Source organism: Gluconacetobacter diazotrophicus PA1 5 (genome assembly GCF_000067045.1).
GTDB lineage: Bacteria > Pseudomonadota > Alphaproteobacteria > Acetobacterales > Acetobacteraceae > Gluconacetobacter > Gluconacetobacter diazotrophicus.
The window spans coordinates 1834155-2290429 of the sequence record NC_010125.1 but is presented as its reverse complement, the minus strand read 5'-3'; the positions used below and the strand labels follow the sequence as shown (position 1 = coordinate 2290429).

The window sequence follows — 456275 nt, the reverse complement described above, 5'->3', positions numbered from 1 at the left end:
CAGGCGGTGCCCGACCAGGCCCCGGTGCTGGAAATCAACGCGACCCATCCGCTGATCCGCGACCTGGCGGACCGGGTGGCGCGCGGCGAATCGGTGGCGGACATCGCGCTGATCCTGCTGGACATCGCGCGGATCCAGGACGGCGAAAGCCCCAAGGACCCGACCGCCTTCGCCAGCCGCCTGACGGCGACGCTGACCCAAATCCAGGGCTGAGGCGTTCCTGGTTGGCAAGGTCGGGGCAAGGCCGGGGGCAACCCCGGCCTTGCTTTCTTGAAAGCCAATCCCAATTCAGCCTGATATAAGCCCGCGCGGCCTTCTCTTTCTCTCACTCAACGGAATCGCGCAGGATGAAAATCGGCACCGTACCTTATCGCAGCGTGTGGGTGGACCAGGATGACGGCTGGTCGGTCCATATCTTCGACCAGACCCGTTTGCCGTGGGAACTGGACATCCTGCGCCTGACCGAACGGGACCAGGTGGCGCACGCGATCCGCACCATGCAGGTGCGCGGCGCGCCGCTGATCGGCGCGGTCGCGGCCTATGGGCTGGCGCTGGCGCTGCGCGTCGATGCCGGCGACGCGGCGATGGAACGCGACGCCGCCCTGCTGGCCGCCACCCGCCCGACCGCGATCAACCTGCGCTGGGCCATCGAGAGGATGCTGGGCCGGCTGCGGCCGCTGCCGGCCGCCGAACGCGTCGCCGCCGCGTATGACGAGGCCGGGCGCATCTGCGACGAGGACGCGGCCCAGAACGAAGCCATCGGCCGGCACGGCCTGCGCCTGATCCAGGACATCGTGGCGCGGCGCGGCGAGGGCACGACGGTCAACATCCTGACGCATTGCAACGCCGGCTGGATCGCCACCGTCGACTGGGGCACCGCGCTGGCCCCGATCTACATGGCCCATGACAGCGGACTGAGCGTCCATGTGTGGGTGGACGAAACCCGCCCGCGCAACCAGGGCGCGGCGCTGACGGCATGGGAACTGGGCAGCCACGGGGTGCCGCATACGGTGGTGGCCGACAATGCGGGCGGCCACCTGATGCAGCACGGCGCGGTGGACCTGGTGATCGTGGGCACCGACCGCGTCACGCGGACCGGCGACGTGGCGAACAAGATCGGGACCTACCTGAAGGCGCTGGCGGCGCATGACAACGGCGTGCCGTTCTGGGTCGCGCTGCCCTCCACGACGATCGACTGGCATGTCAGTGACGGGCTGACCGAAATCCCGATCGAGGAACGCAACGGCGCCGAGGTCACCTCCATCACCGGCCGCACGGAAGACGGGCGCATCGAGACGGTGCGCCTGACCCCGCCGGACAGCCGCGCGGCCAACCCGGCCTTCGACGTGACGCCCGCGCGCCTGGTGACGGGCCTGATTACCGAGCGCGGCTGCTGCCAGGCCACGCAGGCCGGCCTGGCGGGGCTGTTTCCCGAACACGCATGACGCCACGCGGCCGGCCGACCCGTCTCGGCAACCCTTGACAGGGGCGGCCCGGCCCGGCTTCCTCCGCCTTCGATCGCGCGGGGCGCATGGCGTCCCGTCCCCTGCCTTTGGTGACACAGGACCAGACCATGCATCCCTATCGTACCCATAGCTGCGCGGCCCTTCGCGCCAGCGATGCCGGGCAGACGGCCCGCCTCTCCGGCTGGGTGCACAGCAAGCGCGATCATGGCGGCCTGCTGTTCATCGACCTGCGCGATCATTTCGGCATGACCCAGATCGTCATTCCCGCCGGTTCCCCGGTGCTGGAGGCCGTCGAGCGCGTTCGCGTGGAAAGCGTGCTGACCATCACGGGCGAAGTCGTGCTGCGCGACGCGGCGACGAAGAACCCGAACCTGCCGACCGGCGAGATCGAACTGCGCGCGCAGCAGGTCGACATCCAGTCCTCGGCCGACGTGCTGCCCTTCCAGGTCGCGGGGCACGAGCATTACCCCGAGGATCTGCGCCTGACCTACCGCTACATCGACCTGCGGCGCGACAAGGTCCATCGCAACATGATGCTGCGCGCCCAGGTGATCGCCAGCCTGCGCCGCCGCATGACCGACCAGGGCTTCGTCGAATTCCAGACCCCGATCCTGACCGCGTCCTCGCCCGAGGGCGCGCGGGACTTCCTGGTGCCGGCCCGCATGCATCCGGGCAAGTTCTATGCGCTGCCCCAGGCGCCGCAGCAGTTCAAGCAACTGGCGATGGTCGCGGGCTTCGACCGCTATTTCCAGATCGCCCCGTGCTTCCGGGACGAGGCCGCGCGCGCCGACCGCTCGCCGGGCGAATTCTACCAGCTCGACTTCGAAATGGCGTTCGCGACCCAGGAAGACGTGTTCGCGACCCTGGAGCCGGTGATGGAAGGCGTGTTCCGCGAATTCGGCGGCGGCCGCACGGTCAGCGCGGCCCCCTTCGAGCGGATTCCCTACGCCACGGCGATGAAGCTGTACGGCAGCGACAAGCCCGACCTGCGCAACCCCCTGCTGCTGAGCGACGTGACCGAATCGTTCGCCAACTCCGGCTTCGGCCTGTTCGCGCGCATCGTCGCCGACGGGGGCGAGGTCCGCGCGATTCCGGCGCCGGGGGCGGGCGATCGTCCGCGCGCCTTCTATGACAAGCTGAATGCCTGGGCGCGCGAAGCCGGGGCCGGCGGCCTGGGCTACATCATCTTCGACGAAGAGGGTGGCAAGGGCCCGATCGCCAAGAACCTGGAGCCCGCGCGCGTCGCCGCGATTCGCGAGGCCACAGGCCTGAAGGCCGGTGACGCGGTCTTCTTCGCGGCCGGCAAGGGCGACGAGGTCGTGAAATTCTCCGGCCTGGTGCGCACGCGCATCGCGACCGAGCTGGACCTGATCGAACAGGACTCCTTCCGCTTCTGCTGGATCACCGATTTCCCGATGTACGAGCGCAACGAGGAAACCGGGCAGATCGACTTCTCGCACAACCCGTTCTCGATGCCCCAGGGCGGGCTGGAGGCGCTGAACGGCCAGGACCCGCTGACGATCACGGCCTATCAGTACGATATCGTGTGCAACGGCGTCGAACTGTCCTCGGGCGCCATCCGCAACCATCGCCCCGACGTGATGATCCGTGCGTTCGAACTGGCCGGCTACCCGGCCAGCGAGGTCGAGGCCCGTTTCGGCGGCATGCTCAACGCCTTCCGCTACGGCGCGCCGCCGCATGGCGGCTCGGCACCGGGCGTGGACCGCATCGTCATGCTGCTGGCCGACGAGCCGAACATCCGCGAGGTCATCCTCTTCCCGCTGAACCAGCAGGGCGAGGACCTGATGATGGGCGCGCCGGCCCCCGTGCCCGCCGAACGGCTGAAGGAACTGTCGCTGGCGCTGAACCTGCCGCGGCCGAAGCCCGGCGTGAAGGCCGGGGAATAAGGACCGCGCGTCATTGTGCGATTGCGCGGCGTATCGCGATGGGGTCATGCTGGCGCCATGACATGGTGGCCTCTTCTTCGCGGGATCGTGGCGCGCGCCGTGGTCGCCGGGCCGATGCTGGGGCTGGTGGTCGTGCCGGCGCGCGCCGCCCCGGCCATGGCCCCCGCGGCGGGCGGGGCCGTGGCGCTGGCCCCGCATCGGGCGGTCTATGACCTGACGCTGGCCGCGGTCACCGGAGGTGATACCGTATCGGCCAGCGGTACCATGACCTACGGCGTCACGGATGCCTGCGCGTCATGGTCCACGCAGCAGCAGTTGCGGCTGCAGACCGTGTCGCGGTCGGGGGCCGTGACCGACATGGAATCCGACTACGCGACGCTGGAGGCCAAGGATGGCCACCACCTGGTCTTTCGCACCGTCCAGACCTCGAACGACCAGTCCCCCAGCCGCATCATGGGCGAGGCGACGATGACGCCGTCGGGCGGCGAGGTCCGGTATACCCAGCCCAGCGTCCATACGGTCCCGCTGCCCGCCGGCACGCTGTTCCCGATGGCGCATACCGCAGCGATCATCCGCGCGGCGCAGGACGGGGAGCAGGCCTTTTCGCCCATGCTGTTCGACGGTACCGGCGACAACGGGGCGCAATATACCTACGTCATGCTGCTGGGCTGGATACAGCCGCCGTCGGCCAGCCCCTATCCCGTGCTGGCGCGCCAGCCGTCGGGCCGGGTGCATGTGGCATTTTACACCCCCGCGTCGCACGACATGCGGCCGGACTACGCGATCGGCATGCGCTACTTCGCCAACGGCGTGTCCGACCGGCTGGATATGGATTTCGGAGATTTTCGCATGCAAGGCACCTTGCGCAGCTTCACGCCGGTGACGGCGGCCCGTCGATGCTGAAGGCTGCTCCCACGGGGGGCGGCCTGGCCCATTCGTTGCGCAGCCGCCACGTTTCGATGATCGCGATCGGCGGGATGATCGGCGCCGGACTGTTCGTGAACACCTCGGTGATGATCCAGGGCGCGGGGCCGCTGGTGCTGCTGTCCTACCTGCTGGCCGGGCTGATGGTGTTCCTGGTCATGCGCATGCTGGGTGAAATGGCGATCGACTGCCCCGATGCCGGGTCGTTCGTGGGCCATGTCCGGCGCGGCCTGGGCCATCGGGCGGCCTTCGTCACAGGCTGGTCGTACTGGCTGTTCTGGGTTGTCGTGGCGTCGGTCGAGGCCAAGGCGGCGGGCATGGTCGCGGGGCCGATGCTGGGGGTGCCGCCCCTGGGCGTGGCGCTGGGGCTGACGGCGGTCATGACCGGCGTGAACATGGGCTCGGTCCGGGGCTATGGCGAGTTCGAATTCTGGTTCTCGCTGATGAAGATCACGGCGATCGGCGTGTTCACGGTCATTGCCGGGCTGGCGCTGTTCGGGGTGATCGGGCCGCCGCTGCATGGCGGGCTTGCGCATCTGTGGGACCAGGGCGGGTTCATGCCGCATGGCTTCAGCGCGTCGCTGTCCCTGCTGCCGGCGATCCTGTTCACCTTCGCGGGGGCGGAAATCGCCACCGTCGCGGCGGCGGAAACCGACGACCCCGGCCGCAACATCGTCCAGGCCATCCGTACCGTCGTGATCCGGGTGATGCTGTTCTACATGGCGTCGCTGGGCGTCATCCTGTGCCTGGTTCCGTGGAACCAGGTGCAGCCCGGCCATTCCCCGTTCCTCGAGGTGCTGCACCGCATCGGCATTCCGGGGGCCGAGGGCGCGATGACGCTGGTGGTGCTGGTCGCGATCGCCTCGTGCCTGAATTCCACCCTCTATGTCACCTCGCGCATCCTGTTCGAAATGGCGGCGCATGGCGACGCGCCGGGCTGGCTGGTCCGAACCGGTCCCAGCGGCGCGCCGCGCCGGGCCATTTCCACTGGGGCGCTGGTGGCGTCCGTGCTGACGGTGGTGGCCTCGACCTTCCCGGGCGAAGTCTTCGGCTTCCTGCTCAACGCCTCGGGCGCGGTGATCCTGTTCGACTACCTGATGGTGGTGTTCGCCCAGATCAGCCTGCGCCGCCAGATGAAGCGCGCGGGGCGCCATCCGGCCTTTCCGATGCTGCTGTTTCCGTATCTGTCATGGCTGACGGTCGCCGCCATCCTGCTGGTGATGGTGACGATGATGCTGACCCCCGACACCCGGGTGCAGATCGAACTGGGCAGCGTGACCCTGGCGCTGATCCTGGTCCTGGGGCTGGCCACCTCGCGCCGGGGCGGCCGCCCGACGCTCTGACGGGTTCTTGTTACATACGGCCATCTTTCGCCATTCCGCCGCCACGATAATCGGACCACAATGCATTGACGGAGCGGCAGGAATACCCGCCCGCATGCAGGAGATTGTTTTCACATGAGCAGGCAGATTGTCCGCGGCACCCTTCTGGCGCTGGGCGTGCTCGCAGGCGGGGCATTGACGACGTACGACGCGTCGCCGGCCCTTGCGCAGCCCTATCGGTACGGTCCCGTCACTCCCGGATGGGCCCCACCGCCCATGCCGCCGCCGCGTGCCGAAGTCGTGCCGCCGCCGCGGCGGGGCTGGGTCTGGCAGCAGGGCGGCTGGGACTGGGGCAATGGCGGTTATGTCTGGGTGCCGGGGCGCTATGTCCGGTATGGCCGGCATGGCGGCTGGGGCGCCGGCCGGTGGGAACAGCGTGGTCCGCGCTGGGTCTGGGTCCGCCCCGGCTGGTGATAAGGGAAAGGCCGGGCTTCGCGCCCGGCCTTTTTCATGTCCCCGTCTTTCAGGCCCCCGTGTTTCAGGGTCCGTCCAGCGTGATGACCAGCGGCACGTGGTCGGACGGCTGGGCGCGGCCGCGCTCGTCCCGGTCGGGCTGGGCGCTGTCCAGCCGTTCCGCGATACGCGGCGACAGCAGGGCGTGGTCGATCCGCAGCCCGCAATCGCGCGGCCACGCACCGGCCTGGTAGTCCCAGAACGTATAGTACCGCCCGTGCGGGTGCAGCGCCCGCAGCGCATCCGTCAGGCCCAGCCAGATCAGGCGGCGGAAGGCCGCGCGCGATTCCGGCCTGACCAGCGCATCGGTGGGCGGCAGGGCGCCCGGCGCGCAATCCTCGTCGGTGGGGCAGACATTGTAATCGCCCGCCAGGACGAAATCCCGCCCGGCCTCCAGCAGCGCCCTGGCGTGCAGGGCCAGGGCCTCCATGAACGCCAGCTTGGCCTCGTAGCCCGCGCTGCCGCCGGAATTGCCGTTGGGCAGATACAGGTTGCCGAAGGTCAGGCCCCCGGCCTCGATTTCCACATAGCGCGCCTGCAGCGCCTCGCCGTCCAGGAACGGCAGGGCCCGCGCCGTGACGGAAAAGGGCAGGCGCGACAGGATGGCGACGCCGTTATAGCTTTTCTGCCCCACGACCACGCAGTCATATCCCGCCGCGCGGAAGGCCTCGGCGGGAAAGGACGCGTCCTCGCACTTGATTTCCTGAAGGCCGAGCAGGTCGGGCTTTTCCCGCTCCAGCCAGTCCAGGACATGCGCCTGGCGCTGGCGGACCGAATTGACGTTCCAGCTTGCGATTTTCATCAATGCGGCCGGACGCTCAATCGATGGAAAAGCTGGTGCCGCACCCGCAGGACGACGTGGCATTGGGGTTGCGGATGGTGAAATGCGCGCCCATCAGCGAATCGTTGAAATGCAGTTCCGCCCCGTCCAGCAGGTCCATGCTGGCCGGATCGACCACCACATGCGACTGCCCGGCGGGAATGAGAACGTCGTCGGCGCGGCGCTCGCCGTCCAGGGCGAAGCTGTACTGGAAGCCGTTGCACCCACCGGCCAGCACGCTGACGCGCAGGCCGGGGGCGGCGGCGCCCTCCGGGGCCGGCTCGGCCGCCACGATTTCCTCCAGCCGGGTGACGGCCTGGGGGGAGACGCGAAAGCGCGTATCGGGGGTAGGGGTGGAAGCTGTGTCCATGGGATACCATCCTCGTGCGGGCAACATGCGGCCAAGGCCGCAGCCCGTGCTGGTCTTGCGGCGCCGGGCGGGGTATCGACAGGGGCGCCTATCCGGGAGTGAGGGTATATATGAGCATCGCACCCTACGCTGTCCAGCCTGCCACCGCCCGGGGCCGGCTGCATGCCGAACCCGAATCGCCCAGCCGCACGCCGTGGCAGCGTGACCGCGACCGTGTCCTGCATTCGGCGGGCTTCCGCACCCTGCAATACAAGACCCAGGTCTTCGTCAATCATCAGGGCGACTTCTTCCGTACCCGCCTGACCCATTCGCTGGAGGTCGCGCAGATCGCGCGGTCCATCGCCCGGAACCTGGGGGTGGACGAAGACCTGACGGAAACGCTGGCCCTGGCCCACGATCTGGGCCACACGCCCTTCGGCCATGCGGGCGAGGACGCGCTGGCGGCGGCGATGCGCGCCTGGGGCGGGTTCGACCACAACACCCAGACCCTGCGCCAGGTGACGCAACTGGAGCGCCGCTATTTCGGCTTCGACGGGCTGAACCTGACATGGGAAACGCTGGAAGGCCTGATCAAGCATAACGGGCCGGTGGACCACCCGACGGGCTATGTCGCGCGCTATGCCGAACGGCTGGGTCTGGACCTGACCACCTTCGCGCCGGTCGAGGCCCAGGTCGCGGCGATGGCCGACGACATCGCCTATCACGCCCACGACCTGGATGACGGGCTGCGCGCGGGGCTGCTGTGCCTGTCGGACCTGCGGGCCTGCCGGTTGGTGGGGGCGGCGCTGGCGCAGGTCCGGCAACTGGCCGGGGGGGCGGACCTGCCGGCCTCGGCGCCGCAGGCACCCGGCCTGCATGCCGCCGACCTGCATGTGGACGACCGGATGCGCCACGAAACCATCCGCCGGGTCATCAATGCGCTGGCGGTGGACCTGACGGAGCAGACGCGGCGCAACCTGGAACGGCTGGCCCCCCGTTCGGCCGACGACGTGCGCCGGGCGGAGGCACCGGTCGTGGCCTACAGCCCCGCCATGGCGCGCGATAACGGGGCCATCCGCACCTTCCTCTACGCACGGCTGTACCGGCACTGGCGGGTCAACCGCATGACGCGCAAGGCGCGCATGGCGGTCGAATCCATCTTCTCGATCCTGGCCGATGACCTGTCGCTGCTGCCGGACGGCTGGCGGCAGCAGGCGCGCGGGGCGGACCAGACCGGTGCGCGCCGGGTCGTGGCCGATTATATAGCCGGAATGACGGACCGATTCGCGATGGAAGAACATCGACGGTTGACGGATCTGTCCGTGCCGGGCTGAAACCGCCCCACCAGTCTTGACCTCGTTCCGCGCGCCAGTCCGACCCGGCCCCTGGCGCCGGCCTTTTTGGGAAGCCGCATCGCATGTCCGACAGCCTGTTCGTCCGCTATCTCTCGCATGTGCGCGACGCCTTGCGACGGATCGTCCCGGACCTGCCGGACGAGGTGGCCGCGCGTGTCGAACTGACGCCGACGCGCGACCCCGCCCATGGCGACATGGCGACCAACGCCGCCCTGCTGGCGGCGAAGATCGCCCGCCGCCGCCCGGCCGAGATCGCCGCCGACCTGGCGGCGGCGCTGGCCGGGGTGCCGGGCGTGGCAAAGGCCGAACCCGCCGGGCCGGGATTCGTCAACGTGACGCTGGATGCCGCCGTGCTGCGCTCGATCGTGCCGGCGGTGCTGGGCGCCGGGGAGTCCTACGGCGACGCCACGCTGGGGCAGGGGGTGCGGGTCAATGTCGAATATGTCTCGGCCAACCCGACCGGGCCGATGCATGTCGGCCATTGCCGGGGGGCCGTGGTCGGCGACGCGCTGGCCAACCTGCTGGCCAAGGCCGGCTACGGCGTGACCAAGGAATACTACATCAACGATGCCGGGGCGCAGGTCATCGCCCTGGCCTGGGCCACCTACTGGCGCTACCTCCAGGTCATCGGCACGACGATGGGGCAGGAGGAGTTCGCGGCCCTGGTGCCCGGCGGCATCCAGTACGGCGGCGACTACCTGGTGCCGGTGGGCCAGGCGCTGGCCGAGGCGCATGGCACCGCCCTGGCCGAACCCGGTGCCCAGCCCGCCGCGCCGGAACATTGGCTGCCCACCGTCAAATCCTTCGTCGTGGCGCAGATGATGGCCATGATCCGGCAGGACCTGGACGCGCTGGGCGTGCGTCACGACGTCTTCACCAGCGAGGCGAAGATCCTGGCGGACGGCATCACCGACCGGGCCATCGCGCGCCTGGACGCGCAGGGCCTGCTGTACGAAGGCGTGCTGGAACCGCCGAAGGGCAAGCTGCCCGAGGATTGGGAGGCGCGGCCCCAGACCCTGTTCCGGTCCACCGCGTTCGGTGACGACGTGGACCGGCCGCTGCGCAAGTCGGACGGATCGAACACCTATTTCGCCAACGATATCGGCTATCACGACGACAAGATCCTGCGCGGGGCGGATCTGCTGATCGATGTCTGGGGCGCCGACCATGGCGGCTACGTCACCCGCATGAAGGCGGCGGTCAAGGCGCTGGGTGAGGACGGCGGAACGGTCGATTTCGACGTGCTGCTGTGCCAGATCGTGCGCATCGTCCGCGACGGCCAGCCGGTCCGCATGTCCAAGCGCGCCGGCACCTTCGTCACCCTGCGCGACCTGATCGACGAGGTCGGGCGCGATGCGGTGCGCTTCACCATGCTGACGCGCAAGGCCGACGCGCAGATGGAATTCGACCTGGACCAGGTGGTCGCCCAGACCCGCGACAACCCGGTCTTCTATGTCCAGTACGCCCATGCCCGCTGCCGCTCGGTCCTGCGCGCGGCGCAGGAGATGCTGGGGGCGCGGGACGTGGCCCCCGCGACCCTGGCCCAGGCCGCGCTGGACGGAATCGAATCCGACGCCGAACTGGCGCTGCTGCGCCGAATCGCGCAATGGCCGCGCACGGTCGAAGGGGCCGCGCAGGCCCATGAACCGCACCGGATCGCGTTCTATCTCGGCGAGCTGGCGGGCGACTTCCATACCTTGTGGAATCGCGGCCGCGATGATGCGACATTGCGCTTCCTGCAGGAAGACGACCTGGCCGCAACCCGGGCGAAGCTGGCGCTGGTCGAGGCCACGGCCACGGTGATCCGGTCGGGCCTGGCGGTACTGGGCGTCACGCCGGTCGAGGAAATGCGATGAACGAGTCTGCCCCGTCCGACCCCACCGGCCGCGATCCCCACGAGGATCGCCTGAGCCGTGCCCGCGAACGCATGAGCGCGGATTACGACGACGATACCCCGCCGCGCGTACCCGGACGCGGTGATGGCGGACGGCCCGCCTGGGGCCGTCCGCGCGTGTCGGTGGGCGGCCTGATGGACGGGCTGCTGGGGTCCGACCCCATGACGCGGCGCCTGGCATACGGCGCCGCCGGGCTGGGCGGCCTGCTGGTGCTGGCCATCGGGGGCTGGGCGCTGATGGGGCATCATCCCTCGGGCATTCCCGTGCTGGGGCCGCCGCCGGGTCCGGTACGGGTGCGGCCCCTCGATCCGGGCGGCATGCAGGTCCTGGGCGCGGAGGCCCCGACCGGGGATGACGGTGCCGTGGCCCGTCTGGCCCCCGGTCCGGAACAGCCGCGCCCCGACCAGCTTGCCGAGCAATATGGGCAGAAGCCGGCTGCGCCCGCGCCCATACCCGCGGCACCCGCCCCCGCGCCGGTGGCACCCGCACCGGCAGCGCCAGCAGCGGCACCGCCGGTAACGGCAGCGCCCGTGCCGTCCGCGCCGCCGGCATCCACCGCCGCGCCCCCGGCCGACACCGCATCCACTGTGCCGGCCCCCTCGACGCCGCCCGCTCCGGCTCCGGCGGCGCCGCTCGCCGGCCGTTACGGCGTGCAACTCGCCGCCCTGGATTCGCAGGCGGCGGCGGAGAAGGAATGGGCGCGGCTGGTGCAGCATGATCCCGACCTGTTCGCCGGCCACGCACCGATCATCGAGCGGACCGAGCGCAACGGCGCCGTGTTCTTCCGGCTGCGCACGCGCGGCTTCGCCAGCATCGCGCAGGCGACATCGTTCTGCCAGCATGTGCGGCTGAACGGCCTGGCCTGTACCCTGGCGGGCTTCTAGGACCCGGCCCATGCAGCCGGACGCGGTACAGGGGGGGGCGGCCGTCGGGCCGGGCGGTCAGGATGGCGGGCTGCCCGATGGCCTGCCGGGGGGCCTGACCGCGCCCATGCTGCGCCTGGAGGGGTTCGAGGGACCGCTGGACCTGCTGCTGGAACTGGCGCGGGCGCAGAAGGTCGACCTGGCACGGATTTCGATCCTGCAACTGGTCGAGCAATATCTGGCGATCGTGGAATCCGCCCGGCGCATCCGCCTGGAACTGGCGGCGGACTGGCTGGTGATGGCGGCGTGGCTGGCCTGGCTGAAATCGCGCCTGCTGCTGCCGGCCGAGGAGGGCGAGGCCGTCGATGCCGAGGAAGCGGCCGAACTGCTGCAGGCCCGGCTGCTGGAACTGGCGCGGATCGGCCGGGCGGCGGAATGGCTGGCGGCGCGGCCGCAACTGGGCCGTGACGTCTTCGCCCGGGGCGAGCGCGAGGACCTGACGGAAATCGATCGCTCGGGTCTGGCGCTGGACCTGCCCCAACTGATGGGCGCCTATATGGCGGCCATGCGGCGCGGCGCGCGCAAGCGCGTCTATCAGCCCCGGCGGCTGAATTTCTGGACGGTGCAGGATGCGCTGGCCCGCCTGCACCGCCTGCTGGGCACCGACATCGTCCCCGGCACCGGCTGGTGCGATCTGGGCGCGTTCCTGCCGGACTCCGGCCCGGGCCTGGATGGCGGGGACGAGGACGAACGGCTGCGGCTGCGTCGGGCCGCGATGGCCGGCACCCTGATCGCCGGGCTGGAACTGGCGCGCAGCGGCAGCATCGAACTGCGCCAGGACGAACAGTTCGGCCGGATCATGCTGCGCCCCTGCACGGCCGACGATGCGGCCGAGGACGCGGGCGAGGATATGGACAGGATGGACGCGGCGGAATGACCGACACACCCCTTCCCGAAACCACGGTCCGGGCGGACCCCGCGTCGGTGCGGCTGGTCGAGGCCCTGATCTTCGCCAGCCCCGACCCGGTGTCCGAACGCGCGATCGCCGAACTGCTGGAGGCCCAGGGCCAGGTGCCCGCCGACATCGATGACCTGGGCGCCTATGTCCGCAGCGTGATCGACGCGGTGGTGGCGCTGTATGACGGAAGGGGCGTGGCGCCGGTGCTGATCGCCGGGGGCTGGCAGTTCCGCACCGCCGCCGACCTGGCCCCGCGGCTGACGCGGGTGCTGCACCGCCCGCGCCGGCTGGCCCGCGCGACGCTCGAAACCCTGGCCATCATCGCCTACCACCAGCCCTGCACCCGCGCGGAAATCGAGGAGATCCGCGGCGTCTCGCTCAGCCAGCAGGTGCTGGACACCCTGCTGGAGGCCTCGCTGATCGTCCCGCGCGGCCGCAAGGAGGTACCGGGACGGCCGATCCTGTGGGGGACGTCGGCCGACTTCCTGCGCCATTTCGGCCTGCGCGACCTGCGCGACCTGCCCCGGCGCGAGGAACTGCTGGTGGACGTGCCGGATAACCCGGTCCTCAACCCGGCTCCCAATCCGGCCCCCGGCCCGGCCCTTGACCCGGCGGTGTCCCCGCCGGCCGCGACGACTCCCCAGGCGGTTTCCGATGCGCCGCCGACGTGATACGTCTCCAGTCCCCATCAGCCGGTCCTGATTCATCCGCTCGCCGAGTTCGTCCATGTTCCAGCACACGCCCGTGATGCGCCTGCCGCTGGCCGGTCCCGCCCATGTTTGATTTCGCATGGTCCGAGATGGCGGTGATCGGCGTCGTCGCCCTGCTGCTGATCGGCCCCAAGGACATGCCGGTGGCGATCCGCACGGTGACCGGGCTGATCAAGAAGGGGCGCAAGCTGGCATCGGAATTCCAGTCCCATGTGGACGAGATGGTGCGCGACGCGGACCTGACCGAGGCCCGCGACCAGCTCAACCGCATGCGGCGCTTCAATGTCCGCAACCAGATCATGCAGGCGATCGACGGCGACGGCACGATCCGGCGCACGATCGAGGAGTCGCCGCTGGACGGCACGCGCGCCGGCCCGGCCGCTCCGGCCGCGCCGGTATCCGGCCCGGCCGACCTGTCCGGCTTCGATCCCGGCGGCCTGCACGAGTACGGGTACGCGACGCCGGTCGCGTCCTATGCCGAAACCGCCTTTCCACCGGCCCCGGACGCCGGGCCGCCGCCCGCCCTGCTGCCGCCGTCGGTCGCGCGGCGGCTGGCGGCGGAGCGCGCGCGGCTGCACCCGCCCGCCTTCCTGCCGCCGGTGCGGGTGATCCACGGCGCGCGGCGCGTGTCCGTGACCGCGCCGGATGGCGGGGCCCCAGCACCCCATCGCGGATAGGGGCCGATGGATATTCCAAGCCGGGAGACACGATTCTGAACGACGATCCGATCAACGCCGATCCGATCAACGACCAGCCGATGCCGCTGCTGGACCATCTGGTCGAACTGCGCCGCCGCCTGCTGTGGTCGGCGGTGACGTTCGGCCTGTGCTTCCTGCTGTGCTATCATTTCTCGGCGCGGATCTATCTGTTCCTGGCCCGCCCGCTGGGCGACGTGATGCGCGCGCAGGGCGAACAGCCGCACCTGATCTATACCGCGTTGTACGAGGCCTTTTTCACCTACATCAAGGTCGCGATCTTCGGGGCGGCCTTCCTGTCCTTCCCGATGGTCGCCATCCAGGTCTGGATGTTCGTCGCCCCCGGGCTGTATCGCAGCGAAAAGCGGGCGTTCCTGCCCTTCCTGGTCGCGACGCCGGTCATGTTCGTCATGGGCGCGGCGCTGGCCTATTATTTCGTCTTCCCCTTCGCCTGGAAGTTCTTCCTGTCGTTCCAGACGGCGGACGGGCAGGACGGGCTGCAGATCCAGCTTCAGGCCAAGGTGTCGGAATACCTGGCGCTGGTGATGAAGCTGATCATGGCGTTCGGCGTGGCCTTCGAACTGCCGGTGGTGCTGACCCTGCTGGCCCGGGTGGGCATCGTGACCGCCGACACGCTGAAACGCTTCCGGCGCTATGCCTATGTCGGGGCCTTCGTGATCGCCGCCATCCTGACGCCTCCGGACGTCATCACCCAGACCGGTCTGGCGGTGCCGCTGATCGGGCTGTACGAAATTTCCATCTTCTGCGCGCGGCTGGTCCAGCCCAAGCGCGCCGACGATGCCGATCAGGAGAACCGAGATGCATGATCTTCGCGCCCTGCGCGCCGATCCGGCCGCCTTCGACGCCGCCCTGGCCCGCCGGGGCGAGGCCCCCGCCGCGATCCATATCGCCAGCCTGGACGAGGACCGGCGGGCCGCCGTGACCGCGCTGCAGGACAAGCAGGCCCGGCGCAAGAGCCTGTCGAAGGAAGTCGGCGCCCTGCGCCGCACCGGGGAAGACAGCACGGCGCTGGAAGCCGAGGCCGTGCAACTGCGCGAGGACATCGAGAAGCTGGAGGTCCTGGTCCGCGAACTGGATGCCGAAATCCGCGACTGCCTGGTGGTCCTGCCCAACCGGCTGGATGACGGCGTGCCCGAGGGCGCGGACGAATCCGCGAACGTCGTCGTCCACCAGGTCGGCGAGCGGCGCGACTTCGCCTTCCCCCCGCGCGAGCATTTCGCGCTGGGCGAGGCGCTGGGCCTGATGGATTTCGAAACCGCCGGAAAGCTGTCCGGCGCGCGCTTCGTCGTGCTGCGCGGCGCGCTGGCGCGCATGGAACGCGCGCTGGGCCAGTTCATGCTGGACCTGCATGTCCAGGAACACGGCTATACCGAAACGGCGGTACCGGTCCTGGTGAACGAGGCCGCGATGTTCGGCACCGACAAGCTGCCCAAGTTCGCCGACCAGTCCTTCCGGACCGAGGACGGGCGCTGGCTGATTCCCACGGCCGAGGTCCCGCTGACCGCCAGCGTCGCGGGCGACATCCTGCCGGCGTCGGCGCTGCCGCGCCGCATGGTCGCGCTGTCCTCGTGCTTCCGCAGCGAGGCCGGGGCCGCCGGCCGCGACACGCGGGGCATGCTGCGCCAGCACCAGTTCCAGAAGGTCGAGATGGTGTCGATCACCGCGCCCGGGGACAGCGACGCCGAGCATGAGCGCATGACCCGCTGCGCCGAGAAGGTGCTGGAACGGCTGGGCATCCCGTATCGCCGCATGCTGCTGTGCGCGGGCGACACCGGCTTCGGCGCGGCCAGGACCTTCGATCTCGAAGCCTGGCTGCCCGGCCAGGATGCGTGGCGCGAAATTTCGTCCTGCTCCACCACGCGCGATTTCCAGGCGCGGCGGATGAATGCGCGCTACCGCCCGGCGGACGGTGCCGGCCCGGAATTCGTCCATACGCTGAACGGCTCGGGCCTCGCCGTGGGACGCACGCTGATCGCGGTGATGGAAAACTACCAGAACGCCGATGGCAGCATCACCGTGCCGCAGGCGCTGCGCCCCTACATGAACGGGCTGGCGGCCATCAGCGCCCGCTGACGGAATGTCGCGGGGGGCCTTTGCCGCCCCTGTTGCCGTTCCTGCCGCCGCCCTTGCGGTGCCCCCGTCCGGGGGCATGCGGGGGCTGTCCGGGACGGGGTTCCTCTCCGCCCGCGCGGCTGCGGCTGCTCTGCTGGCGCAGCACGTCCTCGATCCAGTCGTTCAGGCGGGCGGTCGCGTCCTCGGCATCCTCGCGGGCCGGATAGGCGTCGGGGAAGCGCAGCGACAGCCACCGCCATGCGACCAGCCGCTTGTGCCGCTTTTCCGCACGTTCCAGTTCGATGCGCTCGGCGCGGTCGGGCGGGGGCAGGCGGCCCGGCCCGGGCGGCACGACCGGCCGGCCGGCGGCATGGTCCGCCGCCCAGTGGATCAGCCGCTGGATGCCGTTGTCGCGGTCGTCCACCGGGCACATCGCATAGACCCAGCGCTGCGCCAGGCTCAGGCCCGACACGCCTTCCAGGGCGGTGGCGATGGCGAAGGCCTGTTCCATGTTCGCCAGGCGGTAATTCGGGTCGTCGGGGCGCAGCACGGCGCGGCGGATGCGCGCCAGCACGCCGAACAGGCTCTCCGACCCGATTTCCGCCGCCACGGCCTGGATGATGTCGGCGTCGGGCTGCACCTGCGGGCGCAGGTCGGCCAGTTCGGCCGGCGGGGCCGCCATCATGGCGCGGATGAAGGATGCGCTGCCCGCGCCGGCCAGCACCGCGACCACGCCCTGTTCGTGCTTGCCGTAGCGGCCGGCGCGCCCGCCGATCTGCTTGACCTCCTGCGCGTTCAAATCGCGGGTCTGCGTGCCGTCGAACTTGCGCAGCGCGGTGAAGATCACCCGGCGGATCGTCAGGTTCAGCCCCATGCCGATCGCGTCGGTGGCGATCAGGATATCGGCCTCGCCGTCATTGAAACGCTGCGCCTCGGCCCGCCGCACCTCGGGGCTCAGCGCGCCATAGACGACGGCGACCCGCCGCCCGCGCGCCAGCAGCGCCGCGCGCAGGTCCAGCACCTCGCGGCGCGAGAAGGCGATCAGCGCGTCATGCGGCTTCAGATCCTGCAGGCGCACCGGCTCGCTGGCCGTCACCAGCGGTCCCTTGCGTTCCAGATGCACCTCGTCCAGCGGGTCGCCGCACAATTCGGCGATGCGGCGCACCATCGGAATGCAGTCGGGCGCGCCCAGCACGAACAGGTGCCGCGCCGGCGCCCCCATGATCGCCGCCGTCCACGCCGCGCCGCGATCGGGGTCCGACAGCATCTGCGCCTCGTCGATCATGGCGACATCGACGGGGTTGTGCAGCGGGCACATCTCGACCGTCGCGGCCAGGTGGCGGCTGCCGGGAATGTCGATCCGCTCCTCGCCCGTCGCCAGCGACGTGGGCACGCCGCGCGCGGTCAGGGCCTCGCGGAATTCATGGGCCAGCAGGCGCAGGGGCGCCAGCGCCATGCCGCTCTCGGCGCGCGCCAGGGCCTCCAGCGCGGTATGGGACTTGCCGCTGTTGGTGGGGCCGGTGACCAGCGTGATCCGCCGCTTCAGGGCCCGCGCGGTCTTGAAATGCGCAGCATAGCGGTCCAGCGCCGCCACGCGGGCGATCACTGCATTGCCGACCTTGCGCGTGCCCGGGTCAGGCACCAGCGGGGTCGCGACACCGGGCAGGCCGCCCCGCCATTCCGGCAGCCGGGCGCGCAGCGCCACCAGTTCGCGCGGGTCGAATTCCCAGCGTTCGGTGCCGTTGGGCTGCGGCACGCGGCGTGCGACCGGCAGCCGGTTTTCGGCAATCCAGCGCAGGGCCTCCTTCTGCGAACAATGCAGCAGGCGGGGCACCTCGCTGAACGCGACCAGGCTGTCTTCCCATTCGCGCAGCCGGCGGACTTCCTCGCGCCGGCGGGCACGGGCCGCCTGCTCGATCGCGTCCTGTTCTTCCTGGCGGGCGTCGGCGGTGCGCCGCACCGCTTCGACGAAGCCCGTGGCCGCGTCCAGGCCGAAGGCCGCCGCCACCGCGCGCGACAGCGTCTCGGTCTCGGCGGGCGACAGGACGCGGCCGGTGCCGTCGAACAGGTCGGCCCGGATCGTTTCCAGCGCCGCCTCGGGCGTGGGGGCGGTGGCGCGCAGCCGCGCCCGCACCACTTCGCCCAAGGCGCGCAGCAGGCTTGCGTCGTCGGGCTCGGGGTCGTCGATCGTGGCCGCCGCCGCCTCGGTGTCCGCGCGCGTCACCCAGACCTCGCCCGCGCGGCGGGTCAGGTCCATCAGGCGCGACCCCCACGGCTTGCGCCGCACGGCACACAGGGCGGCGCGGAAGGTGGCGGCGTCGACACGGTCCTGTCCCGGTGCCAGGGCGCGGGCGACGGTGCGCTCCAGCTTCGGCAGCTCGCGGGTCTCGATGGCCAGGCCGGTTTCGGCGATGGCGGCGTCGACGGCGTGACGGGCGGGGGATTCGGATGTCATATCCGGTATGTGCGCCATTCAGCGCCCCGGAACAACGGGTCCGCGCCGGCCAGACCTGCTCCGGCCTCAACCCTCGGATAACGGTTTTGTGCTGGCATCGGGGGCGTCGCGCGCTTAAACATCTGTCCCTCTTGCACGAACGGGGCGTCTGCCGCGGGTCGTGGCATATGCGAACCCCAGCCCTGACGGGAGAGTTTGACGTCATGTCCGATACGTTGACCATGCCAGCCACCGAGACCGTCCCCACCGGTCTGGAGCCCGTACCGGGCGAGGCGGGCGTGTATCATCTGGCCGAGCCGACCAAGACCTACGGCCACCTGAACGCCGAGACGGTGCTGACCGTCCATCACTGGACCGACCGGCTGTTCAGCTTCACGACGACCCGCGACGCCGCCCTGCGGTTCGAGAACGGACAGTTCGCCATGATCGGCATCGAGGTCGAGGGCAAGCCGCTGCTGCGCGCCTATTCGATCGCCAGCGCGAATTACGAGGACCAGATGGAATTCCTGTCCATCGCGGTTCCGGACGGCCCGCTGACCTCGCGCCTGCGCCACGTCAAGCCGGGCGACAAGGTGCTGATCGGCCGCAAGCCCACCGGCACGCTGCTGCTGGACAATCTGCGCCCCGGGCGCAACCTGTATTTCCTGTCCACCGGCACTGGCCTGGCCCCGTTCATGAGCCTGATCAAGGACCCGTCGGCCTATGAACGGTTCGACCGCGTGATCCTCAGCCACACGGTGCGCATCTCGGGCGAACTGGCCTATGCAAACCATATCCGCCACGAACTGCCGCAGCACGAATTCCTGGGCGAGGATGTGTCGGGCAAGCTGCTGTATTATCCCGCCGTCACGCGCGAACCCTTCGCCGTTACCGACCGGATCACCAAGCTGATCGAGACGGGCAAGATCTTCACCGACCTGAACATCCCGGAACTGGACCCGGAGCATGACCGCGTCATGATCTGCGGTTCGCCCGAAATGCTGGCCGATACCGAGGCGATGCTGGTCGCCCGCGGCTTCGATGAGGGCAACAATTCGACCCCCGGCGCCTATGTCGTCGAGAAAGCCTTCGCCGAACGCTGATCCAGCCGGGACCGATCCATGACGTATGATTTCGACCTGTTCGTCATCGGCGCGGGGTCGGGCGGCGTGCGCTGCGCGCGCATCGCCGCCGGCCATGGTGCCCGTGTCGCCGTCGCCGAAAACCGGCACTGGGGCGGAACCTGCGTCAACCTGGGGTGTGTCCCCAAGAAGCTGATGGTCCAGGCCAGCGAGTACAACGACCTGGCCCGCGACAGCCATGGTTTCGGCTGGAACATCGCCCCCGGCCACCATGACTGGGCGGCGCTGATCGCGGCCAAGGACCATGAAATCAGCCGCCTGAACGGCATCTATGTCTCGCTGCTGGAAAAGGCCGGGGTCACGCTGTTCACCGGCACAGCCCGGTTCGAGGACGCACATACGCTGGTGATCGGCCCGGGTGCGCTGGCGCCGGACGCGCCGGTCCGTCGCGTGACCGCCGAACGGATCGTCATCGCCACCGGCTCGGCCCCCGACATGCCGTCCCTGCCGGGGATCGAACATGCGATCTCGTCGGACGCGGCCTTTCACTTGGAATCCCGGCCGCAGCGGGTCTGCATGGTGGGCGGCGGGTATATCGGCATCGAATTCGCCGGCATCTTCCGGGGGCTGGGGTCGGAGGTCGACCTGGTCTACCGGCAGGACCTGCCGCTGCGCGGCTTCGACCAGGACATGCGGCACGGCATTCACGACGCCATCGCGGCGCGGGGCATCCGCCAGCATACGGGACGGTCGCCCGTGTCGATCCAACCAGTGGGCGACGCCTATGAGGTCCGGCTCGATGACGGATCGCACGTCATCGCGGATTGCGTGTTCTTCGCCACCGGGCGCAGCCCCAATGTCGGCGCGTTGGGGCTGGACCATGCCGGCGTGGACACCGTCGCCGGCGGGCGGATCGTGGTGGACGGCACGGGCGAGACCAATGTCGAGGGCATCTACGCCATCGGCGACGTCACCAACCGGCTGAACCTGACCCCGGTCGCGATCGCCGAGGGCCACAGCCTGGCCGACCGCCTGTTCGGCACCGGCCACCATCCGCGAAGCTGGTCGCTGGCCACGACGCCCAAGGCGGTCTTCTTCTCGCCCCCGCTGGCCACCGTCGGACTGACCGAGGAAGAGGCCGCCCGCGACGGTATCGTGGATATCTATCTGGCGCGCTTCACGCCCATGCGCCACACGCTGACGGGCCGGGCCCGCAAGACGATCATGAAGCTGGTGGTCGACCAGGCGACGCAGAAGGTGGTGGGCGCGCACATGATCGGCGACGACGCGCCGGAGATGATGCAGGGCCTCGCCATCGCGGTCACCGCCGGCCTGACCAAGGCCGATTTCGACCGCACGGTCGGCATCCACCCCACCTCGGCCGAAGAATTCGTCACCATGCGCACCCGGACCCGCGTCACGGACCGCCAGGCGGACTAAACCCCGATTTGTTTTCGGCCGTGTCGGCCCGGAAACGTGGGCTGCTGAGCGAGAGCGGCCCGCAGACGCGCGCCGGATCGCCACCAGCGCGCGTTTACGGGCCAACACTCAGCGGGGAGTGACCCAGCCGTTCCCGGTGGCATCCCCCATCTGGCCCTGGCCGTAGGGACCGCTGCTCTGATAGGCGTTGCCGAACCGCGACAGGTCGCTGCCGGTTACCGCGTCGCGATGCACGTTGGCCTCGTGATCCGGATCGGGGCCATGGTTCATGTCCATCGACGGCGCGTCCTGATAGCCGGGCGGCAGGCTGCGGCGTCCCACCACGGTCTTGTCCTCGCCATGCTGCGCCTCGACCCCGTCCTGGTTCTGGGGCGGAAGCCGGTTGCCGGGCGACGAGAAGTCATCCGGCGCCGCCATGGCGCGAGAGGGCAGGGCAGGAGAGGCCAGCAGGCACAAGCCGGCCAGAAGCGGAAACAGGCCCGTGCGGAGCGTGGCTGCCATCGGTAATCCTTCCATTCGGATGCGATACGAGCATGTCATGTGTCCCGCGGTCCGTTAAGACCCCGGTTCCGCACGTCGTCCATGCGTCGCGCGGATGCGTCCCGCCGGGTCTAGCCGATTGCGGCGCGGGAATGCACGCCCGAAAAACAGGGTTGCGCGTCCGGGGTGCGTGGTGACGAAGCTCTTTGCGTTGGGTTGGATTTTTCTACATAAAGACTGCCCCCTTGTAGGTCCGGCCAGTGGGGCGCGGGTCGGGGGACATGGCGGTTGGCGGCATACAGGGGGCCGCGACCGGACGACCAGAGGAATTTAGGATACGACCATGAGTGCGACGCACAGTCACGACAGTTCTTCCCGGCAGGCCTGGACGCCGGAGAGCTGGCGGTCGTTTCCCATCCGCCAGGTCCCCGACTATCCCGACGCGGCCGCGCTGCGGGCGGTGGAGGAACGGCTGCGCCGCTATCCGCCCCTGGTCTTTGCCGGCGAGGCACGGCGGCTGAAGGCCAGCCTGGCGGCGGCGTCGCAGGGGCGCGCGTTCGTGCTGCAGGGCGGCGCCTGCGCCGAGAGCTTCAGCGAATTCACCGCCGACATCGTCCGCGACACGTTCCGCGTGCTGCTGCAGATGGCGGTGGTGCTGACCTTCGGCGCCAAGGTGCCGGTGGTGAAGATCGGCCGCATGGCCGGCCAGTACGCCAAGCCCCGTTCGTCCGGCACGGAAACGATCGGCGGCGTCAGCCTGCCGTCCTACCGGGGCGACATCATCAACGGCGCGGACTTCACGCCCGAAGCCCGCATTCCCGACCCCGCGCGCATGGAAACCGGCTATTTCCAGTCGGCGGGGGTGATGAACCTGCTGCGGGCCTTCGCCGGCGGCGGCTACGCCAACCTGCAGGAAGTCCATCGCTGGAACCTGGGCTTCGTCGAACGCTCGCCCCTGGCCGAGCGCTATGGCGTCCTGGCCGAGCGAATCGACGAGACGCTGGCCTTCATGGCCGCCTGCGGCGTCACCGGCGCCACCACGCGCCAGATGGACGAAACCGAATTCTATACCTCGCACGAGGCGCTGCTGCTGCCGTACGAGCAGGCGCTGACCCGCGTCGATTCGACCTCGGGCGAATGGTACGACTGCTCGGCCCATTTCGTCTGGATCGGCGACCGCACGCGCCAGCCGGACGGCGCGCATGTCGAATTCCTGCGCGGCGTCCGCAATCCGATCGGCATCAAGGTCGGCCCGACCACGACGATCGAGGACCTGGAACGCCTGCTGGACATCCTGAACCCGCGTGACGAGGCCGGGCGGATCTCGCTGATCTCGCGCATGGGGGCCGAGGGCGTGGGCAAGCACCTGCCGCCCCTGCTGCGCAAGGTGGTGGCGTCCGGGCGCACGGTCACGTGGTTGTGCGATCCGATGCACGGCAACACGATTTCGACCGACAACAAGATCAAGACGCGGTCGTTCGAGGCCATCCTGGCCGAGATTCGCGGCTTTTTCGACGTGTTCCAGGCCGAAAACGCCCACCCTGGCGGCGTGCATATCGAGATGACGGGGCAGAACGTGACCGAGTGCGTGGGCGGTGCCCACCGCTTGACCGAAGCCGATCTTGGTGAACGCTATGAAACCTTCTGCGACCCGAGGCTGAATGCCGAACAGTCGCTGGAAATGGCGTTCCTGCTGTCCGAGGAACTGACCGCGCGCCTGCGCGGGTCGGCGGCGAAGGGAACGGAGGCCGCATAAGAAAACGACCCACGGGGGAACGATGTCGGCAGCAGATACAGACGGGGCCTTCGGGCCGTCCCAGGCCCTGGACGACGGCACGATCAGCGCGCGGACGGACGCCTACTTCAACCGGACGCGGGACATCGTGACCCGCTTCGGCGACCGGGTCGTGACCTATGCCATGTTCATCCGCCGGCCGGTCATCTCCGCGCCCCGGCTGATGATCGACTGGCTGGACAACGTGACCCGCGCGCGCGGCAGCGCGATCACGCACGAGGTCATGTTTCCCGAAGGAACCTGGGTCGGCGCGGGCGAGCCGCTGGTCTACATCACCGGCTCGTTCGCGGCGCTGAGCGACCTGGAAACGCTGCTGCTGCAGAAGCTGGGTCCGCCCTGCGTCGCGGCGCACAACGCGTACCAGATGGCGATGGCCCTGCCCAACGTGCGCTTCCTGGCCATGGAGGCCCGGCATTGCGCCGGGTTCGAGATGCAGGAGCAGATGGCCTATGCCGCCTCGGTCGGCAGCGCCGCCGCCCGGCGCGAGGGCGCGCTGGGGTTCATCGGCGGGGCGAACGACGCCACGGCGTCCTTCTTCGGCGCCGAGCATGGACTGGGCACGATGCCCCATGCCCTGATCGGCTATGCCGGGTCCACCCTGCGCGCCGCCGAAATGTTCCACGAGACCTACCCGGATGCCGACCTCGTCGTGCTGGTCGATTATTTCGGCCGCGAGATCACGGACGCGCTGCAGGTTTGCCGCGCCTTTCCCGAACTGGCCGCCGCGGGGCGGCTGGCCGTGCGGCTGGACACGCATGGCGGCCGGTTCCTCGAAGGGCTGGACCCGGCGTCGTCCTACGCCGCGCTGGAACGCAACACCCCCGGCACCATCCGCCGCTATCGCTCGGAAACCGAACTGCGCCACCTGGTGGGCACCGGCGTCTCGGCCGCCGCGATCTGGCGCATGCGCGAGGCACTGGACGAAGCCGGTTTCCCCAGGGTGCGGATCATCGTCTCATCCGGCTTCAGCGGCGAGAAATGCCTGGCCATGGCCGATGCCCATGCCCCGATCGACGTGGTGGGAACCGGCTCCTTCATCCCCGACCGCTGGTCGGAAACCTATGCCACCGCCGACATCGTGTCCTATGACGGCCAGGCCCGGGTGAAGGTCGGACGGGAATTCCTGCTGCGCCAGGCGCATGGCCGGGCCGTTCCGCCCTCCTGATCCCTTTCATTGAACGGAAGCAGCCTTTGACCGATACACCCCCGCCCTTCGAACCCACCGAACCCACCGCGTCCGAGACCGGCTGGCGCGTGCGGATCCTGGACCTGTCCGGCGGCGCCGAGGAGGGCATCGTCGAGGATATCGGCGGTTTTCTTGACCTTGCGCATGCCAACGCCTTCGCCCGCGCCTATGTCCGCGACAGCATCGAACGCTGCCGCGTCGCCGGCGCCGCCCCGCGCGAGGTGCTGCAGGCATGGATGTCCTTCGGCGAGGATGCCGAAATCCTGGATGCGGGCGACGACGGTTGGCGTTCGGCCAACGAACTGGACGATTTCACGGCCCATGCCGCGACCCCGATGGAACGGGACTGGCGGACGATCGACCCGCGCCGCATGGTCGAGGATGACGAGGACGAGACCCCGGAATAGACCGCATCCGGCGGCCTTTCGTCGCGGCTGGTCTTTCGGGCGCGTCCGACGCATATAGGGCGGCATGAAACTCCGTTTTGCGCCCAGCCCGACGGGCCTGATCCATGTCGGCAACGCCCGCCAGGCGATTGCCAACGCCCTGTACGCGCGCCGTCACGGCGGCACGTTCCAACTGCGCATCGACGATACCGACCGCGAGCGTTCGCGCGACGAGTATGTCGATGCCCTGCATACCGACCTGGCCTGGCTGGGGATCACGTGGGACGAAACGTTCCGCCAGTCCGACCGGCTGGACCGCTATGCGGCGGCGATCGAAACGCTGAAGGCGTCGGGCCGACTGTATCCGTGTTTCGAGAGCGAGCAGGAACTGGCGTCGAAGCGCGAGGCCCGGATTCGCATGCGCAAGCCGCCGATCTATGACCGCGCGATGCTGCGCATGACGGCGGAACAGCGCGCCCAGGCCGAGGCGAACGGCAAGGTGCCGTACTGGCGCTTCCGCCTGTCGGACCAGGACCGTGGCGTGGACGACATGGTCATGGGCCGCTCGCAGGTCAAATTGCAGTCGATTTCCGACCCGGTCCTGGTCCGGGCCGACGGCACGGTGCTGTACACGCTGGCCTCGGTCGTGGACGACATGGAAACCGGCGTGACCCACGTGCTGCGCGGCGAGGACCATCTGACCAACACCGGGGTGCAGATCGACATCGCCGAGGCCCTGGGCGGAAAGGTCGGCCAGTTCGCCTTCGCCCACCTGCCGCTGCTGCTGGACGAAGCCGGGGGCAAGCTGTCCAAGCGGTTCGACGGGCTGTCGATCCGCGCGCTGCGGCAGGACGGGATCGATCCCGTCGCCATCGTGTCCTACCTGGCGCGGCTGGGCAGCGCGGACGACCCGGCGCCGCTGTCGTTCGACGACCTGGCCGCCAGCTATGACGTGCGGCGAGTGTCGCGCTCGGCGGCCCGTTTCGACATGCGGCAGCTTCTGGCCCTGAACCGGCGGGTCATGCACCAGATGCCCTTCGGCGCCATTCGCGACCGCCTGCCCGAGGGTGCGACCGAGGCGTTCTGGATGGCCGTGCGCGGCAATGTCGACATGGTATCCGAACTGCGCCACTGGTGGGACGTCGTCGGCGGCGTGATCGTGCCGCCGGTCCAGGACGATGAAGGCGCCTACCTGCTGCAGGCGCTGGCCCTGCTGCCGCCCGAACCGTGGGACGCGCAGACCTGGAAGGACTGGACCACCGCCGTCCGCGACGCCACCGGCCGCAGCGGCAAATCGGTCTTCCACCCCCTGCGCGTCGCCCTGACCGGCGAGGAAGAGGGCCCCGAAATGCGCGACCTGCTGCCCCTGATGGGCCATGACCGGGTGGCGGAACGGCTACGCATCGCCGCGCGCTGAACAGGATGCCCGCGGCGTCCCGGGCCGCGTGAGGGGCCATGGCCATGCGTTCGAACGGACTGGAATTCTTCTGGGGAAAAGCGCGTGCTGTTCCAGCGGAAGGCGCCATGATCGGGCCGGTCATGCACCCGCTCATCGCGCATATGCTCGACGTCGCCGCTGTCGCGGTCCTTCTGCCCGAAAATGCGAAGTGCGGCCTTGACCGTCGTCAGCTTGGCCTGCTGGTCGCATTACACGATATCGGCAAGCTCATGCCTGCCTTCCAGGCAAAGGTCGAAATATGCTGGCCTGAAGCCATCCTGGGGGGCTTTCCGGTAGAACTGGTCCCATGTTTTCACGATGCGGCGGGATTGGCGCTGCTGGATCTCATGGTCGATGACGTCCTTGCCGCATTGTTCGCGAACGGCCAGGACGGAAAATGTTGGCGGCTGACCCATAAACTGAAGCTTCTGCGTGCCGTCGCAGGCCATCATGGGCAGCCTGTATCGGCCCAGAACAGGAACACGCTGGCGCCTGACACGATCGAACGTGCCCGGACACTCGTCGCCCTTCTGTTCGACGTGTTCCGGCCGCCGCCTATCCTGCGTCCCGGAGATGATACGCTCAGGCGACTCGAATGGATGCTGGCGCGGGTCACTATCCAGGCGGACTGGATCGGCTCGCAACAGGAATGGTTTCCTTATGTCACGCCGGAAAGCGTGGCCGATCCATCGGGATATTTCTGGAACCACGCGCTGCCCCGGGCACAGTCGGCCATCCACCGGGCGGGGCTGGGACCGATGGTGGGGGCGCCGTTCGCGGGCACGGCCGGGCTGTTTGACCATATCCGCGAGCCCTCGCCGATGCAGGCGTTGCTCGAAACCCTGCCGGTGCCGTCCGGGCCGGTGCTGGTGGTTATCGAGGATGCGACCGGCAGCGGAAAGACCGAGGCCGCGCTGGTCATGGCCCAGAGGCTGATCGCGGCAGGACGGAGTTCGGGACTGTTCGTTGCCCTGCCGACAATGGCCACGGCGAACGCCATGTATGACCGGCTGGCGGCGGCCTATCGCCGGCTCTTCCAGCCGTCCGCGCGCCCGTCACTGGCGCTGGCCCATGGTCGTGCGCGGCTGGACGAGCGATTTGCCGCGGCATTGGCCCCCGATGACGGATCGGACGCATTCCCCGATGCCCGGATCATGGATGAAACGGCGGAAGCCTATTGCGCGGCGTGGCTGGGGAGCGAATCACGGCGTGCCCTGATGGCTCAGGTAGGGGTGGGCACGATTGACCAGGCGCTGATGGCCGTATTGCCCGTACGCTTCGCGACGGTGCGGCACGCCGGTCTGGCGGGCAAGATTCTTATCGTGGACGAATGCCACGCCTTCGATCCCTATATGCGTCGGGAAATGGTGGCCTTGCTCCGGTTCCACGCGGCAATGGGTGGGTCGGCTTTGCTGCTGTCTGCCACGTTGACGCAGCGGATTCGGCAGGAATTGACGAACGCCTTCCGAAGCGGTTTGGATACGGTAGACCCTGCGCCCTTGTCGGGCACGGCCTATCCTCTAGTCACGCTCGTCGGCAAAGCTGGGGCCGAAGAATACCCCTGCGCGTTGCGGCCTGGCTTGGCGCGTAGCATCGCTGTCCGACGCTTGGCCGACACCGATGCCGCCTCCCGCGAAGTCATCGCCGCCGCCGCCGCCGGAGCGGCGGTCGCATGGATTCGCAACACGGTGGACGAGGTGATTGCAACCGCCCGATTCCTTCGTGCGCAGGGCGTTGAGTTACTGGTCTTTCATGCGCGTTTCGCCATGGTGGACCGCCTGGCGATCGAGCGTGACGTGCTTGCGCGGTTCGGAAAGAACAAGGAAACGACGGGGCGTTCCGCCGTGCTGGTGGCTTCGCAGGTCATCGAACAAAGCCTCGACCTGGATTTCGATGTGCTCGTGACCGACCTCGCGCCGATGGACCAGGTGATCCAGCGCGCCGGGCGGTTGCGCCGCCATGACCGCATCGCACGACCTGTCGATCGGGAGGAACTGCTCGTCATATCGCCCGAGCCGGTCGCTGAACCCGATCCATCATGGGTCAGGCGCGTGTTGCCCGGAACGGCCGCGGTGTACCGCGATCCGGCGTTGCTCTGGCGGACGGCCCGGACCCTGTTCAGGTACGGACGGATCGAAAGTCCGGGAAGGATCAGGGCCCTGATCGAGGAGGCAGGTGACGCCGACGCTCCGGGCGCGGTCCCGGACGGGCTGGCGGCGGGCAGCACGGACGCGATGGGTAAAGCCCTTGCGGCCGGCTTCGCTGCAGACCGGAATGTCCTGTCGTTCGATGCAGGATACGTGGCGGACGGCGCGCTGTGGGAGCGTGAAGCCAGGACACCGACCCGGCTGGAGGATCTGCCGTACGTGACCGTCAGGCTTGCGGTCATGCAGGACGGGAGAGTGCTGCCCTGGGCCGCGAAAATCGACCCCGGCCTTGCCTGCGCGGGCGAGCATCGGCGGGCATGGGCGCTGTCCGAGGTGTCGGTGGCGCAATATCGTCTGGCCCGTTGTCCTCCTCCACCTGGTTTGGAGCGCGTCGTGGCGGCCGCGCGAGCGGAGTGGCCCCGCTGGGAACGGGAGGATGAAAGTAGCGTTCTGCTGCTCATACTTCAGAAAATGGAAGAAGGTTGGCGTGGGGCGGGGCAGATAGAGACCGGTCATGAGGTTGTGATCGGTTACGATCGGACTTATGGATTGGAGGTTGTTCCCGCATAGCGGGATGGACCGTTGTGATGGAGGCTTCGCTAGAGATAGCCACCTTTTCCCCGCTACCGCGGGGATATTTTAACATGCTGTAAAAATTGACTATCCAGCTTAGTCTGGGGAAAAAATCAAAAAACATAAGTTGTGTTCGAGTCTTCGAATATGTTTGACTTCAACCTTGAAACATGGAAAACGACAAAAGCCGCCCCGAATGGGGCGGCTGTGTGTTGTCAAGGAAAGGAGGGTGTAACGTGTGGCAATCGTTCGTTTTATCGGTATTCGCCGGCATTGCCGGTACCTCGAACGTCACTGGCGCCGGACCTGGCCGTCTGGCGCCAGCGACAAAGTAAAAGTTTTGCCTTTATCTGGCTACGCTAAATGAGATCGTTTCCCATGAATCTTCTGACCGCTTCATGGCTGCCCATTCGCCGGAAATCCGGCGCGGCGGAGACCATTCGTCCGGCGCAGATCGTGGACCGCGTGGCCGACGATCCGATCATGGCGCTCGATTGGCCACGGGCGGATTTCCGCATCGCGTCCCTTGAATTCCTGATCGGATTGCTGGCAACGGCGTTTCCGCCCAAAAACGAGGATATCTGGTGCGAAACCTGGGAAGACCCACCTTCCGTGGAGGCGCTGGACGAAGCCTTCGCCCCTGTGGCCGAAGCCTTCTGGCTCGATGGGCCGGGGCCACGCTTCCTGCAGGACCTGGAAAATCTCCAGAGCGGCCAGGAGCCTGTGGAACGTCTGCTGATCGATGCGCCTGGCGATAGCACCGTAAAGAAGAACACGGATCTGTTCGTGCATCGGCAGCGGATCATGGCGCTGGGGCGTCCGGCCGCCTGCATGGCCCTGTTTACCCTCCAGTCCTGGGCGCCGAGCGGCGGTGCGGGAAACATGACCGGCCTGCGGGGCGGCGGCCCCCTGGTCACGCTGGTCCTGCCCCGGGAGGGAGCGAGCCTGTGGGAGATGGTATGGGCGAATACGCCCTTCGGGGTGCCTCCGTCCGAAGCAGACCTGCCCCGTGTGTTCCCGTGGCTCGCGCCGACAATCGGGTCAGGCAAGGATGGAACCAGTGTACGCCCAGGCCATAACGCCCATCCGCTGCAATGCTGGTGGGGAATGCCGCGGCGTATTCGCCTCGATTTCGAAGCGGCGGAGGACGGCATATGCGACCTGACGGGGCAGCCGGATGCCGTTCTGGTACCGGGCTGGCGACAGCGTCCTTATGGCGCAAGCTACGCCGACTGGACAGGGATGCCCTATGGCGCGGGCGCATCCATCCACCCGTTGACGCCCCGTTATCGCCAGAAGAAAGACGCCGAATGGCTGAGCGTCCACCCGCAGCCGGGTGGAATCGGATACCGCCATTGGGCCGGGATTGTCGTGAACAGCAGCGATACGCACCGGCTTCCGGCAAGCACGGTGCTGTCATGGCGTAACGACCGGGCCCGGAACGTTGCCGCCTCGCTCACGCCTCGGCTTCTGGCGGCCGGTTATGACATGGACAATATGAAGGCCCGCAGCTTCGTCGAGAGCGAGATGCCGCTGCCCGGCGTGGTCGATCCGGTGCGTCAGGAGGCGCTTGACGCACTGGCCCGAGCGTATGTCGAGGCCGCCGACCAAGTGGCGGGTATCCTCCGACAGTGTGTCCGGGAGGCCCTGTTTGGCAAGGGGACCATCTCGCCAGATGCAACGCTGTTCTCCGGCCTGCGCGAACGGTTCTGGGCGCAGACGGAGGGAACGTTCTTCGATCTTCTCCATCAGGCGGTGCTGCTGGGTGACGGAGATGACATCGATCTGCGGCGCATCTGGCTGCGCGCCCTTCGGCGGGTGGCCCTGGACCTGTTCGACTCCGCCGTCATGCTGACTCCGGACACGGGAACGACCGAGGCGCAACGATCCGCGCTGGCGCGCCGGCGGCTCGGGGCGGCTGTCGCGGGCGGTGGAAAGGAAGGGCAGGCGCTCATGATGGTTCTGAAAATTCCCGTGCCCGTTACACGGAAAGCGACGTCCAGGATGAAGCAGCCATGACCGGAGATGACCGAAACGCGATTGCCGAAAAGGCGCGGAACTGGTGGCGCGAATTGCAGCCGGACCCCGGCGGACGGCCGGGCGACCGCGGGACGCTGGCACGGCTGCGCCGTTGCGCGAGCATCGTCGATGCGCTGTTCGAGCCGGCGGTACAGACATTGGCGCGGCGATGCGGCGCCCGGCGGGAGGGCGAACTTGCCCGGGTGGCGCTGGTCGCGGCGGTTCTCGCGCATGTGCGATCGGACAATCCCGCCCAGTTCGTGGCGCGCCAGATCGGACCGACGGATATGGCGAAGGTAGCGACGGCACTGTGCAAACCGGTGCGGTTCCGCAGACTGCTGGATGCGAGCGAGTTTGACGAGTGCCTTACGGCATTCCGCCGCCTGGTGACGTTGGCCGGCAGGACCGTGAACGTTGCCGATCTGGCCAGGTCGGTCCTCGCCTGGCCCCGGACAGGGATGTGGGACGACATGGCGGCGGAAAAGATTCGCGTGCGCTGGGTCTACGAATACTGGAATGCGGGCGAGCCGGACAGCGGCGCATCTGCCGAACAATCCATCGAGTCCGAAAAGGAACTTCAGTCGTGAGCCGATTTCTGCAACTGCATCTCCTGACCTTCTATCCGCCGTCCAACGTCAATCGTGACGACACGGGCAATCCCAAGACCGCCAATGTGGGCGGCGTGACGCGCCTGCGGATTTCGTCGCAGGCCCTCAAGCGGGCCTGGCGCACATCGGAAATCTTTTCCTCGGCGCTTGCGGGGCATATGGGGCAGCGCACCCAGCGGCTGGGGAACGAGATCCGGCAGCATCTTCTGGAAAAGGGACTGGACGAAAAAAGATCCCTGGCGATCGCGCGGGACATTGCCGGGATCTATGGCAAGGTGAAGGCGGAAAAGGACGCTAATTCCACCTACACTGAACAGCTTGTCTTCATTTCGCCGGCCGAGCGTGAGGCCGCGTTTGCGATGGCCGACCGGCTGGCCGCCGGCGAGAAGATCGACCTGGCAAAAGAAAAGGACGCCTTGCTGTATCGGACGGACACGGCGGCGGATATCGCCCTGTTCGGCCGGATGCTGGCAAGCGAACCATCCTATAACCGGGAAGCGGCGGTGCAGGTCGCGCACGCCATCACCACGCATCGCGTCACGGTCGAGGACGATTACTATACCGCCATCGACGATCTGAAACGCCCGGAAGAGGATGCCGGGGCCGGCTTCCTGAGCGAGGCCGGGTTCGGGTCGGGGGTGTTTTATCTTTATCTGTGTGTGAATCGTGAACTGCTCCGAAAGAATCTGGGTGACGCCGACGAAAGCGGCGTGATGGAAACGGCTTTGGGCGCGCTGGTGGAAGCGGCGGCGACGGTCGCGCCCTCAGGCAAGCAGAACAGCTTTGCCGCCCTTGCCCGCGCGCAATATGTCCTGGCTGAACGGGGCAATGCCCAGCCGCGAACGCTTGCGGGTGCGTTCGCCAGGCCGGTTGCCGGGACGGACCTTATGGCGGGCTCGATTGCAGCCCTCAGAACGTTCCGCGGCGAACTCGCGCGGGTTTACGGTGCGGGCATCGACGCTGAATGCGAACTGGAAACTGCCCGCAAGGACAGCGCGACGCTTGCCGATATCGCGGCATTCTGCCGGTCCTGAGCGCGGATATGGGACAGTTCCTGACATTCGCCATGGTGGCGCCGATGGCGTCCTTCGGCGCAATCGCGGTGGGCGAACGACGGGATGGCTGGGACCGCCCCGCGCGGTCGGCCGTACTGGGACTGATGGCGGCCTGCCTGGGCCTGACGCGCGATGATGAAGACGCGCAGGCCGCGCTGGCAGCCGATTACGGGCTGGCCATCCTGTGCCATGCACCGGGAAAGCTGCTGACGGATTATCATACGGCCCAGGCCGCCCCCGCGCGGCGCAACTGGCGCCCGGCGACACGGGCCGAGGAACTGGCTGCGTCCCCGGGCGACCTGGCGACCATCCTGTCCCGCCGGGACTATCGCATGGGAACCTGGCATCTCGGCGCCGTCTGGACGAGTGGAAAGACCGCACGCTGGTCGTTGGAGGCGCTACAGGCCGCCATGAGGGAACCTGTCTTCACGCCCTCTCTCGGGCGGCGGTCCTGTCCTGCCGGTTTGCCCCTGGCGCCGTCCGTGACGGATGGTGTCTCGGCCGCCGCCGTGCTTCTGGACCGTCACCGCAATGGGCCCGAGGCCGGATTGCGGATACGCCACGATTCCTTTCGACGGCAGTTTGCCGGCGCATCGCGAAGCGGTGGTTTGCTGCTCGTGCTTGATGCTGTCGATATGGCCGAGCATGGCGGCGGCCATACGCCCCTGCGCCGCGAGATCCGCCGGGATCAGCCCCTGTCCCGCAGGAGATGGCAGTTCGGATTGCGGGAAGAGGCCGTGCTGCTCTGCCGCGAGGAGGGCACGATATGATGCGGGGCTTTCTCTCCCGCATCGCCTTGCGGCGTGATGCACCGGTGCGGGCGTTGGCCCGGCTGTTGGTGCCGGATGGAGAGGGACGGCAGCATGCGGCAGCCCATCATCTGCTCTGGGCTCTCTTTGGTGACGATCCCGACCGGACGCGCGATTTCCTCTGGCGCCAGATGGAAGCTGGACGCTTCATGGTGCTATCGGCCCGCGAACCTGTGGACAGCCACGGCCTTTTTGACGTCGAGACCCGACCGTTCGACCCGCTCCTGAAAGAAGGAGATCGATTGCGGTTCCTGCTGCGGGCAAATGCCACGGTGGATCGAAAGACGCCCGGACGGACTCGCAGTCAGCGGCATGACGTGGTGATGGACGCGCTGCATCGCCGGTCGCAGCGCGAAGGGGCGGAAGCGCGTGACTCCATGATTGCGGATGCCCTTGAAACATGGATGGGGCGGCAGGGTGTCCGTGCCGGATTTGCCCCGGCTTCTCCCCTTGTGATCGAGGGACGTGATGTCCTGCGAATCCCCCGCTCCGGCGGTCGTGGCATCGTATCGTTCGGGGTGGTCAACCTGACGGGGGAGGTGCGTGTTACCGCCCCGGATGCGTTCCTCGATTCGCTCATGCAAGGGTTCGGTCGGGCCAGGGCATTCGGCTGCGGGCTTATGCTGATCCGCAGGGCTGTCTGAAGGGGGCGGATATGTCTCGTCCCATGCCGGGCCTGCCGCCACCGCGACCGATTCCGCTGAAGGAACGTTCTTCTCTCCTCTTTGTCGAAAAAGGGCAGATCGACGTTCTCGACGGTGCCTTCGTGCTGGTCGGCCATAACGGCATTCGCACGCATATCCCGATCGGCGGCCTCGCCTGCCTTATGCTGGAACCGGGTACCCGCGTCAGCCATGCCGCGGCGGCGCTCGCGGCCCGTGCCGGCACGCTGCTGATCTGGGTGGGGGAAGCGGGGGTCAGGCTTTACGCCTCGGGCCAGCCAGGGGGGGCGCGGGCGGACAGGCTTTTGCTTCAGGCCCGACTGGCCCTGGATGATGCCGCCCGCCTGAAGGTCGTTCGCAAGATGTACGCGCTTCGTTTCGGCGAGGATGCGCCGGAACGGCGTTCGGTGGACCAGTTGCGGGGTATCGAGGGATCGCGGGTGCGCGAGACCTATCGCCTGCTGGCCCGCACGCACGGGGCGGAGTGGGACGGGCGGCGATACGATCCGCACGAATGGGATACCGCCAATCTGGTCAATCGCTGTCTATCAGCAGCCACAGCCGCGTTGTACGGGATTACCGAAGCGGCGATTCTGGCTGCGGGTTACGCGCCGGCCATAGGGTTCCTGCATACGGGAAAGCCGCAGAGCTTTGTGTACGACATCGCCGATATCGTGAAGTTCGAGACTGTCGTGCCCGAGGCTTTCCGGGTGGCAGCGGCCGTCCAGCATGAAAGACCTTTGGATGGACAGCGGATTTCGGACCCTGTGGCAGCCGTTCGCCACCGATGCCGCGACCAGTTCCGACGTACGAACATTCTGGGACGGCTTATCCCGCTGATCGAAGAGATCCTTTCGGCAGGCGGTGCCGAGATGCCTCCGGCGCAGGATGAGGCCATGCCCGTGGCGTTCAAGGACGCGAAAGGGCTGGGCGATGCTGGTCATCGTGGTTGAAAACGCACCCCCGCGCTTGCGGGGGCGTCTGGCGGTCTGGCTTCTGGAAGTGCGCGCCGGCGTCTATGTCGGCACGTACGGTCAGCGCGTGCGCGAGATGATCTGGGGACAGGTGTGCGCCTATATCGAGGATGGCAACGCCGTCATGGCATGGGCCGCCCCGAATGACGCCGGATTCGAGTTCGATACCTGTGGACGCAACCGCCGTGTAGCGGTTGACTTCGATGGTCTCCGACTGGTTTCGTTCGGACCGGAAGCCGCCCTTCCGGCACAACCCGGCCCGGCCGCCACCACCCCTCCGCGTCGGCGGGGGCGGGGCGTACTCTAACCCAGGTTAAGATCGGTAGAATCTTTGACAATAAAATAGAGATTTGAGATCAATGTTTTCCACGAAGAGTGTTCCCCGCACGTGCGGGGATGAACCGGCCGATGATCGCCGTGACGATCGAAACGACGGGTGTTCCCCGCACGTGCGGGGATGAACCGCTGTGCCTGATACTGCGCCTCGTTAGAGGCAAGTGTTCCCCGCACGTGCGGGGATGAACCGCTGCGCCTGATATTGTGCTTCGTTTGACGCAAGTGTTCCCCGCACGTGCGGGGATGAACCGATCGTTCGCGGCATCACCGCCGAACGGATGGTGTGTTCCCCGCACGTGCGGGGATGAACCGACCGACGACCTTGATTCCCGCCACGCCGCGCTGTGTTCCCCGCACGTGCGGGGATGAACCGGTCAGGAACGTGGACAGCACGCGCGAGAACGTGTGTTCCCCGCACGTGCGGGGATGAACCGAATAATCATCTTTGAGGGAGGGAACGATTGTCGTGTTCCCCGCACGTGCGGGGATGAACCGGGCCTGCTCCGCATCGAAGGTCTGAGGCAGATGTGTTCCCCGCACGTGCGGGGATGAACCGCCGCCTCGTGGAACCGCTCAGGATCGCCGCTGGTGTTCCCCGCACGTGCGGGGATGAACCGGATGCACCAGAGCATGTACGCGCTCGTCCGGCGTGTTCCCCGCACGTGCGGGGATGAACCGGCGATAGCAGCGCGATTGCCGAGCGACCCGCGGTGTTCCCCGCACGTGCGGGGATGAACCGCAGCCGTCTGGGCGCGGGTCGAGTGCCGAGAAGTGTTCCCCGCACGTGCGGGGATGAACCGTAGAGGATCAGCGCGATCGTGATCCAGTTAAGGTGTTCCCCGCACGTGCGGGGATGAACCGGTCCCCGGCTGGGCGGTGCTGCGGGCTACGCCGTGTTCCCCGCACGTGCGGGGATGAACCGGCCATGTCGTCCGCTAAGATGGTCCCGAGCCAGTGTTCCCCGCACGTGCGGGGATGAACCGAAACGTCACATGGGGAGGGTGCCGGGTCAATGGTGTTCCCCGCACGTGCGGGGATGAACCGTCCTGCATGATCGGAATCTCATAGACCCGCGTGTGTTCCCCGCACGTGCGGGGATGAACCGGTTCTTGCATGGAGAGTGTCGGCTGAGAAAAGGTGTTCCCCGCACGTGCGGGGATGAACCGGATATTAGGATGAGATGGGAATCCGGTGACTCGTGTTCCCCGCACGTGCGGGGATGAACCGGCGTCGAACAACCTCCCCTTCACCGTCGCGGCGTGTTCCCCGCACGTGCGGGGATGAACCGATCTTGAGTTTGGGGTTGCCGAGCAGGGGGACGTGTTCCCGCACGTGCGGGGATGAACCGCAGGGTCTGGTGATCCTGGACGAGGCCGCCTTGTGTTCCTCGCATATGCAGGGATGAATCTGCCGGCCCTGCTGAAATTCGCGGCCGATGTCCTAACTTTGGGCTCAGACGCTCTCCCGGGCCCGCTTTTCGCGCGCCGCCTCGGTTGTCGTCCGACGCATTGCGTCGGCGCCGGACGCCAGGAACACGAAAGAACTGGACGATGTGTGACGCCGTGGGCGGTCGTGATGGAATGGGTGCGCAGGATCAGGTGACACGGCGTGCAGGTGGGGCCAGCCAGAACCCCACAAACGATCCCGCCATGCAGGCGGTCCTATGGTCGGCTGAATATCACCATGTCGCTGCACGCCGCAGGCCAAATATAGGCGAAGCGAGAAGGAGATTCCATGGCAGCCGGCGTCGGCATGGATTGGGACGGGTTGCAGGGCACGCGGATGCGTGTTCCCCGCATCCGCGGGGACGAATCGAGGTGGCAACGGCCCTGTTGCCGAAGGACGCTCTTCATTGCCCGCGCGCCCGGCGCCCCCGGGTCAGTTCCGTCACCACGCCGTGCAGGGTGCGCAGTTCCTGTTCCGTGACTTCGCCCCGGGTGAAGAAATGGCGCAGGTTGCGCACCATGCCCGCGCGCTTCTGCTCGTTGCGCAGGAAGCCGCATTCGTCCAGATCGTCGATCAGGTGGCGCATGAAATTGTCCAGTTCGCCCTTGGTGGCGACATGGGTTTCATTGGTCATCAGCGCGCGGGGCGGGGTGGCGTCTTCGGCCATCCACCATTCGTAGGCCATGATCATGACCGCCTGCGCCAGGTTCAGCGACATGAAGGCCGGGTTCAGCGGATAGCGGATCAGGGCGTCGGCCCGGGCCATGTCCTCGTTGTCCAGGCCGGCGCGCTCGGGGCCGAACAGCAGGCCGGTGCGCAGTCCGCGCCCGCTCATCTGCCGCAGTTCGGCGGCGCCCCCGCGTGCGGTCAGCACCGTCTTGACGATATGGCGCGGGCGCGGGCAGGTCGCGAAGACATGGTGCAGGTCGGCGATCGCGTCATCGACGCTGTCATGCACCGTCGCGGCTTCCAGGATGCGGTCGGCGCCCGAGGCCGAGCGCCAGGCGCGCTCCAGCGGCCAGCCGTCGCGCGGGGCGACCAGGCGCAGGTGGAACAGTCCGCCATTGGCCATGGCCCGCGCCGTGGTGCCGATATTCTCGGCCATCTGCGGGCGCACCAGGATGACGACCGGGCTGTTGCCGATCGGGCCGATATCGGCCCCGCCGTCGCGGCCGGTCATGCGCGCCTCCAGGTGGTGCCGGACGGCCCGTCTTCCAGCACGATGCCGTCCTTCGCCAGACTTTCGCGAATAGCGTCGGCGCGGGCAAAAATCGCGGGATTTGCGGGCATCCTGCCGTTCGACGATCAGCCTTTCGATCGTCTCTGGATGGACGTAAGTACCCGCGCGGAACCACGCATCCTCCGTCTGTCCCAGCAGCCCCAGCAACTGCCCCGCCGCGCGCAGGCCCAGCGCCGCGTCGCGGTCGCCCGCCAGGGCCCGGTCAGCCAGGGCATGCATTTCCGCCAGCGCGCGGGGCGTGTTCAGGTCGTCGCACAGGGCGGCCAGCACGGGGGCGGGGACCGGAACCGTGCCGTCGGGCGGCGTGTCGCCGACGGCGCGATAGAACCGGTTCAGCGTCTGCTTCGCGTCCTCCAGCCCGGCCAGGGTGAAGTTCAGCACCGACCGGTACTGCGCGTGCAGCAGCAGCAGGCGCAGCGCCTCGGCCGGACTGACGCTTAGTGCGTCGCGGACGGTCAGGAAATTGCCCAGCGACTTGGACATCTTCTCGCCGTTCACCAGCAGCATCGCGTTATGCACCCAGTGGTTGGCGAAGCGGCCGTGCGGGAAGCAGCACTGGCTTTGCGCCAGTTCGTTTTCGTGGTGCGGGAACAGCAGGTCGCTGCCGCCGCCATGAATGTCGAAGCTCTCGCCCAGATAGCGATGCGACATGGCCGAGCATTCGATATGCCAGCCCGGCCGGCCCCGGCCCCACGGGCTCTCCCAGCCCGGCAGGTCGGGCGCCGACGGCTTCCACAGCACGAAATCGCCCGGATCGCGCTTGTAGGGCGCGACTTCGACCCGTGCGCCGGCCAGCAGGTCCTCGGGGCTGCGCCCCGACAGCGCGCCATAGGCTGGAAAGCGGCTGACGGCGAACAGGACATGACCCTGCGCCTCGTAGGCATGGCCGCTGTCGATCAACTGGCCGATCAGGGTCAGCATCTCGGCGATGTGGTGGGTGGCGCGGGGTTCGATATCCGGGGGCAGGATGCCGACGGCGTCCAGGTCCTCGTGGAAATCCCGGATCGTGCGGGCGGTCAGGCTGTCGATCGTCTCGCCGTTCGCGCGGGCGCGGGTGTTGATCTTGTCGTCCACGTCCGTGATGTTGCGCACATAGGTCACGCGCGGATACAGGTGCCGCAGCAGCCGGACCAGGATATCGGCCGTCACCATCGCCCGCAGGTTGCCGATATGGGCCAGGTCATAGACGGTCGGCCCGCAATAATAGACCCGCACATTCCCCGGATCGAGGGGCGCGAACGGAACCGTCTTGCGGCTTCTGCTGTCGTGCAGGGTCAGTTGCGGCATGGAATCTGGCATGATGGGGCCTAGATGCGACAGCGGCGGGGCGGACGCAACACCCTTGTGCGGCGGCAGGGACGAAAGGGGGGCATGGTCCCGCCGCGTCTGGTCTTTGCGGGGGCGATCTGCTTTGGATGCGGGCATGCCCGATCCAGCCTGTCCCGATTCATCCTCTCCCCCGGGGGAACTTCGCCTGTTGCTGCGCATCGCGGCCCCGATCGCCCTGGCGCAGATCGCGCAGATGGCCATGGGCGTCACCGACAGCGTGCTGCTGGGCGGGCTGGGGGCCGACGCGCTGGCCATCGGCGGCCTGTCGACCATGCTGTTCTTCACGCTGCTGGTGATGCTGCAGGCCAATCTGGGGGCGGGCGGGGTGCTGATCGCCCAGGCGCGTGGCAGCGGGGATGAGGGGCGCATCGCCTCGATCCACGCCATGCTGCTGGTCGTGGCGCTGCTGCTGTGCGTACCCTTCCTGGCGCTGCTGACGCAGGCCGGCCCCCTGTTGCGGCTGATGCATCAGCCCGCGACGCTGGTCGGCCCGGTCACGTCCTTCCTGCATATCCTGATGTGGGGCGTGCCGCCGGCGCTGATCGGCACGGGGGTGGTGGAAGTGGTGCTGCCGGCGCTGGACGCGCAGGGTGTCCTGCTGCGGGTGATGCCGGTCGTGGCGGTGGTGAACGGCGTGCTGAACGCGGGGCTGATTCACGGATGGTTCGGCCTGCCGGCAATGGGGCTGCGCGGTTCGGCCCTGGCCACCACCCTGACCATGTGGGGCGCGGCGCTGGTCCTGCTGGCGATGGTGCATTCCCGGCCGCATCTGCGCCTGCTGCTGTGGCCGCCGCGACCGCGGGCCGCCGACATGGCGGTACTGCTGCGCCTGGGGGTGCCGATGATGATGGCGACGGGGGCCGAGATCATGCTGTTCCAGGTCACGGCGCTGCAGGCGGCGACCCTGGGCCCCCATGCCCTGGCGGCGCACCAGATCGTACTGAACCTGACCGCGACCACCTACATGGCGATCATGGCGCTGGGACAGGCCGCGAACGTGCGGGTGGCCTACTGGACCGGGGCGGCGCGGCCGGCGCGGGCACGCCACGCGGCATGGGTGGCGGTCGGGACCGCGATCGCCGGCATGGTGGCCAGCGGCTGCCTGATCTACCTGTTCCGCGCGCGGCTGGTGGCCTTCTATCTGGACCCGTCGGTGCCGGCCAATGCGGAGAGCACGCATATCGCCATGGCGGCGCTGCTGCTGGCGGCCGTGTTCCAGGTGGCGGACGGCACGCAGGCGGTGCTGGTGGGTGCGCTGCGGGGACGCGGCGATGCGATCGTGCCGATGGTCCTGGCCGTGCTGGGCTATTGGGGGATCGGCTTTCCGCTGGGCACGTGGCTGGCGTTCCGATGCGGCCTGGGCGTCGTCGGCCTGTGGGGCGGCGTGGCGTGCGCGCTGGTGGCGGTGGCGCTGATGCTGGGGGTGCGGGCCGCGCGGACGCTGGGCGATCGCGGGCCCGCGGCGGTCAGCGTGTCTCGATGCCGATCTGCTTGATGTCGTGGAATGACAGGTCGAGGTTCATCTCGGCCGTGCGACGCATCATGAAGGCCGATCCGGCCAGGAAGACCGGATCGCCGTCCAGGTCGTCCGCCATGGCCGAGCGGTTGGCCATCGCGAACGTCTCCAGCTTCGCGCGGTCGCCCGTCACCCAGCGGGCCAGGTTGTAGGGGGTGGATTCGAAGCCGATCGCCACCCCGTATTCCCCGGACAGCCGCGCCTGCAGCACGTCGAGCTGCAGCGTGCCGACGACGCCGACGATGGGCGGCGCGCCGTCCTGCGGGCGGAAGAGCTGAACCACCCCTTCCTCGGCCAGTTCCGTCAGGGCCTGGCGCAGCTTCTTGGCCTTCATCGCGTCGTCCAGCCGGACGCGGCGCAGGATTTCCGGGGCGAAGTGCGGCACGCCGGTAAAGCGCAGGTCCTCGCCCTCGGTCAGCGTGTCGCCGATGCGCAGGGTGCCGTGGTTGGGAATGCCCACCACGTCGCCGGCGAAGGCTTCCTCGGCCAGCTGCCGGTCGCGGGCGAAGAAGAATTGCGGCGTATGCAGCGCGAACTGCTTGCCGATGCGCACATGCTTCAGCCGCATCCCGCGTTCCAGCCGGCCCGAGCAGATCCGCGCGAAGGCCATGCGGTCGCGATGGTTCGGGTCCATGTTGGCCTGGATCTTGAAGACCAGCGCGGTCAGTCCGGTCTCGTCCGCGCGCACCGTCCGGCTTTCGGTCGCCTGATCGCGCGGCGGCGGGCCGAACGCCACCAGCGCGTCCAGCAGGTCGGTCACGCCGATCTCCTTCATCGCGCTGCCGAAGAAGACCGGGGTCAGGTGCCCGGCATTGAAGCTGTCGCGGTCGAAGACCGGCAGGGCGGCCTCGGCCAGTTCCAGGTCCTCGGCCAGTTGCACCATGCGCGGGTCGGACTGCTCCAGCGGCGTGGACACATGCAGGCTGCGCGCGCGCAGGTCATACGTGCCGACGAACTGCGCCGCACGGCCGACCGGCCACGTCGCCGGCGCGGTATCCAGCGCCAGCGCGGACGAGATTTCGTCCAGCAGCGTGAACGGGTCCTGCGCCTCGCGGTCCATCTTGTTGATGAAGGTGACGATCGGAATGTCGCGCAGGCGGCAGATCTCGAACAGCTTGCGGGTCCGGTCCTCGATCCCTTTGGCGGCGTCGATCACCATCACCGCCGCATCGACGGCCGTCAGCGTGCGATAGGTATCTTCCGAAAAATCCTCGTGGCCCGGCGTGTCCAGCAGGTTGAAGATGCAGCCGCCATATTCGAACGTCATGACCGAGGTCACGACCGAAATGCCGCGATCGCGCTCGATCCCCATCCAGTCCGACCGGGTGCGGCGGCGTTCGCCCTTGGCCCGGACATTGCCCGCCATCTGGATCGCGCCGCCCGCGCGCAGGATGCGCTCGGTCAGCGTGGTCTTGCCCGCGTCTGGGTGCGAGATGATGGCGAAGGTGCGCCGCCGGGCGATTTCCCGGGCGATGGTGGCGGCTAGGCCGGATGTGGGGGCGGTTGCGGGCTCGGCGTTCACGGGCGCATCCATTCGTGCTGCGATGTCGGCCGGGCCGCGATGCGGTCCGGCGGGGTCCCAAAACACGGACGCCGGGCGAGGGGGATGTCCCCCGCGCCCGGCGCCGCGATCGTTCGTCCGAAAGGCCGGATCAGCGCGAGTAGAACTCGATGACCAGGTTCGGTTCCATCTGCACCGGATACGGCACGTCCGACAGCTTCGGCGCACGCAGGAAGCGGCCCTTCATCTGGCGGTGATCGACTTCCATGTATTCCGGCACGTCACGCTCGCCGCTCTGCGCCGCGTCCAGGACGATGGCCAGGTGCTTGGACTTCTCGCGGACCTCGATCACGTCCTCGTCGCGCACGATGTAGGACGGGATGTTGACCTTGCGGCCGTTGACCGTGATGTGGCCGTGGCTGACGAACTGGCGGGCGGCGAACGGCGTCATCGCGAACTTCAGGCGATAGACCACCGCGTCCAGCCGGCGCTCCAGCAGGTCGATCAGATTTTCCGAGGTGTCGCCCTTGCGGCGCACGGCCTCGTCATAATACTTGCGGAACTGCTTTTCGCTGATGTTGCCGTAATAGCCCTTCAGCTTCTGCTTCGCCATCAGCTGGACCGAGAAGTCCGACGGCTTCTGCTTGCGGCGCTGGCCATGCTGGCCGGGGCCATATTCCCGCTTGTTGACCGGGGACTTCGCACGGCCCCACAGGTTCACGCCCAGGCGGCGATTGATCTTGTACTTGCTCTCAAGGCGCTTGCTCATCGCGCGCGATCTTTCATACTCGACGGGCGGCCGTCCGGCCCGAAGGCAGTCCGCCACCCTGTATTGCACCGGTAGGCCCTGTTCCGCATGAACAGGGCGGGCGCGTTCCGCATTACCGGCGCCGGGGAGCAATCACCCGATCTGGCACCGGCCGGTCCGTCCACGTTCCCGGCAGTGGGGCTGGCCTATAGGCGTAACAGTACGGCGCTGTCAACCACGGCCGGCAGGCCCGGCGGCGCCGTCCCGCATGGCGGTCCGGTGCGAAAAGCCCGTGTGCCCCGGCCCAAGCCCGTATAGTCTGGACAAATCCTATCACGGAATCAAGGAGAGCCCATGGCCACGCCGTTTACACAGCGCTGGGGATTATTCGTCCTGCTGGGGGTCGTATCCATCGCGCTGGGCATCGTCGCATGGATCGACGCGATTTCCGTCACGCTGGCCAGCACCATGATCATCGGCCTGGTGCTGGTCATCGCCGGGGCGGTGCAGATGTTCCACGCCTTCTCGGTCCGCGACTGGGGCGGCTTCCTGCTCTCCCTGCTGGGCGGGGTGCTCTATATCGTCGGCGGCTTCATCCTGATGCAGGAGCCTGTCACCGGCTCCATCGTCCTGACCCTCGTGATCGCGGCCTGCCTGATCATCTCGGGGACGACGCGCATGCTGATCGCGGCGCGGCATCGTGAACTGAACGGCTGGTGGATCATCCTGGGCGGCGGGCTGATCAGCCTTCTGGTCGGGGCCTGCCTGTACCTGACGCTGCCCTGGTCCGGGCTGTGGCTGATCGGAACCTTCATCGCCGTGGAACTGATCGCGGCGGGGGTGGGCTGGATCCAGTTCGGCCTGGCGCTGCGGCAGGCGAACCTGCTGTCCGGCTCCGGGGTCTGAACTGCCCCGGTGCGTGGAAAAGGGGGCCTCGTGCCCCCTTTTTTCATGTCCGCCGCCTTGGCCGGTTTACCGGCCCGCTCCATGCTGGTCCTGTTCCAGGCGGCCCCGCAGTTCCGGCGCGGTCAGGTCGGCCTCGAATTCCGGGCCGCCGGGCTGGAACAGGCGCGCGACCGACAGCGGGCCGGCGCGCACCGGGTCGAATCCGGCATCGACGATCAGGCCCCGCACCACGTCCATCGCGGCGGCATCATCCCCGGCATAGGGAATGCCCAGCAGGGGCGGCAGCCGGTGGGCCTCGACACTGATCGTGCTCATATCCTCGGAATTGAAGGCGCGGATGACATGCGCGCCGGGAAAGAAGGACTGCGTGGTCGGACCCGCGCCCTGCTGCCTTGCCAGGCGGGCCACATCCCCGTCGCGCCAGGAATAGGGATTGCAGGCGTCGATCACCACCTTGCCTGCCAGGACGCCATGCAGCGACGCGCCCAGTGCCGGCAGGGCACCGTAGGGGACGGCCAGCAGCACGGCTTCGCCGAACCGGGCCGCCTGTTCCGGTGTGCCGGCCCGCGCCAGCGCCCCCAGTCCCGCCGCAACCGACTGGGCCGAGGAGAGGTCACGAGCGGAAAACATTACCGGATGCCCGGCGCGCAGCCACAACCCCCCGAGCGTGCTGCCCACATGGCCGGAACCGATGATCCCGATCGGCAGGGATGTTGCCGCGCGCGACAGGCGCGGAAGAAGCAGGGCGGACAATCCGGCCAGAAGGGCGCGGCGGCGCAGGACATGCGGCGGCAAGGAAGTCGGTTCGGTCATATCTCGATCACGTCTGGTGCCAAAGGGCGGGAAGGGAACCACCTGCGCCGCTCACGGGGTCGCTCGCCGGGAACGGGACATGGGCCATCCGTGCCAGTTCGTCCGGCGACAGCCCGCTGCGCCGCAGGTCGTAATGCTGGTCCGGCGGATAGGCGCCGACCACCAGGAAATCATCGTCCGACCCCAGGTTGCGATGGCCGGTGCCCGCCGGCAGCACGACGACGTCACCGGCCCGGACATCGACGATGCGTCCGCCCGGTCCCCCCAGCATCAGCCGGGCCGAGCCCGAGGCGACACCCAGCACCTCATGCGCCGTGGAGTGGAAATGATGGAAATCATAGACCCCCCAGCGCCATTGCGGCGGCCAGCCATTGGCGGTGAACAGGCGCTCGAACCCCGATGCCGGGTCGTCGGCCGGCAGGGCGGCGGCGTTGCGGTAATACAGCACAGGCAGATGGTCGTTGTTGGGAACCCAGCCGTTGCGCGCCAGCATGAAGGATTCGACATCGTGGCCGGCATGGCTGGCGGCCCGGACTTCCTGCCCTGCCAGAGACAGGCCCAACCCGGCGAGGAAGGTCTGGAAGGCACGTCGGGATACGGTCATGTCCAGTCTCCTGCAACGGCATGTAAAAGGGCAGACAGTATGTCCGGTCCGACAAAACAACGAACAGTGAAAAGCATTTCACGAAATAGTTCTCCCTGCCGGAGCCGGTGTGGGGACACGATCGCGTCACGCGCGTCCTATAAGGGGTTCCCGCGCCCATATCATAGGGGGTATGCAGGAACGGCAGGCCAACCATGCAGGAGTCCCCATGCCGGATATCGAGGACCATTCCGCACCCGCGCCGCTTCGCGACGTCGTCCAGTTGATGGGCGCGGTCACATTCGTCCTGGCGATGCTGGCGGTTGGCTGGCATGCCGCCCATGTCTCCGGCGTCTGGCCCGGCTAAAAGGCCAGCTAAACTCAGGATCGGCGATCGACGTCCAGGTATTCGCGCGTGCCGGGCAGGATGTGGGGACCGACCACATCCTCGGGATTCTGGTTCGGCTTCACGATCGCCAGCCGGTCGTATTCGTCGTTTCCGCCGGCGTGCCAGCCCTGCAGCACCCGGTCGAACGGCAAGGCCGTGTCCAGGCGGATGCCGATATCGACGATGCGTGTCGCCGGATGCCGGGTGGCGCGGACGGGCCCTGCCACCGTCAGCATGTCGGGTGCCAGTCCCAGTTCTTCCTGCGCTTCCGCCAGGATCTGCGCCGTCAGATCCACCTTGTTCTCGCCATGGCGGGATTCGACGCTGCCGGCCGGCGGTGTCTGCCACCAGCCGGCCAGATAGGTGCTGTGGGGCGCGCGGCGGCCCAGTACGATGCCGTCGGGCGTATGCAGGATTCCGGTCACCGCCAGGGGCTTCAAGCGTAGGGCGGGATAGAGCGTCGGCCGGGTCATCTGGGCCAGCACACGGTGATAGGTGGTCCAGTGTCCGACGATCCCGCGCGTCGTGATGCGGTCGGCGGTGAAGACGCGGCCGTTGAACAGGGCGGGATTGGCCGCCTGCCTTTCCCGCCAGATCGCCTCGACCTCCGCCGCGACGGGGGCGGGCAGGTCGGGCATGTGGCCCGCGACCCGTACGGTCAGTCCCGAATCCAGCGCGATGGACGGCCAGCGCGACGGCCAGCGCAACCCGGGCGGTTCATCGCGCATGGTCGGGCAGGATGGCGGTGATCGCGTCGCATTCCTCCGGCGTCAGGGGGCGGGTCGCGGCGGCGACGTTTTCAATCACCTGATTCGGGCGGGTGGCGCCGGCGATGACCGACCCCACCACGTCATGCGACAGCAGCCAGCCGAAGGCCAGTTCCGTCAGCGTGCGTCCATGCGCCCTGGCCACCGAACCCAGCCCGTCCAGGATCGTCCAGTTGGTGTCGGTCAGGTAGCGATCGCGCAGGTGGGTCCATTCGCTCAGCCGGCTGCCGGGGGGCGGCGGAATGTCGCGATGGTATTTGCCCGTCAGTACGCCGCTGGCCAGCGGGAAGTAGGGCAGCAATCCCAGGCCGTACCGGCGCATGGCCGGCACCAGTTCGCGTAGCGCGTCCCGCGCCAGCAGCGACAGTTCGTCCTGGCAGGAAATGAAGCCCGAAAACCCGCCCGCGCGCGCGACGTGATGGGCGTCCGCGACTTGCCATGCGGGAAAGTTGGAACAGCCGGCATACAGGACCTTGCCGTCACGGATCAGGTCGTCCAGCGCGCGCAGCGTCTCGTCGATCGGGGTGTCCGGGTCGGGGACATGGACCTGGTAGAGGTCGATGCGGTCGGTGCGCAGGCGCGTCAGGCTGGCCTCGACCGCCTGGCGGATATAGCGGCGGGATGCCCCCTGCATGCTGCCGTCGGCGGCCATGGGCATGCCGAACTTGGTCGCCAGGACGATGTCCTCGCGACGCGAGCCCAGGATCGCGCCCAACACTTCCTCGGACGCGCCGCAATGGGATTCGCGCCGGCCATAGACATCGGCGACGTCGAACAGGGTGATGCCGCTGTCCAGCGCCTGGTGCACCACCATGCGCGATTCTTCCAGCCCGATCCGGCCGCCGAGATTGTTGCACCCCAGTCCCACCGCCGAGACGCGAAGGCCGGACCGGCCGAGATGACGCTGTTCCATCCCATGATATCCTTTCCGAATCATACACGCGCATGTCCAGAGGCGGACTTTAAGGCATTTCCAGCCTGACCGAGACCGGACAATGGTCGGACAGCGCCGGTGCGCGGGCCGGGTCCTGTTCGTCATAGGTCAGGACCCGCAGGCTGTCCGGCCGCAGCCACCCGCGCGCCTGGTTGCCCAGCAGCAGATGGTCGATGAAATAGGTGCCTCCCCAGCACGGGCTGGCCCGTCCGGCCGTCGCCAGGGTCAGCGGCCCGTCCTGGTCCAGAAGATGGAAGAACGGGTCGCCCGGCGTCAGGTTGCGGTTGAAGTCGCCCATGACCAGAAAGGGAACGCCCTCGTCCTGCCGCTGGGCGACCCAGTCATCCAGTACCGCCATCTGGCGCGCCAGGGTAAGGCACGCGGCGCGCCGGTCGGAGGGCGCGGCGTCGCGGCACCCGGCCTTCAGGTGAACGACCAGCACACGCAGGTTGGCTGTGCCGTCGCCGATCGTGACGTCCAGGCCGGATCGCAATGGATGGGGGGCGGTGGGCGGATAGACGTCCAGCGCCGCCAGGTCCGGGTGGCGCTCGATCGTCAGCGACGTTGCGACCGCAAGACCGGTCCGCTGCACCACCGGGTCGGCGGTCATGACGATGCGGTAGCGCCCGGGGGGAAACAGCCGGGCGGCGAGGGCAGGGGAATCGACCTCCTGGAAACCCACGATGTCGGCATCCAGCCGCGCGGCATAGACGGCGAGGCGCCGCAGGTCTGCGTCGGCGCGGGGATGGACGTCCGGCGGCAGCGTCGGGTCCCCCGCCGCCCGCGCCGTCAGCCAGTCGAGATTCCAGGTCGAGACCTTGATCGTCCGGCCGGCGGCGGGATGGGCGAGGGCAACGGCAACCAGCCCGGCGCAGGCCCATTGCCGCAGGACGTTCCCCAAGCGGACTATGCCGCGGGCGTCTCCGTGCCGGTCTTGTTCAGGCGGGCGATGGCTTCATCGACATGGATGCTGGTGCGGGTCGTCTCGTCCAGCACCACGACCTCGCCGCTGGCGATGTCATAGAACCAGCCCTGCAGGATCAGGGTGTTGCGCGCCAGCCCGGCTGCCACGGCGGGATGGGTGCGCAGATGCGCGATCTGCAGCAGCACGTTCTGCTCGGCCAGGCTGCGGACCGACTGGGGGCCGGCATCGGTGGCCTGCAGCACGCCGGCAACCGCCCGCGCGGCCTCGGCATTGCGCAGCCAGGACGCGACGGTCGGCATCCTGGCCAGCTTCGTGGGGTCGGGGTCCAGCAGGGCCTTCATCGCCCCGCAATCCGAATGGCCGCAGACGATGATGTGCGACACGCCCAGCGCCAGCACGGCATATTCGATCGCCGACGACACGCCGCCCAGCATTTCGCCATAGGCCGGCACGATGTTGCCGATATTGCGCAGCACGAACAGGTCGCCGGGCCGTGTCTGCGTGATCATGCTGGGATTCACCCGGCTGTCGGCGCAGGCGATGAACAGCGTATCGGGCGATTGCTGGTCGGCCAGTTCGGCAAACAGCTCGCGATTTTGGGGGAAGACCTCGGTATTGAATTTCTCGACTCCCTGGAGGAGCGAGATCAGCGAAGTCCTGGCGTCCGTATCGGCCATCGAAGGTCCCTTTATCCAGGAGCCTGCCCTGACGCACACGCGCCGGCAGGGTCCACAGTGGCGTTCGAACGGTCGCTCTCGAATGACGCGTACCGTCGGGGCAATCGGCCCGGCGGGCGCGCCCTCACGGCTCGGCCCACGGCAGAGTAGCATGTAAACGCGCCCCGCAAAGACCGGGTTTTACCCGATCCCGCGCGGGAAACATTATGTCAGCGACCAGACATGCTTCGCGGACATGGCCTCGCGCCCCCGGCCCTGGTCATGGCCGGGGGGCGGTTGGCAGCGCGGCCCGTCAGGCGGCCGCCGCGACCGCGCCGCGCACTGCCGCCAGCGCCGCTTCGGACCGGGCGATATCGGGGCCGCCGGCCTGGGCCATGTCGCGGCGTCCGCCGCCGCCCTTGCCGCCCATGGCGGCGCTGGCCAGACGCACCAGTTCGACCGCGTCCAGCCGGTCGGTCAGGTCGCTGGTCACCGCCACCACCACGCTTCCCTTGCCTTCGGCGGTGGAAACCAGCGCCACCACGCCCGAGCCGACCTGCTGGCGCAGCGAATCGGCCAGGGGTTTCAATTCGCGCGCCGGCAGGTCGCCCACGTCGCGGGCCACGAAGCCGATCCCGTTGATCGTCTCGGCCTGCGCGCCGTCACTGCCGCCGCTGGCCAGCTTGCGCTGCAGGTCGGAAATCTGGCGCTCCATGACCTTGCGCTCGTCCAGGATCACCGCCAGCCGCTCCGGGGCCTCGGCCGCCGAGACGCGCAGCATGGCGGCCATCTGCCCCAGGCGCTGCTCGGTCGCGACCGCCGCCTGTTCGGCGGACTTCCCGGTCACAGCCTCGATCCGGCGGATACCGGCCGATACCCCGGCCTCGGACGTGATGCGGAACAGGCCGATATCGCCGGTGCGGTTCACATGCGTGCCGCCGCACAGTTCGATGGACCACGCCGGACGGTCGTCCTCGGGCGCGCCCATGAACACCACCCGCACCTCGTCGCCATATTTCTCGCCGAACAGGGCCATCGCGCCCTGCGCCACGGCTTCTTCCTGCGACATGGGGCGCGTGACGACGGGGCTGTTCTCGCGGATGCGGGCATTCACCTCGGCCTCGACATCCGCGATTTCCTCGGGCGTCAGGGGCCGGGGCTGGCTGATGTCGAAGCGCAGGCGGTCGGGCGCGTTCAGGCTGCCCTTCTGCGTGACATGCGCCCCCAGCCGGCGGCGCAGGGCCTCGTGCAGCAGGTGGGTGGCGGAATGGTGCGCGCGGATGGCGCTGCGCCGGTCGTGATCGACCGTGGCGGTCACGGCCTGGCCGACCCGGACCGTGCCCTCGACCACCGTGCCGTAATGGACCATCAGGTCGCCCAGGCGCTTCTGCGTGTCGGTCACCGCGATGCGCAGGCCGGGTGCTGTGATCAGCCCGGTATCACCGACCTGCCCGCCGCTTTCGCCATAGAACGGCGTCTGGTTCAGCAGCAGCGCGATTTCGGTCCCCGCCGGGGCCTCGGTCACCGACCGGCCGTCGGTGACGATGGCCTGGATCTCGGCATCCGCCTGTTCGGTCGCATAGCCCAGGAACTCGCTGGCGCCGAAGCGGTCGCGGGCCTCGAACCACACGGTCTCGGTCGCGCTGTCGCCCGATCCGGACCACGCCGCGCGGGCGCGCTCGCGCTGCACCTGCATCGCGCGGTCGAAGCCCGTGACGTCCACGTCATGGCTGCTGCCGCGCAGCGCGTCCTGCGTCAGGTCCAGCGGGAAGCCGAACGTGTCGTACAGCTTGAACGCCACGTCGCCGGGCAGGGGCTGGCCGTCACCCAGGCGCGCGGTCTCGTCGGCCAGCAGCGCCAGGCCGCGATCCAGCATCGCCTTGAACCGTTCCTCCTCGCCGCGCATCGTCTCGCGGATCAGCGCCTCGGCCTGGACCAGTTCGGGATAGGCGGCGCCCATCTGACGCACCAGCGCGGGCACCAGCCGGTGGAACACCGTTTCCCTGGTGCCCATCATGTGCAGGTGGCGCATGGCGCGGCGCATGATGCGGCGCAGGACATAGCCCCGCCCGTCCTTGGACGGCAGGACCCCGTCCGCGATCAGGAACGAGGTCGAGCGCAGATGGTCGGCCACCACGCGGTGGCTGGCGCGGAACGGGCCGTCCGGGTCCTGGCCCGTCGCCTCGGCCGACGCAAGGATCAGCGCGCGCATCGTGTCCGTATCGTAATTGTCGCGCTTGCCCTGCATGATGGCGGCGAAGCGTTCCAGGCCCATGCCGGTATCGATGGACGGACGCGGCAGCGGCGAGCGCACGCCCGGCGGGTCCTCGAAGAACTGCATGAACACCAGGTTCCAGATCTCGACGAACCGGTCGCCGTCCTCGTCCGGCGATCCGGGCGGGCCGCCCGGCACGTCGGGCCCATGGTCGAAGAAGATTTCCGAACATGGACCGCACGGGCCGGTGTCGCCCATCCGCCAGAAATTGTCGGCGGTGCCGATGCGGATGATCCGCTCGTCCGGCAGTCCGGCGACCTTGCGCCACAGGTCGGCTGCTTCCTCGTCATCCGCGTAGACGGTGGCCAGCAGGCGGTCGCGCGGCAGGCCGAAATTGCGGGTGATCAGGGTCCAGGCGAATTCGATCGCATCGGCCTTGAAATAATCGCCGAACGAGAAATTGCCCATCATCTCGAAGAACGTGTGATGGCGGGCGGTATAGCCCACATTGTCCAGGTCGTTGTGCTTGCCGCCTGCCCGCACGACCTTCTGCGCCGTCGTGGCGCGGGAATAGGGACGTGTCTCCTGGCCGGTGAAGACGTTCTTGAACTGGACCATGCCCGCGTTGGTAAACAGCAGGGTCGGGTCGTTGCGCGGCACCAGCGACGAGGACGGGACGATCTGGTGACCGTTCGCCGCGAAATAATCGAGAAAGGCCGCGCGGATATCGTTTGTTGTGGACATGGCGGAAGACTGACGATCCTGAAATGACGAAGGCCGGAAAGCTCGGATATCCCATCACCTAGCGCACGGCGTGCCCGGCAGGAAGAGCGCAGCCTTGCCAGATGGCCGAATCGACCCTTCGGGGCGAACCTGCTGCAATAAGGGAGCGTATCCTGCCGGGCGGAGTTCCTGCGGGAATCGTGCCGACCCCCGAACGGGACAGAAAAGGAGAACCAGCCATGGAATGGACGGCGGAACGGGACTGGCCCCGCCTGGCAAGCGGCCTGGCCGGGCGGCTGCGGCGGGATTGCGGCGCCGAATGGGACGGCTTCATCCATCATCCCTTCGTGCGCGGCCTGGCGGACGGCAGCCTGCCCGAGGCCGAGTTCAGGCGGTTCCTGATCCAGGACTACCTGTACCTGATCCAGTATGCCCGGGCCTACGCCCTGGCGATCTACAAGGCCGACAGGCTGGAGGACATGCGCTCGGCCTCCGCCATCGTGTCGGGCCTGCTGGATACCGAACTGGCGCTGCACGTGTCCTATTGCACCGGCTGGGGCCTGTGCATCGAGGATTTGCAGAGCCAGCCGGAATCGCTGGAACTGCTGGCCTATACGCGCTTCATCCTGGACCGGGGGCAGGCGGGCGACCTTCTGGACCTGATGGTGACGCTGGCGCCCTGCCTGATCGGCTATGGCGAAATCGGCGTCCGGCTGGTGGCCGATCCGCACACCAGGCGGGACGGCAATCCCTACTGGCCATGGATCGCGCTTTACGGCGGTGAGAAATTCATCGGCCTGGTCGACGCCGGTATCGACACGCTGGAGGCATTGAGCCTGCGCTACGGCGCCGATGCGCGTTATCCGATGCTGCTGTCGGAATTCCGGACCGCCGTGAAGCTGGAGGCCGCGTTCTGGCACGCTGGCCGTTCGGGCGCGCTCTGAAATTCAGGATCTGACGGCGTCGGCGCTGTTGCCTGCCGGTGGCGGAACACCACGCGGTGGCTGAGCGTGAAGTTGGCGAACAGCCCGGTCAGCGATCCGGCGGCCAGGGCCAGGAACGGAATGGTCCGGCACAGCGGAACCGTCAGGAACAGCGTGAAGACCATGCCGCGATTCAGGACGAAACCCAGCGAATTGGCCATCAGGAACCGGGCCCACTGGACCAGCGGGTGGTCGGCATGGACGACGTGGCGGAACGTCCAGTGGCGGTTCAGCAGCCAGTTCATCGTGGCGGCCACGAAATAGGCCAGGATCGTCGCCCCCGTCAGGCCCAGCAGCGCGCGAAAGCCATAGACGGTGGCGGTATCCCACATCAGGCCGAACGTGCCCACCACGCCGAATTTCACGAACGGCATCAGCCGGGCACGCAGATCGGCCAGCCAGCGCGACGAGGCTTGACGCGGAGAAGGCGAGGAGGACACGGGATCGAGCATGTTCCATACGTCTAGAGCAGATCGTGACGAGGCGGAATGGAATAAAAAAAGGGATGCCCGAAGGCATCCCTCTTCTTTTTGAACCGCATCAGTAATGCGGCGGAGATCAGTGCAGGATGATCTCGACGCGACGGTTCTGCGGCTCGCGGGTGTTCGGACCCGTCGGGACCAGCGGATGCTGCTCGCCATAGCCGTGGATGTCGATCGCGCCGGTCGGCACGCCGTCACGGATCAGTTCAGCCTTCACGCTCTGAGCGCGACGGATGGACAGGCCCATGTTGTACTTCTCACCACGCGGGCCGGGGTGGGCCGCGGAGTTGTCGGTGTAGCCGTTGACTTCGATACGCGTCGTCTGGACGTGGGTCGAGGCCTGGGCGGCTTCGGCCACGATCTCACGCGCGCGGGCCGTCAGGTCCGAACGATCCCAGTCGAAGAACACCAGGTAGGTGCGGGCCGGGGTCGGCGCGGGCGGCACGACAACCGGAGCCGGCGGCGGCGGCGGCGGCGCGGTGTTGAACGCGTAGCGCAGTCCCAGGATGAACTGATGGTTGAAGCGGTTGTCGAAGAACGCGTGGCCGACGCTCTTGCCCACACCGTTGGTGTAGGAGGTCATGGTGAATGGACCGTCCGAGAACGCCTGGCCAACCATGCGGTACTGCGCCGTCAGCTGCAGGCCGGGCATGTTCGGGATGTCGTAGGCCGCACCGACGATGCCCTGATAGGCGAAGCCGCCGTTCGTGCCGCCCAGACGGCTGACATTGCCGTTCGAATACCGGGTCGTGGTCGGGCTGACGTTCTGCCACAGGTAGCCGGCACCGACACCGACGAACGGCGTGACGGGGACGTCGATCCCGAACTGCTTCAGGTCGATGTCATACAGCACGTTCAGCATGCCGCCGTACGACTGATCGTGACCACTGGTGACGCCGGTCGCGGCGGTCGGGGCGCGGTGGTTGATCTCGGAATAGTTGTAAAGGCCCTCGGCCTCGAGACGCAGGCCGTTACCAAAGCCCCAGCCAACAGCGCCGAAGCCGGTGAAGCCGGCGTCATGGCGATACTGCGACGAGCTCTTCGTAAGCATCGAAGCATTGGCGGGATCGTTGGAGAAATGACCGTGCTGGTTCTGGACCAGGTTGTAGCCGCCACCCAGGTCGACATAGGGGCCGGTAATGATGGTTGCGTTAGCAGCAACCGGTGCAGCCGCCATCAGTGTGGTGGCGAGTAATGCCGTGCGGAGACGCATTATTTTCGTCCTCTTGATCATCCGTTCGAGTAACCGTCAAACCATAGACGGTCGGCCTCAGCGTGATGCTTAACCCCCTATAGATCTTCCGGTTCCGGCTTAGGAACCCATCTCGTAGGCAGAGCAGGCATTACCGTTGTGCACCGTGTTGAAAAGGCAACAGTTTGTTTCGGGTGGATTACGTGTTGGTTGGGTACGTTTCGCCGAAGATATTATCGGGTGGGCGGCGGATCGGCGGTGGTCGACCGCGGGCAGGCCACGCCGGTGTGCGGTAATCGCGACATATGTGGTCCCGCCGCCACAGAGAAGCCGCAATCAGGAAGGCGGCCTGTTCAGGCCGCGCATCCTTCCGCCAAAAGAATATCGCGGACCACCGCGTCCGGGACGTCGCGGCAGGTGAAGGCCTGCCCGATCCCGCGCACCAGGACGAAGGACAGGCGTCCGTCGCGCATTTTCTTGTCCCGCTGCATATGCGCGATCAACCGGTCGGCCGAGAACGTTTCGCCAACGTCGCTGATCCGCGCCGGCATGCCCAGCCGCTCCAGATGGGCGGTGACGCGGTTCAGGTCGGTGCGGTCGCAGAACCCCATCCGGACCGACGCCAGGAACGCCAGGCGCAGGCCGATCGACACGGCCTCGCCATGCAGCAGGCGGCCGTCATAGCCCAGTTCGGCCTCCAGCGCGTGGCCGAACGTATGGCCCAGGTTGAGTAGTGCGCGGCCGTCCGATTTCTTTTCTTCCCGCTCGTCGTCGCCGACGACATGGGCCTTGAACGCGCAGGCCTGGCGGACGGCCTCGGCCCGGATATCGGCGTCACCGTCCAGTACGGCCTGGCCGTTGGCTTCGCACCATTCGAACAGGGCGGCATCGCCGATCAGGCCGGATTTGACGATCTCGGCATAGCCGGCGCGGACCTCGCGCGCCGGCAGGCTGGCCAGCGTCGTGGTATCCACCAGCACCGCCAGCGGCTGATGGAAGGCGCCCAGCAGGTTCTTGCCGAACGGGGTGTTGATCCCCGTCTTGCCGCCCACCGACGAATCGACCTGCGACAGCAGCGTCGTCGGGATCTGCACGAAGGGCAGGCCGCGCAGGGTGGTGGCGGCGGCAAATCCCGCCAGGTCGCCCACCACGCCGCCGCCCAGGGCGATCACCGTGGTGCCGCGCTCGACCCCCATGTCCAGCAGCGCGTTGGTCACGCGCTCGTATTCGGCCATTGTCTTCGACCCTTCCCCGGGCGGGACGACGATCGTTTCCGCCCGGATCGCGCCCTCGGCCAGCCCGGCCAGCAGGCGCGGCAGGTGCAGCGTCGCGACGGTCGAATCGGTCACGACCACCACACGCTTTTGCGGCAGGACCGGGGCCAGCAGGATTCCGGCATGGCGCAGCAGGTCCTCGCCGATGGTCACGTCGTAGCGCCAGCGTTCCAGGATCACGGGGACGAGTCGCGGCGGCTTCGCCAGGGTCAGGGCGCTGATGACGGTGGCGGCACTCTGGTCCACGCTTTCTTCTCCACAATCCACGGTGATGTTCGCTTCGGCATAGACCGGATGCCGGATTTCCATCAGGGCCGCCAGGATGTCGCGCGGGTTGCCCTCGTTCAGCAGGGGCCGGTGGGTCCGCCCCTGGACGCGGCGCACCAGCACCGGCAGCGGGCACCGCAGCCAGACCGAGGTCGCGCGGTCGCGGATGACCGCGCGGGTCACCGGGTCCATGAACGCGCCGCCGCCCGTCGCCAGCACCAGCGGGTGGCCGCTCAGGATGCGGCGGATGACGCGGTGCTCGCCCTTGCGGAATTCGGCCTCGCCATACCGGCGGAACAGGTCGGCGATGGAACATCCGGCCGCGCGCTCGATTTCCACGTCGGCATCGACGAAGGGCATGCCCAGCCGTGCCGCGATCCGCCGGCCGATCGTCGTCTTGCCCGCCCCCATCAGCCCGACCAGCACGACGCTGCGCTCGTGCGGTCCCGGGGCGCGCGGGCCCGGCCTGTCGGGCCTGTCGGCGGCAACCAGGGCATCGAGGTCGAACGCCAGGAACGGGGCGTCGCGCCCCCCGGCGGGGGACAGGTCGGTACTCTCGGGGGCTGGCGGTTCGATCGGACGTGACATGATCGCAAACCTAACATACAGCAGAGGCACCAAGCCATGACGGTTCGCGAACGGTCCTGCCCGCTCGCGCCGCCGCGTGGCGTCATCGCGTCGGGGTTGGGTTATGCAGCGTATCCTGTTGGCTCTTGCGGGTATCGTGGTCCTGGCCGCCGCGGGGGGATTCGTCTCGCTGGGGGCCTTCCCGCCGCCGGCTCCGACCCTGCCGGTGCACAAGGACCTGCCGTCGGATCGTTTCGCCCATCCCTGAGCCGGGGATCGTGAGCGCGCAGGCCGAGGCGTTCCTCGAAATGCTGGCGGCCGAACGGGGTGCCGCCGCGAACACGCTGAAGGCCTATGGCCGGGACCTGGACGATTTCGCCGCCCACGCCCGGCAGGCGGGCCGGTCGCTCCATGACGCCGATTCCGCCCTGCTGCGCGATTACATGGGCAGCCTGGCTCGTGCCGGACTGTCGCCGCGGACCCAGGCGCGGCGCCTGTCCTGCCTGAAGCAGTTTCACCTGTTCCTGGCGCGCGAGGGCGTGCGGCAGGACAATCCGGCCGAACTGCTGGACACGCCGCGCCTGCCCGCGACGCTGCCCCGCTTCCTGACCGAGGACGAGGTCGATGCCCTGCTGGCCGCCTGCGTTCCCCCGCCCGATGGCGGCGCGGCGCGGCGGTGGCTGGTGGCCCGCGCCGCGCTGGAAATGCTGTATGCGTCCGGCCTGCGGATATCCGAACTGCTGGCGCTGCCCCGGCGCGGCCTGGGCCGTGACGCGCAGATGCTGATGGTACGCGGCAAGGGCGGGCGCGAGCGACTCGTGCCCCTGTCGGCGGCGGCCCGGGCGGCGGCCGAGGCGCTGATCGCCCATGACGGGCCCCGCCGCAGCCCATACCTGTTTCCCGGCCGCGCGCCGGACCGGCCGCTGACGCGGCAGGGGTTCGACCGCATCCTGCACGACGTCGCGCTACGCGCCGGGCTGGACCCGGCCCGGCTGTCCCCGCACGTACTGCGTCATTCCTTCGCCACGCACATGCTGGCCCGGGGGGCCGACCTGCGGGCGCTGCAGGTCCTGCTGGGCCATGCCGACATCGCCACGACCCAGATCTATACCCACGTCCTGGCCGAACGGCTGCGCCAGGCGGTCGAGGCCTATCACCCGCTGGCGCGTGGCGGGGACGGAGAAACCCGCTGAAAACCGTCCCGGTTGTGGTTTCGCTGCGGAATAGACTTGGCAGGATTCGTGGCTGTGCTATCCGCACCGCATGCGCCAGTTTCTAGATTTCGAAAAGTCGGTCGCCGAGCTTGAGAACAAGATCGACGAGCTTCGCAAGATGTCCGAGCCCGATGGCATCAATCTTGCCGAAGAAATCGCCCGCCTGACGGACAAGTCCGAAAAGCAGCTTCGCGCGGCCTATGCCAAGCTGAGCCCGTGGCAGAAGGTCCAGGTCGCCCGCCATGCCCAGCGTCCGCACGCCGCGGACTACATCGGCACGCTGATCCAGGATTTCACGCCCCTGGCCGGCGACCGGCTGTTCGGCGAGGACAAGGCGGTGATCGGCGGCATAGGCCGGTTCCAGAATCAGCCGGTGGTGGTGATCGGGACCGAGCGCGGTTCGGAACTGGAAAGCCGGCTGGCGCATAATTTCGGCATGGCGCGGCCCGAGGGCTATCGCAAGGCGCAGCGCCTGATGGAACTGGCGGGCCGCTTCGGCATGCCGATCCTGACCTTCATCGACACGTCGGGCGCGTGGCCCGGCATCGATGCCGAGGCACGCGGCCAGGCCGAGGCGATCGCGCGGTCCATCGACACCTGCCTGTCGGCGCCGGTGCCGGTGATCGCCACCGTGATCGGCGAGGGCGGGTCCGGCGGCGCCATCGCCCTGGGCGCGGGCGACCGGGTGATGATGCTGGAACACGCGATCTATTCGGTGATCTCGCCCGAAGCCTGCGCGTCGATCCTGTGGCGCGACCCCAAGCAGGCGACCAGCGCGGCCGAGGCGCTGAAGCTGACGGCGCAGGACCTGCTGCAACTGAAGCTGATCGACCGGATCATCCCCGAGCCGGTGGGGGGCGCCCAGCGCGACCCAGAAAGCACCATTCGCTCGGTTGGCGATTCGATCGCGGCCGAACTGCCCGACCTGCTGTCGCTCAGCGCCCCCATGCTGGTCGCGCAGCGGCGGGAAAAATTCCTCGCCATGGGCCGCGACAGCCTGAGCTGAACGGGCCCTTTACGGCGGTTCGCCCTCCGCTGGGGTGAAGCCCAGCCGTTCGATCAGTTCGCGCACGCGGTCCGCCGCGTGGCAGACGGCGGCGGCGTCCAGCCCCTTGCTGACCAGGGCCACGCCCCGCCGCCCGTCGGGCCGGCGGAACGGATAGGACCCGATATCGACGCTGGGGTGACGATCCTGGATGTCCGCCAGTCCTTCGGCCAGCGCGCCCTCGTACAACCCCAGCGCGTACCAGCTTCGCGACGTGACGGGCGTGCCGTGGCGCAGGGTCGGGGCCAGTTCCTCGAACATCGCCTGCATGATGCGTGGAACGCCCGCCATCACATGGACATTGCCGATGCTGAACCCCGGGGCGACCGAAACCGGATTGGCGATCGGCGTCGCCCCTTCCGGCAGCGTTGCCATGCGCTGGCGGGCGGCGTTGAATTCACCCGGGGGAAAATGCGCTTCCAGCAGGCGGAACGAATCGGGATGGACCGACCACGGCACGCCGAACGCCTCGGCAATGCAGGGGGCGGTGATGTCGTCATGGGTGGGGCCGATTCCGCCCGTGGTGAAAATATGATCGAAGCGCGCCCGCACGTCGCAGACCGTGCCGACGATGACCGCGCGCTGGTCGGGAATGACCCGAACTTCCGCCAATGTGATGCCCAGTTCGGTCAGGCGCCGCGCGATATATTGCACGTTCACATCCTGGGTCCGGCCTGACAGGATTTCATTGCCGATGACCAGGATGCAGGCAGTCGGGTTCATGAACGTGCTCCCGGTTTGCAGTATGATGCCAATATGAACCGTACCGCCCGGCAGGGCCAGAGAGGAGGAACGCGATGATGATGGGACCAATCTGCGGCGCGCCGCGATGCGTCTGGGATCTGCGGGCCACGCTGGGCGAGGGGCCCGTCTGGTCCGAGGGCGAGCAGGCACTGTATTTCGTCGATATCGTCGGCCGGGCGATCCATCGCTACCGGCCGGAAAGCGGCGAGACGATGACGTGGCTTGCCCCGAATCGCCCCGGCTTCCTGGTGCCGTCGAACGACGGGACCTTCCTGTGCGGCCTGAAGGACGGGCTGCACCGGTTCGACCCCGCCAGCGGACATTTCAGCCTGGACACGCTGGTGGAACCGGAATTGCCGGACAACCGCATCAATGACGGGCATGTGGACCGGTTCGGGCGCCTGTGGTTCGGCACGATGCACGACGCCGAAACCGATCCGACCGGATCGCTCTATTCCGTCAGCCAGGACCAGGGACGGTTGCACGTCCATCGCGAGGACGAGGGATATATCGTCAGCAACGGCCCCGCGCTGTCGCCCGACGGGCGGACGCTGTACCACAATCACTCGCCCGCCCGCACCGTCTATGCTTTCGATGTCGGGTCGGGCGGTGTGCTGTCGAATCGCCGGGTCTTCGCGACGCTGCAGGATGGCTACCCGGACGGGATCGCGGTGGACAGCGCGGGCTTCCTGTGGATCGGGGTGTGGGGCCGCGGGCGGATCGAGCGCCTGGCCCCCGATGGCACGCCGGTCGATCCCATTCCGCTTCCCGCCCGCAACGTCACCAAGGTCGCGTTCGGCGGGGCCGACTACCGCACCGTGTTCGTCACCACGGCGCGCAAGGGCCTGTCGCCCGAGCAACTGGACGCGGAGCCCCTGACCGGCGGACTGTTCTCGTTCGGCACCAGCATTCCCGGACAGAAACAGGCGGTGTTCCCGCTCGACCGGTCGATCGTGCTGTAAACTTAAAGAAGGTCCCGCAGCAGGGGGATCAGCGGCAGGTCGGCCTCGGGCATCGGATAGTGCGACAGGTCGTCGGCCCGGACCCAGGCCAGGGTCTGGCCCTCGCGCGGGTGGGGGACGTTCTTCCATCGCCGGCAGACATAGACGGGCATCAGCAGGTGGAAATGCCCGTAATCGTGCGACACGAATGTATAGGGGGCCAGGCACGACCGGGCGACGTCCAGCCCCAGTTCCTCGTCCAGCTCGCGGATCAGCGCCGCTTCGGGCGTTTCCCCGGTTTCGACCTTGCCGCCGGGGAATTCCCACAGGCCGGCCATCGGCTTGCCCTCGGGCCGGCGGGCCAGCAGGATTCGCCCGTCCGTATCGACCAGCGCCACGGCGGCCACCAGGATGACGCGCTTCTGTTCCGGCGTCCGGCCCGCCGGAAGCGGGGCGGACCCGACCCCGGGGTCATCCATCGCCAGGTCGGCGCGCGTCGCTTCGAACAGCAGCACGGGATGGTCCCCCGTGCCGCGCGATACGAAGGCCTGACGCCCCGATCCGGTCTCGCGAAAGCCGATGCGGCGCAGCACGGCGATCGAGGCCGGGTTGTCATGCGCGACGGCGGCGGCCACGCGTTCGATCGGCAGGGTGGCCAGCGCCCAGCGCGCGATTCGTTCCACGGTGGTCGAGGCCACCTTGCGATTCCAGTAGGGACGGCCGACCCAGTACCCGACGGTGGCCGACCGGGCGGCGGCATTCACCTGCACCCCGATACAGCCCATCAGCGAATCGGGGTCGTCCGATTCGGGGTGGGTGATGGCGAAATGATAGGCCGCGCCCCGCCGGGACAGGTCCTGGGTCGAGGCGATCCAGTCATCCGTCAGGCCGCGCGGATAGGGGAACGGCACCCGGCTGAGCATCCGGATGACGCTCCAGTCATTGACCAGCCGGTGCATCGTGCCGGCATCGGACGGCAGAAGCGTGCGCAGGCGGTAGGGCCCGGCCTGCAGGGCCGCGTCCGTCCGATCCGTTCCCAGGTCGATCGTCATGCCGTCATGCATCATGCTTTCAGGATCGGGCGGCGGGGATACCGCATTCGGCCAGCAATTCGCGCAGGCTGCGAATGACGGGGAAGACTTCCTGGTTATGGTCGCCCCCCAGTTCGTCCCACGCGGCCTGCTCCAGTTCCACGATCTCGCGGTCCTCGCTGAAGATCCGCTCGGTGAATGCGACCAGGAACGGCCACGCCATATCCAGCAGGCCGGGCACCCTGGGCCGCTTGATCGACAGCAGGCCGAACACCCGGTTGGTCATTTCCTCGGCGTCCTGCGGGACATAGACGATCCACAGATCCATGACCGGGGGGGTGCCCTCGGCCTGGATCTTCAGGGTCTGGTACGGATATTCCGTGCGGATCGTCATGACGTCGCGGTGCGCGTACTTGGCGCTGTTGTCGCGCTTCTGGCCGAAGACCAGCGCCTCGCCCAGCGGCTGCTTGCCGCCGGTCCGCGCGAAGGTGTAGCGGGCCTCGATCATGCCGGGACCGCGATCCTGTCCCAGGAAACGAGGCTTCATCTGCCCCATCTGCTTCATGTGCATGAACTGATGGTTCATATCCATCAGGTTCTCGTGCATGAAGCTGTAATGGCATTTGACGTGCCGCCCGAAACGCCGGGTCTTGTAATCCGGGTTGGTCGTCTGCGCCAGGCGGGGCAACGGTGTCGCGGCGGCGCGCTCCGGGTCGCCGGGGAAGACGAAGATCAGGCCATCCTGTTCGCGGCAGGGATAGGTGCGCACACCGTTCGGCAGCTTGCCCTTGCCCAGATACGGCACGTCGATGCAGCGGCCGGACCGGCCGTACGCCCAGCCGTGATAACAGCACTGGACCGCCTGGCCCTTCACCACGCCCTTGCTCAGCGGCACCTGGCGGTGGGCGCAGCGGTCTTCCAGCGCGAAGACTTCGCCCTCGGCGGGGCGGACCAGGGCGATCGGCTGGCCGGCATAGCGCGTGCCGATGGTCTTGCCGACCTTCAGCTCGCGCGACCAGGCCACGGGATACCAGAAATCGGGATTGGACCGGACCCGCCGCAGATCTCCTTCGGGGGTCAGGCCGGCCGGGGGGATGCTATCCGTCGAAAAAATCTGGTTCATCGTCTCTCTTGGGTTCAGGCGCTGAGGCTCGGAGCCGGCGGATCATACACGCGATCGCAGCCCTGCCGCACGATGCATTAAGGGGCTATCATTCCGTATTGGGAAATTTTTTCGGTGCCATGGCGATACCGGCATCCAGACACCCTTCTGTGGCGGTTTGACGACGCGGGGCACGCAATGATGAACGCGCCCGGCCGTCTCCGGCCTTGACGCATGTCAAAACCGCCTCCTACTGCGCGGGTGCCAGTTCGGCCGTAAGATCCTCGATGAACTGATAGGCGACGCGCCCCGACCGGCCGCCGCGCGTGACCGACCATGCGTTGGCGCGCTGCGCCAGTTCGGCGTCGGCAATCGGCAGGGCGCGTGCGGCGGCATAGGCCCGGACCATGTCGAGGAAGACGTCCTGCGCGCAGTTGTGAAAGCCGATCCACAGCCCGAATCGATCGGACAGGGAAACCTTCTCCTCGACCGCCTCGGACGGGTTGATGGCGGTGGAGCGTTCGTTGTCGATCATGTCGCGCGGCATCAGGTGCCGCCGGTTCGACGTCGCATAGAACAGCACATTGGCCGGCCGTCCCGAAATGCCGCCGTCCAGCACCGATTTCAGCGCCTTGTAATCGGCGTCCTCACTCTCGAACGACAGGTCGTCGCAGAACACGATGAACCGGCGCGAACTGTTGCGCAGCAGCGCCAGCAGGTCGGGCAGGGTGGACAGATCCTCGCGCTGGATCTCGATCAGGACCAGCCGGCCTCGGCCGGCGGGCGCGGGGCGGCCGTCGAGCAGGTTGGCCTGGGCGTGGGCGGCCTTGACCAGCGAGGACTTGCCCATGCCGCGCGCGCCCCACAGCATCGCGTTGTTGGCCGGCAGCCCGCGCGCGAAATGCAGCGTGTTCTCCAGCACCAGCCGGCGCTGGGTCGCGACGCCGCGCAGCAGGTCGATATCGACATGCGCCACGTGCCCGACCGGGGTCAGCCGGCCCTGCGCGGGATGCCAGACGAACGCGTCGGCCGCGTCCAGGCCGGCCAGCGTCGGCGGCGGGGGGGACAGCCGCTCCAGCGCACTGGCGATGCGGTCGAGAACGGGCAGCAGGTCGGAATCCATCGTCGGTCCTGTTCCAAGGCTGTAGAATGGGCCCGGAGCGCGGCGGGCCTTCGGGAATGCGAACCGACGCCTTGACGGGAAACAGGCGAAAACTATGGTCCAGTCCCGCGCCCCGCAACCCAATAATGAAGGCCGGAACGACCCCTCATGACCCTTCTTTCCGATTTCCTGGTTACCCCGGCATACGCCCAGACCGCCGGAGGCGAAGGGGGTCTCCTCAGCGCCGGCGGCATGATGTCGATCCTGCCGTACGTCGCGATGTTCGTGATCTTCTATTTCATCCTGATCCGGCCGCAGCAGCAGAAGCAGAAGCAGCTTCGCGCGCAGCTGGCGTCGCTGCGCCGCGGCGACCGCGTGCTGACGGCGGGCGGCATTGTCGCCACCGTGCAGAAGGTCCGCGACGATTCGAATGAAATGGAGGTCGAAATCGCCCCCAACGTGCGGGTGACGGTGCTGCGCGAGACCATCACCTCGGTCGTCAGCAGCAGCGCCAAGCCGGCCAACGACACCGGCGCCAAGGCTGGCTGAGGCCTTCCTACCCACGATCCCGCAGAGTTGAAGACGCCCGGTCGCCGTCCAGTACGGACAGCGACCGGGCGTTTCGCGTTTCCGGATGGCGGAAAGTCGCCATTTTTCTTCAAAAACCCACAATGTGGGTCAATAGTTCATATATTGAGTTTCTTCCTCGTCTGGCCTAGCGATTTGGGACGGGAGGGCACGATGATGGGCCATAATGACGGCAAGGGGACGGCGGCCAGCGGAACGCAGGCCCTGGAACGCGGGATCGCGATCGTCGATGCCGTGGATTCGGGACACCGGACCTTGCCTGCCATCGCGACCGCGACCGGCTGCACCCGCAGCACCACGCAACGAATCGTGCAGTCGCTGGTCCGGCTGAACTGGCTGCTTCAGCAGTCCGACGGAACCTACGACCTGGGTCCGCGCCTGGCGGCGCTGTCCCAGCGCGCGCGGGCCGAGACCTCGCTGGCCACGCTGGCACGGCCCGTGGCCGAGCGGCTGGGGGCGGAAACGCGCGACACAGTGCATGTGGGTGTGCGCTCCGGCGCCGACATTCTCTATCTGGACAAGATCCCCGGACAGCGGGGCCTGGAAATGCGCTCGCGCGTCAGGCAGCGCATGAGGCTGGCCCTGACCGGGATCGGGCGTGCCCTGATGCTGGACCTGGACGAGGACGAGTGGGGCCTGCTGTTCGATGCCGCCCGGCCCGATGCCACGCCGGATGAGCGCACGGCGTGGGTGGAGCGGATGCGCGCCTATCGGGCCGAGGGCTGCGTGTTCGACCTGGAGGATAACGAGATCGGGATTCGCTGTGTCGCGGCCCCGGTGCGCGATCGTGACGGACGGATCGTCGTGGCGCTGAGCGTTGCCAGCGCCACGCCCTATCTGTCGCCCGTGCGCATGCAGGCCCTGGCGCCGGTCGTGCGCCGCGCGGCGGCCGACCTGTCGGCCCGGCTGGGATGGAGGTCCGATGTCCGTGCCGCATGAACAACCCGGGGACGGAGCCCTGATCGCGATCGACTGGGGAACCTCCGCGCTGCGGGCCTGGCGCATGGCGGCGGATGGCACGGTGCTGGACGCGGCCAGCGGGCCGTGGGGCATCCTGAACCTGCCGGAGGGCGGGTTTCCGGCGGCGCTGGTGGCGCTGCTGGCCGACTGGCCGGATGCGGCGGGCCTGAAGCTGATCGCGTGCGGGATGATCGGCAGCGTGAACGGCTGGCACGAGGTCCCCTATGTCGACTGCCCGGCCGATGCCGCCGCCCTGGCCCGGGCGCTGGGGCGGCCGCACATGGGCGGCGCGGTGCCGGGAATCGTGCCCGGCCTGCGGCAGTTCCAGCCCCTGCCGGACGTGATGCGGGGCGAGGAGACCCAGATCGTCGGCGCGCTGGCGCTGCACCCGGACCTGTCCCACGCCGCGACGCTGATCCTGCCCGGAACCCATTCCAAGTGGGTGACGGTGCGTCATGGACGGATCACGGGCTTCCACACCGCCATGACGGGCGAACTGTTCGCCGTGCTGTCCCAGCACAGCATCCTGGGTCGCCCGGCGGAAGGCGCCGAACCGGTGGCCGAGGACGAGGCCCGCGCGGCCTTCCGTCGTGGCGTCCAGGCGGCTTCGTCGTCCCGCCAGGGGGTGGCCCCGCTGCTGTTCTCGGCCCGCAGCCTGTTCCTGACCGGCGGCCTGGGCGCGGCCGCCACGCGGGATTACCTGTCCGGCCTGCTGGTCGGGGACGAGATCCGCGCCTTCCTGGCCGACAGGACGGAGATGTTGCCGACCGTCCTGGTGGGCGAGGACCGGCTGTGCGGCCTGTACGCCCAGGCGTTCGAAATGCTGGGCGCCCCGGTGCCGCGCCTGGTCGGCAACACCGCGCCGGCCGGGCTGTACCGCATCGCGGTGGAAGCCGGATACCTGCGGCCGACCCCCGAGGAAGATACGACACACGGAGATACGACATGATGACGTTCGACCGCGCCCTGGACGTCTGCCCCCTGGTCGCCATCCTACGCGGCATCCGCCCGGACGAGGTGCTGGACATCGGTCAGGCGCTGGTCGAAGCGGGCTTCGCGATCATCGAGGTGCCGATGAACTCGCCCGAGCCGCTGCGCAGCATCCGCCTGCTTCAGGATCGCTTCGGGGATGCCGCGCTGATCGGGGCGGGGACCGTGCTGTCCGCCGAAATGGTGGGGCAGGTGGCCGATGCCGGAGGGCGGCTGATCGTCATGCCGCATGCCGATGTCGCGGTCATCGGCGCGGCCCGTGCCGCCGGCATGGCCTGCACCCCCGGCGTCGCCACCCCGACCGAGGGCTTCGCGGCGCTGGCCGCGGGGGCTGCGGCGCTGAAGCTGTTCCCGGCCGAGCAGATTGGCCCGGGGGCGTTGAAGGCGTGGCGCAGCGTCTTTCCCGCCGGTACGCGCTTCATCCCCGTGGGCGGGATCACTCCCGACACGATGGACCCCTGGGTGACGGCCGGCGCGGCGGGGTTCGGGCTGGGATCGGCGCTCTATCGTGCCGGGCGGTCGGCGGGCGAGGTCGGCGCGACGGCGCGGCTGTTTATCGCCGGCCTGGAAAAAGCCGGTCTGGAAAAATCCAGACTGGAAAAACAGGAACGGAAACGGACATGAAGATCACGAAGCTGACGACGTTCCAGGTCCCGCCGCGCTGGCTGTTCCTGAAGATCGAGACCGACGAGGGGATCAGCGGCTGGGGTGAGCCGGTGGTCGAGGGCAGGGCCGACACCGTTGCCGCCGCCGTGGCCGAACTGGCGGACTACCTGGTCGGCAAGGACCCGTTCCGCATCGAGGATCACTGGACCGTCCTGTATCGCGGCGGCTTCTACCGGGGCGGCGCGGTGCATATGAGCGCCATTGCCGGTATCGATCAGGCGCTGTGGGACATCAAGGGCCGGGCCTTCGGTGTGCCGGTGCACGATCTGCTGGGCGGGCGCTGCCGCGACCGTATCCGCGTCTATTCCTGGATCGGCGGCGACCGGCCGGCGGACACGGCCCAGGCGGTCCGCGCCGTGGTCGATCGCGGCTTTACCGCGATCAAGATGAATGCGACCGAAGAACTGCAATATGTCGACAGCCACGCCAAGGTGGACGACGTGATCGCCCGTGTCGCCGCGATCCGCGAGGAGGCGGGGCCCTATCTGGGCATCGGCGTGGATTTCCACGGCCGCGTGCACAAGCCGATGGCCAAGGTCCTGGCCAGGGAACTGGAACCCTACGACCTGATGTTCATCGAGGAGCCGGTCCTGAGCGAGCATCTGGAAGACCTGCCTGAAATCACCAAGCACACCTCGATTCCCATCGCGCTGGGCGAACGCCTGTTTTCGCGCTGGGACTTCAAGCGGGTGTTCGAACAGGGGTGCGTGGACATCATCCAGCCCGACCCGTCGCATGCCGGCGGCATCACCGAAACCCGCAAGATCGCGGCGATGGCGGAGGCCTATGACGTCGCGGTGGCGCTGCACTGCCCGCTGGGGCCGATCGCGCTGGCGGCGAACCTGCAGCTCGATGCCTTGTGCTACAATGCGTTCATCCAGGAACAGAGCCTGGGCATCCACTACAACAAGACCAACGACCTGCTGGACTATCTGGTGGATCCGGATGTCTTCGCCTATCGCGATGGGCACGTGGACATCCCGACCGGCCCCGGCCTGGGGATCGAGATCAACGAGGACTATGTCCGCGCCCGCGCCGCCGAGGGCCATCGCTGGCGCAACCGGTCTGGCGGCATCGCGACGAGGTCGTTCGCGGAATGGTAGTGTCCCGGTCCCGACACGGGTTCCTATGCCCGCTATCCCAGCCTGGCCGGCCGTTCGGTGCTGGTCACGGGGGGCGCCAGCGGCATCGGCGCGGCGCTGGTCCGCGCCTTCGCCGACCAGGGCGCGCGGGTGGCCTTCGTGGACCTGGACCGGGTAGCGGCGGACGCTCTGGCGGGCGAGGTCGCCCAGGCGGGCCGGCAGGTGCTGTTCATCCCGTGCGACGTGACCGATGTCGCGGCGTTGCGCGAGGCGGTCGCCACGGCCTTCGGTGCGCACGGGCCGGTGGACATCCTGCTGAACAATGCCGGCAACGATGCCCGCCACACGCTGGACGAGGTCGATGTCGCGATGTGGGAGCGCCTGTCCGCGATCAATATCCGCGCCCAGTTCTTCGCGGCCCAGGCCGTGGCGCCCGGGATGCGGGCGGCGGGGCGCGGGTCGATCGTCTGCCTGGGGTCGACGGGGTGGATGCAGAAGAACGCCGGCTATCCCATCTATGTCACCGCCAAGGCGGCGGTGCTGGGGCTGGTGAACGCCCTGGCGCGCGAACTGGGCCAGGACCATATCCGGGTCAACGCGCTGGTTCCCGGCTGGGTGATGACCGAACGCCAGCGCCGCCTGTGGCTGACACCCGAGGGCGAGCGGCAGATCGACCGCAGCCAGTGCCTGCCGGGCCGGGTGGAACCCGGCGACATCGCGCGCATGGCCCTGTTCCTGGCTGCCGATGACAGCCGGATGTGCAGCGGCCAGCAATTCATCGTCGATGGCGGCTGGGTCTAGGCGCGGTCGGCGGTTTACGCCCGAAACATGCAAAAAGACGAACCGTATCGTCGCCGGTCCGTTATAATCGCTCAAAAACGGAGCAGAACATGGAGGCGTACGGATATGCCGCAACGACGGGGTCCCGGCATCTGAGGAAGGCGGTGCCCGGACGGGCCGGCCTGGTCGCCGGCCTGGCGGCGGTGGCCGGGCTGATGTTCGGGCTGGATATCGGCGTGATTTCCGGTGCGCTGAGCCTGATCGCGCAGGAATTCGATGCGACCCAGTTCCAGCAGGAAGCCATCGTCGCCGCGATGATGCTGGGTGCGGCGGTCGGCGTGCCCATTGCCGGGTGGCTGTCCTTCGACCTGGGGCGCAAGCGGACGCTGGTGATCGGCGCCAGCCTGTTCATCGTCGGATCGACGGCCTGCGCATTGTCCGGGTCGGTGGGCATGCTGATCGCGGCCCGGATCGTGCTGGGGCTGGCCATCGGGATTTCGACCTTCACCGCGCCGCTCTACATCGCGGAAATCGCCGACGCGGCCAATCGCGGCGCGATGGTGTCGATCTACCAGTTGATGGTGACCATCGGCATCCTGACAGCATTCGTGTCCGACGCGCTGTTCGCCTATTTCGACGCATGGCGCTGGATGCTGGGCATCGTGGCCTTTCCGGGAATCGTGTTCCTGATCGGGGTGGCGTTCCTGCCCGCCAGCCCGCGCTGGCTGATGTTGCGCGGGCGGCGGGACGAGGCCCGGCGCGCGCTGCTGGAACTGCGTGGCCAGGCCCACGGGGTGGCGCGGGAACTGAGTGAGATCGACGCCCAGTTGCGCACGCAGGGGCGGGGATGGGCCCTGTTCCGGTCCAACCGGAATTTCCGCCGCGCCGTCTTCCTGGGGGTCATGCTGCAATGCGTCCAGCAATTCACCGGCATGAACGTGGTGATGTATTACGCCCCGCGTATCTTCGGGCTGGCCGGCTTTGCCGAGCATGCCCGCCTGTGGGGTACGGCGACGGTGGGCGGCGTGAACATGGCGGCCACCTTCATGGCGATCTGGCTGGTCGATCGCTTGGGCCGCCGGCCCATCCTGATCTGCGGCCTGATGGTCATGAGCGTCGGTATGGCCGGGCTGGGCCTGATGCTGCGCGAGGGCATGGGGCAGGGGGCGGACCAGACCATGGCGGTGGCGCTGCTGCTGTGCTTCGTCGCGGGCTTCGCCTTTTCGGCGGGGCCGCTGGTCTGGGTGCTGTGTTCCGAAATCCAGCCGCTGCAGGGGCGCGATTTCGGCATCGCCTGTTCCACCGCCACCAACTGGATTTCCAACATGATCGTGGGCGTCTCGTTCCTGACGCTGCTCGATCGGCTGGGCCGGTCCGAGACATTCTGGCTGTACGCGGGCCTGAACGCCCTGTTCGTGGTGCTGGTCGCCCTGTTCGTGCCCGAGACGAAGGGCCTGAGCCTGGAGCGGATCGAACGTGACCTGATGGGCGGCGTGCGGCTGCGCGATATCGGGCGCCGCCGGCCCTGAACCTGCCGTGCAGGGAACATCAGGCATAGAAAAACCCGGCCGGATCGGCCGGGTTTTTCATGCCGCCTGCCGGACGGGGCCGATCAGGCGGCCTTGAGCTGCGCCTCGGCGAACTCGTAGTTCGCCAGCTTGTCCAGGTAGTTGGTGGTGTAGTCCGGACGACGGTTGCGGAAATCCAGATAGTAGGAATGTTCCCACACATCCAGGCCCAGAAGCACCTTGCCCTGGCCTTCGGCCAGCGGGTTGGAGCCGTTGGCGGTCTTGGTCACCTTCAGCTTGCCGTCGGCCGCCAGGACCAGCCACGCCCAGCCCGACCCGAACTGCGTCGTCGCGGCGGTCTTGAACGCGGTCTTGAAATCGTCGACGCTGCCGAAATCCTCGGCCAGCTTCTTGGCCAGGGCGTCGGGGATCGCGCCGCCGGTCGGGGACAGGTTCTGCCAGAACAGGATATGGTTCCAGTGCTGGCCGGCATTGTTGAACACCGGGGCCGAGGCGGCGTCGCCCTTGACGGCCAGAATGATCTCTTCCAGCGACTTGCCCTGAAGTTCGGGCTTCGCTTCGACGAAGCCGTTCAGCGCGGTGACATAGGCCTGATGGTGCTTGCCGTGGTGCAGCTCCAGCGTTTCCTGGCACATGCCGCGCGCCGCCAGCGCGTTGGTCTGGAACGGAAGGGTGGGCAATTCGAAAGCCATGGACGTTCTCCTTGGAATTGCATGGGCGGGGAACCGCCATCTATCAGAGCTATGAGCGCCGGCCGGGTGCGTCAAGTGACGGAGAGATGACCACATCCCCCGTCGCCGCCGGGCTTGTGCCCGCGGCCGGCGCGCGGCATGTCCGTGACATGACGAATACTACGGAAAAGCGCGCGGCCGAAACGGGCCTCTCCGCCATGGGCGAAATCGCCCGGCGGTCCGATCCGGACCGGTTTTTCTGCACGCTGTTCCTGCCGGCCTCCGTCAGGGAAGACGCCTTCACGCTGATCGCGTTCAATCACGAATCCGTCCGCGCCCTGTCCGGTATGCACTCCCGGTCCGTTGCCGGCCCCATGGCCGGGCTGATTCGCCTGCAATGGTGGCGGGAAATCGTCGAGGGCGCCTCCCACCCGCACGAAGTCGCGGATCCCCTGCGCGCCCTGATCCGCGCCGGCCGGGTCCGACGGGACACCCTGCTGGGAATCCTGGACGCGCGTGAGGCCGAACTGGAGGGCCTGCCGGACTGGGCAGCGTGGCGGGCCGCGATGCGCGCCGGTGCCGGCGGCGTCCAGGCCGCCATCGCCCAGGTTGCCGGGACCGGGACGACCGATCCCGACCTGTTGCGGGCGGTCGAATTCCTGGGTGCCGCCTATGGCGTGGGCGGGCTGCTGCGTCACATGGGCGCGGTACTGGCTGGTGGCCGCTGTCCGCTGCCGGAGCCGGCATTGCAGGAATTCGGCCTGTCGGGAGAATCGATCCGGGACGGCGCCGGTATCCAGGGGTCCGACCTGACGCCCCTTCGGGCCCGCCTGCGCGACGAGGGACGGGAATTTCTGGCCCAGGCGGGGATGCAGGTGGCGGCCGGGGCCGTCCGGGTGCGGCTGCCCCGTGCGGTGCGCGCGGCGGGCCTGCCGGGTGCCCTGGCCCGGCGCGACCTGGGCCGTGGCCATGATCGCGAAGTCGGAGCGGCGCGCGGACTGGGCGACCGGCTGGCGGTCATGGCCGCGATGGCGCGGGGGCGGATCTGACCCGCCCAGCCGCGGTGTCGGTCAAGGGCTGTTGGCCACCGTGCGTTCCAGCACGGCGAACAGGGCGGAATAATCGTCGTCGGGATGGGTGCGCCGCGTCAGCGACAGAAGCTGCGTGGTCGCGGCCATCGTCGCCAGCGGCGCCTCGGCCCGCGCGGCGTCGGTCATCAGCAGGCGCATGTCCTTCTGCATCAGCCGGGTCGGGAATTGCGGCGTGAAATCGCCCACGCGCGCCGCCTTCAGCTTGCGCTTGTGATGGGGCGAAATGACCGCGACCGAATCCAGCGCGCCGAACAGCATGTCGCGGTCCAGCCCGGCCGCCAGGCCGTAGGTCACGCCCTCGGCCACGGCGGCCAGTCCCGCGCCCATGATGCCGTTGACCACCAGTTTCAGCTTCGTGCCGCTGCCGGACGGGCCGGCATGGATCGTGGCCTTGCCGATCACGTCGAAGATCGGCTGCGCCCGCGCGACGACCGCCGCATCGCCGCCCACCAGCACCACCAGCGTGCCGGATTCGGCCTCGGGCGTGCTGCCGGAAACCGGGGCGTCCAGCACCGCGACATCCTGTTTACCCGCGGCGGCGGCCAGCGCCGCCGAGGCTTCGGGCGAGACCGAACTGGTGTTGACCAGCAGCGCGCCCTTCGTCATGCCGGCCAGCGCGCCGTCCGGCCCGTACAGCGACTTCGCCAGGGATTCGTCGTCCGGCACGCAGACGAGGACGGTCCCCGCCGCCTCGGCCAGGGCGCGCGGCGTGGGCAGGAAACGGGTGGTGCCGTCTCCACCCTTTCCGGATGGCGTGTAGGCCATGATCTGGTAACCGGCTTCGCGCAGATTGTGGCCCATGCGGCTGGCCATCGCGCCGAAGCCGATAAAGCCGATGGTGCCCGTCGAGCCGTTGGCTGTCGAACTGTTGGCTGATGAATTGGACATGATCCTGACCCTTTCCTTTTCTGCCCTGGCGCGGGCACAGTGCGGGACCGTCCCGGCGACGTCACGTCCGGGCCCCTGCAAGGCCGCCACATGAGTGTCTTTCGCTACCCGCGCCCCCCGTCATCGGACATCACGCCTCATGCGGCGTGGCTGTCGCGGCGCGATATCCTGGCGACCGGGCTGGCGGGTGCTGCCGGCGCGATCCTGCCGCCCCGGATTGCCCAGGCGGACACGCTGGCCGCGCGCCCCGGCCCCCTGTCCGATGGCGGGCTGACGCCCACTCCACTGCAGGACGTCACGCATTACAATAATTTCTATGAATTCGGGCTGGAGAAAACCGACCCCGCCGAACGATCCGGCGATTTCCATCCGCGTCCCTGGACGCTGCGGGTCGAGGGCATGGTGGCAAAGCCCCGGACCTATGACATCGACACGCTGCTGGCCCGCCCGCTGGAGGAACGGATCTACCGGATGCGCTGCGTCGAGGCCTGGTCGATGGTCATTCCGTGGATCGGCTTTTCGCTGGGCGACCTGCTGCGCGAGGTCGAACCGCTGGGCAGCGCCCGATATGTCGCGTTCGAATCCGTGTTGCGGCCGTCGGAAATGCCGGGGCAGAGTGGCCTGCTGCCGGTCCTGGACTGGCCGTATGTCGAGGCCCTGCGCCTGGACGAGGCCCTGCACCCGCTGACGATCCTGGCGGTCGGGCTGTATGGCCAGACGCTGCCCAACCAGAACGGCGCGCCGGTCCGACTGGTGGTGCCATGGAAATACGGCTTCAAGGGAATCAAGTCGGTCGTGCGGATCCGCCTGACCGACAGCCGCCCCCGGACGGCCTGGAACGTCCGCGCGCCGGACGAATACGGGTTCTATGCCAACGTCAATCCAGCGGTCGATCATCCCCGCTGGAGCCAGGCGACGGAACGGCCGATCGGCGTGCGCGGCGGCTTCTTCGGCGCGGCCCGGCAGCCGACGCTGCCGTTCAACGGCTATGGCGCGCAGGTCGCCGGCCTGTATGCCGGCATGGACCTGCGGCGAGACTTCTGACGTGGCGGTGTCCCGGCGCGGGCCGTCCGCCCTTCTGACCCGTCAGGGCCTGATCCGGTTCGGCCTGTACGCCGTGGGGCTGGTCCCGGCGGTGGCGACCTTCGTCATGGGGGCGACCAATCGCCTGGGTGCCGATCCGGTCAACAGCTTCGAACGCACGCTGGGCCTGTGGGCGCTGCGGTTCCTGATCCTGTCGCTGTGCGTGACCCCGCTGCGCGAACGCACCGGGGTCAACCTGCTGCGCTACCGGCGGGCACTGGGGCTGCTGGCCTTCTGGTATGCGCTGTTCCACCTGTCGGCCTATGTGGGGCTGGACCAGGGGTTCGACCTGCCCGTGCTGCTGGCCGACGTGACGCGGCGGCCCTTCATCATCCTGGGCATGGTGGCCTTCACCATCCTGGTCGTCCTGGCCGCGACCTCCAACGCCTGGTCGATCCGCCGGCTGGGACGGCGATGGCGGTCCGTGCATCGCTGGGTCTATCTGGCCGCATTGTGCGCCGCGATCCATTTCATCCTGTCGTTCAAGGTGATTCGGGCCGAAACGCTGGTCTATGCCCTGATCGTCGTCGGCCTGCTGGCCTATCGGCTGCTGCCGGCGGCGCTGCGTCGCCCCAGGGTTGCATGAACCTGTCGCATAAAGATGATGGCGCCCCCGACCCCGGGGCATGGCATGACGGACGAAGTGACGGATGCCAAGATGGACGCCATGATCGCCGGACCCGGCTTTCTCGATACCCTTTCCGCGCGCCTGGCCGGCAGCCCGCCGGTGGATGCCGCCGTAATCTATCCCTGCAGCCTGCCTTCGTTGCAGGCCGCCGTCGGGCTGGGCCAGCAGGGCATCGTCCAGCCGATCCTGATCGGCCCCGGCGAGCGGATTCGCGCCCTGGCGCGCTCGGCCTCGCTCGACCTCGCAGCCTGCCGGCTGGTCGAGGCGGCGGACGAGCATCTGGCGGCGGCGCGCGGCGTGGCCCTGGCGCGCGACGGCACGGCCCGGATGCTGATGAAGGGCTCGCTGCATTCCAGCATCTTCCTGCGTGAAATCGGGCATCACGAATCCGGCCTGCGGACGGACCGGCGCATGAGCCATGTCTTCGTCCTGGACGTGCCGACCTGTTCGCGGCCGCTGCTGGTCACCGACGGGGCGGTGAACATCGCCCCCGACCTGCCGGCGCGGCGGGACATCGTGCAGAACGCCATCGACCTGGCACGGACGATCGGCATCTCCCGCCCCCGGGTCGCCATTCTGTCCGCGATCGAAACGGTGAATCCCGAACTGCCGTCGACCGTGGATGCCGCCCTGCTGGCCAAGATGGCCGAGCGCGGACAGATCACGGGTGGAATCGTGGACGGCCCCCTGGCGCTGGACAATGCGCTCAGCGCGGAAGCCGCGCGGTGCAAGGGAGTCGAATCACCCGTGGCCGGCTGCGCCGACATCCTGGTCGTCCCGGACCTCGAGGCCGGCAACATGCTGGCCAAGCAACTGACCTTCATGGGCGGGGCATCGGCGGCGGGCGTCGTGCTGGGCGCGCGCGTGCCCGTGGTGCTGACCAGCCGCGCCGATTCGGTCCGCACGCGCATCCTGTCCGGCATCCTGGCCGCGGTCCTGGCGCAGGCACGGGGCATGGACTGACGGTTCCCTGCGCCGTGGCGATGCGAAAACCATGCAACAGCCATGCGACGGCAGAATATCGCATGGCTCCAGGGTGTGATTAGATTCAAAAAAATGATGATATATTCAGGACAATGTCGATAGACCTGCATCGCGTGGCCTTCGTTCCTGCCTGGCGGCCCGATCATTTCCCTCGCGTAGAGATGATGCGCCGAAATACTGGTCCGGATGGCATGACCGGATCACACATCCTGCCGACAGCCCTACCGAAAGCCATAACCGGCGCCAGCATGTCCGCGTCGTTCCGGAGAATGTCATGACCTCGAACTCGACCCGAACCGATTCTGCCTACGACGTCGTCCTGATCGGTGGCGGGGTCATGAGCGCGACGCTGGGCGCGCTGCTGAAGCTGCTGCAACCGGACTGGTCGATCGGGCTGTTCGGCCGGCTGGACGACGTGGCCCAGGAAAGCTCGAATGCCTGGAACAATGCCGGCACCGGGCACTCCGCGCTGTGCGAGCTGAACTACACGCCCGAACGGGCCGACGGCAGCATCGATATTTCCAAGGCCGTGGGGGTGAACGAGGCGTTCCAGGTCTCGCGCCAGTTCTGGGCCTATCTGGTCGAATCCGGGGTGATTTCCTCCCCCCGCGACTTCCTGAACCCCATCCCGCACATGAGCTTCGTCTGGGGCGACGAAAATTGCGACTATCTGCGCCGCCGCTACGAGGCGCTGAAGGATCATCCACTGTTCTCCGGCATGCGGTTTTCGACCGATCCGGCCCAGTTGAAGCAGTGGATGCCCTTGGTGATGGAGGGCCGCAAGGCCGGCACGCCCCTGGCCGCGACCTGGATCGCGTCGGGCACCGACGTGAATTTCGGCGCGCTGACGCATCTGCTGGTCGATTTCCTGTCGCAGCAATCCGGCTTCGACCTGAAGCTGGGGCACGAGGTCCAGGACCTGAAGCGCGACGAGGCGGGAACCTGGCAGGTTTCGGTGCGTGACCTGGCCACGAATCACGCCCTGAAGGTGGCGGCGCGCTTCGTCTTCATCGGGGCGGGCGGCGGCGCGCTGCCGCTGCTGCAGAAGACGGGCATCCCGGAATCGAAGGGTGTCGGCGGTTTCCCGGTCAGCGGGCAGTTCCTGCGCTGCACCAATCCGGACGTCGCGGCCCACCATCATGCCAAGGTGTATGGCAAGGCATCGGTGGGCGCGCCCCCGATGTCGGTGCCGCACCTGGATACCCGCGTCATCGACGGCAAGGCGGGCCTGCTGTTCGGGCCGTATGCGGGATTCTCGACCAAGTTCCTAAAGCATGGGTCGCTTTGGGACCTGCCGAAATCGATCCACATGGACAATCTGGGCGCCATGCTGGCCGTCGCGCGCGACAACATGCCGCTGACCAGATACCTGATCCAGCAGGTGCTGCAATCGAACGAGGCCCGTCTGGCGGCCCTGCGCGATTTCGTCCCCACGGCGCGGGCCGAGGATTGGGAACTGATCGTGGCCGGCCAGCGCGTGCAGGTGATCAAGAAGGACGAGAAGAAGGGCGGCGTCCTGCAATTCGGCACCGAGGTCGTCACCGGCGCGAATGGAACCGTCGCGGCCCTGCTGGGCGCATCGCCCGGCGCCTCGACCGCCGTGCCGATCATGCTGACGGTGATCCGGAAATGCTTCCCCGGCGAACTGCCGCGCTGGGATGCCAAGCTGAAGGAAATGATCCCCTCCTTCGGCGGCTCCCTGGCCGACCGGCCGGACCTGTGCGCCCAGGTCCACGAGCACACGACACGCGTGCTGCTACTGGAAGGCTGAAGGAAAACGGGGCAGGGCGCCATGCCCTGCCCGGTGTCCTACGCCGCGTCGATCAGGGCCCGCAGCCGGGCGACCACCGCCCGGAACATGTCGGTGGTCAGCACGCCGGTATTCGTGTTGTAGCGTGACACGTGATAGCTGTCGGTCAGGACCAGCCCGTTCGGCAGGGTCTGCACCTGCCCATGCGTGAAGCGGATTCGCGACATCGGAATTCCGCAGGCGGCCACCGTCGCGTTATGGGCGACGACACCCAGCGTCAGGACGGCCTTCAGGTTCGGCATGGATGTCAGTTCGGACCGCAGGAAATGGTTGCAGGTCCGCACTTCCGACGTCTGGGGCAGGTTGGCGGGGGGCACGCAGCGCACGGCATTGACGATGCGGCAATCGTTCAGCACCAGTCCGTCCGTCGGGTCGGCGCCGTATCGCCCGGTGGCGAAGCCGTATTCGATCAGCGTCTCGTACAGCAGCGTTCCGGCGTAATCGCCGGTAAACGGGCGGGCGGTGCGATTGGCGCCCTTTACCCCGGGGGCCAGCCCCACGATCAGCAGTGAATGCGCTGCTCTCGCCCCACGGTGGACAGGGTTCCACCAGTCGGGGTGGGCAGCCTGGTTGGCCAGCCGGTACTCCACCAGGCGGGGGCAGGCGGGGCAGTCGCGGGGGGGAATGTCCGGGCCCGGCGAGGTGGACCACGGATGGGGCGGCAGGCGGGCCAGGGCCCGGGAACGTGGCGGCATCAGTCGCCGTGATCGAGTTCGCTGATCTGGTCGGCCGGATGGCGAACGGGGGCCTGCTGCTGGCGCTGCGGGCGCGCCTCGGCCTGGCGGCGGGTGAATTGCGGCGCGATATCGGCCAGTTCGATGAACTGGTCGGCCTGGCGGCGCAATTCGTCGCCGATCAGGGGAGGCGACGTCCGAATCGACGAAATGACCGACGTGCGCACGCCCTGGCGCTGCACCGTTTCCAGCAGGCGCCGGAAATCGGCATCTCCGCTGAACAGGACCGCATGGTCGATGCGGGGCGCCATCTCCATCATGTCGACGGCCAGTTCGATATCCATGTTACCCTTCACGCGCCGCCGCCCGTTATGGTCGACGAATTCGCGCGCCGTCTTGGTCACCAGGAAATAACCGTTATAGACCAGCCAGTCGGTCAGCGGCTTGAGCGGGGAGTATTCCTCGCTTTCGAGGATTGCCGAGTAATAATAGGCCCGGATGACGTGGCATTTGGAACGGAAGAAGGTCAGGAGATTACGGTAATCGACATCGAATCCCAGATGGCGTGACGCCGAATAGAGGCTGGCACCGTCTATGAAAAGGCAGACCCGTTCGTTGGGTTGAAAAAACATGCACCCTGATCCCTGCGCCATACGGAGTTCTGAAATGACTGAAAATGCATGCGTATGAAATTGATACGCCTGCATCTTAATTGACGTCTGGCACGTTAGAGGCGTCACAGCCAAATTGGTATGGGCGAATGGGGGCGGGGTCCGCTTTTTCGCCCGAACCGAAACAGGAACCGGAACAAGGACCGTTACGGTTGCATCTTCGCACGGGAACGCCATCCTGAAGGGCATGATCCTGATCGCAATAGGCGCCAACCTGCCGCGCGCCGAGGGGAGTACCCCGCTGGAGACCTGCCGCTGGGCGGTGGAGCACATCGCTTCCATCCCGGGGGTCCGGGTCGTGGCGGTGTCGGCCTGGTACGAAAGCGCACCGATTCCCCCCTCGGGCCAGCCGCCCTATGTCAACGGCGTCGTCGCCGCGACGGGCGAGCTGGACCCGGCCGTCCTGCTGGCGGCGCTGCAGGGAATCGAAGCCCGGGCCGGACGGCGCCGGACGGTGGCCAACGCCGCCCGGCCGCTGGACCTGGACATCATCGCGATGGGTGACCTGGTGCGCGACGCCCCGGACCCGATCCTGCCGCACCCCCGGGCCGACGCACGGGCCTTCGTCCTGCTGCCGCTGCGCGACGTGGCCCCCGGATGGCGCGACCCCAGGTCCGGCCGGACGGTCGATGCGCTGGTCGCGGACCTGCCCGACCAGCAGATCCGCCGGCTGGAGGCGGACTGACCGGCCTGCCTTGCACTTTGGGGGCGCGGCGACTACATATGGTTCTTTGCAACTGACACTTACATCCGGAGGCCTGCCTCATGGCTCGCGTCACCGTCGAAGATTGCGTTGAACGGGTTCCCAACCGATTCGAACTGGTCCTGCTCGCCGCACAGCGCGCGCGCGGCCTGTCGCGCGGGGAAGAATTGACGGTCGACCGCGACAACGACAAGAACCCGGTCGTGGCGCTGCGCGAAATCGCCGACCAGACGATCGTGCTGGAGCAGATTCGCAGCGATCTCGTCCGTTCGCTGGCCCGCGCGCCCGAGCCCGAGCCCGCCGACGAGGAGGTCATGGACCTGATCCCGACCGAGCAGAACATCTTCGGACTGCAGGATGTCTCGGCCGAGGAAGAAGCATCCCACGGTACTGCCGGCATGTCGGCCGAAGAACTGGAAGCCGCGATCGAGGCCGAACTGGGCGGCCGCGCGCGTCGATAAACCCATGGGGAAGAATGCGGCGGACCCTGTCGGCACGTTGCATGTCCCCGCCCTCGAACTGGGGGCGTCCCTTCCGGCTGGGGGCACGGGATCGGGCCGGCCCGTTACCGTGCCTTCGGACCCCGATGCCCCGCCCGCGCCGGCACGGGTCATCTCGTGCGAGGGATTGCTGCGGCGCATTCGCAGCTACGACCCGGATGCCGACCTCGACCTGATTCGCCGCGCCTTCGCCGTGGCCCAGGCCGCCCATGCCGGGCAGGTCCGCGACAACGGTGACCCGTACATCACCCATCCGCTGGCGGTTGCCAGTATCCTGGCGGGCTTCCATCTCGACCCGTCGTCGATCGCGACGGCGCTGCTGCACGATACGATCGAGGATACCGGCGTCACGCACGATCGGCTGCGCGCCGAATTCGGGCCGACCATCGCCGACCTGGTGGATGGCGTCACCAAGCTGACCCGGCTGGAACTGCAATCCGACCGGACCAAGCAGGCCGAGAATTTCCGCAAGCTGGTCCTGGCGATGTCCAAGGACATCCGGGTGCTGATCGTCAAGCTGGCGGACCGGCTGCACAACATGCGCACGCTGCATTACGTGCAGCGGCTGGACCGCCGCCAGCGTATCGCGCGCGAGACCATGGAAATCTATGCGCCTCTGGCCGGGCGCATCGGCATGGACAAGGTCAAGACCGAACTCCAGAACCTGTCCTTTGCCGAACTGGAGCCCGAAGCCAACGCCACCATCCGTGCGCGCCTGAACTACCTGCGCGGCCAGGGCGCCGACGTGATCGAGGAAGTGCGGCGCGAACTCGCGCATCTGTGCCGCGAAGCCGGACTGGGCGAGGTCGAGGTGACGGGGCGCGAGAAATCGCCCTTCTCGATCTGGGAGAAGATGCAGAACCGCAACGTCGCGTTCGAGCAGCTGTCCGACATCATGGCGTTCCGCATCCTCGTGCCGACGCGTGAGGCCTGCTACATCGCGCTGGGCGCCGTCCATGCGGCCTATCCGGTCATTGTCGGGCGGTTCAAGGACTATATCTCCACCCCCAAGGCGAACGGCTACCAGAGCCTGCATACCGGCGTGACCCTGCGCCAGCCCCGCAACCAGAAGATCGAAGTGCAGATCCGCACCGCCGAGATGCACGACATCGCGGAAAACGGCGTTGCCTCGCACTGGCTGTACAAGCAGTTGCCGGGGGCCGGCGAGGATGCGGCGCGCACGGTCACGGGCCTGCGCTGGGTCCAGGACCTGCTGGATATTCTCGAAGATTCGGCGGCACCCGACGAATTCCTCGAAAACACCAAGCTGGAACTCTACCAGGACCAGGTGTTCTGCTTCACCCCGAAAGGGCAGCTGATTTCGCTGCCGCGCGGGGCCACGCCGGTCGATTTCGCCTATGCCGTGCACAGCCAGGTCGGCGACAGCTGCGTGGGGGCGCGGATCAACGGGCGGCTGATGCCGCTGCGCCACGAACTGCAGAACGGCGACCAGGTCGAAATCATGACGGCGCGGGGCGGTACGCCGTCGCCCTCGTGGGAACGCTTCGTCGTCACCGGCAAGGCGCGCGCGCGCATCCGCCGCCATGTCGCGGCCCAGCAGCGCGAGGCCCATGTCGATGGCGGCCGCGCCGCCCTGGCCAAGGCCTTCCGGCAGGAGGGCGTGGACGGGTCGGAAAAGGTCCTGGACAGCATCCTGCCCGACCTGAAGCTGGTATCGGTCGAGGATCTGTACGTCGCGGTCGGCAACGGCAATATCAGCCCCCGCGACGTGGTGCATGCGGCCTATCCCGAGTTGCGGCAGACGCCGCGCGCGCCGCGCATGGTGCCGGGTATTCCCATGCGGGCGCCGTCGCGGGTGGCCAGCCGGCCGAAGCCGGGCGGCGGCATGGCGCTGGCCGGGATCGGCCCGGGCATCGCGGTGCATTTCGCCGGCTGCTGCCATCCGCTGCCGGGCGACAAGATCGTCGGCATCGTCGCGACCGGCAAGGGCATCACCATCCATATGGCCGGGTGCCAGACGCTGGAGAGCTTCGCGGCGACCCCCGAACGGTTCATGGACGTGGACTGGGATTACGACATCATCGGCCGTGGCGCGACCGAACCGCATATCGGGCGGCTGAGCGTGATCGCGGCGAACGAACCGTCCGTGCTGGCGACGCTGACCAACACCGCGTCGAAGCATGACGGCACCGTCGTCAACCTGCGCATCGTGAACCGCCAGCTCGATTTCATGGAAATCCTGGCGGATATCGAGGTCCGCGACCTGCGTCACCTCTCCTCGGTGATCGCGGCGCTGCGGGCGGCCAACGGCGTGGTCCAGGTCGAGCGCGCGAAGGGATGAGCCTGATCGGAATCGGATCGGACCTGTGCGATATCAGGCGGATCGAACGCGTGCTGGCCCGTCATGGCGAGCGTTTCCTGGTCCGCGTCTTCACCGACGCCGAACGCAGGCGCGCCGAGCGCCGGCACGGCCAGGCCCGGCTGGGGGCGTACGCCAAGCGGTGGGCGGCGAAGGAAGCCTGCGCCAAGGCGCTGGGAACGGGGTTTTCGCACGGCGTGTTCCACCACGATCTGGGGGTGGACAATTTGCCGGGCGGACAGCCGGTCATGGTGCTGACCGGCGGGGCGAAGACGCGGCTGCACGTCCTGACCCCGCCGGGATCGACCGCCCGCATCCTGCTGTCGATGACCGACGAGTACCCGTATGCCTTCGCGCAGGTGATGATCGAAACTGGCCCGCTGCCCTGAAAGCGGGCTAATGTCGGAACCCGGCAGGCCAGACGGGTGCTGCTGGCCAAGCCTTTGCTTGACAGGGGCCGGTCCCCTCGGCTTCATCCGCGGGCCTTGCGGCCGGCCCGCGTCCAGCCTTGCCCCATCCCATTTCCGGATTCAGATACCAGACCCATGGACGACCCGAACAAGACCCATTCCTCGTCCTTGCCATCGGCGGGTGCCGTTCCGGCCTTGCGCGGGCTCTGGGACCTGATCCGCACCATCCTGATCGCCGGCCTGCTGGCGGTGGGCGTGCGCACGGTACTGTTCGAACCGTTCAACATCCCGTCCGGTTCGATGATTCCGACCCTGCAGGTGGGCGATTACCTGTGGGTGGCGAAATACAGCTACGGCTATTCGCATTTCTCGCTGCCGCGCTCGCCGGACCTGTTCGACGGCCGCATCTTCGGCAGCCTGCCGCACCGGGGCGACGTCGCCGTGTTCCGCTTCACCCGGGATACATCGATCGACTACATCAAGCGGATCGTCGGCCTGCCGGGCGACCGCGTGCAGGTGCGCGGCGGTGAGCTGTACATCAATGATACGCTGGTCCCGCGCGAGGCCAGGGGCAATTACGTCGCGGTGGACGAGCACCGCACGCGGATGGAGGGGCAGCGCTACAGCGAAAGCCTGCCTGGAAGCGGCGGCCGCCCCCCGGTCACGCATGACATCCTGAAGCTGACGAACGAAGGGTTCCAGAACGATACGCCGGTCTATGTCGTGCCGTCGGGCTATTTCTTCGCCATGGGCGACAATCGCGACGACAGCGCCGACAGCCGCTTCATGGGCGACGACCCGGAAGATCTGGGCTTTGTGCCGATGGAAAACCTGATCGGGCAGGCCAAATGGATCTTCCTGTCGATCGACGCGCGCTATCCGGCGTGGGAATTCTGGATGTGGCCGGTCGAGATCCGCTGGGACCGCCTGTTCCAGGGGGTGCGATGACCGCGTCTGAAAGCGGTGGCGCGGACGGTGTGGTGGCGTCGGTCGAGGCGCGGGTCGGCTACCGGTTCCGCCGCCCCGACCTGCTGCGCGAGGCGCTGACCCATCGCTCGGCCGCCCATCAGCGCAATGGCGGGGGCGCGCGCCGGTCGCGTCAGCCGGCCGCGCGGCGCGGTGCGGGGTCGAACGAACGGCTGGAATTCATCGGCGACCGGGTGCTGGGGCTGGTGATGGCCGAATGGCTGCTGGAACGCTTCCCTGACGAACAGGAGGGGGCGCTGGGTCCGCGCCACGCCCATCTGGTGTCACGTCCGGTCCTGGCCGCCATCGCCGGGACCATGAATCTGCAGCAGGCGCTGGACGTGGCGGAACACGAGGCCCGGGCGGGCGTGCGGCAGGTGGCCAACGTCCTGGCCGACGCGGTCGAGGCGATCCTGGGCGCCATCTACCTGGATGGCGGGCTGGAGCCGGCCCGCCGCTTCGTGCGTGCGGCGTGGAACGAGGCGATCGTGGCCCAGGCGCAGCCTCCCAAGGACCCCAAGACAGCCTTGCAGGAATGGGTCCTGGCGCGCGGCCTGCCGCTGCCGGCCTATCGGACGGTGCAGATGGACGGGCCCTCCCATGCGCCACGCTTCGTCATCGCGGTGACGGCGGCGGGCCAGTCGGCCGAGGGAATCGCCGGCAGCAAGCGCGCGGCCGAAAGTGCCGCCGCCGCCGACCTGCTGAGGCTGGTTGATGAGAGACAATAACGGGCGGGATCGCGGATGCCGCCGGAAGGGATACAGGATATGACCACCCGCTGCGGCTTCGTCGCGATCGTGGGCGCGCCGAATGCCGGGAAGTCGACGCTGCTGAACCGTATGGCCGGGGCCAAGCTGTCGATCGTCAGCCCCAAGGCGCAGACGACGCGCTTTCGCGTCCTGGGCATCCTGATGCGCGGGGAAAGCCAGATCCTGCTGGTGGACACGCCCGGCATCTTCCAGCCCCGGCGCAAGCTGGACCGCGCGATGGTGGCGGCGGCCTGGACCGGGGCCGAGGATGCCGACATCACGCTGCTGCTGGTCGATGCCCGGCGTGGCCTGTCCGAATCGGTGCGCGCGATCGTCGAGCGGCTGGCGCAGTCCCGCCGCCGGGTCTGGCTGGTCCTGAACAAGACCGACCTGGTGGACCGGCAGGCCCTGCTGCCGCTGACGGCGGAACTGTCGGCGCTGCTGGATGTGGAACATGTCTACATGGTCAGCGCCCGCAGCGGCGACGGGGTCGAGGACCTGCTGTCCGCGCTGGCCGCTTCCCTGCCCGAAGGGCCATACCTGTATCCCGAGGACGATCTGACCGACCTGCCGGACCGGCTGCTGGCGGCGGAACTGGTGCGTGAACAGATCTTCCTGCAGACGCACGAGGAAGTGCCCTATGCCGCGACCGCCGAGACCGAAAGCTTTCGCGAACTGCCGGACGGATCGGTCCGGATCGAGGTCACGATCTACGTCGCGCGGGCCGGGCACAAGGCGATTCTGATCGGCGAGAAGGGCAGCCGGATTCGCTCGATCGGCGAGCGCGCGCGCAAGGACCTGTCCCGCCTGCTGGACCGCACCTGCCACCTGTTCCTGAACGTGAAGGAACGGGCCGGCTGGGACGAGGAACGGGCCCGCCTGCGGGCCATCGGGCTGGACGACACGCCCTGATGGGCATGGCCGGGCGATGAGCGTGCTTGTGACCGCTCGCAACCGGCTATAAGAGGGTCTGCATGGGTGAGGTCCCGGCCGGGGCGTCCCCCGCATTCGTTCATCTCAGGGATCCGGGGGCGTCATGACAGATCAGGCAACGGAAAAAACCATTGGTTTTCAGCGTGTCCTGCTGAAGGTCTCGGGCGAGGCCCTGATGGGTGAGGGCTCGTACGGGATCGATCCCGTAATGGTCGACACCATCGCCACCGACATTGCCGAGGTCGCACGTACGGGCGTCGAGATCTGTCTGGTCATCGGGGGCGGCAACATCTTTCGCGGCGTCGCGGCGGCGGCGCGCGGCATGGACCGGGCGCAGGGCGATTATGCCGGCATGCTGGCCACGGTCATCAACGCCCTGATGGTGCAGAACGCGCTGGAACGGCACGGCGTGCCGACGCGCGTCATGTCCGCCATCCAGATGTCGTCGGTGGCCGAACCCTATATCCGCAGGCGGGCTGTGCGGCACATGGAAAAGGGCCGTGTCGTCATCTTCGCGGGGGGCACGGGCAATCCGTTCTTCACCACCGACACGGCGGCGGCGCTGCGGGCGGCGGAAATGGACTGCAACGCCCTGCTGAAGGGCACGCAGGTGGACGGCGTCTATTCGGCCGACCCGCGCAAGGTCAAGGACGCGACCCGCTTCGAACAACTGACGTACCTGGACGTGCTGGCCAAGGACCTGCATGTGATGGATGCCGCCGCGATCAGCCTTGCGCGTGAAAACCGCCTGCCGATCGTGGTGTTCAATATTCATGCGCCGGGCGCATTCCCGAAAGTAATGCGCGGCGAAGGCCTGTATACCCGGATTGTCGAAACGGCCTGACGGGCCGGTTGCTGGAATGAATGAGGATAGGGGGCAGCCGTGACCGTGGCCCCCATGGATGACTATGGAGGGCCGCTGTGGCTGCTGATCAGAAGACACTGCTGGATGACCTGACCCGTCGGATGGACGGCGCGCTGGAAAGCCTGCGCCGCGATTTCGCGGGTCTGCGTTCGGGTCGCGCAAGTCCCGCGCTGATCGAACCGGTGCGTGTCGAGGCCTATGGCGGCGAGGTGCCGCTGACGCAGGTCGGATCGATCGCGGTGCCCGAGGCGCGGATGCTGACCGTCCAGGTCTGGGACCGCTCGCTGGTGGGGGCGGTCGAACGGGCGATTCGCGACAGCGGCCTGGGCCTGAATCCGGCGGCCGACGGCCAGACCGTGCGCGTGCCCATTCCCCAGTTGACCGAGGAACGGCGCGGCGAACTGGCCCGCACGGCCGGGAAATATTCCGAAAACGCCAAGATCGCGGTGCGCGGCGTGCGCCGCGACGGCATGGATCAGACCAAGGCGCAGGAAAAGAAGGGCGACATCAGCCAGGACGACGTCAAGGTGTGGTCGGACGCGATCCAGAAGCTGACGGACCAGTATGTGAAGCGGATCGACGAGATGCTCGCGGAAAAGGAACGCGAGATCAAACAGGTCTGACGCGGCAGTGACCGTCAGTCCGGTGCCCGGCCCGCTGGCCGGGACGACAGCATCACTGGTCCCCCCGGCCACGACCGCGCCCATTTCGGCGCCCGTGACGACGTCCGGTTCCACGGCGCCGGTGTCCGGGCTGGATCGCGGGCGGGGCGCCCCGGCCCTGCCGGCGCATGTCGCGGTGATCATGGATGGAAACGGGCGCTGGGCCGCCGCGCGCGGCCTGCCGCGCGTCGCCGGGCACCGCGCGGGGGCCGAGGCCGTCAGGCGCTGCATACGCGCCGCGATCACGCGCGGGGTCGGCTGCCTGACCCTGTATGCGTTCTCATCGGAAAACTGGCGGCGCACCCCGGACGAGGTCGCGGACCTGACGGCGCTGCTGCGCTACTACCTGCGGCACAAGGTTGCCGAACTGTGCCGCGAGGGCGTGCGCATCCGCATCATCGGCGACCTGTCGCGTTTCGACGCCGACGTCCGGGACGAGGCCAGGCGCGCCGAGGACATGACGGCCGCCAATACGCGCCTGACGCTGGTCCTGGCCCTGTCCTATGGCGGCCGGGCTGATATCGTGCAGGCGGCGGCCCGCGTGGCCTTCGCCGCCCGCAGCGGCACGATCGATCCCGCCGAACTGGACGAGGCGCTGTTCAGCCGGTTCCTGCTGACCGCCGACGTCCCCGATCCCGACCTGATCGTGCGCACCAGCGGCGAATGCCGGCTGTCCAATTTCCTGCTCTGGCAGTCGGCCTATGCCGAACTGGTCTTTATCGAGACGCTCTGGCCCGATTTCGACGAGCACCATTTCGACGCGGCGCTGGACATGTTCGCCCGGCGTGAGAGGCGATTCGGTGCCCGTCCCGCCCTCTGATCCCGTGTCGGGAGGCCGCCCGACGCAGGGAAAGCCTGGACGGAACTGGAAGGACCTTCGCGCCCGCCTGCTGTCGGCCGCCGTGCTGGTGCCGGTGGCGGCCCTGTGCGTCTGGGCAGGCGGCGCGCCCTATGCGGCGCTGATCGTGCTGGCGACGGCGGGGATGGCGATTGAGTGGGGACGGATGTTCGGCCTGCGAACCGCGTCGTGGCGGGGCGTGCTCTACCTGCTCTGGCCCGTGGCCGCCATGGCGGCGGCGCTGGGGGGACAATGGCGGGGGGCGTTCATGGTCATGGGGGGGGCGTTCGTGTTCGGGCCGTCCTTGTGGGCCGGACAGGTCGTGATCGGCTGCGCCGGCCTGGCCCTGCTGTGGCTGCGGATGATGACCGTGCCCGGCGCCGGGGTCGTCCTGTTCGTCGTGACCTGTGTCGCGGTCAGCGACAGCGGGGCCTATTTGGTCGGCCGCCTGCTGGGCGGCCCGAAACTGGCCCCCGCGATATCGCCCGCCAAGACCTGGTCCGGCTCGCTGGGCGGGCTGGCCTGCGCCATGGTCGCGGGTGGGGGGGTGTGCAGCCTTGTCTCCGGTCCCGGCAACTGGGCGCGCGGCATGGCTTTCGGCGCGCTGATGGCCGTGGCGGCGCAGATCGGCGACCTGGCGGAAAGCGCGCTGAAGCGCGCGCGGGGGGTCAAGGATTCGGGCGCGATCATTCCCGGCCATGGCGGATTGCTGGACCGGTTCGACGGATTGCTGGTCGCGGCGCCGCTGGCTGCCTTGCTGTCGCTGGGGGCGGCGGGCGGGGCGGCATTTTGGTATGTGACGCAGGCTGGCCTGATGTCCGCCTGCTGGGGGCACGCGGGAACTTGAATTCCCCCGCGCGGGGCGCGGCCGGATGATGGAACAGGAATGGACGGCGGAGCGACGCCGGACGGGCAGGGAAGAACGAGGCATGAAGTCAGTTACCGTTTTGGGCAGCACCGGCAGCATCGGATGTTCCACGGTCGATCTGCTGCTGCAGGCGCCGGAACGGTTCCGGGTCGCGGCCCTGGTCGGGGGCAGCAACGCGCCGCGCCTGGCCGAGCAGGCGCGGGCCCTGCGCGCCAGCCACGCGGTCATCGCGGACGAAAGCCGGCTGCCGGAACTGCGGGCCCTGCTGGCCGATGACGGGATCGCGGTCTCGGGCGGGCGCCAGGCCGTCATCGATGCCGCGTCCCAGCCGGTCGACTGGACCATGGCGGCCATCACCGGGGCGATCGGGCTGGAACCCACCCTGGCGGCGGTACGCAACGGCGGCTCGGTCGCCCTGGCGAACAAGGAGGCCCTGGTCTGCGCGGGCGACGTCATGCTGCGCGCGGTCCAGCAGGCCGGTGCCACGCTGCTGCCGGTCGATTCCGAACATAATGCGATCTTCCAGTCCATGGCCGACCGTCAGGCGGACCAGGTGGAAAAGATCGTGCTGACGGCCTCGGGCGGCCCGTTCCGCCGTGCCAGTCTGGCCGAGATGGAAAAGGCGACGCCGGAAGCCGCCCTGCGTCATCCGACCTGGACGATGGGGGCCAAGATCACCATCGATTCGGCCACGATGTTCAACAAGGGGCTGGAGGTCATCGAGGCCGCGCGCCTGTTTTCGCTGACCGAGGACCGGATCGGCGTCGTGGTGCATCCGCAATCGGTGGTCCACGGCCTGGTGCAATATACCGATGGCAGCATCGTGGCGCAGATGGGGTCGGCCGATATGCGGATTCCCATCGCGCACACGCTGGCCTGGCCCTGCCGCATGGCCACGACCTCGCCCCGGCTGGACCTGGCGGCCCTGGGACGGATGGAATTCGAGGAACCGGACGAAGTGCGCTTTCCCGCGCTGCGCCTGGCCCGGGAATCCTTGCGCGCGGGCGGCGCCGCCCCCACTATCCTTTCCGCGGCCAATGAAATCGCAGTCGAGGCGTTTCTCGGCTGCGGTATCGGTTTCCTCGACATCGCGCGCGTGGTCGAATCCGTCATGCAGGCCATCGGCCATCAGCCGGCCGACACGCTGGAGGCCGTGCTGCACTGGGACCAGGAAGCCCGCCGGGCGGCCCGCCTGCGCACGGCATCACTCGCGGCCTGATCCGACGCGGCCAGTTCCGGCCCAGGTTCGGCGACGATCTTTATCAGGAGTTAGCCCGTCATTATGCCCGATCTGCTTCGGACCGTCCTTGCCTTTGCCCTGGTGCTGGGCGTGCTGGTCTTCATCCACGAACTCGGCCACTACCTGGCCGCGCGCTGGCGGGGCGTGCATGTCGAGGTATTTTCGATCGGGTTCGGGCGTCCCCTGCTGCGCTGGCATGACAAGGTCGGGACGGAATGGCGGATCTGCCCGCTGCCCCTGGGCGGCTATGTCAAGCCGCATGGCTTCGAAGGGCCGGAAGAGGCGACGCCGGAACAGATGGCGGCCTGGCAGCCCGGACGGACCTTCCATGACAAGCCGGTCCTGTCCCGCGCCATCGTGATCGTTGCCGGGCCGGTCTTCAACTTCCTGCTGGCCATCGTGCTGTTCGCGGGCCTGTTCGCCACCGTGGGGCGGCCGGAAATCCGCAACGTCGTGGGGCAGGTCCTGCCGGGAAGCGCCGCGGCTTCGGCCGGCGTGAAGCCGAACGACGCCATCGTGCGGATCGGCGACCACGTGGTGGCGGACGTGGCGGACATCCAGGCCCGCATTTCGGCCGAACCGGGGGAAAAGACGGTCCTTACGGTCCGCCGTGCCGGGCAGGACGTGACCCTGCCGGTGACGGTCGGCTCCGTGACCGATTCATCGGGAAGCCATGCGGGGCAACTGGGCGTGATGTTCACCGCGACGGTGGGCAAGCCGATGGCGCTGCCCGCCGCGATCGTCGCCGCGGGGCAGGAGACATGGCACCTGGTGGTGCAGACGCTGGCCGGGCTGTGGCAGATGCTGACCGGGCAGCATAGCGCCAAGGACCTGGGCGGTCCGCTGCGCATCGCCCAGATGTCGGGCCAGGTTGCGCAGTACGGCGTGGCCAGCCTGGTGTCCTTCATGGCGCTGCTGTCGATCAACCTGGGCCTGATCAACCTGTTTCCCATCCCGGTGCTGGATGGCGGCCGGCTGGTTTTCTACGCGCTGGAAGCCGTGCTGGGGCGTCCCGTATCCCGGCGGGTGCGCGATATCAGTTTCCAGGCCGGTTTCGCGGTCATCGCGGGCCTGTTCCTGTTTTCGACGTTCAACGACCTGTCGCATTTCGGACTGTTTCGATGGGTCGCATCCCTGGCCGGATGATGCCATGATCACGAGGTCATGGAGGCGCTTGCGCGACGGGGGGATTTTCGGATACCTCCGCCAAGCGGATATGATCGACAGGAAGCACGCGGCGAATCCGTTTCGCGCGGACAGGTGTCGGGTCTGCGGGCCGTCTGGTTTGGGGGAAGCCGAATTTGCCGACTAAACGTTCAACGCTTCTTGCGTCGGTTTGCCTCATACCGCTGTTTTTCGCCGGGGCCGCCGAGGCACGGCAGGGCGTTGCGACGCGGGGCCCGGTGGCGCATACGCCCACGGGCGGGGTCATCGAATCGATCGACATTTCCGGCAACGACCGTATCGAGACCAACACGGTCCTGTCCTACATGGTCGTGCAGCCCGGCGACCCGTTCAACCAGGACCAGCTCGACCGGTCCCTCAAGACGCTGTACGCCACCGGCCTGTTCCGCGACGTGACGCTGCACCGCGCCGGCAACGTGCTGCAGGTGCACCTGGTCGAGAACCCGATCGTGAATCGCATCGTCTTCGAAGGCAACCATGCCGCGAAGGACGAGGACCTGCGCAAGGTGATCGCGCTGCGGCCGCGCGCCGTCTTCTCGACGCAGACCACGGCAGCCGACCGGCAGAAGATCCTGGGCGTCTATGCCGAGAAGGCACGCTATGCCGCGACGGTGACGCCGCAGATCATCCGCCTGTCGCATAACCGTGTGGATGTGGTCTTCCAAATCAACGAGGCGACGCAGACACTGATCAAGAAGATCTCGTTCGTCGGCAACCGCGCGTTCAGCGAGGCCCGGCTGGCGCAGGTGGTCTCGTCCAAGGAAACGGCCTGGTACCGCTTCTTCGCCTCGTCGGATGAATATAATCCCGAGCGCCTGCGCTATGACGGCGAATTGCTGCGCCGCTTCTACCTGCGTAACGGGTTCGTCGATTTCCAGGTGAAGAACGCCACGGGCGAACTGTCGCCGGATCGCAAGTCCTTCTACGTGACCTTCACGGTAGACGAAGGCCTGCGCTATCGCCTCGGTCGGGTGAACATCCGCTCGTCCCTCAAGCATGTCCCCGCCGCGTCGCTGCGCAAATATATCGAACTGTTCGCGAACCAGTGGTACGACGGCAGTGCGGTCCAGCACAACGCGACGGACATGGAGGAAATCCTGCAGGGCCAGGGGCATCCCTTCGCGATGGTGCGCCCCGAAATCGCCCGCAATCCGGAAAAGCGCACCGTCGACCTGCTGTTCGACGTCAGCGAGGGCCCGCGGGTATATGTCGAACGCATCGACATCAACGGCAACACCATTACCGAGGACAAGGTCATCCGGCGCAACCTGCCGATGGCCGAGGGCGATCCGTACACCCCGAGCGAGCGCAAATACGCCAAGGCTATGCTACAGGATCTGGGATATTTCAGTTCGGTTTCGATCGACCAGAGCCCCGGTTCGGCACCGGACAAGATAAACGTGGCCGCCAACCTGGTCGAAAAGCCGACCGGGGAGTTCTCACTGGGTGGCGGCTATTCGACCGACGTGGGTATCCTGGGCAATATCGGGCTGAAGCAGCATAACCTGCTGGGGTCGGGCGTTGATGCTGGAATTTCCGGCACCATGGCGTATTACCAGCGGCAGGCCGATATTTCGGTCAGTGACCCCTACTTCCTGAATCGTAACATGGTGGCGGGTGTCGATATCTTCGCCATCCAGAACAACTACCAGACCTATCAGAACTATTCGGAAGGGCGGTACGGCATCTCGTTCCGCATGGGGTACTCGTACAACAACCACCTGTCGCAGTCGTTCAGCTATTCGCTGACGGATCGTGACATCGACAATGCGTACAGCGATGCGTCGTGGTACGTGCTGAAGCAGACGGGCTGGTCGCTGCTGTCGCAGCTCAGCACTACGCTGACCTATGACACGCGTGACAACCGCATGAATCCGCACAGCGGCTATGTGGTCCGTCTGGCGGGTGATTTCGCCGGTATCGGTGGAAACGAGCGTTATCTGCGCGGCAAGCTCGATGCCGCCTATTACATTCCGCTGGACGACCTGATGGGCAACCACGACTGGACGGTCGCGCTGACCGCCGGAGCGGGTGACATCGTGAACTGGGGCGGCGGCCGCAGCGACATCATCGACAACTTCTACCTGGGCGGCAGCACGCTGCGCGGCTTCATGGATGGCGGCGCCGGCCCCCGTACCATGGGCATCCCCGCTTATACGTGGCAGGGTGTCACCTACCCGATGCATTCGCAGGAGGACTTCCTGGGCGGCCGCTTCATGTATACCGGTTCGGCCACCGTCAATTTCCCGATGCCGCTGGCGGCGGATATGGGCATCAAGGGCCGCTATTTCGTCGATATGGGCGGCCTGGACGGGCTGCGTATCCCGCGGCGCTATACCGCCTATCCGCAGGATATGCCCTATTATACGCCGGTCTATAGCGACACGATCAAGCCGCGTGTCAGCACGGGCGTGGGCTTTTCGTGGAAGAGCCCATTCGGCCTGATCAATATCGACCTTGGTATTCCGGTCCTGAAGGAAAAACATGACCGGACCCAATTGTTCCGCTTTGGCTTCGGCCAGCAATTCTGAGGTGACAATGCTTCGTTCTCGTGGCGTATCCGCCCTGGTCGCGGCCGTCGTGATGTCCTGCGCCGGCCTGCCGTCCACCGCAGCCCTGGCCCAGGGGGCAGCGGCATCCGGTGGAAATGCCGGCTGGTTCGTGCCCAAGTCCGCGCAACCTGCCGCCGGAACGGCCGCCCCGCGCGGGCCCGCGCGTACCGCTCCGGTGCCGCTGCCCGCCGCCCCCGCCGACAGTGACGACGCCCAGTCCCAGACGCCGCCGGTCCTGCCGATGCCGCCGGTTCCCGCCTCGCCGGACATTCCGCGCGGCGTGGCCCCGCCGGTGCCGGTCATCGGCGTCATCAGCGTGCCCGACGTGATGCGCCTGTCCAGTGCCGCGCAGCAGGCCGAGCGCGTCCTGGGCGCCCGGCGCGACGAGCTGGCCCGCGACGCGCAGAAGGAACAGGGCGGCTGGCGCGACGAGCAGCAGAAGCTGCAGGCCCAGGCCAAGAACATGGCGTCGGACCAGATCCAGTTGCGTGAGCGTCGCCTGCAGGAACGCGTGATCGCCGCCCAGCGCGATTTCCGCAACCGCAACCGGATCATCCAGGAAGCGGCGCAGGTCTCGCTGAACCAGATCGAGCGCGAACTGGTCCAGATCCTTCGCCAGGTCGCCGGAAGCCGCGGCATGAACCTTGTGCTGCATCGCGAGCAGGTCGCGCTCAGCCAGGACGGACTGGACATCACGCAGCAGGTTGCCGACCAGTTGAACAAGGTCCTGCCGACCGTGTTCATCCCGGCGGCGAATGTCGATCCCGAGGAACTGGCGAAGTCCGGCACGATGCCGACGACGGCCGATGCCGGCCGGCAGGCGGCGCCTGCCCCGACACCCGCGCCGGTCGCGGCGACGGCCCGGCACTGACGGGCGCCAGCGCAATGGAAAGGCAGGACGCGGCCCTGCCGGGGGACCGGCGGTTCTTCGAGCGGAACGGCCCGTTCTCGCTCCGGGCACTGGCGGAATGCGCCGGGGCCAGGGTCGAAGGCGGGGATGAGGCAGACGACGCCCCCCGCTATGTCGGGATCGCGCCGCTGCAGTCGGCCGGCCCGCAAGAGGTCAGCTTCCTCGACAACCGGCGCTATGCGCCGCTGCTGGAACAGACGCGGGCGGGCGTGGTGATCCTTGCCCCCGCCTTCGTCGACCGTCTGCCCAAGGGTACGGTGGGGCTGGTGTGTTCGACGCCCTATCTGGCGTGGGCGCGCGTGGCTGGCCTGTTCCACCCGGTCCCGGCCGCGATCCCGGGTATCCATCCCACCGCCATCGTCGGCGCCGGCGCCGACATCGATCCGTCGGCGCAGATCGGTCCATTCGTGACCATCGGCGCGGGCGCGCAGGTGGGGGCGGGCAGCCGGATCGACGCCTATGCGCTGATCGGAGACGGGGTGCGGATCGGCGCGCATTGCCGGATCGGCAGCCACGCCAGCGTGTCGCATGCGCTGCTGGGCGACCGGGTCACGCTGCTGTCCGGCGCGCGGATCGGCCAGGAAGGGTTCGGCTTCGCGGTAGGGCCCGACGGGTTCGAGACCGTGCCGCAGTTGGGCCGCGTGGTGCTGGAAGACGGGGTGGAGGTCGGAGCGAATTCGACCATCGATCGCGGTTCGTCCCAGGACACCGTCATCGGCGCGGGCTCACGCCTCGACAACCTGGTGCAGATTGGCCATAATGCCCGCCTCGGGCGGTGTTGTATCGTCGTTTCCCAGGCCGGTATTTCAGGTTCGACGGAACTGGGCGATTTTGTCACCATCGCCGCCCAGGCCGGTCTGATCGGTCATATTCGTGTTGGCACCAAGGCCCGTATCGGTGCGCAATGCGGCGTGATGTCGGATGTGGAAGCAGGGGCCGATGTTATCGGTAGCCCTGCGATGCCGTTTCGGGAATTTTTCCGGAACGTGGCCGTGTTGCGGCGCCTGGCCAAAAAGGCGACGCAAAATGGAGGGGGCGAGACCTGAGGCTGCTGGCCTCCGAACAAGGCCCCCGGAATTCAACCGGGACAGGCGGGCGACGGTCGCAAGGATGACGTGTCCCGCTATCCCGAGCAAGATGGTCGGACGACGTGGATAAAGAAGTAGAGGTTCCCCCGGCGGGCGATAGCCCGACCTGCATCGAAGCGATCGACGTGATGCGGATCATGGAAGCGATACCCCATCGCTATCCGTTCCTGCTGATCGACCGGATGGTCGATATCGTGCTGGGGTCCTCGGCGGTCGGCATCAAGAACGTGACCGCCAGCGAACCGCATTTCCAGGGGCATTTTCCGGCCCGCCCCGTCATGCCGGGCGTCCTGATCATCGAGGCGATGGCGCAGACGGCCGCAACCCTGGTGGTGCTGACCCTTGGCCCGGCGTTCGAGGGCAAGCTGGTCTATTTCATGACGATCGACGGGGCGAAGTTCCGCCGGCCGGTCGGACCGGGCGACCAGTTGCGTATCCATGTCGAAAAGGAACGCAGCCGCGCCAACGTATGGAAATTCAAGGGTATCGCGCGCGTTGACGGCGTGTCGGTGGCCGAAGCCACGTTCAGCGCGATGATCATGGGCTAGCATCCTGCCCCGTTGGGGATCGGATGCTGCTGGGAGAGAGAATGTTGACCGATTTGGCAGGATTGGACGCCGAAACCAGGGCCGCCGAGATTCATCCTTCCTCGATCGTGGCGAGCGGGGCGCGGATCGGTCATGGGGTTCGGATCGGCCCGTGGTGTTCCATCGGTCCCGACGTGACGATCGAGGACGGGGTCCATCTGATCGCCAACGTGATCATCGACGGTCATACCCACATCGGTCCCGGGGTCGTCTGCTTTCCGTTCACCACCATCGGAATGGCGCCGCAGGACCTGAAATATCGTGGCGAACCCACGCGCTGCACCATCGGTGCGCGCACGGTCATCCGCGAAAACGTCACGATCCACCGTGGCACCGCGACGGGCAGCGGGGTCACCCGGGTCGGTGACGACTGCCTGATCATGGCCAATTCCCATGTGGCGCACGACTGCACCCTGGGGAACGGGGTCATCATCGTGAACAATGTGGTCATGGGCGGCCATGTGACGATCGGCGATCATGCGCGGATCATGGGTGCGGCGGCGCTGCACCAGTTCGTCCGTATCGGACGGGCGGCCCTGGTCGGCGGCGTCTGCGGAGTGGAAGCCGACGTCATTCCCTATGGCAGCGTGCTGGGCAACCGCGCGCGGTTGGTGGGGCTGCACTGGATCTGGCTGAAGCGCAACGGCGTGCAGCCGGATGAACTGCATCTTCTGCGCCGTGCGTTCCGCGCCCTCTACCCCCGGGCGATGGACGAGGAATCGACGGCCTTCAGCCGTCGCCTCGCAAGCGTGCGGGCGGATTACGGCAGCGACCCGAAGGTGGCCGAGATCCTGGCCTTCATCGAGGCCCCCAGCCATCGCGGCCTGGTGCGGGTAGCCGGCGGGGGAGCGGCCTCGATCGAATCAGACGGCGTCTGAGTGTCCGGTCGGAAGAACGGGCCGGCGCTGTCGGGCGAGTGCGTGGGAATCCTGGCCGGCGGCGGGCCGCTGCCGGGACAGGTCGCCCGGGCGGCCGTGGCCATGGGCCTGCGCGTGTTCATCGTCGGTTTCCAGGATTTCGCCGAACCCGCCATCATCGAGCCCTGGCCGCACCGCTATATCCGTCTGGCGGCGGCGGGCGAAATCCTGTCCTGCCTGCGCGCGGAACAATGCCGGGACCTTGTCCTGATCGGACCGGTGCGCCGGCCTTCGTTTTCCGACCTGCGTCCCGATGCGACGGGGGCCCGGATCATGGCGCGCATCGGGCGCGCGCTGTTTTCGGGCGATGACGGCCTGCTGGCGGCGATCGTCCGCGTGTTGGCCGAGGAAGGATTCACCATTCACGGTGCCCATGAATTCCTCTCCGGTTCGGTCGGACGGCGCGGGGTGCTGGGGCGCGTCCAGCCCGATGCCCAGGCGCAGGCCGATATCGGGCGCGGCCGTGCGGTCGTCGATGCCATCGGGCGGCTGGATATCGGCCAGGGCTGCGTGGTGCAGGACGGGCTGGTCCTGGCGGTCGAGGCGATGGAAGGCACCGACCGGATGCTACTGCGTGCGGGGGAATGCCGGCAACCGGGACGCCCGGGCGGGGTTCTGGTCAAGATGCTCAAACCCGGGCAGGATCGCCGGGCGGATCTTCCGACCATCGGGCCGGATACCGTGCGGCGCGCGGCCCAGGCCGGGCTGCGCGGCATCGCCTTCCAGGCCGGTGCCACCCTGTTGACCGATCCGGACGGCTGCGTCGCGGCCGCGAATGAAGCCGGCCTGTTCCTGGCCGGGATCGAATAGGAGAGAAAGATGGGATCGTATCTGCACACGATGGTTCGCGTCCGCAATCTCGACGCCAGCATTGCCTTCTATAAATTGCTGGGCATGCACGAATTGCGCCGGCGCGAGGTGCCCGAAGGCAAATACACCCTTGTCTTCATCGGCTATGCCGACAACGCGGCCGGCCAGGCGGAAATCGAACTGACCTATAACTGGGGCCAGGATGACGGGTACGAGGTCGGGACCGGATTCGGTCATTTCGCCGTAGGCGTGCCCGACGTGGCGGCGGTGGCCGAGGCCGTGCGCGCGGGCGGCGGCAAGGTGACGCGCGAGGCCGGGCCCGTGAAATTCGGCACCACGATCATCGCCTTCGTGGAAGACCCGGACGGGTACAAGATCGAATTGATCCAGCGCCCGTAGGCGCCCGGTCATTTTTTGGGCTGTCCAAGCGCCTTCAGCCGGCTTACGGCCTGCTCGATGGACTGGATGATCTGTTCGGCGGCGGCGCGGACCTGCGGGTCGGCATGCAGGGTCAGCCCGTCGGCCGACAGCATCGCGGGCGACAGCAGGCCGCGCACGTCATGCAGGGTCGCGGCGACCCGGCGGGTCTTTTCGTCCGATTCGGGGCCTGTCATGGCTCTTCTTCTCTTGCACGTTGACGTGCCGGGCAACGGGACGTATAAGCCGCGACGAAATTAGCGTTGTCAATTGGGGAGTGCCGTCGTGAAGCGCACGTATCAACCGTCCAAGCTGGTCCGCAAGCGCCGTCACGGCTTTCGCGCCCGTATGGAAACCGTCGGCGGCCGCAAGGTGATCGCGAACCGCCGCGCCAAGGGCCGCAAGCGCCTTTCCGCCTGATCATCAGGCCTGTCGTGTCCCCGGGCCAGTCCCGGGGCGCCGAGTTTCCAGGGGGCTGCTGATAGTGGCCGACCGCGCCCATCGTCTCAAGAAACGCGCAGAGTTCCTGAAGGTCGCATCCAGGGGGCGGAAAGTGCCGTCGCCTGGCCTTGTGCTGCAGGCCCTGGGGCGGGACGACTCCGATCCGGCCAGGATCGGCTTTACCGTGACAAAGAAGGTCGGAAACGCCGTCGTCCGCAACCGGACGCGCCGCCGCCTGCGTGAAGCGGTGCGCGTCGTGGAACGCGAGGAGCCGCTGAACGGGGTCGATCTGGTCCTGATCGGGCGCGACGGAACGCGCGGACGCACCTTCGCCGCCCTGGTGGGCGACCTGCGCCGTACCCTGCGCAAGGCGGGCGTGCGGGGAGCGGAGTGAGTGCAGTTCTGGCTTGGCTCTTGATCGGCGCGATTCGCGTCTATCAATGGGTCTTGAGCCCCGTCCTGGGACCGAATTGCCGATTCGTGCCCTCCTGCAGCAATTACGCGGTGGAAGCGGTGCGCCGTCACGGTCCGTTTCGCGGCGCGATTCTGGCCGCATGGCGGATCTTGCGTTGCAATCCGTGGAATATCGGCGGATACGATCCCGTGCCTTCGCGGGAGCGCGCGCGCCGTTCCTGCTGTTCTTCCCATAGATAACGAGAGTCTGGCTGGTCGCTGATGGATACCAAGCGTTTTATCGTGGCGACGCTGTTGTCCGCCATGGTCCTGGTTGGCTTCGAATATTTCATGCCGAAGCAGGGCCCATCACGAGGTCGCACAGCAGGCCGCCCAGACCAGTCGCCAGACACCGCCCACCGACGCCGCTCGCGCGCCGGCCCCCGTCGCGGGTGCCAGTTCCCAGCCCGTATCCACGCCCGCGCCGCAGGCCGAGACGCGGCTTGCGATCGACGCGCCCAAGGTGGCCGGATCGATCGACCTGCTGGGCGCGCGGCTGGATGACATGGTGCTGCGCGACTATCACGAGACGGTCGCCAAGGGCAGCCCGCAGGTCCGCATCCTGGAACCCGGCCACGACCAGCAGCCCAATTACGTCGAAATCGGCTGGATGAACCTGCCCGGCGGCCAGGTACGCGTGCCCGACGCCACCACGGTATGGAGCGCGGACGCGCCCAAGCTGACTTCCGACCGGCCGGTCACGCTGTCCTGGGACAACGGCGCGGGCGTCACGTTCCAGATCGTGGTGTCGATCGACGCCCATTACATGTTCGGAATCGAGCAGCGGATCGTGAACCGCTCCGCGCAGCCGGTGTCGCTCTACCCCTATGCCCGCGTCGACCGGGCCTATACGCCGACGGAAACCGGCGGCTACCTGGTGCATGAGGGGCCGATTTCCGTCATCGACGGCCGGCTGGACGAAAGTTCGTACAAAAGCCTGCGCACCGGCGCCACGCCGCCGGGCAACCTGTCCTGGACCAAGGGCGGACAGGGCGGATGGGCCGGGATCACCGACAAATACTGGCTGACCGCCGTCATTCCGCAGCAGGGCACGGCGGTGACCGGCAGCTATGGCTATCAGGCCAATGGCGGGGCAGGGGTCTATCAGGTCGGCTTCATCGCCCAGGCCGCCACCGTGGTTGCTCCGGGGACCACGGGCGCGACCGTCAGCCACGTCTTCGCGGGCGCCAAGGAAGTGAACCTGCTGGAACAGTACCAGTCCAGCCTGCACATTCCCGATTTCTGGAAGGCCGTCGATTTCGGCTGGTTCGCCTTCCTGACCCGTCCGATCTTCTACGTGCTGGATTGGCTGAACACGCTGCTGGGCAATTTCGGTCTGGCGCTGATGGCGTTCACCCTGCTGGTCAAGGCGCTGTTCTTCCCGCTGGCGACGCGCCAGTTCCGCTCGATGGCCAAGATGCGGCAATTGCAGCCCAAGGTTCAGGAACTGCGCGAGCGGTACAAGAGCGACCAGATGGCGCTGAACCAGAACATGATGGCGCTGTACAAGGCCGAGGGCGTGAACCCGGCTGCCGGGTGCCTGCCGATGGTGGTGCAGATCCCGGTGTTCTGGAGCCTGTACAAGGACTTGTATATCACCATCGAAATGCGCCACGCGCCCTTCTTCGGCTGGATTCACGACCTGTCCGCGCCGGACCTGACCAACCTGTTCAACCTGTTCGGGCTGATCCCGTGGGACCCGAACGTGCTGTCGCCGTACCTGCAGTTGGGCGTGTGGCCGATCCTGTTCGGGGCCACGATGTTCCTGCAGCAGAAGCTGAACCCGGCGCCGACGGACCCGGCGCAGCAGCGCATGTTCCAGATGATGCCGGTGCTGTTCACCTTCTTCATGGCGCGGCAGCCCGCCGGTCTGGTGATCTATTATTGCTGGAACAACCTGCTGACGGTCGCGCAGCAGATGGTGATCCAGCGTCGCATGAAATCCGCCGTCGACAAGGTCGGTGCGATCCCGGCCGCCGCCGGGCGCAAGTGAGCGGCAGGGCCTGATGTCCGACTTCAACGCCACCCCCCGCACCCCGGACGAGGAAGAACGGCTGCTCGAAGCCGGCCGCCTGCTGTTTGCCGGTCCGTGTGATTTCTTCTTCGGGGCGCAGAAGCTGGAGCAGCTTCCGCCCCCCGGTGCGCCGGAAATCGCGTTCGCCGGACGGTCGAATGTCGGGAAATCCAGCCTGATCAACGCCCTGACCGGACGCCGCGCACTGGCGCGCGCATCGTCGGAACCGGGGCGGACCAAGCAGCTGAATTTCTTCGACCTGGGGGGGCGGCTGACCCTGGTGGACATGCCGGGCTACGGCTACGCCCGCGCCGCGAAGGATGTGAAGGAAGACTGGCAGGGCATGATGTTCGCCTATCTGCGCGGACGTCCGACCCTGCAGCGCGTGATCCTGCTGCTGGATTCGCGGATCGAACTCAAGGCGTCGGACCGCGAGATCATGACGCTGCTGGACCGTGCGGCCGTGACGTTCCAGATCGTGCTGACGAAGTGCGACGCGCCGCGCCCCGGCGCGCTGGAAGCCAAGCGCAGCCAGGCGGCCGACCTGGCCCGGCAGCATCCGGCCGCCTATCCCGGAACCTTCGCCACCAGCAGCGACACTGGGCTGGGCATCCCCGAACTGCGCGCCGAACTGGCGGCCCTGGCCCTGCCCCAAGCGGGCTGAACCGGTTCCCATCATGACCAAGACGACAGGGCACGACCCGATGAGCGAATCCCAGAGCGAATTCCCAGGCGGCGGCACGACCGGCGATATCGTGCGGACGATGCAGGAAGCGCAGGAACGGGCCGCCGTCCTGGCCCAGGCGCTGCCGTTCCTGCGTCGCTATGCCGGGGATACGATCGTGGTCAAATATGGCGGCCACGCCATGGTGGACGATTCGCTGTCCAACGCGTTCGGGCACGACATCGCGCTGCTGAAGCTGGTGGGGGTCAATCCCGTCATCGTTCATGGCGGCGGCCCGCAGATCAGCGCCATGCTGACCCGGTTGCAGATCCCCTCGACCTTCGTGGACGGGCTGCGGGTCACCGATGCCGCCATGGTCGACGTGATCGAAATGGTCCTGGCGGGGAAGGTGAACAAGCAGGTCGCCGGCCTGATCAACCAGGCCGGCGCGCTGGCGGTCGGGATTTCCGGCAAGGATGGCGGGCTGATCACCGCGCGGCGCCTGCAGCGCACCACCCGCGATGCCAGCGGCCAGGAGCGGGCGCTGGACCTGGGCTTCGTCGGCGAACCCACGCATATCGATCCGCGCGTGCTCTACGCCCTGTCCGGATCGGGCCTGATCCCCGTCGTGGCCCCCGTGGGCATCGGCGAGGCCGGTGAGACGTACAATATCAATGCCGATACCGCCGCCGGCGCGATCGCGGGCGCGGTGCATGCCACGCGGCTGCTGATGCTGACCGACGTGCCCGGCGTGCTGGACGAGACCGGCGCGCTGATCCCCGAACTGACGGCCGAGGAAGCCCGGCGCGGCATTGCCAGCGGCATGATCAGCGGCGGCATGATCCCCAAGGTGGAAACCTGCCTGGAGGCCGTGCGCAGCGGCGCCAGGGCGGCGGTGATCCTGGACGGCCGGGTGCCCCATGCCTGCCTGCTGGAACTGTTCACCGAGGCCGGTCCCGGAACGCTGATCCGCGGCGAATAGGGACCGCGCGACGCCACGGGGGCGAGATGCGTTGACAGGCCGGGGCCTTCCTTCGCATGGTCCCGCGACATGAAGACGGAATGCGATGGGCCGCCATGGCCATCGCCGAGACAGGATTGCAGGACCATGAACGACGAGCACGCCCTCCGGACCCATATCGAGGCAGCATGGGAGCGGCGCGACACGCTGTCCTCTGCCACGAAAGGCGCGGACCGCGAGGCCGTCGAGCATGCGCTGGCCGGGCTGGATTCGGGCGCGCTGCGCGTTGCCACGCCCACCGATGCCGGGTGGGTCGTCAATGAGTGGCTGAAGAAGGCGGTGCTGCTGTCCTTCCGCCTGAACGACAGCCACGTGATGCCTGCCGCACCGGCGCCGTTCTTCGACAAGGTGCCGCTGAAGTTCCAGGGTTGGGACGAGGCACAGTTCGGCCAGGCGGCCTTCCGCGCCGTTCCGGGCGCCATCGTCCGGCGGTCGGCCTATATCGCGCCCGGCGTGGTGCTGATGCCCAGCTTCGTCAATGCCGGCGCCCGCGTCGAAAGCGGCACGATGGTCGATACCTGGGTCACGATCGGAAGCTGCGCGCAGATCGGCCGCAACTGCCATATCAGCGGCGGCGTCGGCATCGGCGGCGTGCTGGAACCGTTGCAGGCCGCGCCGGTCATCATCGAGGATGACTGCTTCATCGGCGCGCGCTCGGAAGTCGCCGAGGGCGTGATCGTCGAGCGCGGCAGCGTGCTGTCGATGGGCGTGTTCCTGAGCGCGTCGACCAAGATCGTCGACCGCACGACGGGCGAGGTCTTCGTCGGCCGCGTGCCGGCCTATTCGGTCGTGGTGCCGGGCACGCTGCCGCCGCGCACGCCGCATGCCGCCGACGGCACGCCGCTGCCCGCGCTGGCCTGCGCCGTGATCGTGAAGCGCGTCGACGAACGCACCCGCTCCAAGACCTCGATCAACGAATTGCTGCGCGATTGACTGGTGCCCTGACCCCGGCATCCACCCCCGCGCTCACCCTGGCGCGGGACCTGATCCGCGCGCCGTCGGTCACGCCGGACGATGGCGGCGCGATCGGGGTGCTGACGGCTGCCCTGCGCGGGCTGGGGTTCGACGTCACCGACCTACCGTTTGGCGAGGGACCTGCCCGTACCCCGAACCTGTTCGCGCGGCTGGGCCGGTCGGGGCCGCATCTCTGCTTCGCCGGACATACCGACGTGGTGCCGCCCGGCGATGGCGGCTGGACCTCGGGCCCGTTCGAGGCCGCGCTGCGGGACGGCTGCCTGTACGGGCGCGGCGCATGCGACATGAAGGGCGGGATCGCCGCCTTCGTCGGCGCCGTGGCACGGATACTGGAATCGGGCCGGACGCTGCGGGGTTCGGTCAGCCTGCTGATTACCGGCGACGAGGAAGGACCGGCCACCTTCGGCACCGTCAAGGTGCTGGAATGGATGGCGGCGCACGGGCAGGTTCCCGATTTCTGCGTGGTGGGCGAACCGACCAATCCCGACCATCTGGGCGATGTCATCAAGATCGGGCGTCGCGGCAGCCTGAATGCCCGGATCGTCGTGCCGGGAATCCAGGGTCACGTGGCCTATCCCCATCGGGCCGACAATCCGGTCCATCGCCTGCTGGCCATCCTGTCGGACCTGACGGCCCGCCCGCTGGACCAGGGAACGGAGTGGTTCGAACCGTCCAGCCTGCAGGTCACCACGGTCGATGTCGGCAACGAGGCGACCAATGTCATTCCCGGCCGGGCCACGGCACGGCTGAACATCCGCTTCAACGACCTGCATACCGGCCAGGGCCTGGCCGACTGGATCCGCGGCGTCGCGCATGTCCACGCCCCGGGGGCGGAGGTCACGGTCCAGATCAGCGGTGAAGCCTTCCGTACCGAACCCACGCCGGAGCTGGACATGCTGGCCGCGTCCATCCAGGCGGTGACGGGGCGGGCGCCGCGGCTGGATACCGGGGGCGGCACGTCCGATGCACGGTTCATCAGCCGCTATTGCCCGGTTGCCGAATTCGGCCTGGTCGGGGCCAGCATGCACAAGGTGGACGAGCACGTGCCCGTTGCCGACCTTCTCGCGCTGACCGACATCTATGCGGCGTTTCTTGAAAGGCTGATGGGATGATGCAGGGACGCGGCGTGCCGCAGGGACCGTTGCCGAACAGCGCCGGCGGTATCTTTCGCGGCATGATGCTGCTGGGCCGTGGCCGGCGCGAGGGGCTGAACTGTTTCGGTGCGACCCAGGATTCGGTGTTGACCGCGCTGGCCCCGCGCGTGGCGCTGTGGCTGGTCGGTGCGTTGCTGACCCTGGTCCAGGCCCCCACGGGACTGAGCGGGACCAAGATCCTGTTCTCGCTCTGCCTGGTCCTGACGCCGATCATCGTGACCCATCAGTTGGCACGCCTGTGGGGGCGCGAGGCCCTGTGGCCCCGCTACATGACCGCGGCGCTGTGGTGCGACTGGCTGGTGCTGTTCGTCATGCTGATCGCCGTGGCCGTGGTGGCGATGGTCCTGCCGGCCGGTCTCAATGCCGTGCGTTCCGCGCTGATCCTGAACGGGATCGTCTTCGCCTATAACCTGTGGCTGACCTGGTTCATCGCACGGGTGGGGCTGGCGCTTGGCGTGTGGCGGGCGATTCTGGTCGTTCTGGCGGTCGCGGCGGCGATCCTGGTCCTGGGCGAGGCGGCGGCGGTGCTGCCGCCCCATTATGCGCCCTGGCAGGATTTCCTGGCCCTGCCATCGGCGCACGCTCCGCAGTAAGGGGACTTAGAACGGATCGGGGTCGTAGCCCACCCCCGTCAGGTACAACCCGTCCGGGGGGGCTGTCGGGCCCGCCGCCCGCCGGTCGCAGGCGGCCAGTGCCGCCGCCACCCGGTCGGGCGCCCACAGTCCTTCCCCCACCAGCTTCAATGTGCCGACCATGTTGCGCACCTGGTGATGCAGGAACGACCGGGCCTCGGCCTCGATCACGATTTCCTCGCCCTGGCGGACGACGCCCAGCCGGTCCAGCGTCCGCAGCGGGCTCCTGGCCTGGCATGCGCTGGCGCGGAACGAAGTGAAATCATGCCGTCCCAGCAGAAGGCGGGCGGCCCGCGCCATGGCCGCTTCGTCCAGGGTGCGCTTGACCAGCCAGACCCGTCCGTCATCCAGGGTCGGCCGGCTGCGGCGGTTCAGGATCCGATAGCGATAGGACCGGCGGATGGCGGAAAACCGCGCGCTCCATTCGGTATCGACCGGACAGGCCCGCAGCACCGCCACCGGATAAGGCTTCATGTGGAAATTCAGCGCATCGCGCACGGTCGAATCGTTCAGGCGCACGTCGCCGGGAAAATCCAGGTGCGCCGCCTGGCCGGTGGCATGCACGCCGGCATCGGTGCGCCCGGCGGTAATGCTGGGCACGACGCGTCCGGACGCCAGCCGGCTCGCTGCTTCCTCCAGTACCTGCTGGACCGACAGGCCGGTGATCTGGCGCTGCCAGCCGACGAAGGGGCGTCCGTCATATTCGATGCGTACGGCCCAGCGCTGGAGCGACGGCGCGGTCACGATCCCAGCCGCGTGCCGACGGGGACCGGCTGGCCGCGCAGGAAGGCGTCGGCCTCCATCATGCCGCGTCCCGGGCGCTGGATGCGGGTCAGGCGCAGGGTCCCCTGGCCGCAGGCGACCGTCAGCCGGTCGTCCAGCACCGTGCCGGGTACCGCGTCCCGCGGCCCGTCGATCGGGGTCGCGGCGCCGATCTTCAGGACCGTGCCGTCCAGCGTGGTGAAGGTGCCCGGCCAGGGCGTCAGGGCGCGGACCTGCCGGTCGATATCCACGGCATCGCGGGTCCAGTCGATGCGTCCGTCCTCGCGGGTCAGGCGGGCGGCATAGGTCGCGCCCTCGGCGGGCTGGGGAATCGCGGCGGTCTCCGAATTCGCCAGGGCCGCCACGATCAGCCGGCCCCCCATGGCCGCCAGGTCGTCATGCAGCGTGCTGGCGGTGGTTGCCGGCGTCAGGGCGACGCGGCCGGTCAGCAGCATCGCGCCGGTATCCAGCCCTTCGTCCATCTGCATGATGGTCACGCCGCTCTCGTCGTCGCCGGCCAGGATCGCGGCCTGGATCGGCGCGGCCCCCCGCCAGCGGGGCAGCAGGCTGGCATGGACGTTCAGGCGAGCCCCGGCGCGGGGCGTCAGCATCGCGCCGGGCAGGATCAGCCCGTAGGCCGCGACCACCGCCGCATCCAGGTCCAGCGCGCGGAAGAACGCATGTTCGTCGTGATTGGCGCGCAGCCGGGTGGGCACGCGCACCGGAATGCCCAGCGCCTCGGCCGCCAGGTGGACGGGCTGGGGACGCACCGCCTGGCCGCGCCCGGCGGGACGGGGCGGCTGGCTGTAGACCACGGCGATCTCGTGCCCCGCTTCGTGCAGGGCGTGCAGGGCGGGAACCGCGAAATCGGGTGTTCCCATGAAGGCCAGGCGCATGACGATCCGATCCTGTTTCCCGAGAATGATCAGCGCTGAAAAGACTCAGCGTTTCTGGCGCTGTTCCTTGGCCAGGCGCCGCATGATCATGTTGCGCTTCAGCGTCGAGAGGTGATCGACGAACAGGATGCCTTCCAGATGATCGATCTCATGCTGGATGCAGGTGGCCAGCAGGCCGTCGGCCTCCAGTTCCTCCTCTGTGCCGTCCAGGGTGCGGTAGCGCACGCGGACACGGTCGGGGCGGATCACCTCGGCATATTGGTTGGGCAGGGACAGGCACCCTTCCTCGCGCGAGGCCAGGCTGTCCGATTCCGCGATCACGTCCGGGTTGATCAGGATCAGCGGCTGGCGCTCGCCTTCCTCGCCCAAATCCACGATGGCAAATCGCAGGCCCATCCCGACCTGCGGGGCCGCCAGGCCGATCCCCGGGGCCTGGTACATGGCGGCGAACATGCGCGGCAGGGCATCGCGCACGCCCGCCGCATCCTCGGGCCGGACGGGGCGCGCCTTCTGCCGCAGGATGGCCTGCGGCGCGACCAGGATGGGCATGGGAATGGCGGCGGCGATGGCGTCACGGTCGATCATGCAGGGCGATGTAGCGACACCGGCCCCGCCGCGCCAGAGGGAACCCGCCCAGCAGCGTGGAAAACCCGGAAGAATTGGATGAAAATCATGAGTTCTTCGTGCCCACAAAATCCACCGGCACAGCTAAGAGCAGCCGTGGTTTCCCTACCGATTTGCCGATGGTAGGCTGAGAACGCGCCGAGCAAGCTCGACACCATGGCCGTGGTTTCCCTACCGATTTGCCGATGGTAGGCTGGCGACAACGACGTCCGGCCGGCGCTCGATGCCGTGGTTTCCCTACCGATTTGCCGATGGTAGGCTTGAGCGTTGATCCGGCCATCATGCGCGATCGCCGTGGTTTCCCTACCGATTTGCCGATGGTAGGCTGCCATATTGGGCCACAAGCTGCCTCCGCTCGCCGTGGTTTCCCTACCGATTTGCCGATGGTAGGCTAAGACCGTCGTTGCCGGTATCGAAATCTGCGCCGTGGTTTCCCTACCGATTTGCCGATGGTAGGCTTCTTCGTGTGGCCGAAGGCCGTTATCTTGCGCCGTGGTTTCCCTACCGATTTGCCGATGGTAGGCTCCAGTGCGCACGCGCAAGGTATCGGAATCGGCCGTGGTTTCCCTACCGATTTGCCGATGGTAGGCTCTTCCCCATGTCGTCCAGCGCGGTCTTCGAGCCGTGGTTTCCCTACCGATTTGCCGATGGTAGGCTATACCCGGTCGAAACCAAAGGTCATGCGATGCCGTGGTTTCCCTACCGATTTGCCGATGGTAGGCTGAACCCGCCGTCACGCAATTAACCGGCCAGGCCGTGGTTTCCCTACCGATTTGCCGATGGTAGGCTACCTTGCAGGGAAGTAATTGGAACTGTTGTGATTTCCGCGTTTTTTGACGCCGAAATCACAACAGCACCATCTGAGAAGGTCCGATTCGCTCGGTTTTTGGCGCAAGGCCCAGCATCAATTCCATCCGTCCGTATTGCCTGTCCGTGATTTGTAGTGTCCGAACGCTACCTTCCTTTGGAAGATTCGACCGCACCCGCCGAACATGCTTTTCCACAGCGTCCTGTCCTCGGCAGATGCGTGCGTAAACCGAAAATTGCAACATCAAGAAGCCGTCATCCTTGAGGAAATGGCGAAAGCGACTGGCGCGTCGTCGCTGCTCTTTGGTGCGAACCGGAAGGTCGAAAAATACGAGAAGCCACATGAACCGGATGTCCTCGGCTTTCATCGCGCACCGTCAATCCCGGGCTTTCAGAGTTGGAGTCGAGAGAAGCGCGGCACTGCCATGCTCGATGGCGCGCACCACGGACATGGCTACCGCTTCGGTTGCGGCCAGGACGGTCATTCGCTCGCGACCGATGGCCGCATTGTCATTGAGGATCGTCGACATTTGACGGCGATCCTCGATAGACAGCGTGTCCCCTACATGTTCCAAAGCCCGGTCATGCGCCATGCGGTCCACAAAGGGGCGGAACGGCTCGATCAGATCGTCGACGAGATTGAACGCATTGGTTTTCGATGCGTGATGTACCCCGAAAGCTGGGAGCAATCCCAGCGCCACGCATGCGCGTGCAATCGCGGCTCGCATGATCGCATAACCATAGTTAAGCAACGCATTACGACGATCATTCTCGTTTGCGCGTGTAAAATCCGAAAACAGGCTCGCCCAGTAAGCTCGGGCCGCCTGTGCTTCCACATTGCCCGGATCGCCGGAAGCGACCCGTCCAGCCATTGCTGCAATCGTTTGTCCTTGCGGCCGGCCGAGTTGGTCCAGTAGTGCAGCCTGATTACGTATCTTGGCGACGACCAATGTCTGCCACAGGCGCTTCTTCAATGGTTGGCTGATCGAGATCTGGGCATGTGCTATGTGCGCCTGGGCATGATGCTGGTGAAAAGGCAGCAGGATACCGGCAGGATGATGCCTGGCATCGGGCACGATCATGGCAACGCCATTTTCTGCAAGCGCAGAGAGAAGAGACCCGGTGATGCTCACTTGTCGCGTATCGAGGATAAGGCACGCGATGTCCTCCACCGCCAATGATACCTCGCCACCATCCTGAGCAACAACGAGCTGCCGATTCCGATGCGTCAACCGGGAGGGGTGGGAGATATGCACGCCTCGCCATGCCATGTGCGCACCTCTTTGCGGACAGGGGATTTTCTACCAAAGCGGTCCACTTGATACTTACTTATGGCCAGCAAGGTTTTTGTGCCAATTCCCGAATGTATCGACTTGGGATCATTATGTGCTGATATTGTTAGTGCCCCCGTGTTCCGATGAAGGCCCACGAAATATCCTTCGATCACTTCTCCACTCGGTCTTATGATCTCTATATTGGAGCGAGGATAAAGACTAAAGCGAAATTGATGCTCGGGACCGACTTCGGTCCATTCATCCTCATCCTTATTGGCAACTATCGACCGCATCGGTGGCTTTGGCCAAGCCTTCCGATTCATGATCTGATGTGGATAAACGGGCACCAGATACCATTCGTCCTTGCCCCTGCGGTTGGGCTTGCTAAACACGTCCGCCCGTACCATTTCTCCTCGACCGGCAGTGCCCCCGCGGACGGGAACGGCGGCCTTGATCGTGGTCGCCAGACGGATCTTGGTGATAATATCGCCGCGTGGCGAACGGGGTGGGGCGTCGGCGGGCCGGCCGGTTGCGATCCAGGAGCGTATAGCCTCCACGATGGCCTCATTGCGTTCGCCATCCTTAATCCGTTCAAGGTCGGCTTCCTTGAGGCTGGAAACGGCCTTCCGTTCAAAGACGATGGGCGTACATTCGCGCTCTTTCACCTGCCGGATTGTCGCGGCATGGCCCTCGCCACGCGCGCGGCGGCGTTCGGGGCGGGCAACGAATACTTCCGGATAGGTTGCCTCAACATCCGCACGAAAGCTTTCCCACGGCGGTTCGACACGTCGCAGTGGTCGGCCCAGTCCCTGCTGTTCCCATTCGTGAAAAGATTTGGTCAGCCGCTGGATCTCGGCTTCGTCAACTGCCGCCACTGTCAGCGCATCCAGCGCGTGATGGCGGTCATCATTGATGCGCTTGCCATCCTGTTTCTTGAGTGATTCCACCCCCCATGCCTGACGCAAAGCCGCCGTAAGAGCGCCGGGCCGGGTGAAGACGCGACGATTACCGCCCTTTTCCTGCCGCTCGCCAAAAGCATAAAGCAGTTTCACTGCTTCCGCGAACAGGCGTGCGGCATAGCGCGTGTCATTGAGATTGCGGCTGCGGAATTTCTCTTCAGCCTCTTTGGCGTTTTTCAGCAGATAATTGCGCTTCTTGAAGCCGCGCAGTTCCTTGTTGGTCTCGATCCGCTGTACAAAAGCGTTCCACGCATCGCCAGTCTGTCCGGAGAGCCATTCATAGGGCGTCGATCGCTTTTTTTGCTGGTTGGCACTGGCAAGACACAGCGTCTTGTTGTTGAAGCTGTCATCGCCGAAGCGGGACCAAGGCAGGATATGATCCACCTGGACGCTGTTGTCGGTGGCTGCTATCTGACGAATGTGGATAGCCTTGCCGGTATACAGGCATTTGCCTCCCTGTTCTTTCCATAGTCGGTAACGCAGCAATGTGTCGCCGTTCACATCTTCCAGATCAAGAAGATCATGGACCTCCCGACGTTCGCGCGCGCGCAGGGCGGTATTTTTTTCAATATGTTTTTCAATTTCCCGTCGCTTTTCGATACTGTTGCCGACATCGCGGGCAAGTTCGACATGGATCGAACCGGGCAAGCCCCAGTGATTACGCATCGCCCAGATCTGCTTGAGCCCTTCGATCAGGGCTTTGCGGGCGATAGGGTTGGCAATGCTTTCCCCGATTTCCGTGACCAGTGCGTTGAACTGGGTCTTTGCGACGATCTGACCGTGATGGGAAAGGCGGGAGGCAGCATGGTCATAGCCGGCCATCGTGCAAGCTTCGTCATAGCGTCGGCCTTGTTCGAGATGGGGCAGCAGGTTGCGCGCCGCTTTCGTCGAAATATGGGCAGCGCCCTTGAATTTCGCGAATACGCCAGCATCCAGCGCCGTCAGTAAAACGTCGAGGACCGCAAGCGTCAGACCGATCTCACGCAATTTCTCCGTTATTGTTTCGTTCGCCTCGAAGAAACTGAGTACCTGGACAATCGCGTCAAGCTGCTCCGGCCTCTCTTGCATGTCGGTCCAAAGCGCCTCGCCGAGAGCCTTGCGGAGGGTCGCGGTTCCCGTCATCGCCCCACCGGTCCGGGCAACGATATCGCGATCCTCATCCTCCGGCCTGATCGTGGTAAAACGTTGATTGTCCTCCAGACCGATCAGGGTCCGCACGCGCTTGATCGACAGCTTTGCAGTCTTGCCGAGATCGCGGGTAACGAGAGCGATTTCATCGACGGTCAACGGGCGTTCGCCATCGGGCGTCGTAATGCGCAGGTTGAGGAGCCGGGCCAGCAGGCGGAATCGCTCAAAGGACGGAGTCAATTTCGCTGCGCGCTTCTCCGTCCTTTCGAATGGGCAGAAACCTACCAGCCTTTCGCTGTCCTGCATCGGCCGCTGGTGGAAGGCACTGGCGGTGAACGCTTCTTCCAGTTCTGGCGAGGCGAAACCCTGTCCCAGCCGGCGCTGCGCGGCGAACAGGGCGTGGACCTCATGCTCCAGGTCGTCACGGGCAGTAGTGCGGTCATATTTGCCTTCGCGGTTGCGGCGGCGGCTGGCAAAATCAGGATCACGCGCAAACATTTCGCCGACCGTGCGGTAGCGCCCCAGCCGCTCGCGAGTGGCTTCCAGTGCGGTCAGCATCTTCTTGTCGTCGCTGCTGATGTTTGTCGCCTTGCGCTTGGCGGCGGATTTGAAGCCCCGCCTTTTGGCGATATGGCCAAGCACGACCGCGAACTCGACGGGTTTCAACGGTTTGTCGAGGCCGCGCGCGCGCAACTCCCATGGATCGTGGCCAGGGCGTTTCAACGCATCGCTGTCGGTCGAGGGAAGCAGCCCGGCGGCGTGGAGTAATCGCCTGATTGCGGCCATACGGTTGCGGCGGCGGCGGATTACCCGCCGTAGCAGTCGGTTGGAACGCCGAATCTGGTTGGTGGGCGTCCGTTCCTTGCTGGTTTCGGGAACATCGAAGCACCAACTCCCCATTCCTTCTATCACGCCTTTTCTTCCGAAGGCAGACGGCCGCCGCAGTACGGCCCAGCCGCATGAACCGATGCCCAAGTCGATCCCGAATGTCAGGCTTTCGTCGATCATATTTTCCCCCAAGCGATTTCAAGCCTCTTGACTTCTTCAAGTCAATAAGGTCATCTGTTCTTGGCAATTCGGTAGGGAAACCACGGTAACAGAATTACCGTAAGGTTTTTTCTGTGAAGGATCATCCCTCGCTTGGGCAACCAGGCGGGGGAAATTCCTCGTTCGGGCCAATCAGCCCTTCATTTCCATATTCGACCGTCCCGGCGTACAGCAAGTTTGTCCCGGACAAGAGTCAGATTGACCGCTCCCTTGCGGAAGCGGCATGGCGTCCCATATCATGACGCATGCGGGCGCCGGTGCCGGGCCCGCGTGATTGTCTCGCTCGGTTGAGGAGGCCTGTGTGTCGGGAAGACTTTTCGCATCCCCCATGTTTCTGGGGTTCGACCATCTGGAACAGATGCTGGAACGCGCATCCAAGGGAACGGCCGACGGCTATCCCCCTTATAATATAGAGCAGATCAGCCCCACGGCGCTGCGTATCACCCTGGCGGTGGCCGGGTTCGTGATGGAAGACCTGCAGATCACGCAGGAAGACAACCAACTGGTCATTCGCGGGCGGCAGACCGACGATTCCCAGGGACGCGTGTTCCTGCATCGGGGTATCGCCGCACGGCAGTTCCAGAAGGCGTTCGTCCTGGCGGAGGGGATCGAGGTCGGCAACGCGTGGCTGGACAACGGTTTGCTCCATATCGACCTGCTGCGCCCGCAACCCGAGGTCCGGGTCCGGCGGATCGAGATCACGCAGGGGCGCGCATCGGCCCCCCCGGCCGAAATCGACCTGCCCAAGGTCCGCGCCCAGCGCGTGGTGCGGGTTATCGAGGAAGACTAGCGGGCCGCCCACGTGCCGCCCGCGCCCCCATCGACATGGCCGTCCCGCCAGGGAGGGCCCAGTGGACCGGATGTCGCCGCATCATGGGACATCCCGGCCCGGAGGACCAGATCATGAGAATTACGACCCAGAACGGACGGGTGGTTCTTCAGGCGGACCAGACGTCGCTGCCCGCCGACGTGCATCATCTGACCGACACCCAGCTTCTGTCACTGGGTGTGTCGCGGATGGCCTATATCAAGGCGGTGGTGATCGAGGGGCAGGACGTCTTCGCCATCCATGCGGCGGACGGCACCCCGATGGCCCTGACCGAGGACGAGGCGACCGCCATCGAGGCGATCCTGCAGCACGAGATGGTGCCGGCCCTGGTGCATTGATGAAGCCCCCGGGAAGAAGTCCCCGGGGAAAGACGTGCCGGGGCGATCATGGATCGCCCCGGCTGGCCGGTCAGGCCGGGCTGGGGTCCAGCCAGCCGATATTGCCGTCCTGTCGGCGGTAGATGACGTTGATCTGGTCGCTGGTGCTGTTGCGGAACATCAGCAGGGTCGAGGCCGCCAGATCGAGGCGCATCACGGCCTCGCTGACGCTGAGTGTCGCGATTTCGGCGGCGCGCTCGGCGACGATGGTCGCGTACGGACCCGTGTCGTGCATCGCTTCACCCCGGACCCGCCCGTCGCTTTCCGCCGGGCGAAGGATGTAGCTGCGACCCACCTCGGGCGTCTTGCGACGGGGCAGGGTGCGGATATGGTCGTTCACCCGCTCGCGATAGCGGCGCAGGCGACGGGCGATATGTTCGGCCGCGTCGTCGAAGGCGCCATGGGCATCGGCGGCCTCGCCTTCACCCCGCAGGGTCAGGCCCCGCGCGGCATGAAGGTTGATATCGCAGGTAAAGAAGGATCGGGCGCGGCTGAAGGTGACCTGCGCATCCAGGGCACGGTCGAAGAATTTGTCGGCAAGACGATCGAGATGGGCCGTAACCCGGTGCTTCAAAGCGTCGGAGAGGTCGATCTGCTTGCCAGCGACACTGATCTGCATGTGACATCACCCCTTGCATGGAGGAGGAGCGTCCGAAACCGGACGATGCATGCCGGCGCTCCAAACTGCCGGTCATGGCGTCGGGATTCGGGCCTCAAGCTTCCGGTTTCAGGCCGATGAGGGCCTTGTCCCGTTTTCTCTGCGTCGAGTTGGGTATCCTCAGCGCATCCCGGTATTTGGCCACGGTTCGGCGAGAAATGTCTATTCCTTCCTTGCGTAACCGGGTCACGATTGCATCGTCGGACAGGATTTTTCTATCAGATTCCTGTGAAATCAAGGTCTTGATCCGATGGCGGATGGCCTCGGCGCTGTGGTCGGCGCCGCCCGCGCGGCCCGGGATCGCGGTGGTGAAGAAATATTTCAGCTCGAACAGGCCGCGCGGGGTGGCGATGTACTTGTTCGCCGTCACCCGGCTGACGGTGCTTTCGTGCAGCCCGACCGTTTCGGCGATATCGCGCAGCACCAGCGGGCGCAGGTGGCCGATCCCGTGATCCAGGAAGCCGCGCTGCCGGCGCATGATCGCGGTCGCGACGCGGATGATCGTGTCGGCCCGCTGCTGCAGGGCGCGCACCAGCCAGTTGGCGCTGGCCAGGCGCTCGTTCAGGAACGGCCGGTCCTCGCGCCGGGCCCGCAGCGCCACCCGGGTGCTCAATGCGGAATTCACCACCACGCTCGGCATGGTCTCGGGGTTGAGTTCCAGCATCCAGTCCCCGTCCGGCGCGGGCTGCAACAGGACGTCCGGGATGACGGAACAGGCCGCCGGATCGCCGAAATCCCGGGCCGGGCGGGGGGACAGGGTGCGGACCTCGGCAATCATGTCCGCCAGGTCCTCGGCATCGACGCCGCACAGACCCTGCAGCCGGCGCAGGTCGCGCCGGGCCAGCAGGTCCAGGTGCCGCAGCAGGACGGCCATCGCCGGGTCCAGCCGGTCGCGTTCGCGCAACTGGGCGGCCAGGCATTCGCCCAGATCGTGGGCGAACAGGCCCGTCGGCTCGAACTGCATCATGGTCTGGCGCACACGCTCGACATGGTCGAACGTGGTGCCCAGGGACTGGGCGATGACCGCCGTCGGGGGGACGAGCCGCCCGTCGGCGTCCAGCAGGGTGATCAGATACGCCCCTACCAGCCGGTCGCCGGCATCGCGCCACGACAGCCGCACCTGTTGCGCCAGCCGTTCGTGCAGCGAGGGGGCCGGGCCGGGCAGGGTCCCCGCCGTGGCGGCCCAGTCCTGGTCGGGGACCCGTTCCAGGCGAGGGTCATGGCGCGCACCGTGGGCCACGACCTTGGGCCGGAGTTCCTCGAGCCCCGCCAGGTTCGCGCGCTCCAGCAGCGGATTGCGTTCCAGTTCCTGTTCGATGAACGAACAGGCGTCGAGGTTGGACAATTGCAGAAGGTGGATCGCCTGCCGCAATTGCGGCGTCATGACGAGGGTCTGGGCCTGCCGGAGCGCGAGCCTGGGGCCGATCGTCATGGACAGACGGTCAGAGGGAGAAATTCTCCCCAAGGTACACCCGTCGGACGTCCTCGTTGGCGACGATTTCCTCGGGGCGGCCTTCCATCAGCACCTGGCCGCTGTGCATGATATAGGCGCGGTCGATCACCTCCAGCGTCTCGCGGACATTGTGGTCGGTGATCAGCACGCCGATCCCGCGATCCTTGAGGTGCGAGACGAGATCGCGGATTTCGCCCACCGCGATCGGGTCGATGCCGGCCAGCGGTTCGTCCAGCAGGATGTAATGCGGCTGGCTGGCCAGGGCGCGGGCAATTTCCAGGCGGCGGCGCTCGCCGCCCGACAGGGCCAGCGATGGCGCACGCCGCAGGTGCGAGATACCGAATTCGCCCAGCAATCCATCCAGCATCGCCTCGCGCCGCTCGGGATCGGCTTCCACGACTTCCAGCGCCGCCATGATGTTCTGCTCGACATTCAGGCCACGGAAAATGCTGGCTTCCTGCGGCAGGTAGCCGATGCCCAGCCGGGCGCGGCGATACATCGGCAACTGGGTGATGTCGGTTCCGTCCAGCGTGATCGCCCCGGTATCGGGCTGCACCAGCCCCACGATCATGTAGAAGCTGGTCGTCTTGCCGGCCCCGTTGGGGCCCAGCAGGCCCACGGCCTCGCCCCGATGGACCTGGATCGAGACGTTCCGCACCACCGGCCGCTTCTTGTAGGTCTTGCCGATCCCGTTGGCGATCAGGCCGTCGGCGGCCGGCAGGTCGTGCGCGATCGCGGTGCCCTGCATGTCGCCCGCCAGTTCGTAGGGGATTTCGTTCATGGTGTCTTCCCTGCGGGGCCGGGTTTCGTCCCGGCCTGGGTGGGCCTGGCCCCGCCGGGGCTGCTGTTGGCCTCGTTGGGGACGATCAGGCCGCTGACCCGGCTGCCCGCGCGTTCGGTCATCGTCGCGATTCCGGTGTGCATGTTCACGATCGCCGCGGCTCCGTTGATCTGGTTCTGGCCCCGCGTGATGTGGACGTTGCCGACGATCCGCGCAATCCCGGTGTCAGGTACATACACGCCCCGGTCCCCGGTCACGGTCTCGGTCTGCGTGCGGACGAAGACGTGGCCGAAGGCGTTTACTTTTTCCAGCTTCCCCGAACTGGTCAATGGGTCCTTGCCGGTTCCGGGCGCGGCCCCAGGCTGCGTTCCGGGGGGCGGGCTGGGCGGAGGCTGAGCCGGGGACTGGGTGGCCGGCTGGGCCGGGGCGCTGTATCCGACCAGCACGTCGGCGCGGATCTGCCGCCCGTCATTGGTCGTGACGGTCGCGTTTCCGCGCCCGATCGAGATCCGGGTCTGCGAATAATATTCCATCGAATCCCGGGCGGTCAGCACGTCCTGGGGCGTGACCATCTTCATCGCCTTGCCGGTCATGATCATGACCGACTGGTCGATATCATAGATCGCCTTGTCGCCCCAGGCCTGGTCCGTGTCGGTGAAGATATGGACATGCCCGATGGCGTTCAGGCGATAGACCTCGTTGGACCCGGAATCGGTGCCGTTGCTCGTCGACTGGGTGGCTGGTGCCTGGGGCGCCGGGGCCTGGGCGGCCGGTGGCGGGGATGCCGGTGCGGCGGCGCCGTTGTTCGGGGCGCCGCCCTGGGCTGCTCCCGGCGCTGCCGCCTTCTTGCGGTAGAAGGCGATCAGCCGGTCGCCGGTCACGGTCACGTTGCCCCGCACTGCCTGTGCCTGGTCATAGGCCGTGACGGTCTGGGATTTCTGGTCCCAGTCGAAACCGCCGGCCGCCGTCACCGTGATCTGGCCGCCATGGGACAGGTCCAGCGCCTGGCCGCGTGCGCCCATGGGCGCCACGCAGGCCGCGACGCCGCCAAGCAGCAACGCGGTAGCGACCTTGGGGAAGGCGGTCATCGGGTGGGCTCCGTACGGGCGGGTGGGATGGACGATGCGGGCGGCGCCGCGGAAGATGGCGTGGCGGCGGGCGGATGGGCGTGGCTGTCGTCATTCAGGATCAGCCGCCCGGGGCCGCGGAACAGGCCGATGCCCTCGTGCTGCGACAGGATGAAGCCCTGGGCGTCCAGTACGCCGAACGGGCCTTCGGCATGCACCCACTGGTCGGAGGCGACGATTCCCTGCTTCAGGTCCATGTCGGCCGTGACCCCGGTCATGATCACGCCGTCGGCCCGGTAGAGCACCACGTTGCGCGTCAGGTCCAGCAATTGCTCGTGCTGCATGTACACGCCCTGGTCCGAACGGATGGTCAGCCAGTCATTGCCCTGGGTGAAGGTGTCGGCCACGGGGCCGGTCAGGTTGATGCGGTCCGGCGTCACCTGCTGGGCCTGGTCGGCGGTGATCATGTACGGGCGGTTGTGGTCGTCCAGTCCGCGATAGGTCGCGCCCAGCATGTTGCCGCTTTCGATGCGCAGGTTTTCCATCTCGTGCAGCGCGTTGCGCTGGGCGTTCACCAGCCGGTCGATGGCCGGCCAGGCGGCGATCGACCCCAGCAGGGCCAGCGCCGCCGCCGGCAGCACCCATTTGGCCCAGCGGACCAGCATCCGCCGGCGCGCGATGTCGTCGGGATTGGGAAGGTGCCGGGCGCGGGTCGTCCGATGGTGCAGGACGGTGCGCTGGCGGGCGACGTCGTCCGCCGAACGGGCGAAATCCTCGCGACGCGGTGCCGTGGGGTCCCTGGAGGGCGGGGGAGGAGACGCGCTCATGCGACGCCCGCCCGCAGAAGGTCGTGGATATGCAGGATGCCGACCGGGAGCCCGGCCGCGTCCACCACGAACAGGCTGGTGATCGGCCGCGCCCGCGCGTTCATCAGGCGCAGGGCCTCGGCCGCCAGCACGTCGGGGCCGGTGGTCAGCGGGGTGGGGTTCATGATGTCGGCGGCCAGCGTGCTGTCCAGGTCGCGGTCCAGCGCCCGGCGCAGGTCGCCGTCGGTGATCAGCCCGCGCAGCCGCCCGTCCGGGGCGACGACACCGATGCAGCCGAAGGCCTTGCGCGTCATTTCCATGATGACCTGGCGCATCGCGATGTCCGGTGTGCCCAGCGGCATGGCGGCGCCCCGATGCATCAGGTCGCTGACGCGGCGCAGCCGCGTGCCCAGCCGGCCGCCGGGATGGAAGACGCCGAAATCGGTGGCGGAGAAATTTCGCCGCTCCAGCAGCACAACGGCCAGCGCGTCGCCCAGCGCCATCTGCATGGTCGTCGACGTGGTGGGGGCCAGGCCCATCGGGCAGGCCTCCGGCGCCTTCGGCACGATCAGGGCGATGTCGGCGGCCCGGGCCAGGGTCGAATCGGGTGTGGCGGTAATGGCGGCCAGCAGCAGGCCATAGCGGCGGGCGTGCGCCACGATGTCGGCCAGTTCCGCCGTTTCGCCGGAATTGGACAGGGCCAGCACCGCATCGCCCCGCTGGATCATGCCCAGGTCGCCGTGCGACGCTTCGGACGGATGCACGAAGACCGAGGGCGTTCCGGTCGATGCCAGGGTGGACTGGATCTTGCGCCCGACATGGCCGGACTTGCCGATACCCGTCACGATGACCCGGCCCGCCAGCGTCGAAAACGCATCGACCGCCCGTGCGAAGGCCGTGCCCAGCGGCGTGATGCCTTCCGGCTCGTCGGATACCGCCGGGGCGCGCAGGGCGGCCGCCAGCCGGGCCAGTCCGTCGCTCTCGCGCGCCAGAACGCGGCACGCGGCGGTGATGTCGGACTGGATCCGGGCCTCGTCCGCGGGTGCGCCGGCATCGTCATGGAAGGCGGGTTGGGTCATGCCGCCCGTGTATCGCCATGATGGGGGTCGCGGTCAAACCGGACCCGGCGCGGAGGGGCGGCGTGCCGCGTCATGCCCGGTGGGCGAAGATATCCGGATCTTCGTATCCCAGAAGGTCCAGCCGGGCCCGCGTGGGCAGGAAATCGTAGCAGGCCTGCGCCAGGTCGCGTCGTCCCTCGCGATGCAGCAGTACCTCCAGCTTCGTCCATAGGGCATGCAGGTGCAGCACGTCCGACGCCGCATAGGCCTTCTGTTCGGGCGTCAGTTCGGGCGCGCCCCAGTCCGAGGTCTGCTGCTGCTTGCTCAGATCGACGCCCAGCAGTTCCCGGCAGAGCTGCGCCAGCCCGTGACGCTCGGTGAAGGTCCGGACCAGCTTGGACGCGATCTTGGTGCAGATGACGGGGGCGACCGTCACCCCCAGCGAATGCTGCAGGATCGCGACGTCGAATCGCGCGAAATGCATCAGCTTGGTGATCGACGGGTCGGCCATCAGCCGCGCCAGGTTGGGGCTGGGCGTGCCGGGCAGGATCTGCACCAAGTGCGCGCTGCCGTCCCCGGCCGAGATCTGCACCAGGCACAGCCGGTCGCGATGCGGGTTCAGGCCCATCGCCTCGGTGTCCACCGCGATCGAACCGTGGAAGACCACGTCGTCCGCCAGGTCGCCGCGATGCAGCAGGATGGAGGGAGTCGCGGGTGCGGTCATGCCTGGGTTTCCCCGATGCCGGCGTTGCGATGCAGGATGGTGGAGCAGCCCATGACTTTCGATCCAGAAACACATGGCCCCATGACGACCGCGTCACGCGCGGCCCCGGGGCGAATACAGTGTCGGACATATAATAGCGGTGCCGGCAATACGCGAGGGGGGACGCCCACGCGGCCTGCCCGGCCGGGCAGGCCAGGGCCGCGAGATACACGCTGCTGTATGTTGGATGGTGCCCAGAAGAAGACTCGAACTTCCACGACCTTGCGGCCACAGGTACCTGAAACCTGCGCGTCTACCAATTCCGCCATCTGGGCTCAGAGGCCCCCGTTTCCGGGGTGGTGAAGGGCGTTTACGCTGGAACGCGGGGGCGGTCAACGGGCGCCGCGCAATATTCCGCATACGCAATAAAATTCCGCTAAGTCACGGGCCGAACGGAAAAAAGGCGCACCGCTGAAGCGGGGCGCCTGTCGGCCGATCATCATTTTCAGAAAGATGGTGCCCAGAAGAAGACTCGAACTTCCACGACCTTGCGGCCACAGGTACCTGAAACCTGCGCGTCTACCAATTCCGCCATCTGGGCTCAGAGAGGCCCCCGTTTCCGGGGTGGTGGAGGGCGTTTACTCCGCCGCTGGGGGGCGGTCAACATGGCTTCGACGATTTGCGTCGTTTTTGTTGCGTCGTCGCCTCCGGGGCTGGCGACAGGCCGGGCCGGGGGGAGGGCTGGGATGCGGTGACGGCGTGGCGGGCGGCGGCCCGTATGATATCGTCGCTTTAAACAACGGCCTGGCACGCGGATGCGGCGTGGGGCGGGCGCAAAAGGGGGACGGACATGGCGACTCGTAAAGTGGCGGCGGTCATCGGGGGTTCGGGTTTTCTCGGCCGCTACGTGGTCCGGCGCCTGGCCGAGGACGGATATGTCGTCCGGGTGGCCGCGCGGCGTGCCGACCTGGCGGCGGCGCTGCGTCCGCTGGGCGATGTCGGGCAGATCGTGCCGCTCGGGGCGTCGATCCTGGACGAGGACTCGCTGGTGCCGGTGGTCGAGAGCGCGCAGGTGGTCGTGAACCTGGTGGGCATCCTGGCCGAACGCGGCCGGGCGACGTTCCAGGCCGTGCATGTCGATGGCGCGGCGCGCGTGGCCCGGCTGGCGGCGTCGGCGGGGGTCGGGCGGCTGCTGCACGTCTCGGCCATCGGCGCGTCGCCGGACAGCCGCTCGGCCTACGGCCGCAGCAAGGCGGCCGGCGAGGAGGCGGTGCTGCGCAACATGCCCGAGGCGACGATCGTGCGTCCGTCGATCCTGTTCGGGCCGGAGGACCGGTTCACCAACCTGTTCGCCGCACTGGCGCGATACAGCCCGGTCATGCCGGTCTATGGCGCGGCGACGCGCATCCAGCCGGTCTATGCCGCCGACGTGGCCGAGGGCATCCGCCGCATCCTGGCCGGCGAGGGGCACAGTGGCGAGATCTATGAATTCGGCGGCCCCGCGATCTGGACGATGGAGGGTGTCATGCGCTGGATCGTGGCCACGCTCGGCCGCAGCCGGCTGATCTTCCCCATGCCTGGCGCGCTGGCCTGGTGGCAGGCGATGTGGCTGGAGCATCTGCCGGGCCGGATGCTGACCCGCGACCAATTGACGATGCTGTCGGTGGACAATGTGGCGTCGGAAGGCACCCCCGGCCTGCGCCTGTTGGGGATCGATGCCGTGCCGATGGAAATGATCGCGCCGTCCTACCTCAGCCGATACAAAATTACATAAATGATCAAAGTCAACGCATTATCTGGCTGATTGGTCCGATACGGACCAATTTTGCGATCTGGTCATCGGGCCGATTTGAGGTATCGCCGCGTTTTTTGTCAAAAAGGACAGTCACGCTGTCTTTTTTGACGGTGATGTCTATCGTAGGTCTTCCGCCGGAAACGTGCGCCCGCTTCGGCAGGAGCGCACGATGTCGCAGGGGGAAGCCGATGGCCGAGCGCATGCTGAAATTCGTCTCCGTGGCGCAGAGCCAGCCGGACAAGCGCCCGGCTGCCGAACGCAACGCGGATTTCGACGAGATCTATCGCGCATTCGCCGTCGGCAAGGCCGAACAGCAGGCCAGCCGGTGCTCGCAATGCGGTGTCCCATTCTGCTCGATCCATTGCCCGCTGGGCAACAATATTCCCGACTGGCTGAAGATGACGGCCGAGGGGCGGCTGGAAGAGGCCTATGCCCTGTCGTCGGCGACGAACAATTTCCCCGAGATCTGCGGCCGGATCTGCCCCCAGGACCGGCTGTGCGAAGGCAATTGCGTGATCGAGAAGGGGTTCGAGAGCGTCACCATCGGCGCGGTCGAACGCTTCATCACCGATACCGCCTTCGCCAGCGGCTGGGTCGAGCCGATCCGCCCGCCCGTGGAACGCCAGACCTCGATCGGCATCATCGGCGCCGGCCCCGGCGGCCTGGCGGCGGCGATGCAACTGCGCGAGCAGGGGCACCAGGTGCATGTCTATGACCGCTACGACCGCGTCGGCGGCCTGATGATCTACGGCATTCCTGGCTTCAAGCTGGAAAAGGACATCGTCGCGCGGCGCCATCTCTATCTGGAGGAATCGGGGGTGCGGTTCCATCTGGGCCAGAACGTCGCGGACGCGGACGGCGAGGGGCAGGTGTCGTTCGCGACGCTGGGCGCGCGTCATGACGCGGTGCTGATCGCCACCGGTGTCTACAAGTCGCGCGATATCGGCGGTCCCGGTGCGGGACTGGCGGGCATCGTCAAGGCGCTGGACTATCTGACGGTGTCGAACCGCCTGTCGCTGGGGGATGATGTGGCGGCGTCCGAAAGCGCGATGCTGAACGCGAAGGGCAAGTCGGTGGTGGTGATCGGCGGCGGCGATACGGCCATGGATTGCGTGCGCACCGCCATCCGCCAGGGTGCGAAATCGGTCAAATGCCTCTATCGCCGCGACCGCGCCAACATGCCCGGCTCGATCCGCGAAGTGAAGAATGCCGAGGAAGAGGGCGTCGAATTCGTCTGGCTGGCCGCGCCCGAGGCGTTCCTGGGCGACGGCACCGTCACCGGCGTGCGCGCCGTGCGGATGAAGCTGGGCCTGCCCGACGCCAGCGGCCGCCAGTCGGTCGAACCGGTCGAGGACAGCTCCTTCGTGCTGGAAGCCGGCCTGGTGATCAAGGCGCTGGGTTTCGATCCCGAGCCGCTGCCCACCCTGTGGGGCCAGCCGGACCTGGCGGTGTCGCGCTGGGGCACGCTGCGGATCGATCATGAAAGCTTCATGACCAGTCTGCCGGGCGTCTTCGCGGCGGGTGATATTGTGCGCGGGGCCAGCCTGGTTGTCTGGGCGATCCGCGATGGACGGGATGCCGCGACGCAGATGCATCGCTGGCTGGAGAACCGGGCGGCCGCGTGCGCCCAGGCGGCGGAGTGACGGATATGGACCAGTTTCCCCAGCAGGATGTCACCCCGGACCGGGACTTCGTGGCCGAATGGCACGACAATGCGCGCCGGATCGCGGGCCTGTACGATTCGTCGCAGGAACATGACGCCTGCGGCGTCGGGCTGGTCGCGTCCCTGGATGGGCGCAAGCGGCGCGAGGTGGTCGAGGCCGGCATCGCGGCGCTGAAGGCTGTCTGGCATCGCGGCGCGGTCGATGCCGACGGCAAGACCGGCGACGGCGCGGGCATCCATGTCGAAATCCCGCAGGATTTCTTCGCCGACGCGATCCATAGCGGCGGCGAGGGCTGCGTCGACAGCCAGATCGCGGTCGGCATGGTCTTCCTGCCCAAGACCGACCTGTCGGCGCAGGAGCGGTGCCGCCAGATCATCGAAACCGAGATCCTGGCCTTCGGCTACGGCATCTATGGCTGGCGCCAGGTGCCCATCGACACCGCCTGCATCGGCGAAAAGGCCAATGCCACGCGGCCCGAGATCGAACAGATCATGATCCGCAACCTGCTGGGCCATGACGAGGAAACGTTCGAGCGCGACCTGTACGTCATCCGCCGCCGGATCGAGAAGAGCGCGATCGCCAACCAGGTCGACCTGTATATCTGTTCGATGTCCTGCCGGTCGGTGATCTACAAGGGCATGTTCCTGGCCGAGCACCTGACGAATTTCTATCCGGACCTGCTGGATGAACGCTTCGTCAGCCGGTTCGCGATCTATCACCAGCGTTATTCGACCAATACATTCCCGACCTGGAAGCTGGCGCAGCCCTTCCGCCGCCTGGCGCATAATGGCGAGATCAACACGATCTCGGGCAACGCCAACTGGATGAAGAGCCACGAGACGCGCCTGGCCGACCCGGTGCTGGATCCGTACATGGAGGACCTGAAGCCGGTGGTGCAGGCCGGCGGGTCCGACACCGCGACGCTGGACAACGTGTACGAACTGCTGACCTTCGCCGGGCGCGACGCCCCGATGGCCAAGGCGCTGATGATCCCGGCGAGCGTGGGCGAGAATTCCGCCATGCCGCAGAAGCACAAGGACATGTACGCCTACTGCAACGCGGTGATGGAACCGTGGGACGGTCCGGCGGCCCTGTGCGCCACCGACGGGCGGTGGGTCGTGGCCGGGCTGGACCGCAGCGGCCTGCGCCCGCTGCGCTATACCGTCACGGCCAACGGGCTGCTGATCGTGGGGTCGGAAACCGGCATGGTGACGGTGCCCGAGGCCGACATCGTGCGGCGCGGGCGGCTTGGCCCGGGGCAGACGATCGGCCTCGACCTGCAGGAAGGCAAGCTCTACGGCAACGAGGCGCTGCTGGACCTGATGTCGGCCCGGCGCGATTTCGGCGCCTGGGTCCGGCATATCCAGAAGATCGGTTCGGTCGTGCGGGCCGACGTGCAGGAACCGGTCCTGTACAGCCGCGACGAACTGCGCCGCCGCCAGCTTGCGGTCGGCACGACGCTGGAGGAGCTGGAGACCATCCTGCACCCGATGGTCGAAAGCGCGGCCGAGGCGATCGGTTCGATGGGCGACGACGCGCCGCTGGCCGTGCTGTCGTCGCGCTATCGCGGCCTGGCGCATTATTTCCGCCAGGCCTTCAGCCAGGTGACCAATCCGCCGATCGACAGCCTGCGCGAGACCCGGGTCATGAGCCTGGTGACGCGGCTGGGCAACCTGGGCAACATCCTCGAGGAGTCCGAGGCCCAGTGCGACCTGCTGCAGCTGCCCAGCCCGGTCCTGACCACCGGCGAGTTCGAGGCGCTGCGGAGCTTCTGCGGTGACAGCGGATTCGTCATCGACTGCACCTTTCCCGCCGCGGACGGCGAGGCCGGGCTGCGCGATGCCATCGCCCGCATCCGGCAGGAGGCCGAGGACAGGGTGCGCGAGGGCTGCACCCACCTGTTCCTGACGGATCAGGCCCAGTCGGCCGACCGGGCCTATATCCCCATGATCCTGGCGACCGCGGCGGTGCACACGCACCTGGTCCGCCATTCGCTGCGCACCTTCACCTCGCTGAACGTCCGGTCGGCCGAGGCGCTGGACGTGCATGCCATCGCGGTGACGATCGGGGTCGGGGCCACCTCGGTCAATCCGTACCTGGCGCAGGAAAGCATCGCCGATCGGCAGCGGCGCGGCCTGTTCGGCGACATGTCGCTGCGCGAGGCGGTGGAACGCTACCGCAAGGCGGTGGACAAGGGCCTGCTGAAGGTCATGTCCAAGATGGGGATCTCGATCGTCTCGGCCTATCGCGGCGGATACAATTTCGAGGCGATCGGCCTGTCGCGCGCGCTGACGGCGGAATTCTTCCCCGGCATGCCCTCGCGCATCTCGGGCATCGGCCTGTCGGGCATTTCCACCAACGTGCTCAGCTTCCACCAGACCGCGTGGAATCAGGCGATCACCCCGCTGCCGGTCGGCGGGCAGTACAAGCTGCGCCGCAATGGCGAGGTCCATGCCTTCGACGGCAACCTGATCCACATGCTGCAGACGGCGGTGGCCAGCGACAGTTTCTCGATCTATCGCCGCTATGCCGATGCGGTGCGGCGCCAGCCGCCGGTGGCGCTGCGCGACCTGCTGGATTTCAAGGGCGGGCGCACGCCGATCCCCGTCGAAGCGGTCGAGAGCATCACCCAGTTGCGCAAGCGGCTGATCGCGCCCGGCATTTCGCTGGGCGCGCTGAGCCCCGAGGCGCACGAGACCCTGTCGATCGCGATGAACCGGATCGGCGCCCGGTCCGATTCGGGCGAGGGGGGCGAGGACCCGGCCCGCGCGCGGCCCCGCAGCAACGGGGACAACGCGTCCTCGGCCATCAAGCAGATCGCGTCGGGCCGCTTCGGCGTGACCGCGCAGTACCTGAACGATTGCCGCGAAATCGAGATCAAGATGGCCCAGGGCGCCAAGCCCGGCGAGGGCGGGCAGTTGCCCGGCTTCAAGGTCACGGGCCTGATCGCGAAGCTGCGGCACGCGACGCCGGGTGTCACCCTGATCTCGCCGCCGCCGCATCACGACATCTATTCGATCGAGGATCTGGCGCAGCTCATCTACGACCTGAAGCAGATCAACCCCGAGGCCACGGTGACGGTGAAGCTGGTGGCGCGGTCGGGAATCGGCACCATCGCGGCCGGCGTGGCCAAGGCCAAGGCCGATGCGATCCTGATTTCGGGCCATAGCGGCGGCACCGGCGCCAGCCCGCAGAGTTCGGTCAAATATGCCGGCCTGCCCTGGGAACTGGGCCTGGCGGAGGCGCATCAGGTGCTGATGCTGAACCGGCTGCGCCACCGGGTGAAGCTGCGCACCGATGGCGGGCTGAAGACCGGGCGCGACGTGGTGATCGCGGCGATGCTGGGGGCCGAGGAATTCGGCATCGGCACCGCCAGCCTGGTCGCCATGGGCTGCATCATGGTGCGCCAGTGCCATTCCAACACCTGTCCGGTCGGTGTCTGCACCCAGGACGAGGCGCTGCGCGAGAAGTTCGAGGGTACGCCGGAAAAGGTCATCAACCTGTTCTCGTTCATCGCCGAGGACGTACGCAACATCCTGGCATCCCTGGGCTTTTCGACCCTGAACGAGGTGATCGGCCGCACCGACCTGCTGCGGCAGGTGTCGCGCGGCGCGGACTACCTGGACGACCTGGACCTGAATTCCCTGCTGGCGCAGGCCGATCCCGGCCCCCATGCGCGTTACTGCACGCTTGAGGGCCGCAACGAGGTGCCCGAGACGCTGGACGGGCAGATGATCGCCGATGCGCGACCGCTGTTCGACCATGGCGAGAAGATGCAACTGCATTACAACGTGCAGAACACGCATCGGGCCATCGGCACGCGGATTTCCTCGCTGATCGTTCGGCAGTTCGGCATGACCCGCCTGGCGCCGGGCCACCTGACGGTGCGGCTGCGTGGCTCGGCCGGGCAGTCGCTGGGTGCGTTCGCGGTCCAGGGGCTGAAGCTGGAAGTGCTGGGCGACGCCAACGATTATGTGGGCAAGGGGCTGTCGGGCGCGACCATCGTGGTGCGGCAGCCGGCATCCTCGAACCTCGTGTCGAACGAAAACGCGATCATCGGCAATACGGTGCTGTATGGCGCGACCTCGGGCGCGCTCTATGCCGCCGGGCAGGCGGGCGAACGCTTCGCGGTACGCAATTCCGGCGCCGTCGCGGTGGTCGAGGGCTGCGGGTCGAACGGCTGCGAATACATGACCGGCGGCACGGTGGTGATCCTGGGCGAGGCCGGGGACAATTTCGGGGCGGGTTTCACCGGCGGCATGGCCTTCGTCTATGACGAGAAAGGCACGTTCGAACAGCGGATCAACCCCGATACGCTGCTGTGGGAGCGCGTCGCCGACCCGAAATGGGAGGCCGTGCTGCGCGACCTGGTCCAGACGCATGCGCGCGAGACGCATAGTCGCTATGCCGAACTGCTGCTGCATAAATGGGACCAGGTCCTGCCACGCTTCTGGCACCTGGTGCCGCGCGACTATGCCAAGGCGATCGGGTATGTGCCCGCGACCGAGGCCGCGCGCAGCGCATAGGTTTCAGGCGCAGGACAGGATAACCGGCGGCCGGGAGGGAGACCTTCCGGCCGTTTGTCTTGGCCGCCTGTTACCGATGATGTCGGCGGGGTCGCGCCCGCGCGCATTCCGCATTAGATGTTAGGCAGGATACGGTCACCGCGAACGCGGGACAGCAGGGTGGAGGCGCATCGATGTCTGGACAGAATCTTTCCGCCTGGATCGACGGCCCGTGCGGGGGCCGGTGCGGGCGCGAGGCCGAGGGCGGGGCGACGGCCGGCACGGCCGGGGACCTGCCGCGCTGGGACCTGGGCGACCTGTATGACAGCCCCGAATCGGACAGGCTGCGGACCGACCTGAACCAGGCGGAAGCGGACGCGGCCGCGTTCGCCGATGTCTGGCGCGGGCGCCTGGCCGGGGCCTCGCCGGCCGCGCTGGCGGAGGCGATCGCCGAATACCAGCGGATCGACGAGGTGCTGGGCCGTGCCGCGTCCTATGCGCAACTGCTGTTCGCCGGCGATTCGTCCGATGCCGCGATCGGCCGGTTCTCGCAATCGGTGAACGAGCGGCTGACGGATATCTCGACCCATCTGCTGTTCTTCACGTTGGAACTGAACCGCATCGGCGACGACGAGATGGCGGCGCGGCTGGCCGACCCGGCGCTGGCGGTCTGGGCGCCGTTCCTGCGCGACCTGCGCGTCTTCCGCCCGCATCAATTGTCCGACGAGATCGAGCAGGTCCTGCACGAGAAATCGGTCACCGGGGCGGCGGCGTGGTGCCGCCTGTTCGACGAGACGATGGCCGGCCTGCGTATCCCGCTGGACGACAGCCGGCTTACGGTCGGCGAGGCGCTGAACCGGCTGTCGGACCCGGACCGCGCGGTGCGCGAACGGGCGGCCCGCGCCATCGGCGCCGTGTTCGGCGACAATATCCGGCTGTTTTCGCTGATCACCAACACGCTGGCCAAGGACAAGGCGATTTCCGATTCGCTGCGTCACTATCCGCGCCCGGGCTCCTACCGCAACCGCAGCAACATGGTCGAGGACGAGGTCGTGGACGCGCTGGTCCAGGCCGTGACGACCGACTACCCGCGTCTGTCCCACCGCTATTACGCCCTGAAGGCGAAATGGCTGGGGCTGGAGAAGCTGGAACATTGGGACCGCAACGCCCCCCTGCCGTCGGCCGACGACCGGATCATCCCATGGGACCAGGCCACGCGGCAGGTGCTGGCGGCCTATGAGGCGTTCGACCCGCGCATGGGCACCGTCGCGCGCCGGTTCTTCGACCATGCGTGGATCGATGCCGCACCCGCGCCGGGCAAGGCGTCGGGCGCGTTCGCCCACCCCACGGTGCCGTCGGTCCATCCCTATCTGCTGCTGAACTATCACGGCCGTACCCGCGACGTGATGACCCTGGCGCACGAACTGGGGCACGGCGTGCACCAGGTGCTGGCCGCACCCCATGGCTACCTGATGTCGGGCACGCCGCTGACCCTGGCCGAGACCGCCAGCGTGTTCGGCGAAATGCTGACCTTCCGCGCGCTGCTGGATGCCGAGACCGACCCCGCGCGCCGCCGGCTGATGCTGGCGGCCAAGGTCGAGGACATGCTGAACACCGTCGTCCGCCAGATCGCATTCTACCGGTTCGAGACCCTGGTGCATGCCGAGCGGAAATCGGGCGAATTGCTGCCCGAACGGATCGGCGCCATCTGGCGGCAGGTCCAGACCGAAAGCCTGGGACCGGCGTTCAACTTCACCCCGGACTATGACGTCTACTGGACCTATGTCCCGCATTTCATTCACTCTCCGTTCTACGTGTATGCCTATGCGTTCGGGGATTGCCTGGTGAATGCGCTCTATGGCGTGTTCCAGTCCGGGCATGCGGGCTTCCAGGACAAATATCTGGACATGCTGCGCGCGGGCGGCACCATGCGGCATCGCGAATTGCTGGCGCCGTTCGGGCTGGATGCGGCCGATCCCGGATTCTGGCGCAAGGGGCTGGATGTGATTGCCGGATTTATCGACGAGCTGGAGCGTGCCTGACGTGGCGGAAGAACGGGATCTCGACAATACCGGGCTGTTCGGCGAATTCCGCCGGATGGTGCGGACCTCGGGCGCCGTCGGCGGCATCGCGGCGCGGATCGCGGGGCACAAGATGGGCATCCGGACCGACCGGACGGCCCATGCCGGCGACCTGAAATCCATCCTTGGCGGGCTGAAGGGGCCGCTGATGAAGGGCGCGCAACTGCTGTCCACCATTCCCGGTGCCCTGCCCGAGGAATATGCCGTGGAACTGGCGCAGCTCCAGGCCAATGCCCCCGCGATGGGATGGAGCTTCGTGCGCCGGCGCATGGCCAGCGAACTGGGCCGCGACTGGGAACGGCGCTTCCGCACCTTCGAGCACGAGGCCGCGGCCGCCGCCAGCCTGGGCCAGGTGCATCGGGCCGTCCTGCCCGACGGGCGGCTGGTGGCGTGCAAGCTGCAATATCCCGACATGCAGGCCACGGTGGATTCCGACCTGCGGCAGTTCCGCATGGCGGTGGGCCTGTATTACCGGATCGACAGTACCATCCAGCAGGATGACGTGCTGGTGGAACTGGAAGCGCGCCTGCGCGAGGAACTGGATTACCTGCGCGAGGCCGCGAACCTGCGGCTCTATCGCCTGATGCTGGCCGATCGGCCCGATGTCAGCGTGCCCGCCCCGGTCGAGGACATGACGACCCGGCGGCTGCTGGTCATGGACTGGCTGGAGGGCCGCGGGGTGCAGAAGGTCCTGGACACCAACCCGTCGCAGGACCAGCGCAATGCCATGGCGCGCGCGCTGTTCCATGCGTGGTACGTGCCGCTGTACCGTTACGGCGTCATCCATGGCGACCCGCACATGGGCAATTTCACCGTGCGGGGCGATTACGGGCTGAACCTGCTGGACCTGGGCGCGATCCGGATCTTCCCGGCTAGGTTCGTGCAGGGCATCATCGACCTGTACCGCGCGCTGGAACGCAATGACGAGGACCTGGCCTATCACGCCTATCAGGCCTGGGGCTTTACCAACATGTCGCGCGAGACGATGCGGATCCTCAATGAATGGGCCCGCTTCATCTACGAACCGCTGATGCAGGACCGGGTGCGTCCCATCCAGGAAAATGACGACCCGCAATTCGGCCGCGCGGTGGCCGAACGCGTCTATGCCGGACTGAAGCGCACGGGCGGGGTGCGCCCGCCGCGCGAATTCGTGCTGGTGGACCGCTCCGCCATCGGGTTGGGCAGCGTGTTCCTGCGCCTGGGCGCGAAATTGAACTGGTACCGGCTGTTCCAGGAACTGATCGCCGATTTCGACGCGGCGCAACTGGCGGCCCGGCAGGCGGAGGCTATTCGGGTTGCCGGAGTGCCGACGCCGATCGAGGCCTGATCCGCATGAATGAAACGTCCGACGCGGACAGGGAGCCGTTGTCGCCGCCACTTTCCCGGCCGCTCTCCGGATGGACCAGGGAGCGCCGGGCGATCGTCTTATGGTCCCAGTCCGGAAGCTTAATCGTTGTTTCAGGGAATGTCGTTGGCCGACATGTCGGCGACCCGGCAGGCTCGATCCTGTTCGCCATCGGATTTGGCTGCATCCTATGGGCGCTCAAGATCCTGATCGAAAATTGGACAGAACTGAGACGCCCCTCGGCGGGGCTTACGAAGCCGTCGTTAAAAGCGAAAGGCCTGCTGAACCGGCGGCGCTAGCGTCGTCTCGTTTAGCCCGGCGCGGCGCGCGCGTTCGGTGCGCAGGGTGAAGGCCAGGTCGGGGCCGCGTCGGCGGTCCTCGGCCAGCAGCCGGTCCAGGTCGCCGGTCGCCAGGTTGCGGATCTGGCGGCCGCGTAGCGGGCCGTGCGGCACACGGGTCAGCAGGGCGGGTTCGCGCGACCAGCGCAGCAACTGCTCCACCGTGGCCAGCGCCAGCATGTCGCGCAGATGGTGCGCCGTGACATAGGCATCGGGCCCGGCGCGGTGCGGCGGGTCGCCCAGTGCGCGCTCCAGCCCGGCAGGCCGGCGGGAATGGCGCAGGCCCTGGTTGGAATGTCCCGGTTCGTCGGGCCACAGCCGCAGCGCGCATTTATAGGTGCAGATCCAGTGCAGTCCGGTCGTCAGGGCAGGCGGCAGGCTGCCGCGAATCCAGCCCTGTTCGAAACTGGCGCGATGGGCCGCCATCGCCGCCGGCCGGTCCGCCGGGTGCAGGATGTCGGGCGCGATCTCGGCAAAGGGCGGGGCGTCGCGCACGTGCGCGTCGGTAATGTGATGGATCGCCATGGTCTGCGGCGTGATGGGGCCGCCCGGGTGGGTCAGGCGCGCCCCGGGTGGGCCGGCCAGGGCCCAGGTGCCGTCGGCGTCCCGGGCGACATCCTGCCAGCCGATTTCGACGATCCCGCCATCGGCGGCATTCCGCCCGCTGGTTTCCAGGTCGATCACGCGGACGAACGGCGTGGGCGGGCTGCCGGAAGGGGGGATGGAACCGTCCATCCCGCGAGTGTAGGCCGCGCGGGCGAGATGCCAAGGCCGAATTGCGGCGGGGGGCGGGTGTGCGTGCGATGGGCCTTGCGTCCGGGTCGCGCGATCCCCACAGTCCGCAACTATGCCCGCGCCCGCCAGCAAGAAGACCCGCCGTCCCGATCCGTCGGACGAGATCGTGACCTTCCAGCCCGAACGGCAGCCGCCGAAGGAGAAGACGCGGCGACTGACCATCCAGTCGCCCTACGAACCGGCGGGCGACCAGCCGCGTGCCATCGGCGAACTGGTGGCGGGGGTCGAAGGCGGCGAGCGCGACCAGGTGCTGCTGGGCGTTACCGGGTCGGGCAAGACCTTCACGATGGCCAAGATCATCGAGGCGACGCAGAAACCCACCCTGATCCTGGCGCCGAACAAGACGCTGGCGGCCCAGCTCTATGGCGAGATGAAGCAGTTCTTCCCCGACAACGCGGTGGAATATTTCGTCAGCTACTACGATTACTACCAGCCCGAGGCCTATGTCCCGCGCTCGGACACCTATATCGAAAAAGACAGCCAGATCAACGAACAGATCGACCGTATGCGCCACGCCGCGACCCAGGCGCTGCTGGAACGCAACGACGTCATCATCGTGGCCTCGGTGTCGTGCATCTACGGTATCGGCTCGGTCGAAACCTATTCGCGCATGGTGGTGCGGCTGGAGGTCGGGGGGGAGATCGACCGCGACCGGCTGGTCAAGGCGCTGGTGGACCTGCAATACCGGCGCAACGACGCGGCCTTCCAGCGCGGAACCTTTCGCGTGCGCGGTGAAAGCGTGGACGTGTTCCCGGTGCAGAACGAGGACCGGGCCTGGCGGATCTCGCTGTTCGGCGACGAAATCGACGCCATCACCGAATTCGATCCGCTGACGGGCGACAAGACCGGCGACCTGCAGGAGGTCAGCATCTACGCCAACAGCCATTATGTCACGCCGCGCCCCACGCTGAACCAGGCGGTGATCGGCATCAAGCATGAACTGCGCCAGCGCCTGAACGACCTGACGGAAGAGGGCAAGCTGCTGGAGGCCGAGCGGTTGCAGCAGCGCACCACGTTCGACCTGGAGATGATCGAGACCACCGGGGTGTGCAAGGGAATCGAGAATTATTCCCGCTACCTGTCCGGCCGCCAGCCCGGCGATCCGCCGCCGACCCTGTTCGAATATTTGCCCGAGGACGCGCTGCTGATCGTCGATGAAAGCCACGTCACCGTGCCGCAGATCGGCGGCATGGAGCGGGGGGATTTCGCGCGCAAGTCCATCCTGTCGGAATTCGGCTTCCGCCTGCCGTCCTGCCTGGACAACCGGCCGCTGAAATTCGCGGAATGGGACCTGTTCCGGCCGCAGACGATCTTCGTCAGCGCCACCCCCGGCCCGTGGGAAATGGAACGCGTGGGCGGCGTCTTTGCCGAACAGGTCATCCGCCCCACCGGGCTGATCGACCCGGTGACCGATATCCGCCCGGTGGAACGGCAGGTCGATGATCTGCTGGCGGAATGCCGCCTGACCATCGCAGCAGGGGGGAGGGTGCTGGTCACGACCCTGACCAAGCGCATGGCCGAGGACCTGACCGATTACATGAACGAGGCCGGGATTCGCGTCCGCTACCTGCATTCGGACGTCGATACGCTGGAACGGATCGAAATCATCCGCGACCTGCGCCTGGGCGCGTTCGACGTTCTGATCGGCATCAACCTGCTGCGCGAGGGGCTGGACATTCCCGAATGTTCGCTGGTCGCGATCCTGGACGCGGACAAGGAGGGCTTCCTGCGCTCGCGCACCTCGCTGGTCCAGACGATCGGGCGCGCGGCGCGCAACGTGGACGGGCGCGTCGTGCTCTATGCCGACAAGATGACCGACAGCCTGCGCTACGCCATCGAGGAAACGGCGCGGCGGCGGGAAAAGCAGTCGGCCTGGAACGCGGCGCACGGGATCACGCCGCAATCGGTCCGCAAGCAGATCGGCGAGGCCCTGTCTTCGGTGTTCGAGCAGGATTACGTCACCGTCGCGCCCACGAAGGATGGGGATGTCGCGGAATTCGTCGGCAAGGATTTGGGCAGCGCGATCGCCGAGTTGGAAAAGCGGATGCGCGCGGCGGCGGCGGACCTGGAATTCGAAACCGCGGCGCGGCTGCGCGACGAGATCAAGCGGCTGGAGGCGCTGGAACTGGGACTGGACCCGGTACCGGTGCCCGTCTCGACGGCAGGCACCGGGCGGCCGCCCCGGCGCAAGGCGGGCAAGGGACCCGAGCCGTTGGGGCCGGGCGGCGGCGGATATGATCCGTCCAAGGGGCGTGGACCGCGCCGCCGAGGTGGGGGACGATAGAAAGACGTCGTCACGGCAACGCAACCGGCGACGCGGGAGAACGAACGGAATGATCGAACTGACTGCCGGAACGGGCCGGCTGGGATTGCTGCCCGAACTGGGGGGTGCCGTCGCCTACTGGAAGAGCCGCGACATCTGCGTGCTGCACGCCGTCAGCGACGCCAACCTGCTGGCGCAGCGGGGCCGGGCGGTTTCGGGCTATCCGCTGGTTCCGTTCTCCAATCGCGTGGCCAACGGCCATTTCCGGTTCGAGGGTACCGAGTATCGGATGAAGCCCAATTTTGGCGGCGAGTCCAATACCCTCCACGGGAATGGCTGGGAGCATCCGTGGCAACTGGAATTGCTGGCCGACGACAGTGCGACACTGGTGCTGGACTGGCATCCCCCCTACGAGCAGGTGACGGGCCAGGTGATCGGCCAGTGGCCCTTCGCCTATCGTGCGCAACTGCGCTTCGACCTGCGCGAGGACAGCCTGTCGATCGGTATGCTGATCGAAAACACCGACCTGCGGTCCCAGCCGGTGGGAATGGGTTTCCACCCCTATTTTCCCCGGCGCAGCGGCCTGCAACTGGGCTTTGCTGCCGAAACGGTCTGGACGAACGACGAACACCACCTGCCCGCATTGCGCGTGCCGGCGACGGGGGACTGGTCGTTCGAGCATATGCATGCCGTCACCACGCAGGATATCGACAATTGCTATGCGGGGTGGGAACGCGCGGCCTTCCTGCGCTGGCCGAACGAAGGGCTGGCCCTGACGATCGAGGCCGACGATCCGTTCCGTCACCTGGTCCTGTTCACCCCGCCGGACAAACCCTTCATCGCCGTCGAGCCGGTGACGAACATGAACGACGCGTTCAACCATTCCGGCGTCATCGATCGGGGCGTGCATGTCCTGGCCCCCGGCGCAAAGCTGGAGGGACATATCCGCATCGCCCTGATGGCCTGTTAGGATGTTGGTCCGGAAACGCGCGCTGGTGGCGATCCGACGCGTGTTTCCTGCGCTTCGTGGCGCTCGCGCTCACCAGCCCACGTTTCCGGACCAACATCGAGGCCTGTTTTGCGATGAGTGACGACGACAATGATGACGACGATGCGGCACCCCGGCGGCTGGAGGGGGTGTCGCGTTATGTCACGCCCGCGGGCATGGCGGCGATGCGGGGGGAACTGAACGCGCTGCTGCGCGATGAACGGCCCCGGATCGTCGATATCGTGTCCTGGGCGGCGGGCAATGGCGATCGGTCGGAAAATGGCGACTACCTGTACGGCAAGAAGCGCCTGCGCGAGATCGACCGGCGCGTGCGCTTCCTGACCCGTCGGATCGAAAAGGCGATCGTGGTCGATCCCGCCGCCCAGACCCGGCGTGACCGCGTGTTCTTCGGTGCGACCGTCACCTATGTGACCGAGGACGATACCGAACGGACGGTCGTCATCGTGGGCGTGGATGAATCCGACCTGGCGGCGGGCCAGGTCAGCCTGGCATCGCCCGTGGCCCGTGCGCTGCTGGGCGGCCGGGTGGGGGACGAGGTCCGTCTGCTGACTCCGGCGGGGGCCGAGATGATCGAAATCCTGCGGATTGCCTATCCCGCCCCGGCTGAAATGGTATGAGATTTTTCGTTGCAAAGAAATTCGACTAAGAAGCAGGGGCGGATGGCGCCGTTCGTCGTCCGCGGTCCGAATCGTCGCCGGAGGCTGCGTCCATGTCCCGCCCGTTGAAGGTCGCCGTACAGATGGATCCCCTCGCCGGGATCGACATCAATGGCGACTCCACCTTTGCCCTGATGCTGGAGGCGCAGGCCCGGGGATACGAACTGTTCGTCTACCATGTGCAGGGCCTGAGCCTGCGCGAGGGACGCACCGACGGGCATGCTGGCGGCACGCGAACCGAGCGGCTGACCGCACGGGCGCGCCCCGCACGCGTCCAGCGCGTGGCGGGCGATCACGCGGCGCTGGGCGAGGAACGGGTGCTGGACCTGTCGGGGATGGACGTGATCCTGATGCGTCAGGACCCGCCGTTCGACATGGCCTATATTACCGCCACGCATATGCTGGAACATGTCCACGGTACCGGCCCGGGCCGGGCGCTGGTGGTCAACGACCCGGAATCGGTGCGCAACGCGCCGGAAAAGCTGCTGGTCACGCATTATCCCGACCTGATGCCGCCCACGCTGGTGACGTGGGACGTCCAAGCCATCCGCGATTTCCGCGCCCAGTGGCGGGACATCATCGTCAAGCCGCTGTTCGGCAATGGCGGCGCGGGCGTCTTCCGCATCCGTGAGGATGACGAAAACCTGAATTCCCTGCTGGAGATGCATTTCGCCCGCTCGCGCGAGCCCCTGATGATCCAGCGGTACGAGGCCGCGGTCCGGCGCGGCGACAAGCGTATCATCCTGGCGGACGGCCAGCCGATCGGTGCCATCAACCGCGTTCCCGCGCAGGGCGAGGCCCGGTCGAACATGCATGTGGGCGGCAAGGCGGCGAAGGTGGAACTGACCCCGCGCGACCGCGAGATCTGCGAGGCGATCGGACCGATGCTGCGTGAAAAGGGATTGATCTTCGTCGGGATCGACGTGATCGGCGACTGGCTGACCGAGATCAATGTGACGTCGCCGACCGGCCTGCAGGAAATAGACCGGTTCGATGATATCAACTCGGCGGGCCTGATCTGGGACTGCATCCTGCGCCGGCTGGATGGCGGGGCTTGATCGGGTGGGCGAGGGGATGCGGCCAAGGTGGCACGAACAAATGGGAAGGGCAGGCATTTTGCGGCGCGACAGCGGACTTTGGTGCGACGGCCACTTGAAGACAATCGCCCGGCAGGGCAGAGAGGACTCCTGATGAGCGAAGTTCTTCAAGACGCCCCCGCCGAGACGGGTTCCGCGGCCGGCATCGCGGGTGGCTATGCCCCCGCGCCGCGTTCGGCCCTTGATGCCGAAGCCGTGAAAGCCGCCTATCGCCGCTGGGCGGGCGTGTATGACGCCCTGTTCGGCGGGGTCTCGGCCTTCGGGCGCAAGCGCGCGGTCGCGGCGGTCAACGGCCTGCCCGGCTCGGCGGTGCTGGAAGTGGGGGTCGGCACCGGCCTGGCGCTGCCCCATTACCGATCCGACAAGCGCATCACCGGCATCGACCTGTCGGGGGACATGCTGGACCGGGCGCGTCAGCGCGTGGCGCGGATGAACCTGCGCAATGTCGACGCGCTGCTGGAAATGGATGCCGAGGAGACGCGCTTCGCCGATGGCTCGTTCGACATCGCGGTCGCGATGTTCGTGGCCTCGGTCGTGCCTAATCCGCGCCGGCTGCTGTGCGAGCTGAAGCGCGTGGTGCGGCCGGGTGGCCACATCCTGTTCGTCAATCATTTCCTGGCCACGGGCGGCGTGCGGCTGGCGGTGGAACGCGGCATGGCGCGGGCCTCGCACTCGCTGGGCTGGCATCCCGATTTCGCCATCGAATCCCTCCTGCCGCCGGCCGACCTGGCGCAGGCGACGATCCAGTCCGTGCCCCCCGCCGGGCTGTTCACGCTGGTGACGCTGCCGCGTGACGGCGCGGCGCCTTCGGTCGAAACCATGGCCGGCTGACATGGCCGGCCCGCCGCGTCGGCGGGGCGGGAATGGCGGCCATGCCGGATGCGGGCTCCTCGGGGCTCGTCTTTGCAGGCACGCTCCGGTAAAATCATCGCGCTTTGAGGAAGACCGCCTGGCGCGGTCCGTTATCGCAGGAGAAGAGGCGCATGCCGACTGACGGGCAGGTTCGGGCAGGGATCGGAACCGGTGGCTTCCCGGCGCGATGGAACCGCGCATGCGGCCACAAGACGGTCGGAAGCCTGTATCTGGTCCTGGCCGTGCTGGCGGGGCTGGCGGGCGGCGGCCTCGCGCTTCTGCTGCAGGTCGGTCAGGCTGGGCTGGACGGGGCCGCCTCCGCCCCGTGGCACCGCATGACGATCGATCACGGCGCGCTGATGATCCTGTTCTGTGCCCTGCCGGCCCTGACCGGCGGGTTCGGGTCCTGGTTCGTGCCGCTGCTGCTGGGGGCGCCGGATATGGCGTTCCGCCGGCTGAACCTGCTGTGCTGGGCCGGCCTGGCCGTCAGCTTCGCGCTGGTCCTGTCCGGGATGGCGACGGCGCCGGGCATGCTGCTGTGGTGTGCCGCGATGCTGGGCCTGTCGATCGACATGGTCGCGACGGTGCTGAACATGCGCCGCCCCGGTATGGCGCTGCGCGACATGCCGCTGTTCGCCTGGGCGCAGGCGCTGACCGGGATGATGATGGTGATCGTGCTGCCGGTGCTGGCGGCCTCGCTGACGCGCGGCCTGCTGGCCGGTACCGGCGGGCGGCAGGCCGAACTGGCGTTGCGCGCCTTTTCGGGTCCCGAAATCGGCCTGTTGCTGCTGCCGGCCGCGGGCATCGTATGCCAGGTGGTCGAAACCTTTTCAGGCGTCGCCCTGCGGCTGCGTGGCGCGGCGCTGGGGGCCATGGTCGTCCTGTCCGTGGGGGGTGCGACCATCTGGGTGCATGACCTGTTCGCTGATGGGCTGGCCGTGCAATCCGTCGTGCGGCCCCTGATCGAACAGGCGACGATCGCGGTGCCCATGCTGGTCCTGCTGGCGGCCTGGGGCGCCACCGTCCTGGGCGGGCGGGCGGCTTTCCGCGTGCCGATGCTGTGGGCCTGCGCCTTTGCTGTGCTGCTGGTCGCGGGGCCGGTCCTGGCGCTGCTGGGCGGTCCGGCGGCCGGGCATGCCGTGGCGCTGCCGGCCGCGCTGTTCGCGACATTCGCCGGTTTTTATTACTGGATCGGCAAGATGACGGGCCGCGCCTGCCCCGAACGGGCCGGCCGGCTGCATGTCGCGCTGGCGGTGGGGGGCAGCATCCTGTTGCTGGCTCCGCATCAGCCGGCTTTCGTATCGACCGGCGTGGTGCTGCTGGGCCTGTCGATGCTGGCCTTCGTCGCCGCCATCGCCCTGACGCTGGCGGGACGCACGCGTCCGCTGGCCGCGAATTACTGGGGGCCGGGTGCCCGGACCCTGGAATGGACGGTGCCGTCGCCCGCACCGCGTGACTCCTTCGCCGGTATCCTGGCCCACGGAGCACGGGCGTGAGCGGCGCGGCAACCACCGAAGGCGCCGTAACCCGTTTCGACGCCGCTTTGGTCGGAACCGAGGCCCGCGACTGGTTCGCGCTGCTGAAGCCGCGGGTGATTTCGCTGGTCGTGTTCACCGGCGCGGCCGGGTTGGCCATGGCGCCGGGACCGATCAATCCGCTGATCGCCGCTGTCAGCATCCTGTGCATCTGCATGGCCTCCGGGGCCGCCGGTGCCATCAACATGTGGTATGACCGCGACATCGACGCGGTGATGACCCGCACCGCGCGGCGCCCGATCCCTGACGGCCGCATTCGTGACGACCAGGCGCTGGGCTTCGGCATCGGCCTGTCGGTGGCGTCGGTCCTGCTGATGTGGCTGGCAGCCAACGCCCTGGCGGCGTTTATCCTGGCGTTCTCGATCTTCTTCTATGCCGTGATCTACACGATGTGGCTGAAGCGTTCGACGCCGCAGAACATCGTGATCGGCGGGGCCGCGGGCGCATTCCCGCCGATGATCGGGTGGGCCGCCACCACCGGGTCGCTGGGCGTGCTGCCGGTGGTAATGTTCGCCATCGTCTTTCTCTGGACCCCGCCGCATTTCTGGTCGCTGTCGCTGTATGCCTGCAAGGATTACGGTCGCGCCGGAATCCCGATGCTGCCGGTCGTGCGGGGTGCGCGGCATACGCGGTGGCAGATCCTGTTCTACACGCTGATCCTGTCGGCGGTGTCGCTGGTGCCGTCGTTTCTGCATCAGGCGGGCTGGCTCTATACCGGTGTCGCGTCGCTGCTGGATGCCGGGTTCGTCGCCTGCGCGGTTGGCGTGTTGACGGATCGACAGGACGAGGCCGGCGTCAGCCTGACGGGCGACCGGCCGGCGCGTCGGGCGTTCCGCTATTCCCTGGCCTACCTGTTCCTGCTGTTCTGCGGACTGCTGGCCGACCACTTCCTGATCATGCGATAGGGGCGGGCGATGAATCAGCCACATTCCCTGACGGACGCCGAAGCCACCGAATTCGTCCGACGCCATCGCGGCCGTATTTACGGCGTGGCGATCACGCTGCTGGCCCTGGCGGCCGTATTCTACGGGCTGGCGCTGGTCCGCTTGTGATGAAGTGAAGGCCGGGCGCTGCCCGGACCCGGCAGGGCGTGACGCCCTGCACCCCATTCTATGACGGGCTTTGTCGGTGGGCCCAGCTATCGAGTGTCGTCACGGCCGTATCGAGGCCGGCGAGTTCGAAATTGATCGTCACCGCGCCACCCTGGACAGTTCCGATCTGGATATGCCCGGTCTTGCCGTGCCGCGCGCTCGACAGGACGGCATCGGGAAGGGGCGCCATACGGGCGATGCAGCCATTGGCTGTACAGACCTGCCATGTCAGCGCCACCGGCGCGCCGTCGTCGATGGCAATGGTGGGCGGCCGGACCAGCGATACCATCAGCGGCGTCTGCAGTGTCAGTTGATAGGTTGCCGACAGGCTGCCCCCGGCGGTCCTGCTCCGGCTGAAGAGCACGTCACCGACCTGCACGGCCTTCTTCTGCGGGTTCTGAACGATCAGGTGCTGTTCGATCGTGCACAGAGCCGGTCCTGTGGCCGGAGCCTGGGCATAGAGGCACCGATAGGTCCATTGTCCCGAAGATTGCGACAGTTCCGCCGGTGAAGCGGCCGGTGCGGCGGCCGGGGCCGCCGTCGCCGGCGTGCTGGCCGGAACCGCGGATGCGGCGCCATGCGTCGAGGCCTGGGCCACGCCCGGACCGGAATGCCCGGAATAGGCCACGCCGAGGGTGAGAGCGGCCGCCGCGCCCCCGATGACGGCGACCAGCGGGACAGGAGTGAAAAGTTTCATAGCCGACTTTCAGGCGTGAAAGCCGTGGCCCGTCCGGGCCACAGCCAGGTGGATCAGAACGTGACCTTGACGTTACCGGTCAGGCCGCTGTCGGTGGAATGGTCGCCATACTGCCCGACATAGGAGAGGCCGACATTCAGCCTGTCGGTCAGCTTCGCCTGCAGCCCCGCCTTCAGCACCGCCGCGTCGGTGGACAGCGGCACGCCCGCGACGTCGAACGCATTGCCGCCGGCCAGGAACGCCTCGCGCGTGGTCGGCGTGGTCAGGCCGAAGGCGTGGCTGTTGATTTCCAGCGAGAACTGACCCTGTAGGGGCGGAAATTTTCATTGAGAATTGACCCGTGTCTGACACTTCCCCGGAGCAACTGTCCGGGGGTTAAAGGAGTGATCAGCATGGAATTGTTGAGTGTGATCCGGCGGTGGCATTACCGGGATCATGTACCGATCCGCGAGATTGAGCGTCGGACGCGATTGTCGCGCAACACGATCCGCAAGTATCTCCGGGCGGAGACGGTTGAGCCGCAGTTCAAGGTTGCCGAGCGTCCGAGCCGGCTGGACCCGTTTGCGGAGAAACTGGCGACCTGGCTTGCTCTGGAGACGTCAAAGTCGCGCAAGCAGCGCCGCACGGGGCGGCGCCTGCATGTGGATCTTGTAGCGCTGGGTTATGACGGATCGTATGGACGGGTTGCGGCCTTTATCCGGAACTGGAAGGCGGAACAGCAAAGGGCGCGGCAGACGACGGGACGCGGCGTGTTCGTTCCGTTGCGCTTTCAACCCGGAGAGGCCTTCCAGTTCGACTGGGGAGAGGACTGGGCGGTGATCGGGGGGCGGCGCGTCAAGCTGCAGGTCGCCCACACCAAGCTGTCCTACAGCCGGGCCTTCATTCTGCGGGCGTATCCGCTCCAGACTCACGAGATGCTGTTCGACGCGCTGACGGAAGCCTTTCGCGTTTTGGGCGGGGTGCCGCGTCGAGGTATTTTTGACAATATGAAAACCGCCGTGGACCGGGTTGGGCCCGGCAAGGTCCGCCAGGTCAATCTGCGTTTTTCGGCCCTGGTGAGCCATTATCTGTTCGAGGCGGAGTTCTGCAATCCGGCAGCGGGTTGGGAGAAAGGTCAAATCGAGAAGACCGTCCAGGACGCCCGGCGGCAGATCTGGCAGGAGATGCCGCATTTTCCTGATCTGGCCTCCCTGAACGTCTGGCTCGAGGCGCGTTGCCGGGAACGTTGGACTATCTTGAGGCATGTCGAATTGCCCGGCAGCCTCGCCGAGGCCCATGCGGCGGAAGTGCCTCACCTGATGGTTCCAGGGCGCCCGTTCGACGGGTTCGTCGAACATACCAAACGGGTTTCGCCGACTTGCCTCGTGCAGTTCGAAAGCAACCGCTACAGTGTGCCCGCCTCTTTTGCCAATCGGCCGGTCAGCCTGCGCGTCTATCCCGACCGGTTGGTGATCGCGGCCGAGGGACGGATACTATGCGAACATCCCCGGATCGTCGAGCGGTCCCACGGCGTGCCCGGTCGCACGATCTATGACTGGCGGCATTACCTGGCGGTGCTCCAGCGCAAACCCGGGGCCTTGCGCAATGGCGCACCCTTCTCTGAATTGCCCGAGGCGTTCCGGACGCTGCAGACGCACCTCCTCCGGCGCACGGGCGGCGACCGGGAAATGGTCGAGATCCTCGCCCTGGTGCTGCAGCATGATGAGCAGGCCGTGCTTTGCGCGGTTGAACTCGCGCTCGAGGAGGGAGTAGCCACCAAGACACACGTCCTCAATACGTTGCATCGTCTGACGGACGCCAAGAAAACAGGAGCACCCAGGCTCGACGCGCCGCAGGCATTGGTGCTCGAACGCGAGCCTCAGGCCGATACCGGACGGTATGACGCCCTGCGCGGGGAGGCCCGTCATGCGTCATGATCCCGCGGCCGGTGCCCTCGTCGTCATGCTGCGCGGCCTGCGGATGTATGGCATGGCCCAGGCCACGGCCGAACTGACCGAACAGGGTGCGCCGGCATTCGAGGCCGCCATCCCCGTCCTCTTCCAGCTTTTGAAGGCGGAACTCGCCGAGCGAGAGGTGCGCTCCATCGCCTATCAAACCAAGACTGCCAGGTTCCCGGCCTACAAAGATTTGGCAGGGTTCGATTTCTCGGCCGCCGAGGTCAACGAGGCCATGGTCCGTCAACTCCATGCCGGGGATTTCATCGACCGTGCCGACAACGTCGTCCTCATTGGTGGACCAGGAACCGGCAAGACCCATCTGGCCACAGCACTTCCGTGCAAGGCGATCGAACATCACCGCAAGAAGATACGGTTCTGGTCCACGGTAGACCTTGTCTACGCCCTCGAACAGGAAAAAACCGCCAATCGCGCAGGACAGATCGCGGAACGTCTCGTGCGCCTCGATCTCGTGATCCTGGACGAACTTGGCTATTTGCCGTTCAGCGCATCAGTCGGTGCCTTGCTGTTCCATCTCCTCAGCCGTCTGTACGAGCGCACCAGCGTCATCATCGCCAGCAATCTGAGCTTCAGCGAATGGGGCGAAGTCTTCGGTGTCCCAAAATGACGACAGCCCTGCTCGATCGCCTTACCCACCTCTGTCATATCCTCGAAACCGGAAATGACAGCTACCGGTTCCGCGCAAGGTCCGCCGCCCCCAGGAACCGGAAGGAAAAGGCAACCGCTTGACCAGCCCATAAAACATAGCAGAGATAACCAAAGGCCGGGTCAGTTCTCGATGAAAACCCAGGGTCAAATCTCAGCAGAAATTAACATGCTCGCCATAGAAGGCTTCCTTCAGGGCGTTGTAGCCGTAGCCCAGCATGCCGTCGGCCCGTGCCACGGCCTCGGCCCGCGTATAGACCGAGCCGGCGGAATCGAAATTGAACATGCCCGACGCCGCCAGGCAGTTCCGGCGGACCAGCCGTTCGATACTGTCCAGTATCCAGGGCACGTCGCGCACGCAGGCGATGACCCGGCAGCCGGGGAACAGGTCGCCCAGCAGAGGCAGGCAGTTGCTCCAGGCCCGGTTGGTGTCGAACACGGTTCGGGACGTGAAATTGTCGCCGTAATAATTTTCGAACACCCCGCGCAGGATGCGCCGGCGCTGTTCGTCGGTGATGAAGGACGCGAATTCGCTATTGGCGCTCATCCCGTCCAGCAGCTTGCGGACCAGGCCGCAGACAGGGCTGCTCATGGACGCGCTGAAGCGGGGGTTCTGTCGCAGGATGGCCGCCAGCAGCGTCGAGCCCGAGCGGGGAAGTCCAGAAATGAAATGCATTACGCTGCCAAGGTCGATATTGGGAATGTTCCATATATTTTTAGGCAAGAATGGAATTGCATCGATGTTTTTTCGTTGTGGTGAATAAAAGCTATTTATACCAAAGGCCGTAGCCACTGACTCGTGTGTGAAGTGACGAACGGCGCCGGCTCTGATTCTCTTGATTTTGGGAGGATCTGGCAGATGACGAGAGCGGTGAAGCTACGGGATGACTATTCGGCCTCTGAGCTGAGGCGACTTGCGGCGCGCAGCCGGCAGGCGAACGCTGCGCGCCGGCTTCTGGCCCTGGCGGCGATCCGTGACGGGGCCAGCCGCACCGATGCGGCCCGCGTAGGCGGCATGGACCGCCAGACGCTGCGGGACTGGGTTCACCGCTTCAATGCTGAAGGGCCGGATGGCCTGCGCGATCATCTGCACGCAGGGCCGGCCTGCCGTCTGAGTGTCGCACAGCAGACCGAATTGAAGGCCCTGGTCGAGGCAGGCCCGGATCGGCAGCGCGATGGCGTGGTGCGCTGGCGCCGGGTCGATCTGCAACGCGTGATCGAAGAGCGCTTCGGCGTCGTCTATCATGAGCGTCATGTGTCCACTCTGCTGAAACGGCTTGGTTTTTCCTATGTCAGCGCCCGGCCACGTCACCCGGGTCAGGACGCTGGCGTCATGGAGGCATTCAAAAAAACTTCCCCCGCATCCTGAATGCCCATACCGGCCATCTGCCCAAGGGCAAGCCGATCGAGATCTGGTTCCAGGACGAGGCCCGGATCGGCCATAAGAACGGCATCGTCCGACAATGGGCCCGGCGTGGCACGCGGCCACGCCAGCCGGCTGATCAGCGCTACGAGAATGCCTGGCTGTTCGGCGCGATCTGTCCGGCGCGTGGCAAAGCCGCCGGCCTGGCGCTCCCGTTCATCGGCACCGCCAGCATGCAACTGCACATCGAGGAAATCTCGCGCTGCGTCGTCCGCGGTGCCCACGCCGTCGTGCTGCTCGATCGCGCAGGATGGCATACCACCGACAAGCTGAAGCTGCCCCGCAATATCAGCCTGATCTTCCTGCCGTCCCGCGCGCCCGAACTGAACCCGGTCGAAAATGTCTGGCAGTTCCTGCGCGCCAACTGGCTGTCCAACACCGTCTTCGACGGCATCGATCATATCATCGACGCCGCCTGTTCCGCCTGGAACAAGCTTGCCGCCCTGCCTGACACCATCCGATCCATCGGACTCAGGAAATGGGCACACACGGGTCAGTACCTATAACCGTTGGTATTAGAAATTGATGTGGCGTCCAGTGGGTTCGTATGCAAAATAAAAAAAGAATGGAGGTTGCGCCTCTGCGATCTGGACCGGTAATTGCCGGATCTCGTGATCGGTCGCGCTTATCCTGCCTCTGAAATTCGCGTGCGAATTTCAGAGATCGACAGGTCTTTCAGGTATTGATGTGTCCAGAGCAATTTATCAGACCAGACTCTGATAAAATGCTCCATTGCGTGGTTTTGCGGGCATTTTCACGGGATCAGGTGATTCACCTCATCGCGATCTGCCTTGCCTGTGAAATTCGCTCGCGAATTTCTGGGGGGAGGTACTACCGGCCCTGCTGGATCGCGGACAGCAGCCACGCCCCGCCGCGCGTCGGGCGGACGAAGGTCCAGAGTTCGGTCACCATCACCCGTTCTGTCGAACTGCCGTCGATGACCCGTCCCGTCATGTCGGTGGTGATGTCCACCATCGAATAGCGCATGGCCACGGTGGCGTAGTCGAAGCCGTTCTCGCTCCACGCTTCCGACAGGTCGCCCTGTTCGAAGCGCACGTCCGACACCACGTTGCGCGCGCCGCGGCTGGCCAGGTCGGACAACTGGGCGTTGAAATAGCCCACCATTTCGGGCGTCGCCATGTGTTGCAGCGCCGGCAGGTTCCGCTGGCTCCATGCCGCCTGGATATCCAGCAGCAGGCGCTGGAATGCCCGGTAATCGTCCGGCGTGATCGTGACCTGATCGGCGGACGGGCCCTGGCCATAGGGGGCGGCGGGCATGGGCGCCGTCCTGCGCGCGCCACCGCCGAACCGGCGCACCAGCCAGCCGACCAGCAGGAACAGCAGGACAAGCTGGATCAGGAAACCCAGGAAGCTGCCGCCGCCATGCAGCCCGCCCGCGATCCCGTGTCCGAACAGCACGCCGAACAGGCCCGCGCCCAGCAACCCGCCCAGGAACCCGTTGGCGAACGGATGCGGCCGGGCCGCGTAGGGCGAGCCGTACGGCACGCCATAGGGCGAGCGGGGAAAGGCCGACGGCGCGCCGCCATAGCCCGGGGCCGATCGCGGCATGATCGATTGCTGCATCGGCGCGGCGCCGTAGGGCGAGGTCGTCGTCGGGGCGGGGGCGCTATAGGTGCGCGATCCCCGGCTGCCCATCGACAGGCCGCTGCCCGGACGCGCGTCGGCGCCCTGCGGCAGGCCCAGCAGCGGCAGCGCGGCCAACGCGGTGCCCAGCAGCAGGATCGCCGCGCGACGGGGGCGGGGCGGACGGGCGGGCGTGGTCGGTGTGCTCATGGATCTGTCCATCCCGTATCGCTGGGTCAGGAACCGGCGATCATCAGATCGTCGATCCGGATCGTGGGCGCGTTGATGCCACGGCGGAATACCAGATCGTCCGCCAGGACCATGCGGGCAAACATGTCGTTCAGGTTGCCGGCGATGGTCAATTCGGCAACCGGTTCGGCCAGCGTGCCGCCACGGATCATGAAGCCGGAGGCGCCCCGGCTGTAATCGCCGGTCAGGCCGTTGATGGCCGATCCCATCAGTTCGGTCACGTAGATGCCCTCGGCAATGTCCGCCATCAGCGCGGCCGGTGTCACGGTGCCGGGCCGGGCATACAGGCTGCCCAGCGACGGTCCCGGAGGGGCCGTGGTCCCCCGGCTGGCCCGGCCGTTGCCGGGCAGCCCGACCTGCCGCGCGCTGCGGGAATCCAGCGCCCAGTTCATCAGTACCCCGTCCTGCACGATGACCAGTTCGCCCGCGCGCATGCCCTCGCCGTCGAACGGGTGGGCTGACAGGCCGCGCGACTGCGTCGGGTCGTCGATGATGTGGATGCCGGCCGGCATGATCCGCTGCCCCATCCGGTCCTTCAGGAACGAGGTGCCCCGGGCGATGGCGCTGCCGTTCACGGCCCCCGCCAGATGGCCCAGCAGGCTGGAGGATACGCGCGGGTCGAACACCACCGCCATGCTGCCGGTGCGCGGCCGGGTCGGGTTCAGCCGGGCCACCGCCTTCTCGCCGGCGCTGCGCCCGATCTTGGCGGGATCGTCCAGATCGGACAGATGCACCGTCGCGTGATAGTCGTAATCCCGCTGCATGCCGGTGCCCTGTCCGGCCAGGACGCTGGCCGACACCGAATGGCTGCTGCGGGCGTAGCGGCCGGAAAACCCGGCCGAGGTCATCAGGATGATGTCGGACAGGCCCGACGAGGCCGATCCGCCATTGCTGTTGGTGACGCCCGCGACCGATACCGCCGCGTCCTCGGCCGCGCGCGCGCGGTCCAGCAGGGCGGCGGTGTCGGGCTGCGCCGGGTCCAGCAGGTCCATCCCCGCCGCGTCCACGAAGCCCTGCACCGCGTCGGGGGACAGGCCGGAATGCGGGTCCTCGGGCACCACGCGGGCCATGGCCAGCGCCTGGGCGACCAGCGGGTCGAAGCGTTCCGGGTCCAGGCTGGTGGCCGAGACGATGGCCGAGCGGCGGCCGACGAAGACCCGCAGCCCCAGGTCGCTGGTCTCGGACCGTTCCAGGTCCTCGGTCCGGCCGTTGCGGACCTGCACGCCGTGCGTGGTCCGCGCCATGTAGACGGCATCCGCCGCGTCGGCACCGGCCGCCCGGGCCTTGCCGATCAGGGTGCCGAGGAGGTCGAGCGGATCGGTGCTCATGCCGCCAGGGCCTCGGCAATGGCGGCGATGCCGGGAATGTTGCGCACCGGCCCCAGCGAGGCCAGGGTGGGCTTGCCCCGGAACAGCCGCGTGGCCACCCGCCGCACGTCAGCGATGGTGACGGCGTTGATCCGCTCCACCGTTTCGGCGGTCGGGATCAGGCGGCCGAACACCTGCAACTGCCGCGCAAGCTGTTCGCACCGGCTGCCGGTGCTTTCCAGCGACATCAGCAGCGAGGACTTCAACTGCGCCCGGGCGCGGTTCAGCTCGTCCTGTCCGACATGGCCCTGCACCTTGCGCAACTCCTCCAGCGTGACGGGGATCAGTTCGTCGGCCTGGTCCTCGCCCGTGCCGGCATAGATGCCGAACAGGCCGCCATCGCGGAACGGAGCGTTGAAGGAATAGACCGAATAGACCAGCCCGCGCTTCTCGCGGATTTCCTGGAACAGGCGCGACGACATGCCGCCGCCCAGCAGGGTCGAGAGCAGCAGGACCGGATAGTAGTCCGGGTCGCCATAGCCCACCGACGGGAAGCCCAGCACCACATGGGCCTGGTCCAGTTCCTTCTCCTTGCGGAACTCGCCGCCCAGATAGCGGGAATCGAAGCCGGTCGAACTGTCCAGCGCCGGCAGGTCGCGGAAATGCCGTTCGGCCAGGGCCACCACATCGGCGTGGTGCAGGTTGCCCGCCGCCGCGATCACGGTGTTCGCGGTGGTGTAATGGGTGCGCATGTAGCGCATCAGGGTCTCGCGGCTCATGTCCTGGATCAGCGGTTCGGTGCCCAGGGTGGGGCGGCCCATCGGCTGTTCGGGGAAGGCGGTTTCCTGGAAATGGTCGAAGATGATGTCGTCGGGCGTGTCGTTCGCCTGGCCGATTTCCTGCAGGATCACGCCGCGCTCGCGCTCGACCTCGTCGGGGGCGAAGCTGCTGTGGGTCAGGATGTCGCCGATGATGTCGGCGCCCAGTGCCAGGTCCTCCTTCAGCAACTTGACGTAATAGGCCGTATGCTCGCGCGCGGTGTAGGCGTTGATATGGCCGCCCACGTTCTCGATTTCCTCGGCGATGCCGGCGGCGGTGCGGCTGTCCGTTCCCTTGAACGCCATGTGTTCCAGGAAGTGCGACACGCCGTTTTCCTCGGCATGCTCGTTGCACGTGCCGGCGGCGACATAGGCGCCGAACGACACGGTTTCCACGCGCTCCATGCGTTCGGTGACGACGGTCAGGCCGGAGGGAAGGCGGGTGACGTTGATCTGGTCGGTCATCAGGGTCCTGCGTGACGGTCCGGCCGGCGGGGCCGGACGTCCGAAGAGATGGGAAAAGGGCGGTTCAGGCGTTCTTCAGCACCGCCGCCCGAACCCGGTCCTCGACCACGTCCAGCCGCGCGGCCACGACTTCGTAACGTTCCGGCCGGTCGAATAGATCCGCAAGCGCCGGCGGCAGGGCCGGGCGGATGCCGGTCGCCTGTTCCATGGCGTCGGGGAACTTGGCCGGATGGGCGGTGGCCATCGCCACCATCGGAATGCCAGGTTCGCGGAACATCCGCCCGGCGGCGATCCCGATGGCGCTGTGCGGGTCGGCCAGATACTGGCTGGCGGCATGCAGGTTACGGATTTCGGTCTTCGTGTCCTGATCGTCAAGGGCCAGGGCGTGAAACAGGCCCGATGCCTGCCGCCACACCGGGTCGGGCACCGCCATGTGGCCGGTCTGGCGGAATTCGGTGACGATGCGCGCGCATGCCGCCGCATCGCGGTTCAGCAGTTCGAACAGCAGCCGCTCGAAATTCGAGGAGACCTGGATGTCCATCGACGGCGACAGGCTGGGCACCACGCCCTGCACGCTCATGTCGTTGTCGCGCAGGAAACGGGTCAGGATGTCGTTGCGGTTGGACCCCACGCACAGCGCGCGCACGGGCAGGCCCATGCGCCGTGCCGCCCACGCCGCCAGGATGTTGCCGAAATTGCCGGTCGGCACGGCGAACGAGACCTCGCGGTCCGGCGCGCCCAGCGCCAGGGCGGCATAGACGTAATAGGGGATCTGCGCCGCGATGCGGGCCCAGTTGATGGAATTGACCGCCGACAGGTGCATGTCCTGCCGGAAGGGGGCGTCGGCGAACATCGCCTTCACCAGGTCCTGGCAATCGTCGAACGTGCCCTGCACCGCCAGGTTGGTCACGTTCGGTTCCAGCACCGTGGTCATCTGCCGCCGCTGCACGTCCGATGTCCGGCCCTCGGGGTGCAGGATGACGATCTTCACCCGTTCGCGCCCGCGGCAGGCCTCGATCGCCGCCGATCCGGTATCGCCCGACGTGGCGCCCACGATGGTCACATGCGCGTCGCGCTCGGCCAGCACATGGTCGAACAGCCGCCCCAGCAACTGCATCGCCATGTCCTTGAAGGCCAACGTCGGCCCGTGGAACAGTTCCTGGACGAACAGCCCGTCCTCGACCTGCGTCAGCGGAACGATGGCGGCGTGGTCGAACCCGGCATATGATTCGCGGCAGAGCCGCTGCAGCACATCCGGCGCGATGCAGCCCGCGGTAAAGGGCGCGATGATCCGCGCGGCCAGGTCGGGATAGGGCAGGCCGCGCAGTGCCCGCCAGTCGTCGGCGGTCAGGACGGGCCAGGTTTCCGGCAGGTACAGCCCGCCGTCCTCGGCCAGGCCGGCCAGCAGGACCGAGGAAAAGTCACGGACGGGGGCCTGTCCCCGGGTGGAAAGATAGCGCATACCCACGATTATATCGCCAAGCGCGCCCCGCGCGAAGGGGCTTACGGTGGTCAGTATTTCGCCGGCGGCAGGGCACGGACATCGATGCGGTAGAGCGTCAGCGGCCACTGTACGTCCACTCGGCCGCCATTGAAGTGCGGCGTATGGTCGATCTGCGCGGTCGGGACGTAAAGCTGCCCGTTCGCCGTGATGTAGGGTTCGGCCGGCCAGCGCAGGCGGGGGTCCACGACGATACGCTGATAGATGCGGCCGGTGGTGAAGCGGAAGATGCTGCCGGTGGACACGTCGTCGAAATACAGCGTGCCGTCGCGCCCCACCGTCATGCCACCCAGCGGCGGCGTCTTGTACCAGAGCGTTGCGGAATCATCGAGTTCGACATCGGTCAGGCTGGTGTCGGTCAGCAGTTCGGTGCCGAACCGGTAGAGCGGCCCGCAGAGCGTCTGGTAGTACAGCCACTCGCCGTCGGGGCTGATTTCGATCCGGTTGGCGTGGACGATCGCCGCGCGGCCGTCCGTATCCAGCAGCGTCCGCCCGTCGACGGTGATCGTCCGTTGCGCGGTCAGTGAGGGATTGTGATCCAGCAGCCGCCGCTGGGTGCCATGCGCCAGGTCCATCACGATCAGGCCCGGCACGCCGGAATCGAGGATGAAGGCATACCCCTTGCCGACCCGTACCCCCGCCACATGGCTGCCGGGCCGCAGCACCGCCGGGTCCAGCACATAGGTCCGCGCGACCGCGCCCGTGCGGGTATCGACCTGAACCAGCTTGACGGAACCGGGTTGCGGTGCGTGTCCGTCCGCGCCGATCCCGCTATCCAGCGCCCACAGCATGCCGTCATCGGTCAGGTGCAGCCCCTCGACCGAGACGAAGCGATGCGCCGGGTCCGCCGCCGGATCGTTCCAGCCCGCGTCCGGATAGGGATGCTGCGTCCCGTCGGCGTCGCGTAGCGTCAGGGCGGGGCCGGGGGTTCCGGTCCAGGCCGGGTATTCCAGGATCATGCGGCCGTCGGGCAGCACCGCGACGGCGTTCCAGACCCGCGCCGTGGATTCGGCCACGGGCACCAGCGGCGCCGACGGGTCCAGCGGCGGCGCCGGCTTCGCGGCCAGGGCCGGCAGGGCGGCGAACAGGATGGAGACCGCCAGCGCCCCGGACGCCAGTCCGGAGGAAAGCGGGGGGGACGGGATCGGAAGGAAACGTGACATTCGCGGCATCTCGCCATGATCCGCCGCCGATGGCAACCGCGCGACGGGTATGGCGGCCATCCATCCGGCCCGTCACGCTGATTGGGCGACTGCTTCCGTTGCCTCCGCCGTAACGGGATAGGGGCCGCCCGCCAGTACCTGGATGGCCAGGATGCCGAAGCTGTCGGGGCGGCGCGGGCCCAGCGGCAGTATGGCATCGCCATTGGTCCAGCGGTGCGGACCGGCTTCCTGGACATCCCATCCGTCGAGTGCCGGATCGGCCAGATAGGTGTCGATCAGACGCATATTGTCCGAATCGAGGAGGGTGATTCCGCCGACCAGCACGCCGAGGCGTCGCCGGTCGTCGAGGAAGGGGCCGATCGCATCGCTGGGCCGGCTGGTGCGCGAGACGATGCGGACGGTGCCGACATCTGGCGGGATCAGGAACGTGGCATACCCGTTGGCATCGCGGGTCCGGCGGATGGCCTGACCGTTCTCGGTCAGCAGGTGAAGGCCGGTATCGTCGGTCAGGACCGGCCCCACGATCGCACTGGCGATGCCCGCGTCCCGCGCCCGGGCCTCGATCCGGCGGAAGACGGGTTCGACCACCGCGCGCGTTACCCCCAGCGGGGCGGCGGCGTCTTCCGTCCAGGATCGGGCGTTGCCCGCGCCGATATGGACGATTTTCCCATCCTGACGGAAAGAGCGGCGGTTTCCGGTATCGAGATAGCTTTCGGTCGGCATGCCGTCCGCGATAATGACGGAATGCCGTTCCGTTTCGATGTGGTAATAATCGTAGGCGGTAATGGTGCGGTCGTGGAAGATGGACCGGCCGTTGACCAGCATGCGGGCCGGAATGAAGACGCCGTCGAGGAACAGGCAATGTTCCGGCGTGACCAGCATGTCCTTGTAGGGCACGCCGTCGGCGATGGCGTCCCTGAGGATGCGGACCGGATAGCCGGCCTCGTCATCCGGAAGGCCGGGACGAACGGTGGCATGGGCCTTGCCGGTCCAGACGACCGTGCCGAGCCGTTCGCCGGTCCCCTGTTCGCCGTCCCGCCACTCACCGTCCGGGCAGGCCAGGATTTCGTCGCCCACGCGGATGTCCTGGACCGCGATGTCGCCGGACGGTGTGCGGATCATCGAATCCGCCAGGAAGCAGACGCCGATATAGGTATTGCCGGTGGTGTAGGTGATGTTCAGGGGATTGCCCTGCGTGCTGTTGACGGCATTGTATGTTCCGTTGGCCAGGTTTACGCCGGATGCCAGGTTGACCGTGTAGGTGGCGACCTGCGTGCCGTCGCTTCCGTACAGGGTGATCGTCCGGGTCGTATCGCCGGATATCGTGTAGCCCGAGATCGGAGCGACGGTGTCCTGAAGTTCGATCGTGTCCCTGGACGGATCGTAGTTCTGGATGGTCGTGGCCGACAGCGGACCGGATGCCAGCAGGCTGATGGCGGTGCCGCCGCCATTGATGACCAGCGTGCCGCCGCCGCTCCCGAACGAAACCGTCGCCCCTTCCAGGAGGCTGCCGAGGGCGGCGCCGGTGTTGAACGTGCCGCCATATTCGATGTTGACCGTCGATCCGTTCAGGGCGCCGAGCAGGGTGCTGCCGCTGTTGCCGGACAGCGTTGCCGTGCCCCCTACGACATTGATGGTCGTTCCGGTGACCAGGTTCGCCAGGCCGGATATCGTCGTCGTTCCGCCGATGTAATATGTGTTGGCGGCAAGGGCACCGGCGCCGACGATGAAGTTGCCCGTCGCGCCGGGAACGCTGACATAGGTTCCGATGCTGGCAAGGCTGACCAGCGAGGTGGAATCGGTGGACCCCGTAATGACATCGCCGGAAGCCGCGAGGTCGATGACGCCGAGGATGTCGATGCCGCGATTGATATTGTCCTGATCGAGCAGGACCGTGCCGTCACTGGCCGTGATCGTGACGTCGTAGTCGTTCTGCCCCAGGTAGGAGGTGTCGGTGACGGTGTAGGTCACCCCGGAAGCGGTCTTGTAGGTCGTGGTCGTGGACATCGTTGACACCCTCCTCTCTTGTTCCGGTTTCGGACTTCAAGGATGTCGACGGTCCCATGCCGATGTGAAAAAAGTGCTAACGTCACAAGGTATGTGCGGGACGGCCGGTCCTATTCCGCGCCGCAATAGCGTTCGCGCAGATGCGCCCGGTAGGCATCGGTCGACGGCGCGGCACCCGTTGCGGCGCGGATGATGTCGGGGGTGGACAGGCGGCTGGCCTGGCTGTGGACATGCGTGCGCAGCCAGCCCAGCAGCGGGGCGAAATCGCCCTGCGCGATGCCGGACGGAATGGCGGGGTCGGCACGGAACGCGGCCTGGCGCAGTTGCGCGGCCAGGATGGCGCCCATCGTGTAGGTGGGAAAATAGCCCCACGCGCCGGAGGGCCAGTGGATGTCCTGCAGGCAACCCAGCCGGTCGTTCGGCACCGTCAGGCCCAGCAGGCCATGGATGCCGGCATTGAACGCTTCGGGCAGGTCGCGCAGCGCGAGCGTGCCGTCGACCAGGGCCGTTTCCATCTCGTACCGGACCAGGACGTGGGCGGGATAGGTGACCTCGTCGGCATCGACGCGGATGAAGCCGGGGCGTACCCGCGTCACGGCGCGATACAGGCTGTCGGCCGACCAGGCCGGGTCGGCCTCCGCCCCGCCGAAGGCCGCGCGCAGCAGCGGCGCCGCCCAGTCCATGAAGGGGCGCGATCGCGCGACCTGCATTTCCATCAGCAGCGACTGGCTTTCATGCAGGCTCATGCCGCGCGCCTGGCCCACCGGCTGCGTCCGCCAGTCATGCGGCAGGCCCTGCTCGTACAGCGCGTGCCCGGTCTCGTGGATCACGCCCATCAGGGCCGCCAGGAAATCGTCGTCCTCGTACCGGGTGGTGATTCGCACGTCGTCCTCGGCCCCGCCGCAGAACGGATGCGCACTGACATCCAGCCGTCCGCGTTCCATGTCGAAGCCCAGCGCCATCATCATCCGCCGCCCCATCTGCTCCTGAAGGGGAACGGGGAAGGGGCCCGTGGGCAGGACCGGCGCCGGGGTCGCGGCCTGGTGCGCCTGGGCGTCCGCGATCAGGGCGGGCAGGTCGCGGCGCAGTTCGGCGAAGACCGGGTCGATGTCCGCGCGGCGGGTGCCCGGATCGTACTGGTCCAGCAGCGCGTCATAGGGCGACAGGCCCAGCGCCGCGCCCTTGACCACCGCCAGGTCGCGCGTGCGGTCCAGCACCTCGGACAGGGTCGGCAGCAGCGCCGCGAAGTCACCCTCGCGGCGTGCGGCGCGCCAGGCCATCTCGCAGCGCGACGCGGCGCGGGACATGGCATCGACCAGATCGGCGGGCACGGACGCGGCGTGCAGGTAGGCCCGCCGCATTTCCTGCAGGTTCGCCGCCTGCCACGATCCGGCAGGTGCCTCCGCCCGGTCCAGCAGTTCCGCGATCACAGGGGCGGTCAGGATTTCGTGGCACAGCACGTCCAGGGTCGCGATGCTGTCGGCCCGGCTTTCGGCGGCGCCGGCCGGCATCATCACATCCTTGTCCCAGCCCAGGATTCCCAGGGCGTTGCGGATACGGCCGATGCGCGCAAAATGGGTCGTCAGGTCCGTGTAGGCGTGCTGGGGCATGATGTCGTCCTCGGCCAGTCGGGTGTGGCACTGCGGGCGCCAGTGTGGGCGATGGCACGGCGCGATGGCAACCGGGGGCAGGGGATGGACAAACGGCAGGCGGCCCCCGACGGGCCGGACAGCGCGGCACGGGCCATGGCGCTGCTTGAAGCCGGGGACCGCGACGGGGCGCTGGCGCTGCTTCACGCCGCCCTGTCCGCGCGGCCCGCGTGCCGGGATGCCGACGTCCTGCACGGCATGGCCTGCGTCGCCCGTGCCGCCGGGCGGCCGGACCTTGCGATCGGGCTGGCGGGCAAGGCCGTCGCGCTGCTGCCGGCGGCGCATTTTCACATCACCCTGGGCTGCGCCCTGCGCGAGCAGGGCCATGTGGAGGAGGCCCGCGCCGCGCTGGCGGTGGCCGTACTGCGCGAACCGCGCGACGCGCGCGCCCACGCCGCCCTGGCCGGCGCGCTGGGTGAACTGGGCCGCTGGGCGGAGGCCGAGGCCAGCCTGCGCGCGGCGCGGGCCCTGTGTCCCGGTGACATGGCCCCCCTACTGGCGGATCGGGGCCAGCCCGCGGGGGCCGAGGCGCTGTATCGGCAGATCGTCCGGCTTCTCCCCGATGACGGGGCGGCCTGGGCCAATCATGGCGCCGCGCTGTTCGCGCTGAACCGGCACGAGGACGCCCGCGTCGCGCTGGAGCACGCCGCTGCCCTGGCGCCCGGCGTCGCGGAAACGCAGAACAATCTGGGGCTGGTCCTGATGGCGCTGGGTCATCTGCCGCAGGCCCGGACCGCCCTGGAACGAGCCAGGATTCTGGCGCCGGGCGATGCGCGGATCGCGGTCAATGCCGCGACCATTCTGGACGAACTGGCCGAGGGGGATGCGGCCGAGGCCCTGTACCGCGCCGTCCTGCGCGACCCCATCCTGGCGCGGGAGGCGGAGGGCGCGCGGGCCCAGTTCAATCTGGGAACATTGCTGCTGGCGCGTGGCGCGTACGCCGAGGGATGGCGCCATCTGGAAGCCCGATCCCGCCTGCTGCCACCCATGCGCGGGCAGGGCGTCGCGGAATGGGACGGGGCGTCACTGCCGCGCGGGCGCGTGCTGCTATATGCCGAGCAGGGGCTGGGTGACGCGATCCAGTTCCTGCGCTACCTGCCCGACTGCCTGCGCCGCGCGTCCGTTGTGCTGGATGTGCCGCACAGCCTGCACCGGCTGTTGCAAACGATGCCCGATCCGGACGGGCAGATCGCGACGCGGTGCACCGTCCTGCCGCCAGGGGACCCGCTGCCGGACGATGTGGTGGCGCGCTGCGGCCTGATCAGCCTGCCGCATCGGCTGGGCATGACCGATATTCCGCCCTTCGCGCCCTATCTGCTGCCGGCACCCGCGCCCGACCTGGGGGAGAGGCCCCGGGTAGGGTTGTGCTGGGCGGGCAATCCGTCCTTCCGCTTCGATCGAAGGCGGTCGATCCCGGCGCATCGGCTGGCCCCACTGGCCGACGTGCCGGGCCTGTTTTTCGTCAGCCTCCAGTACGGTCCGGCCGCCGCCGCGCCGCCCTTCGCGCTGGAGCGGTCAGCGGAAGGCGACATGCTGGACACCGCCCGGATCGTCGCCGGACTGGATCTGGTGATCACCGTCGATACCGCCATCGCCCATCTGGCCGGCGCGATGGGCAGACCAGTCTGGCTGCTGAACCGCTTCGGCGGCGACTGGCGCTGGTCCGCCACCTTCGACCGTGCCGAGCCCCCGCGCTGGGGCGACCGGGGCAGCCGCTGGTATCCTTCTCTGGAACAGTTCCGCCAGCACCAGCCGGACGATCCCGACACCGCCTGGGCCGCGCCGATCGAGGCCGTGCACGCGGCGTTGCTTCGCTGGCGGGTTGGTTTCGCCACGGGGCCTCTTGCGGATAAATCCGCGTAGAACGCCGGTATTGAGCGATTTTTCAAACCCATGTCCGCGACGAATAGGTGCCATATATCAATAATGACAATGGTATTAACGTTTTCTTAACCAGTGATGGATTTAAATTTCGACACTGGATTGAGAGGAAAGGCCGTGGGACTATCAATAACAGCGTCAGGTGCCTCGACCTATAATGTCTGGGCCGAGAGCAAGAAGGCGGACGCTCCCGCGACGGAAACCTCCGGCGACAGGTCCGCGCGGGATATCGGTCTTTCCGCGTCGGCACAGGCGCTGATACAGGCGGATCTCAGCAAGATGACCTCTACCGTGGTGGTGCATGTGGCCAACGGAGTCGGTGCTCAGCCCATCACCGCATCGGGGGAGATGAGTTACGGTTCCTGGGTCGAAAACAACGAACTCTCCTATATGTTGCCGACCACGGCGGAACGGGCCCCGAAAGCGACGTCGGAGACGACAGCGATGGAGAGCTTTGGCGGCGGGGCATCGCAGTCGGCCGGTCTTTCCGTATCGACGAAAGAATATGACCTCTCCAGATCCGATGCCGTGATGCTGCATGTGCCCGGCGGATGGGTCGCTGCCGCCAACGAAATGGTCAATGGAGTGGATACCGGGTACGGACCGGATGCCGTAACGGGCGATTACCAGCAGGAGGTCGATGTTTCCACGGTATCCCTGTCCGCTCTTTATACGGCGGCGGGAAAATCGGCCGATGAAAAATCGGACACCGAGACGGCAAGCCTGATCACGCAGTTCGTCCAGCAATCGAGCGGCTCGCAGGACCCGGTGGCGTGGAAGGAAGAACCCGATGGAACAGTCGAGTTCGCGACCTTTTCCTCTTCGTTTACGCCCAACGGCAGTGCCGCAACCGCTGACTCCACGTCCGAAAGCGATGGAACGGCCGGCAGCGCCGCCTCGGCCACGGCCGTTCTTGATCCGGTTGCGACGAAACGGGCCGACCAGAACAACCTGATCGACCAGTTGTTTCAGATTTCGGACGAAAAACACAAACCCGGCGACAAATCCAAGTTAGATCTTACGTAAAAGCGGGTTTCGGAGGCCGTCCGGTGAAAGGATGCCGTGAATGACGAGGATCGCCACCACGCAGTCGGACCTCACTTATCTGGGGCCGTTCGGCACCGACAGCGATGCGTCGTCCACCCAATCCAGCGCCGCGTCGGCCGAAGGTGGCGCGGCCCCGGTGTCCAGCGACGGTGATTCCGTTACCCTGTCGCAGGAGGCCCTGTCGCGTCTGGACCAGATCATCCAGTCCAGCCGGCAATCCGTCCGGGCCGATGCGGAGCAGCGGGTCGATCGTCTCCAGGCGCAGATCCGGCAGCTTATGTTCATGAAGGCGTTTCTTTCGCCCAAGGCGCTTGCCCAGGAATTGGCGCAATTCGCACACCAGCTTGCCGCCGCCGTGCAGCAATATGCGCAGAATCAGGGAACGTCCGCCGGCATGGCCGAAGTGGGCGACATGGTGATTTCCGTCCCGCAGGACACCCAGGACTCATCGGGAACCGTTCGGGACGGCGGCGATGTTTCCGATCCGTCCCTGTCGCAGCCAGCGACGGACAGTACGTCAGGGCAGGCAGCGGGTGGCAGCGGGAAAAATGGCGCGGGCACAAGCGACAGTCCGGATTTCCAGCAGACGGTGCGGAAGGTGGCGGCCCAGTTGGAAGATATGCTTAAAGAAGCCAAAAATCGGCTGAAGAAACAGCATAACAGCGACATCCAGTCTGCCCAGGACGCCCTGGACGAGGTCGAGCAGGATCTGCCGAAATTATCCTGACCGGTTCTTCCCATCAGTCACGATTACTGGACACTCTCGGCCGTCGTCTTATGCTGATCGGAGTAAAGGAAAGGATCGACAATGCGGGTCAGCAGCACGTCCTCGATCATTGTTCATCTGGTCCAGAACAGTTCCGCATCGTCCCAGACCCTTTTAAATAACAGCCCGTCCACTCCGACAACGTTCAGCGACATGAGCCCTCAGGAGATGGAGGCTGCCCGGGAGCAGTTGACCCGGGAGGGGAAGATCACACTCCATCAAAGTGGCGAAATGGCTTTGATGGATGGATATGCGTTGGAAGGCGTCAACGGCGGGAAACTGGTGAGCGGATCATCGAACATGTATTCGATGATTGATAACCTGATTTCCTACCAAGAGAAAAACGGTATCGGCGACGTGCAGGGAGACATCGCATCCCTAAAATCTCTGCGTTCGATTCTTGAAGAATATGACAAAAACAATCAGATCACCGCGTCGATGGCTTCCGAAACAGCCCTTAACGAATAAAAGTCTTTTTGCTTCTTTTTCTTCAGAAAAAGAAGCCTTCGCTTTCCCCTACGCGATCAGCGATTCCGCCGGCGGCCCGATTTCGCTGGTCATGGCTTCCTCGGCCTGGCGCAGGCCGTGCAGCAGGGCTTCGCGGATTTCGCCCAGGCGTCGCTCGTCAGTGATCTTCAGGCCGAACAGGTCCTTGACGTAGAACACGTCCACCGCGCGTACGCCGTAGGTCGTGATATGGGCCGAGGCGATCTGCAATTTGTGGTCGCTGATCGCCTGGGTCACGTCATGCAGCAGGCCGGGGCGGTCGCGGCCGTTGATTTCGATGACCGTGTAGGTGTTCGATGCCCGGTTGTCGATCACCACGCGGGGTGGCACGTGGATCGCGCGCATGCGCCGCCCATAGCGCATGCGGCCGGCGCTGACGATTTCCTTGGGAATGTCCACCCGGCCGGACAGCGCCTGTTCGACCAGCGCCGACAGGCGGGCCAACTGGTGCGGTTCCTCGAACGCCTCGCCGCCCGCGTCCTGAATCCAGAACGTGTCCAGCGCCATGCCGTTGATCAGCGTGTGGATGCGGGCATCGACGATCGACGCCCCCGCGATCGCCAGCGCGCCGGCCATGCGCGAGAACAGGCCGGGATGGTCGGCGGTGTAGATCGTGACCTCGGTCACGCCACGGGCGGGCAGGGGCTGGGTTTCGACCGTCAGCGGGGCCTTGTGCCGTTCGGCCTCGCGAATCAGCTCGGCATGGCGGGCGTGGGTGTCCTGGTCGAAGGACAGCCAGTAGCTGCCATAGCCCAGGCCCAGGAAATGATCGATGTCCGCGCGCTTGAACCCGTCATCTTCCAGGATCTCGGCCGCCGCGTCCTTGGCGCGGGCCACGCGCACGTCGCGTTCGGTGGTGGCCAGGCCGCCCTCCAGCACCTCGGCCACGCGCATGTACAGCTCGTGCAGCAGGGTGGCCTTCCAGGCATTCCACACGCGCGGGCTGACGGCGCGCATGTCCACGATGGTCAGCAGCAGCAGCAGCCGCAGGCGCTCGGGCGACTGGATGGTGTCGGCCAAGTCCAGGATGGTCTTCGGGTCGTCGATGTCGCGCTGGAAGGCCGTGTGGCTCAGCAGCAGGTGATGCAGCACCAGCCAGGATACGGTTTCGGTCTCCTCGCCGGTCAGGCCCATTTCCGGGCAGACATCCAGCGCGATTTCCGACCCCAGTTCGGAATGGTCGCCGCCGCGTCCCTTGGCGATGTCGTGCAGCAGGATGGCCATGTAGAGGGCCCGCCGCGATTGCAGGTTGCGCGCCAGGTCGTACGCCTGCGGAATTTCGTCGGCCATGGCGCCATGTTCGATCCGGCCGAAGATGCGGATGGCCTCGATCGTGTGCTCGTCGACCGTGAACACGTGATAGGTGTCGAACTGCATCTGGCCGACGATGCGCGACCAGTCGGGCATCAGCCGCCCCATGATCCCGGTTTCGTTCAGGATATGCAGCCAGTAGGCGTTGCCTTGGCGGCGGTCCTGCGCGGTGGCGTGGAAGCTGGGGACCTCTTCGCCGGCCGCGTTCTCGGCCTCGGCGCTATGGGGCGGGCGGCCGATGCGCTCCGGCGGGGTGCCGCACAGCAGTTCCAGGAAGATGCGCGCGGCCTCGGGGTCGCCGCGCAGGCTGGCGGCCCGCCGTTCCCAGCGGATCAGCTGGTGCATGGCCAGCGGGTGGATGGGCAGCTTGCGGGTGCGCGCCCATTCGAGCAGCCGCATCATCTGGATCGGCTCGGCATCGAACGAGGTGCCGCGTTCCGGCAGGATCTGGCCGTCCAGGACGGTGAAGCCCGCGTCGCGCATCGCGCTGTCGGCTTGCGGCGCGTTGGCCGCCGGGCCCAGCGCCTGGCGCATCACGGCGGGTTCCAGCACGTGGGTCAGGCGCATGACCTCGCGCACCGTCAGGAAATAATGGCGCATGAAGCGCTCGACGCCCACCTGGCGCCCATGGCGGGTGTAGCCCATGCGCGCGCCGACCACGGGCTGCACGTCGAAGGTCAGGCGCTCCTCCGCCCGGCCCGAGATGTAATGCAGGTGCAGCCGGACGCTCCACAGGAAGTCCCAGGACCGGCGGGCGCGCTTGGCCTCCTGCTCGGTCAGCAGGCCCAGGCGGCTGAAGCCCGGTGCCAGCAGGTCGGATACATGGCGCGTGCCGAACGTGTAGCGGCACATCCAGTACAGGGTCTGCAGGTCCCGCAGGCCGCCGCGCCCTTCCTTCACGTTCGGTTCGACCAGATAGGGACTGTCGCCGAAGCGGTTATGGCGCGCCGTGCGTTCCTTGTGCTTGTCCGAGATGAAGCGCGCGGCCCCGGCCTCGACGCAGGCGACGATGTACCGGGCCTCGAACATGGCGAACAGCGACGCGTCGCCGGCCAGCAGCCGGGCGTCCAGCAATGTGGTGCGGACGGTGGTGTCGGCCTCGGCCTCGGCAATGCATTGCGCGATGGAGCGCGTGGCGTGCCCGACCTTCAGCCCCAGGTCCCACAGGAAATACAGGATGTATTCCACCACGCGGCTGACGTCGGCCGAGGGTTCGTCGGTCGTCAGGAACAGCAGGTCGATATCGCTGAACGGCGCCAGCATGCCGCGCCCGTATCCCCCCGTCGCGGTGACCGCCAGGCTGCGTGCCCCAGGCCCGATCGAGCCGGCCAGCGCGTGGTCCAGTGTGAAATCGACCAGGGTGCGGATCATGCCGTCGGTGTGCAGTGCCAGTTGCTTGGCGGCCGACGTGCCATGCAGGCGATGGGCCTCGAATTCCTCGCGCACCGATGCCTGGAACCGGGCGAGATGGCGGCGGAACAGCGCGATGGCCTGCTCGCGCGGTACGGCCGCGCCGTCCTCGGGGGAAAGGAGCGATGCCGCGAGGCTGGTGGTCAGGTCCCTGACGGCCGAGGGGGTGGAAGCCTGGGAGGGGGAAGACGGGGTCGACATCGCGGGGGGATCGATTTCCTGCATGGGCGTGGGGCCGGACGGAGGTCGGCCTTCCATTCTATCCGTTCTATCCGTGGTCCAGATGTCAGGATTCTTCAAGCATCAGTTTCTTGATCGCGTAGACCATGTCCAGCGCCGTGCGCGGCGTCAGCTCGTCGGGGTCGAGCTGTTCCAGCATCCGCCGCACCGGTTCGGGCACGCCCGGATCGGGTTCTTCGGCAGGCGGGGTGCTATCCGCCGGGGCGAACAGCGGCAGGGGCCTGGCGCCCACCGCGCGTTCCTTCTCCAGTCCCGCCAGCAGCCGCGCGGCGCGGCGGACAACCGGTTCCGGCACGCCGGCCAGCCGGGCCACGTGCACGCCCCAGCTTCGGCGCGCCGATCCGGGTATGACCTCGTGCTGGAAGATCACCTGGCCCTTCCATTCCCGCACGCTCATCGTGTGGGGCGACAGGCGCGGCAGGCTTTCCGCCAGTTCGGCCAGTTCGTGGAAATGCGTTGCGAAAATGGAACGGCAGCGCAATGTCGAATGCATGGCTTCCAGCACCGACCAGGCGATGGCCAGCCCGTCCAGCGTCGCGGTGCCGCGCCCGATTTCATCGACCACCACCAGGGACCGGGGGCCGGCCTGGTTCAGGATGGCGGCGGTCTCGGTCATTTCCACCATGAAGGTCGACCGCCCGCGCGCCAGGTCGTCCGATGCCCCCACGCGGGAAAACAGCCGGTCGACGACGCCGATCCGCGCGGCCTTGGCCGGGACGGGCAGCCCGGCCTGCGCCAGGATGACCGCCAGCGCGGTCTGGCGCAGGAAGGTCGATTTGCCCGCCATGTTCGGCCCGGTCAGCAGCATGACGCGCTGGGCGGGTTCCAGCACGCAATCGTTCGGGGTGAAGCGCTCGCTGCGCGGCAGCGCCGCCTCGACCACCGGGTGGCGGCAGGCCGTCAGCGTGAAGGCGTCGTCGTCCGTGACCTCGGGCCGGCACCACATGCCGCCGGCGGCCAGGTCGGCGCAGGATTGCAGCACGTCCAGGACCGCCAGCGCCCCCGCGATGACCGGCGGGGCGGGTTCGTCCAGGATCTCGCGCACCAGGGCGGCGAAGATCCGCCGCTCGCGCGTTGCGGCACGCTCCGCGGCCTCGGCGATGCGGCGGTCCAGGCTGACCAGTTCCTCGGTCGAGAACCGGGCCGCGCTGGCCGTGCCCTGGCGCAGGATCAGGTCGGTGCGCTCGCGCAGGCGGGGGGCGGTCGCCGCCGGGACCTCGATGACGTAGCCCAGTTGCGCGTGATGGCGGATCTTCAGGCTGGCCAGCCCGAATTTCTGGGCATAATCGTTCTGCAACCCGGCAATGACCCGGCGGCTGTCGTCGCGCAGGGCCCGTTCGGCGTCCAGTTCGGCATCGAAGCCGGCGGCGATCACGCCGCCGTCTTCCACCCGGGCCGGCAGGTCTTCGGCCAGGGCCTGCTTCAGCCGGGTTTCCAGGTCCGTTGCCTCGCCCAGGTGGCGCATGGCGTCGGCCAGCAGCGCGGGCGGTGCGGTGCGGCCGTCCGTCAGGGCCTGGGCGATGCGCCGGGCGATGGCCAGCCCGTCGCGGATCGCCGCCGCGTCGCGCGGCAGGCCACGGCCCAGCGACAGGCGGGCCAGCGCGCGGGCGATGTCCGGCGTACCGCGCAATCCCTGCCGCAGGGCCGCGCGCACGCCGCCTTCCTCGATCAGCCACGACCAGCCGTCCTGGCGGGCGGCGATCGCGGCGTCCCGGGTCAGGGGGGCGGCGATCCATTCCGCCAGCAATCGGCTGCCGGGCGCGGTGACGGTGCGGCCGACGCTGGCCAGCAACGTATGCTCGGTGCCGCCGTCGCGCGTGCGCAGCAGGTCAAGGCTGGCGCGCGTGGCGGGGTCCAGGCCCAGCACTCCGCCATTTTCATGCGCCTGGGGCCTCGACAGGCGCGGCATCTGGCCGGCCTGGCTGCGCCGGACGTAATCCAGGGCCATGGCGCCGGCGACCGCTTCCTCGTCGGAAAAGGTCCCGAACGCGTCCAGGCTGGCGACATGGAAGGTCTCGGCCACGCGCCGCCGGGCGGCTTCCGGGCCGGGGGGAATGGTTGCCGGCGCGCGCCGGGCCGCGAAGTCACCCAGGTCGATCTCGGCCGCCGCCAGGATTTCCGCCGGGTCCAGCCGGCCCAGCAGGTCCATCAGCCCCTCGGCGGGAACCGAGGCCGTCTCGAATGTGCCGGTGGAAATATCGATCCACGCCACGCCCCAGCCGCGCGTTCCGCGTCCGCCGCGCGAGGCGACGGCCAGCAGCAGGTTCTGCCGTCCGGCCTCCAGCAATTCGTCCTCGGTCAGGGTGCCGGGGGTGACAAGCCGCACCACGGCGCGGGCCAGCGGGCCCTTGGGGCCGCCCTTGCCGGGCTTGCGCGGCGGTTCGGTCTGTTCGGCCACCGCCACGCGGAACCCGCGACGGATCAGCCGCGCCAGGTAGGACGATGCCGCCCCGACCGGGACGCCGCACATCGGAATCGGGATATCGCCATGCGTGCCGCGCGCGGTCAGGGCGATATCCAGCGCGCCGGCCGCCGCCTCGGCGTCGGAGAAGAACATCTCGTAGAAATCACCCATGCGGAAGAACAGCAGGGCCTCGGGATGTTCGGCCTTGAGGGAAAACCATTGCGCCATGGCCGGAGTGGCGCCGTCCGGTGAAGGGAGCGTCATGCCGGCCTGTGTACAGGCCCGGACCGCGATGTGCCACCCGGGAAATGACGTGCCGTCATGCCGTTATGCCGGCCGTCCCCGCCGGCGGGCGAGGCGGGCGCGCAGCATCGCCGCGGCCACGCGCAGTTCCATCACGCCCAGGACCTGCAACCCGGCGCCATAGGCCAGCATGCCGGCCATGACCAGCACGCCCAGCGCCATGATCCGCAGCGGGCCGTGCTGGACGGCCAGCGGCCCCAGGGCCGTCAGGTCCAGCATCATCAGCACCGCCGCCATGCCCAGCGCGGCAAGCGCCATCCGGCCGACCCGCGACAGGGTGGTGGTGGAGATGCGCAATATGCCCCGGCGGCGCAGCAGGAAGCCGAGCGTGGCGACATTGACGATCGCAGCCAGGCTGCTGGCCAGCGGCGGGCCGGCATGGTGCAGCGGGTGCATCAGCAGCAGGTTCAGGACGAAATTCAGGGTCAGGGTGAACAGGCCCACCCGGACCGGTGTGGCCGTGTCGCCCCTGGCGAAGAAGCCCGGGGCCAGGACCTTGATCAGCACGAAGGCCGGCAGGCCGATGGCGAAGGCACGCAGCGACTGCGCCGAGAGCATGGCGTCGCGCGGGGTGAACGCGCCGTGCTGGAACAGCGTGGCGATGATCGGCTGGGCCAGCACCATCATGCCCAGCGCCGCCGGCAGGGTCAGGATCATGGCATAGTCGATCGCCCGGTTCTGCGCGCCGTGTGCGCCGTCATGGTCCTCGGCGGCGACGTGGCGGCTCAGTACCGGCAGCAGGGTGGTGCCGGCCGCGGCCCCCAGGACGCCCAGCGGCAACTGGTTGATGCGGTCGGCGAAATAGATGAATGACACGCTGCCGGGCGGCAGGTACGAGGCGATGATGGTATCCACCAGCAGGTTGATCTGGCTGACGCCGCTGCCCAGGCAACCGATCGCCATGCGCCGGATCAGGGTATGGATGCGCGCCGTCAGGCGCGGCGGCAGCAGCATCAGGCGGAAGCCGGCGCGGCGGACCGCCAGCAGCAGCAGGCCAAGCTGGGCGACGCCCGACGCGGTGACGCCCCAGGCGGCGGCGCGCGCGACATCGCCGGTCAGCGGCGTCAGCAGGAAGATCGAGGCGATGCCGACGACGTTGAAGGATACATAGGCCGCCGCCGCGACGCCGAACCGGTGCAGGCCGTTCAGCACGCCCGACACCAGTGCCGCGGCGCAGATCAGCACCAGATAGGGAAAGGTGATGCGGCTGAGCGTGACCGCCATATGGTAGCGGTCGCCATCCAGCGGGAAGCCGGCGGCGATCACGCGTACGACCTGCGGCATGAAGACCTCGCCCAGCACGGCGATCATCGTCAGCCATGTCAGAAGGACGCTGAACGTCTCGCTGGCGAAGCGGCGGGCCCGGTCGGGGCCTTCGGTCGCGAGCATGCCGGAAAAGAGCGGAACGAACGCCGTGTTCAGCGCGCCCTCGCCGAAAAGCTGGCGGAACATGTTGGGCAGGCGGAAGGCGACCTGATAGGCGTCCTGGACCGGTCCCGCGCCCAGGAAGGCGGCCAGCAGCTGGTCGCGCACCAGGCCCAGCACGCGGCTGAGCATCGTCCAGCCACCGACGGTGAGAAAACCTCTGAGCAAGCGCGACCTCCTGGAGCGGAACCGGCGCATACTGCCCGAGGCAGGGCCGGCCGGACACCATGATTCACATGGATGGCGGAATCAGGGGCGGCGGATCAGGTGTCCAGGATCGCGCGCTCGATAGCCACGCGCATGCGGTGTGATTCGGGCGATGTCAGGCTGACGAACCAGTTTGCCAGGCGGCCGTCGCGGCCGATCAGGTATTTGTAGAAGTTCCAGCGCGGGCGGGCCATGAGGCCGCCCTGTTGCGCGATCCAGCGGAACAGCGGCAGCGTGTCGGCGCCCCGGACATGGCTGCGCGCGGCCATGGGGAAGGTGACGCTGTAATTGCGGGCGCAGAAGGTCGCGATCTCGGTCGAGGTGCCGGGCTCCTGGTTGCCGAAATCGTTGGACGGCACGCCGATGATCGTCAGCCCGTTGCCGCGATAGAACGACCACAGCGCCTGCAGCCCTTCGAATTGCGGCGTGAAGCCGCATTTCGACGCGGTGTTCACGATCAGGATCGGCTTGCCGCGCAGCGCGCCAAGGTCGATCGTACCGCCATCCAGCGACGGAAGGGTAAAGTCGTACGCGGTCGTCATGGAACCGATTCTGTCTCTTGCATCCTGTCCGAACGCGCAAGACTAGAGCAGTTTCCCATGCGACACGAGTACCGGCGGGCCGCGGGCGCTGGACAGCGCCCCGCGCAGCGCACAATCTCGTTTCGTCCTGGTATTGGTGAGGCGACGTGCCTGTCCTGCATGGAATCCTTGGTCTTGCCGGCCTGATCGGACTGGCCGTGGCGTTTTCGACCGACCGGCGGGCCATTCGCCCCCGCATTGTCCTGGCCGCCGGCCTGATGCAGGTGGCGCTGGGCGGCATGGTGCTGTTCGTCCCGCCGGGGCGCCACGCGCTGCATGCGCTGTCCGGCGCGGTCGATACCGTGCTGGGATACGGCGCGCAGGGCAGTCTGTTCCTGTTCGGCGCGCTGGTCGATCCGCGCATGAACACGCTGTTTCCCCATACCGGATTCATCTTCGCGTTCCGCGTCCTGCCGCAGATCGTCTATGTCTCGGCCCTGATCGCGATCCTGTATCATTACCGGGTCATGCAGCGCCTGGCGGCGCTTCTGGGCGGGGCGGTCCGCCGGGCGCTGGGGACATCGACGATCGAATCCTTCTCCGCCGTCACCACCATCTTCCTGGGGCAGAGCGAGATGCCCGTGGCTCTGCGCCCCTACGTCCCGCTGCTGACGCGGGCGGAACTGTTCGCGGTGATGTCCAGCGGTACCGCCTCGGTCGCCGGGTCGGTTCTGGCGGGCTATGCCGGCCTGGGCGTGCCGATGGACTATCTGCTGGCGGCGTCGGTCATGGCCATTCCCGGCGGCCTGCTGTTCGCCAAGATCCTGATGCCCGCGCGCGAGGCCACGCGCATCACCCGGCTGGACCTGGAATTCGGGCACGAACACCCCGCCACCGTCTTCGAGGCCGTGGCCATCGGGGCCGCCAGCGGCGTGGGCGTCGCGGTCGCGGTCGGCAGCATGCTGATCGCCTTCATCGGCCTGATCGCGCTGGCCAATGGCATGATCCACGGGCTGGGCGGCTGGCTGGGCATCGCGGACCTGTCGCTGGAACGGCTGTTCGGCGTCGTGTTCGCCCCTCTGGCATGGCTGATCGGCGTGCCGTGGCATGAATGCGGCGTGGTCGGCGCGATCATGGGCCAGAAGCTGGTGTTCAACGAATTCGTGGCCTACGTCGCCCTGGCACCGCATTTCCACGACGCGGCGCTCGATCCCAGGGCGCTGGCCATCGCGTCGTTCGCGCTGTGCGGGTTCGCCAACCTGTCGTCGATCGGCATCCTGATCGCGGGTTTCGGCAGCGTGGCCCCGGAGCGCAGGGCGGACGTCGCGAAGATGGGCCTGCGCGCGGTCATGGCAGGATCGCTGTCGAATTTCGCCAGTGCGACCATTGCGGGTATGTTCGTCGGGTGATGGTCCGGGGACCGTCTGTCATCCATCAGTGGAGGAATGCCATGACATTCACCCGCACGGCTCTTCTTGCCACCCTTATGATGTCCGGGCTGATGTCCGGCCTTCATGATGCCGAGGCGTGGGACAGGAACAATTCCTCAGGCACGTCCCAGGGCAGGGCGCGGAACACGATGCACTCGGGCGGGTGTACGGGAACCGCCTGCGGCAACGGCGGAACGACCACCGGTTCGAACGGATATGGCTATAATCCGTACCAGCAGGGCGGCGGCGTGTACGTCACGCCGGGCGATATCTGGCCGTACGGTGTCCCGAACGGCCAGCAGCAATCCTCCGGTCCGGTCTCGACCACCTGCGTGGACAACCAGTGCAACCGCCTGGCGACCGGACGCGGACAACGGGGCGGCGCGCGCGACCCCGACGCGGGCGGGACATCGGCGACCTGCATGGATGGTGTCTGCAACGGCACGCCCGGGTCCGGGACCGGAAACTGAATGTCGCCAGTGGCGTGATTGTCGCGGTCGGTGCCGGGCCGCTCACTCCGTCCCGACGGGCCGGCTCAGTAGCCGGTCGCGGGCTTCGGCCAGGTCGATGTCCTCGGCCAGCAGCAGCGATACCGTTTCGATCACCGGCACGCTGATGTCGTGTTTGCGGGCCAGGGCCAGGATGGCGGGGGCGGTGGTGACGCCTTCGGCGACCGTGGTGCGCTGGCCCAGGATCGCGGACAGGGCTTCGCCCCTTCCCAGCGCCAGGCCCAGGCTGAAATTGCGCGAGGACGGGCCCGTGCAGGTCAGGATCAGGTCGCCCACGCCCGCCAGGCCCGACAGCGTTTCCGCGCGGCCACCCAGACCCCGCGACAGCCGGCCCAGTTCCGCCAGGCCGCGCGTCATCAGCGATGCCCTTGCGTTTTCGCCCAGGCCCGCGCCGATCGTGGCCCCGGCGGCGATGGCGATCACGTTCTTCGCGGCGCCGCCGATCTGCACCCCGATGGCGTCGTCGCTGGCATACAGGCGGAATTCCGGGGTCGTCAGATGGTCGGCCAGATCCCGGGCCTCGACCGGGTCCTCGCAGGCCAGCACCGCTGCCGTCGGCAGGCCCTGCGCCACCTCATGCGCGAAATTGGGGCCGGACAGCACGGCGCGCGGAAGGTTCGGATGACGGGAGGCGATCACCTCCAGCGGCAGGGCCAGGCTGTCGCGCTCCACCCCCTTGCAGCAGGCGATCATCGGTCCGGCCGGCGGCACGTGGCCCAGCACGGCGCGCAGATGCTGCATCGGCACCGCCAGCAGCACCGCGTCGGCACGGGCCGGCATGTCGCCGGTCACGGTGATCGATTCCGGCAGGGTCACATGCGGCAGGCGGGGAAGGGTGCGGGTGTCGGACAGGCTGTCCGGTTTCCGGGCCCACAGATGCACCTGCGCGCCCGCGCGGGCCGCCTGGACCGCCAGGGCGATCCCCCAGGCGCCGGCCCCGATGACGGCGATGCGTGGTGCGTTCATGATCCTGTCCCCCGTTATCCTCCCGCCCCGCGCCTATTCCTCGACGATGCGCGTGACGGCTGCCTCTCCTGTCCCATCCGGGGACAGATGGGCAAGGGCGCGCAGCGCCGGCAGGGCCTGGTCCAGAAAGCCAAAGGGCGGATTGACCACCACCAGGCCGCTGCCGTTCAGGCGTGACGGGTCCAGCGGCGGGCGCAGGGTCAGTTCCAGCGCCACGATGTCGCGCATACCCGATTCGCGCAGCGAATCGAGGAATGCGCGCACCGGCGCGCGATGCTTGATCGGGTACCAGGCGGCGATGATCCCGGTCGCGAATCGGCGATGCGCCGTGACGATTCCGCCTGCCAGGCGGTGGAATTCATCGGGCTGTTCGAAAGGAGGGTCGATCAGCACCAGCCCGCGCTTCGCGTCGCGCGGCGGCAGCAGGGCGCGCAGGGCGGCATAGCCGTCGCGGGCGTGCACCGCGATCTGCGGCTGGCCGGCGAACACCGCGCGCAGCAGGCGGCTGTCCTCGGGGTGCAGTTCGCAGCAGATCAGCCGGTCCTGCGGGCGGAGCATCATCGCGGCGATCAGCGGCGAACCGGGATAGATGTCCGGCGCACCGGCCCGGCGCACCAGGTCCAGGTACAGCGACGGCACGCCGTCCGGTGCCGTCTCCAGCAGGCGGCCGATCCCGTTGCGCCATTCCCCCGTGCGTCCAGCCTGCTCGCCGGTCAGGTCGTAGCGGCCGATCCCCGCATGCGTGTCCAGCACCGCGAACGGCGCGGGCTTGCGGGCCAATGCCTGTAGCAGCAGCACCAGCAGCGCATGTTTCATGCAATCGGCGAAATTGCCGGCATGAAAGGCGTGGCGATAATTCATGGGGCGGGGTGCGCGAACCGTTCGGCCATCTGCTCCAGCGGCCAGCGCGGACGGGGCAGCAGGTCAAGGTCGTCGGTGGGCGGCAGCCCCAGCCGCCGGCGTTCGCGCAGGGTTTCGATGGCGGCCCAGCCGACCATGACCGCATTGTCGGTACACAGCCGCAGGGGAGGCGCCGCGAAGGGCAGGGCGCGGGAGGTCGCAAGGGTGGTCAGGCGCGTGCGCAGGGCCGTATTCGCGGCCACGCCGCCGGCCGCGACCAGCAGCGTGGCCTGCGGCATCATGTCCAGCGCATGGGCCACCCGGTCGGCGACGATGTCGGCCACCGCGTCCTGGAAACTGGCGGCAATGCCGGCGGCGGCGGTCCGGGGCAGGGCGCCGGCCGCGAATGGCGCCAGCTTCTGCGCCACGGCGGTCTTCAGCCCGGAAAACGAGAAGTCGCAGCCCGGACGGCCCCGCAGCGGGCGGGGCAGCGGCCAGGGGGCCGGATCGCCCTCGCGCGCCAGGGCCTCGACCGCCGGGCCGCCGGGCCAGCCCAGGCCCAGCATCTTCGCGACCTTGTCGAACGCTTCGCCGGCGGCATCGTCGATGGTGCCGCCCAGCTTGCGATACCGGCCCACGCCCTCGACCGCGATGCACTGGCAATGGCCGCCCGAGACCAGCAGCAGCAGATAGGGAAACGATGCCCCGCCGGGGACAAGGCCGGGCAGCCGGGCGGTCAGGGCATGGGCCTCGATATGGTTCACGGCGACGAAAGGCCGGCCGAGCGCCACGGCCAGCCCCTTGGCCATGCCGGCGCCGACGATCAGCCCGCCGATCAGCCCGGGGCCGGTGCTGGCGGCGATCGGCGCCCAGCGCCTCGGCAGGCAGGGCGGCCACGTCCAGCGTGTGGCGTACCAGGGCCGGCAGGGCGGCCAGATGGGCCCGGGCCGCGATTTCCGGCACCACGCCGCCGAAGGGAACATGTCCGGCCTGCGACAGAACGGTCTCGGCCAGGATCGTGCCGTCGGGTGCCAGGATGGCCAGGCCGTGTCGTCGCAGGACGATTCGATTGCGAGGATGGGCGCCATATCGGGCGCCGGAACAGGGGCTTGCGCCGCTGTCTCGGCGGAATCGGGCGGCGTGGCAGGGGACACGGACATGATCATTGCATAAAATACAGTTCCGCCGGGCGCTATGTCATCTTTCCTTCGTGTCGTCGCGGTAATAGAGACATCGCATGGTTTCCGCTCCTCCGTCCGTTCCTGGCCCGTCAGCCGCCCCGTCCTCCGCATTGCAGAAAATCGCGGCGCAGGCCGCCGCGCGCCAGAAGCAGGCGGCCACGCGGGCCGCATTGCCGCACCGTCGCGAACTGCCGCTGCGCGTGGGCACGCGGGCCTCGCCGCTGGCACTGGTGCAGACCCGGGCGTTCCTGACGATGCTGACGCGGTTCTGCCCGGTCCTGCGCGACATGGGGGCGTTCCAGGAACACCAGATCAACACCACCGGCGACCAGGTGCAGAATCGCCGTCTGGCCGAAATCGGCGGCAAGGGACTGTTCGCCAAGGAAATTCACGATGCCCTGTCCGACGGGCGGATCGATTTCGCGGTCCATAGCCTGAAGGACCTGGAAACCACGCTGCCGCCCGGCCTGGTGCTGGCCTGCACCCTGCGGCGCGAGGACGCGCGCGATGCCCTGATCCTGGGTCCGGGCGCCGGCGGGCGGCACGACGCCGCCGATGCGGCCGATCCGTATGCCGCGCTGCCGCGCAATGCGCTGGTCGGCTGCGCGTCGGTGCGGCGCCAGGCGCAGATGCTGCATGTGCGCCCGGACCTGCGCTTCGGCCTGCTGCGCGGCAATGTGCAGACGCGGCTGGACAAGCTGGCGGCGCGGCAGTGCGATGCGACCCTGCTGGCCCTGGCCGGCCTGCGCCGGCTGGGAATGGAAGACCGCGCGGATATCGTCCTGGATCCGGAAATCATGGTCCCCGCCGCCGGCCAGGGCATCGTCGGCGTCACCGTTCGCGAAAGCGACGTGGAACTGCGCGAGCTTCTGGCCGCCATCGAGGATTACGAGGCCCGCGCCGTCGCCACCGCCGAGCGCGCGCTGCTGGCGGAACTGGACGGATCGTGCCGCACCCCGATCGGCGGCTATGCCCGCCTGGTCCCGGGACTGGCGGGCGCCGAGGCCAGCCTGCGCCTGACCGGCCTGGTCGCGCGCGAGGACGGGTCCTTCCTGCTGCGCCGGACCGTGACCGGCCTGCGCGCCGACGCCGAGGAAATGGGCCGCGAACTGGGCCGCAGCCTTCGGATGGACAGCCCATCGGACGTCTTTGCCGCCTGACGCACCGCCCCGCACCGGCGTTCTGGTCACACGGCCGGAACCCGGGCTGGCCGACACCATGGCGGCGGTCGAACGGCTGGGCTGGCAGGCCCATGCCATGCCCGCGCTGCGGATCGAACCGATCATGGATGCCGTGTTGCCGCTGGCCCGCACCCAGGCCGTCCTGCTGACCAGCGGGCAGGCCATCGCGGCGCTGGCGGGCCGCGTACGGCCCGACATGCCGATTCTGGCGGTCGGCGCGGTCACGGCCCGACGGATGCGCGATGCGGGATTCACCGACGTCACGGTGGCGGCGGGAACGGCGGCCGACCTGGCGGACCTCGCCCGCGACCGGCTGGACCCGGGGGCGGGGTCCCTGCTGGTGCCGACGGCGCCCACCTATGGACAGGATCTGGCCGTGGCGCTGCGGCGGGCCGGGTTCCGCGTCAGCCGGCGCTGCGTCTATCGGGTGCGGCCCGCGGGGGCGCCCGACGCGGCGGTTCGCACGGCCCTGGCCGGGGGCGTCATCGACGCGGCCCTGTTCTATTCGGCCGAGACGGCACGCCAGTTCCTGCGTCACCTGCCGGCGGGCGGGCACGCCGCCCTGCGGAACATCCGGGCGATCGCGATTTCAAAGTCAACCGAGGCGGCGCTGTCCACGGCGACCTGGCGTGCGATCCAGGTCGCGGCACGACCCGACCAGGCGGCGATCCTGGACCGGCTGGGGCGGCGACCGGCCGGGGAATGAAAGCCGCAAAATGAAAAAGGCCCGCGCGAGGCGGGCCTTCGATGGGGGGCCTCAGGCGGCCCGCCCGGATATCCCGATCAGGCGTTGCCGGCCGTCTGGGGGAAGCTGCGCTTGGCCTGCCACAGCGCCACGAAGTCGATCGGCTGCAGCACCACGGGCGGGAACCCGCCGTCACGCGTCACTTCGCTGATGATGTTGCGCACGTACGGGAAGATCAGGCGCGGCACTTCGACCAGCAGGATCGGCTCGACCAGTTCGTCCGGTGCGTTGGTCAGGGTCACGACGGCGCCATAGGCCAGTTCGGCGATGAACACCGGGCGGCCGGGGGCGGCGCCTTCCTTTTCCGGCGCTTCCAGGGCTTCGGTCTTGATCGCCAGAACGACTTCGAACACCGGATGCTCGGCCTGCAGGCGATTGGCCTGCACGTCGATGTTCACCGCGATCTGGGGATTCGCGCGCAGGGTCGCGAAGATTTCAGCGCCGGCGGGAACTTCGAACGACAGATCCTTGATATACTGAACATTGATGGTCAGCGGCATCGCCGGCGGAACGTTCTGGGCGTCATCGGCGGGGGGCTGGGTCGTGTCGGACATGAACGAAGCTTTCCTTAGCAGGCAGAAGGCGGATACCGAGCCTCGCCGGTAGCACGCCCCGCGCCGTTCGCCAACCTCGGCGGACGGCGGCGGGGGAGTGTGGGCGGAATTTCATGAATCCCGCCCCGGACGACGCAATGCGGCCGCCGCATGACGTCGTCCCGCATTGTGTCGTCCGGGGGGCTTGCCTATGTTCAGGATACGTTAAGGGGATGATGGTGGGGACCGGGCCGGCCGGGTCGCCACTGATTAGGCTTGGTGATGGATTTCTCGTTCAGTCATTTTCCGTTCGACCTGGTGCTGTTCGGTCTGGTCGCCGCCTTTCTGGCGTTGCGGCTGCGCAGCATCCTGGGCACGCGCGTGGGCGTCGAACCCGCGCCACCGCCCAGCGCGGTCCCGCGCCCCGGCCCGGTGATCGAGGGCCGGGCGGAACCGCCGGCCACCCTGACCGACTATGACGTGCCCGCGCCCGAAACCCGGGTCGGCCAGGTCCTGGCCGCGATCGCCCAGCAGGAACGCGACTTCGTCCCGGCGCAGTTCCTCAAGGGGGTCGAGGCCGCGTTCCGCCAGATCGTCCTGGCCTTCGCCGCGGGTGATGTCGCGATGCTGCGCGAGCGCCTGACCGCCAACGCCTTCAGCGCGTTCGAGGCCGCGATCCGCTCGCGCGAGCAATCGGGCGAAATCCAGAAGGCCGAGGTTCGCGCCATCGCCAGCCTGGCCATCGTGGATGCCGCGATCGAGGAACGGGACGGCGCCACCCATGCCCGCATCGACGTGCGCATCGTCTCGGACCAGATCAGCCTGACCTCGGACAAGGACGGGCACCCGGTCGCGGGCACCGACGCCGTGACCGAGTTTTCGGACCTGTGGACGTTCGAACGCCCGCTGGGCGTTGCGATCAGCGGCGCGGCATGGCGCCTGGCGGCCAGCCGCAGCGCCTGATCCCTCTGATCCGTCCGCCATCTTTCCTTTCACCCCGTCCGAAACCTGTCTGGCCTTATCCTTGTCTCATTCCTTCGTGACCAAGATCCTGCGGGGCGCCTCCGCCGGCGCCATTCTCCTGCTATCCGCCTGTGCCGCGACCGATCTGGAGGGGACGGGGCAGCCGCTCGCGTTTTCCGACATCAAGGGCTGGGGAAGCGATGAGGCGGTCCGCGCCCTGCCGGTCTTCCTGGGGGAATGCCGCTATCTGGGCCGCCTGCCGGCCGATGCCGGCCTGGGCGCCGATAGCGGGCGCGGCACGCATGTCGGCGACTGGCTGCCGGCGTGCCGCGCTGCTGCCGCGCTGCCGACCGGGGACGCCCCGGCGGCCCGGCAGTTCTTCGAGACATGGTTCCAGCCGGTGCTGACCGCCGGTCAGGCCCTGTTCACCGGCTATTACGAACCGGAAATCCGCGGTTCGCTGTCGCGTGGCGGCGTGTACCAGACCCCGGTCTATGGCGTGCCAGACGACCTGGTCCGCACCCGCGCCACCGATGGGCGCATGGTCACGGGCCGCTGGCAGGGCAGCCAGTTCATGCCGTACTGGACGCGGGCGCAGATCGATGCCGGCGCGCTGGCAGGCCGCAACCTGGAACTGCTCTGGGTCGCGGACCCTGCCGACCTGTTCTTCCTCCAGATCCAGGGATCGGGTCGTGTCCGCCTGCCCAGCGGACAGGTGGTACGCCTGGGCTTCGGCGCCAAGAACGGCCAGGAATACGTACCGCTGGGCCGCGTCCTGGTGCGGCAGGGCGAAATGGATGCGGACGCCGTCAGCATGCAGTCGATCCGCGCCTGGCTGACCGCCCATCCCGACCAGGCCCGCACGGTGATGGAGGACAATCCGAATTACGTGTTCTTCACCGTGCTGGACCATGTCTATGCCGACCAGGGGGCACCCGGGGCGCTGGGTGTGCCGCTGACGCCGGGCCGGTCGGTGGCGGTCGACAGGCGGTCGATCCCGCTGGCCTCGCCCGTCTGGGTGGAAACGACGCTGCCCGGCCCCGCGGGGTCAAGCTGGCAGCGGCTGGTTTTCGCCCAGGATACCGGGACGGATATCCAGGGGCCGGCGCGGGCCGACCTGTTCATGGGCTGGGGCCCCGACGCCGAACAGACCGCCGGCGCGATGCAGCAGCGGGGCCGGACGATTACGTTCGTGCCGCGCCCCGTCGTGGTCATGGAGCCCGCTTCGATGGGCGCCGCCCCCACGGCGAAGATCGTCGGGATCGCGGGCGAACCATGACCGCCGCCCGCGCCCCGCGAACGCTGCGCTACGCCATCGGGCCGCATCAGCTGGTGCGCGGCGACTGCCTGCGGGTGCTGCGGCGGATGGACGCGGATTCGGTCGATGTCGTGGTCACCTCGCCGCCGTACAATATCGGGCTGGGCTACCGGACCTATAGCGACCGCATGTCCGAAACCCAGTACCTGGACTGGATGATGGCGGTCGCGCGCGAACTGCACCGGGTCATGCGGCCGGACGGGTCGTTCTTCCTGAACATCGCTGGGTCGTCGGCGCAGCCCTGGATTCCGTTCGAGCTGGCCGTGCGCCTGCGCGAGATATTTCATCTGCAGAACCATATCAGCTGGATCAAGTCGGTCTCGGTGAACGAGGACACGTTCGGCCATTTCAAGCCGGTGAACAGCGCGCGCTACCTGCATCGCAACCACGAACACCTGTTCCACCTGACACGCTCGGGCACCGTGGAACTGAACCGGCTGGATATCGGCGTGCCCTACAAGGACAAGTCGAACATCGCCCGCCGCGGGCACGAACAGGACCGGCGTTGCCGGGGCGATACCTGGTTCATTCCCTATGAAACGGTGCAGGGCAAGGCGCAGAAATTCAACCATCCGGGCACGTTCCCGGTTCAGTTGCCCCGCATGTGCATCCGACTGCACGGCCGGCCCGGCGCGGTGGTGCTGGACCCGTTCATGGGAACCGGCACCACCCTGGTCGCGGCGCAGGAGGAAGGGGCCCGTGCCATCGGCATCGACCTCGATACGGCCTATGTCACCGTGGCCCGCGACAGATTGACGCAGGCGATGAAATAGAGGCCTGGCCGACAGTATTATCGATTGCGTCGATCGTTCTGATAGAAAAGATTATTTTGACAGTGAAAACCTGGATGGGCCAGACCATTCTTCTGACGACAACGGAGAATGAATGTGTCGGTGCGCAAGCTCGTACTATCAGTGGCGGCCCTGGGCTGCGTCGCCTATGGCGGAACAGTGGGGTATCTGACCCATTTCGACCATGACACCGCGCCGACATTGGGCACGAATTCTCCAACACTGGCCGATCCGGTCGCCTCGGCGGCCTTCGCCGCGATTCGCGAATCCCGGTGCGACTACTGCCATGCCCGCAATACCGACCTGCCGTTCTATTTCCATGTGCCGGTGGCGAACCAGTTGATGCAGCGCGACGTGGACCAGGGCCTGCGTCATTTCCGGATCGAGCCCGTGCTGGCCGCGTTCCAGAGCGGCGCCGTTCCGTCCGAGGAACAACTGGCGCGGATCGAGGAAGTGGTGCGCCAGAACCGCATGCCGCCGACCCTGTACCTGCTGCTGCACTGGCACGCCCATCTGTCGCAGGCGCAGCGTGACGCGCTGCTGACCTGGATCGCGGCGGAACGGCGCGCGCATTACGCGACCCCGGGGGTCGCCCCACGCTTCGCGGCCGAACCGGTGCAGCCGGTGCCCGAGACGCTGCCGGTGGATGCGGCCAAGGTCGCGCTGGGCCAGCGCCTGTTCTTCGACAAGCAATTGTCGGGGGACGGCACCCTCAATTGCGCCAGTTGCCATGCGCTGGACCATGGCGGCGTGGACGGCCGGGTCACGGCGCTGGGCATCGACAACCGCCACGGCCCGATCAACGTGCCCACCGTCTATGACGCCGCGTTCAATCAGAGCCAGTTCTGGAACGGCCGCGCCGCGACCCTGGCCGACCAGGCGGCGGGACCGGTGATGAACCCGCTGGAAATGGGATCGCACGACTGGACCGGCGTGGCCGACAAGCTGAAGCAGGACCCCACCTACCTCACCGCGTTCCAGGGCGTCTTCGGCTCGGACGAGATCACCAGGGACCGGATCACGGATGCGATCGCGGAATATGAAAAGACCCTGATCACCCCCGACAGCCGCTTCGACCGCTACCTGAAGGGCGACGACCAGGCCCTGAACGCGCAGGAAAAGAACGGCTACGCGCTGTTCAAGAGCGTGGGATGCTCGGGCTGCCACACCGGCGTCTCGCTGGGCGGGCAGGCGTTCGAGGCGATGGGCCTGGAGGGCGATTACTTCGCCGCGCGCGGCGGCACGCTGACCGATGCCGACAAGGGACGCTATATGGTGACCCATTCGGACGCCGACATGGAACGCTTCAAGGTGCCGAACCTGCGCAACATCGCCCTGACCGCGCCGTATTTCCATGACGGCAGCGTCAAGACGCTGGACCAGGCAGTGCGGGAAATGGCGCGCTACCAGACGCCCGATCACGACCTGTCGGACCACGACGTGGCCGATATCGTGGCCTTCCTCCAGACCCTGACCGGCACCTACCAGGGCCACCAACTGGCTGAAACCACGCACTGAAGGGGGAACGGATCGCGATCGGGTCTTCGGCCCGGGCGCGATCTGCTCTAAGACAGGCCCATTCCGGATGGAGGGGTGGGCGTGCGCCGACGGCGGACTCTGAGAGAAGACGAACAGGCGCTGTGGACGGCTTTCGTGCGGGATATCAAGCCGCTGGCGCGAAAGGCGGCGGCCGGTAACCCCGCTGGCGCGCCCGAGCCTGCTCCCGTTCCGGACGTCGTTCCTTCTCCGGTCCGGGGCCGCCGTGCCGCGCCCCTTGCCGCCGGATCGCCCCAGCCGGCGCCCCTGCAGCCCCGCGTGCCCGCCTATACCCTGCACCGGTCGCAGGCCAGCGTGGAAATCGGCGAACGCCGGCCGGGGCTGGATGATACCAGTTGGCGCGCCCTGGTCAGCGGCAAGCTGCGCCCGACCCGCACGCTGGACCTGCACGGGCAGAACGTGCAGGCGGCCTTTCAACGCCTTCATGCCTTCCTGGTCCAGGCACGGGCCGACAATCTGCGCTGCGTCGAGGTCATTACCGGGTTGGGGTCCGGCCGGCAGGGCGGTGTCCTGCGGCGCGAACTGCCCTTCTGGCTGGGCCGCCCGGACCTGCGGCCGCTGATCCTGGCCGTCACCCATCCGCACGCCGCCAACCAGGGATCGGTGCGGATTCTCCTGCGCCGGCGGGGCTGACTCCGGCTTCGTACCGGCACGGATCTTGCGGGGGCGCGTGCAGGACGACCTGCAAACATGCGAGCCATGCACGCAAGCCCGCTTCTTTCGCGAATGCTTCTCACTTAGCAGGGAAGGCGATATGAAGGCTGGGCACCTGCCAGGAGAAAGCGCTTGAAGGCAAAATCCCCCCGGAAGCATGGGCATTGTCGGTTATGGCGGACGGTCGCGGGCCTGGCGGCTGCCGTCGCGATGATGGCGGCGGGTGGCACGCGTGCCGCGACGATCACGGACCTGGCGGGGCGCAGCGTGGACATTCCCGCCCATGTCCACCGGATCATCCTGGGGGAGGGCAGGCTGATCTATGCCCTGGCGCCGCTGGAAAAATCCCACCTCTTCGACCGCATCGTCGGCTGGCAGGGCGAATTCCGCGATGCCGACGTCCAGAGCTACGACAAATATGTCGCGACCTTTCCGGCGGCGGCCAAGGTGGCGCTGATCGGCAAGACCACGGCCGACACGATCAGCCCCGAGAAGGTGCTGGACCTGCGCCCCGACCTGGCCATCCTGTCGGTTTCCGGACACGGTCCCGCGGCCTCCAGCGAACTGGTCGCGCAATTGCAGAGCGCGCATGTCCCGGTGGTGTTCGTCGATTTCCGTGCCCACCCGCTGGATGACACCGTCCCGTCCATGCGTATCCTGGGCGCGGTGCTGGATCGCCGGGCGGAGGCCGAGGCCTATATCGCCTTCTACCAGGCGCATCTGGACCGTATTCGCACCCGCGTCGCCACCCTGCCGCAATCCGCCCGGCCGACCGTGTTCCTGGAAATGCTGGCCGGCACCCGGGATTCCTGCTGTCACACGGCCGGCAACGGCAACATGGGCGCCTTCATCGACGCGGCGGGCGGGCGCAATATCGCCGCCCCGCTGCTGCCCGGCTATATCGGTGACATCGCGCTGGAACAGGTCATCGCCGCCAATCCCGACATCTATATCGTGGATGGCACCAAGGGGCCGGCCTATCAGGGCCTGGGCGTGCATATGGGGGCGGAGACCGATCCGGCCTCGGCCCGCGCTTCGGTGCAGGCCGTGCTGCAACGGCCCGGGATTTCCACGTTGAGCGCGGTGAAGGACGGCCATGCCTACGGGCTGTGGCATTCGTTCTACGATTCCCCGTACAATATCCTGGCCGTCGAGGTGATGGCCAAATGGTTCCATCCCGACCTGTTCCGCGACGTCGATCCCGAAGCGACCCGGACCGAGCTTTACGCGCGCTTCCTGCCCGTTCCCAATAGCGGGACCTACTGGGTGTCGGACACGCCATGACCGACACGACCCTGACGCGCCCCCGTGCGGTTCGTTCCGGGCCGGTCGATCCCGCCCTGCTGACGGCCGAGCGCGTGCGGCATGTCCGGGATTCCTATCGTCACCTGCTGCGCCGCCGCAGCCTGATCCTGGCGGTGCTGACGGTACTGATCCTGATGTCGATGCTGCTGGATTTCGCGCTGGGACCGTCCGGCCTGTCGCCCGCGACCCTGCTGCGGGTCCTGCTGCATCCGCACGACGTCCCGGCCGGGCAGAGCGTCATCGTCTGGCAGATCCGCCTGCCGTACGCGCTGATGGCGGTGTGCGTCGGCGCGGCGCTGGGCCTGTCCGGGGCCGAAATGCAGACGATCCTGAACAACCCGCTGGCCAGCCCGTTCACGCTCGGCGTATCGGCTGCGGCGGCGTTCGGGGCGTCGCTGGCGATCGTCCTGCAATGGCAGATCCCGGGCGTGCCCGCTGAATGGGTCGTTTCGGCCGATGCCTTCGCCTTCGCCATCGGTTCCGCCTTCCTGCTGGACCTGGTGTCCTGCCTGCGCGATGCCTCGACCAGCACCGTGGTGCTGTTCGGCATCGCGCTGGTCTTCACCTTTCACGCCCTGGTCTCGCTGGTCCAGTTCGTGGCCAGCGAGGACGCGCTGCAGGACCTGGTGTTCTGGACCATGGGCAGCCTGACCCGCTCGAACTGGAGCAAGGTGGGCATCCTGGCGTCGGTCTGCGCCGTCATCCTGCCCCTGTCCTTTCGCTCGGCCTGGTCGCTGACCGCCCTGCGCATGGGTGAGGAACGGGCGGCCAGCTTCGGCGTGGACGTACGCCGGGTACGCATCGGGTCGCTGCTGCGGATCAGCATCCTGTCGTCGCTGGCGGTGTCCTTCGTCGGCACCATCGGCTTCGTGGGGCTGGTCGCCCCGCATATCGCCCGCGGCCTGCTGGGCGAGGACCATCGCTTCTACCTGCCCGGCAGCGTCTTGGTCGGATGCCTGATCATGTCGCTGTCCTCGGTCGCGGCACGCAACGTGCTGCCGGGCGTCATCGTGCCCGTGGGCATCGTCACCGCCCTGGTGGGCATTCCCTTCTTCCTGGCGATCGTGCTGCGCCGCCGGGTGGCATCATGAGCGGCCTGACCGCTGCCCACGTCACGGTGCGCTATGGCCGCCGGACGGTGCTGGACGACCTTTCGGTCGGGCCGCTGCCGGCCGGCCAGGTCTCGGCCCTGCTGGGTCCGAACGGAAGCGGCAAGTCGACCCTGCTGCGCGCCCTGGCCGGGCTGGAGCGCACCGGGGCCACGGTCCGGTGCGGTGAGGCCGAACTGTCGCGCATGCGTCCCGCGCTGCGGGCCCGGCACTGCGTCTACCTGCCGCAGGCCCTGCCGCCTGCCGTGCATCTCCAGGTCCTGGAATCGGTCATCGCCGCCCGGCGCGCCGCCGCCCCGGCCGGCGACTGGGAAGACGACGAGGTCAGCGAGGCCCTGGACGTCCTGGCCCGGCTGGGCGTGGACGACCTGGCCCTGCGCTATATGGACGAACTGTCGGGCGGCCAGCGGCAACTGGTCGGGCTGGCCCAGGCGCTGGTCCGCCGCCCCGCCGTTCTGCTGCTGGACGAACCGCTCAGCGCACTGGACCTGCACCACCAGTTTTCGGTGATGCAGGTCGTCCGCCGCGAAACCCGCGCGCGCAACATGGTGACGGTGGTGGTCCTGCACGACCTGAACATCGCGCTGCAACAGGCCGATTACGTGGTGATGCTGCGGCAGGGCGTGATCGTGGGGGCCGGGACCCCCCGGCACGTCATCACCACGCAGACGCTGCAGCAGGTCTATGGGGTGCGCGCCCGCGTCGAAAGCTGCTCGCTCGGCCGGCCCCATGTCGTGGTCGATGGGGTCGAAGCCGGCCCCTGACCGACTTATCCAAGGCGCCAGTTCGGCGCGTGGGAGGCCAGCCAGCGGCGCAGGGTCAGGACGGCGGAAGTCTCGCCGGTCATGTCCCGCAGGTGGGGCGCGCAATCCGTGCCGGTGACCAGCTTGCGGCCGTTGCCGTTCATCAGGGTATCGACCGCGCCGTGGGCATCGGCCGTTGCCATGGCATGACGCCAGCCCGCGACCTGCGCCGGCGGGGTCAGCATCGGCAGCACCAGCGCCACGTCCAGCGACGCGGCGGCGGCCACGACCTTCCACGCCTCGTACAACAGGCCGTCCGGCGGGTGCCCCCGTTCCTGGGCGAAGCGTTCGGCCAGGGTCGGCACCGTGTGGCCCTGCGCGGTCATCCGCACCGTATCCGACAGGGTGAACAGCGGCGCGGCGCCACTCTGCCCCAGCGTGTCGAACATCGCGGCCAGCGCCTGGGGGGACATGGGGTCCGAAACCTGCACCACGTCCACCTTGCCGTCGCGCAGGGCCGCCAGCGCATCCTGGCGGCTGGCGAAGCCCGCGACGGGGATGGGGCGCAGGCCGAACAGCGCCATCGCCAGCACGGTGGCCAGTTCCACCCCGGTATCGGCCGATACCGCGATGCGCACCGGCCGGTCGCGCATCAGGTCGCGAAAGGTGCGGTGCAGTTCGGCGCGGCCCACCACCACGGGCGACACCAGGCTGAGCATCAGCGGAACCCACCGGCCGAAATCGAAATGGGCGCGCGGATCGCCCGCCAGCGACGCGACAAGCGCCGCGCCGGGCACCAGCAGCGCCGTGGTGCCGTCCGGCACGGTCTGGGTGTCGAACAGGTTGGCGCCGGTCACCCCGTCCTGCCCGCTGGTCAGGTGCATGCTGACCGGCCGGGGCGCATCCAGGCCCTGCGCCAGGGCAGGGGACAGGACGGTGCCCCACTTGCCCGCCACGCTGTCGGCGTTTCCGGCAACCAGCAGGGTCGGGTCGGCAATGGTGCCACCGGCGGGGACGATGTCGGCGATGCGCGTCAGGCCCCTGGCCGCGCGGGCCGGCGGCAGGCCGGCCAGGAGCGCAAGACCCGCCGTGGCGAGGAAATGGCGACGGCGCATGGTCATCTACGCCCGACCGGGTGGCGCAAACAGGACAATAACGGGCCGGGCAACGGGCAAGGGCGGCATCTCCAACGCAGGGGCCACTGCAGCGCGTATGTCGCGCCGAAATGGGGCAAGTCTATGGCAGGTGCCGGGGGTCCCCCTCGGCGGCGAGTGCGGGACTTTACGGCCAGCGGACCTCGGGGGGAAGACTCATCAGGATCGCCTCGGTATTTCCACCGGTCTTCAGGCCGAACAGCGTGCCGCGATCGTGCAGCAGGTTGAATTCCACATAGCGGCCGCGCCGGACCAGTTGCGCCTCGCGTTGGTGGGCCGTCCACCGTTCGCCCATGCGGTGGCGCACGATGGCCGGATAGGTTTCCAGGAACGCCAGCCCGACATCCCGGGTGAAGGCGAAATCGGCCGCTTCGTCCCCGCTGTTCAGCCGGTCGTAGAAGATGCCCCCCAGGCCGCGCGCCTCGCCCCGGTGCGGCAGGAAGAAGTATCTGTCGCACCATTCCTTGAAGCGCGGATAATAGGTTGGGTCATGCCGGTCGCAGGCGGCGCGGAACCCGGCATGGAACCGGGCGGCGTCGGCCTGGGCCTCGGCGCTGTCGGGGAACATCGGGGTGATGTCGCCGCCGCCGCCGAACCAGCCCTGGGTGGTGACGATCAGCCGCGTGTTGAAATGCGCGGCCGGGACCAGCGGATTGCACATATGGGCGACCAGGCTGATCCCGGTGGCGAAGAAGCGCGGGTCCTCGGCGGCGCCGGGGATCGAGGCGCGGAATTCCGGGCTGAACGTGCCCTCGACCGTGGATACGTTGACGCCCACCTTCTCGAACACCCGGCCGCGCATCAGGCTGATGACGCCGCCGCCGCCGGGGGTTCCGTCGTCATTCGTGCGGTCCCATGCCGTGCGCTGGAATGCGCCCGGGGCGGCGTGGCCGGGCAGGGCCTGCACGCTGTCGGCATCCTGCTCGATTCGCTCGAACGCCGCGCAGATCCGGTCGCGCAGCCCTTCGAACCAGGTGCTGGCCTCGGCCTTCAGCAGGTCGTGGGGGACGGGCGCGCGGGTCTCGGGCATGGTCGGGTCATCTCATGCGATTGGGGGGCAACGGCCCTACCGGTGCCCGTTCGCGCGGACGATTGCAAGAAGCCCCCCCTGCCCGGTAAGGAGTGCGAAAGACACCGCACCGTCCCGTGCGGCACGGAAGGATGGATGAATGACGGATTCAGGTTCCGGAGACGCAACGGATCAGCGGGGCGGGACCGGCGTGCTGGCATGGGTGGACGCGCGGCTGCCGGTCGTCACGGGGTTCCGCCACGAATATATCGACTACCGGACCCCGCGAAACCTGAACGGGCTGTGGAATTTCGGCGCGATCCTGACGGTGGTCCTGCTGGTGATGCTGGCCACCGGGATCTTCCTGGCCGTCAACTACACGCCGACCGCCGCCGGCGCCTTCGCGTCGGTCGAGGCGATCGAGCGCCAGTTGCCCAGTGGCTGGCTGCTGCGGTCGATCCATGTCACCGGTGCCAGCCTGTTCCTGGCGGCGCTCTATATCCATCTGTTCCGGGGCCTGTATTACGGGTCCTACAAGCGCCCGCGTGAAATCCTGTGGCTGACGGGCCTGCTGCTGCTGGTCATGGTCATGTTCACCGCCTTCGCGGGATATGTGCTGCCGTGGGGGCAGATGTCGTACTGGGGCGCCGACGTGGCGGGCAAGGCCGTGGATGCGATCCCGTTCGTGGGCCCGTGGCTGGAACATTTCCTGCAGGGCGGCGACGCGCCGGGTGACGTGTCGCTGCACCGGTTCTTCGTCCTGCATTTCGTCCTGGCGTTCGCGGTGCTGGGCGTCGTGGTCCTGCATGTCGCGGCGCTGCACGTCACCGGGTCGAACAATCCGCTGGGGATCGAACCGAAGGGCCCGCGCGATACGCTGACCTTCCACCCCTATTATACCAGCAAGGACGCGCTGGGCATGATCCTGTTCGCGCTGCTGTTCGCCGCGCTGGTGTTCTTCCTGCCGCACGTGGTGTTCGAGGCGGAAAATTTCCGGCCGGCCAATCCGCTGCACACGCCGGCGGATATCGAACCGGAATGGTATTTCCTGCCCTTCTACGGAATGCTGCAATCGGTGCCGTCGAAATTCGGCGGCCTGCTGGCGGCCGTGGGGTCCATCCTGATCCTGTTCCTGGTGCCGTGGCTGGACCGCTCGCCGATCCGCTCGGCCCGGTTTCGCCCGTTCTACCGGGTGTGCATGGTGCTGCTGGTGCTGTGCTTCATCCTGCTGGGCTTCGTCGGCCGCCACCATGCCGAAGGCGGGTGGATGATCGCCGGGCGGATCGCGCTGGTCTATTATTTCGCGCATTTCCTGGTCCTGCTGCCGCTGTCGGCCCGGACGGAACGCCATGTCGTCCTGCCGGAAAGCATAGCCGCCGCCCAAGGGCACCACGCCACGGGGCACGACGCATGAAGAAGATACTGGTCGCGCCGCTTGCCGCGGCGCTGTGCCTGGCCGCGCCCGCCGTCCATGCCGCCCCCCATGCCCCGGCCCCCCATCAGGACTGGAGCTTCGACGGTCCGCTGGGCCGCTTCGACATGGCGGCGGTCCAGCGCGGCTATGCCGTCTATGCCCAGGTCTGTTCGGCCTGCCATTCGATGAACGCCGTGACCTATGGCGACCTCGGCGCCATGGGCCTGACGGACGAGCAGGTGCGCCAGATCGCGGCCGCCCAGTCCGTCCCGGGCGGAGTGGACGCGCAGGGCGAACCGGTCACGCGCCCGGCCACGGCGGCCGACCATTTCCGCAATCCCTTCCCCAGTCCCGAGGCCGCGGCCGCCGCCAACAACGGCACGCCGCCGCCCGACCAGTCGCGGCTGGCGCTGGTCTATACCGGCGGGCCGGACCGGATCTACGCGCTGCTGACCGGCTACCGCACGCCGCCCGCCGGCTACCGGCCCAGCCATCCCGGCGCGTTCTACAACCCGTACGCCGCCGACGGGGAAATCTCGATGCCGCCGCCATTGCATGACGGGCTGGTGGATTATGCCGACGGCACCCCGGCCACGACGGCGCAGGAAGCGCGCGACGTCACCACCTTCCTGGCCTGGGTGGCGCAACCCCATCTGGCGGAGCGCCATCGCCTGGGCATCCAGGTGACGCTCTATCTTCTGTTCCTCGCCGTGCTGGCGTTCCTTCTCAAACGGAGAATCTGGTCCGATGTCCATTAATCCCGCACCCAGCCCGTCCGACGCGGACGTGATCGAACCCGTCATCGGACTGATCGGCGGGTCCGGCCTGTATGACATCGACGGGCTGGAGGAAAAGGAATGGCGCACGGTGGAAACGCCGTGGGGCCTGCCGTCCGACCAACTCCTGTTCGGCCGGCTGGACGGAGTGCGCTGCGTGTTCCTGCCACGCCACGGGCGCGGGCACCCGATCCCGCCGTCGCGCCTGAACTACCGGGCGAACATCGCGGCGCTGAAGCAGTCGGGCGTGACCGACATCGTCTCGCTCTCGGCCGTGGGATCGCTGAAGGAGGAACTGCCGCCCGGGCATTTCGTCATCATCGACCAGTTCATCGACCGGTCCTTCGCGCGGGAAAAGAGCTTCTTCGATACCGGATGCGTCGCCCATGTCTCGATGGCCGACCCGCTCTGCCCGCGCATCGGCGACGCGCTGGAGGAAACCGCGCGCGGCCTGGGGCTGGACGTCACGCGGGGCGGGACGTACCTGGTGATGGAAGGCCCGCAATTCTCCACCCGGGCGGAAAGCAACCTCTACCGGTCCTGGGGCTGTTCGGTGGTCGGCATGACCAACATGCCCGAGGCGAAGCTGGCCCGCGAGGCCGAGATCTGTTACGCGACCGTCGCCATGGTGACGGACTACGATTGCTGGCACCCGGACCATGACAGCGTCACCGTGGATGCGGTGGTCAAGGTCATGCTGTCCAATGCCGATCGCGCCCGCGCGCTGGTCAAATCCGTCATTCCGGCCCTGGGCAGCCCGCGCGGCCCGTGCCGTGCCGGCTGCGACAGGGCACTGGAACATGCGCTGATCACCGCGCCCGACCGCCGCGACCCGGCCCTGCTGGCGAAGCTGCAATCCGTCGCGGGCCGGGTGCTGGCGCGGGGCTGATCCCGGCTAGAGGTTTTTTTCGAAGAAGGCCAGGCTGCGGGTCCGTGCCAGGGACGCGGCCTGGGCGTTGAAGCTGTCGCGTTCCGAACAGCCGAACCCGTGCCCCGCATCGGGGTAGGTGAAGATCGTGACCTCGGGGTGGGCAGCGCGGATGGCGGCGATGTCGGACATCGGGATCGATCCGTCGGTCTCGCCGAAATGCAGTTCCACCGGGCAATGGGGCGTCAGGTCCTTCTGTGCTGCGATCCCGGCGCCGTACCAGCCCACGGCGGCCGCGAACAGGTCGGTCCGGCACGCCGCCAGCCACGCCAGGGTCCCGCCCCAGCAATAGCCGATGATGCCGATCCGCGCGAGCCCCAGTGCCCGCGCGGCGGCGGTCAGGTCCAGCAGCGTCTCCTCGGGCGCGATCGCCGCCCGCAGGCGTAACCCCGTCTGCACGCCGTCGGAATCGTAGGCCAGTTCCACGTCGCGCTCCGCCCGGTCGAACAGGGCCGGCGCGATGACGCGATAACCGTCGGCGGCGAACCCGTCGCATACGGCGCGGATATGGGTGTTGACACCGAAAATCTCCTGCACCACCACAAGGGCGCGGGATGCGTCGGCGGGGCCGGCGAGGTAGGCCGATAAGGTATGGCCGTCCGATGCCGTCAGGCTGGTGATCGTACCCATGGACGAAATCCTCCTGCTTTCGAGTTTCTGGAAGAGTGCCGCCATGGCCGAAATCGTCAACCTGCGACAGGCCCGGAAACGCAAGGCCCGGGCCGACAAGGCGCGCGACGCCGCCGAAAACCGCGCGCTGCATGGCCGCACCCTGTCCGAACGCGCGCGCCGGAAGCAGGAAGCCGAACGGGCGGCGCGGACACTGGACGGCGCACGCCTGGACCCCGATCCGGGCGAACCCGGCCGGGACTGACCGGTCAATGCAGCGTGAGGCAGGTCCCGGCGTGGCGGATGGCGGGGGCGGCGATCAGGCCCTGCTGCGCCACCCGCACGGAATGCAGCCGTCCCTCGATCGACCGCGTCCAGAAATCGAGGAAGCGGCGCAATTCCGGGTAGGCGGGTGCGATGTCGAGGTCCTGCCAGATATAGGTCTGGAGCAGGACCGGGTGATCCGGCAGGCGATAGAGGATTTCGGCGGTCGTCAGGCGATAGTCGTGGAGCTGAAGCCGCAGGGTCATGGATGCCTCGCTGCATGATCGACAGGAACCGACAGAATCCAGCCTGCGTGACGCCTGGGCGGAAATTCAAGAAAAATTCTTTGTTCCCAAAAGATTGGCAGTCACCGGAAGAAAGTGCTGCCGATCCTTGACACGGACGGAGGGTGATCCTACCTGTTGCTGGCACTCTCGTGCGGAGAGTGCCAAAGCGATGCGGCCTGGCGCGCGCGCCAACCGGTGGCGTCGCTTATTCAAGGGCGTTACCTTTTTTGATGTGGAGCGATCCATAATGACCAATTTTCGGCCCCTGCATGACCGTGTGGTCGTCCGTCGCCTGACCGGCGAAGAGAAGACGGCCGGCGGCATCATCATCCCCGACACCGCCAAGGAAAAGCCGATGGAAGGCGAGGTCATCTCGGCTGGTCCGGGTGCGCGGAACGAGCAGGGACAGATCGTCGCCCTGGACGTCAAGGCGGGCGACAAGGTGCTGTTCGGCAAATGGTCGGGCACCGAAGTGAAGATCAATGGCGAGGAGCTGCTGATCATGAAGGAAAGCGACATCATGGGCGTGATCGCCTGAGGTCTCCCCTCCTTTTCCCTCTGATCGACAAGATTCCTACAGGAGAATTCTGATATGGCAGCCAAGGACGTAAAGTTCGGTGGTGACGCACGCCAGCGCATGCTGCGGGGCGTGGACATTCTGGCCGACGCGGTGAAGGTGACCCTGGGCCCGAAGGGCCGGAACGTCGTGCTCGACAAGAGCTTCGGCGCGCCGCGCATCACCAAGGACGGCGTTTCCGTCGCCAAGGAAATCGAACTGGCCGACAAGTTCGAGAACATGGGCGCCCAGATGGTGCGCGAAGTGGCGTCGAAGACCAACGACGTCGCCGGTGACGGCACCACGACCGCGACCGTTCTGGCCCAGGCCATCGTCCGCGAGGGTGCCAAGGCCGTTGCGGCCGGCATGAACCCGATGGACCTGAAGCGCGGCATCGACAAGGCCGTCATCGCGGTCGTCGAGGAGTTGAAGAAGAACACCAAGAAGATCACGACCCCGGCCGAAACGGCGCAGGTCGGCACGATCTCGGCCAACGGCGAGCATGAGATCGGCGAGATGATCTCGCAGGCCATGCAGAAGGTCGGCAGCGAAGGCGTCATCACGGTGGAAGAGGCCAAGGGCCTGCACACCGAACTGGACGTCGTCGAGGGCATGCAGTTCGATCGCGGCTATATCTCCCCGTATTTCATCACGAACGCGGAGAAGATGGTTGCCGACCTGGACAACCCCTACATCCTGATCCACGAAAAGAAGCTGTCGTCGCTGCAGCCGATGCTGCCGCTGCTGGAGAGCGTCGTGCAGTCCGGCCGTCCGCTGCTGATCATCGCCGAGGACGTCGATGGCGAGGCGCTGGCGACCCTGGTCGTCAACAAGCTGCGTGGTGGCCTGAAGATCGCCGCCGTCAAGGCGCCGGGCTTCGGTGATCGTCGCAAGGCGATGCTGGAAGACATCGCGATCCTGACCGGTGGACAGGTCATCAGCGAAGATCTGGGCATCAAGCTGGAGACCGTGACCCTGGCGATGCTGGGCCGTGCGAAGAAGGTCCGCATCGAGAAGGAAAACACCACGATCGTCGAGGGCGCCGGCGCGTCCGACGACATCAAGGGCCGTTGCGGCCAGATCCGCGCGCAGATCGAGGAGACCACCTCGGACTACGATCGCGAGAAGCTGCAGGAGCGTCTGGCGAAGCTGGCGGGCGGCGTCGCCGTCATCCGCGTCGGCGGCTCGACCGAGGTCGAGGTGAAGGAGCGCAAGGACCGCGTCGACGACGCGCTGCATGCGACCCGCGCCGCGGTCGAGGAAGGCATCGTCCCCGGCGGCGGCACGGCGCTGGCGCGTGCGTCCACCGCCCTGGGCAACCTGCATTTCCACAATGACGACCAGCGCGTCGGCGCGGAAATCATCCGCAAGGCCCTGCAGGCTCCGCTGCGCCAGATCGCCCACAACGCGGGCGAAGACGGTGCGGTCATCGCCGGCAAGGTGCTGGAAAGCAACGACTACAACTACGGCTTCGACGCCCAGATCGGCGATTACAAGGATCTGGTGGCTGCCGGTATCATCGACCCGACCAAGGTCGTGCGGACCGCGCTGCAGGACGCGTCGTCGGTTGCCGGCCTGCTGATCACCACCGAGGCGATGGTGGCCGAGAAGCCGGAAAAGAAGGCCCCGGCCATGCCCGCCGGTGGCGGCATGGGCGGCATGGGCGACATGGATTTCTAAGATCCATGAAACCGGTCCGGTGGCGGAATGCCGCCGGATCGGCGTCCGGTTACTCGGAAAAGAAGGCCGTCCGGTTTCGGGCGGCCTTTTTTTACGTTTTTTTTAAGAAATTCCCGCCGCTCGCATGGTTTGACAAGCGGTAACAATTTGTGCGCCCATGCGGGGACTGCATCGGCAGCGATCGTCGGCGGAACCGTCCGCCGGGGAGGCGTATCCGATGGACAGGTTATGTACAGATCGGCGGCAAGCCGGACAGCCAAGGATAGATCGACTATGGCGACGGGAACTGTGAAGTGGTTCAACGCGACCAAGGGCTTCGGATTCATCATGCCGGAAGATGGCGGCAAGGATGTGTTCGTCCACATTACGGCTGTCCAGGCGGCCGGGCTGCGCGGCCTGAACGAAAACCAGCGCGTCAGCTATGACGTGGTGACCGAGCGCGGCAAGGCGGCGGCTTCGAACCTCAAGCCGCTCTGATCGCGACCCGCATCAGGACGTGAAGGACGGGGAGGGCGGAAAACCGTCTTCCCCGTTTTCATGTCCGCGCAGGAAGGATTCCATGTCCCGCGCCACCTCGCCCAGCCCGGCGCGGCGCACGGCGACCCCCTCGGGGAACGCGGACAGCAGGCGCGACGGTGCGCGCCGGTCCAGCAGGACGAACACGCCGCGATCGGAACTGCTGCGGATCAACCGGCCGAAGGCCTGCCGCAGGCGCAGCCGCGCGATCCGGTCGTCATATTCGCCGGGCTGGCCGCGTGACAGGTGGGTCCGCCGTTCGCGATGCAGGATGTCCGGCCGGGGCCAGGGCACACGCTCGAACACCACCAGGCGTAGCGATCGGTCCGGCACGTCCACGCCATCGCGCATCGCATCCGTGCCCAGACAGGCAGGAATTGGCTTCGGAACGGAAGATGTCGACCAGTGTCGCATTGTCCATGCCGTCGACATGCTGGGCGTAGAGCGGGATCCCGGCGTCTCCAGGGGCCGCGACAGGCGCTGGTGCACCGCGCGCAGGCGCGAGATCGCCGTGAACAGTCCCAGCCCCCCGCCGCCCGCGGCCTGGAACAGGGTCCGGTATGCCCCCGCCAGGGCGCCGATATCGTCGTGGGCCACGTCATTGACGATGAAGGCCCGGCTCTGCCGCCGATAATCGAACGGACTGGCCACCGCCGCCCGCAGGGCGGGCGAGGGCAGGTGGCTGGCGCCGGTCCGTGCCTCCGCCGCTTCCCAGGCGCGCTCGGCCTCGTCGCCGTCGCCGCGGCCGTTCTCGTCGCGCAGGGTGGCGGATGTCGTCAGGATGCCATGGGCGGGCGCCGCCAGGACCGCCGCGAACGGAATGGTTGGGTCCAGCCAGTGCCGGTGCAGGCCGACATCCTGCTCGCCGGGGCGCTGGCCCTCGCGCCGGTCCAGCCGGATGAAATCGATATGTTGGGGGGTGCCGCGTTCCGCCATCCCGCCGGGACCATCCTCCGGCCCCCCGATCGCGCGCAGCATGGCGACCCAGCCCTCGACACGGCTCAGCGCCCGGCGGCGCAGGGTACGGACCGCCGCCTCGATTCGCTCCCGCGTGGCGGAGTCCAGGTCTCCCGTATCGTCCTCCAGCCGTTCCAGCAGGCGCTCGACCAAGGTGCGCAGGGCGACGGCCAGCCGGTCCAGCGCGCGCGCCAGCGCCGCTGCCGCCGCCGGCAACGCGTCGGACAGGGGATGAAGGTCGCACTCGATGGCGCCGCCCCGGTGCCCCGTATGCCCCGGCTCGTTGGCGCGGGACCGGGCCAGGACCTGCCGCGCCAGCAGATGCAGCATCCATTCGCATGGATTGGGCAGGGTCGCGTCCGCCAGGACCGGCGCTGCCGGGACCGGTCCCGCCAGGGCCGGCATCGCTTCGTCCTCCCCGGCCTGCGGCACGGGTTCCAGGACCGGGTGCAGGGCATCGGCCAGCCTGGCGGACCAGCCGGGCGGGGGCAGGGCGTGCGCGGCCTGCAGGACGGCCTCCAGCGGTGCCTCCAGGCGCGGCTGGCCCACTACCAGATCGTCCAGCCGGCGCTTCAGGCCCCGCGCGCGTGACCGCGCGCCTTCCGCCCCCAGCAGCCAGCGGCGCAGTTCCGCCGCCTCCAGGCCCGACAGTTCCGTGGAAAACGCGCTGTCGGCGGCGTCCATCACGTGATGGCCCTCGTCGAAGACATAGCGGGTCGGGATGTTGTCCTCGTCCGCGCCGCTCTCGCCGTCCATCGCGTGCCATGCGGCCTGGGCCATCACCAGCGCATGGTTGGCGATCACCAGGTCGGCCTCGCGCGCGCGGCGGATCGAATGCTCGACGAAGCAGCGCTGGTAATGCGGACAGGCGCCATGGATGCACTCGCCCCGCCGGTCGGCGATGCCGGCCAGCAGCCCGCGCCCGAACAGGTCGCCGAACCAGCCGGGCAGGTCGCCGCCCAGCAGGTCGCCGTCTGCGGTGGCGCCGGCCCAGCGCGCGACCAGCGACAGCCCGATGATGGCACCGGAGGGGCCGCCCCGGCTGCCGGCCATGTTCACGGCTTCTTCCATGTTCAGCAGGCACAGATAGTTTTCCCGCCCCTTGCGCAGCACGACATGCCGCCGTCGCACCGCCGGGTCGGGATACAGGCGCGACAGTTCGCCCTCGATCTGCCGCTGCAGGTGCCGGGTGTAGGTGCTGATCCAGACGGCGCCGCCATTGCGCTCGGCCCACAGGCTGGCCGGCGCGACGTAGCCCAGCGTCTTGCCGGTGCCGGTCCCTGGCCTCGTGCCAGCACCATATGCGGGTCGCCACGGACCAGCCGGGGGGCGAAGGCGGCGCTGGCCGCGCCGGCGAAGTCGGCCTGACCCGCCCGGCTTTCCTGCCTGCGGGCCCAGCATCTCGCCCAGCCGCCGCCGCGCGTCGGCGGCCGAAACCGGATGGTTGGCGGGGGCGGGGCGGGGGGCCGTGTCCTCCCATCTCGGCAGGCGGCGCCAGACGCGGATCGCATCGCCCGGTTGCAGGGCCTCGGGCGGCAAGGGGTGGGCCGCGCCCAGCGCCGCCAGCACGCTGCCGCCCCAGGCCCAGCCGGCGCGGTCCATCCGGATTGCCAGGGCCGCCATGTCCTCACCCGCCGGGGTCATGCGCAGCGCCGCCGCGCGATCCAGCAGGATATCGGCCAATTCGGGCAGCAGGTCGGCCTCGGCCGCGCCGATCCGGGCATCGTCCAGGTCCAGCGCCTGCGCCAGGCCCCGCACCGTGGGGGGAATAGTGCGGCCGGGCAGGACGAAGGTGAACAGTTCCAGCAGGTCCAGCCACGGCGTGGGCTGCGGCAGGGGGGGCAGGCCCAGCCTGCGGGCGGTCAGGGGCGCATGCACCACCAGCGGCGCCGGCCAGGCGCGCAGTTCGCGCACCGCTTCCTCGGCGGCCAGGGTCAGGACCTCGCCATCCGGCGTCAGCAGCGAGCACGAACCGTGGCGCGCCACCAGGGCGGGCGGCATGTCCGGGGAGGGAAGCGGGGCGGCCATGACAGGAACATATAGGGCACAACGCCCAGCCTGTCGCCCACCCAGCGGCCAATGCGCGATTATTCCATGGCGCCGATCGTGTATGGTGTGGATTGACCCGTTCCGCTCCAGTTCATAGCTTTTGGCCCATCATGTCCGAACAGAACCGTACCGACCCCGTTTCCCTGCCCAAGGCCTGGCCGTTCGAGGAGGCCGCCAAACTGGCGGCCCACGTCGAAGGGAAGGCCGGCCCGGCGGATGCTCCCGCCCTGCTGGAAACCGGCTATGGGCCCTCCGGCCTGCCGCATATCGGCACGTTCGGCGAGGTCGCGCGCACATCGTGGGTGTGTCAGGCCTATACCCGGCTGACGGGGCGGCCGACGCGGCTGCTGGCCTTTTCCGACGACATGGACGCGCTGCGCAAGGTGCCGGACAACGTGCCCAACGGCGACATGCTGCGCCAGCACCTGGGCAAGCCGCTGTCGCGCATCCCCGACCCGTTCGGCACCCACGAATCGTTCGCCGCCCACAACAATGCCCGGCTGCGTTCGTTCCTGGACGGATTCGGCTTCACGTACGAATTCGCGTCCTCGACCGATTACTACACCGGCGGGCTGTTCGATGCCGCGCTGCGCCGGGTGCTGGAAGTGCACGACGAGATCGTCGCGGTCATCGCCCCGACCCTGGGGCCGGACCGCCGCGCCACCTATTCCCCGGTCCTGCCGATCCATCCGCGCACCGGCATGGTGATGCAGGTGCGCATGGATGCGATCGACCCGGCGGCCGGCACCGTCCGCTGGACCGACGACGACGGCACCGTCTTCGAGACCCCGGTGACCGGCGGCCATGCCAAGATGCAGTGGAAGGCCGACTGGGCCATGCGCTGGTTCGCGCTGGGCGTGGATTACGAAATGTCGGGCAAGGACCTGATCGACAGCGTCAAGCTGTCGGGCAAGATCTGCCGCATCCTGGGTGGCCAGCCGCCCGCCGGCCTGACCTACGAACTCTTCCTGGACGAAAACGGCCAGAAGATTTCCAAGTCCAAGGGCAACGGCATTTCGGTCGAGGAATGGCTGCGCTACGCCCCGCCCGAAAGCCTGGGCCAGTATATGTTCAATGCCCCGCAGAGGGCGAAGCGCCTGTTCTTCGACGTCATCCCCAAGGCGGCCGACGAGTACCTGGCCAATGTCGCGCGTGCGCAGGCGCTGCCGGATAACGATCCCGCGCTGCTGTCCAACCCGGCCTGGTTCATCCATGGCGGCCCGATCGGCGCGGATGCCGGCAGCCCGCTGACATTCGGCATGCTGCTGAACCTGGCCAGCGTCGCGAATGCCGAAACCCCGGACGTGCTGTGGAAATTCATCCGCCGCTATGACGCCGCCGCCTCGCCCGAGACCTGCCAGCTGCTGGCGCGGCTGGTGGACCACGCGATCGTCTATTACGCCGATTTCGTCCGTCCCGCGAAGACCTATCGCCAGCCCGACGCGCGCGAGCGCGCGGCCCTGTCCGACCTGGCGGACAGCCTGCGCGGGCTGGCGGACGGGCCGTCCGACCCCGATACGCTGCAGAACCTGGTGTTCGAGATCGGCAAGCGCCACGGGTTCGAGCCGCTGCGCACCTGGTTCGGCTGCCTGTACGAGGTCCTGCTGGGCCAGACCGAGGGGCCGCGCTTCGGCATCTTCATCGGCCTGTACGGCGTGGCGGAAACGGTGGCGCTGATCGAGGCCGCGCTGCTTCGTCCCTCGGTCGAGGCCCCGGCCGGCGGTGCCGGCTGAGAGCCGCGACATCCCTGTCATGACGTTTCGCAGCCCGTCATGTTCCTGAATCGACAAGACATGCAGGGCGCGCCGCCGCCATCGCCGCCGCCCGGCTGGCGACGCCTGCTGCGGCACGTTCCCCACGTCCTGGGGCTGGGCCTGATGGTCGCCGCGATCATCGTGGTCCAGCACGAGGTCCGGGACCTGCACTGGGACGATATCCGTGCCGCCCTGCGGACGATCCCGACCTCGACCCTGGCGCTGGGGGTGGGCTGCACGGTCCTGTCGTACTTCATCCTGTCCTTCTACGACTGCCTGGCGGTCGTGCAGGTCGGGCGCCGGCTGCCCTTCCGGCGGACGGCGTTCGCCGCGTTCTGTTCCTATGTCCTGTCGCACAATCTGGGGTTTGCCGCGATTTCCGGGGCGGCGGTCCGGTTCCGGCTCTACGGCAACTGGGGGCTCTGCACGTTCGACATCGCGCAGATCATCGCCTTCTGCTCGGTGACCTATCTGCTGGGGGCGGGGACGCTGGTCGGGGCGGTCCTGGTGCTGGAGCCCGATGCGGTTCCCGTGATCGGCGCGCACCTGCCGCGTCTGCTGCTGTCGGGGATCGGGCTTCTGATGTGGGCGGGGGTCGGGGCCTATATCCTGCTGGGGCTGCGCCTGACGCATGTGCGCGTCTGCCGGCATACCGTGGTCCTGCCGCGCCCGGCCATGGCCCTGGCCCAGACGCTGGTCGCGACGGCCGAGGTCGCGGCGACGGCGGGCATCGCCTATATCTTCCTGCCCTCGGGCGTGGGGCTGGGATATGGCGTGTTCCTGGCGATCTACATCGCATCCTATACGGCGGGACTGGTCGCCAGCGTGCCGGGGGGGCTGGGGGTCTTCGACGGGGCGATGATGCTCGCCCTCGGCCCCTATCTGCCGCCGTCGCAGATCATCAGCACCATCCTGATCTTCCGGCTGTTCTATTACATCATCCCGCTGTTCCTGGCCGGCCTGATGTTCGCGGGGCATGAGCTGTTCCTGCGTGGCGACGCCGCCCTGACGCGCAAGACCGTCCCCCGCGCGCCGCGCCGGGGGCCGCGCGACATCCGCCCCAGCCACGTGATCCGTGAAAGCGAGGCCGATTTCTCGGTCGTCGTGGCGACGGGCGCGGTGTCGATCTGCGGTGCGCTGCTGATCGCGCTGACGATCCTGGACCCGGCATCGTGGAGCAATGCGGGCGGCCTGCACCATATGGTCGGCGTCGCGGGCGACTATCTGCTGTCGCTGATCGGCGTGGCGCTGATCGGCCTGGCGATCGGCCTGTCCCAGCGCGTGACGCTGGCGTGGAAGGTGACGCTGGGCCTGCTGATCGGCGCGTCGGCCCTGACGCTGCTGCGGGGGGCATCGCTGGCGGTGCCGGGCATCCTGGCCATGGTGGCGATCCTGATCGCGCCGTTTCGCAGTTCCTACTACCGGCATGCGCGCATCCTCAGCGAACCCCTGGCCTTCCGCACCTTCCTGTCGCTGGTACTGCTGATCGGCTGCGTGCTGGTCCTGGTGTGTTCCGGCCCGCGGGACGAGGTCGGCGGAAGCTGGTGGGAGGTGATGCTGTTCACCTCGGCCCACGGTGTGGCGCAGTGGACGATGGGGCTGGCCGTCGTGCTGGGCCTGATCATGATCGGCCGGCTGGTCCGTCCCGGCCAGATCGCGGTGCTGCCGTGGAACGCCGAGGGGCGGGCTCTCTATCACGCGCTGGACCACGCACTGGACGATCCGGCCCCGATGGCGCCGAGCGGGCTGATTCCCGGCGAATCCGGCATGGCCCTGCTGCCGTTCCTGCGGACGGACGCGTACCTGATCGGGCTGGGCGACCCCGCCGGCGCCTGGGACGATTGCGCCTCGGCCATCTGGTGGCTGCGCGACCTGGCGGTACAGGAGGGCCGCCAGCCGGCTTTCTGGCAGGTGGGCGCGTCGATGCTGGATGTCTACAACGATCTGGGCCTGACCTCCTGGCCGGTGTCCGACATGGACATGGCCCGGACGGACGACGGGGACGACGTGTTCCTGTGCTGCGTTCCCCAGAGCGTGGCCGGCGTGCGTGCCGCCATGCGGACTCTTGCGCCCCCCGCCCCGGCGGACGGGGCTTGACGGGCCCGCGGGCTTCGGAAAAGACGATAGGCTGATCCCGGCCTTACGGGGATCGGCCCTTTGGAAGAACCGCCATGCCCCCAGGCCTTCCCGCCGCCGCGCCCCCGGGATGGGGGTACGACCTGTCGGTGTTCAGCGATACCTTCCTGCTGGCGTTCCCCGCCCTGTTCTCGATCGTGAATCCCATCGGGGCCTCGCTGATCTTCACGCAGGTCACGGCGGGCCGGGCGCGGGCGGAATCCCTGGCGCTGGCACGGACCGTGGCGCTCTATTCCGCCGTCCTGCTGATCGCGTCGATCTGGATAGGCAGCGCCATCCTGGCCTTTTTCGGCATTACCATCGATTCGCTGCGCATTGCCGGCGGGCTGGTGGTCGCGGTGCGCGCCTGGGCGCTGCTGCAGGCGCCGGAGGAAGCGGCCGCGCGCAAGGAGCAGCAGGCATTGCAGGGCGGCCGGACGGTCGCCGTGCCCCGCTGGACGGAAATGGCGTTCTTTCCCATGACCATGCCGTTCACGGTCGGGCCGGGCACCATCTCGGTCGCGATCGCGCTCAGTGCCGGCCGGCCGGCTTCCTCGGGCTGGCTGGTGTTCTATGTCGCGCTGTCACTGGCCGCCATCGTCGTGGCGGGGACGATCTGGCTGGCCTATGCCTATGCCGAACGGCTGATGGCGCTGCTGGGCGTGACCGGCGCGCGGATCGTGTCCCGCCTGGCTGCCCTGATCCTGCTATGCATCGGGGTGCAGATCCTCTCGGCGGGGATCAAGGGACTGGCCCTGACCATCGTCCGGGCCGCCGTCGCGTCCTGACGGCGGGTCGAGCAGCGGCCGGATGGCGGCACGCAGCGCCGGGATCACCTCGGCCGTGAACCACGGATTCCGGCGCTCCCATGCCCCGGTGCGCCAGGACGGGTGGGGCAGGGGAAAATAATGGGGCAGCAGGGCGCGAAAATTCCGCACTCGGTCCTCCACCCGCCCCGGGCCCAGCACGGCCGCCTGGGCATAGGAGCCGACCAGCAGGGTCAGTCGGATGCACGGCATCAGGGCCAGAAGCCGCGCACGCCACAGCGGCGCGCATTCGGGCCGGGGCGGTCGGTCGCCGCCGGCGGGCAGGCGGCCCGGATAGCACAGGCCCATCGGCAGCAGGGCAACGCGGCTGGAATCGTAGAAGGTCGCGCGATCCATCTCCAGCCAGCCACGCAGCCGGTCGCCCGAGGCGTCGTTGAACGATATCCCGGTTTCATGCACCCGCGTACCCGGGGCCTGGCTCGCGATCAGCAGCCGCGCGGTGGACGAAACGTGCAGGATCGGCCGCGGCCCCAGGGGCAGGCTGTCGGCGCAGGCCCGGCAGGCCCGCACCTGACACAACAGCGCGTCCAAATCGTCCTCGTTCCCGGTCATCCGGCCAGGACTTCGTCGACCCAGCGCGGCACCATCCGGGTGGCGGCGCCCACCATGCTGCGCTCGAACGCCGTCGGAACGGCGGGGGCCTCCAGATTGATGTCCAGTGTGTCGGCATGGTCGCGCACCTGCGCCACGAAACCGGCGGCCGGATAGACCGTGCCGGACGTGCCGATGGACACGAAGCGGTCGCATCGGTCCAGCGCGGCCTGAATCCGCTCCATGTGCAGCGGAATTTCGCCGAACCATACGACATCGGGACGCAGCGCCGGGCGATGGCATATCGGGCATGGGGTCTGCGGCAGGCAGTTTTCCTGCCAGTCAGGCGTCGCGCCGCAGGCGGTACAGCGCACGCGCAGCAATTCGCCGTGCATATGCACCACGTTCCGGCTGCCGGCCCGTTCATGCAGATCGTCGATATTCTGCGTGACGATCAGGATCTCGCCGTCCCATTCCCCCGCCCGGGCCGCGTGCTCCAGCCGGGCCAGGGCCAGATGCGCGTCGTTGGGCCGCACGCGCCACAATTCGGCACGCCTGTCGTTATAGAAGCGGTCCACCAGCAACGGGTCGCGGTGAAAGGCGTGGGGCGTGCACACATCCTCGATGGCGTAGCGACTCCAGAGTCCGTCGCCGTCACGGAATGTTTCCAGGCCCGATTCCCGGCTGATGCCGGCGCCGGTCAGGACGACGATACGTTCCCAGGGGCGTTCCAGCGGGCGTTCCAGCGGGCGTTCCATGGGCGATCTCCTCCTCGGCGGGATGGCCCTATTGTGCTCCAGATCGGGCCCATAAGAAAACCGCCGCGGGGTAGGGCCCCGCGGCGGCAAGAAGCGTCTTGTGCTACCCGATGACCGGCGTGGCGTTACTGCGCCTGGTCGACTCCGGAATGGGTCTGCGGGGCGAAGGTCCACCCGGCGCCGTAGGGCTGCGGATGCAGGACCAGCCAGCCGCTGCTGGAGGTGTTCCACCCGCTGCTGGACACCGGCGCGCCCGTATCGCGCATTTTCGCGACGTCAGCCGCCGTCACGCTGGCCGGCGCATGGTTGCCCCAGCCGGTGCGGATGAAGTTGACCACGTCCGCGATCTGCTGCGACGACAGGGTCTTGCCATAGGCCGGCATGGCCACCGCGGACGGCGCCCAGTTGGTCGGCGGCAGGACCCCGCCATTGGTGATGACATTGACCAGCGAGGTCGGGTCGTCGGTCACGACCACCGGATTGCCCGCCAGCGGCGGGAACATGCGGGCCACGCCGCCGCCGTCATTGCGATGGCAGATGGCGCATTCGCGCAGATACACGTCACCACCGGGCGAGGACGCCGTCTTGCCCGAATTCAGCATGTCGGTCGTGGAAGCGTCGTAGGTGTAGGTCCCTTGCGACGCCGGCACGGACGGCAGGCTCTTCAGGTATTTGGCCATGGCCCGCAGGTCGTCGTCGGTGAAATACTGCGTGCTCCACGCCACGACGTCCGCCATGCCGCCGAAGACCGCGGCATGATCGGTACGTCCCGATTTCAGGAAATAGTACACGTCGTCCTCGGACCACCGGCCAATGCCCGTCACGGGATCGTCACGCAGGCTGGGGGCCACCCAGTTGTCGATCGGCGCGCCGCCGGACAGGTAGACCGCACCCCCGCTGGCATCCAGCGCCTTTTCCTCCATGCCGAAGCCGCGCGGCGTATGGCAGGCGCCACAATGGCCCGGACCGGTCACCAGGTATTCACCGCGCGCCACGACGGGGTCCTGTCCCGGCGCCGGCTTGAAGTCCGCCGGTGCGGGCGCGAACAGCGTCCGCCAGATCGACAGGGGCCAGCGCATCGACAGCGGCCAAGAGATATCGGCCGGGCGATCGGGATTCGCGACCGGCTTCACGCCGTGCATCAGGTAGGCGTAGAGCGCCCGCAGGTCGTCCTGCGTCATGCGCGAGAACGCGGGATAGGGCATTGCCGGATACAGCGTCGTCCCGTCCTTTCTCACGCCGTGCCGTACGGCCTGCTCGAAATCCTCGAAACTGTACTGGCCGATGCCATAGGTCGGATCGGGCGTGATGTTCGTCGAATAGATCGTGCCGATCGGGCTCTTGATCTGCAGGCCACCCGCATAGGCCTGTCCGTGCAGGGCAGTGTGGCAGGCGGCGCAGTCGCCCAGCCGCGCCACGTAGGCGCCCTTGTCGATCAGCGCCTGGTCGGGCGCCTGTGCCATTGCGCTCGTGGCCAGCAGACTGAACGCCGCCGTGCCGATCGCAACCTTAAGCCTGTTGAGCATTCTGTTCACCATGCGTCGTGTTGATGCGGAAAATCCGAAAAACCGTAGGGAAAGACGTCACTGTGCGGGTATGCCGTCCACGTTCTTCCGGGCATCAACCTCCCTCTGGTAGGTGTCGTTGGAACGCTTGATCAGGAATTGCCGGATGTCCTCGATCTGCTCCGGCTTCATCGAGGCATCGAACCGATCCATGCCGTATGCCGTCAGGGCGCCGCGGCCGACCACGTTATAGAACGCGTCCTGATGGCGGATCGCGCCGGACCAGCGCAGGTCGGGCAGCACGCCGCCGGCCTCGGCATTGTCGCCATGGCAGGCCGCGCAGAAGGTCTGGAACTCGAAATACCCGTTGTCGGTCCGCTTGCCGTCGAACTGGGCGGGCGGCTTGACGGGCAGGAAGCCCTTGTCGTTCTGCGGCGGCAACTTGGCCGCGCCGTCGAGCGAGAAGGCGATGACGCGCGAATGGTTGACGGTCCAGCCGCTGGTCCGCGCCAGGCCACCCAGGAAGAACGGATAGATGCCGCCCCATCCGACCTCGACCGCGACATACTGCTTGCCGTTGGCCATGTAGGTGACCGGCGGGGCGATGATGCCGCTCTGCGCCGCGAAGTGGAACAGGTCGGCGCCGTTGGTGGCGTCGTAGGCATGGAATTCGCCGTTCGCCAGGCCCTGGAACAGCAGGTCGCCGCCGGTGGCCACGATACCGCCATTCCACGGGCCTTTGTGGTCGACGCGGAACGCTTCCTGCTGCTTCACCGGGTCCCAGGCGACGATCCAGCCCTTCAGGTCCTTGATGAAGGCCTGCTTGGCCTCGGGCGAATCCGTGACGCCGACCTTGTTCATGTCGAGGCCGAGATTCCAGCTGTCCGGATGCGGCTTGAAGCCGCCGACCTGGCTCGTATACAGGAATGGCACCTGCTGGGCCGGGATATAGACCAGTCCGGTCCGGGGGCTGAAGGCCATGGCCGCGAAATTGTGGCCGCCCAGATCGCCCGGGATGCCGTACCATTCCTTGCCGTTCAGGGTATAGAGCGCATCCGGGTTATAGATCGGACGGCCGGTCTTCGGGTCCAGGCCGCTGGCCCAGTTCACGTAGACATAGTTCTTGCCCGACAGGAATTCGCCGGTCTTGGCGTCGATGATGTAGAAGAAGCCGTTCTTCGGCGCATGGACGATGACATGCCGCGTCTGCCCGTTGATGGGCAGATCCAGCGTCATGATCTGCTGGACCGAGGTATAGTCCCACTGGTCCATCGGCGTTTCCTGGAAATGCCAGACATATTCGCCGGTTTCGGGCTTGAGCGCGACGATGCTGCCCAGGAACAGGTTATCGCCCTTGCCGTCGGAACGGAACTTGTAGTTCCAGGGCGACCCGTTGCCCACGCCCAGATAGACCAGATCGGTCACGGGGTCATAGACGATCGAATCCCATACCGTGCCGCCGCCGCCCTGGGTCGTCCATGCGCCGGTCGGGCTCCAGGTCGGGTACGCCTTGCTCATCAGGACAGCGTCGGACGGCGCGTTGTCCGGCTTGTTCTGCGCATTCGGCACCGTGTAGAAGCGCCAGTCCAGCTTGCCGGTCTCGGCGTCGAAGGCCGAAACGAAGCCGCGCGCGCCGAATTCCGATCCACCATTGCCGATGATGACCCGGCCCTTGGCGATACGCGGCGCGCCGTCCACGGTGTAGGAACGCTGGTGGCCCAGGGCCGCGTCGGCGGGGATGGTGTTCACGCTCCAGACCAGCTTGCCGGTCTTGGCGTCCAGCGCGATCAGCCTTCCGTCGAACGTGCCGAAATAGACCTTGCCGTTCCAGTAGGCCGCACCGCGATTGACGGTGTCACAGCATCCCTTGTCGGCGATATTGCCGGGCACGCGGGGGTCGTACGCCCACAGCAGCTTGCCCGTGGCCGCGTCCAGGGCCTTCATCTTGCTCCAGTTCGTGGTGGCGTACATCACGCCATCGACGATCAGCGGCGTGCCTTCCTGCCCACGGTTGGTGTCCAGGTCGTAATACCAGGCCAGCTTCAGGTTGCCGACATTGGACCGGTTGATCTGGTCCAGCGGGCTATAACGCTGCTCGGAATAGGTGCGGCCGTAGGTCAGCCAGTCGCCGGGATGGTCGTCCGCATGGATAATTGCTTCACCCGTCGCGCCGAATTCGGATTCGGCGGCACTGGTCGCCGCCGTATATCCAAAGAATGTCGCGGCGCATATCGTTCCGACGGCAAGCGTTCCGCGGAGAGAACGTCTTTTCCCGTAAACGGCTCGCATCATGTCCGATGTCCTCGTGACAAAAGAAAAAACCGGATGAATCCGGGTCCGGACCGCAGACGGTCCGTTCGATGCGAACATAATGTGACTGTTGTGACAGTCTTCTGACGATTTAGTGTTCTGCATCGCCTCATTCGTGAGGACCGACGGCGGAACTTGCAGTATGCCCGTATTCGGGCGAGCAGAGGGCAGAGGAGATTTTGGCTGTTTTCCGCCGATTTCAGGCTGAAAAGCGGGGCGCCGGCATGGGGACGTGAAGTCTGGCTGCGTTATGAATAATTATCCATGTTATGATAAATATGCATCCATCGCATGCATTCGGATACCGTCATCGCCATGCCGAATCGCTACCCGAGAGGATATTCGGCCAGCGGGTCGTACAGGGGCTGATCCGGGCCACGTAACGAACGGAACAGGGTGAAATGCGTGGCGTCCGCCGGGGGCGGGGGAACGGTGCCCCACTGGGTCAGCCACGCCGACATCACGGGCGGCGGCGGGCGGGCGACCGAACCGATGGTGACATGGGGCAGGAAACGCCGCCGCTCGACCTGCAGGCCGGCCGCGCGGCGTATCGCGGTATCGACCTTGCGTTGCAGATGCATCAGCGGATCGCTTCGCGCGACCCCGATCCATAGCCGGTCTAGGCCGCCCTCCTGCTCGAACACGCCCGGCCCCTGGGGGGACAGGGTGCAGGTCGGGGCGCGAATCGCCATCAGGGCGTGATGGATGTCCTCCTGCCGGGCGCGGTCCCGCACGTCCCCGATGAAGCGCAAGGTCAGGTGATAGGACAGCGGATCGGTCCACCGGACGCCTGCCAGGCTGCCGCGCAGGCTGGCAATGGCGTCGCGCAGCGGCGGCACGATCTCGATGGCCACGAACAGTCTCATCTGCCTTCTCCGGCGTTCTTTCCGATCCGGGACGGGAAAGTTTCCACCGGCCGCCGCGGAGTCTATAATGAATAGGGTAGGTGTTTGGTCCCGGGATTTGGTGGTGCATTATTTTCACATGAGTGGAAGGATGCGCTATGGGCCAGGTTCACCACGGAAGCGCCACGACGACAGCGGCAGTCCGTCGAGCGATACAACATAGTCAAGAGAGCCTGAGGGTTCTGGCGAAACGCTACGGGATCAACCCGAAGACGGTCGCCAAATGGAAGGGGCGGACCGATACGTCGGATCGACGCACCGGTCCGAAGGTCGCATCCTCAACCATCCTGTCGACCGAAGAAGAAGCGATCGTTGTGGCCTTCCGTCGCCATACCCTGCTGCCTCTTGATGATTGCCTTTATGCGCTTCAGGCGACGATCCCGCATCTGACGCGATCTTCCCTGCACCGTTGTTTTCAGCGCCATGGGATCAGCCGCCTGCCCGAGACCGAAGGCGACAAACCAAAACGGTCGAAGTTCAAGAGTTATCCGATCGGCTATTTTCACATCGACATTGCTGAAGTCCGCACTGAAATGGGGCGCCTTTATCTTCTGGTGGCGATCGACCGGACCTCGAAATTCGCTTTTGTCCAATTGCACGAGAAAGCGACACGTCGCGTTGCCGGTGACTTCCTGCGTGCTCTGGCCGCTGCGGTTCCCTACCGCATCCATACCGTGCTGACCGATAACGGCACGCATTTTACCGATCCGGCCGGCAATGGATGGACACCCGAAGACATCAAGGCCATGCGGGCGGATGGTGTCCTGTTCCGGTGCCACTCTTTTGAACTGGCCTGTGCTGATCTCGATATCGAGCATCGACTGACAAAGCCGCGACATCCCTGGACGAATGGCCAGGTCGAGAGGATGAACCGCACGATCAAGGACGCCACCGTCAAGCGCTTCTACTACGAAACACATGACCAGTTGCGTCAACACCTCGCCGACTTCGTTACCGCCTACAATTTCGCCCGCAGGCTCAAGACCCTGCGCGGCCTCACTCCATATGAATTCATTTGTCAGCAGTGGGAAAAAGAACCATCACGGTTCATACATAATCCGCACCACCAAATCCCGGGACCAAACAGGTAGGGCGGTCGTCGTATGTTTATAAATTGTAATTCGGCCGTGGAAGGATTCTCCTTGAATCGGAGCGGCCGCCCCCCACATCAGCCAAGTGATAGTCCGGAATTATCCGGACCAAGGAAGGATGTCATGGCTTTCAGCCCGGATTTTCGAACAATGACCCGACCCGCCGGTGCGGGAACCGACGCCGGGGCGATCGATCAGGGACTGCGCGCCTATATGCTCCGGGTCTATAACTGGATGGCGTCAGGGTTGGTGCTGACCGGCACCGTGGCGTACCTGGTGGCCAATACCAGCCTGCGCGCCGCGTTCTTCGCCGCCGTCATGACGCCGTCGGGTGTCGCCGTGCGGCCGACCGGCCTGGGCATGCTGGCGATGATCGCGCCGCTGGGCTTCGTGCTGGTCATGTCGCTGGGGGTGAACCGGCTGTCCCGGCAGGCGGTGCAGGCGCTGTTCTGGCTGTTCTGCGCCGTGATGGGCGCCAGCCTGTCCAGCATCCTGCTGACCTTCACCGGGGTGTCGGTGGTCCGCGTATTCTTCGTGACGGCGGGGACGTTCTCGGCCATGTCGATCTGGGGCTACGTTACCCGGACCGACCTGACGCGGTTCGGCTCGTTCCTGCTCATGGGCCTGTTCGGGCTGGTGATCGCGGGGCTGGTCAACATGTTCCTGCACAGCTCGGCCCTCTATATGCTGTACAGCGTCGTCGGCGTCTTCATCTTCGTCGGCCTGGCGGCTTCGACACCCAGCGCATCAAGATGACCTACCAGCAGTTCGCCTATTACGAAGGCCCCGAAGGCGCGGCGAAGCGCTCGGTCTATGACGCGCTGACCCTTTACCTGAACTTTATCAACCTGTTCCAGTTCCTGCTGCAGTTCATGGGCGTGCGCAGCAATCAGGATAACTGACGCGACCCCATGGGCCCCGTGGTCCCGGAATCCTGCAAGCCCCGCCATCCGGCGGGGCTTTTTTTGTGCATCGCCCTGGCCCGGGAAAGAGATGCAGGCAAAAACGCCTTGGGAATTTGCCAAAAATAAGACTTATTCTGCCTCGGAAAGAGTTCGATGACGGCGATGTGAACTCTCCGACATGCGAGGATCTTGTTGAAATCATGGGACTTAATCCCAGGCATTTCGTTGACTCGTAATAATATGAAACATTATGTGAAGTCTTGCTTGTCAGGTCCTTCCGGTCGGATAAGGCAGATAGAGAACTGTACGAAAGGGTATCTGCGCAGATAGGACGCTTCTGGACACTAGGCGGCACGAGGGTATCCGTCTCTGCCCGATCCGGCGGAGGAGGGCATCGCCGATCGGAATCCTTGATCGAGATCATGGTCGAATGGCCGGGGTAAACTCATGAGGGAGACGATCCGACGAAGACCTCCTATTCGAATCAGGGGGGTGGACGAAGGCTTGATGTCACTTGAAGTGAAGAACGGTGGGATGCCTGATCGGGTTCCGCAGTAAACATGAAACGTGACCGTTGTTGTTTTAAGCCCGTGGACGAAGCGAGCATGTGAGCAAGGGTGATGTCGAAACCAACGAGGCGTGAGATGAAGAAAAAAATCTTGCCAAGATTATCGAATTTATTGTGTTTGTCCTCAGCGTTCCTCTTGGCGGGATGTGACTGGGTGACCCTCAACCCCAAGGGCGTCATCGGTGTTCAGGAAAAGAGCCTGATCCTGAGCGCGACCTACGCGATGCTGCTGGTCGTCGTGCCGGTCATCGTCCTGACGCTGCTGTTCGCGTGGCAGTACCGCCAGTCGAACACGAGCGCCGAATATCTTCCGAAATGGGCGCATTCCAACAAGATCGAGGTCGTGATCTGGCTCGTGCCCAGCCTGATCATCCTGTTCCTGGCGGTCCTGACCTATCAGACCTGCCATTCGCTCGACCCCTATCGCCCGATCGATGACGAAACGAACGTGAAGCCGATTCATGTCGATGTCGTCGCCCTGGACTGGAAGTGGCTGTTCATCTACCCCGACGAGGGGATCGCCACCGTCAACCAGATGGCCTTCCCGGTGAATACGCCGGTCGATTTCCGGATCACCTCTGATTCGGTCATGAACTCGTTCTTCATTCCGCAGCTCGGCTCGCAGGTCTACGCCATGGCCGGCATGCGCACGCAGCTTCACCTGATTGCCAACGAAGCCGGCAACTACCTGGGTGAATCGGCCAACTTCAGCGGCCGCGGCTTCTCGGACATGCAGTTCCGCGCGCTGGCGATGAGCAACGACGACTACAACGCCTGGGTCCAGAAGGTTAAGGCGTCCTCCGAACAGCTCGACGGTTCGAACTATCCCAAGCTGGCGGCGCCCAGCGAGAAGAACCCGGTCGAGTATTTCTCGCACGTTTCATCCAGCTTCTTCGATGGGATCGTGGCCAAGTACAACAACGGCATGATCATGGATGAGGGCACGGGCAAGTTGAAGCCGGTGCAGTCCGCAATGTCCGACATGAATATGAAGGAATAGGACAGATGTTAGGAAAATTAAGCTGGTCGGACATCCCGTTCGATGTGCCGATTCTTGTTGGAACCTTCGCCGGCGTCGCGATCGTCGGGCTGGCCGTCCTTGGCCTGATCACCTATTACGGCAAGTGGGGCTATCTCTGGAAAGAGTGGCTCACCTCGGTCGATCACAAGCGTCTCGGCGTGATGTATATCGTCTTGGCCCTGCTCGCCCTTGCCCGCGGCTTCGCGGACGCCGTCATGATGCGCTCGCAGCTCGCGCTGGCCTATGCCGGCAATCCGGGCTACCTGCCGCCGCACCATTACGACCAGATCTTCTCGGCCCACGGCACCATCATGATCTTCTTCATGGCGATGGCGTTCATGAGCGGACTGATGAACGTGATCGTGCCGCTGCAGATCGGTGCCCGCGACGTGGCCTTCCCGTTCGTGAACTCGGTCAGCTTCTGGATGACGACGATCAGCTTCGTCCTGATCAACATCTCGCTGTTCATCGGCGAGTTCTCGCAGTGCGGCTGGCTGGCGTATCCGCCCCTGTCGGAACTGCAGTTCAGCCCCGGCGTCGGCGTCGACTACTACATCTGGGCCGTGCAGCTTTCGGGTGTCGGCACGCTGCTGACGGGCATCAACTTCTTCACGACCATCGTGAAGATGCGCGCCCCCGGCATGACCTTCATGAAGATGCCGGTGTTCACCTGGACCATCCTCTGCAACACCGTGCTGATCATGGTGGCGTTCCCGTTCCTGACGGTGGCCCTGGCTCTGCTGGGTCTGGACCGTTATTTCGGGATGCACTTCTTCACCAATGACGGTGGCGGCAACCAGATGCTGTACCTCAACCTGATCTGGGCGTGGGGTCATCCGGAAGTCTACATCCTGGTCCTGCCGGCCTTCGGCGCGTTCTCGGAAATCACGCAGACCTTCTCGCGCAAGCCGCTGTTCGGCTACAACACCATGGTCTACGCGACCTGCTCGATCATGGGCCTGTCGCTGGTGGTATGGGCGCATCACTTCTTCACCATGGGCGCCGGCGCCAACGTCAACGCGTTCTTCGGCATCATGACGATGATCATCGCGATCCCGACGGGCGTGAAGATCTTCAACTGGCTGTTCACCATCTACAAGGGCCGTGTTGAGTTCAACGGCATCATGTACTGGGTGATCGGCTTCATGGTCACCTTCTCCATCGGTGGCATGACCGGCGTCATGCTGGCCATCCCGGCCGCCGACTTCGTCCTGCACAACAGCCTGTTCGTCATCGCCCACTTCCACAACGTCATCATCGGCGGTGTGTATTTCGGTTATGTCGCCGCGATGGCTTTCTGGTGGCCGAAGGCTTTCGGCTTCAAGATGAACGAAGCCTGGGGCAAGCGTGCCTTCTGGTGCTGGCTCGTGGGTTTCTACATGGCGTTCATGCCGCTCTATGTCCTGGGTTTCGAGGGCATGACGCGTCGCATGGACCACTATGACAACCCGGCCTGGCATCCGTGGATGGTGATGGCCTCGATCGGCGCCGCGATCGTCGCGCTGGGCGTGGTCTGCCAGCTGACCCAGATCTATGTCTCGATCCGTGACCGCAACCTGCCGGAAAGCCGTGACCTGACGGGCGATCCGTGGAATGCGCGCACGCTGGAATGGTCCACCTCGTCCCCGCCGCCGTTCTACAACTTCGCGGTTGTGCCCACGGTGCACGAGCTGGATGCCTTCGCCCACGACAAGGAAGCCGGCATCGACACCCGTTCGGCCGGTGCGACCTATCAGCCGATCCACATGCCGAAGAACACGTCGGCTGGCTTCTTCATCGGTGTGTTCAGCCTGATCCTCGGCTTCGCCGCGGTCTGGTACATCTGGTGGCTCGCGGCTGTCGGCCTGCTCGGTGTCATTGGGACCCTGATCGCGCGGAGCAGCAACAACGACGTCGACTACTACGTGCCGGCGGCCGAAGTTGCCCGTATCGAGAACGAGCATACCCGTAACCTCTTGGCAGCACAGGCGGCGGAATAATGGCGCACGATATAACTGCTGACGCGGCCCACGCCCACGAGGAACACCACGAATCTCCGGTGGTGTTCGGGTTCTGGCTGTATCTGATGACGGACTGCCTCATCTTCGGCACACTGTTCGCAGTGTTCGCGGTGATGCGCACCCAGTTTGCCGGTGGTCCCACCGGCAAGGACCTCTTCGAGCTGAATGGCGTCGGGATTGAAACGGCGCTTCTGCTGGTCAGCTCGATCACCTATGGCTTTGCCATGATCAACGCCCACAAGAACAAGCTGGGCGCGATGCGAGGATGGCTGGTCCTGACCTTCCTGATGGGTCTGGGGTTCCTGTTCATGGAAATCCGCGAATTCTCGCATATGGTGGCTGAAGGCAACGGCCCGGATCGCAGCGCGTTCCTGTCGTCCTTCTTCACCCTGGTGGGAACGCACGGCCTGCACGTGACCTGCGGCCTGCTGTGGATGGCGGTCCTGATGGTCCAGTCGATGGGCCAGACCGTCCTGTCCGAGCGGATGATGAACAAGCTGACCTGCCTCAGCCTGTTCTGGCACTTTCTGGACATCGTCTGGATCTGTGTCTTCACCTTTGTCTATCTGATGAGTGTGATCTGATGGCTGACGCGCACACTGCCCATTCGGGCTCGAGCCACGGAAGCGTAGGGTCTTACCTTACCGGGTTCGTGATTTCCGTCGTGCTGACGGCGGCGGCCTTCGGCGTCGTCATGGCGCACAGCTTCTCGCCGTCCGGCACGATTGCCGCCATCGCCATCCTGGCGGCGGTGCAGGTCGTGGTTCATCTGGTGTTCTTCCTCCACATGAACACGTCGTCCGAGCAGCGTTGGAACGTGATGGCCTTCGTCTTCACGGTTACGGCGGTGCTGATCCTGATCGTCGGCACCGTGTTCATCATGCACGACACCGCGATCAACATGATGTCGCGGTAACAGCCATCATCCAGGTGCCCCCGGGCACCTGGGTCCTGGACTGTCCGCATGGAGAGCGTGACCGGGTTTCGGCCCGGTCACGTTTTTCATTGAAAAAGGCCGGTGAGGAGAAATCCTCACCGGCCTTTTCATGTGTCCGGGGCGGGCCCTGTACCCCGCCGGGTATTATCCCGACGGGGTGTCGTCTTCTGCTCAGTCCTTGTGCGGCTCGGGGGACAGCAGGTCCTTCTTGCCCGGCTTGTCCTTCCATTCCTCGGCATCGGCCGGGGCGGTACCCTTGCGGGTGATGTTGGGCCATTTGGCGGAATAGGATGCGTTGATCTCGGCCCAGGCCGCGGCGCGGTCGTCGCTGTCGGGGACGATGGCTTCCGCCGGGCATTCAGGCTCACACACGCCGCAATCGATGCACTCATCGGGGTTGATGACCAGGAAATTTTCGCCGGCATAGAAGCAGTCGACCGGGCACACCTCGACACAGTCCATGAATTTGCAGCGGATGCAGTTTTCGGTGACCACGTAGGTCATCGCTCGTCTCCGATTATCTGATGCTGGGGATGGCATCGCCTGTTGATGACATCGGACCAGCCTGGGGCCGGCGAGGGGCCGTTTGCGGGTCCTCGCCTACGATGCGGGCAGGTATGAAAGCCTTTTGGCGCCATGGCAAGTCAAAGGGCGAGCCAAAGACGACCTGGATGGCGGGCCCGCTTATGGCACTATCCAGCCTCTGCCTGCTCGGGCACTATATCATAGAGCAGGCGGGCAAGCGTGGCCGATCCGCGTCGCGGTACCAGGCCCAGGACCCGCACGACCATCACGCCATGATCCCCCGCTCCCGGCAGGGTCAGGACGTCCCCCCGCCGCACCAGGGCGTGGGCTTTCTCGGTTCGCTGGCGGTTGATGCGTACCAGCCCATCCTGCGCCATGCGGGCGCAATCGGGGCGATGTCGCGCGAACCGGGCGCACCACAGCCACAAATCCAGCCGCTGCGCCGCGATCGCGGCGTCATCCGCCCCGCTGGCGGCTGGGTGGCGGTCTTCCTTCATGACCGGCGCTGTTTCAGCACCGCCAGTGCGGCGAAAGGGCCGTCCGGGACATGCGTCGCCGGCCGGCGCTCGCCGCCGGGCCGGGGCGCGGGGCGGGATCGATCCGCCACCGCGAATCCGGTGGCGGGCCCGGCGGGACGGTCCATTTCGACCGGGACGGGGCGTGTGCGCTGTTGCTGTTGCCGCTGGCGCCGTCGCGCGTCCTGGGTGACGGCCAGCATCGGCGGCGCGACGGGGCCGTATTCGCTGTCCTTCAGCGGGCGGGCCGCGCGGACGGGAATATCCAGCGCCTTCAGGATCGCGGCCACGGCCTCGGGCCGGACGCCCAGGCGCGACGACAGGCCGTCGGGCAGCGGGACCGGGCCGTTGCGCGCCCGCCAGCGCAATTCGGCGGACATCTTTTCGGCAATGTCCAGGCGCAGCCGCACCGGCCCCGCCACGATCCAGCCCAGCGGCGCCAGCAACAGGTCGCGCGGGTCGTCCACCGGCACCGACACCGCGCCAGCGGACGGGATGGCCGGGATCGGCCGGCCGGCGCGCACGGCCAGCAGGATAGCGCGCAGGCGCATGGCATGGGGGCGCAGCAGCGCGGGCATCAGCACCGCGTGCCGCCCGACCCGTACCCCCAGCGTCTTCAGCCGGGCCCGCAACACCGGGGACAGGGGGCCGACGTCCGCGACCACGCCGCCCTGTTCCATCAGGCGATGCATGACGCCGCGCAGCGCCGGGTCCTGCTCGACGGCGGCGCGTGCGGCGAACAGGGGTGCCATGACGTCCTGCACCTGGCGGTCCAACCAGGCGGCCAGGCGCGCGCGGACGCGTTCGCGCTGGACACCGTCCAGGAAGGCATTGTCCAGCACCTCGATCCGCGGGCGCAGCATGTCCTCGCCGCCGCGCAGCCGCGCAATGGGGGCATCGTCCCAGACCAGGAACCGCCCGTCGGCCGAAAAATCGAACTCGCCGTCATCCGCCGCCGTCAGGACGCGGACGCGACGGGGTATTTCGGACCGCAGGGCCCGGCGCGCGGCGCGCAGCAGCAGCCGCCGGTCCGGATGATCGCAGTCCGGGTCGGGCAGCAGGTCCAGGCCGGCGACGCGCCCCACCGGGTGGCCCTCGACCACGACCTCGCCTCGGCTGGTGACGGCGGACAGCAACTCGTCATCGCCCGACGATTCGTCCAGGCGGCGGATCAGCGATGCCGCCCGCCGGTCCACGAAGCGCGCCGTCAGCCGTTCATGCAGCGCGTCCGACAACTGGTCCTCGACCACGCGCGCACGCTCCTGCCAGCGCGCGGCATCGCGCACCCAGTCGCGGCGCGCGGCGATGTAGGAACAGACGCGAATGCCCGACAGGCGGTGCATCAGCGAATCGATATCGCCTTCGGGGCGGGCAAAGGCCGCGATCTGCGACTCCATCCAGGCCTCGGGAACATGTCCGTCGCGGATGACATGGGTGAAGATTCGGGCGCACAGCCTGGTGTGCGTCTCATCGCCAAGCTTGCGGAAATCCGGGATCTGGCAGGCGTCCCACAGCAGCCGTGTGGCGCGCGAGGACCGGACCAGCGCCCGGATGTCCGGCACCGACGCCAGGCTGGACAGGGTCATCACGTCCGATGCCTCATTGCCCGCCGTCAGGCCATGGGTCGGCGGGGGGCGGTTCAGGCTGGCCAGCAGCGCGTCGGGGCCGGCGAAATCCAGGTCGCTGTTCCGCCAGAACAGCCGCTCGATCGGGTCGAAACGATGGGTCTCCACCGCTTCGGCAATCTCGTCCGGCAGGGCGGGGCAGGTGCCCGTGGTGCCGAACGTGCCGTCGCGCATGCCCCGTCCGGCCCGCCCCGCGATCTGCGCGATTTCCGCCGGCGACAGCGGGCGGGCGCGGGCGCCGTCGAATTTCGACAGGCCGGCGAACGCCACATGGTTGACGTCCATGTTCAGCCCCATGCCGATCGCGTCCGTCGCCACCAGGTAATCGACCTCGCGATCCTGGTACAGCGCCACCTGCGCGTTGCGGGTGCGGGGCGACAACTGGCCCATGACCACCGCGCATCCGCCCCGGCGGCGGCGGATCAGTTCCGCAATGGCATACACTTCGGTTGCCGAGAACGCGACGATGGCCGATCGCGGCGGCAGGCGTGTCAGCTTGCTTCCGCCCAGATGGGTCAACTGGGACAGGCGCGGGCGGCTTTCGATTTCCACCCCCGGCACCAGCCGGCGCAGCAGGGGGCGAATCGTTTCCGCGCCCAGGAACATCGTTTCGACGAGTCCGCGGGCGTGCAGCAGCCGGTCGGTGAAGACATGCCCCCGATCGGGATCGGCGCAGAGCTGGATTTCATCGACCGCGACGAATTCCGCCATCTGGTCCAGGGGCATGGCCTCGACGGTACAGGAAAACCAGCGGGCGTTCGGCGGGACGATCTTTTCCTCGCCCGTGATCAGCGCGACGGAGGCGGCCCCCTTGGCGGCGACCATGCGTTCGTAATTCTCGCGCGCCAGCAGCCGGAGCGGAAAGCCGATGATGCCGCTGGAATGCGCCAGCAGGCGTTCGATGGCGAGGTGGGTCTTCCCTGTATTGGTCGGACCGAGAATCGCCCTGACACGCTGGGCGGTCATGGGGTTGGAGGAGCGTCGCACGGCGCGAAGGGGGCCAGCCCCCGAGGGTACACCCAGCATGGGTACATGCTCAGATGGCGCCGGACGGATTGCAAGCAAAACCCGCATGGGAAACGTGGAATTGCGCGCCGGCGGTTGCGTTGCCGCCGCCAGGGACGCACGCTGGCGGCCACTGGATCGCGGAGATCGCTGATGTCTATCGAGGAATTTCCCTGCCTGTTGCCCCCGACGCGGGGCCGCCGCGCCGGCGTGCGGACGATTCACGCCCTGCCGCAGGCCGAACTGGGCACCCTGGGCGAGCGAATCGGGGCAACGGGCGCCGCCTTCGCGCGGGATACCGGCTTTCAGGCCCGTCCCGGAGAACTGGCGCTGATTCCCGGTGCCAACGGCGTGGCGGCGGCGGTGCTGGGTGTGCGCACGGGGGCGGACGGCGGGGCGGCCGATCCGTTCCAGTTCGGCGGTCTGGCCGGGTCGCTGCCGCCCGGGGCGTGGAAGATCGCGCTGCCCGATGGTGTGGCGCCCGCGACGGCGGTCCTGGGCTTCTGCCTGGGGGCCTATCGCATGCCGGCCTTCGGACGGGCTGAGGCGTCGCCGCCGGGCAAGGACATCGCCCGCCTGATCGTGCCGGCGGGCGGCGGGGCAGGGGCCGAAGTGGCCCATGCGATCCGGCTGGGCAGGGACCTGATCAACACGCCGCCCAACCTGATGGGCCCGGCCGAACTGGCCCGCGCCGCCCGCCATATGCTGAATCCGCTGGGCGCGCGGGTCGAAACGGTCAAGGGGCGTGACCTGGCCCGCGCCTATCCCACCATCGCGCATGTCGGCGCCGGATCGGCCCGGGCACCGAAGGTCGTCATCGCGCGTTGGCAGGGCAGCGCCGCCGGTCCCGATGCCCCCCTGCTGTCGCTGGTGGGCAAGGGCGTGTGCTTCGATACCGGCGGGTACGACCTGAAGCAGCCATCGGGGATGCTGCGCATGAAGAAGGACATGGGCGGTGCGGCGGTGATGCTGTCGCTGGCGCACCTGATCCTGACCCGCGACCTGCCGATCCGCCTGGAACTGCGGCTGGGCTGCGTGGAAAACAGCGTGTCGGGCGAGGCGATGCGGCCCTCGGACGTGGTCGTGACCCGCTCGGGCCTGACGGTGGAAATCGGTAACACCGATGCCGAAGGGCGCCTGGTCCTGTGCGACCTGCTGACCGATGCCTGTGCCGCCGCCCCGGACCTGCTGATCGACGCGGCCACCCTGACCGGCGCCGCGCGGGTGGCGCTGGGTCCGGACCTGCCGGCCCTGTTCAGCCCCGACGACGCCGTCGCCCAGGCGATCCTGGAAGCCGGCACGGCCCAGTGCGATCCGCTGTGGCGGCTGCCGCTATGGGACGGATACGCCGACTGGCTGCGGAGTCCGGTGGCCGACCTGAACAACGTATCGGCCAAGCCGATGGCCGGATCCGTCACGGCGGCGCTTTTTTTGCGAAATTTTGTCAAAACAGACGTGCGCTGGGCACATATCGACCTCTACGGCTGGAACGATCATTACAAGCCCGGACGGCCCGAAGGAGGGGAAACGCCTATTTTGCGGGCAGTTTATGCCTCATTGTTGCGAATCCTTAATGTCGCGGACAGGGTGTCACACTAAAGTAACGATTTAGGGAATGAACTATATGGCGGCTCGGACTTATATATGCCGCATTCTGAAACTATATAGAGCATTGGAATGACTGAGGGGCTCCGGCAGCGCCGGCCCTCAGGCTTGAACGTGGGGCCTTCCGACGGCCCGTCAGGAAAGGTTTTCATTATGGCCCAGAATTCGTCCACATCTGATCAATTGATCAGCACCCTGCGCGACACGGTGGTCGCGATGGTCCGCCGTGACGGGCCCGACCTGTCGGCTCGCCAGCTTGGCGTGTTCCTGACCTGCTACCTGCAGGAAGGGGCCCACACGGTGCGCGGCCTGGCCTCGACCCTGAACGTGTCGAAGCCCGCCATCACCCGTGCGCTCGACCGGCTGGGTGAACTGGATCTGGCCCGCCGCAAGGTGGACCCGATGGATCGCCGCTCGGTGCTGGTGCAGCGCACGCTCAAGGGCGCGGCCTACCTGCGCGAACTGCGCTCGATCATGAACGAAGCCGCCGGCGTCCCCGCGACCGCCCGTACCGGCAAGGTCGTCCGGGGCGAGGAACGCGCCCCGCGCCGCGCCGCCGGCTAAGAAATCCGGTCTGGCGGCTGTTCCCGCGGGGATGGCCGCCGGTTCCGGTCGGCTGGAACCATGGAATGGCGCGTGTATTCGCCGCCTGTCGTTGCCTTGAGGGCAGCGGTTGGCGAACTGTGCCCGAGACAATGCGCCCGGCACAGGCAGGTGCACATCGCAACGACGGGCCGCACGGGTCCGCCGCGTGGTTCCGCCCCTGTACCCCGAGTTATTCATCCGACAGACAAGGATAAGATCATGCGACTGGCAACACGCGTGGCTGCCGCAGCCGTTCTTGCGACTCCGTTTCTGGCGGCGTCCCTTCCCGGGTCGGCGGCACGGGCCGCCGACGACCTGGGGACGCCATCGGGGCATATTCGCCTCGTTGCCAAATCGGCCGATGTCGGCGTCGGCTGGACCTGGGGCAACGGCACCCTGACCTATGGCCACCATACCTATCATTTCACGGTCAAAGGCGGGTCGATCGCCGCTGTGGGCTATTCGTCCGTTGTCAGTACCGGCACGGTCTACAATTTGAAGCACCTGCATGATTTCGACGGGACCTATGTGGCCGCGAATGGCGAGGCGACGCTGGGCAACGGGGTCGGCGGCACGTTGATGCATAACGGCAATAACGTGACGATCCGCATCGAGACGCTGTCCAAGGGCGCACGCCTGGCCGGCGCGGCGCAGGGCCTGGAACTGACCCTGACCAAATAAGGCGGCGACCAGGCGGTCCTGGACCGTCCCGCCGCGCGATGCCGGATCAGGCGTCGCGCGGCGGCATGCGCCGTATCCGGCCCCGGACGATCCCGGTCCAGCCCAGTTGCGGCAACAGGACCAGGACCAGGGCGCCGGCGGGGCCGGTTCGCCCCTGCTGCATCAGCAGGGCCGCGACACCGCCCCACAGTACGAACGCCCATTGCACCAGCGTCACCACGACCGGTGACATCCCGGCCTGGGTGGCAAGCTGATAGAGATGTTCGCGGTGGCTTTCCACCAGCCGCGCGCCGTTCCGCCAGCGGCGCAGCAGGGTATAGCCGACATCGTAGAGCAGACCCGCCATCAGCAGCGGAACCGCCAGCCCCAGCCCGCCCCCGGTTCCCCCGGCGGCACCGGCCAGGCCGAAGGCGCCCATCAGCAGGCCGCAGCTCTGACTGCCGACATCCCCCATGAAAATTCGGGCTGCCGGGAAATTGAACGGCAGGAATCCGGCCAGCGCCGCCGCCAGGATCAGCGCCATGTCGCCCAGCCCGGCCCGATCCGCGCCGCCGGATGCCAGTCCGCCGATGACCAGGCAGGCCAGCAGGATCGATCCCGATGCCAGGCCGTTCAATCCATCCATGAAATTGACGGCATTGGTCATGAACACCAGCACCCCGACCGACAGCACGGCGCCCCCGATCGGCATCGCGATTCCCGTCGGATGCGGGCCGGTGGCCACCACCAGGATCGACGCGGCGAACTGCGCCGCCAGCTTCAGGCTGGGCGGCCATTGATAGACGTCATCCAGCCACGAGACCCCGCCCAGCAGGATGGTCGCGGCCAGCAGCCCCGCGACCGCCGGCGTCAGCATGGGCAGGCCGTGCAGCAGCCGCGCCGCCGGCACCGCCAGCACGAACGCGGTCACTACCCCGATTCCCCCGCCCTTGGGGGTGGGGCGGGTGTGCGAACTGCGATGGCCCGGATGGTCCAGAACCCCCAGGCGGATCGCACCGGCCACCATCAGCGCGGCGCCGGACCAGACGGCGAACAGCAGAAAAGCGAACGGGACGGAGGGGGGAAAAACGAAATGGTTCATGCGCCAGGGGTTTTTGTCGTCATGACTCTATCTAGCACGGAATGGGCTGGGCTATATGGTCGGGACAATGGCCTCGCAACGCCCTGATCCCCCTCTGCCGGCCGACAGGCGGCGCCCGGTCAACCGCATCGCCGTCAATGTCCTGCTGGACGGCCTTCTCGCCGCCCTGTCGGCGCCGCTGGCACGCTGGCTGGCCGACCCGCGCGGCGGCCTGCTGCATCCGCTCTGGTTCGTCGCGGGCGGCGCCATCACCCTGATCATCAGCGGCCTGCCGTTTCGTGTGCAGCAGCAATATTGGCGGTTTTCGGGGGTGGGCGACCTGCTGAACATCGCGGGTGCCTCGGTGGCCAGCGCCATCCTGTTCGCGCTGGGCCTGCATATCACCGGCTTTCCGATCCCGACCCCGACCTTTCCCATCATCCATGCCCTGGTGCTGCTGACGCTGATGGGCGGGATACGGATCATCTACCGGCTATCCTATCGCCGCACGGCGCGGCGGCAGGCATCCAGCCAGGTGATCCTGGTCGGCTCGGACAATTCGGCCGACCTGTTCATCCGCGCGGTCGAACGCGCGCCCGATCCCGCCTTTCGCGTGGCCGGCATCGTCACCCAGGGGCGGCGGCAGGCCGGGCGGCGCATCCACGGCATTCCCATCCTGGGCCATGTCGAGGGAATGGACGACATCCTGGCCCGCCTGGACGGGCATGGCGGCCGGCCCGAGCGGCTGGTCATCACCGATGCCGCGTTCCGGGGCGAGGACCTGGCCGAGATCATGCAGGTGGCCGAGCGGCGGGGACTGACCGTCCTGCGGGCGCCGGTCCTGACCGACCTGACGCCCGCCGACCGGCTGGAACTGCGCCCCGTCGCGATCGAGGACCTGCTGAACCGTCCCCAGGTCGGGCTGGACCATGACGGCATGGCGGCCCTGCTGGGCGGCCGCACCGTCCTGGTGACCGGGGCCGGCGGCTCGATCGGGTCGGAACTGGCGCGGCAGATCGCGGAATACGAGCCCGGCCGCCTGCTGCTGCTGGACCATGGCGAATTCGCGCTGTGGCAGATCGACGTGGAACTGTCGGAACGCGCGCCCCGGCTGCGGCGCGAGACGATCCTGGCCGATATCCGCGACCGGGCGCGGATCGAACAGGTCTGCGCGCAGTACCGTCCCGAACTGGTGTTCCACGCGGCGGCACTGAAACACGTGCCGATGGTCGAGGCCAATCCGTGCGAGGGGGTGCTGACGAACGTCATCGGCACCCGGATCGTCGCGGACGCGGCGGCGCGGCATGGCGCCCGCGCCCTGGTCATGGTCTCGACGGACAAGGCGGTGAATCCGTCCAGCCTGATGGGGGCCTCCAAGCGCGCGGCCGAGATGTATTGCCAGGCCCTGGATGTCGAGGCCCGCACCGGCGACGAATCCGGCGTGATGCGGTGCGTCACCGTACGGTTCGGCAACGTCCTGGGTTCGACGGGATCGGTGGTGCCCCTGTTCCGCCGGCAACTGGAACGGGGCGGGCCGCTGACGGTTACCCACCCCGACATGCAGCGCTATTTCATGACGGTGTCCGAGGCCGTGGGGCTGGTGCTGCAGGCCAGCGTGCGCGGCACCATCCGCGCCCGCGCGGGCAGCGGCACGGACACGCTGCTGCGCAGCGGCGGCATCTTCGTCCTGGACATGGGCAAGCCGATCCGGATCGTCGACCTGGCGCGGCAGATGATCCGCCTGGCCGGCCTGCGCCCCGACCAGGACGTGCCGATCCGCTTCACCGGCCTGCGTCCGGGGGAAAAGCTGTTCGAGGAACTGTTCCATGGGCGCGAGGCCCCGGTCGCGACCGACCATCCGGGCCTGAAGATGGCGACCCCCCGCATGGTGGACCGTGGGGCCGTCGGCCTGGCGATCGACACGCTGGAAGCCGCCTGCCGCGCCGAGGATACTCCGGCCGTCCTTGCGCTGATCGGGAGCCTCGTTCCCGAATTCGCCCATAACCCGACCGGCGACGTGCGCGATATGCTCGCGGACCCGACCGACGCCGAAAGGACCATGACCCCATGACCGCCTCCCCCGAGACGCTTTCCCCCATCGCGTTCCTCGACCTGCCCGCGCAGCAGGCGCGGCTGGGCGACGCCATCCGGCGGCGGGTGGATGCCGTCATGGCGCATTGCCGTTTCGTGATGGGACCCGAGGTGGCGGAACTGGAACAGGCCCTGGCCACCTATGCCGGCGCCAGGGAATGCGTCGGCGTGTCGTCGGGCACCGATGCGATCCAGATCGTCATGATGGCCGAGGGCATCGGACCCGGCGACGCGGTCTTCCTGCCGGCCTTCACCTATACCGCGACGGCCGAGGTGCCGCTGCTGCTGCACGCGACGCCGGTCTTCGTCGATGTCGATCCCCGGACGTTCCAGATCGACCCGGCCAGCCTGGAGAAGCGGATTGCCGATGTCCGCTCCGCCGGAACCCTGCGACCGCGTGCCATCGTGGGCGTGGACCTGTTCGGCCAGCCGGCCCCCTGGCCCGAATTGCGGGCCATCGCGGCGCGCGAGGGGCTGTTCCTGATGGACGATTGCGCGCAATCGTTCGGTGGCGCGCTGACGGGACGCAAGCTGGGGCGCGAGGCCACGGCCACCACGCTGTCCTTCTTCCCGTCCAAGCCGCTGGGCAGCTACGGCGACGGCGGCGCGATCCTGACCGACGACCCCGAGCGCGCGGACCTCTACCGTTCGCTGCGCACCCACGGCGAGGGCAAGACGCGATACGAGGTCCTGCGGACCGGCATGAACGGCCGCCTGGATACGCTCCAGGCCGCGGTGCTGCTGGCGAAGCTGGAAGGATTCGATGCCGAACTGGCCCGGCGGGAGGAGATTGCCGGCGCCTACGATGCCGGCCTGGCCCACCATGTCACCACCCCCGCGCGCGTCCCGGATTCGCACAGCGCGTGGGCGATCTATGCCGTGCTGGTGGAAAGCGAGGCCGCACGCGCGGCGTTGCAGGAGCGGCTGCGCGCGAAGGGCGTGCCTTCGGCGATCTATTATCCCCGTCCCCTGCACCTGCAGCCCGCATATCAGGCCCATCACGACGGCACGTGCTTGCCTGTTGCCGAAGATCTGTCTTCCCGTATTCTCGCGCTGCCCATTCACCCCGAACTGACGGACGCGGACGTCGCGCGGGTCATCGCGGCGGTTCGCGGATAAGACGAGAGAGACCGAGACCATGAAACGGGAAAACGCGCTGCTGCTGGGGATTCTGGGATGCCTGGCGTTCGCGGTGGCCACTGCGACGGTGGTATGGTCGTTTGCGATCCCCAACTTCCGGCCGCTGACCATTCCCCACATGAACGCGGGCGTGATCAGCGTGGGGCCCATGCGCCAGCAGCGCGCGCTGTCGGCTGCCGAGATCCGGACCCTGAACGACTGGCTGCAGCAGCATCGTGGCGGCTGGGGCCCGCTGGGGCAGACGCCGCCGTCATCGGGTGACGCGACGATCACCCTGACCGCCGACCGCCCGGCCGGCCCGGACGGCAAGCCGGTGCCCTATGTCATCACCCTGTGGACCGGCATCAGCGCCGCCGACTGGAACGCCACCCTGTTCCTGGAGGACAGGCCCGGCGCCGTGATCCGGATCGAGAGGTTTCCGGAAAAGGATTTCGCCGTGCTGCGCCAGATGGTCGACCAGCAGCCCTATGAGCGAACCGCGTTTCCATGATCGTCGTCCCGCCCGATACGACGGCCCTGATCTTCGATTGTGACGGCACGCTGGTCGATTCCCTGCCGCTTTACCTGAAGGCGTGGCTGGGCGCCTTCGAAACCGTGGCCGACCACAGGATGGCGCCCGAGTGGTTCCATGGCCGGGGCGGCCTGTCCGAGCACATGGTGCTGGACCTGATCGAAGCGGAACTGGGCCGCACGCTGGACCGCGCCGCGATCGTGCGCGCCGCGCGGCAGGGCGTGCTGGCCACCATGGCGGACCTGCGGGAAATCGGCATCGTCGCCGACCTGGCACGGCGCTATCGCGGCCAGTTGCCCATGGCGGTGGCGTCCAGCGGGTCGCGGGAAATCGTCACGGCGGCACTGAGCCATACCGGCCTGATGACGCTGTTCGACACGGTCGTGACCATCGACGACGTGGCCCGCCCCAAGCCCGCCCCCGACCTGTTCCTGGAGGCCGCGCGCCGCCTGGACGCGGCACCGCGCACCTGCCTGGTCCTGGAAGACAGCAACGAGGGACTGGCAGCGGCCGGACACGCCGGCATGCGCGGCCTGGATATCCGCCCCTTTCTATAGGTCAGACGCGGTCCTCCTCATCCAGCGGCGGAGTGGCGCGGTCCATCATGGCCAGCAGGGCCGCGGTCAGCGGCGAGGCCAGGACCAGGCCGGGCAGGCCCAGGATGGTGCCGAACACGGTCTGCGACAGGATGGTCAGGCCCGGCGGCATCTGGACTGCGTGGCGTTGGATCAGCGGCGCCATCACATTGCCTTCGAAAAACTGGATCGCGGCATACAGCGCCATGACCAGCAGCCCTTCGCGCGTGCCCTGCGACAGGCCCAGCAGGATGGCCGGCACCGCCCCGATGAAGGCGCCGATATAGGGGATGAAATTGGCCATGCCCGCGACGACGCCCAGCGCCAGCGCCAGCGGCACGCCGATGAACCACAGCCCCACCCCCGACAGGATGCCGACGACCAGCATGTCCAGCGCCTGTCCCGCCGTCCAGGCCCACAGGGTGCGGCCCGCGACCAGCAGCAGCGTCCGTGCCGCTGGCCGGTGCCCCGGTGGGATCAGCCGCAGCAGTCCGTTGACGTACAGCGCCGGCGACAGCGCGAAATACAGGCCCGCGATCAGGATCACCGCCAGCGTGCCCGCCGCGCCGAAGGCCGAGGACAGGACACCCGTCATCGATCCGGCAATCCGCGAGCCCATGCCGTTATCGCCGCCCCCGGCCTGGTTCCCGCCCAGGGATTGCGGCAGGTAGTCCAATACCGTGCGTCCCATCGTGCTGGCGTTCAACTGGCCGCGCAGCGAATGGGCCTGGGTGGTCAATGCGATGCGCAGCCGGGTCGCCTGTTCGGCAATCGCCGGGCCGCTGCTCCATCCCAGCCCGCCGATGGCGGCCAGCAGCACGACCACCACGAGGCTCAGCGCCAGCCAGTAGGGCAGGCGCGTCCGCCGTTCGACCATGGCCGCCAGATTATGCAGGATCACCGCGATCAGGGTCGCGGCGAACACCACCATCAGCACGTCGCCGATCAGCCAGATCGACAGGACCATCACGGCCAGCAGGATCGCGACCTGGAGCAGGTGATGGATGCGGGCCAGTTGCACGGCGCGCGGGTCCTGTTCCGGCCTGTCCTGTTCCGGTTCGCGCCTGATGGGGCGGGTGTCGGGTCGGCTTTCCGTTACGGCTTTGGTGGGCATGGTCCATCCAGGCTGTGGGGGCGATTGCGATCGTTGGCACATCTGCACGCCCGCGTCGATTCGGGCGACAGCCCCCGGGGGGCGCTTCGTCCCGTCATTCGCACACGCGACGCTTAATGACGGGTTTACCGGCGTGACGCCCACTCGGCATACCGGATGGCGTAACGGACAAGGATGCAGGAATGAACGCCGAAAACGGACAGGACGCGCCCATCGGGTATTACAACGCGCCACATGGCGTCGCGGCGGCGGAACGCGCGCTGGCCCTGGGCGCCTTCGCTATCGGAACCGGCGAATTCGCGATCATGGGCATGCTGCCGGACATGGCGCGCAATCGGTCGGCTGGGCCGGGGCGATCCTGTCGGCCGGCGGCCTGACCATCTTCCTTGGCGGCCTGATGGTGCAGGGGCTCGGGCGGCGGGCCCGGATGCGTCGCGACCGGAGATGGACCTGAGATTTCTGATACGTTAGGGTAACGCAATAGCCGTCAGCCGTCTTAACGCGTGGGGATTTGCGGTTATTTCATGACCTCGCATTCCGCTCCTCTTGCGCGTGTAGCGCCCGTTCTTTTCCTCGGTGGCTGCGCTGTGCGTGGCGCCCCGTCCTTTCCACTGGTCGGGGCCTATTTCCCGGGCTGGATGTTCTGCGCAATGGTGGGTATCGCCGCCGCCGTGGGTTTGCGGGTGGTATTCATACAGACCGGTATCGACGCGATCCTGAGCTTCCGGCTGTTCACCTACGTATCGCTCGGCGTGATCGCGGCGCTCCTGGCCTGGCTGATCTGGTTCGGGCCATAGCGATGCGAAGGGTTTCCATGTCCGGCAGGAAGCCTGTCGGTCTCATCATCGCCGTGGCCTGCGTCGTGGCCGCTGTCCTGCTGGGCGTCCATGTCGCGAACGAGGACAGCGCCCATCCTTCCTCCGACAGCGGGTCGATCGACGCCGAAATCGTGCACATGGCTTCGACCGTCGGCGGCCGACTGGTCGATCTGCCCGTTCACGTCAATCAGGCGGTGCGCAAGGGCGACCTGCTCTATCGTCTCGATCCCGAACCGTACGAGCTGACCGTGCGGCAGGCGCAAGCCAATCTGGCGCTGGCCCAGGCCGAGGTCGAAAACCAGCGACGGCTGGTCTCGGTCAAGACCGCCGACGCCGCCGTGGCACAGGCCCAGACCGCGCGCGCGCGAACCAACCGCGATCTCGCCGCGCGCACGGTCGAACGCCTCTCGCCTCTGGCCGGGCATGCCTATATCCCGTTGCAGCAATATGACCAGGCCCGGGTTGCCCTCCGCGATGCCGAGATATCGCTGGAGCAGGCGCATCGGCAGGAAGCGGCGGCACAGACCGCAATCGGAGACCTGAACAGTTCGCTGGCGGCGCGGGACGCCGCTGCGGCGGCGCTCGATCACGCGCGCTATGAACTCAGGCAGACAACGGTCGTCGCCCCCCTGGACGGCTACGTGACCAGCCTGCGCGTCAAGCCAGGCGAGATTCTGGCGCCGGCGCAGGTGCTGTTCACCCTGATCGCCAACGATGCATGGTATGCCAACGCCAATATCCGGGAGGTCGATCTGCGCCCCATCCGGCCCGGAGACTGCGCGACAGTCCATTCCATGATCGACCGGCACGTGGCCATTCGCGGTCATGTGGACAGCATCGGCTGGGGCGTCCTGTCCGCCGATTCGGCAGGGATCGCACGCGCCCTTCCCGTCGTGCCGCGCGAAATGGATTGGGTGCACGTGGCGCAGCGGTTCCCCGTGCGGGTAAAGCTCGATCGGGCCGACCCGAACCTGCTGCGCCTGGGTGCCACCGCCACCGTCGAGATCCGGCATGGCGCCGCCTGTCCCTGACCGACATATCGCCGATCCCGGGCGCCTGACGCTCGGGCGGGCCTGGAGGCTGGCGTGCGACCCGGAACCGGGGCGTCTCGGCTACGCCCTGCGCATGGCGGCAGCCTGCGCCACGACGGTCCTAGTGGGGGAAATCTGGCAGGTCCCCGACCTCGCCGTGCCCGCCCTGGTCACGATGGCGCTCTGGCAGAAGGACCGCGTGACCAATCTCGTCGCCGGCCTCGCCGTGAATGTGCTGATCCTCGTCATCCTCGCCATGCTGTACGGGCTGATTCGCCTGACGCTCGATCATCCGCTGGGCATCGTCGTCGGCGTGGCGATATTGTCCTTCTGCTTCTTCTTCCTCGGGTCAGCCAGCAAGCTCAAGCCGCTCGCCTATATGCTGGGGCTGATCACCGTCTATGGGCTGATCGCCGTCGATCAGGCGCCGGTCGGCGAGATCGCCACCCGCGCGCTGCTCTACACCGATCTGTTCCTCGCCATACCGGGCCTGGTCATGATCGGGCTCGGACTGATCATCTGCCCGTCGCCCAGGACCGTGCTGATGCGCGCCATCGCAGGCCGCCTGCGCATGGCCATGGCGCTGTTGCGTCATCCCGATGACGCGACGCGCGAGCGCGCCCAGGACATGCTGCGCCAGGGCGGCGCGGGCATGATGGCGAACGTGAAGATGGCGGCGCTGGAAAGGATCTGGAACCGGCGCGACCTCGCCTGCCTGAAGCAGGCGGCCTATTCCAGCATCGGCGTCCTTGCCCTGGCCGACGCGGCGGTGCGAGAAGGCGGATCACCTTGCCCGTCTGCCCTGCTGGAAACATTGGAGGAGATGGCGGCGATGTTCGAGGCGGGCGATTATCCCGCCGATATCGCGCCCCCCGCCGTGCCCTCCAACGAACCGGCCCTTGCCGCAATGGCGGCACTGATCGCGATTTTCACGACCCCGGCACCGGAGGAAAAGCCCCCGGAGGAGAAAAAAAGCGGGGGCTTTTTTTTCCCCGACGCCTTCACGAACCCCGACCATGTCCGCTTTGCCGTGAAGGGCACGGCCGCGGTGATGACCAGCTATTTCATCTTCAAGATCCTCGACTGGCCGGGCATCCATACCTGCATCATCACGTGTTTCATCGTGGCCCAGCCGACGATGGGCGAGATGATTTCCAAGCTCATGCTGCGTATCGGCGGCGCACTGCTGGGTGCCGCGCTCGGCATCGGCTCGATCATCCTGCTGATGCCGCATCTGAACGATATCACCGGGTTCCTGGCTCTTGTCTTCGCGGGCGCGTTCATCGCAGCCTGGGTCAAGACCGGTGACGAACGCATTGCGTATGCGGGATTCCAGATCGGGCTGGCCTTCTTCCTGACGGACATCAAGGATTACGGCCCGACCACCGACATGACCGTGGCGCGCGACCGCGTGGTCGGCATCATGCTCGGCAATTTCATCACCTATGCGATGTTCACCAGTTTCTGGCCCGCCAGCGCCTGGGACAGGATCGCGGCGACGTTGCGGGGCGTCGTCAGGGCCCTTGCGGCACAGCGCGACAGTATCACGCCGCAGGCGCGCGTGACCCATGCGGCCGAGGTGTTGGGCGCGATCTCGGCCAGCCAGCGCACGCTTGAATTCGCGGCCACCGAACCCGTCCATATGCGCGCCGATACGGAAAGGATGTCCCAATGCGGCGAAGCCCTGCGGGATGCCTCCCGGCTGGCCGAAGACCTGCTGATTCCCGAACGCGATGCCCAGACGCGCGCACGTTTCGAACGGTTGGAGAGCCTGGCCTCGTGACCCGTCCCGCCTCCCTCGCAACCATCGGGTTCGCCATGCTCGGGCTGGCCGGTTGCGCCACCCAAGCCCTGCATTCGGCGCCGGACCGGCCCGACGCGCCCTGGCGCCCCAATGTCTCGGCTGCCGGCGAGATCATTCCCGGTCCATGCTGCGCGCGCGGGCTTGCGTTGCCCCCGGGCTACAGCCTGCCGTCCAACCGGAATATCCAGGGCCGTCCGGCGCCGCCCGAACTGCAAGGCGCGCATCCCTATTCGCTTGCCGAACTGATCGACATCGCGCAATCCACCAACCCGGACACCAGGCGCGCCTGGAATACGGCGCGCGACGCGGCGCTGGCGGTGGGCATCGCGCGCAGCACCTATCTGCCGCACCTGACGGCCACCGTGGTGGGCGGCTACAATCATGCGCACGATAGCGGCGCCAACGCGGCCATCGGCAACGTCGATATCGGCGGCACAAGCACGCGGGTGGGCAACGGCGAGGTGCAGACGCTCGGCCTGGAGTGGCTGCTGTTCGATTTCGGCAAGCGCGAGGCCACGATCGACGCCGCCAGACAGAGCCAGCTCGCCACCAACATCCTGTTCACGGGCGCGCATCAGAAACTGATCTACGCCGTAACGCTCGCCTTCTATACCCACGCCGCGGCGACCGCGCGGGTCACCCTGCTCCATCAGGCGCTGGACAATGCGCGCAAGGTCGAGGATGCCGCGGACATGCGGTTACGTCGCGGCCAGGGTACCGTCGTGGATGCGACCCAGGCGAGGCAGGCGACCGCCCAGGCCGAACTGCGGCTGGTTCAGGCCGAGGGCGGTGCGGAGAACACCTATCTCGACCTGATGACGGCCATCGGCATCCCGCCCGGCACGCACGTGCTGACGCAGGATATTTCCGACCGGCCGCTCAGCCTCGCCGACGCGCGCCTGACCGACGACATGATCCAGCGCGACGCCGCGCGACGGCCGGACGTCCTGGCCGCCTATGCCACTGCCCGCGCATCACGCAGCGCGGTCGCGGCGGCGCGGGCGGAGTTCCTGCCCAAGATCTTCGTCAGCGGCAATGTGGCATACGCGACCGGGCGTCTGGCCTTGTCCTCCGTGCCCGGAATCGGCGCGAATGCCGCGCCGACGCTCAATCTGTCGTCGAACAATTTCAGCAGCCTGATCCTGGGCGGCATCACCGTGCCAATCTTCGATGGCGGCATGCGTGCCGCGGCATTGAAACAGGCCAGGAATCGATTCGACAGCGCCGAGACGAATTTGCGCCAGACCCTGGATGAAGCGGTCAAGCAATTGGTTGTCGCCGAAAATGGTGTCCACACGAGCCTGAGCGCCTATGCCGCGTCCGGACGCCTGCAAACGGCGGCGCAGACGAGCTTCGACGCCACATTGTCCGCCTACCGCAACGGCGTCGGGTCCATCACCCAGGCCACGCTGGCGCAAAGCGGTCTGATCGATGCAAGGCTGGAGCGATCGGATGCCTATTACGCCGCCCTGATCGCCGCCTCCAGCCTCGCTTTCGCGGCGGGCGCATTGGGGGATGCGTCCCCAACCGAGCAGCCGTGACCGCGTCGGCGGACTAGTCGGCTCACTCGGCGGCGCTTTCCTCGATCGCCGCCTCGGCCAGCAGCCACTCCTCCTCGGCCTCTTCCTGCTCGCGCCCGATGGCGGCCAGCCGCGTGTTGATCGCCGTGACCTCGTCGGCGCCGCCGGCGGCATAGAGCGCGGGGTCGGCCAGCCGGGTTTCCAGCCGGCCGCGCTCGTCGGCCAGGCGGCTCATCCGGGCTTCGGCGTCCCGTGCCTTCCGGCGGAGGGGGGCGATGGCCTTGCGGGCTTCGGCGCGTTCGCGCCTGTCGTCGCGGCGGGGGGCCGCCGGGGTGGCCGGGCGGGTGGCCGCCCGGGCGCGTTCGGACAGCCATGTCCGATATTCCGCCATGTCGCCGTCGAAGGGCCGCACGGTGCCGTCGCCCACCAGCCACAGCCGGTCGGCGACCAGTTCGACCAGGTGCGGGTCATGGCTGATCAGCAGTACGGCCCCCTCGAATTCCGCCAGGGCGCGGATCAGGGCCTCGCGCGCGTCCAGGTCCAGATGGTTGGTCGGTTCGTCCAGGATCAGCAGGTGCGGTGCCTCACGCGTGGCCAGCGCCAGCAGCAGCCGCGCCTTCTCGCCGCCCGACAGGTCCCGCGTCACCGTGTCGGCGCGGTCGGCATCCAGCCCGAAGCGGGCCAGTTGCGCCCGCACGGCGGTGGGCGGTGCCTTGGGCATGACGCGGGTCATGTGATCGACCGGCGTTTCGCCGGGAACCAGTTCCTCCGCCTGATGCTGGGCGAAATAGCCGACGCGCAGGCGCGGACCATGCGCCACGGTGCCCGAAATCGGCGCCAGCCGTCCCGCGATCAGCTTGGCGAAGGTCGATTTGCCGTTGCCGTTGGCGCCCAGCAGGGCGATCCTATCCTCCATGTCCAGCCGCAGGGTCAGGCCGGACAGGATCGGCCGGCCGCCATAGCCGACCGAAACCCGGTCCAGCGTCAGCATCGGCGGGGGCAGGGGCGCGGGTTCGGGGAAGGCGAAGCGGGTGGGCGCATCCTCGACCACGGTGTCCAGGACCGGCAGCTTCTCCAGCGCCTTCAGCCGTGCCTGGGCCTGCCGCGCCTTGGTCGCCTTGGCGCGGAAGCGATCGACGAAGGATTGCATGTGGGCGCGCTGCGCCGCGATCCGTTCCGCCGCCCGGGCCTGCTGCAGGGCCTGTTCGGTGCGGATGCGCACGAATTCGCTGTATCCGCCCGGCGTCAGCGTCAGCTTGCGTTGGTCCAGATGTGCGATGGCATCCACCGCCCGGTCCAGCAACCCGCGATCATGACTGACGATCAGCGCCGCCCCGGCAAAGCGGGACAGCCAGTTTTCCAGCCAGATCGTGGCATCCAGGTCCAGATGGTTGGTCGGTTCGTCCAGCAGCAGCAGGTCGGGGTTGAGGAACAGCGCCGTGGCCAGCGCCACGCGCATGCGCCAGCCGCCGGAAAAATCCGACACCGGGCGGGCCTGGGCGTCGGCGTCGAAGCCCAGGCCCGACAGGATGGTCGCGGCGCGCGCGGGCGCGCTGTCGGCCCCGATCGCCCGCAGCCGTTCATGGATGTCGGCCAGCCGCACCGGGTCGGGGGTCTGGTCGGCTTCGGCCATCAGGGCGGTGCGTTCGGCGTCGCCGGCCAGCACCGTGTCCAGCAGGTTGGCGTCGCCCGACGGGGCTTCCTGCCGGATGCGGGCCATGCGCGCGCGCGACGACAGGTGGATGGTGCCGCCGTCCGGTGCGATATCGCCCGCGATCGCGGCCAGCAGGGTGGATTTTCCGGCCCCGTTCCGCCCGACCAGGCCGATCTTGCGCCCCGGATCGACGGTCAGCGACGCGCCGTCCAGCAGGGTGCGTCCCGCGATGCGAAGGGTCAGGTCGGAAATGACGAGCAGGCTCACGGGATACGGGGCTCCGGAAGAACGGGCCGGCACGCCTGGCCAACCCTTTGATAGTTATGCAATCCCGTGCGTGGCGGGCGTCGTGCTCCGCCACGTGAACGGCGGACGGGACAGGATTCGTGACGCTGTACCTACCAGTCCGGGGGAATATGCTCTAGATGGCGCGCGTAAGGGGCGCCGGTCCGCAAGGGCGCAAGGGGTCCTGGCCACGCATTTCGAGCAATAAGAAGGAGCCATCCCATGGCGACCGAACGTACCCTGTCGATCATCAAGCCGGACGCGACCCGGCGCAACCTGACGGGCAAGATCAACGCGGTGTTCGAGGATGCGGGCCTGCGCATCGTCGCGCAGAAGCGCGTGCAACTGAGCGAAGCCGAGGCCGGCGCGTTCTATGCCGTGCACAAGGACCGTCCGTTCTACGGCGAGCTGGTGTCGTTCATGGTGTCCGGCCCGGTCGTGCTGCAGGTGCTGGAAGGCGAGAACGCCGTCCTGAAGCATCGCGACGTGATGGGCGCCACCGACCCGAAGAAGGCCGCGCCGGGCACCGTCCGCGCGCAGTTCGCCGAGAGCATCGAGGCGAATTCGGTCCATGGTTCGGACAGCCTGGAAAACGCGAACACCGAAATCGCGTTCTTCTTCGCCCAGACCGAAATCCTGCCCTGATCACGCCGGACGGGCACCCGCCAGGGTGCCCGTCATGCCGACCGGGTTCCTACAGGAACAGCAGAGACCCGATATCCGGCTGCGGCACGGCATCGGGCGTCAGGACCTTGCGCAGGGCCGCCGGATACAGGCGGTGTTCCTGTTCCAGCACCCGTGCCGCCAGCCGGTCCGGGGTGTCGTCCGCGTGGACGGGCACGGCGGCCTGGCCCAGGATCGGGCCGTCATCCATGATTTCCGTGACCAGATGCACCGTACAGCCATGCAGCTTCACCCCGGCCTGCAGGGCGCGTTCATGCGTGTGCAGGCCCGGAAATGCCGGCAGCAGGCTGGGATGGATGTTCAGCATCCGCCCCGCCCAGGCCCCGGTCAGGAACGGGGTCAGCAGGCGCATGTAGCCGGCCAGGCAGACCAGTTCGACCCCGGCCGCGCGCAGGGTGGCGTCGATCGCGTGTTCATGCGCCGCGCGGTCGCCGCGAAAGGGACGGTGATCGATCGCCTCGGCCCGCAGGCCCGCCGCGCGCGCGACCTCCAGCCCCGGCGCGTCGGGCCGGTTGCTCAGGACCAGGGCGATACGGGCCGGGAAGTCCGGCGCCGCGCAGGCATCGATCAGCGCGCGCATGTTGCTGCCGCGCCCGCTGATCAGAATCGCGATCGGCCGCCGGGCGGCGGCGTGGGTGTCGTGCGTCACAGGCTTATCCGGTGAAGTCGGGCCGGGTGGTGAAGCGCAGGCCGGCGGCGGCGCCGGGCGTGCCCTCTTCCAGCCGGCCGATGACGAACGCGTCCTGACCCGCCGCGCGCAGGGACTGCAGCGCCGCGTCCCCGTCGCGGGCGATCAGCACCATGCCGACGCCGCAATTGAAGACCTTCAGCATTTCGTCGGGATCGACCTGCCCGGTGCGGGCCAGCCAGCCGAACACCGGCGGAATGGGCCATGCGCCGCCGTCGATCAGTGCCGTCAGGCCCGCCGGCAGCACGCGCGGCAGGTTGCCCGGCAGGCCGCCGCCCGTAATGTGCGCGGCGCCCTGGATCAGCCCCTGGCGGTGCAGGTCCAGCACCGCCTTCACATACAGGCGCGTGGGCGCCATCAGCGCCTGCGCCAGCGTCTGGCCGGGCGCGAAGGGGCAGGGGGCGTCCCACGCCAGGCCGCTGCGCGCCACGATGGCGCGCACCAGCGAAAATCCATTGGAATGCACGCCGCTGGCCGGCAGGCCGATCAGCGTGTCGCCCGCCGCGATATCGGCGGGCAGCAGGGCCGCGCGTTCGGCGGCGCCCACGGAAAACCCGGCCAGGTCGTAATGGCCGGGACCATACATGCCGGGCATTTCCGCCGTTTCGCCCCCGACCAGGGCGCAGCCCGATTCGCGGCAGCCCTGGGCAATGCCGCGGACGACCTTGGCCGCGTCTTCCACCGCCAGGCGGCCGGTCGCGAAATAATCCAGGAAGAACAGCGGTTCCGCCCCCTGCACGACCAGGTCGTTGACGCACATCGCCACCAGGTCGATGCCCACCGTCTCATGCAGGCCGCTTTCGATCGCGACCATCAGCTTGGTGCCCACCCCGTCGGTGCACGAGACCAGGACCGGGTCGGTGAAACCGGCCGCCTTCAGGTCGAACAGCGCCCCGAAGCCGCCCAGGCCGCCCATGGTGCCGGGGCGGTCGGTCGCACTGGCCGCAGGCTTGATGGCATCGACCAGCGCATCGCCGGCCGCGATGTCACGCCCGCGTCGCGGTAGGTGGCGCCGGCCGCCGGCTGGGGCGGATGCAAAGGGGGGGCGGAGGTCATGTGTCGTGCCTTCGTCGTCGGTGCGCCCCGAATGTCGCCCCCGCGCGGTACGCAGGGGTCGAAGAACGAGGCAAGGTAGGGTAAACGCTCACCGGTTCCTTTACGGCAGGCAGGGCGGCGCGCAAAGCGGTGGTTGAACGGACGGCACAGAATCAGGACGAAACGGCGCCCCGCGATTCGTTCGGCCAGCTTGTGCTGCCCTTCGCGCACCGCACGCGCCATGCGCGGGCCGATTTCGTCGCCGCGCCTTCGAACGGCATGGCCCGGGCCTGGCTGCTGGGCGCCCCCGCATGGCCCGAACACCGGCTGGCGCTGTGGGGCGCCGCCGGAGCGGGCAAGACCCACCTGCTGGATATCTGGGCGCAGGAGCGTGGCGCCGTCCTGCTGACGGGCGCCGATCTGACGCAGGCCACGCTGGGGCGCCTGTTCGACGATGCCCCGGACATGCTGCGGGCCGTGGCGGTCGATGACGCGGACCGGGTGGAGGACCAGCGGGCGCTGCTGCATCTGCTGAATGCGGCGCGCGAGCACCGCGTGGCGGTGGTACTGGCGGCCCGCCTGTCGCCCGCGCGCTGGCCGGTGGTACTGCCGGACCTGGCCAGCCGGCTGCGCGCGACGATGGCGATCGAACTGCGCCAGCCCGAGGACACGCTGCTGCGCATCCTGCTGCTGCGTCACCTGGCCGACCGGCAGATCGTCGTCAGCCAGCCGGTGACGGAATGGCTGCTGCGGCGGTTGCCCCGCACGGCCTCGGCGATCCGCGAGGCCGCGATCCGGCTGGACCACGCGGGGCTGGCCGCCGGCCGGCGCGTCACCCGCGCCCTGGCGCTATCGGTGCTGCACGACATGCTGGCCCATGACGGGGCCCCCGACGAGGCCGACGCCAGGGCCCGATAACGGGCATGGCGGAATAACCGGCGTGACCCATAAACTTCATGGTGCGCCGCGTTGGCATTGCCCCCGTTTTCTGCCTAGTTTGGCAGAATGACGGCGGATTTGTGGTAGGAGACAGGATTGACCAGACCGACGCGCAAGACGCCCGCGCGCCAGCCCTCCGCGCGCCCCGCTCCCAAGCGCTCGGTCCCCAAGCGTACGGGGACGTCCGCGCGGCGGCGCGCCCCGGCATCCGACACGACGCCGCCCGTGCCGCCCCCGCCCGTGGACATGCAGTCACCCACGCGGTTCATCAACCGTGAACTCTCGTGGCTGGATTTCAACCAGCGCGTGGTCGAGGAAGCCGACAACCCCCGCAATCCGCTGCTGGAACGGCTGCGCTTCCTGTCGATCAGCGCCGGCAACCTGGACGAATTCTATTCCGTCCGCGTCGCCGGCCTGGTGGGGCAGGTGCGCGAGGGGCTGGTCACCAGTTCGCCCGATGGCCTGACCCCGGTCCAGCAGCTTGCCGCCGTGCGCACGCGCACGATCCGGCTGCTGCGCGAACAGCAGAGGATCTGGAAGGACCTGCGCGGCCTGCTGGCCGAGTCCGGGATCGTGGTGTGCAGCCTGGACACCATTTCCGACGCCGACCGCGACTGGCTGGACAGTTGCTTCATGGACCGGATCTTCCCCGTCCTGACGCCGCTGGCCATCGATCCGGCCCATCCGCTGCCCTTCATCCCGCATATGGGCCTGGCCCTGTCGCTGCGGCTGATGAGCCGGGACACCGGCCGTTTCGTCATGAGCGCGATGATCCTGCTGCCGGCGCAGATCGAGCGGTTCGTGCGGCTGCCGGCCAACCTGTCGCCGCCCGGCGTGACGCGCTTCATCCTGCTGGAAAACCTGATCGCGTTGTGCATCGACCGGCTGTTTCCCGGCATGGTGGCGGGCGAATGGGGCGTGCTGCGCGTGATCCGCGACACCGACGTGGAATTCGAGGACGAGGCCGAGGATCTGGTCCGGTCCTACGAATCCGCCCTGAAGCGCCGCCGCCGGGGGGTGGTCATCCACCTGGACATCGATTCGCGCATGCCGGCCGACCTGGGGCAGGCGGTGGCGACCGACCTGGCCGTTCCGCCCGACGAGGTCGAGATCCAGCCCGGGCTGATCGGCGTGGTCGACCTGAAGCAGTTGATCGTCGATGACCGGCCGGACCTGCTGTTCCCGCCCTATACCCCCCGCTTTCCCGAACGGGTCGTCGATTTCGGCGGGGACTGCTTCGCCGCCATCCGCGCCAAGGACATGATCGTCCATCACCCGTTCGAAAGCTTCGACGTGGTGATCCAGTTCCTGCGCCAGGCGGCCCTGGACCCGGCGGTGGTCGCGATCAAGCAGACCCTGTACCGCACATCGCGCGACAGCCCGATCGTCAAGGCGCTGATCGAGGCTGCCGAGGCCGGAAAATCGGTCACCGCGATGGTCGAACTGCGCGCCCGCTTCGATGAGGAAGCCAATATCCGCCTGGCCCGCGCGCTGGAGGCCGCGGGCGTGCAGGTCGTATTCGGCTTCGCGGACCTGAAGACCCATGCGAAGCTCAGCCTGGTCGTCCGGCGAGAGGGCGGGTCCCTGCGGTCCTACGCCCATTTCGGGACGGGCAACTACCACCCGATCACGGCCCGGATCTATACCGACCTGTCCTTCTTCACCTGCGATCCCGAGCTGGCACGGGATTCCGCGCGGCTGTTCAACTACATGACCGGCTATGCGCTGCCCACGCGGATGGAAGCCATCGCCTTCTCGCCGGTGACGATCCGCCGCACGCTGGAGGAACTGATCGAGGGCGAGATCGAGCATGTCCGCGCCGGCCGTCCCGGCCAGATCTGGCTGAAGATGAACTCGCTGGTCGATCCCGACCTGATCGACCGGCTGTACCGGGCGTCGTGTGCCGGGGTGCGCATCATGGGCGTGGTGCGCGGAATCTGCTGCCTGCGGCCCGGCGTGCCGGGCCTGTCGGAAAACATCCGCATCAAGTCCATCGTCGGGCGGTTCCTGGAACATGCCCGGATCTTCGCCTTCGGCGACGGGCACCGGCTGCCCTCGCGCCAGGCCCGCATCTATATCTCGTCGGCCGACTGGATGGTGCGCAACATGGACTGGCGGGTCGAAAGCATGGTGCCGATGCGCGACCCCACCGTCCATGCCCAGGTGCTGGACCAGATCATGGTCACGGACCTGAAGGATAACCTGCAATCGTGGATCCTGCAGCAGAACGGTGTATGGAGGCGGCTGGAGCCGGGTGCGAAACCGTTTTCGGCCCATGACTATTTCATGACCAATCCCTCGCTGTCCGGTCGCGGCCGGGCCGCGCAGGACAGCGCGATCCGGGTCAGCACCGCGCTGCCCCGCCACCAGGACCGGATTCTCGATGATTGAGGATGTCGCCATGACGCAGTTCCCGCATCAGGCCAGTTCCCTGCCGCCCGCCCCTCCGTCACCCGCCGCGCGCGCGTGCGGGGCCCGATGACCCGGGCCGGCAGCACCCATCGCCGGTCGGCCGTCGTCGATCTGGGGTCGAATTCCGTCCGGCTGGTCGTCTTCGACGGTATCACCCGCAATCCGATTCCCATCTTCAACGAAAAGGCCGTGCTGCGCCTGGGGCGCGGGCTGAACGCCACCGGACGCCTGAACGAGGAAGGCGTCGGCGCGGCCATACAGGTCATGGACCGGTTCTATGCCATTGCCCGGGGCATGGATGCCGATCCGTTCGAAATCCTGTCCACGGCGGCCGTCCGCGATGCCTCCAACGGGGGGGAATTCGTCGAGACCCTGCGCGCGCGGATGCCGGGCGTGCCGATCCGCATCCTGTCGGGCGAGGAAGAAGCCGATTATTCCGCCACCGGCGTGCTGTGCGGCCTGCCGGAGGCCGACGGGCTGGTGGCCGATATCGGTGGCGGCTCGCTGGAACTGATCCGCCTGTCCGGCGGGCAGAAGCTGGATGCCTGCACCCTGCGCCTGGGCGTGATCCGGCTGAACGACCGGTCCGAGAACGATCTGGCGAAGGCGCGTGCCATCGCGGATGCCGACATCGCGCAGGTCGGATGGCTGGACGACATGCAGGGGCGGCCGCTCTACCTGGTCGGCGGCGCCTTCCGCGCGCTGGCCCGGCTGCAGATCGCCCGCACCAATTACCCGCTGAATATCGTGCATCTTTATACGATGTCGGGCGACGGCGCGAAGGACATGGCCGACTGGGCCGCCAGCACGCCGCGCCGCACGCTGGAACGCCTGCCCGGCGCGCCGCGCAAGCGGCTGGACGACGTTCCGTTCGCCGCCACCGTGCTGCGCCGCCTGATCCGCCGCGTCCAGCCGACCTGCGTGGTGGTTTCGGTCGATGGCCTGCGCGAGGGCTGGTACATGCGCCGCGTCGCCGCATCGGTGAAGGCGCTGGACCCGCAGGAAGCCGTGGCGCATGAGATGTGTACCCGCCTGGGACGCAGCGAGACCCTGCCCGACCGGCTGATGACATGGACCGCGCCGCTGTTCGCCGACGAAGACCCGTCGATGCGCCGCCTGCGCCGTGCCGCCTGCCTGATGTCCGATATCGGTTCGTACGATCACCCGGAATATCGGGCTGAACAGACTTATCTGCGCGTGCTGCGCATGCAGGGGGTGGGGTTCGACCACCCGGCCCGCGCCTTCGTCGCCCTGACCCTGGCCGTGCGGTACGAGGCCGAACTGGGGCAGGAGTTCCTGCAGCCGTCGCGCCTTCTGCTGCCGCCCGAACAGTACGGGCGCGCGGTGGTGCTGGGGCTGGCGCTGCGCCTGGCCTATACGGTCTGCGGCGGGACCGAGGAACTGCTCGACGGAACCTGGGTGGGCATGTCGAAGCAGGGCCTGGCACTGCACCTGTCGGCCGGCCGTGGCGTGGTGCGGGGCGAGAGCGTACGCCGCCGCCTGGACCGGCTGGCCGACGCCCTGTCGCTGCCCGCCCGGATCGAGGAGGCCGCCACGGCATGAAGCGCGTCCTTCTGGGTGCCGCCGTTCCGGCCATGCTGGCGGCGGGCATCCTGCTGACGGTGGCCAGGGCCAGCGGTCCCGCACGGCTGAACAATGATCCGAACGTGCTGTGGTCCATCGTCCATGACCGCTGCGTACCCAATCAGGCCGGCGAAAACACGCCCGCCCCCTGTGCCGCCGTCGATACCGATCGCGGCTATGCGGTGCTGAAGGACCGGCGTGGCCTGGCGCAATATCTGGTCATCGCGACCGACCGCGTCACCGGGATCGAGGACCCGTCCATCCTGTCCCCCGCGGCGCCGGATTATTTCGGCGCGGCCTGGCACCAGGTCGACCGGTCCCTGGCGCGGCTGGGCCATACCATGCCGCGCGAGACCATGGCGCTGGCGATCAATTCGCAATATGGCCGGTCGCAGAACCAGCTTCACATCCATATCGACTGCCTGGCCCCGAACATCCGTGTGGCCCTGCACTGGGCGCGGCCGCAGATCGGCCATGGCTGGACCAGGCTGGTATTGAACGACCATACCTATCGCGCGACGCGCATCGACGGGAACAGCCTGGACGGCGCCTATCCGTTCCGGCGCCTGGCGGCGTCGCTGGCCGACCCGGCGCGCGAAATGGGCGAACATACGCTGGTGGTGGTGGGGACCGTCTGGCCGGGCGGCCGACCGGGTTTCATCCTGCTGGACGACATGGTCAAACCCCTGTCGGGCGACCGCGCGGAGGGCGAGGAACTGCAGGACCATGCCTGCCGGATCGGCCATTTCGAACCCGGACGCGCCATCCAGGAGCAACCCTACCAGCAGGCCATGCTGCCGGATTGACCGGGCCCGAATTGACTGGGCGGCGTCACGCGTTTGACAGCGTTGCGGCGTCTTCCGCCGGGTGCGCATCCCGGCGGGGCGACAACGCCAGATAGAGCCCGGCACCGATGGCGACGCCCACGAACCACGCGACCGTATTCAGGCCGGCCAGACCCGGCACGACGTGGCCGGCCGACGCCACCGCGCCGCCGGCGGCGAAGGCGGCCAGGGCCGGGACGTTCCATCCGTTTCGGCCGTCGTACCGGCCGCCATGCCGGTACAGCGCCGGTACATCCAGCACCTGCCGCCGCACGATGTAGAAATCGGCCAGCATGATCCCCGTCACCGGGCCCAGAAGGCCGCTGATCAGGTCCAGCACGCGATAGATGCCGGCGGCTTCGTTGAACCACAGCCAGGGCATGAAGAACACGCCCAGCACCAGGACCAGCCGCGACGCCCGGTTGAAGTCCAGCCGCCGGGGCATCAGGTTCACCAGGTCGTAGCAGGCGGGCATGATGTTCGCGACGACGTTGACCGACAGCGTCGCCAGCACCAGCGTGGCCCCGCCCAGGACGGTCACGACAGGATGGTTCAGCGCCAGAAGCAGGTCCACCGGGTTCCAGATCGGGTGGCCGAACAAGATGATTGTGGCCGACGTGGTGATGATGCCCATCGGCGTGAAGACCAGCGCCGTGATCGGCAGGCCGATCGCCTGGCCGACCACCTGGTCGCGTTCCGAGCGTACGAACCGCGACAGGTCCGGAATATTGACGGTCAAGGTGGCCCACATGCCGATCATGCCGGTCACCCCCATGGCGAAGGTGGACCAGAATGCCGCCCCATGCAGGTGCGACGGCTGCGCGAACAGCGGCCCCAGCCCATGGCCGACGCGCAGCCCCCAGATCGTGGCCAGCAGGCCCACGATGATGACCAGCGGCCCGGCGACAAGCTCGAAATTGCGGATCCGGTGCACGCCGTGGCTGGCGATCCAGGCATGCAGCGCCCAGACCATGGCCATGGCCAGCCACATCCGCGCCTGCATGCCCAGCAGGGACGGGGTCATCGACGCCCAGGCGGGGCTGAGGGTGGACAGCACCGCATCCACCGCCTGCGCCGCCGCATAGGCCTGCACCGAAAACCAGAAGATGGCGCAGAATCCGCGCAGCACGACCGGAAGCTGCGCGCCGTACGGCCCGAAGGCCGAGCGGATCAGCACGCAGAACGGAATGCCGTAGCGCGTGCCGGCACGGGCGTTGAACCACATGGCCAGGAACAGCACCATGTAGGCGACGGCCACGACCTCCAGGCATTCCCAGGCCGACAGGCCCAGCGCCATCAGGCCCGACGCGGCCTCGTACACCACGATGTTGTGGACCATGCCCATCCACACCGTGGCCATGTTCACCCAGCTCCAGTCCCGCCGCTCGGCCGGAACCGGGGCCAGGTCCGCGTTATACAGGCCGGGATCGTAGCCGGCGGCCGTCGCAGGGGGCGGGGTGTCTGTCATTCGGGCCTCGCGTTCCGCGCTATTCGACGGCGTGGATGATGTCGGCCAGGGTGCCGAACACCTGGTCGATCTGCGATTTTTCGATGATCAGCGGCGGCGAGACGGCGACCACGTCGCCGGTGTAGCGGACCAGGATTCCCTTGTGGAACGCGCGGTCGAAGACCTCGTACGCCCTGGCGCCCACCGCGCCGGGACGGGACGCCAGTTCGATGCCGGCCACCAGCCCCACATTGCGGATGTCGATGACATGCGGCAGGCCGCGCAACGCGTGGACCGCTTCCTCGAAATAGGGCGCGATGTCGCCCGCGCGCTCGAACAGGTTCTCCTCGGCGTAGGTGTCCAGGGTCGCGATCGCGGCGGCGCAGGCCACGGGGTGGCCCGAATAGGTATAGCCGTGCGGCAGTTCGATCCCGGTTTCCGGCCCGGTCATGAACGCCGCGTGCACATGGTCGCGCGCGATGGCGGCGCCCATGGGGATGGTCCCGTTGGTCACGCCCTTGGCGCAGGCCAGGATATCGGGCAGCACGCCGAATTTCTCGGCCGCGAAGGGAGTGCCGCCCAGGCGGCCGAACCCGGTGATGACCTCGTCGAAGATCAGCAGGATGCCGTATTTGTCGCAGATCTCGCGCAGGCGCTTCAGGTAGCCGACCGGCGGCGGCAGCACGCCGGTCGATCCGGCCATCGGTTCGACCACCACGGCGGCGATGGTGGATGCGTCATGCAGCGCGACGATGCGTTCCAGGTTGTCCGCCAGTTCCGCGCCGTGGGCGGGCAGCCCCCTGGTGAACGCGTTCCGTTCGATATCCAGCGTGTGCGGCAGGTGGTCGACCCCGGTCAGCAGCGACCCGTACAGCTTGCGGTTGCCGGACAGGCCGCCCACGGAAATGCCGCCGAACCCCACGCCGTGATATCCGCGCTCGCGCCCGATCAGGCGCGTGCGCGCGCCCTCGCCCCGCACGCGGTGATAGGCGAGGGCGATCTTCAGCGCCGAATCCATGGCCTCGGAGCCCGAATTGCAGAAGAAGACATGGTTCAGGTCGCCGGGCGCCAGGGCCGCGATCCGGTCCGCGGCCTCGAAGGCCAGCGGGTGGCCCATCTGGAAGGTCGGCGCGAAATCCAGCGTCGCGATCGTCTTCTGCACCGCCTGGGTGATGCGCGGGCGGTTATGGCCCGCGTTCACGCACCACAGGCCGGCGCAGCCATCCAGCACCTTTCGCCCGTCGTCGGTGGTGTAATACATGCCGTCGGCCGCCACCAGCATGCGCGGCGTCTTGCGGAACTGGCGGTTGGCGGTGAACGGCATCCAGAACGCGTCGTGATTGGTCGGCGGCATCGCGCGAAGCTCCTGCGATCGATGATGGGGAACCGCTTGGCACAGAGAACCTGGCACAGAGAACCCTGTCACGGTTCCGAAATCGTCACGAGGATGGAACAAGGACGCCGCGCTGGACAGATGATTCTTCGAGGCCTCTTCGACTGCCCGATCAGGCATCCAGCCGTGCATCGGCGTCCAGCACCGCCCGCAGCAGCACGTTCGCCCCGGCGGTAACGTCGCCGGGTTCGGCGCTTTCGGCCTCGTTATGGCTCAGGCCGCCCGCGCAGGGGACGAAGATCATGGTGGTCGGCGTCACCCGGGCCAGATAGGCCGCGTCGTGGCCCGCGCCCGATACGATGTCGCGTGCCGGATAGCCGAACGATTCCGCCGCCCGGCGGACGGCGCCGATGCACGCCGGATCGAAATGCACCGCCGGGGAATCCCACACGCAGTCCAGCGCCAGGCCGACGCCGGATTCGGCGGCGATGGCCGCGACCTTCGCCCGCATCGCCTCCTCCATTCGCACCACCACCGTGTCGTCCGGGTGGCGCAGGTCGATGGTGAAGAAGACCTCGCCCGGAACCACGTTGCGGCTGTTGGGGCGGCTTTCGATCAGGCCGACCGTGCCCACCGCGTCCGGACCAAAGGCCAGGGCCACCTGGTTCACCGCCTCGATCATCCGGGCGGCGGCCAGCAGGGCGTCGGCGCGCATCGTCATGGGCGTGCTGCCGGCATGGGAATCGCGGCCGGTCAGCGTGACTTCGTACCACCGTATGCCCTGCACGCCGGTCACGATGCCGATCGTCTTGTGCTGGGCTTCCAGGATCGGTCCCTGCTCGATATGCAGTTCGAAATAGGCCGACACCGGATGCTGCCCGCAGGGCTCGCTGCCGCGATAGCCGATTCCGACCAGCGCGTCCTCGAAACGGATTCCCGCGCGGTCGGTCTTGTCCAGGGCTTCCTGTTCGGTGAACACGCCGGCGAACACGCCCGAGGCCAGCATGGCCGGGGCGAAGCGCGCCCCTTCCTCGTTCGTCCAGTTGATCAGTTCGATCGGATGCCGGGTCTCGTGGCCCGACGCATGCAGCGCCCGCAGCACGGCCAGGCCGCCCAGCACGCCGACGATCCCGTCGAACTTGCCGCCGGTGGGCTGGGTATCCAGATGGCTGCCGATCGTGATCGGCGGCAGGCTGTCGTCGCGCCCCGGGCGGCGGGCGAACTGGTTGCCCAGCGAATCATGGGTGACGGTGCAGCCGACCTGCCGGCAGGCGGCCTCGAACCACGCGCGGACCAGCCGGTCTTCCTCGGTCAGCGTCAGGCGCCTGATCCCGCCCTTGGGCGTGCCGCCGAACCGGGCGGTGTGCAGGATGTCGTCCCATAACGCCGCGCCATTCACGGTGATGTTGTCGCCCTTGCGAAGACCACCCGTGCCGCTCATCCTGTTCCTCCTGCTGGACACCAGCCAAATCAATATTTTAGTGGCCTGCTGATCTCCGAAATTCACATATTAATTTCGGAGGCAGGACACCAGCGTTACGTTTTCGGCAATCCGCCCGGCGCGCAAGCCGCAAAACCGTGAATGCCCGCCCGCGTCTTGTGACACAGAATGGAGGATCGCGATGCTTCTGGTGCGTGGTGGCACGGTCGTGACGGCGGAATGGTCGCGGCGGGCGGACGTGCTGTGCGACGACGCGGGGCGGATCGCCGCCGTCGGGCCGGCGCTGGACGTGCCCGTGGGCTGCGACGTCCTCGATGCCGGCGGGCTTCTGGTCATGCCGGGCGGGATCGACCCGCACACCCATATGGAAATGCCGTTCATGGGATCGGTCTCCAGCGACGATTTCCAGACCGGAACCGCCGCCGGGGTGGCGGGCGGCACGACGACCATCATCGATTTCGTGATTCCCGATCCGGGGACATCGCTGCTGGGCGCCTGGAAGGACTGGCGGGCCAAGGCCGAAAAGGCGGTCTCGGACTATTCGTTCCATGTCGCGGTCACGCATTGGGACCAGCGGGTGCATGACGAGATGGGCATCCTGACCCGGGATTGCGGGGTCAATTCCTTCAAGCATTTCATGGCGTACAAGGGGGCGCTGATGGTCGATGACGGTGTGCTGCTCCGTTCGATCGGCCGCGCGCTGGAACTGGGCGCGCTGTGCAACGTGCATGCCGAAAACGGTGACGCCGTCGCCTACCTGCAGCAGGATCTGCTGGCGCGCGGCGTGACCGGCCCCGCCGCCCATCCCCGGTCCCGCCCGCCCGCGGTCGAGGGCGAGGCCGCGCAGCGCGTCATCGCCATTGCCGGCCTGCTGGGCGCGCCGGTCTATATCGTGCATGTCTCGACCGAGGAAGCCGCCGCCGCCATCGCCGCCGCCCGCGCCCGTGGCCAGCGCGTGTATGGCGAAGTGCTGGCCCAGCATCTGGTGATCGATGACGGTGTCTATGCCGACCCGGACTGGCTGGGCGCCGCCCGGCATGTCATGAGCCCGCCTTTCCGCCCGAAACATCACCAGAACGCCCTGTGGGCGGGCCTGGCCTCGGGCCAGTTGCAGACGACGGCGACCGATCATTGCTGCTTCTGCGCCGGCCAGAAGCAGCAGGGACGCGATGATTTCACCCAAATCCCCAACGGCACCCCCGGTATCGAGGACCGGATGAGCGTGCTGTGGCACCACGGCGTGCGTACCGGGCGTCTGACGCCGGAGGAATTCGTGGCCGTCACCTCGGCCAATGCCGCGAAGATCTTCAACATCCATCCCCGCAAGGGCACCGTCACGCCGGGCGCCGATGCCGACCTGGTCCTGTGGGACGCCGATTCCAGCCGTACCGTATCGGCCGCCACCCATCACCAGAACGTCGATTACAATGTCTATGAAGGCATGACCCTGACCGGCCTGGCGCGTCATACGATCAGCGGAGGCCGGGTGGTGTGGTCGGATGGCGACCTGCGCACGGTGCGCGGTGCCGGCCGTTACGTCGAACGGCCCTGCTTCGCCCCCGACATGGCGGCCCAGGCCAGGCGGAACGCCGTTGCGGCCGGGCGGTGAAGAGACATTCCTTGCCCTTCGGATTTTGACGCCTAGACTGGGCAGTCGGGCCGGTCTCGGGGGAGGCGGGCCTGATCTGAGTTCCGGTCGCCTGCCCTGAGGGGGACAGGGCGGCCGCAGCGTTACGGAACCGAACGATGCGCGACCATATCCGCTTTTACCTGGGCGACACGCTGTACGACCTGTCGGGCTTTTCCCCGACCCTGACGGTCCTGGACTGGCTGCGCGAGCAGCGCGGCCGGACCGGCACCAAGGAAGGCTGCAACGAGGGCGATTGCGGGGCCTGCACGGTGCTGGTGGCGCGGCTGGACGGCGGCCCCCCCGATGGCCCGCGCCTGGCTTGGCGGGCGGTGAATGCCTGCATCCAGTTCGTGTCCATGCTGGACGGCGCGCAGCTTTTCACGGTGGAGGATCTGCGCGCGCCGGACGGCACGCTGCATCCGGTGCAGCAGGCGATGGTGGACCTGCACGGATCGCAATGCGGGTTCTGCACGCCGGGATTCGTCATGTCGATGGTCGCCTACCGCAAGCAACCGGGCGCGGTGGCCGAGGACGGGCCGATCGACGACGCGCTGGCCGGCAATCTGTGCCGCTGTACCGGCTACGCCCCGATCGTCCGCGCCATGAAACAGGCGATGGCGGCGGGGTCCGACCGGTTCGACGCGCAGGCCGCCGCGATTGCCGACCGTCTGTCGGCCCTGCGGGACGGCCAGACGGTAAACATCTCGGGTCCGGCGGCCCGGCTGACCATTCCCGCGGACGCCGACGCGCTGGCCGCCACCCTGCTGGCCGATCCCGAGGCCACGATCGTGGCCGGGGCCACGGATGTCGGGCTGTGGGTCACCAAGGGGCTGCGCACCCTGCCGCATGTCGTCGCCATCGGCCAGGTCCCCGACCTGAAGCGGCTGGACCGCACGGCGGACGGGCTGCGGATCGGCGCGGCCGTCACCTACGAGGACGCGCGCGACGCCCTGGCCGGCCTGCTGCCGGACGCGGGTGAAATCGTGCGGCGGATCGGCTCGACCCAGGTGCGCAACGCCGGGACGGTCTGCGGCAACATCGCCAACGGCTCGCCGATCGGGGACGGGCCGCCGGTCTTCATCGCGGCGGGGGCGACGCTGCACCTGCGCCGGGGCGATGTGCGGCGAAACATGCCGCTGGAGGATTATTTCCTCGCCTATGGCCAGCAGGACCGCCAACCCGGCGAATTCGTCGAGGGCGTGACCATTCCCGCCCTGCGCCAGGGACAGGTTTTCCGGGCCTACAAGGTCTCCAAGCGGTTCGACCAGGATATCTCGGCCCTGCTGGGCGCTTTCGCGCTGACGCTGGACGATGCGGGCACCATCACCGACGCCCGCATCGCCTTCGGCGGCATGGCGGCGACCCCCAGGCGGGCCCGCGCGACCGAGGAAGCCCTGCGCGGCCATCCGTGGTCCGAGGCGACGCTGCAGGCCGCGCGGGCCGCCATCGCTACCGATTTCGCGCCGATTTCCGACATGCGGGCCAGCGACTGGTACCGCCGCACGGTCGCGGCCAACCTGCTGACCCGGCTGTTCGCCGAGACCGCCCCCGGCGCGCGTCGGCCCGAAACCCGGCTGGCCGGACGGAGCGAGGCCGCGATCCATGCGTGATACGATATCGGCCCCCATTTCTGGTGCCCTTCCTGACGCCGTTCCCGGCACCGTCGTGACGGGCGGCGCGTCGCACAGCCTGCGGCACGAAAGTGCGGCGATGCATGTCGCCGGCGCCGCCGCCTATATCGACGACATGCCCGAACCGAAGGGACTGCTGCATGTCGTGCCGGGACTGAGCACGCGGGCGCATGCCCGGATCGTCTCGATGGACCTCGATGCCGTCCGTGCCGCCCCCGGGGTCGTGCGGGTGCTGACGGCGGCGGATATTCCCGGCCACAACCAGGTCAGCCCGGTGGGCCGCAATGACGAACCGCTGCTCGCGACGGACCTGGTATCCTATTACGGCCAGCCGATCTTCGCCGTGGTGGCCGAAACCCGCCTGCAGGCCCGGCACGCGGCCAGGCTGGCGCGGATCGAGTACGAGGACCTGCCCGCCATCCTGGACATCGCGCAGGCCCGCGCGGCGGGTGGCGCCATGGTCTGGCGGCCCCTGACCATGCAGCGCGGCGATGCCCCGTCCGGCCTGGCCGCGTCGCCCCGCCGCGTGGCGGGGCGCATCACCATGGGTGGGCAGGAGCATTTCTACCTGGAAGGCCAGGCGGCCATGGCCCAACCCGGCGAGGAGGGCGAGATGCGGGTCTGGTCCTCCACCCAGCATCCGACCGAAACCCAGCATATGGTGGCCCATGTGCTGGACCGGCCCAGCAATCTGGTGACGACGGAAATCCGCCGCATGGGCGGCGGTTTCGGCGGCAAGGAAACCCAGGCCAACACCCCGGCCTGCCTGGCGGCGCTGGCGGCGGAACTGACGGGGCGGGCGGCCAAGATCCGGCTGGACCGCGACGACGACATGATGATGACCGGCAAGCGGCATGATTTCGTGGTCGATTATGATGTCGGATTCGACGATGACGGCCGCATCCGCGCTGTGGACATGGTGCTGGCGGCCCGCTGCGGCTGGTCGGCCGACCTGTCCGGCCCGGTGACCGACCGCGCGCTGTTTCATGCCGACAACGCCTATTACTACCCCGATGTCCGGCTGCGGTCGGAACCGCTGAAGACCAACACCCAGTCCAATACCGCCTATCGCGGTTTCGGCGGTCCGCAGGGCATCGTCGCGGCGGAACGCGTGATCGAGGAAATCGCGTTCGCGACCGGTCTGGACCCGCTGGATGTCCGCCTGCGCAACGTCTACGGCACCGGCACGCGCGACCTGACGCCCTATCACATGACGGTCGAGGATTCGATTTCGGCCGACATCATGGCGAAGCTGGCCGATGACTGCGCCTATCGCGCGCGCCGCGCCGCCCTGCGCGCCGCCAATGAGGGCAGCCCGCATATCAGGCGCGGCATCGCGCTGACGCCGGTCAAGTTCGGCATTTCCTTCACCGCCACGCATTACAACCAGGCCGGCGCGCTGGTGCATGTCTATACCGATGGGTCGGTGCAGGTGAATCACGGCGGGACCGAAATGGGGCAGGGGCTGCACACCAAGATGGTACAGATCGCCATGCGCGAATTCGGCCTGCCGGCCGACCGCGTCCGCATCACCGCGACGACGACCGGCAAGGTGCCCAACACATCCGCCACCGCCGCCTCGTCCGGCGCCGACCTGAACGGCATGGCGGTGCTGGACGCGGTGCGCCGGATCAAGGATCGGCTGGTGGAATTCGCGGCCGGCCATTGGGGCGTGGATGCCGCCCAGGTCCGGTTCCTGCCGGATGGCGTGCATGTCGGCGCGACCGTGGTGCCGTTCCCGGACCTGACCCGCGCCGCCTATTTCGCCCGGGTGTCGATGTCCTCCAGCGGGTTCTACAAGACGCCGAAAATCTCGTGGAACGCCGAGACCGGGCGGGGGCGGCCGTTCTTCTATTTCGCCTATGGCGCCGCCTGCGCCGAGGTCGCGATCGACCTGCTGACCGGCGAGACGCGGATCGAACAGGTGGACATCCTGCACGATGCCGGACAATCGCTGAATCCGGCGATCGATATCGGCCAGATCGAGGGCGGATTCGTCCAGGGCGCGGGCTGGCTGACGACCGAGGAACTGGTGTGGGACGCGTCCGGCCGCCTGCGCACCCACGCCCCCAGCACCTACAAGATCCCGGCCTGTTCCGACCGGCCGCGCCGGTTCACGGTGAAGCTGCTGGACCACGCCCCCAATCGCGAGGACACGATCTTCCGGTCCAAGGCGGTGGGGGAGCCGCCCTTCGTGCATGGGGTGGCGGTCCTGCACGCCATATCCGACGCCCTGGCCAGCATCGATGGCTACCGCACCTGTCCCCGGCTGGACGCGCCCGCGACGCCCGAGACGATCCTGCGCACGGCGGAGCGGATGCGCGGCCTTGCGGCAACCCGTCCCGTCGGCTGAGCGGGTCTCGCGATGGACGAGATCCTGGCCGCGCTTGATCTCTGGCGGCCCGCCGGGCAGCCCATCGCCCGGATCGCGATCCGCGCCGCCCGCGGGTCCACCCCGCGCGAGGCCGGGTCGTTCATGCTGGTCACACCGGACGCGCAGGCCGGGACCATCGGCGGCGGCCATCTGGAATGGGACAGCGTGATCCGGGCGCGGGCCCTGCTGGCCGGACAGGGTCAGGCCGGGGAACATGACGTGCCGCTCGGCCCCGAAATCGGCCAGTGCTGCGGCGGCGTGGTGCGGGTGCGGATCGAACGCGCGGACGACGCGCTGCTGGATGCGCTGGTGCGCGACGGGCTGGCCGCGCGCGCGGCGCGGCCGGTGCTGCTGCTGTTCGGCGCGGGGCATGTCGGGCGGGCGCTGGCCCGCGCGCTGGCCCCCCTGCCGCTGCGCCTGGTCTGGATCGATCCGCGTGCCGCCGAATTCGGCACGGTCCCCGATAGTGTCGAAATCCGCGTCACCGCCGACTGGGAAAGCGCCATTGCCGCCGCCCCGCCCGGCGCCGGCGCCCTGGTGCTGACGCCCAGCCACGCGCTGGATGCGCTGATCGTCGGCGCGGCGCTGGAACGGGGTGATTTCCGGTATGTCGGACTGATCGGGTCGAAGACCAAGCGGCGGCGGTTCGAGGCCGGTTTTCGCAGCCTGGGCCTGGGCGAGGACCGCATCGAGACCCTGGTCTGCCCGATCGGCGATCGCGGCATCCGCGACAAGCGCCCCGAAATCATCGCCGCCCTGGTCGCCGCCGAAATTGTGGAACGATTGTTGCATGACAATGCCGGAATGGAAGAGAGCAACGGGGCGGAAGGGATCGGCATGAGGCATACGGCATGAGGGCATCGGGCCGGACCGCGCATATGTTGCGGCTGCATGCGCGCTGCATCGTGTATTTCAACGCGGTGCGCGATTTCGGGTCGATCCGCGAGGCCGCGCGCCGCCTGAACGTCACCCCGTCCGCCCTGACGCGCCAGATCGCGCAGATGGAGGACGAAATCGGGTCGCCGCTGTTCGACCGGCTGCCGGGCGGCATGGTGCTGACGGCGGTGGGCGAAATCGTCGCCCGCCATATCATCACCGTCATGCAGGACGCCGTGCGCACGGACGAGCAGATCGCGGCCCTGGCCGGCATGCGCGGCGGACGCGTCAGCCTGATGGCGGTCGAAGGCGTCGCGGGCGACCTGATGGCCCGCCTGCTGACGCGCATGACCGAAACCTGTCCGGACGTCCAGTTGCAGGCGGAAACCGGCTCGCCCGCCGCCATCATCGCGGCCCTGTCCGGGGGCACCACCGACCTGGGCATCGCCTTTTCGCTGGACCCGCCGGATGAACTGCGCCGGGTCGCGGTCGCGAATTTCCCGGTCGGCGTCATCATGCCCGCCAACCATGCGCTGGCCGGCCAGCGCCGCGTGCGGATCGAGGAGTGCATCGGCCACAAGCTGATCCTGCCCACCCGGTCGCTGTCGCTCCACCGGGTCATGGAACCCATGCTGCGACCCTGGCGCGACCGGCTGGACGTGGTGCTGGAAACCGGGTCCATCGAACTGACCAACCGCATGGTGGCGGCCGGGGCGGGGCTGGCGTTCCAGTCCCGGCTGGCGCTGGAATTCGACATCCAGCGCGGCGCCCTGGTCCATGTGCCGCTGGCCGATCCGCGTGCCGTGACCGACCTGGGCGTCTATGTCCGCGATGCCCGCTGGCTGCCGCCCGCGCTTGAACGGCTGATCGCCGAAATACGGGCAACGCTGCAGGCGATGTAAGTGGCTCTATCCGTTCCTGTTTCAGCAACGGATTGGTCTTTTTATTATACTGGACGAAACACCGGGCGATCCGGTTAGTTTCGGTTCCGGGATGGTGCGAGTTGGGGAACTCGGTCCGTGTCGGGGGACACGGACCATCCGCCCGGCACGTGGCATGCCTACCGGATCAATATCGACAGAAGGAGCCGAGGATGGCCGCCGACAGCAGTGCTCTTCCATCAGAAGAGGGGCTTGCGGCGCTGACCGCCGCGGTCCGACGCGACCTGGCCGTTATCGGCTACCCCCGTCACGACTGGACGCCGAATTTTTCGCGCAACGGTGAACCGGTGCTGGACGTCGCCATCATCGGCGCCGGGCAGGGCGGACTGGCCACCGCGTTCGCCCTGCAGCGCGGCAATATCACGAATGTCCGTATCTTCGATCGCGCGGCGCGCGGCGGCGAGGGGCCGTGGATCACCTATGCCCGCATGATCACCCTGCGGACGCCGAAATACGTCACCGGTCCCGACCTGGGCATTCCCAACCTGACGCCCCGCGCGTGGTACGAAGCCACCTACGGCGTGCAGGCGTGGGAAGACCTGGACAAGATTCCCCGCGGCGACTGGCAGGCCTATCTGGACTGGTATCGCGACACGCTGGGCCTGCCGGTCGAAAACGACCGGTCGTTCGAGCATGTGGAATGGGTGGACGGCCTGCTGCGCCTGACCTTCCGTGACGCGGCCGGGCGGGAATATCATCATCTGGCCCGCAAGCTGGTCCTGGCGACCGGCATCGAAGGCAACGGCGCGTGGAACGTCCCGGCCTTCATCCGCGAGAACCTGCCGCGCGAGCGCTTCGCCCACACGTCCGAAGACATCGATTTCGCGGCTCTGCGCGGCAAGCGGATCGGCGTGCTGGGGGCCGGGGCCTCGGCCTTCGACAACGCCGCGACCGCCTTGGAACAGGGCGCGGCGTCGGTCGCGCTGTGCCTGCGGCGGCGCGTCATTCCGTCGGTCAACCCGTACCGCTGGATGGAAAACACGGGTTTCCTGGCCCATTTCCCGTCGCTGCCGGATACGCTGCGCTGGCAGTTCATGCGCCATATCTACGAACTGAACCAGCCACCGCCGCAGGATACGTTCTGGCGCTGCCGCCGGCATCCGACCTTCTCGTACCATACCGGATGCGGCTGGACCGGGGCGGAGATGGATGGCGACGAAGTCGTCGTCCGCACCCCGGACGGCGAAAAGCGATTCGATTTCGTCATCATCGGCACCGGCTTCGCCACCGACCTGAACCTGCGTCCGGAACTGGCCTCCTTCGCCGGGTCGGTCGCCCTGTGGCGCGACCGCTTCACCCCGCCGGACGGCGAGGAAAGCGCGCTGCTGGGGGCCCATGCCTATCTGGGCGACGCCTATCAGTTCCAGCCCCGCGATCCGCGCGATCCGCTGGCGACGATGCTGGCGAACATCCATAATTTCACCTTCGGCGCGACGCCCAGCATGGGCCTGTCGGGAGCTTCGATCAGCGGCATGCGATTCGGCGTGGAGCGGCTGGCGCGCGGCCTGGGGCGCGACCTGTTCGTGGCCGACGGCGCCTGGCACCTGGACAATCTGCTCAGTTATGTAACGCCGGAACTGGTCAGCCTCGATCCTCCGGATGCATGATCCGTTGCAGGCCCTGCCGCACGCCATACGATGCGGCAGGGACCACGGAACGAGGACAAGTCGATGACCGACAACCAAGGCGATGCCCCCCCCAAGAGTGCACCTGACACGATACCGGATGCGGCGCTCGTCGCCGCCACGGCGCGCGAGGTCGGCCTGACCATCGCCGACGTCTGCATGCCGGGCGTGCTGGCCAACCGGGCCCTGCTGCGGCGCTATGCCGACCTGGTCCATGGCTTCGCGCTGCCGGACACGTGCGAACCCGCTTTCGAATACCGCCCATGAGCGCGCCCGTTGCGGCCGGTCCGGCCGATGCGCTGGCCATCGCGGCCGAAATCCGCCAGGGGCGGCGCAATGCCGTATCCTTCGTCACCGCCGCCATCGCGGCGATCGAGGTCCGTGACACGCGGGTCAACAGCGTAACCCGCATCTTCGGCCCCCGCGCGGTGGCCGAGGCCGAGAAGATCGACCGCCGCATCGCGGCCGGCGAAGACCCCGGCCCGCTGGCCGGCGTGCCCTTCGGCGTCAAGGACCTGTTCGATGTCGAGGGCGAGGTCACGACCGCAGGGTCCGTCGTCCTGCGCGAGGCGCGTCCGGCGGTGCAGGACGCCACCGTGATCGCGCGGCTGCGCGCGGCGGGGGCCATCCCGCTGGCCAGCCTGAACATGGACGAATTCGCCTACGGCTTCGCCACCGACAACGCGCATTACGGCATCACCCGCAACCCGCATGATCCGGCGCGGCTGGCCGGCGGGTCGTCGGGCGGGTCCGCCGCCGCCGTGGCGGCCGGCTTCCTGCCGTTCACCCTGGGGTCGGACACCAACGGGTCGATCCGCGTTCCGGCGTCGCTGTGCGGCGTGTGGGGGCTGAAGCCCACCTTCGGCACCGTCCCGCGAGAAGGGGCGTATCCCTTCGCCGCCAGCCTGGACGTGGTGGGACCGTTCGCGGGTACGCTGGCCGACCTGCGCGTGGTCCATGAAGCGATGAATGGCGCCCCGATGCCGGCCCTGCCGGTCCTGTCCGACCTGCGGGTGGCGCGGTTGGGCGGCTGGTTCGCCGAAAACGTGTCCGCCCCGCTGGCGGCGGCCATCGACGCCGTGGCGGGCCATCTGGGCCATCTTCCGGTGGTGGAACTGCCGGAGGTCGCGCGGGCGCGTGCGGCGTCGTTCCTGATCACGGCGGCGGAAGGCGGCATGCTGCACCTGCCGCGCCTGCGCCGCCGCGCCCTGCAATACGACCCGGCGACGCGCGACCGGCTGATCGCCGGCGCCCTGCTGCCCGCCGCGACGGTCCTGCAGGCCCATCGCTTCCGTGCGTGGTTCCGCGAACAGATCCACGCCGCGTTCCGCACGGCCGATGTGCTGATCGCCCCCGCCACGGTCGGCGAGGCCCCGCTGATCGACCAGCCGACCATCGTCGTGGACGGGCAGGCCGTTTCCGCCCGCGCCAACCTGGGCCTGTATACCCAGCCGCTCAGCCTGGCCGGGGTGCCGATCCTCAGCGTTCCGCTGCTGGGCACCGGGGGTTTGCCGCTCGGCCTGCAATTGATCGCAGCCCCGGGGGGCGAGCCCGCGTTGTTTGCCGTGGCCGCGGCGCTGGAAGCCGCCGGCGTGGCCGGGAAGGTTCCGCTTCCGAAGGGACGATAGACCATGCTGCATACGCCACGTTCGCAGCGCGGGATGGTGACGTCCCCGCATCATCTGGCCAGCCAGGCCGGACTGGACGTGCTGCGCGACGGCGGCACGGCAATCGAGGCGGTGGTTGCGACCGCCGCCGCCCTGGCCGTCGTCTATCCCCACATGACCGGGATCGGCGGCGACGGGTTCTGGCTGGTCCTGTGGCCCGACGGCCGGACCGAGACGATCGACGCCTGCGGCGCGGCGGCCCGGCGCGCCGACCTGGATTTCTATCGCGCGGCGGGTCGGGACGCGATTCCGTGGCGCGGCCCGCTGGCCGCGAACACGGTCGCGGGCACGATCTCCGGCTGGGACCTCGCCCTGTCCTGGAGCCACGCGCAGCAGCCGGGGCTGAGCCTGCACCGGCTGCTGCGCGATGCCATCTACTACGCCGAACAGGGCGTGCCGGTGACCGAGGGCGGGGCCGCCCTGACCCAGGCGAAAATGGACGAACTGGCCGGCATTCCGGGCTTTCGCGATGTCTTCCTGCCGAGGGGGCGTGCGCCCCGGGCGGGTGACATGCTGCATAACCCGGCGCTGTCCCAGACCCTTCGCCGGCTGGCCTCGGACGGGCTGGATTCCTTCTATCGCGGCGCCCTGGCCCGCGACATGGCCCAGGACCTGCGCGTGCTGGGCAGCCCGCTGGACCTGGCCGACCTGAACACCCACCAGGCCCGCGCCCGGCCGCCGCTGCATGTCGATGTCACGGGCGCGCGCCTGTTCAACATGGCCCCGCCGACCCAGGGGGTCGCGTCGCTGCTGATCCTGGCCATCTTCGACCGGCTGCGCGCGGACCAGCCGGACGGGTTCGATCACGTCCACGGGCTGGTCGAAGCCACCAAGCAGGCCTTCCGCTATCGCGACGCCCATGTCGGCGATCCCGCCTTCATGTCCGTGGACGCGCAGGCGGTGCTGGACGACACGCTGGCGCTGGACGGCATGGCGCTGGCGATCGACCCGGCCCGGGCCGCGCCCTGGCCCCATCCGTCGCAGGCCGGCGATACGGTGTGGATGGGGGCAGTGGATGCCGACGGCGTGGCCGTCAGCATGATCCAGAGCGTCTATTTCGAATACGGGTCCGGCGTGGTCCTGCCGCGCACCGGGGTGCTGTGGCAGAATCGCGGCGCCAGCTTCCGCCTGGCGGAAGATGGCTGGAACGCGCTGCGCCCGGGGCGCAAGCCGTTCCATACGCTGAACCCCGCCGCCGCCCGGTTCGATGACGGGCGCACCATGGTCTACGGCACCATGGGCGGCGAGGGCCAGCCCCAGACCCAGGCCGCGCTGTTCACCCGCTATGCCCGCTACGGCATCGGGTTGCAGCAGGCGGTGACCGCCCCGCGCTGGCTGCTGGGCCGCACCTGGGGCGAGGACAGCACCACCCTGAAATACGAGGACCGCTTCGCGCCGGAAGTCATCGCCCGGCTGGGCGAAGCCGGGCATGTGCTGGAGGCCATGCCGGCCTTTACCTCCACCATGGGCCACGCGGGCGCGCTGGTGCTGCACCCGTCCGGCCTGATCGAGGGCGCGACAGACCCGCGCAGCGACGGCATGGTGGCGGCATGGTAATTCCCCCGATGCGGGAGACGGCCTCCGGCATCCGCGCGGTCGTGCGGTGCGACGAACTGGGCACGGCCCCGTATTCGGACGACCCGGCGGGGCTTTTCCGCCCCTATCTGGGGGCGGGGCACGCCGCGACGCTGGACCGGATCGCGGCCTGGATGACCGAGGCCGGCATGACGGCGCGGATCGACGCCGCCGGCAATATCCTCGGCCGGTATGAAGGCCAATCACCCGACGCGCCGGCGCTGATGATCGGGTCGCATGTCGACAGCGTGCGCGATGCCGGCCGCTATGACGGCATGCTGGGCGTCATGCTGGGGATCGAGGCCGTCGCCTGGTTCGCCGAACGCCGCCGCCGCTTTCCCTTCGCGATCGAGGTGATCGGCTTCGGGGACGAGGAAGGATCGCGCTTTCCCGTCTCGATGCTGGCCACCCGCGCCGTTGCCGGCACGCTGGCGGGCCAGGACCTGGACCTGCTGGATGCGGACGGTACCAGCCTGGCCACGGCGCTGGAGATTTTCGGCCTGGACGTGGCACGACTGGACCATGCCGCGCGGCCGCGCGAGGACGTGCTGGCCTATGTCGAGGCCCATATCGAGCAGGGCCCGGTGCTGGAGGCCGAGGATCGCGCGCTGGGCGTCGTCAGCGCCATTGCGGCGCAGTTCCGCTTTCGCGCCACGGTGTGCGGGGTGGCGGGGCATGCCGGCACCATGGCCATGCGGCTGCGCCGTGACGCGCTGGCGGCGGCGGCCGAGATGGTGCTGGCCATCGAACGGATTGGCGGCGCCGGCACGGACGACCTGGTGGCGACGGTGGGCCGGATGGAGGTCCGTCCCGGCGTACCCAACGTGGTGCCCGGCGCGGTCGAATTCAGCATCGATATCCGTGCCGGGACCGGCGCGGTGCGCGACCGGGCGGCGGAGGCGGTCCGCGCGGCGCTGGCCGGGATCGCCGGGGCCCGGCAGGTGACGCTGGACATGGAATTGCAGCAGGACCTGAAGGCGACGAAAAACGATCCCGGCCTGACCCGCCTGATGGAACAGGCGGTGCAGCACGCCATGGGCATCGCGCCGCGCACCCTGGTCAGCGGGGCCGGGCACGATGCGATGGTGATGGCCGGGCTGGCGCCGATGTCCATGCTGTTCATCCGCTGCGCCGGCGGTATCAGCCATAACCCGGCCGAGGCCGTCCGGGTCGAGGATGCCGATCTGGCCCTGCGGGCGATGACGGATTTTATCGAACGGTTCGATGCCCGGGCAGCGGCTTCGGCACAACAGGGTACGCAGTGAAGACAATGGAGGATACGGGGACGATGTTCGGGCAGATCGATCCGCCGCAGCGGCTGCTGATGGGGCCGGGGCCGGTGAATGTGCATCCGCGCGTGCTGCGCGCGATGACGGCGGACATGCTGGGCCAGTTCGACCCGGAGATGACGGGGTACATGAACCAGACGATGGCGCTGTACCGCCAGGTGTTCATGACCGAAAACCGCTGGACCTTCCTGGTCGACGGCACGGCGCGGGCGGGGATCGAGGCCGCCCTGGTCTCGCTGGTCGAGCCGGGGGCGCGGCTGCTGATCCTGCGGGCGGGCCGGTTCGGGCTGCTGCTGTCGGAAATCGCGCAGCGCATCGGCGCCGAGATCCGCACCATCGACATCCCGTGGGGCGAGGTCGCGCCCCCGGAGCAGATCGAGGCCGCGATCATCGAACACCGGCCGCAGGTCTTCGCCACCATCCACGGCGATACCTCGACCACCATGGCCCAGCCGCTGGACGGCGTGGGGGCGATCTGCCGGCGGCACGGCGTGCTGTCCTATGTCGATGCCACGGCGACGCTGGGCGGTATGGCGGTGGCGACCGACGCCTGGGGCGTGGATGTGGTGACGGGCGGATTGCAGAAATGCATGGGCGGTCCGCCGGGCTCGGCCCCCATCACCATCTCGGACCGGGCGGCGGCGCATATCATGGCCCGCCGGCATGTCGAGGCCGGGATCAGGGGCGCCGATGCCCAGGATGGCAGCCGGACGCGGATCGGATCGAACTATTTCGACCTGGCCATGATCATGGAATACTGGTCCGAGAAGCGGCTGAACCACCATACCGAAGCGACCTCCATGCTCTATGCGGCGCGCGAGGCGGCGCGGATCATGGTGGAAGAGGGGCTGGAGGCGCGCTTCGCCCGGCATCGCGCCGCGAGTGAGGCCATGGCCGCCGGATTGCGGGCGATGGGCCTGACGCTGTACGGCCAGGATGCGTACCGCATGGCCAACGTCACCGGCGTGTTCATCCCCGACGGCGTGGATGGTGAGCGCGCCCGCACCCGCATGCGCGAGGAGTTTGAGATCGAGATCGGCACCGCCTTCGGCCCGCTGGCGGGCCGGATCTGGCGCATCGGCGCCATGGGCTACAACGCCATGAAGCACAAGGTGCTGATCACGCTGGGCGCGCTGGAAGCCGTGCTGGCCGCCGAAGGCCACGCCCTGCCGCGCGGGGCCGGCGTGGATGCCGCCCGCGCGTCCTACGAGGCCATGCCCGGGGCCGCACCCGGGGCCGCGTCATGACGGACCCGTATCCCCGCGACCTGGTCGGCTATGCCGGCCATCCGCCCGATCCGCGCTGGCCGGGGCAGGCCCGGGTCGCCGTGCAGTTCGTCATCAATTACGAGGAAGGGGGTGAAAACTCGGTCCTGCATGGCGATGCGGGGTCCGAGGCCTTCCTGTCCGAGATGATCGGTGCCCGGTCCATCCCCGGCGCGCGGGCCATGGCCATGGAAAGCCTGTACGAATACGGGTCGCGCGCCGGTTTCTGGCGCCTGCACCGGCTGTTCACCGAGCGGTCGCTGCCCGTGACGGTCTTCGGCGTGGCGGCGGCGATGGCGCGCAATCCCGACGCGGTGGCGGCCATGCTGGGGGCCGGGTGGGACATCGCCACCCACGGCCTGCGCTGGATCGATTACCAGGACATCCCCGAGGATGTGGAACGCGCCCATATCCGCGACTGCATCGCGCTGCATACCGCCCTGACCGGATCGCGACCGGTGGGGTGGTACCAGGGGCGCACCAGCCCGAACACCGCCCGCCTGGTCGCCGAGGAAGGGGGCTTCGTCTACGACGCCGATTCCTATGCCGACGACCTGCCCTATTACGACCGCAGGTACGGGCGACCGCAATTGATCGTCCCCTATACGCTGGACGCGAACGACATGCGCTTCGTCGCCCTGAACGGCTTTACGGAGGGCGAGCAGTTCTTCCGCTACCTGCGCGACACGTTCGATGCGCTGTACGAGGAAGGGGAATCGGCGCCCAAAATGATGTCGGTCGGCCTGCATTGCCGTGTCGCCGGCCGCCCCGGACGGGCGCGGGCGGTGGCGCGCTTCCTGGACCATGTCATGGCGCATGATCGCGTCTGGGTCGCCACCCGGCTGGATATAGCCCGCCATTGGCTGGAGGTTCACCCCGCATGACCATCGGCATCATGGACCGGGTCAACCGGCTGGACCCGGCGGATTTCGTCGCCCTGTTCGGCGCGCTGTACGAACATTCGCCCTGGGTCGCGGCACGGGCGGCGTCCCTGCGGCCTTTTCCGGACCCGGACGCGATGCTGGCGGCCATGAACCAGGTGCTGAATCGGGCCACCGACGCCGAGAAGCTGGCGCTGGTGCGCGCGCATCCCGAACTGGCGCGGCGGGCCGGGGTGGACCCGACCCTGACACAGGCCTCGGCCGCCGAGCAGGCATCCGCCGGGCTGGACCGTCTGTCGCCCGAGGAATACGCCCGGTTCAACCGCCTGAACGACGCCTACGCCGCGCGCTTCGCCATGCCGTTCGTGATCTGCGTGCGGTTGTCGGACAAGGATTTCATCCTGTCCGAGATGGAACGCCGCGTCGTCCACACGCCGGAGCAGGAGGTGCGGACCGCGATCGTGGAAATCGGCAAGATCGCCAGGCTGCGCCTGGCCGACGCCCTGGCGCGGCTGGAAAAGGAAGCCGTGATCACCCTGTCCAGCCATGTGCTGGACCTGGTCTCCGGCCGGCCGGCCGCCGGGATGGACATCGCGTTGTGGTCGGGCGCCACACGCCTGTTCAGCGGGCGAACCAACGGGGATGGGCGTTGTCCGGACCTGGCCGGGATCGGTGCCCTGGCACCGGGCGCCTATCGTCTGGAATTCGGGGTTGCGGCGTATTTCCGGGGGCAGGGCGTGGCGCTGAGCGACCCGCCGTTCCTGGATATCGTGCCGATCGCCTTCGGCATCGCCCCGCCTGTGGACGGGAAGGGCGGGCACTATCATGTGCCGCTGCTGGTCTCCCCGTACGGGTTTTCGACCTATCGGGGAAGCTGAGAGAGGTTGCCGGCCCGGGAAAACCGGGCCGGCATTCCGGGTCAGACCAGCTTCTGCTTCAGCGCCGCGGTCAGTTCGCGCGTGCCGGCGGTGCCGCCCAGGTCGCGGGTGCGGACCGTGCCCTCTGTGATGACGGACTGGATCGCGCTTTCGATCCGGGTGGCCAGATCCGCGCGGCCGACATGCTTCAGCATCATGTTCGCGGCCATCAGCAGCGCCAGCGGGTTGGCGACGTTCTTGCCGGCGATGTCGGGCGCCGAGCCGTGAACGGCCTCGAATACCGCTGCCTTCTCGCCGATATTGGCGCCCGGGGCCAGGCCCAGGCCGCCGACCAGGCCGGCCGTCAGGTCGGACAGGATGTCGCCGAACAGGTTCGTGGTGACGATCACGTCGAACTGCCACGGGTCGATGACCAGCTGCATGGCGCACGCATCGACGATGCGCTCGTTGCACTCGACGCGGCCTTCATATTCCTTGGCGACCTTGCGGCCTTCTTCCAGGAATAGGCCGGTCAGCAGCTTCAGGATGTTGGCCTTGTGGACCAGCGTCACCTTCTTGCGGTTGTTCTTGACCGCGTATTCGAAGGCGAAGCGGACAATGCGGTTGCATTCGGCGCGCGAGTTGTAGCCGGCGCCGGTCGCGATCCCGTGCGGGTCGTCGCCCACCGGGATGTAGCTTTCCATGGCGGCGTAGTAGCCTTCCAGGTTCTCGCGCACCAGGACCAGGTCGATCTTGTCGAAGCGGCCGCCGGGGACGATCGTGTGCGTCGGACGAAGATTGGCGAACAGGCCGAACTCCTGCCGCAGCGTGACGTTGATCGACTTGAAGCCGCCGCCGACCGGGGTGGTCAGCGGGCCCTTCAGGGCCAGTCCGGTGCGATGGATGCTGGCGATCGTCTGCGGCGGCAGCGGATTGCCGGTGGCGTCGACCGCCGCCATGCCCGCGAGCTGGTTGTCCCAGTCGAACGGCGCGCCGACGGCCGCCAGGATCTCGGTCACGGATTCCGTGATTTCGGGTCCGATCCCATCGCCGGGGATCAGGGTAGCCGGAATGGTCTTTTCAGCGGACATTGTCGAACGTCTCCCTCTGTGCAGTCTGACAGGTCCGGGCCACGGACGATCCGTTCGCGAGGCGGAACCGCCATGCCGGAACCCGTATGGTCCCAGTGTCCCGCCAATGCATTCTTACGGGATATCCCGGATCGGCAGGCCACGTGACATAGTGACTAGGCCCGTGGCCGACGGGTGACAATTCCACTCCCCGCCGCCTCGGGTGCTTTCCCGGTCACATTATCCGGCGCTATCCCGCGCTATTCCGCGCCGATCGGGGCACATGCGGCATGCAGCCATGCCGTGGGTGCAGCCTCCAGATGCGGGGCAAGCGTTTCACAAACCCGTGCATGGTACGCATCGATCCATGCGGTTTCCTCCGCCGTCAGCAGGGACGCGTCGATCAGCCGCCGGTCGAACGGCGCCAGCGTCAGCGTCTCGAACTCCAGGAACGACCGGTTGGGCTCGGCCGGTGCCGGGCGGGCCAGCAGCAGATTTTCCAGCCGGATGCCGAAGGCGCCGGGCCGGTAATATCCGGGTTCGTCGGACAGGATCATGCCGGCCTCGACCGCGACGGGCCGATAGACGGGCGAAATCGAACACGGTCCCTCATGGACCGACAGATAGCTGCCGATGCCGTGGCCGGTTCCATGGTCGTAATCCATTCCCGCCTGCCACAGCGCATAGCGCGCCAGCCCGTCCAGCGCGTGCCCGGTGGTGCCCACCGGAAAGCGGGCCCGCGCCAGGGCGATATGCCCCTTCAGCACGCGGGTGAAGGCGTGGCGCACATCCTCCGGCCCTCGGCCGGCGCCGGTCCAGATCGTGCGCGTGACGTCGGTGGTGCCGAACGGATACTGCCCGCCGCTGTCGATCAGATAGACCTCGTCCGTCCCGATCGTCCGGCTGCTTTCGGGGGTCACGCGATAATGGATGACCGCGCCGTTGGGGCCGGCCCCGGAAATCGCGGGAAAGCTTTCCTCGCGATAGTCCGGGCACAGGGCGCGGAACGCGTCCAGCCGGTTCGCGGCGTCCAGTTCTCCCGGCCTTATGCTATCCGGGCCCACGCCCTCGGTATCCATCCAGTGCAGGAAACGGCAGAGCGCGATCCCGTCCAGCAGATGCGCCCGCCGTGCGCCGTCCTGCTCGACATCGTTCTTCCGGGCGCGGGGCAGCACGCACGGGTCGCCGCCGCGCGCCACCGTCGCCCCGGCCGCCTCCAGCATCTGGATGAACCATATGGCGGTCCCGACCGGATCGACGCGCACCCGCCGTCCGGCCAGCGCCGCCAGTGCCGCCTCCAGCCCCGCCGGCTCCACGATCGTCACCTCGGGGCCCAGCCACGCCGCCGTGTCCTGCGGCAGGCGCGCGGGGTCGATGAATAGGTCCACCCGCGCATCGTCATGCAGGATGGCGAAGGCCAGGCAGACGGGGGTGTATTGAACGTCATGGCCCCTGACGTTCAGCAACCAGGCAATGGCGGTGGGGTCGCCCAGCACGGCGGCATCCTGGCCGTCCGCCTTCAGGATGGCGGCCATCCGTGCCCGCTTGGCGGCGCTGTCCTCGCCCGCGAAGGCCAGGGGCTGCGGCATGCAGGCCGTGGCGGGTGCCGCCGGCCGGTCGGTCCAGATGCGGTCCACCGGGTTGGCCGCCATCGGCACCATGGTCAGCCCGCAATCGAGGAAGGGCTGCAACCCGGCCTCGCCGACCAGCCGCGGGTCGTAGCCGATCCGCTGGCCCGCCCCGGCATGGGATGCCAGCCAGCGGGCCGGCGGCGTGTCGCGCAGATGCAGGCGCGACCAGGCCGCGCCGTCCACCTGCTGGTCCATCTGGGTGACATAGCGGCCGTCGGAAAACACCGCCGCCGGCCCGTCGCGCAGCACCACGGCCATGCCGGCGCTGCCGGTGAACCCGGTCAGCCAGGCCAGGCGCTCGGCACAGGGTGCGACATATTCGCCCAGATGCTCGTCACCGCGCAGCAGGATGAAACCATCCACGTCCATCTGCCCCAGCACGGTCCGCAGGGCAGGGAGGCGGGAAGCGATCGCCGTCATGTCGTCGTCCTCTTGCGCAGCACCAGGGTCGTCCAGTCGCCTTCGGTCAGGCGCCGTTCCAGTACCAGGCCCTGGCGCCGGTGGGCGGCCAGCACCATCCCGGCCTGGCTGTTCAGCAGTCCGGCCAGGATCGCGGTGCCGCCAGGCGCCAGGTTCAGGGCCAGGTCCCGCGCCATCATGCAGAGCGGGCGGGCCAGGATGTTGGCGAAGACCAGGTCGAACGGCGCATACCGCTTCAGCCCGGGCGTGCGCCAGCCATTGCCCAGCCGCGCGGTGACCAGTCCGGACAGGCCGTTCAGGGCCGCGTTCTGCGCAGTAGTGCGCACCGACCAGGGTTCGATATCGACTGCCAGTACCGGGCGGTGCAGCAGCGCCGCCGCCGCCATGGCCAGGATTCCCGACCCGCAGCCCATGTCCAGGATGCGCTGCGGGCGGCGATGCGCCACGCTTTCCAGCGCCCGCAGGCAGCCCCGGGTCGATCCATGTTCGCCCGATCCGAACGCCATCCCGGCATCCAGCGTGATGGCGATGCGGCGTGACGCGGCAGGGGCGTCCAGATGCGTGCCGCGCACGACGAAGCGCCGCCCGACCGTCTGTTCGGGAAACGAATCATAGGTCCGGGCCAGCCAGCCCTCGGCCTCGGTCCGCACGCGTTCCAGTTCCGCCGCGTGGCCGGTCACGGTCGCGGCCAGTGCCAGCGCACCCGTCAGTTCGCTGTCGCCGTAGCCGACATCGCGTACGCCTTCGACCCGCCACAGGATCTGGCTGTCATCCAGTTCGAAAATGCCGATGGTGGTGCAGACGACCGACAGCGCGTCCTCGTACGCCATCACGGCCTCGGCCGGGACGGTGACGGCAATGGTTTCCAGTTCCGTCGCATGCCGACGGGTCAGAGATGTCATGGGATCTTCTCGACAAATGTATCCAGGACCCGTTTCGGGCCGGCTTTCTCGAACGCGACTTCCAGCCGGTTGCCCTCGACGGACGATATGGTTCCGTATCCGAATTTCTGGTGGAAGACCCGCGTTCCCACCGCCATCGCGGCAGTCGGGCCCTTTTCCCCCACATCGGTCACGCGCGGCCGCCGCGCCATGACCGGGAAGGCGGTGGAAGAGAGGGGCGCATGGCCGAACGTCCGCGACCGTGCCTGCGCCGCGCCCCCCGTGGTGGTGACGTGCTCGGCCGGCAGTTCCTCGATGAACCGGCTGGGGATCGCCGATTGCCAGTTGCCGTAGATGCGCCGGCTGGCGGCGTGGCTGATGACGGCCCGGTGCCGCGCCCGGGTAATGCCGACATAGGCCAGGCGCCGCTCCTCCTCCAGCCCCTTCAGGCCGCCCTCGTCCAGGGTGCGCTGGGACGGGAAGACCCCTTCCTCCCATCCCGGCAGGAAGACGGTGTCGAATTCCAGGCCCTTCGCGCCGTGCAGGGTCATGATGCTCAGGCGCTCGGCGCCGGCATTCTCCTCGTTTTCCATGACCAGCGCGACGTGTTCCAGGAAGCCGCCCAGGCTTTCGAAATCCGCCAGGGCCCGCACCAGTTCCTTCAGGTTGTCCAGCCGTCCGGGCGCCTCGGGCGAGGTATCGGCCTTCCACATGTCGATATAGCCGCTTTCTTCCAGCAGCGTTTCGACCACCACCACATGCCCCTCGCGCGGCAGGGCCTCGCGTCCGCGCGCCAGGCAGGCCATCAGCGCGGTCATCTGCTCGCGCGCGCGGCCCTTCAGCGCGCCCCGCGCGATCAGGTCCATCACGGCGGCGGCCAGAGGCATCTGGCCCTCGCGCGCGGCGACATGGAATTTCTGCATCGCGGCCGCGCCGATGCCGCGCCGGGGCACGTTGATGATCCGCTCGAACGCCAGGTCGTCCGCCGGCTGGTTCAGCACCCGCATATAGGCCATGGCGTCGCGGATTTCCGACCGCTCGTAGAATCGCAGCCCGCCGACGACGCGATAGGGCAGGCCCAGGGTGATCAGCCGTTCCTCGAACGCGCGGGTCTGGAATCCGGCCCGCACCAGGATCGCGATTTCCGCCAGGGAATGCCCCCCGGCGCGCAGCCGCTCGACCTCCTCGCCCACCAGGCGGGCCTCGTCGTCCGAATCCCAGACCGACGCCACGCGCACCTTCTCGCCCGATGCGTCCTCGCGTCCCGGGCGCAGGGTCTTGCCCAGCCGCCCGTCATTATGCGCGATCAGGCCGGACGCCGCCCCCAGGATCTGGGCGGTGGAACGGTAATTGCGTTCCAGCCGCACGACGGCGGCTCCGGGGAAGTCCCGTTCGAAGCGCAGGATGTTCTCGACCTCGGCCCCGCGCCAGGAATAGATCGACTGGTCGTCGTCGCCCACGCAGCAGATATTGGCGGGCTGGCCCTCGCGCTGGGCCAGCAGGCGCAGCCACAGATACTGGATCGTGTTCGTGTCCTGGTATTCGTCCACCAGGATATAGCGGAACAGCCGGTGATACTGGGCCAGCACGTCGGGCCGGGTCCGCAGGATCTCGGTCACGTGCAGCATCAGGTCGCCGAAATCGCAGGCGTTCAACTGGACCAGCCGTGCCTGGTAGGTGGCATAGATCGGGCGGCACTGCCCGCCGGCGAAGTCGCAATCCTCGGCCGGGGTCACGCGTTCGGGCGTCAGGCCCCGGTCCTTCCAGCGCTGGATGACGCCCAGGATACCCTGCGGCGGCCAGCGCTTGGTGTCGATGCGCAAGGGTTCGATCACCTGCTTCAGCAGGCGCAACTGGTCGTCGGTGTCCAGGATCGTGAAGCCGCTGCCCAGGCCCACATATTCGGCGTGGCGGCGCAGCATGCGCGCGCACAGGGCATGGAACGTGCCCAGCCACAATCCCTCGACCGGCTCGCCCAGCAGGGCGCCGATCCGCTCGCGCATTTCGCGCGCCGCCTTGTTGGTGAAGGTCACCGCCAGGATCTGGTATGGCCGCGCCCGGCCCGACAGCAGAATATGGGCGAAGCGGGTGGTCAGGACGCGCGTCTTGCCGGTGCCGGCGCCGGCCAGGACCAGCAACGGACCGTCGGTCGTCTCGATCGCCGCCCGCTGTTCGGGATTGAGCCGCTGAAGGTAGTCGGGACGATCAGCGGCGGGACGCTCGGGGAAGGGGGCTGGGGTCTGGGTCACGATTTCCGTATAGGGCGTCCGGAGATTATGACCAAGCTTATGCGCGCGCATTCGCGCGGGCAGGCGGGTCTGTGGCCAGGCGTGAAAGAGAGGATGGAATGACACGGACGGGCGGGGATGGGGGGAAAGCCCCCCGACAGAGTGCCCCGTTCAAGGAGACCGGCCCCACCGGGCACCGCGCCCGGATGCGCGCGCGCGTGCTGGCATCGGGCGCCGGGTCGCTGGCCGATTACGAAATTATTGAAATGCTGCTGTTTTCCGGCGTGCCGCGCCGCGATACCAAGCCGATGGCCAAGGCGCTGCTGAACCGGTTCGGCAGCCTGGGCGCCCTGCTGTCGGCGCCGGCCGATGCCCTGCGCGCGGCGGGCCTGTCGGACCGGGTGGCGCTGCCGCTGATGCTGCCGGCCAGCGTGGCCGAGCGTCTGTCGCGCCCCGACCCGCTGACGCGCACGCCCATGCGCGACTGGGATGCCGTGCTGGCCTATTGCGACACGGTCCTGACCGGCGCACCGCCCGGCCAGTTGCGGATTCTCTTCCTCGACAGCAGCAACCACATCATCGCCGACGAAGCCCTGGACGCCGCGCTGGATACGGGGGAACTGGACCTGGTGCAGCGCCATATCCTGCTGCGCGCGCTCGACCTGCACGCCACCGCCTTCGTCGGCATCCGCATCGCCCCGGTCTGGCCGCCCCCCGCGGCGCTGGTCGAGCGTGACGCCGTGCTGATGCAGGCTATTTCCTACCATGCGCAGAACCTGTCCCTGACGGTGCAGGACCACCTGATCCTGCACCATGGCCAGTGGCTCAGCCTGCGGCAGCAGCGGCGGCTATAGGATGGCCGTCATTCCGCAGCGGGGTGCAGGTGCGCCGCCGCAAGCTGGCTGCGGATCGCGGCCAGAAGCTCGCCGGGATCGGCCACCAGGGCATCCGCCCCGGCCTCGGTCAGTTCTTCCTCGCCGCCATAGCCCCAAAGCGCGCCCAGCGCCCGGACATGATTCGCATGCGCCCCGCTGATGTCGTAGCGACGGTCGCCGACCATGACGGCGCGGCCGGCCGCAATTGCGTGCTCGCGCAGCAACTGCCCGATCAGTTCCGGTTTTTCCGCCCCGCTGTCATCGGGCCGCGCGCCGTACAAGGCGGTGAAATATTTCGTCAGCCCGCGCAGATCCAGGATCGCGCGCGCCAGATGCACCGGCTTGGACGTCGCCAGGAACAGCCGCGCGCCGGATGCCGCCACCGTTTCGATGACATCCTGCATGCCGGCGAACACGGCACTGCGATGCATGCCGTGGCGTTCGTAGTGATAGCGATAGAGTCGGACAGCCTCTTCGGCCCGGTCGTCGCCATAATGTTGCAAGACCCGGGCGACCAGATCGTGCAGCGGGGGGCCGACTACCCAGGTCAGGTCTTCCTCGGGATCGGGTTCATGCCCAAGATCGCACAACGAATCGTGCAGGGAGCCGATAATTCCGGCACGAGAATCGACGATCGTGCCATCGAGATCAAGAAGAACCGCATCGTGACGGTTCAAGGACGACAGGACATTCATACCGGCGATAATCCTTTAGGCTCCATGAGTATTCTATATACGCACGCAATCGAGCCGTTGCGACCGTCACCCGAGGCATCCGGCCCTGTACCAGGCGGGACCTGCCGATGAACCTGCCCCCCACGGACCGTGCGGGCGCCCCTGGCGGCTCCCCACACGACGCTGCGGACGATACCGCGCTGCTGGCCTCGATTCTGGCCCTGGCCCTGCCGCCCGGTGCCGATCCGGCGGATGCCGCCCGTGCGTTGCTGGCGCGTTTCGGCACCATCGGCGCGGTCTTCGCCGCCGACCCGGCGGAACTGGCCTCGGCCGTCGCGGGACGGTTGCAAATCCGCGTGATCGTCCCGCTACTGCGCGAAGCCGCGATCCGCCTGATGCGCGCCCGCATCAGGCAGGGCGACCTGCTGTCCTGCCACGATGCGCTGATGGCCTATCTGCAGGCGTCGCTGGCGCGGGACACGGTCGAACAGTTCCGCGTCCTGTTCCTGGACCGTGGTACGCGGCTGATCGCCGATGAGGTCCTGGCCCAGGGCACGATCGACCAGACCCCGGTCTACCCGCGCGAGGTCATGCGCCGCGCCATCCAGCTGAAGGCCAGCGAACTGATCCTGGTCCACAACCACCCCGGCTGGAACCCGACCCCGTCGCGCGAGGATATCGCCATGACCCGCCGGCTGGCGCAGATCGCCACCGTGCTGGGCCTGACGGTCCGCGATCACGTGATCGTCGGAAACGGCGCTTCGATCAGCTTCCGCCAAGCGGGCCTGCTTTAAAGGATGTGACATGACCGGAACGAACTTCGCTGCCAAACGCATTCTGCTGACCAACGACGATGGAATCGACGTGCCGGGCCTGCAGGTCCTGGAACAGGTCGCGGCCATGCTGTCGCCGGAGGTCTGGGTGGTCGCCCCCGAACACGACCAGAGCGGTACGTCGCACGCGCTGAGCCTGCACGACCCGCTGCGGATCAGCGAAAAGGGGGTGCGGCGTTATGCGGTGCTGGGAACGCCGGGCGATTGCGTCGTCATGGGCGTTTGGCACCTCATGGCCGGGCAGGGGCCGGACCTGATCCTGTCCGGGGTCAATCGCGGTGCCAACCTGGGGATCGAGACCGTCTTTTCCGGCACCGTGGGGGCGGCCATGACGGGAATGTTGCTGGGGATTCCCTCGATCGCGCTCAGCTAGGCGTTTACCGCCGGCCAACCGGTGCGCTGGGACACCGCGCGCACGCTGGCCGCCGGGGTGATCCGCCGCATGCTGCCGCTGGACTGGGCCACCGGCGCCTGCCTGAACGTCAATTTTCCCGATTGCCCGGCCGGCCAGGCCGGCGCGCCGATCCTGACCAGCCAGGGGACGGGCCTGCTGGACGGGGCTGATATCCTGCCGCGCACCGACCCGCGCAACGGGCAGGATCACTGGCTGACCCTGACGCGATCCCCCAGGGCGGACGAGGCCGGCACCGAAACGGCGGCCCTCGCCGCCGGCCACATCGCGGTCACGCCCCTGCGGTTCGAACGCACCGACGATGCCGTCCTGGCGCGCATGCGCGCCAGGTGGGACTCCGCCCCCAGGCCCTGAACGGGCGGTGGGATCAGAACGTGACCTTGACGTTACCGGTCAGGCCGCTGTCGGTGGAGTGGTCGCCATACTGCCCGACATAGGAGAGGCCGACATTCAGCCTGTCGGTCAGCTTCGCCTGCAGCCCCGCCTTCAGCACCGCCGCGTCGGTGGACAGCGGCACGCCCGCGACGTCGAACGCGTTGCCGCCGGCCAGGAACGCCTCGCGCGTGGTCGGCGTGGTCAGGCCGAAGGCGTGGCGATAGCCCAGCGTCGCATTGGGCGTCAGCGCGACGCCGCCCACCCGGACCGTGCCGGCGAACCGCGCCCCGAAGGTCGAGTAGGTGTTTTGTCCCGGGATTTGGTGGTGCGGATTATGTATGAACCGTGATGGTTCTTTTTCCCACTGCTGACAAATGAATTCATATGGAGTGAGGCCGCGCAGGGTCTTGAGCCTGCGGGCGAAATTGTAGGCGGTAACGAAGTCGGCGAGGTGTTGACGCAACTGGTCATGTGTTTCGTAGTAGAAGCGCTTGACGGTGGCGTCCTTGATCGTGCGGTTCATCCTCTCGACCTGGCCATTCGTCCAGGGATGTCGCGGCTTTGTCAGTCGATGCTCGATATCGAGATCAGCACAGGCCAGTTCAAAAGAGTGGCACCGGAACAGGACACCATCCGCCCGCATGGCCTTGATGTCTTCGGGTGTCCATCCATTGCCGGCCGGATCGGTAAAATGCGTGCCGTTATCGGTCAGCACGGTATGGATGCGGTAGGGAACCGCAGCGGCCAGAGCACGCAGGAAGTCACCGGCAACGCGACGTGTCGCTTTCTCGTGCAATTGGACAAAAGCGAATTTCGAGGTCCGGTCGATCGCCACCAGAAGATAAAGGCGCCCCATTTCAGTGCGGACTTCAGCAATGTCGATGTGAAAATAGCCGATCGGATAACTCTTGAACTTCGACCGTTTTGGTTTGTCGCCTTCGGTCTCGGGCAGGCGGCTGATCCCATGGCGCTGAAAACAACGGTGCAGGGAAGATCGCGTCAGATGCGGGATCGTCGCCTGAAGCGCATAAAGGCAATCATCAAGAGGCAGCAGGGTATGGCGACGGAAGGCCACAACGATCGCTTCTTCTTCGGTCGACAGGATGGTTGAGGATGCGACCTTCGGACCGGTGCGTCGATCCGACGTATCGGTCCGCCCCTTCCATTTGGCGACCGTCTTCGGGTTGATCCCGTAGCGTTTCGCCAGAACCCTCAGGCTCTCTTGACTATGTTGTATCGCTCGACGGACTGCCGCTGTCGTCGTGGCGCTTCCGTGGTGAACCTGGCCCATAGCGCATCCTTCCACTCATGTGAAAATAATGCACCACCAAATCCCGGGACCAAACAAGTAGGTGACGCCGGTATCCATGGCCCGGCCGGCCAGCGCCGCCGGGCCGCCATGCTCAATGTAGCCGTTGGTGTGCAGGTTGACATAGGCGACGTTCGCGAAGGGCTCGATCATCGCCGGGCCGGCATCGAGGCGATAGCCCAGGTCGCCGAAGGCCTGCGCGGTGCCGCCGTCATAGTCGGTGTTCAGCCGGTTGGAGAACCCGGTGAACCCGACATTGCGGGTGGTGGACAGCATGTTCCAGCTATAGGTCGCCCCCGTGCGCAGGGCCAGGCGGCCCCAGTGGGTGCCGGCATACAGGCCCAGGCTGACATTGCTGCTGTGCCCGTACGAGGACACCGCCCCGCTGTCGAACGAGGAATGGCCGTAGCCGACCAGGCCGCCGACCTGCCAGCCCAGCACCGGCGCATCCGCGCCCAGCACGAAGCCGCCGACCGAATGGCCCATCCCGGCGGCATTGCCGTTGCCGCCATTATGCCCGAACGAGCCGTAATCCTGCATCCACACCGATGCCCGGTCCGGCTGGCAGGCGCCGTCGGTGGGCTTTCCTCCGGCGGCGGTTTTCATGCCGCTGGCGGCACCCGGCGCGCACTCCACGCCGCGCAGCCGTTCGACCGCGGCGTCGCGCACGTAATAGCTGTCCTGGACCAACGCGGTGCGCGCCGAGGCGTGGAGTTCACCCGACAGGCTGTTCAACGCGTGCCGCGCCGTGGCCGCGTCGGTCTGCACCAGCGCGTCATACAGGGCACCGCTGGTCGTGCCGGACAGCCCGTTGCCGGCCGCGACCTCGTTGCGCGTGGTGGCGACGCCCGCGAAATCCAGCGTGTTGCGCCTCAGGCTCAGGAACACGTCGTCGGAATCATAGGCCAGGGTCGGTGTCAGGAAGGCCAGATTCGTCAGCACGCCGGCAAACTGTCCGGTTACCCCGCCGCCCGCCGTCAGGATGGTGTAGCGCGTGGTCGTCCAGTTTCCCGCACCCGCCGTGACCGCGACCGTGCCGCCCTGCAGCGTGGCGGCACCGGTGACCGCCACATGTCCCAGCGCCGCCGCCGGCGTCACGTCCACCTGATAGGTCGAGCCCGCTGCCATGGTCAGGTTGCCGTTCACATGCAGCGTACCCACGCCGGCATCACCCGGCGCCAGCGTGCCGGAGACGGTGGTGGTGCCGATGGTGCCGGCGCCCGCCAGCGTGCCCGCCGTATCCACAGTCACCGGACTGGCGATCGCGCCGTCGACCTGCAGCGTGCCGGCCGCGACTTCGGTGCCGCCGCTATAGGTGCTGTTGCCCGCGAGCACCAGCGTGCCGGCCCCGGTCTTGACCAGGTCCCCCGGCGTTGCGCCGTCGCTGATCGTGCCGGCCAGGGTGTCGGTGCCGCTGTCGATCTCGACCGTCGGGTCGCCGTTCAGGACGATCGCATTGCCCAGCGTCAGGCCATTCGTTCCGAAGGCCAGCGCCGTGCCCTGTGCCATGTCCAGCACCCCGGTTCCCAGGGCCGTATTGCTTCCCACCGTCAGGGTGCCGGCCTCGATCGTCGTGCCACCGCTGTAGGTGTTGGCACCGGTCAGCGTCTCGTTACCCCCCGCAATGGTCAGGCCGCCGGTTCCCTGGATGGTGCCGCTGAAACGATCGGCGGCGTTGGTCAGGGTCAGGATGCCGGCAAGATTGGCGGTGCCGGTACCGGCCAGCGAGGCGGCGGCGGCGCTGCCCCCGATGGTCAGGATTCCATTGTCGGTAAAGGTGCCCGCGAGCGATATGCCGGCGGCGCCGTTATCAAACTGGAGCGTTGCACCGTTGTTGATCTGCATCGACGCGGCGATGGAGACGGCATTCGTCGATCCGGTCAGCGTCCATACCGCCGAATCGGTCACAAGAAACCTGTCGAATCCGGAATATTGAACGGTTCCGGTCCAGGATGTCGGCGTTGTCGTGACGATCTGCGACAGGTTGAACGTGCCGTTGGCCGTGCCGCCCAATTCCAGGGTGTCGCCCCCATTCGTGGTGCCACTGGTGCTGACGACATTGCCGGTAAAGCCATACCCACTTTCCAGTTTCAGCGTGTTGCCGCCACCGCTGAGGTCAACGGCATCGGCCTGCACACCGGCAGCGGAGACACCGCCGCTGATCTGGCCGGAGGTGACGATCGTCGATCCCCCCGTGCTGGTCACGCCGACCCCGCCGCTTCCATCGATGCCCTTGCCGTCGCCGTCGCCACTGCCGCCATCGCCGCCCGTTATGGTACCCGTATTGGTCAGGGTGAAGCCGCTGCCGGTGACGCCGCCGCCGCCATGACCACCATTGCCGTTGCTGTTATGGCTATCCTGGCCATAGCTGTCATTGCCGCCGTCGCCGCCGTCGCCGCCGTCGCCGCCGTTGCCGCCGTTGCCGCCCGTTATGGCGCCGGAATTGGCCAGGGTGAAGCTGCTGCCGGCAACGCCGCTTCCGCCGTTGCCACCGTTGCCGCTGTCGAAGTCAAAGCCGCTGCTGCCATTGCCGCCTGTTACGGTGGCGGTGTTGGTCAGGCTGAAACCGCTGCCGGTAACGCCGGTTCCGCCGTTGCCGCCAGTGGGGGGAGGGGTGAAATAATTGCCATTGCCGCCCGTTATGGTGCCGGAATTGGTCAGGGTGAAGCCGCTGCCGGCAACGCCGCTTCCACCGCTTCCGCCGCCGAGGCCGCCTGCTATCGTGCCCGAGTTGGTGAGGGTGAAGCCGGAGCCCGCAACGCCGGTGCCACCAAGGCTGCCGTTGTAGCCATTGCCGCCTGTCACGTTGCCGGAGTTCGACAGGTTGAAGTTTGTACCGCCGACACCGTTGCCGCCGCTGCCGCCGGTGTAGCCGTATCCACCGCCGCCACCGGCTATGGTACCGGCGTTGGTCAGGGTGAAGTTGCTACCGGCAACGCCGGTTCCGCCGCCGCCGCCGCCGCCAATGCCCGTGGTGTTGACGCCGAATCCGGCGTACTCGCCGCCGAAGCCGCCCCGAATGGCCGCACCGGCATTATTGATCAACGTAACCGAACCAGAACCAGAGCCCGAGGCGTAGACGCCCGCGCCGCCACCGCCGCCGCCGCCGCTGTTCATGACCGGCGCGCCATTGCCGCCATTGCCGCCATAAGCACCGGAAACAGAGGAATTGTTGGTCCAGCTACCCGCCGTCACCGTCGTGCCGACGCCCCCGCCAGCACCCCCGCCAGCGCTCCCGTTACTGACGCTGCCGTCGAGGCCGCCACCGCCGCCGGCGCCATTGCCCTGATTGCCGATCTGGCCGCCCGCGCCGCCGCCACCACCACCGCCGAAGCCGGTCCCGCCATAGCCGGCGGAAGAACCACCGACGCTGCCCCCCGCGGCATTATTTCCAGAAGAAGATCCCCCCGTACCGCCGCCGACACCGGTGCCCGTGCCGCCGGCGCCTGACGTTCCGTCCGCACCACCGGCATTGAAGTTCGAAGCGCCCGTCAGGGGAGAGGTCACGACCACGGTCTGGGCCGACGCCTGATGGGGCAGGGCCAGCCGGAGGGCGCAGAGGATGGCCAGGCTGGAGACCGAGACACGCAACCGGGCGCTGGCGCCATGCGTGTGGCGCCCTGTTCGTGGCGTGGTGGCACGACGGATGAGCGCGAGAAACGATTCTGGTTCGGAAGAGGCTTGCTGGATAACGGTCATGGGTGTGGTGACGGTCTTTCTGAGGGTTGCGACCAGGGTGCGGCGGATCATATGACCCGAACCCCGTTCGGGTTGGCGTTGGGGTGGTTCCAGAACGCGTCGTCGGCGAAGCGGGCGATCAGGTTGGGGGGCAGCAGGTTCCGCCGCGGCTGCCAGCCGATGGCGGGACGGATCTGATGCAGCCCCGGCGTGCCCATGCGCCGGTCGAAGGCTTCGGCGTCGAAGCGGATATTCTTCAGGTCGTGGGCGAAATTCGTTTCCCCGATGAAATCGTAGACCGCCGACAGCACCCGTCGCGGGTCCTGGACCAGGGTTTCGTAACGGACCAGCATTAGCCGGTCGGTCTGCTCGCCATAGAAGGCTTCCTTCAGGGCGTTGTAGCCGTAGCCCAGCATGCCGTCGGCCCGTGCCACGGCCTCGGCCCGCGTATAGACCGAGCCGGCGGAATCGAAATTGAACATGCCCGACGCCGCCAGGCAGTTCCGGCGGACCAGCCGTTCGATACTGTCGAGGATCCAGGGCACGTCGCGGACGCAGGCGATGACCCGGCAGCCGGGAAACAGGTCGCCCAGCAGAGGCAGGCAGTTGCTCCACGCCCGGTTGGTATCGAACACGGTCCGGGACGTGAAATCGTCGCCATAATAATTCTCGAACACCCCGCGCAGGATGCGTCGGCGCTGTTCGTCGGTGATGAAGGACGCGAATTCGTTATTCGCGCTCATCCCGTCCAGCAGCTTGCGGACCAGGCCGCAGACAGGGCTGCTCATGGACGCGGTGAAGCGGGGATTCTGCCGCAGGATGGCCGCCAGCAGCGTCGAGCCCGAGCGGGGAAGTCCCGAGATGAAGTGCATTACGCCGCTATGGTCGGGAAGGATGGTTTGCAAAATGCCGTCATCGAAAATCTGCCCGTCGTACTCTGCTTGCCGCTCGTCGTGTCGTGGGACCGCGCCCCCACGCCGATGCCGGCGAAAGAGATAAGCAACGTAGGCTGGAAGAGGACGGTCAAAATATGATCGAGATCAAAACGCATGACCTATAGAACCGGGAATGCGACCTGATCGGAAGTATTGTCGGTAAATATATCTACGCTGTACCTATCCTGCAACTACCGTGGATTCTGCAACTACCATAGCGTCACCACATATTTTGTCCGGAATCGGTTTTTTCAGACACGCTTGCGATGTTTCCCACCTGTCAGGTTGCGGCAGGGGGAGGAATCGGGACGTAAAAAATATCGTATCCCCCAACAAGACTATTGCAAGGAACCATCTAATGATGGCTATCTTGCATAGACAGGTTCTGCGTTGGTGCGGGACCGGTCCGAGGATCGACACGCCGTGGACCCTAATCTTGTCCAATTCAAAAAGGGGGTGCTGGAACTCTGCGTCCTGGCGCTTCTCTCGCGCGCTGACTCGTACGGCTACGACATCGCCAGCCGTCTGTCGGATGCGATCGATATGGGGGAGGGTACGATATACCCGCTGATGCGTCGCATGCAGAAGGACGGGCTGGTGTCCACCTATCTGGTGGAATCGTCCTCGGGCCCGCCGCGAAAATATTACCGCCTGACTGAAGGCGGTCGGAAAAATCTGGATGCCCAAAAGGCTGCATGGAACGATTTCACGCGCTCTGTCGCCGCCGTCCTGGAGCAGGATCAGGAGAAGACGCCATGAATGAGCGACAAACGTTCCTCCGCCGCCTGAAGGCCGGCCTGAAGGGGATGCCGCGACCTGCCATCGACGACATCATGGCCGATTACGAAGGGCATTTCGATGCCGGCCTGGCCGCCGGCCGTAGCGAGGCCGATGTGGCCGCCGCCTTGGGCAATCCGTCGCGCCTGGCGCGGGAACTGCGTGCCGAAGCCGGCTTGCGCCGGTGGGAGGACGAACGCAGCCTGGCCTCCGCCCTGGGCGTGATCGTGGGCGTATTGGGGCTGGCGGCACTGGACCTGTTCATCGTCCTGCCGCTTCTGGTCGCGGCCGTGACCACCGTCTTCTCGTTCTTCATCGCCGGCGTGGGGATCTGCCTGGGGGGCAGCCTGGCGCTGCCGTTCGCCATCATCACAAATTTCCCGGGCTTCGCCGGCGACCGGTTGCAGGCGGTGTTGCTCAGCATGGGCCTGCTCAGTGGCGGGGCATCCCTGGTGGCGTTCTGCATCCTCTTCACCATCGGGCTGGTCAATGTCCTGGCCCGGTACGGGCGTGCGCACTATCGGCTGATCGCCGCAGATGCCTGACGGGCAATAAGTTTTAAAAACAATCGAATATAGCGCGATATCAATCCATACGCGCAGGAGGGCTCGATGATTCGCGGGATCATATTGGTGGCCGTGGGCGGTGCTGCATTGTCCATGGCCTGTTTCGGGGTCGCCTCCGTCCGGGGGCCGATGGGCTGGCATGTCCCCGATCTGGGCGTATTGATCGATGACGATGGGGACGCGCCCCAGTCACCGATGGCATCGCGCACCCTGGACTGGAAGGGCGGCGAGGCGCTGACCTTCGAACTGCCGGCCACCATCGTCTATACGCAGGGGCCGACATCCAGCATCACCGTCAGCGGCCCGAAACGGGCCATCGATCGGGTCACGCTGGATGACGACGTGATCGACCTGGATCATGAATCGACCCGAAGCTGGCATATCCATCACCTGCGGATCGTCGTGACCGCGCCGGGATTGAAGGCGTTGACCGTCCGTTCCGCCGGATCGCTGACCCTGCAGAACGTGGCGGTGGATCATCTGCGCCTGACCGTGGAAGGGGCCGCCGACGTGGTCGGCCATGGCAGGGCGGATGCGATCACGCTGAACGTGGCCGGCGCGGCCCATGCCGACCTGTCGGACATGGTCGTAAGGGACGCCGATATCGATATCGAAGGGGCAGGGCATGTCACGGCCGGCCCGACGGGACGCGCGTCCATCCACCTCAGCGGCATCGGCGCCGTGGAACTGACCAGACAGCCTGCCTCGCTGACGAAGGATATCGAGGGGCTGGGCACCGTGACGGTGGATGAGGCCGCGAAGGGAACCTCGCTGTAGGACAAGTCCCGGGGCAACCATGCCGCTTTTGGGGCGATCATGACCACATGGCGTTCCTGCCAGGGCCACGCATCGCGACCCGGCTATGAGGAGGCTGTGACATGACGATCCTGGTCATCGGGGGGACGGGCACGATCGGCTCCCAGGTTCTGGCTTATCTGGATGGGCAGGGCGGGGAGGTTCGCGTCCTGACGCGCGCACCCGACACGGCCCGGCTACCGGCCGGCACCGTCCCCGTGAAAGGCGATCTGTCCGACATCGATTCCGTGCGCGCCGCCATGGACGGCGTCGACACGCTGTTCCTGCTGGCGCCGAACGCCGCGGACGAGCTGACACAGGCCATGCTGACGCTGAACGTGGCGCGCGAGGCCGGCGTGAAGGGCATCGTCTATCTGTCTGTGTTCAAGGGGGAGGAATATGCCGATGTTCCCCACTTCATCGGCAAATACGCGGTCGAGCGGATGATCGCGGATTGCGATCTGCCGGCCACGGTGCTGCGCCCGGCTTATTTCTTCCAGAACGATGTCCGGCAGAAGGACGCGCTGCTAACGCAGGGGCTCTACGCCAGCCCGGTCGGCACCAAGGGCATCTCGATGGTCGATACGCGCGACATCGGCGAGGCCGCCGCCCCGCTGCCGCGCGAGACGTATGAACTGGTCGGGCCGGACGGGCTGACCGGTGCTGCGATCGCGGCGATCTGGAGCGAAATCCTGGATCGTCCGATCCGCTATGGCGGCGACGATCTGGATACGATGGAACAGCGTCTGCGGGCGTTCGCGCCGGCCTGGCAGGCCTATGACCTGAAGCTCATGTTCCGCCGCTATCAACAGGACGGCGCGACGGCGACGGCAGCGCAGATCGACCGCCTCACGACATTGCTCGGCCATCCGCCACGGTCCTATCGCGATTTCGCCCACGCGGTGGCGAGCGAATGGACCGCTCCATGACGACCGTTTCGATCTTCATGCCGGACGGCCGGACCAGGTGGCTGTCCGCGACTTTCCTGAAGCCGTATTTCTCGTAAAATCCCTGCGCGTTCAGTGTCGCGTCAAGAATTGCGGAACTGTTTCCAGCTTCCCTGATCCGATCCAGGGCGAAGTGAAGCAGAATCGTGCCAATCCCCTGGCCGGAGGCGGCACTCTGCACGAAAATCATGGAAATGCGGTTCGCGAACAGGCCTAAAAATCCGACGGGATCGTCCGCTTTATAGGCGATCCAGCAACTGCCCAGTTCCACTGCCGTCGTATAATCGTCCGATGCGCGTCCTTCGAACCACGCGGACATCTGCGTGTCGGAGTAATGCGATGCGCAAAGACCGAGGACGGAATCCTTGTGTATCGCGAATATCAGCGCGCAATCATCAGGCTTCGCCCGCCTGATATAAAGGGCCGCTTCCATTGGTTTCGATCCCAATCAGCTGCATGACGTTTCCCAAGCCTCTCCGCTCAGGTCAAAAAAGTCAAAGTGCCGGTCGGTTTTATTCTGGATCGGGAAGGGAACGATCCGCCCAAGAAAGGTAGAGCAGCCGGATGCATTGGTAGACGATGACTGTCGCCGTCAGGAGTAATATTATTTCTGTCGCAAGGCGGGGCAGCAGGAAATCTACCCGGCGTTGCGCGGCCGCGAGGAGTTGCCAAAGCAGAACGCCTAATCCGGTATATGTCAGCAATAGCGCCCCCATCAGTCCTTTCTCCCGCGCGGCACCTGCAAGCGCCTGCTGGCGCTCGTCCCATTCGAAGACGGGACCCAGAGCCTGCGCGAATTTGTAGACGAGTCCGCTCAACCATCCTGAGAGACCGATCTGGACATACATGAACAGTAACGGAGAGGGATGCGGGCTTATCGACAGCCAGGTCAGATTGACGATTGTCAGCAACAGGATCAGGGCAGGCCGCCAGCGATAACGGACGGACGCGGGATCGCGCTTCATGTCCGGATTGTCTGCGAGGACCGGCATGCCGATCCGGTCCATGCCCTGTGCGAAGGCTTTCGCCGGAACATCCAGGAACGCCGCGATCGAGCGGTCGGGCGTCGACCACGGATTGACGGGGACCATCTATACGTACCCACGATACATCATGAACCGTTCCTCATCGCACGCCGCATCTGTTCCGCAACGGATTCGAACGGTTCCAGCGAGAACACCATGTCCACCTCGACACCCAGGACGCGGCAAATCTTCAGGGCCAGTTCCAGGCTCGGCTTGTAGTCGCCGCGCTCCAGATAGCCGATGGTCTGAGGATTGACCTCGACCGCCTCGGCCAGGGCACGCCGTGTCAGACCGCGCTCCGCACGAAACATCGCAATCCGGTTATGCATCCAGTCAATCCTTGATCATGTTGTGCATACACAACATATGTATCCCTGTCAGCAAGAACTTGTTGTCGCGACGCGGGCAGTCGCCATCAGTTGGGCGGCGACTTTCGCGGGGCAGGCGCCGGACGGAAGTGTGACACTCGTGGGTGGGCCTCCCGGGCCCGCCCACACAGGAGTATCGTATAATATATATTATGCCAACAAGACTGCGCGTGGCAGTGTGCGGGATGGAGGAGGACGATCATCGCGCCGCCGGGGTTTCGCGTTGCGGTTTCTCGGCTACAACAGGTGCATACGGGGTTTTTCCGACGATTGGGACTGCATGACCATCTCCTGCGTGCTGGGGTTCGCCTTTTCCGGTATCGACGCGATCCCTGTCCGGGTCGAGGTGCAACTGGCGTCGGGGCTGCCGTCCTTCCTGATCGTGGGCCTGGCCGACAAGGCGGTGGCCGAGGCGCGGGAACGGGTCCGCGCCGCGCTGTCCGCCATGGGGCTGACGCTGCCGGCCAAGCGGATCGTCGTCAATCTGGCCCCCGCCAACATCGTCAAGGAAGGGTCGCATTTCGACCTGCCGATCGCGCTGGCTCTGCTGACGGCGATGGGCGTGGTCCCGTCCGAGGAAAGCGGCCGCTTCGCGGCCATCGGCGAACTGTCCCTGGACGGACGGATCAATCCCGTGCCCGGCGTCCTGCCGGCGGCGCTGTGCGCGGTGGACCAGTCGCGCGGCCTGATCTGCGGCGCGCAACAGGGGCACGAGGCCCGCTGGGCCGGTGACGGCCTGGACATCCTCGCCCCCGACTCCCTGCTGGCGCTGGTGAACCACATGACCGGGGAACAGGTCCTGCCGCCGGTCGAACTTCCCGAGCGCCTGCCGGTCGAATCCATCGGAACGGGGCCGGACCTCGCGGACGTGCGCGGCATGGAAACCGCCCGGCGCGCGCTGGAAATCGCGGCGGCGGGGGCGCATTCCCTGCTGATGACCGGGCCACCCGGCGCCGGCAAGTCGATGCTGGCGGCCCGCCTCCCCTCGCTCCTGCCCGACCTGACCAGCACCGAGATCCTGGAGATCAGCCGCATCCACAGTATTTCCGGGCACCTGCCGATGGGCCTGCCGGTCTTTCGTCCGCCCTTTCGCGACCCGCATCATTCGACCAGCCAGATCGCGCTGGTGGGCGGCGGCAACGGCAACCGCATCCGGCCCGGCGAGGTCAGCCTGGCCCATCGCGGGGTGCTGTTCCTGGACGAACTGCCGGAATTTTCCCGCGCCGCGCTGGAGGCCCTGCGCCAGCCGATCGAAACGGGTACCATCACGGTGGCGCGGGCCTCGGCGCATGTCACCTACCCTGCCCGCTTCCAGCTCGTCGCGGCAATGAATCCCTGCCGGTGCGGCTATCTGGGGGATGCGTCGCAGGAATGCCGCAAGGCGCCCCGCTGCGGCGAGGAATATCTGTCGCGCATTTCCGGCCCCATGCTGGACCGGATGGACATGGCCGTGCATGTCGAACCGGTCTCGCCGGCCGAATTGGCCGGCCTGCCGACCGGCGAAAACAGTGCCGCCGTCGCCGCCCGCGTCGCCGTCGCCCGCACGCGGCAGACCGCGCGCCAGGACGGGCTGACCAACGCCGAAGCCCCGCCTGACCTGTTCCCCACCAGCACGGCGGCGCGCGATTATGCGGTGCGCGCCGCCGACCGGCTGCGCCTGTCGGCGCGCGGATTCACGCGCCTGCTACGCGTCGCACGGACGATCGCCGACCTGGCGGGAGATGAGGAGACCGGCCAGCCCCACGTCGCCGAGGCCGTCAGCTATCGCCTGCGCCGGCCAGACCGGCGTTAGCGTCTTATGAAAAGACGCCATTTTCTATGGGGCGGTTCGACCTTTCTCGCCTCGCCGTCCCTTGCCCGGCCTGCCCCGCCTTCTGTGATCTCGGACTATGAAAACGGCACCGGGGGGCACATCGGTCTGTATGCGGAAAATGTGAAGACAGGCGCGAAGCTGACCTGGAGGGCACGGGAACGCTTCGTCATGTGCAGCACGGTCAAGGCGTCCCTTGCCGCCTGCGTGCTGTCGCGCGTCGATCGCGGTCGCGACAGGCTGGAGGACATCATTCCCTACAGCGCCAGCGATATACAGGATTGGTATGCCCCCGTGGCAAAGGCGAACCTGGCCAGGGGCGCGATGTCGGTCGGCGACATGTGCCAGGCGGCGGTCGAGCAAAGCGACAATACCTGCGCCAATATTCTCCTCGCCCGTATCGGCGGTCCATCGGCGCTGACGGCATTCTGGCGCGGGATCGGGGACCGGGAAACGCGCCTTGACGACCCAGAACCCTATCTGAATCGCACCCCGCCCGGCGGCGTACGAAACACGACTACGCCCGCGTCCATGGCCACGATAATGCGGTCTCTTGTTCTCGGGCGGGTTCTGTCCGACGCATCGCGGGCCATCTTCACGCGATGGCTGGTCGGGTGCCGAACCGGTGACGACCGGTTGCGCGCCGGCCTTCCGCCCCATTGGGTCATCGGTGACAAAACGGGCAATAACGGCCGCGATGCCGCCGGAGACATCGCAGTGGTCTGGCCCGAACGCGATGTCCCGATCATCCTGTGCGTCTACACGCGAGGCGGATCGCCAACGCAGCAGCAATTCCGCACGGCCTTCGCTGGCATCGCGCGTGTCGTGGGGACGCGGCTTTATCCCGGGATTTGACAGCCCTGCGCCTCACCACCCCTGCCCCTCCAGGTCGCCAACATGGTCGGCGATCTGGGACGACCGGCCACGCAAGCCTGGCCGACGGTAATTGTCAAAAATATATTATTTATTGATCGACCTACTCTTGGAGTATATACCCATTATTTATACGAATTGGCATAATATATATTAAACGGCTTTCATGTTATTCTATGCTTATCGGATACTTTATTTTAGTTTTATATTGAGAGAACGTGTCCTTGGGCTTCAACGTCATCACAGCCAGTCGCGCAAAAGCGGCCTCGATACCGGTTTCGCCCTATGCCCCGTACACGGCCCCGCCGGCCAGCACCTCCAGCCCGGCCGACAGGTCCGCGATCAGGTCCTCGGGGTTTTCCAGTCCGATATGCAGGCGGCAGGCCGGGCCGGTCTGCGGGCCGCATTCCTCGCCGGGCGGGCAGGACCGGGTAATGCCGCCCGTGGTCGGCAGGACCAGGCTTTCATATCCGCCCCAGGAGGCACCGATTCCGAACAGGGCCAGGGAATCGATCATCGCCGTCATCGCGGCCGCGTCGTATTCCGGCTGGAAGACCACGCCGAACAGCGCCGACGCCCCGGTATAATCGCGCCGCCATATCTCGTGTCCCGGACAGGACGGCAGGGCGGGATGCAGCACGCGCGCCACCTCGGGCCGGTCGGACAGCCACAGGGCGATGTCGATCGCGGCGCGGGATTGCCGCTCCAGCCGCGCCCCCATGGTCCGCAGCCCGCGCAGGGTCAGCCAGCAATCGTCGGGGCCCGCCACCTGCCCCAGTTGGATGCTGGTATCGCGCAGGGCCTGCCAGTCCTGTTCGTCGGCGACGGATACCGCGCCGATGATGCTGTCCGAATGGCCGGCCGGATATTTGGTCAGCGCCTGGATCGAGATATCGACCCCATGGTCGAACGGCTGGAACACGCCGATGCCCCAGGTATTGTCCAGCATCATCCGCGCGCCGTGCTCGTGCGCGATGTCCGCGATCATGCGGATGTCCTGGACCTCGAACGTATGGCTGCCCGGGCTTTCGGCGAAGACGACCTGCGTGTTCGGCCGCATGGCGGCGCGCAGCCCGTCCGCGTCGATCATGGGGGGGTAATAGGTCGTCTCGACCCCGAAGCGGCGCAGGACGGTATTGGCGAAGCGGCGGGTCGGGCCATAGACCGAATCCGGGATCAGGCAATGGCCATTCTTGCCCAGGAAGGCCAGCAGCGGCGTGGAGCACGCGGCCAGGCCGGACGAGACCACCTGCGTATGGCGCGCACCCTCCAGCGCCGCGATCGCGGATTCCAGCTGGTGCTGGATGGGCGTGCCCATGGCACCATAGATCAGTTCGTGATCATAGCGCCGCGTGCCGTTGCGGTTCATGTCCGCGACGGTGGGGAACAGCACCGTCGATCCGCGCGTGGAGGCCGGGTTGACCAGCGTGCCCTCCGCCGCCGGCGGCAGGTCGCGCGCCAGATGGACCAGCGTGGTGCCCATATGGCGCCAGCCGCGGGAGACGGCATGATGCAGGGCCTGACGGTCGGTCATGGGGATGTGCCCTCGCCCGTTTCCACCGGCGCGCCCGGGGTGGACCCCCATTCGGCCCACGATCCGTCATAAAGCGAGTCGCCGGTTCGCCCGCAGATGGCCAGCCCCAGGGACAGCACCGCGGCCGATACGCCGGAGCCGCAGGTGGTGACGACCGGCCGCCCATCGGTCACGCCCACATGGGCGAAGCGATCGCGCAGCGCCGCGGGCGGCAGGAACGCGCGATTGGCATCGAGCAGCGTGCCGAACGGCAGGTTGCGTGCCCCGGGCATATGGCCCGACGCCAGGCCCGGACGCGGTTCGGCCGCCGTTCCGGCAAAGCGGGCCTGCGCTCGGGCGTCCAGGATCAGCCGGTCGCCCCGCCCCACGTGGGCCCGCATGTCGCCCAGGCCGCTGACCCGGGCAAAGCGCGGTGCGGCACGGAATCCCCCTGCCGCCGCAGGTCCTTCCTCACCTTGCTCGACCGGGCCGCCGGCGCGCTGCCAGGCGGGCAGTCCGCCATCCAGCACCTGGACCCGGTCCAGCCCGAACAGGCCGGCAAGCCACCACCCCCGCGCGGCCGAGGCCGCATTGCCCTGGTCGTAGAAGACGACGTGCGCCCCGTCCGACAGGCCCAGGCCCCGCGCCAGATGCTCGAACCGCGCCTGGGTCGGGATCATGTGCGGCAGCGGGGAATCCGGGTCCGAGAACAGCTCGATATCGAACCGGCGGGCGCCGGGAATATGAGCCTGCGCGAAGCACCGGGCGGGATCGAACGTTTCGCCCGGCAATGCCATCGTGGCGTCCAGGACCACCAGGTCGGGCGCGGCCAGGCGCTCCTGTAGCTGGGCCGGCGAAATCAGCGGATGCATGGCAGGAATCCCTTCACGGTTCCGTGGTCCGGGGACGTCCCCGGCGGCCGGTACAGCCCCTGTCATTACCGGAGCGGCCCCGCACGGATCAACCGGGCCTATCATGTGATGGCGCCCGCTCCCGGGTAGGCCTTTACCGTCAGGGCGCTCTGCCACATCATCGCACGATGCCGGATGCTCTCCGGCGCCGCGAGCTATGGCGGGAGCGTATGGCCGAACGCATCATGATGGGGCTTTTGCTGGGCGGGGTGGCCTTCGGCTGTGGTGCCATCCTCTATCCCTTCATGTCCGCGCTGCTGTGGGCGGCGATCCTGACCTTCGCCACATGGCCGCTCTTCATCCGCCTGCGCCGGCGCACCGGCCCGGTGACCGCCGCCATCGGCATGACCGTCCTGTCCGCGCTGGTCGTGGCCCTGCCCCTGGCGGTCGTGGTCAGCACCAGCATCGCCGACCTGCCCGGCACGTTCGAAGGCCTGGCCGAAACGCTGGCGCGGCTGATCCACCTGCCCGCCCCGCCGCCCTGGCTGGCGCGGATTCCCCATTTCGGTCCCGACCTGGCAAAGATCTGGACGCAATGGGCCACCGACCTGGGCCATGCGGAACGGATGCTGCTGCCCTATACCGGCAGCATCGCGCAGTCGATGCTGGCCGGGCTGATGCAGGTGGCCAGCGGACTGGTGCATCTGGGCATGGCGCTGTTCATCGCCTTCTTCTTCTGGCTGGGGGGGGATTCGCTGGGCGGCACGTTCTCGGCGGTGATCCGGCGTATCGCCGGGTCCTATGCCGACCGGATCCTCAGCATCATCGGCCGCACCATCCGGGGCACGGTGTACGGCATCCTGGGCACCGCGATCGTGCAGGGCGTGCTGACCGGCCTGGGGTTCGCGCTGACCGGCCTGCCCGAACCGGTATTGTTCGGCCTGATCACCGCCTGCGTGGCCGTCCTGCCGATCGGCGCGCCCCTGATATGGATTCCGGGGGCGCTGGCGCTGATCCTGACGCACCATCCCGGCTGGGGGATCTTCCTGGTCGTGTACGGGGTCCTGATCATATCGGGCGCCGATCACATCATCCGGCCGATGTTCATTTCCCGGGGCGCGCAACTGCCCTACCTGCTGACGGTTCTGGGGGTTTTGGGCGGGGTATGGACCTTCGGGGGGCTGGGGATCTTCCTGGGGCCGGTGCTGCTGGGCGTGGGCTATACGCTGACGGCGGAATTCGCGGCCAACGGATCGGGCCATACGGGGAATGCCACCCCGATACAGGAGAATTTCATAGAACCATGAGCATCGTCCGCCCCTATCCCCCCTCGGCGCCGCACCTGCGGCCCGGGCAGCGGCCGCGACCGGCGCACCTGCCGGCGAATGCCGGCGGTTCGGAACGCAAGATCGTCAGCTGGAACCTGCTGCGGCTGGTCGGCGCCTCGCCGCGCGACGTCATCCATCTGATCGAACAGGAACGCCCCGACCTGCTGCTGATGCAGGAAGCGACGTCGGATTTCGACGCTCTGCCCCACCTGATCGGCGGTCATTACGCGCGCTCCCCTCTGCCCGGCCGTATCCACGGCGTGGCGTGCTGGAGCCCCAGCCCCTTTCGCCGCCAGCCGCTGACCTGCACCCTGCCGTCGGGTCCGCTGGTGCGGCGGGTGGCGCAGATGATCGAATGCGCGTCCTTCGCCTTCACCGTCGCCAACGTCCATCTCTCGCACGGCCAGATCATGAACCGGCGGCAGTTGCGGCGGCTGGGCGAAATCCTGCCGGCCCACGCCGCCGTGCTGGGGGATTTCAACCTGGTGGGGCCGACATTGATGCCCCATTTCCGCGATGTCGGGCCGCGTGCGCCCACCCACCGGATGGTCGACATGGTCCCGATCCGGATCGACCGCTGCCTGGTGCGCGGCCTGAGCTGCACCGAGGCCCGCGTCCTGGACAATTACACGTCCGACCATTGTCCCATCACGGTCAGGCTGGAACGATCGGGCTACAAATAGGGCAGGAACAGCCGCGCCCCCGCATCGCGCAGGCGTATCGGCAGTATGCGCCGGTCCAGGTCGTGATGCGTCAGGCGTTCATGCCGATGCCGGATGATGAACGCGTCGATCAGCCCGGCCATCGCGTCGTCGTACGCTTCCAGGTTGATCTCGAAATTCAGCCGCAGGCTGCGCACGTCCAGATTGGAACTGCCGACGAAGGCCCAGTGCTGGTCCACCACCATCAGCTTGGAGTGGTTGAAGGGCGGACTGGCCCGCCACACCCGGCAACCTGAATCGAGGAAGCGCGGCAGGTTGGCCGACCGCGCCCAGTCGATCAGCGTGTGGTTGCTGCGCCCGGGAATGACGATATCCACCTCGATCCCGCGCAGGGCGGCCAGCGCCAGTTCCGTCAGGAACCGCTCGCCCGGCAGGAAATAGGGCGTCATCAGCCGGACCGAATGCCGTGCCATGGTGATGGCCTGCAGCATGGTGAATTCGATCTTCTCCAGGTCGGAATCGGGGCCGGCGGTGACGATCCGGGCCAGGATGTCTCCATGCTGGCTGACCTCGGGGAAGAACGGGTCGACCGGCAGGTCCTCGCCCGTGGTAAAGGACCAGTCCTGGGCGAAGGCTTCGGTCAATTGATGCACGATCGGGCCTTCGACCCGGAAATGCGTGTCCGATACCGGATGGGCGGGATGGCTGGCGACCACGTTTTCCGCACCGATATTCAGGCCGCCCATGAAGCCAAGTTGCCCATCCACCACCAGGATCTTCTTGTGGTTGCGCATGTTGATGAACGGCATGCGCCAGGGCAGCAGGGAATGCATGAACCGCCCCACGGGAACCCCGGCCCGGTGCAGCGCATGCGTCACGGGGCAGCGGAAATAGCCGCTGCCGACCCCGTCGACCAGGACGCGCACCGCGATGCCCCGCTGATGGGCGCCGATCAGGGCGGCGATGAACCGGTCCCCGGCATCGTCACCACGAAAGATGTAGGACGACAGCAGTACGCTGCTGGTGGCGCCCCCGATGGCGTCGAGCATCTGGGGATAGGCCTGGTCCCCGTCATGGAGCATGCGAATGCCGTTGCCGCTCATCAACGGGCGGCCGGTCAGCTTGCCGACCATGTTGGACAGCGGCGCGAAATGGCCCTGCTCGGCGCGTTTCCAGCGTGAGGACAGGGTCCGGCTGTGCCAGGACGACCGCCCGATCAGCTTGCGCGCGCGGCGATGCACGCGATTGATGCCGAACATGGCGTACAGCACCCCGCCCGTGAACGGCATCAGAATCGAGATGCCGATCCAGCCGATCGCGGCCCCGACATCGCGCTTGTTCAGCAGGACATGCACTGCCACGCTGAGCGCGACGACCACGCGCGACAGCAACACGAGCAGAAGAACGGTATGCCAGTACGTCAGCAGCATGACATCATGTCGATCCCTGATATGACGGGGAAAACGGTGCGAAAGGATGACGATGCGGTCAAGCCGCGAGGATGACGGGATGATGGCAGAACCCACGCGCCGCCGGGTGCGCGGCGCGGCGTCCTATCAGCGCGGCCTGCAGGCCGAACAGGTCGCGGGTGCGTGGTTGCAGGAGCACGGCTGGACGATCCTGATGCATCGGGCCCGTACCCGTTGGGGGGAAATCGACCTGGTCGCGCAACGGGGCGCCATGATCGTGTTTTGCGAGGTCAAGTGCCGCCCCCATTACACCACGGCGGCGGAAAGCCTGGGGCGTGCCCAGATGCGGCGGCTGATGAATGCGGCGGCCTGGCTGTGCGCCGCCCATCCCGGCTGGATCTATGACGAAATGCGTTTTGACGTGCTTCTGGTCACGGCAGGCGATGCCGTGCACCACATCGCGGATGCCTTCAGGTTGGAATGACGGCGGGCAGGCCCGCCCTGCCCTGCGTCAGGTCCGGTGACGGCCCTTGTGCGCGACATGACGGCCGGACGACGCGGCATGGGCGGGATGATAGACCACGTTGCGGACCAGGCCATGCGTGCCCAGGCCATGCGTGCCGGACGCCAGGGCGGTGCGATAGGCATGGACCGGCGCGGTGCGGACGGCGCGGCGATAGACGATATGCCGGACCGGCGGCGGCGGGGCGGTCAGCGCATCCAGGGTCAGGCGCCCGGCCTCGATATCCGTGACCATATGCTGCGCGTGCGCGGACGTCGTGCCGACGGCCAGCAGCGCCATCCCGGTTCCGAGCAGGCTGAGAGCGGCTTTCCTGATTGCGACCCGAAACATCATTGTCCTCATCACCAACCCCGATCTTCCAAGGCTAAGCGAAAGGCCGGGCCCGCGACAAGGGCCGCGATGAGCACGAGCATAAAAAAACGGCCCGGATCAACGATCCGGGCCGCCTTTTATCGGGAAGGCCGATGCGCGTCAGGCCGAAGCCGTCACGATGCCCTTTTCCACGAACAGCTTTTCCAGTTCGCCGGTCTGGAACATTTCGCTGACGATGTCGCAGCCGCCGATGAACTCGCCCTTGACGTAGAGCTGCGGCACGGTCGGCCAGTTGGTGAAATCCTTGACCCCCTGGCGCAGTTCCGGGTCCTCCAGGACATTGGCCGCCTGGAACGGCACGCCCAGGTGGTTCAGGATCTTCACCACCTTGGCCGAGAACCCGCACTGCGGGAACTGGGCGGTACCCTTCATGTACAGCATGACGGGGTTGGTATCGATGTCGTTCTGAATACGCTGCGTGATGGTGTCAGCCATGGTTCGATCCTGTCAGAAAGGCGGCCGCCGGCGACCGCGTTGCGTCGTAGTCCGGTCCGATTACCGTTCGGGAACGTTGGTCTGCAATGCCAGGGCATGCAGCTTGCCACCCATATGACCCTGCAGGGCCGCATAGACAACCTGATGCTGCCGCACGCGGGACAGGCCGCGAAAGGCTTCGCTGACGACGGTGCAGGCGTAATGATCACCGTCCCCCGCCAGGTCCTCTATGCTGATCGAGGCATCCGGCAGGGCCGTCCGGATATAGGTCTCTATTTCCTGTGCCGTCATCGCCATCGGCAGTACTCCTGTGCGCGTTAGTTCTAGCGGTCCATCAAGGCAGGAAAGAACGCCGAATTGACTGCATTCAACCGCGCTGTCGATATTGTGGCGCCACTGGGCAAAGTCAAACCGTCGCCGCCCGACCGGCCCAGCACCCGCGTTTCGACCCCTGCCCCCGTGGCGGCAAGGGTAAAGGCGTCGGCATCGCGAACCGCCACAACATATCGTGACTGATCCTCGCCGAACCAGAAGGCCTCGGGGCGGATGCCCGATTGCGGCGCCGACAGGACGCAGCCGACATCGCCGGCCATGACCATCTCGGCCAGCGTGACCAGCAGGCCGCCATCCGCGACGTCATGACAGGCCACGACATGGCCGTCCTGGATCTGCCCGCGGACGAAATCGCCATTCCGCCGTTCCGCGGCCAGGTCCAGCGCCGGCGGCGGCCCGTCCTCGCGGCCATGGATCTCGCGCAGCCACAGCGACTGGCCCATCTCGCCCCGCGTGGCGCCGACCAGGACCAGGGTGCAGTCCGCCGGCATCGCCAGCCCGACGGCCTTCGCCACGTCCTCGAGCACCCCCAGGCCGCCGATGGCGGGCGTGGGCAGGATCGAGACCGAGGACCCGTCCGGCGCGCGGGTTTCGTTGTAGAGCGAGACGTTGCCGCTGACGACCGGGAAGTCCAGCGCGCGGCAGGCCTCGCCCATCCCCTCGATCGCCGCGACGAACTGGCCCATGACCTCGGGCTTCTCGGGTGATCCGAAATTGAGGTTGTCGGTCACCGCCAGGGGGCGCGCGCCGGTCGCGACGATGTTGCGCCAGGCCTCGGCCACCGCCTGCGCCCCGCCCAGGCGGGCGTCGGCGCGGCAATAGCGCGGAGTACAGTCGGTGGTCAGCGCCAGGCCCAGCGACGTGTCCTCGATCTTGACGATCGCGGCGTCGGCCCCGCCGGGGCGCTTGACGGTCTGGCCGCCCACCGTGCTGTCGTACTGGTTCCACACCCACGCGCGCGAGGCCAGGTCCGGGCAGCCGATCAGCCGGATCAGCGCCTGCTCGATCCCGACAGGGTCGGTCAGCGGGCCCAGCGGCGCCGGGACGGGCGCGGGGGCGGTCGGGCGGCGATAGATCGGCGCCTGGTCCGCCAGCGGGTCCAGCGGAATATCGGCCTCGACGCGGCCCTGGTGGCGCACGACGATATGGCCGGTCTCGGTCAGGTGGCCGATGACCGCGAAATCCAGTTCCCACTTCTCGAAGATCGCGCGCGCGACGTCCGTCCGGTCGGGACGGATGACGATCAGCATGCGCTCCTGGCTTTCCGAGAGCATCATCTCGTACGCCGTCATGCCGCGTTCGCGCTGCGGCACGGCATCCAGGTCCAGGTCGATGCCGACCCCGCCCTTGCCCGCCATCTCGACCGAAGACGAGGTCAGGCCGGCGGCGCCCATGTCCTGGATCGCCACGATGGCGTCGGTGGCCATCAGTTCCAGGCAGGCCTCGATCAGCAACTTTTCCACGAACGGGTCGCCGACCTGCACGGTGGGGCGCTTGGCCAGCGCGTCCTCGTCGAATTCGGACGAGGACATGGTGGCGCCATGGATGCCGTCGCGCCCGGTCTTGGACCCGACATAGATCACCGGATTGCCCACCCCCGCCGCGGCGGAAAGGAAGATCCGGTCCTGGCGGGCGATGCCCACCGTCATGGCGTTGACCAGCGGATTGCCGTCATAGGACGGGTGGAAATTGATTTCCCCGCCCACGGTCGGCACCCCGACGCAATTGCCGTATCCGCCCACGCCGCGCACCACGCCGTCGACGATGCGACGGGTCTGCGGGTTTTCGGGACTGCCGAAGCGCAGGGCGTTCAGGTTCGCCACCGGCCGCGCGCCCATGGTGAACACGTCGCGCAGGATGCCGCCCACGCCGGTCGCCGCCCCCTGGTAGGGTTCGATGAACGACGGATGGTTATGGCTTTCCATCTTGAAGATGGCTGCCAGGCCCTGGCCGATATCGACGACGCCGGCATTCTCGCCCGGTCCGTGGATCACCCACGGCGCCGTGGTCGGCAGCGTCTTCAGCCATACGCGCGACGATTTGTACGAACAATGCTCCGACCACATGACCGAAAAGATGCCCAGTTCGGTCAGCGAGGGCGTGCGGCCCATGATCGACAGGACGTTGCCGTATTCTTCCGCGGTCAGCCCGAATTCCTTCGCCAGGTCCTGATCGACAGGTCGCTGTCCCTTTTCGCTGCTCATCGGACCAGAGCCTCCACCAGCCCCTCGAACAGGGGTTTTCCGTCCTCGCCGCCCATCAGCGGGTCCACCAGGTCCTCGGGGTGCGGCATCATGCCGCAGATCCGCAGGTTGGCGCTGAATACGCCGGCAATCGCGTTCACGCTGCCGTTCGGGTTCGTCTGCCGGTCGCCCGCATCCACCCGCCCGTCGGGCCGGGCATAGCGGAAGGCCACGCGGCCCTCGTCTTCCAGCGCGTGGATCGTCGCGTCGTCGGCGATGTAGTTGCCGTCGCCATGCGCCATCGGGGTACGGAACACGTCACCCACCTGCCAGCGGCGGGTAAAGGGCGTGTCGTTGCGTTCGACGCGCAGATGGCAATCCTGCGACAGGAAGCGCAGCGCCGCGTTGCGCAGCAGCGCGCCGGGCAGCAATCCGGTCTCCGTCAGGATCTGGAAGCCGTTGCAGACCCCCAGGATATGCCCCCCGGCCTCGGCGAAGCGGCGGACGGCCGCCATGATCGGGGCGTGGGCCGCCATGGCACCGCAGCGCAGGTAATCGCCGTAGCTGAACCCGCCGGCCAGCACCACCAGGTCCAGGTCCGGCAGGTCGGTATCACGATGCCAGATCATGGCCGGTGCGCGGCCGGTCACGCCGCGCAGCGCGATCGCCATGTCCCTCTCCCGGTTCGTCCCCGGGAAGACGACGATGCCGGCCTTCATTTGCCGCCACCGCAGGGATAGGATTCGTGCAGCGCCGTGAAGACCAGTTCGCCGACCGGCTTGGACAACTGGTCGCTATGCCCATGCAGCCAGGTCACCACATGGCCGCGCATCTCGGCACTGGTCGCCCCCGGGGCGATGCAGAAACCCGTGGGCGTGGTCTTGTCGCCCTGGTTCTTGTCATAGACCTGCGTCAGGGCCACCGCATCCGCCAGACCCGACAGGTACGCGTCGCAGATCGCGACGCTGGGCGCCCGGCTGCAGAACTCCAGGAACCGCCCGCCCTTCAGGGTCGAGACGCGCTGCGCCATCGCGCTGGACGGCAGGCTGGCGACGGCACTACCAGCGGCCAGGGCGGCGGCCAGCAGGAAAACGGAACGCCGGGCCGTCATGCCACGACCTCGGTCACGAAATCCTCGATCACCAGGTTGGCCAGCAGGCCGCGCGCCATGGCATCGGCCTTCTCGCGCGCGGCGGCGGGATCGGTCTCGTCCAGTTCCAGTTCGATCACGCGGCCGATGCGGACCTCGCCCACGCCACCGAAGCCCAGGACATGCAGCGCATGGGCCACGGCCTTGCCCTGCGGGTCCAGCACGCCGTCCTTCAGCATGACCGTCACGCGTACCTTCATTGCATTACCTCCGGTCCCTTCATGTCGGAATTCGTGGCCTCGGGCAGGATGCCCAGCCGCCATGCCACTTCCTGATACGCTTCCTCGACGCGGCCCATGTCGCGGCGGAACCGGTCCTTGTCCAGCTTCTCGCTGGTCTTGGCGTCCCACAGGCGGCAATTGTCGGGCGAAATCTCGTCGGCCAGGACGATGCGCATGTCCTCGCCTTCCCACAGCCGGCCGAATTCCAGCTTGAAATCGACCAGCGTGATGCCGATGCCGACGAACAGGCCCGACAGGAAGTCGTTCGTGCGCATGGTCAGCGCCACCATGTCGTCCAGGTCGTGCGTGCAGGCCCAGCCGAAGGCGGTGATGTGCTCCTCGCTGACCATCGGGTCGTTCAGGCTGTCGTTCTTGTAGTAATATTCGATGATCGTGCGCGGCAGGCGCGTGCCCTCGGGAATGCCCAGCCGCTTGGCCAGGCTGCCGGCGGCGACGTTGCGCACCACGACCTCCAGCGGAATGATCTCCACTTCGCGGATCAACTGCTCGCGCATGTTCAGGCGGCGGATGAAGTGGGTCGGGATTCCGATGTCGTGCAGGCGCAGCATCAGATGTTCGCTGATGCGGTTGTTCAGCACACCCTTGCCGGTGATGATCCCCTTCTTCGCGCCGTTGCCGGCGGTCGCGTCGTCCTTGAAATACTGGACCAGCGTCCCGGGTTCCGGACCCTCGAAGAGGATCTTGGCTTTTCCTTCGTAGAGCTGACGGCGGCGGGCCATACTCGTCCTTCATACGGCTGGTGGAGGCCTGCGCGGGCATGCCTCCCGATGAGGGGCCCCATAAGGTCCCTGTAATGCGACAGCCTCATAGCAACGATTGGTCGCGGAAGATACCATTCCCTTGAAGGGGCGGAATGCGGGACGGGACCGCCGTCAGGCGGCCGGGCCACTCCTTAAATCCACAGGCGCGTAGCCCACGCGATCGGGCGCCCCGGCGGCGAAATGCCATGACGGCGCGGCATCCGGCGCCGCCGGCAGGCCGATGACCGAGGAACTGCAGGTACCGAATCCCGCGCGCGGCGGAATATTCAGCTCGCTCCCCGCGGGCAGCGACCGGTCGGACAGGATACGGGTCCAGGGCGTCCAGTCCGGCGGGACGGGGCGCGCGGCCTCGCGGAAGCGCGGCAGGTGGCGGCCGATCCGGGGAATCGACAGATCGTCAGGCCCCGTCGTCGCCGCCATGTGGCAGCCGGGTTCCAGCCGCAGGATCTCGGGCGTCGCATAGCCCAGGCCGGAAATGAAATAGGCACAGCGGCGGTCCGCCACCACCATGTTGAACGACCGCCACGCCCCGGCATCCAGCGTGGCCAGCGCGCGCATGGCATCGGTCGCGGTGGCGTGCTCCAGGGCCATCAGCGGCAGTTCCCCGCGCGAACGCTTGCCGGCGGCCGGCCCCAGGCTGCCGACCCGGTTCATCACCCCCGCGACGACCCCGGCATCGTTCAGCGCCAGCCAGGACCCGCCGGCCAGCCGGTCCCGCCCGCCGATGACCGATGGGCGATCGGGCCAGTGCCGGCCCGGGGCGTCCCAGGGGCGGTCCAGGCGTTCGTCACGATTGGCCGCCAGCAGCAGGGGCCATTCGGAACCGGGGGCCAGGGACAGGACGATGGTACACACGATCTTTCTTCCATCCTTGCGTCACGGCCCCGGCGCGCGGGTGCCGTGTATCAGCCCGCCCGGCCGGGCCCGGCTTCGCCGAACACGCGGGTATAGCTGTGGTCCAGCGCGCCCAGGTGGGAATCGCTGTTCATGGCGGCGTCCAGCACCGAGGCCGGGACCCGGCCCGCGACCTCGGGGTCGGCTTCCAGGTTCTCGCGGAACGAGCGGCCGCCGGGCTTGCCCAGCATGGTCCAGGTCGCCATCGCGTTGCGCTGGACGATGCGGTACGCATCCTCGCGCAGGATGCCGGCACGGGCCAGGGCCAGCAGGACCTCGCCGGAATGGACAACGCCGCCCAGGCTTTCCAGGTTCGCGATCATCCGGTCGGGATAGATCACCAGCTTGTCCATCATGCCGGCCAGCCGGGCCAGGGCGAAATCCAGGCCGATCGTGCCGTCGGGGCAGATGTTGCGCTCGACCGACGAATGGCTGATGTCGCGCTCGTGCCACAGCGCCACGTTCTCCAGCGCCGGGATGACATGCGCGCGCACCAGGCGGGCCAGGCCGGTCAGGTTTTCCGACAGGACCGGGTTCCGCTTGTGCGGCATCGCCGACGAACCCTTCTGGCCCGGATGGAAGAACTCCTCGGCCTCGCGCACTTCCGAACGCTGCAGGTGCCGGACCTCGACCGCCAGGCGCTCGATGCCGCTGGCGATCACCGCCAGCGCGCAGAAATAGGCGGCATGGCGGTCGCGCGGGATCACCTGGGTGGACACGCCCTCGGGCTCCAGCCCCAGCCGCGCGGCCACGAATTCCTCGACCCGGGGGTCGACATGGGCATAGGTGCCGACCGCGCCGGAAATGGCGCAGGTGGCGATTTCCGCGCGGGCGCGGACCAGCCGCTCGCGATTGCGGGCGAATTCGGCGTAATGGCCGGCCAGCTTCAGCCCGAACGAGGTCGGTTCGGCATGGATCGCGTGGCTGCGCCCGATGGTCAGCGTGTATTTATGCTCGAACGCCCGGCGCTTCAGCGCGTCCAGCACGGCATCCAGGTCCGCCAGCAGCATGTCGGTGGCCTGCACCAGCTGCACCGACAGGCAGGTGTCCAGCACGTCGGACGACGTCATGCCCAGATGGACGAAGCGGCTTTCGGGGCCGATCTTCTCGGCCAGCCAGGTCAGGAACGCGATGACGTCGTGCCGGGTCTCGGCCTCGATCTCGTCGATGCGGTCCAGGTCGGCCTGCGAGAACGCGGCCATGGCGGCGTCGCCCTTCTCCCGCACCACTTTCGCGGCCTCGGCGGGCACGGCGCCGTACTGCGCCATGGCCTCGCACGCCAGGGCCTCGATCTCGAACCAGATCCGGTACCGGTTCTCGGGGGCCCAGATGGCGGCCATGGCGGGGCGGGTATAACGCGGAACCATCGTGCTCGGCTTTCTCTCTATCGATGAAAAGGAGGGGGCGGCGAATGAAGGACGGGGTCGCCCCTTTAGCCGATTTCCGCCGCCGCGTCTCCCTTGGAAAACGCGCCCCCTTGCGGCGGCGTCGCGCCGGTGGTCAACATCGCCCGTCGGGCGTCCGGGGGCGCCCCCTGATATCACAGGAGCGATGTCCTGGACCTTTCCGCACTTGCGTCGTTTCTCCAGGTCGTCCTGATCGACCTGACGCTGGCAGGCGACAATGCCGTCGTCATCGGACTGGCGGTTCGCGGCCTGCCTGCCACGCAACGGCAGCGGGCCATCCTGGTCGGCGTGGCGGCGGCGGCGCTGATCCGCGTCGGGCTGGCGCTGGTCGCCGTGCGGCTGCTGGCGATCATCGGCCTGACCCTGGCGGGCGGAATCCTGCTGCTGTGGGTCTGCTGGCGGATGTTTCGCGAACTGCGCGGGCCGCAGGGCACGCACGATGCCGAGGCGGCATCGCAGGGGACGGCGCGTCCCGGGGCGCTCCGTTCCGCCATCGTGCGCATCGTCGTGGCCGACCTGTCGATGAGCCTGGACAACGTCCTGGCCGTGGCCGGTGCGGCGGGCCGGCATATCTGGGTCCTGGTCAGCGGACTCGCGATTTCGGTGCTGATGATGGCGGTCGCGGCCGCGATGATCGCCCGCCTGCTGGAACGCTATCGCTGGATCGCCTGGGTCGGACTGCTGATCGTGCTGGGCGTCGCCGTCGAACTGATCGTCAAGGGGGGCGGCGAGGTCTGGCACTCCGTGTCATAATGGCGCACGATCGTTCCTGGTAACCGAAGCATATCCGGTCATGAGGCGTCTTCTCCCCTTCTTTCCCCTTCCCGTTCTCGCCTGCCTGGCGCTGCTGGGCGGGTCGGCGCGTGCCGATTCATCCGGCCTGCCGGAACCGCCCCGGTCGGTGCCGTCCGATGCGGTCGTCCCCCCTGCGGTGCCGGATGGGACATCGGATGCGGTCGCGGCGCGGGTGGATACGTATCTGCGCCTGCTCTCGCCCCTTGGTGGCGATATCGACGAGTACCTGTCCTTCCTGGACCAGACCCCGACCTGGCCGCGCCGCGCGGTCATGCTGGGCCGCCTGCAACGGCTGATGGCGGTGGCGGCCCCGGGCGCGCCCGGGATGGCGCAGGCCTGCGCCACCCTGACCCTGACCTATGCCCCCGCCCTGGCGGCCTGTGCCCGCCAGCCGGTTCCCGCCCCCGACCTGCCGGCCCGCGCGCGCCATGCCTGGACCGAGGGCGTCGACCAGATGGAGGACGAAGCCGCGTTTCTGGCCGCGTTCGCCCCCGTCCTGACCCCGGCCGACCAATGGCATCGCTTCATGCGGCAGGAACTGACGGGGCATCTGGATGCCGCCCAGCGACAGGTGGCGCGCGTGGATATCGGCCGTCAGGCCCTAGCCCGGGCGCGCCTGTCGCTACGGATGGGCTGGTCGGATACCCCCGCCCTGCTGGCGCTGGTTCCCCCTGCCCTGTCCGACGATCCGGTGCTGGTGCTGGACCGGATTCGCTGGCTGCGCCGGTCCGGGCAGGCCGACCTCGCCGCCGCGCTGTGGGCCCAGTCGGGGCCGGCGGCAGAGCAGCGCGTGGCGGATCCCGCCTTCGCGGCCGCCATAAAGGCCGCCTTCTGGGCGGAACGCGACGCCCTGGCCCACGACATGATGCTGGCCGGCCGGGACAAGGAAGCCCTGGCCCTGGCCACGGCTTCCGACGACATGGCGCCCACGGACCGTAACGCGGCGCGGTTCCTGTCGGGCTGGATCCTGCTGCAGCACGATCATGACCCGCATGCCGCGCTGGCCCGGTTCCGCCCGCTGTGCGACGCGTCGTCGCTGCTGACGCGCAGCCGGGGCCTGTACTGGACCGGCCGTGCCCTGTCGGACCTGGGCGACCGGGATGGTGCCCGCACCGCCTGGGGGCAGGCTGCCGCCCTGCCCGGCACCTTCTATGGCCAGATGGCGGCATCCCGGCTGGCAGGGGACACGGCCAGCCCCCTGCTGTTCCCCGAGCGATCGGGCGACCTGGTGCGGTCGCGGCTGGGCGCCATTCCGGGGCCGGTCTGGACCCCGGACGACAAGGCGCGTTTCGATGCCAGCGACCTGGTGCAGGCCGCCCGGCTGCTGGCCGCACGGCATGATTTGGGTCATGCGCGCGATTTCCTGCTGTTGCAGGATACGCGGACAGGCGGGACCGCCGGCCACGTCCTGGCCGCGACGCTGGCGCTGCAGCTCGGCCTGCCGGATGTCGCGGTGTCGATCGCCCGCCGCGCGGGGCGCGAGGGCACGGCATTGCTGCCCTTGGGCTGGCCCGTCCCGTTCTCACCAGCCTTGTCCTCGGTCCCTGGCGAGGGGCTGCCCCCCGGTTTCCTGATGGCCGTGATCCGGCAGGAAAGCGGGTTCGATCCCGGCATCGTCAGCCCGGCCGGCGCCTATGGCCTGATGCAGCTTATGCCGGCGGCGGCGCGGGACGTGTCGCGGCAGGCCCGGCTGGCGACCGGTCCGCTGACCGGCGCGCGCCTGACGGACCCGGACCTGAACATACGTATCGGCAGCGCCTACCTGGTGCGGCTGATGCAGAAATTCGGCGGCGCGGTGCCCTATGTGCTGGCGGCTTACAATGCCGGGCCCCACCGGGCGGACGAATGGCTGGCCCTGCTGGGCGATCCGGCACGAGGCACGCCCACGGCCGACGCCATGCTGGACTGGATCGAAAGCATTCCGTTCGCGGAAACCAGAAGCTATATCCAGCGCGTGGAAGAAAACATGGCCATCTACCAGGCGCTGGCCGCCTCCGCCCAGGCGGAGGCCGCGCCATGACCCCGTCCCGGCTGATCGCCAGCTTCGGCGGGTGCGGGTTTTCGCCCTTCGCGCCCGGCACGGTCGGGTCTTTGGCCGCGCTGGCGTGCGGGTTGGGGCTGCTGGCCCATCCGCTGGCCCTGGCCGTGGCGATCGTGCTGTGCTGCGCGATCGGATACGTCGCCACCGCCCGCGCCAGCGGGGGCGTGGACCATGGCTGGATCGTGATCGACGAGGTCGCGGGCATGTGGATCACCATGTTTCCCCTGTCCCTGCCCCCCACCCCGGTCCATCCCTGGGCGCCCGACCGGATCGGCGTGCTCTGGCTGGTTCTGGCCTTCGCGCTGTTTCGCCTGTTCGACATCACCAAGCCCGGTCCGGTCGGCTGGTTCGACCGCCGCCACGACGCCGTGGGCATCATGGGTGACGATATCGTGGCCGGCCTGATCGGGGCCTTCATCCTGGCCGCGATACGCTGCCTGATCGTCATGACCTGAACGGGAAAGCGAGGACCCCATGACGTCCATGCTTGATGGCACCGTCCTGGCCCAGGCGGCCGAAACGCTGGACCGGCTGCGGCAGGCGGGGCTGCAGGTCGTCACGGCCGAAAGCTGCACCGGCGGACTGGTCGCCGCCGCCCTGACCCATCACGCGGGGTCATCCGACATGGTCCAGGGCGGATTCATCACCTATTCCAACGATATGAAGACCGCCCTGCTGAGCGTGGCGCCGGCGCTGCTGGCGCGCCATGGTGCGGTCAGCGCCGAAGTCGCGGCCGCGATGGCCGAAGGCGCGTTGTCCCGCGCCCCCCATGCCGCGATCGCGGTGTCCATCACCGGCATCGCGGGCCCCGGCGGCGGTTCGGCAAGCAAGCCGGTCGGCCTGGTCTGGTTCGGGACGGCCCGCCGGGGCGGACAGACACGCACCCTGTCGCGTCATTTCGGCGGCGACCGGACCGCCGTTCGGCAACGGGCCGTAGTCCAGGCCCTGGACCTGATCCGGCAGCGCATCGGCACGGAATAATCGATAACGCGACTCGCCTTATGGAACAGAAGGCGGTGTCGAAAGACGAAATCGTGTCAAAAGCGACGCCATGACGACATACGCCAATATTGTCTGAGAACCGACAATGAAAGGGGCGTTTGTCGGTTTTGTTGCAGAGACGCCGGCCCTCCCGTCGTATCGGACAAGGATCGACCGGCCGGCACATCGATTGCGCCTTTGGCATGGCTATTGCGGTCGACCTGACAGTCGTCATGGGTGCGAAACCGATCGGCGATCATATCAGTATTCGCATCGCCACGTCGGTGGCCGGAGGAAGTTCGAGCGCAAAGACAAAAATAGTTGCAGAAAAACAAGAGGATCAGGGAATTGGGTAGGATATTTACCCAATAAATATCATGCCTTGCGATTCAATACAGAACAATAATGGTCCTGTTTGTATTGAAACTTCCAAATATTCGCGGTCGATAATATACGAACGGATATGGACATCCGGTTAACTCGTCTATATCCGTTCGTATATCGACATATGGCAAGCACCCGGGAGGCGCATGGGATGAGCAGGAAAGATCGAAAAGGCGGGCAACCATTTACCATGGCTGGAGTTGGCCTCGTCCTGCTCTCTTCCGTATCGCAGGCTGCTGAAAGTAAATCGACGACCAAGCCCCGTCCCGTCCTGTCCGGCCCGCAGCAGCATGCCTCGGCACCCAAATCCAAGCCCGCGGCTCCAGCCACACCTGTCCCGACGGCACAACATATCCTGGTTACGGGGCGCACCGTTTCCGGTGCCACAGCCGATTACAACAAGAAGACGGCCTATCTCGGTCCCCTTGGCAACAGGAGCATTTTGGATACGCCGATGTCGATCCAGTCCGTGCCGCACGATGTCATGGTCAATCAGCAGACGCGCAACCTGAACGACCTGATGGGCTACATGTCTTCGGTGCAGCTGGAAGTGCGCGGCGACCCGAACACCAGTCGCCCGCAATCGCGCGGTTTCGAGGCCGATGTCATCGCCAATACCCGCCTCGACGGGCTGAATATCGTTTCGACCACGCCGTACGCCGCCGAAATGTTCGAGGACGTGCAGGTTCTCAACGGTGTGGCCGGTGCGCTCTACGGGGCGCAGAACCCGGCCGGCACCTTCGCCTTCTCGGCAAAACGTCCGACCGATACTCCGATCAATCGCCTGACCGTCGGCGTCGATTCAATCGGCACGCTGATGGAAAATGCCGACGTGTCCGGCCGGATCGGCAAGAACAAGTGGTTTGGTTACCGGATCAACCTGTTGCATGGCGACGGCACGACCTATGTGCAGAACAGTTGGATGCGCCGCAACCTGGTCAGCGCGGATTTCGACATCCATTTCGATCCGGACACGGTCCTGGAACTCGACGCTTCCCACTATACCTATGTTCAGCGTGGAACGACGCCGGGATTCAACCTTGCGTATAACGCGACGTCGCTTCCGCCGGCGCCCGATCTCAGCAAGCCCAACCTGGGGCAGGACTATGCCGGTTACAATATGGAAACGAACCTGTTCATGGCGAAGATAAAACATACCATCAACAGGGACTGGAGCTTCACCCTCGGGGGCAACTACGAGGATTCGATCCGCCAGGTCTTCAGCAACACCAATACCCTGACGACCGGGCCTGTCGGTGAATATACCCAGACCATCGCGGCGGCGGTCACCGCCAACGATTTCCGCTCCGGCGCCAATCTTGCCTACGTCAACGGGCACTTCCACACCGGTTTCATCACGCATGATATCGTGGCCGGCACGAACGGCTACATGATGGGCAATTACAATCCCACGCAGGGCGAGACGATTGCCCTGGGCAAGTCCAACATGTATTCGCCATCCGTCCTGTCCGGGTCGCAGCCCTATTATCACGGGCGTTATGAATCGGCCTATATCCGCAACCAGGCGATGATCCTGGGCGACACCCTGCACCTGGACCGCCACTGGTCCATCGTCGGCACGCTGACCTGGAACTGGCTGAGCCAGGATAATCGCTCAACGAAGTCAAGGACGGTCAAGGACGGCAACACCACCTATTCGTACACCACGCCGCTCGGCTGGACGAGCAAGCATATCGACGGGGCCTTCAGCCCGATGGCGAGCCTGGTGTACAAGCCCGCCGAAAACCAGACGGCCTATTTCACCTATGGCCGCGCCATCCAGGCGGGTGTCCAGGCACCGGCGTCCGCCGCGAATGCGAACCAGATGACCCAGCCGTTCCGCAGCGAGGAATATGAGGTCGGCTACAAGATCAGCTATCAGAAGATGCTGTTCAGCGTCGCGGGATTCCGCATGAATCGCCCTTACGCCTATCAGGACGCGAACGGATATTTCGGCACCTTCGGCATGCAGACCAACTATGGCGTCGAGGTCCAGGCGCAGGGACGCATCACGCCCGACCTGTCCGTCCTGGCCGGCATGACCTGGCTTGACGCCGAACTGGGCGGTACCGGCAATGCCGCCACCAATAACAAGGAGGTCGTGGGCGCCCCGCCGGTCCAGGCGAACATCCTGCTGGATTACCGGCTGCCCATCCCGCACGGTGCCTTTGCGTCCGGCCTGGCCGTCAACGCGAATGTCCATTACACCGGTCGTCGTGCCGCCACCATAACGAATTCGGCCTATGCCGACGCATACGCCACGCTGGACCTGGGCATTCGTTATCCCTTCTTCGCGGCGCATCACCCCTGGGCGGCCCGCTTCGGCGTGACCAATGTCGCGAATACGCAGTACTGGTCATCCCTCTATCCTGCGAGCAACAACGGTTCGCTGAACAACGACACCGGGGCCAGCAGTATTTATGCCGGCCTGCCGCGCATGTTCCACTTCACGTTGGAGGCCGATTTCTGACATCCTGTCTTCCTGGCCTCGCGTTGCGTATTTTCCCGGAACACGGGGCAGGTAGATAATCGAGCATCGTTCGTCAAAAATGCTTCTATAACAAAACGTTCGATGTAGAACTTTTCGGTTTTATCAATAAACGCCGGATTCGAATCCTGTCCGGAGGGGCTACTCCAATAGGCATTGATCTAAAACAAATTTGGAAAAAATATAATTACCGCCGCGCGTTAGCAACAGATGTTTCGAAATAGACAAATTTGTATTGTTTACAAATAAAACGTGATGGTATGATTTAAGGAACTTACCACAAGCGATTGAATTAAGTCGTATTTTCTGGATCATGTAAATGTTGGAACCGGACACGCTTGCCGACCGCCTTCAGTTTGTCAAGCTTGACTCGAAGACCAGACAAAATCTGCGCGGTATCAAATCGATCATCATGCGTGCGTTGCCGGGCGCCCTGGATAAATTTTACGATCAGGTCCGGTCTTTTCCCAAGACACGTCATTTTTTTTCCGGCCAGGCGCATATCGATGCTGCCAAGAGCCGGCAGATTGCGCATTGGGGAACGATTTCCGACGCGCGGTTCGACCAATCCTATATGGAGGCGGCCACCAGGATCGGCGAGGTTCACGCACGGGTCGGCCTGGAGCCGCGCTGGCATATCGGCGGCTATGCGCTGCTGATCGAATCCATGTTGGGTGCCCTGCTGGAAGCACGCTGGCCCAGGGCCGGCCTTGCGGCCAGAATCGGCCTGGGCGGAGGTGCCGACGTCAGGCAGGTGGCGGAGGAAGCCGGCGCGCTGGTGAAGGCCGCCCTGATCGACATGGATTATGCCATTTCCGCTTACCTCGAAGCATCGGAAACCGCCCGGCAGAAGGTCGAGGCCGACGTCCTGGCCAGGGAGCGCGGAACGGTGGTGGACCGGGTGGGCGCGGGCATGGCGGCCCTGGCCACCGGTGACCTGACATTCCGCATGTCCAGCGACGTCCCCGAGGAGTACCGCAAGCTTCAGGAGGATTTCAACGGCGCGATCGAAAGCCTGCAGACCACGATGCAGGCGATCGACACCAACGCGCAGGCCGTTCGCACCGGATCGGACGAAATCCGGCAGGCGTCGGACGACCTGGCACGACGGACCGCACAGCAGGCGGCCAGCCTCGAACAGGCCGCCGCCACGCTCGACGGCATCACCACCACGGTCCGCAGGTCGGCCGAGGATGCGGGCCAGGCGCGCCATATGGCGACGGTCGCGAAAACCGACGCCGAGCGTTCCGGGGACGTCGTGCGCCAGACCGTGACGACCATGAGCGGGATCGAGGCATCGTCCAGGCAGATCGGCAGCATCATCGGCATCATCGACGAGATCGCTTTCCTGACCAATCTGTTGGCGGTCAATGCCGGGGTCGAGGCGGCCCGGGCCGGAGACGCCGGCCGCGGCTTCGCCGTGGTGGCGACGGAGGTGCGTGCCCTGGCGCAACGTTCCGCCGAAGCGGCAAAGGAAATCAAGGAGTTGATTTCGGCGTCCGGCCGGCAGGTGACGACCGGCGTGAAGTTGGTTGGCGAGACCGGCAAGGCGCTGGACCGTATCGTCGAACAGGTTAGCCGCCTGAACGTCCTGGTGACGGATATAGCGATCTCCTCCGCGAACCAGGCGACAGGGTTGAACGAGGTCAATGACGCCGTGAACCAGATGGACCAGGTGACGCAACAGAACGCCGCAATGGTGGAGCAATCCGCCGCTGCCAGCCGCAGCATGGCCAATGAGGCGGAAGATCTGGCGCGTCTGGTCGAGCAGTTCCAGACCGGTCACAGCCAGGCGTTTCAGACCGCCTCGCGGACCGGGCCCGCACCTGCGGCGAGCCTCTGGCAGGACGAGGAGTCATCGGCCTACATGCCGGCTGCGGCTTCCCGTTCCGCGGCGGGGGGCAATGTCCTGTCCTTTCCTGCTGCAAAAGGCGCGGATGGCTGGGACGAATTCTGAAAGCGGATTACATTCATGCCCTTCCATGAGATATCTAAATACGTGGAATTAAATATCCTGATATTATTATGATTGATGGGGCTGTATTTTTTGGAATAAAATAAAGCGTATTCCAAGGGAGGAGACAGACGATGAAATTAAGTGCACGCAACCAGATTTCCGGCAAGATAACCGAGATCATCAAGGGTGCTACCACGTCGCATGTTGGTATCGACATCGGCGGAAAGGTCATTACGGCCTCGATTACCAACGAAGCCGTGGCCGACCTGAAGCTCAAGGTCGGCGAGCACGCAACGGCCATCATCAAGGCGTCCGACGTGATGGTCGGTGTCTAAAACACGTTGTGATCGGTTACTTTATGCGATTGGGTCGTCGACCCAATCGCAATCGGCTCCGGATGGAGCGTGAGGACCGCGCATACCGGTCACGGACCAGGATGCGCGGCCAGGATCAGTAACCGTTCGACGGATTGGGCATCGACGGCGCGGGGGCGGCCGGCGGGGCCGTGACGCCCGTTCCCGCCGGAACGGTGGGGGACGGCATGGCGGATGTGCCGCCCATGGGCGCGGCGGGTGACGTCGGCGTGCCGGCGCGGGCGGCGTCCAGGCTCTTGGCGTTCAGGTCTTCGGTCGTGTTGGACCCTTTTTGGTTCATTTTCATTTTATGGTCCGCATGGTGTTCCCCATGGCGGCCCTTGTGATGATGCGTGGCGGCAAACGCCGGGGCGGTGGCAACGACCACCACAGCGAGAAACGCAGCGCCAAGGGACATCTTCATCAGCATTGCTCCTTCAACCAGACGGACAGGTCCAGACGGAAATGCAACGTCCGTCAGGCACTTCCGGTTCCGGCGGGCTGCGCATGGGCCGGTTGCGCCAGCGTGGTGCGGGTGACGGGCGGACCGTACACCTCACGCGCGCGGCGAATGAAGGCCGAGACCATCAGGCGCACCGCCTCGTTGAACACCACGCCGATCGCGGCCTGCAGCAGGCGCGAACGGAATTCGAAATCGACGAAGAAATCGACCTGGCACCCCCGCTCGTCCGGGGTGAAGGTCCAGACATTGTTCAGGTAGCGGAACGGCCCCTTCTCGTAGCGCACGCGGATGCGCGACGGGCGTTCCAGATCCACCCGGCTGGTGAAGGTTTCGCGAAACGGACCGAAGCCGATCGTCAGGTCCGCGACCAGTTCGCTGGCGGTGCGGGTTCGCACCCGGGCATTGACGCACCAGGGCAGGAAATGCGGGTATTTGCCGACATCGGCCACCAGGTCGAACAATTGCTCCACCGAATAGGCAATCAGACGGCGTTCCGCATGTGTCGGCATCAGGGGGTCTCCGTCCCGACGCGCGATGCGGCCAGTCGGGCCTCGCGCGCGGCGCGCAGTTCCGCGAAGTCGGAATCGGCGTGATAGGACGACCTTGTCAGGGGCGAGGCGCTGACCTGCAGGAAGCCCTTGGCGCGCGCCATCGCGGCATAATCGGCAAATTCGTCGGGGGTGACGAAATCCCGGACCGCCGCATGCTTCACCGTCGGCTGCAGGTACTGCCCCATGGTGATGAAATCGACATCGGCCACGCGCAGATCGTCCATGACCTGCAGGATTTCCGCCCGTTCCTCGCCCAGTCCGACCATCAGGCCGGATTTGGTGAAGATCGACGGGTCCAGGCGCTTCACATCGTCCAGCAGGCGCAGGGACTGGTAATAGCGCGCGCCGGGCCGGATGCCCGGATACAGGCGCGGCACGGTTTCCAGATTGTGATTGAAGACATCGGGACGCGCCGACACCACGACCTCCAGCGCGCCGCGCTTGCGCAGGAAATCGGGGGTCAGGATCTCGATCGTCGTCTCGGGCGCCTGCGCGCGGATCGCGGCGATGACCCGGGCGAAATGCGCAGCCCCGCCATCGGGCAGGTCGTCGCGATCGACCGAGGTGATCACCACATGCCGCAGCCCCAGCTTGGCCACCGCGTCACCCACGCGGGCAGGCTCGTCGGCGTCCAGGGGGTTGGGCATGCCCGTGGTCACGTTGCAGAAGGCGCAGGCGCGGGTGCAGATCTCGCCCATGATCATCATGGTGGCATGCCGCTGCGACCAGCATTCGCCGATATTCGGGCAGGCCGCTTCCTCGCACACCGTCACCAGCTTCTGCTCGCGCATCAGGGCACGGGTTTCCTGGTAGACCGGATGGTTCGGCGCCCTGACGCGGATCCAGTCGGGCTTGCGCGCGATCGGGTTGTCCGGCCGGTGCGCCTTTTCCGGATGGCGGACGGAAACCCCGCCCTTTCTATGGTCGATCAACAGGCGCGTTGGCATGGCGGCAAACCCAGAAAAACAGCAGACAAGCAGAAGTGGAACGTTGCGGGGAACGCGTCAAGCAAACATCCCCCTTGCCCGCCCGCCCGCGATCACAAGCACAGGAGCCCCCGGCGAGAGGAGGCCGGCGGAGCGCAGTTCAGAGCCTGACCGCAAATGTGGGCTGGCGAGCGAGAGCGGCCCGCCAGGGCCGCGCCCGGCGTGTGTTTCCGCGCACCGGAGCGGAGCGGCCTTGAAGGCCGTGAGCACCGGAGCACAGGAAACGCGCGTAGGATCGCCGCCAGCGCGCATTTGCGGGCAGGCTTTCAGATATGCAGCGCCCCGTCATAGGCCGCCAGAACCGCCTCGTGCATCGCTTCGGATATGGTGGGGTGCGGAAAGACCGTTTCCTTCAGCTCGGCGTCGGTCAGTTCCGACGTCCGGGCGATGACGTAGCCCTGGATCATCTCCGTGACCTCGGCCCCGATCATGTGCGCGCCCAGCAATTCGCCCGTCTTGGCGTCGAACACCGTCTTGACCAGGCCCTCGGGCTCTCCCATCGCGATGGCCTTGCCATTGCCGATGAAGGGAAACCGCCCGACGCGCACCGTATGGCCCGCCGCCTTCGCCGCGGCCTCGGTCATCCCGACCGAGGCGACCTGTGGACGGCAGTAGGTGCACCCGGGAATGTTCCGCGGGTCGATCGGGTGGACGTGGCGCCCGGCGATCGCCTCGACGCACATCACGCCTTCATGGCTGGCCTTGTGCGCCAGCCATGGCGGCCCCGCGATGTCGCCGATGGCATACACCCCGGGCTCGCCGGTCCGGCAATAGGCATCGACCTTGATGTGGGTGCGGTCGACCTGGATCGCCGTGCCCTCCAGGCCGATATTCTCCACATTGCCCACGATGCCGACCGCTGAAATCACGCGATCGACCGTGATGTCGTGGGTCTTGCCGCCCGCTTCGACCGACAGGCTGACGCTGTCACCGTTCTTGCGGATCGGGCCGATCTTCGCCCCCGTCAGCAAGGTGAAACCCTGCTTGACGAAGGCCTTGTGCGCCAGCGCGCTGATCTCTTCGTCCTCGACCGGCAGGATGCGGTCCAGGACTTCGACGACCGTCACCTCGGCGCCCATGTTGCGGTAGAAGGACGCGAATTCGATGCCGATCGCGCCCGACCCCACCACCAGCAGCCGTTTCGGCATTTCGGTGGGTACCATCGCCTCGCGATAGGACCAGATCAGCTTGCCGTCCGGCTCCAGCCCCGGCAGGACCCGGGCCCGGGCCCCGGTCGCCAGGATGACGTTCGCGGCGCTCAGCGTCGCGACCGGCTTGCCGTCCTTGGTGACCTCGATCTTGCGGCGGCCGCCGGACGTGCCCGCCAGCTTGCCGAAACCGTCGAACACCGGGACCTTGTTCTTCTTCAGCAGATGCGCGACGCCGGCCGAAAGCTGGCCCGCGACCTTGCGCGAGCGTTTGACCACCTTGTCCAGGTCGAAGCGGACATTGTCGGCGGCGAAGCCGAATTCGCCCAGATTATGCAGCAGGTGGTTGATTTCCGACGACCGCAGCAGCGCCTTGGTGGGAATGCAGCCCCAGTTGAGGCAGATGCCGCCCAGGTGGTTGGCTTCGACCACGGCGGTGCTGAGCCCAAGCTGGGCCGCCCGGATGGCGGCGACATAGCCACCCGGACCGCCGCCGATGACGACGATATCGAACTCTGTCTTGCTCATGAACTGCGTTCCTCAGACCACCAGGCTCAGCGGCGATTCGACCACCGAGCGGAAGGTCGAAACCCATTCGGCGGCCAGGGCGCCGTCGACGACGCGATGATCGACCGACAGCGTCACCGTCATCACGGTGGCGATCCGGATCGCGTCGTCCTTGACCACGGCGCGCTTCTCAGCCGCCGCGATGGCCAGGATGGCGGCCTGGGGCGGATTGATGATGGCCGAGAATTCCTTCACCCCATACATGCCCATGTTCGAGATCGAGAACGATCCGCCCTGAAATTCCTGCGGCTTCAGCTTGCCGGCGCGGGCGCGGGTGATCAGATCCTTCGCGTCCTCGCTGATCTCGCGCAGCGACTTGCGGTCGGCCTGGCGCACGATCGGCGTGATCAGCCCATCGGCGATCGACACGGCGACCGAGACATCGACATCGTCGTACAGGATCGTCGCGTCCTCGGTATAGGATGCATTGACCTTCGGCACCCGACGCAGGGTTACCGCCACCGCCTTGATCAGCATGTCATTGACCGACAGCTTGAACGCTCCCGGTCCCTCGGCCGGCGAGGCCGCGTTCAGCTTCGCCCGCAGGTCCAGCAGCGCGTCCAGTTCCACATCCATCGCCACGTAGAAATGCGGGATGGTCGACTTCGCCTCGGTCAGCCGCCGGGCGATGACCTTGCGGATGGTCGAGTTCGGCACGGCGGTATGCGGCGCCTCGATCGCTGCGGCCGGGGCGGACGGTGCCGGGGATGGTACCGGGGCCGCCACGGGCGCCGCCGTCGCGGATTCGACGTCGCGACGCACGATCCGGCCATTCGGGCCGCTGCCCTTCACGCCGGACAGGTCGATCCCCTTCTGCGCCGCGATGCGCCGCGCCAACGGCGACGCGAAGACGCGCGTGCCCTGGGCCGGAGCCGGCGCCGCGCCCTGGGGCACGGCCGGGGCGGCCGCGATCGCCGGTGCCTTGGCCTCGGAAACCGGGGCCGCCGCCACGGGAGCCGCCGCCGGAGCAGCCGCCACGGGGGCTGCGTCATCGGGAACGCTCTCGCCTTCCGCCACCACGATGGCGATCGGCGCGTTGACCTTCACCCCTTCGGTGCCTTCGGAAACCAGGATGCGGCCCAGCAAGCCGTCATCCACGGCCTCGACCTCCATCGTCGCCTTGTCGGTCTCGATCTCGGCGATCACGTCGCCGGAATGGATCGCGTCGCCTTCCTTCTTCAGCCAGCGGGACAGCTTGCCCTCGGTCATCGTCGGCGACAGCGCCGGCATCAGGATATTCACGGACATCGCGCTGCTCCCTCAGACCAGCTTGCGGACCGCATCCACCACCCAGGTCGGGTTGGGAAGGGCCAGCTTCTCAAGATTGGCGGCGAAGGGCATCGGCACGTCGGCACCGGCGACCCGCGCAGGCGGCGCGTCCAGATAGTCGAACGCATGTTCGATGACCTGCATCGACACTTCGGCGCCGATCCCCGCGAACGGCCAGCCTTCCTCGACGCAGACCAGGCGGCTGGTCTTCTTCACGCTGGCCACGATGGTTTCGATATCCAGCGGGCGGATGGTGCGCAGGTTGATGACCTCGGCCTCGATCCCCTGCTCGGCCAGGATCGCCGCGGCTTCCAGCGCCGTGCCGACCATGATCGAGAAGGTGACGATGGTCACGTCCCTGCCCTCGCGCTCGACCTTGGCGCGGCCGATCGGCAGGATGAAATCCTCGTCTACCGGGCACGGGAACTTCTGGCCGTACAGGATCTCGTTTTCCAGCACGATGACCGGGTTCGGGTCGCGGATGGCGGCGCGCAGCAGGCCCTTGGCGTCGGCCGCCGACCACGGCGCCACCACCTTCAGCCCCGGCACGTGGCCGTACCAGCTGGCATAGCACTGCGAATGCTGGGCACCCACGCGGGCCGCCGCCCCGTTGGGGCCACGGAAGACGATCGGGCAGGACATCTGGCCGCCGGACATGTAGCGGGTCTTGGCGGCCGAATTGATGATCTGGTCGATCGCCTGCATCGCGAAATTCATGGTCATGAATTCGACGATCGGCTTCAGGCCCGTCAGCGCCGCGCCGACCGCCATGCCGGTGAAGCCCTGTTCGGTGATCGGGGTGTCGATCACGCGCTTTTCGCCGAATTCGTCCAGCAGGCCCTGCGACACCTTGTAGGCGCCCTGGTACTGCGCGACTTCCTCGCCGATCAGGAACACGTCCTGGTCGCGGCGCAGTTCGGCGGCCATGGCGTCGCGCAGGGCTTCGCGCACGGTGATTTCGGCGGTCTCGCCCCAATCCTTCTCAGGCGCCGCGACGGGAGCCGCCACGGGCGAGACCGGCTGCGGCGCGGCCGGCGCCGCAGCGGCCTGGGGTGCCGGGGCCTTCGCGGCCGGTGCCGCCGCGGGGGCCGCGGCACCGCCCTCGGACTGCAGGGTTGCGATCGGCGTGTTGACCGGGACGTTCTCGGTGCCTTCGGGGATCAGGATATCGCCCAGCGTCCCCTCGTCCACGGCCTCGACTTCCATCGTCGCCTTGTCGGTCTCGATTTCCGCGATCACGTCCCCGGCGGCGACATGGTCGCCGGTCGTCTTCAGCCAGCGGGCCAGCTTGCCCTCGGTCATGGTGGGCGAAAGCGCCGGCATCAGGATCTGCGTCATCGCTCAGCCCTCCACCAGCACGTCGGTCCACAGTTCCGCCGGATCGGGCTCCGGGCTGGTCTGCGCGAAATCGGCGGCGTCCACGACCACTTCCTTCACCTTGTCCTCGATCGTCTTCAGTTCGGCTTCCCCGACGCCCATGGCCAGCAGTTCCTTGCGTACCCGATCGATCGGGTCATGATTCTTCCGCATCTCGTCCACTTCGGAGCGGGGGCGGTACTTCGCCGGGTCGGACATCGAATGGCCGCGATAGCGATAGGTCGTCATCTCCAGCAGGTACGGTCCCTTGCCCTGCCGGCAATGTTCGATCGCCTCGCGCGCCGCGTCGCGCACGGCCTCGACATCCATGCCGTCGACCTGACGGCCCGGGATGCCCCAGGGCTCGCCATTGCGCCACAATTCCTTGGACGCCGACGACCGCTCGACGCTGGTGCCCATGCCGTAATGGTTGTTTTCCAGCACGAATACGCAGGGCAGCTTGTGAAGGGCCGCCAGGTTGAAGCTTTCATAGACCTGACCCTGGCTGGACGCGCCCTCGCCGAAATAGGCGATCGAGACCTCGTCCGTGCCGCGATACTTGTTGGCGAAGGCCAGACCGATACCCAGCGACACCTGGGCGCCGACGATGCCGTGCCCGCCATAGAAATGCTTCTCGGACGAGAACATGTGCATCGACCCGCCCTTGCCGCGGGAATAGCCGCCCTCGCGCCCGGTCAGTTCGGCCATCACGCCGCGCGGGTCCATGCCGGCGGCCAGCATCTGCCCATGGTCGCGGTAGGAGGTGATGATCTTGTCCCCCTGCTTCAGCTCCATCTGCACGCCGACGACCACGGCTTCCTGGCCGATATACAGATGGCAGAAGCCGCCGATCAGCCCCATGCCATAAAGCTGGCCGGCCCGTTCCTCGAACCGGCGGATCAGCACCATGTCATGAAAGGCGCGCGTCAGGTCTTCCTTGCTCATCGACGGACTGTTGCGTCCGGCCTCTGTCGCGGATTTCCGAGTTTCGCCCATGATGAACGCTCCCTTGTTCTTGTTATAACATCTTTGATCGCAAGCCAGATCCCACCCGGGACGTCTGATCGCCCTTGTCATGGCCAGGCCGTGCGCCTGCCGTTCGGATGGTTATGCCATGGGTGTCGGTGCCGCTCCCGCTTCGGGGCGTTCGTACGAGCCGGATTGCCCGCCCGTCTTGCGCGCCAGGTACACCGCCTCGATCGTCATGCCGCGATCGACCGCCTTGCACATATCGTACAGCGTCAGCGCCGCCACGCTGACCGCCGTCAGGGCCTCCATCTCCACCCCGGTCTGACCGGTGGTGCCGACGCAGGCCTCGATCTCCACCCCGGTCCGGTCATGGGACGCCGTCAGTTCCACCCGGACCGAGGACAATGGAAGCGGGTGGCAGAGCGGGATCAGGTCGGCGGTCTTCTTGGCCGCCATGATTCCCGCGATCCGCGATACCGCCAGCACGTCACCCTTCTTGATGGTGCCCGACAGGATCAGGTCCAACGTCTCCTCGCGCATCGACACCCGCCCGCGGGCGACGGCCTGCCGCGCCGTGGCCGGCTTGGTGGACACATCGACCATGACGGCATGGCCGTTGGCGTCCAGGTGAGACAATCCGCCGGCAGTCGCCATGTTCAGACCGTGCCCAGCAGCACGCGGGCCGCGTCGCCGGGGACATCGTGGCGCAGCAGGCTCTCGCCGACCAGGAAGCCGCTGGCGCCGATCTCGCTCAGCCGGACGATGTCCGCGTGCGTGCTGATGCCACTCTCCGACACCACGATCCGGTCCGGCGGCACCAGGGGGGTCAGTTGGATGGTTGTCTCAAGATCGGTCTTCAAGGTCTTGAGATTTCGGTTATTAATGCCAATCAGGGACGTATCCAGCGCCAGGGCGCGGTTCAGTTCGCCCTCGTCATGCACTTCCACCAGCACGTCCATGTCCAGTCCGCGCGCGATGTCCAGCAGCTCCGATGCCTCGGTATCCGTCAGGGCGGCCAGGATCAGCAGGATGCAGTCCGCACCGATCAGCCGGCTTTCATGGACCTGCCACGGGTCCAGGATGAAATCCTTGCGCAGGATCGGCAGGCTGCATGCCTTGCGAACCCGTTGCAGGTCCTCGGCGCAGCCGTGGAAGCAGGACCCTTCGGTCAGCACCGAGATACAGGCGGCGCCCGCCGTTTCATATTGCACGGCGATGCCGGCCGGATCGTAGTCCGGGCGCAGGATGCCCGCGGATGGCGATGCCTTCTTGATCTCCGCGATCAGGCCGATCTGCCGGTCCGCCGTGCGTTGCTTCAGCGCCTGGCCGAACCCCCGGGTGGGAGAGTCGACCTCGCGCGCGCGGGCGGTGATGTCCTTCAGCGGGGTGATCGTCGCCCGCTGGGCGACATCCACGCGGGTGCGGGCACAAATCCGCGCCAGGACATCGGGAATCCCGTCCTGGCCGGGCGTGTTACCGCAATCGATCGGCGCCTGGCTTGTCGGCATGTCGTTCATCATAAGCTTTGTGTAATCCCCTCCGGCGTATCCATGTGGCGACGGCGCGCGGAATTCAGCATGGCCAGGGCCGATCCGTCATCCAGCACGCGGGCCGCATCCGCCACCAGCGCCCGTAGCGACGCCGGTCTCAATCTCCCATCGTCATCCAGTGCCGCACCGCGTCCCGCCACATGCAGGCAGGCCGCCGCGTTCAGCAGCACGGTATCGCGATAGGCTCCATGGGCGCCCGCCAGCAAAGCCGTAAGGGCCGCCGCATTTTCCTCCGCCCCGCCACCCGCGATCGCCGTGATCGGCGCGGGGCGCAGGCCCGCATCCTCGGGCCGCAGCGTCAGGTCGTAAATCCGTCCGTTCTGCAACGCCACGATCGCGGTAGGACCGGCCAGCGTCAGTTCGTCCACGCCCCGGCCGCCCGTCGCGCCTTCGCAATAGCCATGCACGGCCCACACGCGCTCCGACCCCAGAAGCTGCAACGTCTCCACCACCGGGCGCAGCCATGCCGGATCGAACACACCGACCAGTTGATGTGTGACGCCGGCCGGATTGCACAAGGGGCCGATCAGGTTGAACAGCGTGCGGATTCCCAGCGCGGCCCGCACCGGTCCGGCATGGCGCATGGCCGGATGGTGCGCCGGCGCCGCCATGAAAGCCAGGTTTCCGTCATTGATCCGCGCGGCGATCACCGACGGGTCGTCCGACAGATCCACGCCCAGCGCGCCCAGCACGTCGGTCGCGCCGGAACGCGACGACAGGGCCCGGTTGCCATGCTTGGCGACCGGAACACCCAGCGCGGCCAGGACGAAGGCGACGGCGGTCGAAATATTCAGTGTGCCCAGTCCGTCGCCGCCCGTGCCGCAGACATCGATCGTGCCCGGAGGAACGGGGCCGACCGCCCGCATGCGTGACCGCACGGCGCGCACCGCGCCCAGCAGTTCCGCGCGCTTCTCACCCCGGACCCGCAACGCCATCAGGAAGGCGGCGATCAGCGTGTCGGGCACGCCGCCGTCCATGATCAGGCCGAACGCGTCCTCGGCCTCGGTTTCAGTCAGTGTTTCGCCCCGCGCCAGGCGGTTCAGGATGGTCCGGAACGCACCCGCTTGGTCGGCAGACAGGGACGGCACGCCATCCATGATCGGCTCAGGCCGCTTTTCGCGGTGTGTTCAGGCCCCGCGCGATGGCCATGAAATTGGCCAGGATGTCGTGCCCGTGTTCCGACGCGATGCTCTCGGGGTGGAACTGGACGCCGAAGATCGGCAGCGTGCGGTGGCGCAGCCCCATGATGACGCCGTCCTCGGTCCGGGCGACCGGCACCAGGTCGGACGGCAGGTCGGCCGGATCGACGGTCAGGCTGTGATAGCGCGTGGCCAGGAACGGGTCGGGCAGGCCCGCGAATACGCCGCTCCCGTCATGGGTCACCGGGCTGACCTTGCCATGCATCGGGGTGGGCGCCCGCACGACCGTTCCGCCGAACACCTGCCCGATGGCCTGGTGCCCCAGGCAGACGCCGAAGACCGGAACGCGGCCGGCGGCCTTGCAGATCAGTTCGCAGCAGATCCCCGCCTGGTCCGGCGTGCCCGGGCCGGGCGACAGCACGATGGCGTCGGGGTTCAGGTCCATGGCCTGGTCGGCGGTCAGCGCGTCATTGCGGCGAACGTCGCACACCTCCCCCAGGTCGCCCAGATAGTGGACGAGGTTGAAGGTGAAGCTGTCGTAATTGTCGATCAGCAGGATCATGGCAATATGATGACCTCCCGTTTCGGCCCGGTCAAACAACAGATCAGAAATTAATCAAAATAATGTCTGGCGTTCAAAAATGGGGATTTTATTGCGCCACTCGTTAAGAACGGCGCAATTTTATGATCCCGCCGTGTTCTGCCCGCGGGCGAACTGCACAGCGTCCTCGGCCGCGCGGAACAGGGCACGCGCCTTGTGCCGGGTTTCCTCGTATTCCAGGTCGGGCACGCTGTCGGCCACCACGCCGCAGCCGGCCTGCACGTGCATCTGCCCGTCCTTGACCACGGCCATGCGCAGGCCGATGCAGGTATCCATGGCGCCGTTCGCCCCGAAATAGCCGATGCATCCGGCGTAGGTGGCGCGGCGGGTCGGCTCGACCTCGTCGATGATCTCCATCGCACGGATCTTCGGCGCGCCGGTCAGGGTCCCGGCGGGAAAGCCCGCGATCAGGGCATCCAGCGCCTCCAGCCCCGGCCGCAACTGCCCCTCGACGTTCGAGGAAATGTGCATGACGTGGCTGAAGCGCTCGATGACGAATTTCTCGGTCACCTGGACCGAACCCACGGTACAGGCCCGCCCGATATCGTTGCGCCCCAGATCGATCAGCATCAGGTGCTCGGCCAGTTCCTTGGGGTCGGCCAGCAGGTCCCGCTCCAGCGCCAGATCCTCCTCGTCCGTCCGGCCGCGCGGGCGGGTGCCGGCCAGCGGGCGCACCGTCATCTGCCCGTCGCGCAGCCGGACCAGGATTTCGGGCGACGAGCCCACCAGGCTGAATCCGTCGAACGCCAGGTTGAACAGGAACGGCGCCGGATTGATGCGGCGCAGCGCCCGGTACAGCGCCAGCGGCGGCAGCGTGAAGGCGGTCGAGAAACGCTGGCTGGGCACGACCTGGAAGGCATCGCCCGCCGCGATGTAGTCCTGGATGCGCCGGACCATGGCGCAGAAACCCTCACGCGTGAAGGTCGAGCGCGGCGCCTCGAGCGGCCCGGTATAATCCGGCGTGATCTCGTGCAGTTGCAGCGGCTCGGACAGGGTGCGCCGCGCCGTGGCCAGCAGGTCCTGCGCCGCCTGCCATGCCGCTTCGGGCGTGCGGTCGCTTCGGGGGCGCACGGGCGCCGCCAGGATCAGCTCGTCGCGCACCGTATCGAAGATCGCGAACAGCCCGGGGCGGATCATCACCCCTTCGGGCAGGTCCAGGTCGTCAGCCGGCATGTCCGGCAGATGCTCCATCTGCCGGACCATGTCATAGCCCAGATAGCCGAACAGCCCGGCCACCATGGGCGGCAGGCCGGACGGCAACGTCATCTGGCTGGCGCGGATCACGGCGCGCAGCGAATCCAGCGGCGGCACCCCGGCCGGCACGAACGCGGCCGGGTCCCGCGCCGCGTCGGTGTTGATCGTGGCCGCGCCGCCATGGCAGCGCCAGATCAGGTCGGGCAGCAGGCCGATCACCGAATACCGGCCGCGCGCCACCCCGCCCTCGACGCTTTCCAGCAGGAACGCGTTGCGCGGGGGCGCCGTGTCGCTGGCCCCGGCCAGGCGCGACAGGCGCATATAGGCGGCGACCGGGGTCAGCAGGTCCGCGGCCTCGATGCTCCAGACCACCGCGCCCTGTCCCTGCCGGAGCGTGGCCAGCACGTCGTCGCGCCCGGCCGGAACCGGGGCGGCGGAGGCGGAGGGGATGCTCACGGGCTGGATTCTCCGGCGGCGGGGCTGCCGGTCACCGACGACAGGGCGGATTGCAGCGCGCCCATGTTGGTCTTGGGCTTGACGGCCTGCTGCAGCGTTGCCGCGTAGGACAGGCCGATATCGTTGGCGATCGCCTGCGACAGGCCGGTGCGGATGCGGTCGACCTGCATCGGCTGGGTCGCGGGATCGGGATGGGTGATCGCGGTCAGGGTCGCGACATAGAACCCGTCCGGTTCGTCCAGCATGACGGTCTGCCCGGCAGCGCCCAGGCGGAAGACCAGGCGTGCCAGCTCATCGGGCACGCCCTCGATCTGCTGTCCGCGCCCCAGCGGCGCGGGGTGCAGGACCTGCTGCCCCGGGCCCGCCGCCGCCGCGACGCCGCCATGGGCCTTCGCGGCCAGGTAGAGCGCGGTGGCCTGCACATTGGCGGTGTGACGGCGGGATTCGTCCTCCCACGCGCCGCGTCCCTGGTCGGGCACGGCGTCGAAGGGGCGAAGCTGGCCCGGTTCCACGCTGTCCACGGCGACGGCGAACCAGGCATTGTCCGGCCCCTGCACCAGTGTCGGGTTCGCCCCCTTCGCCTGGGCGAAGATCCGCGCCACGATCGCCCGGCGCAGCGCGTCGCTTCCGGGAACCGGCGCGGGTTCGCCGGCCTGCGTCCGGCCCTGCTCGTCCAGCGTCCCGGCGATGGCCACGGCACCCAGATTGTCGGGAATGCGGTCCAGCCCGCCGCCGGCGATCGCGTCCTGCAGCTTCTGCACGCGCGGCCCCACCAGATCGGCGGCCTGGGTCTGGGCCATCTGGTCGCGCAGTTCCTGCCGGGCGGTGGCGAAATCGGTGTCATGCGGCGGCGTGACCTGCGTCACCCTGAAGACGACCCAGCCGGTATCGGTCTGCACCGGTCCCTGCAGGACCGAAGCCGGGGCGGCGAAGACCAGCTTCGCCAGGCCGGGCGAGGGAATCGCGCTTTCGCGGACGTTGTCCATTCCCACCGCCGCGCTGTCCTTGGCGCCAGACTGGATTTTGGCCCAGTCGGCACCCGCCTGCCACTGGGCGGCAATGGCCTGGGCGCGGGCCTGGCTGGGCGCGGTCACGATCTGCACGCTGCGGGTCTCGGGCACATGGTATTTCGATTGCTGTGCGTCATAGAGACGGCGCAGCTCGGCATCCGGAATGTCGATCGACCGCGCGACCGTGTCGGGCGACAGTACGACGATGCGCGCATGCCGGAATTCCGGCAGCCGGAACAGCCACGGATGATTGTCGTAGAACCGGCGCAGCGTCGCCGTGTCGGGCGCGGGCGTCCCCTGGTCGCCCAGGGCGATGCGCACCAGGTCGATCGTCCGGGCCTGGGCGCCGAAATCGAACGCGCGGCGCACCATGACTTCCGGAGCGCGCGCGCCGCTCTGCAGCGGCTCGACCAGCGCGCGGACGGCCAGGTCCGTCCGCACGATGTCCAGCAGCCGTGCCTCGGTCATGCCGATCTGACGCAGCCGCGAATCGAACAGCGCGCGGTCGAAGCGGCCATCCGGCCCCTTGAAGATCTGCAGGCCGAAGACCTCGTCGCGCAGCACGTCGTCGGGCACCGTCACGCCCAGCCGCCCGGCCGCCAGGATCATTTCGGACTGGGTCACCAGGCGCTGCAGGACCTGCTGCGCCGCCTGGCCACGGGCCGCGGCCGGGATCTGCGACGGGTCGCCGACGCCCATCTGGCGGGCAAGCTGCTGCAGTTCGTTCTGCACCGCCGAGAGGAACGAGTCCGTGGTGATGGTCTGGTCGCCCACCCGGGCGACGACATCCGCGCGTTCGCTGCCGATATTGGACAGCACGTCACCCACCCCCCAGCCGACGAAGGCGAGGAACAGCAGGCCGGCGATGATACGGCCCAGCCAGGAATCGACGAAGGCGTGGCGCAGGAAGGAAATCATTAAATGCAGGATCCGGACGAGAGCGGCACAGACGTCGGGGCCGCCTAGCGGCCCCCTTTTCGGCCGCGCACCATACGGACACGGCCGCCGCTTGACCAGAACCCTGTTCACGCCCCCGCCAGCAGGGTCCTGCGGCATTGCATGCGGGCGGGACGCATGGTGTAGGATGTTATAACCCGGTCGGCAGTACCCCTGAAAAAAACACAAGATCGCCCGAGACCCGACCGAAGGGCGGCGCGGAAACACAGGGATCGAGACACATGAGGCAGATGATCGTCGGCAACTGGAAGATGAACGGACTGGGCGCCCCTTCGCGCGACCTGGTCGGGGAGATCGCGGAGGGCCTGGCCACCATCCCCTCGCCTCCGCAGGTCGTGGTCTGTCCCCCGTTCACCCAACTGGCCGGGATCGGCCCCCTCCTGAAGGGCAGCGGCATCGCACTGGGGGCGCAGGACTGCCATCAGGCGGCGTCGGGCGCGCATACCGGCGACATATCCGCCGCCATGCTTGCCGACCTTGGCGTGGAATATGTCGTGCTGGGTCATTCCGAACGGCGCCGCGACCACGGCGAGCTGGACGAGACGGTGCGCGAGAAGACGCAGACCGCCCTGGCCGCCGGACTGACCCCGATCGTCTGCATCGGAGAGACCGGCGACCAGAAGGCGTCCGGCGAAAGCCGCGACGCGATCGGCTGGCAGATCCAGGGATCGCTGCCCGACGGTTTCAGCGGCGTCGTGGCCTACGAGCCCGTATGGGCGATCGGATCGGGCAACCCGGCCGCCAGCCAGGACATCGCGGACATGATGGGCTTCATCCGCGCCGAGCTGGTGCGTCAGTTCGGTGCGGCTGGAAAAACGATTCGGATCCTTTATGGTGGATCGGTCAACGGGCGCGACGCGGCGTCCATCCTGCCGATCGCCGAGGTCGGCGGCGCGCTGGTCGGCAGCGCAAGCCTGCAGGCCGACACGTTTCTGCCGATTGTGCGGGCCGCCGTGGACCTGTAAACGGTCCTTTTGCTGTGCCTTGCTTGGGCGGCGCCTTACCTGGAAGCGAGTATGATTACCGTCCTTCTTTTTCTGCATCTGTTCGTAACCCTGGCCCTGATCGGGACGGTCCTGATCCAGCGCAGCGAGGGCGGTGGCCTGGGAATCGGCAGCAGCCAGGGCATGGGAAGCTTCATGTCCGGGCGGGGAACCGCCAACCTGCTGACCCGCACCACGTCGGTCCTGGCCGGAATCTTCATGATCCTGTCGCTGACCCTGGCGGTCATGAACCGTGGGGCCTCGACCGGCAGCGGGCATGACATCCTGGCGCAGCCGCCGGCACCCGCCGCCCCTGCCACGCTGCCCGCCGCTCCGGCCACTCCGGCCGCGCCCGCGCCGACGCACTGATCGCCGCCCGCCCTCCCCGTCGCATGGCGGGGATGGTTTTTTATCGCCCCGATCGGACGGTCCGTCCGGTATGGACTTTTCACGGCGGGGCGAAACAGTGTAGGGAGGCCATCCATGACGCGGTTTGTATTCATCACTGGCGGCGTGGTCTCCTCACTCGGTAAAGGCATTGCCTCGGCAGCCCTCGCGGCCCTGCTGCAGGCGCGCGGATACCGGGTCCGGCTACGCAAGCTCGATCCTTATCTCAACGTCGATCCGGGCACCATGAGCCCGTATCAACATGGCGAAGTCTTCGTAACCGACGATGGCGCGGAGACCGATCTGGACCTTGGACATTATGAACGCTTCACCGGCGTCCATGCGACCAGGGCCGACAACGCCACAACCGGCCAGATCTATTCCGACGTGATCGCCCGCGAACGGCGCGGCGATTACCTGGGCGCGACCGTTCAGGTCATCCCCCACATCACGGACGCCATCAAGGAAGCCGTGGTCGCGGGGACCGAGGACCTGGATTTCGTGCTGGTGGAAATCGGCGGCACCGTGGGCGACATCGAAAGCCTGCCGTTCCTCGAGGCCATTCGCCAGTTGCGCAACGACCTGGGCGCCGGGCAGACGATGTTCGTCCACCTGACCCTGCTGCCGTGGATTCCCTCGGCCGGCGAACTGAAGACCAAGCCGACGCAGCATTCCGTCAAGGAACTGCAGAATGTCGGTATCCAGGCCCAGATGCTGCTGTGCCGGTCCGACCGGCCGATTCCCGACACCGAACGGCGCAAGATCGCCAATTTCTGCAATGTGCGGCCCGAGGCCGTGATCGCGGCGCTGGACGTCGACACCATCTATGCCTGCCCGGTCTCGTACCACGCCGAAGGCATGGATACCGAGGTCCTGCGCCATTTCGGCCTGCCCCATGACCAGGAACCCGACCTGTCGGCATGGAACCGGGTGCTGGACGCGATGCGCCACCCCGAGGGCGAGGTGCGGATCGCCGTGGTGGGCAAATACACGGCCCTGCTGGATGCCTATAAATCGCTGATCGAGGCGCTGCAGCATGGCGGCATCGCCAACCGGGTCCGCGTCAAGCTGGACTGGGTCGAGGCCGAGATCTTCGAGAAGTCGGAAACGGCGATCGAGGCGCTGCGCGACGCGCACGCGATCCTGGTTCCCGGCGGTTTCGGCGAACGCGGGTCCGAAGGCAAGATCCAGGCCGTACGCTTCGCACGGGAACACAACATCCCGTTCCTGGGCATCTGTTTCGGGATGCAGATGGCTGTCATCGAATGCGCCCGCAACCTGGCCGGCCTGCCCGATGCGTCTTCGACCGAATTCGGCCCGACGGAGGAACCCCTGGTCGGCCTGATGACGGAATGGGCGCGGGGCAACGAATTGCTGCGCCGGCGCGAGGGCGGCGAGATGGGCGGGACGATGCGCCTGGGCGCCTATGCCGCCAAGCTGGCCGAAGGCTCCCGCGTGGCTGAAATCTACGGCAAGACCGAGATCCGCGAACGCCACCGCCACCGCTACGAGGTGAACGTGCATTACCGCGAGGTGCTGGAGAAGGCCGGATTGCAGTTCTCGGGCATGTCGCCGGACGACATCCTGCCGGAAGTGGTGGAGTATCCGAACCATCCCTGGTTCGTCGCGGTGCAGTACCATCCCGAACTGCTGTCCAAGCCGTTCGATCCGCATCCGCTTTTCTCGGGCTTCGTCGGCGCGGCCGTGAAGAAGATGCGGCTGGTATGACCCATCCGAAATCCGTCTCGCTCGGCAGCCTGACCGTCGGCAACGATCGTCCCTTCGTCCTGATCGCCGGGCCGTGCCAGATCGAATCCGAAGCCCATGCGATGGAAACGGCCGACGCGCTGCACGGCATCGCACGGGAAACCGGGGTCGGCCTGATCTATAAAAGCTCGTTCGACAAGGCGAACCGCACCAGCCTGGGCGCCGCGCGTGGCGTGGGCATGGCGGCGGGGCTGGAAATCCTGGCACGGGTGCGCGAGCGATTCGGCGTGCCGGTGCTGACGGACGTGCATGCGGCGGACCAGTGCGCCCCCACCGCCGCCGCCGTGGACGTGCTGCAGATCCCGGCCTTCCTGTGCCGCCAGACCGACCTGCTGCTGGCGGCCGGGGAAACCGGGGCCGCGATCAACGTCAAGAAGGGGCAGTTCCTGGCGCCGTGGGACATGACGAATGTCGCGGCCAAGATCGCCTCGACCGGCAACGAGCGCATCATGCTGTGCGAGCGCGGGACCAGCTTCGGCTACAACACGCTGGTCAATGACATGCGCGGCCTGCCGATCATGGCGGCGACCGGCTATCCGGTCGTGTACGACGCCACCCATTCGGTCCAGCAGCCGGGCGGCCTGGGCGGATCGTCGGGCGGCCAGCGGGAATTCGCCCCCATCCTGGCACGGGGGGCGCTGGCGATCGGCGTCGCGGCGGTCTTCATCGAAACGCACCAGGACCCGGACAGCGCGCCCAGCGACGGACCGAACATGATCCCGATCCGGGACATGAAGGCCCTGGTCCAGCGCCTGGCCCAATATGACCGGCTGACCAAGGCCGGCACCCCGTAGGCCCCCCCCTGGCCCGCGTCATATCGCGCGGGCCAGCAGCGCCACCGCCAGACAGGTCATGATGACGGCGGTCATGCACAGCCGCAGCGCCAGATAGCCGGACGGCAATTCGCCCCGGCGCCAGGCCGCGCGTTCGGCCAGGAACAGCCCGGCAAATCCTGCCAGCAGGATCGCCAGGCCCGCCCCCGCATGCCCCAGGAACGTCGCCAGGATGGCCAGCCAGCCTACGGGCAGCGGAACACCGCCGGTGAGCATGCGGCGGTTGTCGGTCCGCGTCGTAGGCGATGCCGTGACGACGGCCGGGCGGTCCAGTGCCAGCCCCCAATGGACCGCGCCGCTGAAGGCCAGCATCAGGGCCAGATACGCCACCAGCGCCATCGTCAGGCCCGGCAACGGCCGATCCGAAGGATAGAAGAGGAGCGCCGTCGCACAGACGATGGCTGGAAACGGGCTGGCGATCCCCATTATGATCGCCAGCAGAGGCAGGCGCTTCATGTTCTTCTCCGTCTGGTCCTGCTATGGTCCCGCCGTGACCGAAGGGGAGGGCCCGGTCGCGGTCGCACGTCCCGGTCGAACCTGCAACGGGCCCAATATCCACAAACCCCAATATCCACAAACCGAGGAAGCAGAGTCATGAGTGCTATCGTCGATATCGTCGCGCGCGAAATCCTGGACAGCCGCGGCAATCCGACTGTCGAGGTCGATGTCGAACTGGCGTCGGGTGCCAAGGGACGCGCCGCCGTTCCGTCGGGCGCATCCACCGGCGCGCATGAGGCCGTCGAGCTTCGCGACGGCGACAAGTCCCGATTCGGCGGCAAGGGCGTCCTGAAGGCGGTCGAGCATGTCGAGACGGAGATCCTGGAGGCCCTGCAGGGCGCCGAATCAATGGACCAGGTGGCGATCGACGAGGCGATGATCGACCTGGACGGCACGCCGAACAAGGCCCGCCTGGGCGCCAACGCCATCCTGGCGGTATCGCTGGCGGTGGCCAAGGCCTCGGCCGAGGAACTGCAGATCCCGCTCTATCGCTATGTCGGCGGCGTCTATGCCCGCACCCTGCCGGTGCCGATGATGAACATCGTCAATGGCGGCCAGCATGCCGACAACCCGATCGACATCCAGGAATTCATGATCCAGCCGGTGGGCGCCCCCACCCTGGCCGACGCGGTGCGCGTGGGTTCGGAAATCTTCGCCCAGTTGAAGAAGAACCTGTCGGCCGCCGGCCATAACACCAATGTCGGTGACGAGGGCGGCTTCGCCCCCGGCCTGAAATCCGCCGACGACGCACTGGGCTTCATCACCAAGGCGGTCGAGGCCGCCGGTTACCGCCCCGGCGACGATGTGACCTTCGCGCTGGATTGCGCTGCGACCGAATTCTACCGTGACGGCCTCTATGTCATGGAAGGCGAAGGCAAGACCCTGGATTCCGCCGGCATGGTGGCCTACCTGGCCGACCTGGCCGCGCGCTACCCGATCGTGTCGATCGAGGACGGCCTGGCGGAAGACGACTGGGAAGGCTGGGCCGTGCTGACCGCGACGCTGGGCAAGACGGTGCAACTGGTGGGTGACGATCTGTTCGTGACCAATCCGGACCGCCTGCGCCGTGGCATCAAGGCCGGGGTGGCGAATTCGCTGCTGGTGAAGGTGAACCAGATCGGCACGCTGAGCGAGACGCTGGAAGCGGTCGAGACGGCGCAGCGCGCGGGCTATACCGCCGTGATGAGCCACCGTTCGGGCGAAACCGAGGATTCGACCATCGCCGACCTGGCCGTCGCGACCAATTGCGGGCAGATCAAGACCGGCTCGCTGTCGCGCTCCGACCGCACGGCGAAATACAACCAGCTGATCCGGATCGAGAACGAACTGGCCACTGCGGCCCGTTACGCTGGCCGGACGATCCTCAAGACGGCCTGATCGCGCGGAAAACGTACCGATCCGGCGGAAAGGGAGGGAAAAACTGTTCCCTCCCGCCACCGGATCGGGAATAGTTCGCGATGGAATTCGCTGAACGCGACAAGGGGGCGTACCAGACCATGCAGATCGGCCGGATGATTCGACGGGCAATCCGCATGGTCATTCCCCCTGCCCTGTTCATCGGCCTGACCGCCTATTTCGGCTGGAACGTCATGCAGGGCGACCATGGGCTGCAGAGCTACAAGGCGCAGCTGCAACTGCTGGCCGAGGCCCGGGCCGCCCAGCAGGACGCCATGGCGGAACAGCAGGTCTGGGTCCGTCGGGTGCGTGGGCTGAAGGAAAGCGCGCTGGACAGCGACACGCTGGACGAACGGGCGCGGGCGATGCTGAACCTGTCCCGACCCGATGAACTGGTCGTCCCCTACGGGGCGCACGAACACCTCTACTAAAGGGGAAACCCAACGAAAAAAGCCGGGGGTCCGATGGACCACCCGGCTTTTTTGTGCCGATTCCACGGGACATGTCCCGTAGAGCCCGCCTGCTTATTTGATCTTCGCTTCGCGGAAGGCGACATGCTTCCGCGCGACGGGATCGTACTTGCGCATTTCGAGCTTGCCGGTCTGGGCACGGGCATTCTTCTTCGTGACGTAGAAATACCCGGTGTCCGCCGACGAGACGAGCTTGATCTGAATCGTGTTACTCTTGGCCATGGAATCCTCAGCACTGCTCCGCCGCTGCTGGAACAATCAGGTGCAGCAGTGGTTCAAGTCGGCGGAAAATGCGCATACACAGCCCCGAGGTCAAGCGTTAGTCGCACCGATCGTCCAGATATGTGTGATTCGCGCCAAAACGGGGGAGAACGGGACCAATGCTGAGCGTGTCCGAGGCCCAGGAGCGAATCCTGGCGGAACTGATTCCCATGGGGCCGGAACTCGTGCCCCTGGCCGAGGCCTGGGGGCGCGTCGCGGGGGCCGGCATTGCCGCGCGACTGGACAATCCGCCAGCCGATATTTCGGCCATGGACGGATACGCGGTCCAGGCGGCGCACTGCCGGGCCGGTACGACCCTGCCGGTGATCGGCGAGAGCCCCGCCGGCCACCCCTTCCCCGGCGTCGTCACCCCGGACGGGTGCGTGCGGATCTATACCGGCAGCGTGATGCCCAACGGGGCGGACAGCGTGCTGATCCAGGAAAACGCGACCGAATCGGACGGGCGGATGACCGCGAGCGCGGACGCCCAGGCGGGCCGGCACATCCGGCGGCGCGGCCAGGATTTCGCCCTGGGGCAGATCGTGGTGGCCCCCGGACGGCTGCTGCTGGCGCGCGAGGTCGGATTGATAGCGGCGGCCAATCACGCATGGGTTCCCGTCCACCGGAAGCCGACCGTCGCGATCCTGGCGACGGGCGATGAAATCGCGCTGCCGGGAGAGACGATCGCGCCGGGGGGAATCGCCAATTCCAACGCCCCGATGCTGGCGGCGCTGGTCCGGGCCTGTGGCGGAACGCCGGTGATGCTGCCGATCGCGCGCGATGACGAAGCCGAGATCGCGCGGCTGGCCCAGGGCGTCGAGAGTGCGGACCTGCTGCTGACCGTGGGGGGGGCGAGCGTCGGCCGCTATGATCTGGTGCAGCGGGCGCTGGAGCGGATCGGGCTGTCGGTCGATTTCTGGAAGATCGCGATGCGTCCGGGCAAGCCGCTGATGCATGGCCGAATCGGCCGGGTGCCGGTGCTGGGCCTGCCGGGCAATCCGGTGGCGGCCATGATCTGCGCCATCGTTTTCGCCATGCCGGCAATCCGGGTACTGGCGGGCCGCAGCGACCCGATGGTGGCGTACGACCTGGCGACACTGGGGGGCGACCTGCCGGCGAACGACCATCGGGCGGACCATCTGCGTGCCCGGCTGGACCGGGCGGCGGACGGCAGCCTGCTCGCCACCGCGTTCCCGCGACAGGATTCGGCCATGCTGCGCACCCTGGCGGACAGCCAGGCGTTGATCCTGCGCGCCCCCCACGCCCCTGCGGCCCGGACGGGCGAGCCGTGCCGGATCATCCGCCTGGATACGCTGTCCATCTGAGATGGCTGACCGGAAATGCGCGCTGCGCGGCACTCTCGCCCACCAGCCCACATTTCCGGGCAGCCTCCGAGGGCTGTTGACGGCGCAGGGGGAACCAATATAGAACATCGGCATTAGGTTTCCTGTTTGTTCCATGCCCTGGTAACGGATCGGCCAACCATCGGAACAGTACGATCACGGGGGTGCCAATGCTGACGCGCAAGCAACATGAACTGCTGCTGTTCATCGACCGGCATCTGAAACAGACGGGCTTTTCACCCTCCTTCGACGAAATGAAGGATGCGCTGAACCTGCGGTCGAAATCCGGCATCCACCGCCTGATTTCGGCGCTGGAGGAGCGGGATTTCCTCCGTCGCCGTCACCACCGCGCCCGCGCCCTGGAAGTCCTGCGCCTGCCGGAAACCATGCCGGCCGCCACCGGCAAGCCGCCCCTGGCGGAATCCGGTCCCCCGCCGGTCACCGCACCCGCCACCGACGAGTCCGCTGCTGCCGAATCCTTCGTGCCCAATGTCATCAAGGGTGATTTCGCCAACCGGCTGGCGGGGGCGTCCGTTGCGACCGAGGCCGGGGCGATTCACCTGCCCTTCTATGGTCGGATCGCCGCCGGCCAGCCGATCGAGGCCCTGCGTGAAACCGGGGCGCAGATCGAGGTTCCGATGAACCTGCTGGGCCATGGCGAGCATTATGCGCTGGAAGTCGCGGGCGATTCGATGATCGAGGCCGGAATCCTGGACGGCGATACGGTGATCATCCGCCGGGGCGACGTGGCGCAGAACGGACAGATCGTCGTCGCGCTGATCGACGACCAGGAAGTCACGCTGAAACGGCTGCGCCGGCGCGGCAGCACCATCGCGCTGGAACCGGCCAACGCGCGCTACGAGCCGCGCATTGTCCCGTCGGACCGGGTCCGAATCCAGGGCCAGCTCGTCGGCCTGCTCCGCCGGTATTGACCGGGACGGACGGGTTTCAGGGATAGCACCACAGATCGTCATAGGACGGCAGCAAGCCGGCCAGGTTCGCGACCTGTTCGGGACCGACCTGATCCAGATGCGGAAATTCCGCTAGGACGCGGGCCCCGCCGAACAGGGTGATCGCCCGCCGTGCCTCGCGCGACGGCTGTCCGTTCAGGATCACGCCGGCGACGGCCAGGCCGCGTGACCGCAGGGCCTGCAGGGTCAGCAGCGTATGGTTGATCGTACCGAGCTGGCTGCGGGCCACCACCACCACCGGCAGGGCGAAACGGACCATCAGGTCGATCATCATGCAGTCGCGCGTAATCGGGACCATGACCCCACCTGCCCCTTCGACCACCACGGGACGCGCGTCCCGGGCGGGCGGGAGTACGATCCGCGCGGCATCGAGCGTGATCCCGTCCTGCTCCGCCGCGTCGAAGGGTGACAGCGGGGCCGGAAGGACCACGGCGGGCCGGGCGATCCGGGCCGGGTCCACGCCGCACAGCGCGGCAATGGTGACGCTGTCGGCGGTGTCCTCGGCAATGCCGGTCTGTAGCGGCTTCCAGTAGGACGCATTCCAGGCCTGGACCAGGCACGCCGCCGCCAGTGTCTTGCCGACCTCGGTATCGGTACCGGTCACGAACACGCCCCGGCGCGACGGCGTGCGAAACAGGCCGTATCCGATCTCGTAGGTCGCGGTAACGCCGCCCCGGTTGTCCAGATCGCGCAACAGCCGGCGCATCGTGCCCGGCCCCGCGGGCCGTGCGCCGTCGCGCGGCAGGGATGCGCCGATCTGGCGCAGTTCGCGCACGAAATCCAGCGCGGATGCGGGATGGTCGATCAGCGTTTCGTGCCGCCATGACCCCACCCCGGCACCGGGCCAGTCGGCCTGCAGTTGCTCCAGGCCCGGATAGGACGGCACCGGGCAGTCCAGTCCCGCCGCCCGGTGCACCGCACGCCATTCCGCGAAGCTGCCGGCGCAGAGGGTGGAAAGCGCCATCATGCCGCCCGGCGCCAGCCGCGCGGCCAGGCGGTCCAGCGTTGCGGCGGGGTCCGTGAACCATTGCATCGACAGGCTGGAACAGATCAGGTCGAACCCCGTGCCGACCGATGCGGGATCTTCCGCGTCCACGACCGCATAGCGGACGTCCCCGCCCAGGGGCGTCAGGCGCGCGCGCGCGCGTTCGACCATTTCCGGCGCCAGATCGGTAACCGTCAGGATGGCATCGGGGAACAGGCGGCGCAGATGGGCGCTCAGGAAACCGGTGCCGCAACCCAGTTCGAGGATACGGGCCGGCGCCAGGCCACCGGCCGCATCGCAGGCGGCCCTGATCCGATCGGCCAGGCGCGCTGCCACCGACGCCTGGATGCGGGCGGCGGCGTCATAGGAGTCGGCACCGCCGAAACGGGCCGCGATCTGGTGCTTGCGCGGATTCATGGGGCGGCATCCATCATATGCGTAATCGCGGCGGCGCAGGCGTCGGGATGGGTCAGCGGCAGCAGATGGCCGCCATCCGCGATCCAGTCGACGGCAAGCCGGTCATGGAAACAGGCATCGGTCATGGCGGGCGAGACGATCGGGTCCACCCGCCCCGCCAGGACGGCGACGGGCGGCAGGGCGTCCGGGCTGGCCAGCAGCGGACGGGCATCGGCGTCGCGCAGGATCGCCAGGGCCCGGGCCAGCCGGCCGGGATCGGCCGCGCCCGGCGGTGGCGTGCCGATGCCCGCGCGGTCGCGAAAGGTGGCGACCACGCCGTCGGCGTTATGGTCCAGTCCCTGGACCATGCGGTCGATGACGCGGGCGGGAACGCCCTGCCGGTAATCCGCCGCCGCGCCGAACCGGGCGAAGCCGTTGATCAGTACCATGCCCAGGCAGGCCGCCGGCCGGTGCAGCAGCAGCCACAGCGCGCCCAGGGAATGGCCGACCGCGACGTAGGGTCGCGCGGGGCGCGCCTCCATGCAGGCGGGGCCGAAGAACCCGAAATCCAGCCTGACGGCATCCTGCCGCCCCAGCCTGTCCTGCACCGGTTGCCAGAAATCGGGCGTGAAGCCCCAGCCATGGACAAACAGCAGGCCGGGACGGAAGGCGGGCTCAGGGGGCAATGCCATGCTCCCGCGCCGCGTCCTCCAGCGCCGACAGCAGCCGGTCGACCATCGTTTCGTCATGCGCGGCGCTGAGGGCGACGCGAATGCGCGCGCTGCCCGCCGGTACGGTCGGCGGCCGGATGGCGGTGCCCAGCATGCCCCGCGCCGCCAGCGCCCGCGCCAGGGTCAGCGCCCGATCGGCCGCGCCGACGATGACGGGGACGATCTGCGTGCTGGACGGCCCGGTGGACCAGCCCAGCGCCCCTGCCCCCGCGCGCATCCGGTCGGCCAGGCCGGCCAGATGCGCCCGTTCGGCATCCAGCGTGGGAACCAGGTCCAGTGCCGCGTCGATTACCCCCAGCACCCCGGGCGGCAGCGCCGTGGTGTAGATGAAGCCGGAACAGGTGCTGACCAGCCAGTCGCAGACGGCGCGCGATCCCGCGACATAGGCGCCGAATCCGCCCAGCGCCTTGCTGAACGTGCCCATCGCCAGATCCACCCCGCCGGCTTCGGCCGACAGGCCCCTGCCCTGCGGCCCCAGCACGCCGGTCGCGTGGGCTTCGTCCAGGTAGAGGAAGGCGCCATACCGGTCGGCCAGCGTCCGCAATCCGGCCACGTCGGCACGGTCGCCGTCCATGCTGAACACGCTTTCCGTCACGATGAAGCGCAGGCCGCGCTGCGCCTGCCGCTGGGCCAGCAGATGCTCCAGGTGCCCCAGGTCGTTATGCGCGAAGCGGATCTGCCGCACGCCGGCGGCCTGGCAGCCGTGATGCAGGCTGGCATGGTTCAGCCGGTCGGTGAAGACCAGGGCGGGTTCGCCGGTCTGGGCAGCCGAAATGCGCAGCAGCGCGGGCAGCACCGCCGCGTTGGCCTGCCAGCCCGAGGCCAGCAGCAGGGCCGCCTCGGTGCCCTTGAAGCGGGCCAGCCTGGCCTCGACCTGCCGGTACTGTTCGCTGGTTCCGGTGACGAGGCGGGATGCGCCGCTGCCGATGCCGAAGCGTTCGGTCCAGTCGATGGCGCGGGCCCGCAGCGCGGGGTGATGGGACAGGCCGAGATAGTCGTTGGACGAGAAATCCAGCAGGCTTGCGCCATCGCGGCGGACGATGACCGGTCCGTCCCGATCGACGGGCGACAGCACGCGCTTCAGGTGACGCCGGTCCAGGTCGTCCAGCGCGGTCTGGAAAAAGGGATCGAAACGGGTCATGAAGCGAAGTTTTCTGCCGGACCGCATGGGGCCGGTCAATTCCCATCTCTCGTTCGAAGGATGCGCCGATGACCGGACCGGACTGGTTTGACGCCGGGCTGCCCCATGTCTGGCTGCCCTACACGCAGATGCACACGGCATCGCCCCCCCTGCCCGCGACGGCTACCGACGGGTGCCGCATCCGTCTGTCGGACGGGCGGGAACTGATCGACGGCATCGCGTCGTGGTGGACGGCCTGCCATGGCTATAACCACCCCCACATTCGCCAGGCGGCGACCGACCAGCTTGCGCGCATGCCGCATGTCATGTTCGGCGGCCTGGTGCATGAACCGGCGCTGCGCCTGGCGCGGCGGCTGACCGACCTGCTGCCGGGCGACCTGGAGCGCGTGTTCTTCTCGGATTCCGGGTCGGTCGCGGTCGAGGTCGCGATGAAGATGGCCGTGCAATACTGGCTGAACCGGGGCCAGTCCGGACGGACCCGGCTGGTCGCGTTTCGTGGCGGCTATCATGGGGACACGCTGGCGACCATGGCGGTGTGCGATCCGGAAGAAGGGATGCACAGCCTGTTCGCCGGTGTCCTGCCCCAACATGTCATCACCGACCTGCCGTGCGACGCGGCATCGTGCGCCGCCCTGGACCATCTGATGGAGACCGAAGGCCAACACGTGGCGGCAATCCTGGTCGAACCGCTGGTCCAGGGCGCGGGCGGAATGCTCTTCCACGACCCGGCGACCCTGCGCGCGCTGCGCGAGATCGCCGACCGGCACGGGGTGCTGCTGATCCTGGACGAAATCTTTACCGGCTTCGGACGAACGGGCAGCCTGTTCGCCTGCCAGCAGGCCGGCATCGTCCCCGACATCATCACGCTGTCCAAGGCGCTGTCGGGGGGAACGGTCCCGCTGGCCGCGACGGTGGCGCGGCGCCACGTCTTCCAGGCGTTCCTGTCCGACGACCCGACGCATGCCCTGATGCACGGGCCCACCTTCATGGCCAACCCGCTGGCCTGTGCCTGCGCCAACGCGTCGCTGGACCTGTTCGAGCGCGAACCGCGCCTGGAACAGGTTGCCGCCATCGGCGCGCAGATGCGCGACGAACTGGAAGCCTGCCGCCACCTGCCCGCCGTGCGCGACGTACGAACCATGGGGGCGATCGGCGTGGTGGAACTGGAGCGGATCCGCGACATGAACCGCCTGAAGGCCCGTCTGGTCGATCAAGGCGTATGGGTGCGGCCATTCCGGACGATCGTCTACCTGACGCCGGCCTTTACCATCGCGCCGAAAGAACTGGCGCACCTGACGCAGGCCATTCGGACGGTCCTGTCCGATCCGCCATAGAACGCGCGCCGGATAAACGCCGGCGCGCATTCGTCAGCACATGATCAGGCTTCGGCCGGGGCGAGTTCCACATCCGGCTTGCCTTTTTCGGCCGGTTCCTCGCCCGGGGCATCGTCGCCGGGCTCACCGTCGTTCGTGTCCGCCACAGCGGTGGGGCGCTGTCGGGGCTGACGTTCCTGGCGGTCCTGCTGGTTCTGCTGGGCTGCCTGGGTCATGGCGTTGAGGATGCGGAAGTAATGCTCGGCATGCTGGAAATAGGCTTCCGCCATGACGCGATCGCCCGATCCGCTGGCATCACGGCCAAGCTGAAGATATTTTTCGAACAATTGCTGGGCCGTCCCGCGAATACGCAGGTCGGGACCATTGCTGTCGAACACATGGTTCCGGTTGAGCGGGATCTGGCCGTTCTGCTGGCGTATACTGCCGCCATTGCTGCCGCCCGAGCGATGGTGTCGGCCCCGCATGCGTTTCATGTTCATAAGCTGTCGCAGCACTTTCCTGTTAACGGTCGCCACTGGTCCGCGGCCGCCGGGACCACCAGTCCCCTATTGTCATCTTGGGTGCCTGGCCATCCGCCCGGCATGTGATCCCATCGCCCTACGCAACGATTACAGCTTCCCGCAGCCGTAGCGGTCATATCCGTTGTCATGCGTTCAGGATCGGCACGCGGCAGTTAAAGAGGGTCAATACCCCTGCCTGCATTCCTCGGCCAATTTATTCCCTTGTACACGGTCTGCCAAATGGTTTTTTGGCTCAGACCCGGCACTGTTGCATCAGTACAGCACGGGGAATACCACCCAGATCGGTACGGATTCCCACGATATCAAGTCCCGCCTGTCGGGCGAGGTCCGGCATGCTGCGTTCCTGGCCGATGCCGATTTCAAAAATTGCAATGCCGCCATGCGCCAGAAGCGAGGGCAAGGCCCCGGTCAGCAGCCGGTAGGCATCCAGCCCGTCCGTCCCGCCATCCAGGGCGCGGGCCGGCTCGTGATCACGGACATCCGGCATCAATCCCGCCAGATCGGCCCGGGGAATATAGGGCGGGTTGCTGAACACCACGTCGAAACGGCCCGCGATCGCCGTGGACCAGTCGGCCGCCAGCATTGCGCACCGGTCCCGCAGCCCGGTGCGGCGCGCATTGCGCGCGGCCAGATGCGCGGCATCCGGGTCGATATCCACGCCCAGGCCCCAGGCGTCGGGATACTCGCTCAGTGCCGCCAGCAGCAGGCACCCCGTCCCCGTTCCCAGGTCCAGGATCGTGCGCACCGCGCCCCGGTCGGGCCGCTGGGCCAGCAGGGCCTCGACCAGGGTTTCGCTGTCGGCACGGGGGATCAGCGTGGCGGGCGCGGTCTCGAGGTCCAGCGACCAGAATCCGGCCCGACCGGTGATATAGGCCATCGGTTCATGTGCGGCCCGCCGCGCGACCAGGGCCACGAAGGATCGGTGCTCGGCCGCGTCCATCGCCGATCTGGCCAGCAGGCCGGCCAGGTCGGTGCGCAGGACGTGCGCCATCAGCAGCCGGGCCTCGCGTCGCGGATGATCCAGGCCGGCCGCGGCCAGCCGGCCGGCCGCCCACGCCAGAAGGGATGCGATATCCGCCGGATCGTGGGGCGGGGCGGCGTCGAACCTCTTCATTTCAACGGCAATCCATCCTACGGTACCGCCATGGCATATCAGGTCCGTTCATGGGGAATCCTTGCGATTCTGGTGGCTTGCGCCACCGTGGCGGCGCCCGTATCCCGCGCCCGGGCGGGATCGTTCATCGTGGTGGACGGCCGCGCGGACGCCGAGATCTCGGAAACCTCCCGCTTCTATATCGACGACCAGCTTATGGCCACCATCCGGCTGGATGCCACCGTGCCGCAGCGGGCGGTGCGGATCGAAACACCCGAGGGACGGCTGAATCACACCTATGTCCTGTGTGGCGAAATCACCGTGCGCATGCCCGACGGCCGGGTCGAAACGCACGAGGTCAACGGCGAGGGCGTGCTGCATCATCCCGACGGGCATACGCTGAACGCGCTGGGCACGCGGAACTTCACCGAATTCTATCTGGCCGACCCCGAGGACCCTACCGTGGTGGAGCATCATCCGGGCCGGTCCAGCCTCTGCACGGTGCCGACCTCGTAAGCGGCTGCTGAAACTACAGCCCCTCCGCCGCCAGAAGGCTGGCCTGCTCGTCCTGGGTCAGCGCATCCACGAATTCGTCGAATTCGCCCATCATGACGCGATCGATCTTGTAGGCGGTCAGGTTGATCCGGTGATCGGTCACGCGGCCCTGCGGGAAATTATAGGTGCGTATCCGTTCCGAGCGGTCCCCGGTGCCGACCTGCGACTTGCGGTCGGCGGCGCGGGTGGCATGGGCCGCCGCGCGTTCGCGCTCGTACAGGCGCGCCATCAGGATCTTCATCGCCTTCGCACGGTTCTTGTGCTGGCTCTTTTCCTCCTGCATCGCCACCACCAGGCCGGTGGGCAGGTGGGTAATGCGCACGGCGCTCTCGGTCTTGTTCACATGCTGGCCGCCCGCGCCGGATGCCCGATAGACGTCGATGCGCAGGTCGCCGTCATTGATCTGCACGTCCACGTCGCCGGCTTCGGGCAGCACCGCCACGGTGACCGTCGAGGTATGGATGCGCCCCTGGCTTTCGGTCGCGGGCACGCGCTGGACCCGATGCACGCCGGATTCGTATTTCAGGCGCGCGAAGACGCCGCGCCCGGTGATGTTGGCAATGCCCTCGCGCAGGCCGCCCAGTTCGGATTCGTCGAATTCCATGATCTCGAACCGCCAGCCGCGCAGGGCGGCATAGCGGCGATAGGCGTCGAACAGCTCGGCGGCGAACAAGGCGGCCTCGTCCCCGCCGGCGGCGGGACGGATTTCCAGGATGGCGCTGCGCTCGTCCGCCTCGTCGCGCGGCAGCATGGCGATGCGGATATCCTGGCGCAGGACGGGAATGCGCGCGCGCAGATCTTCCAGTTCGGCCTCGGCCAGTTCGCGCATTTCCGGATCGGCCAGCAGCGCCTGCGACTGGCGCTCTTCCTGCTCCGCCAGGCGCAGTTCGCCGATGCGGTCGACGATCGGCTCAAGCTCGGCATATTCGCGCGAGGCCTTGGCGAACGCCTCCCCGACCAGCCCTTCGGCCAGCGCGGCCTGCAATTCCTCGGACCGGGCGACGATCCGGTCCAGCCTGTCGTCGAGCCCCATCGGTCTATCCGGCCAGCCCGGCCAGATAGGGCGTGACGGCGTCCAGGGCCAGTTCGGCCTGCGACCCGTCATCCAGCGCCTTGACCTGGGCCACGCCGCGCGCCACCTCGTCCTCGCCGATCAGCACGGCATGCGTGGCACCGATCCGGTTCGCCCGTTCCAGCCGCTTCTTGGTATTGCCGCGATAGGCGATTTCCGCCCGCACGCCGCCCGCGCGCAGGGCCTGCAGCAGCAGGATCGCGGCGCCCATGGCGCCCTCGCCCATCGGCACCACCGCGACCGGGCGCGGGGCCGCCGGCGTCGCGTCCAGCAGCATCGACAGGCGCTCGATCCCGCCCGCCCAGCCGATGGCCGGGGTGCGCGGGCCGCCCATTTCGGCGACCAGCCCGTCATAGCGGCCGCCGGCCAGGACCGTCCCCTGCGCGCCGAGGCGCTCGGTGACGAATTCGAAGGCGGTGTGCCCGTAATAATCCAGGCCGCGCACGATGCCCGGATTTTCGCGGAAGGGCACGCCCATCAGGTCCAGCGCCGAGCGCAGCCCATCCCAGAAGGCCACGGCCTCGGGCGTCAGGAATGCGCCGATCCGGGGCGCGTCGGCCACCAGCGCGCGATCCTGCGGCGCCTTGCTGTCCAGGATACGCAGCGGATTGCGCTCCAGCCGGGCGCGGCTGTCGTCGGACAACTGGTCGCGGCATTCCGTGAAATAGCCGATCAGCGCCGTGCGCCACGCGGCGCGGCTTTCGGTGTCGCCCAGCGTGTTCAGGTCCAGGATCGTCTCGTCCGCGATGCCCAGCGCCTTCAGCACGTCGCGGCCCATGGCGATCGCCTCGGCATCCGCCAGCGGCTCGGCCGCGCCGATCAGTTCCGCCCCGATCTGGTGGAACTGGCGGTAGCGTCCCTTCTGCGGCCGCTCGTAGCGGAACATCGGGCCGGCATAGAACACTTTCTGCGGCAGGGACTGGGTCAGCCCGTTGGTCACCAGCGCGCGGCACACGCCTGCCGTGCCCTCGGGCCGCAGGGTCAGCGATTCACCGCCGCGATCCTCGAACGAATACATCTCCTTCGACACGACGTCGGACGTATCGCCCAGCGAGCGGGCGAAGACGCGCGTGTCCTCGAAGATGGGGGTGGCCCATTCGTCGAAGCCGTAAAGCCCGGCAATCCGGCGCGCGGTCTCCACCACATGGGCGTGACGAAGCTGGGTCTCGCCGATCAGGTCATGGGTGCCGCGGACGGGTTGCAAGCTGCTCACGAAGACAAAATTCCTGGTTGATGGGAACAGGTGCCCCGGCGGCCGCGGCTCGGCGGCCCGCGGGGGCGTTGAAGGGACCCTTATTGCGCGGGGGCCAGCGCCGCTTCGGCCTCGGCCTTGGCGGCCGCTTCCTCGGCACGGAGGATCTCGGCCTTCTTCTCGACCAGCTCGACGATGTGCTCGATCATCGAATCGGCCGGAACGGTATGGTCCTGACGGCCGGCGGCGTAGACCATGTGGCGGCCCGATCCGCCGCCGGTCACGCCGATATCGGTCATCAGCGCCTCGCCGGGGCCGTTGACCACGCAGCCGATGATGGACAGCGTCAGCGGCGTCTGGATGTGCGCCAGGCGCTCCTCCAGGGTCTGCACGGTCTGGATGACGTTGAACCCCTGCCGCGCGCATGAGGGGCAGGAAATGATCTTCACGCCGCGATGGCGCAGGCCCAGGGATTTCAGGATATCCCAGCCCACCAGGACCTCTTCCTCGGGGTCCGCCGACAGCGAGACGCGCATGGTATCGCCCACGCCGGCCCACAGCAGGTTGCCCAGGCCGATCGAGGACTTGACCGTGCCGGCGCGCTTGCTGCCCGCCTCGGTGATGCCGATATGCAGCGGATGGTCGCAGACCTCGGCCAGTTGCTGGTAGGCGGCCACGGCCAGGAAGACGTCCGACGCCTTCACGCTGATCTTGAATTCATGGAAATCGTGATCCTGCAGGATCTTGGCGTGTTCCAGCGCACTTTCGACCAGCGCGTCGGGGTTGGGTTCGCCGTATTTTTCCAGCAGGTGCTTTTCCAGCGACCCGGCATTCACCCCGATGCGGATCGAGCAGCCATGCTCACGCGCGGCCTTCACGACCTCACGCACACGCTCGGCGCTGCCGATATTGCCGGGATTGATGCGCAGGCAGGCCGCGCCGGCCTGGGCGGCCTCGATCGCGCGCTTGTAGTGGAAATGGATGTCGGCAACGATCGGCACGTTGACCTCGCGCACGATCTCGGCCAGCGCGGCGGTGCTTTCCTCGTCGGGGCAGGAGACGCGCACGATATCGACGCCCGCCAGTTCGGCCCTGCGGATCTGCGCGATCGTCGCTTCGGCATCCGTCGTCAGGGTATTGGTCATGGTCTGCACCGAAATGGGTGCGTCGCCGCCGACCGGAACCTTGCCGACATGGATCTGCCGCGACTTGCGGCGCTCGATGGACTGATAGGGACGATAGCTGCTCATGATCTGCCCTCCGGATGAGGCAATTGTAACACGGTTCTATCCGACGGCCCGACGGTGCGCCGCCTTCCCGTGGGTGCTTCCTGCCAAAAACCGCCAAGTTTGGCCAGAGCCGGCCCTGCCAGGGCGCAGCATCCGGCGCACAAGGTCAATGGGCGATCGTCGGTGACGGCGGGGTCGCCTGCGGCACGGCCGGGGCGGATGCCGGCATGGCCGCCCCCGCCCCGCTGCCATGGGGTCGTGCCGCATGGGGCGCGGGCGTCGATGCCGCCGTCACGATGCTGCCGCTGCGAATGGCGTCGGGCGTCAGCGAAAGATTGCGCACGACCGCGCCGTTGCGGCCCAGCGGCTGCGTCGTCACCCCGTCGGCGCTCAGCACCAGGCCGCCGGCGTTGCCGACCGTCAGCAGCAGGTTGGTCCTGTCCGGGGGGACGGACCAGCTTTCACCGGGCTGCAGGATATGATCATAGATGACCGGCCCGCCCGCAACCCTGACCTGCACCCACGTCTGGGCTGAGGCCGTCAGCATCATCTGGCCCGCCGGGGCGGTCGGCGGCGCGGCGGCAACCGGCGCGGGCTGGGGCACAGGCTGCATAGCGGACTGTGACGGACCGGCCGGTGGCGGCACGGCAGCGTCCCCTACGCCCGGGGTTCCATTCCCCTGGGCCAGGGTGCCTTGGGTCACTGTACCCTGGGTCACTGCACCCTGGGGCGTGGTACCTTGGGGCGGTACGGCCGGCGTTGGTGCCGCCAGCGGCGCCGGCGCGGGCACGTCGCCGTCCGTGATGGCGGATCTTTCGGCATTGGACAGAGGCTGCGGCGGGCCGATGGGCCGCCCCGACGGCAGGACCGATGCCACCTGGGGCGAGGTCGGGGCCTGCCGCGTCATGCCGGGAATGGCCGAGTACACCGAGGGCACCTGCTGGGGCGGGACGGACTGCACGCCGGTCATGCGGTACCAGCCGACATAGGCGGCAATGATGACCACCCCGCCCAGCAGGGCCATGACACCGGCCGGCACGGCGCTGCCGGGCACCGGCGCGGGAAAGGACAGTTCGGGCTTGTAATCGATATTGTCCCGCGCCTCGGCCTTGAACCGGGCGACGAGGGATTCCGCGTCCAGCCCCAGCGCCTGGGCATAGGTGCGCAGGAACCCCACCGTATAGACATTCCCCGGCAGGTCCTTGACGCGTCCGTCCTCCATCGCTTCCAGGTAGGACAGGCGGATGCGCAGCCAGGTGGCCACGTCCGGCAGCGCCCACCCCAACTGTTCACGGCGGGCGCGCAGGGTCGGCCCCACACCGTTCGGGGCGCCTGCCCCCCTGGGGTCGGCGGCCGGATTGCGGGCGCTGGTGTCGTTCACGCATCCCCCGCCGGCATGTCGCGCCGAACCAGCGCATCGACCGCCTGTTCGACCAGTTCGGCGATGATGGCCGCGACCGGCTGGACGGAGGAGATCATGCCGACCGACTGGCCGGCCATGACCGAACCCTGTTCCACGTCGCCCTCGATCACCGCCCGGCGCAGCGACCCGGCCCAGAAATGCTCGATATCCAGTTGCGCGGCCTCACGCGTCAGTTCGCCGTCCAGGTAGCGGCGGATCGTTTCCGCCTGATGGCGCAGGAAGGCGCGTCCGCCCTCGTTCGACAGGCCACGCACCGGAATGACGGGGAAGCGTTCGTCAAGCTGGACCGACGTCACGGCGTCGCGGGCGTTGGCGCGGACGAACGCGGCCTTGAACCGTTCGTGGGCAATGCTTTCGGCCGACGCGGCGAAGCGGGTGCCGAGCTGCGCGCCGGCCGCCCCCTGCTCCAGATAGGACAGGATGGCCTCGCCCCGTCCCAGCCCGCCCGCGACGAAGACGGGAACCGAGCGGATATGGGGCAGCACTTCCTGCGCCAGGACGGTCAGCGAGACCGGGCCGACATGCCCGCCGGCCTCCGCGCCCTCGATCACCAGGGCATCGACGCCCATGCGCACCAGCCGCTTGGCCAGCACCAGGGCCGGCGCGAACGCCACGACCCGCGCCCCGCCATCCTTGATCGCGCGGATGGCCGGCCCCGGCGGAATGCCGCCGGCCAGCACGACATGCGTGACCCCGGCCGAAAGGCAGACCTGGATCAGGTCGTCCAGGCGTGGGTGCATGGTGATCAGGTTGACGCCGAAGGGGCGGCTGGTCAGCGCCTGGGTGGCGGCGATTTCCTCGGCCAGCCGGTCGGGTTCCATGGCGCCGCAGGCCAGCACGCCGAAGCCGCCGGCGTTGGAAATGGCCGATACCAGATGGCGCTCGCTGACCCAGGACATGGCGCCGCCCAGGATCGCGACCTCGCTGCCCAGGAAGGCCGTGCCGGCGGACCACAGGCGGTCCAGCCGCGCGCGCGCGGCGGTCCGAAACATTGCGTCATCCGACAGGGGCATGGCGAGGGTGTCCATCGGTTCAGGCCGCATCCAGGCCGTAGGCGGTGTGCAGCGCCCGGACCGCCAGTTCGGTATATTCCGCCGCGATCAGCACCGATACCTTGATTTCGCTGGTCGAGATGACCTGGATATTGATGTTGCGGTCCGACAGGGTGCGGAACATCGTGTTGGCCACCCCCGCGTGCGAGCGCATGCCCACGCCCACCACGCTGATCTTCACCACGTCGTCGTCGGTCGCCATTTCACCATACTGGATGACGTCCCGCGCGGCCTCCAGCGCCTGGATGGCGCGGGCCAGGTCGGTCTTGCCGGTGGTGAACGTCATGTTGGTCAGGCCGTCGGCCCCCGTGCTCTGCACGATCATGTCCACATTCACGTTCGCGGCCGTCAGCGGGCCGAAGATCGCCGCCGCGATGCCCGGACGGTCGGGAATGCGCCTGACGGACAGCTTCGCTTCGTCGCGCGAATAGGCAATGCCGGCGACCAGTTCCTTTTCCACGATCTCGTCCTCATCCACCACTAATGAACCGGGCAGGTTGTCTTCCGACGGGGCGGGGCCGTCGCTGAAGCTCGACAGCACCTGTACGCGCACCCGCTCCTTCATCGCCAGTTCGACGCTGCGGGTCTGGAGCACCTTGGCCCCGACCGACGCCAGTTCCAGCATCTCCTCGTACGTGATCTTATCCAGCTTCCGCGCCCTCGCAACAATTCGCGGGTCGGTCGTGTAGATTCCGTCGACGTCGGTATAGATATCGCACCGGTCGGCCTGCAGCGCCGCCGCCAGTGCCACGGCGGACGTGTCCGAACCGCCCCGCCCCAGGGTCGTGATCCGCCCGTCGGGGTCCACGCCCTGGAAGCCGGCGATGACCGGAACCTGTCCGGCCCGCATCCGCGTGATCAGGGCCTCGCCGTCGATCGAGTCGATCCGCGCCTTGCCGTGCGCGCCGTCGGTACGCAGCGGAATCTGCCACCCCAGCCACGACCGCGCCTCCAGCCCCAGAGTCTGCAGCGCGATGGCCAGCAGGCCGCTGGTCACCTGCTCGCCCGTTGCGACGACGGCGTCATATTCCTTCGCGTCATGCAGCGGCGACAGGGACTGGCAGTATCCCACCAGGCGGTTGGTCACCCCCGACATGGCCGAGACGACGACCGCGACCTCGCATCCCGCGGCAACCTGCTTGTGCACTTTTTCCGCCACCGCGCGAATTCGGTCCAGGTCGGCCACAGACGTGCCACCGAATTTCATGACGATCCGCGGGACGGTACGAGGCATGGACAGGGCTCTCCAGTTCGGCGCGGCGGCCGTTCCAGCCCGCCGGGCGCGCTGGGGCGCCGGACGGGGCATTGCGGTTATCTGCAAGGCGCGTCACATACCCTTCCACCGCTGCGCCGTCCAGCGGCAGATGGTCAGCGGAAAGGTGGTGAAGCCATGAATGTAAACGATTCGTCTTCTCGGGCGGCCCATCCAGCCGGGCATTCCGTCGCGCCGGACGAGATCGCGCGATTCAGTGCCCTGGCGGACCGCTGGTGGGACCCTTCCGGGCCGATGCGGCCGCTGCACGCCATGAACGGCCTGCGCCTGGACTGGGCCCGGCGCCACCTGCCCGCCCCCGGCACCCCCGGCGAGCCTGCCACCCGCCTGCTGGATATCGGCTGCGGCGCGGGCCTGGCCAGCGAGGGCCTGGCCCGGATGGGCTATGACGTGACCGGGCTGGATGCCTCGGACGCCGCCATCGCCGCCGCGCGCGCGCACCTGGCGGATCATCCCCTGCCCCCCGATGGCGGGTCCCTGGCCTATCGCGTCGGCAGCGCCGAGGAACTCCAGGCCGAAGGGGCGCGATTCGCGGCCATCACGGCACTGGAAGTGATCGAGCACGTGACCGATCCCGCCGCGTTCCTGCGCGTGCTGGCCGACATGGTGGCGCCGGGCGGGGTCATCATCGTCTCGACCCTGAACCGCACCCTGCGGTCGCTGGCGACGGCGAAGATCGGGGCGGAATACATCCTGCGCCTGCTGCCGGCCGGCACGCATGAATGGCGCAAGTTCATCACGCCCGCGGAACTGGGCGCCTTCGCCAGCCAGGCCGGATTGCGCGTGTCCGACATCGCGGGAATGGTCCCCGCCCTGGGCGGCTGGCGCGAAAGCCATGACCTGGGCGTCAACTACATCGCCAGCCTGTCCGCTCCTTAACTGCGCTGACCAGCCGCCATAATTCAGTTTCGGTTCGGAAACGTGGGCTAGTGAGCGGGAGCGGAACGCAGTGGAGCGCAGCAGACGCGCGTCGGATCGCCACCAGCGCGCGTTTGCGGACCGAGATTCAGATCTGGAGAAAGGCAAACGTGGTCGGGCTGCCGATCGCGGTGAAGTGCCAGTTGAAATCCAGCGCGCCGGTCTCGGGGTTGACGCGGAAGGACGTCACCGAATCGCTGCGCTGGTTGGCGCAATACAGGAACGTGCCCGAGGGGTCGAATACCATCGCCCGTCCGTAGTCGGCATGCATCCAGACCTCGTCGATCAGGGTCAGCGATCCGTCGGGGCCGACCCGGAAGATCGCCAGCGAATCGCCCAGCCGGTTCGAGGCATAGACATACCGCCCGTTCGGCGAGATCAGGATTTCCGCCGCCAGCGTGCTGCCCTGGAAATAGGAGGTCACGGTGCTGACCTTCTGCTGTGGGACCAGCGCGCCGGTGCGCGGATCGAACGATGCGACGACGACCTTCGAATCCTGTTCGCACAGGATATAGATCGTCCGTCCGTCCTTGCTGAACGCGAAATGGCGGGGGGCGGAGCCCGGGATCAGGTTGATGAACGGCGTGGCGGCGGGCCGCAGCTTGCCGCTCGCCAGATCCAGCGTCCAGACATAGACGCGGTCCAGCCCCGCATCGCAGGCCACGACGAAGCGGCCCGACGGATCGCTGGCGACCATATGCACGTGCGAACCGGAATGGTCGCTGATCGCGAAATTGCCGGGCGGATTGTCCTCGGCGCGTTCGGGCATATGCGGCCCCGTATTGTGCACGACGTCGGTGGGTTCACCCAGGCTGCCATCGGGGCGGATGGGCAGGACGCCGACACTGCCGCCGACATAGTTGGCGACCAGGACATGATGCCCGGCCCGATGGACGCTGAGATGCGCCGGCACGGCACCGCCGGACGAGACGACGTTCAGCCGGTTCAGTTCGCCGGACGTCCGGTCCACGGAAAAGGCGGTGACGCTGCCGTCGTGATCGGCGTTGAAATCGTCGATTTCGCTGAGCGCGTACAGGAAACGGCTATCGGCCGACATCGTGATGAAGGACGGGCTGGCGATGTCCATGAACGTGCTGACGGGAATGAGCCCGCCCGTCACGCGGTTCATTTCGAAAATTGCGATGCCCTGCCCGTTCCCGGCCCCGCCCGGAGGCGCGTGCTTGTTGTATCCGCCGATATAGCACAGCGTCCGCGACATGGCCGGGATCGCGGCGCGCGCCGGTCGCGGGCCGGTCAGGGAACTGGCCAGCGGGGCGGTACCGGAAGCCGCCAGCGCCAGGAGCAGATTGCGTCGCGAAAAGGGCATCGTCATTCTTGCTGTGCCTCGTTGTTTATCGTGTCGGGCAGCGATTACGCATCACGGCATCTGGCAGCGCTGGCCGATCGTGCCGGTATAGCGGGTCCAGGTATGTGTCTCGCCAAACAGCGGAATGCCGACATAGCCGCGAAGTTTCAGGACGCCGTCACGCGGGGACCAGATCTGGGCGTGATAGACCTTGTTCGTGTCGGGATCGAGGATATGGCCATTCCACCGCCCCGGCTCGTCGGAATCCGGCGTGAAACCGGTCAGCATCAGCAGGCCGCATTCGGACCCGCCATCCCTGGCCTTCGGAACCTCGCCCGTATAGCGCATGCCCACCAGGTGACCGCAGAGCTGCCCGCCGCAGGATGCGATCCTGAAGACGCCATCATGTTCCCTGGTCTCCCACATGCCCAGGACAGACAACGTTCCGGTGCCGGCATCCGCATCCGGACCGGCGTCGGCACGGGCCGGGGCTGCCGCGATCCCGGCCAGAAGAGTAAGGCAGGCCAGCGCGGACACCCATCGTGCCGCGTTGTGGCGATGCCCCGTTCCCGAAGGGACGAAGGCGGCCGGCCTGTCTGTTCTGTCGTGCATGCGTTTCATGTTTTCCGGTCCCTGTGCGGACCGTCCCCCCAACCATTCCGGCCGATCAACTGTCGGCGCGCCTGACCCACGGTATCGTCACGATTTCGACGCCCTCGTCGGTCAGGCGGTGATAATCCTCGTCCGATGCGTGGCCGTAGATGCCGCGTTCCTCCGCCTCGCCATGATGGATCTTCAACGCTTCCTCGGCGAAACGATCACCCACGTCTTCACATTGTTGTTCGACGTGCCGGCGAAGCGTCTGCAACGCCGCCGTCAGCGCGGCCGGCACGCCCGCCCCCTGCACCGAAGGTGGCGGGCCCGCCGGCATATGGGCCGCCGGGGCCGCCGCCGGCTGTTCCCTCACGACCTGCTGCCCTGCCGGCTGCGTCACAGGCGGCCGGGCCGGGCGGGTGCGGACCGCCGGGGCCATCAGCGCGCGGCCGACATCGGTCGTGCCGCATTGCGGACAGGACAGGAGATCACGTCGCACCTGATCGTCAAACGCGGCGCTGCCGGGGAACCAGCCATCGAACTCATGCCCCGCATCGCAACGCAGCAGATAGCGGATCACCGGCGCCCCCTGGTCTGGACCGGATGCTGGCGATCACGCCGCATGCAGCAGCGGGTCCAGCTTGCCGGCACGGTCCAGCGCCATGATGTCGTCACAGCCGCCGATATGCCGCCCGTCGATGAAGATCTGCGGCACGGTTGTCCGGCCACCGGAACGCTCCCGCGCCTCCGCGCGTTCGGCCGTGCCGTGCAGGGCGCGGATTTCGGTAAAAGCCGTGCCCTTCTGCTCCAGCAGGCGGAGTGCGCGGACGCAATAGGGGCATCCCGGCTGGGTATAGATCTCGATCCTGGGCATCCTGATCCTCGAATAGCGGCCTGTTATCAAGCATAGCGCATTTATGCCGGGGCAACATACCGTTACGGGTGCTGCCCCGTATCCTGGGACGGATCGCGGCCGGGATCGGGCGCGCGGGCCGCCACCAGCACGTCCACCGATGCCGCCCCGGCGGCAAGAAGGACCCGCGCGCATTCGCCCGTCGTCGCCCCCGTGGTCATGACATCGTCTACCAGGACGATTCGCCGGTTCGCGATCGCGGCCCGCCGCGACGGGCGGACCGCGATCGCGCCATGCAGGATATCGCGACGCGAGGCCGGGCCCAGCCGCGCCAGCGGCGGCGTCGCCTGCGGACGGATCAGCGCATCGGGCAGGGTCCGCAGCCCCACGGTCCGCCCCACCGCCCGCGCCAGGAGGGCGGCCTGGTTGTAGCGGCGGCGAAACAGCCGGCGACGGTGCAGCGGCACGGGCACCAGCAGGTCCGCCTGGCCCAGCATCCCCTGGCCGATCCGCGCCATGTGGCGGCCAAGCAGGGGCGCAAGCTCGGTCCGGTCGGCATATTTCAGGCGCAGGATCAGCGCACGCGACCATTCGTCATAGACCAGCGCCGCCCGCCCGGCCCGCCACGGCGGCCGCCGGTCCGCGCAGGATGCGCAGATGCGCCCCGCCCCACCCAGGACCGACCCGGCGAACCCCGCGCCGGCAAAGGGTTCGCCGCACGCATCGCAGCAGGGTTCGGAAATGAAGCGCATATGCCGGAAGCAGTCCGGACACAGCAGGCCCGCCCGCTCGACCGGCTGGTGACACAGGGGGCAGTCGGGTGGCAGAAGACCATCCAGCAGAAGCGACCCCAGGCGGCGCGCCATGCCCCCCGGTCCGGTCATCGTTGTCGTGCGTATCGCCCCATCCATCACGCAAAGGTGCCATTGGCATCCTCCATCCGGAAGAGCACATGCCGTCCATGAATGATCCCCTGATTTTCGACCGGCGCGCGGTGCGTCGGCACCGCGATCGCGCCGCCCCGATGGTGCATGAGATCGCCCCCGTCCTGGAGGAGGTCGCGGACCGGCTGCTGGACCGGCTGGACGACACGACCTATCGCTTCACCGCCGCGCTGGATATCGGGGGGCGCGGCGTGGTGGCCCCGCGCCTGCGCGCCCGGGGCATCGGCAGCGTCGTCTCCTGCGATCTGTCGCCGCGCATGGCGCGGATCAACGGCGGAACGGTCCTGTGCGCGGACGAGGAATGGCTGCCCTTCGGTCCGGGTTCGTTCGACCTCGTCGTCGCCAACCTGTCGCTGCATTGGGTCAACGACCTGCCCGGCGCGCTGGCGCAGATCCGTCACGCGCTGAAGCCGGATGGACTGTTCCTGGCCAGCCTGCCGGTCCTGCCCAGCCTGTCCGACCTGCGCCGCGCGCTGACCGAGGCGGAAGCGGCCCTGACAGGCGGGGCGACGCCGCGTGTCTCGCCCTTTCCGGACCTGCGTGACTGCGCGGCGCTGCTGCAACGCGCGGGGTTCGCCCTGCCGGTGGCCGACGCCGAAACGGTGACGCTGGCCTATCGCTCGCCCTTCCGCCTGCTGCAGGACCTGCGCGCGGCGGGCGAGACCAACGCGCTGGTGCTACGCAGCCGGCAATTCACCCAGCCGGACCTGTTTCCCGCCGCCTTCGCCGCCCTGGCATCCGCCGCCGGAGACGATCCGCTGTCCGTGCCGCTGCGCCTGGCCATCATGACTGGCTGGTCGCCCGATGCCAGCCAGCCCCAGCCGCTACGCCCCGGCCAGTTCACCGTGTCGTTGGAAGATGCGATCAAGAAAATATAATAACAGACTGATTATACAATATTGTCTGTCTATTTTACCCGCCGGTGACGCTCATGTGCCTGCGGATGGCGGCGGGGTCGTCTGCGTGGCGCCCGATCAGGAAGTCATGCCCTTTCGGCTTGCGCTGGATGGCCGCCTGGACCAGGCGCAGCAGGTCGGGATCGGTGGCGCCCTCGCGGAGCGGCTGGCGCAGGTCGGTGGCCCCTTCATGCCCCAGGCAGGTATAAAGCTGGCCGGTGCAGGACAGCCGCACCCGGTTGCAGCTTTCGCAGAAATTATGGGTCATCGGCGTGATCAGGCCGAGCTTGCACCCGGTCTCGCCCACCCGCAGGTAGCGCGCCGGCCCGCCCGTCCGGACCGTCAGCGGTTCCAGCGTCCAGCGCCGCGCCAGGTCCGCGCGGACGGTGGACAGCGGCAGGTAACGGTCGGACCGGTCCTCGCCCGTGTCCCCCATCGGCATGGTTTCGATCAGGCAGAGATCGGCGCCGATTTCCCCACACCACGCCAGCAGCGTGTCGAATTCGTCGTCATTCACGCCGGCCATCGCGACGGTATTGATGCGAATGGCCAGCCCGGCCGCCCGTGCCGCGCGGATTCCTTCCAGGGTCTGCTCCAGCCGACCCCGCCGGGTGATACGCTGAAATCGTTTAGAATCAAGAGAGTCCAGGCTGATATTCACACGTCGTACCCCCGCGCGGGCCAGGGCGTCGGCGTGGGTCGCCAGATGCGATCCGTTGGTGGTCAATGTCAGTTCGTCCAGATGGCCGTCGCCATCCGTCCGATGCAGCCACGTCCCCAGGGCCGCGAAGAACCCGTCGATATCCCGGCGAACCAGCGGCTCCCCGCCCGTGACGCGGATGCGCGTCACGCCGTTGCGGATGAAGGCGGCGCAGAGTCGCTCCATCTCCTCGAAGGACAGGATTTCGGCCTTGGGCAGGAAGGACATGGCCTCCGACATGCAATAGACGCATCGCATGTCGCAGCGGTCCGTTACCGAGATCCGCAAATAAGAGACTGTCCGGCCGAAGGAATCGACGAAAGGCTTACCCATGATCCGGCCTTCAGGAAATGACGGTCAGCATGATGACCGAGGCATCGATCAGGATCTTGCCCTGATGTTCGAAATTGACCGTCACCCGATGGGCAACGGCCGACTGCACCTGGCCCCGTCCCCATTCCGGATGGTCGGGATGGACCACGAACTGCCCCGGCTCGAGAAACGAACGGAAAGGTGGAATGACCGGCATCTGTCCTGCGGACCTCTACGGCGCGGCAGGATACCAAGCCACGCCCGAATGTTCAAAGCCCCAATAGTCTCCGGCCCCTGCCCGATCAATGCCCGGCATCGTCTCCGGAAAAATCGGGTGCCGCGACGCCGGATCGTTCAAGTTGCGCGACCAGCGCGGCCTTCAGGCGGTCCAGCCCGGCATGGGTGTTGCCTTCGGCGCGTGCGACGAGCGCCGGCTGGGTGTTGGAGGCCCGCAGCAGCCACCAGCCATCCGGGGTAGTCACCCGGACGCCGTCGATCATCGAGACAGCGCTGCCATCGACCTTCAGGCGCGCGGCGATGTCCTCGATCACCGTGAATTTGCGGGTGTCGGCGCAGTCGAACCGCGTTTCGCGCGTCGAGATCGTCACCGGCAGCGCGGCCCGCACCGCCGAGAGCCTTGTGTCCATATGGGCCACGAGGCCCAGAAGCCGGATCGCGGCATACAGCGCATCGTCGAAGCCGTACCAGCGATCGGCGAAAAAGACGTGACCCGACATTTCGCCGCCCAGCGGAGACCCGGTCTCCGCCATCTTGGACTTGATCAGCGAATGGCCGGTGCGCCACATCAGCGGTGTGCCGCCGGCCCGGGTGATTTCGTCGAACAGGGTCTGGCTGGCCTTGACGTCGGCGATGATCGTGGCGCCCGGATGATGACGCAGCATGTCGCGCGCCAGGATGACCAGGAGTTGGTCGGCCCACACGATCTCACCAGTGTCGTCGACAACGCCGATCCGGTCAGCATCGCCGTCGAAGGCGATGCCGATATCGGCCCCGGTCTCGCGCACCGTGGCGATCAGGTGTTCCAGATTCCGCGGCACCGTCGGATCGGGATGATGGTCGGGAAACGTGCCATCGACGGCGCCGTTCAGCAGCACATGGTCGCCCGGCAGCCTGGCCAGCAGGTCGGCCAGGATGTCGCCGGCGGCGCCGTTGCCGTTGTCCCAGACGATTTTCAGCCGACGCCCGCCGCCGTCCCAATCCGCCATCAGCCGCGCGACATATGCCCGGCCGACATCGACATCGCGCACCGTGCCGGCCGAAGCCGCCACGACATCGCCCCGGGCCGCGAGATCGCCCAGTTCCGCGATCTGCGCGCCGAAGAACGGGCTGCCCGACAGCATCATCTTGAAGCCGTTATAGTCGGGCGGATTATGGCTGCCCGTGACCATGATCGCACCGTCCGTCTCCAGCGTGACGGCGGCGAAATAGAGCATGGGCGTCGGGCCGCGCCCCACCCGCAGGATTTCGAGACCCGAGGCCGCGGCGCCGCGAACCAACGCTTCCTCCAGCATCGGCGAGGACAGGCGGCCGTCATAGCCGACCGCGACGGTCCGGCCGCCCGAGCGGGCGACGATGCTGCCGAATGTCCGGCCGATCGCAAATGCGTCCTCGGGGCACACCGTCCTGCCCACGATTCCGCGAATGTCATATTCGCGCAGGGTCGTGGGATCAAAACGATGCGTGAACGACACGGACCTCAGCCGGTATAGTTTTTCAGGAACGCGCGCACCGCGTCACCCAGGTCCGGACGGTCGATCGAAAAGGCGATCTGCGCCTCCAGGTAGCCGACCTTGTTGCCGCAATCGAAGCGGCGGCCCTCGTAGCGCAGGCCATGGAACGGCGCATGACCGATGACCTTGGCCATGGCGTCGGTCAACTGGACCTCGCCGCCCGCGCCGCGTTCCAGCTTCGACAGGTGCGGCATGACGTCTGCCGTCAGGATATAGCGCCCGATGATCGACAGGTTGGACGGCGCATCCTCGGGCTTCGGTTTTTCGACCAGTCCCTTGACCTCGACCAGGCGCCCGTCATCCTCGCCGGTCTTCAGGATGCCGTAGCGATTGGTGTGTTCGCGCGGGACCTCGGTTACCGCCAGCACATTGCCGCCGGTCTGGTTATAGACGTCGACCAGTTGCTTCAGGCACGGCACGTCACTCTTGACCACGTCGTCGGGCAGCAGGATGGCGAAGGGATCGTCACCGATGAAGCTGCGCGCGCACCAGATCGCATGGCCCAGGCCCAGCGGTTCCTGCTGGCGGACGGCGCTCAACGCCCCGGCCTCGATGCTGGTGGGGCCCAGGGCTTCCAGCGCGTCCAGCTTGTTGCGCTCGCGCAGCGTCGTCTCCAGTTCGAAGGCGACGTCGAAATAATCGATCAGCGAATCCTTGCCGCGACCGGTGATCAGGCAGAATTCCTCGATTCCGGCCGCGCGGGCCTCATCGATCGCATACTGGATCAGCGGTCTGTCGACGACGGGCAGCATTTCCTTCGGCATCGCCTTGGTCGCAGGAAGAAAGCGCGTACCAAGGCCGGCAACAGGAAGTACGGCTTTTCGCAAGGGTTTGATCACAAGCGTCACCTTCTATCCACGTTATGACTCAGAACATTCAAACGTTTCCGCCGTTTGCTGCGGCAAGGAGGCAATATCCGGTGAAACGGTCGCGTTTGAAATGCGTCCTGCCGTCAATTACGCAAGAAAAATGACATATATGAGGCAAAGCAGCGCCTTCGGCCGTTTTCCTGACCGGTCACCGTCAACAATCCAACGATGACACGCGGCACAACGTTTCCAGAATCGGAAAAAATTTTAAGATCCGCGCGCACGCTGGAACCTGTGGCGCAGCGATCCATATTTGCTTTTCCGGGGGAATCAGGGCCGGCAGAACCGGATGTCTGGTGCGGTCGAGAAGACTCGAACTTCCACGGGGTTGCCCCCACAAGCACCTCAAGCTTGCGCGTCTACCATTCCGCCACGACCGCACCGTGACATCGGACATCGCCTGAGCGATACCGTGCGACGGAGGCCGTATAAACGATGCATGATCGACGGGCAATGACCGAAAAGACGATTCTCTGGAATTCCAGCCCCGGCCTGGTTCCCTATCCCGACGCGATCGCCGGGATGGAGCATCAGGTGGCGGGAATCCGCGACGGCAGCGCCCCGGAACGGGTCTGGCTGCTGGAACACCCCCCCACCTTCACCGCCGGAACCTCCGCCCGGGACGAGGATTTGTTCAATCCGCATCATTTCCCGACCTATGCGGCGGGCCGCGGCGGGCAATGGACCTATCACGGGCCGGGACAGCGGGTGGCCTACGTGATGCTGGACCTGACCGCCCCGCACGGCGTGGTGCCGGCCCGGGACCTGCGGGCCTATGTCCATACGCTGGAAGAATGGCTGATCCGTACCCTGCGCCGCTTCGACGTGACAGGCGAACGCCGCGCGGACCGGATCGGCGTGTGGGTCGTGGATGCGCGCACCGGGGCGGAAAACAAGATCGCGGCCCTGGGGGTGCGGGTTTCGCGCTGGACCTGCTGGCACGGCGTGGCGCTGAACGTGGCGCCGAACCTGGACGATTTCGGCGGCATCGTCCCCTGCGGGATTCGCGAACACGGCGTGACCAGCCTGCATGCGCTGGGCCACAAGGTGAGCCTGGGCGACGTCGACGAGGCCCTGCGCGCCACGTGGCAGGACCTGTTCGGTAGCGTGCCGACCCCGATCGGCACCGCCTGACGCTACAACTCCGCCGTCAGCGAGAAGAAATCCGCCGGAAATGCGGTACCGGTGCGCTGGTCGGTCAAGATGCAGGCGCGTGCGGTTGTGGCGTTCGTCCAGGATGTCGATGGCGACCAGCGACAACTGCCCGGCGAAATCCGAAAAGCCCAGCGTCAGCAGGCCCCTGGGACGGATTGGCGGTGCGGGCCAGCGAGACCTGCAGCACGTGGTCGCCATGCTGGATCGCGGTGACCGTGACCTCGCCGCCCAGATGCACCGGCGTGGCCAGAAGCAGGCCCAACGGCTGGCGCGACAGGTTCATGCGCGTGACCGACTGGCGCACCGCGTCGCGGAAGACCAGATGCCCGCCGGCCGCGACCAGCCGCATGCGGTGCGGCGTATCGTAATCCAGGCGCAGGTACCCGGGATCGTAGGACAGCGTCCCTTCCCCGACGCCGCCATCCGGCCACGTCTGCGCCACATGGGCGCTCAGGCCCCGCGTGGTGTTCAGGTAGCGCTCGATCCGCGCGACGTCCCGCCCGCCGACCGGCCCCGGCGCCGCCTGGCACGCCGCCAGGGCCAGCGGGGCCGTCAGGACCAGGCGCCGGGTGGGACCATTGCGCACGATCACGCCCCGGCGGTCCCGGCGGCCAGCGCGGCGTGTTCGTCGGGCGTGCGCAGGGTCAGCGACAGCGCATGCAGGCCGGACGCGAATTCGTCCGCCAGCAGGTCATGAACCAGGCGCGACCGCTGAACGCGCGAAATGCCGCCGAAAGCGCCGCTGACGAGCAGGATATTGTAATGGGTCTCGCCCGTCGTTTCAGGCCCCCGTCCCGCGTGACGCGCGCCGGCATGGCCGGCATGGCGGGCGCTGTCATCCTCGATTTCCAGGATCGCGGGCGTCAGGCGCGCATGCAGGGCCTGGCCGATTCGCGTCGCGCGGTTCCGTTCTGTGTCACTCACTGGTCTGTCCTCTTCCTGGCTGGCGCGCTTGGCTCTTGCACGAATACGGTCCGGACGCACATAACGCCAGATGATGACGAGAAGGAACACACGACACCGGGCCTTCGATCCCGATCCGGATGCGCCGGAACGGTGCTGCGACATGGCCGGCTGCGCCGAGGCCGCCGGATATCGCGCCCCCCGGTCGCGCGATGCCCTGAACGAGTATTTCTGGTTCTGCCTGCCCCATGTGCGCGAATATAATTCGCGGTGGGACTTCTATAAAGGCATGTCCCCCGGCCAGATCGAGGCGCATATCCGCGACGACGTTTCATGGAACCGGCCGTCATGGCGACTGGGACAGCGTGGCGCGCATTTCTCGGAAGAGGATATCCTGGACCCGCTGGACCTGATGAACGGCGGGCGCCGGCCGGCGGCGCGGCGCGCGGCCTCGGCCCGCCCGGAGGTGCCCGAAGCCCTGCGCCAGCCGCTGGACACGCTGGGCCTGGACTGGCCGCTGTCGATGGACGAGTTGAAACTGCGCTACAAGGACCTGGCGCGCCGGCACCATCCCGACACCAACGGCGGCGACCGCGAGGCGGAAGAGCGCCTGAAAAGCATCAACGTCGCCTATACCGCCCTGCGCACGCACCTGGCATCCGCGCGGGCCGCGGACCTGGAAAGAACCGCGTAGGCATGGCCACGCGGGCGATCCGGTCTATAGTGGACCCGGAGACGCCGAAGCCCCGAACCCGGACATCGAATTCCGGGACGCCGAAGACCATATGACACGGACCGTCGCCACGGCGCGCGGCGGGACCAACCAGCCGTGACGGATGCACCCCGATGAATGACCTCGCCACCCTGACCGCCGGATCGACTGCCGAAAACGGGGATGACCTGCCGCCGATCTCGGTCCTGTCCGCCCCCGACCGCACGGTCTCCGCCCGCGATGTCTTCGGCATCGACAGCGATCTGCAGGTGCCCGCCTTCTCGGTGCGGACCGATCACGTACCGGATGCCGATCCGACCTATCGCTTCGATCACGACACCACGCTGGCCATCCTGGCCGGCTTCGCCTTCAACCGGCGCGTGATGATCCAGGGCTATCACGGCACCGGCAAGTCGTCGCATGTCGAACAGGTGGCGTCGCGGCTGAACTGGCCGTGCGTGCGCATCAACCTGGACAGCCATATCTCGCGCATCGACCTGATCGGCAAGGATGCCATCGTGCTGCGCGACGGCAAGCAGGTGACGGAATTCCGCGAAGGGCTGCTGCCCTGGGGGCTGCAGCACCCCTGCGCCCTGGTGTTCGACGAATATGATGCCGGGCGGCCGGACGTCATGTTCGTCATCCAGCGCGTGCTGGAGGTCGAGGGCCATCTGACGCTGCTGGACCAGAACCGCGTGATCCGCCCGCACCCGTTCTTCCGCCTGTTCGCCACGGCGAACACGGTGGGCCTGGGCGACACCACCGGCCTGTATCACGGCACGCAGCAGATCAATCAGGGCCAGATGGACCGCTGGAACGTGGTCACCACCCTGAACTACCTGCCCCATGCCGAGGAAACGGCCATCGTCGTGGCCAAGATGGCCGTCGATCCCAGCGATGCCCCGGCCCGCAAGCGGATCGAAAGCATGGTCGCCCTGGCCGACCTGACGCGTTCGGGCTTCATCGCCGGCGACATCTCGACGGTCATGTCGCCGCGCACGGTCATCAGCTGGGCCGAGAATGCCAGGATCTTCAAGGATCTGGAATTCGCCTTCCGCGTGTCCTTCCTGAACAAGTGCGACGAGGCCGAGCGTCGACGGTGGCGGAATATTACCAGCGCTGCTTCAACGTTCTGACCCCACCGGCACGGCGCCGCGCGCGCGCTGATCGGCCCGGGAAGCCATGCGCGACCGCAAGGACACCACCCAGTCCGCACGATTGGCCGCCGCCGAGCGGGCCGACGTCTTCAAGCGCGCGACCGTTGGCGCGCTGCGCGCGCTGGGCGGCCGGGCGACGGCCGAGGTCACGTTCCAGACCGGCCCGATTCCGCCTGCGGCGGCGGTCAGCGGCGATCACGTCCGCCTGCCGCAGCCCGCCCTGCAACTGGCCGAGGCCGATATCCGGCGCGTGCGCGGCGCGGCGGATGCCGTGGCGCTGCAACTGCGCCATCATGACGTGACGATCCACAACGCGACCCGGCCGGAGCAGGCCGATGCCCGGCTGGCCTATGACGCGCTGGAACAGGCGCGGGTCGAAAGCTTCGGCGCGCGCCACATGGCGGGAGTCGCCGCCAATCTGCGGAATCAGGCCGAGCGGGACTATCACGACAGGGGTTATGACCGGGCGCAGGCGCGCGACCAGATTCCCGTGCAGGTTGCGCTGTCGCTGCTGGCGCGCGAACGCATGACGGGCGAGCCCGTGCCCGAGAGCATGCGCGCGATGGCCGAACAGTGGCGTGCGCATCTGGGCCCCTCGGCACTGCGCGCGCTGGACGACATGGCCGCCCATCAGGACGACCAGATGGCGTTTTCGCGTGCCGCGAAGCGGCTGCTGGTCGCCTGCGAACTGATCGAGGGCGAGGCCGAGATCGAGGAGGACGAGGACGGCGACGACAGCGCCCCCTCGGACGAGACCGAGGAAGAACCGGGCGAAGCGCCCGAGAAGCCGCAGCCGCAGGACGAGGACGCCAGCGGCCAGCAGGAAGACGAGACCGGCCTGCAGCCCCAGTTGGCGCAAGGTGCGGGAGCCGGCGACGACAACCCCGACGAGTCCGAACCCGGCGGTACAGCGGGGTCCGAGGAAGCGGGCGGCCCACGCGGCACGGACGATCAGGAAGCGACCGATCCGGCGTCCCTGTATCATGCCTTCACCACCGCGTTCGACGAGGAAATCGCGGCCGAGGATCTGTGCGACGCCGACGAACTGGCCCGCCTGCGCCAGCAGTTGGACCACCAGTTGCTCAGCCTGCAGGGCGTGGTGTCGCGCCTGGCCAACCGGCTGCAACGACGCCTGCTGGCACAGCAGACGCGGGCGTGGGAGTTCGACCTGGAGGAAGGCATCCTGGATGCCGGCCGGCTGTCGCGGGTGGTGGTCAACCCGACGCTGTCGCTGTCCTACAAGCACGAACGCGACACCGATTTCCGCGACACGGTCGTGACCCTGCTGATCGACAATTCCGGATCGATGCGCGGCCGGCCGATTTCGGTGGCCGCGATGTGCGGCGACATCCTGGCCCGCACGCTGGAACGCTGCGCGGTGAAGGTCGAGGTCCTGGGCTTCACCACCCGGGCCTGGAAGGGCGGGCAGAGCCGCGAGCGCTGGGTGGCGCAGGGCAAGCCGGCCAATCCGGGGCGGCTGAACGATCTGCGGCACATCATCTACAAATCGGCGGACATGCCGTGGCGCCGGGCGCGGAAGAATCTGGGCCTGATGCTGCGCGAGGGGCTGCTGAAGGAAAATATCGACGGCGAGGCCCTGCTGTGGGCCTGGCGGCGCCTGCAGGGCCGGCCGGAAAGCCGGAAGATCCTGATGGTGATCTCGGACGGCGCGCCGGTGGATGACAGCACGCTGTCGGTCAATGCCGGGTCGTATCTGGAAACGCACCTGCGGCAGGTGATCGCCCAGATCGAAAACCGCAGCGGCGTCGAACTGGTGGCCATCGGGATCGGCCATGACGTGACGCGCTATTACCGCCGCGCGGTCACGATCTCCGACGCCGAGGAACTGGGCGGCACGATGATGCAGAAGCTCTCCGAACTTTTCGATGAAAAGGTCGCTGTCGCGGGTCGCCGCCGAATCGCCTGAAACAATAGGGTTTCCAAAGGGCTAGGCCCTTTGGCCGAGCCCTTGCCTTTCCTGGGCCAGCCGCAGCACCGCATCGACCATAAGGTCGACATCCGCCGCCACGGTGCGGTGATTGACGATCGCGGCGCGAATGGCCTTCACCCCACCCACCATCGTCGTGGAGGGCGCGGCGATGCCGGATTCGTGCAGGTCCTTGACCAGTTCGCCGTTCAGCCAGTCCAACTCCACGTCCGGAACGCGCACGCGAAAGCAGACGATGTTCAGCCCGACCGGTGCCAGGCGTTCCAGCAGCGGCTCGCGATCCACGCGCCGGGCCAGATGGGCCGCGACGGCGCAGCATTCGTCGACCATCTGCCCCAGGCGGACGGTGCCGTAGGTGCCCAGCGTCATCCAGACCTTCAGGGCACGAAAGCCGCGCGACAGGTCCGGCCCCAGGTCGCAGAACCAGGGCGCGTTGCCCGCCAGGCCCCGGTCCTCGCGCGACAGATAGGCCAGCGATTGCGCGAAGGCCGCCGCCTGGCGCCCGGGTTCGCGCACCAGGATGCAACCGGCATCGTACGGCACCTGGGCCCATTTGTGAAAATCGAATGCCAGGCTGTCCGCGCGATCCAGGCCGCGCAGATGCGGGCGCAGCGTGCGGGACAGCATGGCCAGCGCGCCGAAGGCGCCGTCGACGTGGAACCAGATGTCCTCTTGCGCCGCGATGTCGGCGATGGCGCCCAGGTCGTCGATCGAACCGGTATCGACCGTCCCGGCGGTGCCGATGACGATGAACGGCTCGAAACCCTGCTGCCGGTCGGATTCCACGGCGGCGCGCAGGGCCTGGATATCCATGCGATGGGTCGAATCCACGGGGATGATGCGCAGCGCGTCGGTCCCCAGTCCCGCCAGGTCGAAGGCGCGGGCGATGCAGCCATGGGCGGTGGCGGCGGCATAGCCGACCAGTTGCCGGCCGCCGACGCCGCGCTGCCGCAGGGTGATGCCGTCCGCGACCGCGCGGCTGGCGGTGATGACGGCGATCATGTTGGCCATCGAGGACCCGGTGACCAGCACGCCCGTCGCATCGGCGGGAAAGCCCATGATCTCGGCGGCCCAGCCGATGACCGTACGCTCGATTTCGACCGGCGCGTGGTCGCGGCCGCCGCAATTGGCGTTCAGCCCGCCGGCCAGCAGTTCGGCCAGCATCCCCACCCCCGTCCCGCCGCCATGGACCCAGCCCATGAAGCCCGGATGGGTGTTGCCGGTGGCATAGGGGGCGATCTGGTCGCGAAACCGGTCGTACAGCGCTTCGGGCGGCGTCGGGGCGGCCGGCAGGTCGGTATGCAGGGCGGTACGGATTTCCGGCGGCATCGGGCGCCAGACCGGCCCGTCACGCAGGGTCGCCAGCCGGTCGATCATGTCATCCACCATGCGGTGCCCCAGGCTCCGCAGGTCGTCCCAGTTGTCGGGGTCCAGTCCGGTCATAAGCGGCTTCGTTTCCTGTTACATCCTAGCGGCCCCGACTGGCATTGTCGGGCCGGCTCTGTCCAATAATCGACGATATCCCTATATGTGCCCCTATCGGCGCATCGTGTCTGCAATGGATCCCTGCATGTTTTTCGGGCAACTCGAACTGATGGAACTGGCGTGGGGGGCGGGACAGTGCCGCGCGCGCCTGGGCGGCAAGGGCCCGTTGCTGGTCTTCCTTCACGGCCAGGTGCAAAGCCACGTGGCGTGGCATGCCGTTGCCCCGGCCTTCAGCCGCACGCACACGGTGCTGTGTCCCGACCTGCCGCATCATTTCGATTTTTCGCAGCAGGCGCGCGACCTGCTGCGGGCAGCCCACGCGCTGGGGCATGACCGGCTGGCCATCGTCGGGCACGGAACGGGGGGGCATGTCGCCGCCCATGCCGCCGCCCAGGCGCCGCATCGGGTCACGCATGTGGCGGAAATCGAATGCATCCCCTCCCCCAGCCACCACGGGCGCACCGACCTGGCCTTCGAACTGTCGCAGTACCAGGCCTGCTGGTTCGCGCAGCTTCACCCCAAGCCCGAATCGGCCACGGTGACGATCCCCGAGGCCTGGACGCGGCCCGAACCGGATTCGGCCGGACCGTTCAACCGGTCCGCCGTGGCCGATTACCTGGACAAGGTGCCGCCGGGCCAGTCGCCGGGGGCCACCGGCCATTTCCGCATCCCGCCCTACCCGGCGGACCTGCGGATCGGCTGTCCCGTGCTGGTGGCATGGTCGCGCGACGGGCGGCTGGGCGGCTGGTACGATCCCACCGACCTGTGGCGCCCATACGCGACCGGACCGGTCACGGGCGTGGAACTCGCCTGCGGATATTATATCCCGGAAGAGGCCCCGCAGGCGCTGGCGGATACGCTGACATCGTTCCTGGCCCCGAAGGCCTAGGCGCGCTCCACCACCGCTTCGGCTTCGGCAAGCCGGTCATGGGCCGCGGCGTAGCGGCGGGCCAGGACGGCGCAGACGAAAAGCTGGATCTGGTGATAGATCATCAGCGGCAGGACCACGAGGCCGACGGTGGCCGGTGCGAACAGCACGTTGGCCATCGGCACGCCGGAGGCCAGGGTCTTCTTCGACCCGCAGAAGACGATCGCGATTTCGTCCTCGCGGGGGAAGCCCAGGACCCGGCTGCCCATCGTGGTGGCCAGCAGGACGGCGGCCAGCAGCACGCCATCCACCACCATGACCAGGCCGATCTGGGACAGCGGCAGCTTGTGCCACAATCCCTGGACCACGGCCTCGCTGAACGCCGTGTAGACGACGATCAGGATCGATCCCCGGTCGGTCATGGACAGCAGCCGCTTGTTGCGGTGGGCCCACGCCCCCAGCCAGGGCTGCAGCACCTGCCCCAGCACGAAGGGCAGCAGCAACTGCATCATGATCGCCAGCACCCCGCCATGGCCCGATGCCGCGCCCTGGCGTTCCAGCACCAGCCCGGTCAGGACCGGGGTGATGAAGATACCCGCGATGTTCGACGTGGTGGCGGCGCACACGGCGGCCGGAACATTGCCCCGCGCGATCGAGGTAAAGGCGATCGAGGACTGCACCGTGGAAGGCAGGCAGCACAGGAACAGGATGCCCAGCCAGACCGATTGATGCAGCAGATGCGGAAACAGCGCGTGCAGGCCCATCCCCAGCAGGGGAAACAGGGCGAACGTGCACAGCAGGATTGCCAGGTGCAGGCGCCAGTTCACGATGCCGCCCAGCACGGCCTGCCGCGACAGGCGCGCGCCCTGCAGGAAGAACATCACGGCGATGACCGCGATCGCCAGGTCCTGGAACATCGGGACGGCGGCGCCGTGGCACGGTACGATCGTGGCCAGCAGCACGGTGCAGATCAGGCTGAGCAGGAACGGGTCAGGCTTGAACATCGAAAGGGTCCCGGTAAAGCGGAAGAAACGCAGGCGGCACGCGGCCTCGCCTAAGCCACAGTCCCGTGCCAAAGAAGGAGGGAATAAAAGCGTAATGTGCGGGCTGAGGCGATGACCATGCGAATTCTTTCCCTCTCGGCGGTCCTGGCCGGCCTGCTGGCGGCAGCCGGTCCGGCCGGCGCGACCCCCCTGCCCGAGACCTGCGCGCAGGCCCGGACGGGCGGCCTGTCGGTCTCGGGGAACGTTGCCGCGGCCCGCGATTATGTCCTGCGCTTTTCCCCGGGGGGCGAGGCTCCCTCTCTTCATGCCCGCATGGTGACTGTCAAGGGCGGGGACGCTGCGGGGACCGACGCGCGCGATATCCTGAACGCGGCGTCGCTGGTGCTGCTGGGGGCGCTGACGAACCATCATGGCGCCGGATGCCCGTCCGAATATTTCGCCTCCAGCGTGGGCCCGCTCCTCAACGGGCTGAAGGCCGGACAGGGCTATGACGTGGCGTGGACGGCGCCGGTCGTGAACAATGGCGGCGCCCGCCTGTCCTTCGCCGCCCTGCACCTGCATCTGGGGGGCGCCGAACTGGGCGGGCCGGTCGTCGTCGCGCTGGATGTCAGGGACGCGCAGGCGAGCGGCAACACCGTGCTGGCCTCGCTCCTGCCGCAGCAGGCACGGTCGAACTTCTCGATTCCGGCGCAGTCGCTGGGCCCGCTGCTGGCGGCAACCGCCGGCCATCCCGCGCGCAGCGTGCTGGTGCCCGTCACCATCACCACCCTGATGGCCCAGCATGGCGACCTGCGGCTGAACGGTCGCGGCACCGCCATGCTGACCGGCAACGCGGACGCGAATTCCGCCGCCGGGCATCTCAGCCTGAGCAACCTGCCCGAACTGATCGCCACCCTGCGCGCGGCCGGTCAGGCCCGTGCTACGACCGCGCTGATCCTGGCCAACCTGGTCGGCCGCCACGCGGACGCGGACACGTCCTGGGATGTCGAGTGGCAGGGCGGGGTCCTGACCATCAATCAGATCCCTTTACCACTCCGCTAAGGGGCTGGCCGGAACTAACCCGGATGACGGAGCAGGCCGCCTTCGACGCGCAGGGTGGCGCCGGTGGTGGCCGAGGCCTGCGGCGAGCAGACATAGGCGACCATGCTGGCGATCTCCTCGGGCTCCGCCAGGCGGCGGATCAGCGAGGTGGGACGGTGCGCGGGAATGAATTCGTCCACGACATCCTGCACCGTGCGCCCGCTTTCGCGGGCCGCCTTCTCGAACATCTCCATCACGCCTTCGGTGCGCGTCGGGCCGGGCAGCACCGAATTGACGGTGACGCCGGTTCCCGGGACGCTCTCGGCGATGCCCCGGGCGATCGCGACCTGCGCGGCCTTGGTAAAGCCGTAGGCGATCATGTCGGCCGGGATGTTCAGCGCCGATTCGCTGGAAATGAACACCACCCGGCCCCATTTCCGCTCGACCATGCCGGGCAGGTAATGCCGGGTCAGGCGCACGCCGCTCATGACGTTGACGTCGAAGAAGCGCTGCCAGTCGGCGTCGGACGTCTTCAGGAAGTCTTCCTGCTCGAAGATGCCCAGATTGTTCACCAGGATGTCGGCCTGGGGGATGGTGCGGATGAAGCTGTCGATCCCCTCGCCGGTTCCCAGGTCGCCGGGAACCCCGCGCAGCCGGGCGGTGGGCATGCGGACGCGGATATGGGCCATGGCCTCGTCCACCCGGGCCTGGCTGCGGCCGTTGACGATGACTTCGGCCCCGGTTTCGGCCAGGGCCACGGCAATGGCCAGCCCGATACCGGCCGTCGAGCCGGTGACGATCGCGCTCTTGCCCGCCAGATCAATCTTCATCTTGCCTGTCCTTCAGTGTTGTCGTCGCGATGGTATGTCGTGATCAGGGGCCAGGGGGTCAGGCCGCCTTCTCCTGACCCGCGAGGCGGCCCAGCGTCTGGACCGTGTCCTTGGCCAGGCGAATGCGCTGCGCGTTCGTCATCTCCCGCACCAGGGCCAGCTTGTGGTCCGGGCGCAGGCGGACATTGCCTTCCTTATGTGCCGCGATCCAGGTCACCAATCCACCCGGGTTGGCGAAACTGTTACCGCGGAACTGGATCACCATGCCCTTCGGCCCGGCCTCCAGCCGCTCGACCCCGGCCTCGCGGCACAGGCGCTTGATCGCGACGACGTCCAGCAGGTTGCGCACCTCGTCCGGCATCGTCCCGAACCGGTCGACCAGTTCCGCCTCCATCGCCTCGATTTCGGCGTCATTGGCCAGCCCGGCGATGCGCCGGTACAGGCCCAGCCGGACCGGCAGGTCGGGCACGTAGGTTTCGGGGATCAGAACCGGCAGGCCCAGGATGATGTTCGGGGTCCAGTCGCGGTCCTGCGCCTTGCGCCGGCCCTTTTCGACCCGCAGTTCCGCGACCGCGTCCTCCAGCATCTGCTGGTACAGCTCGATCCCGACCTCGCGGATATGGCCCGATTGCTCGTCGCCCAGCAGGTTGCCCGCCCCGCGCAGGTCCAGGTCGTGCGACGCCAGGGTAAAGCCCGCCCCCAGCGTATCCAGGGTCTGCATGACCTCCAGCCGCTTTTCGGCGGCGGCCGACAGGACATGGGTCTGCGGCCAGGTCAGGTAGGCATAGCCCCGCTGCTTGCCGCGCCCGACGCGGCCGCGCAACTGATAGAGCTGCCCCAGCCCGAACATGTCCGCGCGATGGATGATCAGCGTGTTCACCGCCGGCATGTCCAGCCCGCTTTCCACGATGTTGGTGGACAGCAGGATGTCGTATTTGCCGTCGCTGAATTCGGTCATCACCCGTTCCAGCTCGGTCGGGGTCAGGCGGCCATGTGCCTGGACCAGGCGCGCGTCGGGCACGATGTCCTGCAGGCGGGCGGCCATGCGGTCCAGATCCTCGATCCGGGGCACGACGCAGAAGATCTGCCCGCCGCGAAACCGCTCGCGCTGGATCGCCTCGCGGATCACCACGCTGTCGAACGGCATGATGAAGGTCCGCACCGCCAGCCGGTCGGTGGGCGGGGTCGCAATCAGGCTCATCTCCCGCACGCCGGTCAGGGCCAGTTGCAAAGTACGCGGCAGCGGGGTGGCCGACAGGGTCAGCACATGCACGTCCTCGCGCAGCGCCTTCAGCTTCTCCTTGTGCGCGACGCCGAAATGCTGCTCCTCGTCGATGATCAGCAGTTCCAGGTCGGCGAACTGCACGCCCTTGGCCAGCAGCGCGTGGGTGCCGATGACGATGTTGATCGTGCCGTCGGCCAGCCCCTTGCGCACGGCGGTCGCCTCCTTGGGCGTGACCATGCGCGACAATTGCGCCACCGTGATCGGCAGGCCGGAGAAACGGGCCGAGAAGGTGCGGAAATGCTGTCGCGCCAGCAGCGTGGTCGGCACCACCACCGCCACCTGGGCGCCGGACAGGGCGGCGACGAAGGCCGCGCGCAGCGCGACCTCGGTCTTGCCGAAGCCCACATCGCCGCACACCAGCCGGTCCATCGGGCGGCCCGACCCCATGTCCTCCAGCACGTCGGCGATGGCGCGGGACTGGTCCTCGGTCTCGACGAAGGGGAAGCGCGCGCAGAACTCGTCCCACATCCCCTCGGCCGGGGTCATGCTGGGGGCCTCGCGCAACGCGCGCAGGGCGGCGGTGCGGATCAGTTCGCCCGCCATGTCGCGGATGCGCTGCTTCATCCGGGCCTTGCGGTTCTGCCACGAGGCCCCGCCCAGCTTGTCCAGCGCCACCCCCGCCTGGTCGGACCCGAAGCGGCTGAGCAGTTCGATATTTTCGACCGGCAGGAACAGTTTCTCGTTCCCGTCATAGATCAGGCGCAGGCAGTCATGCGGCGCGGTGCCGACGCCGATCGTCTCCAGCCCGTCATAGCGGCCGATGCCGTAATCCTGATGGACCACCAGGTCGCCCTCGGCGATTTCCGACGCCTCGGCAATGAACTGGTCGGCCTTCTTGCGCCGGCGCGGCGGGCGGGAAATCCGCTCGCCCAGCAGGTCCTGCTCGGACACGAAGGCCAGGTTGTCGGCGATGAAGCCACGTTCCAGGCCCAGCGTCAGCAGGCCCACGGTGCCGGGCGGCAGATCCTGCGCGCGGGCCCAGCCATCGAACGTCTCGACCCGCATGCCGTGCTCGCGCAGCAATGTCGCGATCCGCTCGCGCGATCCCCGGGTCCAGGCCGACACGTAGGCGCGGCGCCCGGTCTCGGCCCATTGCCGGACCTGCGTATCCAGCATCGCGAACACGTTCTCACGCGCCCCGCCCCCCGCGACGCTGGCGAACAGGATGCCCGGCCGCCCCCCGGCATCCACGCCCCCGGCATTGTCCGGACGGGCGAAGGGGCTGAACAGCATCACCGGGTGGCCGGACAGGATTCCGTCCCATCCCTTGCGGTCCAGGTACATCAGGTGGGGCGGCAGCGCGCGGTACGGGACTTCGCCCTCGCGCACCGGCTGGCGCCGGGCCTCGAAATGATCGGCGATCATCTCCAGCCGCGCGGCCAGGACGTCCTCGACCTGATGGGCCAGGATGATCGACACGCCCGGCAGGTAATCGACCAGCGTTTCCAGATGCTCGTGGAACAGCGGCAGCCAATGTTCCAGCCCGGCATGGCGCCGCCCGTCCGACACATGTTCATAAAGCGGATCGGAGGCCGCCGCCGGCCCGAACAGGTCGCGCCAGCCGGTCCGGAAGCGCGAGATGCTGGCCTGGTCCAGGGTGAAATCGGCCACCGGACGCATGACGAACCGGTCCAGCCGGTCCGACGAGCGCTGGGTGGCGGGGTCGAAGCGGCGGATGTTCTCGACCTCGTCCCCGAACAGGTCCAGCCGCACCGGCTCGGCCTCGCCCGAGGGGAAGATATCGAAGATGCCGCCGCGGGTGGCGAATTCCCCCGGTTCCATCACCGTGTCGGTGCGGTTGTAGCCGGCGGCCACCAGCAGGTCGATCAGCAGGGCCTGGTCCAGGCTGTCGCCGGCGGCCAGGGTCAGGGACTGGCCGCGAAAGGCGGCGCGGGGCGCCACGCGCTGGACCAGGCCGCCGACCGTGGTCAGCACGATGCGCGGCGCCGTCGCCGGTTCCAGCAGCCGCGTCAGGGTGGCGACGCGTTCGGCGACGATCGCCGGATTGGGCGACACGCGATCGTAAGGCAGGCAGTCCCAGGACGGAAAACGCAGGATTTCGGCATTGGGGGCGACGAAGGACAGCAATTCGCCGATCCGCGCCATGCCGGCATCGTCCCGTGCGACATGCAGCACGGGCCCGTCATGCTCGCGGGCCCGGCGTGCCACCAGAAAGGCGTCGAATCCGTCCGGTGCCCCCCAGATGGTGGCCCAGCCGGCGTGTTCCGTCCCGGGTGCCCTCATCGTTCTCCCCGGATCGCGGCCTGCCGGGCGGGGTCGTTGGCGTCGGCCATGATGGCGCGCATCATCGGCCCGTCGACTTCGGCGGGCACCGGCTTGCGGCCGCTCAGCCAGTCGGCCAGGTCGGCGTCGGGCAGTTCCATCACCTCTTCCAGCGCGTCCATCTCGGCGTCCGTCAGGCCGGCAAGGCGCGGGGCGACGAAGCCGCCGATCAGGATGTCGGTTTCATGCGTGCCGCGATGCGTGGCCCGGAAATAGAGCCGGCGACGGCGCGGATCGAGGTTCGTAAGGTCGGGACTGTCGATGGACATGGTACCTGCCCTGATATGGTTTCGTTTTGTTCCTTCGCGTCGCTGTCCTATAGCCCTCCATCAGGTTCCTGTCAGCCCGCCCATCGACGCAACGACCGAAGGGCCGCCCCAGGACACGAAATCGGGAAGTGAAAGCGGTCGAACACCACGTGTCTGGCATCATCCTTCAGGACGAAAGGGACGACAATCTCGGTCCGCTGCTGGCCCCGCTGGGCAGCCTGCCCGGGGTCGGCCCTGCCCTGGCCAAGCTGCTGGCGCGGGCCGTGCGGGGCCAGCGGGTCATCGACCTGCTGTTCCATCTGCCGGAATCGGTGGTCGATCGCGGGTTATCGCCCCAGCTGTCGCGACGCCCGGAATCGGTGGTCGATCACCGCTATCGCCCCAGCCTGCGCAACGCCGTCCCCGGGCGGGGAACCACGATGCAGGTCCGGGTGCGGCGGTTCGACGCGCCCGCCCGGGGAACGCGCGTGTTCTTTTCCCCGTTGGAGGCCCGGCGCACCGGGGTGGGAGAACTGGTGTTCTTATCCCCCACGCAGGCCCGGCAGATGCGGGTGGGAGCGACCGTCCCGGTATCGGGCACGCTGGATGCGTTCGGCGACCGGCTGCAGATGGCCCACCCCGACCATATCGTGCCGGGCGGCGACATCGACCGCATTCCGGCGCTGGAGCCGGTCTGGCCGCTGACGGCCGGCCTTTTTCCCCGCCACGTGCGCGCGGCGCTGCACCAGGCGTTCCTTCGCTTTCCCCCGTTGCCGGAATGGCTGGATTCCGTGCTGGTGGCCCGCCGACACTGGCCGGATTTCGAGACCGCGCTGCGTCAACTGCACTGCCCCGAGGCCTTCCCCGACCTGCTGCGCGGCGATGCCTGGCAGGCCGCCGGCGAGCGCGCGCGCCAGCGGCTGGCCTGCGACGAACTGCTGGCCGAACAGGTCGCGATGTCCGAGGCACGGCGCCGCAACCGCAACCGCCCCGGCCGGTCCATCGTCGGCACGGGCACCCTGCGCGCCGAGGCGCTGGCCCGGTTCGGCTATACCCCGACCGGGGCCCAGCACCGCGCGGTGCGCGAAATCGATTCGGACCTCGCCGCGTCATATCCGATGATGCGCCTGCTGCAGGGCGATGTCGGGGCGGGCAAGACGCTGGTGGCGATGCTGGCCATGCTGGCGGCGGCCGAGGCCGGACACCAGGCGGTGCTGATGGCCCCCACGGAAATCCTGGCCCGCCAGCACCTGGCCACGTTCCAGAAGCTGGCGCCGGTGCCGGTGGCGTTCCTCAGCGGCAGCGTCAAGGGACGCGCGCGCAGGACCGTGCTGGAAGACATCGCATCCGGCCGCGCGCCGCTGGTCGTGGGCACGCACGCGCTGTTCCAGGACAAGGTCGTGTTCGACGATTTGGCCCTGGCGGTGATCGACGAACAGCACCGGTTCGGGGTCGAGCAGCGCCTGCTGCTGGGTGAGAAGGGCGACCGGGCCGATATCCTGGTCATGACCGCTACCCCCATTCCGCGCACGCTGCTGCTGACCCAGTGGGGCGAGATGCAGGTCAGCCGCCTGAACGAAAAACCGGCCGGACGCCTGCCCGTACGGACGTCCCTGCACGCCATGGCGTCATTGGGCGATGTGCTGGACGGAATCGGGCGCGCGATCGCACGCGGCGCCCTGGTCTTCTGGGTCTGCCCGCTGGTCACGGAAAGCGAGGCGATGGACCTGGCGGCGGCGGAGGCGCGCTTCGCCGCACTGACCGAGCGCTTCGGGCCGATCGTGGGCCTGGCGCACGGCCAGCAGGACATCGCGGTGCGCGAGGCCGCGATCGCGGATTTCGCGGCGGGGCGGACGAAGATCCTGGTCGCGACGACGGTGATCGAGGTCGGCGTGGACATCCCCGCCGCCACCATCATGGTCATCGAACACGCCGAACGGTTCGGCCTGGCGCAACTGCACCAGTTGCGCGGGCGCGTGGGACGCGGCCGCGACGAATCGTTCTGCCTGCTGCTGCATGACGACGCGCTGGGCAGCACGGCCCGGCGCCGGCTGGCCCTGCTGCGCGATACCGAGGACGGGTTCCTGATCGCGGACGAGGATTTCCGCCTGCGCGGCGGCGGCGACGTCACCGGCCGCCGCCAGTCCGGACTGCCGGACCTGCGGCTTGCGACCGGTGCGCGGCTGGACCTGTTGCTGACGATCGCGGCCCAGGACGCGCAGCGGGTCGCCGAAGGGGGCGCCAGCGAATCGCGCCGCAACGCGATCGCCCAGTTGCTGGAACTGTTCGACCGGCACGATGCCGCCCGAATCCTGCGCTCGGGGTAGTAGGCTTAGAATTTCCCGGACAGGGCCAGCGATCCGTAATTGAACAGGCCGCTGCGCGCGCCACGGAATTCCTGCGTCTGCCAGACCTGGCTGTAGGACAGGCGCATGCCGTGCCACATGATGGCGACGCCGGCGTGGATTTCGCCGACATCCCAGTTCATCGGAACATGCGGCGAGCCGCTGCGCAGCGTGTTGCCCTGCAGCGTCGCGTCATAGGCGACCGCCGATCCCGTGACGTTGCCGAAGACGTACCAGGCGACCGGGCGGGTCAGCCGGTAGGCATCGGTGCCGTCGGTGCCCGGCCCGATGGTCGGAATGCCGAAATCGCTGCGCAGCCCCTGCCCGATGCGGAACGTGTCGGCCACCGTGCCATAGATCCGGTAATCGCCGATCGCGGCCGAGGTCGCGGGCATCATGTCCATCTCGACGCCATATATATTGGCCATCGGAAGCCGCCATGTCCGGCCGCCCTGCACCTGGAACACCGGCTGGTTCGCCAACTGGTGTTTCCAGCCCAGGTTGGACGTATCCCCGATCGCGCTGTGGAATCCGTTCTGCAACTGCCGCCCCATGGCGTCGGGCCCCATGACGCCGAACTGGATTCCGAAGACAGACCGCGACAGGTCCGTGTCGTTGATCAGGTTCACGGTGCCCAGCAGCAGGCCGGCATAGGGGCGGTCGCTGGGCGACGGTGTCGCGAGCTGGGTATCGTGCGGGGTGAAGATCAACTGCTGCACGCCCAGGCTGATGCGGGTCACGCCCTTGCCCATGATCGCGTGGTTGATCGTCTCGATCGGCGCGGGCTGGTTGTCGGTGCCCGATGTCCAGTTCACGCGCAGGCCGCTGGTGTAATACTGGTCCGACGTGCCGTTGAGCGTGCTGACGGCGTCGTTTTCACCCTGGACGGTCCAGGTGCCGTACGGGTCCTGCAGCGGCGTCGCGCGGGCTGGCTGGGCTGCCATCGCCAGGCTGCCGATCCCGGCCAGCGTCCCGGCCCGCACCATCCAGCCGGTCCTCTTCCACGTCTTCGCCTGGCTCATCAGCTTCCCTTCCACCTGCTGCCCCTGCCCCTTCGAAATCCATACCCGGATTTCACGAAGCGGCATCACGACATAACGGCCTCTTTTGAACTGTGTAGATCGTTCGTCCGATCCACGAAAGCCCACCGGAAAATTCGTGATGGCCGATCCGGAAAAATTCTCATGATCACGAACGGTCATTTACGTGAAATGACGATGGAACCCCCGGCCGCGGATATGCTTATCTGTATCGGACACCGGCGCATACGTGCTAGGGTCCGTGCGGGGAAAGGACGCTGTCCGCGCCATCCGTGAAAACGGTTGGATTACGGCTTTGTAATTCCTTGATCCAGCAAGATTTCTTCATCCGGTGGCTCCTGGGACAGGACCCGCCAACTAGACCTCGGGATTACGACCGTTGAGAAGTAACAGGACCGACCGCAGCCCCCGTTCCCCGCGCCGCGGCGGATTTGACGACGATTTCATGTCGTCGCCCTCGTTTGGTGACCGCAGCGGCGGCGGTGCCCCGCGCCGGCCGATGGGCGGTGGCGCTCCGTCCCAGGTCATCGCCTCGGGCCCGGAAATCAGTGCCGCCGTCAAGTGGTTCAACAGCGAGAAAGGCTTCGGCTTCGTCGAGCTGTCCGATGGCTCGGGAGACGTCTTCCTCCACGCCAACGCGCTGGCGACCAGCGGACATGATTCCGTCTCGCCCGGAACGACGCTGGTCGTCCGCATCGGCCAGGGCCCCAAGGGCCGTCAGGTCGCGTCCGTGGTCTCGGTGGACGACAGCACCGCGCAGCCGGAACGTCCGCGCGGCTTCGGCGCCCCGCGTGCCGCCGCCGGCGGCTTTGGCGGCCGTCCGTCCCGCCCGGCCCCCGACCTGTCGCAGGCGCAGGAAATGCGCGGCGTGGTCAAGTGGTACAACGCCACGAAGGGCTTCGGCTTCATCACGCCGGAATCCGGCGGCAAGGACATCTTCGTCCACGCCTCGGCGCTGGAGCGTTCGGGCCTGACCGGCCTGACCGAAGGCCAGACGGCGAACGTGCAGGTCGTCCAGGGCCAGAAGGGTCCCGAGGCCGCGTCGATCAGCGTCGACTGACCTCCCGGTTTCCCACCGGAACACCAGACAGGGCCGCCTTCGGGCGGCCCTGTTTCGTTTGCGGCTATTCCCTGCCCTTGTTGCGCAGCAGCCGCGCCTTGTCCCGCTGCCAGTCGCGGTCGGCAATGGCCTGGCGCTTGTCCGCCTTCTTGCGCCCCTCGCCGATACCCAGCGTCACCTTGGCAACCCCACGGGCGTTGAAATGGATATCCAGCGGCACCAGGGTCACGCCATCGCGCGCGACGGCGCCCAGCAGCTTGTCCACCTGCTTGCGGTGCAGCAGCAATTTGCGGGGCGCGCGGGTTTCGAACCGCGACAGCACACCGCCCTGGTACTCGGGGATATAGCTGTTGAACAGCCAGATCTCGCCGTCCCGGTCGCCGGCATAGGCCTCGTTGATCGTGGCGCGGCCCAGGCGCAGGCTCTTGACCTCGGGGCCCTTCAGCACCATCCCGGCTTCCAGCGTTTCCAGGATCGTGTAGTTGAAGCGGCCCTTGCGGTTCTGCGCCGCGATCCCGGTCGAAATCATGCCGCTCTTTTTCTTTTCCGCCATGATGCTAGTTCAACAGCCCCGCGCCGGTCAGCGCCTCACGCACCCGCATGCGGGAGTCCTCGGCCAGCGGGGCCAGCGGCAGGCGGCAGGTCTCGCCGGCCAGGCCCAGCAGGCTGGCGGCGTATTTCACCGGGCCCGGATTGCTCTCGCAGAACAGGGCATCATGCACCGCCGACAGCCGGTCCTGGATGGCCATGGCGTCGGCCACCCGCCCGTCCTGCCAGGCGCGATGCAGTTCCGCGCACAGGCGCGGTGCGATGTTCGAGGTGACGCTGATGCACCCTTCCCCTCCGGCGGCCAGGAACGACACCACGGTCCCGTCCTCGCCCGACAACTGGGTGAACGGCTTGTGGCGGATCGCGCGGCGCACCTGCAGCGGGCGCAACAGGTTGGCCGTCGCGTCCTTGACGCCCACGATGCGCGCATGCTGCGCCATGCGGGCCATGGTCTCGACCGAGATATCGACGACCGACCGTCCGGGAATGTTGTAGATGATCAGCGGCAGGTCCGTGGCGTCGGCCACCGTCATGAAATGGCGATACAGCCCTTCCTGCGTCGGCTTGTTGTAGTACGGCGCCACGACCAGCACGCCGTCCGCGCCCACGCTCTTCGCATGCCGCGCCATGCCGACGGCCTCGGCCGTGCTGTTCGATCCGGCGCCCGCGATGACCGGGATCCGGCCCGCCACGACCTGGACGGTGTATTCGACGATGCGGGCATGTTCCTCGTGGGTCAGGGTCGGGCTCTCGCCCGTCGTGCCCACCGGGACCACGCCGGACGACCCTTCGGTGACCTGCCAGTCGACAAAGCGACCGAAGCCCGAAAAATCCAGCGATCCGTCGTCGTTCATCGGCGTAATCAGGGCCGTGATCGAACCCTTGAACATGGTCGTTTCCACTCGAATCTCGCAGTCTGAAAAATGGGCCGTTCCCGGCAGATGGCCGTCCTGCCTGTTCTGTTAATGCCGGGCGACATGGCAAGGCAACCATCCATCGCCCTCGCCCCGCCCTGCCCGGCGTCCCGGCCGGTCACTGCCCGGCCGTCTGCCCCTGGGCGTGTTCGGCCCGGAAGGGCGATCCGGGATAGACCCCGAGGATCGTCGATGTTTCGGAAAAGAACGCCAGTTCCGCCAGCGCCCCGCGCAAGGGCGCGTCGTCGGGGTGGCCTTCGACCTCCATCAGGAACTGCGTCGCGGCGAACGATCCGTCCAGCATGTAGCTTTCCAGTCGCGTCATGTTGACGCCGTTGGTCGCGAAGCCGCCCAGCACCTTGTACAGCGCCCCGGCCACATTGCGGACGCGGAACAGGACCGTGGTGATCGTGCCGGGCCGGCCCGCCGGCGGCCGCAGGGCCGTGCGCGACGCGACATAGAAGCGGGTGGTGTTGTGGGCCGCGTCCTCGACATTGCCGCGCAGGACCACCAGCCCGTTCAGTTCGGCCGCCAGCGACGACGCCACGGCCACGTCTTCGGGGTTGCCCCATTGCGCGATCAGTTCGGCCGATCCGGCGGTGTCGAATTCCACCACCGGGGTCAGGTTCAGTTCGGTGATGATGCCCCGGATCTGGGCCATGGCGACCGGATGGGTATGGACGCGCCGCGCACCGGCCAGCGTGCTGCCGGGGACGCCCATCAGGCAGTGCTCGACCCGCTGGAAATGCTCGCCGATGATGTTCAGCCCTGCCTGGGGCAGCAGGGCGTGGATATCCGGCACCCGTCCCGCCAGGCTGTTCTCGCACGCCAGCATGGCCAGGTCGGCCTGTCCGTCATGGACGGCGGCGATCGCGCCGGCGAAGGTTTCGCACGGCAGGGTGGTCCATCCCGGATAGGCCTGCCGGCAGGCCAGGTCGGAATAGGCCCCGGGCCGCCCCTGGAAGGCGATGACGCCGCTCATGCCGCCTCCGCCATGACACGGCGCGCGCGGTCCAGGTCGTCGGGGGTATCGACGCCGAACGGCGCGGTTCCGATGCGGCAGCACCCGATCGTCATTCCAGCCTCCAGGGCCCTGAGCTGTTCCAGCCTCTCCCGCCGCTCCAGCGCCGCTTCCGGCAGGCTGACGAAGCGGGCCAGCGCCGCGCGACGATAGGCATAGATCCCGACATGGTGCCACAGCGCGCCCGCCCCCCACGGCACGGCGGCGCGCGAGAAATACAGCGCCCGGGCCACCGTTCGCGCATCGTCGTCGGCAAAGGCGCAGGCGACCTTCACCACCGAATCGCGCGCGGCCTCCCCGGCGTCGGCCACCGGGCAGACCAGCGTGCCGATATCGGTCGCGGGATCGGCCAGCGGCAGCAGGGACGCGGCCAGCGTCGGCGGCGCCACCCCGGGCAGGTCGCCCTGCAGGTTCACGACGACATCGTGCCGCCCGGCCGGATCGGCCGCCCGCACCGCCTGCCACACCCGGTCGGACCCCGAGGGCAGCGCCGGGTCGGTCAGGACCGCCGTGCCGCCCGCGTCCTCGACAACGCGCGCCAGTTCGGTTTCCGCCACCGCGACGATGACGGGCCCGATATCGGCCGCCCGGGCCCGCGCCAGGACATGCAGGATCATGGGCAGCTTGCCGATCATGGCCAGCGGCTTGCCCGGCAGCCGTGTAGAGGCCATGCGGGCGGGAATGACGACGATCGGGTTCATGCGGAAAGCGAAGGCCTTATGGAAAAATGCCGGTGCGGGCACGAGACCTCGCAGACATGGGATGCGATCCTGACGGAACGATCCGGCAATGCTTCACACAAGGCGGCCCGCAGTCTAGTGTCCTGCCTCCGAAATTCATAGGCGATTTTCGGAGAAGGAGCATCGAGGCCTGGATGGACAGCAAGGACGTCAACCGTATCGGAGCCGCCATCCTGGTGGCCGCCCTGGCGCTGGGGGCAAGTGCCTGGGCCGGCTATGTGGCCATTCCGTCCGGCACGCCCGGACACCCCGCCTTCGTCCTGCCCCAGCCGGCGGTGGCGGCCGATGCCTCCGGTCCGGCGGCTGCCCCGCCCTCGATCGCCGATGCCGTCGCCCACGCCGACCCCAAGGCCGGGCAGGCCCTGGCGGCACGCATGTGCGCGATGTGCCACAGCTTCGCCAAGGACGGACCGGCGATGATCGGCCCGGACCTGTACGGCGTGCCGGGGACCGCGATCGGCGACATGCCGGGCTATGAATTTTCGGCGGCGCTGGCGGCGCACAAGGCCGAGCGCTGGACCGACGACGCCCTGTCGTCCTGGCTGGAAGGGCCGGGCCGCTTCGCCCCCGGCACCCGCATGGCCTTCCCCGGCGTGGCGGATGCCGCCGACCGGGCCGCGATCATCGCCTTCCTGCACACGCTTTCGGACGGAGCCCACTGACCATGTCCCTGGCCACGCCCCTGCCCCCGCATGACGCCGACCGGCTGGTCGCGGCGGCCATGGCCGCGGCCGACGTCGCGGGCTGCGTCATCCGCCCGTTCTTTCGCATGGGCGTCGCCGCCGACGACAAGAGCGACCAGAGCCCCGTGACCATCGCCGACCGCACGGCCGAGCGCGCCATTCGCGCCGTGCTGGCCGAACGCCTGCCGGACCACGCAGTCCTGGGCGAGGAATTCGGCCTGGAACGCGGTGGTGCGCGTTATTGCTGGGTGATCGACCCGGTGGACGGCACCCGCGCCTTCCTGACCGGGCGGCCGATCTTCGGCACGCTGATCGCGTTGCTTCAGGACGGGGAGCCGGTGCTGGGCATCATCGACCAGCCCGTTACCGGGGAACGCTGGATCGGCGTGCGGGGCCGGCCCACGCGTTATGAATCCCGCTGGCCCGGCACCGCCGGCACCCGCGAATGCCCCGAAATCGGCCTGGCGGAACTGTCCTGCACCTCGCCCGAGATGATCGCCGACGCGCCCACACCGCATTGGGATGCCCTGCGCCGGCACGCAAAGCGTGTCACGTGGGGTGGAGACTGCTACAGTTACGGCCTGCTGGCGCTGGGACAGGTCGACATCATCGCGGAATGCACGATGAAGATCTGGGACTGGGCCGCGCTGGTCCCGGTGATCGAGGGCGCGGGCGGCCGCGTCACCGACTGGCACGGCAGGCCCCTGCACGCCGACAGCGACGGCACGGTACTGGCGGTGGGCGACCCGGCGCTGCTGCCCGGCGTGGTGTCGCTGCTGACCACGGGCAGCCCCAAGCACGCATGATGGCGCCGGCCTGACGGCCGCACCACATGGCACCGATGTCCACGTCGCCCCTAGGCATTTATCCGTCGATCGGATAGGAGCGACATCTTCTTCGAATAGGCGCGAGTATTCGACATGAGCAGCGAGACCACCAGCCACCTGTCCCTTCCCAAGGACAAGATCCGCATTCTGCTGCTTGAAGGCATTCATGACAGCGCCGTGGCGCTGCTGAAGGCCAATGGGTACGAAAACGTCACGCGCCTGTCCAAGGCGCTGGAGGGCGCGGCCCTGCGCAAGGCGCTGGAAGGTGTTCACATCGTGGGAATCCGCTCCCGCACCCAGTTGACCGAGGACATGATCGCCGCCGCCGATCGCCTGATCGCCGTGGGGTGCTTCTGCATCGGGACCAACCAGGTCAACCTGCCCGCCGCGCGCGCCCATGGCATTCCGGTCTTCAACGCCCCGTTCAGCAACACCCGCTCGGTCGCCGAACTGGTGATGGGCGAGATCGTGATGCTGATGCGGCGGATCTTCCCCAAATCCGTGCAGTGTCATGCCGGCGACTGGAACAAATCGGCCGCCAATAGCTGGGAAGTCCGCGGCAAGACGCTGGGTATCGTGGGCTACGGCTCCATCGGCTCGCAATTGTCCGTCCTGGCCGAGGCGTTCGGCATGCGGGTGATCTATTTCGACGTGATCGACAAGCTGGTGCACGGCAACGCCAGCCCGGTGGAAACGCTGAACGACCTGCTGGCGCAGAGCGACGTGGTCAGCCTGCATGTCCCGCAATTGGCCAGCACCGCGAACCTGATCGGCGCGGAGCAGATCCGCGCGATGAAGCCCGGTTCGTTCCTGATCAACAATGCCCGGGGCAATGTCGTGGACCTGGAGGCGCTGGCGGCGGCCCTGCGCGACGGCCATCTGCTGGGTGCCGCGATCGACGTATTCCCCGTCGAACCCAAGGGCGCCGGGGACAAGTTCGTCTCGCCGCTGCAGGGCCTGGAAAACGTGATCCTGAGCCCGCATATCGGCGGCTCCACCGCCGAGGCGCAGGAGCGGATCGGCGTCGAGGTGGCGCGCAAGCTGATCGAATATTCCGATGTGGGCTCGACCCTCGGCGCGGTCAATTTCCCGACGGTGCAACTGCCCGAAAGCCCGCGCGGCACGCGCTTCATGCACGTCCACAGCAATGTTCCCGGCATCATGCTGCAGATCAACGAGATCTTCATGAGCGAGAACAGCAACATCACCGCCCAGTACCTGCAGACCGACGGCGAGCTGGGCTATGTGGTGGTCGAGGCCGATACCGGCCGGGATATCGACAAGGACAATCGCATCCTCGCCCGGTTGCGCAACCTAAAGGGCACGATCCGCGCCCGGCTGCTGTACCAGCAGCCCTGACGCAAGCCCCCCCTAAGTCCGCCGCCCTGATTCAGCAGCCCTGGTCCGGGCGGCCCCGCCGCTTCAGGACCCGGCGGAAATGCAGGCCCACCGCGTGGCGCAGCGCCGCCAGGTCCGGCAGGACCTGGTTGTGCAGCGCGCGGACGCTGTCATGAACGGCATAGAACCGCAGAAGGCGGCTACCGGCGACCAGGATCGCCGTGCCCAGGAAAATGCCATCGATTTCGATGATTGTCGAATTCAGCATCATTAGAAATCCAGAATACTCGTCTCAGTCGCGGGCCGGGTTCGACCCGGCCTCCAGTTTCAAAAAACGGCGCAGCGGCCTTCCGGTTTCCCGGAGACGACGCCCCTTTTCCCTGCGCCCCTTCCAACAGGATAAAACCGGCATGAATATGGCAGGCGCCCGACCCAACCCTTGACCCATGGCGGCGGGAAAGGCAGAAAGGCGCATACGGGAACACGATCGCGCCCTGCCGCCGGTCGACAGATCTCGCATCGCGACGATCCCGCGTTCCCGTTCATGTCGTTGCCGGGTTAGCACAGCGGTAGTGCAGCGGTTTTGTAAACCGAAGGCCGGGGGTTCAAATCCCTCACCCGGCACCACCGACCCTCCAGAAATCCATTGATATCTCTGGACTTTACCATACTCGCACTGCCATGCGGGCCATGATTGGGTAAAGCCGACCTTGCACTCCAAGTCTTTATTTTCAAATCATTTTTATACGGTGAGATGAGTCCGTCTCGTCACGATCCGTTCCAGACAGAAGCGTGAGAGATCCAGATTATGTTCGGATGGCCGAAGAAGAAAAATCTTTCCCGTCATGGAACACCTGACGGGCGCAGCAAGATTCTTATTACCGGTACCGGACGCGCGGGCACGACAATGCTTATGCAGCTCTTTACTGCGCTCGACTTCCATACGGGCTATACTTTCGAACAGGCCATGAAAGAGGTGGATCCCATCTCGCATGCCGGACTTGAGAACCTGGATTTTGGCCCTGAAAGCCCTTACGTCCTCAAATCTCCGAACTATGCGGACCTGCTGCTGCCGATGGTGCAGGAGGGTCAGGTCAAAATCCATGCCGCGATCGTGCCGATGCGAAATCTCTACTCCGCCGCGGAAAGCCGACGCCGTGTGACGAGAGATGCGGCCCGGACCGGCTTCGACCCCGAAATCGAATATCCGGGAGGGCTGTGGCTCACACGCACGCACGACGAACAGGAATCCATACTTGCCATCCAGTTCTACAAGATCATGTGGGGCCTGACCCTGTTCGGCGTGCGGCCCTACATGGTGGAATTCCCGAAATTTGCCGAAAAAAGCGACTATCTGTGGACACAGCTTGAACAGCTCATGAATGAACACGGCGTAACCGAGAGCGAATTTCGCGCAGCCTTCGGACGCATCTTACGAAAAGACCTGATCCACACTTTCCAACCCGTGACGGCCTCCCCTCCCATGGAGATTACGGGCGAACTCTCCGATAAGAGAAAAACATAGGGATTGTCCCGGCGCGATGGGGCCACGGCACCGGCCGCCATTCCCCGCCGCCATGCACGTCCTGCGGGTCGCCGGCCATGGCCCGGCGACGGACGATCTGGTTCTCTTCCAGGGGAATACCCATTGACTCGGGGTTCGGGGCGGGTTCGCCGGACCTTTCCGGCGGTTCGATGCTTTGGACGGAATTCCAGGCAAGGCCTGTAGGATGTGAGTCATGACAATTCCAGCATGGATGGCCGGGGCGACACGCAAGGAATGCGGCACCATTGGCACGCCCGCCACGCAGCGCCCGCATCGCAGGGGTGTGGGGATCGGCCTGTCTCTTCTGATGGGGGTACTGCCCCTCGCCCTGCCGCATGGGACCAGAGCCCAGGACAACGCGGCGAACGCCGAACGCGTCACGGTCGAGGGGGAAATCCGCCGCGTGCCGGTCTTCTTCCATCGGGCGGACGTGGAGACGCTGTGGCGCGCGCGGCACCTGGTTACCCGCCTGGACCGCGCGGCGCTGGAGGCCTGTGGCGACAACAATGCGATCGCCGAGGAGATGCGCCGTGCCATCGAGCGATCGGACTGCCGGCGCGACGCCGTCATGCGGGCGGTCAAGGACGTGAATGCCGTGACGCTGGACCGCGCCGTGGCCCGTTACGGGCTGCCGCAATAGGCCCGCGATCGGGGTGACCCGTCCGTCATGGCGTGATGCCCGTCGTCCGGTTGCGCATGCCCCCGCAGCCGGACGAGCGATGCGCGTAACGAGTATACCCGGGTCGCGTCTCGACAGGATATTTCCGATCCTGTCCCTCATTTTTCGGAAATGGTTTTGGTGATATTACGAAAGGAAGCATGATCGGGTCGTGAAAGATGACGGGCGTCTTTTTTATCAGGAACACACTATCGACCCTGCTGTTCTGCGTCATCTGGAGTATCTGCGCGCTCGCCAGCGTCACCTGGACCCGTCACGGCGGAAGCGTCTCGATGATCTGGCCGGCCAATGCGATCCTGGTCATGGCCATCCTGCGCATGCCCGCCTTCGACCACCGGATCTATCCCCCGCTGCTGTTTGTGCTGTCCAGCCTGGTCAATCTGCTGGATGGCCGGGGATGGACCACCAGCGTCGGTTTCAGCGTGGCGAACACGGTCGAGGTCATGATGGCGGCCGTCCTGGTCCACCGGATCAGTCCGGTGTCGGGCTTCTTCGAACAGGTCGACTGGGCGTTCCGGTTTGCGATCGCGATCTTCGTGTCCGTCGCATGCTCGTCGGTCATTGCCGGAGGGGCGCTGTTCCTTGGCGAAGGGCGCGACTGGCTGGGGGGAAGCGCCATCTGGATGATGGCGCACCTGCCCGGCCTGCTGATCACGGTTCCCATGCTGCTGGCCCTCATGCCCGACGGCGAAGGGCGTGAAATCCGGCGCAACGCCCCCCGGCGATTGACGGTACTGGGCCTGATGGTCCTGGTGGCCTGCATGTCGGTGGTCGTATTCGGGCAGTCGCGCTTTCCGCTGCAGTTCCTGCTGCTGCCACCCCTGTTGCTGGCGACCTTCCATCTCTACGCCAAGGGGGCCGCGATGTCGGTCGCCATCATTACCATGATCGGCAGTTTCTTCATGTTTACCGGCGCGGGGGCCGTTACCATGCTCCACGGGCCGGCCGCACTGAAGGTCTATGTCTTCCAGCTCGACCTGGCGACGATCTTCTTCTGTGCGTTGCCCCTGGGCGCCGTGCTGACCCAGCGCGACCAGAAGGCATCGCTGGCCCAGCAGCGGCTGCAGGATTTCCATCATCTGGCCGACCGGGTCGGCGACGTACTGTTCCGCGTCGACGACGCGGGATGCTGGAGCTATCTCAACCCGGCCTATGAACAGATGTCCGGCATTTCGGTGGACAAGCGGCTGGGTCAGCCCATGCTGGACGCCGTCGTGATCGAGGACCGCGCCGCCCTGGCCCAGGCGCAGGCCGAATTGCAGTCCGGCAGCCGCGACGACCTGCGCCAGGTCGTCAGCATCTATCGCCGCGACGGAACCGTCCGGCATGTCGAAATCCTGGCCCACCGGCTGGGCGAGGGCGAAGGGTTTGGCGGCCTGATCCGCGACGTGACGGACCAGTTGACGCTGGACGCGCACAATCGCCAGATCGCCGCCGCCTATGAACAGGCCGCCAACACCGACGAACTGACCGGCCTGCCCAATCGACGCGCCTTCTTTCAGGTGCTGGACGGGCAGATGGCTGCGGCATCCTCGGTGGTCGCGGCGGCGATGCTGGACCTGGACCATTTCAAGTCGATCAACGACAAGTACGGCCACCCCATCGGAGACATCGTCCTGCGCCGCGTCGCCACGGTGGTGCGTGCGACCCTGCGGGACACCGACATGGTCGCACGGATCGGCGGCGAGGAATTCGCGGTCCTGATCACGAGCGAAAGCCGCGACCGGGCGATCAGCCTGATCCGCCGGGTGGTGCGCGCGGTATCGGCGGAATCGATCGACCTGCCGACCGGGGTGCGGTTGCAGGTCACGATCAGCGCGGGCATTGCCTGCCGCGAGGCGGGGGAAGACCGCAACGCCCTGATGTCCCGCGCCGACCAGGCCCTGTATGTCGCCAAACGGACCGGCCGCAACCGGCTGACCATCGCCGATGCATCCACGGCGGCAACACAGGCCGCGACCCCGTAAGCCACGCGGATCGCGTCGGGGCTGAGGTCTCGACCATCTGAAAAAGGAATCCGGTGGCATGGTCATGACCATGCGCCCCGATAAAATCCAAGACACCGTTTCCGGTGTCGCCATCGCGCTGAACTGGATTATCAGGAAAAATTTGGCTGGGGGACCTGGATTCGAACCAGGGCTGACCGGGTCAGAGCCGGTAGTTCTACCGCTAAACTATCCCCCAACATGACCTGTTCGGACATGGTGCCGTGCGGTGAGGGGCTGATAGCATCGGCTGTGAGGCATGACAAGCGCCTTTATGCCGAACTTTGTCTCCTCGGGCATATTTGTCTTGCCCTGCACGCGGCTGAGAACCCACTATATGCCTATTCAGCGGCAAAGGACCGTCCGATGGACAACACTATGTCCTGGCGCGATGGCCAGGAGGGACCACGACTCCCCCATGCCACGGGGTACAAGGCGAATCAGGGCGTGCCCGGCATGTACGGCGCCATCGACCTCGGAACCAACAATTGCCGGCTGATGATTGCCGCCCCCCACGAGGGCGGGTTTCGCGTCGTCGACAGCTTCAACCGCGTCGTCCGCCTGGGCGAGGGCCTGCAAAGCACCGGGCAACTCAGCGGCGATGCCATGGACCGCACGATCGAGGCCCTGCGCATCTGCGCCGCGCGGATGGGCCGCCGCCGGCTGCGCCGCTATCGCGCCGTGGCGACCGAGGCCTGCCGCCGCGCGGGTAACGGCGCCGCGTTCATCGCCCGTGCGCGCCGGGAAACCGGGCTGGACATCACCGTCATCTCGCCGCGCGAGGAAGCCGAACTGGTGATGGAAAGCTGCGGGGCGCTGCTGCATGACGACCGGCTGTCGCCTGCCCGCACCCGCGCCATGCTGTTCGATATCGGCGGTGGCTCGACCGAAATCGCCTGGGTCCGCACGGACCACCGATCGCGCCGGCAGGACCTGAACGGCTATCTCAGCCTGCCCGCCGGCGTGATTACGCTGGCCGAACAGTTCGGCGACGCCGCCTTTTCCGAGGACGGCTACCAGCGGATGGTCGACCTGGTCACGCGCCAGTTGCACGCGTTCGAACGCGTGCATTGCATCGGGCGTGAAATCAGCCGGGGCAATGTCAGCCTGATGGGGACCAGCGGCACCGTCACCACGCTGGCCAGCATCGCCCTGTCGCTGACCCGCTACAGCCGCACGGCGGTGGACGGCACCATCCTGCAATCCGGCCCGGCCCTGGGGGCCATCCGGACCCTGGCCGCCATGGGGCCCATGGGCCTGCGCCAGCATCCTTGCGTCGGTCCGGACCGGGCGGCCTATGTCCTGCCCGGATGCGCGATCTTTGAGGCGATTCATAAAATCTGGCCGGTATCCGATATCGTCGTGGCGGACCGCGGCCTGCGCGATGGTATGCTGCTGCGCATGATGCACGATTCGACCGCGATGGCTCTTCCCTCGCTGCCTTCCTCCCTTCCCTTCGCCCCGTCCTCGCTATCCTCGGTGGGCGTGTCGCATCCATGAAGCGTCGCCCCCCCGCCGGTGGCGGCAAGAAGCGGGTTCCCGGCAAGGCACTGACCAGCAGCACGACCCCTGGCGGCGCCAGCGCCCAGGCGGATTCCGGTGCCGCGCAATCGACCCGCAACCAGGCCGTTTCGCTGCGCACGGCACGCGGCCGCACGACCGCGCAGCAGCGGTGGCTCAACCGCCAGTTGAACGATCCGTATGTGCAGGCGGCCCGCAAGCAGGGCTGGCGGTCCCGCGCCGCGTTCAAGCTGATCGAACTGGACGACCGGTTCCACCTGATCCGCCCCGGCATGCGCGTGATCGACCTGGGCGCCGCCCCCGGCGGCTGGACCCAGGTCGCGGTGAAGCGCGGCGCGGCTTATGTGGTCGGCGTCGATCTGCTGCCGGTCGATCCGGTGGCCGGCGCCACGATCATTGAGGGCGATTTCAACGACCCCGACATGCCGGCCCGGCTGATCGACCTGCTGGGCGGTCCGGCCGACCTGGTCCTGTCGGACATGGCGCCCAACACGACCGGCCACGCCCCGACCGACCATCTGCGCATCATCGGGCTGGCGGAACTGGCGCTGGATTTCGCGGTGAAGGTCCTGGCCCCCGGCGGCGGGTTCGTCGCCAAGGTCTTCCAGGGCGGGTCGGAGAAGCAGATGCTCGCCCCGATGAAACAGGCCTTCGCCACCGTCCGCCACGCCAAGCCCCCGGCCAGCCGGAAGGAATCAAGTGAACTCTACGTGGTCGCCACCGGCTTCCGCCCCGAGCGGATCAGCCAGGACGACGTGGAGGCACCCTAGCCCCGGCACGCCCAGGCGCGCCTCAGATTACACCCCGGTGTTGGTCCGGCGTGGGTCTGCGAGCACCGGAGCGGAGCGGCCTGATGGGCCGTGAGCACCGGAGCGCAGCAAATCCGCGTCGGATCGCCACCAGGGCGCGTTTACGGGCCGACACCCTCGTCTCCCGACCATAGCCAGGCCGCGCCTCGCACGCCGGAGCTGTCGCCGTGGCGGTTGCGCACGATCGGCGTATTGCAGCGCGGCGTGATGACGTAGCGCGGCATCAGCAGCGGCACGCGGTCATAGATCGATTGCAGGTTGGATACGCCGCCCCCCAGCACGATGACGTCGGGGTCGAGGAAGTTGATCGCCATGGCGCAGGCCCGCGCCATGCGGTCCATATAGCGGTCCAGCGCCCCGATCGCCGTCTGGTCCCCGTCCTCGGCCGCGCTTTCGATCCCGGCGGTGCTGCGGTTGCCCGGTCCCTTCCAGTCCTGGGCCAGGGCCGACCCGCTCAGATAGCGTTCCAGGCAGCCCTCGTTGCCGCAGAAGCATTTGGGCAGCGGCATTTCCTCGATTCGCGGCCAGGGCAGCGGCACGTGTCCCCATTCCCCGGCAATGTGATGGGCGCCGATCAGCAGCTTGCCGTTCACGATGATGCCGGCACCCATGCCGGTGCCGATGATCACGCCAAGGACCACGCCGAATCCCGCGCCCGCGCCGTCCACGGCCTCGGACAGGGCGAAGCAGTTGGCGTCGTTCTCGACCCGGACCTCGCGCCCCACGGCGGCGGTCAGGTCGCGGCCGAACGGCTGGTTGTTCAGCCACGTCGCGTTGGCGTTCTTGATGACGCCGGTGTCTGGGCTGATCGAACCCGGAATGCCGATCCCGACGGTCCCCTGGCCGCCCAGTTCCGTGTCCACGCCCGCGACGAGGTCGCGGATGGCGGTGATCGCGCCGTCATAATAGCCCGGGTTGACGATGCGCCGCCGGACGAGTTCCTGCCCGTCCTTACGGGCCAGAGCTGCAATCTCGATCTTGGTCCCGCCGAAATCGATCCCGATCCGATAGTCGGTCATGTCCATCCCGTAATCCGTGATATTTTCTATGGAGGCTGATTCTTTTATGGTGTGTCGGTCCATGTCGTAAAGACAGCCGGTAAGCGGGCGTTTCCACCCTCCCCCGGCGCCCTTGCCTCCGGAGATTCCATGTCATGAGCGAGACCGTGCTCGACGTCAAAGGGCTGAGCTGCCCCCTTCCCGTACTGAAGGCCAACCGGGCCCTGCGCGGCATGCGGCCCGGCGACCGGCTGCGCGTGGTGGCCACCGACCGCGCCAGTGTGGCGGATTTCCAGGCTTTTTGCCGCGAGACCGGCCATGCGCTGATCGCGTTCGGCGAGGATGCGGGCGTGCTTTCCTTCGTCATCCGCCGCCGTCCCGAGCAGGCACCGGCCACCGATCCCGGCAGTTAGACGGCTTATTTTCGCATTCGTTCCAAAGACGTGGCCCAAATGCCACAAGCTGCACAAATTCATGTCATATCCCCTACGCCCTTGGCAGAAGCGCCCGGCAGGGAGTAATTCCTCCGCCTCATGATGGAAGTATCGCACCCATGACGGAAGACCTGTCCCAGCTCTCCTTCGAAGACGCCCTCGCCCAGTTGGAAGAGATCGTGCGTCAGTTGGAAGGCGGGCAGTTGCGGCTTCAGGACGCCATCGCGTCCTATGAGCGGGGTGCGGCCCTGAGACGATATTGCGACACCAAGCTGAACGAGGCCGACGCCCGCGTTCAGGCGATTATCCAGCGCGCCGATGGCGCGCTGGAGACGAAATCTATGGATTGATGCGCCGATGAGCCAGACAACTGCGACAGCCCACATGGAGAACTCCGCGGATCGCGCCAGCCTGCTGCGGTCCTCCCTGTCGAACAGGGCGACGGCCATCGAGGCCGCGATCGACAGCCTTCTTCCGCCGGTGCCGGGCGCCGAAGGCCGGGTGGTGGACGCGATGCGCTATGCGACGCTGGGCGGCGGCAAGCGGCTGCGCGGCTACCTGACGGCGGAGGTCGCAAGCCTGTTCGGCGTGGAGCCCGCCCGGGCCTATCGGGTCGCCGCATCGGTCGAGATGCTGCATGCCTATTCACTGGTGCATGACGACCTGCCGGCGATGGATAATGACGACCTGCGCCGCGGCCAGCCTTCGACGCACAGGAAATTCGACGAGGCCACCGCCATCCTGGCCGGTGATGCCCTGCAGACCATGGCCTTCGAGATCCTGACGGACACCGCGACCCACCCCAGCGCCACCATCCGCATCGGCCTGGTCGCGGCGCTGGCCGCCGCGTCGGGCGCCGCCGGCATGGTCGGCGGCCAGATGATCGACATGGATGGCGAGGGCCGCGCCCTTTCGCTGCCCGAGGTCGAGCGCCTGCACGCGCTGAAGACCGGCTGCCTGATCCGCTACGCGGCGGAAGCCGGGGCGATCCTGGGCGACGCGGACCTGCCGGCGCGCGCGCGCATCGCGGCCTATGGGCGCGACCTGGGCGCCGCCTTCCAGATCGCCGACGACGTGCTGGACGCCACGGCCAGCGCCGAGGAACTGGGCAAGACCGCCGGCAAGGACCAGGCCGCGGGCAAATCCACCTATGTCGCCCTGCTGGGCGTCGACGGCGCCGCGCGCGAGGCGCGGCGTGTGGCCGAACAGGCCGAATCGCATCTTGATGTTTTCGGTGCCGAAGCCGACAGGCTCCGGAATCTCGTCCAGTACGTGGTCGATCGCAGGAGCTGAGTATCATGTCCGAACAGAACACAGGCGCACAGCCGGGGGGCTCGGTTCCGACGCGTGGCCGCTTTCCGCTGCTGGACCGGGTGGCGTATCCCGAGGACCTGCGGAACCTGTCGGTGGAGCAGCTGAAGCAGCTGGCCGAGGAATTGCGGGCCGAGACGGTGGACGCGGTATCCACCACCGGCGGGCACCTGGGCGCGTCGCTGGGCGTGGTGGAGCTGACGGTGGCGCTGCACGCGGTGTTCGACACCCCGGCCGACCGGGTGATCTGGGATGTCGGCCACCAGGCCTATCCGCACAAGATCCTGACCGGACGGCGCGAGCGCATCCGCACCCTGCGCCAGCCCGGCGGCCTGTCGGGCTTCACCCGCCGGTGCGAGAGCGAATACGACCCGTTCGGCGCCGCCCATTCCTCGACCTCGATCTCCGCCGGGCTGGGCATGGCGGTGGCGCACCACCTGCGCGCCGAGCACGACCCCGCCTATCGCGAGCGCAACGTCGTCGCCGTCATCGGTGACGGCTCGATTTCCGCCGGCATGGCCTACGAGGCGATGAACAACGCCTCGGTCGCCGGTCCCGGCGCCGGGCGGCTGATCGTGGTGCTGAACGACAACGAGATGTCGATCGCGCCCCCGGTCGGCGCCATGTCCAACTACCTGTCGCGGCTGATGTCCTCGCGCCAGTTCCTCGGCCTGCGCGACCTGGCCGGCAAGGTGGCCCGCCGCCTGCCCGAGCGGCTGGAGCGCACCGCCAAGAAGGCCGATGAATATGCCCGCGGCATGATCACCGGCGGCACCCTGTTCGAGGAGCTGGGCTTCTACTACGTCGGCCCGGTCGACGGCCACGACCTGAACCAGCTGGTGCCGATCCTGCGCAACCTGCGCGACGCCGACGACAAGGGCCCGATCCTGCTGCACATCCTCACCGAGAAGGGACGCGGCTACCGCCCGGCCGAATCGGCGGGTGACAAGTACCACGCGGTGGCCAAGTTCAACGTGGTGACCGGCGAGCAGAAGAAGGCCCCGCCGGGACCGCCCAGCTATACCTCGGTGTTCAGCCGCGAGCTGGTGCGCCGGGCGAAGCAGGACGACACCATCGTCGCCGTCACCGCCGCCATGCCCTCGGGCACCGGGCTGGACGCCTTCGCCCGCGCCTGCCCCGACCGCTTCTTCGACGTCGGCATCGCCGAACAGCATGCGGTGACGTTCGCCGCCGGCATGGCGACCGAGGGGCTGCGGCCGTTCTGCGCCATCTATTCCACCTTCCTGCAGCGCGCCTACGACCAGGTGATGCATGACGTGGTGCTGCAGAACCTGCCGGTGCGCTTCGCCATCGACCGCGCCGGGCTGGTCGGCGCCGACGGCGCCACCCATGCCGGGGCGTTCGACATCAACTATCTGGGCTGCCTGCCGGGCATGACCATCATGGCCCCCAGCGACGAGCTGGAACTGCTGCACATGACGGCGACCGCCTGCGCCTTCGATGCCGGGCCGATCGCCCTGCGCTACCCGCGCGGCAACGGGCTGGGCCTGGCGCTGCCCGAGGCCGGCGAGATCCTGGAGATCGGCCGCGGCCGCATCATCCGCGAGATGGGCCGCCAGTCGGGGCGCGAGACCGGCGGTATCGCCATCCTGTCGCTGGGCACCCGCCTGGCCGAGGTGCTGAAGGCCGCCGACATGCTGGCCGCCCAGGGGCTGGCCCCCACCGTCGCCGACGCCCGCTTCGCCAAGCCGCTGGATACCGCGCTGATCGAGAACCTGGCCCGCAACCACGCCGTGCTGCTGACCATCGAGGACGGCGCCGAGGGCGGTTTCGGCGCCTATGTCATGCACCACCTGGCCCGCACCGGGCTGCTGGACACCATCCGCTTCCGGCCCATGACCCTGCCGGACCGCTTCATCGACCACAACACCCAGGACGCCCAATACCACCAGGCCGGCCTGGACGCCCCAGCCATCGCCGCATGCGCCATGCAGGCCCTGGGGGTTGCCGCGTCCCAACAGACGGCCTGACCGCCCCCGGAAAGGAACGAAGGGGCGCACAGGTGGCCAAGCAACGCGCGGACCAGATGCTGGTCGACCGGGGACTGGTGGAAAGCCGTACCCGCGCCCAGGCGCTGATCCTGGCCGGCCTGGTCTTTTCGGGCGACCGGCGCGTGGCCAAGGCCGGCGACCAGTTGCCCGAGGACGCGCCGCTGCGGCTGAAGGGACAGGATCATCCCTGGGTGTCGCGCGGCGGCATCAAACTGGCGCATGCGCTGGCGCATTTCGGCCTGTCGCCCGAAGGCGGCATCTGCCTGGATGTCGGCGCGTCGACCGGCGGCTTCACCGACGTCCTGCTGACGCACGGCGCGGCAAAAATCTATGCCGTCGATGTCGGGCATGGCCAACTGGCCTGGAAGCTGCGCAGCGACCCGCGCGTGACGGTGCTGGAAAAATGCAACGCCCGCGCGCTGGATGCGACGACGATCCCCGACCCGATCGACGTGCTGGTCTGCGATGCCAGCTTCATCGGCCTGCGCACGGTCCTGCCCGCCGGGCTGGCGTTGTGCCGTCCGGGCGCCGGGGCCGTGGCCCTGATCAAGCCGCAATTCGAGGCCGGGCGCGACGCGGTGGGGCCAAAGGGCGTGGTGCGCGACCCCGCGATCCATGACGCGGTCTGCGCCACCATCCGCGACTGGTGGTCCGCCATGCCCGGCTGGACGGTGCTGGGGATCGAACCCAGCCCGATCACGGGCCCGGAAGGCAACCGCGAATTCCTGATCGCCGCGCGGCGGGACGGATAGTAATTCCCCCATTTGCGTCCGGATGTGATAGGCAGCGCGGATTCCGCCCTTCGCCCACGTCCGTTGCATGAGTACCTGTCCATGACCGCCGTTCCCGCCCCCGCCCAGCAGCCCGCCGAAACCGGACTGGCGGCCTCGATGACCGAGGTCGAACGAAAGCGGATTCTGGCAAAATCCGCGCTGTTCGCCCCACCGGCCGGCGTGCTGCCCGACGGACGGCGCGAACTGGTCGGCCTGTCGCGCGAAGAACTGACGCAGGCGCTGGTGGAAATCGGCGAGAAGCCCTTTCGTACCAAGCAGTTGTGGCACTGGATCTATCACCAGGGCGTCACGGATTTCGCACGCATGTCCTCGATCGCCAAGCCGTTGCAGGCGAAGCTGGCCGAGCGTTTCGTCGTCGGCCGGCCCGATGCGGCGATGGTGCAGACCTCGACGGACGAGACCCGCAAGTTCCTCTTCCGCTTCCGCGACGGGCAGGAGGCCGAGACGGTCTATATCCCCGACCGGCGCGAGGATCGGGGCGCTGTCTGCATTTCCTCGCAGGTCGGCTGCACGCTGTCCTGCACCTTCTGCCATACCGGCACGCAGAAGCTGGTGCGCAACCTGGGGGCGGCGGAAATCGTCGGCCAGTTCATGGCGGCACGCGACAGCTACGGCGAATGGCCCAGCCCAAAGGGCGACACGCCGCGCCTGCTGTCGACCATCGTGCTGATGGGCATGGGCGAGCCGCTGTATAATTACGAGAACATCGCCAAGGCGATGAAGATCATCATGGATGGCGAGGGCATCGGCCTGTCGCGCCGCCGCATTACCCTGTCCACCTCGGGCGTGATCCCGATGATGGACCAGTGCGGGTCCGAACTGGGAATCAACCTCGCGATCTCGCTGCACGCGGTGCGCAACGACCTGCGTGACGAGATCGTCCCGCTGAACCGCAAATATCCGATCGAGGACCTGATCGCGGCGTGCCGCCGCTATCCCACCGCCAGCAACGCACGGCGCATCACGTTCGAATACATCATGTTGCGCGGCGTGAATGACAGCGAGGCCGAAGCCCGCGAACTGGTCCGCCTGATCGCCGGCATCCCCGCGAAGGTCAACCTGATCCCGTTCAACCCGTGGCCCGGCAGCGCCTACAAGCCGTCCACGCGCGAACAACTGGCGAAATTCGCCCAGATCGTGATGGATGCGGGCTTCGCCTCGCCGATCCGCATGCCGCGCGGGCGCGACATCCTGGCCGCGTGCGGCCAGTTGCGGACGGAAAGCGAGCGCGAGCGCCGGAACGCCACGGCCTGAGCCCCGGACACAGGCACGCCGCCGAATTGGCGGCGCGCCCGCTGGCACCGGCGGCGATCCGGTGCTAGGACCCGGAACATCGGTGCGGAACGCCGCATCATCGCGCAGCCTCGACGACAGGAGTGTCCTCCCCATGGCCGTAAAGGACGTCAAGAAGGTCGTGCTCGCCTATTCCGGCGGGCTCGATACATCGGTAATTCTGCGCTGGCTGCAGACCACCTACGGGTGCGAGGTCGTCACCTTCACCGCCGACCTCGGCCAGGGCGAGGAACTGGAACCCGCCCGCAAGAAGGCCGAAATGTTCGGCGTGAAGGAAATCTTCGTCGAGGACCTGCGCGAGACCTTCGTCAAGGACTTCGTCTTCCCGATGTTCCGCGCCAACACGCTGTATGAAGGCCAGTACCTGCTGGGGACCTCCATCGCGCGTCCGCTGATCGCCCAGCGCCAGATCGAAATCGCCGAGGCCGTGGGTGCCGACGCCGTGGCCCATGGCGCGACGGGCAAGGGCAACGACCAGGTGCGCTTCGAACTGGCCTATTACGCGCTGAAGCCCGACGTGACGGTCATCTCCCCCTGGCGGGAATGGGACCTGACCTCGCGCACGCGGCTGCTGGCCTTCGCCGAGGAACATCAGATCCCTATCGCGAAGGACAAGCGCGGCGAGGCCCCGTTCTCGGTCGATGCCAACCTGCTGCACTCCTCGTCCGAAGGCAAGCTGCTGGAAGACCCTGCCGTCGCACCCGATGAAATCGTCTTCCAGCGCACGATCTCGCCCGAGGCCGCGCCGGACGTCGCGACCGAAATCGCGATCGATTTCGTCTCGGGCGACCCGGTGGCGCTGAACGGCGTCACCCTGTCCCCCGCCACGCTGCTGGCGCGGCTGAACGAACTGGGCAAGGCCAACGGGATCGGGCGGCTGGACCTGGTGGAAAACCGCTTCGTCGGCATGAAGTCGCGCGGCATCTACGAAACGCCGGGCGGCACCATCCTGCTGGCGGCGCATCGCAGCATGGAAACCATCACGCTGGACCGCGAGGCCGGGCACCTGAAGGACAGCCTGATGCCCCGCTATGCCGAACTGATCTATAACGGCTTCTGGTTCTCGCCCGAGCGGCGCATGCTCCAGGCCCTGATCGACGAAAGCCAGCATTCCGTGACCGGACGCGTGCGGCTGAAGCTGTACAAGGGCAATGTGATCTGCGTCGGGCGGGAAAGCCCCCATAGCCTGTACGATACCCGCGTTGTGACATTCGAAGACGACGAAGGGGCGTATAATCAAAGCGATGCACTGGGCTTCATCAAGCTGAACGCCCTGCGTCTGCGTCTGGGCGCGCAGATCGGACGGCGCGGCGGCGCGCTGTAGGATCGCGTCCCGCATGTCGTTCCATTCGTCCTGTCTGACCGAGGTGTCATGAAACGTCTGTCCCGCTTCATTCCCCTCCTTCTCGCTTCTTCCCTGGCCCTGCCGCTGGCGGCCTGCGGGGGGAGCCGCCCCGAGGAATACAAGCCGGAGATGACCCCGGCGCAATTCATGGCCAAGGTCCGGGCCGAGCCCGGCGTCCAGTCGCTGCCCGACGGCCTGGCCTACAAGGTCCTGAAATCCGGCCCCAAGGACGGGCAGAGCCCCGTTCCGGGCGATGTCATGATGGTGATCTACGAAGGCCGCCTGCCCGAAGGCGGCATCTTCGACAGTTCGGACCAGCACGGCCAGGGCGCCTATATGCAGATGCCGCTGGACGGCGTCATCAAGGGCTGGATGGAAGGCCTGCCGCTGATGCATGTCGGCGATATCTGGATGCTCTACGTTCCGCCGGAACTGGGGTATGGCCATCGCTCGATGGGCATCATCCCGGCGGACAGCCCGCTGGTCTTCAAGATCCAGCTTCTGGGTGTCTCCAAGCCGCAGTAGCCGGCATGTCCCCCCGGACCGGACGGCTTGACCGGACGGGGGGAAACGCCTGAAAAGAACGGCCATGCAACGCATCTTTTCCGGCATTCAGCCGACCGGCATTCCGCAATTGGGCAACTATCTGGGCGCGATCCGCAACTGGGTCGCGCTGCAGCAGGACCATGAGTGCATCTTCTGCCTCGTGGACCTGCACGCCATCACGGTGTGGCAGGACCCTGAGGCGCTGCGCCAGCAGACGCTGGCCCAGACCGCCGTGCTGTTGGCGGCGGGGATCGACCCCAAGGCCCATATCCTGTTCAACCAGTCCGCCGTCAGCGCCCATGCCCGGCTGGGCTGGATCTTCAACTGCGTGTCGCGCCTGGGCTGGCTGAACCGGATGACGCAGTTCAAGGACAAGGCCGGCAAGGACCGCGAAAACCATTCGGCCGGCCTGTATATCTACCCCAACCTGATGGCGGCCGACATCCTGGCCTACAAGGCGACGCGGGTGCCCGTCGGGGACGACCAGCGCCAGCATCTGGAACTGGCTAACGACATCGCACAGAAATTCAACCACGATTACGGCGTGGACTTCTTCCCGGCGATCGAGGCCCTGATTCCTGCCGGCGCCGCGCGGGTCATGAGCCTGCGCGACGGCACCAAGAAGATGTCCAAATCCGATCCGTCGGCCCAGAGCCGGATCGAGATGACCGACGACGCCGACGCGATCGCGCTGAAGATCCGCCGGGCCAAGACCGACCCCGAACCCCTGCCCACCGACCCCGCCGACCTGCAATCACGCCCCGAGGCCCGGAACCTGGTGGAGATCTATGCCGTTCTGAGCGGCATGACGGTGGCGGACGTGCTGGCCCGCCATGGCGGCACGGGGTTCGGGCCGTTCAAGGCGGCGCTGACCGACGTGCTGGTCGCGGCCGTGACGCCCATCGGGGCGGAAACCAGGCGCCTGCTGGACGCCCCGGAGCACCTGCAGGCCGTGCTGCGCGAAGGGGCCGCACGCGCGAACGCCATTGCCGAGCCGATCGTCAGCGAGGTCGAACGCCTCGTCGGCTTCCTGAAATAGAGACACATTATCGGGAGCATCCCCATGCGCCAGGCCCTGCATCGCCTCAGCATCGCCACCCACGGCAAGGGCCTGGTGATGTTCACGCGCGACGTCCTGCACTGGGTCGCGGATACCGGGATCGAAACCGGCCTGCTGACGCTATGGTGCCGGCATACCTCGGCCTCGCTGACCGTGCAGGAAAACGCCGACCCGACGGTGCTGGAGGACATCAAGCGCTATTTCGAGGCGCTGGTCCCCGAGGCGCCCGGCCGCTACATTCATGACGACGAGGGACCGGACGACATGCCGGCCCATTTGCGCAGCATGCTGACCCAGACCCAGCTTTCGATCCCGGTTGCCGACGGGCGGCCGGTCCTGGGCACATGGCAGGGGCTTTACCTGTTCGAACACCGCCGCCAGCCCCATCGACGCGAAATCATCCTGCACCTTATAGGCGAATAGGCCCCTATCGCCGCAGGATCGCCGCGTGATGGGTCAGGTGATCCTGGATGAAGGACTGGATGAACCAGTAGGAATGATCGTATCCGGCGTGGCGGCGCAGGATCAGGCCCTGCCCTGCCGCCTTCGCGGCCTCTTCCAGATGCCACGGCTGCAACTGTTCGGGCAGGAACGGGTCGGCCTCGCCCTGGTCCACCAGGATGGTGGTCGGATGCGTCCGTCCCGCCCGCAGCAGCAGGGTGGCGTCATGCGCCGCCCAGGTGGCGCGGTCCGGGCCCAGATAACCTGAAAACGCCTTTTCGCCCCACGGCACGGCGGCGGGGTGCACGATGGGCGCGAACGCCGAGACCGACTTCCAGCGGTCGGGCGCGCGCAACGCATGGACCAGCGCCCCGTGGCCGCCCATGGAATGGCCCATGATTCCCCGCCGGGTACCGTCCAGCGGAAAATGGGCCTCGGTCAGCGCGGGCAGTTCCTCGGCGACGTAGCGTCCCATCCGGTAGTGCGCCGCCCACGGCGCCTGGGTCGCGTCCAGGTAGAATCCGGCCCCGCTGCCGAAATCGTAGCTGTCGTCCTCGCCCGCGATGCCGGCACCGCGCGGCGAGGTGTCGGTGGCCACCAGCGCGATCCCGTATTCGGCGGCGAAGCGGATGGCGTTCGCCTTGATCAGGAAGGTTTCCTCGGTGCAGGTCAGGCCGGCCAGGACATGCAGGACCGGTACCCGCGCCGCATCGGACGCGCCATCGGGAACGAAGACGGCGAAGCGCGCCTCCAGCCCCAGGCTGTCGGACAGATGGCTGTAATATCCGACCGTGCCGCCGCAGCACGCATGCGTCTCGCGGGTGGTAATCGGCATCGGATCAGAATTCGACGACGGTGCGGATGCTCTCGCCCCGCGCCATCAGGTCGAATCCCTCGTTGATGCGCGACAGCGGCAGCGTGTGGGTGATCAGGTCGTCGATGTTGATCTTGCCCTCCATGTACCAGTCCACGATCTTCGGCACGTCCGTGCGCCCGCGCGCGCCGCCGAAGGCCGAGCCGATCCACCGCCGGCCGGTGACGAGTTGGAACGGGCGGGTGCTGATTTCCTGCCCCGCACCGGCCACGCCGATGATGGTCGAAAGACCCCAGCCGCGATGGGAACATTCCAGCGCCTGGCGCATCAGCGTCGGGTTGCCCACGCATTCGAACGAATAATCCGCGCCGCCGCCCGTCAGTTCGACCAGATGGCCGACGATGTCGCCGTCGGGCCCCAGGTCCTTCGGATTGACGAAATGCGTCATGCCGAACTTGCGCGCCATCGCCTCGCGCGCCGGATTGATGTCGACGCCGACGATCATGTCGGCCCCCACCATCCTGGCCCCCTGGATGACGTTCAGACCGATCCCGCCCAGGCCGAACACCACGACGGTCGATCCCGTTTCCACCTTGGCGGTAAACAGGACCGCGCCGATGCCGGTGGTGACGCCGCAGCCGATATAGCAGACCTTGTCGAACGGCGCGTCGGGGCGGATTTTCGCCAGCGCGATCTCGGGCAGGACCGTGTAGTTCGCGAAGGTCGAGCAGCCCATGTAATGACGGATCGGCCGCCCCTTGTAGGAAAAGCGCGACGTGCCGTCGGGCATCAGGCCCTTTCCCTGCGTCGAGCGGATCGCGGTACACAGGTTGGTCTTGCGCGACAGGCAGGATTTACATTCGCGGCATTCGGGGGTGTAGAGCGGGATCACGTGGTCGCCGGGCTTCAGGTGCGTCACCCCCGGCCCGACCTCGACCACCACGCCGGCGCCCTCGTGCCCCAGGATGGCGGGGAACAGCCCCTCGGGGTCCGCGCCGGACAGGGTGAACTTGTCGGTATGGCACAGGCCCGTGGCCCTGATCTCGACCAGGACCTCGCCCGCGCGGGGGCCTTCGAGCTGGACGGTTTCGATTTCAAGGGGTTTGCCTGCCTCGAAGGCGACAGCCGCTCTGACATCCATGACTACGATACTCCCCGTGTCGGATCTGGAATCGTCTGGGCCATAAAGCCCCCTGGTATTGGCATGGTCAATGGCGCGGATCGGGCCCGTGCCCCGCGCCGACTGCGACAGAAGATGTCCCGTTCGTCACAAATTTCATCTTTCCCGGCAGGACATTGTCTTTCCGGTCATGCCATGTCAGCCACTATGGTCCACGTGAATCCGACCCATCGAAAGGGAGAGAACTGCGATGATTGTCGACCGGCGGATCGGATTGTTCATTCTGATGCGCGAAAGCCTGCTGGCGCTGGCCATCCTGGGCGCGTGGGACGTCTTCGTCGTCATCATGTTCCAGGTCTATCATCAGGACTGGATGGAACAGCCCACGCTGCCGGTCTCGCTGATCGGTTCGGCGGTCGTGCTGTTCCTGAGCGTGCGGAACACCGCCGCCTATAATCGCTGGTGGGAGGCACGGACCCTGTGGGGCGCCATCACCAACAATTGCCGGTCCTTCGGGCGGCAGGCGGGCTCGCTGCTGGGCGGGCGGCCCGACCTGGCGCGGGCCATGGCGGCCTATCCCTATGCCCTGCGCGGCGCGCTGGGCCGCCTGGACTGCGCCGAGGACGTGGAGCGCCTGCTGCCGCCCCCGATGCAGCAGGCCATCGCCGGCTGGACGAACCAGCCGAATGCGATCCTCTACCAGATCGGCCTAGCCGTGAACCAGGAGGTCGCACGGCAGGGAATCGACGGGGCCGTCCACGGCCAGATCGACCGCATCCTGTCCGACCTGGCCAATGCCCAGGGGGGGCTGGAGCGCATTCGCAACACGCCGCTGGCGATCCAGTTTTCCCTGATTCCCCGGCTGGTGGCGAATGTGTTCTGCGTCGTGCTGCCGCTGTCGATGGTGCAGACGCTGGGCTGGATCACGCCCCTGGGGTCGTCCCTGGTCGGCCTGCTGTTCGTGGCGCTGGACAAGATCGGCAGCGACCTGCAGGAACCGTTCGTCCGCTCGCCGCACGCCATGCCGATGCTGACCATGGCCAGGACGATCGAAATCGACCTGCTGCAGCCGGCGGGCCAGCCGGTCGGCGGCCCCATTGCGCCGGTGCGCGGCGTGCAATCCTGACCACACCCCCACCCGGCGGGGGACCGAGACATGTTACGAAAAATGTGATATACAGTATTGCATGAGCATGTTCAGAACGACCCCGAAGGGCGGCGTGACCGATGCGATGGCCCGCACCGCCGCTGCCGCAACCGCCGCGCAGGCCAAGACCAAGGTCAAGGATGAGGACCCGTTCCGCGAAGGCGACGCCATCGTCTATGCCGCGCATGGCGTCGGACGGGTGGATCGCATCGGCATTGACGAGATCGCGGGCACCAAGCTGGAAATGATCCAGATTTCGTTTCCCGGCAACCAGATGACCCTGCGCATTCCGCTGGCGAAGGCGCGCAAGGCGGGATTGCGCAAGATCGTGTCGCGCGAAATCGTGGACAAGGCGATGGCGATCATCAAGGGAAAGCCGCATGTCAGCCGTGGCATGTGGGCCCGCCGCGCCGTCGCCTACCAGGAAAAGATCAATTCCGGCGACCTGGTGCAGATCGCCGAGGTGCTGCGCGACCTGCGCCGCAATGTCGACAGCCTGGACGGCAGCTTCAGCGAGCGCAAGCTGTTCGAAGCCGCCCAGGAACGCTTCGTGGCCGAGGTCGCGGTGCTGGAGGGCAAGGAACCCACGGCGGTTCTGGAAGCCCTGACGGCGGCGATGAAGGCGGCCTGACGCCCCTCCCCGGGATGATGGAAAAAGGCCCTGAAAGCGCGTCTTCCAGGGCCTTTTTCATGCCCGGCCGCCGTGCGGAAGGGCTGCGGCCGGAACGGGAAAGACGATGTCGTAGGCCCAGGTGAAGGCGAAATTGTACACCAGGTAGAACAGGGTCAGGCTGATATTGGCCACGAACGCGGACAGCAGCCCCTGGCCCAGATACAGGGCGATCGCGGGCACCAGCATCACGATCAGCCCGACCTGGTACAGCACGGCATGCGCCAGACGGTCGGCCAGCACCTTGTGCGTCGTGCCCTTCAGCGCCAGCAGCGCACGGTCGAACCCCCGGTTGAAGATGTAGTTCCACAGGACCGCGACACTGGTCGAGCCGAGCCCGATCGCGCCCATGTCGGCGGCACGGATGCCCAGTACCGCCTGCCCGCCCGGCACCACCATGGCCAGCCCCAGGGTTTCGAACAGCAGGACGTAGCGGATCCGGTCCCGGGTCGTGCGCATCGTCAACCGTGCCGTGGGGCTGGACGAACCGCGGCCCCTGCCCGCCGCCAGCGCCGGGTCGCCAGACGCCAGGACAGCCGCAGCCCGGCCGCCTGCTGGGCCAGCCAGCCGCCGCTGACCAGGGCGGCCTCGGCCTTCGGGTCCCCGGTCTCCACCACGCTGTGCGAGAAATTCGCGGTGCGCAGGATCATGTCCCACCAGGGAAAGACCGAGCCGTAATTGCAGGAATTGCGCCCGGCCGAGCGCAGGCCGTGATGCACGCGGTGGAACTGCGGCGAAACCAGAAGCCGTTCGCCCAGCCAGCCGAAACCCACCCGCGTATTGGCATGCGACAGGCTTTCGACCAGGCGCAGCACCAGGATCAGCAGCGGAAACTGCAGCGGCGGCACCCCGATCAGCAGGCCCACGGCGATCGCCCAGACATACGAGATGACGTCGTCCACCAGGTGGTTGCGATCATCCGACCAGAAGGTCATCTGCGTCTGGGCATGGTGCAGCGCATGCAGCCCGTACCACCAGGCAAAGACATGCGACAGCCGGTGCCGCCAGTAATCGGCGAAATCCAGGATCACCGCGTACAGGAAGAAGGTCGCGACCGGCCAGTCCATCAGCGTGGGAAAGGTGGATTCCAGGGTGGGCGGAATATAGCCGTGATCGGTCAGGACCCCGTTCATCCAGGTCTGGATCTCGTAGAATCCGAAGAACGTCACCAGCGGGAAGATGCCGATCCGCGCGATCAGGGTATAGACGACATCCATCGTCACATTGTCGCGGTTTTCCCATGTCCGCAGCGGCCAGAACCGTTCCAGCGGCATGCAGATCGCCAGGTTCAGCACGACCTGCAGCACGCCATAGATCGCGAACATCGCCCACAGGAAGGACGTGTCCTCCCACTCCATCCATCCGAAACGGTAGAGGATCGGGATCAGCCAGTTTTCCTGGATCCATCCGGCAAGCCATGTAAACGGGTCGATCATTCCGGCCATCCTGTTGTCGCGTGACGCGCCCGGCAGCTTATCGCATCAGCGCAGGTCTGTTCAGCCATCCCGGGCACCCGCCATGAACCGTCCCCGGTCCGGTGCGTTGGAACAGCCCATGACTCACCTGACACCGACACATCTGCCCGATGCCGTGCCCATGGATAAAGCCCCGATCCTGCTTGTCGAGGACGATTTCCTGATTCGCATGGCCCTGGCCGCCTATCTGCGCGAGCGTGGCGGCTTCACGGTCGTGGAGGCCGACGATACCGCCACCGCCCTGGCCGCCATCGATGCCCAGCCCTGCCTGTCGATCCTGCTGACCGACATGCGGATTCCCGGTCCGATGAGCGGATCGGACGTGGCGGCGGCGGCCCGGGCCAAATGGCCGGACCTGCCGGTGCTGTACGTGACCGGCACCGCCGCGCGGGGCGACGGATCGGCCGTAAGCGCGAACCGCGATAGCTATGTGGGCAAGCCCTTCGAGCCCTCGGCGGTCCTGAAGCAGGTTCACGCCATGCTGGACCCGCCGCACGGTTCCGCGCCATGAAGTCTTCATGAAAACGATCGCCGACCCGGATTCCCCGCCTGCCGACCTGAATGCCCCCCTGCGGCAGGCCCTGGACTGGATCAGGGCCGGGCGGTTCGCCGACGCGCGGGCGCTGCTGGAACCCCTGGCGGCCCGGCCCGGCATCCGCCCCGGCGAACACCCCGACGAGCGGCTGAACCTGCTGCTGGCCTATGCGCTGGGCGGCAGCCATGAACCTGTTCGCGCGGCGGCGCTGTTCTGCGCCCTGGCCCTTCGCTACCCCGCCGCCGTCCATCCGGCCTACGACCTGGTCACGCTGCTGGTCGCCCAGAACCGCCGCGCGGATGCCGAACCCGTGCTGCAGGAAGTCGTCGCCCGCACGCCGCATGACGGGCGCGCCCATGAATCGCTGGGCGACCTGCTGATCCAGCTCGGGCGCTTCCGCGATGCCGAGGCCCGGTTGCGGACGGCCATCGACCTGCGCCCCGACAGCCTGTCCGCGCAGAACCTGATGGCGGCGTGCCTGTCGGAACAGGGCCGCAATGCCGAAGCCGACGCCATCTTCCGCCGCGTGCTGGCAGCCCATCCCGACGATGCGACGACCCATGCCAACCGCGGCCACCTGCTGGCGGCCGAAAACACGTTCGACGCCGCGCTGGACCATTTCCGCCAGGCCATCGCGCTGCGCCCCGACGACGCCCGCGTCCGGCTGAACCACTCGATCGCGCTGCTGAAGGCCGGGCGCTACGCCGAGGGGTGGACCGAGCATGAATGGCGCTTCCGCCTGCCGGGCCATGCCAGCGTGTCGGCCGCCACCCTGATGCCGTCGCTGACCCCGGACCTGGACATCGCCGGCACACATATCCTGCTGACGCACGAGGAAGGGCTGGGCGATACGCTGATGTATCTGCGCTATCTTCCCCCGCTGGTCCGCCGGGGGGCGCGCCTGACCGTACGGGTGCCCGAGACTTTGGCGCCCCTGGTCCGGCGCATCGCCGGCCTGCATCGGGTCATCACCGGCGACCAGCCGGCCCCGGCCCCGGTGCCAGCCCATGACTGGCATTGCCCGCTGATCAGCCTGCCCCGGGTCTTCGCCGCGACCGCCGAGGCGATGGGCGACCCGCCGCCCTACCTGACCGCCTCGCCCGAACTGGTCCGGCACTGGCGGCCCTATCTGCCGTCCAACGGGCGGCTGAATGTCGGCGTGGTCTGGGCAGGCTCCTCCCGCCCCGACGTGACGAAGGCCTATATGACCGACCGCCGGCGGTCGATGAAGCTGGCGGCGCTGGCACCGCTGGGCCGCGTCGCCGGCATCAATCTGGTCAGCCTGCAGAAAGGGCCGGCGACCGCCCAGATGGCCGACCTGCCCGACGACATGCGGCTGTACGACCCGATGGAGGACGTGCGCGACATGGACGACACGGCGGCGCTGGTCGCGTCGCTGGACGTGGTGGTGTCGGTCGATACGTCGATCGTGCATCTGGCCGGCGCGCTCGGCCGGCCGGTTATCATGCTGGACCGCTACGACAATTGCTGGCGCTGGCTGTCGGGGCGCGAGGACAGCCCGTGGTATCCGACCCTGCGCATCATCCGGCAGCCACGCCCGCACGCCTGGGACGACGTCGTGGCCGGGACCGCCGCCATCCTGGAACAGATGGCGGCCGGCATGCCTGAGAGGCTGTTTCAAAAGTCCTGATGCTGAGCGAGATCGGCCCGAAGGGCCGCGTCCGTCGTGTGTTTTTGAGCACCGAAGCGGAGCGGCCTTACGGGCCGTGAGCAGCGGAGCGCAGGAAACGCGCGTCGGATCGCCAGCAGCAGGACTTTTGAAGCAGCCTCCGCGTTCAGTATCGATACTGGTACGACAGGCCGACACTGCTGCCGGGATCGTTCTCGGGCGTGGTGAAGCCGGTGACGTTCCCCCCGGTCCCGACCGTCGTGTTCAGCTTCAGCCGCCGTGTCAGGTCCACCTGGACCTGCGCCTGCGTGCCGGAACCGGACGTGGCCTGCTTGGCGCCGACATAGACGCCACGCATCACGTATTTCCCGGCCTCGACGCTGGTGCCGGTGCCCTTGCCGACGCCGGAGCCGCCGGCCAGTTGCAGCCGGTCCAGCCCCAGCGTGTTGCGCACCTTGGCCAACGGGTCGAAGGCCGATCCGCCGGTCAGGGTCGCAACGGCACCCGCGATCTCGGCCATCTGGGTCGGTGACAGCGACTGGGCATCCGTCCCGAACAGCAGCATCGCCATGATCTGGTCCTGCGACAGGGGCGGCGAGGAGGAAAAAGTGATCTTCGGCGCGCTGGCATATCCGCCCACGACCAGCCGGGCCGTGCCGGCATTCGTCGCGCGTTCGGCCTCGAAATCCAGGGTTGGGTCGATCGCCTGCGTGACGCCGGACCCGTTGAAGGCCACCCGCCCCTTGGTGAAGTCCAGCGAGATTCCCGCCAGGTTGAAATTGCCGCGCCGCATGTCGAACCCGCCGGTAATGGCCGGCGCGTCGGCCGTGCCGCCGACATGCAGCCGTCCCTGCATTTCCGCATCCAGCCCATGTCCGCGCACGAACATCTGGCCCGGCGAGGACGCGGTGACGTCCAGCCCGACGACAAGGCTGCTGCCGGTATCCTGCGGCACCTGCCCGTCCGCGCCGGGGCGGATGACGTCAAGCCGGGCGATCGACGGCGGCAGGGAATTGGGAATGTTGATTTCGGCATGCGGGATGACCACCCGCCCGGCCACGTCGATCCGCGAGGCCAGCCTGCCCCGGATCGTCATGTCGGTGTTGATTTCGGCGGTAACCAGGTCGCTGGACAGCGGCCGGGCATGATCGGCGGTAATCCGCAGGTCGATCGGCAGGCCGGGCTGGAAGGCCCCCAGCGTTCCGTTCACCGTGATCCGGCCCGGCCCGGCCGAGGCCGAGAAATTGTCGATCGCAAGCACATCCTTCCGCGCCACGATCGTGCCCGCCATGTTCGAAAGCTGCACCCCCTGGGCGTAATCATGGATCTGACCCCCTGCCAGCGTGAGGGTGCCGGAAGCCTGGGGTGCCGAAAACGGCCCACCGACGCCCAGCGCCAGTTGCACCGTGCCTTCGACCTGCCGCCCCTGGGCACCCAGATAGGCATTCGCCGCCGCCAGGTTGATCCGCCCGCTGGTCTGGAGCGCCATCGCGCCCGACGCCCCGGTCGGCACCGTCCCGCGCACCGCCAGGTCGACCATCGCGCCGGCCCGCGCGGTCGCGTCGATCCGCGCCTGCGTGCCCGAGAGCTGCGCCGTGGCGTCCAGGCTGGCCGGCGGCAGGGCGCCGCTGAAATCGGCGTTGTATTTCATGTTGCGGGCCGCCACCGTCACCGTTCCCTGCGGGCTGGCCAACGTGCCGCGCAGGACGGCGCGGGCCGTCATTGTCCCATCCGCGCGAAGCGACGGCATGAACGGCCGGGCGATGGCGGGGGTCAGGTTGTCGATCGTGGCGGTCAGGGCCAGGGCGGGCTTCACCGTGCCGGCAATGTCGATCTGCGCGGGCGCGACGCCGGGGGGCGCCAGGGTCGCACGCAGGCGGTCGACCCCGATCGCCTTGCCGAAGCCGATCCGCGCCGGGGCCAGCAGGCGTACGGATTCGCCCCGCGCATTCGCCTGCAGGGTACGGAGCGCGACCGATCGCCCGGGCACGTCCAGGACCATGGCGGTGGTCAGCGCGGCCGGCGCACCCATCAGGTCGGGCAATGACGCCGTGGCTGCGATCGCCAGCGCGTCCTGCGGGCCACGGGCGGTTATGCTGGCGTTGCCCGCCGCACCCTTCATCGCCAGTCCGTCGAGCTTGAGCGCCATGTCGGTGCGCATCGCGCCCAGCGGGTCGGCGACGGTGCCCGCCAGCGTCACCCGGCGCAGGCTGGCCCGCGCGCTGGCCAGGCTGCCGTCAAGATGCAGCGTCACGACCGGCGGCGAAGCGTCCTGTCCGCCCTTCGGCGTGTCCGACGTACGGACCGAGGCCACCACCGAACCGGATACATCCTGCCCGACCAGGCGCGACAGGTCGGCCAGGCGCGTCATCTGCAGGTCCAGCGTGCCCAGCGGTACCACTTTGCCGGGATTCAGGACCAGGCGCCCCTTTCCCGACGCGCTCTTCCAGTCCAGGTGCCCCAGGTCCAGGGTGCGCCTGCCCTCCGCGTCCTGTTCCAGGTCGGCCGCGACCGACAGGGGCGCACCGTCCAGGCTGCCCTGCGCCAGCACCGTGCCCTGCGGGGTCGCGGGCAGATGGTGGAACACCGCATCCAGCATGATCGGCCCCGCCGGCATCCCGGTGGTGCCCAACTGCCCCTGAAGGTGCGCGGTAGCGGACAGGTCGTTCATCGGCCCGTTGACGGCCAGGTTCAGCGCCGCCTGCCCCCGCAGCGCGGGCAGTGCGCGTTGCAGGTCGTCCACCGCCAGATGCACCGTGGCGTCCAGCATTCCGCCGGCTTCCCGCACTGGCGAACCGGCCGCCCGCGCCCCCGTCTGGCTGCCCGTCACGGCCAGGTGCACGGCCTGCCCGTCCAGGGTCAGCCGGTCGATGCGCATCACGCGCGGGCTGTCGCCATGGCCGCGCGTGATCGCGGCGCGCAGGGCCAGCTTGCCATCCGGCCCCACCAGATCGGCCGCTTGCCGTATGCCGCCGGTGATGCCCAGATCGCCATCCAGCGCCAGGCCGATCTCGCCCTCGGGCCGGGTCGGCATGGCGAACGATCCGTGCAGGCCCAGCCGGCCGGCCAGCGCCACCGGGGCCGCCGCCGCCAGCGGCCCCAGTTGCGGCACCGTCAGGTCGAAATCCCCATGCGCCGGCTTGGCGGTCATGACCCGGCCCGTCAGATGCAGCAGGGTATGGTTCAGGCCGATATCCAGCGGCCAGTCGGCCTCATCGGGATGCAGCGCCAGATCCAGCGTCAGCGGATCGGCGGCGAATACGGTCGGCCGGGCGCCGGGGATCGACAGCCCGTCGATCGCGGCATGCAGGCGGGCCAGGGCCGGCTGGCCCGCCGCCGATTCATGCCCGTCGAACGTCACCAGCACCCGGCTGGCGGCGACCCCGGACGCGGCAAGCTGGTCCAGCGTCAGTTGCCCCTGGCCGACCGGATGATGCACGTCGCCCGACAGGTGGGCATCCAGCGCGATACCCTGCCAGCCGATGCCGTCCCGCACCGTCATGGCCGGCGCATGAACGCCGATCGACAGTTGAGTCTTGACGTGAATGAAGTCGATCAAGCCACTTATTTTAGAAGTTAATTCCCCCGATTTCAGTGCAAAATCCAGGTGGTTCGCATCACGCGGACCATCCAGGTCCAGCACCAGGTGCAACGGGTCCAGGGGCTCCAGCCCGGCCGTGGAGGCGAAGCCGCCCGGTCCCTCATCGGCCGTCAGATGCAATCCCAGGCGCCGGGGCACGATGTCGGTGCGCAGGGCCAGCGTCCCGTCGCGGTCCAGGCGCTTCAGGCGCAGGTCGATCCGCGCGTCGGGCAATGTCGCGACGCTGACCCCGTTCAGCACCGGGGCGATATGGGCCAGACGCGCCTGGCCATCCAGGGCGAAGTCCGCCGCCACCCCGGCGATATCGGCCCCGACCTCGATCCGGGCGATGTGGACGGCGCGGATATCGATGCCGAGATCCAGCCCGCCCTTGCGGCCGGTCGAGGGCGCGGACGGTGTGGTGGACGCGGCCTGCAACCGGGGAATGGCCAGGCGGTCCATCGCGATCCGGTCGATGCGCGCGCGCCTGGCCAGCAGATAGGTCGGCCGCCAGTCCAGCACCAGCCCGTCGATGGCAAGCCACGTCCCGTTGCGGTCGTTCAGGGCGATATGGCCGATCCTGAGCGCATCGGGAAACCGGCCCGACACCCCCTGGAGCGTCACGGTGCCGCCGGTCAGCGACGCGGTCTGCCGTTCGATGGCATGGCGGCCCCAGCCGGTATTGGCGGCGACCAGGATGCCCAGCGTGGCGATCAGGACCAGGCCCAGCGGCACGCCCACCACCATGCCGGCGGTCCATGCGGCGATCCGGCGCCAGCGGCGCCCCGGCACGCGGGCGGATGGCGGGGTCGGAGCGGGACTGTCGGGCGCCATCAGAAGGTTTCCCCCAGGCCGATATAGAGTTCCCACGTATCGCCTTGCGCCGGCCGGTTCAGCGGGAACGCGACGTCCACCCGCACCGGGCCGATCGGCGTATAGTACCGCACCCCTGCCCCTGCGCCGACGCGCAGCGTGCCATGCAGGGGGCTGCTGCCGGTGTCGACCTGGCCGGCATCGGCGAACAGCGCCGCGCCGAAGCTGCGGAACAGGCGCTGGCGGAATTCCACGGTGCCCGCATCCATCGACGTGCCGCCGATCGCGTATTTGCTGTTGGGAAATTGCGGCCCCACGCCCTGGTAGCGGAAGCCGCGCACGGTCGCGCTGCCGCCGGCATACAGGCGTTGATCAGGCGGAATCTCGAACGTCGAAGCCCCCTGCACGCTGCCGACGACGCCGCGAAACGCGAAGACGCTGCGCCCGGGCCGCGAAAGGCCCACATGCGACAGGTCGAAATAGGTGGATGCCGTCGCCTGCAGGATGGTGAAGAACGACGTGCCGCTGATCAGGGAGGCCGAGGGCGTCGCGCTGGCGGCGATGCGCACCCCGTGGGTCGCGGGGTCGATCGGGTTGGTCAGCCCCGTGCTGTCATAGGTCGCGGACAGGGGCAGGGACACGATGGTGTAGTCGTTGGACATCCCCATCTGTTCGATATGTTCCTGTTCGGCCTCGCCGCCGAAAGACACCGTCCATCGCCGCCCCAGATGGCGGACGATGCCCGCGCGGACCAGCAGCGCCGTCTGCCGGTAGGAATAGAGCAACTGGCGGATTCCCTCGACCCGCACGCTCAGGTTCTGGTCGCGGTCACCGAAATCCGGCTTCAGCAGGTCGGCATATACGTCATAGCCCAGCCCCTGCTGCGCCGAACCGCCCAGTCCCGTCACCAGGGTGGTCAGGCGCAGGCGCTCGGCATTGCCGAAGATGTTGTTGTGCGTCCAGCTTACGCCGCCCCGGCCGCCCAGGTCGGTGGAATATCCGCCCTCCACCTCCGCCATCCGCTGCTTGCCCTCGGTGAAGGCGAAGTTCAGCGGCATTTGCCGGCCAGCCGTCAGCGGCGGCGCGTCGCTGGCCTGCACGTCGGAAAACACGCCGAGCGACGCCAGGTCCTGCCGCGCCGCCTCGATGTGTGACGGCTGGTAAAGCTGGTCGGGGTGCAGGGTGATCCGCCGCGCGATATAGGCGGGATGGGTCCGCTTCAGCCCGGACAGCGCGATGGCGCCGATCGTCACGATCGGCCCGCGCCGCACGGTGTATTCGACGTCCAGCGTATGGGTCTGGGGCCGCAGCCAGGCCTTGGGCGTGCCGACCTGCGCCAGGGCGTGGCCTTCCTCCTTCAGTTCCGCCTGCAGGTTCACCCCGCCCGCCAGCACGTCGGACGCGATGGCCGGATGGCCCGAGGCCACGCCCAGGGCGGTGCGTTCCGGGGCGTTGAGGACGATCGGGGCCGTGCCGTCCTCCGGCGACGGCTTCAGCGTCACCTGCCCCAGATGGAAGATGTCGCCCCGGACCGGCGTGATGGTGACCTGCACGGCCTGCCCCTTGGGAACCGCCAGCAGCCATTCCGGCAGGCGCGGGTCCTGGCCATCCATCGTCGCCGGCGGCGCCGACGGCGCGGCGTGCCCCCCGGCGCGCAGTCCGACGGCGATGCGGATCGTCGCGGCGTAGTAGCCGTAGCTTTCCAGGGCGGTGCGCAGGCGGTCGTAATCGTTGCGGATGCGGCCGGCGAGCGCGAACGGGCTGACGGCCTTGGTCTTCTGCAGGGACAGCAGGCTGGAGGACGCGCTGATCGCCGCGTCCAGGTCGCCCTGGCCGGTCGGGCGGATCACGGTGACGTAGGATTGCGGGTCCGCGCCGCGAACGGGCGGCGGCATCCAGCCCACGAAGACGACCAGCCCCACGACCAGGACGGCCCGACGGGACGCGGTGCGTCCGGCCCCGGCACGATCTTCTCCGGCACGATCCGCCCTGCTCGCCCTTCCCCGCGATGTCGCACGGGGCCGCCGTGACCCTGTCAATGTGTCCCTGTCCCGCCTTTGTCTTCGTTCCTGCTAACGGGCCGGCCGGCCATCCGTTCACCCCGCCTTCGGACGCGCGCGCGTCCGAATGATCCGTATGCCTCGTATATAAGGCAATGGTTTGACAAGACGATAAAAAAAAGCCGTGCGGCGACGCATCGGCACAGGGCGTCATATGGGGGACGCCGGTTTTTTTGATTCGGGACTCGGAGAGTTGCCTTGACAATATCCCCGCTTCCTTTGCCAGATTGCGGAGACAGACGACGCCACGCCCGGCATTGCCCGAGGAGAGGTCAGCCCGCACGATGATGCTGTCGTACCCCGGTTCGGCGGGCCATAGGCCCGGCAGAAGGCCTTGACCCGAAGCGCCACACATATGATGTGTTCCCGCGACCGCGCGGGATGGTCCGGCGGCGCGCCCAGGAAGTCTCAGCCGTGACCGATCAGCCTGCCTGCCCTCCCGCCATGGATCTGGCCCCCGCGTCAGGATCGCGGGGCCTGCACGTCATCACGTGGGGCTGCCAGATGAATGTGTACGACAGCGCGCGGATGACCGACGTGCTGCGCCCGCTGGGCTATCACCCGGTGGACACGCCCGATACCGCCGACATGGTCATCCTCAATACCTGCCATATCCGCGACCGCGCGGCGGAAAAGGTGTTTTCCGAACTGGGACGCCTGCGCCTGGTCAAGGAAGCCCGGGCGACGGAGGGACAGCAGACCGTGCTGGCCGTCGCCGGCTGCGTGGCGCAGGCCGAAGGCAAGGAGATCCTGGCCCGCGCGCCCTTCGTCGATATCGTTCTGGGTCCGCAGACCTATCATCGCCTGCCGGAGATGGTGGCGCGCGCGGCGCGCGCCGCCGGCGCCGTGATCGACACCGACTTCCCGGCGGAACAGAAATTCGACTTCCTGCCGGATGCGCAGGCCCCGCAGAGCCCCGGCGGCATCACGTCGTTCCTGACCATCCAGGAAGGCTGCGACAAGTTCTGCTCGTTCTGCGTGGTGCCCTATACGCGCGGTGCCGAAGCCAGCCGCCCGGTGGCGTCGGTGCTGCGCGAGGCCCGGCGCATGGTGGAATGCGGCGCGCGCGAGATCACGCTGCTGGGCCAGAACGTCAACGCCTATCATGGCGAAGGGCCGGACGGCCGCGTGTGGGGCCTGGCGCGCCTGGCCGAGGCCCTGGCCGCCATCCCCGGCCTGGCGCGCATCCGCTACACCACGTCGCACCCGCGCGACATGGATGCGGACCTGATCGCCGCCCATCGCGACCTGCCGGCGCTGATGCCATTCCTGCACCTGCCGGTGCAGTCGGGGTCCGACCGTATCCTGGATGCGATGAATCGCGGCCATACCGCCGCCGATTATCGCGACCTGGTGCTGCGCCTGCGCGACGCCCGGCCGGATATCGCGCTGTCGTCGGATTTCATCGTCGGCCATCCGGGCGAAACCGACGCCGATTTCGAGGCGACCCTGCAACTGATCCGCGATGTCGGCTTCGCGCAGGCCTTCTCGTTCAAATATTCCCCCCGCCCCGGCACGCCGGCCGCCGGCGCGCCGCTGCAAGTCGCGGAAGACGTCAAGGACGCCCGCCTGCAGGCGCTGCAGGCCCTGCTGCGCACGCAGCAGGACGCGTTCAACGACGGGACGGTGGGACACGTGGTTCCGGTGCTGTTCACAGGGCACGGGCGCAAGGCGGGGCAGCTTTCGGGCCGTTCCCCCTACCTCCAGCCCGTGCATGTGGAAGGGCCGGACAGCCTGATCGGCCAGATCGCAAATGTGGAGATCCGTGAGCGCTACACCAATTCGTTGAGTGGAACCCTCGTACAGGAGAGAGCCTTCGCTTGAGAGAACAGACGGTATCAGCAATCCTGACCGGCCGGCGCCCCGCACGGGCGCAGGACCATCACGATCCGTCCCGGCATGGCGGCATGGACGCCATGCGGACGATCACGCTGCAATTCGACGACAACGCCCTGCTGGCGCGACTTGTCGGAGATCATGACCGTCACCTGCTTCATCTCGAACGTGGATTCGGCATCCGCCTGTCCTGCCGGGGCAATCGCGTCGCCGTCAGCGGCACCCCGGACCGGGTGGAAATCGCCCAGGCGGCGCTGAACAGCCTGTATCGCAGGCTGGAAGGCGGCACCGACCTCGATACCGCGGAAATCGACGCCGCGATCCGCATGGCTGCCGCCCACCACACCCTGCCCCGCCTGCCATCCGAAGGACGGTCCGCCATGCCCCATGACAGCGCGCACCTGCCCCAGCCGCACAGGTCGGAATCGCACCGGCTGTCGCTGCCCGAACTGCCGGCCATCCGCACCCGGCGCGGCGCCATAGCACCCCGCTCGGCAGGCCAGGCGACGTATATGGAAATGCTGGCCCAGGCCGAGATGGTCTTCGGCATCGGGCCCGCCGGCACCGGCAAGACCTATCTGGCGGTGGCGCAGGCGGTGGCGATGCTGCAGGCCGGCCAGGTCGACCGCATCGTGCTGTCGCGCCCGGCGGTCGAGGCCGGCGAGCGCCTGGGCTTCCTGCCCGGCGACATGAAGGACAAGATCGACCCGTACCTGCGCCCGCTCTACGACGCGCTGCACGACATGCTGCCCGGCGACCAGGTCGTGCGCCGCATGGCCACGGGCGAGATCGAGGTCGCCCCCCTGGCCTTCATGCGTGGCCGCACGCTGGCCCACAGTTTCGTCATCCTGGACGAGGCCCAGAACACCACCTCGGCGCAGATGAAAATGTTCCTGACCCGCATGGGCAGCGGCACCCGCATGGTCGTGACCGGCGACCTCAGCCAGGTGGACCTGCCGTCGGGCGTGACCTCGGGCCTGCGCGACGCGGTGGATACGCTGGAAGGACTGCCGGGAATCGGCATCACGCGCTTCGAATCCCGCGATGTCGTGCGGCACCCGCTGGTCGCGCGCATCGTGGACGCCTATGATCAGCGGGCGGCGGCCGAACGGGACATGTCCCGCAGCAGGGCGCGCCGGGAGAACAATGGAACCGCGAAGTAGCCAGAATCCCGCCGAATCCGGCGGGGTCCTTACGATAGAGCCGACGGCCGGACGCGCCGTCGGCCTTCCCCCTGTTCCGCTCCACGAGTGGGACGTCCCGGCCGGGGACGGCGGCGATGACTGCGATGTCGTCGTGACCGACGCGCGCTGGCATGGCGCCGTGCCGGGCATTGCGGCCCTGGTCCGGCGCACCGCGCGCGCGGCCTGGGGCGGTGACGCACCGGGGCCCGTCACGATCATGCTGGACAATGACCGCGCGATCCGCCGGTTGAACGCCCGGCATCGCGACCGGAACAAGCCGACCAACGTCCTGACCTTCGACTATCCCGGCGGCCTGCCGGGGGGCGACATCATGATCGCGCTGGAAACCGTGCGGCGCGAGGCCCAGGCGGCCGGCCGGCCCATCCGCCACCACCTGATGCACCTGGTGGTGCACGGCATCCTGCACCTGCGCGGCCACGACCATCACCAGGCCGGCGAGGCCCGGCGGATGGAAATGGAGGAAGCCCGGATCCTGGGCCGCCTGTCGGTGCCCAATCCCTGGAAATACCGCCCCGGCGCACCGTCGGGGCTGATGGGGGACGGGCAGTGAACCGCCCCCTGCCCGTTTCCGCGACGTCGGACGCCGCGCCGCATCGCACCGATGCCCCCAAGGCGGAGACGGCCCGCCCCCCCGATGAGGTCCCCCCGTCACGCCCGCGCGGCCGTGGACTGCTGTCGCTGTTCGGACGCAGGCGCGTCGAACAGGGATTGCGCCATTCCATCGCCGCGCTGGTGCAGGAAGCCAACGACGCCGAGGGCGACGGCGCCGACCCCAATTCGGAACTGGACCGCCAGGAACGCGCGCTGATCGCCAATGTGCTGCGCCTGCGCGGGATCACCGCCGACGACGTGATGGTGCCGCGCGCCGACATCGTGGCCATGCCGGTCTCGCTGAGCCTGGACGAGGCCCTGGCCCTGATGCGGCGGGAAAACCATTCGCGCATGCCGGTCTATCGCGAGCAGCTCGACGACATCGTGGGCATGATCCACGTGAAGGACCTGATCGCCTATGTCGGCACCAGCGAAGGATTCAACGTGGAATCGCTGCTGCGCCAGCCGCTGATGGTGGCGCCGCAGATCCCGGTGCTGGACCTGCTGCTGCAGATGCGCCAGCGGCGCGTGCACCTGGCCCTGATCATCGACGAATATGGCGGCATCGACGGGCTGGTGACGATCGAGGACCTGGTGGAAACCATCGTCGGCGACATCTCGGACGAACATGACGAACCGACGGCGGTCCTGATCCAGGAACGGCCGGACGGCACGTTCGACGTCGATGCCCGCCTGCCGGTCGAGCAATTCGAATCCCGCCTGGGCCCGCTGCTGACCGATGCCGAGCGCGAGGCCGAGATCGAGACCGTGGGTGGCCTGGTCTTCTACCTGGCCGGGCATGTGCCCACGCGCGGCGAGGTGCTGACCCATGACAGCGGCCTGGTCTTCCGGGTGCTGGACGCGGATTCGCTGCATATCCGCAAGGTTCGCGTCCGCCCGCCGCCACCGCCGCCCGCGCCAGCCGCCTGATCCCCTATCCTTGTCGGTCCTGACCCGCCTCTTCCCCCTGTGGGCGATCCTGGTCTCGGCCTCGGCCATTCGCTGGCCGGGGCCGTTCCTGGCGCTGTCGCCCGCCATCACGCCGTTGCTGGCGTTCGTGATGTTCACCATGGGCGTCACGCTGACCGTGGCGGATTTCCGCCGTATCGCCCGGCGACCGGCCCCGGTCCTGGCCGGGATCGTGCTGCATTACACCATCATGCCGCTGGCGGCGTGGCTGGTCGCGCGCATGCTGGGCCTGCCGCCGGCGCTGCGGGTGGGCATGATCCTGGTCGGCAGCGTCTCCAGCGGCACGGCGTCCAACGTGATGATCTACCTGGCGCGGGGGGACGTGGCGCTGTCGGTCAGCATCAGCACGCTGTCGACCCTGGTGGGCATCGTGGCCACCCCGCTGCTGACGCGGCTCTACGTCTCGGCCGACGTCGCGGTCGACACATGGGCGCTGTTGCGCAGCATCGTCGAACTGGTGGCCCTGCCGGTCGTGGGGGGCCTGGCGGTCAACATGCTGGCCCATCGCGCCGTGCGGCGCATCGAACCCGCGCTGCCGCTGGTGGCGATGATCGCGATCATGGCCATCATCGGCTCGATCGTCGCGTCGGTCCGTCCGTCCCTGGCCTTCGCCGGGCCGATCGTCCTGCTGGCCGTGATGCTGCATAACGGGATGGGCCTGCTGGGCGGCTATTGGGGCGGCCGCCTGCTGCGGCTGGACGAAAGCGCCTGCCGCACCCTGGCCATCGAGGTCGGGATGCAGAATTCCGGCCTGGCGGCCACGCTGGGGCGGCTTTATTTCGGCCCGCTGGCGGCCCTGCCGGGGGCGATCTTCTCGATCTGGCACAATATCTCGGGCTCGGCCCTGTCGGCATGGTGGGCCGGGCGGCCGGTGCGCGACACGGCGCCCCGATCCTCTTGACGCCTGCGCGCTTTGCGGGCTTTTTCGCCATTCCCGCGACCCGTTCGATCCAGCATGCCGGAGACCGTTCAGCCATGCCCGTTACCCGCCGCACCCTGATCGCGACCGCCCCCGCCCTGCTGGCGCCGGGCCTGGCCCCGCGCGCCGCACGGGCGGCCGACACCGATCCGCGCATGAGCGTCCGCGCCGCCGGCAACCCGGCCGCGAAGGTGCATGTCGAGGAATGGTTTTCGCTGACCTGCACCCATTGCGCCCGGTTCGCGGGCGAGGTGTTCCCGGAAATCCGCACCAGGCTGATCGAGACCGGCAAGGTCTATTACATCTTCCGCGACTTCCCGCTGGACCAGCTTGCCCTCGCGGCGGCGATGATCGCCCGCACCCTGCCGCCCGAGCGGTACGAGCCCTTCGTGCTGTCGCTGCTGTCCAGCCAGGATCGCTGGGCGTTCGCCCGCGACGTGAACCCGCAGGACGAATTGCAGAAGATGGCGGCCCTGGCCGGCATGCCCGCCGACCTGTTCCAGAAGACGATCGCCGACGACACGCTGCGCCAGGCCATCATGGACGAGGAAAACCGCGCCCAGGCCCAGTACAAGATCGAGGGCACGCCGACCTTCCGCTTCAACGACAAGGTGCAGGTGGGCCAGGAAATGACCTACGACGATTTCGCGCAGAAGGTCGCCTCGTTGGCCTGATTCCGACGTCCCTGATCCGGTCCGTGCCCCCATGACCGCCCGTTTCGTCCGCCTGCGCATCGCGGGATTCAAGAGCTTCGCCGACCCCGTCGCGGTCGATATCCTGCCCGGCCTGACCGGGATCGTCGGCCCGAACGGGTGCGGCAAGTCGAACGTCGTCGAGGCGCTGCGCTGGGCCATGGGCGAAAGCTCCGCCCGGTCGCTGCGCGGGGGCGAGATGGACGACCTGATCTTCGCCGGCACCGCCGCGCGGGCGGCGCGCAACCTGGCCGAGGTGACCCTGACGCTGGAAGGCACGACGGGCATCGCTCCGCCGCCGCTGCACGACCAGGACGAACTGCAGATCAGCCGCCGCGCCGAACGCGGCGCCGGCAGCGACTATCGCGTCAACAGCAAGCCGATCCGCGCCCGCGACGTGCAGACGCTGTTCGCGGACCTGGCATCGGGCGCCCGGTCCTCGGCCATGGTCAGCCAGGGCCGGGTCTCGGCCCTGGTCAACGCCCGGCCCGAGGAACGGCGGTCGATCCTCGAGGAAGCCGCCGGCATCACCGGCCTGCACGCCCGCCGGCACGAGGCCGAGCTGAAGCTGCGCGCGACCGAATCCAACCTGGCGCGGGCCGACGATCTGCGCGTCCAGCTGGAAGGCCATCTGGACAATCTGCGCGGCCAGTCGCAGCAGGCCCGGCGCTATCGCGAGATCTCGGCCGCGCTGCGCGAAGCCGAGATCACCCTGCTGGCCCTGCTGCATGCGCGGGCGCGGCTGGCGGTGGAGCGCGCCGGCCAGGCGGCACGCCAGGCCCGGCACGCGATGACGCAGGCCGAGGAAGCCGCCGAAACCGCGGTGGTGACGGAATTCGAGGCCAATCGCGACCTGCCGGCCCTGCGCGTCCGGTCGGACGAAACCCGCACGGTCCTGGAACGGCAGAAGATCCTCGCCGAAGGCATCGCGCGCGAGGAACAGCGCGCGGCCGAAGCCGCATCGGACGCCGCCGCCCGCTTGCAGCAGGCCGAGGCCGACCATCAGGCGGCGGAAGCCCGCCATGCCGACGCCGGCGAAAACGTGGCCCGCCTGCAGGCGGAGCAGGCCGCGCTGGACACGCGGCTGGCGGCGCTGCCGCAGGACGTCGCCCAGGCGCAGGCCGACCTGGCCACGGCCGGCGAATCGGTTCAGGCGCAGGAACGGGCGCTGGAACAGGCCACATCCGACGCCACGGCGGCGCGGGCCCGGGCGGAACAGGTGGAAGCCGCGCATCGCGAGGCCCAGGCCCGCCACGCCCGGCTGTGCGACCAGCATGACCGGCTGGCCGCCGAACTGGACGCGTTGCGTGCCGCCCTGCCCGGCCAGGCGGACATGGAGGCCCAGGCCGCCGCGCTGGCCGCGTCGTCCGAACATCTGGCCCGGACCCGCGCGGCGCTGGATCACGCCGCGCAGGAACAGTCCGACGCCACGCTGGCCGTGACCCTGGCCCGCAACCACGCCACCGAGGCCCGCCGCCGGCAGGAGGAAGCACAGCGCGCCCTGGCCCAGGCCACCGAACGCGCGACCGCCCTTCGCGCCGCCCGGCAGGCCCTGCAACGGCGACAGGATGATACCAACGCCCATCTGGTGGCGCCGGAACGCCGCGAGGCGCTGCGGACCGGACTGGCCGAGGCGCAATCCGCGCTGGCCGCCGCCCGCGCCGCGCTGGAACAGGCGGAACTGGACCGCCAGGCAGCCTCCGCCGCGCAGATCGAGGCCCGAGCCCGCCTGCAGGAAGGGGTGACCCGCCGCGCCGCCATCGGCACCGCCCTGCGCACCGCCGAATCCACCCAACAGCGCGCGCAGGCGCGGCTTCAGGCCCTGCAGGGCGATCTGGCCCGGGCCCGCGCCGCCGCCATCGCCCCCGACCGGGTGGACGCCGCCCGCGCGGCGCGCGAATCGGCGGAACGGGACCTGGCGGCGTCCGGCCTGGCGCTGGAGGGCGCCGAATCCGGCCTTGCCGCCGCCCTCGCCGCCCGCGATGCGGCCACGCACCATCTGGCGGAGGTGAAAGCCGACCTGTCCCGCCTGACCGCCGAGATCGAAGGGCTGACCCAGGCGCTGGCGACCGGCCACGGCGAATCGGGCTGCCGCCCGGTGGTGGACGACATCCTGGTGCCGGACGGGCTGGAAGCGGCCCTGGCCTCGGCCCTGGCCGAAGGGCTGGAAGCGTCGGTCGAGCCCGAGGCCCCGCGCCTGTGGCACCGGTTGGACGACCTGCCCGCCCCCGCCCTGCCGGGTGACGGCACCGTTGCGCTGTCCGGGCTGGTGACGGCCCCCCCGGCCCTGACCCGCGCGCTGACGGCCATCGGCCTGCTGGCGGACGGCGTGGATGGCGCGGCGTTGCAGGCCGGCCTGCGCCCCGGGCAAAGCCTGGTAGACCGGACCGGCGCCCTGTGGCGCTGGGACGGCTACCGCGTGGCGGCCGGCCTGCCTAGCCGTGCCGCCCTGCTGCTGCAACAGCGCAACCGGCTGCGCGAGACCGAGGCCGCACGCGACATCCGGCGCGCCGACCTGCCGGTGGCGGAGGCCGCGCTGGCCGAGGCCGAGCAGGCACGCGCCCAGGCCGCCGAATCCGTGACCCAGGCCCGCGCCGCCCGCACCCGGATCGAAACCGTGCTGCGCCAGGCCCGCGCGGACGAGGCCGAGATCGGCCGGCTGGACAGCGCGGCGCGCGCGCGCCTCGACACCGTCCAGCCGCAGCACGATCAGGCGGTGCAGGCCCTGGCCGAGGCCGAATCGGCCCTGGCCGCCGCGCGGGACGAGGCCACCGCCCTGCCCGACGAGGCGCAACTGGCCCAGGCGCATGAGGCCGCGCGCCGGCACGAACAGGCGGCCCAGGCGGCGGAAGCCGTCGCGCGCGAGACACGGCGCCGTGCCGAAGCCGCGCAGGAAGCCGCGCGGCGCGAGGACGACGCGACCGCCGCCCGCCATGGCGAGGCCGAGGCACGGCTGGCGACCATCGTCCCCGAATTGCAGCGCATCACCCGCGAAGCCGAACAGGCCGAAGCCGCGCTGGGGGATGCGGAAACGGCCCTGTCCGCCCTTCCGCCCGTCCAGGACGCCGAATCCGCCCTGGCCGCCGCCGAGGCCCGCGCCCGCGATGCGGCACAGGCGCACGACGCCGCGCGGCAGGCCCGGCAGCAGGCCGAATCCGCGCTGGAACAGGCCCAGGCCGCGCATGCCGCCCGGCAGACCGCACAGATCGAAACCCGCAGCGCGCTGGACGCCCAGGCGCCGCGCCTGGAATCGCTGGGCCAGGAGCGGGACGAGGCCGCCGCCCATCTGGCCCGCGTGACGGCGGAGCGCGAGTCCCTGCCCGACCTGGAGGCCATCGCCACCCACGTGCAGCAGATGCGCGAGGCAATGGCCGCCGCAAGGCAGGCCGAGGACGCCGCACGCCAGCAGGGCACGGCGCTGGCCGGCGAACAGCAGGCGGCCCGGGCGCGGCTGGACGGCCTGGTCGCCGCGCTGGCCGACTGGACCGCGCGACAGGCGGCCGCCGCCGCCGAACGGGACGGCAGCATCGCCCGGCTGGAAGCCGCCCGGGCCGACCATGCGCGACTCGCCGCCCTGCCGGACGAGGTGACGCGCACGCGGGCGACCACACACGACGCGCTGCACCGGGCCGAATCCGACCACGCCGACGCGGCCCGCACCCTGGCGGAGGCCGAGGACGCCCTGGCCCGGGCCCAGACCGGACGCCGCGATGCCGAGGGCGCGCTGGCCGCGGCGCGCGAAGCCCTGTTGCGGGCCGAAGGACGGCACGAGCAGGCCGAAGCCATCCTGACCCAGTTGCTGACCGAAACGCCGGAACCGCCTGGCATCGTCCCCCCCGACCTGACCGAGGCGGCGGAGAGCAGCCTGCGCCGCAAGATCGCCCGCCTGGTCCGCGAGCGCGAGGAAATGGGGCCGGTCAATCTGCGGGCCGAGCTGGAGGCCGACGAGGCCGAGACCCGCATCGCCACCATCCGCAACGAAAAGGACGAACTCGAATCCGCCATCGCGCGCCTGCGCGGCTCGATCGGGGCACTGAACCGCGAGGGCCGCGAGCGCCTTCTGGCGGTGTTCACCGAGGTGGACCAGCATTTCCAGTCCCTGTTTTCGCGCATGTTCAATGGCGGGCGGGCGCATCTGGGCATGGTGGGCAACGACGATCCGCTGCAGGCGGGGCTGGAGATCTACGCCCAGCCGCCGGGCAAGAAGCTGGCGACGCTGTCGCTGCTGTCGGGCGGCGAGCAGGCGCTGACCGCCCTGTCGCTGATCTTCGCGGTGTTTCGCTGCAACCCCGCGCCGATCTGCGTGCTGGACGAAGTCGACGCGCCGCTGGACGACGCCAATGTCGGGCGGTTCTGCGCGCTGCTGGCCGACATGGTGGCCGAGGCCGGCACCCGCTTCCTGGTGGTGACGCACCATCAGTTGACGATGGCGCACATGGACCGGCTGTACGGGGTGACGATGCAGGAACGCGGCGTCAGCCGCGTCCTGTCGGTCGATCTGGACCACGCCGCGACGATGGCGGGTCAGTTCCGCGCTGAAACAGTCTGAAAAAAGAAGGCCGGGACGATGCCCGGCCTTCCGTGACGATCCGAGACGATCAGGTCGGCAGCATCGAGCCGGTTTCGATGAAGCGCTGATGCCAGGACAGCGATTCGGTCAGCAGATGCGGCGATTGCAGGCCGTAGGACCCTTCCTTCGCCCGCTTGAAGTAATCCTGCAGCCCCGGACGGTAATCCGGATGCGCGCAGTTCTTGATGATCACTTCGGCGCGCTGCTTGGGCGACAGGCCGCGCAGGTCGGCCAGGCCCTGTTCCGTCACCAGCACCTGCGAATCCTGCGTGATGTGATCGACGTGCGACGCCATCGGCACGATGGCCGAGATCTTGCCGCCCTTGGCCGTCGAAGGCGTCATGAAGACCGAGATATAGGCGTTGCGCGCGAAATCGCCCGAACCGCCGATGCCGTTCTGGATGCGCGAGCCCATGATCTGGGTCGAATTGACGTTGCCGTAGATGTCGGATTCGATCAGCCCGTTCATCGCGATGCAGCCCAGGCGGCGGATCAGTTCGGGATGGTTGCTGATATCCTGCGGCCGCAGGATGATCTTGGACCGGAATTCGGCCATCCGGGCATTCAGCGATTCCGCGGCCTCGGGGCTCAGCGAGAACGCCGTGGCCGACGCGACGCGCATCTTGCCGGATTCCAGCATGCCCAGCATGCCGTCCTGGATCACTTCGGTGAAGGCGGTCAGGTCCTCGAACGGACCCTCTTCCAGGCCGCTCATGACCGCGTTGGCTACATTGCCCACGCCGGACTGCAGCGGCAGCAGCGATTGCGGCAGGCGGCCGCGCGCGACCTCGTGGCGGAAGAATTCCATCAGGTGGCCGGCAATGGCCTTGGCCGAGGCATCGGGCGGCGTGAACGGGGCGTTGCGGTCCGGCGCATGGGTTTCGACCACCGCCACGACCTTGGACGGATCGACGCGCAGGGTCGCCTGGCCGATCCTGTCATCCGGGCGCAGCAGGGGAATGGGCTGGCGCTCGGGCGGCAGGGCCGCGCCGTACCAGATGTCGTGCATCCCCTCCAGCGCCGCGTCCTGCCAGCTATTGACCTCGATGATGACCTGGCGTGCCGATTCCAGCCACGTCTTGTTGTTGCCGACGGACGAGGACGGGACGATCGTGCCGTCCTCGCGGATCGCCACGGCCTCGATGACCGCGGTGTCCATCTCGCCGAAGAAGCCCTGCCACACCATCGGCGCCACGTGGCTCAGATGCATGTCCAGATATTCGGTTTCGCCCTTGTTGATCCGGCCGCGCAGCGTGGCGTCGGAATTATAGGGCATGCGGAACGCGATGCCGTCCGCCTTGGCCAGCGCGCCATCCAGTTCCGGACCGGTGGACGCGCCCGTGAACAGGCGGATGCGGAACGAATTTCCCTTCGCCTTCTCGGCTTCCATGATCGCGGCCAGTGCCTGCGGCACGGCTTTCGGATAGCCCGAACCGGTAAAGCCGCTCATGCCGACCATGGAACCGGGACGGATGTAGTAGGCAGCTTCCTCGGCAGTCGTGACTTTTGCCCGGAAGGCCGCATTCCGGATTCGGTTATGATCGATCATGGAACCTTTCCTCGTGTCTTCTCATTATCTTGTGTCGCGGGTTCGTTCATACCGGCCGGTCGCCACAGGCCGATCCCGATACGCCATCTCTTCTCTTTCCCGGTCGACCCGTCACAACAAAAGAGTGTTACACCATGGCCGGTCCCCTCGTTCCCGATACCCGACGCGACCACGACCGGCATGTGAGCGCGCTGCTGGACCGGCTGCCGCCCCGCATGCGCGCGGCCATCGAGTGGCTGCGCGTCCCCTCCCGCCGGCCGGTGCGCCTGGTGGCCGGCGGGCTGCTGTGCATGGGCGGTTTCCTGTTCTTTCTGCCGGTTCTGGGCCTGTGGATGCTACCGCTGGGCCTTCTTCTGCTGTCCGAGGACGTTCCCCTGCTGCGCCGTTTCATGGACCGTATCCTGATCCACATCGCGCGGAAGCATCCGGACTGGCTGGAACCGAAAGACGAAAAATGACTGTCTGGCATGCAATTCAGGAAACCCGGCGCCAAGGGGCCGGTGCCCATGGCGAAGTCCGTACCGCATCCCCATATCCAGAAGCTGACAACTTCATTCCATGACCCACGGACATGCCATTGGAACGTCCCCACCCATCCGGCCCAGCATGGACACCGCCCATCGCCGATGCGCGGGCGCCGGACGGGCCGTACCTGCCCCCGGACGGCCATGCGGACGACCATGCCGCCCTCGATTCCGTCACGGACGTCCCGGCGTTTTATGACCCGGTCGCGGTGGAACGGCTGATCGACGGGCGGCCGATTCGCGTCGTGGGGGACGTCCATGGGGACCTGCGGGCGTTCGAGCACGCGGTGGCCACCGACCGGTTCGTCATCCAGTTGGGCGACCTGGTCGATCACGGGCCGGACAGCGCCGGCACGTTCCGCCTGATGCAGCGCCTGCTGGATGACGGGCGCGGCCTGTTCATCCTGGGCAACCACGACCGCAAGCTGGCCCGCGCCCTGGCGGGGCGGAAGATGCGCCAGGACGCCCCGCTGATCCAGACCATGCGCCAGTTCCAGGCACCGGAGAACGAGGACGTCCGCACCCGGGCCTGGCAGGACATCGCCCATGCCCCGCCCTGGATCGTGCTGGGCCGGCGCATCTTCGTGCATGGCGGCTTCCATTCGCGGATGCTGAACGAACCGCCGCCGCCGGGCCTGGGCACGGTGACCCCGCTGCTGTCCCGCGCGCTGTTCGGCGAGACCACCGGGCGCATGCAGAAGGACGGCTATCCGGAACGGCGCCTGAACTGGATCGACCATATTCCGCCCGGCTATACCGTCTATTGCGGCCATGACCGCCGTTCGACCGACGGGCGGCCCTGGATCAGGGTCGGCCGGGCCGGCGGCACGTCCGTCTTCACCGACACCGGGGCGGGAAAAGGTGGCCATCTGGCCTGGATCGACCTGCCCGACGACGCATGAAACCCTGTATAACGGTCGCGACCGACAGACAGGAGCATGACGTGAACGATATGACGGCCATCGACAGGACCCTTGCGACGCCGGAGGCGCAGGCGACCCTGCAGGCGCTGCGCCAGAGCATCGACAATATCGACGCCGCCCTGATCTACATGCTTGCCGAGCGGTTTCGCCACACCCAGGCGGTCGGCGAACTGAAGGCCCGTCACGACATGCCCCCCGCCGACCCGGCGCGTGAGGCGCAGCAGGTCAGCCGCCTGCGCGACCTGGCCGGGGCGGCGCGGCTGGACCCCGATTTCGCCGAGAAGTTCCTGGCCTTCATCATCAAGGAGGTCATCCGCCATCACGAGGCCATCGCCCGCAAAACCGGCGCGAACGGAACCGCCTGATGCCACGGCCGCCCAAAGCGGACGGGAATGCGGCGGCCAGGCGGACGCTGGTGCTGATGCGCCACGCCGAAGCCTTTCCCGCGCGGCACGGCGATCCCGGCCCCTCCGGCGACCTGGAGCGCCCGCTGACTCCCTCCGGACGCCGCAAGGCGCATGAACGCGGAACACAACTGCGCGAGATCGGGTTCGTTCCGGACCTGGTCCTGATCAGCCCGGCGCGGCGCTCGGGCGAAACCTATGCCGCCCTGGGCCCCTTTTCGACCACGGATGCGCCCCACGTGCGGCAGGAGGCCGGCCTGTATGAGGCCGGCGCGGGAAGCATCCTGGAAATCCTGCGCGAGATTCCGGAAACCGCAAGCAATATCATCGTCGTAGGTCACAATCCCGACCTGTATCACCTGGTGCTGGACCTGGCGGGTGACGCCATCGACGACCCGGACAAAACCATTTTGAACCGGGGGTTCCCCACCGCCTCCGCCGCATGGTTCACGGTGGAGGGTCCGTGGCACGAACTGGCCCGCAGGCGGGTCGCCCTGGCGCGCGTGCTATGCACCTGACGGCATGACGCCCCCCGCCCGGGCGGAGTTGCCACAATTGCCGTTTCGTCCTTATCTCGGCCCATGCCGATGGGCCACGCCATGAACTGTCACGCAGAGGACAGCGGCCCGCAGGTTGGGGATGAGATCGGCCGCATCGCAGGGCGGCGAACGACCAAGAGGAGAGTTTGATGACCGAGCCAGGAAAAGTGGCCACCGTCTCGCTAGAAGGCAAAACCGCCAGTCTGCCGGTCCTTTCCGGGACGCTGGGCCCGGACGTTCTGGACGTCCGCAGGATCGCCGCCGACATGGGCGTCTTCACCTTCGACCCGGGCTATGGCGAAACGGCGTCGTGCGAAAGCAAGATCACGTTCATCGACGGCGGCAAGGGCGTCCTGCTGCATCGTGGCTACCCGATCGCGCAGCTTGCCGAGCAGGGCACGTTCCTCGAGGTCGCGTACCTGCTGCTGAACGGCGAACTGCCGACGACGGCGCAGCACGAGGCATTCGTCTCGACCATCAAGTCGCACACGCTGCTGCATGAACAGATCCGCAATTTCTTCAACGGGTTCCGCCGCGACGCGCATCCGATGGCGATCCTGTGCGGCACCGTCGGCGCGCTGTCGGCCTTCTATCACGAAGGCACGGACATCTCGAACGAGGCCAGCCGCTCGCTGTCGGCGATGCGCCTGATCGCCAAGCTGCCGACGATCGCGGCCTGGGCGTACAAATACACGCAGGGCGAGCCGTTCGTGTATCCGCGCAACGACCTGAATTACGCGGAAAACTTCCTGTCGATGATGTTCGCGCATCCGTCGGAGCCCTACGTCATCAACCCGGTGCTGGCGCGGGCGATGGATCGCATCCTGATCCTGCATGCCGACCACGAACAGAATGCCTCGACCTCGACCGTGCGCCTGGCGGGCTCGACCGGCGCCAATCCGTTCGCGTGCATCGCCGCCGGCATCGCGGCGCTGTGGGGACCCGCCCATGGCGGCGCGAACGAGGCCGTGCTGAAAATGCTGGCCGAAATCGGCAACAAGGACAACATCCCCGACTTCATCGCCAAGGTGAAGGACAAGAACAGCGGCGTGCGCCTGATGGGCTTCGGCCATCGCGTGTACAAGAATTTCGACCCGCGCGCGAAGATCATGCAGGCCACCTGCCATGAGGTGCTGGGCGAACTGGGGATCAAGGACGATCCGCTGCTGGACCTGGCGGTCGAACTGGAAAAGATCGCGATCAACGACGAATATTTCGTCAAGCGCAGCCTGTATCCCAACGTCGATTTCTATTCGGGCATCATCCTGAAGGCGATGGGCATTCCCACCAGCATGTTCACGGTCCTGTTCGCCGTCGCGCGCACGGTGGGCTGGATCAGCCAATGGAAGGAAATGATCGAGGAACCGGGCCAGCGCATCGGCCGTCCGCGCCAGCTCTATACCGGCGCCCCGCAGCGCGACTTCACGCCGTTCGCGCAGCGCGGCTGACCGGACCGGCAGGCCCGGGCGGACACGCCCGGGCAGCCCCGTGCCGCCCGCCGGGCATGAAAAAGCCGGCCATCCCGCGGGGGTGGCCGGCTTTTTCATGGGGTCAGGTTCGCAGGGTCGGCAGTGCCCTCAGTCGCAATCGCAACCGGGCGTCGGTCCATTGTCGCGGCGGACGACATGATGGTCGATCCATTCCGAAACCAGGCGCCGTGCCTCGTTGAGCGAGGCATCGGGGTGATGGATGCGGTACAGGGTGGTGCAGGCGTGGAACGCCGAGACATCGCTCGTCCCGACCTCACGCAGTTCCCGATACGCGGTTACGACCGCACGCTCGCAGTTTCGTACAATCCCGCCGGTTTCGAGAGCCACTATTCCCACCCCTAGTTGCGAACGACTTGCAATTATATAATAATAACGATTCTCAAGGAAACGGGCAAGAAAAACCCCCCGGATCTGTCGGGAACATTCCGGCTGCCCGATATGCGTACCACGGGCTGGACGCCTGCGGGGTCCATACAGCGTCCCAATTGGCGGACGATGGATTTTCCCGCCCGATCCGGCTAAGGCTCATGCACCTCAATGCAATGATACCAGACCGGAGAGATACGCGGCATGAACGATTCGACAGGATATGGCACGGGCGCCTCGTCGGGCTCCACGGCCTGGGACCGCGACGCCGCGCTGACGACGGCGAAGCTGCTGCTGGAAATCAAGGCGGTCAATTTCCGGCCCGAGGAACCCTACACCCTGACGTCGGGCTGGAAGTCGCCGGTCTATATCGACTGCCGGCGCATCATCTTCTTCCCCCGCGCCCGCGCCAAGATCGTGGAACTGGGGGTGGAAAAGATCGGCCGCCATATCGGTTATGAGAGCATCGACGCCGTGGTGGGCGGGGAAACGGCGGGCATCCCCTTCGCCGCCTGGATCGCGGACCGGATGATGGCCCCCATGGCTTATGTCCGCAAGAAGCCCAAGGGGTTCGGTCGCAACGCGCAGATCGAGGGCGACGTGCCCGAGGGCATGCGCACCCTGCTGGTCGAGGACCTGACGACCGACGGATCGTCCAAGATCCGCTTCGCCCGCGCCCTGCGCGACGCCGGGGCGATCGTCGACCACACCTTCGTCGTCTTCTTCTACGGCGTGTTCCCCGGTTCGCTGCGCACGCTGGCGGACATGAACATCTCGCTGCACGCGCTGTGCACCTGGTGGGACGTGCTGGAAGCCTGCGCGGGCCAGCCCTATTTCTCGGAAAAGGCGGCATCCGAGGTCCGGCGCTTCCTGGAAGACCCCTGCGAATGGTCGGGCCGCCATGGCGGCGTTTCCAGCCAGGAGGAAGCCCTGGCGTTCAAGGGCGCGAACCAGACCCAGGGCTGATGCACGACCAGGACTGACTTTTCATCATGGCGCGGCGAATCCTGGCGTTCGATTCCGGCATCGGCGGGTTCGGAATCGTCCGGGCCCTTCGCGCGCGGCTGCCCGGCGTGTCGCTCGACTACCTGGCCGATAACGCGGTCTATCCCTACGGCGAACAAATCACTAGTGCGGCCGCCTGCAGGTCGACCATATGGGAGAGCGATCGACGCCCTGGACCCCGATCTGGTCGTCATCGCCTGCAATACCGCCAGCACCCTCGCCCTGCCCGCCCTGCGCGAACGCTACACCCTGCCGTTCGTCGGCTGCGTGCCCCCCATCAAGTGGGCCGCGGAATTAAGCCGGACACGGACCATCGGCCTGCTGGCAACGCGGGCCACGGTGCGGCGCCCCTATCTCGGCGATCTGCAGCGCCGCTACGCCCCGGACTGCACCCTGCTGGCGCACGGCGCGCGCGGCCTGGCCGACCTGGCCGAATGCGCGTTTCGCGGCCATGCCATCGCCACCGACGCCATCGACCGTGAACTGGACGCCCTGTTCGGGCAGCCCGGCGGCGCGGCGATCGATGTCGTGGGCATCGGCTGCACTCATTATACGTTCCTGATGGACCGGCTGCGCGCGGCGTCACCGCCCGGGACGATCTGGCTGGACCCGGCCGAGGCCGTCGCGCGCCAGGCCGCAACAGTGCTGGGGCCGCTGGGCACCGCTGTCCCTTCGCGGCCTGCCCGCGCGTTCTTTACTGCGGCCCCGGCGGAGCCTGAGCGTCTTGCGGCGGCCATGGCTCCGCTGGGCTATGGGGCGCCGGTCTTGTTCGAAAATGTCGCGCAAGGGCTTTGCCCTTGACCCACCAAAGGGCCGAGCCCTTTGGAAACCCGGTCGTTTTTATCGGCCGCGACTGACCGTGTAGGCCGCCGTATCCTGCAACAGGCGGCGCAGGCGGCTGTCGGGGAAGATTTCCAGCGCGTCGCGGGCCGCCTGGGCGTAGAGCGCGGCCCGGTCCAGCGTCACCCCGATCGCATCGGTCTTGGCGATCAGGGCCAGGGCACGGTCCAGGTCTTCCGGCGCCTGCTCGCTCTGCTCGATGACCCGGCGCCAGAAGACGCGCTCCTCCTCGTCTCCGGCGGCATAGGCGGCCAGGACCGGCAGGGTGATCTTGCCCTCGCGGAAATCGTCGCCCACCGTCTTGCCCAGCACTGCCTGGTCGGCGGCATAATCCAGCGCGTCGTCCACAAGCTGGAACGCCATGCCCAGATTGGTGCCGAAGGATTCCAGGGCCAGTTCCTCGGCTTCCGGCCGTTCGGCGACGACGGCGCCGACGCGGCATGCCGCGGCGAACAGGGCCGCCGTCTTGCCGTGGATGACCTCCAGATACTGTTCGACCGAGGTCGAGAGATCGTTCTGCGTGGACATCTGCAGGACTTCGCCCTCGGCGATCGTCGCCGAGGCCGAGGACAGGATGGCCATCACCTTCAGCGACCCGTCATCGGTCATCAACTGGAACGACCGGGCGAACAGGAAATCGCCCACCAGCACCGACGCCTTGTTGCCGAACACGGCGTTCGCGCTGGCCAGGCCGCGCCGAAGCAGGCTTTCATCCACCACGTCGTCATGCAGCAGCGTGGCCGTGTGGATGAATTCCACGCACGCGGCCAGCGAGACATGGCGCTGGTGCTCCGGTCCGGCCGGATAGTCGCACAGCCGCGCCGCCGCCAGGGTCAGCAAGGGCCGCAGCCGCTTCCCCCCGGCCGCCACCAGGTGGGCGGCCAGTTGCGGAATCAGGGCGACCGGACTGTCCATCCGTTCGACGATCGCGCGGTTGCACGCCGCCATGTCGTCGCCAAGATAGTCCGAGAGGTCCCGCAGCGCCGTTTCCGCGCTCTCCGTCACCGGATCGCTGGATTCCGCGTTCTTCGCGCTTGCCGTTCTCTCGGATTCCGGCAGAGTGACTGCAACGCCCAAAAGGTTAAGCTCCCCGGCTCCGTAGGGTTGGTCTTCAGAACATATGAGCGGCGCGGGAATGACGGTCAAGCCGAAGGACACGATGCATGAGGCGATGCCGGATCAGCCCTGCGCCCCCGACGACGCGAATCCGGACGCGCTGAGCCACGGAACCCTGCTGAACGGCCGTCTCCGCTACCGGCAATTCCGCCACGGCTACCGCACCGGCCTGGAACCCGTCCTGATGGCAGCCTACGTCCCCGCCCGCCCCGGCGCGCGGGTGCTGGAGGGCGGATGCGGCGCCGGCGCGGGCCTGATGTGCCTGGCCCACCGCGTTCCCGCCATCTCCGGCGTGGGGCTGGAACGTGACGAGCGGACCGCCGCCCTGGCGCAGGCCAATTTCGCCGATAACGGATTCGATCGCCTGGCCGTGGTCCGCACCGCCCTGCCCGACCTGCCCGGCCCGCCGGTCTTTCCGCCCGATGGCGGCGGCTTCGACCATGCCTTCGCCAATCCCCCCTGGCATCACAACGCCGCCAGCGCCTCGCCCGACGCCCGGCGGGACCTGGCGCGGCGCGTGGGCTCGCCCGACATGATCGCGCTGTGGATCCGCGCCCTGGGGCGCCAGGTGCGCCATCGCGGCACGCTGACCCTCGCCCTGCCCGCGGGATTGCTGGATATGGCCGTGGCCGCGATGCGCGCGCACGGAATCGGGGCGATCTCGCTCTTCCCCTTCTGGCCCAAGGCCGGGCGGGCTGCCCGGATCATGCTGATCCAGGGACGCGTCGGCGCGCGCGGCGAGGCCGTCCTGATGCCGGGCATGACCCTGCACCGCGACGACGGCAGCTTCACCCCGCAGGCCGAAGCCGTCCTGCGCGACGGCGCGCCGATCGCCTGACGGTCAGCCCGCGTTTCCGTTCTGGAAAACGCTTTCCTCGAACGCCTCTTCCCACGACCCCGTGGTCGAGGCGCGGCTGTATTCCGTGGAGCGGTTTTCGAAGAAATTGGTGTGCTCGACGGCGTTCAGCATGTCGTCCACCCACGGCAGCGGATTGCTGGGCACGTCATAGATCCCGTCCAGCCCCAGCAGGTTCAGCCGCCGGTCCGCGATGAAGCGGATATAGGTCTTGACCAGGTCGCCATCCAGCCCTTCGACCGGCCCCATCTCGAAGCACAGATCGATGAAGGCGTCCTCGTGCTCGACGATGTCGCGGCAGATCTGGACGATGTCCGCGCGCAGGGCGTCGGTCCAGATTTCGGGATTTTCCTGGATGAACACGCGGAACAGCCGGGCCATGGACAGGCAGTGCAGCGTTTCGTCGCGCACCGACCACGACACGATCTGCCCCATGCCCTTCAGCTTGTTGAAGCGCGGGAAGTTCAGCAGGATGGCGAAGGACGCGAAGAGCTGCAGCCCCTCGGTGAACGCGCCGAAGGCCGCCAGCGTGCGGGCGATCTCGGGCTTGCTGTCCACCGAGAAGCCCTGCATGTAGTCATACTTGTCCTTCATCTCCTTGTATTTGAGGAAGGCCGAGTATTCCATCTCGGGCATGCCGATGGTGTCGAGCAGATGACTGTAGGCGGCGATATGGATCGTCTCGATGTTCGAGAAGGCGGACAGCATCATCAGCACTTCGGTCGGTTTGAATACCCGGCTGTAGTGCTTCATGTAGCAGTTGTTCACCTCCACGTCCGACTGCGTGAAGAAGCGGAAGATCTGCGTGACCAGATGCTGCTCGCTCTCGGTCAGGGTGCGGTGCCAGTCCTTGACGTCATCGGCCAGCGGCACTTCCTCGGGCAGCCAGTGCACGCGCTGCTGCGTCAGCCACGCATCGTACGCCCAGGGGTAGCGGAACGGCTTGTAGATCGGATTGGACGTCAGCAGGTCGAGGCGCGCCTCGACCCCTGTCGGCTGGGGCGCGCTCTCCGGTGCCGTGCCGGTCGCGTTGGTGATGTCGGTCATGTCGTCTCTCACTGGCAGGCCAGGCATTCGTCGTAATTGTTGGAAGATGCCGGCGGGCTGGCGGGAGCGGGAGCAGGAGCGGAAGGTTCGTCGGCCATGACATCAACCTTGCCCAGCACGTTGCTGACCGTGTCCGCCCGCTGGATGGACAGCGAACGGCAATAGTACAGCGACTTCACCCCCCGCTTCCACGCCAGATAATGGATCTGGTGCAGGTCGCGCTTATGCACGTCCGCCGGCAGGAACAGGTTGATCGACTGGGCCTGGCAGATATAGCCCGCCCGGTCGGCCGCATGCTCGACCACCCAGCGCTGGTCGAGTTCGAAGGCGGTCTTGAACACGTCCTTTTCCTGCTGGGTCAGGAAATCCAGATGCTGCACGCTGCCCTTGGTCAGGGTGATCGACGACCAGACCTCTTCGGTATTCTGTCCCTTGTCGATCAGCAGCTTCAGCAGGTGCCGGTTGCGCACGGTGAACGATCCCGAAAGGGTCTTCTGCAGGAACACGTTGGCCGCGATCGGCTCGATCCCCGGGCTGGCATTGCCGGCGATGATCGAGATCGACGCCGTGGGCGCAATGGCCAGCTTGTTGGAAAACCGTTCCATGAAGCCGTATTCCGCCGCATCCGGGCACGGACCGCGCAGTTCGGCCAGCTTGCGCGAGGCAAGGTCCGCCTGTTCGCGGATATGCTTGAAGATCCGCTTGTTCCAGACCTTGGCGATCACGCTTTCGAAGGGAATGTTGTTCGCCTGCAGGAAGGAATGGAACCCCATCACCCCCAACCCGACCGACCGTTCGCGCGACGCCGCGTATTTCGCGCGCTCCATGTCATCGGGGGCGCGGTCGATGAAATCCTGCAGCACGTTGTCCAGGAACAGCATCACGTCTTCGATGAAGCGCGGATCGTCCTTCCACTCGTCCCAGGTTTCCAGGTTCAGCGACGACAGGCAGCAGACGGCGGTTCGTTCGTTGCCGTGATGGTCCATGCCGGTCGGCAGGGTGATTTCCGCGCACAGGTTCGAGGTCTTGACCTCCAGCCCCGCCATCTTGTGGTGTTCCGGCCGCGCGTTGTTCACATGGTCGGAATAGATGATGTAGGGCTCGCCCTGCTCCATCCGCGCCGTCAGGATGCGAATCCACAGCGACCGCGCCGAAATCTTGCGGATATGCGCGCCGTCCTTGGGCGACAGCAGAGCCCATTCCCCGTCCTCGGCCACCGCGCGCATGAACGCGTCGGACACCAGAACGCCGTGATGCAGGTTCAGCGCCTTGCGGTTCGGATCGCCGCCGGTCGGACGGCGCAGTTCGATGAATTCCTCGATCTCGGGATGCCAGACCGGCAGGTAGACGGCGGCCGAGCCGCGCCGCAGCGACCCCTGGCTGATCGCCAGCGTCAGGCTGTCCATGACGCGAATGAACGGAATGACACCCGACGTCTTGCCGTTGCGGCCCACATTCTCGCCGATCGAGCGCAGGTTGCCCCAGTACGAGCCGATGCCGCCGCCCTTGCTGGCCAGCCACACATTCTCGTTCCACAGGTCGACGATGCCGCGCAGGCTGTCGTTCGCCTCGTTCAGGAAGCAGGAAATCGGCAGGCCGCGCGTGGTGCCGCCATTGGACAGGACCGGCGTGGCCGGCATGAACCAGTGGCGCGACATATAGTCGTACAGCCGCTGCGCGTGGCCCGGATCGGCGCCGTAATAGGACGAGACACGGCCGAACAGGTCCTGATAGCTCTCGCCTTCCAGCAGGTAGCGGTTATCCAGCGTCGCCTTGCCGAACGGCGTCAGCAGCGCGTCGCGCGACCGGTTCACCCGAACCGGATGATGGCCGGGCAACTGCACGACATCGTCGAACATGTCCTGCATCTGGGCGGGGGACTGCGGGGTGGAAGATTGCTGGCTGGAGGGCTGGCCTGATGACTGGGCGGGGTCGCGGTCCTGGAACAGGTCTCGCTCGCCGGCGGAATGATCAGACACAGTTCCGGATACGTCGTCCAGGGTCATCCATCATCTCCGTGAATCGCCGGACATGGCAGCGATGCGCCCTATGCCCGTATCGTGATTATGCCCCTACATATCGCGGCCGGGCAACTGAAGAGCACTAGATATATGAAGCCACCCGAACGGCAAGGGCGCGATCCCGAGCGGATTCAAAACTTTCCCCGGCTTTCCTCGGGTCAAGGGAAATGTTTTTTTTCTTCCCCCGGCCGCGTCGCGGAGCGAATCGCCCCGCGCGTGCCGCGTCAGCCGACCGGACCCCAGCGCGTGGCCGCGGCCTCGTCGCTTTCGCGCGCTTCGACCCAGGCGCTGCTTCCATCGGCGCGGTCCTCGCGCTTCCAGAACGGGGCCCGGGTCTTCAGCCAGTCGATGACGAAGGACGTGGCCTCCAGCGCCGCGCCGCGATGGGCGGCGGCACACAGCACCAGCACGATCGGCGCGCCGACCTCCAGCCGTCCGACACGATGGATGACCGTGCAGGCCAGCAGGCCGAATCGCGCGCCGGCCTCGTGGACGATTCGCGCGATCATGGATTCGGTCATGCCCGGGTAATGTTCCAGCGTCAGCGCCGCCAGCCCGTCGCCGCCCCGCACGACCCCCAGGAACATACCCATCCCCCCGATATCGTGCCCGTCCCGCGTCAGCCGGGCGGTTTCCACGTCCAGGGAAAACGGGTCGGCCTGGACCCGGACATCGACCCGCATGCCCTATCCCCCTGTGACCGGCGGGAAGAAGGCCAGTTCGTCACCCGGCCCCACGTGGTCCGCGTGACTGGCGAATTCCTGGTTGACTGCGCAGCGGATCGGCCCGCCATCCGGGCCGAACACCTGCCCGTACGCGGCGTCGCGCACGCTCAGGCGCTGCATCAGCTCACCGACCGAACAGCCGCCCTCCGGCAGGGCGATCGATTCCCCCGATCGTCCCAGCCGGTCCCTGAGCCATGCGAAATACAGGATCGTAACCACGTTTGCGCCTTGAAGCCTCTTATCTGGGGACGGTCGGCGGGTCCTTCACCGTCTTCACCGTTCCGTCCGGTGCGATGATGGTGCTGGTGCCATCCCCGTTCGGGATGACGATGGTCGAGGCCGCCTGGCCGGAGCGGTAGCGGGCGGAATCGTCATGCACCACCGCTGGTGGCGTGCCCGAAATCCCCTGCACGCCGCCCCGGATCTCGGCCTGCTCGCCCGCGCTCAGGGTGCCGCCCTCGGGCAGTTCGGAACCGGTGGCATCAGCCGGCAATCCGTCATCCGGACCGGCATGCTCGCGCGACGCGTCGCCCAGGGTGGGCAGCGGCGCGGGCGGTCCCGGCCACATATTGCCGCCCTGGGGCAGGATCGGCTGGTCGGACGCGGCCTCGCCCCGCGCGCGACGCAGATTTTCTGCATCGCCCACCGGCATGTTGGGGTTGGCGCCCGGAAAGGTCGCGTCATCGGCCATCAGCTTGCCGAAACCGGCACATCCGGCCTGCGGTACAAGCAATGGCAGCACAAGCCATGACAGCACCGCCGTCCTGCGCATCGTCCCCCTCCCCCTCGGCAACCCCGTTCGCCGGCAAGAGGAAGTCTGCCCATTCCTCACCGCAACCTCAAGTAGCATAGAACATAGAGATACAATCAGGGGGCGATTTTCGACACCCCGCCATTCCGGCCCACATGACGCAGCCCGGTCAGCAGGTAATCCCATCCCGTCAGGACGGTCAGCGCCGCGGCAATCCACAACAGGACGGCCCCGACCGTGCCGACGTGCATCCATTCCAGGTGCAGCAGCCGCCCCGTGCTGTCACCCGCCAGCAGGAAGCCGATCGCGGTCATCTGGATGCCGGTCTTCCATTTCGCCAGCCGCGTGACCGGAAGGCTGATACGGGTCGAGGCCAGGAATTCGCGCAGCCCGCTGATCAGGATCTCCCGCGCCAGGATGATGATGGCGGGATACAGCGACCCGAACGGCAGACGGTCGCATCCGGCCAGCATCATCAGCGACGCGCCCACCAGCAGCTTGTCGGCGATCGGGTCCAGCATCCGGCCCAGGTCGGAATATTGATGCCAGGCACGCGCCAGCTTGCCGTCCAGGTAATCGGTGATGCCGGCGGCGATGAACAGCAGGCACGCCGCACAATCCGTGACCGGAGCCCCTATCGCCACAATGGCCACCAGAACGGGAATCTGCACAATCCGCGACAAGGTCAGGATATTGGGCAGGTCGGTCAGCATCGCGGTAACAGTACAACAACACGAGGGGGACAGGAACGGCTCTTCACGACGGTCTGATGACGAATTTGCTCACGCCTGGCAGACCGTACACCCTTCTTGCCCGTCCGTCAGGCGCCGGTCCAGCCCGGATGGAAGTGCCCGTAGACAACGCGCGCGGTTTCGCGATTGATCCCTTGCGTGGCCTCCAGTTCCGCCAGCCCCGCCTGCCGCACGCCGCGGGCGGACCCGAACTGGTTCAGCAGCGCCCGCTTGCGCGCCGCGCCCACGCCCGGGATCTCGTCCAGTTCCGATTTCACCAGGGCCTTGGACCGGCCCGCCCGGTGGGTGGTGATGGCGAAGCGGTGGGCCTCGTCCCGCAACCGCTGCAGGTAGTACAGCACCGGATCGCGCGGCGGTAACTGGAAGGGCGGCCGATCCGCCATATGGAACCACTCTCGCCCCGCATCGCGGTCCGGCCCCTTGGCGATGGCGACCAGGGTCACGTCCGTCACCCCCAGTTCGTCCAGCACGGCCCGTACTGCCGAATACTGGCCGGCGCCGCCGTCGATCAGCACGATATCCGGCCAGTCGGCCGGACTGGACGCGCCGGCAGAGTCGTCGCGCTCGCGCAGGGCACGGCTGAAGCGCCGTTCCAGGACCTCGCGCATCATCGCGAAATCGTCGCCCGGCGTGATCGGGCCACGGATCGAGAACTTGCGGTAGCTGCGCTTGTCGAAGCCCTCGGGTCCCGCCACCACCATGACGCCATAGGCATTGGTCCCCATGATATGGCTGTTGTCGTAGATCTCGATCCGCCGCGGGGGGGCATCCAGTCCGAACAGGTCGGCCATGCCCTCCAGCAGGCGCGCCTGGGCCGTGCTTTCGGCCAGCTTGCGCTCCAGCGCCTCGCGGGCGTTCGTTTCGGCGTGTTCGACCACAGCCCGCTTCTCGCCCCGCTTCGGCACCAGGATTTCGACCTTGCGGCCGCGCTTGATCCCCAGGGCATCGGCCATCAGGTCGTGTTCCGCGATCTCGCAGTTCAGCAGGATCTGCGCCGGCGGCGGCTTGTCGTCATAGAACTGCGCCAGGAACGCGCCCACGATGTCCGGCGCCGCCTCGTCGCGCGCATGGGCGGGGAAGAAGGCGCGGTTGCCGTTATTGCGCCCGCCACGGATGAAGAAGACCTGGATGCAGGAATGCCCCGCCGCCTGCGCGATCGCCACGATATCCGCGTCATCCAGCGACGCCGGGTTGATGACCGAGGAATCCTGCATCGCGGCGAAGCCACGGATACGGTCGCGAATGGTCGCCGCCCGCTCGAATTCCAGCGAGGCCGCCGCCGCCTCCATCTCGCGCACCAGTTCCTCGCGGATGCCGCCGCGCTGGCCGGACAGGAAGGCCCGCGCCTGCTCGACCAGATGGGCGTATTCCGCCTGACCGATGCGCGCGACGCAGGGGGCGGAACAGCGCTTGATCTGGAACAGCAGGCAGGGCCGCGTCCGGGACGCGAACACCGAATCCGAACAGGTGCGCAGCAGGAAGACCCGCTGGATCAGGTTCAGCGTCTGGTTGACCGCCCAGGCCGAGGCGAACGGTCCCCAGTACGACGCCCCCTTGACCGGCTTGCCCCGATGCTTGGTCACCTGGGGGAATTCCGCGCCATCCGTCAGCATGATCCAGGGATAGCTCTTGTCGTCGCGCAGCAGGATATTGAAGCGCGGCTTCATGCGCTTGATGTAGTTGGCTTCCAGCAGCAGGGCCTCGGCCTCGGTGTGCGTGGTCACGATCTCCATCGTGACCGTCTCGGACACCATGCGGCGCAGGCGCTCGGGCAGCTTGCTCAGATGCGTGTACGACGTCACCCGCCGCTTCAGGATCCGGGCCTTGCCCACGTACAGGACCTCGCCCTTCTCTCCCAGCATCCGATAGACGCCCGGGGAAAGCGGCATGGTCTGCAGGGCCAGCAGGATCGCCTCGACCCCCTTCACCGACGAGGCCGGCACGACATCGGCATCCATCAGGCGGCACGTCCGTTCATCCACCGATCATGTGGATAAGTCTGTGGAGCAGACGCTGACAGAATCGTGGGGGCGGCGGTTTTCCTGCCCCCGGCTTGAATTGCACAAAAAAACAGCACAACAATGTAATCCATTGAAGTTAAAGCATTTTATTGGAAAGCTGCCGAAGATTTCAGATGAATTTCCAGCAATCCTTTGAAAATAAGGATGTCAATCCCCCAACGTGGACAAAATCCCCTCCGCGCGATTTTTTTTGGACCGCCGCATCATCCGGGCAATGCGCCCCTTTGCCCGCCGGTGCGCACGTGGCGGATTAGATCTTGTCAGGGGACGCGTGATCGGCAATGCCACACATATGCGCATCGTCACGTGGAATATCAATTCGCTTCGGCTGCGGCTGCCGCTGCTGGCCCGGCTGGGCGCGGAGCTGCGGCCCGACATCATCTGCCTGCAGGAGACCAAGGTCCCCGACGACCTGTTCCCCGCCGATGCGATCCGCGACCTGGGCTATGTCCATATCCAGCATCGCGGGATGAAATCCTATAACGGCGTCGCCATCCTGTCGCGCGTTCCGCTGACCCCCCTGGACGACACGCCGGACTGGTGCGCCCGCAGCGACTGCCGTCACATCGCGGCCTCGTTCCCCATGGGGGGGCGGCCGGTGGAACTGCATAATTTCTACGTGCCCGCCGGTGGCGACATCCCCGACCCGGATGCCAACCCAAAATTCGCCCACAAGCTGGCTTTCGTGGACGAAGCCACGTCCTGGTTCACGGGCCGCACCAGCCACCGCACCATCCTGGTGGGTGACCTGAACATCGCCCCGCTGGAACAGGATGTGTGGAGCCACAAGCAGCTGCTGAACGTGGTCAGCCACACCCCACCGGAAGTCACGCGGCTTATGGCGTGGCAGGCCTGCGGCTTCGTCGATGCGATGCGCCATTTCGTGCCGCCCGACGAGAAGCTGTATACGTGGTGGTCCTACCGCAACCGCGACTGGAAGGCCTCCAATCGCGGCCGCCGCCTGGACCATGTCTGGATCACGCCCGACCTGACGGCGGCGCTGAAGGACATGACGGTGCTGCGCGAGGCACGGGACTGGCCCACGACGTCGGACCACGTGCCCGTCGCGATGGATTTCGCCTGACAGGGCTGCCCGCAAACGTGGGCTGATGAGCGGGAGCGTCCCAAAGGGCCCGCCTCCGCCATGTGTTTCTGCGCACCGGAGCATCCCGGAAACGCGCGCCGGATCACCACCAGCGCGCGTTTCCGGACCAATACTCAGGCGATGCGCATTCCACCCTCGGGGTCCAGGCGATAGCCGCCGCCCTCGGTCACCAGCAGCGACGCGTTGGTCGGATCGGGCTCGATCTTCTGCCGCAGGCGGTAGATGTGGGTTTCCAGCGTGTGGGTGGTGACGGCGGCGTTATAGCCCCAGACCTCGTTCAGCAGGACCTGGCGCGGCACCGGCCGCGTCCCGGCGCGATAGAGGAATTTCAGGATCGCCGCCTCTTTCTCGGTCAGCCGGATGCGGCGGTTGCGCGTGGGTTCCTGCAGCAGCTTGGCCGACGGACGGAACACATACGGCCCGATCGAGAAGACCGCGTCCTCGCTGTTTTCGAAGATGCGCATCTGGGCGCGCAGCCGGGCCAGCAGCTCGGCGATGCGGAAGGGCTTGGCGACATAGTCGTTGGCCCCGGCATCCAGCCCGCGTACCACGTCCGTTTCATCGTCCGAACCCGTCAGGATGATGATGGGGATCCGCTTGCCCTGGCGCCGCAGCTCGGCGCAGAAATCCCGTCCGTCCCCGTCGGGCAGCGTCACGTCCAGGATGATGGCGTCGAATCGCGCCCCCGGGGCATTCAGCTTGTCCCAGGCATCGGCGACCGAGTCGGCTTCGATCGCCTGGAACTCTCCTTCCAACTGCAATTGTTCGACGAGCATATGACGTAACGTCTGATCGTCATCCACTATCAGAATGGGACGCGCACCTGCCATCGAACCCTCTTTATTTTGACCGTTCCCCATCTGCGTGGGGCCGGTATCCATAACCTATATCATCCTGGCGCGGAAACGGCAGCGTCCGGAGCCAGCCACCCCGCACGGTACCTCTTTCACGACTACGCCGGTATCGTCCACTCTAGGACCGAATCCCGGGGAAAGGCGACCCGGTTGGAGGCCCCAATGATACGCGCGGTTTTAAAAACGAATACAGGCCAGGATGCACAACTGCATTGCATGGGTGAACGCATTCCGGCCCTGATTGGTGCCGCAGGAATTCGGGCGCTGAAGCAGGAAGGCGATCATGCCACGCCGACCGGCCTTCTGCCATTGCGGCGCGTCCTGTATCGCGCGGACCGCGTGCCGCCCCCGGCCTGTCGCCTGCCGGTGGAACCGCTGGCGCCCGGCGACGGCTGGTGCGACGATCCGGCCCACGCCGATTACAACCGCCCTGTCGCCCTGCCCCATCCTGCCCGGCACGAGCGCCTGTGGCGGGACGATGATGTTTACAATATCGTGATCGTGCTGGGCTACAATGATGCCCCGCCCGTCCCGGGGCGCGGGTCGGCGATCTTCCTGCACCTGCAATCGCCCGATGGCCGCCCGACCGAAGGCTGCATCGCCCTGCGCGAATCGGACCTGCGCCGCCTGCTCGCCGCCGGCCTGACGGAAATCGAAGTTCCCGAACCGGGCTGATCCCGACGGAGTCTGTCTGAAAACGTGGGCTGGTGAGCGAGAGTGCCGCGAAGCGGCACGGCCGGCGTGTGTTTCCGAGCATCGCAGCGGAGCGGCCTTGATGGCCGTGAGCAGCGAAGCACAGGAAACGCGCGTCGGATCGCCGCCAGCGCGCGTTTCCAGACAGACTCACGGGGGCGACATGATGATGATCGTATCTCCGGCCATCGGCTCGACCGGTACCTCGTCCTCGACCGACCGGACCCAGATGGCGACGCCCTTGCGCACGGTCATGATCGTCAGGCGATTGCCTTCGGCAAGGGGTTCGCCCGGGGGCGGCGTCCCGCCTGCCGCGCCGCCGGCCGGCGGCGGCACGAAGGGGATGCTGCGAAAGCGCCAGCCCCGTTCGAACAGGGTATCGAACAGCGTGAAGTTCCATGCCGGATCGCCCAGCACCCTGCCCCGTGAATCGCGGCTCAACCCCCGGTACAGATCCAGCCGCGCCACGCCGGGGCTGACCTGGAACACGCGCTGGCGCCCGAAATCCGGCGCCAGCCGCGCGCAGACCAGTCCGTTGTAGATCGCGTCCGGCGTCGCCGCGATCAGATAGTCCGCCGGCCGTTCCTCCAGGCTTTCCAGCCCTTCGTCGGACAGCAGTTCCGCCTTCAGGATCGGGATGCCGGCGCGTGACGCGGGGGCCAGCGCGCCGGTACAGGTGTCCACCAGCATGACCGGGCACCCCAGGCGATGCAGCACGCCGGCCAGGTCGGTGGACCAGGCGCTGGCGCCGACGATCGCCAGCGCCGGTTCGTCGGACAGGGTCAGGCGCAGCGCGCGCGCCAGCGGGCGAAGCGAAAACCCATGCAGGATCATGGTGGTGGCGATCAGGGCGAACACGCCCGGCGTCACCAGGTCGGCGCTGGGATAGCCGGCTTCCTGCAATTGCAGGCCGGCGACGCCGGCGACGGCGGCGGCCACGATCCCGCGCGGCGCGATCCAGCCGACGAACAGGCGTTCCTGCCACGACAGGTTGGCGCGGATGGTGGACAGCAGGATACCCACCGGCCGCACCACGAACAGCACGGTCAGCGTCATCGCCACGATCGGCAGCGACAGGCGTTCCAGCACCGCGCGATGCAGATCGGCGGTCAGCATCACGAACAGGCACGACACCACCAGCACGCCCAGCGATTCCTTGATCCGCCGCAGTTCGGACATGCCGATGACGTGCATGTTCGTCAGCGCCATGCCGAAGACCGTGGCGGCCATCAGCCCCGCCCCTTCCATGACGAAGTTGCAGACCGCGAAGACGCTCATCGCCAGCGTCAGGATGATGGGAATGCGCAGGATTTCCGGGATCAGGTCGCGGGTGGACAGAAACCGCACCAGCACGGCCGGAAACACCCCGCAGCCCAGCGCCATCATGGTGGCGAACAGCAGGTGGGGCACGATTTCGGCCATGAACATGCCCGAATGCCGGTTGCCCTGGATCATCAGGAATTCCAGCACCAGCGTCGCCAGGATCGCGCCCACCGGGTCGTTCAGGATGGCCTCCCACCGCAGGAAGGCCGCCACCCGGGGGCGCAGCTTGGTGTGGCGCAGCAGCGGCAGCACCACCGTCGGCCCCGTCACCACGATGATGGCACCGAACAGCCAGGATGCGCCCCAGTGCAGATGCCCGACGAAATGCGCCGCCAGCGCGCCCAGGATCCAGTTGATCGGCAGGGCCACGACCGTCAGGCGCAGCACGCCCTCGCCCGCCGCGCGCCATTGCCGGAAATCCAGCCCCAGCCCGCCTTCGAACACGATGAAGGCGACGGCCAGCGAGACGATGGGATGGAAATAGCCGCCGATCGCGGCCGACGGATGCAGCAGGTTCAGCCCCGGCCCGTACAGCAGCCCCAGCGCGAACAGCAGGACGATGGCCGGCAGCCGGAATCGCCACGCTACCCATTGGGCGCCGATTCCGCCGCCCAGCACGCATAAGATCCCGATGGCCAGATTATCCTGCATTGCGTCTCCCGACCTGTTGGGCCGCCTTGATATCCGTCAGATTACAACGCGGGCCGGGACAGCGACAATCCGGAACGATCGACCACTTTGTCATTAAAAAAGAACGTTTTTTTGTTCAGGCCGTGCGTTCCAGGATCGCGGCGAAGAATCCGTCGGTCCCGTGCCGCAAGGGTGACAGCGCGATCATCCCATCCTGTGCCAGATCGGGCGCCAGGTCAGGCACCGTTTCCGCCCGGCGGAAATGCGGCGAGGCGCGCAGGAACGACGCGATCCGGTCCTGGTTCTCCTCGCGCAGGATCGAACAGGTGGCATAGACCAGACGCCCGCCCGGCCGCACCAGGGCGGAGGCGGTCGCCAGGATGTCGGCCTGCTTGGCCATCAGTTCGGCCAGGTCCTGCTCGGTCAGGCGCAGCCGCGCGTCGGGATTGCGCCGCCATGTCCCGGTTCCGGTGCAGGGGGCATCGACCAGCACCCGGTCGAAGCTGGCGGCCCGCCGCCGGGCCCAGCGGTCGCCCGGGACCAGCAGGTGCCGTTCCGCATTATGGACGCCCGCGCGGCGCAGGCGGCGCACCGCGCCCTCCAGCCGGGGTTCGGAGACGTCGCAGGCCACGATATGGCCGCGATTTTCCATGGTCATCGCCATGCCCAGCGTCTTGCCGGCGGCGCCCGCGCAGTAATCCAGCACCCGCATGCCGGGCCGCGCGTCGGCGGCCGCCACCACGATCTGGCTGCCTTCGTCCTGGATTTCCACCAGTCCGGACTTGAAGGCCGCCGTGGCCGTCACCGGCTGCCGCCCGGGCACGCGCAGGCCCCAGGGGGACAGGCCCGTCGGTTCGGCCATGATGCCGTCGGCGGCCAGCAGGCGCGCGGCCTCGGCCCGCGTGGTCTTCAGCAGGTTCACCCGCAGGTCCAGCGTCGCCTCGCCGGCCAGCGCCGCCACTTCGGCATCCAGGTCGGCGCCGAACGTTTCCTCCAGCCGCGGCAGCAGCCAGTCCGGCACTTCCAGCCGGACCGCACGCGGCATGTCGGGGTGGACCATGGCCTGGCCGCGCAGCCGGGTGGCCAGGTCCCGTTCCGCCGCCGACAGGGGCTGCGGCGCGTAGCGGTCCTGGGACACGAACAGGTCCTGCGGCGCCTCGCCGGGCTGGGGCATCAGCGCCAGCGCCGCGATCAGCCGCGCCCGGGGCGTGGCCGCCGCCCCCGCGCGATCCAGCCACCAGGCCAGATGGCGCCAGTGACGCAGCACGGTCCAGACACGCGCCGATATCGCCCGCCTGTCTCCGCCACCGATATAGCGTCGTTCACGGAAGAAGGCATTGGCGACGGCATCCGCCGGGCGACGGGGCGTGGCCTCCATCGCCGACAGCAGATCGATCGCGGCGGCGAGCCGCGCACTGGGGGTCATGTCGGTCCTATCAGTCGCGGCGGTAATTCGGCGCCTCGCGCGTGATCGCCACGTCATGGACGTGGCTTTCGCGCAGTCCCGCCCCCGTGATGCGGCGGAAACGCGCACGAACCTGCAGGTCCGCGATCGTGGCCGACCCGGTATAGCCCATGCCGGCGCGCAGGCCACCGACCAGTTGGTGCACCACGGCGTCCATGCCGCCCTTGTAGGCGACGCGCCCCTCGATCCCCTCGGGGACCATCTTGTGGGTTTCCTTGATCTCCTGCTGGAAATACCGGTCCGCCGAGCCGCGCGCCATGGCGCCCAGGCTGCCCATCCCGCGATAGGATTTGTAGGACCGGCCTTCATACAGGAACACCTCGCCCGGCGCTTCCTCGGTCCCGGCCAGCAGCGAGCCGATCATGACCACGTCCGCCCCGGCCCCGATCGCCTTGACGATGTCGCCCGACGTCCGTATGCCGCCATCGGCGATGGCTGGCACGTCCAGCTCATGGCACGCGGCCGAGGTTTCCAGCACCGCGCTGAACTGCGGCACGCCCACGCCGGCCACGACCCGCGTGGTGCAGATCGACCCCGGGCCGATGCCGATCTTCACGCAGTCGGCCCCGGCCTCGATCAGCGCCACGGCGGCCTCGGGCGTCGCGACGTTGCCGGCGACGACCTGGATCCGGTCATCCACCGCCTTGACCCGCGCCACCGTGTCCAGCACGCCCGAGGAATGGCCGTGCGCGGTATCGACGACCACGACATCCACCCCGGCCTCGATCAGCGCCCGGGCGCGGGTGAACCCGTCCTCGCCCACGCCGGTCGCGGCGGCGCAGCGCAGGCGCCCCATCTCATCCTTGTTGGCCAGCGGGTGCAGGACCGCCTTTTCGATGTCCTTGACGGTGATCAGTCCGACGCAGCGCCCTTCGTCATCGACTACCAGCAGCTTCTCGATCCGGTGGCGGTGCAGCAACTGCCGCGCCTGGTCGTGGCCGACATCGGCGCCGACGGTCACCAGGTTTTCCCGCGTCATCAGCGAATCCACGCGCAGGGCGGGATCGGTGGCGAAGCGGACGTCGCGGTTGGTCAGCATGCCGACCAGCCGCTTGGTCTCGCGCTCGATCACCGGCAGGCCGCTGATGCCGTGGCGCGACATGATCGCATTGACGTCGGCCAGGGTCTGGTCGGGCCACACCGTCACCGGATTGACGACCATGCCGGATTCGAAACGCTTCACGCGCCGGACCTGCTCGGCCTGTTCCTCGACGCTCAGATTCTTGTGGATCACGCCCATGCCGCCCTGCTGCGCCATGGCGATGGCCATCGCGTCCTCGGTCACCGTGTCCATGGCCGAGGAAATCAGCGGGATATTCAGGCCGATGCGGCGCGTCAGGCGGCTTTTCGTCGAGGTCTGTCCGGGCAGGACATTGGATTCCGCCGGGACGACCAGAACGTCGTCGAACGCCAGCGCCTCGCGGATGCGATCGTCGACGCGCGGATGGGATAGCGGATTATGGGGCGAAGACATCGTTCTGGAACCTCATCAACCATTGCATGGGTCCCAGAGCCTCGGGTACCCGACCGTTGGCGCTTCCACATAAGATGCGAATCGGGTCGTGGCAAGGAAAAGACGCACGGGGACGCGGCCCGATGGATGGGATGAGGGAACTTTCGGGGCATGGGCACGAACAAGACCGTCTATCTGGCCGGCGACCTGGTCTTCCGGCCCGGCGCGATCGCGATTTTCGACCGGCTGCGCGTGCTGTGCCGCGCGGCGGGGGTCGAGGGCGTGGCCCCTTTCGACGGCCAGGCCGGCATCGAATCCCTGCCCCCCGGCCCCGAGACGATGCTGAAGATCGTCATGGCCGACCGCGCCCTGATGGATCGCTGCGCCGGCGGGATCTTCTGCATCGACCCGTTCCGCCGCGCCGCCGACATGGACCCGGGCACGGCGGTGGAAATCGGCTACATGATGGCGCAGGGCAAGCCACTGGCCGGCTATACGACCGATGGGCGCCCGTATCCCGAGAAGGTGCGCGCATATCGCCGCGCCGCCTGGGGCGACGATCTGCGCCCGCGCGTCACGCATGACGCCCCGGTCGGGTCCGGCGCGGTCGAGGACAGCGACGGCATCCTGGCCCATTCCGAGGGCATGCTGCAGAACGGAATGGTCGAAGGATTCATCCACCTGTCCGGCGGGCACGTCGCCGTGCGGGACGACCTGTTCGACGCCTTCCGCATCGCCATCGCCGAGCTGGCGCGCCGCCTGCCCTGAAGCGTCAGTAGGTGCCGGAACGCCCGCCGGAATGCCCACCGGCTTGGGCCGCGCAGGCCGCCGTCGCCCGCGCCCACACCGCCGCTCGCACCGTCGGCAGGTCGGTCGTGTCCAACGGGTGGCCGCGCAGGGCATGGATTTCGCGCGCGGTGAAGGGCGCCGTGCCCCGGGGCGTGCTGGCGCCCCCGAGGTCGAACAGGACGAAATTCATCACCTGCGCCATCAACGCGTCGTCGCGGATCAGCGACATCGACACCCCAGGCACCTCCAGCAGATAGGACCGTCCTTCCGCCGTGCAGGTCAGCACCCCGATCCGGTCACGCAGGGTCGGAATATAGGTCTGGCCCGACTGGCCCTCGATCCCGTGACATCCGCCGCATTTGGTCAGGTAGGTCGTGCGGGTCCGGTCCAGCGCCCGGGCTGCAGGCCCCGGCGGAAGAAGACCGGCCACCGCAAGAACCGCGATGACCGGCCAGACCGACTTACGGAAGGGGATGCGCCGCATTCAGCGTCTTTCGGGCCGCGGCCACGGCCGAGGACGACATCGGCGCCGCACGCGCCGCCGCCAGATCGGCCGCCGCGAAGACCGGGGCGGGCTTGGTCGAACCCAGCGACGACAGATAGGTCAGGATGGCCGCGATCTGGTCGTCGGGCAGGCTCTTGAAGCTGGGCATGAAGCCGACATAGGTCGCGCCCCCCGCCTGGATCGAGCCGGCCAGGCCGTTCACCAGCACCTGGGTCACGTATTTCTTGCCTTCGGGGGTCGAGGCGATCTTGTCGATCCGGTTCGCCAGGGGCGGAAACTGGCCCGGCGCGCCGACGCCGCCACCCTGGTGGCAGATGCCGCAATTGGCCCCGTACAGCGCCTGGCCATCCGGCGCGGCAAAAGCGGTCGTCGCCCCGGCCAGGGACAGAGTGGCGGCCAGGGTAAGGATTTTCTTCATTCAGCGGTTCCTACGATTGCGGCTGTCGAGCAGTTATAGAGAAGCGAGCCGGTCCCGAAACACCAGATGATGTCGTTATTGGCCTGCGGGCGATAGGTCGGCAGGTCGCCGTCGGTACCCAGGCAGTTCTGCTCGTTGCAGGCATCCTGCCCGCAGCAGTCGCGATAGGCGATCAGGTACGACCGGCGATCCTGCGGGTTGAAGCAGGTCCCGATCCACGAGGTCGGCGACGGATGCGTGCCGGGCGGGCAGCTATGCACCCCGCCGCCGCAGGTGGTGCACAGATTGCCGTCGATGGCGCAATACCGCCAGTAATCGCACTTCGTGTCGTCTTTGGCCTGCGCCTTCGCCGCGAAGGGTGACGGGGCCGCCGACGGGGCCGCGGGCGCGTCCGCCGCCCGGGCGTCGCCCCGCCAGACCGGCAGCAGCGGAAAGAGCGGGACGGACGCCGCCCAGCCGCCCAGCCGCGCCAGCGCGCCGCGTCGCGAGGACCGGCCCGCCAGATAGCGGGCCAGCCGTTCGGTCAAGCGATCGAAACCGTTGCGCTCCATGTCGTTCCGGGTCTCCGTCACGCGCGTCATTCCCCTGGTGCCACGGTGAAGATGAGCGCTTCGCCCAGGTTCCTGATCGTGCGTACCGGCGCGCCGGTGGCGCCGTCCAGCACCGTCAGGTCCCCGGCTTCATCGGTCAGCATGATGCGCGAGGCCGCGTCCTGCGTCACGCCGACCATCATGCTGGGCGCCGCCAGATGGATGCGCCGCACCAGCTTGCGGGTCTTCAGGTCCAGTTCCCACAATTCGGTGCCCGCGTCCTTGTGGGTCCAGAACGGACCCCGATGCATCAGGATAAACAGGTGGGAATCCCGCGCCCGCACCGCCGCCAGTTGCCACCCGCCCGGCCGCCACGTCACCGCGAACGGGGCCCGCGCGTCGGAGGCCGGCTTCAACCCGGCAGCAGCCTGGATCGACCACGGCGCGCCGATCTTCGACTGCGGCCCGAGCGTCGTGTCGTAGACCAGCCCGCTGTAGGAAATGAACCAGACATGCCCGCTGGCCGCGACCTGCGGGCTGTGTTCGAAGACCGGGTCGCGGTCGGGCACGAAGAAGGGCGCGGTATGGGTCAGGCTGGGTGTGGCCGTCTTGTCCAGCGCCACGTTGGCCAGCGATCCGTCACCGCAGATCGAGGAGAACCCCGCCCCGCCCCACGGATAGACCAGCGCGCAGCCGGGTACGTCCACCGTGCGCACCACGTCCTTGCGCGCCGCGTCGAAGACGTGGACCGAATTGGTCGGGCTGGTATCGTAGACATAGACGTAATGCCCGTCGGCGCTGACAGCCATGTCGGCCTTCTTCGGCGTGATCAGCGCGCGGCTGGGCAGGTCGATGTCCAGCGTCGGTTCCAGCGTCAGCGGATTGTACGCCACCAGCATGTCGTGGCGCCTGCCGCGATTGCCCCGCTCCCACGCCGTCTCGGCGACGTAGAACGTCCTGCCCGCCGGGTCGGCGGCGACGTTGGCGTTATACGCCGCCTGGACCATGCCCAGCAGCTTGCCGCTGTCCAGGTCCACCACATAGACGCGCCCGTCCTTGCTGTGACGGTACACCCCGTCCTGCACCAGGACCCGATGCGGGCCGCCGGGCGGGAGCGTCACGATGTCGCTCTCCTCGGTCTGCAGGATGGGTTCGGCCGCGCGGGCCCCCGACGGGGGGACGAGGGGCTGGAGGATCGCCGCGCCCAGCAGGGCGGCGACGCTCAGCGGGGCGGCCAGAGGGCGGATGGCACCGTAACGCCGCTCAGAGGGCATGAAGCCGTCCGGCGGGGGAATGCGACAGCGTGATCATCCGGCAACCTTGTTTCTCGCCACACCAGCATCGTATCGGGAATCGGGCCGCGCACGACCGATCGCCTCCCGTTTCGATCTCCATTCGATACAAATTTTCGCAGGCGAAGGCCAGCCCGTTTTCCCGATCCGCCGGGACGTGCCCGGCGTTATGCGGATGGTTTGGCCGAATGGGTGGTGACGACGGTTCCGGTCTGGCTGTCGATTTCCTTCAGGATGACGCCATAACCCCATAATAATGCAAGATAATCGAGCGTCTGCCGCGCATCGCCGGGCTGGAGCATCTGGCCGGTGCGGCTGCGATGTTCCAGCACCAGGGTGCGGTCGCCCAGCAGGTCCACATCCACGATCTCGATTTCGGTATAGAACGTCCCGGGATCGTAGGTCAGCGCCACGCTGCGGCGGATGTCGCGATATCCGGCCTCGTCATGGATCGCGTCGACCAGCAGGTAGGGCTGGCTGGTGTCGTCGCGCAGGCGGAACATGCGGAAATCCCGGATCACCTTGGGGGAAAGGAATTGCTGGATGAAGCTTTCATCCCGGTATTCCGCCCAGGCATGCCGCAGGGTGCCGATCGGGTCGCCGTTGCCGGCGATATCGGGGAACCAGGTCCGGTCCTCCTCGGTGGGTGTCTCGCAGATCCGGGCGATGTCGGTCATCATCGCATAGCCCAGCGCGTAGGGATTGAAGGACGGTCCGCCGCCGGCATCGAAACCGGGCTGGCTGATCACATTCGATGTGGAATGGATGACTTCCAGATACGCCGCGTCGTCGATCCGGCCCAGTTCATGCAGCCGGCGCATGATGTAGGAATGCACCCAGGTGGCGCAGCCCTCGTTCATCATCTTCACCTGGGGCTGCGGGTAGAAATATTGCGCGACCATCCGCACGATCCGGATGATCTCGCGCTCCCACGACGCCAGGCGGGGGGCGTTCTTTTCCAGGAAATAGAGCAGGTTTTCCTCGGGCAGGCCCAGCAGGCGCCGTGCCAGGGCGCCCTCGGCCTGCCCTTCCTCGCCGGCCGGTTCGGTGGGCAGGGTGCGCCACAGATCGTTGAACATGCTGTCTTCATAGGCGCGCCGTTCGCGCGCGCGCTGCTGCTCGGCCTTCAGATCCAGCTTGCGGGCGCCCGAATGACGGTGGACGCCCTGGTTCTGCAGGGCGTGGGCGGCATCCAGGATTCGCTCCACCGCGCGCACGCCGTGCCGTTCCTCGCACCGCGCGATGAAGCCGCGGGCGAATTCCAGGTAGTCCAAAATCTCCGACGGGTCCGTCCATTCGCGGAACAGCCGGTTGTTGCGGAAAAAATGGTTATGGCCGAACGCGGCGTGGGCGATGACCAGCGCCTGCATCGTCGCCGAATTTTCCTCCATCAGATAGTTGATGCAGGGATCGGAATTGATGACGACCTCGTAGGCCAGGCCCATCAGTCCGCGGCGATAGGCGTTTTCATGCCCGATGAAGCGCTTGCCGAACGACCAGTGCTTGTACCCCAGCGGCATCCCGTGCGAGGTATAGACGTCCAGCATCTGTTCGGACGTGATGATCTCGATCCGGTTGGCATAGAGTTCCAGCCCCAGTTCCTTGTCCGCGATCTCGGCGATCGCATCGTAGCAATCGCGGAGGATCTGGAAGTTCCAGTCATTGCCGGAATAGAGCAGGCCGCCCGGCCGGGCGCCGCCCCCATCCCCACCGCCTTTGGGCGTGATCTGGTTCATCATGCCTCCGCCGTGTCGTGCTGTCGGGAAAACAGTTCGCGGAAAACGGGGAAGATTTCCTTGCGGTCGCCGACCTGCCGGATCGCCAGGTGGTCGTTTTCATCCGCGATCGTCCGGTAGCTGCGCCACAGGTCGGTCTCGCCACGGATAACCGCCCCCGAGCCCGTGATTTCGATATAGGCATAGTACTGGACCGCCGGCAGGATCTCGTCCCGCAGCAGGCTGGCGGTCCGGGTGGTGTCGGACGACGCATTGTCGCCGTCCGACGCCTGCGCGACATAGATGTTCCAGCTTCCCGACGGAAAGCGCTCGCGCTGGATGCTGGACATCAGTTCCAGCGCCGAGGACACGATGGTCCCGCCGGTGCGCGGATCGTGGAAGAAGGTTTCCTCGTCCACCTCCTCGGCGCTTTCGGCGTGGCGGATGAAGACGATTTCGACCTTCTTGTACCGCCGCTCCAGAAAGACGTGCAGCAGCAGGAAGAACTGCTTCGCCAGGTCCTTCATCCGCTCGGTCATCGAGCCCGAGACGTCCATGATGCAGAACATCACGGCCCGCGTCGCCGGCTGCGGCACGACGGTATAGCGGCGGAACCGCAGATCGACCGGATCGACCCACGGAATCCGTGCCAGGCGCTGGCGCAGCGTGCCCCGGCGTTCGCACAGGGATTCCAGTTCGTCCAGATCCTCGGTCCCCAGGGGCCGGCGGTCCTCCAGTTCGGCGATCCGGGCCTCGATCTCGCGCAGGTCGTCGGGCTTGGGACGGCCCAGCCCGATGCGCCGGGCGATCGACCGCCGCATCGTCCGCCCCAGATCCAGGTGCGACGGCGCGCCCTCGTTGCTCAGCCCGCTGCGGGTGGGCTTGCTGGTCTCGGTGGCCGCGATCTCGCGCTTGACCAGGTCCGGCAGTTCCAGGTCGTCGAAGAACAGGTCCAGGAATTCGTCGCGGCTCAGCACGAAGCGGAAGGAATCCTCGCCGCCCCCCTTTTCGCCGCCCTGCCCTTCGCCGCCACCGCCCTGCCCTACGCCGCCCGGCGGGCGTTGCAGCCGGTCCCCGCGCGAGAACTCGCGGTTACCGGTGAGCACGATCTCGCGCACACCCTCGGAAAAGACGCGGTGGAAGGTGGGCTCATGCAGCGCGTCCGACGGGATCGACACCGCATTTCCCTGCCCGACCTCCCTGATCTTGCCGCGCGCGACCGAATCGCGCACGGCCTTCTGCACGGCGGCACGGGCGCGCTGCAGCACGCGCCGCCGATTTTCGATATTCTTCCCATGGGGATTGGGACGTCTGTCGATAATATCCACTGGGCGACACCATTCCCGTTCACGCAGACTGCTTGACCCGCATGTACCACTCAACGAGCCTGCGGACCTGTCGTTCCGTATATCCGCGCGAGACCATCCGCTCGACGAACTCGTCATGCTTGCGCTCGGTTTCCCCGTCCTTCTTGGACCCGAAGCTGATGACCGGCAGCAGGTCCTCGACCTGGCTGAACATCCGTTTCTCGATCACGTCGCGGATCTTCTCGTAGGACGTCCATGACGGGTTGCGTCCCCCATTGCCCGCCCGCGCGCGCAGCGAGAACTTGACCACCTCGTTCCGGAAATCCTTGGGATTGGCGATGCCCGCCGGCTTCTCGATCTTGGTCAGCTCGGCGTTCAGCAGTTCCCGGTTCAGCATCTGCCCGGTATCGGGGTCCTTGAAATCCTGGTCCTCGATCCATGCGTCGGCGTAGTCCAGATAACGGTCGAACAGGTTCTGGCCGTAGTCGTTGTAGCTTTCCAGATAGGCCTTCTGGATCTCGTGCCCCAGGAATTCGGCGTACCGGCCGGCCAGTTCCGACTTCAGGGTCGCCAGGTAGGTGGCCTCGACCTCGGGCGGGAACTGCTCGCGCCGGACCGCCTGTTCCAGCACATACATCAGATGCACCGGATCGGCCGAAATCTCGGCCGAATCATGGTTGAAGGTCGCGGACAGCACCTTGTAGGCGAAGCGGGTGGAAATCCCGTCCATGCCCTCGTCCACGCCGGCCGCATCGCGATATTCCTGCATGGTGCGGGCCTTGGGGTCGGTCTCGCGGATGTTTTCGCCGTCATAGACCCGCATCTTGGCGAACTGCGCCGAATTCGGGTGCGGCTTCAGCCGCGACAGCACCGCGAAGCGGGCCAGCATTTCCAGCGTGTTGGGCGCGCACGGGGCCTCGGCCAGGCTGGAGGACTGGACCAGCTTTTCATAGATCCGGGTTTCCTCGGTCACCCGCAGGCAGTACGGCACCTTGATGACGCAGACGCGGTCCAGGAAGGCCTCGTTCGTGCGGTTGTTGCGGAAGGTCTGCCATTCGGCCTCGTTCGAATGGGCCAGGATCACGCCGGTGAACGGGATGCTGCCGATATTCTCGGTGCCGACATAGTTGCCTTCCTGCGTCGCGGTCAGCAGGGGGTGCAGCATCTTGATCGGCGCCTTGAACATCTCGACGAATTCCAGCAGCCCCTGGTTCGCGCGGTTCAGGCCGCCCGAGAAGCTGTAGGCGTCGGGATCGTTCTGGCTGAAATGCTCCAGTTGCCGGATATAGACCTTGCCCACCAGGGCGGACACGTCCTGGTTGTTGTCGTCGCCCGGTTCGGTCTTGGCGATGGCGATGTGGCGCAGGCGCGAGGGATGCAGCTTCTCCACGCTGAAGCGAGACAGGTCGCCGTCGAAATCCTCCAGCCGTTTCAGCGCCCAGGGGCTGGCGACGCCGCCCAGCAGCCGGCGGGGAATGCCGTACCGCTCCTCCAGCACGCCGGCCATGCGGTCGGGATCGAACACGCCCAGCGGGCTTTCGAACACCGGGCTGATATGCCGCCCGGCCTTGAGCACGTAGATCGGCTCCTTCTCCATCAGGGCCTTCAGCCGTTCGCCCAGCGACGATTTGCCGCCACCGACGGGGCCGAGCAGATAGAGGATCTGCTTGCGTTCCTCGAGCCCCTGCGCCGCGTGCCGGAAGAAGCCGACGATCTGCTCGATCGTCTCCTCCATGCCGTAGAAATCCGAGAAGGCGGGATAGATCCGCAGGGTGCGGTTCATGAAGATGCGTGACAGGCGCGGATCGCGGGACGTATCGACGGTTCGTGGCTCGCCGATCGCCTTGAGCATGCGTTCCGCCGCGGTCGCGTAGCAGGACGGGTCCGTGCGGCACTGTTCGAGATAGTCGGACAGACTCATCTCGACTTCGCGGCGCTGGTCCCGCATCGCGGTCGCCAGAGAAAACACGTTGATATCAGAAACCATCGGCAGATGTCTCCGAACCGTCGCCAGGATCTGTCACGACCCTGGTCGACCATGTATCATGGACAATGTTCCCGGGGCGGGGTGCGATCCCCGTCCGGGGAGAAGCGTCAGCCTTGTGTTGTCGTCAGTCTGCCATTCAATGCACATCCCCCTTCAGGTGGCGGGCCCTTTTCAGGCGGGTTGGCGCGTCACGGCCCCGGATCGGGGCGATTCGGCCAGGCGGATCGGCCAGGGCGAAATCGCGGGATGACGGGGCAGCGGACTCTCAGGGTCGTCACAGCCAACGGTATCGCTCCCGCCGCGTGCGATTCAACCTAAATCGCGCGTCGCTGCAAAATGCTCGGCAGCCTGCACGGGTTTTGCAAAACCGGGGTCGGCGGCCCGGGTCAGTGACCCGGGTCAGTGAAAGGCGACGCGCATGCCGTCGAACGCGGCCTCGACCCCGTCCGGCAGGTTGGCCCGCATCCAGGCCCAGTCCATGTCGGGGCCCATATGGGTCAGGATCACCCGGCGCGGCGCGATCCGGGCCCGCCATTCCAGGACCCGGTCCAGCCACGCATGCGCGCTATGGGCGGCAGAACGCTGGAAGCAGTCCACCACCCAGGTTTCGATCCCGGCCAGCGCCGCGAACGCCTCGTCCAGCAGTTC

At 67.5% G+C, this 456275-nt stretch carries 412 protein-coding genes, 5 tRNA genes, 10 pseudogenes and 2 CRISPR repeat arrays (2 of these 429 cut by a window edge); of the genes and pseudogenes, 240 read left to right on the top strand and 187 right to left on the bottom strand.

From position 1 onward, the window contains the following. The 6 genes from htpG to GDI_RS10635 all read left to right on the top strand — a co-directional run. Positions 1-213: the end of a molecular chaperone HtpG gene (gene htpG, locus GDI_RS10660; RefSeq protein WP_041249395.1), read on the top strand. 1677 nt of this gene lie to the left of the window's left edge; only the last 213 of its 1890 coding nucleotides appear in the window; the start codon falls outside the window, past its left edge; its stop codon occupies positions 211-213. Between the two features lie 134 nt (positions 214-347). Then, the gene (gene mtnA / locus GDI_RS10655) at positions 348-1445 is read left to right on the top strand and encodes an S-methyl-5-thioribose-1-phosphate isomerase (RefSeq protein ID WP_012226082.1); all 1098 of its coding nucleotides are present in this window, start codon (positions 348-350) and stop codon (positions 1443-1445) included. 128 nt (positions 1446-1573) lie between these two features. Further along, positions 1574-3373 (top strand): aspartate--tRNA ligase, encoded by a 1800-nt coding sequence (gene aspS / locus GDI_RS10650; RefSeq protein WP_012553129.1) that lies wholly within the window; start codon positions 1574-1576, stop codon positions 3371-3373. Between the two features lie 57 nt (positions 3374-3430). Continuing rightward, positions 3431-4276, top strand: coding sequence for a cell envelope integrity EipB family protein (locus tag GDI_RS10645; protein ID WP_041249394.1), 846 nt, complete (start codon positions 3431-3433; stop codon positions 4274-4276). Then, a complete protein-coding gene (locus GDI_RS10640; protein ID WP_012226078.1) occupies positions 4270-5640 on the top strand; it encodes an amino acid permease in 1371 nt (456 codons plus the stop codon). The genes GDI_RS10645 and GDI_RS10640 overlap by 7 nt, the downstream gene beginning before the upstream one ends. 114 nt (positions 5641-5754) lie before the next feature. After that, positions 5755-6093, top strand: coding sequence for a YXWGXW repeat-containing protein (locus tag GDI_RS10635; protein WP_012226077.1), 339 nt, complete (start codon positions 5755-5757; stop codon positions 6091-6093). Between the two features lie 64 nt (positions 6094-6157). On the opposite strand, the gene GDI_RS10630 is transcribed toward GDI_RS10635, so the two are convergent. After that, positions 6158-6934, bottom strand: a complete 777-nt coding sequence (locus GDI_RS10630) for an exodeoxyribonuclease III (protein WP_173363374.1) — start codon at positions 6932-6934, stop codon at positions 6158-6160. Positions 6935-6950: 16 nt separating this feature from the next. Next, on the bottom strand, positions 6951-7322 hold the full coding sequence (locus GDI_RS10625) for a HesB/IscA family protein (RefSeq protein ID WP_041249393.1): 372 nt from the start codon (positions 7320-7322) through the stop codon (positions 6951-6953). A 110-nt stretch (positions 7323-7432) separates the two neighbouring features. On the opposite strand from GDI_RS10625, the gene GDI_RS10620 reads away from it, so the two are divergent. From GDI_RS10620 to serS, 8 genes are all read left to right on the top strand, one after another. After that, positions 7433-8635, top strand: a complete 1203-nt coding sequence (locus tag GDI_RS10620; protein ID WP_012226074.1) for a deoxyguanosinetriphosphate triphosphohydrolase — start codon at positions 7433-7435, stop codon at positions 8633-8635. An 83-nt stretch (positions 8636-8718) separates the two neighbouring features. Next, positions 8719-10512, top strand: a complete 1794-nt coding sequence (gene argS, locus GDI_RS10615) for an arginine--tRNA ligase (RefSeq protein WP_012226073.1) — start codon at positions 8719-8721, stop codon at positions 10510-10512. Continuing rightward, positions 10509-11435: an SPOR domain-containing protein gene (locus GDI_RS10610; RefSeq protein WP_012226072.1), complete on the top strand. Its 927-nt coding sequence runs from the start codon at positions 10509-10511 to the stop codon at positions 11433-11435. The genes argS and GDI_RS10610 overlap by 4 nt, the downstream gene beginning before the upstream one ends. Positions 11436-11541: 106 nt before the next feature. Next, on the top strand, positions 11542-12351 hold the full coding sequence (locus GDI_RS10605; RefSeq protein ID WP_231854330.1) for a segregation and condensation protein A: 810 nt from the start codon (positions 11542-11544) through the stop codon (positions 12349-12351). Further along, on the top strand, positions 12348-13043 hold the full coding sequence (gene scpB, locus GDI_RS10600) for an SMC-Scp complex subunit ScpB (RefSeq protein WP_012226070.1): 696 nt from the start codon (positions 12348-12350) through the stop codon (positions 13041-13043). Before GDI_RS10605 ends, scpB begins: the two co-directional genes overlap by 4 nt. Positions 13044-13147: 104 nt before the next feature. Continuing rightward, the gene (gene tatB, locus GDI_RS10595; protein ID WP_012226069.1) at positions 13148-13759 is read left to right on the top strand and encodes a Sec-independent protein translocase protein TatB; all 612 of its coding nucleotides are present in this window, start codon (positions 13148-13150) and stop codon (positions 13757-13759) included. A gap of 80 nt (positions 13760-13839) precedes the next feature. Next, the gene (gene tatC, locus GDI_RS10590; protein ID WP_012226068.1) at positions 13840-14604 is read left to right on the top strand and encodes a twin-arginine translocase subunit TatC; all 765 of its coding nucleotides are present in this window, start codon (positions 13840-13842) and stop codon (positions 14602-14604) included. Beyond that, positions 14597-15871 (top strand): serine--tRNA ligase, encoded by a 1275-nt coding sequence (gene serS, locus GDI_RS10585; protein ID WP_012226067.1) that lies wholly within the window; start codon positions 14597-14599, stop codon positions 15869-15871. Before tatC ends, serS begins: the two co-directional genes overlap by 8 nt. Here serS and GDI_RS10580 read toward each other — a convergent pair. Continuing rightward, positions 15858-18305: a helicase-related protein gene (locus GDI_RS10580; RefSeq protein WP_012553119.1), complete on the bottom strand. Its 2448-nt coding sequence runs from the start codon at positions 18303-18305 to the stop codon at positions 15858-15860. The two genes, serS and GDI_RS10580, sit on opposite strands and share 14 nt — an antisense overlap. Positions 18306-18508: 203 nt before the next feature. Here GDI_RS10580 and GDI_RS10575 point away from each other — a divergent pair, with 203 nt between their 5' ends. Beyond that, on the top strand, positions 18509-19387 hold the full coding sequence (locus tag GDI_RS10575; RefSeq protein WP_012553118.1) for a ferredoxin--NADP reductase: 879 nt from the start codon (positions 18509-18511) through the stop codon (positions 19385-19387). Positions 19388-19405: 18 nt separating this feature from the next. After that, a complete protein-coding gene (gene gorA / locus GDI_RS10570; RefSeq protein ID WP_012226064.1) occupies positions 19406-20806 on the top strand; it encodes a glutathione-disulfide reductase in 1401 nt (466 codons plus the stop codon). A 108-nt stretch (positions 20807-20914) separates the two neighbouring features. Here the strand turns inward: gorA and GDI_RS10565 are convergent, their stop codons facing one another. After that, positions 20915-21307, bottom strand: a complete 393-nt coding sequence (locus GDI_RS10565; RefSeq protein ID WP_012553117.1) for a hypothetical protein — start codon at positions 21305-21307, stop codon at positions 20915-20917. Positions 21308-21629: 322 nt separating this feature from the next. Here GDI_RS10565 and GDI_RS10560 point away from each other — a divergent pair, with 322 nt between their 5' ends. The 12 genes from GDI_RS10560 (at position 21630) to cas2e (ending at position 35245) form a co-directional block, all read left to right on the top strand. Next, on the top strand, positions 21630-23042 hold the full coding sequence (locus GDI_RS10560; RefSeq protein WP_012226062.1) for a class II 3-deoxy-7-phosphoheptulonate synthase: 1413 nt from the start codon (positions 21630-21632) through the stop codon (positions 23040-23042). 22 nt (positions 23043-23064) lie between these two features. Beyond that, entirely contained in the window at positions 23065-24246 is a 1182-nt protein-coding gene (locus tag GDI_RS10555) for a nicotinate phosphoribosyltransferase (protein WP_012226061.1), read from the top strand. Between the two features lie 26 nt (positions 24247-24272). Continuing rightward, the gene (locus GDI_RS10550) at positions 24273-24674 is read left to right on the top strand and encodes a hypothetical protein (protein ID WP_012226060.1); all 402 of its coding nucleotides are present in this window, start codon (positions 24273-24275) and stop codon (positions 24672-24674) included. 64 nt (positions 24675-24738) lie between these two features. Further along, complete coding sequence (gene gltX / locus GDI_RS10545) at positions 24739-26070, top strand: glutamate--tRNA ligase (RefSeq protein WP_012226059.1); 1332 nt, start codon at positions 24739-24741, stop codon at positions 26068-26070. 38 nt (positions 26071-26108) lie between these two features. After that, a complete protein-coding gene (locus tag GDI_RS10540; protein ID WP_012226058.1) occupies positions 26109-28808 on the top strand; it encodes a CRISPR-associated helicase/endonuclease Cas3 in 2700 nt (899 codons plus the stop codon). 381 nt (positions 28809-29189) lie between these two features. Then, complete coding sequence (gene casA, locus GDI_RS10535; protein WP_012553114.1) at positions 29190-30830, top strand: type I-E CRISPR-associated protein Cse1/CasA; 1641 nt, start codon at positions 29190-29192, stop codon at positions 30828-30830. After that, on the top strand, positions 30827-31417 hold the full coding sequence (casB, locus tag GDI_RS10530) for a type I-E CRISPR-associated protein Cse2/CasB (protein WP_012226056.1): 591 nt from the start codon (positions 30827-30829) through the stop codon (positions 31415-31417). Before casA ends, casB begins: the two co-directional genes overlap by 4 nt. After that, positions 31414-32472, top strand: a complete 1059-nt coding sequence (gene cas7e / locus GDI_RS10525) for a type I-E CRISPR-associated protein Cas7/Cse4/CasC (RefSeq protein ID WP_012226055.1) — start codon at positions 31414-31416, stop codon at positions 32470-32472. The genes casB and cas7e overlap by 4 nt, the downstream gene beginning before the upstream one ends. 8 nt (positions 32473-32480) lie before the next feature. After that, the gene (gene cas5e, locus GDI_RS10520; protein ID WP_012226054.1) at positions 32481-33263 is read left to right on the top strand and encodes a type I-E CRISPR-associated protein Cas5/CasD; all 783 of its coding nucleotides are present in this window, start codon (positions 32481-32483) and stop codon (positions 33261-33263) included. Further along, positions 33260-33946 (top strand): type I-E CRISPR-associated protein Cas6/Cse3/CasE, encoded by a 687-nt coding sequence (gene cas6e, locus GDI_RS10515; RefSeq protein WP_012226053.1) that lies wholly within the window; start codon positions 33260-33262, stop codon positions 33944-33946. Before cas5e ends, cas6e begins: the two co-directional genes overlap by 4 nt. An 11-nt stretch (positions 33947-33957) precedes the next feature. After that, positions 33958-34917 carry a type I-E CRISPR-associated endonuclease Cas1e gene (gene cas1e, locus GDI_RS10510; protein ID WP_012553113.1) on the top strand — a complete coding sequence of 320 codons (960 nt, stop codon included), beginning with the start codon at positions 33958-33960 and terminating at the stop codon, positions 34915-34917. After that, positions 34898-35245: a type I-E CRISPR-associated endoribonuclease Cas2e gene (cas2e, locus tag GDI_RS10505; protein ID WP_012553112.1), complete on the top strand. Its 348-nt coding sequence runs from the start codon at positions 34898-34900 to the stop codon at positions 35243-35245. Before cas1e ends, cas2e begins: the two co-directional genes overlap by 20 nt. A gap of 68 nt (positions 35246-35313) precedes the next feature. Continuing rightward, a CRISPR array of direct repeats spans positions 35314-36622; the repeat unit is 29 nt; unit sequence GTGTTCCCCGCACGTGCGGGGATGAACCG. Positions 36623-37123: 501 nt separating this feature from the next. Here cas2e and GDI_RS10500 read toward each other — a convergent pair. Beyond that, positions 37124-37900, bottom strand: coding sequence for an RNA methyltransferase (locus GDI_RS10500; RefSeq protein WP_041249392.1), 777 nt, complete (start codon positions 37898-37900; stop codon positions 37124-37126). Continuing rightward, positions 37897-39259 (bottom strand): annotated as a pseudogene (gene cysS / locus GDI_RS10495) (cysteine--tRNA ligase). Before cysS ends, GDI_RS10500 begins: the two are co-directional and overlap by 4 nt. A 124-nt stretch (positions 39260-39383) precedes the next feature. On the opposite strand from cysS, the gene GDI_RS10490 reads away from it, so the two are divergent. Beyond that, positions 39384-40784, top strand: a complete 1401-nt coding sequence (locus GDI_RS10490; RefSeq protein WP_012226046.1) for an MATE family efflux transporter — start codon at positions 39384-39386, stop codon at positions 40782-40784. Here the strand turns inward: GDI_RS10490 and GDI_RS10485 are convergent. Further along, on the bottom strand, positions 40756-42339 hold the full coding sequence (locus GDI_RS10485; protein ID WP_012226045.1) for a peptide chain release factor 3: 1584 nt from the start codon (positions 42337-42339) through the stop codon (positions 40756-40758). The genes GDI_RS10490 and GDI_RS10485 overlap by 29 nt on opposite strands. 118 nt (positions 42340-42457) lie before the next feature. After that, positions 42458-43075 (bottom strand): 30S ribosomal protein S4, encoded by a 618-nt coding sequence (gene rpsD / locus GDI_RS10480; protein ID WP_012226043.1) that lies wholly within the window; start codon positions 43073-43075, stop codon positions 42458-42460. 333 nt (positions 43076-43408) lie between these two features. On the opposite strand from rpsD, the gene GDI_RS10475 reads away from it, so the two are divergent. After that, on the top strand, positions 43409-43960 hold the full coding sequence (locus GDI_RS10475; RefSeq protein WP_012226041.1) for an HdeD family acid-resistance protein: 552 nt from the start codon (positions 43409-43411) through the stop codon (positions 43958-43960). Positions 43961-44026: 66 nt separating this feature from the next. On the opposite strand, the gene GDI_RS10470 is transcribed toward GDI_RS10475, so the two are convergent. Together GDI_RS10470 and GDI_RS10465 are read right to left on the bottom strand one after the other, a co-directional pair. Continuing rightward, positions 44027-44773, bottom strand: coding sequence for an NADPH-dependent F420 reductase (locus GDI_RS10470; protein ID WP_012226040.1), 747 nt, complete (start codon positions 44771-44773; stop codon positions 44027-44029). Positions 44774-44780: 7 nt separating this feature from the next. Next, on the bottom strand, positions 44781-45377 hold the full coding sequence (locus GDI_RS10465; protein ID WP_012226039.1) for a cupin domain-containing protein: 597 nt from the start codon (positions 45375-45377) through the stop codon (positions 44781-44783). Between the two features lie 208 nt (positions 45378-45585). Between GDI_RS10465 and GDI_RS20050 the strand changes: the two genes are divergently transcribed. Beyond that, positions 45586-45723, top strand: coding sequence for a hypothetical protein (locus GDI_RS20050; RefSeq protein WP_012226037.1), 138 nt, complete (start codon positions 45586-45588; stop codon positions 45721-45723). A gap of 14 nt (positions 45724-45737) precedes the next feature. Here the strand turns inward: GDI_RS20050 and GDI_RS10460 are convergent, their stop codons facing one another. The 5 genes from GDI_RS10460 to alaS all read right to left on the bottom strand — a co-directional run bounded on the left by GDI_RS10460 (position 45738) and on the right by alaS (position 51985). Then, positions 45738-46472: an NUDIX domain-containing protein gene (locus GDI_RS10460; RefSeq protein ID WP_231854090.1), complete on the bottom strand. Its 735-nt coding sequence runs from the start codon at positions 46470-46472 to the stop codon at positions 45738-45740. Then, the gene (locus GDI_RS10455) at positions 46462-47424 is read right to left on the bottom strand and encodes an aldo/keto reductase (protein WP_012553108.1); all 963 of its coding nucleotides are present in this window, start codon (positions 47422-47424) and stop codon (positions 46462-46464) included. The genes GDI_RS10460 and GDI_RS10455 overlap by 11 nt, the downstream gene beginning before the upstream one ends. A gap of 49 nt (positions 47425-47473) precedes the next feature. Further along, the gene (locus GDI_RS10450; protein WP_012226019.1) at positions 47474-48346 is read right to left on the bottom strand and encodes an endonuclease/exonuclease/phosphatase family protein; all 873 of its coding nucleotides are present in this window, start codon (positions 48344-48346) and stop codon (positions 47474-47476) included. Positions 48347-48351: 5 nt separating this feature from the next. Then, on the bottom strand, positions 48352-49047 hold the full coding sequence (locus tag GDI_RS10445) for a carbonic anhydrase (RefSeq protein ID WP_012226018.1): 696 nt from the start codon (positions 49045-49047) through the stop codon (positions 48352-48354). Between the two features lie 292 nt (positions 49048-49339). After that, positions 49340-51985, bottom strand: a complete 2646-nt coding sequence (gene alaS / locus GDI_RS10440) for an alanine--tRNA ligase (RefSeq protein ID WP_012226017.1) — start codon at positions 51983-51985, stop codon at positions 49340-49342. Between the two features lie 218 nt (positions 51986-52203). Here alaS and GDI_RS10435 point away from each other — a divergent pair, with 218 nt between their 5' ends. Continuing rightward, positions 52204-52908, top strand: coding sequence for a TenA family protein (locus GDI_RS10435; RefSeq protein WP_012226016.1), 705 nt, complete (start codon positions 52204-52206; stop codon positions 52906-52908). Here the strand turns inward: GDI_RS10435 and GDI_RS10430 are convergent. The 3 genes from GDI_RS10430 to aroB form a co-directional block, all read right to left on the bottom strand. Continuing rightward, positions 52824-53399: a GtrA family protein gene (locus GDI_RS10430; RefSeq protein ID WP_012553107.1), complete on the bottom strand. Its 576-nt coding sequence runs from the start codon at positions 53397-53399 to the stop codon at positions 52824-52826. The two genes, GDI_RS10435 and GDI_RS10430, sit on opposite strands and share 85 nt — an antisense overlap. Positions 53400-53505: 106 nt before the next feature. After that, positions 53506-54642 carry an OmpA family protein gene (locus GDI_RS10425; protein ID WP_012226014.1) on the bottom strand — a complete coding sequence of 379 codons (1137 nt, stop codon included), beginning with the start codon at positions 54640-54642 and terminating at the stop codon, positions 53506-53508. A 332-nt stretch (positions 54643-54974) separates the two neighbouring features. Next, positions 54975-56750 carry a 3-dehydroquinate synthase gene (gene aroB / locus GDI_RS10420; RefSeq protein ID WP_012226013.1) on the bottom strand — a complete coding sequence of 592 codons (1776 nt, stop codon included), beginning with the start codon at positions 56748-56750 and terminating at the stop codon, positions 54975-54977. Between the two features lie 103 nt (positions 56751-56853). Here aroB and GDI_RS20045 point away from each other — a divergent pair, with 103 nt between their 5' ends. The 3 genes from GDI_RS20045 (at position 56854) to GDI_RS10410 (ending at position 58949) form a co-directional block, all read left to right on the top strand. Beyond that, positions 56854-56997: a hypothetical protein gene (locus GDI_RS20045; RefSeq protein WP_012226012.1), complete on the top strand. Its 144-nt coding sequence runs from the start codon at positions 56854-56856 to the stop codon at positions 56995-56997. Positions 56998-57004: 7 nt separating this feature from the next. Then, positions 57005-57922: a tyrosine recombinase gene (locus GDI_RS10415; RefSeq protein WP_173363414.1), complete on the top strand. Its 918-nt coding sequence runs from the start codon at positions 57005-57007 to the stop codon at positions 57920-57922. A gap of 70 nt (positions 57923-57992) precedes the next feature. Continuing rightward, on the top strand, positions 57993-58949 hold the full coding sequence (locus GDI_RS10410; RefSeq protein WP_012226009.1) for an acetyl-CoA carboxylase carboxyltransferase subunit alpha: 957 nt from the start codon (positions 57993-57995) through the stop codon (positions 58947-58949). A gap of 9 nt (positions 58950-58958) precedes the next feature. On the opposite strand, the gene GDI_RS10405 is transcribed toward GDI_RS10410, so the two are convergent. Beyond that, on the bottom strand, positions 58959-59711 hold the full coding sequence (locus tag GDI_RS10405) for a competence/damage-inducible protein A (protein WP_012226008.1): 753 nt from the start codon (positions 59709-59711) through the stop codon (positions 58959-58961). 74 nt (positions 59712-59785) lie between these two features. On the opposite strand from GDI_RS10405, the gene GDI_RS10400 reads away from it, so the two are divergent. Further along, on the top strand, positions 59786-60694 hold the full coding sequence (locus GDI_RS10400) for an SMP-30/gluconolactonase/LRE family protein (RefSeq protein ID WP_157871026.1): 909 nt from the start codon (positions 59786-59788) through the stop codon (positions 60692-60694). A gap of 2 nt (positions 60695-60696) precedes the next feature. On the opposite strand, the gene GDI_RS10395 is transcribed toward GDI_RS10400, so the two are convergent. From GDI_RS10395 to GDI_RS10385, 3 genes are all read right to left on the bottom strand, one after another. Next, positions 60697-61740: a bifunctional GNAT family N-acetyltransferase/(deoxy)nucleoside triphosphate pyrophosphohydrolase gene (locus tag GDI_RS10395; protein WP_012553104.1), complete on the bottom strand. Its 1044-nt coding sequence runs from the start codon at positions 61738-61740 to the stop codon at positions 60697-60699. Between the two features lie 4 nt (positions 61741-61744). Then, on the bottom strand, positions 61745-62827 hold the full coding sequence (locus tag GDI_RS10390) for an aromatic ring-hydroxylating oxygenase subunit alpha (RefSeq protein ID WP_012226005.1): 1083 nt from the start codon (positions 62825-62827) through the stop codon (positions 61745-61747). 229 nt (positions 62828-63056) lie between these two features. Beyond that, a complete protein-coding gene (locus tag GDI_RS10385) occupies positions 63057-63929 on the bottom strand; it encodes an ATP-binding protein (RefSeq protein WP_012226002.1) in 873 nt (290 codons plus the stop codon). A gap of 147 nt (positions 63930-64076) precedes the next feature. On the opposite strand from GDI_RS10385, the gene yajC reads away from it, so the two are divergent. The 7 genes from yajC to GDI_RS10350 all read left to right on the top strand — a co-directional run bounded on the left by yajC (position 64077) and on the right by GDI_RS10350 (position 70503). Beyond that, on the top strand, positions 64077-64457 hold the full coding sequence (yajC, locus tag GDI_RS10380; protein ID WP_012226000.1) for a preprotein translocase subunit YajC: 381 nt from the start codon (positions 64077-64079) through the stop codon (positions 64455-64457). Between the two features lie 192 nt (positions 64458-64649). Beyond that, positions 64650-65435, top strand: coding sequence for an IclR family transcriptional regulator (locus GDI_RS10375; RefSeq protein WP_041249391.1), 786 nt, complete (start codon positions 64650-64652; stop codon positions 65433-65435). After that, positions 65419-66405, top strand: a complete 987-nt coding sequence (locus GDI_RS10370; RefSeq protein ID WP_012553102.1) for a 2-dehydro-3-deoxygalactonokinase — start codon at positions 65419-65421, stop codon at positions 66403-66405. The genes GDI_RS10375 and GDI_RS10370 overlap by 17 nt, the downstream gene beginning before the upstream one ends. After that, positions 66402-67070: a 2-dehydro-3-deoxy-6-phosphogalactonate aldolase gene (locus GDI_RS10365; RefSeq protein ID WP_012553101.1), complete on the top strand. Its 669-nt coding sequence runs from the start codon at positions 66402-66404 to the stop codon at positions 67068-67070. The genes GDI_RS10370 and GDI_RS10365 overlap by 4 nt, the downstream gene beginning before the upstream one ends. Further along, a complete protein-coding gene (dgoD, locus tag GDI_RS10360; RefSeq protein ID WP_012225986.1) occupies positions 67067-68215 on the top strand; it encodes a galactonate dehydratase in 1149 nt (382 codons plus the stop codon). Before GDI_RS10365 ends, dgoD begins: the two co-directional genes overlap by 4 nt. Positions 68216-68257: 42 nt before the next feature. Further along, complete coding sequence (locus tag GDI_RS10355; protein WP_041249390.1) at positions 68258-68995, top strand: SDR family oxidoreductase; 738 nt, start codon at positions 68258-68260, stop codon at positions 68993-68995. A gap of 89 nt (positions 68996-69084) precedes the next feature. Continuing rightward, the gene (locus GDI_RS10350) at positions 69085-70503 is read left to right on the top strand and encodes a sugar porter family MFS transporter (protein WP_012225984.1); all 1419 of its coding nucleotides are present in this window, start codon (positions 69085-69087) and stop codon (positions 70501-70503) included. 83 nt (positions 70504-70586) lie between these two features. Here GDI_RS10350 and GDI_RS10345 read toward each other — a convergent pair whose 3' ends face one another. Further along, entirely contained in the window at positions 70587-71195 is a 609-nt protein-coding gene (locus GDI_RS10345; RefSeq protein WP_041249389.1) for a superoxide dismutase, read from the bottom strand. A gap of 149 nt (positions 71196-71344) precedes the next feature. Here GDI_RS10345 and GDI_RS10340 point away from each other — a divergent pair, with 149 nt between their 5' ends. Continuing rightward, positions 71345-72223, top strand: coding sequence for a squalene/phytoene synthase family protein (locus GDI_RS10340; RefSeq protein ID WP_012225982.1), 879 nt, complete (start codon positions 71345-71347; stop codon positions 72221-72223). Between the two features lie 21 nt (positions 72224-72244). On the opposite strand, the gene GDI_RS10335 is transcribed toward GDI_RS10340, so the two are convergent. Then, a complete protein-coding gene (locus GDI_RS10335) occupies positions 72245-73153 on the bottom strand; it encodes an NAD(P)-dependent oxidoreductase (protein ID WP_012225981.1) in 909 nt (302 codons plus the stop codon). A 90-nt stretch (positions 73154-73243) separates the two neighbouring features. Here GDI_RS10335 and msrP point away from each other — a divergent pair, with 90 nt between their 5' ends. From msrP to GDI_RS10315, 4 genes are all read left to right on the top strand, one after another. After that, positions 73244-74197, top strand: a complete 954-nt coding sequence (msrP, locus tag GDI_RS10330; protein ID WP_012225979.1) for a protein-methionine-sulfoxide reductase catalytic subunit MsrP — start codon at positions 73244-73246, stop codon at positions 74195-74197. A gap of 1 nt (position 74198) precedes the next feature. Further along, complete coding sequence (gene msrQ / locus GDI_RS10325; protein WP_012225977.1) at positions 74199-74822, top strand: protein-methionine-sulfoxide reductase heme-binding subunit MsrQ; 624 nt, start codon at positions 74199-74201, stop codon at positions 74820-74822. Positions 74823-74867: 45 nt separating this feature from the next. Further along, positions 74868-75827, top strand: a complete 960-nt coding sequence (locus tag GDI_RS10320; protein WP_408735201.1) for a bifunctional enoyl-CoA hydratase/phosphate acetyltransferase — start codon at positions 74868-74870, stop codon at positions 75825-75827. A 295-nt stretch (positions 75828-76122) separates the two neighbouring features. After that, positions 76123-77619 carry a malate:quinone oxidoreductase gene (locus GDI_RS10315; protein ID WP_012225973.1) on the top strand — a complete coding sequence of 499 codons (1497 nt, stop codon included), beginning with the start codon at positions 76123-76125 and terminating at the stop codon, positions 77617-77619. 38 nt (positions 77620-77657) lie between these two features. Here GDI_RS10315 and GDI_RS10310 read toward each other — a convergent pair whose 3' ends face one another. Then, positions 77658-78353: a uracil-DNA glycosylase gene (locus tag GDI_RS10310; protein WP_012225971.1), complete on the bottom strand. Its 696-nt coding sequence runs from the start codon at positions 78351-78353 to the stop codon at positions 77658-77660. After that, positions 78353-78964: a LabA-like NYN domain-containing protein gene (locus tag GDI_RS10305; protein ID WP_012553092.1), complete on the bottom strand. Its 612-nt coding sequence runs from the start codon at positions 78962-78964 to the stop codon at positions 78353-78355. The genes GDI_RS10310 and GDI_RS10305 overlap by 1 nt, the downstream gene beginning before the upstream one ends. 226 nt (positions 78965-79190) lie before the next feature. Between GDI_RS10305 and folK the strand changes: the two genes are divergently transcribed. The 20 genes from folK to gloA all read left to right on the top strand — a co-directional run bounded on the left by folK (position 79191) and on the right by gloA (position 98505). After that, the gene (folK, locus tag GDI_RS10300) at positions 79191-79688 is read left to right on the top strand and encodes a 2-amino-4-hydroxy-6-hydroxymethyldihydropteridine diphosphokinase (RefSeq protein WP_012553091.1); all 498 of its coding nucleotides are present in this window, start codon (positions 79191-79193) and stop codon (positions 79686-79688) included. Positions 79689-79768: 80 nt separating this feature from the next. Then, positions 79769-80167 carry a DNA-directed RNA polymerase subunit omega gene (gene rpoZ / locus GDI_RS10295; protein ID WP_012225967.1) on the top strand — a complete coding sequence of 133 codons (399 nt, stop codon included), beginning with the start codon at positions 79769-79771 and terminating at the stop codon, positions 80165-80167. A gap of 4 nt (positions 80168-80171) precedes the next feature. Then, positions 80172-82508 (top strand): RelA/SpoT family protein, encoded by a 2337-nt coding sequence (locus GDI_RS10290; protein WP_012225966.1) that lies wholly within the window; start codon positions 80172-80174, stop codon positions 82506-82508. Further along, entirely contained in the window at positions 82505-82915 is a 411-nt protein-coding gene (acpS, locus tag GDI_RS10285; protein WP_012225965.1) for a holo-ACP synthase, read from the top strand. Before GDI_RS10290 ends, acpS begins: the two co-directional genes overlap by 4 nt. Before the next feature lie 156 nt (positions 82916-83071). Continuing rightward, positions 83072-83884 carry a signal peptidase I gene (gene lepB / locus GDI_RS10280; RefSeq protein WP_012553089.1) on the top strand — a complete coding sequence of 271 codons (813 nt, stop codon included), beginning with the start codon at positions 83072-83074 and terminating at the stop codon, positions 83882-83884. Then, positions 83881-84630, top strand: coding sequence for a ribonuclease III (gene rnc / locus GDI_RS10275; protein ID WP_012225963.1), 750 nt, complete (start codon positions 83881-83883; stop codon positions 84628-84630). Before lepB ends, rnc begins: the two co-directional genes overlap by 4 nt. 30 nt (positions 84631-84660) lie before the next feature. After that, complete coding sequence (era, locus tag GDI_RS10270; RefSeq protein WP_173363412.1) at positions 84661-85563, top strand: GTPase Era; 903 nt, start codon at positions 84661-84663, stop codon at positions 85561-85563. 124 nt (positions 85564-85687) lie between these two features. Beyond that, positions 85688-86428 carry a UMP kinase gene (pyrH, locus tag GDI_RS10265; protein WP_012225961.1) on the top strand — a complete coding sequence of 247 codons (741 nt, stop codon included), beginning with the start codon at positions 85688-85690 and terminating at the stop codon, positions 86426-86428. 77 nt (positions 86429-86505) lie between these two features. Beyond that, positions 86506-87072 (top strand): ribosome recycling factor, encoded by a 567-nt coding sequence (gene frr, locus GDI_RS10260; RefSeq protein ID WP_012225960.1) that lies wholly within the window; start codon positions 86506-86508, stop codon positions 87070-87072. Between the two features lie 181 nt (positions 87073-87253). Continuing rightward, on the top strand, positions 87254-87931 hold the full coding sequence (uppS, locus tag GDI_RS10255; protein WP_231854326.1) for a polyprenyl diphosphate synthase: 678 nt from the start codon (positions 87254-87256) through the stop codon (positions 87929-87931). Between the two features lie 4 nt (positions 87932-87935). Further along, entirely contained in the window at positions 87936-88796 is an 861-nt protein-coding gene (locus tag GDI_RS10250) for a phosphatidate cytidylyltransferase (protein WP_012225958.1), read from the top strand. An 82-nt stretch (positions 88797-88878) separates the two neighbouring features. Further along, on the top strand, positions 88879-90036 hold the full coding sequence (dxr, locus tag GDI_RS10245) for a 1-deoxy-D-xylulose-5-phosphate reductoisomerase (protein ID WP_012225957.1): 1158 nt from the start codon (positions 88879-88881) through the stop codon (positions 90034-90036). Between the two features lie 63 nt (positions 90037-90099). Next, entirely contained in the window at positions 90100-91203 is a 1104-nt protein-coding gene (gene rseP, locus GDI_RS10240; RefSeq protein WP_012225956.1) for an RIP metalloprotease RseP, read from the top strand. Positions 91204-91460: 257 nt separating this feature from the next. Continuing rightward, positions 91461-93773 (top strand): outer membrane protein assembly factor BamA, encoded by a 2313-nt coding sequence (gene bamA, locus GDI_RS10235; RefSeq protein WP_012225955.1) that lies wholly within the window; start codon positions 91461-91463, stop codon positions 93771-93773. Positions 93774-93780: 7 nt separating this feature from the next. Continuing rightward, positions 93781-94665 carry an OmpH family outer membrane protein gene (locus GDI_RS10230; RefSeq protein WP_012553085.1) on the top strand — a complete coding sequence of 295 codons (885 nt, stop codon included), beginning with the start codon at positions 93781-93783 and terminating at the stop codon, positions 94663-94665. Between the two features lie 14 nt (positions 94666-94679). Continuing rightward, entirely contained in the window at positions 94680-95750 is a 1071-nt protein-coding gene (gene lpxD, locus GDI_RS10225) for a UDP-3-O-(3-hydroxymyristoyl)glucosamine N-acyltransferase (RefSeq protein ID WP_012225953.1), read from the top strand. 104 nt (positions 95751-95854) lie between these two features. Next, positions 95855-96340 (top strand): 3-hydroxyacyl-ACP dehydratase FabZ, encoded by a 486-nt coding sequence (gene fabZ / locus GDI_RS10220; protein ID WP_012225952.1) that lies wholly within the window; start codon positions 95855-95857, stop codon positions 96338-96340. 41 nt (positions 96341-96381) lie between these two features. Beyond that, positions 96382-97257 (top strand): acyl-ACP--UDP-N-acetylglucosamine O-acyltransferase, encoded by an 876-nt coding sequence (gene lpxA, locus GDI_RS10215; protein WP_012553084.1) that lies wholly within the window; start codon positions 96382-96384, stop codon positions 97255-97257. Next, complete coding sequence (locus GDI_RS10210; RefSeq protein WP_012225950.1) at positions 97258-98106, top strand: LpxI family protein; 849 nt, start codon at positions 97258-97260, stop codon at positions 98104-98106. It begins immediately after the preceding gene. Positions 98107-98115: 9 nt separating this feature from the next. After that, positions 98116-98505, top strand: coding sequence for a lactoylglutathione lyase (gene gloA / locus GDI_RS10205; RefSeq protein WP_012225949.1), 390 nt, complete (start codon positions 98116-98118; stop codon positions 98503-98505). An 8-nt stretch (positions 98506-98513) separates the two neighbouring features. On the opposite strand, the gene GDI_RS10200 is transcribed toward gloA, so the two are convergent. Next, positions 98514-98720 (bottom strand): hypothetical protein, encoded by a 207-nt coding sequence (locus GDI_RS10200; RefSeq protein WP_012225947.1) that lies wholly within the window; start codon positions 98718-98720, stop codon positions 98514-98516. 88 nt (positions 98721-98808) lie between these two features. On the opposite strand from GDI_RS10200, the gene rpmH reads away from it, so the two are divergent. The 9 genes and pseudogenes from rpmH to GDI_RS10160 all read left to right on the top strand — a co-directional run bounded on the left by rpmH (position 98809) and on the right by GDI_RS10160 (position 105838). Then, positions 98809-98943 (top strand): 50S ribosomal protein L34, encoded by a 135-nt coding sequence (gene rpmH / locus GDI_RS10195; protein ID WP_012553083.1) that lies wholly within the window; start codon positions 98809-98811, stop codon positions 98941-98943. A gap of 64 nt (positions 98944-99007) precedes the next feature. Then, complete coding sequence (rnpA, locus tag GDI_RS10190) at positions 99008-99358, top strand: ribonuclease P protein component (protein WP_012225945.1); 351 nt, start codon at positions 99008-99010, stop codon at positions 99356-99358. After that, on the top strand, positions 99355-99618 hold the full coding sequence (yidD, locus tag GDI_RS19105) for a membrane protein insertion efficiency factor YidD (RefSeq protein WP_310889160.1): 264 nt from the start codon (positions 99355-99357) through the stop codon (positions 99616-99618). The genes rnpA and yidD overlap by 4 nt, the downstream gene beginning before the upstream one ends. Positions 99619-99639: 21 nt before the next feature. Further along, positions 99640-101410 (top strand): annotated as a pseudogene (gene yidC, locus GDI_RS10185) (membrane protein insertase YidC). Between the two features lie 13 nt (positions 101411-101423). After that, positions 101424-102095, top strand: coding sequence for a ribosome biogenesis GTP-binding protein YihA/YsxC (gene yihA / locus GDI_RS10180; RefSeq protein WP_012225938.1), 672 nt, complete (start codon positions 101424-101426; stop codon positions 102093-102095). A 100-nt stretch (positions 102096-102195) separates the two neighbouring features. Next, a complete protein-coding gene (gene argB / locus GDI_RS10175; RefSeq protein WP_041249771.1) occupies positions 102196-103077 on the top strand; it encodes an acetylglutamate kinase in 882 nt (293 codons plus the stop codon). A 126-nt stretch (positions 103078-103203) separates the two neighbouring features. Next, positions 103204-104049, top strand: a complete 846-nt coding sequence (gene dapD / locus GDI_RS10170) for a 2,3,4,5-tetrahydropyridine-2,6-dicarboxylate N-succinyltransferase (RefSeq protein WP_012553079.1) — start codon at positions 103204-103206, stop codon at positions 104047-104049. Beyond that, positions 104046-105203 carry a succinyl-diaminopimelate desuccinylase gene (dapE, locus tag GDI_RS10165; protein WP_012225922.1) on the top strand — a complete coding sequence of 386 codons (1158 nt, stop codon included), beginning with the start codon at positions 104046-104048 and terminating at the stop codon, positions 105201-105203. The genes dapD and dapE overlap by 4 nt, the downstream gene beginning before the upstream one ends. Next, on the top strand, positions 105200-105838 hold the full coding sequence (locus GDI_RS10160; protein WP_012225920.1) for a hypothetical protein: 639 nt from the start codon (positions 105200-105202) through the stop codon (positions 105836-105838). Before dapE ends, GDI_RS10160 begins: the two co-directional genes overlap by 4 nt. 6 nt (positions 105839-105844) lie before the next feature. Here GDI_RS10160 and truA read toward each other — a convergent pair whose 3' ends face one another. From truA to cas9, 6 genes are all read right to left on the bottom strand, one after another. Beyond that, positions 105845-106621, bottom strand: coding sequence for a tRNA pseudouridine(38-40) synthase TruA (gene truA / locus GDI_RS10155; RefSeq protein ID WP_012225918.1), 777 nt, complete (start codon positions 106619-106621; stop codon positions 105845-105847). Then, positions 106618-107535, bottom strand: coding sequence for a methionyl-tRNA formyltransferase (gene fmt / locus GDI_RS10150; RefSeq protein ID WP_012225916.1), 918 nt, complete (start codon positions 107533-107535; stop codon positions 106618-106620). The genes truA and fmt overlap by 4 nt, the downstream gene beginning before the upstream one ends. A 45-nt stretch (positions 107536-107580) precedes the next feature. After that, a complete protein-coding gene (def, locus tag GDI_RS10145; protein ID WP_012225914.1) occupies positions 107581-108120 on the bottom strand; it encodes a peptide deformylase in 540 nt (179 codons plus the stop codon). Between the two features lie 132 nt (positions 108121-108252). After that, a CRISPR array of direct repeats spans positions 108253-108948; the repeat unit is 36 nt; unit sequence GCCGTGGTTTCCCTACCGATTTGCCGATGGTAGGCT. 56 nt (positions 108949-109004) lie between these two features. Beyond that, positions 109005-109334: a CRISPR-associated endonuclease Cas2 gene (gene cas2 / locus GDI_RS10140; RefSeq protein ID WP_012225910.1), complete on the bottom strand. Its 330-nt coding sequence runs from the start codon at positions 109332-109334 to the stop codon at positions 109005-109007. A 9-nt stretch (positions 109335-109343) separates the two neighbouring features. Continuing rightward, the gene (cas1, locus tag GDI_RS10135; RefSeq protein ID WP_012553075.1) at positions 109344-110237 is read right to left on the bottom strand and encodes a type II CRISPR-associated endonuclease Cas1; all 894 of its coding nucleotides are present in this window, start codon (positions 110235-110237) and stop codon (positions 109344-109346) included. Next, complete coding sequence (gene cas9, locus GDI_RS10130) at positions 110195-113335, bottom strand: type II CRISPR RNA-guided endonuclease Cas9 (protein WP_041249387.1); 3141 nt, start codon at positions 113333-113335, stop codon at positions 110195-110197. The genes cas1 and cas9 overlap by 43 nt, the downstream gene beginning before the upstream one ends. A 340-nt stretch (positions 113336-113675) precedes the next feature. On the opposite strand from cas9, the gene GDI_RS10125 reads away from it, so the two are divergent. Beyond that, entirely contained in the window at positions 113676-114164 is a 489-nt protein-coding gene (locus GDI_RS10125; RefSeq protein ID WP_012225904.1) for an Hsp20 family protein, read from the top strand. A 113-nt stretch (positions 114165-114277) separates the two neighbouring features. Then, positions 114278-114541 (top strand): DUF1150 family protein, encoded by a 264-nt coding sequence (locus tag GDI_RS10120; RefSeq protein ID WP_012553073.1) that lies wholly within the window; start codon positions 114278-114280, stop codon positions 114539-114541. Positions 114542-114611: 70 nt separating this feature from the next. On the opposite strand, the gene hpf is transcribed toward GDI_RS10120, so the two are convergent. From hpf to GDI_RS10075, 9 genes are all read right to left on the bottom strand, one after another. After that, positions 114612-115199 carry a ribosome hibernation-promoting factor, HPF/YfiA family gene (gene hpf / locus GDI_RS10115; RefSeq protein WP_012225900.1) on the bottom strand — a complete coding sequence of 196 codons (588 nt, stop codon included), beginning with the start codon at positions 115197-115199 and terminating at the stop codon, positions 114612-114614. A gap of 94 nt (positions 115200-115293) precedes the next feature. After that, positions 115294-116670 carry an RNA polymerase factor sigma-54 gene (gene rpoN / locus GDI_RS10110; protein ID WP_012225898.1) on the bottom strand — a complete coding sequence of 459 codons (1377 nt, stop codon included), beginning with the start codon at positions 116668-116670 and terminating at the stop codon, positions 115294-115296. 10 nt (positions 116671-116680) lie between these two features. Beyond that, positions 116681-117439 (bottom strand): LPS export ABC transporter ATP-binding protein, encoded by a 759-nt coding sequence (gene lptB, locus GDI_RS10105; protein ID WP_050935129.1) that lies wholly within the window; start codon positions 117437-117439, stop codon positions 116681-116683. Between the two features lie 29 nt (positions 117440-117468). Continuing rightward, on the bottom strand, positions 117469-118560 hold the full coding sequence (locus GDI_RS10100; RefSeq protein ID WP_012225893.1) for an LptA/OstA family protein: 1092 nt from the start codon (positions 118558-118560) through the stop codon (positions 117469-117471). After that, positions 118557-119366: an LPS export ABC transporter periplasmic protein LptC gene (gene lptC, locus GDI_RS10095; RefSeq protein WP_012225880.1), complete on the bottom strand. Its 810-nt coding sequence runs from the start codon at positions 119364-119366 to the stop codon at positions 118557-118559. The genes GDI_RS10100 and lptC overlap by 4 nt, the downstream gene beginning before the upstream one ends. Beyond that, positions 119363-120424: a KpsF/GutQ family sugar-phosphate isomerase gene (locus GDI_RS10090; protein ID WP_012225878.1), complete on the bottom strand. Its 1062-nt coding sequence runs from the start codon at positions 120422-120424 to the stop codon at positions 119363-119365. The genes lptC and GDI_RS10090 overlap by 4 nt, the downstream gene beginning before the upstream one ends. A gap of 70 nt (positions 120425-120494) precedes the next feature. After that, complete coding sequence (locus tag GDI_RS10085; protein ID WP_012225877.1) at positions 120495-121127, bottom strand: ribonuclease D; 633 nt, start codon at positions 121125-121127, stop codon at positions 120495-120497. Positions 121128-121354: 227 nt separating this feature from the next. After that, positions 121355-121441 (bottom strand) — tRNA-Leu (locus GDI_RS10080). A 179-nt stretch (positions 121442-121620) separates the two neighbouring features. Next, a tRNA-Leu gene (locus tag GDI_RS10075) sits at positions 121621-121707 on the bottom strand. Between the two features lie 249 nt (positions 121708-121956). On the opposite strand from GDI_RS10075, the gene GDI_RS10070 reads away from it, so the two are divergent. Beyond that, complete coding sequence (locus tag GDI_RS10070; protein WP_012225875.1) at positions 121957-122880, top strand: complex I NDUFA9 subunit family protein; 924 nt, start codon at positions 121957-121959, stop codon at positions 122878-122880. 10 nt (positions 122881-122890) lie between these two features. Here the strand turns inward: GDI_RS10070 and GDI_RS19775 are convergent, their stop codons facing one another. Further along, the gene (locus GDI_RS19775) at positions 122891-123103 is read right to left on the bottom strand and encodes a hypothetical protein (protein ID WP_157871022.1); all 213 of its coding nucleotides are present in this window, start codon (positions 123101-123103) and stop codon (positions 122891-122893) included. Here GDI_RS19775 and GDI_RS10065 point away from each other — a divergent pair. The 4 genes from GDI_RS10065 (at position 123090) to GDI_RS10050 (ending at position 132478) form a co-directional block, all read left to right on the top strand. Continuing rightward, on the top strand, positions 123090-124544 hold the full coding sequence (locus GDI_RS10065) for an NAD(P)-dependent oxidoreductase (protein ID WP_012553066.1): 1455 nt from the start codon (positions 123090-123092) through the stop codon (positions 124542-124544). The genes GDI_RS19775 and GDI_RS10065 overlap by 14 nt on opposite strands. 5 nt (positions 124545-124549) lie before the next feature. Next, the gene (gene gltB, locus GDI_RS10060; protein ID WP_012553065.1) at positions 124550-129091 is read left to right on the top strand and encodes a glutamate synthase large subunit; all 4542 of its coding nucleotides are present in this window, start codon (positions 124550-124552) and stop codon (positions 129089-129091) included. 173 nt (positions 129092-129264) lie between these two features. Further along, positions 129265-131112: a M3 family oligoendopeptidase gene (locus GDI_RS10055; protein WP_012225870.1), complete on the top strand. Its 1848-nt coding sequence runs from the start codon at positions 129265-129267 to the stop codon at positions 131110-131112. 1 nt (position 131113) lies between these two features. Continuing rightward, positions 131114-132478 carry an ABC1 kinase family protein gene (locus tag GDI_RS10050; protein WP_012225868.1) on the top strand — a complete coding sequence of 455 codons (1365 nt, stop codon included), beginning with the start codon at positions 131114-131116 and terminating at the stop codon, positions 132476-132478. 281 nt (positions 132479-132759) lie between these two features. Here the strand turns inward: GDI_RS10050 and GDI_RS10045 are convergent, their stop codons facing one another. Continuing rightward, positions 132760-133569: an exonuclease domain-containing protein gene (locus GDI_RS10045; RefSeq protein WP_012225864.1), complete on the bottom strand. Its 810-nt coding sequence runs from the start codon at positions 133567-133569 to the stop codon at positions 132760-132762. A 112-nt stretch (positions 133570-133681) separates the two neighbouring features. Here GDI_RS10045 and uvrB point away from each other — a divergent pair, with 112 nt between their 5' ends. The 8 genes from uvrB to GDI_RS20040 all read left to right on the top strand — a co-directional run bounded on the left by uvrB (position 133682) and on the right by GDI_RS20040 (position 142093). After that, a complete protein-coding gene (uvrB, locus tag GDI_RS10040; RefSeq protein ID WP_012225862.1) occupies positions 133682-135913 on the top strand; it encodes an excinuclease ABC subunit UvrB in 2232 nt (743 codons plus the stop codon). Positions 135914-135962: 49 nt separating this feature from the next. Next, the gene (locus tag GDI_RS10035) at positions 135963-136862 is read left to right on the top strand and encodes an aldose 1-epimerase (protein WP_012225860.1); all 900 of its coding nucleotides are present in this window, start codon (positions 135963-135965) and stop codon (positions 136860-136862) included. Positions 136863-136975: 113 nt separating this feature from the next. Continuing rightward, positions 136976-137518, top strand: coding sequence for a transcription elongation factor GreB (gene greB / locus GDI_RS10030; RefSeq protein WP_012553064.1), 543 nt, complete (start codon positions 136976-136978; stop codon positions 137516-137518). Positions 137519-137610: 92 nt separating this feature from the next. Beyond that, positions 137611-138615 (top strand): glutathione synthase, encoded by a 1005-nt coding sequence (gene gshB / locus GDI_RS10025; protein WP_012225856.1) that lies wholly within the window; start codon positions 137611-137613, stop codon positions 138613-138615. A 132-nt stretch (positions 138616-138747) separates the two neighbouring features. After that, entirely contained in the window at positions 138748-139485 is a 738-nt protein-coding gene (locus GDI_RS10020; RefSeq protein WP_012553063.1) for a class I SAM-dependent methyltransferase, read from the top strand. Between the two features lie 152 nt (positions 139486-139637). Next, positions 139638-141002 (top strand): cbb3-type cytochrome c oxidase subunit I, encoded by a 1365-nt coding sequence (locus tag GDI_RS10015; RefSeq protein WP_012553062.1) that lies wholly within the window; start codon positions 139638-139640, stop codon positions 141000-141002. Further along, positions 140999-141946: a heme o synthase gene (locus tag GDI_RS10010; RefSeq protein WP_012225851.1), complete on the top strand. Its 948-nt coding sequence runs from the start codon at positions 140999-141001 to the stop codon at positions 141944-141946. Before GDI_RS10015 ends, GDI_RS10010 begins: the two co-directional genes overlap by 4 nt. Positions 141947-141955: 9 nt before the next feature. Next, a complete protein-coding gene (locus tag GDI_RS20040; protein WP_012225849.1) occupies positions 141956-142093 on the top strand; it encodes a hypothetical protein in 138 nt (45 codons plus the stop codon). Positions 142094-142151: 58 nt separating this feature from the next. On the opposite strand, the gene GDI_RS10005 is transcribed toward GDI_RS20040, so the two are convergent. Continuing rightward, positions 142152-142829 (bottom strand): invasion associated locus B family protein, encoded by a 678-nt coding sequence (locus GDI_RS10005; protein WP_012225848.1) that lies wholly within the window; start codon positions 142827-142829, stop codon positions 142152-142154. 53 nt (positions 142830-142882) lie between these two features. Continuing rightward, entirely contained in the window at positions 142883-143116 is a 234-nt protein-coding gene (locus tag GDI_RS19095; RefSeq protein WP_408735215.1) for an autotransporter outer membrane beta-barrel domain-containing protein, read from the bottom strand. A 105-nt stretch (positions 143117-143221) separates the two neighbouring features. Here GDI_RS19095 and istA point away from each other — a divergent pair, with 105 nt between their 5' ends. After that, entirely contained in the window at positions 143222-144745 is a 1524-nt protein-coding gene (istA, locus tag GDI_RS10000) for an IS21-like element ISGdi17 family transposase (RefSeq protein ID WP_012226833.1), read from the top strand. Beyond that, positions 144735-145513, top strand: a pseudogene (gene istB, locus GDI_RS09995) (IS21-like element ISGdi17 family helper ATPase IstB). The gene istA and the pseudogene istB overlap by 11 nt, the downstream one beginning before the upstream one ends. Positions 145514-145583: 70 nt before the next feature. Here the strand turns inward: istB and GDI_RS09990 are convergent. After that, complete coding sequence (locus GDI_RS09990; protein ID WP_012225843.1) at positions 145584-146105, bottom strand: sulfotransferase; 522 nt, start codon at positions 146103-146105, stop codon at positions 145584-145586. A 183-nt stretch (positions 146106-146288) separates the two neighbouring features. Here GDI_RS09990 and GDI_RS19090 point away from each other — a divergent pair. Next, positions 146289-147358 (top strand): IS630-like element ISGdi5 family transposase gene (locus tag GDI_RS19090; RefSeq protein WP_157871020.1). Its coding sequence is split into 2 segments (ribosomal slippage): positions 146289-146775 and positions 146775-147358, totalling 1071 coding nucleotides; the frame shifts between segments, so codons are not numbered across the junction. A 325-nt stretch (positions 147359-147683) separates the two neighbouring features. On the opposite strand, the gene GDI_RS09975 is transcribed toward GDI_RS19090, so the two are convergent. The 7 genes from GDI_RS09975 to GDI_RS09945 all read right to left on the bottom strand — a co-directional run bounded on the left by GDI_RS09975 (position 147684) and on the right by GDI_RS09945 (position 157556). Beyond that, on the bottom strand, positions 147684-148646 hold the full coding sequence (locus GDI_RS09975) for a Tim44 domain-containing protein (RefSeq protein WP_012553059.1): 963 nt from the start codon (positions 148644-148646) through the stop codon (positions 147684-147686). A 26-nt stretch (positions 148647-148672) separates the two neighbouring features. Next, positions 148673-150013 (bottom strand): TldD/PmbA family protein, encoded by a 1341-nt coding sequence (locus GDI_RS09970; RefSeq protein ID WP_012225840.1) that lies wholly within the window; start codon positions 150011-150013, stop codon positions 148673-148675. Next, on the bottom strand, positions 150010-151275 hold the full coding sequence (locus GDI_RS09965; RefSeq protein ID WP_012225833.1) for a M16 family metallopeptidase: 1266 nt from the start codon (positions 151273-151275) through the stop codon (positions 150010-150012). Before GDI_RS09965 ends, GDI_RS09970 begins: the two co-directional genes overlap by 4 nt. 64 nt (positions 151276-151339) lie before the next feature. Next, positions 151340-152737, bottom strand: coding sequence for a threonine synthase (thrC, locus tag GDI_RS09960; protein ID WP_012225832.1), 1398 nt, complete (start codon positions 152735-152737; stop codon positions 151340-151342). Positions 152738-152787: 50 nt separating this feature from the next. Beyond that, complete coding sequence (locus GDI_RS09955; protein WP_012553057.1) at positions 152788-153939, bottom strand: L-dopachrome tautomerase-related protein; 1152 nt, start codon at positions 153937-153939, stop codon at positions 152788-152790. Between the two features lie 72 nt (positions 153940-154011). After that, positions 154012-155946: a Hint domain-containing protein gene (locus GDI_RS09950; RefSeq protein WP_012225828.1), complete on the bottom strand. Its 1935-nt coding sequence runs from the start codon at positions 155944-155946 to the stop codon at positions 154012-154014. A 110-nt stretch (positions 155947-156056) separates the two neighbouring features. Continuing rightward, positions 156057-157556, bottom strand: a complete 1500-nt coding sequence (locus GDI_RS09945) for a carboxypeptidase M32 (RefSeq protein ID WP_012225826.1) — start codon at positions 157554-157556, stop codon at positions 156057-156059. Between GDI_RS09945 and GDI_RS09940 the strand changes: the two genes are divergently transcribed. From GDI_RS09940 to GDI_RS09925, 4 genes are all read left to right on the top strand, one after another. Then, entirely contained in the window at positions 157521-159458 is a 1938-nt protein-coding gene (locus tag GDI_RS09940; RefSeq protein ID WP_231854089.1) for a tetratricopeptide repeat protein, read from the top strand. The genes GDI_RS09945 and GDI_RS09940 overlap by 36 nt on opposite strands. 96 nt (positions 159459-159554) lie before the next feature. Continuing rightward, a complete protein-coding gene (locus GDI_RS09935) occupies positions 159555-160502 on the top strand; it encodes a hypothetical protein (RefSeq protein WP_144880134.1) in 948 nt (315 codons plus the stop codon). A 40-nt stretch (positions 160503-160542) separates the two neighbouring features. Further along, a complete protein-coding gene (locus GDI_RS09930) occupies positions 160543-161250 on the top strand; it encodes a hypothetical protein (protein ID WP_012225821.1) in 708 nt (235 codons plus the stop codon). Between the two features lie 81 nt (positions 161251-161331). Further along, positions 161332-161757 carry a hypothetical protein gene (locus tag GDI_RS09925; protein WP_012225819.1) on the top strand — a complete coding sequence of 142 codons (426 nt, stop codon included), beginning with the start codon at positions 161332-161334 and terminating at the stop codon, positions 161755-161757. A gap of 48 nt (positions 161758-161805) precedes the next feature. Here GDI_RS09925 and GDI_RS09920 read toward each other — a convergent pair whose 3' ends face one another. The 4 genes from GDI_RS09920 to GDI_RS09905 all read right to left on the bottom strand — a co-directional run bounded on the left by GDI_RS09920 (position 161806) and on the right by GDI_RS09905 (position 169638). Then, on the bottom strand, positions 161806-164718 hold the full coding sequence (locus GDI_RS09920; RefSeq protein WP_173363411.1) for a [protein-PII] uridylyltransferase: 2913 nt from the start codon (positions 164716-164718) through the stop codon (positions 161806-161808). 85 nt (positions 164719-164803) lie between these two features. Continuing rightward, complete coding sequence (gene mutS, locus GDI_RS09915; protein ID WP_012225810.1) at positions 164804-167425, bottom strand: DNA mismatch repair protein MutS; 2622 nt, start codon at positions 167423-167425, stop codon at positions 164804-164806. Positions 167426-167488: 63 nt separating this feature from the next. Further along, the gene (gene murJ / locus GDI_RS09910) at positions 167489-169057 is read right to left on the bottom strand and encodes a murein biosynthesis integral membrane protein MurJ (RefSeq protein ID WP_012553053.1); all 1569 of its coding nucleotides are present in this window, start codon (positions 169055-169057) and stop codon (positions 167489-167491) included. A gap of 95 nt (positions 169058-169152) precedes the next feature. Continuing rightward, positions 169153-169638, bottom strand: a complete 486-nt coding sequence (locus tag GDI_RS09905) for a glutathione peroxidase (RefSeq protein ID WP_012225806.1) — start codon at positions 169636-169638, stop codon at positions 169153-169155. Positions 169639-169784: 146 nt separating this feature from the next. Between GDI_RS09905 and GDI_RS09900 the strand changes: the two genes are divergently transcribed. Together GDI_RS09900 and GDI_RS09895 are read left to right on the top strand one after the other, a co-directional pair. Then, on the top strand, positions 169785-171026 hold the full coding sequence (locus GDI_RS09900) for a NupC/NupG family nucleoside CNT transporter (protein ID WP_012225801.1): 1242 nt from the start codon (positions 169785-169787) through the stop codon (positions 171024-171026). Between the two features lie 41 nt (positions 171027-171067). After that, positions 171068-171517: a hypothetical protein gene (locus GDI_RS09895; RefSeq protein WP_012553052.1), complete on the top strand. Its 450-nt coding sequence runs from the start codon at positions 171068-171070 to the stop codon at positions 171515-171517. Positions 171518-171559: 42 nt separating this feature from the next. On the opposite strand, the gene GDI_RS09890 is transcribed toward GDI_RS09895, so the two are convergent. The 3 genes and pseudogenes from GDI_RS09890 to tsaD form a co-directional block, all read right to left on the bottom strand. Further along, the gene (locus tag GDI_RS09890; protein ID WP_012225797.1) at positions 171560-172522 is read right to left on the bottom strand and encodes an NAD(P)H-dependent glycerol-3-phosphate dehydrogenase; all 963 of its coding nucleotides are present in this window, start codon (positions 172520-172522) and stop codon (positions 171560-171562) included. Between the two features lie 33 nt (positions 172523-172555). After that, positions 172556-173383 (bottom strand): 23S rRNA (adenine(2030)-N(6))-methyltransferase RlmJ, encoded by an 828-nt coding sequence (locus GDI_RS09885; protein WP_012225795.1) that lies wholly within the window; start codon positions 173381-173383, stop codon positions 172556-172558. Next, a pseudogene (tsaD, locus tag GDI_RS09880) lies at positions 173380-174528 on the bottom strand (tRNA (adenosine(37)-N6)-threonylcarbamoyltransferase complex transferase subunit TsaD). The gene GDI_RS09885 and the pseudogene tsaD overlap by 4 nt, the downstream one beginning before the upstream one ends. Positions 174529-174599: 71 nt before the next feature. Between tsaD and hemC the strand changes: the two are divergent. Together hemC and GDI_RS09870 are read left to right on the top strand one after the other, a co-directional pair. Continuing rightward, positions 174600-175703: a hydroxymethylbilane synthase gene (gene hemC, locus GDI_RS09875; RefSeq protein ID WP_012225791.1), complete on the top strand. Its 1104-nt coding sequence runs from the start codon at positions 174600-174602 to the stop codon at positions 175701-175703. Further along, complete coding sequence (locus GDI_RS09870) at positions 175693-176430, top strand: uroporphyrinogen-III synthase (RefSeq protein WP_012553050.1); 738 nt, start codon at positions 175693-175695, stop codon at positions 176428-176430. Before hemC ends, GDI_RS09870 begins: the two co-directional genes overlap by 11 nt. A gap of 77 nt (positions 176431-176507) precedes the next feature. Here the strand turns inward: GDI_RS09870 and secB are convergent, their stop codons facing one another. Next, positions 176508-177023 (bottom strand): protein-export chaperone SecB, encoded by a 516-nt coding sequence (gene secB, locus GDI_RS09865; RefSeq protein ID WP_012225773.1) that lies wholly within the window; start codon positions 177021-177023, stop codon positions 176508-176510. Between the two features lie 261 nt (positions 177024-177284). On the opposite strand from secB, the gene GDI_RS09860 reads away from it, so the two are divergent. The 8 genes from GDI_RS09860 (at position 177285) to GDI_RS09825 (ending at position 185463) form a co-directional block, all read left to right on the top strand. After that, on the top strand, positions 177285-177965 hold the full coding sequence (locus tag GDI_RS09860; protein ID WP_012553049.1) for a Tim44/TimA family putative adaptor protein: 681 nt from the start codon (positions 177285-177287) through the stop codon (positions 177963-177965). A 61-nt stretch (positions 177966-178026) separates the two neighbouring features. After that, positions 178027-179244, top strand: coding sequence for a murein transglycosylase A (mltA, locus tag GDI_RS09855; protein WP_012225770.1), 1218 nt, complete (start codon positions 178027-178029; stop codon positions 179242-179244). Beyond that, positions 179241-180056, top strand: coding sequence for a DNA-methyltransferase (locus GDI_RS09850; RefSeq protein ID WP_012225768.1), 816 nt, complete (start codon positions 179241-179243; stop codon positions 180054-180056). Before mltA ends, GDI_RS09850 begins: the two co-directional genes overlap by 4 nt. 114 nt (positions 180057-180170) lie before the next feature. Next, positions 180171-181592 carry a cytochrome-c peroxidase gene (locus tag GDI_RS09845; protein ID WP_012553048.1) on the top strand — a complete coding sequence of 474 codons (1422 nt, stop codon included), beginning with the start codon at positions 180171-180173 and terminating at the stop codon, positions 181590-181592. An 81-nt stretch (positions 181593-181673) separates the two neighbouring features. Beyond that, on the top strand, positions 181674-182264 hold the full coding sequence (locus GDI_RS09840) for a Smr/MutS family protein (protein WP_012553047.1): 591 nt from the start codon (positions 181674-181676) through the stop codon (positions 182262-182264). A 153-nt stretch (positions 182265-182417) separates the two neighbouring features. Beyond that, entirely contained in the window at positions 182418-183569 is a 1152-nt protein-coding gene (locus GDI_RS09835; protein WP_012225763.1) for an ABC transporter substrate-binding protein, read from the top strand. After that, complete coding sequence (locus GDI_RS09830; RefSeq protein WP_012225762.1) at positions 183566-184681, top strand: FecCD family ABC transporter permease; 1116 nt, start codon at positions 183566-183568, stop codon at positions 184679-184681. Before GDI_RS09835 ends, GDI_RS09830 begins: the two co-directional genes overlap by 4 nt. Beyond that, positions 184678-185463 carry an ABC transporter ATP-binding protein gene (locus tag GDI_RS09825; protein ID WP_012225761.1) on the top strand — a complete coding sequence of 262 codons (786 nt, stop codon included), beginning with the start codon at positions 184678-184680 and terminating at the stop codon, positions 185461-185463. The genes GDI_RS09830 and GDI_RS09825 overlap by 4 nt, the downstream gene beginning before the upstream one ends. A 5-nt stretch (positions 185464-185468) precedes the next feature. Here GDI_RS09825 and GDI_RS09820 read toward each other — a convergent pair whose 3' ends face one another. Together GDI_RS09820 and hemF are read right to left on the bottom strand one after the other, a co-directional pair. Beyond that, the gene (locus GDI_RS09820; protein WP_012225760.1) at positions 185469-186563 is read right to left on the bottom strand and encodes a substrate-binding domain-containing protein; all 1095 of its coding nucleotides are present in this window, start codon (positions 186561-186563) and stop codon (positions 185469-185471) included. A 160-nt stretch (positions 186564-186723) separates the two neighbouring features. After that, a complete protein-coding gene (gene hemF, locus GDI_RS09815; RefSeq protein WP_012225759.1) occupies positions 186724-187626 on the bottom strand; it encodes an oxygen-dependent coproporphyrinogen oxidase in 903 nt (300 codons plus the stop codon). Between the two features lie 139 nt (positions 187627-187765). Here hemF and GDI_RS09810 point away from each other — a divergent pair, with 139 nt between their 5' ends. Genes GDI_RS09810 through GDI_RS09800 form a run of 3 tightly spaced genes read left to right on the top strand, consistent with a single transcriptional unit; the run spans position 187766 to position 190684 of the window. Beyond that, positions 187766-189019, top strand: a complete 1254-nt coding sequence (locus GDI_RS09810) for a cytochrome b (protein WP_012225757.1) — start codon at positions 187766-187768, stop codon at positions 189017-189019. Continuing rightward, positions 189016-189777 (top strand): cytochrome c1, encoded by a 762-nt coding sequence (locus GDI_RS09805; RefSeq protein WP_012225755.1) that lies wholly within the window; start codon positions 189016-189018, stop codon positions 189775-189777. Before GDI_RS09810 ends, GDI_RS09805 begins: the two co-directional genes overlap by 4 nt. Beyond that, the gene (locus GDI_RS09800) at positions 189767-190684 is read left to right on the top strand and encodes an S-methyl-5'-thioadenosine phosphorylase (RefSeq protein ID WP_012553046.1); all 918 of its coding nucleotides are present in this window, start codon (positions 189767-189769) and stop codon (positions 190682-190684) included. The genes GDI_RS09805 and GDI_RS09800 overlap by 11 nt, the downstream gene beginning before the upstream one ends. 6 nt (positions 190685-190690) lie before the next feature. Here GDI_RS09800 and GDI_RS09795 read toward each other — a convergent pair whose 3' ends face one another. Then, positions 190691-191353 (bottom strand): dienelactone hydrolase family protein, encoded by a 663-nt coding sequence (locus GDI_RS09795; RefSeq protein ID WP_012225752.1) that lies wholly within the window; start codon positions 191351-191353, stop codon positions 190691-190693. Between GDI_RS09795 and GDI_RS09790 the strand changes: the two genes are divergently transcribed. After that, entirely contained in the window at positions 191352-191597 is a 246-nt protein-coding gene (locus GDI_RS09790) for a DUF4169 family protein (RefSeq protein WP_231854088.1), read from the top strand. The two genes, GDI_RS09795 and GDI_RS09790, sit on opposite strands and share 2 nt — an antisense overlap. 4 nt (positions 191598-191601) lie before the next feature. On the opposite strand, the gene GDI_RS09785 is transcribed toward GDI_RS09790, so the two are convergent. Then, positions 191602-191862 (bottom strand): usg protein, encoded by a 261-nt coding sequence (locus tag GDI_RS09785; protein WP_012225750.1) that lies wholly within the window; start codon positions 191860-191862, stop codon positions 191602-191604. Positions 191863-192130: 268 nt separating this feature from the next. Between GDI_RS09785 and GDI_RS09780 the strand changes: the two genes are divergently transcribed. The 3 genes from GDI_RS09780 to GDI_RS09770 all read left to right on the top strand — a co-directional run bounded on the left by GDI_RS09780 (position 192131) and on the right by GDI_RS09770 (position 194596). Further along, on the top strand, positions 192131-192421 hold the full coding sequence (locus GDI_RS09780; RefSeq protein ID WP_012225748.1) for a co-chaperone GroES: 291 nt from the start codon (positions 192131-192133) through the stop codon (positions 192419-192421). A 54-nt stretch (positions 192422-192475) separates the two neighbouring features. Then, the gene (groL, locus tag GDI_RS09775; RefSeq protein ID WP_012225747.1) at positions 192476-194119 is read left to right on the top strand and encodes a chaperonin GroEL; all 1644 of its coding nucleotides are present in this window, start codon (positions 192476-192478) and stop codon (positions 194117-194119) included. A 273-nt stretch (positions 194120-194392) separates the two neighbouring features. Beyond that, a complete protein-coding gene (locus GDI_RS09770) occupies positions 194393-194596 on the top strand; it encodes a cold-shock protein (RefSeq protein WP_012225746.1) in 204 nt (67 codons plus the stop codon). 12 nt (positions 194597-194608) lie between these two features. Here the strand turns inward: GDI_RS09770 and GDI_RS20495 are convergent, their stop codons facing one another. Continuing rightward, entirely contained in the window at positions 194609-197620 is a 3012-nt protein-coding gene (locus GDI_RS20495; protein WP_012225745.1) for an ATP-dependent DNA helicase, read from the bottom strand. Positions 197621-197751: 131 nt separating this feature from the next. Here GDI_RS20495 and GDI_RS09760 point away from each other — a divergent pair, with 131 nt between their 5' ends. The 3 genes from GDI_RS09760 to GDI_RS09750 all read left to right on the top strand — a co-directional run bounded on the left by GDI_RS09760 (position 197752) and on the right by GDI_RS09750 (position 202298). After that, a complete protein-coding gene (locus tag GDI_RS09760) occupies positions 197752-199374 on the top strand; it encodes a lysine--tRNA ligase (RefSeq protein WP_012225744.1) in 1623 nt (540 codons plus the stop codon). 39 nt (positions 199375-199413) lie between these two features. Further along, a complete protein-coding gene (locus GDI_RS09755; protein ID WP_012225743.1) occupies positions 199414-201492 on the top strand; it encodes a lysylphosphatidylglycerol synthase domain-containing protein in 2079 nt (692 codons plus the stop codon). Between the two features lie 74 nt (positions 201493-201566). Next, positions 201567-202298, top strand: coding sequence for a MarC family protein (locus GDI_RS09750; RefSeq protein ID WP_012225740.1), 732 nt, complete (start codon positions 201567-201569; stop codon positions 202296-202298). Here GDI_RS09750 and GDI_RS09745 read toward each other — a convergent pair. The 5 genes from GDI_RS09745 to thpR all read right to left on the bottom strand — a co-directional run bounded on the left by GDI_RS09745 (position 202218) and on the right by thpR (position 208307). Beyond that, complete coding sequence (locus tag GDI_RS09745) at positions 202218-202889, bottom strand: uracil-DNA glycosylase family protein (RefSeq protein WP_012225739.1); 672 nt, start codon at positions 202887-202889, stop codon at positions 202218-202220. The genes GDI_RS09750 and GDI_RS09745 overlap by 81 nt on opposite strands. Continuing rightward, a complete protein-coding gene (locus GDI_RS09740; RefSeq protein ID WP_012553043.1) occupies positions 202886-203626 on the bottom strand; it encodes an NAD-dependent deacylase in 741 nt (246 codons plus the stop codon). The genes GDI_RS09745 and GDI_RS09740 overlap by 4 nt, the downstream gene beginning before the upstream one ends. A gap of 125 nt (positions 203627-203751) precedes the next feature. Next, entirely contained in the window at positions 203752-205152 is a 1401-nt protein-coding gene (locus GDI_RS09735) for a cytochrome c (protein WP_173363372.1), read from the bottom strand. Between the two features lie 57 nt (positions 205153-205209). Next, complete coding sequence (locus tag GDI_RS09730) at positions 205210-207423, bottom strand: PQQ-dependent dehydrogenase, methanol/ethanol family (protein WP_041249384.1); 2214 nt, start codon at positions 207421-207423, stop codon at positions 205210-205212. Between the two features lie 344 nt (positions 207424-207767). Continuing rightward, positions 207768-208307, bottom strand: a complete 540-nt coding sequence (thpR, locus tag GDI_RS09725; protein WP_012225735.1) for an RNA 2',3'-cyclic phosphodiesterase — start codon at positions 208305-208307, stop codon at positions 207768-207770. Between the two features lie 137 nt (positions 208308-208444). Between thpR and GDI_RS09720 the strand changes: the two genes are divergently transcribed. The 6 genes and pseudogenes from GDI_RS09720 (at position 208445) to cyoD (ending at position 214847) form a co-directional block, all read left to right on the top strand. Continuing rightward, positions 208445-209437: an IS481-like element ISGdi9 family transposase gene (locus GDI_RS09720; protein ID WP_012225734.1), complete on the top strand. Its 993-nt coding sequence runs from the start codon at positions 208445-208447 to the stop codon at positions 209435-209437. A gap of 123 nt (positions 209438-209560) precedes the next feature. Next, positions 209561-210339: pseudogene (locus GDI_RS09715) on the top strand (Bax inhibitor-1/YccA family protein). Positions 210340-210986: 647 nt separating this feature from the next. Next, entirely contained in the window at positions 210987-211910 is a 924-nt protein-coding gene (gene cyoA, locus GDI_RS09710) for a ubiquinol oxidase subunit II (RefSeq protein ID WP_012553040.1), read from the top strand. Between the two features lie 5 nt (positions 211911-211915). Beyond that, positions 211916-213910, top strand: a complete 1995-nt coding sequence (gene cyoB, locus GDI_RS09705) for a cytochrome o ubiquinol oxidase subunit I (protein ID WP_012225730.1) — start codon at positions 211916-211918, stop codon at positions 213908-213910. After that, complete coding sequence (gene cyoC, locus GDI_RS09700) at positions 213910-214515, top strand: cytochrome o ubiquinol oxidase subunit III (protein ID WP_012225729.1); 606 nt, start codon at positions 213910-213912, stop codon at positions 214513-214515. Before cyoB ends, cyoC begins: the two co-directional genes overlap by 1 nt. Further along, positions 214515-214847 (top strand): cytochrome o ubiquinol oxidase subunit IV, encoded by a 333-nt coding sequence (gene cyoD / locus GDI_RS09695; protein ID WP_012225728.1) that lies wholly within the window; start codon positions 214515-214517, stop codon positions 214845-214847. Before cyoC ends, cyoD begins: the two co-directional genes overlap by 1 nt. A gap of 192 nt (positions 214848-215039) precedes the next feature. On the opposite strand, the gene fdxA is transcribed toward cyoD, so the two are convergent. The 3 genes from fdxA to GDI_RS09680 all read right to left on the bottom strand — a co-directional run bounded on the left by fdxA (position 215040) and on the right by GDI_RS09680 (position 218559). Then, positions 215040-215372: a ferredoxin FdxA gene (gene fdxA, locus GDI_RS09690; RefSeq protein WP_012225727.1), complete on the bottom strand. Its 333-nt coding sequence runs from the start codon at positions 215370-215372 to the stop codon at positions 215040-215042. 188 nt (positions 215373-215560) lie between these two features. Continuing rightward, positions 215561-215890, bottom strand: a complete 330-nt coding sequence (locus GDI_RS09685) for an RNA-binding S4 domain-containing protein (RefSeq protein WP_012225726.1) — start codon at positions 215888-215890, stop codon at positions 215561-215563. After that, positions 215887-218559, bottom strand: coding sequence for a helicase-related protein (locus GDI_RS09680; protein WP_012225725.1), 2673 nt, complete (start codon positions 218557-218559; stop codon positions 215887-215889). Before GDI_RS09680 ends, GDI_RS09685 begins: the two co-directional genes overlap by 4 nt. 132 nt (positions 218560-218691) lie before the next feature. On the opposite strand from GDI_RS09680, the gene GDI_RS09675 reads away from it, so the two are divergent. The 3 genes from GDI_RS09675 (at position 218692) to GDI_RS09665 (ending at position 221409) form a co-directional block, all read left to right on the top strand. Next, entirely contained in the window at positions 218692-220137 is a 1446-nt protein-coding gene (locus tag GDI_RS09675) for a leucyl aminopeptidase family protein (protein WP_012225724.1), read from the top strand. A 159-nt stretch (positions 220138-220296) separates the two neighbouring features. After that, the gene (locus GDI_RS09670; protein ID WP_012553038.1) at positions 220297-220707 is read left to right on the top strand and encodes a MarR family transcriptional regulator; all 411 of its coding nucleotides are present in this window, start codon (positions 220297-220299) and stop codon (positions 220705-220707) included. A gap of 240 nt (positions 220708-220947) precedes the next feature. Next, entirely contained in the window at positions 220948-221409 is a 462-nt protein-coding gene (locus GDI_RS09665) for a hypothetical protein (RefSeq protein WP_012225722.1), read from the top strand. Between the two features lie 46 nt (positions 221410-221455). On the opposite strand, the gene GDI_RS09660 is transcribed toward GDI_RS09665, so the two are convergent. Next, complete coding sequence (locus GDI_RS09660; protein WP_012225721.1) at positions 221456-222490, bottom strand: glycosyltransferase family 4 protein; 1035 nt, start codon at positions 222488-222490, stop codon at positions 221456-221458. A gap of 67 nt (positions 222491-222557) precedes the next feature. Between GDI_RS09660 and GDI_RS09655 the strand changes: the two genes are divergently transcribed. From GDI_RS09655 to GDI_RS09640, 4 genes are read left to right on the top strand one after another with little or no spacing between them, the layout of a single operon-like run. Further along, positions 222558-224540 (top strand): polysaccharide biosynthesis protein, encoded by a 1983-nt coding sequence (locus GDI_RS09655; RefSeq protein ID WP_408735214.1) that lies wholly within the window; start codon positions 222558-222560, stop codon positions 224538-224540. Beyond that, positions 224537-225679, top strand: coding sequence for a DegT/DnrJ/EryC1/StrS family aminotransferase (locus tag GDI_RS09650; protein WP_012225719.1), 1143 nt, complete (start codon positions 224537-224539; stop codon positions 225677-225679). Before GDI_RS09655 ends, GDI_RS09650 begins: the two co-directional genes overlap by 4 nt. A 19-nt stretch (positions 225680-225698) precedes the next feature. Continuing rightward, the gene (locus GDI_RS09645; RefSeq protein ID WP_012225718.1) at positions 225699-226190 is read left to right on the top strand and encodes a hypothetical protein; all 492 of its coding nucleotides are present in this window, start codon (positions 225699-225701) and stop codon (positions 226188-226190) included. Further along, complete coding sequence (locus tag GDI_RS09640) at positions 226187-226768, top strand: HAD family hydrolase (protein WP_012225717.1); 582 nt, start codon at positions 226187-226189, stop codon at positions 226766-226768. Before GDI_RS09645 ends, GDI_RS09640 begins: the two co-directional genes overlap by 4 nt. A gap of 1 nt (position 226769) precedes the next feature. Here GDI_RS09640 and GDI_RS09635 read toward each other — a convergent pair whose 3' ends face one another. Further along, positions 226770-227900 (bottom strand): AI-2E family transporter, encoded by a 1131-nt coding sequence (locus tag GDI_RS09635; protein WP_012553034.1) that lies wholly within the window; start codon positions 227898-227900, stop codon positions 226770-226772. A 182-nt stretch (positions 227901-228082) separates the two neighbouring features. Between GDI_RS09635 and GDI_RS09630 the strand changes: the two genes are divergently transcribed. The 5 genes from GDI_RS09630 to GDI_RS09610 all read left to right on the top strand — a co-directional run bounded on the left by GDI_RS09630 (position 228083) and on the right by GDI_RS09610 (position 233094). Next, on the top strand, positions 228083-228277 hold the full coding sequence (locus GDI_RS09630; RefSeq protein WP_012225715.1) for a hypothetical protein: 195 nt from the start codon (positions 228083-228085) through the stop codon (positions 228275-228277). Positions 228278-228424: 147 nt separating this feature from the next. Then, complete coding sequence (locus GDI_RS09625; RefSeq protein WP_012553033.1) at positions 228425-228697, top strand: YtcA family lipoprotein; 273 nt, start codon at positions 228425-228427, stop codon at positions 228695-228697. Between the two features lie 17 nt (positions 228698-228714). Then, on the top strand, positions 228715-229749 hold the full coding sequence (gene mdtN, locus GDI_RS09620) for a multidrug transporter subunit MdtN (RefSeq protein WP_408735200.1): 1035 nt from the start codon (positions 228715-228717) through the stop codon (positions 229747-229749). Beyond that, positions 229730-231532: an FUSC family protein gene (locus tag GDI_RS09615; protein ID WP_081482873.1), complete on the top strand. Its 1803-nt coding sequence runs from the start codon at positions 229730-229732 to the stop codon at positions 231530-231532. Before mdtN ends, GDI_RS09615 begins: the two co-directional genes overlap by 20 nt. A 35-nt stretch (positions 231533-231567) precedes the next feature. Continuing rightward, on the top strand, positions 231568-233094 hold the full coding sequence (locus GDI_RS09610; protein ID WP_012225712.1) for a TolC family protein: 1527 nt from the start codon (positions 231568-231570) through the stop codon (positions 233092-233094). 22 nt (positions 233095-233116) lie between these two features. Here GDI_RS09610 and GDI_RS09605 read toward each other — a convergent pair whose 3' ends face one another. Next, entirely contained in the window at positions 233117-234994 is a 1878-nt protein-coding gene (locus GDI_RS09605; protein WP_012225711.1) for an ABC-F family ATP-binding cassette domain-containing protein, read from the bottom strand. A 240-nt stretch (positions 234995-235234) separates the two neighbouring features. Here GDI_RS09605 and ndk point away from each other — a divergent pair, with 240 nt between their 5' ends. After that, positions 235235-235657, top strand: coding sequence for a nucleoside-diphosphate kinase (ndk, locus tag GDI_RS09600; RefSeq protein ID WP_012225710.1), 423 nt, complete (start codon positions 235235-235237; stop codon positions 235655-235657). Between the two features lie 49 nt (positions 235658-235706). On the opposite strand, the gene purN is transcribed toward ndk, so the two are convergent. After that, positions 235707-236345, bottom strand: a complete 639-nt coding sequence (purN, locus tag GDI_RS09595) for a phosphoribosylglycinamide formyltransferase (RefSeq protein WP_012225709.1) — start codon at positions 236343-236345, stop codon at positions 235707-235709. Between the two features lie 4 nt (positions 236346-236349). Then, positions 236350-237440, bottom strand: a pseudogene (gene purM, locus GDI_RS09590) (phosphoribosylformylglycinamidine cyclo-ligase). A gap of 129 nt (positions 237441-237569) precedes the next feature. On the opposite strand from purM, the gene GDI_RS09585 reads away from it, so the two are divergent. The 4 genes from GDI_RS09585 to GDI_RS09570 all read left to right on the top strand — a co-directional run bounded on the left by GDI_RS09585 (position 237570) and on the right by GDI_RS09570 (position 243160). Beyond that, on the top strand, positions 237570-238337 hold the full coding sequence (locus tag GDI_RS09585) for a DnaA/Hda family protein (RefSeq protein ID WP_012225707.1): 768 nt from the start codon (positions 237570-237572) through the stop codon (positions 238335-238337). A 267-nt stretch (positions 238338-238604) separates the two neighbouring features. Beyond that, positions 238605-240749 (top strand): RNA degradosome polyphosphate kinase, encoded by a 2145-nt coding sequence (locus GDI_RS09580; RefSeq protein ID WP_390614199.1) that lies wholly within the window; start codon positions 238605-238607, stop codon positions 240747-240749. A gap of 87 nt (positions 240750-240836) precedes the next feature. Then, positions 240837-242333, top strand: coding sequence for a Ppx/GppA family phosphatase (locus tag GDI_RS09575; protein ID WP_041249380.1), 1497 nt, complete (start codon positions 240837-240839; stop codon positions 242331-242333). Further along, positions 242330-243160: a CDP-diacylglycerol diphosphatase gene (locus GDI_RS09570; protein ID WP_012225704.1), complete on the top strand. Its 831-nt coding sequence runs from the start codon at positions 242330-242332 to the stop codon at positions 243158-243160. Before GDI_RS09575 ends, GDI_RS09570 begins: the two co-directional genes overlap by 4 nt. Positions 243161-243185: 25 nt before the next feature. On the opposite strand, the gene GDI_RS09565 is transcribed toward GDI_RS09570, so the two are convergent. The 3 genes from GDI_RS09565 to GDI_RS09555 form a co-directional block, all read right to left on the bottom strand. Next, positions 243186-244646, bottom strand: coding sequence for an NCS1 family nucleobase:cation symporter-1 (locus GDI_RS09565; protein ID WP_012225703.1), 1461 nt, complete (start codon positions 244644-244646; stop codon positions 243186-243188). 19 nt (positions 244647-244665) lie between these two features. Beyond that, positions 244666-245979 (bottom strand): aspartate aminotransferase family protein, encoded by a 1314-nt coding sequence (locus GDI_RS09560; RefSeq protein ID WP_012225702.1) that lies wholly within the window; start codon positions 245977-245979, stop codon positions 244666-244668. 151 nt (positions 245980-246130) lie between these two features. Next, positions 246131-247399, bottom strand: coding sequence for a M20 family metallo-hydrolase (locus GDI_RS09555; protein ID WP_012553023.1), 1269 nt, complete (start codon positions 247397-247399; stop codon positions 246131-246133). 181 nt (positions 247400-247580) lie between these two features. On the opposite strand from GDI_RS09555, the gene hydA reads away from it, so the two are divergent. The 14 genes and pseudogenes from hydA to uraH all read left to right on the top strand — a co-directional run bounded on the left by hydA (position 247581) and on the right by uraH (position 264031). Then, positions 247581-249008, top strand: a complete 1428-nt coding sequence (hydA, locus tag GDI_RS09550; RefSeq protein WP_012225700.1) for a dihydropyrimidinase — start codon at positions 247581-247583, stop codon at positions 249006-249008. Positions 249009-249145: 137 nt separating this feature from the next. Continuing rightward, on the top strand, positions 249146-250639 hold the full coding sequence (gene xdhA, locus GDI_RS09545) for a xanthine dehydrogenase small subunit (protein ID WP_012225699.1): 1494 nt from the start codon (positions 249146-249148) through the stop codon (positions 250637-250639). After that, the gene (gene xdhB, locus GDI_RS09540) at positions 250632-253013 is read left to right on the top strand and encodes a xanthine dehydrogenase molybdopterin binding subunit (RefSeq protein WP_041249379.1); all 2382 of its coding nucleotides are present in this window, start codon (positions 250632-250634) and stop codon (positions 253011-253013) included. The genes xdhA and xdhB overlap by 8 nt, the downstream gene beginning before the upstream one ends. Before the next feature lie 12 nt (positions 253014-253025). Beyond that, entirely contained in the window at positions 253026-253889 is an 864-nt protein-coding gene (xdhC, locus tag GDI_RS09535) for a xanthine dehydrogenase accessory protein XdhC (RefSeq protein WP_012225695.1), read from the top strand. Then, positions 253886-254812 (top strand): LysR family transcriptional regulator, encoded by a 927-nt coding sequence (locus tag GDI_RS09530; RefSeq protein WP_012225693.1) that lies wholly within the window; start codon positions 253886-253888, stop codon positions 254810-254812. The genes xdhC and GDI_RS09530 overlap by 4 nt, the downstream gene beginning before the upstream one ends. A 191-nt stretch (positions 254813-255003) precedes the next feature. Next, the gene (locus tag GDI_RS09525; RefSeq protein ID WP_012225691.1) at positions 255004-256458 is read left to right on the top strand and encodes an NAD(P)-binding domain-containing protein; all 1455 of its coding nucleotides are present in this window, start codon (positions 255004-255006) and stop codon (positions 256456-256458) included. A gap of 63 nt (positions 256459-256521) precedes the next feature. After that, positions 256522-256743, top strand: coding sequence for a DUF4089 domain-containing protein (locus tag GDI_RS09520; protein WP_012225689.1), 222 nt, complete (start codon positions 256522-256524; stop codon positions 256741-256743). Beyond that, entirely contained in the window at positions 256740-258104 is a 1365-nt protein-coding gene (locus tag GDI_RS09515) for an AtzE family amidohydrolase (protein ID WP_041249378.1), read from the top strand. The genes GDI_RS09520 and GDI_RS09515 overlap by 4 nt, the downstream gene beginning before the upstream one ends. A 3-nt stretch (positions 258105-258107) precedes the next feature. Next, positions 258108-259700 (top strand): gamma-glutamyltransferase family protein, encoded by a 1593-nt coding sequence (locus GDI_RS09510; protein ID WP_041249377.1) that lies wholly within the window; start codon positions 258108-258110, stop codon positions 259698-259700. Continuing rightward, positions 259694-260983, top strand: coding sequence for an allantoate amidohydrolase (locus GDI_RS09505; protein ID WP_041249376.1), 1290 nt, complete (start codon positions 259694-259696; stop codon positions 260981-260983). The genes GDI_RS09510 and GDI_RS09505 overlap by 7 nt, the downstream gene beginning before the upstream one ends. Positions 260984-261006: 23 nt before the next feature. Beyond that, positions 261007-262254: a pyridoxal-phosphate-dependent aminotransferase family protein gene (locus GDI_RS09500; RefSeq protein ID WP_081482872.1), complete on the top strand. Its 1248-nt coding sequence runs from the start codon at positions 261007-261009 to the stop codon at positions 262252-262254. Then, positions 262251-263156, top strand: coding sequence for an allantoinase PuuE (gene puuE / locus GDI_RS09495; protein ID WP_012225679.1), 906 nt, complete (start codon positions 262251-262253; stop codon positions 263154-263156). The genes GDI_RS09500 and puuE overlap by 4 nt, the downstream gene beginning before the upstream one ends. 11 nt (positions 263157-263167) lie before the next feature. After that, positions 263168-263677 (top strand): annotated as a pseudogene (gene uraD, locus GDI_RS20280) (2-oxo-4-hydroxy-4-carboxy-5-ureidoimidazoline decarboxylase); the annotation flags it as partial. A 3-nt stretch (positions 263678-263680) separates the two neighbouring features. Further along, positions 263681-264031: a hydroxyisourate hydrolase gene (uraH, locus tag GDI_RS20275; protein WP_231854317.1), complete on the top strand. Its 351-nt coding sequence runs from the start codon at positions 263681-263683 to the stop codon at positions 264029-264031. 41 nt (positions 264032-264072) lie between these two features. Here uraH and GDI_RS09485 read toward each other — a convergent pair whose 3' ends face one another. The 4 genes from GDI_RS09485 to GDI_RS09470 all read right to left on the bottom strand — a co-directional run bounded on the left by GDI_RS09485 (position 264073) and on the right by GDI_RS09470 (position 270312). After that, the gene (locus tag GDI_RS09485; RefSeq protein ID WP_012225675.1) at positions 264073-265101 is read right to left on the bottom strand and encodes an isocitrate/isopropylmalate dehydrogenase family protein; all 1029 of its coding nucleotides are present in this window, start codon (positions 265099-265101) and stop codon (positions 264073-264075) included. A gap of 239 nt (positions 265102-265340) precedes the next feature. Next, positions 265341-267131, bottom strand: a complete 1791-nt coding sequence (locus GDI_RS09480; RefSeq protein ID WP_012225673.1) for an aminopeptidase P family protein — start codon at positions 267129-267131, stop codon at positions 265341-265343. Continuing rightward, positions 267128-268033, bottom strand: a complete 906-nt coding sequence (locus GDI_RS09475; protein WP_012225671.1) for a 50S ribosomal protein L11 methyltransferase — start codon at positions 268031-268033, stop codon at positions 267128-267130. The genes GDI_RS09480 and GDI_RS09475 overlap by 4 nt, the downstream gene beginning before the upstream one ends. Next, positions 268030-270312 (bottom strand): ATP-dependent helicase, encoded by a 2283-nt coding sequence (locus GDI_RS09470; protein WP_231854087.1) that lies wholly within the window; start codon positions 270310-270312, stop codon positions 268030-268032. Before GDI_RS09470 ends, GDI_RS09475 begins: the two co-directional genes overlap by 4 nt. 47 nt (positions 270313-270359) lie before the next feature. On the opposite strand from GDI_RS09470, the gene GDI_RS09465 reads away from it, so the two are divergent. After that, on the top strand, positions 270360-271094 hold the full coding sequence (locus GDI_RS09465; RefSeq protein ID WP_012225667.1) for a JAB domain-containing protein: 735 nt from the start codon (positions 270360-270362) through the stop codon (positions 271092-271094). A gap of 8 nt (positions 271095-271102) precedes the next feature. Here GDI_RS09465 and GDI_RS09460 read toward each other — a convergent pair whose 3' ends face one another. Then, on the bottom strand, positions 271103-271810 hold the full coding sequence (locus GDI_RS09460) for an HAD hydrolase-like protein (RefSeq protein ID WP_012225666.1): 708 nt from the start codon (positions 271808-271810) through the stop codon (positions 271103-271105). 107 nt (positions 271811-271917) lie between these two features. Here GDI_RS09460 and GDI_RS09455 point away from each other — a divergent pair, with 107 nt between their 5' ends. From GDI_RS09455 to GDI_RS20265, 3 genes are read left to right on the top strand one after another with little or no spacing between them, the layout of a single operon-like run. Then, positions 271918-272583, top strand: coding sequence for a JAB domain-containing protein (locus GDI_RS09455; protein WP_012225665.1), 666 nt, complete (start codon positions 271918-271920; stop codon positions 272581-272583). 10 nt (positions 272584-272593) lie between these two features. Beyond that, on the top strand, positions 272594-272995 hold the full coding sequence (gene surE / locus GDI_RS20270) for a 5'/3'-nucleotidase SurE (protein WP_012225664.1): 402 nt from the start codon (positions 272594-272596) through the stop codon (positions 272993-272995). A 21-nt stretch (positions 272996-273016) separates the two neighbouring features. Beyond that, positions 273017-273388, top strand: coding sequence for a SurE domain-containing protein (locus GDI_RS20265; RefSeq protein WP_231854086.1), 372 nt, complete (start codon positions 273017-273019; stop codon positions 273386-273388). 13 nt (positions 273389-273401) lie between these two features. On the opposite strand, the pseudogene GDI_RS20260 reads toward GDI_RS20265, so the two are convergent. From GDI_RS20260 to GDI_RS09435, 4 genes and pseudogenes are all read right to left on the bottom strand, one after another. Further along, positions 273402-273662: pseudogene (locus GDI_RS20260) on the bottom strand (autotransporter outer membrane beta-barrel domain-containing protein); the annotation flags it as partial. 51 nt (positions 273663-273713) lie between these two features. Next, a pseudogene (locus tag GDI_RS09445) lies at positions 273714-274700 on the bottom strand (IS481-like element ISGdi9 family transposase); the annotation flags it as partial. Positions 274701-274715: 15 nt separating this feature from the next. Beyond that, positions 274716-278468 carry an autotransporter outer membrane beta-barrel domain-containing protein gene (locus GDI_RS20490; RefSeq protein WP_197535937.1) on the bottom strand — a complete coding sequence of 1251 codons (3753 nt, stop codon included), beginning with the start codon at positions 278466-278468 and terminating at the stop codon, positions 274716-274718. Continuing rightward, positions 278465-279301 (bottom strand): sulfotransferase family protein, encoded by an 837-nt coding sequence (locus GDI_RS09435; protein WP_012225658.1) that lies wholly within the window; start codon positions 279299-279301, stop codon positions 278465-278467. Before GDI_RS09435 ends, GDI_RS20490 begins: the two co-directional genes overlap by 4 nt. A gap of 423 nt (positions 279302-279724) precedes the next feature. Here GDI_RS09435 and GDI_RS09425 point away from each other — a divergent pair, with 423 nt between their 5' ends. The 4 genes from GDI_RS09425 (at position 279725) to GDI_RS09410 (ending at position 282398) form a co-directional block, all read left to right on the top strand. Continuing rightward, on the top strand, positions 279725-280090 hold the full coding sequence (locus GDI_RS09425) for a PadR family transcriptional regulator (RefSeq protein WP_231854085.1): 366 nt from the start codon (positions 279725-279727) through the stop codon (positions 280088-280090). Continuing rightward, a complete protein-coding gene (locus GDI_RS09420; RefSeq protein WP_012225650.1) occupies positions 280087-280653 on the top strand; it encodes a DUF1700 domain-containing protein in 567 nt (188 codons plus the stop codon). The genes GDI_RS09425 and GDI_RS09420 overlap by 4 nt, the downstream gene beginning before the upstream one ends. A gap of 66 nt (positions 280654-280719) precedes the next feature. Next, positions 280720-281451 (top strand): GIN domain-containing protein, encoded by a 732-nt coding sequence (locus GDI_RS09415; RefSeq protein ID WP_012225648.1) that lies wholly within the window; start codon positions 280720-280722, stop codon positions 281449-281451. 101 nt (positions 281452-281552) lie between these two features. Beyond that, on the top strand, positions 281553-282398 hold the full coding sequence (locus GDI_RS09410) for an SDR family oxidoreductase (RefSeq protein WP_012225646.1): 846 nt from the start codon (positions 281553-281555) through the stop codon (positions 282396-282398). Here GDI_RS09410 and GDI_RS09405 read toward each other — a convergent pair. From GDI_RS09405 to GDI_RS09395, 3 genes are all read right to left on the bottom strand, one after another. Beyond that, positions 282319-282849: a GNAT family N-acetyltransferase gene (locus GDI_RS09405; protein ID WP_012553004.1), complete on the bottom strand. Its 531-nt coding sequence runs from the start codon at positions 282847-282849 to the stop codon at positions 282319-282321. The two genes, GDI_RS09410 and GDI_RS09405, sit on opposite strands and share 80 nt — an antisense overlap. Before the next feature lie 79 nt (positions 282850-282928). Further along, a complete protein-coding gene (locus GDI_RS09400) occupies positions 282929-283507 on the bottom strand; it encodes a hypothetical protein (protein WP_012225644.1) in 579 nt (192 codons plus the stop codon). Between the two features lie 20 nt (positions 283508-283527). Next, positions 283528-283770: a helix-turn-helix transcriptional regulator gene (locus tag GDI_RS09395; protein WP_012225643.1), complete on the bottom strand. Its 243-nt coding sequence runs from the start codon at positions 283768-283770 to the stop codon at positions 283528-283530. A 319-nt stretch (positions 283771-284089) separates the two neighbouring features. Between GDI_RS09395 and GDI_RS09390 the strand changes: the two genes are divergently transcribed. Together GDI_RS09390 and bla are read left to right on the top strand one after the other, a co-directional pair. Beyond that, the gene (locus tag GDI_RS09390; protein ID WP_012553003.1) at positions 284090-285601 is read left to right on the top strand and encodes a YifB family Mg chelatase-like AAA ATPase; all 1512 of its coding nucleotides are present in this window, start codon (positions 284090-284092) and stop codon (positions 285599-285601) included. A 6-nt stretch (positions 285602-285607) separates the two neighbouring features. Continuing rightward, a complete protein-coding gene (gene bla / locus GDI_RS09385; RefSeq protein ID WP_012225639.1) occupies positions 285608-286474 on the top strand; it encodes a class A beta-lactamase in 867 nt (288 codons plus the stop codon). Positions 286475-286775: 301 nt separating this feature from the next. On the opposite strand, the gene metC is transcribed toward bla, so the two are convergent. Both metC and GDI_RS09375 read right to left on the bottom strand, forming a co-directional pair. After that, the gene (metC, locus tag GDI_RS09380; RefSeq protein WP_012225635.1) at positions 286776-288026 is read right to left on the bottom strand and encodes a cystathionine beta-lyase; all 1251 of its coding nucleotides are present in this window, start codon (positions 288024-288026) and stop codon (positions 286776-286778) included. Next, the gene (locus GDI_RS09375; protein WP_012553002.1) at positions 288023-288877 is read right to left on the bottom strand and encodes a sulfurtransferase; all 855 of its coding nucleotides are present in this window, start codon (positions 288875-288877) and stop codon (positions 288023-288025) included. The genes metC and GDI_RS09375 overlap by 4 nt, the downstream gene beginning before the upstream one ends. A 209-nt stretch (positions 288878-289086) precedes the next feature. Here GDI_RS09375 and GDI_RS09370 point away from each other — a divergent pair, with 209 nt between their 5' ends. Further along, positions 289087-290163, top strand: coding sequence for an AI-2E family transporter (locus GDI_RS09370; RefSeq protein ID WP_012225631.1), 1077 nt, complete (start codon positions 289087-289089; stop codon positions 290161-290163). Next, a complete protein-coding gene (locus GDI_RS09365) occupies positions 290160-290867 on the top strand; it encodes an endonuclease/exonuclease/phosphatase family protein (RefSeq protein ID WP_012225629.1) in 708 nt (235 codons plus the stop codon). Before GDI_RS09370 ends, GDI_RS09365 begins: the two co-directional genes overlap by 4 nt. On the opposite strand, the gene cls is transcribed toward GDI_RS09365, so the two are convergent. After that, positions 290858-292276 (bottom strand): cardiolipin synthase, encoded by a 1419-nt coding sequence (cls, locus tag GDI_RS09360; RefSeq protein WP_012225627.1) that lies wholly within the window; start codon positions 292274-292276, stop codon positions 290858-290860. The two genes, GDI_RS09365 and cls, sit on opposite strands and share 10 nt — an antisense overlap. Before the next feature lie 79 nt (positions 292277-292355). Between cls and GDI_RS09355 the strand changes: the two genes are divergently transcribed. After that, complete coding sequence (locus GDI_RS09355) at positions 292356-292739, top strand: YraN family protein (RefSeq protein WP_041249764.1); 384 nt, start codon at positions 292356-292358, stop codon at positions 292737-292739. Between the two features lie 27 nt (positions 292740-292766). Here GDI_RS09355 and GDI_RS09350 read toward each other — a convergent pair whose 3' ends face one another. The 10 genes from GDI_RS09350 to purB all read right to left on the bottom strand — a co-directional run bounded on the left by GDI_RS09350 (position 292767) and on the right by purB (position 300515). Next, the gene (locus tag GDI_RS09350; protein WP_012552999.1) at positions 292767-293108 is read right to left on the bottom strand and encodes a hypothetical protein; all 342 of its coding nucleotides are present in this window, start codon (positions 293106-293108) and stop codon (positions 292767-292769) included. Between the two features lie 141 nt (positions 293109-293249). Further along, on the bottom strand, positions 293250-293585 hold the full coding sequence (gene grxD, locus GDI_RS09345) for a Grx4 family monothiol glutaredoxin (protein WP_012225622.1): 336 nt from the start codon (positions 293583-293585) through the stop codon (positions 293250-293252). A gap of 60 nt (positions 293586-293645) precedes the next feature. Next, on the bottom strand, positions 293646-293882 hold the full coding sequence (locus GDI_RS09340) for a BolA family protein (protein WP_012225620.1): 237 nt from the start codon (positions 293880-293882) through the stop codon (positions 293646-293648). 26 nt (positions 293883-293908) lie between these two features. Next, a complete protein-coding gene (purL, locus tag GDI_RS09335) occupies positions 293909-296122 on the bottom strand; it encodes a phosphoribosylformylglycinamidine synthase subunit PurL (protein WP_012225618.1) in 2214 nt (737 codons plus the stop codon). After that, entirely contained in the window at positions 296119-296820 is a 702-nt protein-coding gene (gene purQ / locus GDI_RS09330; protein WP_012225616.1) for a phosphoribosylformylglycinamidine synthase subunit PurQ, read from the bottom strand. Before purQ ends, purL begins: the two co-directional genes overlap by 4 nt. After that, the gene (locus GDI_RS09325) at positions 296817-297212 is read right to left on the bottom strand and encodes a Rap1a/Tai family immunity protein (protein ID WP_012225614.1); all 396 of its coding nucleotides are present in this window, start codon (positions 297210-297212) and stop codon (positions 296817-296819) included. The genes purQ and GDI_RS09325 overlap by 4 nt, the downstream gene beginning before the upstream one ends. Next, complete coding sequence (gene purS / locus GDI_RS09320; protein WP_012225612.1) at positions 297209-297451, bottom strand: phosphoribosylformylglycinamidine synthase subunit PurS; 243 nt, start codon at positions 297449-297451, stop codon at positions 297209-297211. The genes GDI_RS09325 and purS overlap by 4 nt, the downstream gene beginning before the upstream one ends. Next, positions 297448-298212 (bottom strand): phosphoribosylaminoimidazolesuccinocarboxamide synthase, encoded by a 765-nt coding sequence (gene purC / locus GDI_RS09315; protein WP_012225610.1) that lies wholly within the window; start codon positions 298210-298212, stop codon positions 297448-297450. Before purC ends, purS begins: the two co-directional genes overlap by 4 nt. A gap of 153 nt (positions 298213-298365) precedes the next feature. Continuing rightward, a complete protein-coding gene (locus tag GDI_RS09310) occupies positions 298366-299109 on the bottom strand; it encodes an NRDE family protein (RefSeq protein ID WP_012225608.1) in 744 nt (247 codons plus the stop codon). Positions 299110-299159: 50 nt separating this feature from the next. Then, positions 299160-300515, bottom strand: a complete 1356-nt coding sequence (gene purB, locus GDI_RS09305; RefSeq protein ID WP_012225606.1) for an adenylosuccinate lyase — start codon at positions 300513-300515, stop codon at positions 299160-299162. A 189-nt stretch (positions 300516-300704) separates the two neighbouring features. Between purB and GDI_RS09300 the strand changes: the two genes are divergently transcribed. The 8 genes from GDI_RS09300 (at position 300705) to GDI_RS09270 (ending at position 309535) form a co-directional block, all read left to right on the top strand. Continuing rightward, positions 300705-301307: a YjbE family putative metal transport protein gene (locus GDI_RS09300; RefSeq protein ID WP_041249373.1), complete on the top strand. Its 603-nt coding sequence runs from the start codon at positions 300705-300707 to the stop codon at positions 301305-301307. Positions 301308-301347: 40 nt separating this feature from the next. Further along, positions 301348-303369, top strand: coding sequence for a lytic transglycosylase domain-containing protein (locus tag GDI_RS09295; RefSeq protein WP_012225602.1), 2022 nt, complete (start codon positions 301348-301350; stop codon positions 303367-303369). Beyond that, positions 303366-303845: a phosphatidylglycerophosphatase A family protein gene (locus GDI_RS09290; protein ID WP_012225600.1), complete on the top strand. Its 480-nt coding sequence runs from the start codon at positions 303366-303368 to the stop codon at positions 303843-303845. The genes GDI_RS09295 and GDI_RS09290 overlap by 4 nt, the downstream gene beginning before the upstream one ends. Positions 303846-303873: 28 nt before the next feature. After that, a complete protein-coding gene (locus tag GDI_RS09285) occupies positions 303874-304371 on the top strand; it encodes a CinA family protein (RefSeq protein ID WP_012225598.1) in 498 nt (165 codons plus the stop codon). A gap of 203 nt (positions 304372-304574) precedes the next feature. Further along, on the top strand, positions 304575-304727 hold the full coding sequence (locus GDI_RS19770) for a hypothetical protein (RefSeq protein ID WP_012225596.1): 153 nt from the start codon (positions 304575-304577) through the stop codon (positions 304725-304727). 179 nt (positions 304728-304906) lie between these two features. Next, positions 304907-307225, top strand: coding sequence for a TonB-dependent receptor (locus GDI_RS09280; RefSeq protein ID WP_012225594.1), 2319 nt, complete (start codon positions 304907-304909; stop codon positions 307223-307225). A 337-nt stretch (positions 307226-307562) separates the two neighbouring features. Further along, positions 307563-309200, top strand: coding sequence for a methyl-accepting chemotaxis protein (locus GDI_RS09275; RefSeq protein ID WP_012225592.1), 1638 nt, complete (start codon positions 307563-307565; stop codon positions 309198-309200). 131 nt (positions 309201-309331) lie between these two features. Continuing rightward, entirely contained in the window at positions 309332-309535 is a 204-nt protein-coding gene (locus GDI_RS09270; RefSeq protein WP_012225590.1) for a TOBE domain-containing protein, read from the top strand. A gap of 115 nt (positions 309536-309650) precedes the next feature. Here the strand turns inward: GDI_RS09270 and GDI_RS09265 are convergent, their stop codons facing one another. The 13 genes from GDI_RS09265 to GDI_RS09205 all read right to left on the bottom strand — a co-directional run bounded on the left by GDI_RS09265 (position 309651) and on the right by GDI_RS09205 (position 323730). Continuing rightward, complete coding sequence (locus tag GDI_RS09265; protein ID WP_012552986.1) at positions 309651-309977, bottom strand: hypothetical protein; 327 nt, start codon at positions 309975-309977, stop codon at positions 309651-309653. Positions 309978-310030: 53 nt separating this feature from the next. Continuing rightward, the gene (locus GDI_RS09260) at positions 310031-310525 is read right to left on the bottom strand and encodes a type II toxin-antitoxin system RatA family toxin (protein WP_012225586.1); all 495 of its coding nucleotides are present in this window, start codon (positions 310523-310525) and stop codon (positions 310031-310033) included. Beyond that, a complete protein-coding gene (lipA, locus tag GDI_RS09255; RefSeq protein WP_012225584.1) occupies positions 310525-311514 on the bottom strand; it encodes a lipoyl synthase in 990 nt (329 codons plus the stop codon). The genes GDI_RS09260 and lipA overlap by 1 nt, the downstream gene beginning before the upstream one ends. A 305-nt stretch (positions 311515-311819) precedes the next feature. Continuing rightward, positions 311820-313229, bottom strand: coding sequence for a dihydrolipoyl dehydrogenase (gene lpdA / locus GDI_RS09250; protein ID WP_012225582.1), 1410 nt, complete (start codon positions 313227-313229; stop codon positions 311820-311822). A gap of 12 nt (positions 313230-313241) precedes the next feature. Then, positions 313242-314516, bottom strand: coding sequence for a pyruvate dehydrogenase complex dihydrolipoamide acetyltransferase (locus tag GDI_RS09245; RefSeq protein ID WP_012225580.1), 1275 nt, complete (start codon positions 314514-314516; stop codon positions 313242-313244). A 12-nt stretch (positions 314517-314528) separates the two neighbouring features. Continuing rightward, positions 314529-315875 carry a pyruvate dehydrogenase complex E1 component subunit beta gene (locus GDI_RS09240; protein WP_012225578.1) on the bottom strand — a complete coding sequence of 449 codons (1347 nt, stop codon included), beginning with the start codon at positions 315873-315875 and terminating at the stop codon, positions 314529-314531. Between the two features lie 3 nt (positions 315876-315878). After that, positions 315879-316889, bottom strand: a complete 1011-nt coding sequence (pdhA, locus tag GDI_RS09235) for a pyruvate dehydrogenase (acetyl-transferring) E1 component subunit alpha (RefSeq protein WP_012552983.1) — start codon at positions 316887-316889, stop codon at positions 315879-315881. A 111-nt stretch (positions 316890-317000) separates the two neighbouring features. Beyond that, on the bottom strand, positions 317001-317516 hold the full coding sequence (gene moaC / locus GDI_RS09230; RefSeq protein ID WP_012225575.1) for a cyclic pyranopterin monophosphate synthase MoaC: 516 nt from the start codon (positions 317514-317516) through the stop codon (positions 317001-317003). A gap of 2 nt (positions 317517-317518) precedes the next feature. Then, positions 317519-318379 (bottom strand): indole-3-glycerol phosphate synthase TrpC, encoded by an 861-nt coding sequence (gene trpC / locus GDI_RS09225; RefSeq protein WP_081434754.1) that lies wholly within the window; start codon positions 318377-318379, stop codon positions 317519-317521. Continuing rightward, positions 318379-319509, bottom strand: coding sequence for an anthranilate phosphoribosyltransferase (gene trpD, locus GDI_RS09220; RefSeq protein ID WP_012225571.1), 1131 nt, complete (start codon positions 319507-319509; stop codon positions 318379-318381). Before trpD ends, trpC begins: the two co-directional genes overlap by 1 nt. Before the next feature lie 7 nt (positions 319510-319516). Continuing rightward, a complete protein-coding gene (locus GDI_RS09215; RefSeq protein WP_012225568.1) occupies positions 319517-320113 on the bottom strand; it encodes an anthranilate synthase component II in 597 nt (198 codons plus the stop codon). 120 nt (positions 320114-320233) lie between these two features. Beyond that, positions 320234-321802 (bottom strand): anthranilate synthase component I, encoded by a 1569-nt coding sequence (gene trpE / locus GDI_RS09210; protein ID WP_012225566.1) that lies wholly within the window; start codon positions 321800-321802, stop codon positions 320234-320236. Further along, the gene (locus tag GDI_RS09205) at positions 321799-323730 is read right to left on the bottom strand and encodes a peptidylprolyl isomerase (RefSeq protein WP_012225565.1); all 1932 of its coding nucleotides are present in this window, start codon (positions 323728-323730) and stop codon (positions 321799-321801) included. Before GDI_RS09205 ends, trpE begins: the two co-directional genes overlap by 4 nt. Before the next feature lie 260 nt (positions 323731-323990). Between GDI_RS09205 and tpiA the strand changes: the two genes are divergently transcribed. The 4 genes from tpiA (at position 323991) to kdsA (ending at position 327700) form a co-directional block, all read left to right on the top strand. Next, positions 323991-324734 (top strand): triose-phosphate isomerase, encoded by a 744-nt coding sequence (tpiA, locus tag GDI_RS09200; protein WP_012225564.1) that lies wholly within the window; start codon positions 323991-323993, stop codon positions 324732-324734. Between the two features lie 51 nt (positions 324735-324785). Continuing rightward, positions 324786-325121, top strand: coding sequence for a preprotein translocase subunit SecG (secG, locus tag GDI_RS09195; RefSeq protein ID WP_012225563.1), 336 nt, complete (start codon positions 324786-324788; stop codon positions 325119-325121). A 114-nt stretch (positions 325122-325235) separates the two neighbouring features. Beyond that, the gene (locus GDI_RS09190; protein WP_012225562.1) at positions 325236-326867 is read left to right on the top strand and encodes a CTP synthase; all 1632 of its coding nucleotides are present in this window, start codon (positions 325236-325238) and stop codon (positions 326865-326867) included. Next, positions 326864-327700, top strand: a complete 837-nt coding sequence (gene kdsA, locus GDI_RS09185) for a 3-deoxy-8-phosphooctulonate synthase (RefSeq protein ID WP_012225561.1) — start codon at positions 326864-326866, stop codon at positions 327698-327700. The genes GDI_RS09190 and kdsA overlap by 4 nt, the downstream gene beginning before the upstream one ends. Before the next feature lie 18 nt (positions 327701-327718). Here the strand turns inward: kdsA and GDI_RS09180 are convergent, their stop codons facing one another. Then, positions 327719-328195 carry a DUF3429 domain-containing protein gene (locus tag GDI_RS09180; protein ID WP_012552980.1) on the bottom strand — a complete coding sequence of 159 codons (477 nt, stop codon included), beginning with the start codon at positions 328193-328195 and terminating at the stop codon, positions 327719-327721. Between the two features lie 138 nt (positions 328196-328333). Here GDI_RS09180 and eno point away from each other — a divergent pair, with 138 nt between their 5' ends. Then, entirely contained in the window at positions 328334-329614 is a 1281-nt protein-coding gene (eno, locus tag GDI_RS09175) for a phosphopyruvate hydratase (protein WP_012225559.1), read from the top strand. A gap of 119 nt (positions 329615-329733) precedes the next feature. Beyond that, positions 329734-330063 carry an FtsB family cell division protein gene (locus GDI_RS09170; RefSeq protein ID WP_012225558.1) on the top strand — a complete coding sequence of 110 codons (330 nt, stop codon included), beginning with the start codon at positions 329734-329736 and terminating at the stop codon, positions 330061-330063. Between the two features lie 93 nt (positions 330064-330156). Here GDI_RS09170 and rpmG read toward each other — a convergent pair whose 3' ends face one another. Next, complete coding sequence (gene rpmG / locus GDI_RS09165; protein WP_012225557.1) at positions 330157-330324, bottom strand: 50S ribosomal protein L33; 168 nt, start codon at positions 330322-330324, stop codon at positions 330157-330159. 158 nt (positions 330325-330482) lie between these two features. Between rpmG and GDI_RS09160 the strand changes: the two genes are divergently transcribed. Then, complete coding sequence (locus tag GDI_RS09160; protein WP_012225556.1) at positions 330483-331688, top strand: molybdopterin molybdotransferase MoeA; 1206 nt, start codon at positions 330483-330485, stop codon at positions 331686-331688. A gap of 188 nt (positions 331689-331876) precedes the next feature. Beyond that, positions 331877-332638, top strand: coding sequence for a transcriptional repressor LexA (lexA, locus tag GDI_RS09155; RefSeq protein WP_012225548.1), 762 nt, complete (start codon positions 331877-331879; stop codon positions 332636-332638). A gap of 16 nt (positions 332639-332654) precedes the next feature. Here lexA and bioD read toward each other — a convergent pair whose 3' ends face one another. From bioD to GDI_RS09140, 3 genes are read right to left on the bottom strand one after another with little or no spacing between them, the layout of a single operon-like run. After that, positions 332655-334079 (bottom strand): dethiobiotin synthase, encoded by a 1425-nt coding sequence (gene bioD / locus GDI_RS09150; RefSeq protein WP_012225546.1) that lies wholly within the window; start codon positions 334077-334079, stop codon positions 332655-332657. Next, positions 334076-334750 (bottom strand): alpha/beta fold hydrolase, encoded by a 675-nt coding sequence (locus tag GDI_RS09145; protein ID WP_049762846.1) that lies wholly within the window; start codon positions 334748-334750, stop codon positions 334076-334078. The genes bioD and GDI_RS09145 overlap by 4 nt, the downstream gene beginning before the upstream one ends. Then, positions 334734-335930 (bottom strand): aminotransferase class I/II-fold pyridoxal phosphate-dependent enzyme, encoded by a 1197-nt coding sequence (locus tag GDI_RS09140; RefSeq protein ID WP_173363371.1) that lies wholly within the window; start codon positions 335928-335930, stop codon positions 334734-334736. Before GDI_RS09140 ends, GDI_RS09145 begins: the two co-directional genes overlap by 17 nt. Before the next feature lie 68 nt (positions 335931-335998). Between GDI_RS09140 and GDI_RS09135 the strand changes: the two genes are divergently transcribed. Further along, entirely contained in the window at positions 335999-337264 is a 1266-nt protein-coding gene (locus GDI_RS09135; protein WP_012225539.1) for an adenosylmethionine--8-amino-7-oxononanoate transaminase, read from the top strand. A 44-nt stretch (positions 337265-337308) separates the two neighbouring features. Here GDI_RS09135 and GDI_RS09130 read toward each other — a convergent pair whose 3' ends face one another. Both GDI_RS09130 and prmC read right to left on the bottom strand, forming a co-directional pair. Then, on the bottom strand, positions 337309-337743 hold the full coding sequence (locus GDI_RS09130) for a DUF4167 domain-containing protein (protein ID WP_012552976.1): 435 nt from the start codon (positions 337741-337743) through the stop codon (positions 337309-337311). A 274-nt stretch (positions 337744-338017) separates the two neighbouring features. Then, a complete protein-coding gene (gene prmC, locus GDI_RS09125; RefSeq protein WP_012225537.1) occupies positions 338018-338899 on the bottom strand; it encodes a peptide chain release factor N(5)-glutamine methyltransferase in 882 nt (293 codons plus the stop codon). A 30-nt stretch (positions 338900-338929) separates the two neighbouring features. Here prmC and GDI_RS09120 point away from each other — a divergent pair, with 30 nt between their 5' ends. Further along, positions 338930-339394, top strand: a complete 465-nt coding sequence (locus GDI_RS09120) for a T-complex 10 C-terminal domain-containing protein (RefSeq protein ID WP_012225536.1) — start codon at positions 338930-338932, stop codon at positions 339392-339394. 13 nt (positions 339395-339407) lie between these two features. Here the strand turns inward: GDI_RS09120 and prfA are convergent, their stop codons facing one another. From prfA to GDI_RS09090, 6 genes are all read right to left on the bottom strand, one after another. After that, positions 339408-340466, bottom strand: a complete 1059-nt coding sequence (gene prfA, locus GDI_RS09115) for a peptide chain release factor 1 (protein WP_012225534.1) — start codon at positions 340464-340466, stop codon at positions 339408-339410. Positions 340467-340470: 4 nt separating this feature from the next. Continuing rightward, positions 340471-341718, bottom strand: coding sequence for a histidine--tRNA ligase (gene hisS / locus GDI_RS09110; RefSeq protein WP_012225532.1), 1248 nt, complete (start codon positions 341716-341718; stop codon positions 340471-340473). 80 nt (positions 341719-341798) lie between these two features. After that, positions 341799-342947, bottom strand: a complete 1149-nt coding sequence (gene ispG / locus GDI_RS09105) for a flavodoxin-dependent (E)-4-hydroxy-3-methylbut-2-enyl-diphosphate synthase (protein WP_012225530.1) — start codon at positions 342945-342947, stop codon at positions 341799-341801. A gap of 145 nt (positions 342948-343092) precedes the next feature. Next, complete coding sequence (locus GDI_RS09100) at positions 343093-344307, bottom strand: helix-turn-helix domain-containing protein (RefSeq protein ID WP_012225526.1); 1215 nt, start codon at positions 344305-344307, stop codon at positions 343093-343095. Further along, a complete protein-coding gene (locus GDI_RS09095; protein ID WP_012225524.1) occupies positions 344304-345377 on the bottom strand; it encodes an NAD(P)H-dependent flavin oxidoreductase in 1074 nt (357 codons plus the stop codon). The genes GDI_RS09100 and GDI_RS09095 overlap by 4 nt, the downstream gene beginning before the upstream one ends. 4 nt (positions 345378-345381) lie before the next feature. After that, complete coding sequence (locus GDI_RS09090) at positions 345382-346635, bottom strand: aspartate kinase (protein ID WP_012552974.1); 1254 nt, start codon at positions 346633-346635, stop codon at positions 345382-345384. A gap of 156 nt (positions 346636-346791) precedes the next feature. On the opposite strand from GDI_RS09090, the gene ubiG reads away from it, so the two are divergent. After that, on the top strand, positions 346792-347553 hold the full coding sequence (gene ubiG / locus GDI_RS09085; RefSeq protein WP_012225521.1) for a bifunctional 2-polyprenyl-6-hydroxyphenol methylase/3-demethylubiquinol 3-O-methyltransferase UbiG: 762 nt from the start codon (positions 346792-346794) through the stop codon (positions 347551-347553). Positions 347554-347680: 127 nt separating this feature from the next. Here the strand turns inward: ubiG and GDI_RS09080 are convergent, their stop codons facing one another. From GDI_RS09080 to GDI_RS09060, 5 genes are all read right to left on the bottom strand, one after another. Then, positions 347681-348925 carry a lactonase family protein gene (locus GDI_RS09080; protein WP_012225520.1) on the bottom strand — a complete coding sequence of 415 codons (1245 nt, stop codon included), beginning with the start codon at positions 348923-348925 and terminating at the stop codon, positions 347681-347683. A 45-nt stretch (positions 348926-348970) separates the two neighbouring features. Beyond that, positions 348971-349519, bottom strand: coding sequence for a DUF2147 domain-containing protein (locus tag GDI_RS09075; RefSeq protein ID WP_012225518.1), 549 nt, complete (start codon positions 349517-349519; stop codon positions 348971-348973). Positions 349520-349565: 46 nt separating this feature from the next. Next, positions 349566-350072, bottom strand: coding sequence for a DUF1178 family protein (locus GDI_RS09070; protein ID WP_012225516.1), 507 nt, complete (start codon positions 350070-350072; stop codon positions 349566-349568). A gap of 33 nt (positions 350073-350105) precedes the next feature. Further along, positions 350106-350366 carry a glutaredoxin 3 gene (gene grxC, locus GDI_RS09065; protein WP_041249371.1) on the bottom strand — a complete coding sequence of 87 codons (261 nt, stop codon included), beginning with the start codon at positions 350364-350366 and terminating at the stop codon, positions 350106-350108. A gap of 62 nt (positions 350367-350428) precedes the next feature. Then, the gene (locus tag GDI_RS09060) at positions 350429-351229 is read right to left on the bottom strand and encodes a ComF family protein (RefSeq protein ID WP_041249760.1); all 801 of its coding nucleotides are present in this window, start codon (positions 351227-351229) and stop codon (positions 350429-350431) included. Between the two features lie 68 nt (positions 351230-351297). On the opposite strand from GDI_RS09060, the gene GDI_RS09055 reads away from it, so the two are divergent. After that, positions 351298-352167: a methyltransferase domain-containing protein gene (locus GDI_RS09055; protein WP_012225510.1), complete on the top strand. Its 870-nt coding sequence runs from the start codon at positions 351298-351300 to the stop codon at positions 352165-352167. A 34-nt stretch (positions 352168-352201) separates the two neighbouring features. On the opposite strand, the gene moaA is transcribed toward GDI_RS09055, so the two are convergent. The 5 genes from moaA to GDI_RS09030 form a co-directional block, all read right to left on the bottom strand. Then, positions 352202-353218 carry a GTP 3',8-cyclase MoaA gene (gene moaA, locus GDI_RS09050; protein ID WP_012225508.1) on the bottom strand — a complete coding sequence of 339 codons (1017 nt, stop codon included), beginning with the start codon at positions 353216-353218 and terminating at the stop codon, positions 352202-352204. A gap of 10 nt (positions 353219-353228) precedes the next feature. Continuing rightward, on the bottom strand, positions 353229-353414 hold the full coding sequence (locus GDI_RS09045) for a DUF3553 domain-containing protein (RefSeq protein ID WP_012225506.1): 186 nt from the start codon (positions 353412-353414) through the stop codon (positions 353229-353231). An 85-nt stretch (positions 353415-353499) separates the two neighbouring features. Then, positions 353500-354909: a phosphoglucomutase/phosphomannomutase PgmG gene (gene pgmG, locus GDI_RS09040; RefSeq protein ID WP_012225504.1), complete on the bottom strand. Its 1410-nt coding sequence runs from the start codon at positions 354907-354909 to the stop codon at positions 353500-353502. 5 nt (positions 354910-354914) lie between these two features. After that, entirely contained in the window at positions 354915-355787 is an 873-nt protein-coding gene (gene galU, locus GDI_RS09035) for a UTP--glucose-1-phosphate uridylyltransferase GalU (protein ID WP_012552967.1), read from the bottom strand. 324 nt (positions 355788-356111) lie between these two features. After that, positions 356112-356197: transfer RNA gene (locus GDI_RS09030), tRNA-Leu, on the bottom strand. 55 nt (positions 356198-356252) lie between these two features. Between GDI_RS09030 and lipB the strand changes: the two genes are divergently transcribed. After that, the gene (gene lipB, locus GDI_RS09025) at positions 356253-356951 is read left to right on the top strand and encodes a lipoyl(octanoyl) transferase LipB (RefSeq protein WP_012225500.1); all 699 of its coding nucleotides are present in this window, start codon (positions 356253-356255) and stop codon (positions 356949-356951) included. A gap of 64 nt (positions 356952-357015) precedes the next feature. Here the strand turns inward: lipB and GDI_RS09020 are convergent, their stop codons facing one another. Together GDI_RS09020 and GDI_RS09015 are read right to left on the bottom strand one after the other, a co-directional pair. After that, entirely contained in the window at positions 357016-357564 is a 549-nt protein-coding gene (locus tag GDI_RS09020) for a LolA family protein (protein ID WP_012225498.1), read from the bottom strand. Then, positions 357561-357896, bottom strand: a complete 336-nt coding sequence (locus GDI_RS09015; protein WP_390614205.1) for a BolA family protein — start codon at positions 357894-357896, stop codon at positions 357561-357563. Before GDI_RS09015 ends, GDI_RS09020 begins: the two co-directional genes overlap by 4 nt. A 70-nt stretch (positions 357897-357966) precedes the next feature. Here GDI_RS09015 and GDI_RS09010 point away from each other — a divergent pair, with 70 nt between their 5' ends. The 3 genes and pseudogenes from GDI_RS09010 (at position 357967) to cobT (ending at position 361671) form a co-directional block, all read left to right on the top strand. Then, a complete protein-coding gene (locus GDI_RS09010) occupies positions 357967-358569 on the top strand; it encodes a J domain-containing protein (protein WP_173363370.1) in 603 nt (200 codons plus the stop codon). 152 nt (positions 358570-358721) lie between these two features. Then, a pseudogene (cobS, locus tag GDI_RS09005) lies at positions 358722-359716 on the top strand (cobaltochelatase subunit CobS); the annotation flags it as partial. A gap of 53 nt (positions 359717-359769) precedes the next feature. Further along, on the top strand, positions 359770-361671 hold the full coding sequence (cobT, locus tag GDI_RS09000) for a cobaltochelatase subunit CobT (RefSeq protein ID WP_012225481.1): 1902 nt from the start codon (positions 359770-359772) through the stop codon (positions 361669-361671). Positions 361672-361692: 21 nt separating this feature from the next. On the opposite strand, the gene GDI_RS08995 is transcribed toward cobT, so the two are convergent. Next, positions 361693-363135, bottom strand: a complete 1443-nt coding sequence (locus GDI_RS08995) for a pyridoxal phosphate-dependent decarboxylase family protein (RefSeq protein ID WP_012225479.1) — start codon at positions 363133-363135, stop codon at positions 361693-361695. 127 nt (positions 363136-363262) lie between these two features. Here GDI_RS08995 and GDI_RS08990 point away from each other — a divergent pair, with 127 nt between their 5' ends. Beyond that, a complete protein-coding gene (locus GDI_RS08990; RefSeq protein ID WP_012552963.1) occupies positions 363263-364066 on the top strand; it encodes an alpha/beta fold hydrolase in 804 nt (267 codons plus the stop codon). On the opposite strand, the gene GDI_RS08985 is transcribed toward GDI_RS08990, so the two are convergent. Further along, positions 364063-365049 carry a bile acid:sodium symporter family protein gene (locus GDI_RS08985; protein ID WP_012552962.1) on the bottom strand — a complete coding sequence of 329 codons (987 nt, stop codon included), beginning with the start codon at positions 365047-365049 and terminating at the stop codon, positions 364063-364065. The two genes, GDI_RS08990 and GDI_RS08985, sit on opposite strands and share 4 nt — an antisense overlap. Before the next feature lie 117 nt (positions 365050-365166). On the opposite strand from GDI_RS08985, the gene GDI_RS08980 reads away from it, so the two are divergent. After that, positions 365167-366090: a hypothetical protein gene (locus GDI_RS08980; protein WP_012225473.1), complete on the top strand. Its 924-nt coding sequence runs from the start codon at positions 365167-365169 to the stop codon at positions 366088-366090. A 14-nt stretch (positions 366091-366104) separates the two neighbouring features. Here GDI_RS08980 and GDI_RS08975 read toward each other — a convergent pair whose 3' ends face one another. From GDI_RS08975 to GDI_RS08965, 3 genes are read right to left on the bottom strand one after another with little or no spacing between them, the layout of a single operon-like run. Further along, the gene (locus GDI_RS08975; protein ID WP_012225471.1) at positions 366105-366899 is read right to left on the bottom strand and encodes an SDR family NAD(P)-dependent oxidoreductase; all 795 of its coding nucleotides are present in this window, start codon (positions 366897-366899) and stop codon (positions 366105-366107) included. A 58-nt stretch (positions 366900-366957) separates the two neighbouring features. Next, positions 366958-370428 carry a transcription-repair coupling factor gene (gene mfd, locus GDI_RS08970; protein ID WP_012552961.1) on the bottom strand — a complete coding sequence of 1157 codons (3471 nt, stop codon included), beginning with the start codon at positions 370426-370428 and terminating at the stop codon, positions 366958-366960. Continuing rightward, complete coding sequence (locus tag GDI_RS08965; RefSeq protein WP_012225465.1) at positions 370425-370736, bottom strand: FAD assembly factor SdhE; 312 nt, start codon at positions 370734-370736, stop codon at positions 370425-370427. The genes mfd and GDI_RS08965 overlap by 4 nt, the downstream gene beginning before the upstream one ends. A 149-nt stretch (positions 370737-370885) precedes the next feature. On the opposite strand from GDI_RS08965, the gene recG reads away from it, so the two are divergent. Next, positions 370886-373042, top strand: coding sequence for an ATP-dependent DNA helicase RecG (gene recG, locus GDI_RS08960; RefSeq protein WP_050935123.1), 2157 nt, complete (start codon positions 370886-370888; stop codon positions 373040-373042). Positions 373043-373047: 5 nt separating this feature from the next. On the opposite strand, the gene GDI_RS08955 is transcribed toward recG, so the two are convergent. Further along, positions 373048-374046: a lipid A deacylase LpxR family protein gene (locus GDI_RS08955; protein ID WP_144880178.1), complete on the bottom strand. Its 999-nt coding sequence runs from the start codon at positions 374044-374046 to the stop codon at positions 373048-373050. Positions 374047-374479: 433 nt separating this feature from the next. Between GDI_RS08955 and GDI_RS20485 the strand changes: the two genes are divergently transcribed. Further along, the gene (locus tag GDI_RS20485) at positions 374480-375160 is read left to right on the top strand and encodes a cold-shock protein (protein ID WP_012225451.1); all 681 of its coding nucleotides are present in this window, start codon (positions 374480-374482) and stop codon (positions 375158-375160) included. Positions 375161-375224: 64 nt separating this feature from the next. Here the strand turns inward: GDI_RS20485 and smpB are convergent, their stop codons facing one another. The 4 genes from smpB to GDI_RS08930 form a co-directional block, all read right to left on the bottom strand. Further along, positions 375225-375713: an SsrA-binding protein SmpB gene (gene smpB / locus GDI_RS08945; protein ID WP_012552957.1), complete on the bottom strand. Its 489-nt coding sequence runs from the start codon at positions 375711-375713 to the stop codon at positions 375225-375227. A 4-nt stretch (positions 375714-375717) separates the two neighbouring features. Next, positions 375718-376599: a 4-hydroxy-tetrahydrodipicolinate synthase gene (gene dapA / locus GDI_RS08940; RefSeq protein WP_012552956.1), complete on the bottom strand. Its 882-nt coding sequence runs from the start codon at positions 376597-376599 to the stop codon at positions 375718-375720. A 142-nt stretch (positions 376600-376741) separates the two neighbouring features. After that, entirely contained in the window at positions 376742-377605 is an 864-nt protein-coding gene (locus tag GDI_RS08935; RefSeq protein ID WP_012225445.1) for a prephenate dehydratase, read from the bottom strand. Then, positions 377602-378345, bottom strand: a complete 744-nt coding sequence (locus GDI_RS08930) for a 3-deoxy-manno-octulosonate cytidylyltransferase (protein ID WP_012552955.1) — start codon at positions 378343-378345, stop codon at positions 377602-377604. Before GDI_RS08930 ends, GDI_RS08935 begins: the two co-directional genes overlap by 4 nt. Before the next feature lie 173 nt (positions 378346-378518). Here GDI_RS08930 and GDI_RS08925 point away from each other — a divergent pair, with 173 nt between their 5' ends. From GDI_RS08925 to serA, 3 genes are all read left to right on the top strand, one after another. Next, a complete protein-coding gene (locus GDI_RS08925; RefSeq protein ID WP_012225440.1) occupies positions 378519-379046 on the top strand; it encodes a c-type cytochrome in 528 nt (175 codons plus the stop codon). A gap of 2 nt (positions 379047-379048) precedes the next feature. Next, the gene (locus GDI_RS08920; RefSeq protein WP_012225439.1) at positions 379049-379873 is read left to right on the top strand and encodes an inositol monophosphatase family protein; all 825 of its coding nucleotides are present in this window, start codon (positions 379049-379051) and stop codon (positions 379871-379873) included. 114 nt (positions 379874-379987) lie between these two features. Next, positions 379988-381253, top strand: a complete 1266-nt coding sequence (gene serA / locus GDI_RS08915; protein ID WP_012225438.1) for a phosphoglycerate dehydrogenase — start codon at positions 379988-379990, stop codon at positions 381251-381253. A 31-nt stretch (positions 381254-381284) separates the two neighbouring features. Here the strand turns inward: serA and GDI_RS08910 are convergent, their stop codons facing one another. Then, a complete protein-coding gene (locus GDI_RS08910) occupies positions 381285-381500 on the bottom strand; it encodes a hypothetical protein (RefSeq protein WP_049762973.1) in 216 nt (71 codons plus the stop codon). A 284-nt stretch (positions 381501-381784) separates the two neighbouring features. Between GDI_RS08910 and GDI_RS08905 the strand changes: the two genes are divergently transcribed. From GDI_RS08905 to GDI_RS08890, 4 genes are all read left to right on the top strand, one after another. Further along, a tRNA-Thr gene (locus GDI_RS08905) sits at positions 381785-381859 on the top strand. A gap of 181 nt (positions 381860-382040) precedes the next feature. Next, positions 382041-382757 (top strand): hypothetical protein, encoded by a 717-nt coding sequence (locus GDI_RS08900; RefSeq protein ID WP_012225435.1) that lies wholly within the window; start codon positions 382041-382043, stop codon positions 382755-382757. Between the two features lie 214 nt (positions 382758-382971). Further along, on the top strand, positions 382972-383418 hold the full coding sequence (locus GDI_RS08895) for a UrcA family protein (protein WP_012225431.1): 447 nt from the start codon (positions 382972-382974) through the stop codon (positions 383416-383418). A gap of 197 nt (positions 383419-383615) precedes the next feature. After that, the gene (locus GDI_RS08890; protein ID WP_012225429.1) at positions 383616-385424 is read left to right on the top strand and encodes a sensor domain-containing diguanylate cyclase; all 1809 of its coding nucleotides are present in this window, start codon (positions 383616-383618) and stop codon (positions 385422-385424) included. A gap of 143 nt (positions 385425-385567) precedes the next feature. Here the strand turns inward: GDI_RS08890 and GDI_RS08885 are convergent. After that, positions 385568-385641: transfer RNA gene (locus GDI_RS08885), tRNA-Gln, on the bottom strand. A gap of 167 nt (positions 385642-385808) precedes the next feature. On the opposite strand from GDI_RS08885, the gene GDI_RS08880 reads away from it, so the two are divergent. Beyond that, the gene (locus tag GDI_RS08880) at positions 385809-386942 is read left to right on the top strand and encodes a Ppx/GppA phosphatase family protein (protein ID WP_012225428.1); all 1134 of its coding nucleotides are present in this window, start codon (positions 385809-385811) and stop codon (positions 386940-386942) included. Beyond that, complete coding sequence (locus GDI_RS08875; protein ID WP_012225427.1) at positions 386939-387733, top strand: RlmE family RNA methyltransferase; 795 nt, start codon at positions 386939-386941, stop codon at positions 387731-387733. The genes GDI_RS08880 and GDI_RS08875 overlap by 4 nt, the downstream gene beginning before the upstream one ends. A 140-nt stretch (positions 387734-387873) precedes the next feature. Here the strand turns inward: GDI_RS08875 and GDI_RS08870 are convergent, their stop codons facing one another. Beyond that, entirely contained in the window at positions 387874-388791 is a 918-nt protein-coding gene (locus GDI_RS08870) for an ROK family protein (RefSeq protein WP_012225426.1), read from the bottom strand. A 134-nt stretch (positions 388792-388925) separates the two neighbouring features. On the opposite strand from GDI_RS08870, the gene GDI_RS08865 reads away from it, so the two are divergent. From GDI_RS08865 to GDI_RS08820, 10 genes are all read left to right on the top strand, one after another. Continuing rightward, positions 388926-389183 carry a sulfurtransferase TusA family protein gene (locus tag GDI_RS08865; protein ID WP_012225425.1) on the top strand — a complete coding sequence of 86 codons (258 nt, stop codon included), beginning with the start codon at positions 388926-388928 and terminating at the stop codon, positions 389181-389183. A gap of 140 nt (positions 389184-389323) precedes the next feature. Next, positions 389324-389554 (top strand): exodeoxyribonuclease VII small subunit, encoded by a 231-nt coding sequence (locus GDI_RS08860; protein ID WP_012225424.1) that lies wholly within the window; start codon positions 389324-389326, stop codon positions 389552-389554. Positions 389555-389561: 7 nt separating this feature from the next. Further along, on the top strand, positions 389562-390497 hold the full coding sequence (locus GDI_RS08855; RefSeq protein WP_012225423.1) for a polyprenyl synthetase family protein: 936 nt from the start codon (positions 389562-389564) through the stop codon (positions 390495-390497). Positions 390498-390502: 5 nt separating this feature from the next. Then, on the top strand, positions 390503-392506 hold the full coding sequence (dxs, locus tag GDI_RS08850; protein ID WP_012225422.1) for a 1-deoxy-D-xylulose-5-phosphate synthase: 2004 nt from the start codon (positions 390503-390505) through the stop codon (positions 392504-392506). Positions 392507-392538: 32 nt separating this feature from the next. Next, positions 392539-393279: a TlyA family RNA methyltransferase gene (locus GDI_RS08845; protein ID WP_012225421.1), complete on the top strand. Its 741-nt coding sequence runs from the start codon at positions 392539-392541 to the stop codon at positions 393277-393279. Positions 393280-393360: 81 nt separating this feature from the next. Further along, positions 393361-394575, top strand: coding sequence for a 23S rRNA (adenine(2503)-C(2))-methyltransferase RlmN (rlmN, locus tag GDI_RS08840; RefSeq protein WP_012225420.1), 1215 nt, complete (start codon positions 393361-393363; stop codon positions 394573-394575). Between the two features lie 133 nt (positions 394576-394708). Beyond that, entirely contained in the window at positions 394709-395938 is a 1230-nt protein-coding gene (locus GDI_RS08835) for an argininosuccinate synthase (RefSeq protein WP_012225419.1), read from the top strand. A gap of 48 nt (positions 395939-395986) precedes the next feature. Next, the gene (locus GDI_RS08830; RefSeq protein ID WP_012225418.1) at positions 395987-396484 is read left to right on the top strand and encodes an FKBP-type peptidyl-prolyl cis-trans isomerase; all 498 of its coding nucleotides are present in this window, start codon (positions 395987-395989) and stop codon (positions 396482-396484) included. 64 nt (positions 396485-396548) lie between these two features. Beyond that, a complete protein-coding gene (gene trpS / locus GDI_RS08825; RefSeq protein ID WP_012225417.1) occupies positions 396549-397544 on the top strand; it encodes a tryptophan--tRNA ligase in 996 nt (331 codons plus the stop codon). 24 nt (positions 397545-397568) lie between these two features. Beyond that, a complete protein-coding gene (locus GDI_RS08820; RefSeq protein ID WP_012225416.1) occupies positions 397569-397988 on the top strand; it encodes a secondary thiamine-phosphate synthase enzyme YjbQ in 420 nt (139 codons plus the stop codon). 4 nt (positions 397989-397992) lie between these two features. On the opposite strand, the gene fghA is transcribed toward GDI_RS08820, so the two are convergent. After that, the gene (gene fghA, locus GDI_RS08815; protein ID WP_012225415.1) at positions 397993-398841 is read right to left on the bottom strand and encodes an S-formylglutathione hydrolase; all 849 of its coding nucleotides are present in this window, start codon (positions 398839-398841) and stop codon (positions 397993-397995) included. A gap of 4 nt (positions 398842-398845) precedes the next feature. Further along, the gene (locus GDI_RS08810) at positions 398846-399961 is read right to left on the bottom strand and encodes an S-(hydroxymethyl)glutathione dehydrogenase/class III alcohol dehydrogenase (RefSeq protein WP_012225414.1); all 1116 of its coding nucleotides are present in this window, start codon (positions 399959-399961) and stop codon (positions 398846-398848) included. 229 nt (positions 399962-400190) lie between these two features. On the opposite strand from GDI_RS08810, the gene GDI_RS08805 reads away from it, so the two are divergent. Both GDI_RS08805 and GDI_RS08800 read left to right on the top strand, forming a co-directional pair. Beyond that, entirely contained in the window at positions 400191-401066 is an 876-nt protein-coding gene (locus GDI_RS08805; RefSeq protein ID WP_012225413.1) for a bestrophin family protein, read from the top strand. A gap of 61 nt (positions 401067-401127) precedes the next feature. After that, positions 401128-401718, top strand: a complete 591-nt coding sequence (locus GDI_RS08800; protein ID WP_012225412.1) for a CarD family transcriptional regulator — start codon at positions 401128-401130, stop codon at positions 401716-401718. A 57-nt stretch (positions 401719-401775) separates the two neighbouring features. On the opposite strand, the gene GDI_RS08795 is transcribed toward GDI_RS08800, so the two are convergent. Both GDI_RS08795 and GDI_RS08790 read right to left on the bottom strand, forming a co-directional pair. Further along, the gene (locus GDI_RS08795; protein ID WP_012225411.1) at positions 401776-402216 is read right to left on the bottom strand and encodes a PACE efflux transporter; all 441 of its coding nucleotides are present in this window, start codon (positions 402214-402216) and stop codon (positions 401776-401778) included. A gap of 2 nt (positions 402217-402218) precedes the next feature. Further along, positions 402219-403193 carry a sterol desaturase family protein gene (locus GDI_RS08790; protein WP_012225410.1) on the bottom strand — a complete coding sequence of 325 codons (975 nt, stop codon included), beginning with the start codon at positions 403191-403193 and terminating at the stop codon, positions 402219-402221. Between the two features lie 118 nt (positions 403194-403311). Between GDI_RS08790 and GDI_RS08785 the strand changes: the two genes are divergently transcribed. Both GDI_RS08785 and GDI_RS08780 read left to right on the top strand, forming a co-directional pair. After that, positions 403312-403743, top strand: a complete 432-nt coding sequence (locus GDI_RS08785) for a response regulator (RefSeq protein ID WP_012552951.1) — start codon at positions 403312-403314, stop codon at positions 403741-403743. 7 nt (positions 403744-403750) lie between these two features. After that, on the top strand, positions 403751-405418 hold the full coding sequence (locus tag GDI_RS08780) for a tetratricopeptide repeat protein (RefSeq protein WP_012225402.1): 1668 nt from the start codon (positions 403751-403753) through the stop codon (positions 405416-405418). Positions 405419-405563: 145 nt separating this feature from the next. Here the strand turns inward: GDI_RS08780 and GDI_RS08775 are convergent, their stop codons facing one another. Both GDI_RS08775 and GDI_RS08770 read right to left on the bottom strand, forming a co-directional pair. After that, the gene (locus GDI_RS08775) at positions 405564-409811 is read right to left on the bottom strand and encodes a translocation/assembly module TamB domain-containing protein (RefSeq protein ID WP_012225400.1); all 4248 of its coding nucleotides are present in this window, start codon (positions 409809-409811) and stop codon (positions 405564-405566) included. Beyond that, positions 409811-411685, bottom strand: coding sequence for an autotransporter assembly complex protein TamA (locus tag GDI_RS08770; protein WP_144880023.1), 1875 nt, complete (start codon positions 411683-411685; stop codon positions 409811-409813). The genes GDI_RS08775 and GDI_RS08770 overlap by 1 nt, the downstream gene beginning before the upstream one ends. A 609-nt stretch (positions 411686-412294) precedes the next feature. Between GDI_RS08770 and miaB the strand changes: the two genes are divergently transcribed. From miaB to GDI_RS08735, 7 genes are all read left to right on the top strand, one after another. Beyond that, complete coding sequence (gene miaB / locus GDI_RS08765; protein WP_041249370.1) at positions 412295-413674, top strand: tRNA (N6-isopentenyl adenosine(37)-C2)-methylthiotransferase MiaB; 1380 nt, start codon at positions 412295-412297, stop codon at positions 413672-413674. Positions 413675-413757: 83 nt separating this feature from the next. Continuing rightward, positions 413758-414849 (top strand): PhoH family protein, encoded by a 1092-nt coding sequence (locus GDI_RS08760; RefSeq protein ID WP_012552948.1) that lies wholly within the window; start codon positions 413758-413760, stop codon positions 414847-414849. Then, positions 414833-415441 carry an rRNA maturation RNase YbeY gene (gene ybeY / locus GDI_RS08755; protein WP_012552947.1) on the top strand — a complete coding sequence of 203 codons (609 nt, stop codon included), beginning with the start codon at positions 414833-414835 and terminating at the stop codon, positions 415439-415441. Before GDI_RS08760 ends, ybeY begins: the two co-directional genes overlap by 17 nt. A gap of 119 nt (positions 415442-415560) precedes the next feature. After that, a complete protein-coding gene (locus tag GDI_RS08750) occupies positions 415561-416412 on the top strand; it encodes a hemolysin family protein (protein WP_231854312.1) in 852 nt (283 codons plus the stop codon). Positions 416413-416422: 10 nt separating this feature from the next. Next, complete coding sequence (gene panS, locus GDI_RS08745; protein WP_012225391.1) at positions 416423-417352, top strand: ketopantoate/pantoate/pantothenate transporter PanS; 930 nt, start codon at positions 416423-416425, stop codon at positions 417350-417352. 74 nt (positions 417353-417426) lie between these two features. Continuing rightward, positions 417427-418044 carry a thioredoxin domain-containing protein gene (locus GDI_RS08740; protein ID WP_012225390.1) on the top strand — a complete coding sequence of 206 codons (618 nt, stop codon included), beginning with the start codon at positions 417427-417429 and terminating at the stop codon, positions 418042-418044. 31 nt (positions 418045-418075) lie between these two features. Next, positions 418076-422611: an AAA family ATPase gene (locus tag GDI_RS08735; RefSeq protein WP_012225389.1), complete on the top strand. Its 4536-nt coding sequence runs from the start codon at positions 418076-418078 to the stop codon at positions 422609-422611. A 49-nt stretch (positions 422612-422660) separates the two neighbouring features. Here the strand turns inward: GDI_RS08735 and GDI_RS08730 are convergent, their stop codons facing one another. Then, complete coding sequence (locus GDI_RS08730) at positions 422661-424181, bottom strand: acetyl-CoA hydrolase/transferase family protein (RefSeq protein ID WP_012225388.1); 1521 nt, start codon at positions 424179-424181, stop codon at positions 422661-422663. Between the two features lie 134 nt (positions 424182-424315). On the opposite strand from GDI_RS08730, the gene GDI_RS08725 reads away from it, so the two are divergent. The 5 genes from GDI_RS08725 (at position 424316) to gltA (ending at position 428019) form a co-directional block, all read left to right on the top strand. Beyond that, positions 424316-424639, top strand: coding sequence for a hypothetical protein (locus GDI_RS08725; protein WP_012552945.1), 324 nt, complete (start codon positions 424316-424318; stop codon positions 424637-424639). A 113-nt stretch (positions 424640-424752) separates the two neighbouring features. Further along, the gene (locus tag GDI_RS08720; protein WP_012225385.1) at positions 424753-425607 is read left to right on the top strand and encodes a metallophosphoesterase; all 855 of its coding nucleotides are present in this window, start codon (positions 424753-424755) and stop codon (positions 425605-425607) included. A 50-nt stretch (positions 425608-425657) separates the two neighbouring features. Next, a complete protein-coding gene (locus tag GDI_RS08715) occupies positions 425658-425993 on the top strand; it encodes a chorismate mutase (protein ID WP_012225384.1) in 336 nt (111 codons plus the stop codon). Further along, positions 425993-426550, top strand: a complete 558-nt coding sequence (locus GDI_RS08710; RefSeq protein WP_012225383.1) for a SixA phosphatase family protein — start codon at positions 425993-425995, stop codon at positions 426548-426550. The genes GDI_RS08715 and GDI_RS08710 overlap by 1 nt, the downstream gene beginning before the upstream one ends. Before the next feature lie 170 nt (positions 426551-426720). Continuing rightward, positions 426721-428019 (top strand): citrate synthase, encoded by a 1299-nt coding sequence (gene gltA, locus GDI_RS08705; RefSeq protein WP_012552943.1) that lies wholly within the window; start codon positions 426721-426723, stop codon positions 428017-428019. 129 nt (positions 428020-428148) lie between these two features. On the opposite strand, the gene GDI_RS08700 is transcribed toward gltA, so the two are convergent. Next, positions 428149-428388 (bottom strand): hypothetical protein, encoded by a 240-nt coding sequence (locus GDI_RS08700; protein ID WP_012225381.1) that lies wholly within the window; start codon positions 428386-428388, stop codon positions 428149-428151. Positions 428389-428631: 243 nt separating this feature from the next. Between GDI_RS08700 and GDI_RS08695 the strand changes: the two genes are divergently transcribed. Continuing rightward, positions 428632-429393 (top strand): orotate phosphoribosyltransferase, encoded by a 762-nt coding sequence (locus tag GDI_RS08695; protein ID WP_012225380.1) that lies wholly within the window; start codon positions 428632-428634, stop codon positions 429391-429393. Between the two features lie 165 nt (positions 429394-429558). Then, positions 429559-430233 (top strand): glutamate racemase, encoded by a 675-nt coding sequence (locus GDI_RS08690; protein WP_012225379.1) that lies wholly within the window; start codon positions 429559-429561, stop codon positions 430231-430233. A 39-nt stretch (positions 430234-430272) separates the two neighbouring features. Here the strand turns inward: GDI_RS08690 and GDI_RS08685 are convergent, their stop codons facing one another. Next, the gene (locus GDI_RS08685) at positions 430273-431349 is read right to left on the bottom strand and encodes a polyprenyl synthetase family protein (RefSeq protein WP_012225378.1); all 1077 of its coding nucleotides are present in this window, start codon (positions 431347-431349) and stop codon (positions 430273-430275) included. A gap of 58 nt (positions 431350-431407) precedes the next feature. Between GDI_RS08685 and GDI_RS08680 the strand changes: the two genes are divergently transcribed. Next, positions 431408-432226 carry a tRNA1(Val) (adenine(37)-N6)-methyltransferase gene (locus GDI_RS08680; RefSeq protein ID WP_012552941.1) on the top strand — a complete coding sequence of 273 codons (819 nt, stop codon included), beginning with the start codon at positions 431408-431410 and terminating at the stop codon, positions 432224-432226. Positions 432227-432229: 3 nt separating this feature from the next. Here the strand turns inward: GDI_RS08680 and GDI_RS08675 are convergent, their stop codons facing one another. The 7 genes from GDI_RS08675 to uvrC form a co-directional block, all read right to left on the bottom strand. After that, positions 432230-433291 (bottom strand): ribonucleotide-diphosphate reductase subunit beta, encoded by a 1062-nt coding sequence (locus GDI_RS08675; RefSeq protein WP_012225376.1) that lies wholly within the window; start codon positions 433289-433291, stop codon positions 432230-432232. 8 nt (positions 433292-433299) lie between these two features. Then, complete coding sequence (locus GDI_RS08670; protein ID WP_390614176.1) at positions 433300-435159, bottom strand: ribonucleoside-diphosphate reductase subunit alpha; 1860 nt, start codon at positions 435157-435159, stop codon at positions 433300-433302. Positions 435160-435536: 377 nt separating this feature from the next. Continuing rightward, positions 435537-435995: a molybdenum cofactor biosynthesis protein MoaE gene (locus GDI_RS08665; protein WP_012225374.1), complete on the bottom strand. Its 459-nt coding sequence runs from the start codon at positions 435993-435995 to the stop codon at positions 435537-435539. 3 nt (positions 435996-435998) lie between these two features. Continuing rightward, positions 435999-436256 (bottom strand): MoaD/ThiS family protein, encoded by a 258-nt coding sequence (locus GDI_RS08660; RefSeq protein ID WP_012225373.1) that lies wholly within the window; start codon positions 436254-436256, stop codon positions 435999-436001. Between the two features lie 19 nt (positions 436257-436275). Then, positions 436276-436809, bottom strand: coding sequence for a hypothetical protein (locus GDI_RS08655; RefSeq protein ID WP_231854281.1), 534 nt, complete (start codon positions 436807-436809; stop codon positions 436276-436278). 95 nt (positions 436810-436904) lie between these two features. After that, the gene (pgsA, locus tag GDI_RS08650) at positions 436905-437501 is read right to left on the bottom strand and encodes a CDP-diacylglycerol--glycerol-3-phosphate 3-phosphatidyltransferase (RefSeq protein ID WP_012225371.1); all 597 of its coding nucleotides are present in this window, start codon (positions 437499-437501) and stop codon (positions 436905-436907) included. A 107-nt stretch (positions 437502-437608) separates the two neighbouring features. Then, positions 437609-439498, bottom strand: a complete 1890-nt coding sequence (uvrC, locus tag GDI_RS08645; RefSeq protein ID WP_012552939.1) for an excinuclease ABC subunit UvrC — start codon at positions 439496-439498, stop codon at positions 437609-437611. A 355-nt stretch (positions 439499-439853) separates the two neighbouring features. Here uvrC and GDI_RS08640 point away from each other — a divergent pair, with 355 nt between their 5' ends. Further along, on the top strand, positions 439854-440645 hold the full coding sequence (locus tag GDI_RS08640; protein WP_173363369.1) for an exodeoxyribonuclease III: 792 nt from the start codon (positions 439854-439856) through the stop codon (positions 440643-440645). Positions 440646-440779: 134 nt separating this feature from the next. Here GDI_RS08640 and GDI_RS08635 read toward each other — a convergent pair whose 3' ends face one another. Further along, positions 440780-441496 (bottom strand): response regulator transcription factor, encoded by a 717-nt coding sequence (locus GDI_RS08635; protein ID WP_012552938.1) that lies wholly within the window; start codon positions 441494-441496, stop codon positions 440780-440782. 240 nt (positions 441497-441736) lie between these two features. On the opposite strand from GDI_RS08635, the gene GDI_RS08630 reads away from it, so the two are divergent. Beyond that, positions 441737-442195: a L,D-transpeptidase family protein gene (locus tag GDI_RS08630; protein ID WP_081482871.1), complete on the top strand. Its 459-nt coding sequence runs from the start codon at positions 441737-441739 to the stop codon at positions 442193-442195. A 168-nt stretch (positions 442196-442363) separates the two neighbouring features. Here GDI_RS08630 and GDI_RS08625 read toward each other — a convergent pair whose 3' ends face one another. The 3 genes from GDI_RS08625 to guaB all read right to left on the bottom strand — a co-directional run bounded on the left by GDI_RS08625 (position 442364) and on the right by guaB (position 447105). After that, positions 442364-444187 carry a cation:proton antiporter gene (locus tag GDI_RS08625; RefSeq protein ID WP_012225364.1) on the bottom strand — a complete coding sequence of 608 codons (1824 nt, stop codon included), beginning with the start codon at positions 444185-444187 and terminating at the stop codon, positions 442364-442366. Positions 444188-444302: 115 nt separating this feature from the next. Next, positions 444303-445592 (bottom strand): RsmB/NOP family class I SAM-dependent RNA methyltransferase, encoded by a 1290-nt coding sequence (locus GDI_RS08620; RefSeq protein WP_012552935.1) that lies wholly within the window; start codon positions 445590-445592, stop codon positions 444303-444305. A 10-nt stretch (positions 445593-445602) separates the two neighbouring features. Next, positions 445603-447105 carry an IMP dehydrogenase gene (gene guaB / locus GDI_RS08615; RefSeq protein WP_012225362.1) on the bottom strand — a complete coding sequence of 501 codons (1503 nt, stop codon included), beginning with the start codon at positions 447103-447105 and terminating at the stop codon, positions 445603-445605. Positions 447106-447255: 150 nt separating this feature from the next. Here guaB and GDI_RS08610 point away from each other — a divergent pair, with 150 nt between their 5' ends. After that, positions 447256-447852, top strand: coding sequence for a nucleoside 2-deoxyribosyltransferase (locus tag GDI_RS08610; RefSeq protein ID WP_012225361.1), 597 nt, complete (start codon positions 447256-447258; stop codon positions 447850-447852). A 4-nt stretch (positions 447853-447856) separates the two neighbouring features. Here GDI_RS08610 and GDI_RS08605 read toward each other — a convergent pair whose 3' ends face one another. The 8 genes from GDI_RS08605 to GDI_RS08570 form a co-directional block, all read right to left on the bottom strand. Continuing rightward, positions 447857-448357, bottom strand: a complete 501-nt coding sequence (locus GDI_RS08605; RefSeq protein WP_012225360.1) for a c-type cytochrome — start codon at positions 448355-448357, stop codon at positions 447857-447859. Beyond that, positions 448335-448796, bottom strand: coding sequence for a c-type cytochrome (locus tag GDI_RS08600; RefSeq protein ID WP_012225359.1), 462 nt, complete (start codon positions 448794-448796; stop codon positions 448335-448337). Before GDI_RS08600 ends, GDI_RS08605 begins: the two co-directional genes overlap by 23 nt. Further along, positions 448793-449377, bottom strand: a complete 585-nt coding sequence (mauA, locus tag GDI_RS08595; RefSeq protein ID WP_012225357.1) for a methylamine dehydrogenase (amicyanin) small subunit — start codon at positions 449375-449377, stop codon at positions 448793-448795. Before mauA ends, GDI_RS08600 begins: the two co-directional genes overlap by 4 nt. Beyond that, a complete protein-coding gene (locus tag GDI_RS08590; protein ID WP_012225355.1) occupies positions 449374-450600 on the bottom strand; it encodes an amine dehydrogenase large subunit in 1227 nt (408 codons plus the stop codon). Before GDI_RS08590 ends, mauA begins: the two co-directional genes overlap by 4 nt. A gap of 185 nt (positions 450601-450785) precedes the next feature. Further along, positions 450786-452357 carry a SpoVR family protein gene (locus tag GDI_RS08585; protein WP_012225353.1) on the bottom strand — a complete coding sequence of 524 codons (1572 nt, stop codon included), beginning with the start codon at positions 452355-452357 and terminating at the stop codon, positions 450786-450788. Next, positions 452354-453661, bottom strand: coding sequence for a YeaH/YhbH family protein (locus GDI_RS08580; RefSeq protein WP_012225351.1), 1308 nt, complete (start codon positions 453659-453661; stop codon positions 452354-452356). Before GDI_RS08580 ends, GDI_RS08585 begins: the two co-directional genes overlap by 4 nt. 19 nt (positions 453662-453680) lie before the next feature. Then, a complete protein-coding gene (locus GDI_RS08575; RefSeq protein WP_012225349.1) occupies positions 453681-455627 on the bottom strand; it encodes a PrkA family serine protein kinase in 1947 nt (648 codons plus the stop codon). A gap of 399 nt (positions 455628-456026) precedes the next feature. Then, positions 456027-456275, bottom strand: partial view of an MBL fold metallo-hydrolase gene (locus GDI_RS08570; protein WP_012225347.1) — the 3' portion only. 540 nt of this gene lie beyond the right edge of the window; only the last 249 of its 789 coding nucleotides appear in the window; its start codon lies beyond the right edge, outside the window; its stop codon occupies positions 456027-456029.

Coding starts and splice junctions, on each gene's coding strand:
- GDI_RS08890 (WP_012225429.1), top strand. CDS start 383,616: ATGACGGGCGTCTTTTTTATCAGGAACACACTATCGACCCTGCTGTTC.
- cyoD (WP_012225728.1), top strand. CDS start 214,515: ATGGCTGACGCGCACACTGCCCATTCGGGCTCGAGCCACGGAAGCGTA.
- GDI_RS09470 (WP_231854087.1), bottom strand. CDS start 270,312: ATGCGCGCGCATAAGCTTGGTCATAATCTCCGGACGCCCTATACGGAA.
- moaC (WP_012225575.1), bottom strand. CDS start 317,516: ATGGCGACTGCCGGCGGATTGTCTCACCTGGACGCCAACGGCCATGCC.
- GDI_RS08835 (WP_012225419.1), top strand. CDS start 394,709: ATGGCCGTAAAGGACGTCAAGAAGGTCGTGCTCGCCTATTCCGGCGGG.
- GDI_RS10365 (WP_012553101.1), top strand. CDS start 66,402: ATGATGACGTTCGACCGCGCCCTGGACGTCTGCCCCCTGGTCGCCATC.
- GDI_RS09505 (WP_041249376.1), top strand. CDS start 259,694: ATGGTAATTCCCCCGATGCGGGAGACGGCCTCCGGCATCCGCGCGGTC.
- cyoA (WP_012553040.1), top strand. CDS start 210,987: ATGAAGAAAAAAATCTTGCCAAGATTATCGAATTTATTGTGTTTGTCC.
- dgoD (WP_012225986.1), top strand. CDS start 67,067: ATGAAGATCACGAAGCTGACGACGTTCCAGGTCCCGCCGCGCTGGCTG.
- GDI_RS10635 (WP_012226077.1), top strand. CDS start 5,755: ATGAGCAGGCAGATTGTCCGCGGCACCCTTCTGGCGCTGGGCGTGCTC.
- GDI_RS09010 (WP_173363370.1), top strand. CDS start 357,967: ATGATGACGAGAAGGAACACACGACACCGGGCCTTCGATCCCGATCCG.
- tpiA (WP_012225564.1), top strand. CDS start 323,991: ATGAGGCAGATGATCGTCGGCAACTGGAAGATGAACGGACTGGGCGCC.
- GDI_RS10430 (WP_012553107.1), bottom strand. CDS start 53,399: ATGCTCGATCCCGTGTCCTCCTCGCCTTCTCCGCGTCAAGCCTCGTCG.
- GDI_RS10400 (WP_157871026.1), top strand. CDS start 59,786: ATGATGATGGGACCAATCTGCGGCGCGCCGCGATGCGTCTGGGATCTG.
- GDI_RS10645 (WP_041249394.1), top strand. CDS start 3,431: ATGACATGGTGGCCTCTTCTTCGCGGGATCGTGGCGCGCGCCGTGGTC.
- purQ (WP_012225616.1), bottom strand. CDS start 296,820: ATGAAGGCCGGCATCGTCGTCTTCCCGGGGACGAACCGGGAGAGGGAC.
- GDI_RS09655 (WP_408735214.1), top strand. CDS start 222,558: ATGGCCTCGCAACGCCCTGATCCCCCTCTGCCGGCCGACAGGCGGCGC.
- GDI_RS08965 (WP_012225465.1), bottom strand. CDS start 370,736: ATGTCCATCGACAGTCCCGACCTTACGAACCTCGATCCGCGCCGTCGC.
- GDI_RS10405 (WP_012226008.1), bottom strand. CDS start 59,711: ATGAACCCGACTGCCTGCATCCTGGTCATCGGCAATGAAATCCTGTCA.
- GDI_RS09810 (WP_012225757.1), top strand. CDS start 187,766: ATGACGGATTCAGGTTCCGGAGACGCAACGGATCAGCGGGGCGGGACC.
- GDI_RS09520 (WP_012225689.1), top strand. CDS start 256,522: ATGACCGACAACCAAGGCGATGCCCCCCCCAAGAGTGCACCTGACACG.
- GDI_RS08635 (WP_012552938.1), bottom strand. CDS start 441,496: ATGGCAGGTGCGCGTCCCATTCTGATAGTGGATGACGATCAGACGTTA.
- serS (WP_012226067.1), top strand. CDS start 14,597: ATGCATGATCTTCGCGCCCTGCGCGCCGATCCGGCCGCCTTCGACGCC.
- GDI_RS09650 (WP_012225719.1), top strand. CDS start 224,537: ATGACCGCCTCCCCCGAGACGCTTTCCCCCATCGCGTTCCTCGACCTG.
- GDI_RS09735 (WP_173363372.1), bottom strand. CDS start 205,152: ATGCTCAACAGGCTTAAGGTTGCGATCGGCACGGCGGCGTTCAGTCTG.
- GDI_RS10445 (WP_012226018.1), bottom strand. CDS start 49,047: ATGGCCGATACGGACGCCAGGACTTCGCTGATCTCGCTCCTCCAGGGA.
- GDI_RS08995 (WP_012225479.1), bottom strand. CDS start 363,135: ATGACCGGACTGGACCCCGACAACTGGGACGACCTGCGGAGCCTGGGG.
- GDI_RS09580 (WP_390614199.1), top strand. CDS start 238,605: ATGCAGTCACCCACGCGGTTCATCAACCGTGAACTCTCGTGGCTGGAT.
- GDI_RS10290 (WP_012225966.1), top strand. CDS start 80,172: ATGGGGAAGAATGCGGCGGACCCTGTCGGCACGTTGCATGTCCCCGCC.
- GDI_RS10390 (WP_012226005.1), bottom strand. CDS start 62,827: ATGAACCAGATTTTTTCGACGGATAGCATCCCCCCGGCCGGCCTGACC.
- purL (WP_012225618.1), bottom strand. CDS start 296,122: ATGAGCAGCGAAAAGGGACAGCGACCTGTCGATCAGGACCTGGCGAAG.
- GDI_RS09215 (WP_012225568.1), bottom strand. CDS start 320,113: ATGATCCTGCTGATCGACAATTACGACAGCTTCACCTTCAACCTCGTC.
- mdtN (WP_408735200.1), top strand. CDS start 228,715: ATGTCCGGCAGGAAGCCTGTCGGTCTCATCATCGCCGTGGCCTGCGTC.
- GDI_RS08640 (WP_173363369.1), top strand. CDS start 439,854: ATGCGCATCGTCACGTGGAATATCAATTCGCTTCGGCTGCGGCTGCCG.
- GDI_RS09350 (WP_012552999.1), bottom strand. CDS start 293,108: ATGTTTCGGGTCGCAATCAGGAAAGCCGCTCTCAGCCTGCTCGGAACC.
- GDI_RS09095 (WP_012225524.1), bottom strand. CDS start 345,377: ATGGACACCCTCGCCATGCCCCTGTCGGATGACGCAATGTTTCGGACC.
- folK (WP_012553091.1), top strand. CDS start 79,191: ATGATCCTGATCGCAATAGGCGCCAACCTGCCGCGCGCCGAGGGGAGT.
- GDI_RS09640 (WP_012225717.1), top strand. CDS start 226,187: ATGATCGTCGTCCCGCCCGATACGACGGCCCTGATCTTCGATTGTGAC.
- kdsA (WP_012225561.1), top strand. CDS start 326,864: ATGACCCATCCGAAATCCGTCTCGCTCGGCAGCCTGACCGTCGGCAAC.
- GDI_RS10015 (WP_012553062.1), top strand. CDS start 139,638: ATGCCGACTGACGGGCAGGTTCGGGCAGGGATCGGAACCGGTGGCTTC.
- GDI_RS09800 (WP_012553046.1), top strand. CDS start 189,767: ATGTCCATTAATCCCGCACCCAGCCCGTCCGACGCGGACGTGATCGAA.
- aroB (WP_012226013.1), bottom strand. CDS start 56,750: ATGTCACGTCCGATCGAACCGCCAGCCCCCGAGAGTACCGACCTGTCC.
- GDI_RS08710 (WP_012225383.1), top strand. CDS start 425,993: ATGCCACGGCCGCCCAAAGCGGACGGGAATGCGGCGGCCAGGCGGACG.
- argB (WP_041249771.1), top strand. CDS start 102,196: ATGCAGGAAGCGCAGGAACGGGCCGCCGTCCTGGCCCAGGCGCTGCCG.
- GDI_RS08715 (WP_012225384.1), top strand. CDS start 425,658: ATGACGGCCATCGACAGGACCCTTGCGACGCCGGAGGCGCAGGCGACC.
- GDI_RS10005 (WP_012225848.1), bottom strand. CDS start 142,829: ATGAAACTTTTCACTCCTGTCCCGCTGGTCGCCGTCATCGGGGGCGCG.
- gorA (WP_012226064.1), top strand. CDS start 19,406: ATGACGTATGATTTCGACCTGTTCGTCATCGGCGCGGGGTCGGGCGGC.
- GDI_RS08980 (WP_012225473.1), top strand. CDS start 365,167: ATGCGAATTCTTTCCCTCTCGGCGGTCCTGGCCGGCCTGCTGGCGGCA.
- rlmN (WP_012225420.1), top strand. CDS start 393,361: ATGACCGCCGTTCCCGCCCCCGCCCAGCAGCCCGCCGAAACCGGACTG.
- metC (WP_012225635.1), bottom strand. CDS start 288,026: ATGACCGACCGTCAGGCCCTGCATCATGCCGTCTCCCGCGGCTGGCGC.
- GDI_RS08930 (WP_012552955.1), bottom strand. CDS start 378,345: ATGAACCCGATCGTCGTCATTCCCGCCCGCATGGCCTCTACACGGCTG.
- GDI_RS10555 (WP_012226061.1), top strand. CDS start 23,065: ATGTCGGCAGCAGATACAGACGGGGCCTTCGGGCCGTCCCAGGCCCTG.
- GDI_RS09420 (WP_012225650.1), top strand. CDS start 280,087: ATGAATGAGCGACAAACGTTCCTCCGCCGCCTGAAGGCCGGCCTGAAG.
- GDI_RS09990 (WP_012225843.1), bottom strand. CDS start 146,105: ATGCATTTCATTTCTGGACTTCCCCGCTCGGGCTCGACGCTGCTGGCG.
- GDI_RS10375 (WP_041249391.1), top strand. CDS start 64,650: ATGATGGGCCATAATGACGGCAAGGGGACGGCGGCCAGCGGAACGCAG.
- GDI_RS08975 (WP_012225471.1), bottom strand. CDS start 366,899: ATGAAGATTGATCTGGCGGGCAAGAGCGCGATCGTCACCGGCTCGACG.
- grxD (WP_012225622.1), bottom strand. CDS start 293,585: ATGGCTGACACCATCACGCAGCGTATTCAGAACGACATCGATACCAAC.
- casB (WP_012226056.1), top strand. CDS start 30,827: ATGACCGGAGATGACCGAAACGCGATTGCCGAAAAGGCGCGGAACTGG.
- GDI_RS08630 (WP_081482871.1), top strand. CDS start 441,737: ATGGGTGAACGCATTCCGGCCCTGATTGGTGCCGCAGGAATTCGGGCG.
- GDI_RS09240 (WP_012225578.1), bottom strand. CDS start 315,875: ATGACGCAGATCCTGATGCCGGCGCTTTCGCCCACCATGACCGAGGGC.
- GDI_RS19770 (WP_012225596.1), top strand. CDS start 304,575: ATGGCTATTGCGGTCGACCTGACAGTCGTCATGGGTGCGAAACCGATC.
- xdhA (WP_012225699.1), top strand. CDS start 249,146: ATGCGCGACCATATCCGCTTTTACCTGGGCGACACGCTGTACGACCTG.
- GDI_RS09405 (WP_012553004.1), bottom strand. CDS start 282,849: ATGGAAGCGGCCCTTTATATCAGGCGGGCGAAGCCTGATGATTGCGCG.
- GDI_RS09610 (WP_012225712.1), top strand. CDS start 231,568: ATGCTCGGGCTGGCCGGTTGCGCCACCCAAGCCCTGCATTCGGCGCCG.
- GDI_RS09285 (WP_012225598.1), top strand. CDS start 303,874: ATGCTTGATGGCACCGTCCTGGCCCAGGCGGCCGAAACGCTGGACCGG.
- dxs (WP_012225422.1), top strand. CDS start 390,503: ATGTCCGAACAGAACACAGGCGCACAGCCGGGGGGCTCGGTTCCGACG.
- dxr (WP_012225957.1), top strand. CDS start 88,879: ATGAAGTCAGTTACCGTTTTGGGCAGCACCGGCAGCATCGGATGTTCC.
- GDI_RS19775 (WP_157871022.1), bottom strand. CDS start 123,103: ATGCGCTCGGCCATCGGCTTCCCCCTGCGACATCGTGCGCTCCTGCCG.
- GDI_RS09570 (WP_012225704.1), top strand. CDS start 242,330: ATGAAGCGCGTCCTTCTGGGTGCCGCCGTTCCGGCCATGCTGGCGGCG.
- GDI_RS09500 (WP_081482872.1), top strand. CDS start 261,007: ATGTTCGGGCAGATCGATCCGCCGCAGCGGCTGCTGATGGGGCCGGGG.
- trpS (WP_012225417.1), top strand. CDS start 396,549: ATGCAACGCATCTTTTCCGGCATTCAGCCGACCGGCATTCCGCAATTG.
- GDI_RS10560 (WP_012226062.1), top strand. CDS start 21,630: ATGAGTGCGACGCACAGTCACGACAGTTCTTCCCGGCAGGCCTGGACG.
- GDI_RS09575 (WP_041249380.1), top strand. CDS start 240,837: ATGACCCGGGCCGGCAGCACCCATCGCCGGTCGGCCGTCGTCGATCTG.
- GDI_RS10345 (WP_041249389.1), bottom strand. CDS start 71,195: ATGGCTTTCGAATTGCCCACCCTTCCGTTCCAGACCAACGCGCTGGCG.
- lpxD (WP_012225953.1), top strand. CDS start 94,680: ATGGAAAGGCAGGACGCGGCCCTGCCGGGGGACCGGCGGTTCTTCGAG.
- GDI_RS10065 (WP_012553066.1), top strand. CDS start 123,090: ATGGCCGAGCGCATGCTGAAATTCGTCTCCGTGGCGCAGAGCCAGCCG.
- puuE (WP_012225679.1), top strand. CDS start 262,251: ATGACGGACCCGTATCCCCGCGACCTGGTCGGCTATGCCGGCCATCCG.
- GDI_RS08610 (WP_012225361.1), top strand. CDS start 447,256: ATGGGCACGAACAAGACCGTCTATCTGGCCGGCGACCTGGTCTTCCGG.
- dapD (WP_012553079.1), top strand. CDS start 103,204: ATGAACGACGAGCACGCCCTCCGGACCCATATCGAGGCAGCATGGGAG.
- GDI_RS10455 (WP_012553108.1), bottom strand. CDS start 47,424: ATGGAACAGCGTCATCTCGGCCGGTCCGGCCTTCGCGTCTCGGCGGTG.
- GDI_RS10200 (WP_012225947.1), bottom strand. CDS start 98,720: ATGACAGGCCCCGAATCGGACGAAAAGACCCGCCGGGTCGCCGCGACC.
- GDI_RS10465 (WP_012226039.1), bottom strand. CDS start 45,377: ATGACCGTATCCCGACGTGCCTTCCAGACCTTCCTCGCCGGGTTGGGC.
- aspS (WP_012553129.1), top strand. CDS start 1,574: ATGCATCCCTATCGTACCCATAGCTGCGCGGCCCTTCGCGCCAGCGAT.
- GDI_RS09510 (WP_041249377.1), top strand. CDS start 258,108: ATGCTGCATACGCCACGTTCGCAGCGCGGGATGGTGACGTCCCCGCAT.
- GDI_RS08870 (WP_012225426.1), bottom strand. CDS start 388,791: ATGACCGACTATCGGATCGGGATCGATTTCGGCGGGACCAAGATCGAG.
- GDI_RS09145 (WP_049762846.1), bottom strand. CDS start 334,750: ATGGCATTGCCCCCTGAGCCCGCCTTCCGTCCCGGCCTGCTGTTTGTC.
- GDI_RS09530 (WP_012225693.1), top strand. CDS start 253,886: ATGAGGGCATCGGGCCGGACCGCGCATATGTTGCGGCTGCATGCGCGC.
- lepB (WP_012553089.1), top strand. CDS start 83,072: ATGGACGACCCGAACAAGACCCATTCCTCGTCCTTGCCATCGGCGGGT.
- fmt (WP_012225916.1), bottom strand. CDS start 107,535: ATGCGCCTGGCCTTCATGGGAACACCCGATTTCGCGGTTCCCGCCCTG.
- cas2 (WP_012225910.1), bottom strand. CDS start 109,334: ATGAAAGCCGAGGACATCCGGTTCATGTGGCTTCTCGTATTTTTCGAC.
- GDI_RS08590 (WP_012225355.1), bottom strand. CDS start 450,600: ATGCCCTCTGAGCGGCGTTACGGTGCCATCCGCCCTCTGGCCGCCCCG.
- rpsD (WP_012226043.1), bottom strand. CDS start 43,075: ATGAGCAAGCGCCTTGAGAGCAAGTACAAGATCAATCGCCGCCTGGGC.
- GDI_RS09120 (WP_012225536.1), top strand. CDS start 338,930: ATGGCATATCAGGTCCGTTCATGGGGAATCCTTGCGATTCTGGTGGCT.
- GDI_RS09820 (WP_012225760.1), bottom strand. CDS start 186,563: ATGACCATGCGCCGTCGCCATTTCCTCGCCACGGCGGGTCTTGCGCTC.
- GDI_RS09860 (WP_012553049.1), top strand. CDS start 177,285: ATGGATTTCTCGTTCAGTCATTTTCCGTTCGACCTGGTGCTGTTCGGT.
- GDI_RS08575 (WP_012225349.1), bottom strand. CDS start 455,627: ATGGTTTCTGATATCAACGTGTTTTCTCTGGCGACCGCGATGCGGGAC.
- guaB (WP_012225362.1), bottom strand. CDS start 447,105: ATGTCTTCGCCCCATAATCCGCTATCCCATCCGCGCGTCGACGATCGC.
- tatB (WP_012226069.1), top strand. CDS start 13,148: ATGTTTGATTTCGCATGGTCCGAGATGGCGGTGATCGGCGTCGTCGCC.
- GDI_RS08735 (WP_012225389.1), top strand. CDS start 418,076: ATGACCGCCCGTTTCGTCCGCCTGCGCATCGCGGGATTCAAGAGCTTC.
- mauA (WP_012225357.1), bottom strand. CDS start 449,377: ATGACGCGCGTGACGGAGACCCGGAACGACATGGAGCGCAACGGTTTC.
- GDI_RS09755 (WP_012225743.1), top strand. CDS start 199,414: ATGTTCCTGAATCGACAAGACATGCAGGGCGCGCCGCCGCCATCGCCG.
- GDI_RS09770 (WP_012225746.1), top strand. CDS start 194,393: ATGGCGACGGGAACTGTGAAGTGGTTCAACGCGACCAAGGGCTTCGGA.
- cas5e (WP_012226054.1), top strand. CDS start 32,481: ATGGGACAGTTCCTGACATTCGCCATGGTGGCGCCGATGGCGTCCTTC.
- GDI_RS08920 (WP_012225439.1), top strand. CDS start 379,049: ATGTCCCTGGCCACGCCCCTGCCCCCGCATGACGCCGACCGGCTGGTC.
- GDI_RS10350 (WP_012225984.1), top strand. CDS start 69,085: ATGGAGGCGTACGGATATGCCGCAACGACGGGGTCCCGGCATCTGAGG.
- scpB (WP_012226070.1), top strand. CDS start 12,348: ATGACCGACACACCCCTTCCCGAAACCACGGTCCGGGCGGACCCCGCG.
- GDI_RS20040 (WP_012225849.1), top strand. CDS start 141,956: ATGAATCAGCCACATTCCCTGACGGACGCCGAAGCCACCGAATTCGTC.
- GDI_RS09750 (WP_012225740.1), top strand. CDS start 201,567: ATGCCCCCAGGCCTTCCCGCCGCCGCGCCCCCGGGATGGGGGTACGAC.
- GDI_RS09055 (WP_012225510.1), top strand. CDS start 351,298: ATGCCGTCCATGAATGATCCCCTGATTTTCGACCGGCGCGCGGTGCGT.
- GDI_RS09890 (WP_012225797.1), bottom strand. CDS start 172,522: ATGAACGCACCACGCATCGCCGTCATCGGGGCCGGCGCCTGGGGGATC.
- GDI_RS10320 (WP_408735201.1), top strand. CDS start 74,868: ATGACGGACGAAGTGACGGATGCCAAGATGGACGCCATGATCGCCGGA.
- thrC (WP_012225832.1), bottom strand. CDS start 152,737: ATGCGCTATCTTTCCACCCGGGGACAGGCCCCCGTCCGTGACTTTTCC.
- GDI_RS09630 (WP_012225715.1), top strand. CDS start 228,083: ATGAACGCCGAAAACGGACAGGACGCGCCCATCGGGTATTACAACGCG.
- GDI_RS09795 (WP_012225752.1), bottom strand. CDS start 191,353: ATGGGTACGATCACCAGCCTGACGGCATCGGACGGCCATACCTTATCG.
- pdhA (WP_012552983.1), bottom strand. CDS start 316,889: ATGGGCGAAACTCGGAAATCCGCGACAGAGGCCGGACGCAACAGTCCG.
- GDI_RS09565 (WP_012225703.1), bottom strand. CDS start 244,646: ATGACAGACACCCCGCCCCCTGCGACGGCCGCCGGCTACGATCCCGGC.
- GDI_RS08785 (WP_012552951.1), top strand. CDS start 403,312: ATGACTCACCTGACACCGACACATCTGCCCGATGCCGTGCCCATGGAT.
- cas1e (WP_012553113.1), top strand. CDS start 33,958: ATGTCTCGTCCCATGCCGGGCCTGCCGCCACCGCGACCGATTCCGCTG.
- cas1 (WP_012553075.1), bottom strand. CDS start 110,237: ATGGCATGGCGAGGCGTGCATATCTCCCACCCCTCCCGGTTGACGCAT.
- GDI_RS10610 (WP_012226072.1), top strand. CDS start 10,509: ATGAACGAGTCTGCCCCGTCCGACCCCACCGGCCGCGATCCCCACGAG.
- rpoN (WP_012225898.1), bottom strand. CDS start 116,670: ATGACGATCGGCCCCAGGCTCGCGCTCCGGCAGGCCCAGACCCTCGTC.
- moaA (WP_012225508.1), bottom strand. CDS start 353,218: ATGGGTAAGCCTTTCGTCGATTCCTTCGGCCGGACAGTCTCTTATTTG.
- GDI_RS10435 (WP_012226016.1), top strand. CDS start 52,204: ATGGAATGGACGGCGGAACGGGACTGGCCCCGCCTGGCAAGCGGCCTG.
- GDI_RS09475 (WP_012225671.1), bottom strand. CDS start 268,033: ATGACATCTCTGACCCGTCGGCATGCGACGGAACTGGAAACCATTGCC.
- trpC (WP_081434754.1), bottom strand. CDS start 318,379: ATGAACGACATGCCGACAAGCCAGGCGCCGATCGATTGCGGTAACACG.
- GDI_RS08775 (WP_012225400.1), bottom strand. CDS start 409,811: ATGGCGCCCGACAGTCCCGCTCCGACCCCGCCATCCGCCCGCGTGCCG.
- miaB (WP_041249370.1), top strand. CDS start 412,295: ATGGATCTGGCCCCCGCGTCAGGATCGCGGGGCCTGCACGTCATCACG.
- GDI_RS09135 (WP_012225539.1), top strand. CDS start 335,999: ATGACCGGACCGGACTGGTTTGACGCCGGGCTGCCCCATGTCTGGCTG.
- bioD (WP_012225546.1), bottom strand. CDS start 334,079: ATGAATCCGCGCAAGCACCAGATCGCGGCCCGTTTCGGCGGTGCCGAC.
- GDI_RS10630 (WP_173363374.1), bottom strand. CDS start 6,934: ATGAAAATCGCAAGCTGGAACGTCAATTCGGTCCGCCAGCGCCAGGCG.
- GDI_RS10385 (WP_012226002.1), bottom strand. CDS start 63,929: ATGGATTCCGACCTGCTGCCCGTTCTCGACCGCATCGCCAGTGCGCTG.
- GDI_RS09780 (WP_012225748.1), top strand. CDS start 192,131: ATGACCAATTTTCGGCCCCTGCATGACCGTGTGGTCGTCCGTCGCCTG.
- GDI_RS09465 (WP_012225667.1), top strand. CDS start 270,360: ATGACACGGACGGGCGGGGATGGGGGGAAAGCCCCCCGACAGAGTGCC.
- GDI_RS09785 (WP_012225750.1), bottom strand. CDS start 191,862: ATGACCCTGCGGCTTCAGCTCCACGACTATCGCCTGACGACCGCCGAA.
- cas2e (WP_012553112.1), top strand. CDS start 34,898: ATGCTGGTCATCGTGGTTGAAAACGCACCCCCGCGCTTGCGGGGGCGT.
- eno (WP_012225559.1), top strand. CDS start 328,334: ATGAGTGCTATCGTCGATATCGTCGCGCGCGAAATCCTGGACAGCCGC.
- GDI_RS09955 (WP_012553057.1), bottom strand. CDS start 153,939: ATGTCACGTTTCCTTCCGATCCCGTCCCCCCCGCTTTCCTCCGGACTG.
- GDI_RS09920 (WP_173363411.1), bottom strand. CDS start 164,718: ATGTCGACCCCGTCTTCCCCCTCCCAGGCTTCCACCCCCTCGGCCGTC.
- GDI_RS08895 (WP_012225431.1), top strand. CDS start 382,972: ATGACAATTCCAGCATGGATGGCCGGGGCGACACGCAAGGAATGCGGC.
- GDI_RS08730 (WP_012225388.1), bottom strand. CDS start 424,181: ATGATCGATCATAACCGAATCCGGAATGCGGCCTTCCGGGCAAAAGTC.
- GDI_RS09670 (WP_012553038.1), top strand. CDS start 220,297: ATGGCCCAGAATTCGTCCACATCTGATCAATTGATCAGCACCCTGCGC.
- lpdA (WP_012225582.1), bottom strand. CDS start 313,229: ATGAGCAAGACAGAGTTCGATATCGTCGTCATCGGCGGCGGTCCGGGT.
- GDI_RS09290 (WP_012225600.1), top strand. CDS start 303,366: ATGACCCCGTCCCGGCTGATCGCCAGCTTCGGCGGGTGCGGGTTTTCG.
- GDI_RS10605 (WP_231854330.1), top strand. CDS start 11,542: ATGCTGCGCCTGGAGGGGTTCGAGGGACCGCTGGACCTGCTGCTGGAA.
- GDI_RS09525 (WP_012225691.1), top strand. CDS start 255,004: ATGGCCGCCGACAGCAGTGCTCTTCCATCAGAAGAGGGGCTTGCGGCG.
- dapA (WP_012552956.1), bottom strand. CDS start 376,599: ATGTTCAAGGGTTCGATCACGGCCCTGATTACGCCGATGAACGACGAC.
- thpR (WP_012225735.1), bottom strand. CDS start 208,307: ATGAGACTGTTCGTGGCCATCGAGATCGTGCCGCCGCTGCGCGACGCC.
- GDI_RS09295 (WP_012225602.1), top strand. CDS start 301,348: ATGAGGCGTCTTCTCCCCTTCTTTCCCCTTCCCGTTCTCGCCTGCCTG.
- lipB (WP_012225500.1), top strand. CDS start 356,253: ATGCATGATCGACGGGCAATGACCGAAAAGACGATTCTCTGGAATTCC.
- GDI_RS08985 (WP_012552962.1), bottom strand. CDS start 365,049: ATGTTCAAGCCTGACCCGTTCCTGCTCAGCCTGATCTGCACCGTGCTG.
- GDI_RS09180 (WP_012552980.1), bottom strand. CDS start 328,195: ATGAAGCGCCTGCCTCTGCTGGCGATCATAATGGGGATCGCCAGCCCG.
- GDI_RS08855 (WP_012225423.1), top strand. CDS start 389,562: ATGAGCCAGACAACTGCGACAGCCCACATGGAGAACTCCGCGGATCGC.
- GDI_RS09555 (WP_012553023.1), bottom strand. CDS start 247,399: ATGAGCGGCACGGGTGGTCTTCGCAAGGGCGACAACATCACCGTGAAT.
- GDI_RS09615 (WP_081482873.1), top strand. CDS start 229,730: ATGGCGCCGCCTGTCCCTGACCGACATATCGCCGATCCCGGGCGCCTG.
- purB (WP_012225606.1), bottom strand. CDS start 300,515: ATGGTTCCGCGTTATACCCGCCCCGCCATGGCCGCCATCTGGGCCCCC.
- cyoC (WP_012225729.1), top strand. CDS start 213,910: ATGGCGCACGATATAACTGCTGACGCGGCCCACGCCCACGAGGAACAC.
- GDI_RS10640 (WP_012226078.1), top strand. CDS start 4,270: ATGCTGAAGGCTGCTCCCACGGGGGGCGGCCTGGCCCATTCGTTGCGC.
- GDI_RS20045 (WP_012226012.1), top strand. CDS start 56,854: ATGCAGCGTATCCTGTTGGCTCTTGCGGGTATCGTGGTCCTGGCCGCC.
- uvrB (WP_012225862.1), top strand. CDS start 133,682: ATGCCCGCGCCCGCCAGCAAGAAGACCCGCCGTCCCGATCCGTCGGAC.
- GDI_RS10305 (WP_012553092.1), bottom strand. CDS start 78,964: ATGTTTTTTCAACCCAACGAACGGGTCTGCCTTTTCATAGACGGTGCC.
- GDI_RS09140 (WP_173363371.1), bottom strand. CDS start 335,930: ATGACCCGTTTCGATCCCTTTTTCCAGACCGCGCTGGACGACCTGGAC.
- GDI_RS08800 (WP_012225412.1), top strand. CDS start 401,128: ATGAGCATGTTCAGAACGACCCCGAAGGGCGGCGTGACCGATGCGATG.
- GDI_RS08900 (WP_012225435.1), top strand. CDS start 382,041: ATGTTCGGATGGCCGAAGAAGAAAAATCTTTCCCGTCATGGAACACCT.
- GDI_RS08935 (WP_012225445.1), bottom strand. CDS start 377,605: ATGAGCGGCGTCATCGCCTTCCAGGGGCGGCCCGGGGCCTATTCCGAC.
- GDI_RS09400 (WP_012225644.1), bottom strand. CDS start 283,507: ATGGTCCCCGTCAATCCGTGGTCGACGCCCGACCGCTCGATCGCGGCG.
- fdxA (WP_012225727.1), bottom strand. CDS start 215,372: ATGACCTACGTGGTCACCGAAAACTGCATCCGCTGCAAATTCATGGAC.
- yajC (WP_012226000.1), top strand. CDS start 64,077: ATGACCCTTCTTTCCGATTTCCTGGTTACCCCGGCATACGCCCAGACC.
- secG (WP_012225563.1), top strand. CDS start 324,786: ATGATTACCGTCCTTCTTTTTCTGCATCTGTTCGTAACCCTGGCCCTG.
- GDI_RS09680 (WP_012225725.1), bottom strand. CDS start 218,559: ATGCTGGGTGTACCCTCGGGGGCTGGCCCCCTTCGCGCCGTGCGACGC.
- GDI_RS10575 (WP_012553118.1), top strand. CDS start 18,509: ATGTCCGATACGTTGACCATGCCAGCCACCGAGACCGTCCCCACCGGT.
- GDI_RS08925 (WP_012225440.1), top strand. CDS start 378,519: ATGGACAGCAAGGACGTCAACCGTATCGGAGCCGCCATCCTGGTGGCC.
- GDI_RS09485 (WP_012225675.1), bottom strand. CDS start 265,101: ATGTCCGCTGAAAAGACCATTCCGGCTACCCTGATCCCCGGCGATGGG.
- GDI_RS09830 (WP_012225762.1), top strand. CDS start 183,566: ATGACCGACACGACCCTGACGCGCCCCCGTGCGGTTCGTTCCGGGCCG.
- GDI_RS10425 (WP_012226014.1), bottom strand. CDS start 54,642: ATGCGTCTCCGCACGGCATTACTCGCCACCACACTGATGGCGGCTGCA.
- GDI_RS09790 (WP_231854088.1), top strand. CDS start 191,352: ATGGACGAAATCCTCCTGCTTTCGAGTTTCTGGAAGAGTGCCGCCATG.
- lptB (WP_050935129.1), bottom strand. CDS start 117,439: ATGCAGGGCACCGCGATCGCGCACGACCTGCCGGCCGCCGACGGCCTG.
- GDI_RS10230 (WP_012553085.1), top strand. CDS start 93,781: ATGCTTCGTTCTCGTGGCGTATCCGCCCTGGTCGCGGCCGTCGTGATG.
- GDI_RS08810 (WP_012225414.1), bottom strand. CDS start 399,961: ATGGATGTCAGAGCGGCTGTCGCCTTCGAGGCAGGCAAACCCCTTGAA.
- def (WP_012225914.1), bottom strand. CDS start 108,120: ATGATCGACCGTGACGCCATCGCCGCCGCCATTCCCATGCCCATCCTG.
- rpmG (WP_012225557.1), bottom strand. CDS start 330,324: ATGGCCAAGAGTAACACGATTCAGATCAAGCTCGTCTCGTCGGCGGAC.
- GDI_RS10540 (WP_012226058.1), top strand. CDS start 26,109: ATGGCCATGCGTTCGAACGGACTGGAATTCTTCTGGGGAAAAGCGCGT.
- GDI_RS09370 (WP_012225631.1), top strand. CDS start 289,087: ATGGCCGAACGCATCATGATGGGGCTTTTGCTGGGCGGGGTGGCCTTC.
- GDI_RS09760 (WP_012225744.1), top strand. CDS start 197,752: ATGTCCGAACAGAACCGTACCGACCCCGTTTCCCTGCCCAAGGCCTGG.
- GDI_RS09245 (WP_012225580.1), bottom strand. CDS start 314,516: ATGTCCGTGAATATCCTGATGCCGGCGCTGTCGCCGACGATGACCGAG.
- GDI_RS09205 (WP_012225565.1), bottom strand. CDS start 323,730: ATGATTTCCTTCCTGCGCCACGCCTTCGTCGATTCCTGGCTGGGCCGT.
- GDI_RS09925 (WP_012225819.1), top strand. CDS start 161,332: ATGCGGGTCAGCAGCACGTCCTCGATCATTGTTCATCTGGTCCAGAAC.
- acpS (WP_012225965.1), top strand. CDS start 82,505: ATGAGCCTGATCGGAATCGGATCGGACCTGTGCGATATCAGGCGGATC.
- GDI_RS09660 (WP_012225721.1), bottom strand. CDS start 222,490: ATGAACCATTTCGTTTTTCCCCCCTCCGTCCCGTTCGCTTTTCTGCTG.
- GDI_RS09945 (WP_012225826.1), bottom strand. CDS start 157,556: ATGCCCCAGCACGCCTACACGGACCTGACGACCCATTTTGCGCGCATC.
- GDI_RS09930 (WP_012225821.1), top strand. CDS start 160,543: ATGACGAGGATCGCCACCACGCAGTCGGACCTCACTTATCTGGGGCCG.
- GDI_RS08760 (WP_012552948.1), top strand. CDS start 413,758: ATGGACGCCATGCGGACGATCACGCTGCAATTCGACGACAACGCCCTG.
- cas9 (WP_041249387.1), bottom strand. CDS start 113,335: ATGATCGACGAAAGCCTGACATTCGGGATCGACTTGGGCATCGGTTCA.
- GDI_RS08680 (WP_012552941.1), top strand. CDS start 431,408: ATGACGGTCAAGCCGAAGGACACGATGCATGAGGCGATGCCGGATCAG.
- GDI_RS09265 (WP_012552986.1), bottom strand. CDS start 309,977: ATGAAGATGTCCCTTGGCGCTGCGTTTCTCGCTGTGGTGGTCGTTGCC.
- hpf (WP_012225900.1), bottom strand. CDS start 115,199: ATGCAGATCAGTGTCGCTGGCAAGCAGATCGACCTCTCCGACGCTTTG.
- trpD (WP_012225571.1), bottom strand. CDS start 319,509: ATGGATGGCGTGCCGTCCCTGTCTGCCGACCAAGCGGGTGCGTTCCGG.
- GDI_RS10475 (WP_012226041.1), top strand. CDS start 43,409: ATGGCCACGCCGTTTACACAGCGCTGGGGATTATTCGTCCTGCTGGGG.
- GDI_RS08860 (WP_012225424.1), top strand. CDS start 389,324: ATGACGGAAGACCTGTCCCAGCTCTCCTTCGAAGACGCCCTCGCCCAG.
- GDI_RS09455 (WP_012225665.1), top strand. CDS start 271,918: ATGAACCTGCCCCCCACGGACCGTGCGGGCGCCCCTGGCGGCTCCCCA.
- fghA (WP_012225415.1), bottom strand. CDS start 398,841: ATGCCGATTACCACCCGCGAGACGCATGCGTGCTGCGGCGGCACGGTC.
- GDI_RS09975 (WP_012553059.1), bottom strand. CDS start 148,646: ATGAGCACACCGACCACGCCCGCCCGTCCGCCCCGCCCCCGTCGCGCG.
- GDI_RS09665 (WP_012225722.1), top strand. CDS start 220,948: ATGCGACTGGCAACACGCGTGGCTGCCGCAGCCGTTCTTGCGACTCCG.
- GDI_RS09895 (WP_012553052.1), top strand. CDS start 171,068: ATGACATTCACCCGCACGGCTCTTCTTGCCACCCTTATGATGTCCGGG.
- GDI_RS09635 (WP_012553034.1), bottom strand. CDS start 227,900: ATGCCCACCAAAGCCGTAACGGAAAGCCGACCCGACACCCGCCCCATC.
- msrP (WP_012225979.1), top strand. CDS start 73,244: ATGAGTGTCTTTCGCTACCCGCGCCCCCCGTCATCGGACATCACGCCT.
- rseP (WP_012225956.1), top strand. CDS start 90,100: ATGCCCGATCTGCTTCGGACCGTCCTTGCCTTTGCCCTGGTGCTGGGC.
- bla (WP_012225639.1), top strand. CDS start 285,608: ATGAAAAGACGCCATTTTCTATGGGGCGGTTCGACCTTTCTCGCCTCG.
- purC (WP_012225610.1), bottom strand. CDS start 298,212: ATGGCCCGCCGCCGTCAGCTCTACGAAGGAAAAGCCAAGATCCTCTTC.
- lptC (WP_012225880.1), bottom strand. CDS start 119,366: ATGAGCGCGTCTCCTCCCCCGCCCTCCAGGGACCCCACGGCACCGCGT.
- lpxA (WP_012553084.1), top strand. CDS start 96,382: ATGTTGACCGATTTGGCAGGATTGGACGCCGAAACCAGGGCCGCCGAG.
- serA (WP_012225438.1), top strand. CDS start 379,988: ATGAGCAGCGAGACCACCAGCCACCTGTCCCTTCCCAAGGACAAGATC.
- lipA (WP_012225584.1), bottom strand. CDS start 311,514: ATGCCAACGCGCCTGTTGATCGACCATAGAAAGGGCGGGGTTTCCGTC.
- GDI_RS09460 (WP_012225666.1), bottom strand. CDS start 271,810: ATGAATGTCCTGTCGTCCTTGAACCGTCACGATGCGGTTCTTCTTGAT.
- GDI_RS09390 (WP_012553003.1), top strand. CDS start 284,090: ATGACCATCTCCTGCGTGCTGGGGTTCGCCTTTTCCGGTATCGACGCG.
- GDI_RS09970 (WP_012225840.1), bottom strand. CDS start 150,013: ATGAGCACCGATCCGCTCGACCTCCTCGGCACCCTGATCGGCAAGGCC.
- GDI_RS09080 (WP_012225520.1), bottom strand. CDS start 348,925: ATGACGATGCCCTTTTCGCGACGCAATCTGCTCCTGGCGCTGGCGGCT.
- GDI_RS08670 (WP_390614176.1), bottom strand. CDS start 435,159: ATGCAGGACATGTTCGACGATGTCGTGCAGTTGCCCGGCCATCATCCG.
- GDI_RS08695 (WP_012225380.1), top strand. CDS start 428,632: ATGAACGATTCGACAGGATATGGCACGGGCGCCTCGTCGGGCTCCACG.
- GDI_RS09340 (WP_012225620.1), bottom strand. CDS start 293,882: ATGGCGATGACGGCACAGGAAATAGAGACCTATATCCGGACGGCCCTG.
- secB (WP_012225773.1), bottom strand. CDS start 177,023: ATGTCCGACACGACCCAGCCCCCCGCCGATGACGCCCAGAACGTTCCG.
- GDI_RS10020 (WP_012553063.1), top strand. CDS start 138,748: ATGAGCGAAGTTCTTCAAGACGCCCCCGCCGAGACGGGTTCCGCGGCC.
- uvrC (WP_012552939.1), bottom strand. CDS start 439,498: ATGGATGCCGATGTCGTGCCGGCCTCGTCGGTGAAGGGGGTCGAGGCG.
- GDI_RS10565 (WP_012553117.1), bottom strand. CDS start 21,307: ATGGCAGCCACGCTCCGCACGGGCCTGTTTCCGCTTCTGGCCGGCTTG.
- GDI_RS09720 (WP_012225734.1), top strand. CDS start 208,445: ATGGGCCAGGTTCACCACGGAAGCGCCACGACGACAGCGGCAGTCCGT.
- hydA (WP_012225700.1), top strand. CDS start 247,581: ATGCTTCTGGTGCGTGGTGGCACGGTCGTGACGGCGGAATGGTCGCGG.
- grxC (WP_041249371.1), bottom strand. CDS start 350,366: ATGCCCAGGATCGAGATCTATACCCAGCCGGGATGCCCCTATTGCGTC.
- yihA (WP_012225938.1), top strand. CDS start 101,424: ATGTCCGACTTCAACGCCACCCCCCGCACCCCGGACGAGGAAGAACGG.
- GDI_RS08725 (WP_012552945.1), top strand. CDS start 424,316: ATGGCCGGTCCCCTCGTTCCCGATACCCGACGCGACCACGACCGGCAT.
- alaS (WP_012226017.1), bottom strand. CDS start 51,985: ATGTCCACAACAAACGATATCCGCGCGGCCTTTCTCGATTATTTCGCG.
- GDI_RS08780 (WP_012225402.1), top strand. CDS start 403,751: ATGAAAACGATCGCCGACCCGGATTCCCCGCCTGCCGACCTGAATGCC.
- GDI_RS10620 (WP_012226074.1), top strand. CDS start 7,433: ATGAGCATCGCACCCTACGCTGTCCAGCCTGCCACCGCCCGGGGCCGG.
- GDI_RS09325 (WP_012225614.1), bottom strand. CDS start 297,212: ATGACGGCCCGGCGTTCCGTTTTCCTGCTGGCCGCCGCCCTGGCCGCT.
- GDI_RS09560 (WP_012225702.1), bottom strand. CDS start 245,979: ATGCCGCCGACCAATCACGACGCGTTCTGGATGCCGTTCACCGCCAAC.
- ubiG (WP_012225521.1), top strand. CDS start 346,792: ATGAATGTAAACGATTCGTCTTCTCGGGCGGCCCATCCAGCCGGGCAT.
- GDI_RS10055 (WP_012225870.1), top strand. CDS start 129,265: ATGTCTGGACAGAATCTTTCCGCCTGGATCGACGGCCCGTGCGGGGGC.
- GDI_RS10460 (WP_231854090.1), bottom strand. CDS start 46,472: ATGCGCGATGAACCGCCCGGGTTGCGCTGGCCGTCGCGCTGGCCGTCC.
- GDI_RS20490 (WP_197535937.1), bottom strand. CDS start 278,468: ATGATCCGCCGCACCCTGGTCGCAACCCTCAGAAAGACCGTCACCACA.
- GDI_RS10035 (WP_012225860.1), top strand. CDS start 135,963: ATGATCGAACTGACTGCCGGAACGGGCCGGCTGGGATTGCTGCCCGAA.
- GDI_RS10315 (WP_012225973.1), top strand. CDS start 76,123: ATGACCTCGAACTCGACCCGAACCGATTCTGCCTACGACGTCGTCCTG.
- lexA (WP_012225548.1), top strand. CDS start 331,877: ATGCTGACGCGCAAGCAACATGAACTGCTGCTGTTCATCGACCGGCAT.
- ybeY (WP_012552947.1), top strand. CDS start 414,833: ATGGAACCGCGAAGTAGCCAGAATCCCGCCGAATCCGGCGGGGTCCTT.
- mfd (WP_012552961.1), bottom strand. CDS start 370,428: ATGAGGGCACCCGGGACGGAACACGCCGGCTGGGCCACCATCTGGGGG.
- GDI_RS10490 (WP_012226046.1), top strand. CDS start 39,384: ATGCCCGATCCAGCCTGTCCCGATTCATCCTCTCCCCCGGGGGAACTT.
- hemC (WP_012225791.1), top strand. CDS start 174,600: ATGGTTTCCGCTCCTCCGTCCGTTCCTGGCCCGTCAGCCGCCCCGTCC.
- ispG (WP_012225530.1), bottom strand. CDS start 342,947: ATGAGCAGCTATCGTCCCTATCAGTCCATCGAGCGCCGCAAGTCGCGG.
- GDI_RS20050 (WP_012226037.1), top strand. CDS start 45,586: ATGCCGGATATCGAGGACCATTCCGCACCCGCGCCGCTTCGCGACGTC.
- GDI_RS09090 (WP_012552974.1), bottom strand. CDS start 346,635: ATGCCTCGTACCGTCCCGCGGATCGTCATGAAATTCGGTGGCACGTCT.
- xdhB (WP_041249379.1), top strand. CDS start 250,632: ATGCGTGATACGATATCGGCCCCCATTTCTGGTGCCCTTCCTGACGCC.
- GDI_RS08910 (WP_049762973.1), bottom strand. CDS start 381,500: ATGCTGAATTCGACAATCATCGAAATCGATGGCATTTTCCTGGGCACG.
- GDI_RS09675 (WP_012225724.1), top strand. CDS start 218,692: ATGTCTATCGAGGAATTTCCCTGCCTGTTGCCCCCGACGCGGGGCCGC.
- hemF (WP_012225759.1), bottom strand. CDS start 187,626: ATGCCCGAGACCCGCGCGCCCGTCCCCCACGACCTGCTGAAGGCCGAG.
- GDI_RS09160 (WP_012225556.1), top strand. CDS start 330,483: ATGCTGAGCGTGTCCGAGGCCCAGGAGCGAATCCTGGCGGAACTGATT.
- GDI_RS09885 (WP_012225795.1), bottom strand. CDS start 173,383: ATGAATTATCGCCACGCCTTTCATGCCGGCAATTTCGCCGATTGCATG.
- GDI_RS10470 (WP_012226040.1), bottom strand. CDS start 44,773: ATGACCGAACCGACTTCCTTGCCGCCGCATGTCCTGCGCCGCCGCGCC.
- GDI_RS09075 (WP_012225518.1), bottom strand. CDS start 349,519: ATGAAACGCATGCACGACAGAACAGACAGGCCGGCCGCCTTCGTCCCT.
- GDI_RS09060 (WP_041249760.1), bottom strand. CDS start 351,229: ATGACCGGACCGGGGGGCATGGCGCGCCGCCTGGGGTCGCTTCTGCTG.
- GDI_RS09730 (WP_041249384.1), bottom strand. CDS start 207,423: ATGATGCGAGCCGTTTACGGGAAAAGACGTTCTCTCCGCGGAACGCTT.
- GDI_RS09355 (WP_041249764.1), top strand. CDS start 292,356: ATGATGGCAGAACCCACGCGCCGCCGGGTGCGCGGCGCGGCGTCCTAT.
- mutS (WP_012225810.1), bottom strand. CDS start 167,425: ATGACGCTCCCTTCACCGGACGGCGCCACTCCGGCCATGGCGCAATGG.
- rnc (WP_012225963.1), top strand. CDS start 83,881: ATGACCGCGTCTGAAAGCGGTGGCGCGGACGGTGTGGTGGCGTCGGTC.
- GDI_RS09170 (WP_012225558.1), top strand. CDS start 329,734: ATGCAGATCGGCCGGATGATTCGACGGGCAATCCGCATGGTCATTCCC.
- GDI_RS09905 (WP_012225806.1), bottom strand. CDS start 169,638: ATGACGACCGCGTACGACTTTACCCTTCCGTCGCTGGATGGCGGTACG.
- GDI_RS10500 (WP_041249392.1), bottom strand. CDS start 37,900: ATGACCGGCCGCGACGGCGGGGCCGATATCGGCCCGATCGGCAACAGC.
- rpoZ (WP_012225967.1), top strand. CDS start 79,769: ATGGCTCGCGTCACCGTCGAAGATTGCGTTGAACGGGTTCCCAACCGA.
- GDI_RS10625 (WP_041249393.1), bottom strand. CDS start 7,322: ATGGACACAGCTTCCACCCCTACCCCCGATACGCGCTTTCGCGTCTCC.
- GDI_RS08955 (WP_144880178.1), bottom strand. CDS start 374,046: ATGGTGCGGGCCGGGACGCTGGCCGGGATCGGCAGCCTGGCGATGGCA.
- GDI_RS10340 (WP_012225982.1), top strand. CDS start 71,345: ATGACGAATACTACGGAAAAGCGCGCGGCCGAAACGGGCCTCTCCGCC.
- GDI_RS08990 (WP_012552963.1), top strand. CDS start 363,263: ATGTTTTTCGGGCAACTCGAACTGATGGAACTGGCGTGGGGGGCGGGA.
- GDI_RS09645 (WP_012225718.1), top strand. CDS start 225,699: ATGAAACGGGAAAACGCGCTGCTGCTGGGGATTCTGGGATGCCTGGCG.
- prmC (WP_012225537.1), bottom strand. CDS start 338,899: ATGAAGAGGTTCGACGCCGCCCCGCCCCACGATCCGGCGGATATCGCA.
- gltA (WP_012552943.1), top strand. CDS start 426,721: ATGACCGAGCCAGGAAAAGTGGCCACCGTCTCGCTAGAAGGCAAAACC.
- greB (WP_012553064.1), top strand. CDS start 136,976: ATGAGTGACGACGACAATGATGACGACGATGCGGCACCCCGGCGGCTG.
- GDI_RS09825 (WP_012225761.1), top strand. CDS start 184,678: ATGAGCGGCCTGACCGCTGCCCACGTCACGGTGCGCTATGGCCGCCGG.
- GDI_RS08655 (WP_231854281.1), bottom strand. CDS start 436,809: ATGCGCAGGACGGCGGTGCTGTCATGGCTTGTGCTGCCATTGCTTGTA.
- gltX (WP_012226059.1), top strand. CDS start 24,739: ATGAAACTCCGTTTTGCGCCCAGCCCGACGGGCCTGATCCATGTCGGC.
- GDI_RS09685 (WP_012225726.1), bottom strand. CDS start 215,890: ATGAAGGAAGACCGCCACCCAGCCGCCAGCGGGGCGGATGACGCCGCG.
- ndk (WP_012225710.1), top strand. CDS start 235,235: ATGGCGACCGAACGTACCCTGTCGATCATCAAGCCGGACGCGACCCGG.
- GDI_RS09410 (WP_012225646.1), top strand. CDS start 281,553: ATGACGATCCTGGTCATCGGGGGGACGGGCACGATCGGCTCCCAGGTT.
- GDI_RS08875 (WP_012225427.1), top strand. CDS start 386,939: ATGAAGCGTCGCCCCCCCGCCGGTGGCGGCAAGAAGCGGGTTCCCGGC.
- purS (WP_012225612.1), bottom strand. CDS start 297,451: ATGAAGGTACGCGTGACGGTCATGCTGAAGGACGGCGTGCTGGACCCG.
- istA (WP_012226833.1), top strand. CDS start 143,222: ATGGAATTGTTGAGTGTGATCCGGCGGTGGCATTACCGGGATCATGTA.
- GDI_RS09375 (WP_012553002.1), bottom strand. CDS start 288,877: ATGCATCCGCTGATTTCGCCGGCCCAGCTACAGGAGCGCCTGGCCGCG.
- GDI_RS09515 (WP_041249378.1), top strand. CDS start 256,740: ATGAGCGCGCCCGTTGCGGCCGGTCCGGCCGATGCGCTGGCCATCGCG.
- GDI_RS08585 (WP_012225353.1), bottom strand. CDS start 452,357: ATGATGAACCAGATCACGCCCAAAGGCGGTGGGGATGGGGGCGGCGCC.
- cobT (WP_012225481.1), top strand. CDS start 359,770: ATGCGCGACCGCAAGGACACCACCCAGTCCGCACGATTGGCCGCCGCC.
- GDI_RS09045 (WP_012225506.1), bottom strand. CDS start 353,414: ATGCCGGTCATTCCACCTTTCCGTTCGTTTCTCGAGCCGGGGCAGTTC.
- smpB (WP_012552957.1), bottom strand. CDS start 375,713: ATGGCGGAAAAGAAAAAGAGCGGCATGATTTCGACCGGGATCGCGGCG.
- GDI_RS10100 (WP_012225893.1), bottom strand. CDS start 118,560: ATGACCGCCTTCCCCAAGGTCGCTACCGCGTTGCTGCTTGGCGGCGTC.
- gloA (WP_012225949.1), top strand. CDS start 98,116: ATGGGATCGTATCTGCACACGATGGTTCGCGTCCGCAATCTCGACGCC.
- GDI_RS08805 (WP_012225413.1), top strand. CDS start 400,191: ATGATTGTCGACCGGCGGATCGGATTGTTCATTCTGATGCGCGAAAGC.
- GDI_RS09415 (WP_012225648.1), top strand. CDS start 280,720: ATGATTCGCGGGATCATATTGGTGGCCGTGGGCGGTGCTGCATTGTCC.
- GDI_RS10090 (WP_012225878.1), bottom strand. CDS start 120,424: ATGACCCAACCCGCCTTCCATGACGATGCCGGCGCACCCGCGGACGAG.
- GDI_RS09805 (WP_012225755.1), top strand. CDS start 189,016: ATGAAGAAGATACTGGTCGCGCCGCTTGCCGCGGCGCTGTGCCTGGCC.
- GDI_RS09740 (WP_012553043.1), bottom strand. CDS start 203,626: ATGGAACGCCCGCTGGAACGCCCGCTGGAACGCCCCTGGGAACGTATC.
- GDI_RS09260 (WP_012225586.1), bottom strand. CDS start 310,525: ATGCCGACACATGCGGAACGCCGTCTGATTGCCTATTCGGTGGAGCAA.
- GDI_RS10085 (WP_012225877.1), bottom strand. CDS start 121,127: ATGACCGCACCCGCGACTCCCTCCATCCTGCTGCATCGCGGCGACCTG.
- groL (WP_012225747.1), top strand. CDS start 192,476: ATGGCAGCCAAGGACGTAAAGTTCGGTGGTGACGCACGCCAGCGCATG.
- GDI_RS08675 (WP_012225376.1), bottom strand. CDS start 433,291: ATGACCGACATCACCAACGCGACCGGCACGGCACCGGAGAGCGCGCCC.
- GDI_RS08600 (WP_012225359.1), bottom strand. CDS start 448,796: ATGAAGAAAATCCTTACCCTGGCCGCCACTCTGTCCCTGGCCGGGGCG.
- GDI_RS10045 (WP_012225864.1), bottom strand. CDS start 133,569: ATGGACGGTTCCATCCCCCCTTCCGGCAGCCCGCCCACGCCGTTCGTC.
- GDI_RS08620 (WP_012552935.1), bottom strand. CDS start 445,592: ATGACCCCCAGTGCGCGGCTCGCCGCCGCGATCGATCTGCTGTCGGCG.
- GDI_RS09280 (WP_012225594.1), top strand. CDS start 304,907: ATGAGCAGGAAAGATCGAAAAGGCGGGCAACCATTTACCATGGCTGGA.
- GDI_RS08720 (WP_012225385.1), top strand. CDS start 424,753: ATGCCATTGGAACGTCCCCACCCATCCGGCCCAGCATGGACACCGCCC.
- GDI_RS10335 (WP_012225981.1), bottom strand. CDS start 73,153: ATGTCCAATTCATCAGCCAACAGTTCGACAGCCAACGGCTCGACGGGC.
- mtnA (WP_012226082.1), top strand. CDS start 348: ATGAAAATCGGCACCGTACCTTATCGCAGCGTGTGGGTGGACCAGGAT.
- uppS (WP_231854326.1), top strand. CDS start 87,254: ATGGATGGAAACGGGCGCTGGGCCGCCGCGCGCGGCCTGCCGCGCGTC.
- GDI_RS08880 (WP_012225428.1), top strand. CDS start 385,809: ATGGACAACACTATGTCCTGGCGCGATGGCCAGGAGGGACCACGACTC.
- GDI_RS08865 (WP_012225425.1), top strand. CDS start 388,926: ATGAGCGAGACCGTGCTCGACGTCAAAGGGCTGAGCTGCCCCCTTCCC.
- cyoB (WP_012225730.1), top strand. CDS start 211,916: ATGTTAGGAAAATTAAGCTGGTCGGACATCCCGTTCGATGTGCCGATT.
- surE (WP_012225664.1), top strand. CDS start 272,594: ATGACCGGAACGAACTTCGCTGCCAAACGCATTCTGCTGACCAACGAC.
- GDI_RS08795 (WP_012225411.1), bottom strand. CDS start 402,216: ATGCGCACGACCCGGGACCGGATCCGCTACGTCCTGCTGTTCGAAACC.
- casA (WP_012553114.1), top strand. CDS start 29,190: ATGAATCTTCTGACCGCTTCATGGCTGCCCATTCGCCGGAAATCCGGC.
- GDI_RS09950 (WP_012225828.1), bottom strand. CDS start 155,946: ATGTCCACGACCACGACCTACAAGACCGCTTCCGGGGTGACCTACACC.
- gltB (WP_012553065.1), top strand. CDS start 124,550: ATGGACCAGTTTCCCCAGCAGGATGTCACCCCGGACCGGGACTTCGTG.
- GDI_RS09130 (WP_012552976.1), bottom strand. CDS start 337,743: ATGAACATGAAACGCATGCGGGGCCGACACCATCGCTCGGGCGGCAGC.
- GDI_RS09365 (WP_012225629.1), top strand. CDS start 290,160: ATGAGCATCGTCCGCCCCTATCCCCCCTCGGCGCCGCACCTGCGGCCC.
- GDI_RS08605 (WP_012225360.1), bottom strand. CDS start 448,357: ATGCGGCGCATCCCCTTCCGTAAGTCGGTCTGGCCGGTCATCGCGGTT.
- cls (WP_012225627.1), bottom strand. CDS start 292,276: ATGCTGCTGACGTACTGGCATACCGTTCTTCTGCTCGTGTTGCTGTCG.
- argS (WP_012226073.1), top strand. CDS start 8,719: ATGTCCGACAGCCTGTTCGTCCGCTATCTCTCGCATGTGCGCGACGCC.
- GDI_RS10410 (WP_012226009.1), top strand. CDS start 57,993: ATGCGCCAGTTTCTAGATTTCGAAAAGTCGGTCGCCGAGCTTGAGAAC.
- GDI_RS10120 (WP_012553073.1), top strand. CDS start 114,278: ATGAGAATTACGACCCAGAACGGACGGGTGGTTCTTCAGGCGGACCAG.
- GDI_RS09275 (WP_012225592.1), top strand. CDS start 307,563: ATGTTGGAACCGGACACGCTTGCCGACCGCCTTCAGTTTGTCAAGCTT.
- GDI_RS09395 (WP_012225643.1), bottom strand. CDS start 283,770: ATGCATAACCGGATTGCGATGTTTCGTGCGGAGCGCGGTCTGACACGG.
- GDI_RS20495 (WP_012225745.1), bottom strand. CDS start 197,620: ATGGCCGCCCCGCTTCCCTCCCCGGACATGCCGCCCGCCCTGGTGGCG.
- GDI_RS09935 (WP_144880134.1), top strand. CDS start 159,555: ATGGATTTAAATTTCGACACTGGATTGAGAGGAAAGGCCGTGGGACTA.
- GDI_RS08665 (WP_012225374.1), bottom strand. CDS start 435,995: ATGCGGGTCGATGTCCGGGTCCAGGCCGACCCGTTTTCCCTGGACGTG.
- GDI_RS09965 (WP_012225833.1), bottom strand. CDS start 151,275: ATGACCGACCAGATCAACGTCACCCGCCTTCCCTCCGGCCTGACCGTC.
- cas6e (WP_012226053.1), top strand. CDS start 33,260: ATGATGCGGGGCTTTCTCTCCCGCATCGCCTTGCGGCGTGATGCACCG.
- GDI_RS09270 (WP_012225590.1), top strand. CDS start 309,332: ATGAAATTAAGTGCACGCAACCAGATTTCCGGCAAGATAACCGAGATC.
- GDI_RS10310 (WP_012225971.1), bottom strand. CDS start 78,353: ATGCCGCCACGTTCCCGGGCCCTGGCCCGCCTGCCGCCCCATCCGTGG.
- GDI_RS10395 (WP_012553104.1), bottom strand. CDS start 61,740: ATGATGCATGACGGCATGACGATCGACCTGGGAACGGATCGGACGGAC.
- GDI_RS08740 (WP_012225390.1), top strand. CDS start 417,427: ATGCCCGTTACCCGCCGCACCCTGATCGCGACCGCCCCCGCCCTGCTG.
- tatC (WP_012226068.1), top strand. CDS start 13,840: ATGCCGCTGCTGGACCATCTGGTCGAACTGCGCCGCCGCCTGCTGTGG.
- GDI_RS08820 (WP_012225416.1), top strand. CDS start 397,569: ATGCGCCAGGCCCTGCATCGCCTCAGCATCGCCACCCACGGCAAGGGC.
- prfA (WP_012225534.1), bottom strand. CDS start 340,466: ATGGGGCTCGACGACAGGCTGGACCGGATCGTCGCCCGGTCCGAGGAA.
- GDI_RS10370 (WP_012553102.1), top strand. CDS start 65,419: ATGTCCGTGCCGCATGAACAACCCGGGGACGGAGCCCTGATCGCGATC.
- pgsA (WP_012225371.1), bottom strand. CDS start 437,501: ATGCTGACCGACCTGCCCAATATCCTGACCTTGTCGCGGATTGTGCAG.
- GDI_RS10580 (WP_012553119.1), bottom strand. CDS start 18,305: ATGACATCCGAATCCCCCGCCCGTCACGCCGTCGACGCCGCCATCGCC.
- GDI_RS08790 (WP_012225410.1), bottom strand. CDS start 403,193: ATGATCGACCCGTTTACATGGCTTGCCGGATGGATCCAGGAAAACTGG.
- GDI_RS09940 (WP_231854089.1), top strand. CDS start 157,521: ATGGGTCGTCAGGTCCGTGTAGGCGTGCTGGGGCATGATGTCGTCCTC.
- GDI_RS08770 (WP_144880023.1), bottom strand. CDS start 411,685: ATGCCGCCGCCCGTTCGCGGCGCGGACCCGCAATCCTACGTCACCGTG.
- GDI_RS09625 (WP_012553033.1), top strand. CDS start 228,425: ATGACCTCGCATTCCGCTCCTCTTGCGCGTGTAGCGCCCGTTCTTTTC.
- GDI_RS10160 (WP_012225920.1), top strand. CDS start 105,200: ATGATGCAGGGACGCGGCGTGCCGCAGGGACCGTTGCCGAACAGCGCC.
- GDI_RS09745 (WP_012225739.1), bottom strand. CDS start 202,889: ATGACCGGGAACGAGGACGATTTGGACGCGCTGTTGTGTCAGGTGCGG.
- GDI_RS08830 (WP_012225418.1), top strand. CDS start 395,987: ATGAAACGTCTGTCCCGCTTCATTCCCCTCCTTCTCGCTTCTTCCCTG.
- GDI_RS09190 (WP_012225562.1), top strand. CDS start 325,236: ATGACGCGGTTTGTATTCATCACTGGCGGCGTGGTCTCCTCACTCGGT.
- GDI_RS09480 (WP_012225673.1), bottom strand. CDS start 267,131: ATGACGGCGATCGCTTCCCGCCTCCCTGCCCTGCGGACCGTGCTGGGG.
- GDI_RS08625 (WP_012225364.1), bottom strand. CDS start 444,187: ATGCAGGATAATCTGGCCATCGGGATCTTATGCGTGCTGGGCGGCGGA.
- GDI_RS10485 (WP_012226045.1), bottom strand. CDS start 42,339: ATGGATGCGCCCGTGAACGCCGAGCCCGCAACCGCCCCCACATCCGGC.
- gshB (WP_012225856.1), top strand. CDS start 137,611: ATGTCCCGCCCGTTGAAGGTCGCCGTACAGATGGATCCCCTCGCCGGG.
- pyrH (WP_012225961.1), top strand. CDS start 85,688: ATGACAGATCAGGCAACGGAAAAAACCATTGGTTTTCAGCGTGTCCTG.
- xdhC (WP_012225695.1), top strand. CDS start 253,026: ATGGACGAGATCCTGGCCGCGCTTGATCTCTGGCGGCCCGCCGGGCAG.
- GDI_RS10070 (WP_012225875.1), top strand. CDS start 121,957: ATGGCGACTCGTAAAGTGGCGGCGGTCATCGGGGGTTCGGGTTTTCTC.
- GDI_RS09850 (WP_012225768.1), top strand. CDS start 179,241: ATGACCGCCGCCCGCGCCCCGCGAACGCTGCGCTACGCCATCGGGCCG.